The sequence below is a fragment of the Streptomyces sp. NPDC051822 genome, from assembly GCF_044452745.1.
Lineage (GTDB): Bacteria > Actinomycetota > Actinomycetes > Streptomycetales > Streptomycetaceae > Streptomyces.
Map to the genome: position 1 here is coordinate 1 of NZ_JBITBZ010000002.1, position 453,592 is coordinate 453,592.

The 453,592-nt window shown below is 72.0% G+C and carries 418 protein-coding genes, 1 tRNA gene, 4 pseudogenes and 1 riboswitch (1 of these 424 cut by a window edge); of the genes and pseudogenes, 245 read left to right on the forward strand and 178 right to left on the reverse strand.

All coding sequences use genetic code 11. The annotated features are described in order from the left end of the window. Positions 1–156 precede the first annotated feature (156 nt). From map to truA, 8 genes are all read left to right on the forward strand, one after another. The gene (gene map / locus ACIA8N_RS05785) at positions 157–1,008 is read left to right on the forward strand and encodes a type I methionyl aminopeptidase (RefSeq protein WP_365783229.1); all 852 of its coding nucleotides are present in this window, start codon (positions 157–159) and stop codon (positions 1,006–1,008) included. Between the two features lie 170 nt (positions 1,009–1,178). Continuing rightward, positions 1,179–1,400 carry a translation initiation factor IF-1 gene (gene infA, locus ACIA8N_RS05790; protein ID WP_003956442.1) on the forward strand — a complete coding sequence of 74 codons (222 nt, stop codon included), beginning with the start codon at positions 1,179–1,181 and terminating at the stop codon, positions 1,398–1,400. A gap of 62 nt (positions 1,401–1,462) precedes the next feature. After that, positions 1,463–1,576: a 50S ribosomal protein L36 gene (rpmJ, locus tag ACIA8N_RS05795; RefSeq protein ID WP_003956441.1), complete on the forward strand. Its 114-nt coding sequence runs from the start codon at positions 1,463–1,465 to the stop codon at positions 1,574–1,576. Positions 1,577–1,780: 204 nt separating this feature from the next. Next, positions 1,781–2,161 carry a 30S ribosomal protein S13 gene (gene rpsM / locus ACIA8N_RS05800; protein ID WP_030214048.1) on the forward strand — a complete coding sequence of 127 codons (381 nt, stop codon included), beginning with the start codon at positions 1,781–1,783 and terminating at the stop codon, positions 2,159–2,161. Between the two features lie 66 nt (positions 2,162–2,227). Beyond that, on the forward strand, positions 2,228–2,632 hold the full coding sequence (gene rpsK, locus ACIA8N_RS05805; protein WP_003956432.1) for a 30S ribosomal protein S11: 405 nt from the start codon (positions 2,228–2,230) through the stop codon (positions 2,630–2,632). A 133-nt stretch (positions 2,633–2,765) separates the two neighbouring features. Continuing rightward, positions 2,766–3,788: a DNA-directed RNA polymerase subunit alpha gene (locus ACIA8N_RS05810; protein WP_024755423.1), complete on the forward strand. Its 1,023-nt coding sequence runs from the start codon at positions 2,766–2,768 to the stop codon at positions 3,786–3,788. A gap of 142 nt (positions 3,789–3,930) precedes the next feature. Beyond that, the gene (gene rplQ, locus ACIA8N_RS05815) at positions 3,931–4,395 is read left to right on the forward strand and encodes a 50S ribosomal protein L17 (RefSeq protein ID WP_017239591.1); all 465 of its coding nucleotides are present in this window, start codon (positions 3,931–3,933) and stop codon (positions 4,393–4,395) included. Between the two features lie 82 nt (positions 4,396–4,477). After that, on the forward strand, positions 4,478–5,335 hold the full coding sequence (truA, locus tag ACIA8N_RS05820) for a tRNA pseudouridine(38-40) synthase TruA (RefSeq protein WP_365783232.1): 858 nt from the start codon (positions 4,478–4,480) through the stop codon (positions 5,333–5,335). Here truA and ACIA8N_RS05825 read toward each other — a convergent pair. After that, positions 5,306–6,295: a hypothetical protein gene (locus ACIA8N_RS05825; protein WP_365783234.1), complete on the reverse strand. Its 990-nt coding sequence runs from the start codon at positions 6,293–6,295 to the stop codon at positions 5,306–5,308. The genes truA and ACIA8N_RS05825 overlap by 30 nt on opposite strands. 56 nt (positions 6,296–6,351) lie before the next feature. Here ACIA8N_RS05825 and ACIA8N_RS05830 point away from each other — a divergent pair, with 56 nt between their 5' ends. From ACIA8N_RS05830 to glmM, 4 genes are all read left to right on the forward strand, one after another. Then, positions 6,352–7,974 (forward strand): ATP-binding cassette domain-containing protein, encoded by a 1,623-nt coding sequence (locus tag ACIA8N_RS05830; RefSeq protein WP_365783236.1) that lies wholly within the window; start codon positions 6,352–6,354, stop codon positions 7,972–7,974. A 390-nt stretch (positions 7,975–8,364) separates the two neighbouring features. Then, complete coding sequence (rplM, locus tag ACIA8N_RS05835) at positions 8,365–8,808, forward strand: 50S ribosomal protein L13 (RefSeq protein ID WP_053646145.1); 444 nt, start codon at positions 8,365–8,367, stop codon at positions 8,806–8,808. A gap of 44 nt (positions 8,809–8,852) precedes the next feature. After that, entirely contained in the window at positions 8,853–9,365 is a 513-nt protein-coding gene (rpsI, locus tag ACIA8N_RS05840) for a 30S ribosomal protein S9 (RefSeq protein ID WP_015035601.1), read from the forward strand. 161 nt (positions 9,366–9,526) lie between these two features. After that, on the forward strand, positions 9,527–10,885 hold the full coding sequence (glmM, locus tag ACIA8N_RS05845) for a phosphoglucosamine mutase (RefSeq protein WP_365783238.1): 1,359 nt from the start codon (positions 9,527–9,529) through the stop codon (positions 10,883–10,885). 76 nt (positions 10,886–10,961) lie between these two features. On the opposite strand, the gene ACIA8N_RS05850 is transcribed toward glmM, so the two are convergent. Both ACIA8N_RS05850 and coaA read right to left on the reverse strand, forming a co-directional pair. After that, a complete protein-coding gene (locus ACIA8N_RS05850; protein ID WP_365783240.1) occupies positions 10,962–11,909 on the reverse strand; it encodes a DUF389 domain-containing protein in 948 nt (315 codons plus the stop codon). A gap of 38 nt (positions 11,910–11,947) precedes the next feature. Then, complete coding sequence (gene coaA / locus ACIA8N_RS05855; RefSeq protein WP_030549242.1) at positions 11,948–12,976, reverse strand: type I pantothenate kinase; 1,029 nt, start codon at positions 12,974–12,976, stop codon at positions 11,948–11,950. Between the two features lie 194 nt (positions 12,977–13,170). On the opposite strand from coaA, the gene ACIA8N_RS05860 reads away from it, so the two are divergent. The 4 genes from ACIA8N_RS05860 to ACIA8N_RS05875 all read left to right on the forward strand — a co-directional run bounded on the left by ACIA8N_RS05860 (position 13,171) and on the right by ACIA8N_RS05875 (position 17,061). Next, positions 13,171–13,926, forward strand: coding sequence for a hypothetical protein (locus tag ACIA8N_RS05860; RefSeq protein ID WP_365783243.1), 756 nt, complete (start codon positions 13,171–13,173; stop codon positions 13,924–13,926). A gap of 143 nt (positions 13,927–14,069) precedes the next feature. Continuing rightward, positions 14,070–14,798 carry a hypothetical protein gene (locus ACIA8N_RS05865; protein WP_365783245.1) on the forward strand — a complete coding sequence of 243 codons (729 nt, stop codon included), beginning with the start codon at positions 14,070–14,072 and terminating at the stop codon, positions 14,796–14,798. A 39-nt stretch (positions 14,799–14,837) separates the two neighbouring features. Further along, complete coding sequence (gene glmS / locus ACIA8N_RS05870) at positions 14,838–16,685, forward strand: glutamine--fructose-6-phosphate transaminase (isomerizing) (protein WP_365783247.1); 1,848 nt, start codon at positions 14,838–14,840, stop codon at positions 16,683–16,685. A 7-nt stretch (positions 16,686–16,692) separates the two neighbouring features. Then, positions 16,693–17,061, forward strand: coding sequence for a holo-ACP synthase (locus tag ACIA8N_RS05875; protein WP_030214077.1), 369 nt, complete (start codon positions 16,693–16,695; stop codon positions 17,059–17,061). A 239-nt stretch (positions 17,062–17,300) separates the two neighbouring features. Here the strand turns inward: ACIA8N_RS05875 and ACIA8N_RS05880 are convergent, their stop codons facing one another. Beyond that, positions 17,301–17,597 (reverse strand): hypothetical protein, encoded by a 297-nt coding sequence (locus ACIA8N_RS05880; protein WP_365783249.1) that lies wholly within the window; start codon positions 17,595–17,597, stop codon positions 17,301–17,303. Between the two features lie 121 nt (positions 17,598–17,718). Here ACIA8N_RS05880 and ACIA8N_RS05885 point away from each other — a divergent pair, with 121 nt between their 5' ends. From ACIA8N_RS05885 to ACIA8N_RS05910, 6 genes are all read left to right on the forward strand, one after another. Further along, positions 17,719–19,158, forward strand: a complete 1,440-nt coding sequence (locus ACIA8N_RS05885; RefSeq protein WP_365783251.1) for an NAD(P)H-hydrate dehydratase — start codon at positions 17,719–17,721, stop codon at positions 19,156–19,158. Positions 19,159–19,876: 718 nt separating this feature from the next. Beyond that, complete coding sequence (locus tag ACIA8N_RS05890) at positions 19,877–20,743, forward strand: L,D-transpeptidase family protein (RefSeq protein WP_365783253.1); 867 nt, start codon at positions 19,877–19,879, stop codon at positions 20,741–20,743. Between the two features lie 20 nt (positions 20,744–20,763). Then, on the forward strand, positions 20,764–21,912 hold the full coding sequence (gene alr / locus ACIA8N_RS05895; protein ID WP_365783255.1) for an alanine racemase: 1,149 nt from the start codon (positions 20,764–20,766) through the stop codon (positions 21,910–21,912). Between the two features lie 12 nt (positions 21,913–21,924). Further along, entirely contained in the window at positions 21,925–23,109 is a 1,185-nt protein-coding gene (locus tag ACIA8N_RS05900) for an alpha/beta hydrolase (RefSeq protein WP_365783257.1), read from the forward strand. A 10-nt stretch (positions 23,110–23,119) separates the two neighbouring features. Continuing rightward, positions 23,120–23,620, forward strand: coding sequence for a tRNA (adenosine(37)-N6)-threonylcarbamoyltransferase complex ATPase subunit type 1 TsaE (gene tsaE, locus ACIA8N_RS05905; RefSeq protein WP_030211478.1), 501 nt, complete (start codon positions 23,120–23,122; stop codon positions 23,618–23,620). A gap of 124 nt (positions 23,621–23,744) precedes the next feature. Continuing rightward, the gene (locus ACIA8N_RS05910; protein ID WP_365783259.1) at positions 23,745–23,939 is read left to right on the forward strand and encodes a hypothetical protein; all 195 of its coding nucleotides are present in this window, start codon (positions 23,745–23,747) and stop codon (positions 23,937–23,939) included. A 27-nt stretch (positions 23,940–23,966) separates the two neighbouring features. Here ACIA8N_RS05910 and ACIA8N_RS05915 read toward each other — a convergent pair whose 3' ends face one another. Continuing rightward, a complete protein-coding gene (locus ACIA8N_RS05915) occupies positions 23,967–24,509 on the reverse strand; it encodes a hypothetical protein (protein WP_365783366.1) in 543 nt (180 codons plus the stop codon). A gap of 120 nt (positions 24,510–24,629) precedes the next feature. Between ACIA8N_RS05915 and tsaB the strand changes: the two genes are divergently transcribed. From tsaB to ACIA8N_RS05955, 8 genes are all read left to right on the forward strand, one after another. Continuing rightward, a complete protein-coding gene (gene tsaB, locus ACIA8N_RS05920; protein ID WP_365783261.1) occupies positions 24,630–25,286 on the forward strand; it encodes a tRNA (adenosine(37)-N6)-threonylcarbamoyltransferase complex dimerization subunit type 1 TsaB in 657 nt (218 codons plus the stop codon). A 23-nt stretch (positions 25,287–25,309) separates the two neighbouring features. Next, the gene (gene rimI / locus ACIA8N_RS05925; RefSeq protein ID WP_030549220.1) at positions 25,310–25,771 is read left to right on the forward strand and encodes a ribosomal protein S18-alanine N-acetyltransferase; all 462 of its coding nucleotides are present in this window, start codon (positions 25,310–25,312) and stop codon (positions 25,769–25,771) included. Positions 25,772–25,802: 31 nt separating this feature from the next. Beyond that, on the forward strand, positions 25,803–26,903 hold the full coding sequence (tsaD, locus tag ACIA8N_RS05930; protein ID WP_365783263.1) for a tRNA (adenosine(37)-N6)-threonylcarbamoyltransferase complex transferase subunit TsaD: 1,101 nt from the start codon (positions 25,803–25,805) through the stop codon (positions 26,901–26,903). Positions 26,904–26,914: 11 nt separating this feature from the next. After that, positions 26,915–27,154, forward strand: coding sequence for a hypothetical protein (locus ACIA8N_RS05935; RefSeq protein WP_365783368.1), 240 nt, complete (start codon positions 26,915–26,917; stop codon positions 27,152–27,154). Between the two features lie 46 nt (positions 27,155–27,200). Then, a complete protein-coding gene (locus ACIA8N_RS05940; RefSeq protein ID WP_365783265.1) occupies positions 27,201–28,073 on the forward strand; it encodes a polysaccharide deacetylase family protein in 873 nt (290 codons plus the stop codon). 99 nt (positions 28,074–28,172) lie between these two features. After that, a complete protein-coding gene (locus ACIA8N_RS05945; RefSeq protein WP_030211465.1) occupies positions 28,173–28,538 on the forward strand; it encodes a YciI family protein in 366 nt (121 codons plus the stop codon). Between the two features lie 76 nt (positions 28,539–28,614). After that, entirely contained in the window at positions 28,615–29,820 is a 1,206-nt protein-coding gene (locus ACIA8N_RS05950; protein ID WP_399416073.1) for an RNA polymerase sigma factor, read from the forward strand. Positions 29,821–29,896: 76 nt separating this feature from the next. Continuing rightward, complete coding sequence (locus ACIA8N_RS05955) at positions 29,897–30,520, forward strand: hypothetical protein (RefSeq protein ID WP_365783269.1); 624 nt, start codon at positions 29,897–29,899, stop codon at positions 30,518–30,520. Positions 30,521–30,605: 85 nt separating this feature from the next. On the opposite strand, the gene ACIA8N_RS05960 is transcribed toward ACIA8N_RS05955, so the two are convergent. Then, the gene (locus ACIA8N_RS05960; RefSeq protein WP_365783271.1) at positions 30,606–31,808 is read right to left on the reverse strand and encodes a methyltransferase domain-containing protein; all 1,203 of its coding nucleotides are present in this window, start codon (positions 31,806–31,808) and stop codon (positions 30,606–30,608) included. A 129-nt stretch (positions 31,809–31,937) separates the two neighbouring features. On the opposite strand from ACIA8N_RS05960, the gene ACIA8N_RS05965 reads away from it, so the two are divergent. From ACIA8N_RS05965 to groL, 4 genes are all read left to right on the forward strand, one after another. Continuing rightward, positions 31,938–32,858 carry a polysaccharide deacetylase family protein gene (locus tag ACIA8N_RS05965; RefSeq protein WP_365783273.1) on the forward strand — a complete coding sequence of 307 codons (921 nt, stop codon included), beginning with the start codon at positions 31,938–31,940 and terminating at the stop codon, positions 32,856–32,858. After that, on the forward strand, positions 32,855–33,136 hold the full coding sequence (locus tag ACIA8N_RS05970) for a hypothetical protein (RefSeq protein ID WP_365783275.1): 282 nt from the start codon (positions 32,855–32,857) through the stop codon (positions 33,134–33,136). The genes ACIA8N_RS05965 and ACIA8N_RS05970 overlap by 4 nt, the downstream gene beginning before the upstream one ends. A gap of 144 nt (positions 33,137–33,280) precedes the next feature. Further along, on the forward strand, positions 33,281–33,589 hold the full coding sequence (gene groES / locus ACIA8N_RS05975; RefSeq protein ID WP_015035628.1) for a co-chaperone GroES: 309 nt from the start codon (positions 33,281–33,283) through the stop codon (positions 33,587–33,589). A 131-nt stretch (positions 33,590–33,720) separates the two neighbouring features. Further along, complete coding sequence (gene groL / locus ACIA8N_RS05980) at positions 33,721–35,346, forward strand: chaperonin GroEL (protein ID WP_030549194.1); 1,626 nt, start codon at positions 33,721–33,723, stop codon at positions 35,344–35,346. A 116-nt stretch (positions 35,347–35,462) separates the two neighbouring features. On the opposite strand, the gene ACIA8N_RS05985 is transcribed toward groL, so the two are convergent. Continuing rightward, positions 35,463–36,161: an ester cyclase gene (locus ACIA8N_RS05985; protein WP_365783278.1), complete on the reverse strand. Its 699-nt coding sequence runs from the start codon at positions 36,159–36,161 to the stop codon at positions 35,463–35,465. Positions 36,162–36,207: 46 nt separating this feature from the next. On the opposite strand from ACIA8N_RS05985, the gene ACIA8N_RS05990 reads away from it, so the two are divergent. After that, positions 36,208–39,660, forward strand: coding sequence for a hypothetical protein (locus ACIA8N_RS05990; RefSeq protein ID WP_365783280.1), 3,453 nt, complete (start codon positions 36,208–36,210; stop codon positions 39,658–39,660). Here ACIA8N_RS05990 and ACIA8N_RS05995 read toward each other — a convergent pair. The 5 genes from ACIA8N_RS05995 to ACIA8N_RS06015 form a co-directional block, all read right to left on the reverse strand. Then, positions 39,637–40,659: a hydroxyacid dehydrogenase gene (locus ACIA8N_RS05995; protein ID WP_365783282.1), complete on the reverse strand. Its 1,023-nt coding sequence runs from the start codon at positions 40,657–40,659 to the stop codon at positions 39,637–39,639. The two genes, ACIA8N_RS05990 and ACIA8N_RS05995, sit on opposite strands and share 24 nt — an antisense overlap. Before the next feature lie 17 nt (positions 40,660–40,676). Then, complete coding sequence (locus ACIA8N_RS06000) at positions 40,677–41,531, reverse strand: carbohydrate ABC transporter permease (RefSeq protein ID WP_365783284.1); 855 nt, start codon at positions 41,529–41,531, stop codon at positions 40,677–40,679. Continuing rightward, positions 41,528–42,445: a sugar ABC transporter permease gene (locus tag ACIA8N_RS06005; RefSeq protein WP_365783286.1), complete on the reverse strand. Its 918-nt coding sequence runs from the start codon at positions 42,443–42,445 to the stop codon at positions 41,528–41,530. The genes ACIA8N_RS06000 and ACIA8N_RS06005 overlap by 4 nt, the downstream gene beginning before the upstream one ends. Positions 42,446–42,449: 4 nt before the next feature. After that, positions 42,450–43,778 (reverse strand): sugar ABC transporter substrate-binding protein, encoded by a 1,329-nt coding sequence (locus ACIA8N_RS06010; RefSeq protein WP_365783370.1) that lies wholly within the window; start codon positions 43,776–43,778, stop codon positions 42,450–42,452. A 101-nt stretch (positions 43,779–43,879) separates the two neighbouring features. After that, complete coding sequence (locus ACIA8N_RS06015; protein WP_365783288.1) at positions 43,880–44,986, reverse strand: LacI family DNA-binding transcriptional regulator; 1,107 nt, start codon at positions 44,984–44,986, stop codon at positions 43,880–43,882. Positions 44,987–45,149: 163 nt separating this feature from the next. On the opposite strand from ACIA8N_RS06015, the gene ACIA8N_RS06020 reads away from it, so the two are divergent. Then, the gene (locus ACIA8N_RS06020) at positions 45,150–46,964 is read left to right on the forward strand and encodes a DUF2264 domain-containing protein (RefSeq protein WP_365783290.1); all 1,815 of its coding nucleotides are present in this window, start codon (positions 45,150–45,152) and stop codon (positions 46,962–46,964) included. Between the two features lie 49 nt (positions 46,965–47,013). On the opposite strand, the gene ACIA8N_RS06025 is transcribed toward ACIA8N_RS06020, so the two are convergent. Together ACIA8N_RS06025 and ACIA8N_RS06030 are read right to left on the reverse strand one after the other, a co-directional pair. Continuing rightward, a complete protein-coding gene (locus ACIA8N_RS06025) occupies positions 47,014–47,787 on the reverse strand; it encodes an SDR family NAD(P)-dependent oxidoreductase (protein ID WP_365783292.1) in 774 nt (257 codons plus the stop codon). Beyond that, entirely contained in the window at positions 47,784–48,491 is a 708-nt protein-coding gene (locus tag ACIA8N_RS06030) for an MOSC domain-containing protein (protein ID WP_365783294.1), read from the reverse strand. Before ACIA8N_RS06030 ends, ACIA8N_RS06025 begins: the two co-directional genes overlap by 4 nt. A gap of 81 nt (positions 48,492–48,572) precedes the next feature. Here ACIA8N_RS06030 and ACIA8N_RS06035 point away from each other — a divergent pair, with 81 nt between their 5' ends. After that, positions 48,573–49,466 carry a LysR family transcriptional regulator gene (locus tag ACIA8N_RS06035; RefSeq protein ID WP_030211436.1) on the forward strand — a complete coding sequence of 298 codons (894 nt, stop codon included), beginning with the start codon at positions 48,573–48,575 and terminating at the stop codon, positions 49,464–49,466. 225 nt (positions 49,467–49,691) lie between these two features. On the opposite strand, the pseudogene ACIA8N_RS06040 reads toward ACIA8N_RS06035, so the two are convergent. Then, a pseudogene (locus tag ACIA8N_RS06040) lies at positions 49,692–50,015 on the reverse strand (WhiB family transcriptional regulator); the annotation flags it as partial. 433 nt (positions 50,016–50,448) lie between these two features. Here ACIA8N_RS06040 and ACIA8N_RS06045 point away from each other — a divergent pair. The 4 genes from ACIA8N_RS06045 (at position 50,449) to ACIA8N_RS06060 (ending at position 54,780) form a co-directional block, all read left to right on the forward strand. After that, the gene (locus tag ACIA8N_RS06045; protein ID WP_003948568.1) at positions 50,449–51,060 is read left to right on the forward strand and encodes a response regulator transcription factor; all 612 of its coding nucleotides are present in this window, start codon (positions 50,449–50,451) and stop codon (positions 51,058–51,060) included. 243 nt (positions 51,061–51,303) lie between these two features. Then, positions 51,304–51,906: a sigma-70 family RNA polymerase sigma factor gene (locus tag ACIA8N_RS06050; RefSeq protein WP_030211429.1), complete on the forward strand. Its 603-nt coding sequence runs from the start codon at positions 51,304–51,306 to the stop codon at positions 51,904–51,906. 140 nt (positions 51,907–52,046) lie between these two features. Beyond that, positions 52,047–53,549, forward strand: a complete 1,503-nt coding sequence (guaB, locus tag ACIA8N_RS06055) for an IMP dehydrogenase (RefSeq protein WP_030211427.1) — start codon at positions 52,047–52,049, stop codon at positions 53,547–53,549. Positions 53,550–53,655: 106 nt separating this feature from the next. Continuing rightward, complete coding sequence (locus ACIA8N_RS06060; RefSeq protein ID WP_030549176.1) at positions 53,656–54,780, forward strand: GuaB3 family IMP dehydrogenase-related protein; 1,125 nt, start codon at positions 53,656–53,658, stop codon at positions 54,778–54,780. A 153-nt stretch (positions 54,781–54,933) separates the two neighbouring features. Here the strand turns inward: ACIA8N_RS06060 and ACIA8N_RS06065 are convergent, their stop codons facing one another. Then, complete coding sequence (locus tag ACIA8N_RS06065; protein ID WP_365783298.1) at positions 54,934–56,175, reverse strand: nucleotide sugar dehydrogenase; 1,242 nt, start codon at positions 56,173–56,175, stop codon at positions 54,934–54,936. A gap of 367 nt (positions 56,176–56,542) precedes the next feature. Between ACIA8N_RS06065 and ACIA8N_RS06070 the strand changes: the two genes are divergently transcribed. The 6 genes from ACIA8N_RS06070 to ACIA8N_RS06095 all read left to right on the forward strand — a co-directional run bounded on the left by ACIA8N_RS06070 (position 56,543) and on the right by ACIA8N_RS06095 (position 69,616). Further along, entirely contained in the window at positions 56,543–58,249 is a 1,707-nt protein-coding gene (locus ACIA8N_RS06070) for a glycerol-3-phosphate dehydrogenase/oxidase (RefSeq protein ID WP_365783300.1), read from the forward strand. Between the two features lie 191 nt (positions 58,250–58,440). Further along, positions 58,441–60,855 carry a protein kinase gene (locus ACIA8N_RS06075; protein WP_365783302.1) on the forward strand — a complete coding sequence of 805 codons (2,415 nt, stop codon included), beginning with the start codon at positions 58,441–58,443 and terminating at the stop codon, positions 60,853–60,855. A gap of 158 nt (positions 60,856–61,013) precedes the next feature. Next, on the forward strand, positions 61,014–63,962 hold the full coding sequence (locus ACIA8N_RS06080) for a protein kinase (RefSeq protein WP_365783304.1): 2,949 nt from the start codon (positions 61,014–61,016) through the stop codon (positions 63,960–63,962). 190 nt (positions 63,963–64,152) lie between these two features. Beyond that, a complete protein-coding gene (locus ACIA8N_RS06085) occupies positions 64,153–65,805 on the forward strand; it encodes a serine/threonine-protein kinase (protein ID WP_365783306.1) in 1,653 nt (550 codons plus the stop codon). Between the two features lie 287 nt (positions 65,806–66,092). Beyond that, positions 66,093–67,757, forward strand: coding sequence for a succinic semialdehyde dehydrogenase (locus ACIA8N_RS06090; protein WP_365783308.1), 1,665 nt, complete (start codon positions 66,093–66,095; stop codon positions 67,755–67,757). Between the two features lie 38 nt (positions 67,758–67,795). Further along, complete coding sequence (locus ACIA8N_RS06095; protein ID WP_365783310.1) at positions 67,796–69,616, forward strand: GMC family oxidoreductase; 1,821 nt, start codon at positions 67,796–67,798, stop codon at positions 69,614–69,616. A 743-nt stretch (positions 69,617–70,359) separates the two neighbouring features. On the opposite strand, the gene ACIA8N_RS06100 is transcribed toward ACIA8N_RS06095, so the two are convergent. Then, the gene (locus ACIA8N_RS06100; RefSeq protein WP_030549151.1) at positions 70,360–70,650 is read right to left on the reverse strand and encodes a chorismate mutase; all 291 of its coding nucleotides are present in this window, start codon (positions 70,648–70,650) and stop codon (positions 70,360–70,362) included. Positions 70,651–70,971: 321 nt separating this feature from the next. Between ACIA8N_RS06100 and guaA the strand changes: the two genes are divergently transcribed. The 4 genes from guaA to ACIA8N_RS06120 all read left to right on the forward strand — a co-directional run bounded on the left by guaA (position 70,972) and on the right by ACIA8N_RS06120 (position 75,601). Continuing rightward, positions 70,972–72,573 (forward strand): glutamine-hydrolyzing GMP synthase, encoded by a 1,602-nt coding sequence (gene guaA, locus ACIA8N_RS06105; RefSeq protein ID WP_365783312.1) that lies wholly within the window; start codon positions 70,972–70,974, stop codon positions 72,571–72,573. Between the two features lie 105 nt (positions 72,574–72,678). Beyond that, a complete protein-coding gene (locus ACIA8N_RS06110; RefSeq protein ID WP_365783314.1) occupies positions 72,679–73,467 on the forward strand; it encodes a class II aldolase/adducin family protein in 789 nt (262 codons plus the stop codon). A gap of 175 nt (positions 73,468–73,642) precedes the next feature. After that, positions 73,643–74,875, forward strand: a complete 1,233-nt coding sequence (locus ACIA8N_RS06115) for a hypothetical protein (RefSeq protein WP_365783316.1) — start codon at positions 73,643–73,645, stop codon at positions 74,873–74,875. Positions 74,876–74,965: 90 nt separating this feature from the next. Further along, complete coding sequence (locus tag ACIA8N_RS06120; protein WP_365783318.1) at positions 74,966–75,601, forward strand: DoxX family protein; 636 nt, start codon at positions 74,966–74,968, stop codon at positions 75,599–75,601. 156 nt (positions 75,602–75,757) lie between these two features. Here the strand turns inward: ACIA8N_RS06120 and ACIA8N_RS06125 are convergent, their stop codons facing one another. Further along, complete coding sequence (locus ACIA8N_RS06125; RefSeq protein ID WP_365783320.1) at positions 75,758–77,104, reverse strand: PspC domain-containing protein; 1,347 nt, start codon at positions 77,102–77,104, stop codon at positions 75,758–75,760. 156 nt (positions 77,105–77,260) lie between these two features. Here ACIA8N_RS06125 and ACIA8N_RS06130 point away from each other — a divergent pair, with 156 nt between their 5' ends. Both ACIA8N_RS06130 and ACIA8N_RS06135 read left to right on the forward strand, forming a co-directional pair. Continuing rightward, complete coding sequence (locus tag ACIA8N_RS06130) at positions 77,261–78,523, forward strand: PspC domain-containing protein (RefSeq protein WP_365783322.1); 1,263 nt, start codon at positions 77,261–77,263, stop codon at positions 78,521–78,523. Then, the gene (locus tag ACIA8N_RS06135) at positions 78,520–79,242 is read left to right on the forward strand and encodes a response regulator transcription factor (protein WP_365783324.1); all 723 of its coding nucleotides are present in this window, start codon (positions 78,520–78,522) and stop codon (positions 79,240–79,242) included. Before ACIA8N_RS06130 ends, ACIA8N_RS06135 begins: the two co-directional genes overlap by 4 nt. 34 nt (positions 79,243–79,276) lie before the next feature. Here the strand turns inward: ACIA8N_RS06135 and ACIA8N_RS06140 are convergent, their stop codons facing one another. After that, on the reverse strand, positions 79,277–80,386 hold the full coding sequence (locus ACIA8N_RS06140; protein WP_365783326.1) for an NlpC/P60 family protein: 1,110 nt from the start codon (positions 80,384–80,386) through the stop codon (positions 79,277–79,279). A 344-nt stretch (positions 80,387–80,730) separates the two neighbouring features. Here ACIA8N_RS06140 and ACIA8N_RS06145 point away from each other — a divergent pair, with 344 nt between their 5' ends. Both ACIA8N_RS06145 and pcrA read left to right on the forward strand, forming a co-directional pair. Further along, a complete protein-coding gene (locus ACIA8N_RS06145; protein ID WP_365783328.1) occupies positions 80,731–81,084 on the forward strand; it encodes a hypothetical protein in 354 nt (117 codons plus the stop codon). A 68-nt stretch (positions 81,085–81,152) separates the two neighbouring features. Beyond that, positions 81,153–83,606 carry a DNA helicase PcrA gene (gene pcrA / locus ACIA8N_RS06150; RefSeq protein ID WP_365783330.1) on the forward strand — a complete coding sequence of 818 codons (2,454 nt, stop codon included), beginning with the start codon at positions 81,153–81,155 and terminating at the stop codon, positions 83,604–83,606. 69 nt (positions 83,607–83,675) lie between these two features. On the opposite strand, the gene ACIA8N_RS06155 is transcribed toward pcrA, so the two are convergent. Beyond that, a complete protein-coding gene (locus ACIA8N_RS06155; RefSeq protein ID WP_365783332.1) occupies positions 83,676–85,289 on the reverse strand; it encodes a M23 family metallopeptidase in 1,614 nt (537 codons plus the stop codon). A 222-nt stretch (positions 85,290–85,511) separates the two neighbouring features. After that, on the reverse strand, positions 85,512–86,303 hold the full coding sequence (locus ACIA8N_RS06160) for an alpha/beta fold hydrolase (protein ID WP_365783334.1): 792 nt from the start codon (positions 86,301–86,303) through the stop codon (positions 85,512–85,514). Between the two features lie 305 nt (positions 86,304–86,608). Here ACIA8N_RS06160 and ACIA8N_RS06165 point away from each other — a divergent pair, with 305 nt between their 5' ends. Next, entirely contained in the window at positions 86,609–87,016 is a 408-nt protein-coding gene (locus ACIA8N_RS06165) for a cobalamin B12-binding domain-containing protein (protein ID WP_030549125.1), read from the forward strand. 135 nt (positions 87,017–87,151) lie between these two features. Here ACIA8N_RS06165 and ACIA8N_RS06170 read toward each other — a convergent pair whose 3' ends face one another. Together ACIA8N_RS06170 and ACIA8N_RS06175 are read right to left on the reverse strand one after the other, a co-directional pair. After that, the gene (locus tag ACIA8N_RS06170; RefSeq protein ID WP_365783336.1) at positions 87,152–88,939 is read right to left on the reverse strand and encodes a DUF5691 domain-containing protein; all 1,788 of its coding nucleotides are present in this window, start codon (positions 88,937–88,939) and stop codon (positions 87,152–87,154) included. A gap of 38 nt (positions 88,940–88,977) precedes the next feature. Continuing rightward, positions 88,978–90,327, reverse strand: coding sequence for an SWIM zinc finger family protein (locus ACIA8N_RS06175; RefSeq protein ID WP_365783338.1), 1,350 nt, complete (start codon positions 90,325–90,327; stop codon positions 88,978–88,980). Between the two features lie 158 nt (positions 90,328–90,485). Between ACIA8N_RS06175 and ACIA8N_RS06180 the strand changes: the two genes are divergently transcribed. The 6 genes from ACIA8N_RS06180 to sucD all read left to right on the forward strand — a co-directional run bounded on the left by ACIA8N_RS06180 (position 90,486) and on the right by sucD (position 98,442). Then, complete coding sequence (locus ACIA8N_RS06180) at positions 90,486–90,908, forward strand: hypothetical protein (protein WP_365783340.1); 423 nt, start codon at positions 90,486–90,488, stop codon at positions 90,906–90,908. A 160-nt stretch (positions 90,909–91,068) separates the two neighbouring features. Next, complete coding sequence (locus ACIA8N_RS06185; RefSeq protein ID WP_365783342.1) at positions 91,069–92,235, forward strand: AAA family ATPase; 1,167 nt, start codon at positions 91,069–91,071, stop codon at positions 92,233–92,235. Between the two features lie 145 nt (positions 92,236–92,380). Beyond that, positions 92,381–94,684, forward strand: coding sequence for a DUF5682 family protein (locus ACIA8N_RS06190; RefSeq protein WP_365783344.1), 2,304 nt, complete (start codon positions 92,381–92,383; stop codon positions 94,682–94,684). Positions 94,685–94,698: 14 nt separating this feature from the next. Then, positions 94,699–95,907: a VWA domain-containing protein gene (locus ACIA8N_RS06195; RefSeq protein WP_399416075.1), complete on the forward strand. Its 1,209-nt coding sequence runs from the start codon at positions 94,699–94,701 to the stop codon at positions 95,905–95,907. A gap of 450 nt (positions 95,908–96,357) precedes the next feature. After that, entirely contained in the window at positions 96,358–97,536 is a 1,179-nt protein-coding gene (gene sucC / locus ACIA8N_RS06200) for an ADP-forming succinate--CoA ligase subunit beta (protein ID WP_365783350.1), read from the forward strand. Positions 97,537–97,557: 21 nt separating this feature from the next. After that, positions 97,558–98,442, forward strand: a complete 885-nt coding sequence (gene sucD / locus ACIA8N_RS06205; RefSeq protein ID WP_030549112.1) for a succinate--CoA ligase subunit alpha — start codon at positions 97,558–97,560, stop codon at positions 98,440–98,442. Between the two features lie 91 nt (positions 98,443–98,533). Here the strand turns inward: sucD and ACIA8N_RS06210 are convergent, their stop codons facing one another. Beyond that, positions 98,534–100,006 carry a sigma factor-like helix-turn-helix DNA-binding protein gene (locus ACIA8N_RS06210; protein ID WP_365783351.1) on the reverse strand — a complete coding sequence of 491 codons (1,473 nt, stop codon included), beginning with the start codon at positions 100,004–100,006 and terminating at the stop codon, positions 98,534–98,536. Positions 100,007–100,125: 119 nt separating this feature from the next. Between ACIA8N_RS06210 and ACIA8N_RS06215 the strand changes: the two genes are divergently transcribed. Then, positions 100,126–101,673, forward strand: a complete 1,548-nt coding sequence (locus ACIA8N_RS06215; RefSeq protein WP_365783353.1) for a DUF6350 family protein — start codon at positions 100,126–100,128, stop codon at positions 101,671–101,673. Between the two features lie 7 nt (positions 101,674–101,680). Here the strand turns inward: ACIA8N_RS06215 and ACIA8N_RS06220 are convergent, their stop codons facing one another. After that, positions 101,681–102,418 carry a hypothetical protein gene (locus ACIA8N_RS06220; protein WP_365783355.1) on the reverse strand — a complete coding sequence of 246 codons (738 nt, stop codon included), beginning with the start codon at positions 102,416–102,418 and terminating at the stop codon, positions 101,681–101,683. 359 nt (positions 102,419–102,777) lie between these two features. On the opposite strand from ACIA8N_RS06220, the gene purN reads away from it, so the two are divergent. The 3 genes from purN to ACIA8N_RS06235 all read left to right on the forward strand — a co-directional run bounded on the left by purN (position 102,778) and on the right by ACIA8N_RS06235 (position 106,576). Beyond that, positions 102,778–103,407 (forward strand): phosphoribosylglycinamide formyltransferase, encoded by a 630-nt coding sequence (gene purN, locus ACIA8N_RS06225; RefSeq protein WP_030211340.1) that lies wholly within the window; start codon positions 102,778–102,780, stop codon positions 103,405–103,407. Beyond that, complete coding sequence (gene purH / locus ACIA8N_RS06230) at positions 103,382–104,947, forward strand: bifunctional phosphoribosylaminoimidazolecarboxamide formyltransferase/IMP cyclohydrolase (protein ID WP_365783357.1); 1,566 nt, start codon at positions 103,382–103,384, stop codon at positions 104,945–104,947. The genes purN and purH overlap by 26 nt, the downstream gene beginning before the upstream one ends. A gap of 177 nt (positions 104,948–105,124) precedes the next feature. Beyond that, on the forward strand, positions 105,125–106,576 hold the full coding sequence (locus ACIA8N_RS06235) for a DUF2079 domain-containing protein (RefSeq protein WP_365783372.1): 1,452 nt from the start codon (positions 105,125–105,127) through the stop codon (positions 106,574–106,576). Between the two features lie 90 nt (positions 106,577–106,666). Here the strand turns inward: ACIA8N_RS06235 and ACIA8N_RS06240 are convergent, their stop codons facing one another. Continuing rightward, complete coding sequence (locus tag ACIA8N_RS06240; protein WP_365783359.1) at positions 106,667–107,392, reverse strand: RDD family protein; 726 nt, start codon at positions 107,390–107,392, stop codon at positions 106,667–106,669. A 249-nt stretch (positions 107,393–107,641) separates the two neighbouring features. On the opposite strand from ACIA8N_RS06240, the gene ACIA8N_RS06245 reads away from it, so the two are divergent. The 7 genes from ACIA8N_RS06245 (at position 107,642) to ACIA8N_RS06275 (ending at position 115,006) form a co-directional block, all read left to right on the forward strand. Further along, on the forward strand, positions 107,642–108,502 hold the full coding sequence (locus ACIA8N_RS06245; RefSeq protein WP_030211332.1) for a bifunctional methylenetetrahydrofolate dehydrogenase/methenyltetrahydrofolate cyclohydrolase: 861 nt from the start codon (positions 107,642–107,644) through the stop codon (positions 108,500–108,502). Between the two features lies 1 nt (position 108,503). Then, positions 108,504–109,085, forward strand: coding sequence for a DUF3017 domain-containing protein (locus tag ACIA8N_RS06250; RefSeq protein WP_365783361.1), 582 nt, complete (start codon positions 108,504–108,506; stop codon positions 109,083–109,085). 231 nt (positions 109,086–109,316) lie between these two features. Continuing rightward, entirely contained in the window at positions 109,317–110,417 is a 1,101-nt protein-coding gene (locus ACIA8N_RS06255; protein ID WP_399415805.1) for a DUF2690 domain-containing protein, read from the forward strand. A 225-nt stretch (positions 110,418–110,642) separates the two neighbouring features. Further along, positions 110,643–111,632, forward strand: coding sequence for a malate dehydrogenase (locus ACIA8N_RS06260; RefSeq protein ID WP_365784826.1), 990 nt, complete (start codon positions 110,643–110,645; stop codon positions 111,630–111,632). A gap of 219 nt (positions 111,633–111,851) precedes the next feature. Next, positions 111,852–113,597, forward strand: a complete 1,746-nt coding sequence (locus tag ACIA8N_RS06265; RefSeq protein WP_365784824.1) for a hypothetical protein — start codon at positions 111,852–111,854, stop codon at positions 113,595–113,597. Further along, on the forward strand, positions 113,590–113,982 hold the full coding sequence (locus ACIA8N_RS06270) for a hypothetical protein (protein ID WP_365784822.1): 393 nt from the start codon (positions 113,590–113,592) through the stop codon (positions 113,980–113,982). The genes ACIA8N_RS06265 and ACIA8N_RS06270 overlap by 8 nt, the downstream gene beginning before the upstream one ends. A 1-nt stretch (position 113,983) precedes the next feature. Beyond that, a complete protein-coding gene (locus ACIA8N_RS06275) occupies positions 113,984–115,006 on the forward strand; it encodes a hypothetical protein (RefSeq protein ID WP_365784820.1) in 1,023 nt (340 codons plus the stop codon). Positions 115,007–115,099: 93 nt separating this feature from the next. On the opposite strand, the gene ACIA8N_RS06280 is transcribed toward ACIA8N_RS06275, so the two are convergent. Together ACIA8N_RS06280 and ACIA8N_RS06285 are read right to left on the reverse strand one after the other, a co-directional pair. Beyond that, positions 115,100–115,855 (reverse strand): isocitrate lyase/phosphoenolpyruvate mutase family protein, encoded by a 756-nt coding sequence (locus ACIA8N_RS06280; RefSeq protein ID WP_365784818.1) that lies wholly within the window; start codon positions 115,853–115,855, stop codon positions 115,100–115,102. Next, on the reverse strand, positions 115,852–116,367 hold the full coding sequence (locus ACIA8N_RS06285; RefSeq protein WP_365784816.1) for a carboxymuconolactone decarboxylase family protein: 516 nt from the start codon (positions 116,365–116,367) through the stop codon (positions 115,852–115,854). Before ACIA8N_RS06285 ends, ACIA8N_RS06280 begins: the two co-directional genes overlap by 4 nt. Before the next feature lie 47 nt (positions 116,368–116,414). Here ACIA8N_RS06285 and ACIA8N_RS06290 point away from each other — a divergent pair, with 47 nt between their 5' ends. Beyond that, a complete protein-coding gene (locus tag ACIA8N_RS06290) occupies positions 116,415–117,893 on the forward strand; it encodes a PLP-dependent aminotransferase family protein (RefSeq protein ID WP_365784814.1) in 1,479 nt (492 codons plus the stop codon). Between the two features lie 42 nt (positions 117,894–117,935). On the opposite strand, the gene ACIA8N_RS06295 is transcribed toward ACIA8N_RS06290, so the two are convergent. Next, on the reverse strand, positions 117,936–118,853 hold the full coding sequence (locus tag ACIA8N_RS06295) for a TIGR03620 family F420-dependent LLM class oxidoreductase (protein ID WP_365784812.1): 918 nt from the start codon (positions 118,851–118,853) through the stop codon (positions 117,936–117,938). A gap of 122 nt (positions 118,854–118,975) precedes the next feature. Between ACIA8N_RS06295 and ACIA8N_RS06300 the strand changes: the two genes are divergently transcribed. Further along, complete coding sequence (locus ACIA8N_RS06300) at positions 118,976–119,569, forward strand: helix-turn-helix domain-containing protein (protein ID WP_365784810.1); 594 nt, start codon at positions 118,976–118,978, stop codon at positions 119,567–119,569. A gap of 21 nt (positions 119,570–119,590) precedes the next feature. On the opposite strand, the gene ACIA8N_RS06305 is transcribed toward ACIA8N_RS06300, so the two are convergent. Beyond that, a complete protein-coding gene (locus ACIA8N_RS06305) occupies positions 119,591–120,454 on the reverse strand; it encodes a hypothetical protein (RefSeq protein WP_365784836.1) in 864 nt (287 codons plus the stop codon). Between the two features lie 129 nt (positions 120,455–120,583). On the opposite strand from ACIA8N_RS06305, the gene ACIA8N_RS06310 reads away from it, so the two are divergent. Together ACIA8N_RS06310 and ACIA8N_RS06315 are read left to right on the forward strand one after the other, a co-directional pair. Next, positions 120,584–120,886 carry a hypothetical protein gene (locus tag ACIA8N_RS06310; protein ID WP_365784808.1) on the forward strand — a complete coding sequence of 101 codons (303 nt, stop codon included), beginning with the start codon at positions 120,584–120,586 and terminating at the stop codon, positions 120,884–120,886. A 13-nt stretch (positions 120,887–120,899) separates the two neighbouring features. Further along, positions 120,900–122,084 (forward strand): glutathionylspermidine synthase family protein, encoded by a 1,185-nt coding sequence (locus ACIA8N_RS06315; RefSeq protein ID WP_365784806.1) that lies wholly within the window; start codon positions 120,900–120,902, stop codon positions 122,082–122,084. Here ACIA8N_RS06315 and ACIA8N_RS06320 read toward each other — a convergent pair. Together ACIA8N_RS06320 and rocD are read right to left on the reverse strand one after the other, a co-directional pair. Next, on the reverse strand, positions 122,081–122,224 hold the full coding sequence (locus tag ACIA8N_RS06320) for a hypothetical protein (RefSeq protein WP_365784804.1): 144 nt from the start codon (positions 122,222–122,224) through the stop codon (positions 122,081–122,083). The two genes, ACIA8N_RS06315 and ACIA8N_RS06320, sit on opposite strands and share 4 nt — an antisense overlap. A 213-nt stretch (positions 122,225–122,437) precedes the next feature. After that, a complete protein-coding gene (gene rocD / locus ACIA8N_RS06325; RefSeq protein WP_030211290.1) occupies positions 122,438–123,643 on the reverse strand; it encodes an ornithine--oxo-acid transaminase in 1,206 nt (401 codons plus the stop codon). A gap of 122 nt (positions 123,644–123,765) precedes the next feature. Further along, positions 123,766–123,856, forward strand: a riboswitch (ZMP/ZTP riboswitch). Between the two features lie 72 nt (positions 123,857–123,928). Between rocD and glyA the strand changes: the two genes are divergently transcribed. Next, positions 123,929–125,206, forward strand: a complete 1,278-nt coding sequence (glyA, locus tag ACIA8N_RS06330) for a serine hydroxymethyltransferase (RefSeq protein ID WP_365784802.1) — start codon at positions 123,929–123,931, stop codon at positions 125,204–125,206. Between the two features lie 91 nt (positions 125,207–125,297). Here the strand turns inward: glyA and ACIA8N_RS06335 are convergent, their stop codons facing one another. Together ACIA8N_RS06335 and ACIA8N_RS06340 are read right to left on the reverse strand one after the other, a co-directional pair. After that, positions 125,298–126,125, reverse strand: a complete 828-nt coding sequence (locus tag ACIA8N_RS06335) for a hypothetical protein (RefSeq protein WP_365784800.1) — start codon at positions 126,123–126,125, stop codon at positions 125,298–125,300. Beyond that, a complete protein-coding gene (locus ACIA8N_RS06340) occupies positions 126,118–126,723 on the reverse strand; it encodes an RNA polymerase sigma factor (RefSeq protein ID WP_365784798.1) in 606 nt (201 codons plus the stop codon). Before ACIA8N_RS06340 ends, ACIA8N_RS06335 begins: the two co-directional genes overlap by 8 nt. Before the next feature lie 56 nt (positions 126,724–126,779). On the opposite strand from ACIA8N_RS06340, the gene trpS reads away from it, so the two are divergent. Further along, positions 126,780–127,793: a tryptophan--tRNA ligase gene (gene trpS, locus ACIA8N_RS06345; protein WP_365784796.1), complete on the forward strand. Its 1,014-nt coding sequence runs from the start codon at positions 126,780–126,782 to the stop codon at positions 127,791–127,793. A 156-nt stretch (positions 127,794–127,949) separates the two neighbouring features. Beyond that, positions 127,950–128,546: a 2'-5' RNA ligase family protein gene (locus ACIA8N_RS06350; protein WP_365784794.1), complete on the forward strand. Its 597-nt coding sequence runs from the start codon at positions 127,950–127,952 to the stop codon at positions 128,544–128,546. Positions 128,547–128,603: 57 nt separating this feature from the next. On the opposite strand, the gene ACIA8N_RS06355 is transcribed toward ACIA8N_RS06350, so the two are convergent. After that, positions 128,604–129,359, reverse strand: a complete 756-nt coding sequence (locus tag ACIA8N_RS06355; protein ID WP_365784792.1) for a decaprenylphospho-beta-D-erythro-pentofuranosid-2-ulose 2-reductase — start codon at positions 129,357–129,359, stop codon at positions 128,604–128,606. Between the two features lie 8 nt (positions 129,360–129,367). Continuing rightward, positions 129,368–130,759 (reverse strand): FAD-binding oxidoreductase, encoded by a 1,392-nt coding sequence (locus ACIA8N_RS06360; RefSeq protein ID WP_365784790.1) that lies wholly within the window; start codon positions 130,757–130,759, stop codon positions 129,368–129,370. Positions 130,760–130,908: 149 nt separating this feature from the next. Here ACIA8N_RS06360 and ACIA8N_RS06365 point away from each other — a divergent pair, with 149 nt between their 5' ends. Next, positions 130,909–131,820 (forward strand): YihY/virulence factor BrkB family protein, encoded by a 912-nt coding sequence (locus ACIA8N_RS06365; protein WP_365784788.1) that lies wholly within the window; start codon positions 130,909–130,911, stop codon positions 131,818–131,820. Here the strand turns inward: ACIA8N_RS06365 and ACIA8N_RS06370 are convergent. Next, on the reverse strand, positions 131,744–133,015 hold the full coding sequence (locus tag ACIA8N_RS06370) for a D-alanyl-D-alanine carboxypeptidase (RefSeq protein WP_365784786.1): 1,272 nt from the start codon (positions 133,013–133,015) through the stop codon (positions 131,744–131,746). The two genes, ACIA8N_RS06365 and ACIA8N_RS06370, sit on opposite strands and share 77 nt — an antisense overlap. 109 nt (positions 133,016–133,124) lie before the next feature. Between ACIA8N_RS06370 and ACIA8N_RS06375 the strand changes: the two genes are divergently transcribed. The 3 genes from ACIA8N_RS06375 (at position 133,125) to ACIA8N_RS06385 (ending at position 136,472) form a co-directional block, all read left to right on the forward strand. Next, positions 133,125–133,370, forward strand: coding sequence for an SCO4848 family membrane protein (locus ACIA8N_RS06375; protein WP_359211148.1), 246 nt, complete (start codon positions 133,125–133,127; stop codon positions 133,368–133,370). Positions 133,371–133,392: 22 nt separating this feature from the next. After that, a complete protein-coding gene (locus tag ACIA8N_RS06380) occupies positions 133,393–134,730 on the forward strand; it encodes a metallophosphoesterase (protein WP_365784784.1) in 1,338 nt (445 codons plus the stop codon). Between the two features lie 191 nt (positions 134,731–134,921). Continuing rightward, entirely contained in the window at positions 134,922–136,472 is a 1,551-nt protein-coding gene (locus ACIA8N_RS06385; protein ID WP_365784782.1) for an ABC transporter substrate-binding protein, read from the forward strand. 28 nt (positions 136,473–136,500) lie between these two features. Here the strand turns inward: ACIA8N_RS06385 and ACIA8N_RS06390 are convergent, their stop codons facing one another. Genes ACIA8N_RS06390 through ACIA8N_RS06400 form a run of 3 tightly spaced genes read right to left on the reverse strand, consistent with a single transcriptional unit; the run spans position 136,501 to position 138,160 of the window. Next, positions 136,501–137,286, reverse strand: coding sequence for a TetR family transcriptional regulator (locus ACIA8N_RS06390; RefSeq protein ID WP_365784780.1), 786 nt, complete (start codon positions 137,284–137,286; stop codon positions 136,501–136,503). Between the two features lie 10 nt (positions 137,287–137,296). Further along, on the reverse strand, positions 137,297–137,689 hold the full coding sequence (locus ACIA8N_RS06395) for a DCC1-like thiol-disulfide oxidoreductase family protein (RefSeq protein WP_365784778.1): 393 nt from the start codon (positions 137,687–137,689) through the stop codon (positions 137,297–137,299). Between the two features lie 36 nt (positions 137,690–137,725). Then, on the reverse strand, positions 137,726–138,160 hold the full coding sequence (locus tag ACIA8N_RS06400) for a hypothetical protein (protein ID WP_365784776.1): 435 nt from the start codon (positions 138,158–138,160) through the stop codon (positions 137,726–137,728). A gap of 137 nt (positions 138,161–138,297) precedes the next feature. Here ACIA8N_RS06400 and ACIA8N_RS06405 point away from each other — a divergent pair, with 137 nt between their 5' ends. Beyond that, a complete protein-coding gene (locus ACIA8N_RS06405) occupies positions 138,298–139,083 on the forward strand; it encodes an alpha/beta hydrolase (RefSeq protein ID WP_365784774.1) in 786 nt (261 codons plus the stop codon). Between the two features lie 113 nt (positions 139,084–139,196). Here ACIA8N_RS06405 and ACIA8N_RS06410 read toward each other — a convergent pair whose 3' ends face one another. Together ACIA8N_RS06410 and ACIA8N_RS06415 are read right to left on the reverse strand one after the other, a co-directional pair. Continuing rightward, positions 139,197–140,303 (reverse strand): hypothetical protein, encoded by a 1,107-nt coding sequence (locus tag ACIA8N_RS06410; RefSeq protein ID WP_365784772.1) that lies wholly within the window; start codon positions 140,301–140,303, stop codon positions 139,197–139,199. A 33-nt stretch (positions 140,304–140,336) separates the two neighbouring features. Beyond that, complete coding sequence (locus ACIA8N_RS06415; protein ID WP_365784770.1) at positions 140,337–141,560, reverse strand: MFS transporter; 1,224 nt, start codon at positions 141,558–141,560, stop codon at positions 140,337–140,339. A gap of 120 nt (positions 141,561–141,680) precedes the next feature. Here ACIA8N_RS06415 and ACIA8N_RS06420 point away from each other — a divergent pair, with 120 nt between their 5' ends. Beyond that, complete coding sequence (locus tag ACIA8N_RS06420; RefSeq protein WP_365784768.1) at positions 141,681–142,229, forward strand: MarR family transcriptional regulator; 549 nt, start codon at positions 141,681–141,683, stop codon at positions 142,227–142,229. A gap of 73 nt (positions 142,230–142,302) precedes the next feature. Here ACIA8N_RS06420 and ACIA8N_RS06425 read toward each other — a convergent pair whose 3' ends face one another. The 5 genes from ACIA8N_RS06425 to ACIA8N_RS06445 form a co-directional block, all read right to left on the reverse strand. After that, entirely contained in the window at positions 142,303–143,061 is a 759-nt protein-coding gene (locus tag ACIA8N_RS06425; protein WP_015035718.1) for a succinate dehydrogenase iron-sulfur subunit, read from the reverse strand. After that, the gene (gene sdhA, locus ACIA8N_RS06430) at positions 143,061–144,815 is read right to left on the reverse strand and encodes a succinate dehydrogenase flavoprotein subunit (protein ID WP_030220565.1); all 1,755 of its coding nucleotides are present in this window, start codon (positions 144,813–144,815) and stop codon (positions 143,061–143,063) included. Before sdhA ends, ACIA8N_RS06425 begins: the two co-directional genes overlap by 1 nt. Positions 144,816–144,840: 25 nt before the next feature. Further along, on the reverse strand, positions 144,841–145,320 hold the full coding sequence (locus tag ACIA8N_RS06435) for a succinate dehydrogenase hydrophobic membrane anchor subunit (protein WP_030220568.1): 480 nt from the start codon (positions 145,318–145,320) through the stop codon (positions 144,841–144,843). Positions 145,321–145,328: 8 nt separating this feature from the next. Then, the gene (gene sdhC / locus ACIA8N_RS06440; RefSeq protein WP_073809812.1) at positions 145,329–145,709 is read right to left on the reverse strand and encodes a succinate dehydrogenase, cytochrome b556 subunit; all 381 of its coding nucleotides are present in this window, start codon (positions 145,707–145,709) and stop codon (positions 145,329–145,331) included. Between the two features lie 192 nt (positions 145,710–145,901). Further along, entirely contained in the window at positions 145,902–146,537 is a 636-nt protein-coding gene (locus ACIA8N_RS06445; protein ID WP_399415819.1) for a 2-oxo-4-hydroxy-4-carboxy-5-ureidoimidazoline decarboxylase, read from the reverse strand. A 248-nt stretch (positions 146,538–146,785) separates the two neighbouring features. Between ACIA8N_RS06445 and ACIA8N_RS06450 the strand changes: the two genes are divergently transcribed. The 3 genes from ACIA8N_RS06450 to ACIA8N_RS06460 all read left to right on the forward strand — a co-directional run bounded on the left by ACIA8N_RS06450 (position 146,786) and on the right by ACIA8N_RS06460 (position 149,777). After that, the gene (locus ACIA8N_RS06450) at positions 146,786–148,420 is read left to right on the forward strand and encodes a glycoside hydrolase family 20 protein (RefSeq protein WP_365784765.1); all 1,635 of its coding nucleotides are present in this window, start codon (positions 146,786–146,788) and stop codon (positions 148,418–148,420) included. 88 nt (positions 148,421–148,508) lie between these two features. Further along, positions 148,509–149,150: a DUF4328 domain-containing protein gene (locus tag ACIA8N_RS06455; RefSeq protein WP_365784763.1), complete on the forward strand. Its 642-nt coding sequence runs from the start codon at positions 148,509–148,511 to the stop codon at positions 149,148–149,150. Positions 149,151–149,216: 66 nt separating this feature from the next. Beyond that, positions 149,217–149,777 (forward strand): hypothetical protein, encoded by a 561-nt coding sequence (locus tag ACIA8N_RS06460; protein ID WP_365784761.1) that lies wholly within the window; start codon positions 149,217–149,219, stop codon positions 149,775–149,777. Positions 149,778–149,792: 15 nt separating this feature from the next. Here ACIA8N_RS06460 and ACIA8N_RS06465 read toward each other — a convergent pair whose 3' ends face one another. Next, entirely contained in the window at positions 149,793–150,539 is a 747-nt protein-coding gene (locus ACIA8N_RS06465; RefSeq protein WP_365784759.1) for a Clp protease N-terminal domain-containing protein, read from the reverse strand. A 444-nt stretch (positions 150,540–150,983) separates the two neighbouring features. Here ACIA8N_RS06465 and ACIA8N_RS06470 point away from each other — a divergent pair, with 444 nt between their 5' ends. Together ACIA8N_RS06470 and ACIA8N_RS06475 are read left to right on the forward strand one after the other, a co-directional pair. Continuing rightward, the gene (locus ACIA8N_RS06470; protein ID WP_365784757.1) at positions 150,984–151,673 is read left to right on the forward strand and encodes an RNA polymerase sigma factor; all 690 of its coding nucleotides are present in this window, start codon (positions 150,984–150,986) and stop codon (positions 151,671–151,673) included. After that, positions 151,673–152,866 carry a hypothetical protein gene (locus tag ACIA8N_RS06475; protein WP_365784755.1) on the forward strand — a complete coding sequence of 398 codons (1,194 nt, stop codon included), beginning with the start codon at positions 151,673–151,675 and terminating at the stop codon, positions 152,864–152,866. Before ACIA8N_RS06470 ends, ACIA8N_RS06475 begins: the two co-directional genes overlap by 1 nt. A gap of 156 nt (positions 152,867–153,022) precedes the next feature. On the opposite strand, the gene ACIA8N_RS06480 is transcribed toward ACIA8N_RS06475, so the two are convergent. Continuing rightward, positions 153,023–153,913 carry a L,D-transpeptidase family protein gene (locus ACIA8N_RS06480; RefSeq protein WP_365784753.1) on the reverse strand — a complete coding sequence of 297 codons (891 nt, stop codon included), beginning with the start codon at positions 153,911–153,913 and terminating at the stop codon, positions 153,023–153,025. A gap of 118 nt (positions 153,914–154,031) precedes the next feature. Between ACIA8N_RS06480 and ACIA8N_RS06485 the strand changes: the two genes are divergently transcribed. The 3 genes from ACIA8N_RS06485 to ACIA8N_RS06495 are packed head-to-tail and all read left to right on the forward strand — an operon-like array spanning position 154,032 to position 157,187. Next, a complete protein-coding gene (locus ACIA8N_RS06485; protein WP_365784751.1) occupies positions 154,032–155,612 on the forward strand; it encodes a methylmalonyl-CoA mutase family protein in 1,581 nt (526 codons plus the stop codon). Positions 155,613–155,671: 59 nt separating this feature from the next. Next, a complete protein-coding gene (gene leuE, locus ACIA8N_RS06490) occupies positions 155,672–156,328 on the forward strand; it encodes a leucine efflux protein LeuE (protein ID WP_365784749.1) in 657 nt (218 codons plus the stop codon). Between the two features lie 37 nt (positions 156,329–156,365). Then, positions 156,366–157,187 carry a MerR family transcriptional regulator gene (locus ACIA8N_RS06495; RefSeq protein WP_365784747.1) on the forward strand — a complete coding sequence of 274 codons (822 nt, stop codon included), beginning with the start codon at positions 156,366–156,368 and terminating at the stop codon, positions 157,185–157,187. Between the two features lie 61 nt (positions 157,188–157,248). On the opposite strand, the gene ACIA8N_RS06500 is transcribed toward ACIA8N_RS06495, so the two are convergent. Further along, complete coding sequence (locus ACIA8N_RS06500; RefSeq protein ID WP_365784745.1) at positions 157,249–158,562, reverse strand: polysialyltransferase family glycosyltransferase; 1,314 nt, start codon at positions 158,560–158,562, stop codon at positions 157,249–157,251. Continuing rightward, positions 158,559–159,587, reverse strand: coding sequence for a glycosyltransferase family 2 protein (locus ACIA8N_RS06505; protein WP_365784743.1), 1,029 nt, complete (start codon positions 159,585–159,587; stop codon positions 158,559–158,561). The genes ACIA8N_RS06500 and ACIA8N_RS06505 overlap by 4 nt, the downstream gene beginning before the upstream one ends. A 219-nt stretch (positions 159,588–159,806) precedes the next feature. Here ACIA8N_RS06505 and ACIA8N_RS06510 point away from each other — a divergent pair, with 219 nt between their 5' ends. From ACIA8N_RS06510 to ACIA8N_RS06565, 12 genes are all read left to right on the forward strand, one after another. Then, positions 159,807–161,096: a DUF6716 putative glycosyltransferase gene (locus ACIA8N_RS06510; protein ID WP_365784741.1), complete on the forward strand. Its 1,290-nt coding sequence runs from the start codon at positions 159,807–159,809 to the stop codon at positions 161,094–161,096. Then, complete coding sequence (locus ACIA8N_RS06515; protein WP_365784739.1) at positions 161,096–162,295, forward strand: acylneuraminate cytidylyltransferase; 1,200 nt, start codon at positions 161,096–161,098, stop codon at positions 162,293–162,295. The genes ACIA8N_RS06510 and ACIA8N_RS06515 overlap by 1 nt, the downstream gene beginning before the upstream one ends. 11 nt (positions 162,296–162,306) lie before the next feature. Then, complete coding sequence (locus ACIA8N_RS06520) at positions 162,307–163,200, forward strand: N-acetylneuraminate synthase family protein (RefSeq protein ID WP_030220623.1); 894 nt, start codon at positions 162,307–162,309, stop codon at positions 163,198–163,200. Then, entirely contained in the window at positions 163,197–164,369 is a 1,173-nt protein-coding gene (locus ACIA8N_RS06525) for a hypothetical protein (RefSeq protein WP_365784736.1), read from the forward strand. The genes ACIA8N_RS06520 and ACIA8N_RS06525 overlap by 4 nt, the downstream gene beginning before the upstream one ends. A 116-nt stretch (positions 164,370–164,485) precedes the next feature. Continuing rightward, positions 164,486–165,706, forward strand: coding sequence for an amidohydrolase (locus ACIA8N_RS06530; RefSeq protein WP_365784734.1), 1,221 nt, complete (start codon positions 164,486–164,488; stop codon positions 165,704–165,706). A 358-nt stretch (positions 165,707–166,064) separates the two neighbouring features. Next, positions 166,065–167,117: a BMP family ABC transporter substrate-binding protein gene (locus ACIA8N_RS06535; RefSeq protein WP_365784732.1), complete on the forward strand. Its 1,053-nt coding sequence runs from the start codon at positions 166,065–166,067 to the stop codon at positions 167,115–167,117. Positions 167,118–167,223: 106 nt separating this feature from the next. Next, positions 167,224–168,936: an ABC transporter ATP-binding protein gene (locus tag ACIA8N_RS06540; RefSeq protein ID WP_365784730.1), complete on the forward strand. Its 1,713-nt coding sequence runs from the start codon at positions 167,224–167,226 to the stop codon at positions 168,934–168,936. Then, a complete protein-coding gene (locus ACIA8N_RS06545) occupies positions 168,933–170,051 on the forward strand; it encodes an ABC transporter permease (RefSeq protein WP_365784728.1) in 1,119 nt (372 codons plus the stop codon). The genes ACIA8N_RS06540 and ACIA8N_RS06545 overlap by 4 nt, the downstream gene beginning before the upstream one ends. Continuing rightward, a complete protein-coding gene (locus ACIA8N_RS06550) occupies positions 170,048–171,310 on the forward strand; it encodes an ABC transporter permease (RefSeq protein ID WP_365784726.1) in 1,263 nt (420 codons plus the stop codon). The genes ACIA8N_RS06545 and ACIA8N_RS06550 overlap by 4 nt, the downstream gene beginning before the upstream one ends. Continuing rightward, a complete protein-coding gene (locus tag ACIA8N_RS06555) occupies positions 171,307–171,711 on the forward strand; it encodes a cytidine deaminase (protein ID WP_030548981.1) in 405 nt (134 codons plus the stop codon). Before ACIA8N_RS06550 ends, ACIA8N_RS06555 begins: the two co-directional genes overlap by 4 nt. Positions 171,712–171,790: 79 nt before the next feature. Next, positions 171,791–173,068 (forward strand): thymidine phosphorylase, encoded by a 1,278-nt coding sequence (locus ACIA8N_RS06560; RefSeq protein WP_365784724.1) that lies wholly within the window; start codon positions 171,791–171,793, stop codon positions 173,066–173,068. A gap of 100 nt (positions 173,069–173,168) precedes the next feature. Continuing rightward, positions 173,169–173,759, forward strand: coding sequence for a Uma2 family endonuclease (locus ACIA8N_RS06565; protein WP_365784722.1), 591 nt, complete (start codon positions 173,169–173,171; stop codon positions 173,757–173,759). On the opposite strand, the gene ACIA8N_RS06570 is transcribed toward ACIA8N_RS06565, so the two are convergent. Both ACIA8N_RS06570 and ACIA8N_RS06575 read right to left on the reverse strand, forming a co-directional pair. Further along, positions 173,752–174,402 (reverse strand): HAD family hydrolase, encoded by a 651-nt coding sequence (locus tag ACIA8N_RS06570; protein WP_365784720.1) that lies wholly within the window; start codon positions 174,400–174,402, stop codon positions 173,752–173,754. The genes ACIA8N_RS06565 and ACIA8N_RS06570 overlap by 8 nt on opposite strands. Positions 174,403–174,431: 29 nt before the next feature. Next, complete coding sequence (locus ACIA8N_RS06575) at positions 174,432–176,225, reverse strand: transposase (RefSeq protein ID WP_365784832.1); 1,794 nt, start codon at positions 176,223–176,225, stop codon at positions 174,432–174,434. Between the two features lie 603 nt (positions 176,226–176,828). On the opposite strand from ACIA8N_RS06575, the gene ACIA8N_RS06580 reads away from it, so the two are divergent. Continuing rightward, entirely contained in the window at positions 176,829–177,080 is a 252-nt protein-coding gene (locus ACIA8N_RS06580; protein WP_365784718.1) for an STAS domain-containing protein, read from the forward strand. Here the strand turns inward: ACIA8N_RS06580 and ACIA8N_RS06585 are convergent. The 3 genes from ACIA8N_RS06585 to ACIA8N_RS06595 form a co-directional block, all read right to left on the reverse strand. Next, positions 177,069–178,040, reverse strand: coding sequence for a sigma-70 family RNA polymerase sigma factor (locus tag ACIA8N_RS06585; RefSeq protein WP_365784716.1), 972 nt, complete (start codon positions 178,038–178,040; stop codon positions 177,069–177,071). The two genes, ACIA8N_RS06580 and ACIA8N_RS06585, sit on opposite strands and share 12 nt — an antisense overlap. A gap of 83 nt (positions 178,041–178,123) precedes the next feature. After that, entirely contained in the window at positions 178,124–178,831 is a 708-nt protein-coding gene (locus ACIA8N_RS06590) for a L,D-transpeptidase family protein (protein ID WP_365784830.1), read from the reverse strand. 78 nt (positions 178,832–178,909) lie between these two features. Then, positions 178,910–180,172 (reverse strand): MFS transporter, encoded by a 1,263-nt coding sequence (locus ACIA8N_RS06595; RefSeq protein ID WP_365784714.1) that lies wholly within the window; start codon positions 180,170–180,172, stop codon positions 178,910–178,912. 62 nt (positions 180,173–180,234) lie between these two features. Between ACIA8N_RS06595 and ACIA8N_RS06600 the strand changes: the two genes are divergently transcribed. After that, on the forward strand, positions 180,235–181,185 hold the full coding sequence (locus ACIA8N_RS06600; RefSeq protein WP_365784712.1) for a LysR family transcriptional regulator: 951 nt from the start codon (positions 180,235–180,237) through the stop codon (positions 181,183–181,185). Positions 181,186–181,203: 18 nt separating this feature from the next. Here ACIA8N_RS06600 and ACIA8N_RS06605 read toward each other — a convergent pair whose 3' ends face one another. Then, complete coding sequence (locus tag ACIA8N_RS06605; protein ID WP_365784710.1) at positions 181,204–181,983, reverse strand: alpha/beta hydrolase; 780 nt, start codon at positions 181,981–181,983, stop codon at positions 181,204–181,206. A gap of 413 nt (positions 181,984–182,396) precedes the next feature. Here ACIA8N_RS06605 and ACIA8N_RS06610 point away from each other — a divergent pair, with 413 nt between their 5' ends. Both ACIA8N_RS06610 and ACIA8N_RS06615 read left to right on the forward strand, forming a co-directional pair. Continuing rightward, positions 182,397–183,551 (forward strand): adenosine deaminase, encoded by a 1,155-nt coding sequence (locus tag ACIA8N_RS06610; protein WP_365784708.1) that lies wholly within the window; start codon positions 182,397–182,399, stop codon positions 183,549–183,551. Positions 183,552–183,722: 171 nt separating this feature from the next. Continuing rightward, a complete protein-coding gene (locus tag ACIA8N_RS06615) occupies positions 183,723–184,088 on the forward strand; it encodes a hypothetical protein (RefSeq protein WP_030223888.1) in 366 nt (121 codons plus the stop codon). An 80-nt stretch (positions 184,089–184,168) separates the two neighbouring features. Here the strand turns inward: ACIA8N_RS06615 and ACIA8N_RS06620 are convergent, their stop codons facing one another. From ACIA8N_RS06620 to afsQ1, 5 genes are all read right to left on the reverse strand, one after another. Next, complete coding sequence (locus tag ACIA8N_RS06620) at positions 184,169–184,369, reverse strand: PspC domain-containing protein (protein WP_030548960.1); 201 nt, start codon at positions 184,367–184,369, stop codon at positions 184,169–184,171. 90 nt (positions 184,370–184,459) lie between these two features. Next, complete coding sequence (locus ACIA8N_RS06625) at positions 184,460–185,041, reverse strand: VanZ family protein (protein ID WP_365784705.1); 582 nt, start codon at positions 185,039–185,041, stop codon at positions 184,460–184,462. Between the two features lie 66 nt (positions 185,042–185,107). Next, entirely contained in the window at positions 185,108–185,788 is a 681-nt protein-coding gene (locus tag ACIA8N_RS06630) for a hypothetical protein (RefSeq protein WP_365784703.1), read from the reverse strand. Then, the gene (locus ACIA8N_RS06635; protein ID WP_365784701.1) at positions 185,785–187,314 is read right to left on the reverse strand and encodes a HAMP domain-containing sensor histidine kinase; all 1,530 of its coding nucleotides are present in this window, start codon (positions 187,312–187,314) and stop codon (positions 185,785–185,787) included. The genes ACIA8N_RS06630 and ACIA8N_RS06635 overlap by 4 nt, the downstream gene beginning before the upstream one ends. Beyond that, the gene (gene afsQ1 / locus ACIA8N_RS06640; RefSeq protein WP_017239746.1) at positions 187,311–187,988 is read right to left on the reverse strand and encodes a two-component system response regulator AfsQ1; all 678 of its coding nucleotides are present in this window, start codon (positions 187,986–187,988) and stop codon (positions 187,311–187,313) included. Before afsQ1 ends, ACIA8N_RS06635 begins: the two co-directional genes overlap by 4 nt. A 171-nt stretch (positions 187,989–188,159) precedes the next feature. Between afsQ1 and ACIA8N_RS06645 the strand changes: the two genes are divergently transcribed. Continuing rightward, a complete protein-coding gene (locus tag ACIA8N_RS06645; protein ID WP_359211264.1) occupies positions 188,160–188,879 on the forward strand; it encodes a SigE family RNA polymerase sigma factor in 720 nt (239 codons plus the stop codon). Positions 188,880–189,043: 164 nt separating this feature from the next. Here the strand turns inward: ACIA8N_RS06645 and ACIA8N_RS06650 are convergent, their stop codons facing one another. Further along, positions 189,044–189,739, reverse strand: a complete 696-nt coding sequence (locus ACIA8N_RS06650; protein ID WP_365784698.1) for an ATP-binding protein — start codon at positions 189,737–189,739, stop codon at positions 189,044–189,046. Between the two features lie 51 nt (positions 189,740–189,790). Between ACIA8N_RS06650 and ACIA8N_RS06655 the strand changes: the two genes are divergently transcribed. After that, complete coding sequence (locus ACIA8N_RS06655) at positions 189,791–190,189, forward strand: hypothetical protein (RefSeq protein ID WP_030223903.1); 399 nt, start codon at positions 189,791–189,793, stop codon at positions 190,187–190,189. A 16-nt stretch (positions 190,190–190,205) separates the two neighbouring features. Here the strand turns inward: ACIA8N_RS06655 and ACIA8N_RS06660 are convergent, their stop codons facing one another. The 4 genes from ACIA8N_RS06660 to deoC all read right to left on the reverse strand — a co-directional run bounded on the left by ACIA8N_RS06660 (position 190,206) and on the right by deoC (position 195,005). Continuing rightward, positions 190,206–191,627: a TerD family protein gene (locus tag ACIA8N_RS06660; RefSeq protein WP_365784696.1), complete on the reverse strand. Its 1,422-nt coding sequence runs from the start codon at positions 191,625–191,627 to the stop codon at positions 190,206–190,208. Positions 191,628–191,711: 84 nt separating this feature from the next. Further along, positions 191,712–192,611 carry an aldehyde dehydrogenase family protein gene (locus ACIA8N_RS06665; protein WP_365784694.1) on the reverse strand — a complete coding sequence of 300 codons (900 nt, stop codon included), beginning with the start codon at positions 192,609–192,611 and terminating at the stop codon, positions 191,712–191,714. Then, positions 192,604–194,040 (reverse strand): aldehyde dehydrogenase family protein, encoded by a 1,437-nt coding sequence (locus ACIA8N_RS06670; RefSeq protein ID WP_365784692.1) that lies wholly within the window; start codon positions 194,038–194,040, stop codon positions 192,604–192,606. The genes ACIA8N_RS06665 and ACIA8N_RS06670 overlap by 8 nt, the downstream gene beginning before the upstream one ends. Positions 194,041–194,045: 5 nt before the next feature. Next, positions 194,046–195,005 (reverse strand): deoxyribose-phosphate aldolase, encoded by a 960-nt coding sequence (deoC, locus tag ACIA8N_RS06675; RefSeq protein ID WP_365784690.1) that lies wholly within the window; start codon positions 195,003–195,005, stop codon positions 194,046–194,048. Positions 195,006–195,299: 294 nt separating this feature from the next. Here deoC and ACIA8N_RS06680 point away from each other — a divergent pair, with 294 nt between their 5' ends. The 3 genes from ACIA8N_RS06680 to ACIA8N_RS06690 all read left to right on the forward strand — a co-directional run bounded on the left by ACIA8N_RS06680 (position 195,300) and on the right by ACIA8N_RS06690 (position 198,232). Next, positions 195,300–196,535, forward strand: coding sequence for a hypothetical protein (locus ACIA8N_RS06680; protein ID WP_365784688.1), 1,236 nt, complete (start codon positions 195,300–195,302; stop codon positions 196,533–196,535). 286 nt (positions 196,536–196,821) lie between these two features. Next, positions 196,822–197,481, forward strand: coding sequence for a class F sortase (locus ACIA8N_RS06685; protein WP_365784686.1), 660 nt, complete (start codon positions 196,822–196,824; stop codon positions 197,479–197,481). Between the two features lie 34 nt (positions 197,482–197,515). Further along, positions 197,516–198,232, forward strand: a complete 717-nt coding sequence (locus tag ACIA8N_RS06690) for a PH domain-containing protein (RefSeq protein ID WP_365784684.1) — start codon at positions 197,516–197,518, stop codon at positions 198,230–198,232. 82 nt (positions 198,233–198,314) lie between these two features. On the opposite strand, the gene ACIA8N_RS06695 is transcribed toward ACIA8N_RS06690, so the two are convergent. The 3 genes from ACIA8N_RS06695 to ACIA8N_RS06705 all read right to left on the reverse strand — a co-directional run bounded on the left by ACIA8N_RS06695 (position 198,315) and on the right by ACIA8N_RS06705 (position 201,665). Next, positions 198,315–199,967, reverse strand: coding sequence for a phospho-sugar mutase (locus ACIA8N_RS06695; RefSeq protein ID WP_365784682.1), 1,653 nt, complete (start codon positions 199,965–199,967; stop codon positions 198,315–198,317). 266 nt (positions 199,968–200,233) lie between these two features. After that, the gene (locus ACIA8N_RS06700) at positions 200,234–201,037 is read right to left on the reverse strand and encodes a purine-nucleoside phosphorylase (protein WP_030223766.1); all 804 of its coding nucleotides are present in this window, start codon (positions 201,035–201,037) and stop codon (positions 200,234–200,236) included. 190 nt (positions 201,038–201,227) lie between these two features. After that, the gene (locus tag ACIA8N_RS06705; RefSeq protein ID WP_030223764.1) at positions 201,228–201,665 is read right to left on the reverse strand and encodes a gamma-glutamylcyclotransferase; all 438 of its coding nucleotides are present in this window, start codon (positions 201,663–201,665) and stop codon (positions 201,228–201,230) included. Between the two features lie 217 nt (positions 201,666–201,882). On the opposite strand from ACIA8N_RS06705, the gene ACIA8N_RS06710 reads away from it, so the two are divergent. Next, positions 201,883–203,322: an NAD(P)H-quinone dehydrogenase gene (locus tag ACIA8N_RS06710; RefSeq protein ID WP_359215839.1), complete on the forward strand. Its 1,440-nt coding sequence runs from the start codon at positions 201,883–201,885 to the stop codon at positions 203,320–203,322. A gap of 236 nt (positions 203,323–203,558) precedes the next feature. After that, entirely contained in the window at positions 203,559–204,485 is a 927-nt protein-coding gene (locus tag ACIA8N_RS06715; protein WP_030223760.1) for a DeoR/GlpR family DNA-binding transcription regulator, read from the forward strand. 120 nt (positions 204,486–204,605) lie between these two features. On the opposite strand, the gene ACIA8N_RS06720 is transcribed toward ACIA8N_RS06715, so the two are convergent. Together ACIA8N_RS06720 and ACIA8N_RS06725 are read right to left on the reverse strand one after the other, a co-directional pair. Then, positions 204,606–205,151 carry a TetR family transcriptional regulator gene (locus ACIA8N_RS06720; RefSeq protein WP_365787625.1) on the reverse strand — a complete coding sequence of 182 codons (546 nt, stop codon included), beginning with the start codon at positions 205,149–205,151 and terminating at the stop codon, positions 204,606–204,608. Positions 205,152–205,232: 81 nt separating this feature from the next. Continuing rightward, positions 205,233–206,987: a biotin carboxylase N-terminal domain-containing protein gene (locus ACIA8N_RS06725; RefSeq protein WP_365787623.1), complete on the reverse strand. Its 1,755-nt coding sequence runs from the start codon at positions 206,985–206,987 to the stop codon at positions 205,233–205,235. Positions 206,988–207,360: 373 nt separating this feature from the next. Here ACIA8N_RS06725 and ACIA8N_RS06730 point away from each other — a divergent pair, with 373 nt between their 5' ends. After that, on the forward strand, positions 207,361–207,816 hold the full coding sequence (locus ACIA8N_RS06730) for a hypothetical protein (protein WP_365787621.1): 456 nt from the start codon (positions 207,361–207,363) through the stop codon (positions 207,814–207,816). 12 nt (positions 207,817–207,828) lie between these two features. On the opposite strand, the gene ACIA8N_RS06735 is transcribed toward ACIA8N_RS06730, so the two are convergent. The 3 genes from ACIA8N_RS06735 to ACIA8N_RS06745 all read right to left on the reverse strand — a co-directional run bounded on the left by ACIA8N_RS06735 (position 207,829) and on the right by ACIA8N_RS06745 (position 209,372). After that, a complete protein-coding gene (locus ACIA8N_RS06735; RefSeq protein ID WP_030548923.1) occupies positions 207,829–208,434 on the reverse strand; it encodes a nucleoside triphosphate pyrophosphatase in 606 nt (201 codons plus the stop codon). Between the two features lie 84 nt (positions 208,435–208,518). Then, positions 208,519–208,647: a morphogenic membrane protein MmpB gene (gene mmpB / locus ACIA8N_RS06740; RefSeq protein WP_281181607.1), complete on the reverse strand. Its 129-nt coding sequence runs from the start codon at positions 208,645–208,647 to the stop codon at positions 208,519–208,521. Between the two features lie 71 nt (positions 208,648–208,718). Then, the gene (locus tag ACIA8N_RS06745; RefSeq protein ID WP_365787618.1) at positions 208,719–209,372 is read right to left on the reverse strand and encodes a TetR/AcrR family transcriptional regulator; all 654 of its coding nucleotides are present in this window, start codon (positions 209,370–209,372) and stop codon (positions 208,719–208,721) included. A gap of 71 nt (positions 209,373–209,443) precedes the next feature. Between ACIA8N_RS06745 and ACIA8N_RS06750 the strand changes: the two genes are divergently transcribed. Further along, entirely contained in the window at positions 209,444–210,826 is a 1,383-nt protein-coding gene (locus ACIA8N_RS06750) for an MFS transporter (RefSeq protein WP_399415838.1), read from the forward strand. 67 nt (positions 210,827–210,893) lie between these two features. Here ACIA8N_RS06750 and ACIA8N_RS06755 read toward each other — a convergent pair whose 3' ends face one another. After that, positions 210,894–211,106 (reverse strand): acyl-CoA carboxylase subunit epsilon, encoded by a 213-nt coding sequence (locus ACIA8N_RS06755; RefSeq protein WP_365787616.1) that lies wholly within the window; start codon positions 211,104–211,106, stop codon positions 210,894–210,896. A gap of 30 nt (positions 211,107–211,136) precedes the next feature. Then, on the reverse strand, positions 211,137–212,729 hold the full coding sequence (locus ACIA8N_RS06760; protein WP_365787614.1) for an acyl-CoA carboxylase subunit beta: 1,593 nt from the start codon (positions 212,727–212,729) through the stop codon (positions 211,137–211,139). A 134-nt stretch (positions 212,730–212,863) separates the two neighbouring features. Between ACIA8N_RS06760 and ACIA8N_RS06765 the strand changes: the two genes are divergently transcribed. The 4 genes from ACIA8N_RS06765 (at position 212,864) to ACIA8N_RS06780 (ending at position 217,205) form a co-directional block, all read left to right on the forward strand. Beyond that, positions 212,864–213,709, forward strand: coding sequence for a biotin--[acetyl-CoA-carboxylase] ligase (locus ACIA8N_RS06765; RefSeq protein ID WP_365787612.1), 846 nt, complete (start codon positions 212,864–212,866; stop codon positions 213,707–213,709). A gap of 255 nt (positions 213,710–213,964) precedes the next feature. Continuing rightward, positions 213,965–215,107 (forward strand): adenylate/guanylate cyclase domain-containing protein, encoded by a 1,143-nt coding sequence (locus ACIA8N_RS06770; protein WP_365787610.1) that lies wholly within the window; start codon positions 213,965–213,967, stop codon positions 215,105–215,107. 65 nt (positions 215,108–215,172) lie between these two features. Then, positions 215,173–215,979, forward strand: a complete 807-nt coding sequence (locus ACIA8N_RS06775; RefSeq protein ID WP_365787608.1) for an enoyl-CoA hydratase-related protein — start codon at positions 215,173–215,175, stop codon at positions 215,977–215,979. 92 nt (positions 215,980–216,071) lie between these two features. Next, a complete protein-coding gene (locus ACIA8N_RS06780; protein WP_365787606.1) occupies positions 216,072–217,205 on the forward strand; it encodes a GGDEF domain-containing protein in 1,134 nt (377 codons plus the stop codon). A 68-nt stretch (positions 217,206–217,273) separates the two neighbouring features. On the opposite strand, the gene ACIA8N_RS06785 is transcribed toward ACIA8N_RS06780, so the two are convergent. Both ACIA8N_RS06785 and ACIA8N_RS06790 read right to left on the reverse strand, forming a co-directional pair. Next, positions 217,274–220,015, reverse strand: coding sequence for a S8 family serine peptidase (locus ACIA8N_RS06785; RefSeq protein WP_365787629.1), 2,742 nt, complete (start codon positions 220,013–220,015; stop codon positions 217,274–217,276). 289 nt (positions 220,016–220,304) lie between these two features. Continuing rightward, positions 220,305–221,957 (reverse strand): phospholipase A2, encoded by a 1,653-nt coding sequence (locus ACIA8N_RS06790; RefSeq protein WP_365787604.1) that lies wholly within the window; start codon positions 221,955–221,957, stop codon positions 220,305–220,307. A gap of 361 nt (positions 221,958–222,318) precedes the next feature. Here ACIA8N_RS06790 and ACIA8N_RS06795 point away from each other — a divergent pair, with 361 nt between their 5' ends. Beyond that, positions 222,319–222,873, forward strand: coding sequence for a hypothetical protein (locus tag ACIA8N_RS06795; protein WP_365787602.1), 555 nt, complete (start codon positions 222,319–222,321; stop codon positions 222,871–222,873). Here the strand turns inward: ACIA8N_RS06795 and ACIA8N_RS06800 are convergent. After that, positions 222,870–223,793 (reverse strand): hypothetical protein, encoded by a 924-nt coding sequence (locus ACIA8N_RS06800; protein ID WP_365787600.1) that lies wholly within the window; start codon positions 223,791–223,793, stop codon positions 222,870–222,872. The two genes, ACIA8N_RS06795 and ACIA8N_RS06800, sit on opposite strands and share 4 nt — an antisense overlap. Before the next feature lie 274 nt (positions 223,794–224,067). Between ACIA8N_RS06800 and ACIA8N_RS06805 the strand changes: the two genes are divergently transcribed. Together ACIA8N_RS06805 and hutH are read left to right on the forward strand one after the other, a co-directional pair. Continuing rightward, positions 224,068–224,712 carry a PASTA domain-containing protein gene (locus tag ACIA8N_RS06805; RefSeq protein ID WP_365787598.1) on the forward strand — a complete coding sequence of 215 codons (645 nt, stop codon included), beginning with the start codon at positions 224,068–224,070 and terminating at the stop codon, positions 224,710–224,712. A gap of 1,207 nt (positions 224,713–225,919) precedes the next feature. Next, on the forward strand, positions 225,920–227,461 hold the full coding sequence (hutH, locus tag ACIA8N_RS06810) for a histidine ammonia-lyase (protein WP_365781720.1): 1,542 nt from the start codon (positions 225,920–225,922) through the stop codon (positions 227,459–227,461). 75 nt (positions 227,462–227,536) lie between these two features. Here hutH and ACIA8N_RS06815 read toward each other — a convergent pair whose 3' ends face one another. Next, positions 227,537–227,809 (reverse strand): hypothetical protein, encoded by a 273-nt coding sequence (locus tag ACIA8N_RS06815; protein WP_365781439.1) that lies wholly within the window; start codon positions 227,807–227,809, stop codon positions 227,537–227,539. A gap of 111 nt (positions 227,810–227,920) precedes the next feature. On the opposite strand from ACIA8N_RS06815, the gene ACIA8N_RS06820 reads away from it, so the two are divergent. Together ACIA8N_RS06820 and ACIA8N_RS06825 are read left to right on the forward strand one after the other, a co-directional pair. After that, complete coding sequence (locus tag ACIA8N_RS06820; protein ID WP_365781441.1) at positions 227,921–228,298, forward strand: hypothetical protein; 378 nt, start codon at positions 227,921–227,923, stop codon at positions 228,296–228,298. Positions 228,299–228,502: 204 nt separating this feature from the next. Further along, positions 228,503–229,771, forward strand: coding sequence for an Ig-like domain-containing protein (locus ACIA8N_RS06825; RefSeq protein ID WP_365781443.1), 1,269 nt, complete (start codon positions 228,503–228,505; stop codon positions 229,769–229,771). Between the two features lie 103 nt (positions 229,772–229,874). Here the strand turns inward: ACIA8N_RS06825 and ACIA8N_RS06830 are convergent, their stop codons facing one another. After that, a complete protein-coding gene (locus ACIA8N_RS06830) occupies positions 229,875–230,744 on the reverse strand; it encodes a helix-turn-helix transcriptional regulator (protein ID WP_365781445.1) in 870 nt (289 codons plus the stop codon). A 128-nt stretch (positions 230,745–230,872) separates the two neighbouring features. Between ACIA8N_RS06830 and ACIA8N_RS06835 the strand changes: the two genes are divergently transcribed. Both ACIA8N_RS06835 and ACIA8N_RS06840 read left to right on the forward strand, forming a co-directional pair. After that, positions 230,873–231,925: an NAD(P)-dependent alcohol dehydrogenase gene (locus ACIA8N_RS06835; protein ID WP_365781447.1), complete on the forward strand. Its 1,053-nt coding sequence runs from the start codon at positions 230,873–230,875 to the stop codon at positions 231,923–231,925. Positions 231,926–232,006: 81 nt separating this feature from the next. Then, positions 232,007–232,363 (forward strand): DUF1330 domain-containing protein, encoded by a 357-nt coding sequence (locus tag ACIA8N_RS06840; RefSeq protein WP_365781449.1) that lies wholly within the window; start codon positions 232,007–232,009, stop codon positions 232,361–232,363. Here ACIA8N_RS06840 and abc-f read toward each other — a convergent pair. The 4 genes from abc-f to ACIA8N_RS06860 all read right to left on the reverse strand — a co-directional run bounded on the left by abc-f (position 232,346) and on the right by ACIA8N_RS06860 (position 236,705). Beyond that, complete coding sequence (abc-f, locus tag ACIA8N_RS06845; RefSeq protein WP_365781451.1) at positions 232,346–233,980, reverse strand: ribosomal protection-like ABC-F family protein; 1,635 nt, start codon at positions 233,978–233,980, stop codon at positions 232,346–232,348. The genes ACIA8N_RS06840 and abc-f overlap by 18 nt on opposite strands. Positions 233,981–234,137: 157 nt before the next feature. Next, positions 234,138–234,815: a hypothetical protein gene (locus tag ACIA8N_RS06850; protein WP_365781453.1), complete on the reverse strand. Its 678-nt coding sequence runs from the start codon at positions 234,813–234,815 to the stop codon at positions 234,138–234,140. 38 nt (positions 234,816–234,853) lie between these two features. Continuing rightward, positions 234,854–235,516 (reverse strand): peptide-methionine (S)-S-oxide reductase MsrA, encoded by a 663-nt coding sequence (msrA, locus tag ACIA8N_RS06855; RefSeq protein WP_365781455.1) that lies wholly within the window; start codon positions 235,514–235,516, stop codon positions 234,854–234,856. A gap of 82 nt (positions 235,517–235,598) precedes the next feature. Further along, positions 235,599–236,705 (reverse strand): hypothetical protein, encoded by a 1,107-nt coding sequence (locus ACIA8N_RS06860; protein ID WP_365781457.1) that lies wholly within the window; start codon positions 236,703–236,705, stop codon positions 235,599–235,601. A gap of 72 nt (positions 236,706–236,777) precedes the next feature. On the opposite strand from ACIA8N_RS06860, the gene ACIA8N_RS06865 reads away from it, so the two are divergent. Further along, the gene (locus ACIA8N_RS06865; RefSeq protein WP_030548885.1) at positions 236,778–237,932 is read left to right on the forward strand and encodes a cystathionine gamma-synthase; all 1,155 of its coding nucleotides are present in this window, start codon (positions 236,778–236,780) and stop codon (positions 237,930–237,932) included. 147 nt (positions 237,933–238,079) lie between these two features. Here ACIA8N_RS06865 and ACIA8N_RS06870 read toward each other — a convergent pair whose 3' ends face one another. The 4 genes and pseudogenes from ACIA8N_RS06870 to ACIA8N_RS06885 form a co-directional block, all read right to left on the reverse strand. Continuing rightward, positions 238,080–238,271, reverse strand: coding sequence for a DUF1059 domain-containing protein (locus tag ACIA8N_RS06870; RefSeq protein WP_365781459.1), 192 nt, complete (start codon positions 238,269–238,271; stop codon positions 238,080–238,082). A gap of 43 nt (positions 238,272–238,314) precedes the next feature. Beyond that, the gene (locus ACIA8N_RS06875) at positions 238,315–238,566 is read right to left on the reverse strand and encodes a hypothetical protein (protein WP_365781461.1); all 252 of its coding nucleotides are present in this window, start codon (positions 238,564–238,566) and stop codon (positions 238,315–238,317) included. Further along, positions 238,563–239,033 carry a sigma factor-like helix-turn-helix DNA-binding protein gene (locus tag ACIA8N_RS06880; protein WP_365781463.1) on the reverse strand — a complete coding sequence of 157 codons (471 nt, stop codon included), beginning with the start codon at positions 239,031–239,033 and terminating at the stop codon, positions 238,563–238,565. The genes ACIA8N_RS06875 and ACIA8N_RS06880 overlap by 4 nt, the downstream gene beginning before the upstream one ends. A 157-nt stretch (positions 239,034–239,190) precedes the next feature. Beyond that, a pseudogene (locus tag ACIA8N_RS06885) lies at positions 239,191–239,688 on the reverse strand (MarR family winged helix-turn-helix transcriptional regulator); the annotation flags it as partial. A gap of 148 nt (positions 239,689–239,836) precedes the next feature. Between ACIA8N_RS06885 and ilvA the strand changes: the two are divergent. From ilvA to ACIA8N_RS06900, 3 genes are all read left to right on the forward strand, one after another. Further along, positions 239,837–241,066: a threonine ammonia-lyase gene (gene ilvA / locus ACIA8N_RS06890; RefSeq protein WP_365781465.1), complete on the forward strand. Its 1,230-nt coding sequence runs from the start codon at positions 239,837–239,839 to the stop codon at positions 241,064–241,066. Between the two features lie 111 nt (positions 241,067–241,177). Beyond that, positions 241,178–242,167 (forward strand): ATP-binding cassette domain-containing protein, encoded by a 990-nt coding sequence (locus tag ACIA8N_RS06895; protein ID WP_365781467.1) that lies wholly within the window; start codon positions 241,178–241,180, stop codon positions 242,165–242,167. After that, positions 242,164–243,015, forward strand: a complete 852-nt coding sequence (locus ACIA8N_RS06900; RefSeq protein WP_365781469.1) for an ABC transporter permease — start codon at positions 242,164–242,166, stop codon at positions 243,013–243,015. Before ACIA8N_RS06895 ends, ACIA8N_RS06900 begins: the two co-directional genes overlap by 4 nt. Positions 243,016–243,037: 22 nt before the next feature. Here the strand turns inward: ACIA8N_RS06900 and ACIA8N_RS06905 are convergent, their stop codons facing one another. The 4 genes from ACIA8N_RS06905 to ACIA8N_RS06920 all read right to left on the reverse strand — a co-directional run bounded on the left by ACIA8N_RS06905 (position 243,038) and on the right by ACIA8N_RS06920 (position 249,064). Continuing rightward, positions 243,038–245,356, reverse strand: coding sequence for a protein kinase (locus tag ACIA8N_RS06905; RefSeq protein WP_365781471.1), 2,319 nt, complete (start codon positions 245,354–245,356; stop codon positions 243,038–243,040). Between the two features lie 4 nt (positions 245,357–245,360). Continuing rightward, positions 245,361–247,856, reverse strand: a complete 2,496-nt coding sequence (locus ACIA8N_RS06910; RefSeq protein WP_365781473.1) for a serine/threonine-protein kinase — start codon at positions 247,854–247,856, stop codon at positions 245,361–245,363. Between the two features lie 119 nt (positions 247,857–247,975). Then, positions 247,976–248,473 carry a transcription elongation factor GreA gene (gene greA, locus ACIA8N_RS06915; RefSeq protein ID WP_365781475.1) on the reverse strand — a complete coding sequence of 166 codons (498 nt, stop codon included), beginning with the start codon at positions 248,471–248,473 and terminating at the stop codon, positions 247,976–247,978. Between the two features lie 189 nt (positions 248,474–248,662). After that, a complete protein-coding gene (locus ACIA8N_RS06920) occupies positions 248,663–249,064 on the reverse strand; it encodes a DUF4307 domain-containing protein (protein WP_365781477.1) in 402 nt (133 codons plus the stop codon). 98 nt (positions 249,065–249,162) lie between these two features. On the opposite strand from ACIA8N_RS06920, the gene mca reads away from it, so the two are divergent. From mca to ACIA8N_RS06935, 3 genes are all read left to right on the forward strand, one after another. Further along, entirely contained in the window at positions 249,163–250,044 is an 882-nt protein-coding gene (mca, locus tag ACIA8N_RS06925) for a mycothiol conjugate amidase Mca (RefSeq protein ID WP_030217887.1), read from the forward strand. Continuing rightward, positions 250,037–250,273 carry a hypothetical protein gene (locus ACIA8N_RS06930; RefSeq protein WP_030217888.1) on the forward strand — a complete coding sequence of 79 codons (237 nt, stop codon included), beginning with the start codon at positions 250,037–250,039 and terminating at the stop codon, positions 250,271–250,273. Before mca ends, ACIA8N_RS06930 begins: the two co-directional genes overlap by 8 nt. A gap of 126 nt (positions 250,274–250,399) precedes the next feature. Continuing rightward, positions 250,400–252,421: a thioredoxin domain-containing protein gene (locus ACIA8N_RS06935; RefSeq protein WP_365781480.1), complete on the forward strand. Its 2,022-nt coding sequence runs from the start codon at positions 250,400–250,402 to the stop codon at positions 252,419–252,421. A gap of 80 nt (positions 252,422–252,501) precedes the next feature. On the opposite strand, the gene ACIA8N_RS06940 is transcribed toward ACIA8N_RS06935, so the two are convergent. Both ACIA8N_RS06940 and ACIA8N_RS06945 read right to left on the reverse strand, forming a co-directional pair. Further along, entirely contained in the window at positions 252,502–252,909 is a 408-nt protein-coding gene (locus tag ACIA8N_RS06940) for a rodlin (protein ID WP_030217894.1), read from the reverse strand. A 94-nt stretch (positions 252,910–253,003) separates the two neighbouring features. Beyond that, the gene (locus tag ACIA8N_RS06945; RefSeq protein WP_365781482.1) at positions 253,004–254,047 is read right to left on the reverse strand and encodes an LCP family protein; all 1,044 of its coding nucleotides are present in this window, start codon (positions 254,045–254,047) and stop codon (positions 253,004–253,006) included. A gap of 175 nt (positions 254,048–254,222) precedes the next feature. On the opposite strand from ACIA8N_RS06945, the gene ACIA8N_RS06950 reads away from it, so the two are divergent. Next, positions 254,223–254,372 carry a hypothetical protein gene (locus tag ACIA8N_RS06950; RefSeq protein WP_365781484.1) on the forward strand — a complete coding sequence of 50 codons (150 nt, stop codon included), beginning with the start codon at positions 254,223–254,225 and terminating at the stop codon, positions 254,370–254,372. 78 nt (positions 254,373–254,450) lie between these two features. On the opposite strand, the gene ACIA8N_RS06955 is transcribed toward ACIA8N_RS06950, so the two are convergent. After that, complete coding sequence (locus tag ACIA8N_RS06955; RefSeq protein ID WP_365781486.1) at positions 254,451–254,861, reverse strand: rodlin; 411 nt, start codon at positions 254,859–254,861, stop codon at positions 254,451–254,453. Between the two features lie 220 nt (positions 254,862–255,081). On the opposite strand from ACIA8N_RS06955, the gene ACIA8N_RS06960 reads away from it, so the two are divergent. Both ACIA8N_RS06960 and ACIA8N_RS06965 read left to right on the forward strand, forming a co-directional pair. Further along, positions 255,082–255,495 (forward strand): rodlin, encoded by a 414-nt coding sequence (locus ACIA8N_RS06960; RefSeq protein ID WP_365781488.1) that lies wholly within the window; start codon positions 255,082–255,084, stop codon positions 255,493–255,495. A gap of 211 nt (positions 255,496–255,706) precedes the next feature. Further along, positions 255,707–255,940, forward strand: coding sequence for a chaplin (locus ACIA8N_RS06965; RefSeq protein WP_030548852.1), 234 nt, complete (start codon positions 255,707–255,709; stop codon positions 255,938–255,940). Positions 255,941–256,007: 67 nt separating this feature from the next. Here the strand turns inward: ACIA8N_RS06965 and ACIA8N_RS06970 are convergent, their stop codons facing one another. Both ACIA8N_RS06970 and ACIA8N_RS06975 read right to left on the reverse strand, forming a co-directional pair. Continuing rightward, positions 256,008–257,276 (reverse strand): FAD-dependent oxidoreductase, encoded by a 1,269-nt coding sequence (locus ACIA8N_RS06970; RefSeq protein ID WP_365781490.1) that lies wholly within the window; start codon positions 257,274–257,276, stop codon positions 256,008–256,010. Positions 257,277–257,289: 13 nt separating this feature from the next. Beyond that, entirely contained in the window at positions 257,290–258,603 is a 1,314-nt protein-coding gene (locus ACIA8N_RS06975; RefSeq protein ID WP_365781492.1) for an ATP-grasp domain-containing protein, read from the reverse strand. Between the two features lie 160 nt (positions 258,604–258,763). Here ACIA8N_RS06975 and ACIA8N_RS06980 point away from each other — a divergent pair, with 160 nt between their 5' ends. Continuing rightward, positions 258,764–260,401, forward strand: coding sequence for a glycoside hydrolase family 26 protein (locus tag ACIA8N_RS06980; protein WP_399415853.1), 1,638 nt, complete (start codon positions 258,764–258,766; stop codon positions 260,399–260,401). A 38-nt stretch (positions 260,402–260,439) separates the two neighbouring features. Here ACIA8N_RS06980 and ACIA8N_RS06985 read toward each other — a convergent pair whose 3' ends face one another. The 9 genes from ACIA8N_RS06985 to ACIA8N_RS07025 all read right to left on the reverse strand — a co-directional run bounded on the left by ACIA8N_RS06985 (position 260,440) and on the right by ACIA8N_RS07025 (position 271,029). Then, entirely contained in the window at positions 260,440–261,600 is a 1,161-nt protein-coding gene (locus ACIA8N_RS06985; protein WP_365781494.1) for a GNAT family N-acetyltransferase, read from the reverse strand. Further along, positions 261,597–262,283, reverse strand: a complete 687-nt coding sequence (locus ACIA8N_RS06990; RefSeq protein WP_365781496.1) for a lipopolysaccharide biosynthesis protein — start codon at positions 262,281–262,283, stop codon at positions 261,597–261,599. The genes ACIA8N_RS06985 and ACIA8N_RS06990 overlap by 4 nt, the downstream gene beginning before the upstream one ends. A 13-nt stretch (positions 262,284–262,296) precedes the next feature. Next, the gene (locus tag ACIA8N_RS06995; protein WP_365781498.1) at positions 262,297–263,430 is read right to left on the reverse strand and encodes a glycosyltransferase; all 1,134 of its coding nucleotides are present in this window, start codon (positions 263,428–263,430) and stop codon (positions 262,297–262,299) included. Beyond that, positions 263,427–264,230: a polysaccharide deacetylase family protein gene (locus ACIA8N_RS07000; RefSeq protein ID WP_365781500.1), complete on the reverse strand. Its 804-nt coding sequence runs from the start codon at positions 264,228–264,230 to the stop codon at positions 263,427–263,429. The genes ACIA8N_RS06995 and ACIA8N_RS07000 overlap by 4 nt, the downstream gene beginning before the upstream one ends. Continuing rightward, a complete protein-coding gene (gene murJ / locus ACIA8N_RS07005) occupies positions 264,127–265,917 on the reverse strand; it encodes a lipid II flippase MurJ (RefSeq protein ID WP_365781722.1) in 1,791 nt (596 codons plus the stop codon). The genes ACIA8N_RS07000 and murJ overlap by 104 nt, the downstream gene beginning before the upstream one ends. Before the next feature lie 178 nt (positions 265,918–266,095). Beyond that, the gene (locus ACIA8N_RS07010) at positions 266,096–267,406 is read right to left on the reverse strand and encodes an O-antigen ligase family protein (RefSeq protein ID WP_365781502.1); all 1,311 of its coding nucleotides are present in this window, start codon (positions 267,404–267,406) and stop codon (positions 266,096–266,098) included. Positions 267,407–267,408: 2 nt separating this feature from the next. Further along, the gene (locus ACIA8N_RS07015; RefSeq protein ID WP_365781504.1) at positions 267,409–268,860 is read right to left on the reverse strand and encodes a sugar transferase; all 1,452 of its coding nucleotides are present in this window, start codon (positions 268,858–268,860) and stop codon (positions 267,409–267,411) included. Further along, entirely contained in the window at positions 268,857–269,990 is a 1,134-nt protein-coding gene (locus tag ACIA8N_RS07020) for a glycosyltransferase (protein ID WP_365781724.1), read from the reverse strand. The genes ACIA8N_RS07015 and ACIA8N_RS07020 overlap by 4 nt, the downstream gene beginning before the upstream one ends. Before the next feature lie 4 nt (positions 269,991–269,994). Next, complete coding sequence (locus ACIA8N_RS07025; RefSeq protein ID WP_399415857.1) at positions 269,995–271,029, reverse strand: DUF3344 domain-containing protein; 1,035 nt, start codon at positions 271,027–271,029, stop codon at positions 269,995–269,997. 403 nt (positions 271,030–271,432) lie between these two features. Between ACIA8N_RS07025 and ACIA8N_RS07030 the strand changes: the two genes are divergently transcribed. From ACIA8N_RS07030 to ACIA8N_RS07055, 6 genes are all read left to right on the forward strand, one after another. Beyond that, the gene (locus ACIA8N_RS07030; protein ID WP_365781508.1) at positions 271,433–271,672 is read left to right on the forward strand and encodes a chaplin; all 240 of its coding nucleotides are present in this window, start codon (positions 271,433–271,435) and stop codon (positions 271,670–271,672) included. Between the two features lie 278 nt (positions 271,673–271,950). Continuing rightward, positions 271,951–272,778 carry a hypothetical protein gene (locus ACIA8N_RS07035; RefSeq protein WP_365781510.1) on the forward strand — a complete coding sequence of 276 codons (828 nt, stop codon included), beginning with the start codon at positions 271,951–271,953 and terminating at the stop codon, positions 272,776–272,778. Positions 272,779–273,013: 235 nt separating this feature from the next. Continuing rightward, complete coding sequence (locus ACIA8N_RS07040) at positions 273,014–273,295, forward strand: hypothetical protein (protein WP_030548823.1); 282 nt, start codon at positions 273,014–273,016, stop codon at positions 273,293–273,295. 233 nt (positions 273,296–273,528) lie between these two features. Then, a complete protein-coding gene (locus tag ACIA8N_RS07045) occupies positions 273,529–274,578 on the forward strand; it encodes a hypothetical protein (RefSeq protein ID WP_365781512.1) in 1,050 nt (349 codons plus the stop codon). Between the two features lie 129 nt (positions 274,579–274,707). Continuing rightward, on the forward strand, positions 274,708–275,220 hold the full coding sequence (locus ACIA8N_RS07050) for a hypothetical protein (protein ID WP_399415860.1): 513 nt from the start codon (positions 274,708–274,710) through the stop codon (positions 275,218–275,220). A gap of 278 nt (positions 275,221–275,498) precedes the next feature. Beyond that, entirely contained in the window at positions 275,499–275,774 is a 276-nt protein-coding gene (locus ACIA8N_RS07055; RefSeq protein WP_365781516.1) for a chaplin, read from the forward strand. 62 nt (positions 275,775–275,836) lie between these two features. Here the strand turns inward: ACIA8N_RS07055 and ACIA8N_RS07060 are convergent, their stop codons facing one another. Together ACIA8N_RS07060 and ACIA8N_RS07065 are read right to left on the reverse strand one after the other, a co-directional pair. After that, a complete protein-coding gene (locus tag ACIA8N_RS07060; protein WP_365781517.1) occupies positions 275,837–276,703 on the reverse strand; it encodes a tyrosinase family protein in 867 nt (288 codons plus the stop codon). Continuing rightward, the gene (locus ACIA8N_RS07065) at positions 276,687–277,100 is read right to left on the reverse strand and encodes a tyrosinase family oxidase copper chaperone (protein WP_365781519.1); all 414 of its coding nucleotides are present in this window, start codon (positions 277,098–277,100) and stop codon (positions 276,687–276,689) included. The genes ACIA8N_RS07060 and ACIA8N_RS07065 overlap by 17 nt, the downstream gene beginning before the upstream one ends. A gap of 176 nt (positions 277,101–277,276) precedes the next feature. Here ACIA8N_RS07065 and ACIA8N_RS07070 point away from each other — a divergent pair, with 176 nt between their 5' ends. The 3 genes from ACIA8N_RS07070 to ACIA8N_RS07080 are packed head-to-tail and all read left to right on the forward strand — an operon-like array spanning position 277,277 to position 279,473. After that, complete coding sequence (locus ACIA8N_RS07070; protein WP_365781521.1) at positions 277,277–277,780, forward strand: DUF5949 family protein; 504 nt, start codon at positions 277,277–277,279, stop codon at positions 277,778–277,780. 18 nt (positions 277,781–277,798) lie between these two features. Further along, complete coding sequence (locus ACIA8N_RS07075; RefSeq protein WP_365781523.1) at positions 277,799–278,449, forward strand: vitamin K epoxide reductase family protein; 651 nt, start codon at positions 277,799–277,801, stop codon at positions 278,447–278,449. Between the two features lies 1 nt (position 278,450). Continuing rightward, positions 278,451–279,473 carry a glycosyl hydrolase gene (locus ACIA8N_RS07080; protein ID WP_365781525.1) on the forward strand — a complete coding sequence of 341 codons (1,023 nt, stop codon included), beginning with the start codon at positions 278,451–278,453 and terminating at the stop codon, positions 279,471–279,473. A 20-nt stretch (positions 279,474–279,493) separates the two neighbouring features. Here ACIA8N_RS07080 and ACIA8N_RS07085 read toward each other — a convergent pair whose 3' ends face one another. Further along, positions 279,494–280,168: a hemolysin III family protein gene (locus tag ACIA8N_RS07085; protein ID WP_365781527.1), complete on the reverse strand. Its 675-nt coding sequence runs from the start codon at positions 280,166–280,168 to the stop codon at positions 279,494–279,496. Between the two features lie 196 nt (positions 280,169–280,364). Here ACIA8N_RS07085 and ACIA8N_RS07090 point away from each other — a divergent pair, with 196 nt between their 5' ends. Then, positions 280,365–282,188, forward strand: a complete 1,824-nt coding sequence (locus tag ACIA8N_RS07090) for a phosphoenolpyruvate carboxykinase (GTP) (RefSeq protein WP_365781529.1) — start codon at positions 280,365–280,367, stop codon at positions 282,186–282,188. A gap of 133 nt (positions 282,189–282,321) precedes the next feature. Here ACIA8N_RS07090 and ACIA8N_RS07095 read toward each other — a convergent pair whose 3' ends face one another. The 7 genes from ACIA8N_RS07095 to ACIA8N_RS07125 form a co-directional block, all read right to left on the reverse strand. Further along, the gene (locus tag ACIA8N_RS07095; protein WP_365781532.1) at positions 282,322–283,242 is read right to left on the reverse strand and encodes a poly-gamma-glutamate hydrolase family protein; all 921 of its coding nucleotides are present in this window, start codon (positions 283,240–283,242) and stop codon (positions 282,322–282,324) included. Between the two features lie 17 nt (positions 283,243–283,259). Then, complete coding sequence (locus ACIA8N_RS07100) at positions 283,260–283,850, reverse strand: hypothetical protein (protein WP_365781534.1); 591 nt, start codon at positions 283,848–283,850, stop codon at positions 283,260–283,262. Continuing rightward, the gene (locus ACIA8N_RS07105; RefSeq protein ID WP_365781536.1) at positions 283,837–285,447 is read right to left on the reverse strand and encodes a VWA domain-containing protein; all 1,611 of its coding nucleotides are present in this window, start codon (positions 285,445–285,447) and stop codon (positions 283,837–283,839) included. Before ACIA8N_RS07105 ends, ACIA8N_RS07100 begins: the two co-directional genes overlap by 14 nt. Continuing rightward, complete coding sequence (locus ACIA8N_RS07110) at positions 285,444–286,691, reverse strand: toxic anion resistance protein (RefSeq protein WP_365781538.1); 1,248 nt, start codon at positions 286,689–286,691, stop codon at positions 285,444–285,446. The genes ACIA8N_RS07105 and ACIA8N_RS07110 overlap by 4 nt, the downstream gene beginning before the upstream one ends. After that, a complete protein-coding gene (locus tag ACIA8N_RS07115; protein WP_365781540.1) occupies positions 286,688–287,824 on the reverse strand; it encodes a hypothetical protein in 1,137 nt (378 codons plus the stop codon). The genes ACIA8N_RS07110 and ACIA8N_RS07115 overlap by 4 nt, the downstream gene beginning before the upstream one ends. A gap of 142 nt (positions 287,825–287,966) precedes the next feature. Continuing rightward, positions 287,967–288,368 carry a hypothetical protein gene (locus tag ACIA8N_RS07120; protein WP_365781542.1) on the reverse strand — a complete coding sequence of 134 codons (402 nt, stop codon included), beginning with the start codon at positions 288,366–288,368 and terminating at the stop codon, positions 287,967–287,969. 104 nt (positions 288,369–288,472) lie between these two features. After that, positions 288,473–289,684 (reverse strand): pyridoxal phosphate-dependent aminotransferase, encoded by a 1,212-nt coding sequence (locus ACIA8N_RS07125; RefSeq protein WP_030548793.1) that lies wholly within the window; start codon positions 289,682–289,684, stop codon positions 288,473–288,475. Positions 289,685–289,973: 289 nt separating this feature from the next. On the opposite strand from ACIA8N_RS07125, the gene ACIA8N_RS07130 reads away from it, so the two are divergent. From ACIA8N_RS07130 to ACIA8N_RS07140, 3 genes are all read left to right on the forward strand, one after another. Beyond that, entirely contained in the window at positions 289,974–290,450 is a 477-nt protein-coding gene (locus tag ACIA8N_RS07130; RefSeq protein ID WP_365781544.1) for a hypothetical protein, read from the forward strand. Between the two features lie 116 nt (positions 290,451–290,566). Continuing rightward, a complete protein-coding gene (gene mptB / locus ACIA8N_RS07135) occupies positions 290,567–292,003 on the forward strand; it encodes a polyprenol phosphomannose-dependent alpha 1,6 mannosyltransferase MptB (protein ID WP_365781546.1) in 1,437 nt (478 codons plus the stop codon). Positions 292,004–292,023: 20 nt separating this feature from the next. Next, positions 292,024–292,455, forward strand: a complete 432-nt coding sequence (locus tag ACIA8N_RS07140; RefSeq protein ID WP_365781548.1) for a glutaredoxin domain-containing protein — start codon at positions 292,024–292,026, stop codon at positions 292,453–292,455. A gap of 35 nt (positions 292,456–292,490) precedes the next feature. Here ACIA8N_RS07140 and ACIA8N_RS07145 read toward each other — a convergent pair whose 3' ends face one another. Next, positions 292,491–293,291, reverse strand: a complete 801-nt coding sequence (locus tag ACIA8N_RS07145) for a HEAT repeat domain-containing protein (protein ID WP_365781550.1) — start codon at positions 293,289–293,291, stop codon at positions 292,491–292,493. Positions 293,292–293,383: 92 nt separating this feature from the next. On the opposite strand from ACIA8N_RS07145, the gene ACIA8N_RS07150 reads away from it, so the two are divergent. After that, the gene (locus ACIA8N_RS07150) at positions 293,384–295,300 is read left to right on the forward strand and encodes an SMI1/KNR4 family protein (protein ID WP_365781552.1); all 1,917 of its coding nucleotides are present in this window, start codon (positions 293,384–293,386) and stop codon (positions 295,298–295,300) included. Here ACIA8N_RS07150 and ACIA8N_RS07155 read toward each other — a convergent pair. Further along, positions 295,297–296,898: a D-aminoacylase gene (locus ACIA8N_RS07155; RefSeq protein WP_365781554.1), complete on the reverse strand. Its 1,602-nt coding sequence runs from the start codon at positions 296,896–296,898 to the stop codon at positions 295,297–295,299. The genes ACIA8N_RS07150 and ACIA8N_RS07155 overlap by 4 nt on opposite strands. A gap of 27 nt (positions 296,899–296,925) precedes the next feature. Then, on the reverse strand, positions 296,926–298,254 hold the full coding sequence (locus tag ACIA8N_RS07160) for an amino acid deaminase (RefSeq protein ID WP_365781556.1): 1,329 nt from the start codon (positions 298,252–298,254) through the stop codon (positions 296,926–296,928). Between the two features lie 144 nt (positions 298,255–298,398). Here ACIA8N_RS07160 and ACIA8N_RS07165 point away from each other — a divergent pair, with 144 nt between their 5' ends. The 3 genes from ACIA8N_RS07165 to ACIA8N_RS07175 are packed head-to-tail and all read left to right on the forward strand — an operon-like array spanning position 298,399 to position 300,700. Next, on the forward strand, positions 298,399–299,529 hold the full coding sequence (locus ACIA8N_RS07165; protein ID WP_365781558.1) for a sugar kinase: 1,131 nt from the start codon (positions 298,399–298,401) through the stop codon (positions 299,527–299,529). Beyond that, positions 299,526–300,290 carry an IclR family transcriptional regulator gene (locus tag ACIA8N_RS07170; RefSeq protein ID WP_365781560.1) on the forward strand — a complete coding sequence of 255 codons (765 nt, stop codon included), beginning with the start codon at positions 299,526–299,528 and terminating at the stop codon, positions 300,288–300,290. Before ACIA8N_RS07165 ends, ACIA8N_RS07170 begins: the two co-directional genes overlap by 4 nt. Then, complete coding sequence (locus tag ACIA8N_RS07175; protein WP_365781562.1) at positions 300,287–300,700, forward strand: RidA family protein; 414 nt, start codon at positions 300,287–300,289, stop codon at positions 300,698–300,700. The genes ACIA8N_RS07170 and ACIA8N_RS07175 overlap by 4 nt, the downstream gene beginning before the upstream one ends. A gap of 59 nt (positions 300,701–300,759) precedes the next feature. On the opposite strand, the gene ACIA8N_RS07180 is transcribed toward ACIA8N_RS07175, so the two are convergent. Then, the gene (locus ACIA8N_RS07180; RefSeq protein ID WP_365781564.1) at positions 300,760–302,124 is read right to left on the reverse strand and encodes a M14 family metallopeptidase; all 1,365 of its coding nucleotides are present in this window, start codon (positions 302,122–302,124) and stop codon (positions 300,760–300,762) included. Positions 302,125–302,294: 170 nt separating this feature from the next. Between ACIA8N_RS07180 and ACIA8N_RS07185 the strand changes: the two are divergent. After that, a pseudogene (locus ACIA8N_RS07185) lies at positions 302,295–303,122 on the forward strand (serine/threonine-protein kinase); the annotation flags it as partial. Between the two features lie 62 nt (positions 303,123–303,184). On the opposite strand, the gene ACIA8N_RS07190 reads toward ACIA8N_RS07185, so the two are convergent. Continuing rightward, positions 303,185–304,912 (reverse strand): glycosyl hydrolase family 18 protein, encoded by a 1,728-nt coding sequence (locus ACIA8N_RS07190; protein WP_365781566.1) that lies wholly within the window; start codon positions 304,910–304,912, stop codon positions 303,185–303,187. A 370-nt stretch (positions 304,913–305,282) separates the two neighbouring features. Between ACIA8N_RS07190 and ACIA8N_RS07195 the strand changes: the two genes are divergently transcribed. The 12 genes from ACIA8N_RS07195 to ACIA8N_RS07250 all read left to right on the forward strand — a co-directional run bounded on the left by ACIA8N_RS07195 (position 305,283) and on the right by ACIA8N_RS07250 (position 314,711). Beyond that, positions 305,283–306,389 (forward strand): hypothetical protein, encoded by a 1,107-nt coding sequence (locus ACIA8N_RS07195; RefSeq protein ID WP_399415870.1) that lies wholly within the window; start codon positions 305,283–305,285, stop codon positions 306,387–306,389. Positions 306,390–306,465: 76 nt separating this feature from the next. Further along, positions 306,466–307,173, forward strand: a complete 708-nt coding sequence (gene cpaB / locus ACIA8N_RS07200; RefSeq protein ID WP_365781568.1) for a Flp pilus assembly protein CpaB — start codon at positions 306,466–306,468, stop codon at positions 307,171–307,173. 7 nt (positions 307,174–307,180) lie between these two features. Continuing rightward, positions 307,181–308,434 (forward strand): AAA family ATPase, encoded by a 1,254-nt coding sequence (locus ACIA8N_RS07205; RefSeq protein ID WP_365781570.1) that lies wholly within the window; start codon positions 307,181–307,183, stop codon positions 308,432–308,434. 3 nt (positions 308,435–308,437) lie between these two features. Next, positions 308,438–308,818, forward strand: coding sequence for a TadE/TadG family type IV pilus assembly protein (locus ACIA8N_RS07210; RefSeq protein ID WP_365781572.1), 381 nt, complete (start codon positions 308,438–308,440; stop codon positions 308,816–308,818). After that, complete coding sequence (locus ACIA8N_RS07215; RefSeq protein ID WP_365781574.1) at positions 308,815–309,210, forward strand: TadE/TadG family type IV pilus assembly protein; 396 nt, start codon at positions 308,815–308,817, stop codon at positions 309,208–309,210. Before ACIA8N_RS07210 ends, ACIA8N_RS07215 begins: the two co-directional genes overlap by 4 nt. Continuing rightward, the gene (locus ACIA8N_RS07220) at positions 309,207–310,553 is read left to right on the forward strand and encodes a CpaF family protein (protein WP_365781577.1); all 1,347 of its coding nucleotides are present in this window, start codon (positions 309,207–309,209) and stop codon (positions 310,551–310,553) included. Before ACIA8N_RS07215 ends, ACIA8N_RS07220 begins: the two co-directional genes overlap by 4 nt. Positions 310,554–310,601: 48 nt before the next feature. After that, a complete protein-coding gene (locus ACIA8N_RS07225) occupies positions 310,602–311,543 on the forward strand; it encodes a type II secretion system F family protein (protein WP_365781579.1) in 942 nt (313 codons plus the stop codon). A 13-nt stretch (positions 311,544–311,556) separates the two neighbouring features. After that, complete coding sequence (locus tag ACIA8N_RS07230) at positions 311,557–312,447, forward strand: DUF5936 domain-containing protein (protein WP_030548753.1); 891 nt, start codon at positions 311,557–311,559, stop codon at positions 312,445–312,447. Between the two features lie 188 nt (positions 312,448–312,635). Beyond that, positions 312,636–312,845 (forward strand): Flp family type IVb pilin, encoded by a 210-nt coding sequence (locus ACIA8N_RS07235; protein ID WP_399416080.1) that lies wholly within the window; start codon positions 312,636–312,638, stop codon positions 312,843–312,845. A 56-nt stretch (positions 312,846–312,901) separates the two neighbouring features. Continuing rightward, the gene (locus ACIA8N_RS07240) at positions 312,902–313,474 is read left to right on the forward strand and encodes a pilus assembly protein TadG-related protein (protein WP_399415875.1); all 573 of its coding nucleotides are present in this window, start codon (positions 312,902–312,904) and stop codon (positions 313,472–313,474) included. 28 nt (positions 313,475–313,502) lie between these two features. Further along, positions 313,503–314,087, forward strand: a complete 585-nt coding sequence (locus tag ACIA8N_RS07245; protein ID WP_365781581.1) for a hypothetical protein — start codon at positions 313,503–313,505, stop codon at positions 314,085–314,087. A gap of 9 nt (positions 314,088–314,096) precedes the next feature. Then, positions 314,097–314,711, forward strand: coding sequence for an OmpA family protein (locus ACIA8N_RS07250; RefSeq protein WP_365781583.1), 615 nt, complete (start codon positions 314,097–314,099; stop codon positions 314,709–314,711). Here ACIA8N_RS07250 and ACIA8N_RS07255 read toward each other — a convergent pair. Continuing rightward, on the reverse strand, positions 314,704–315,639 hold the full coding sequence (locus tag ACIA8N_RS07255; RefSeq protein WP_365781585.1) for a hypothetical protein: 936 nt from the start codon (positions 315,637–315,639) through the stop codon (positions 314,704–314,706). The genes ACIA8N_RS07250 and ACIA8N_RS07255 overlap by 8 nt on opposite strands. A 121-nt stretch (positions 315,640–315,760) precedes the next feature. On the opposite strand from ACIA8N_RS07255, the gene ACIA8N_RS07260 reads away from it, so the two are divergent. After that, a complete protein-coding gene (locus ACIA8N_RS07260; RefSeq protein ID WP_365781587.1) occupies positions 315,761–316,216 on the forward strand; it encodes a hypothetical protein in 456 nt (151 codons plus the stop codon). Between the two features lie 31 nt (positions 316,217–316,247). Then, positions 316,248–317,348 carry a glycosyltransferase family 39 protein gene (locus ACIA8N_RS07265; RefSeq protein ID WP_365781589.1) on the forward strand — a complete coding sequence of 367 codons (1,101 nt, stop codon included), beginning with the start codon at positions 316,248–316,250 and terminating at the stop codon, positions 317,346–317,348. Here ACIA8N_RS07265 and ACIA8N_RS07270 read toward each other — a convergent pair. Beyond that, positions 317,320–317,709 carry a DUF192 domain-containing protein gene (locus tag ACIA8N_RS07270; RefSeq protein ID WP_365781591.1) on the reverse strand — a complete coding sequence of 130 codons (390 nt, stop codon included), beginning with the start codon at positions 317,707–317,709 and terminating at the stop codon, positions 317,320–317,322. The two genes, ACIA8N_RS07265 and ACIA8N_RS07270, sit on opposite strands and share 29 nt — an antisense overlap. A gap of 203 nt (positions 317,710–317,912) precedes the next feature. Here ACIA8N_RS07270 and ACIA8N_RS07275 point away from each other — a divergent pair, with 203 nt between their 5' ends. Further along, on the forward strand, positions 317,913–318,650 hold the full coding sequence (locus tag ACIA8N_RS07275) for an A24 family peptidase (protein ID WP_365781593.1): 738 nt from the start codon (positions 317,913–317,915) through the stop codon (positions 318,648–318,650). A gap of 283 nt (positions 318,651–318,933) precedes the next feature. On the opposite strand, the gene mgrA is transcribed toward ACIA8N_RS07275, so the two are convergent. Then, on the reverse strand, positions 318,934–319,971 hold the full coding sequence (mgrA, locus tag ACIA8N_RS07280) for an L-glyceraldehyde 3-phosphate reductase (protein WP_365781595.1): 1,038 nt from the start codon (positions 319,969–319,971) through the stop codon (positions 318,934–318,936). Between the two features lie 126 nt (positions 319,972–320,097). Between mgrA and ACIA8N_RS07285 the strand changes: the two genes are divergently transcribed. From ACIA8N_RS07285 to ACIA8N_RS07305, 5 genes are all read left to right on the forward strand, one after another. Next, positions 320,098–320,859 (forward strand): isoprenyl transferase, encoded by a 762-nt coding sequence (locus ACIA8N_RS07285; RefSeq protein WP_365781597.1) that lies wholly within the window; start codon positions 320,098–320,100, stop codon positions 320,857–320,859. A gap of 307 nt (positions 320,860–321,166) precedes the next feature. Beyond that, on the forward strand, positions 321,167–322,492 hold the full coding sequence (locus ACIA8N_RS07290) for a PhoH family protein (RefSeq protein WP_365781599.1): 1,326 nt from the start codon (positions 321,167–321,169) through the stop codon (positions 322,490–322,492). A 378-nt stretch (positions 322,493–322,870) separates the two neighbouring features. Further along, complete coding sequence (locus ACIA8N_RS07295) at positions 322,871–323,590, forward strand: transglycosylase SLT domain-containing protein (RefSeq protein ID WP_365781601.1); 720 nt, start codon at positions 322,871–322,873, stop codon at positions 323,588–323,590. 128 nt (positions 323,591–323,718) lie between these two features. Then, positions 323,719–325,191: an AI-2E family transporter gene (locus ACIA8N_RS07300; protein WP_365781603.1), complete on the forward strand. Its 1,473-nt coding sequence runs from the start codon at positions 323,719–323,721 to the stop codon at positions 325,189–325,191. Further along, positions 325,188–325,871 carry a hypothetical protein gene (locus tag ACIA8N_RS07305; protein WP_365781605.1) on the forward strand — a complete coding sequence of 228 codons (684 nt, stop codon included), beginning with the start codon at positions 325,188–325,190 and terminating at the stop codon, positions 325,869–325,871. Before ACIA8N_RS07300 ends, ACIA8N_RS07305 begins: the two co-directional genes overlap by 4 nt. A gap of 73 nt (positions 325,872–325,944) precedes the next feature. Here the strand turns inward: ACIA8N_RS07305 and ACIA8N_RS07310 are convergent, their stop codons facing one another. Then, positions 325,945–326,478 (reverse strand): alkyl hydroperoxide reductase, encoded by a 534-nt coding sequence (locus ACIA8N_RS07310; RefSeq protein WP_365781607.1) that lies wholly within the window; start codon positions 326,476–326,478, stop codon positions 325,945–325,947. A gap of 12 nt (positions 326,479–326,490) precedes the next feature. Further along, positions 326,491–327,045 carry a peroxiredoxin gene (locus ACIA8N_RS07315; RefSeq protein WP_030222463.1) on the reverse strand — a complete coding sequence of 185 codons (555 nt, stop codon included), beginning with the start codon at positions 327,043–327,045 and terminating at the stop codon, positions 326,491–326,493. Positions 327,046–327,178: 133 nt separating this feature from the next. Here ACIA8N_RS07315 and ACIA8N_RS07320 point away from each other — a divergent pair, with 133 nt between their 5' ends. After that, positions 327,179–328,177 carry a hydrogen peroxide-inducible genes activator gene (locus ACIA8N_RS07320; protein WP_399415880.1) on the forward strand — a complete coding sequence of 333 codons (999 nt, stop codon included), beginning with the start codon at positions 327,179–327,181 and terminating at the stop codon, positions 328,175–328,177. A 98-nt stretch (positions 328,178–328,275) separates the two neighbouring features. Here the strand turns inward: ACIA8N_RS07320 and ACIA8N_RS07325 are convergent, their stop codons facing one another. Genes ACIA8N_RS07325 through ACIA8N_RS07335 form a run of 3 tightly spaced genes read right to left on the reverse strand, consistent with a single transcriptional unit; the run spans position 328,276 to position 331,849 of the window. After that, positions 328,276–330,648 (reverse strand): FtsX-like permease family protein, encoded by a 2,373-nt coding sequence (locus ACIA8N_RS07325; RefSeq protein WP_365781609.1) that lies wholly within the window; start codon positions 330,646–330,648, stop codon positions 328,276–328,278. Further along, complete coding sequence (locus tag ACIA8N_RS07330) at positions 330,645–331,328, reverse strand: ABC transporter ATP-binding protein (protein ID WP_365781611.1); 684 nt, start codon at positions 331,326–331,328, stop codon at positions 330,645–330,647. Before ACIA8N_RS07330 ends, ACIA8N_RS07325 begins: the two co-directional genes overlap by 4 nt. Further along, entirely contained in the window at positions 331,325–331,849 is a 525-nt protein-coding gene (locus tag ACIA8N_RS07335) for a PadR family transcriptional regulator (RefSeq protein WP_030222452.1), read from the reverse strand. The genes ACIA8N_RS07330 and ACIA8N_RS07335 overlap by 4 nt, the downstream gene beginning before the upstream one ends. Positions 331,850–332,119: 270 nt before the next feature. Between ACIA8N_RS07335 and ACIA8N_RS07340 the strand changes: the two genes are divergently transcribed. Beyond that, positions 332,120–334,336: a transglycosylase domain-containing protein gene (locus ACIA8N_RS07340; RefSeq protein ID WP_365781614.1), complete on the forward strand. Its 2,217-nt coding sequence runs from the start codon at positions 332,120–332,122 to the stop codon at positions 334,334–334,336. A gap of 59 nt (positions 334,337–334,395) precedes the next feature. On the opposite strand, the gene ACIA8N_RS07345 is transcribed toward ACIA8N_RS07340, so the two are convergent. The 3 genes from ACIA8N_RS07345 to ACIA8N_RS07355 form a co-directional block, all read right to left on the reverse strand. Continuing rightward, positions 334,396–336,342 (reverse strand): ATP-binding SpoIIE family protein phosphatase, encoded by a 1,947-nt coding sequence (locus tag ACIA8N_RS07345; protein ID WP_365781616.1) that lies wholly within the window; start codon positions 336,340–336,342, stop codon positions 334,396–334,398. A 332-nt stretch (positions 336,343–336,674) separates the two neighbouring features. Continuing rightward, entirely contained in the window at positions 336,675–337,340 is a 666-nt protein-coding gene (locus tag ACIA8N_RS07350; protein WP_365781618.1) for a DUF402 domain-containing protein, read from the reverse strand. 137 nt (positions 337,341–337,477) lie between these two features. After that, positions 337,478–338,878 (reverse strand): class II fumarate hydratase, encoded by a 1,401-nt coding sequence (locus tag ACIA8N_RS07355; RefSeq protein WP_365781620.1) that lies wholly within the window; start codon positions 338,876–338,878, stop codon positions 337,478–337,480. Positions 338,879–339,028: 150 nt separating this feature from the next. Between ACIA8N_RS07355 and ACIA8N_RS07360 the strand changes: the two genes are divergently transcribed. Continuing rightward, positions 339,029–340,558 carry a ricin-type beta-trefoil lectin domain protein gene (locus ACIA8N_RS07360; RefSeq protein WP_365781622.1) on the forward strand — a complete coding sequence of 510 codons (1,530 nt, stop codon included), beginning with the start codon at positions 339,029–339,031 and terminating at the stop codon, positions 340,556–340,558. A gap of 87 nt (positions 340,559–340,645) precedes the next feature. Here the strand turns inward: ACIA8N_RS07360 and ACIA8N_RS07365 are convergent, their stop codons facing one another. Beyond that, entirely contained in the window at positions 340,646–341,296 is a 651-nt protein-coding gene (locus ACIA8N_RS07365; protein WP_365781624.1) for a lipoprotein, read from the reverse strand. A gap of 142 nt (positions 341,297–341,438) precedes the next feature. On the opposite strand from ACIA8N_RS07365, the gene ACIA8N_RS07370 reads away from it, so the two are divergent. Next, positions 341,439–341,963 (forward strand): hypothetical protein, encoded by a 525-nt coding sequence (locus ACIA8N_RS07370; RefSeq protein WP_365781626.1) that lies wholly within the window; start codon positions 341,439–341,441, stop codon positions 341,961–341,963. Between the two features lie 28 nt (positions 341,964–341,991). On the opposite strand, the gene ACIA8N_RS07375 is transcribed toward ACIA8N_RS07370, so the two are convergent. Both ACIA8N_RS07375 and ACIA8N_RS07380 read right to left on the reverse strand, forming a co-directional pair. Next, entirely contained in the window at positions 341,992–342,624 is a 633-nt protein-coding gene (locus ACIA8N_RS07375; protein WP_365781628.1) for an HAD family acid phosphatase, read from the reverse strand. Between the two features lie 172 nt (positions 342,625–342,796). Next, positions 342,797–344,467, reverse strand: coding sequence for a fumarate hydratase (locus ACIA8N_RS07380; RefSeq protein ID WP_365781630.1), 1,671 nt, complete (start codon positions 344,465–344,467; stop codon positions 342,797–342,799). A 221-nt stretch (positions 344,468–344,688) separates the two neighbouring features. Between ACIA8N_RS07380 and ACIA8N_RS07385 the strand changes: the two genes are divergently transcribed. Together ACIA8N_RS07385 and ACIA8N_RS07390 are read left to right on the forward strand one after the other, a co-directional pair. Continuing rightward, entirely contained in the window at positions 344,689–345,411 is a 723-nt protein-coding gene (locus tag ACIA8N_RS07385) for a DUF1707 domain-containing protein (protein WP_365781632.1), read from the forward strand. 235 nt (positions 345,412–345,646) lie between these two features. After that, positions 345,647–346,018, forward strand: a complete 372-nt coding sequence (locus tag ACIA8N_RS07390; protein WP_030548696.1) for a WhiB family transcriptional regulator — start codon at positions 345,647–345,649, stop codon at positions 346,016–346,018. 112 nt (positions 346,019–346,130) lie between these two features. Here ACIA8N_RS07390 and glpX read toward each other — a convergent pair whose 3' ends face one another. Beyond that, the gene (glpX, locus tag ACIA8N_RS07395; protein WP_030223818.1) at positions 346,131–347,165 is read right to left on the reverse strand and encodes a class II fructose-bisphosphatase; all 1,035 of its coding nucleotides are present in this window, start codon (positions 347,163–347,165) and stop codon (positions 346,131–346,133) included. Between the two features lie 133 nt (positions 347,166–347,298). Between glpX and ACIA8N_RS07400 the strand changes: the two genes are divergently transcribed. After that, a complete protein-coding gene (locus tag ACIA8N_RS07400) occupies positions 347,299–347,814 on the forward strand; it encodes a DUF4245 domain-containing protein (RefSeq protein WP_211270403.1) in 516 nt (171 codons plus the stop codon). 97 nt (positions 347,815–347,911) lie between these two features. On the opposite strand, the gene ACIA8N_RS07405 is transcribed toward ACIA8N_RS07400, so the two are convergent. From ACIA8N_RS07405 to ACIA8N_RS07420, 4 genes are all read right to left on the reverse strand, one after another. Continuing rightward, positions 347,912–348,502 (reverse strand): malonic semialdehyde reductase, encoded by a 591-nt coding sequence (locus ACIA8N_RS07405; RefSeq protein WP_030223821.1) that lies wholly within the window; start codon positions 348,500–348,502, stop codon positions 347,912–347,914. A 139-nt stretch (positions 348,503–348,641) separates the two neighbouring features. Beyond that, positions 348,642–348,905 carry an exodeoxyribonuclease VII small subunit gene (locus ACIA8N_RS07410; RefSeq protein ID WP_365781635.1) on the reverse strand — a complete coding sequence of 88 codons (264 nt, stop codon included), beginning with the start codon at positions 348,903–348,905 and terminating at the stop codon, positions 348,642–348,644. 95 nt (positions 348,906–349,000) lie between these two features. Then, a complete protein-coding gene (xseA, locus tag ACIA8N_RS07415) occupies positions 349,001–350,218 on the reverse strand; it encodes an exodeoxyribonuclease VII large subunit (protein WP_365781638.1) in 1,218 nt (405 codons plus the stop codon). Between the two features lie 118 nt (positions 350,219–350,336). Further along, on the reverse strand, positions 350,337–351,698 hold the full coding sequence (locus ACIA8N_RS07420) for an APC family permease (protein ID WP_365781640.1): 1,362 nt from the start codon (positions 351,696–351,698) through the stop codon (positions 350,337–350,339). A 54-nt stretch (positions 351,699–351,752) separates the two neighbouring features. Between ACIA8N_RS07420 and ACIA8N_RS07425 the strand changes: the two genes are divergently transcribed. Next, the gene (locus tag ACIA8N_RS07425; RefSeq protein ID WP_399415888.1) at positions 351,753–352,796 is read left to right on the forward strand and encodes a 4-hydroxy-3-methylbut-2-enyl diphosphate reductase; all 1,044 of its coding nucleotides are present in this window, start codon (positions 351,753–351,755) and stop codon (positions 352,794–352,796) included. Between the two features lie 29 nt (positions 352,797–352,825). Next, positions 352,826–353,578: a polyphosphate--glucose phosphotransferase gene (gene ppgK, locus ACIA8N_RS07430; protein ID WP_365781644.1), complete on the forward strand. Its 753-nt coding sequence runs from the start codon at positions 352,826–352,828 to the stop codon at positions 353,576–353,578. Between the two features lie 6 nt (positions 353,579–353,584). Here the strand turns inward: ppgK and ACIA8N_RS07435 are convergent, their stop codons facing one another. Next, on the reverse strand, positions 353,585–354,166 hold the full coding sequence (locus tag ACIA8N_RS07435; RefSeq protein WP_365781731.1) for a DUF6542 domain-containing protein: 582 nt from the start codon (positions 354,164–354,166) through the stop codon (positions 353,585–353,587). A 338-nt stretch (positions 354,167–354,504) separates the two neighbouring features. Here ACIA8N_RS07435 and ychF point away from each other — a divergent pair, with 338 nt between their 5' ends. Continuing rightward, positions 354,505–355,593 carry a redox-regulated ATPase YchF gene (gene ychF / locus ACIA8N_RS07440; protein WP_024760863.1) on the forward strand — a complete coding sequence of 363 codons (1,089 nt, stop codon included), beginning with the start codon at positions 354,505–354,507 and terminating at the stop codon, positions 355,591–355,593. A gap of 127 nt (positions 355,594–355,720) precedes the next feature. On the opposite strand, the gene ACIA8N_RS07445 is transcribed toward ychF, so the two are convergent. Both ACIA8N_RS07445 and ACIA8N_RS07450 read right to left on the reverse strand, forming a co-directional pair. Next, a complete protein-coding gene (locus ACIA8N_RS07445; protein WP_142266002.1) occupies positions 355,721–356,113 on the reverse strand; it encodes a type II toxin-antitoxin system VapC family toxin in 393 nt (130 codons plus the stop codon). Further along, on the reverse strand, positions 356,113–356,364 hold the full coding sequence (locus ACIA8N_RS07450; protein WP_018845686.1) for a hypothetical protein: 252 nt from the start codon (positions 356,362–356,364) through the stop codon (positions 356,113–356,115). The genes ACIA8N_RS07445 and ACIA8N_RS07450 overlap by 1 nt, the downstream gene beginning before the upstream one ends. Before the next feature lie 145 nt (positions 356,365–356,509). On the opposite strand from ACIA8N_RS07450, the pseudogene ACIA8N_RS07455 reads away from it, so the two are divergent. The 6 genes and pseudogenes from ACIA8N_RS07455 to ACIA8N_RS07480 all read left to right on the forward strand — a co-directional run. Next, positions 356,510–357,928 (forward strand): annotated as a pseudogene (locus ACIA8N_RS07455) (SNF2-related protein); the annotation flags it as partial. 235 nt (positions 357,929–358,163) lie between these two features. Further along, positions 358,164–358,634 (forward strand): DIP1984 family protein, encoded by a 471-nt coding sequence (locus tag ACIA8N_RS07460; protein ID WP_365781647.1) that lies wholly within the window; start codon positions 358,164–358,166, stop codon positions 358,632–358,634. Between the two features lie 292 nt (positions 358,635–358,926). Further along, positions 358,927–361,575, forward strand: coding sequence for a BTAD domain-containing putative transcriptional regulator (locus tag ACIA8N_RS07465; protein ID WP_365781649.1), 2,649 nt, complete (start codon positions 358,927–358,929; stop codon positions 361,573–361,575). 112 nt (positions 361,576–361,687) lie between these two features. Continuing rightward, entirely contained in the window at positions 361,688–362,479 is a 792-nt protein-coding gene (locus tag ACIA8N_RS07470; RefSeq protein WP_365781652.1) for a DUF4232 domain-containing protein, read from the forward strand. Positions 362,480–363,137: 658 nt separating this feature from the next. Further along, on the forward strand, positions 363,138–364,715 hold the full coding sequence (locus ACIA8N_RS07475) for a S8 family serine peptidase (RefSeq protein WP_365781655.1): 1,578 nt from the start codon (positions 363,138–363,140) through the stop codon (positions 364,713–364,715). Positions 364,716–364,918: 203 nt separating this feature from the next. Continuing rightward, positions 364,919–366,097 (forward strand): DUF4190 domain-containing protein, encoded by a 1,179-nt coding sequence (locus tag ACIA8N_RS07480; protein ID WP_365781657.1) that lies wholly within the window; start codon positions 364,919–364,921, stop codon positions 366,095–366,097. 182 nt (positions 366,098–366,279) lie between these two features. On the opposite strand, the gene ACIA8N_RS07485 is transcribed toward ACIA8N_RS07480, so the two are convergent. Further along, positions 366,280–367,611: a glycoside hydrolase family 18 protein gene (locus ACIA8N_RS07485; RefSeq protein WP_365781659.1), complete on the reverse strand. Its 1,332-nt coding sequence runs from the start codon at positions 367,609–367,611 to the stop codon at positions 366,280–366,282. A 273-nt stretch (positions 367,612–367,884) separates the two neighbouring features. Between ACIA8N_RS07485 and ACIA8N_RS07490 the strand changes: the two genes are divergently transcribed. From ACIA8N_RS07490 to ACIA8N_RS07500, 3 genes are all read left to right on the forward strand, one after another. Beyond that, positions 367,885–368,637, forward strand: a complete 753-nt coding sequence (locus ACIA8N_RS07490) for a GntR family transcriptional regulator (protein ID WP_030548654.1) — start codon at positions 367,885–367,887, stop codon at positions 368,635–368,637. 181 nt (positions 368,638–368,818) lie between these two features. Then, on the forward strand, positions 368,819–370,579 hold the full coding sequence (locus ACIA8N_RS07495; protein WP_365781661.1) for a hypothetical protein: 1,761 nt from the start codon (positions 368,819–368,821) through the stop codon (positions 370,577–370,579). A 155-nt stretch (positions 370,580–370,734) separates the two neighbouring features. Next, positions 370,735–370,914: an SPOR domain-containing protein gene (locus tag ACIA8N_RS07500; protein WP_030207732.1), complete on the forward strand. Its 180-nt coding sequence runs from the start codon at positions 370,735–370,737 to the stop codon at positions 370,912–370,914. On the opposite strand, the gene ACIA8N_RS07505 is transcribed toward ACIA8N_RS07500, so the two are convergent. Beyond that, positions 370,878–372,293 (reverse strand): MATE family efflux transporter, encoded by a 1,416-nt coding sequence (locus ACIA8N_RS07505; RefSeq protein ID WP_365781733.1) that lies wholly within the window; start codon positions 372,291–372,293, stop codon positions 370,878–370,880. The genes ACIA8N_RS07500 and ACIA8N_RS07505 overlap by 37 nt on opposite strands. 126 nt (positions 372,294–372,419) lie before the next feature. Here ACIA8N_RS07505 and ACIA8N_RS07510 point away from each other — a divergent pair, with 126 nt between their 5' ends. From ACIA8N_RS07510 to ACIA8N_RS07525, 4 genes are all read left to right on the forward strand, one after another. After that, complete coding sequence (locus tag ACIA8N_RS07510; protein ID WP_365781663.1) at positions 372,420–372,944, forward strand: PadR family transcriptional regulator; 525 nt, start codon at positions 372,420–372,422, stop codon at positions 372,942–372,944. A gap of 58 nt (positions 372,945–373,002) precedes the next feature. Then, complete coding sequence (locus tag ACIA8N_RS07515; protein WP_365781665.1) at positions 373,003–373,404, forward strand: NUDIX domain-containing protein; 402 nt, start codon at positions 373,003–373,005, stop codon at positions 373,402–373,404. 196 nt (positions 373,405–373,600) lie between these two features. Next, entirely contained in the window at positions 373,601–374,023 is a 423-nt protein-coding gene (locus ACIA8N_RS07520) for an ATP-binding protein (RefSeq protein ID WP_365781667.1), read from the forward strand. Between the two features lie 180 nt (positions 374,024–374,203). Then, positions 374,204–376,738, forward strand: coding sequence for a SpoIIE family protein phosphatase (locus ACIA8N_RS07525; RefSeq protein WP_365781735.1), 2,535 nt, complete (start codon positions 374,204–374,206; stop codon positions 376,736–376,738). Positions 376,739–376,782: 44 nt separating this feature from the next. On the opposite strand, the gene ACIA8N_RS07530 is transcribed toward ACIA8N_RS07525, so the two are convergent. Continuing rightward, on the reverse strand, positions 376,783–377,490 hold the full coding sequence (locus ACIA8N_RS07530) for a PspA/IM30 family protein (RefSeq protein ID WP_365781668.1): 708 nt from the start codon (positions 377,488–377,490) through the stop codon (positions 376,783–376,785). Between the two features lie 62 nt (positions 377,491–377,552). Further along, positions 377,553–379,661: a TPM domain-containing protein gene (locus ACIA8N_RS07535; RefSeq protein ID WP_365781669.1), complete on the reverse strand. Its 2,109-nt coding sequence runs from the start codon at positions 379,659–379,661 to the stop codon at positions 377,553–377,555. Between the two features lie 162 nt (positions 379,662–379,823). Here ACIA8N_RS07535 and ACIA8N_RS07540 point away from each other — a divergent pair, with 162 nt between their 5' ends. After that, positions 379,824–380,843: a hypothetical protein gene (locus tag ACIA8N_RS07540; RefSeq protein ID WP_399415896.1), complete on the forward strand. Its 1,020-nt coding sequence runs from the start codon at positions 379,824–379,826 to the stop codon at positions 380,841–380,843. Between the two features lie 31 nt (positions 380,844–380,874). Beyond that, positions 380,875–381,621 carry a transglutaminase domain-containing protein gene (locus ACIA8N_RS07545; protein ID WP_365781673.1) on the forward strand — a complete coding sequence of 249 codons (747 nt, stop codon included), beginning with the start codon at positions 380,875–380,877 and terminating at the stop codon, positions 381,619–381,621. On the opposite strand, the gene ACIA8N_RS07550 is transcribed toward ACIA8N_RS07545, so the two are convergent. The 4 genes from ACIA8N_RS07550 to ACIA8N_RS07565 form a co-directional block, all read right to left on the reverse strand. Continuing rightward, a complete protein-coding gene (locus tag ACIA8N_RS07550; RefSeq protein WP_365781675.1) occupies positions 381,602–382,372 on the reverse strand; it encodes a succinate dehydrogenase/fumarate reductase iron-sulfur subunit in 771 nt (256 codons plus the stop codon). The genes ACIA8N_RS07545 and ACIA8N_RS07550 overlap by 20 nt on opposite strands. Continuing rightward, positions 382,369–384,318 (reverse strand): fumarate reductase/succinate dehydrogenase flavoprotein subunit, encoded by a 1,950-nt coding sequence (locus ACIA8N_RS07555; RefSeq protein WP_365781677.1) that lies wholly within the window; start codon positions 384,316–384,318, stop codon positions 382,369–382,371. Before ACIA8N_RS07555 ends, ACIA8N_RS07550 begins: the two co-directional genes overlap by 4 nt. 1 nt (position 384,319) lies before the next feature. Further along, on the reverse strand, positions 384,320–385,141 hold the full coding sequence (locus ACIA8N_RS07560) for a hypothetical protein (protein WP_365781679.1): 822 nt from the start codon (positions 385,139–385,141) through the stop codon (positions 384,320–384,322). A 111-nt stretch (positions 385,142–385,252) separates the two neighbouring features. Then, a complete protein-coding gene (locus tag ACIA8N_RS07565; RefSeq protein ID WP_365781681.1) occupies positions 385,253–385,486 on the reverse strand; it encodes a hypothetical protein in 234 nt (77 codons plus the stop codon). Positions 385,487–385,736: 250 nt separating this feature from the next. On the opposite strand from ACIA8N_RS07565, the gene ACIA8N_RS07570 reads away from it, so the two are divergent. Together ACIA8N_RS07570 and typA are read left to right on the forward strand one after the other, a co-directional pair. Further along, positions 385,737–388,136 (forward strand): ABC transporter family substrate-binding protein, encoded by a 2,400-nt coding sequence (locus ACIA8N_RS07570; protein ID WP_365781683.1) that lies wholly within the window; start codon positions 385,737–385,739, stop codon positions 388,134–388,136. A gap of 262 nt (positions 388,137–388,398) precedes the next feature. Further along, positions 388,399–390,300: a translational GTPase TypA gene (typA, locus tag ACIA8N_RS07575; RefSeq protein ID WP_365781685.1), complete on the forward strand. Its 1,902-nt coding sequence runs from the start codon at positions 388,399–388,401 to the stop codon at positions 390,298–390,300. A gap of 228 nt (positions 390,301–390,528) precedes the next feature. On the opposite strand, the gene ACIA8N_RS07580 is transcribed toward typA, so the two are convergent. Beyond that, entirely contained in the window at positions 390,529–391,113 is a 585-nt protein-coding gene (locus tag ACIA8N_RS07580) for a hypothetical protein (RefSeq protein ID WP_365781687.1), read from the reverse strand. Positions 391,114–391,646: 533 nt separating this feature from the next. Here ACIA8N_RS07580 and ACIA8N_RS07585 point away from each other — a divergent pair. From ACIA8N_RS07585 to ACIA8N_RS07635, 11 genes are all read left to right on the forward strand, one after another. Then, entirely contained in the window at positions 391,647–393,290 is a 1,644-nt protein-coding gene (locus ACIA8N_RS07585) for an ABC transporter substrate-binding protein (protein ID WP_365781689.1), read from the forward strand. A gap of 91 nt (positions 393,291–393,381) precedes the next feature. Beyond that, on the forward strand, positions 393,382–394,308 hold the full coding sequence (locus ACIA8N_RS07590; protein ID WP_365781691.1) for an ABC transporter permease: 927 nt from the start codon (positions 393,382–393,384) through the stop codon (positions 394,306–394,308). Further along, positions 394,301–395,251 carry an ABC transporter permease gene (locus ACIA8N_RS07595; RefSeq protein WP_365781693.1) on the forward strand — a complete coding sequence of 317 codons (951 nt, stop codon included), beginning with the start codon at positions 394,301–394,303 and terminating at the stop codon, positions 395,249–395,251. The genes ACIA8N_RS07590 and ACIA8N_RS07595 overlap by 8 nt, the downstream gene beginning before the upstream one ends. Positions 395,252–395,268: 17 nt before the next feature. Then, on the forward strand, positions 395,269–396,327 hold the full coding sequence (locus ACIA8N_RS07600) for an ABC transporter ATP-binding protein (protein ID WP_365781695.1): 1,059 nt from the start codon (positions 395,269–395,271) through the stop codon (positions 396,325–396,327). Then, entirely contained in the window at positions 396,320–397,429 is a 1,110-nt protein-coding gene (locus tag ACIA8N_RS07605) for a dipeptide ABC transporter ATP-binding protein (RefSeq protein ID WP_365781697.1), read from the forward strand. The genes ACIA8N_RS07600 and ACIA8N_RS07605 overlap by 8 nt, the downstream gene beginning before the upstream one ends. A gap of 213 nt (positions 397,430–397,642) precedes the next feature. Then, a complete protein-coding gene (locus tag ACIA8N_RS07610) occupies positions 397,643–399,271 on the forward strand; it encodes an ABC transporter substrate-binding protein (protein ID WP_365781699.1) in 1,629 nt (542 codons plus the stop codon). Positions 399,272–399,374: 103 nt separating this feature from the next. After that, positions 399,375–400,298 (forward strand): ABC transporter permease, encoded by a 924-nt coding sequence (locus ACIA8N_RS07615; protein ID WP_365781701.1) that lies wholly within the window; start codon positions 399,375–399,377, stop codon positions 400,296–400,298. Beyond that, complete coding sequence (locus ACIA8N_RS07620; protein ID WP_030207680.1) at positions 400,291–401,277, forward strand: ABC transporter permease; 987 nt, start codon at positions 400,291–400,293, stop codon at positions 401,275–401,277. The genes ACIA8N_RS07615 and ACIA8N_RS07620 overlap by 8 nt, the downstream gene beginning before the upstream one ends. A 6-nt stretch (positions 401,278–401,283) precedes the next feature. Further along, on the forward strand, positions 401,284–402,267 hold the full coding sequence (locus ACIA8N_RS07625) for an ABC transporter ATP-binding protein (RefSeq protein ID WP_365781703.1): 984 nt from the start codon (positions 401,284–401,286) through the stop codon (positions 402,265–402,267). After that, positions 402,260–403,351, forward strand: coding sequence for a dipeptide ABC transporter ATP-binding protein (locus tag ACIA8N_RS07630; protein ID WP_365781705.1), 1,092 nt, complete (start codon positions 402,260–402,262; stop codon positions 403,349–403,351). Before ACIA8N_RS07625 ends, ACIA8N_RS07630 begins: the two co-directional genes overlap by 8 nt. Positions 403,352–403,554: 203 nt before the next feature. Further along, entirely contained in the window at positions 403,555–404,493 is a 939-nt protein-coding gene (locus tag ACIA8N_RS07635) for a hypothetical protein (RefSeq protein ID WP_365781707.1), read from the forward strand. 1 nt (position 404,494) lies between these two features. Here ACIA8N_RS07635 and ACIA8N_RS07640 read toward each other — a convergent pair whose 3' ends face one another. Then, a complete protein-coding gene (locus tag ACIA8N_RS07640; protein WP_365781709.1) occupies positions 404,495–406,663 on the reverse strand; it encodes a prolyl oligopeptidase family serine peptidase in 2,169 nt (722 codons plus the stop codon). A gap of 180 nt (positions 406,664–406,843) precedes the next feature. Between ACIA8N_RS07640 and ACIA8N_RS07645 the strand changes: the two genes are divergently transcribed. From ACIA8N_RS07645 to ACIA8N_RS07660, 4 genes are all read left to right on the forward strand, one after another. Further along, the gene (locus ACIA8N_RS07645) at positions 406,844–407,038 is read left to right on the forward strand and encodes a hypothetical protein (protein ID WP_030207665.1); all 195 of its coding nucleotides are present in this window, start codon (positions 406,844–406,846) and stop codon (positions 407,036–407,038) included. An 81-nt stretch (positions 407,039–407,119) separates the two neighbouring features. Further along, positions 407,120–408,010 carry an N-acetyl-1-D-myo-inositol-2-amino-2-deoxy-alpha-D-glucopyranoside deacetylase gene (gene mshB / locus ACIA8N_RS07650; RefSeq protein ID WP_365781712.1) on the forward strand — a complete coding sequence of 297 codons (891 nt, stop codon included), beginning with the start codon at positions 407,120–407,122 and terminating at the stop codon, positions 408,008–408,010. Continuing rightward, on the forward strand, positions 408,007–408,390 hold the full coding sequence (locus ACIA8N_RS07655) for a DUF6113 family protein (protein WP_365781714.1): 384 nt from the start codon (positions 408,007–408,009) through the stop codon (positions 408,388–408,390). Before mshB ends, ACIA8N_RS07655 begins: the two co-directional genes overlap by 4 nt. Before the next feature lie 844 nt (positions 408,391–409,234). Beyond that, positions 409,235–410,782 carry a hypothetical protein gene (locus ACIA8N_RS07660; protein WP_365781737.1) on the forward strand — a complete coding sequence of 516 codons (1,548 nt, stop codon included), beginning with the start codon at positions 409,235–409,237 and terminating at the stop codon, positions 410,780–410,782. 111 nt (positions 410,783–410,893) lie between these two features. On the opposite strand, the gene ACIA8N_RS07665 is transcribed toward ACIA8N_RS07660, so the two are convergent. After that, complete coding sequence (locus ACIA8N_RS07665; RefSeq protein WP_365781716.1) at positions 410,894–411,118, reverse strand: hypothetical protein; 225 nt, start codon at positions 411,116–411,118, stop codon at positions 410,894–410,896. An 88-nt stretch (positions 411,119–411,206) separates the two neighbouring features. Continuing rightward, on the reverse strand, positions 411,207–411,572 hold the full coding sequence (locus ACIA8N_RS07670; protein ID WP_365781718.1) for a DUF1304 domain-containing protein: 366 nt from the start codon (positions 411,570–411,572) through the stop codon (positions 411,207–411,209). A 1,103-nt stretch (positions 411,573–412,675) separates the two neighbouring features. Here ACIA8N_RS07670 and ACIA8N_RS07675 point away from each other — a divergent pair. Beyond that, a complete protein-coding gene (locus ACIA8N_RS07675; RefSeq protein WP_365785332.1) occupies positions 412,676–413,536 on the forward strand; it encodes a hypothetical protein in 861 nt (286 codons plus the stop codon). Between the two features lie 29 nt (positions 413,537–413,565). Continuing rightward, positions 413,566–413,640: transfer RNA gene (locus ACIA8N_RS07680), tRNA-Ala, on the forward strand. Positions 413,641–413,672: 32 nt separating this feature from the next. Here the strand turns inward: ACIA8N_RS07680 and ACIA8N_RS07685 are convergent. Next, positions 413,673–414,566: a tetratricopeptide repeat protein gene (locus tag ACIA8N_RS07685; RefSeq protein ID WP_399415906.1), complete on the reverse strand. Its 894-nt coding sequence runs from the start codon at positions 414,564–414,566 to the stop codon at positions 413,673–413,675. Beyond that, on the reverse strand, positions 414,551–415,549 hold the full coding sequence (locus ACIA8N_RS07690; RefSeq protein WP_365785328.1) for a GNAT family N-acetyltransferase: 999 nt from the start codon (positions 415,547–415,549) through the stop codon (positions 414,551–414,553). Before ACIA8N_RS07690 ends, ACIA8N_RS07685 begins: the two co-directional genes overlap by 16 nt. Before the next feature lie 112 nt (positions 415,550–415,661). Here ACIA8N_RS07690 and fdxA point away from each other — a divergent pair, with 112 nt between their 5' ends. Both fdxA and ACIA8N_RS07700 read left to right on the forward strand, forming a co-directional pair. Beyond that, positions 415,662–415,982: a ferredoxin gene (gene fdxA, locus ACIA8N_RS07695; RefSeq protein ID WP_030207635.1), complete on the forward strand. Its 321-nt coding sequence runs from the start codon at positions 415,662–415,664 to the stop codon at positions 415,980–415,982. Between the two features lie 89 nt (positions 415,983–416,071). After that, positions 416,072–417,166, forward strand: a complete 1,095-nt coding sequence (locus tag ACIA8N_RS07700) for a bifunctional succinyldiaminopimelate transaminase/glutamate-prephenate aminotransferase (protein ID WP_365785326.1) — start codon at positions 416,072–416,074, stop codon at positions 417,164–417,166. A 73-nt stretch (positions 417,167–417,239) separates the two neighbouring features. On the opposite strand, the gene ACIA8N_RS07705 is transcribed toward ACIA8N_RS07700, so the two are convergent. After that, entirely contained in the window at positions 417,240–417,701 is a 462-nt protein-coding gene (locus ACIA8N_RS07705) for an ATP-binding protein (RefSeq protein WP_365785324.1), read from the reverse strand. A 450-nt stretch (positions 417,702–418,151) separates the two neighbouring features. Further along, positions 418,152–419,093, reverse strand: coding sequence for a hypothetical protein (locus tag ACIA8N_RS07710; RefSeq protein WP_365785322.1), 942 nt, complete (start codon positions 419,091–419,093; stop codon positions 418,152–418,154). Positions 419,094–419,122: 29 nt separating this feature from the next. Between ACIA8N_RS07710 and dapE the strand changes: the two genes are divergently transcribed. Both dapE and ACIA8N_RS07720 read left to right on the forward strand, forming a co-directional pair. After that, positions 419,123–420,217, forward strand: coding sequence for a succinyl-diaminopimelate desuccinylase (dapE, locus tag ACIA8N_RS07715; protein WP_365785320.1), 1,095 nt, complete (start codon positions 419,123–419,125; stop codon positions 420,215–420,217). Between the two features lie 105 nt (positions 420,218–420,322). Beyond that, positions 420,323–421,072: a TIGR00730 family Rossman fold protein gene (locus tag ACIA8N_RS07720; RefSeq protein WP_030548573.1), complete on the forward strand. Its 750-nt coding sequence runs from the start codon at positions 420,323–420,325 to the stop codon at positions 421,070–421,072. 118 nt (positions 421,073–421,190) lie between these two features. On the opposite strand, the gene folP is transcribed toward ACIA8N_RS07720, so the two are convergent. Beyond that, positions 421,191–422,051, reverse strand: coding sequence for a dihydropteroate synthase (folP, locus tag ACIA8N_RS07725; RefSeq protein ID WP_030548570.1), 861 nt, complete (start codon positions 422,049–422,051; stop codon positions 421,191–421,193). A 103-nt stretch (positions 422,052–422,154) separates the two neighbouring features. On the opposite strand from folP, the gene ACIA8N_RS07730 reads away from it, so the two are divergent. Further along, a complete protein-coding gene (locus ACIA8N_RS07730) occupies positions 422,155–422,478 on the forward strand; it encodes a hypothetical protein (RefSeq protein ID WP_365785317.1) in 324 nt (107 codons plus the stop codon). Then, complete coding sequence (locus ACIA8N_RS07735; protein ID WP_365785315.1) at positions 422,475–423,062, forward strand: DNA-3-methyladenine glycosylase I; 588 nt, start codon at positions 422,475–422,477, stop codon at positions 423,060–423,062. The genes ACIA8N_RS07730 and ACIA8N_RS07735 overlap by 4 nt, the downstream gene beginning before the upstream one ends. Before the next feature lie 22 nt (positions 423,063–423,084). Here ACIA8N_RS07735 and ACIA8N_RS07740 read toward each other — a convergent pair whose 3' ends face one another. From ACIA8N_RS07740 to ACIA8N_RS07750, 3 genes are all read right to left on the reverse strand, one after another. Beyond that, positions 423,085–424,311 carry an FG-GAP-like repeat-containing protein gene (locus ACIA8N_RS07740; protein ID WP_365785313.1) on the reverse strand — a complete coding sequence of 409 codons (1,227 nt, stop codon included), beginning with the start codon at positions 424,309–424,311 and terminating at the stop codon, positions 423,085–423,087. Between the two features lie 26 nt (positions 424,312–424,337). Further along, entirely contained in the window at positions 424,338–425,579 is a 1,242-nt protein-coding gene (locus ACIA8N_RS07745; RefSeq protein WP_365785311.1) for an FG-GAP-like repeat-containing protein, read from the reverse strand. A gap of 104 nt (positions 425,580–425,683) precedes the next feature. Continuing rightward, a complete protein-coding gene (locus tag ACIA8N_RS07750) occupies positions 425,684–426,487 on the reverse strand; it encodes an enoyl-CoA hydratase-related protein (RefSeq protein ID WP_365785309.1) in 804 nt (267 codons plus the stop codon). A 312-nt stretch (positions 426,488–426,799) separates the two neighbouring features. Between ACIA8N_RS07750 and ACIA8N_RS07755 the strand changes: the two genes are divergently transcribed. Continuing rightward, a complete protein-coding gene (locus ACIA8N_RS07755) occupies positions 426,800–426,967 on the forward strand; it encodes a DUF3117 domain-containing protein (RefSeq protein WP_078945926.1) in 168 nt (55 codons plus the stop codon). A gap of 137 nt (positions 426,968–427,104) precedes the next feature. Here ACIA8N_RS07755 and ACIA8N_RS07760 read toward each other — a convergent pair whose 3' ends face one another. Continuing rightward, on the reverse strand, positions 427,105–427,770 hold the full coding sequence (locus ACIA8N_RS07760) for an O-methyltransferase (RefSeq protein WP_078623435.1): 666 nt from the start codon (positions 427,768–427,770) through the stop codon (positions 427,105–427,107). A gap of 142 nt (positions 427,771–427,912) precedes the next feature. Here ACIA8N_RS07760 and sigE point away from each other — a divergent pair, with 142 nt between their 5' ends. The 5 genes from sigE (at position 427,913) to ACIA8N_RS07785 (ending at position 432,738) form a co-directional block, all read left to right on the forward strand. Further along, on the forward strand, positions 427,913–428,671 hold the full coding sequence (gene sigE, locus ACIA8N_RS07765; RefSeq protein ID WP_078623434.1) for an RNA polymerase sigma factor SigE: 759 nt from the start codon (positions 427,913–427,915) through the stop codon (positions 428,669–428,671). Then, the gene (locus ACIA8N_RS07770) at positions 428,668–429,558 is read left to right on the forward strand and encodes an anti-sigma factor (protein ID WP_365785306.1); all 891 of its coding nucleotides are present in this window, start codon (positions 428,668–428,670) and stop codon (positions 429,556–429,558) included. The genes sigE and ACIA8N_RS07770 overlap by 4 nt, the downstream gene beginning before the upstream one ends. A 77-nt stretch (positions 429,559–429,635) precedes the next feature. Further along, positions 429,636–431,447 carry a trypsin-like peptidase domain-containing protein gene (locus ACIA8N_RS07775; RefSeq protein ID WP_365785304.1) on the forward strand — a complete coding sequence of 604 codons (1,812 nt, stop codon included), beginning with the start codon at positions 429,636–429,638 and terminating at the stop codon, positions 431,445–431,447. A gap of 91 nt (positions 431,448–431,538) precedes the next feature. After that, a complete protein-coding gene (locus tag ACIA8N_RS07780; RefSeq protein ID WP_365785302.1) occupies positions 431,539–432,036 on the forward strand; it encodes a sec-independent translocase in 498 nt (165 codons plus the stop codon). Between the two features lie 75 nt (positions 432,037–432,111). After that, complete coding sequence (locus tag ACIA8N_RS07785; protein WP_365785300.1) at positions 432,112–432,738, forward strand: hypothetical protein; 627 nt, start codon at positions 432,112–432,114, stop codon at positions 432,736–432,738. 74 nt (positions 432,739–432,812) lie between these two features. On the opposite strand, the gene ACIA8N_RS07790 is transcribed toward ACIA8N_RS07785, so the two are convergent. From ACIA8N_RS07790 to ACIA8N_RS07800, 3 genes are read right to left on the reverse strand one after another with little or no spacing between them, the layout of a single operon-like run. Beyond that, the gene (locus ACIA8N_RS07790) at positions 432,813–433,946 is read right to left on the reverse strand and encodes an Mrp/NBP35 family ATP-binding protein (protein WP_365785298.1); all 1,134 of its coding nucleotides are present in this window, start codon (positions 433,944–433,946) and stop codon (positions 432,813–432,815) included. Between the two features lie 44 nt (positions 433,947–433,990). After that, positions 433,991–434,560, reverse strand: coding sequence for a DUF1003 domain-containing protein (locus ACIA8N_RS07795; RefSeq protein WP_365785296.1), 570 nt, complete (start codon positions 434,558–434,560; stop codon positions 433,991–433,993). Next, positions 434,550–435,833 carry a magnesium transporter MgtE N-terminal domain-containing protein gene (locus ACIA8N_RS07800; RefSeq protein WP_359209025.1) on the reverse strand — a complete coding sequence of 428 codons (1,284 nt, stop codon included), beginning with the start codon at positions 435,831–435,833 and terminating at the stop codon, positions 434,550–434,552. Before ACIA8N_RS07800 ends, ACIA8N_RS07795 begins: the two co-directional genes overlap by 11 nt. Before the next feature lie 357 nt (positions 435,834–436,190). On the opposite strand from ACIA8N_RS07800, the gene ACIA8N_RS07805 reads away from it, so the two are divergent. Continuing rightward, the gene (locus tag ACIA8N_RS07805; protein ID WP_365785294.1) at positions 436,191–436,949 is read left to right on the forward strand and encodes a hypothetical protein; all 759 of its coding nucleotides are present in this window, start codon (positions 436,191–436,193) and stop codon (positions 436,947–436,949) included. Between the two features lie 33 nt (positions 436,950–436,982). Here the strand turns inward: ACIA8N_RS07805 and ACIA8N_RS07810 are convergent, their stop codons facing one another. Further along, positions 436,983–437,480 carry a hypothetical protein gene (locus tag ACIA8N_RS07810; protein ID WP_365785292.1) on the reverse strand — a complete coding sequence of 166 codons (498 nt, stop codon included), beginning with the start codon at positions 437,478–437,480 and terminating at the stop codon, positions 436,983–436,985. A gap of 23 nt (positions 437,481–437,503) precedes the next feature. After that, positions 437,504–438,631, reverse strand: coding sequence for a magnesium and cobalt transport protein CorA (locus ACIA8N_RS07815; protein ID WP_365785290.1), 1,128 nt, complete (start codon positions 438,629–438,631; stop codon positions 437,504–437,506). A 426-nt stretch (positions 438,632–439,057) separates the two neighbouring features. On the opposite strand from ACIA8N_RS07815, the gene ACIA8N_RS07820 reads away from it, so the two are divergent. From ACIA8N_RS07820 to ACIA8N_RS07835, 4 genes are all read left to right on the forward strand, one after another. Continuing rightward, complete coding sequence (locus ACIA8N_RS07820) at positions 439,058–439,642, forward strand: suppressor of fused domain protein (RefSeq protein ID WP_365785288.1); 585 nt, start codon at positions 439,058–439,060, stop codon at positions 439,640–439,642. Between the two features lie 143 nt (positions 439,643–439,785). Then, a complete protein-coding gene (locus ACIA8N_RS07825) occupies positions 439,786–440,424 on the forward strand; it encodes a DUF6758 family protein (RefSeq protein WP_365785287.1) in 639 nt (212 codons plus the stop codon). 336 nt (positions 440,425–440,760) lie between these two features. Further along, positions 440,761–441,624 (forward strand): PHP domain-containing protein, encoded by an 864-nt coding sequence (locus tag ACIA8N_RS07830; protein WP_365785285.1) that lies wholly within the window; start codon positions 440,761–440,763, stop codon positions 441,622–441,624. A 363-nt stretch (positions 441,625–441,987) separates the two neighbouring features. Continuing rightward, a complete protein-coding gene (locus tag ACIA8N_RS07835) occupies positions 441,988–442,593 on the forward strand; it encodes a MarC family protein (RefSeq protein WP_030207557.1) in 606 nt (201 codons plus the stop codon). A gap of 101 nt (positions 442,594–442,694) precedes the next feature. On the opposite strand, the gene ACIA8N_RS07840 is transcribed toward ACIA8N_RS07835, so the two are convergent. Further along, a complete protein-coding gene (locus ACIA8N_RS07840; protein WP_086024648.1) occupies positions 442,695–442,847 on the reverse strand; it encodes a hypothetical protein in 153 nt (50 codons plus the stop codon). A 175-nt stretch (positions 442,848–443,022) separates the two neighbouring features. Here ACIA8N_RS07840 and ACIA8N_RS07845 point away from each other — a divergent pair, with 175 nt between their 5' ends. Continuing rightward, positions 443,023–443,952 (forward strand): NYN domain-containing protein, encoded by a 930-nt coding sequence (locus ACIA8N_RS07845; protein ID WP_365785282.1) that lies wholly within the window; start codon positions 443,023–443,025, stop codon positions 443,950–443,952. On the opposite strand, the gene ACIA8N_RS07850 is transcribed toward ACIA8N_RS07845, so the two are convergent. Together ACIA8N_RS07850 and ACIA8N_RS07855 are read right to left on the reverse strand one after the other, a co-directional pair. Further along, positions 443,936–444,835 (reverse strand): alpha/beta hydrolase, encoded by a 900-nt coding sequence (locus ACIA8N_RS07850; protein ID WP_365785280.1) that lies wholly within the window; start codon positions 444,833–444,835, stop codon positions 443,936–443,938. The genes ACIA8N_RS07845 and ACIA8N_RS07850 overlap by 17 nt on opposite strands. A 103-nt stretch (positions 444,836–444,938) precedes the next feature. After that, positions 444,939–447,641 carry a DEAD/DEAH box helicase gene (locus ACIA8N_RS07855; protein ID WP_365785278.1) on the reverse strand — a complete coding sequence of 901 codons (2,703 nt, stop codon included), beginning with the start codon at positions 447,639–447,641 and terminating at the stop codon, positions 444,939–444,941. A gap of 486 nt (positions 447,642–448,127) precedes the next feature. On the opposite strand from ACIA8N_RS07855, the gene ACIA8N_RS07860 reads away from it, so the two are divergent. Then, the gene (locus tag ACIA8N_RS07860) at positions 448,128–448,850 is read left to right on the forward strand and encodes a ferritin-like fold-containing protein (protein WP_030548523.1); all 723 of its coding nucleotides are present in this window, start codon (positions 448,128–448,130) and stop codon (positions 448,848–448,850) included. Positions 448,851–448,886: 36 nt separating this feature from the next. On the opposite strand, the gene ACIA8N_RS07865 is transcribed toward ACIA8N_RS07860, so the two are convergent. From ACIA8N_RS07865 to ACIA8N_RS07880, 4 genes are all read right to left on the reverse strand, one after another. Next, positions 448,887–449,156, reverse strand: a complete 270-nt coding sequence (locus ACIA8N_RS07865; protein WP_365785275.1) for a hypothetical protein — start codon at positions 449,154–449,156, stop codon at positions 448,887–448,889. Positions 449,157–449,356: 200 nt separating this feature from the next. Further along, complete coding sequence (locus ACIA8N_RS07870) at positions 449,357–449,584, reverse strand: DUF3107 domain-containing protein (RefSeq protein WP_030207540.1); 228 nt, start codon at positions 449,582–449,584, stop codon at positions 449,357–449,359. Positions 449,585–449,711: 127 nt separating this feature from the next. After that, a complete protein-coding gene (locus ACIA8N_RS07875; RefSeq protein ID WP_030548521.1) occupies positions 449,712–450,371 on the reverse strand; it encodes a TetR/AcrR family transcriptional regulator in 660 nt (219 codons plus the stop codon). 175 nt (positions 450,372–450,546) lie between these two features. Further along, the gene (locus ACIA8N_RS07880; protein ID WP_365785273.1) at positions 450,547–450,765 is read right to left on the reverse strand and encodes a hypothetical protein; all 219 of its coding nucleotides are present in this window, start codon (positions 450,763–450,765) and stop codon (positions 450,547–450,549) included. Between the two features lie 126 nt (positions 450,766–450,891). Between ACIA8N_RS07880 and ACIA8N_RS07885 the strand changes: the two genes are divergently transcribed. The 3 genes from ACIA8N_RS07885 to ACIA8N_RS07895 all read left to right on the forward strand — a co-directional run. After that, the gene (locus ACIA8N_RS07885; RefSeq protein ID WP_365785271.1) at positions 450,892–451,860 is read left to right on the forward strand and encodes an alpha/beta hydrolase; all 969 of its coding nucleotides are present in this window, start codon (positions 450,892–450,894) and stop codon (positions 451,858–451,860) included. An 8-nt stretch (positions 451,861–451,868) separates the two neighbouring features. After that, positions 451,869–453,302 (forward strand): DUF3152 domain-containing protein, encoded by a 1,434-nt coding sequence (locus ACIA8N_RS07890; protein WP_365785269.1) that lies wholly within the window; start codon positions 451,869–451,871, stop codon positions 453,300–453,302. Between the two features lie 227 nt (positions 453,303–453,529). After that, a protein-coding gene (locus ACIA8N_RS07895; protein ID WP_365785267.1) for a glycosyltransferase crosses the window boundary here: on the forward strand, positions 453,530–453,592 show its beginning. It continues 1,632 nt past the right edge of the window; only the first 63 of its 1,695 coding nucleotides appear in the window; the start codon lies at positions 453,530–453,532; the stop codon falls past the right edge of the window.

Below are 453,592 nucleotides of genomic sequence, written 5' to 3' on the forward strand. Positions count from 1 at the left end.
GGGGGTGTTGCTCTGTTGGTGTCTGTATCCGCTCTGTAGCTCCTCCCCAATATATTGCCCCGCGGGGTGTCCCCGCGCCGCGGGCGCCCCCCCCCCGCCCCCCGCGGCCGTATCGTTGTTGTGTCCCCCATAACCGATGGAAAGGCCGCGGCCACGATGGTGCAGATCAAGACCCCCGAGCAGATCGCGAAGATGCGTGAGGCGGGCCTTGTCGTCGCCGCCATTCACGCGGCGACCCGCGAGGCGGCCGTGCCGGGCGCCACGACCCGTGACCTCGACGAGGTCGCGCGGAAGGTCATCGCCGACCACGGGGCGAAGTCGAACTTCCTGGGGTACGGCGGTTTCCCCGCGACGATCTGCACCTCGGTCAACGAGGTCGTCGTCCACGGCATCCCGGACGACAAGACCGTCCTCAAGGACGGCGACATCATCTCGATCGACTGCGGCGCGATCGTGGACGGCTGGCACGGTGACGCGGCCTACACGGCCTTCGTGGGCACCGGGCACGCGCCGGAGCTCGTCGAGCTCTCCCGGGTGACGGAGGAGTCGATGTGGGCCGGTATCGCGGCCATGAAGGCGGGCAACCGTCTGGTGGACGTGTCCAGGGCGATCGAGACGTACATCAAGCGGCAGCCGCGGCCGGCGGTCGGCGACCACAGCCTCGGCCGCTACGGGATCATCGAGGACTACGGCGGCCACGGCATCGGCACCGAGATGCACATGGACCCGCACCTGCTGAACTACGTCTCCCGCAAGCGCGGCAAGGGCCCGAAGCTGGTCCCCGGCTTCTGTCTGGCGATCGAGCCGATGGTCTCGCTCGGCACGCCGCACACGGAGGTCCTGAAGGACGACTGGACCGTCATCACGACCGACGGCACCTGGTCCTCCCACTGGGAGCACTCGGTGGCCCTCACGGAGGAGGGCCCCCTGGTCCTGACCGCCGTCGACGGTGGCAAGGCGAAGCTGGCCGAGCTGGGCGTGGTGGCGGCACCGGACCCGCTGGCGTAGTCCCATTTCTGCGTCGTCGTGCCTTGCGTAAGGATCAGTTCGGGTGGGCAGACTTCCCGATTCGTCTTTTCCTGGGGCCTGGCGTAGACTGATGCGTCGGCTCTCGTGTACCCGTGTGTCCGCATACGGCGGCGAGAGTCGATCAAGGTAGCCGATTCGAAAGGCGAAGCGTGGCCAAGAAGCAAGGTGCCATCGAAATCGAGGGCACCGTGATCGAGTCCCTCCCGAACGCCATGTTCAAGGTGGAGCTCCAGAACGGTCACAAGGTCCTCGCGCACATCTCCGGCAAGATGCGGATGCACTACATCCGTATCCTCCCGGACGACCGGGTCGTCGTGGAGCTCTCTCCGTACGACCTGACGCGTGGCCGGATCGTCTACCGCTACAAGTAGATCTTGCCCGCACCCCGCGTTCTCGCGCGGGTGATGGCACTGACCCGGAGAACCTCACACCCATGAAGGTCAAGCCGAGCGTCAAGAAGATCTGCGACAAGTGCAAGGTGATCCGCCGTCACGGCCGGGTCATGGTCATCTGCGACAACCTGCGCCACAAGCAGCGCCAGGGCTGACGCACGCCGACCGACCTGCAACTTCGCAGTTCTTCGCGCGACGCAAGCAACGTACATACGCAGAGCCCGTCGGGCCGTTCCACAACGGTTGACGGCACCTCCGGCGGGGGCCGGGGACCCGGACGTACCACTCTTCGAAGCATCGAAGGGTCGGCGGTCGGGAGCGGTTCTGCAGCAGACCCCCGAGAACACAGGAGCCATTGAATGGCACGCGTTTCCGGTGTTGACATCCCGCGCGAAAAGCGTGTGGTGGTCGCACTCACCTACGTCTTCGGTATCGGGCGCACCCGGTCCGAGGAGATTCTCGCCGCGACCGGCGTGAACCCGTCCACCCGTGTCCGCGAGCTTGCCGAGGAAGACCTCGTCAAGATCCGCGAGTACGTGGACGCCAACCTCCAGACCGAGGGTGACCTCCGTCGCGAGATCGCCGCCGACATCCGCCGCAAGGTCGAGATCGGCTGCTACCAGGGCCTCCGCCACCGTCGTGGCCTGCCCGTCCGCGGCCAGCGCACCAGCACGAACGCTCGTACCCGCAAGGGCCCGCGTCGCGCCATCGCCGGCAAGAAGAAGCCGGGCAAGAAGTAGTCCTCAGCGGACGCTTGACCAAGCGGTCTTCGCTGTAGGACCGACCACCTCCCGTAGGAGATATAGATGCCCCCCAAGGGTCGTCAGGGCGCTGCCAAGAAGGTGCGCCGCAAGGAAAAGAAGAACGTCGCTCACGGGCACGCCCACATCAAGAGCACGTTCAACAACACGATCGTCTCGATCACGGACCCCTCGGGCAACGTGATCTCCTGGGCCTCCGCCGGCCACGTCGGCTTCAAGGGCTCGCGCAAGTCCACCCCGTTCGCCGCGCAGATGGCCGCTGAGTCGGCCGCTCGCCGCGCGCAGGAGCACGGCATGCGCAAGGTCGACGTCTTCGTGAAGGGTCCGGGCTCCGGCCGCGAGACCGCGATCCGCTCCCTCCAGGCCACGGGCCTCGAGGTCGGTTCGATCCAGGACGTCACCCCCACGCCGCACAACGGCTGCCGTCCCCCCAAGCGCCGCCGCGTCTGACGCACGGCTGCTTGATCAGGACTTCGGGCGGTACGGCTCTTCGGACCGTGCCGCCCGTACCCTTGCAGTACGTAGTTCGCAGCACTCCGTCGGGCGTCAAATAGTGGGCGTCCACGACTGAAGGAAAAAAGACATGCTGATCGCTCAGCGTCCTTCGCTGACCGAAGAGGTCGTCGACGAGTTCCGCTCGCGGTTCGTCATCGAGCCCCTCGAGCCGGGCTTCGGTTACACCCTCGGCAACTCCCTCCGCCGTACCCTCCTCTCCTCGATCCCGGGTGCCGCTGTCACCAGCATCCGCATCGACGGTGTCCTGCACGAGTTCACCACCGTGCCGGGCGTCAAGGAGGACGTCACCGACCTCATCCTCAACATCAAGCAGCTGGTCGTCTCCTCGGAGCACGACGAGCCGGTCGTGATGTACCTGCGCAAGCAGGGCCCGGGTCTGGTCACCGCCGCCGACATCGCGCCCCCGGCCGGTGTCGAGGTGCACAACCCCGACCTCGTCCTCGCCACGCTCAACGGCAAGGGCAAGCTGGAGATGGAGCTGACCGTCGAGCGCGGTCGCGGCTACGTCTCCGCCGTGCAGAACAAGCAGGCGGGCCAGGAGATCGGCCGTATCCCGGTCGACTCCATCTACTCGCCGGTGCTCAAGGTCACGTACAAGGTCGAGGCGACCCGTGTCGAGCAGCGCACCGACTTCGACAAGCTGATCGTCGACGTCGAGACCAAGCAGGCCATGCGCCCGCGTGACGCCATGGCGTCCGCCGGCAAGACCCTGGTCGAGCTGTTCGGTCTGGCGCGCGAGCTCAACATCGACGCCGAGGGCATCGACATGGGCCCGTCCCCCACGGACGCCGCCCTTGCCGCCGATCTCGCGCTGCCGATCGAGGAGCTCGAGCTCACCGTTCGTTCGTACAACTGCCTCAAGCGCGAGGGCATCCACTCCGTGGGTGAGCTCGTGGCGCGTTCCGAGGCGGACCTGCTCGACATCCGCAACTTCGGTGCGAAGTCGATCGACGAGGTCAAGGCGAAGCTGGCCGGTATGGGCCTCGCGCTGAAGGACTCGCCGCCCGGATTCGACCCGACCGCCGCGGCCGACGCCTTCGGCGCGGACGACGACGCGGATGCCGGTTTCGTCGAGACCGAGCAGTACTAGTAGATCGTCTGCGGGCCGGTTTCGGCTGGTCGCGCAGTTCCCCGCGCCCCTATGGGGCGCGGGGTCTCCGACGGGTGACCGCCCGCTCGGACACTGACATCGGTACCTCATACGGCCGGTGCAGATCACAAGGAGAAACACCATGCCGCGTCCCGCGAAGGGTGCCCGCCTCGGCGGTTCCGCCGCGCACGAGAAGCTGCTCCTCGCCAACCTGGCGAAGTCGCTCTTCGAGCACGGCCGCATCACCACGACCGAGGCCAAGGCCCGTCGCCTGCGTCCGGTCGCCGAGCGCCTGATCACCAAGGCGAAGAAGGGCGACATCCACAACCGTCGCCTCGTGCTGCAGTCGATCACCGACAAGGGCATCGTCCACACGCTCTTCACCGAGATCGCGCCGCGCTACTCCGAGCGCCCGGGTGGCTACACCCGTATCACCAAGATCGGCAACCGTCGTGGCGACAACGCCCCGATGGCCGTGATCGAGCTGGTCGAGGGCGAGATCGCCAAGAAGGCGACCGTCGCCGAGGCCGAGGCCGCCACCGTGCGCGCCGTCAAGGAGGCCGACGCGGCCGCCGAGGCTCCGGCCGAGGAGTCGAAGGACGCGTAAGCGTTCTCGCCGACTTTCCGTGTGCGGGCCCGTACCCCCTGGGGTGCGGGCCCGTTCCCGTGTGTTTGAGAGGATTCACCACGTGAGCGATGACGTGCAGGACGGGTTCGTACGCGTACGCCTCGACCTTTCGTACGACGGCAGGGACTTCTCCGGCTGGGCCAAGCAGAAGCAGGGGCAGCGGACCGTTCAGGGGGACATCGAGGCCGCCCTGCGGACCGTGACCCGGTCCCAGGAGACGTACGAGCTGACCGTGGCCGGCCGGACCGACTCAGGGGTCCACGCGCGCGGCCAGGTCGCCCATGTCGACCTGCCCGTCGAGCTGTGGGCCGAGCACCGCGACAAGCTGCTCCGGCGGCTCGCCGGGCGCCTCTCGCACGACGTGAGGGTGTGGCGGGTGGAGGAGGCCCCCGCGGGCTTCAACGCGCGCTTCTCGGCGATCTGGCGCCGCTACGCCTATCGGGTCACCGACCACCCCGGCGGCGTCGACCCGCTGCTGCGCGGGCACGTCCTGTGGCACGACTGGGCCCTCGACATGGACGCCATGAACGAGGCCGCCGCCGCGCTCGTCGGCGAGCACGACTTCGCCGCCTACTGCAAGCGGCGGGAGGGTGCCACGACCATCCGTACGCTCCAGGAGCTGCGCTGGGAGCGGCGCCCGGACGGTGTGATGGAAGCCACCGTCAAGGCCGACGCCTTCTGCCACAACATGGTCCGCTCACTGGTCGGCGCCCTGCTCTTCGTCGGCGACGGGCACCGGCCGGTCGACTGGCCCGGCAAGGTGCTCGCGGCCGGCGTCCGGGACTCGGCCGTCCACGTCGTACGGCCGCACGGCCTCACCCTCGAAGAGGTCGGCTACCCGGCCGACGAGCTCCTGGCCGCCCGCAATCTGGAGGCCAGGAACAGGCGGTCACTCCCCGGGAGCGTTGGCTGCTGCTGAGGCCTGGGCCTTGCCGCGGGCGTAGATCTGGTTGAACGTGAAGGTGCCGAGGTCGTCGCTGGCCAGGAACACGGCCTTGTCGGCCTTGGTGACCTTCTTGCCGCTGGTGAAGCCGGCCTGGGTGAAGTACGCGTACCGGCCGACCGCGTTCGAGCGGCGCAGGCAGACCGTGGCGCGGCAGAACTCCTTCACGCCCGCGCCGGCCAGCGGGGCGATGCCGCCGGTGGCCTGGTTCTTCGCCTTGAGGGCCGCCGCCTCCGAGGGAAAGACGGCGACGCCGACGGTGATCGCCACGCCGTCCTTCACATAGGTGGCGCGGATCACCCGCTGGCAGCCGTTCTTCTTCAGGACGGTGCCGAGGCCGCCCTGGGTCACGGACGCGCAGTTCGTGGTCGACGAGGTCGCGCCCTTCACGTACGGGCGCTTGTACATCGTGAGCTTCTTGCCCGGGTACAGGCCCTCGGCGGTGAGCGGAGCCTTGTCCTTCTTCGGGTCCGAGATGTAGTCCTTCGGGTTCGGCGGGGGCGGCGGCGCCACCGAGGAGAAGGTCGGCTCGGGCGTGGGGGACAAGGTGGGGGAGACCGCGCCGGTGGGGACGCCGCCGTTCTTGGCCTCGTCGTTCTTCTTGCCGGTGGCCACCACGGCGGTCGCCACGACCGCGCCCACGGCCAGGGCGGCCACGACCCCGCCGCCGATCATCAGCCAGCGCTTGCGCCGGCTGCGGGAGGCCGAGGCGTCGGCCAGCGCGCCCCAGTCAGGGGTCGGCCCGCCGCCCTGGGCGCCCGGGAAGGGGTCGGGCTGCTGCGGCCCGCCGTACCCGGACTGTCCCCCGCCGTAACCGGGCTGCCCGCCGTAGCCCTGCTGCTGCCCGTATCCCGGCTGCCCCTGGGGCTGCTGTCCGTACCCCTGCTGCCCCTGCTGCTGCGGCTCTTGCGGCCACTGCGGTCCCCCAAAGCTCATGCCGCGCATCCTAAACCGGTTGGGCGGAGCCGACGCGGGCGGTGACAATGCACCTCATGGGACATGTCGAGGCCGCGCATCTTGAGTACTACCTTCCCGACGGGAGGGTCCTGCTCGGGGACGCCTCCTTCCGGGTGGGAGAGGGCGCCGTCGTCGCCCTCGTCGGGGCCAACGGCGCCGGGAAGACCACACTGCTCCGGCTGATCTCCGGAGAGCTCCAGCCGCACGGCGGCAGCGTCACCGTCAGCGGCGGACTCGGTGTGATGCCGCAGTTCGTCGGCTCCGTACGGGACGAGTCCACCGTCCGCGACCTGCTGGTCTCGGTGGCCCAGCCGCGCATCCGGGACGCCGCGAAGGCCGTCGACGAGGCCGAGCACCTGATCATGACCGTCGATGACGAGGCCGCGCAGATGAAGTACGCGCAGGCCCTCAGCGACTGGGCCGAGGTGCAGGGGTACGAGGCGGAGACCGTCTGGGACCTCTGCACCATGGCCGCGCTCGGCATGCCGTACGAGAAGGCGCAGTTCCGGCAGGTCAGGACGCTGTCCGGCGGTGAGCAGAAGCGGCTCGTCCTGGAGTCGCTGCTGCGCGGCTCCGACGAGGTGCTGCTCCTCGACGAGCCCGACAACTACCTCGACGTGCCCGGCAAGCGGTGGCTGGAGGAGCGGCTGCGGGAGACCCGCAAGACCGTGTTGTTCATCTCTCACGACCGGGAGCTGCTGTCCCGGGGCGCGCAGAAGATCATCGCGGTGGAGCCCGGCCCGGCCGGTTCGGACGTGTGGGTCCACGGCGGCGGCTTCGACACCTTCCACGAGGCGCGGCGGGACCGGTTCGCCCGCTTCGAGGAGCTGAAGCGGCGCTGGGAGGAGAAGCACGCCCAGCTGAAGAAGCTCGTCGTCAACCTGCGGCAGGCGGCGTCGGTCAGCCACGCCATGGCCTCGCGGTACGCGGCGGCGCAGACCCGGCTGCGGAAGTTCGAGGAGGCGGGGCCGCCGCCGGAGCCGCCGCGCGAGCAGGACATCCGGATGCGGCTGCGGGGCGGCCGGACCGGCGTACGTGCCGTGACCTGCGAGAACCTTGAGCTGACCGGGCTGATGAAGCCGTTCTCCCTGGAGATCTTCTACGGGGAGCGGGTCGCCGTCCTCGGCTCGAACGGGTCGGGCAAGTCGCACTTCCTGCGGCTCCTCGCCGGTGACCCGTCGGTCGCCCACACCGGTGTCTGGAAGCTCGGCGCGCGTGTGGTGCCCGGGCACTTCGCGCAGACCCACGCGCATCCGGAGCTGGCCGGTCGGCCGCTCGTCGACATCCTGTGGTCGGAGCACGCCAAGGACCGGGGCGCGGCGATGTCGATGCTGCGCCGGTACGAGCTGGAGCGGCAGGGCGACCAGTCCTTCGACAAGCTCTCGGGCGGGCAGCAGGCCCGCTTCCAGATCCTGCTCCTGGAGCTGGCCGGCACGACGGCGCTGCTGCTCGACGAGCCGACGGACAACCTGGACCTGGAGTCCGCGGAGGCCCTCCAGGACGGCCTTGAGACGTATGACGGGACCGTCATGGCGGTGACCCACGACCGCTGGTTCGCGAAGAGCTTCGACCGGTACCTGGTCTTCGGTTCGGACGGGGTCGTACGGGAGACGACCGAGCCGGTGTGGGACGAGCGGCGGGTCGAGCGGGCGCGGTGACCTTGGGCGGTCGGCGGGACTCCGCCTCGGCCACGGTCGGCGGACGGAGTCCGGCGCAGCCGGGCGAAGCCGGGGAGGCCCTCAGGGGCCGAGTCGTGCGAGCGCGGCGTCAGGGACAGGTCGAGGGGCGGGTCGAGCGGGCTTGGTGACCTCGGGCGGTCGGCGTGGGGCGTCCGGCGCGTTTTGACCCGTCCGGGGTGGCGCGGGTACTGTTGCGGTTTGTTATGCGTATGGGCTACGTCGTGCTGACACGAAAAGCCTTTACGCAGGTTCCCTGGAGCAGTTACCAGTGGCTCGCATACGGGCGTCGTCCCGGCAGTGCAGGCCCCAGCTGCATGATCGCTTCAGGTGTGTCTGGACTCCATCCACTGAAGAAGCGAAGGCTACGAAGTGCGTACGTACAGCCCCAAGCCCGGCGATGTCACTCGCCAGTGGCACATCATCGACGCGCAGGACATCGTCCTGGGCCGTCTGGCGACCACGGCTGCGAACCTCCTCCGAGGCAAGCACAAGCCGGTCTACGCCCCGCACATGGACATGGGCGACTTCGTCATCATCATCAACGCTGACAAGGTCCACCTGTCCGGCAACAAGAAGACCCAGAAGCTGGCTTACCGCCACTCCGGCTTCCCGGGTGGTCTGCGCTCCGTCCGTTACGACGAGCTGCTTTCCAAGAACCCCGAGAAGGCCGTCGAGAAGGCCATCAAGGGCATGATCCCCAAGAACACCCTGGGCCGTCAGATGCTCTCGAAGCTGAAGGTCTACGCGGGCGAGAACCACCCGCACGCTGCTCAGCAGCCGGTCCCGTTCGAGATCACCCAGGTCGCGCAGTAGTTCCGGCCACACCCCCTAAGAACGAAAGAAATCTGAGGAGCATCGTGGCCGAGACCACCCCCGAGACCCCCGTCGACGAGTTCGAGGGCGTTGAGGAATACACCACCGAGACCGAGCTCGTCGAGGGTGAGTACACCTCCGAGTCGCTCGCGTCCCGCTTCGGCGACCCGCAGCCGGCCGCCGGCCTGGGCCGTCGCAAGAACGCCATCGCCCGCGTCCGGATCGTTCCGGGCACCGGCAAGTGGAAGATCAACGGTCGCACCCTTGAGGACTACTTCCCCAACAAGGTGCACCAGCAGGAAGTCAACGAGCCCTTCAAGGTGCTCGAGCTCGACAACCGCTACGACGTCATCGCCCGCATCGCGGGTGGCGGTGTCTCCGGTCAGGCCGGCGCCCTGCGCCTCGGCGTGGCCCGTGCGCTGAACGAGGCCGACGTCGAGAACAACCGCCCGGCGCTGAAGAAGGCCGGCTTCCTCTCCCGTGACGACCGTGCGGTCGAGCGGAAGAAGGCCGGTCTCAAGAAGGCCCGTAAGGCTCCGCAGTACAGCAAGCGTTAATCACGCCTGCTCGGTCTGCTTTCGTACGCCCCGGCGGCACTGCCCGTGCCGTCGGGGCGTACGTTTTTTCATAACCTTTTCGACCTGACACTTCTCACCTTTGATCTTTGATCTTTGATCAGTTCTTTCATCGGCTTGGGCACGTATTTCGGAGGACAGCTGTGGGACGACTCTTCGGCACGGATGGCGTACGCGGTGTGGCCAACGCGGACCTGACGGCTGAGCTGGCACTCGGCCTTTCGGTCGCGGCGGCGCACGTGCTCGCCGAGGCGGGCACCTTCGAGGGCCATCGGCCGGTCGCCGTGGTCGGACGCGACCCCCGCGCCTCCGGAGAGTTCCTCGAAGCCGCCGTCGTGGCCGGGCTCGCCAGCGCCGGCGTCGACGTCCTGCGCGTCGGTGTCCTGCCCACCCCCGCCGTGGCCCACCTCACCGGCGTCCTCGGCGCCGACCTCGGCGTGATGCTCTCCGCCAGCCACAACGCCATGCCCGACAACGGCATCAAGTTCTTCGCGCGCGGCGGCCACAAGCTCGCCGACGACCTGGAGGACCGGATCGAGGCCGTGTACGAGGAGCACCGCACGGGCGCCCCCTGGGAGCGTCCGACCGGTTCCGGCGTCGGCCGGGTCCGTGACTACAACGAGGGCTTCGACACGTACGTCGCCCACCTCATCGCCGTCCTCCCCAACCGCCTCGACGGTCTGAAGGTCGTCCTCGACGAGGCCCACGGCGCCGCCGCCCGCGTCTCGCCCGAGGCCTTCGCGCGCGCCGGAGCCGAGGTCGTCACCATCGGTGCCGAGCCCGACGGCCTCAACATCAACGACGGCTGCGGCTCCACCCACCTCGGGCTGCTCAGGGCCGCCGTCGTCGAGCACGGCGCCGACCTGGGCATCGCGCACGACGGCGACGCCGACCGCTGCCTCGCCGTGGACGCCGCGGGCAACGAGGTCGACGGCGACCAGATCCTCGCCGTGCTCGCCCTCGCCATGCGCGAGGCCGGCACGCTGCGCGGGAACACCGTCGTCGCGACCGTCATGTCGAACCTGGGCTTCAAGCTCGCCATGGAGCGCGAGGGCCTGAACCTCGTCCAGACGGGGGTCGGCGACCGCTACGTCCTGGAGTCCATGAAGGAGCACGGCTACGCCCTCGGTGGCGAGCAGTCCGGGCACGTCATCGTCCTCGACCACGCCACCACCGGCGACGGCACCCTGACCGGCCTCATGCTGGCCGCCCGGCTCGCCGCCACCGGCAAGTCGCTCGCGGACCTGGCCGGTGTGATGGAGCGGCTGCCGCAGATCCTCATCAACGTCCCGGACGTCGACAAGTCCCGGGTGAAGACCTCCGGCGACCTCGCCGCCGCCGTCACCGCCGCCGAGCAGGAGCTCGGCTCCACCGGCCGTGTCCTGCTGCGCCCCTCCGGCACCGAGCCGCTGGTCCGCGTCATGGTCGAGGCCGCGGACATCGAGCAGGCGCGCGCGGTCGCGGAGCGGCTCGCGGACGTCGTGAAGTCCGCTCTGGGCTAGCATTTCTGAGGCATCGTCATGCGGCGAGGGCCTCGCCGTACCCCTAGCGGGTGCGGCGGGGCCCTCGTTTTCGTTCTCAGACCTTCGGCGTGCGGCGGAAGCGGCCGCGCTTGGTGTGCCAGAACAGTTTCTGGCCGTACAGGGTCAGTATTCCGGCCAGCATGATGCCGAGGAGGTTCAGAAGCAGCTGTTCGACCGAGCCCCACATCTGGCCCAGTTCGCCGTAGCTGAGCGCCACCGCCGCGTTCGCGGCCGCCGGGACCGTCGTCACCGAGATCGCCACGCCCACCAGGGCGCCCGACTTGGAGGACGTCAGCGAGAGCATGCCGGCCGCGCCGGCGAGCAGTGCCACGACGAAGGAGAACGGGTCCGGCTGCCAGATGAAGCTGGTGTTGGGGCGGTCGGCGTCGAGCCGCTCCATGCTGAACAGGTCCAGCCCGTCCATCCCCACGCTGAAGACCGTCGTGGCCGCGATCGCCGCCGCGAAGCCGACGAGCAGTGCTGTCAGCGAGCGCGCAGCCAGCCTGGGCGCGCGCTGCACCACCGCCGTACAGACTCCGGCGAGCGGGCCGAACTCCGGGCCGACCGCCATCGCGCCCACGATCAGGATCGCGTTGTCGAGGACGACACCGCAGGCCGCGATCATCGTCGCCAGGATCATGAACGCGCCGTACGTGACCGAGAGCGTCGACTCCTCGTGCGTCTCGCCCGTCAGCTGCTCCCAGAGCACCGCGTCGGCGGACTCGCCCGGGGCCTCCTCCTCGGCCACGTCGGCGCGCTCGGAGAGGGAGATCTCGATGTTCTCGACGGCGATCGAGCCGTCCTGGTCGATCCTCAGCCCGCGCAGCTCGCTGAGCAGTTCGTCGCCCGCCTCGCGGGCCACGTCGCACATGACCACGTCACCGGCAGGGTCGCGGGCAGCGCCGGGCAGCACCACCACGTGGGTGGTGCCGACCGTCGACTCGATGAGCTTGACCGTGTCCGGGGTGCGGTCCGGCGGAACGATCATTCGGAGATGGAGCATGCGGAGAGCTTACGGAGGGCGGTGAGTGCTCGGGGAGGTCAGAGCTTGCGGAGGCTCAGGCGCTGCACCTTGTGGTCGGGGCCCTTGCGGACGACGAGGGTCGCCCGGCCGCGGGTGGGGGCCACGTTCTCCAGGAGGTTCACCTTGTTGATCGTCCGCCACATCGTGCGGGCGTAGTCGAGGGCCTCCTCCTCGGAGACCTGGGTGTAGCGCTGGAAGTACGAGGACGGGTTCTGGAACGCGGTGTCGCGCAGCTTGCGGAAGCGGTTGAGGTACCAGCGTTCGATGTCCTCGGGCCTGGCGTCCACGTACACCGAGAAGTCGAAGTAGTCGGCGAGGCCGACGCGGGTCCTGCCGTCCTTTCCCGGCAGGGCCGGCTGGAGGACGTTGAGCCCCTCCACGATGAGGATGTCCGGGCGGCGGACCACCAGCCGCTCGTCGGGGACGCGGTCGTAGATGAGGTGCGAGTAGACGGGCGCGGTCACCTCCTCCTTGCCGGCCTTGATGTCGGCGACGAAGCGGGTGAGCGCCCGGCGGTCGTACGACTCGGGGAAGCCCTTGCGGGACATGAGCCCGCGGGCCTTCAGCTCCTCCATCGGGTAGAGGAAGGCGTCCGTGGTCACCAGCTCCACGCGGGGGTGCTCCGGCCAGCGGGCGAGCAGCGCCTGCAGGAGCCGGGAGACCGTCGACTTGCCGACGGCGACGGAACCGGCGACCCCTATGACGAAGGGGGTGCCGCGCTGTTCGGCGTTCTCGCCGAGGAAGGTGTTCAGGGCGCCGCGGAGGCCGCTGGTGGCCTGCACGTACAGGTTGAGCAGCCGGGAGAGGGGCAGGTAGATGTCCCGTACCTCGTCGAGGTCGATGACGTCCCCGAGCCCGCGGAGCCGTTCGACCTCGTCGGCGGTGAGCGGCAGCGGGGTCTTGTCCCGCAGGTCGCTCCACTCGGCCCGGGTGAGGTCGACGTAGGGGGTCGCCTCGGAGGGGCGGCGAGGCCCAGAGCCGTTGCGGGGGCCGCCTCCGGGGGTGGGGCCGGTCCCGTCGGGGCTTCGTGGCGGCGAAGTGATCACCCCGCCATTGTCGGGGGTCGGCGGCCTTCGTGGGCCGTGGGGTGGGTCACGTGACAAAAGCCGTTGTCGTACCCGGCCACTAGGGTGATCATTCTCAAGCCGCGTGCGCTCTGTACTTCACGCGGGGGGAGCCGCCGTTCGGGCGGCACGAGAACCACGAAGAGAACAGAGAGCCACCTCAGATGCGTACGTCCATGAGAAGCGCCGCCGTCGCCGCCACCGCCGTCTCCTTCGCCCTGCTCGTCACCGCCTGTGGCGGGGAGAAGAAGGACGACAAGGGTGCGGGCAAGGACGGCGCGTCGGCATCCGCGTCGGCGACCGCGGCCGAGCCCGCGGCGAAGGCGCTGTCCGCCGCGGAGCTGGACAAGCTGATCGTCGAGACGGCCGACGTCAAGGGCCACAAGGTGGAGAAGGCCAAGGCCGGGGACGTCGTGTCGGCGGACAAGGTCACCACCGACAAGGCCGCCTGCGCGCCGATCGCCCACGCGATGTCCTTCATCGCGCCCGGCTCGCCCGCCGCGTCGGCGCAGCGCCGGGTGATCGCGGAGCCGAAGAAGAGCGCGACGGCCGCGCCGGAGGACGCGCTGCTCGCGGGGCTCGGCGTCCAGATGACGGCGCTGTCGCTCGGGTCGTACGACGGTCAGGGCGCCCAGGAGGCCTTCGCCTCGGTGAAGACGGCTGGTACCGAGTGCGCCGGCGGCTTCTCGGTGGACCAGGCCGCGGAGAAGACGAAGGTCACCAAGGTCGCCCCGGAGAGCGTCACGGCAGGTGACGAGGCGGTCGCGTTCTCCATCACCGTGGACATGGAGGGCCAGCCGCTCACCACCAAGCTCGTCGTCTTCCGCAAGGGCAACGCGCTGGCGTCGTTCTCGACGATCAGCTTCTCGCCCGAGGGCGTCAAGGGGCTGCCGACGGTCGTCATCGGCGCGCAGGAGAAGAAGCTCGCCTGATCGGTCGTGGCGGGGCCGGGGTGGTGGTGGCGGCAGTGTTGCGTCCGGTACCGGTCGGGGGCGAAGTGATCATGCGGGCGTGGCGGATGTCTAACGTGCGGATGGAAACGTCTGTTCGATTGTGATGAGAGAGTCCCGCGCCCATGAGACCCGTACGCCTCCGCCACCCCGCCCTCGCCGTCACCACCGCGTGCCTCGCCCTGCTCGTCACGGCGTGCGGCGGTGAGCAGAAGGGGACGGAGCCGGGCGGGGCGGCTGGGCCCGCGAAGGCCTCCGCGACGGCGACCGCCTCCGCCGCTCCGACGGCGGCCGCGACGATGCGCACGGACGAGCACTTCGCGTCGCTCGTCACGCAGGACGATCTCCCGCGCTACCGGGGGTTCGGGAACCTGGACGTCGACATGCTTCCGGCCACCGCCCTTGCCGTCGACAAGCCCGCCTGCAAGCCGATCGCCGATGCCCTGTTCGCGGTCCCGACCGACGCGCGGGGATCCTTGCGGCAGGTGCTGAGGCCCGAGCCCGGTACCGCCACGACGGAGGTCGCGGTCGGGACGTACGAGGGAACGAAGGCCCAGGAGTGGCTCACCGCCCTGAAGGCGGCCGTCGCCCCCTGCGCGAACGGGTTCACGGCGACCCAGGCGACGGACCTGATCAAGTACACACAGGTGAAGCCGGAGCCGCTGTCCGCGGGGGACGAGGCGCTCGCGTGGAGCGTCACCGTCGAGAAGAGGGGCGTGCCGATGCCGGTCCGGCTCGCCGTGGTCCGGAAGCGGAACAACGTGGCCGTCTTCTCCACGTACGACGCCAAGGGCGGCACGGTCGACCGGCAGCCGAAGGACCTCATCGACGCGCAGACCGCCAAGCTCCCCTAAGTCCGCGATCGCGGACCGCTTCCGTCCTACGCTTCCGTCATGTGTGGAATCGTGGGATACGTCGGCGGGCAGTCGGCGCTTGATGTGGTGGTCGCGGGTCTCAAGAGGCTCGAATACCGGGGCTACGACTCGGCCGGTGTCGCGGTGCTCTCCGACGGAGGCCTCGCCGCGGCGAAGAAGGCGGGCAAGCTCCTCAATCTGGAGAAGGAGCTCGTGGAACGGCCGCTGGCCGGCGGTTCCGTGGGCGTCGGGCACACCCGCTGGGCCACCCACGGGGGCCCGACCGACGTCAACGCGCACCCGCATCTCGACAACGCCGGGCGCGTCGCCGTCGTCCACAACGGCATCATCGAGAACTTCGCCGCCCTGCGCGAGGAACTGGCCGAGCGCGGCCACGCCCTGGGCTCCGAGACCGACACCGAGGTCGTCGCCCACCTCCTGGCCGAGGAGTTCTCCTCCGTCGGGGACCTCGCGGAGGCCATGCGCCTCGTGTGCCGGCGGCTCGACGGGGCGTTCACCCTCGTCGCCGTGCACGCCGACCAGCCGGACGTCGTCGTCGGCGCCCGCCGGAACTCGCCGCTCGTCGTCGGCGTCGGCGAGGGCGAGAACTTCCTCGCCTCCGACGTGTCCGCCTTCATCGCCCACACCCGTTCGGCGATCGAACTCGGCCAGGACCAGGTCGTCGAGCTGACCAGGGACGGCGTCACCGTCACCGACTTCGAGGGGGCGCCCGCCGACGTACGGGCCTACCACGTCGACTGGGACGCCTCGGCCGCCGAGAAGGGCGGCTACGACCACTTCATGCTCAAGGAGATCGCCGAGCAGCCCAGGGCCGTCGCCGACACCCTCCTCGGCCGCATCGACGGCGCCGGACGGCTCACCCTCGACGAGGTGCGCATCCCGGGCAGCGTGCTCCGCGAGGCCGACAAGGTCGTCATCATCGCCTGCGGCACCGCCTTCCACGCCGGGCTCATCGCCAAGTACGCCATCGAGCACTGGACCCGCATCCCCTGCGAGGTCGAGCTCGCCAGCGAGTTCCGCTACCGGGACCCGATCCTCGACCGGCGCACCCTGGTCATCGCGATCTCGCAGTCCGGCGAGACCATGGACACGCTGATGGCGCTCCGGCACGCCCGCGAGCAGGGCGCCAACGTCCTCGCCGTGTGCAACACGAACGGTTCGACGATCCCCAGGGAGTCGGACGCCGTGCTCTACACGCACGCCGGGCCCGAGGTCGCCGTCGCCTCCACCAAGGCCTTCCTCACCCAGCTCGTCGCCTGCTATCTGCTCGCGCTCTACCTCGGGCAGGTGCGCGGCACCAAGTGGGGCGACGAGATCCACGCCGTGGTGCGTGAGCTCGCGCGGATCGGCGACGAGGTCGAGCGGGTCCTGGAGACCATGGAGCCCGTCCGCGCCCTCGCCCGTTCCCTCGCCCACAAGGACACCGTGCTCTTCCTCGGGCGGCACGTCGGTTACCCGGTGGCTCTGGAGGGCGCGCTGAAGCTCAAGGAGCTCGCGTACATGCACGCCGAGGGCTTCGCCGCCGGCGAGCTCAAGCACGGGCCGATCGCGCTGGTCGAGGAGGACCTGCCGGTCGTCGTGGTCGTACCCTCGCCGAAGGGCCGCTCCGTCCTCCACGACAAGATCGTCTCCAATATCCAGGAGATCCGGGCGCGTGGTGCGCGGACCATCGTGATCGCCGAGGAGGGCGACGAGGCCGTCGTCCCGTACGCCGACCACCTCATCCGCATCCCGGCCACGCCTACGCTGCTCCAGCCGCTGGTCTCCACGGTGCCGCTCCAGGTCTTCGCCTGCGAGCTCGCCACCGCGCGGGGCAACGAGGTGGACCAGCCGCGCAACCTGGCCAAATCCGTGACCGTGGAGTGAGTGGGAAATGATCATTGGGGTGGGGATCGACGTGGCGGAGATCGACCGCTTCGCCGCGTCGATCGAACGGACACCGGGACTGCTCCAGCGCCTCTTCGTCGAGCGGGAGCTGCTGCTGCCGAGCGGCGAGCGGCGCGGCGTGGCCTCGCTCGCCGTGCGGTTCGCCGCCAAGGAGGCGCTCGCCAAGGCGCTCGGCGCGCCGGGCGGGCTGCACTGGACCGACGCCGAGGTGTACGTCGAGGGCACCGGGCAGCCCCGGCTGCGGGTGCGCGGGACGGTGGCGGCGCGGGCGGCGGAGTTGAACGTGAAGCACTGGCACGTGTCGCTGAGCCATGACGCGGGGGTGGCCTCGGCGGTGGTGATCGCCGAAGGGTGACCGCTCTTCGCCGCCGTACGGACCAGGGGCCAGGCCGTCGTGACACGGTCGGGCCCCTGGTCGCGTGGCGCGCGGCTGCCAGGGCCGGCGGCGGGTTGTGTGCGCCGCGCGCGTTCTGGGCCCCCTAGGGGGTGTCCCCGTCGTCGTCCCGCGCCGCTCGTCGTCGCCGGCGGGTCGCGATCAGGGCCGCGCCGCCCAGGGCGGCCAGGCTCGCCGCCGTGAGGGCGATGGGGAGGGTGCTACTTCCCGTGGCGGCGAGGCCGCCGGTGGTGGCCAGGCCGGTGGTGGGCGACTGGGCGGCTGTGCGGGCGTCGGCGGGGGTGCCGGCCTGCGTGGCGTCGGGCGTGGCCTCCGGTGTGGCCGACGGCGTGGTGTCCGGCGGGTTTCCCGTTTCGCCGGCCGGGGCCCCGGTCGTGGGTGCCGTCGGTGACGGTGCGGTTCGTGGTGGCGGCGGAGGCGGTGGAGGCGAGGCCGAGGGTGAGGGCGGCGGCGGAGGCCAGGGTGAGGGCGGAACGGGTGAGGGTGCGGGTGCGCATGACGGAGTGGCCCTCCCAAGGGATGGCTACTTAGGTAAGGCAAGCCTAAGTTGATCTGTGGGGGGGGGTGTCAACCCACGCCTCCGGGCGGGCCCTTGGGGGCTGCGGCAGACTGCTGACCATGCGTACCGCTCACCGCGAACAGACTGTCCGGGCCGCAGAGGCCGCCCTCATGGCCCGGCTTCCCCAAGGCGCCCTCATGTTCCGCGCCGCCGCCGGACTCGCCGCCGCCTGCTGCTCGCTCCTCGGCAAGGGACGGGTGTACGGGGCGAGGGTCGTCCTCCTCGTCGGCAGCGGCGACAACGGCGGCGACGCCCTGTACGCCGGCGCCCGGCTCGCCCGGCGCGGCGCCGGCGTCACCGCCGTCCTGCTCGGCGACCGCGCCCACGAAGGCGGGCTCGCGGCGCTCCGGGCGGCGGGAGGCAGGATCGCCGACGACCCGTTCGCACCCCTCGCCTCCGCCGACCTCGTCCTCGACGGCATCACCGGCATCGGCGGGCGGGGCGGGCTCAGGCCCGACGCCGTGCCCGTCGCGCGGGCCGCGCGCGGCTCCGACGCCGTCGTCGTCGCCGTCGACCTGCCCAGCGGCGTCGACGCGGACACCGGCGAGGTCGCGGGCGAGGCGCTGCGGGCGGACGTGACGGTGACCTTCGGGACCTACAAGCCCGGGCTGCTCGTCGACCCCGCACGGGAGTACGCGGGCGCGCTGCGGCTCGTCGACATCGGACTGGGCGCCGAACTGCCCGGCGTGCCCGACCTGGAGGCGCTCCAGCACGAGGACGTCGCCAGGCTGCTGCCCGTACCCGGCGCCGAGAGCGACAAGTACCGGCGCGGAGTCCTCGGCGTCGTCGCCGGATCCGCCCGCTACCCCGGCGCGGCCGTCCTCACCGTCACGGGCGCGCTGCGGGGCGGGGCGGGCGCCGTGCGGTACGTCGGGCCCGCCGCCGACGCGGTCATCGCCCGGCACCCCGAGACCCTCGTCCATCCGGGGCCGCCCTCCGCGGCCGGGCGGGTCCAGGCCTGGGTCGTCGGACCCGGGCTCGGCGACGAACCGGGTGTCGAGGAGGTCCTCGCCTCGGAGGTTCCCGTCCTCGTGGACGCGGACGGTCTCCGGGGCCTGGACCCGGCTCTCGTACGGGCCCGCCCGGCCCCGACCCTCCTCACCCCGCACGCCGGGGAGGCGGCGGCGCTGCTCGGCGTCACCCGCGAGGAGGTGGAGTCGGGGCGGCTCGCGGCGGTACGGGAACTGGTGGGGCGGTTCGGGGCGACGGTGCTGCTCAAGGGCTCGACGACGCTGGTGTACGGGCCCGGTGGCGGTCCCGTACGGGTGAACCCCACCGGGACCGGCTGGCTGGCCACGGCCGGCAGCGGCGACGTCCTCTCCGGCCTCGCCGGCTCCCTCCTCGCGGCGGGCCTCCCGGCGGTCGACGCGGCGTCGTGCGCGGCGTACCTGCACGGGCTGGCGGGGCGGCGGGGGTCTGGGACGGCGGGGCCGGTGACGGCGGGGGAGGTGGCGGAGGGGTTGGGGGAGGCGTGGCGGGACGTGTGCGGAGGGTCGTAGCCACGGCGGTTGAGCCCCCCACCCCACCCCTTCCCGAAACCCTGCCGGGGGCTGGTGGGGGTGGGGGGTGGATGTCACGGGGGCTGCGCCCCCGGGCCCCAGGGCGCCCGCTTCGCGGCGCCACGGGTGGACGTGTTGTTTGCGGGGCGGCCCCGGGGGCTGCGCCGCCGTGCCCCCTCCGGGGCTGTGCCCCCGTGCCCGCTCCGGGGCTGTGCCCCCGTGCCCCCTCCGGGGGCTGTGCCCCCGTGCCCCCTCCGGGGGCTGCGCCCCCCGTGCCCGCTCCGGGGCTGTGCCCCCGTGCCCGCTCCGGGGCTGTGCCCCCGTGCCCCCTCCGGGGGCTGCGCCCCCCGTGCCCCCTCCGGGGGCTGCGCCCCCCGTGCCCCCTCCGGGGGCTGCGCCCCCCGTGCCCCCTCCGGGGGCTGCGCCCCCCGTGCCCGCTCCGGGGCTGCGGCCCCGTGCCCGCTCCGGGGCTGTGCCCCCCCGTGCCCCTTCCGGGGGCTGCGCCCCCCATACCCCCTCCGGGGCTGTGCCCCATGCCCCCCCCCAAGGCGCTCGCTTCGCCGCGCTGGGGTCGGTGGTTCCGCCGCCGTGCGGGCGGTGGCGGGGGAGCCTCCACTTGGGCGAAACCGTTGCCCCAGCCGCGTCTCTCGGTGTGCCGGGTGGCGGGGGTGGGGTTTGGGTGGGTGGGGTGATCAGTTCGAGAAGTCGTGTCGCTTCGTTGTCGTTCGTTCTTGCCGCCGCGCTCGCCGTCGGGCCCGTCGCCGTCGCCGCCGCCGATGAGCCGGGTGGTGGGGGCGCGCCCGTGCCGCCCGGCGAGTCCGCCGAGTCCGCCGAGGCGCTCGTGCCCGGGGTGATCGGGGGTGGGCGGGCCGAGTATCCGATGGATACGCCCGACCAGGTGTTGCCGCCCCTGCGCTCGGAGGGGGGTGTGCCCGTGCCCGAGCCGGAGCAGGAGGTCGACGAGTCCGTCGAGTACATGCCCCGCAGTGCCGTCGGAGCGGCCTGTACCGCCTCCACCGGGACCCACCAGCGGCAGGTCGAGCGGCTGCTGAAGCTGCGGGTCGACGGGAAGCAGTCCGCCGCCGACTGCCGGGCCATCAAGGCCTTCCAGGTCAAGGAGAAGATCAAGCCCGCCAACGGGTACGCGGGACCCGTCACCTGGTCCAGGGCCGAGCTGCTCGCCGCCCGGAAGAACCTCGACCCCGGACGGCGCTGCCCCGTCAAGAAGTACGCCGTCGCCTGTGTCGATCTCGACCGGCAGTTGATGTGGGTGCGGAAGGACAAGAAGGTCACCTTCGCCGTCGTCAACATCCGCAGCGGGCGGCCCGGGTACGCCACCCGTACCGGCTGGCACTCCGTCTACTGGCGCAACAAGGACCACTGGTCGTCCATCTACGACACCCCCATGCCCTTCTCCCAGTTCTTCGACGGCGGCCAGGCCTTCCACGCCGTCTACGGGCAGCTCGCCACACCCACAGGCAGCCGGGGCTGCGTCAATCTGAGTTACCGCCACGCCGAGAAACTCTGGGACGTGCTGCGCAAGGGTGACCGGGTCTACATCTGGGGAAAGCGGCCCGGCAGCTGACACCTGAGAGACTGGGCGCGATGACTGAGACACCGCCGCCCCGCAGAGCCCGCGCCGAGATCGACCTCGGCGCGCTGCGTGCGAACGTCCGCACGCTGCGCGCCCGCGTCGCCCCCCACGTCCGCGTCATGGCCGTGGTCAAGGCCGACGCGTACGGACACGGCGCCGTCCGCTGTGCCCGCGCCGCCCTGGAGGCGGGCGCCGACTGGCTGGGGACGGCCACCCCGCACGAGGCGCTCGCGCTGCGGGCCGCCGGGATCACCGACGTGCCGGTCATGTGCTGGCTCTGGACGCCCGGGGACCCGTGGGACCAGGGCATCGAAGCCGGTCTCGACATGTCCGTGAGCGGGATGTGGGCCCTGGAGGAGGTCGTCGAGGCGGCCGGCAGGACCGGACGGACGGCTCGTATCCAGCTCAAGGCCGACACCGGACTCGGGCGCAACGGCTGCCAGCCCGCCGACTGGCCCCGGCTCGTCGGCGAGGCCCTCACGGCGGAGAAGAACGGCCTCGTCAAGGTCACCGGGCTCTGGTCGCACTTCGCCTGCGCCGACGAGCCCCGCCACCCCTCCATCGCCGCCCAGCTCGACGTCTTCCGCTCGATGCTCGACCACGCAGAGAAGGCCGGTGTCGAGCCCGAGGTCCGGCACATCGCCAACTCGCCCGCCACCCTCACCCTTCCCGAGGCCCACTTCGACATGGTCAGGCCCGGCATCGCGATGTACGGCGTCTCGCCGAGCCCCGAGCTCGGCACCTCCGCCGAGCTGGGCCTCAGGCCGGTCATGTCGCTGAAGGGCAGCATCGCGCTGGTCAAGCAGGTGCCGGAGGGCCACGGGGTCAGTTACGGCCACCACTACGTCACCGAGGGGGAGACCACCCTCGGGCTCGTGCCGCTGGGGTACGCCGACGGCGTCCCCCGGCACGCCTCCGGCCGCGGGCCCGTCCTCGTCGACGGCAAGGTCCGCACGGTCGCCGGGCGGGTCGCCATGGACCAGTTCGTGGTCGACCTCGGCGGAGACACGCCCGAGCCCGGCACCGAGGCGGTGCTCTTCGGCTCGGGGGAGCGGGGCGAGCCGACCGCCGAGGACTGGGCGGTGGCCGCCGACACCATCGCGTACGAGATCGTCACCCGGATCGGCGCGCGCGTCCCGCGCGTGTACCTGGGCGAGTAGGGGGGCCACGGCGTGGGCGAGGCAGGCGGCACCGGTACCACCAGCTGGCGGCGCGCCGGGTTCGCCGGCGCCGCGATAGGCGTCCTCGCCGCGGGCGCCGCGGTCGGGGTCGCCGCCGAGCGGCTGACCGTCGGCCGTTCCGTACGGCAGAAGGCGCGGCTCGCGCTCGACGCCACCGGCCCGTACGGCGGGCTGCGCGGGACGTCCGGCCGGGCCCTCGCCGACGACTCGACCGTCCTCTACTACGAGGTGGACGAGGTCGAGGAGGAAGCTCCGCCCGCCCGCAGGCGGCGCCTCTTCGGGCGCAAGGAGCCCGCCCCCGTCACCGTCGTCTTCAGCCACGGCTACTGCCTCAACCAGGACTCCTGGCACTTCCAGCGGGCGGCGCTGCGCGGTCTCGTCAGGACCGTCTACTGGGATCAGCGCAGTCACGGCCGTTCGGGCGCCGGTGTCTCGCAGGCCGGTCCCGACGGTGTGCCCGTCACCATCGACCAGCTCGGCCGCGACCTCAAGGCCGTCCTCGACGTCGCCGCGCCCGAGGGCCCGCTCGTCCTCGTCGGGCACTCGATGGGCGGCATGACGATCATGGCGCTCGCCGAGCGGTACCCGGAGTTCGTCCGGGACCGGGTCGTCGGCGTCGCCTTCGTCGGCACCTCGGCCGGAAAGCTCGCGGAGGTCTCGTACGGGCTGCCCATCGCCGGCGTCAACGCCGTCCGCCGGGTCCTGCCGGGGGTGCTGCGGGCGCTCGGCTCCCAGGCGGAGCTGGTCGAGCGGGGCCGCAGGGCGACCGCGGACCTGTTCGCCGGGCTGATCAAGAAGTACTCGTTCGCGTCGAGGGACGTCGACCCGGCGGTCGCCCGCTTCGCGGAGCGGATGATCGAGTCGACACCGATCGACGTGGTCGCCGCCTTCTACCCGGCCTTCGCCGAGCACGACAAGGCCGCCGCCCTGCCCGTCCTCGCCGATCTTCCGGTGCTCGCGCTCGCCGGGGACCACGACCTGGTGACCCCCAGTTCCCACACCGAGGCCATCGCCGATCTCCTCCCGGACGCGGAGCTGGTCATCGTCCCGGACGGCGGCCATCTGGTGATGCTGGAGCACCCGGAGGCGGTCACCGACCGCCTCGCCGACCTGCTCGTACGGGCGGGGGCGGTGCCGGCGCCGGTCGCGGCCGATCCGGACCCCCGCAACGGATAAATTGGCGGGCATGGAAGCAGCGCACCCGCCCCTCTCCGGCGCCACCCTCTCCGTCGACTCCCCCCAGCGGATGCAGGAACTCGGCCGCCGCCTCGCGAAGATCCTCCGCCCCGGCGACCTCGTCATGCTCACCGGCGAACTCGGCGCCGGGAAGACCACCCTGACCCGGGGCCTCGGCGAGGGCCTCGGGGTGCGCGGGGCCGTCACCTCCCCGACCTTCGTCATCGCCCGCGTCCACCCGTCCCTGGTCGGCGGCCCGGCCCTGGTGCACGTGGACGCGTACCGCCTCGGCGGCGGTCTCGACGAGATGGAGGACCTCGACCTGGACGTCTCGCTGCCCGAGTCGGTCGTCGTCGTCGAGTGGGGTGACGGCAAGGTCGAGGAGCTGACCGACGACCGGCTGCACCTCCTGATCCACCGCGTGACCGGCGACACCGACGACGACCGGCGGACGGTCGTGCTGCGCGGGATCGGCCGGCGCTGGGCCGGCGAGGACCTGGAAGTGCTCTGAGCGGCCGTGCGGGCGGGCAGGTAGATTCCGACAACGTGTCGGGAAGGTGTTGCGTCGTTCGTACGTGGCGTGGTGACATGGATGCACGAGCTGGTTAGGTGTACCTAACCTACGGGAGGCATGCATGGCGACGCAGGAGCGTGCGGGACACGGCCGGGACCACGTCCCGATGAGTGAGCTGCTGGCGTCCTGCGTGGCCGCCCGCACCCTTTCGACCCCACCCTCGCTCCACTCCGAGCGCGCGGAACGGGCCGAGCGGGCCGAGCGGGCGGAACGTGACGAGATCCTGCACGTGCCCGTGCGGGACGAGGCGGCGTAGCGCCACCGCACCTCGGGCAGTCGCTTCTCAGGCGACGACGACGACCTTCGCGCCGATCACCGCGAACATCCACAGCGCGTCCCCGTCGGCACGCTTCATGCGGATCCCGCCCGTCTTCCGCGACGGGTCCGGGCTCGGCGTCGAGCCGTCGACCGCCGCGCTGAAACCGATCGACACGTCCTCGGCCGTCGCGAACCGCACCACGTGCTCGATCTGCACGCCGTCCGAACCGCGGACCGACCCCGAGCGCGAGGTCACGCTGTACGACCCGGGCGCCGGGTTCACCGTGCTCGGCATCACCGTGAACGTACGGGTGGTCTTGCCCTTCTCGTCGACCAGCCACACCCGGCGGTCGGCGAGCGCGTAAACGACCCGCTCACCGGTGCCCGAGTTCGCCGGGACGGCGAGGGGGTTCCTGGGAGGCTGCGTCGGGCCGCCGCTCGGCGAGATCGACGGGGCGGCGGTGCTCGTCGCCCGCGGCTTCTCCGCCAGGTTCGCCGGCACGTTCGCGGAGGCCTGGTAGGCGAGGAAGCCGACCGCCGCGACGGCCGCCGCCGTGAGCCCGGCCACGAATCCCGAGCTGCTCCGTGCCACCGTGCCCACCTCTCGTACGAACGTATCGAAGGGTGACGGTAGCAGCAGGGGGAGCGAGGGGCGGGGCACCGTGCCCGGGAGCCGTAGGCTGTTCGCGTGCTGTTGCTCGCCATGGATACCGCCACCCCCGCCGTCACCGTCGCCCTGCACGACGGCGAGGCCGTCGTCGCCTCGTCGAGCCAGGTCGACGCCCGCCGTCACGGGGAGCTGCTGCTGCCCGCCGTCGACCGGGTCCTCAAGGAGGCCGGGCTGAAGCTCGACGCGGTCACCGGCGTCGTCGTCGGTGTCGGCCCCGGCCCCTACACGGGCCTGCGCGTCGGCCTCGTCACGGCCGCCGCCTTCTCCTCCGCCCTCGGGGTCCCGGTCCACGGACTCTGCACCCTCGACGGCCTCGCGTACGCCTCCGGGATCGACGAGCCCTTCGCCGTCGCCACGGACGCGCGCCGCAAGGAGGTCTACTGGGCGCGGTACGACGACTCCCGCACGCGCGCGGGCGACGCGGCCGTCGACCGGCCCGCCGACATCGCCGAGCGGCTCGCCGGTCTCCCGGTCGTCGGCGCGGGCGCCCGCCTCTACCCGGAGGCCTTCCCCGACGCCCGCGACCCCGAGCACCAGTCGGCCGCGGCGCTCGCCGCGCTCGCCGCGGAGAAGCTGGCGGCCGGCGGGGACGGGTTCCTCGACCCGCTGCCGATGTACCTGCGCCGCCCCGACGCGCAGGTGCCGAAGAACTACAAGGTGGTCACTCCCAAGTGACCGGCCCCGTGGAGCTGCGCGAGATGCGCTGGTGGGACATCACCCCGGTGCTGGCCCTCGAGGACGAGCTCTTCCCCGAGGACGCCTGGTCGGCGGGGATGTTCTGGTCGGAGCTCGCGCACGCGCGGGGCCCCGGGGCCACGCGCCACTACATCGTCGCCGAGGACGGCGCGGGGCGGATCGTCGGATACGCCGGGCTCGCCGCCGCCGGCGGACTCGGCGACGTGCAGACGATCGCCGTCGCCCGCGACCAGTGGGGCACCGGCCTCGGCGCCCGGCTCCTCACCGACCTCCTGAAGGAAGCCACCGCCTTCGAGTGCGACGAGGTCCTCCTCGAAGTGCGCGTGGACAACACCCGGGCCCAGAAGCTCTACGAGCGCTTCGGCTTCGAGCCCATCGGCTTCCGGCGCGGCTACTACCAGCCCGGAAACGTGGACGCGCTCGTGATGCGACTGACCGTCCAAGGAACTGAGACCGAGATCTGATGTCCGTACCGACCCATGGCTGGAATGACTGATGGCTGCTGACGAACCCCTCGTACTCGGCATCGAGACCTCCTGCGACGAGACCGGCGTCGGCATCGTCCACGGCACCACGCTCCTCGCCGACGCCGTCGCGTCCAGCGTCGACACCCACGCCCGCTTCGGCGGCGTCGTGCCCGAGATCGCCTCCCGCGCCCACCTGGAGGCGATGGTCCCGACGATCGAACGCGCCCTCAAGACGGCCGGCGTCTCCCCGAAGGACCTCGACGGCATCGCCGTCACCGCGGGGCCCGGCCTCGCGGGCGCGCTGCTCGTCGGCGTATCGGCCGCCAAGGCGTACGCGTACGCACTCGGCAAGCCGCTCTACGGCGTGAACCACCTCGCCTCGCACATCTGCGTCGACCAGCTGGAGCACGGCAAGCTGCCCGAGCCGACGATGGCCCTGCTCGTCTCCGGCGGCCACTCCTCGCTGCTGCTCTCCGCCGACATCACCTCCGACGTGCGGCCCCTCGGCGCCACCATCGACGACGCGGCCGGCGAGGCCTTCGACAAGATCGCCCGCGTCCTCGACCTCGGCTTCCCCGGCGGACCGGTCATCGACCGGCTCGCCAGGGAGGGCGACCCGGCCGCCATCGCGTTCCCGCGCGGCCTGAGCGGCTCCAGGGACCCCGCGTACGACTTCTCCTTCTCCGGCCTCAAGACGGCCGTGGCCCGCTGGATCGAGGCCAAGCGCGCGGCCGGCGAGGACGTGCCGGTGCGGGACGTGGCCGCGTCCTTCCAGGAGGCGGTCGTCGACGTGCTCACCCGCAAGGCCGTCCGGGCCTGCAAGGACGAGGGCGTCGACCACCTGATGATCGGCGGCGGCGTCGCCGCCAACTCGCGCCTCCGGGCCCTCGCGGAGGAGCGCTGCGAGCGGGCCGGCATCCGGCTGCGGGTGCCGCGCCCCGGCCTGTGCACCGACAACGGCGCGATGGTCGCGGCCCTCGGCTCCGAGATGGTCGCCCGCAACCGGCCGGCCTCCGACCTGGAGCTGTCGGCGGACTCGTCGCTTCCGGTGACGGACCCGCACGTGCCCGGCCGTGCCCACGACCACGATCACGTGCACGAGGTCAGCAAGGAGAACCTGTACTCGTGAGGCTCACCCTCATGTGGGAGGCGCGGGCCGCCCAGGGCCGGGGCGCCGAGCTCCTGGAGTGGGCACGTGCCCAGGTCCTGGGCCGTGAGCCGGTCCGGCGGGAGATCCTCCGCGCCCCCCAGGACCGCGTCCTCGTCCTCACCTGGTGGGAGGCGGAGTCCTTCGACGCCGAGCTGCCCGAGCTGCCCGAGCCGGACGCGGACCTGATCACCCGTCCGGTCCACCGCTGGCGCTTCGAATCGGTGGAATAAGCGAGGGTCGGGCAACCTTTCGGTTCGGACGGGCATCCCACAACGCGTGAAGAAGACGATCGCGCTGTGGGCGGCCCTCACCGCCGTCGCCCTGCTCGTGACCGGCTGCGCGTCGGAGGACCCCGCCGCCGCCCCGGCCCCGAGGCGGCCGGCCGAGAGCGGGGCGACGCCTCCGGCGGGGGACAGGGCAGGGGGCTCGGTGCCGGACGAGGCGCCGGCGGGCCCCGGGGCCGCCGCAGCCGCCGCGTACCGCAAGTGGGGGCTCAAGCCCTTCGCGCAGCCGCCGGCCCCGCCCGCGACCAAGCCGGTCGTCCGGCGGCCCGGCGGACCCGTCCCCGTCATCAGCGACGTCCCCACCACCGAGAAGATCGTCTTCATCACGATCGACGACGGTGCGGAGAAGGACCCCGAGTTCGTCACGATGATGAAGGACCTCAAGGTCCCCGTCACGATGTTCCTCACCGACGCGGCCATCCGCGGCGACTACGCGTACTTCGCCCCGCTCGTCGCCCAGGGCCACGGGCTCGCCAACCACACCCTCACCCACCCCAACCTGCGCACCCTCTCGCGCGAGGCCCAGCGCCGCGAGATCTGCGGCCAGCAGACGAAGCTGACGCAGCGGTACGGCACGGCCCCGCGGCTCTTCCGCCCGCCCTACGGCAACTGGAACGAGGACACCCGCGCGGCGGCGGGCACGTGCGGCGTCGACGCGATCGTGCTGTGGCGCGAGTCCATGCAGATCAAGAACATGCAGTACCAGCGCGGCGACCGGAAGCTGCGCCCCGGCGACATCATCCTGGCCCACTTCCGCGGCCCCTCCGAGCTCAAGGGCCGGACGATGACCGAGATGACGGCCACGATGCTGCGCCGCATCCAGGAGCAGGGCTTCACCGTGGCCCGCCTGGAGGACTACGTCTGAGGAATTCTCCGGGCGTGGTGTCGATGCGGGTCCGGCCCGTTCGACGTATGTGTGGAAGGCGGGGAACGGCCCCGCCACCCGCACCACCGAGGAGTCGTCATGCCCCGCTTCCTGTCCCTCGTCCGCATCGAGGAGAACACCATCGACATGGAGAGCGCCGACCCCGGCTTCGAGGAGCGGATGGGCGCGCTCTTCGAGGAGATCAACAAGGCCGGCGCCATGGTCGACACGGCCGGGCTCAGGCCCACCGCCGAGGCCACCCGGATCACCTGGTCGGACGGGAAGCTGTCGTACACCGACGGCCCGTTCACCGAGACCAAGGAGGTCGTCGGCGGCTACGCCATGCTCCAGTGCAAGGACATGGCCGAGGCCGTCGAGTGGGGGAAGCGCTTCCTGGCCGTCCACCCGCCGCAGTGGAAGGTCGGCCTGGAGGTCCGCGAGGTCGAGGAGATGCCGGAGGGCTGATCCGGCCGCCTTGTCGGTCCCGTGTGCTGTCATGTGAACCGTGACGGTGGAGAGCACGCTGGAGACGGTCTTCCGGATGGAGTCGGCGCGGATCGTCGCCACCGCGGCGCGGATCGTCCGGGACGTCGGCATCGCCGAGGAGATCGCCCAGGACGCGCTCCTCGCCGCCCTTGAGCAGTGGCCGCGGTCAGGGGTCCCGGAGCGGCCGGGAGCCTGGCTGACGGCCACCGCCAAGCACCGCGCCGTCGACCTGGTGCGGCGGCGCGAGACGTACGCGCGGAAGCTCGCCGAGGTGGGCAGGACGCTCACGGAGGAGTCGTACGACCCCGAGCCGGCGGGCCCCGGCGACATCGACGACGACGTGCTGCGGCTGATCTTCACCGCCTGTCACCCGGTGCTCTCCGCCGAGGCGAGGGCAGCCCTGACCCTGCGGCTCGTCGGCGGGCTCCGCACGGACGAGATCGCCCGCGCCTTTCTCGTGCCGGAGGCGACCGTCGCGGCCCGGATCACCCGCGCCAAGCGGACGCTCGCGAAGGCGGGCGTCGACTTCGAGGTGCCGTACGGGGAGGAGCGGGCGGCCCGGCTGGGCTCCGTCCTCGAGGTCGTCTACCTGATCTTCAACGAGGGGTACGCGGCCACCGCGGGCGACGACCTGCTGCGGCCCGGCCTGTGCGAGGACGCGCTGCGGCTCGCCCGGGTCCTCGCCGCCCTCGTACCGGAGGAGGGCGAGGCGCAGGGCCTGGCCGCCCTCCTGGAACTGCAGGCCTCCCGGGCGGCGGCGCGGACCGGGCCCGACGGGCGGCCGGTGCTGCTCGCCGCGCAGGACCGGCGGCGCTGGAACCGGCTGATGGTCCGGCGCGGGTTCGCCGCCCTGGAGCGGGCCGGGGACGGGCGCTCGTACGGGCCGTACGCCCTCCAGGCCGCCATCGCCGCCTGCCACGCGCGGGCCGCCTCGTACGAGGAGACCGACTGGACGACCATCGCCGCGCTGTACCGGCAGTTGGGGACGCTCGCCCCCTCCCCGGTGGTCGAACTGAACCGCGCGGTCGCCGTGTCGATGGCCGAGGGCCCGGCGGCGGCCCTCCCGATCGTCGACGCCCTCGCCGCCGAAGCCGCCCTGACCCGCTATCACCTGCTGCCGAGCGTGCGGGGCGACCTGCTGGCCCGGCTCGGGCGGGCGGCGGAGGCCCGTGCGGAGTTCGAGCGGGCCGCCGGGCTGACCCGTAACGAGAGCGAGCGGGCGCTGTTGCGGGAGAAGGCGCGGGAGCTGGGCGGAGGGTGACGGGGGCGGTCGGCGGGCGGCCGTCCGTGGGGGGTGTCCAACGGGGCCTGTTCGGCGCCCCCTTAGGGTGCTCGCCATGTCCCCGCGTACCCTGCTGCCGCCGCCGCCCCCGCCCGCCGAACTCCAGAGCTGGCCCGACCGGGACGCGCGGATCGCCGACCGGGCGCTGGCCCTCGACGAGCTCGGGAGGCGGCTGCTCGGCGGCGTGCGGCTCGTGATGTTCCTGCTCGGGTTCCTCCTGCTCCAGCTTGGCTGGGGGCTGATGAGCGTCCTTCTGATCTCGCTCGGCGGCCCGGAACCCGACCCGGTCATGATGCTGACCGGCCTCTTCACGGCGCTCCCGGGTGTTGGCGTGCTCGGCACGGCGGTGTGGCTGACGGTCCGCGGCATGCGGCGCGACCGGGTCGTGCGCGAACGCCTGGTCCTCTGGGCGGCCCTGGACCGGCACGGCCCGACGGACGCCCGACTGCGCGCCCCCGTCCTCAGCGTCTGCTGGCTGCTGCTGTCCGCCGCGATGTGCGGGTTCGGGCTGTGGATGGGCTTCGCGGTCCCGATGGGCGTCAGCCGGAACGACGGCTACGGCCTGGTCGCGTACGGCATGGGCATCGCCCTGATCCTCTGGGTCACGGGCCTCACGGGCCTGGTGAAGGCCGTCGGCCACTACCGCCTCGCGCTCCGCCTGACACGCGGGGGCCATTGAGAGGCTCTAGGGGGTGTCTTGCCCGGCGGATCATGGCCGGGTCCGCGGCGCTGTCCGACCCTGATCCGCCGGACAGGGCCTGGACTCAGCGGCCGCCGTCGCCGTCGGGGCGCGCCGGCCCGCCGATCAGCATCGTCGGGGCCCCCGCCACGCGCGTGAGCAGGACCGTCGCGGCGTTCGGGCCCTTCGGCTTCACCCTGCGGCGGATCTCCTCCGGCTCCACGGCCGAGCCGCGCTTCTTCACCGTCAGGGTGCCGACCTCGCGTTCCCGCAGCAGGGCCTTCAGCTTCTTCAGGTTGAAGGGGAGTTCGTCGGTGATCTCGTAGGCGGCGGCGTACGGGGTGGCGACGAGCGCGTCCGCTGTGACGTAGGCGATCGTCTCGTCGATCAGGCCGCCGTCCAGGTCCTCCGCGACCTCGGCGACGAGGTGCGCGCGGATGACCGCGCCGTCCGGCTCGTAGAGATAGCGGCCGACCGGGCGGACCGCCGGGTCGGGCAGGCCGCGGCCGGTGAGCCCCGCGCCCGAGGGCAGCAGGGTGGCCCGGCGGGCGCCCGGTTCCGTACCGAACCAGAGGACGGCCTCCTTGACGTCGCCGCCGTCCGAGATCCACTCGGCCTCGGCCTCGGCGGGCACCGCCTCGTGCGGGATGCCGGGGGCCACCTTCAGGGCCGCGTGCGGGGCCTTGCGGGCCGCCTCGACCGCCCAGGAGAGCGGCGGGGAGTACGCCTCCGGGTCGAAGATCCGGCCCCGGCCGCCGCGCCGCGCCGGGTCGACGAACACCGCGTCGTAGGGGGCGGTGTCGATGTCGGTGACGTCCGCGCACCGCACCTCGATCAGCTCGGAGAGGCCGAGCGCCTCGGCGTTGGCGCGGGCCACCTCCGCGGTCAGCGGGTCGCGGTCGACGGCGAGGACGGAGATCCCGGCGCGGGCGAGGGCGATCGCGTCGCCGCCGATCCCGGAGCAGAGGTCCGCGACACCGCGGACGCCGAGCGCCTTCAGGCGGGTGGCCCGGTAGGTGCCGACCGAGGCGCGGGTCGACTGCTCGACGCCGTTCGGGGTGAAGTACATCCGGTACGCGTCCTCGGCGCCGAACTTCGCCACCGCCCGCTGCCGCAGCCGTGCCTGCCCGACGGCCGCCGTGACCAGCTCGGCGGGGTGGTCGCGGCGGAGCCGGGAGACGACCGCGAGCTCCTGGGCGGGGTCGTGGTCGCGCAGGGCGGCGAGGAGGGTCTGTCCCTCGGGGCCGAGCAGGGAGGCGAAGGAGGCGAGGTCGGTCACCCGTCCCATTGTGGGCCCTGTGATGCTGTGGGCCGGCCGGGGGACGTGCGCGCGGTACGGCGGTGTCGCGCCCCGGGAGGCGGACGGGCGCTGACAGGATGCGGCGCCATACGACTCGTACGACAAAAGGAACAAATGATGGCAAATGGTGCCCATCGTTCGTCTCGTGCGCTCGGGGCGGCGCTCGTCGTCGCCGCCCTCGCCTCCGCCGCCGCGGGCTGCTCCGGCGGCGCCGAGCCGGACGCCGGCGCGCCCGCCCCCGCCGCCGGGCAGCAGCCCCCGGCGCAGGCCGCGTCGGGCGCGCTCAACGCGTACGTCGAGAAGATCCGCGCGCAGCGTGCCGCCCGCGTGCTCGCCGCGAAGAAGTGGGGCCTCGCCCGGCCCCCGCTCGACGCGCCCGCCCCGCCCGCCGTGAAGCCGAAGATCACCACCCGCAAGGGCTTCGAGACCGACGGCGAAGGGCTGCCGCCCGTCTTCACCACCGTGCCGACCAAGCAGAAGGTCGTCTTCCTGACGATCGACGACGGCGCCGAGAAGGACCCCGCGCTGCTGCGGATGATGACGGACCTGAAGATCCCGTACAGCGCCTTCCTCAGCGACTACGTCGTCAAGGACGACTACGGCTACTTCGCCCGGATGCAGAAGTCGCAGGAGGGCGGGGTCTCCCTGCACAACCACACCCTCAACCACCGCTACCTGCCCGGGCTCTCGTACCGGCAGCAGAAGCGCGAGATCTGCGGCATGCAGGACGTCATCGAGAAGCGGTACGGCAAGCGGCCGCCGCTCTTCCGCCCCCCGTACGGCAACTACAACGAGGACACCCTGCGCGCCGCCAAGAGCTGCGGGGTGAAGGCGGTTCCGCTGTGGGCCTCCGAGGCCTTCCCCGACCGCATGGAGTGGCGCGAGTGGGACCGGGACCTGCACCCCGGCGACATCGTGCTGACCCACTTCCGGGGCAAGGGCGACTGGAAGGGGTCCATGCCCGACATGATCCGCCGGGTGATGAACGTGATCACGGCCAAGGGGTACGCGGTCGCGAAGCTCGAGGACTACGTGTGAGGACACTCCCCGTACGCCGGGGGCGCTGGGCCGCGGTCCTCGCCGTGACCGGCGCGCTGCTCGCCCTCCCGGCCTGCGCCTCCTCGGTCGACCCGATCGAACGGCTCGGCCGGAAGGCGGCGGAGCGGGTGAACCCCCGTCCCACGCCGGCGAAGGACGCGAAGGACGCGGTGGGTGCGGTGGACGCGGTGGACGCGAAGGGGTGCAAGGGGCCGGGAAAGGGTCGCCCGGTCACGCCACGGAGCGATGAATTGGCACTCCGCTTGACCGAGTGCTAATCGCGGTCATAGTCTCGGCTCTGGCACTCCCCACCGGAGAGTGCCAACACAGCGACAGGCAGGTCCGGCACCCGCGACGACGGATCCACCTGGTCGCCACCTCAGACAGTTAACCCCGTAATCTCCGAAGGGGGAGGTCGGATCGTGACGACCACCAGCTCCAAGGTTGCCATCAAGCCGCTCGAGGACCGCATTGTGGTCCAGCCGCTCGACGCCGAGCAGACCACCGCCTCTGGCCTGGTCATCCCGGACACCGCCAAGGAGAAGCCCCAGGAGGGCGTCGTCCTGGCCGTCGGCCCGGGTCGCTTCGAGAACGGCGAGCGTCTGCCGCTCGACGTCAAGACCGGCGATGTCGTGCTGTACAGCAAGTACGGCGGCACCGAGGTGAAGTACAACGGCGAGGAGTACCTCGTCCTCTCGGCTCGCGACGTGCTCGCGATCGTCGAGAAGTAGTTCACCGAAGTACCGAAGTACCGAAGTACCGAGCACTGAAGCAGATGCTCAGAGCTGCGCCCCGAGGCCCCTTCCAGGCGCCCCGGGGCGCGGTTCGTTCCACCCTATTCCGAGAGGGCTGAACCGCTCCCATGGCGAAGATCCTGAAGTTCGACGAAGACGCCCGTCGCGCCCTTGAGCGCGGCGTCAACAAGCTTGCCGACACGGTGAAGGTGACGATCGGCCCCAAGGGCCGCAACGTCGTCATCGACAAGAAGTTCGGCGCCCCCACCATCACCAACGACGGTGTCACCATCGCCCGCGAGGTCGAGCTCGAGGACCCGTACGAGAACCTCGGCGCCCAGCTGGTGAAGGAGGTGGCGACCAAGACCAACGACATCGCGGGTGACGGCACCACCACCGCCACCGTGCTCGCCCAGGCCCTGGTCCGCGAGGGTCTGCGCAACGTCGCCGCCGGTGCCTCCCCGGCCGCCCTGAAGAAGGGCATCGACGCCGCCGTCAAGGCCGTCTCCGAGGAGCTCCTCGCCACCGCGCGTCCGATCGAGGACAAGTCCGACATCGCCGCCGTCGCCGCGCTCTCCGCGCAGGACCAGCAGGTCGGCGAGCTCATCGCCGAGGCGATGGACAAGGTCGGCAAGGACGGTGTCATCACCGTCGAGGAGTCCAACACCTTCGGCCTGGAGCTCGACTTCACCGAGGGCATGGCCTTCGACAAGGGCTACCTGTCCCCGTACATGGTGACCGACCAGGAGCGTATGGAGGCCGTCCTCGACGACCCGTACATCCTGATCAACCAGGGCAAGATCTCCTCCATCCAGGACCTGCTGCCCATCCTGGAGAAGGTCATCCAGGCCGGCGCCAGCAAGCCGCTCCTGATCATCGCCGAGGACGTCGAGGGCGAAGCCCTGTCGACCCTGGTCGTGAACAAGATCCGTGGCACGTTCAACGCCGTGGCCGTCAAGGCCCCCGGCTTCGGCGACCGCCGCAAGGCGATGCTCGGCGACATGGCCACCCTCACCGGTGCCACCGTCATCGCCGAGGAGGTCGGCCTCAAGCTCGACCAGGCCGGCCTGGACGTGCTCGGCACCGCCCGCCGCGTGACCATCGCCAAGGACGCCACCACCATCGTCGACGGTGGCGGCAACGCCGAGGACATCGCCGGCCGCGTCAACCAGATCAAGGCCGAGATCGAGTCCACGGACTCCGACTGGGACCGCGAGAAGCTCCAGGAGCGCCTCGCGAAGCTGGCCGGCGGCGTGTGCGTGATCAAGGTCGGCGCCGCCACCGAGGTGGAGCTGAAGGAGAAGAAGCACCGTCTGGAGGACGCCATCTCCGCGACCCGCGCCGCGGTCGAGGAGGGCATCGTCTCCGGTGGTGGCTCCGCTCTGGTCCACGCCGTCAAGGTCCTCGAGGGCAACCTCGACAAGACCGGCGACGAGGCCACGGGTGTCGCGGTCGTCCGCCGCGCCGCCGTCGAGCCGCTGCGCTGGATCGCCGAGAACGCCGGCCTCGAGGGCTACGTCATCACCTCGAAGGTCGCCGAGCTCGACAAGGGCCAGGGCTTCAACGCCGCCACCGGCGAGTACGGCGACCTGGTCAAGGCCGGCGTCATCGACCCGGTGAAGGTGACGCGCTCCGCCCTGGAGAACGCCGCCTCGATCGCCTCCCTCCTCCTCACCACCGAGACCCTCGTGGTGGAGAAGAAGGAAGAGGAGCCGGCGGACCACGGCCACGGCGGCCACGGCCACTCCCACTGACGCCAGTCGTCACCGATCGCCGAGGCCTGGTGCCCCGCTGATCACCGAGGCCCGGTGCCCCCGTCGCGGGGGCACCGGGCCTCGCGTCTTTCCCGCTCCTCCTACGCCGCCACGGCCTACGCCTCCACGGCGCCGAGCTGCGCCATCAGCCCGAGCAGGTCGTACTGCCACCACCCCTCCACGATCTTCCCGTCGTCCCGGAAGCGGTGGATCACCGTCCCCGTCATGGTCACCTCCATGCCGGTGGGCTGGAGCCCCATGAAGTCGCCCACGTGGGATCCCTTGAACATCCAGCGGGTGCAGACCCGGTCGCCCTCGGCGATCTGGTCCTCGACGGTGAAGCCGAAGTCGAAGCCGCCCCGCCACATCCGGACCTCGCGGCGGACCGCGTCCATGCCGATGACGTCCTGCTCGTTGGTCGGATCGTGGTCGTGGTAGCCCTCGGCCAGCACCTCGTCGAGCAGCGCGAGCTCCGGCTCGCCGACGAACATCTCCAGGAGCCGCCGGGCGTTGCCCTTGTACAGCGCCTCGTCCCGCACCACGTCCAGGTCGGTGAAGGTCGGCATCTCGTCACAGAGCGCGACCATCTCCCGGAAGATCCGGTCCGTCTCGGGGAGCTGAGAGTTCCGCATCGCCACGTCGTACGAGGGGAACTCGACGATCTCCACGACGTGGGAGGCGTCCGAGCGGTCCTTGCCGACGATGCTGTGGGTCGCTGTCCGCTTGCCCTTGGTCTGCTCGACCCACTGATCCATGAGGCGGTTCAGGTCGTCGACCCGACTGGTCTTGCAGTCGATGATTTGTACAAAGCTCATGGTGCCTCCCGACCCAGGTAGGACCCTTCCAGTCTAGGTTGGGCGGATGGAGTGGGCAGGGGGAGAGCGGTCGGTCACGGTCGCGGACACGGCGGGCAACGTCGTGATCGGCCACAACAACCGGATCGGCGTACCGGAACCGCCGGAGATCCGCTCCGGATACCGCGAGCAGGTCCGCCGGATCGCCCCCGAGGAACTCGTGGGCCGCGAAGAGGAGTTGGCGGAGCTCGCGGCCTTCTGTCGCGCCGACTCCGGCCCCGCGTACATCTGGTGGCGGGCGGACGCCTGGGCGGGGAAGACGGCCCTGCTGTCCTGGTTCGCCCGCAACCCACCGCCGGGGGTGCGGATCGTCCCCTTCTTCATCACGGCCCGGCTCGGCGCCCACAACGACGTCGCTGCGTACGTGGACGTCGTCCTGGAACAGCTCGCGGAACTGGCCGGGCAGGGCCTCCCCGCCCTCCTCACCGCCGCGACCCGCGAGGCCCACCTGCTGCGCCTGTACGGCTCCGCCGCCGAGGCCTGCGCGGCGCGCGGCGAGCGCCTTGTCCTCCTCGTCGACGGTCTCGACGAGGACCGGGGCGTGACGACGGGCCCGGACGCCCACTCGATCGCGTCACTCCTTCCGTACGACCTGCCTGTCATCGTCTCCGGCCGCCTCAACCCGCCCCTTCCGTTCGACGTGCCGGAGGACCACCCGCTCCGGGACCCGGAGGTCGTACGGATCCTGTTCCCTTCTCCGAGGGCCTGTGTGATCCGGGCGGAGGCGGAACGCGAGCTGAAGCGGCTCCTGGAGGCGGGCGGTCTGCCGTACGAACTCCTGGCACTGCTCACGGCGGCGGGCGGCGGCCTCACGGCGGACGACCTCGCGGAGCTGACCGGCGAAGTGCCCTACCGGGTCAGGGACGTGCTGCGTACGGGCCCGGGGCGGACGTTCGCGGTACGGGGTGAGGCGTATCTGCTCGCGCACGAGGAACTGGCTGCCGGCGCGCGGGAGATGCTGGGCGCGCGGGAGCTGACCCGGTGCCGGGAGGTGCTGCACGCCTGGGCCGGGACCTGGCGGGACCGGGGCTGGCCGGACGGCACCCCGGCGTACCTCCTGCACGGCTACGTCCCGATGGTGCGGGCCGCCGGTGACCTGGACCAGATGCTCGCCTGCGCTCTCGACGGGGCGCGGCACGACCGGCTCCAGGAGGAGACCGGGGGTGTGGGCCAGGCAATGGCGGAGGTCCGGGCGACGGGCGAGGCGGTCCTCGAACGCGGCAACAAGGCGGACCTCGTGGCGACGATGCTGCGGCTCGCGTTCCGGCGCGACGAGCTGATGCGGCGCGCCGGTGGCGTACCGGTCGAACTGGCGGCGGTGTGGGCGGCGGCGGGGCGGATCGACCGGGCGACGGCCCTCGTCCGGAGCGAGGGCCGTCTGGAGACGGTGCACGGGCTGTGTGCGGTCGCGCTCAGGCTCCTGGAGGCGGGGGACCGGCCGGCCGCCGACGAACTGGTGACGGAGGCCGAGGGGATCGTCCTGGCCGAGGGGAACCGCTCCGATCGGGAGCTGCTCACGGGGTACCTGGTGACGGCCCTCCTCGCGACCGGCGAGCTGGACCGTGCAGAGCGGCGCGTGCTCACGGTCGAGTACGGCGTGGAACGGCGGCGTCTGCTGCTGTCCCTCCTCGACGCGCTCTGCGCGGCCGGACAGTACGAGCGTGCCGCCGCGCTCACCCAGGACCAGAACTTCCTGCTTCGGCTCGTGGCCGTGGCACGGGTGGCCGGGGCGCTGGCAGCCGCGGGCCGCGCGGGGGAGGCAGAGCGGCTCGTGCGCGAGGCGGTCGCCCGCGACCCGCATGTCGGGGTCGCGCTGCTCCTCGACGGTTCGCGGGCCCTGCGGGCGGCCGGTCACGAGGAGCGGGCGGACGCGCTCCGCTCCGAGGCGCTGCGGAGTCTCGACGCGGCGCCGAGGGCCCACTGGCTGTTCGAGACGGCGCGGGCGCTCGCTGCCGCGGGCGAGTTCGAGCACCTCGACCGCTGGACCCGGGAGCAGTTCCCGGGGCCGCAGCCAGGCCGGTGGGGGCGGGAGTTCGCCGAAGCCGGTGCCTGGGACCGGGCCCGGAAGGCCGCCGCCGAGATACCCGGAGGGACCGGCGAGCCGATCCTCCAGCTCGTCGTCGACGGGCTCGTCGAGGAAGGGCGTCTTGACGAGGCGGAGGCGATGATGGAGGAGTCGAAGTCCCTGGCCACGGTGCAGCTGCGGCTCAAGCTCGGCAAGGCCCTGCTGCGCGCGGGCGACCTCGACGGGGCGGGTGCGGTCGTCGACCGCCTCGGCGGGGAGTGGCACGCGGATCTGCTGGCCGCGTACGCGCGGGCGCTCTGCCGCGCGGGCCGCCGGGAGCGGGCGCAGGCCCTGCTGGACGGTGGCCGGAAGGGGGCCGTGGCGCAGGTGGGGATCGCGGACGCGCTTCTCGACGCGGGCGACCCGGAGGCGGCGATGGAGCTGCTCGTCGAGGCGGAACGGACGCTGCGGGCCCCCGAGCCCGAGGCGGCCGCCGAGGTGCTCCTGGGCGTGGCGCGGGCGCTGGCGGGTGTGGGCAGGGCGGAGGAGGCGCGGTCCCTGCTCGCCGTGGCCGAACACAGCGGGGCGGACGACGGTCTCGGGTTCGTGTCCGCGCTGGTGGCGGTGGGCGCGGTGGACCGTGCGGAGGAGCTGGCCACGGGCGGGGTTCTCTGGACGGAGACGGTGATCGGGGCCCGCCTCGCGGAGGGCGACTTCGACGCGGTGGTCCGCCTGGCCCGCAACGGCGGGCTGCCCTCCGGGCGGACCCTGGCGGTGGCCGTTCGCGGCCTGGTGGAGGCGAGGGCCTGGGACCGGGCGGCGCTTCTGGAGCGGGAGGGCAGCTCGTTCGACCAGGACCGGATGTCCTTGATCATGGTGGCGGGGATGGCGCGGGACGGACGGGCGCACGAGGCGGCCCGCCGGCTCGCAGAGGTGGGGACGGCCCGGACCGGGGGACTCGGCGTCGAGTTCCTGCCGGACCGTGTGCGCGCGCTGCTCGCCCTGGGGAGGCGCGGGGCGGCGGAACGCCTGGTGGGGCTGGCGCGGGCGGCCGTCGAGCCGCTGAATCCGACGACCCAGGCGCGGAACGTCGCCGAGGCCCTCGTCGCCCTCGGCGCCCACGAGGAGGCGTGCCGCCATGCCCGGGAGGCGGATCCCCGGAACGCCGAACAGCTGCTGCTGCTCGTTGCCGGGAACCTCGTCCGGGAATGCGCGTACGAGGAGGCGGCCCGGCTCCTCGCCGGGCTGCACGCGCTCGGTCACCGGTGCGCCGCCGTCTACGCCGACCTGGCCCGGGTCCACCCCGACCCCGTCCGGGCCCGGGAGTGCACCGCCCTCGGCCTGCACCTCGGCTCCTGGTCCGACGTCCTGCCCGCCGTCCTCCACAGTGCCCCCGAGACCTTCCCCCTGGTGGTGGCGGAGGCCGACCGCCTACGCCGAACGCTGGAGGTCTGACGCCCTGACCTCCTCCGCGAAGGGCTCCCCGCGCGCGTACCGCGCGATCTCCTCGAGCGCCTGGTCCGCCATCCGGTGCAGTTCGTTGCCCAGGGAGCCGGCCACGTGCGGGGTGAGCAGGACGTTCGGGAGGGTGTAGAGCGGGGAGTCGGGGGGCGGGAGGTCCGGGTCCGTGACGTCCAGGGTGGCGTGGAGGCGGCCGGTGAGGAGGTGCGGGAGGAGGGCCTTCTCGTCGATCAGGGAGCCTCGGGCGGTGTTGATCAGGGTTGCCCCGTCCGGCATCGCGGCGAGCTGGGCCGCGCCGATCATGCGGTACGTGGACGGGAGTTGTGGCGCGTGGACCGAGACGACCGTGCTGCGGGCGCACAGTTCGCCGAGGTCGGTCACCAGTTCCACGCCGGGCGGCGGGACGTCGACGTACGGGTCGTACAGGAGGATGTCGAGGTCGAAGGGGCGCAGGAGGTCGATGACCCGGCGCCCGATGCGGGAGGCGCCGACGATGCCGACGGTGCGGCGGTAGTTGCCCCAGGTCGTGGACTCGGTGAGCCAGGCGTGGCCGGTGCGGAGTTCGGCGTAGCGCTGGGCGGAGCCGAGGACCCGCTTCCCTGCGAAGAGGATCGCGGCGAGCGTGTACTCGGCGACGGGCAGCGCGTTGGCGGCGGCGGCCGAGGTGACGCGGAGGCCGCGTTCCCAGCAGGCTTCGGTGATGTGGTGCTTGACGGAGCCGGCGGCGTGGACGACGGCCCGCAGGCGCGGCGCGCGGTCGAGGACGTCGGGAGTGAGGGGGGTCGCTCCCCAGCAGGTGAGGAGGACCTCGGCCTCGGCGAGGGCCGCGGCGACGCGCGCGTCGGGGGCGGTCAGGTCGTGCGCCACCAGGTGCGGGTCGGTGTGCGCGAGCCGGGTGAGGCGGGTGCGGTGGGTGTCGGTGAGGAGGCGTTCGGGGACGCCCCTGCCCATCGCGAGGAGGAGGGAAGGGCGGTTGTCAGTGGTCGGGTGCATCGTTGTACCTGAGCTCCTCACTTGACGCTGCCGGCCGTCAGACCGGCCTTCCAGTGGCGCTGGAGGGAGACGAAGGCGACGACGAGGGGGACGACGGCGAGCAGGGATCCGGTGACGACGAGTGGGTAGTAGTCGGGTTCGGCGTGGGCGTTGCTGTTCCACGCGTACAGACCGAGGCTCAGCGGGTACAGCTTCTGGTCCGACAGCATCACCAGGGGGAGGAAGAAGTTGTTCCAGACGGCGGTGAACTGGAAGAGGAAGACGGTCACGAAGCCGGGCATGACCATGCGCAGACCGATGGACCAGAAGACGCGCAGTTCGCCCGCTCCGTCGATACGGGCTGCCTCCAGGGCCTCGTCGGGGATGTAGCCGGCGCAGAAGACCCGGGACAGGTAGACGCCGAAGGGGTTGACGAGGACGGGGATGAGGACGGCCCAGTAGGTGTTGACGACGCCGACCTCGCTGGCCAGGAGGTACATCGGCAGGGCGAGCGCGGTGGTGGGGACGAGCACGCCGAGCAGGACGAGGCCGAAGAGCTTCTCCTTGCCCCTGAAGTCGTAGACGTGGAAGGCGTATCCGGCGGCGACGCTGACGAACGAGCAGGCCAGGGCGCCGACTCCGGCGTAGAGGAGGCTGTTCAGGTACCAGTGGAAGTAGATGCCGTCGTTGTACTCGGCGAGCCGGGTGAGGTTGCCGCCCAGGTCGAAGCCCTCGAAGGAGAAGGCGTTTCCGGCGAGGAGGCCGCCGGCGTCCTTGGTGGCGGCGGTGAGCAGCCACACGAGCGGGAAGAGCATGTAGACGACGGCGAGGAGGAGGGAGCCGTTGACGGCCGTCTTGGAGAGCCATCGGTTCGGGGTGCGGGGGCCGCTCATGCCGTGCGCTCCCTTCGGGCCGTGCCCGCCGTGCCCGCCTTGCGGCGGCCGGTCAGCCTGGTGACGGCGAAGGAGAGCAGTGCCGCCGTCAGGGCGAGGAGTACGGAGGCGGCGGCGGCGAGTCCGTAGTCGTTGCGGTCGAATGCCGCGGTGTAGGCGTACATGTTCGGCGTCCAGGTGGAGGTGACGGCGGATCCGGTGCCCTTGTTGAGGATCAGTGGCTCGGTGAAGAGCTGGAGTGAGCCGATGACCGTGAAGAGGCCGACCATCGCGAGTGAGGCCTTGACGAGCGGGATCTTGACGGAGAAGGCGATGCGCCAGGCGCCGGCCCCGTCGACGGTGGCCGCTTCGAGGACGGAGCGGTCGATGGCCTGGAGGGCCGCGTAGAAGATGACCATGTTGTAGCCGAGCCATTCCCACAGGGCGATGTTGACGATGGAGGGCAGGGCGCCTTCGGGGGAGAAGAAGTCGAAGCCGATGCCTCCGGCCTCCATGGCCTGGACGACCGGGCTGAGTTGGGGGGTGTAGAGGTAGACCCAGATCAGGGCGGCGATGATGCCGGGGACGGCGTGCGGCAGGAAGAGCGCGAGCTGGAAGAAGCGGCGGGCGCGGGCGAGTGCCGAGTCGAGTAGGAGGGCGAGGCCGAGGGCTCCGGCGAGCAGCAGCGGGATGTAGAACAGGCAGTATCCGAGCAGGACGCCGAAGCCCTCGCGGAAGGCCCGGTCACCCAGCGCCGCGGTGTAGTTGTCGAGGCCGGTGAAGACGGTCTCGGTGCCGCCGAAGCCCAGTCCGGACTGCTTCTCGGTGAAGAGGCTGAGCCAGACCGCGTATCCGATCGGCACCACCATCACCGCGGTGAAGAGCAGGAAGAAGGGGGTCAGCAGGATCGTGGCGGCGCGGGTGCGGGCCTTCATGTGGTCAGCCCTCGACCTTCAGGCCGCGCTTGGTGAGTTCGGCGACGGTGGCGTCGTGACCGGCCTTGACGGCGTCGGCGATGCCGGGGCCGCCCTGGGTGATCTTGCCGAAGTGGTCCTTGATGGTGGTGTTGGTGGTGCCGGTGGTGGGTCCCCAGGCCCAGTTGGGGCTGATGGAGGCGCCGGAGGCCTCGAAGAGTGCGTAGATGTCCTGGCCGCCGTAGTAGCTCGCGTCGAAGGCCTTCTTGGCGACGGGCCGGAGGGCGGCGGCCGCCGGGAAGGCGGAGGAGGTGCCGGAGGCGATCCGGGCCTTGACGCCGTCCTCGGTGGTCGACATCCACTCGGCGAAGGTGACGGCGGCTGCCTTCCGCTTGCTGTCCTTGGTCACGGCGAAGGAGGTGCCGCCGAGCATGCCGCTGGCGGGCTTGCCGTCCCAGCTGGGCATGGGGGCGACGGCCCACTTGCCGTTCTGCTCGGGCAGGGTGCCCTTGAGGACGCCCGCGCCCCACGAGGCGCCGAGGTAGCCGATGGTGGTGCCGTTCTTGAGGGAGCCGGTCCACTCGGGGCTGAAGGAGGCGTTCTTGTGGACGAGTCCGGCGTCGAGGAGGCCCTGCCAGTAGGCGGTGACCTTGGTGGTGGCCGCGTCGGTGGTGTCGATCTTCCAGGTGTCGTTCTCGGCCTTGAACCACTGGGCGCCGGCCTGCCAGGCCATGGCCTCGAAGGTGGTCGGGTCGTCCGGGAAGAAGGTGGCGATACGGGCCTTGGCGTCGGCCTTCTTGACCTGCTCGGCGGCCTTCTTGAACGCGTCCCAGGTGGTGGGGACCTCGACCTTGTACTTCGCGAAGAGGTCCTTGCGGTAGAAGAAGGCCTGGGGGGCCGCGTCGAAGGGGACGGCCCAGGTCCTGCCGCCGAGGGTGGTGAGTTCGACGGTCTGCGGCAGCAGCTTGGCGCGGTCGGCCTCGGTGAACTCGCCGCCGATGTCCTGGAGGGCGCCCGAGCTGACGAACTCGGGGAGCGAGGAGTACTCGATGGAGACGAGGTCGGGGGCGTTGCCGGCCTTCACGGCGTTGGAGATCTTGGCGTAGCCGCCGGCGGTGCCGGAGGGGATTTCCTCGAACTTCACCTGGATGTCGGTGTGGGAGGCGTTGAAGGCGTCGACGACGTCCTTGGAGCCCTTGGCCCAGCCCCAGAAGGTGATGGTCACGGGCTCGTTCGGCTTGTTCGCGGTGTCTTTCGCGGTGTCGTCACCGCCGCCGCCGCAGGCCGTGAGTACGGCGAGGGCGGTGGCGGTGCCGGCTATGACGCGGGACGTTCTGCTCCAACTACGGGTCACGGCACGGCTCCTGGGGACGGGCGGCTGGGAGGTTGTGGCCGTGATCCTGTGACCGTTCATGACCGAAGTCAAGAGCGAAAGATTGATTGATCGAAAAGTGATCAGATTGAAGAGGTGGAGCGTGCCCCGCACGAGTCCCGCACCCGGAGCCTCGGCAGCAGCCCCAGATGCCGCCGCGCCGCGTCCTCCTCCGCGCTCTCGGCCTTTTCGGTGAGCCGCTCCACCAGCAGCTCGGTGGCGTGCCGCCCCACCTGCCGCTTCGGTGGGGCGACCGCCGTCAGCGGGGTGTCGGCGAGGGCCGCGACCTCGTCGTCGTACGCGATCAGGGCCAGGTCCTGCGGCACCCGCACGCCGAGCACGGCCAGGCGCTGCACGATCTCGATCGCGTCCACGTCGTTGTGGACCAGCGCCGCGCTCGCGAGCCCCGAGCCGACCGCCTCGTGCAGCGCTCGCACCGCCCGCTCGAAGCCCTCCGGGTCCGCCTCCGCCGGTACGGAGTCGATGACGGGCCGCGGCTCCGTGAGGCCGAGCGTCCCGAGCGCCTCGGCGTAGCCGGCGCGCACCGCGAGCGCCGTCGGGGAGTCCCGGCGCGCCACGAGCAGCGGCGTCGAGTGCCCGAGGCCGAGCAGGTGGCGCAGGGCGAGCAGGACGCCGTACCCGTGGTCGGAGGCGACCCGGTCCAGGCCGTCCAGCGGGCTGCCGGGCTCGGCCCTGCGCTCCAGGAGCACCGCCGGTACGGGGAGTTCGGCAAGCCAGTCCCCGTACGCGAGCCGGTCCTCCGGGCCCCGCCAGCCGGGCGCGACGAGGACGCCCTCGGCGCCCGCCGCGAGCAGTCCCTCGGTGCGGGCCCTGTCCTCCTCCGGCCGGTAGTCGGAGACGCGGAGCACCAGCCGGGCGCCCGCGCGGGCGGCGGCCTCGTGCGCCCCCCGGATGACCTCGGCGAAGTAGTAGGTGGCGGAGGGCGCGAGCAGGCCGATGACCAGGCCCTCGCCGGATCGCCCGGCGCCCGGTGCGCCCTGCCGGCGCGGCCAGGAGACCTGGCCGTGCACCCGGTCGATCAGGCCCCGGCCGGACAGCACCTCGACGTCACGGCGGGCGGTGACGGGGGAGACCCCGAGCCGTTCGGCCAGCTCGGCGACGCGGGCGGTGCCGCGCTCGCGGACCAGGGCCAGCAGTCGGTCGTGTCGTTCGGCGGCACTCTCGCGCACGGTGCGGTTCCCCCTCGCGTGGTGGTGGTCTGTCGACCCTAGCCCAGGAATGATCGAACGACACTTGTTTCGATCATTCGCTCTGAATCTCTTGACGTCCGATCGAAGCCTGTTCAGGATTCCGGGCGACGCAGACGTCACCAGGCAGCCCTCAGGGAGCATCATGCCCACGCCGCCCGAGAATCGTGAGCTCAGCCCGTACACCGGCTGGACCCGTGCCCACTGGGAGGCCACGGCGGACCGACTCCTCCTGGCCGTACGCCCCTTCGCCTCGCCGGAACGTGCGCTGATCGGCCTTCCAGGGCCCCGCCCCAGCTGGTCCGGAACCCGCTCGGACGGCCTGGAGGGCTGGGCCCGCACCTTCCTCCTCGCCGCGCTCAGGGTCACGGGCGCCGGGGGAGCGGACCCCCACGGGCACCTGGACCGGTACGCCCAGGGGCTCGCGGCCGGCACCCGCGAGCCGGGCGCCGAAGGCTCCGACAGCTGGCCCCTCACCACCGGCACCCGCCAGGCGATCGTCGAAGCCGCCTCCATCGCCCTCGGCCTCCGCCTCACCCGCCCCTGGCTCTGGGACCGGCTCGACGACCGCACCCGCGAACAGGTCGCCGACTGGCTCCGCCCCGCCCTCGGACCGTCCCCCGTCGACAACAACTGGTGGCTCTTCGGCCTCACCGTCGCCGGCTTCCTCCAGGACGCGGGCATCGACACCGACCGCGCCGCCGCCACGATCGACCGCTCCCTCGCCCGCGTCGAGGACTGGTACCTCGGCGACGGCTGGTACAGCGACGGCGACAACCGCGCCTTCGACCACTACAACGCCTGGGCCCTGCACTTCTACCCCGTGCTCCACGCCCACCTCGCCGGCGACCGGGCGCTCCTCGACCGGTACGGGCCCCGCCTGCGCGCCCATCTCGACGACTACGTCCACCTCTTCGACGCGGACGGCGCCCCCCTCCCGTACGGGCGATCCCTGATCTACCGCTTCGCCGCGGCCGCCGCGCCCTGGCTCGGCGCCCTCACCGGACACACCCCACTCACACCCGGCGCCACCCGCCGCCTCGCCTCCGGCACCCTGCGGTACTTCCTCGACCGCGGCGCCACCGACACGAACGGGCTCCTCACCCTCGGCTGGCACGGCCCCTATCCGCCGCTGGTCCAGGAGTACTCGGGCCCCGGCTCCCCCTACTGGGCGTCCAAGGGCTTCCTGGGGCTCCTCCTGCCCGCGGGCCACCCCGCCTGGACCGACCCCGAGGAACCCCTGCCCGCCGAACACGCCGACACCGTGCGCCCCTTCGCCCCGGCCGGGCTGCTCGTCCAGACCACCGCCGCCGACGGGCTCGTACGCCTCCACAACCACGGCAGCAACCATGTGCACAGCGCCGAGCCGGGCGGCGAGGACGACCCCGGATACGCCCGCCACGCCTACTCGACCCGTACGGGACCCAGTACGGGAACCGCACCCGCCGACAACCACTTCGCCCTGCTGCCGGACGGCGGCCCCGCCACCGCCCGCGGTCCCGCCACCCCGCTCGGCACCGGCCCCGACCGGGCCGCCTCCGTCCACCGTCCGCTGCCCGGCGTCCGGGTGGTCTCCGCGACGCTCGCCCACGGCCGCGCCGAGGTCCGCGCCCACCTCGTGCTCGGCGCCCCGGAAGGGACCTCCGTACGGCAGACCGGGTGGGCCACCACCCCCGACGGGCCGCACGCCCAGCTCCATCCGGTCCACGGTTACGGCCCCGGGGCGGCCGAACTCCCCACCGGGGAAACCCTTCAGGGGCCCGGCAGCCGGACCCTCGCCCTCCACGGCACCACGACGGGCCCGGCGCCCCTCTTCGTGGCCCTCGCCTCACTCACCGCCGAAGCCGGCCCCGCCCCGGTGGCCGACCTCGCGGACGTCCAGGTCGCCGGCCACCTGCTGAGCGTGACCTGGCAGAACGGAACCACCGCCCGACTGGATCTCGGCGCCCTCGGGAACTGATCCGGACCGGGTCACTTCCCGGCGCCCTCGGGAACCGATCCGGACCGGGTCACTTCGGCCCGTACTTGCGCCCCGCCTTCGAGGAGACCCCGCCGAGCAGGCCGCGCGGCGCCAGCTTCACCACACCCATCAGGGCCTTGTACCGGGGGTCGGGGATCGACAGCGTCTTCCCCCGCTCCAGGTCCGACAGCGCCGCCGTCACCAGCTTGTCCGCGTCGAGCCACATCCAGCCGGGGATGTTCTCCGTCCCCATCCCGGCCCGCTCGTGGAACTCGGTCCGTACGAAACCGGGGCAGAGCGCCATCAGCCGTACCCCGCTGCCCGCCAGGTCACGGGCGGCGCCCTGGGTGAACTGCACGACCCAGGCCTTCGACGCCCCGTACGTCCCGCGGGGCACGAAGGCCGCCACGGAGGCGACGTTCACCACGGCGCCCCTGCGGCGCTCCTTCATCGAGGCGGCGGCGGCCGAGGTCAGCCGCAGCACCGCCTCGCAGTGCACCGTGAGCATCTTCAGCTCGTCGGCCATGGACACCTCGAGGAAGCGGCCCTTGTTGCCGAAGCCCGCGTTGTTCACGAGCAGGTCCACCGGCTGCTTCGGGTCCGAGAGCCGCGCCTCGACGGCGGCGATGCCCTTCTCCTCGGAGAGGTCCGCCGCGAGCACCCCGGCCTCGACGCCGTGCCGGTCGTGCAGCTCGGTCGCCTGCTCCCGGAGCCGCTTCATGTCCCGGGCCACGAGCACGACGTCGTGGCCGTCGGCCGCGAGCCTCCGTGCGAAAGCGGCCCCGATGCCCGCGGTGGCGCCCGTAATCAGTGCAGTCGTCATACGGGCACGGTAGTGCCCTGCTCGTCGGCCCTGCCCGCCGCGTACTTGTCCGCGTACTGACGTGCGAGGGCGAGGAGTCCCGACTCCATCCACTCGGCGGCGGCCAACGTGCCGGGCAGCAGCGTGCGTTCGGCGGTCGCGGCACGGTGGAGCAGGGCGACGGTGACGTCGTGAGCGGGCCGGTGGACGACCGCGATCGGGTCACCGGCGCGGATCTCGCCCGGCACGATCACGCGCAGCAGCGCGCCGGGACCGGCCTGGGACCGCGTGAACCGCCGGACCCAGCCCTTCTCCTCGACGAAGCCCGCGAACGTACGGCAGGGGATACGGCCTCCGGTGACCTCAAGGACCACGTCCTCGCCGATCCGCCACCGCTCGCCGATCAGCGCCCCGTTCACGTCGACGCCCCGGGTGGTGAGGTTCTCGCCGAAGGAGCCGTTGGCCAGCTCGCGGCCGAGCTCTCCCTCCCACAGATCCAGGTCCTCGCGGGCGAAGGCGTACGCGGCCCGGTCGTTGCCGCCGTGGAACCGCAGGTCGCAGACCGTGTCCCCGGCGAGCCCGCTCCTCCCGACACCGGGCACCCCCGGGGCCTCGATCCGCACCGGCCCCTCGACGGGACGCTTGTCGATGGCGGTGAGGCCGGAAGCGGCGTCGGTGTAGTCGACGGCTCTGGCACGGCCCACGTTCACACTCAGCAAGGTCATGCGGGCACCCTACGGGCAGCCGTCTCAAAGCTTCCAGTGAAAATGTGCCGCTCGGTCCAAGACTCGCTTATGCTGGAGCGCATGATCGAGGCACGCCATCTCCGCGTCCTGCGCGCCGTCTCCGCCACCGGCTCCTTCTCGGCCGCCGCGCGCGAACTCGGCTGCACCCAGCCCGCCGTCAGCCAGCAGATGAAGGCCCTCGAAGCCTCCGCCGGCACGCCGCTGCTGATCCGCACCGGACGCGAGATGCGCCTCACCCAGGCGGGCGAGGTCCTCGTCCGCCACGCCTCCGGCATCCTCGCCGGGCTGACCGCCGCGGAGGAGGAGGTCGCCGCCATCGCCGGGCTCCGGGCGGGCCGGGTCCGCCTGGTCTCCTTCCCCAGCGGCAGCTCCACCCTCGTCCCCACCGCGCTCGCCGCCCTGCGGGCGGCGCACCCCGGCACCCGCGTCTCGCTCGTCGAGGCCGAACCGCCGCGCTCGATCGAGATGCTCCGCGACGGCGACTGCGACGTGGCCCTCGCCTTCCGGTACGGGGCAGGGCAGGCCGAGTGGGACGACCTGGTCGTCCGCCCGCTCCTCGCCGACCGGCTGGTGGGCCTCGTCCCCGAGGGGCACCGGCTCGCCGGGGCCGCGTCGGTGGGCATCGCCGAACTCGCGGACGAGTCCTGGATCGCGGGCTGTCCGCGCTGCCGCCGCCAGCTCGTGGACGTCTGCGAGGAGGCTGGCTTCACCCCGCGCATCGACTTCGCGACCGACGACTACCCGGCCGTGGTGGGCCTGGTCGGCGCCGGCCTGGGCGTGGCCGTCCTGCCGGAGCTGGCCATCGAGTCCGTACGGCCCAAGGGCGCGCGGACCGTGACCGTGGAGCCCGCGGTGGAGCGGGAGATCGTGGCCCTCACGCTGCCCGACCTCGCCCAGGTCCCGGCCGTCGCGGCCACCCTGGACGAACTGACCCGCGCCGCCACGCGCGCGTAGGCGCGTAGATCGCGTAGACACGGCTCCGCGCCGCCACGCGCGCGCAGAGAGTCGCGCGACGCGCGCGTGGGCACGGTTCCGTCGTTACGCGTTTCTGCCCTTACGCGGTTCTGCCCTTTAGTGAACTGGAGAAACGTTCCTTCACATGCGCTCCACAGATGGCCGGCCCGCTGCCGACGCCGATGTCGTCATGGATGTCACGGAGGTCATGGACGCGACCGACGGCGCGGACGACGGCGACGATGCCGTCGGGGCCGTGGTGATCAGGCGATTGCGCGCGCGTCCCATGAGCTCTTCGCGTTCGTCCTCGGTGAGGCCGCCCCATACGCCGTAGGGCTCCCGCACGGCGAGTGCGTGAGCCGCGCACTCGGCGCGTACCGGGCACCGCATGCAGACCTCTTTCGCCGAGTTCTCACGCGCACTCCGTGCCGCGCCGCGCTCTCCCTCCGGGTGGAAGAACAAGGAGCTGTCGACTCCGCGGCAGGCCGCGAGCAGTTGCCAGTCCCACAGATCGGCGTTGGGTCCGGGAAGGCGGGAGAAATCTGCCATTGCGCTAGTCCCCTTGAAACCGTGTCGAACGGATAGGTGGGCGGATGGATGGCTGATGGCCGGGGTTCCTCGGGTCCCGACAGGTCCGGTCGGTACACCTACTGTCGAAGTAGATGTAAATATGACTCATTGCGAATCTAGCCACAGACACTGCGAAAAGGGAAGAAAACCCGCTAAATGGGGCAGTACCTTTCGATGCTGGACAGAAGGCTCGCGTCGCTCTCCTCCGCACACGGACCCTCACGTAGAGTGCCGAACGCTGCCGTCCGACCCGTAACTCTTTCGAGTGACCGTCGTTGAGTCTGCGGAGGCGGTTGAAGGAACAAGCGATCGGGCAGGTGTCCGAGAGCGTCAATCGCACAGGTGACGATTACGTACAGCCCTGGAGGCTCAAGGTGACGCGCAACAGCTGCGAGAGCCGCGGAGGTCACGCATGACATCCGTCCTCGTCTGCGACGACTCCCCGCTTGCCCGAGAGGCGCTTCGCCGCGCGGTCGCGACCGTGCCCGGCGTCGAGCGCGTGACCACCGCGGCCAACGGCGAGGAAGTCCTCCGCCGCTGGGGCGCGGACCGCTCGGACCTGATTCTGATGGACGTACGCATGCCCGGTCTGGGCGGCGTGGAGACCGTCCGCCGGCTGCTCTCCGCGGACCCCGGCGCCCGCATCATCATGCTCACGGTCGCCGAGGACCTCGACGGCGTCGCCCTCGCGGTCGCCGCAGGTGCCCGCGGCTACCTGCACAAGGACGCCTCGCGCGCCGAACTGCGGGCCACCGTCACCCAGGCGCTGGCCGACCCGACCTGGCGGCTCGCCCCGCGACGGCTCCGTTCGGCCGAGATGGGCGCCGCGCCCACCCTCACCGCGCGTGAGATCCAGGTCCTCGAAGGCATGAGCCACGGCAGGTCCAACGCGGAGATCGGACGGGAGCTGTTCCTGTCCGAGGACACCGTCAAGACCCACGCCCGGCGCCTCTTCAAGAAGCTGGGCGCCTCCGACCGGGCGCACGCGGTGGCCCTCGGATTCCGCTGGGGCCTGGTCCGCTGAATCGCAGGTCACCTGCCACATCCCCGTCCTCGTCCGCGTCCGTCGTGGGGTGGACGGGGTGGGCTTGTGTCACTTCCCCGCGCTATGCCGCATCCTTGAGGTGTGGAGTTCCTCGGGGACGAGTCGATCGAGCGGGAGGGGAGGGCGCGGGATATGAGCTCCGGCGCACCTGCTCATAACGCTTCGGTGCACAACTACGGACGCGGTGCCGCGAACGCAGAGGCGTCGGGGCACCATGGAGCGATGCGCGACGACGAGACCGTGGGTTCCCCCATGCCTGCCGGGCAAGGGGAGATCGGCGCGCTCGTCCATCGCGCGGTCGACGGTGACGCGCAGGCCACGCACGACCTGCTCGCCCGCGTGCATCCGCTCGCCCTGCGGTACTGCCGCACCCGCCTCAACCGGCTGCCCGGTGACGCCCGGCACTTCGTCGAGGACCTGGCCCAGGAGGTCTGCGTCGCCGTCCTGATGGCGCTGCCGCGCTACAAGGACACGGGCAGGCCCTTCGAGGCCTTCGTCTTCGCCATCGCCGGTCACAAGGTCGCCGACCTCCAGCGCGCCGCCATGCGGCACCCCGGATCCACGGCCGTGCCCTCCGACGAGATGCCCGAGCGCCCGGACGACTCCCTCGGTCCCGAGGAGCGCGCGCTCCTCAGCGACGACGCCGAGTGGGCCAAGAAGCTGCTCGCCAACCTCCCGGAGAACCAGCGCGAACTGCTCGTGCTCCGCGTCGCGGTCGGACTGACCGCCGAGGAGACCGGCCAGATGCTCGGCATGTCCCCCGGCGCGGTCCGGGTCGCCCAGCACCGGGCGCTCAGCCGGCTCAGGGCGCTGGCCGAGCAGTAAGACTCACTGGGGCTTGTCGTCCCTTTCGTACACGTGCGAACGTCCAAAGGTTTCCGCTGATCTTGATCGTGGAATGAGACACCGCTTCAGCCCGTTAGCATGGACATCCCGCACCGATCAAGGCCATTTGGGAAGGTGTCATGACTGCCAACGTCGACGGAGTGCCCGAGAAATTCGCGACACTCGGGCTGACCTACGACGACGTCCTGCTTCTGCCGGGCGCGTCCGAGGTCCTCCCGAACGCGGTCGACACCTCGTCCCGCATCTCCCGCAACGTCCGCGTGAACATCCCGCTGCTCTCGGCGGCGATGGACAAGGTCACCGAGTCCCGCATGGCCATCGCCATGGCGCGACAGGGTGGCGTGGGCGTGCTGCACCGCAACCTCTCGATCGAGGACCAGGTCAACCAGGTCGACCTCGTGAAGCGCTCCGAGTCCGGCATGGTGACCGACCCGATCACCGTGCACCCGGACGCGACCCTGGCCGAGGCCGACGCGCTCTGCGCCAAGTTCCGCATCAGCGGCGTCCCGGTCACCGACCAGGCCGGCAAGCTCCTCGGCATCGTCACCAACCGCGACATGGCCTTCGAGTCGGACCGCAGCCGCCAGGTGCGCGAGGTCATGACCCCGATGCCGCTGGTCACCGGCAAGGTCGGCATCTCCGGCGTGGACGCGATGGAGCTGCTCCGCCGCCACAAGATCGAGAAGCTGCCGCTGGTCGACGACTCCGGCATCCTCAAGGGCCTCATCACGGTCAAGGACTTCGTCAAGGCCGAGAAGTACCCGCACGCCGCCAAGGACGCCGAGGGCCGACTGCTCGTCGGCGCGGCCGTCGGCGCCAGCCCCGAGGCGCTGGAGCGCGCCCAGGGCCTGGCCGCGGCGGGCGTCGACTTCCTGATCGTCGACACGTCCCACGGTCACAACAGCAACGCCCTGAACTGGATGGCGAAGATCAAGTCCAGCGTCGGCGTCGACGTCATCGGCGGCAACGTCGCGACGCGTGACGGCGCGCAGGCCCTGATCGACGCCGGTGTCGACGGCGTCAAGGTCGGCGTCGGCCCGGGCTCCATCTGCACCACCCGTGTGGTCGCCGGCATCGGCGTCCCGCAGGTCACCGCCATCTACGAGGCGGCGCTCGCCGCCCGCGCGGCCGGCGTCCCGGTCATCGGCGACGGCGGCCTGCAGTACTCCGGAGACATCGGCAAGGCGCTCGCCGCCGGCGCCGACACGGTGATGCTGGGCAGCCTCCTCGCCGGCTGCGAGGAGTCCCCGGGCGAGCTGCAGTTCATCAACGGCAAGCAGTTCAAGTCGTACCGCGGCATGGGCTCGCTCGGCGCGATGCAGTCCCGCGGCCAGGGCCGGTCCTACTCCAAGGACCGCTACTTCCAGGCCGAGGTCGCCTCGGACGACAAGCTCGTCCCCGAGGGCATCGAGGGCCAGGTGCCCTACCGCGGCCCGCTGGCCAACGTCCTGCACCAGCTCGTCGGCGGCCTGCGCCAGACCATGGGCTACGTGGGCGCGGCGACCATCGAGGAGATGGAGTCCAAGGGCCGCTTCGTCCGGATCACGTCCGCGGGCCTCAAGGAGAGCCACCCGCACGACATCCAGATGACGGTCGAGGCACCGAACTACAGCAGGAAGTAACACAGCGCGACGCGTGGGGGCGGTTCCGGCATGTGGCCGGAGCCGCCCCTCACGCTTGTGTCGGGGATACTGGTAGGCGCAGACGTAGAGGGAAAGGCCACACATCGTGACTGAGATCGAGATCGGGCGCGGCAAGCGCGGCCGCAGGGCGTACGCGTTCGACGACATCGCCGTCGTCCCGAGCCGGCGCACCCGGGACCCGAAGGAGGTCTCGATCGCCTGGCAGATCGACGCCTACCGGTTCGAGCTGCCGTTCCTGGCCGCTCCCATGGACTCGGTCGTGTCGCCGCAGACCGCCATCCGGATCGGCGAGCTGGGCGGCCTCGGCGTCCTGAACCTGGAGGGTCTCTGGACCCGGTACGAGGACCCGCAGCCGCTGCTCGACGAGATCGCCGAGATGGACGAGGCGACCGCGACCCGCCGTCTGCAGGAGATCTACGCCGCCCCGATCAAGGAAGAGCTGATCGGGCAGCGCATCAAGGAGGTGCGCGACTCCGGTGTCGTCACCGCCGCCGCGCTCTCCCCGCAGCGCACCGCGCAGTTCTCCAAGGCCGTCGTCGACGCCGGCGTGGACATCTTCGTCATCCGCGGCACGACGGTCTCCGCCGAGCACGTCTCCGGCGCCGCGGAGCCGCTGAACCTGAAGCAGTTCATCTACGAACTGGACGTCCCGGTCATCGTCGGCGGCTGCGCCACGTACACCGCGGCCCTGCACCTGATGCGCACCGGCGCGGCGGGTGTCCTCGTCGGCTTCGGCGGCGGCGCCGCGCACACCACCCGTAACGTGCTCGGCATCCAGGTCCCGATGGCGACCGCGGTCGCCGACGTGGCCGCGGCCCGCCGCGACTACATGGACGAGTCCGGCGGCCGGTACGTGCACGTCATCGCCGACGGCGGTGTCGGCTGGTCCGGCGACCTGCCGAAGGCCATCGCCTGCGGCGCGGACTCGGTCATGATCGGCTCCCCGCTGGCCCGCGCCACGGACGCGCCCGGCAAGGGCCACCACTGGGGCATGGAGGCCGTCCACGAGGACGTGCCGCGCGGCAAGCTGGTCGACCTGGGCATCGTCGGCACCACCGAGGAGATCCTCGCGGGCCCGTCGCACATCCCGGACGGCTCGATGAACTTCTTCGGCGCCCTGCGCCGCGCGATGGCCACGACCGGCTACAGCGAGCTCAAGGAGTTCCAGCGCGTCGAGGTCACGGTCGCGGACGCGCAGCACAAGCGCTGACGCCGTCCCGTACGCGCGCGAGGGGCCCCGCACCGGGTGGTGCGGGGCCCCTCGCGTGTTCCGGGGACGGCCGCCGACCTTGCCTGCGGCGAGAACGACGAGGAAGCCGACACCGAGGGCGGCCCAGCCGATCTCCCGCTTGCGGGCCGCGCCTCAGAGCCGGTGGGCGGCGCCGCCGGGGGTGGCGCCCCGGGTGTCGAGGAGGAGTTGTGCCTTCACGGAGAGGCCCTGGAGGTCGTACGTGCGGTGGTGCTGGAGAAGGACCGTCAGGTCGGCGTGGGCGGCGGCCTCGTAGAGGGAGTCCGCGCGCGGGACGGGCAGTTCGCGGACGCGCCAGTCCGGGACGTACGGGTCGTGGTAGCTGACGGCCGCGCCCAGGTCCATCAGGCGGCGGGCGATCTCGTCGGCGGGGGAGCCCTGACGGTCGGGGAGGTCCGGCTTGTACGTGATCCCCAGGAGGAGGATCCGGGCGCCGCGGGCCGACTTGCCGTGTTCGTTCAGGAGGGTGGCGGCGCGCTGGACCACGTACCGCGGCATGCGTTCGTTGACCTGGCCCGCGAGCTCGACGAGGCGGAGCGGCCGGTGGGCGCCGACGGTGTCGACGGGGGCGCCGTGGCCGCCCACCCCCGGTCCCGGACGGAAGGCCTGGAAGCCGAAGGGCTTGGTCTCGGCGCAGCGGATGACGTCCCACAGGTCGACGCCGAGTTCGTGGCAGAGGACCGCCATCTCGTTGACCAGGGCGATGTTGACGTGCCGGAAGTTGGTCTCCAGGAGCTTGACCGTCTCCGCCTCGCGGGGGCCACGCGCGCGTACCACCTTGTCGGTGAGCCGGCCGTAGAAGGCGGCCGCCGCCTCGGTGCAGGCCGGGGTGAGGCCGCCGATGACCTTGGGGGTGCCGGCGAAGCCGTGCGTACGGCTGCCGGGGTCGAGGCGGCCGGGGGAGTACGCGAGGTGGAAGTCGCGTCCGGCGCGGAGGCCGGAGCCCGTTTCGAGGAGGTCGCGGAGCAGGCCCTCGGTGGTGCCCGGGGGGACCGGGGACTCCAGGAGGACGGTGGTGTGGGGGCGCAGCCGGGCGGCGAGCGCGCGGGCCGCGTCGGTGACGGCGGTGAGGTCCAGGGCGCGGTCGGGTCCGAGGGGGGTCGGTGCGCAGAGGACGGCGGTGCGGACCCGGCCGAGTTCGGCGGGGTCGGCGGTCGGCCGGAAGCCGCCGGCGAGCATCCGGCGGATCTCGGGCACGGTCAGCGGGCCGTCGACCGGGGACCGGCCCGCGGCGAGTTCGGCGACGGGGCGGGGATCGGTGTCGTAGCCGATGGTGTCGACGCCTGCGGCGGTGGCGGCCTGGGCGAGGGGGAGTCCGTGGTGGCCGAGGCCGATGACGGCGAGATCAGCGGGCATGGGGTGGGCCGTCCTTCCCAGTAGCCGGAGGGGACGCGACGCGCAAGCCCGGGTGGACAGAACGGGTCGAGCGCAATGTCAGACTAGGCGTAAATATGACCGATATGCGGCATTGTGGCGCCGAAGGTCGCCGAGTGTTATCCACAGGTCGGTGGCGAGGCGGTGGCTGAAGTCGCGGGGGCGGGCCAGAATCAAGCTGTGAGCCGGACCATACGGACGGGCCCGGTTCGCGGCACGTGTGCGCGGGGTTCGTGTGCGTACGACGGTTCGTGCGGGCGGCTCGTGCTCGTGCGGCGCGCGCGTGCGTGCGGCGCGTGCGTTCGTGCGGTTCGTGCGGGACAGACGGGGGACGACGGGAGGCGGCAGCGTGAGGACAGCGACACTGGGACCCACCGAGCGCGTGGAGGCGCTCGCGGCCATGGCGGAGCGCGAACTGGACGTGCTGGTCGTCGGCGCGGGAGTCGTCGGCGCCGGAACGGCGCTCGACGCCGCCACGAGAGGGCTCTCCACCGGCATCGTCGAGGCCCGCGACTGGGCCTCCGGCACATCGAGCCGGTCCAGCAAGCTCATCCACGGCGGCCTGCGCTACCTGGAGATGCTGGACTTCGCCCTGGTCAGAGAGGCCCTCAAGGAGCGCGGACTGCTCCTCGAACGGCTCGCGCCCCACCTGGTGAAGCCGGTGCCCTTCCTCTATCCGCTCCAGCACAAGGGCTGGGAGCGGTTCTACGCCGGCTCCGGAGTCGCGCTGTACGACGCGATGTCACTCTCCTCGGGCCACGGCCGCGGCCTCCCCGTCCACCGGCACCTCTCCCGGCGCCACGCCCTGCGCGTCGCCCCCTGCCTCAAGAAGGACGCCCTGGTCGGCGCCCTCCAGTACTACGACGCCCAGATGGACGACGCCCGCTTCGTCACCACCCTCGTGCGCACCGCCGCCTCGTACGGCGCCAAAGCCGCCAGCAGGGCCCGCGTCATCGGCTTCCTGCGAGAGGGCGAGCGGGTCGTCGGCGCCCGCGTCCAGGACGTCGAGGCCGGCGTCGCGTACGAGATCAGGGCGAAGCAGATCGTCAACGCCACCGGGGTGTGGACCGACGACACCCAGGCCCTCATCGCGGAGCGCGGCCAGTTCCACGTCCGCGCCTCCAAGGGCATCCACCTCGTCGTCCCCAAGGACCGCATCCACTCCACCACCGGGCTGATCCTGCGCACCGAGAAGTCCGTGCTCTTCGTGATCCCCTGGGGACGCCACTGGATCGTCGGAACCACCGACACCGAATGGGACCTCGACAAGGCCCACCCGGCCGCGTCCAGCGCCGACATCGACTACCTCCTGGAGCACGTGAACACGGTGCTCGCCACCCCGCTCACCCGCGACGACGTCCAGGGCGTCTACGCGGGCCTGCGGCCCCTGCTCGCCGGCGAGTCGGACGCCACGAGCAAGCTCTCGCGCGAACACACCGTCGCCCACCCGGTCCCCGGCCTCGTCGTGGTGGCCGGTGGCAAGTACACGACGTACCGCGTCATGGCGAAGGACGCCGTCGACGAGGCGGTGCACGGCCTCGACCAGCGTGTCGCGCCCTGCGTCACCGAGGACACCCCGCTGCTCGGCGCCGAGGGCTACCGGGCCCTGTGGAACGCGCGGGCCAGGATCGCCGCGCGCACCGGCCTCCATGTCGTCCGGGTCGAGCATCTCCTCAACCGGTACGGCTCCCTGACGGAGGAGATCCTCGACCTCGTCCGTGCCGACCCCACACTCGGCGAACCGCTCGCGGGGGCCGACGACTACCTGCGCGCCGAGATCGTCTACGCCGCCTCGCACGAGGGGGCCCGCCACCTCGACGACGTGCTCACCCGGCGGACCAGGATCTCCATCGAGACCTTCGACCGGGGCACGCTCAGCGCCCGGGAGTGCGCCGAACTCATGGCGCCGGTCCTCGGCTGGGACGACCGTCAGATCGCCAAGGAGGTCGAGCACTACGAGAAGCGCGTCGAGGCGGAACGCGAGTCGCAGCGGCAGCCCGACGACCTGACCGCGGACGCCGCGCGGCTCGGCGCGCCGGACATCGTGCCGATCTGACAGGACGTCCGGGTCTCCCGCGTCCGGTGGGGAACCTGGGGGGCGTGTGGGGGCGTCGTCATCCCGGAGTACGGACCCGGGGGCGCCGCCCGTCCTGAGGTGAGGGACAATGGCCTCTCTTCCAGGGCGGGTTACCGCATCGCGCGGGAAGCGGCAGACGCGGCGAAGATCAGGGATCGCAGAGGGGACGCATGTCGGAGGCGGAGCAGTCGCGGGACACGGCGAAGGACCCTAGGCAGGACGCCGCCCCGGGGGCCGCGATCGACGGCGACCGAGGAGTGGTCCCCGCCGCGCGTGAGTCGGAGTCGGGCGTGAAGGACGCGCAGGTCAGGCAGGGTGCGGGGGCCGTCGGGGCCACGGGCGGCGCCGACGACGCGCGGGACGCGCGCGGCCCGGCGGACGCCGGTGACACGGCTGCCCCCCGGGACTCGGACCCCAGGGATCCGGCCCCCCGGGACCCGGGATCTCAGGGCCCGGGCGTGCCGGGCTCCGGCGTACGGGGTTCGGACGTACCGGACGTGAGGGACGTTCAGGACGCCGCCGCCGCGGCCGGTCGGCTGCGCGGGACCGAGCCCTCGACCGGACGGGCCGGTTTCGGCGCGGGCGACGGCGACGGCGAGAGCGGCCGCCGCACGTCGGCCGGTGCCGCGCGCGGCACCGGCGGCGACCGGATGCGCAAGGCCCCGGCCGGCGAGGGGCGTCTGCTCGCGGGCCGCTACCGGCTCGGCGCGGTCCTGGGCCGCGGCGGCATGGGCACCGTGTGGCGCGCGGTCGACGAGACCCTCGGCCGCACCGTGGCCGTCAAGGAACTCCGCTTCCCCACCAGCATCGACGAGGACGAGAAGCGACGCCTCATCACCCGGACCCTGCGCGAGGCGAAGGCCATCGCCAGGATCCGCAACAACGGCGCCGTGACCGTGTACGACGTCGTCGACGAGGACGACCGCCCCTGGATCGTCATGGAGCTCATCGAGGGCAAGTCCCTCGCGGACGCCGTGCGCGAGGACGGCACGCTCACGCCCCGGCGGGCCGCCGAGGTCGGCCTCGCCATCCTCGACGTGCTGCGTTCGGCGCACCGCGAGGGCATTCTGCACCGCGACGTGAAGCCGTCCAACGTGCTGATCGCCGAGGACGGGCGGGTCGTCCTCACCGACTTCGGCATCGCCCAGGTGGAGGGCGACCCCTCGATCACCTCCACCGGCATGCTCGTCGGCGCCCCTTCCTACATCTCCCCGGAGCGGGCCCGCGGCCACAAGCCCGGTCCCGCCGCCGACATGTGGTCGCTCGGCGGCCTCATCTACGCGGCGGTCGAGGGCAGCCCGCCGTACGACAAGGGCTCCGCCATCGCCACCCTCACCGCGGTGATGACCGAGCCGGTCGACCCGCCGAAGAACGCCGGACCCGAGCTCGAGCAGGTCATCTACGGCCTCCTCGCCAAGGACCCGGCCCAGCGGCTCGACGACGCCCGCGCCCGGGTCCTGCTGCGGGCCGTGCTCGACGCGCCGGAGACGGCGCCGGAGGCCTCGCCCGAGGTCACCAGGGTCGTACCGCTGCCGCCGCGCCCCGAACAGGCCGCGCCGGTGGTGCCGCCGCCCGTCCGGGACAAGGGGCCCGACGCGTCCGCCGACCGGGTGCGGGGCGCCCTGAAGTCCGTACGCAACGCGGCGGCCTCCGTGAAGGCCGAGCCGCGGACGAGTCCGAGGACGACTCCGAGGTCCGGCACAGGTGCCGCCGGCGTCGGTGCGCGGACGAGTGCCGGCTCCGCGCCGAAGCGTGCGCCGCTGACCGATGTCGTACCGCGCCGCACGATGGTGATCATCGCCGCCGTCGCCGTGCTCGCCCTGCTCGGGACGATCTTCGCGGTCTCCCTCAGCGGTGGCGGCGACGAGGGCAACCAGGGCAAGGAGACCGGCGGCACCACGGCCTCGGCCGGCGCCTCCGCGGGCGGCGACGGTTCCGCGGGCTCCGAGGGTTCCGGCGGCGACAAGGGGCAGACGGGCGGCCCCGGCCAGCAGGGCGGCGCGCAGCCCGGTGACACCGGCTCCACCGGGTCGACGGGCGCCAACGGCACGACGGGCTCCACCGGAGGGTCGAACGGCACCGGCGTCACGCCGTCCGGCAAGCCGAGCGGTGGCACGGGGACGCAACTGCCCGCGGGCTACACCCTCGTCACCAACGAGCGCTTCCACTTCTCCATGGCGATGCCCTCGACGTTCCGGGTGCGCTCGATACCGGGATACAGCGGCGGCGGGATATTCAGCGAGAGCGGCGGCTTCCCGCGCGTCCAGGTCGACTTCAACGCCAGCCCGAAGGACGACGCGGCGGCTGCCTGGGAGCTGGGCAAGATCGGCGTGGCCGCCACCAGCAAGGACTACCGGCACTTCGGCATCAGGACGGTCTCGTACAAGGGCTATCCGACCGTCGCGGACTGGGAGTTCGAGCGGATCCAGCAGGGCATGCGCGTCCACGTCCTCAACCGCGGCTTCAAGGTGGACGCCAAGCACGGCTACTCCATCATGATCAGCTGCAAGGCGGAGGAGTGGAACGGCGCGGAGTGCCGGACGCTGCGGCAGACGGCGTTCGCCACGTTCAGCCCCAAGGACTGACCCGTGCCACGTATCGTGAGAGTTCGAGGACCGTACGAGGCCGAACAGAGCCGTTGACTGCACGGTGCCGGACCGGAATTGACGGACTCGCGTGATCCCGCCCCGTTTCAGGGGATCCGCGGGTCCACGGGGACAGCGTGCGCGCGTGGGGAGGCGTCGTGGACGACTACGCGGGAAGGGTGCTCGCGGACCGCTACCGCCTGCCGCTGCCGCCGGCTGACGCGGACGTGCACGGGGACGCGCACGACCCGGCCGGGACGCGCGCCTTCGACACGTACAGCGGTCAGGAGGTCCTGGTCCGCCAGGTGCCGCTGCCGGAGTTCGTCGACGCCGAGGTGCTCGACGACGAGGCCGGCGATGCCGGCCCCTACGGAGGCGCGGGGCGGGCCACCCGCCGGCCGGCCGAGCCCGTCGTCCGCCGGGCGATCGAGGCGGCCCAGGCCGCCGCGCAGATCCCCGACCATCCCCTCCTCGACCAGGTCTTCGACGTCTTCGCGGAGGCCGGTTCGCTCTGGATAGTGAGCGAACGCGTGGCGGCCAGGCCGCTGGCCGCGTTCCTCGCCGAGCGCCCGCTCAACCCGTACCGGGCGGCCGAGATCGGCGCCGACGTCCTCACCGCCCTGCGTGCGCTCCACGCCCACGGGTGGGTGCACCGGAACATCACCTCCAGGACCGTGCTCGTCTGCGACGACGGCCGGGTGGTCCTTTCGGGTCTCGCGGTGGGCGCCGCGGAGGAGGCCCTCTGCGGGTACGCACCGGTACCGGATCAGGAGCAGGACGGGCCCGACGCCGCGCCCGTGCCCGTGTGGCCCACGCCGGAGGGGTACGGCTCCGAGGAGTACGGCAGCGAGGAGTACGGCAGCGAGGAGTACGGCAGCGAGGAGTACGGCTCCGATCTGTACGAGGCGGAGGTCTACGAGGAGGCGGACGGGCAGTTCGCGGGCCCGGGCGAGTACCTGGCCGAGGAGACGGACCACGGCCAGTACGCCGAGCCGTACGACTCCGGCAACTCCGACGACTCCGGCGACCCCGACAACTCCGACGACTCCGACGACCCCGACGACACCGACGACTCCGGCGACTCCGGCCCGGACGACACGCACTCTCCCTACGGGGCCTCGTCCGGCCCGTACGGTGCCGACCCCTACGGTCGTACGGCGGCCCCGCCCGCCGCCGGGACGGCGCACCCCGCCGTGCCGCCCGCCGCCGATGTCCGGGCCGCGCGGGCCGGGGCCATCGCCGCCTACCGGGCCGGTGCGCGCGCCGCCGCCCGGCTCGGTGAGACGGGGGCGCTCCCCGTCCAGCGCCCCGCGCCGGTGGACCCGCCCGAGCCGCCCCCGGTGCCGACCGGGCAGGCGGCCGGCGCCCCCGAGCCGCAGTGGTGGGCGCGGGTGGCGGACGACGAAGAGGACGACGAGGACGACGGCGACGAGCCCTACGGTGAAGGACCGCAGAGCGGCCCGCCGCCGCGCGTGATGCTGGCCGGCAGCTGGAGCGACGGCCCGCACGCCTCGCGGGACGCGTCCGGCCCGATCCCGGCCGGTGGAGGTTCGGGCCCCGGCCGTGGTCCCGTGCTGCCCGGTTCTGGCCGTCCGGCCCTGCCCGCCGGGTACACGGCGGCGACCCCGCCCCCCGCGCACCTCCCGGCCCCCGCCGGTGCCCGGGAGGAGGGACGGGTCGCCATCCCCGCCCAGGCGGACCGGGGCCCGACCACGCGTCTCGCCGCCGAGCGGGCCCGGCAGACCCGGATCGCCGTCGTGGGCGCTGTCACCGAGCGCTGGGCACCCGAACAGGCAGGCCCCGTCCACGAGAACTGGCGCCTTGCCCCGCCCATCGGCCCCGCCACCGACCTGTGGGCGCTCGGCGCGCTCCTCTACCGGGCCGTTCAGGGGCACGCCCCCTACCCGGAGGACAGCGCCGCCGAGCTGGTCCAGCTGGTGTGCGCCGAGCCGCCCGCCTTCGCCGAGGAGTGCGGGCCCCTCCGGCCCGTCGTGGAGTCCCTGCTGCGCCAGGACCCCACCGAGCGCCCCGACTTCGAGGAGCTGCGCGGCTGGCTGCGTTCCCTCGTGCGCTCCGCTCCGGAACCGGAGGCCGGTGCCGGGGCCGTACCGCCTCCGTCGTTCGACGAGACGCGGCTGCCGATCGTGCGCCGAAGAGGCGAGCTGGTACGCCGCCGGCGCGGGGGAGCGGGCGCCGGGCGCCACCGCCACAAGCGCGGCAAGGACCCGCGCTCCTCGGCCCGCCGCCAGGACGTCCGTCCGGACGAGCGGGCGCCCGAGCCCGTACGGGCCGACGAGCGGCACGAGTTCGAGCAGTTCCACGAGGAGATCCCGCAGCGCGCGAGCAGATCCCCCCGCGCCCCTCGTCCCTCGTCCTCGCGGGCTCCCGGGTCCCCGCGCGCCCTCGGCCGTACGCTCCTGGTCCTCGTCTTCCTCCTGCTCGGCGGGGCCGTCGCGTACGCCGTCCTCTTCATGCCCGGCGGGGAGGAGACGCCCGGCGCGTCCCCCTCGCGGACAGGCACCCCCACCGCCGGTCAGGCTCCGCGTACCACCGCACCCCCGTCCGCGCCCACGAGCCGTCCGTCCGCGACGACGGCGCCGCCCGCCACGCCGCGCACCACCCCGCCCGCCGCGGATCCGTCGGCGCCCGCGCTCGCCGCCGGGTACGCGCTGCGCCAGGACCCGGAAGGGTTCCGGATCGGCGTGCCGGACGGATGGCGGCGCAGCCCCATCAACGACGCCGGGCAAGTGCGCTACACGGCCGGCGACTTCACGATGATCGTCGTACCCGGTCGTGACAGCGTCCGGGACCACGGCTCCGACCCGCTGGAGTACCAGAACGCCAAGGAGCGCGAGCTGGAGCCCTGGCGGTCGTCGAGCTGGGCGGACGTGGACGAGGTGCGCCGGGTCGACATCGGCAGGACGGCGACGGCCACGGGCAGTTACTGGTGGCTGGACAGCACGGGGCGCCAGGTGTTCGTCCGCAATCTCGCCCTGATCGACAGCGGGCGCTACCACGTCGTCCAGGTCATCGGCCCGAACGGCGAGCGGGACAAGATCCGCGAGATCTTCGACGAGGCGACGAAGGGCTTCCGCCCGGGGCGCTGACCACGGTGGAACGAGGGCCGGGCCGCGACGCGACGAGGGCCGGGCGGCGACGGAACCGGAGCTGGGCCGCGGCGGAGGGCGGGAAACGCCATCGGCCCCCGGTCACAGTGCTGTTCCTATGACCGACCCGAGGTTCCGCCGCCCCCGCACCCCTCCGTAATCTGGCATCCGAAGGAACAGGCGGGGGCACGTGGAACATTCTCAGGGCACAGGAGCGGGGCTGTTGCTCGCCGGTCGGTACCGGCTGGGCGAGTCCATCGGACGCGGCGGCATGGGCAAGGTCTGGCGCGCGCACGACGAGGTGTTGCACCGCGTGGTGGCGGTCAAGGAGTTGACGGCGGGCCGGTTCGTGGCCGAGGCCGACCGGCTGGTGCTGCACGCCCGTACGCAGAAGGAGGCGCGGGCCGCCGCCCGGATCACCCACCCGGGGGTCGTGACGGTCCACGACGTCCTCGAGCACGACGACCGGCCGTGGATCGTGATGCAGTACGTCGACGGGCCCTCGCTCGCCGACGCCGCCAAGGAGGCGGGCACGATCGAGCCCCGCGAGGCCGCCAGGATCGGGCTGCACGTCCTCGGCGCGCTGCGCGCCGCGCACGCGGCCGGAGTGCTGCACCGGGACGTCAAGCCGGGCAACGTCCTTCTCGCGCGCGACGGGCGCGTCCTCATCACCGACTTCGGGATCGCGGCGATCGAGGGGGACTCGACGATCACCCGGACCGGTGAACTCGTCGGCTCCATCGACTATCTCGCGCCCGAGCGGGTGCAGGGCGGCGACCCGGGTCCCGCCTCCGACCTCTGGTCCCTCGGCGCCACCCTGTACACGGCGGTGGAGGGCACCTCGCCGTTCCGCCGCACCTCCCCGATCAGCACCATGCAGGCCGTGGTGACGGAGGAGCCGCCGCACCCGCGGAAGGCGGGGGCGCTGGCCCCCGTCATCGTGGCCCTGCTGCGCAAGGACCCGGAGCACCGTCCGCGCGCCGAGGAGGCCGAGCGGATGCTGCTCGACGCGATGGAGGGGCGTACGCCGGACGCGGCGCAGGCGTACGTGCCGACGCAGCGGGTGGTCAGGGAGGAACTGGACCCGGCGGGGGACGGACCGGTCTCCCCCTTCGGTCCCGCCCTGGCCGACCCGGGCTCCGAGGCCGGTTCCACCCGCCCGCAGCCGCCCGTCGCTCCCGCCCCCTCTCCGCCCACCCTGGCGCCGTCCTCCCCGGCGCCCGGCCGGGGCCGTTGGCGTACGGTCGTCCTCGCGGCCCTGCTCGCAGGACTCGTCGCGGGCGGCGCCGTCTTCACCGCCATGCACTACGCGGGCGGTGACCGGAAGGGCGGGGGCGGACCGACCACCGTCGCCAGTCCCGTTCCTTCCGCCAAGGCCACCGCGAACGACGTGCCCGCCGGCTGGCACCGCGTCGAGGACCCGGCGGGCTTCAGCCTCGTCGTGCCGGACGGCTGGAAGCGGCAGACGGAGGGGGACCAGATCGACTACACCCCGGACAACGGCCGCCACCGCATCCGGATCAGCATCGACGACAGCCCCGACTTCGAGAACCCGTACGCGCACGCCCTCGACCTGGAGCGCACGCTCGCGAAGCGGATGGACTACGTCCGGGTCAAGCTCGGCCAGGTCACCTACCGCGACCAGGTCCGCTCCTGCCAGTGGGAGTTCACCTGGACCGAGAAGAAGGACTTCCCCGGGCCCCGGCACGCGATCGACCTCATGTACTACGAGGACGACGGCACCGAGTACGCCATCTACATGTCCGCGCCCGAGTCGAGCTGGGCGACCACCCGCGAACAGTTCGACGTCGTCCTCCGGCACTGGCGGGCGCCGGGCGAGTGAAACCGGGGAGGTCGGCTGAAGACCGCGAGAAGGGCCGGAGTCCACGAGGGCGAGTGAAACCCGCGAGGGCGACCGGAGTCCGCGAGGGCGAGTGGAACCCGCGAGGGCGACCGGAGTCCGCGAGGGCGACCGGGCACCCGCGAAAATCTCCGACGAGGGACTCCCGTCGGCCGTAAGCCCCTGATCAGGGCTTATGTGCCAGTGATCGCTGGCGCGATGTGCGCACCCGGTGAAAACGCGTTACCGACGGGTACCCAAAGGGCGGAACGCCGCCTACGCTCGCCCTCATGACGGACTCGCAGGCCCCCGCCGCCCCCTCGGTTCCCGACGCCCCCGCCGCGAAGGCAGGAGCCGCCGCCCCCGCCGCGGCCACGAACCCGGTCGCGCCCGTGCCCGCCGGCGTGCGCACCGCCGCCGACGTCGTGACGCCCGAGGTGGTCGCCCGGCTCGTCAGGGGCGTCGTCGGTTCCGGCCGGACCGCCAACCACACCCCCTTCACCGGGGACAAGCTGGCGGACCTGCCCGAGTCCACGCCCGAGGACGTCGCCGAGGCCTTCACGCGCGCGCGAGCCGCCCAGGCCCTCTGGGCCGCCACCCCGGTCAAGACCCGCGCCGCCGTCCTCCTCCGCTTCCACGACCTCGTCCTCCAGCGCCAGTCCGAGGTCCTCGACCTCATCCAGCTGGAGACCGGCAAGGCGCGCCTGCACGCCCACGAGGAGGTGCAGGCGGTGGCCGTCGCCGCCCGCCACTACGGCCGCAAGGCCGGCTCCTACCTGCGCCCCCGCCACCACACCGGCGTCGTGCCGACCCTCACCAAGGTCACCGAGCTGCGCCAGCCCCGCGGGGTCGTCGGCCAGATCGCCCCCTGGAACTACCCGCTCGAACTCTCCGTCGGCGACGCGCTCCCCGCCTTCGTCTCGGGCAACGCCGTCGTCATGAAGCCCGACACGGAGACCGCCCTCACCGCGCTGTGGGCCCGTGACCTGCTCATCGAGGCCGGTCTCCCCGCCGAGGTCTTCCAGGTCGTCCTCGGCGAGGGCCCGGTCGTCGGCCCCGAGGTCGTCAAGCACGCCGACTACGTCTCCTTCACCGGCTCCACCCGCACGGGCCGCGAGGTCGCCCAGGGCGCCGCCGCCCGGCTCGTCGGCGTCTCCCTCGAACTCGGCGGCAAGAACGCGATGCTCGTCCTCAAGGACGCCGACATCGAGAAGGCCGCCGCCGGAGCCGTCCGCGCCTGCTTCTCCTCCGCCGGACAGCTCTGCATCTCCATCGAGCGCCTGTACGTGCACGAGTCGGTCGCCGACGACTTCGTCGCCCGCTTCGCCGCCCGCACGAAGGCGATGCGGCTCGGCAGCTCCCTCGCGTACGGCGCGGACATGGGCTCCCTCGTCGGCGAGCGGCAGCTGGAGACCGTCACGAAGCACGTCGAGGAGGCCGTCGCCAAGGGCGCCACGCTCGTCGCGGGCGGCGTCGCGCGCCCCGACATCGGCCCCCTCTTCTACGAGCCGACCATCCTCGACGGCGTCGAGGCCCCGATGGCGGTCTGCTCGGAGGAGACCTTCGGCCCGGTCGTCTCGATCTACCGCTTCACCGACGAGGACGAGGTCGTCGCCCTCGCCAACGCCACCCCGTACGGACTGAACTCGTCCGTCTGGACGAAGGACTCGCGCCGCGGCCACGCCGTCGCCGCCCGCCTGCGCACCGGCACCGTCAACATCAACGAGGGGTACGCCCCCGCCTACGGCAGCGTGCAGTCCCCGATGGGCGGCATGAAGGACTCCGGGCTCGGCCGCCGCCACGGCTCGGAGGGCATCCTCAAGTACACCGAGGCCCAGACCGTCGCCCAGCAGCGGCTGATGCCCCTCGCGCCCTCCTTCGGGATGGACGACGAGAGGTACGCCGCGTTCATGAGCGTGTCCCTGAAGGCGATGAAGGCCCTCCGCCTGCGCTGACGCCCTTCCTTTTCACCCCTTTTCGTACGAGGAGAGCCATGACCGTGGTACCCCCTGCCCAGAATCAGGACGAGGACAGTGCGTACGACTACGACGTCCTCGTCGTCGGCTCCGGCTTCGGCGGTTCGGTCACCGCCCTCCGTCTCACCGAGAAGGGCTACCGGGTCGGCGTCCTGGAGGCTGGGCGCCGCTTCACCCGCGCGAGCCTGCCGAAGAACTCCTGGGACGTGAAGAACTTCCTGTGGGCCCCGGCGCTCGGTCTCTACGGCATCCAGCGCATCCACCTGCTCGGCAACGTCATGGTGCTCGCGGGCGCCGGCGTCGGCGGCGGCTCCCTCAACTACGCCAACACCCTCTACGTACCGCCCAAGCCGTTCTTCGACGACCCGCAGTGGAAGGACATCACGGACTGGCAGGACGAGCTGCGGCCGTACTACGACCAGGCGCAGCGGATGCTCGGCGTCCGGCTCAACCCGACGACGACCCCCTCCGACGTGCACCTCAAGGCGGCCGCCCAGGCGATGGGCATCGGTGACACCTTCCACATGGCGCCGGTCGGCGTCTTCTTCGGTGACGGCCGCGACGCCGTCGGCGGGGACGGTACCGGTACGGCGAAGGCCAAGCCCGGCGCCGAGGTCGCCGACCCCTACTTCGGCGGCGCGGGCCCGGCCCGGCGCGCCTGCACCGAGTGCGGCGAGTGCATGACCGGCTGCCGTCACGGCGCCAAGAACACCCTCAACGAGAACTACCTCCACCTCGCCGAGAAGGCGGGCGCCACCGTCCATCCCATGACCACGGTCGTCACCGTCACCGAGGACTCGCGGGGCGGCTTCGCGGTGAAGACCCTGCCCACCGACCGGCGGAGGAAGGGGAACGGGCGGACGTTCACGGCCCGCCGTGTGGTGATCGCGGCCGGCACGTACGGCACCCAGACCCTGCTGCACCGGATGAAGGACACCGGACTGCTGCCCCGGATCTCGCGACGGCTCGGCGAACTCACCCGCACCAACTCCGAGGGCCTCGTCGGCGCGCAGACCACCGACCGCCGCTACCGCAGGAAGCACGGCAAGGAGAAGGCCGACTTCACCAAGGGCGTCGCCATCACCTCCTCCGTCCACCCCGACGCCAACACCCACATCGAGCCGGTGCGGTACGGCAGGGGCTCCAACTCCATGGGCAGCCTGACCGTCCTCCAGGTCCCCTACGGGGCCCACCGGGTACGCAACTGGTTCCTCAACCTGCTCAGGCACCCCGCGCTCGCCGCGCGCTCGCTCTCCAACTGGCACTGGTCGGAGCGGACCATCATCGGCTTGGTCATGCAGTCCCTCGACAACTCCCTCACGACCTACCGCAAGCCCGGCGGCCTCGGAAAGGGCCTGCTCACGGCCCGGCAGGGGCACGGGGCGCCGAACCCGGTCCAGATCCCCGAGGCCACCCGGGCCGCCACCCTCCTCGCCGAGGAGATCAACGGCTTCGCCGGCTCCAACATCGGCGAACTGATGGGCACCCCGCTCACCGCCCACTTCCTGGGCGGCTGCCCGATCGGCGCCGACGCCGAGTCCGGCGTCATCGACCCGTACCACCGGCTCTACGGGCACCCTGGGATCTCCGTCGTCGACGGGGCGGCCGTCTCCGCAAACCTCGGCGTCAACCCGTCCCTGACGATCACCGCGCAGGCCGAGCGGGCCATGTCCTTCTGGCCGAACAAGGGCGAGGAGGACACGCGACCGGGGCAGGGCGAGGCGTACGTACGGCTCGCCGCGGTTGAACCCAAGTCACCCGCGGTCCCGGCCGAGGCCTTCGGAGCCCTGCGGCTGCCGTTCCTGGGGATGCCGGCGGTCCCGCCGAAGAAGGCGTGACGCGGCGCGGGTGATCCCACGGCCGGAAGACGGCGGAAGGCCGAGGAAGCGGGAAGACGGCGGAAGGCCGGGGAAACGGAAAGGGCGCTGCACCCCCCTCCGAGTGCAGCGCCCTCACCAGCTTTGGTGATGCTGCATAGATGACCCGCGACCGGCCGGGATGGTTGTAGCGGTTGCACAGGATCTTTGTGTGACGCGCGTCACGTCCGTGGCGGGTGGGGACGGGCAAGGGCCCCGTGCCCGCGATTCCGGTCGCGGCGGCACGGGGCCCTTGGGGGTCGGCACCGGTGTCAGGGCAGCGGCGGTGCCGAGCGGGGCGGCGCCGGGGGATCGCGCCGCGTGGGGGAGGAGGGAACGGGGGACGGCGGGGGAATCGGGAGGGATCGGGAGAGATCGGCCGGTTGCGGCCGGCCCCGGGCGTCCCCGGGACCGACCGCCCTTTCTGCGTGACCGGACTGCTGTCCCCTGCTGTCCGGTCACAAAGCGCTGGTGCGAGGTCCCACGACGTACCTGAGGTACGCCACACGCCCCAGCGAAGCCACGCGTGGTTTCTTACGGGCCCGCCCCTGGCTGGCACGGACACCCGGACCAACGAAGCCGGGCCGGAGCCGGTCACGCGCCGTACGGGTGAGAGCGGGCCCGAACTCAGATGCGGTCACCCACTCACATGCGGGGCGCCCGGCAGGACGCGGGGAGCGCACGCGCGGGAGCCCGGGAGCGCTCCCCGCGTCCGGCCCGGGCACTCAGATGCGCCCGCGGCACAGCTCCAGCATCGTCATGGCCAGGGCCGTGCCCGGCTTGCCCAGCGCGTCCCGGAAGTGGCCGAGGACCTCCATCTCGCGCGCCAGGTTCACCCGGCGGCCGCCGGAGGAGATCCGGGCCTCCTGGATGACGGCCGAGACGGCCATCCGTTCCTGGATGAGACCGATGATCCGGTCGTCGAGCGCGTCGATGCGCTCCCGGGCGTCACCGATCAGCGTCGCCGCCTCGTCGGTGCGGGCGCCGGTCTTCTCGGTCTGGGTCAGGGCGGTCATGGCTGGGCTCCTCGTGGTGTCGGATGCCCCGGAGCGACCCGGCCCGGAAAACGCAGAACGCCCCGGGCCTGTCGGCCCGGGGCGCCTGGGAAGTCGCTTGTCAGTTGCTCAAGCAGCACGACCATGGCAGCCGGTGGGCCGGTTGCCATAGGTAAAGACGAAGGTCGTGTACTCGCGCATGCCGACAGTATGGACCCCGCGGACGAGCGCGGGCCAAACCGGGTTCGGATGGTGAGACGAAGAGCGTCGGCGGCGCGCCGGTAGAATCGACAAATAACCCCCCTCTCGGGGGACGCTCCCTACCGCCGGAAGGCCGCCGTAGTGTCATCAGCGACTCCCGCTGCCGCGCCCGACGTCTCCAACCCGGACGTAGTCCTCGTTGTCGACTTCGGGGCCCAGTACGCCCAGCTCATCGCCCGCCGCGTCCGTGAGGCCCGGGTCTACAGCGAGATCGTCCCGTCCACCATGCCGGTGGCCGAGATGCTGGCCAAGAACCCGAAGGCGATCATCCTCTCCGGCGGCCCGTCCTCCGTCTACGCGGAGAACGCCCCCCGTCTCGACCGCGCCCTCTTCGAGGCGGGCATCCCCGTCTTCGGTATGTGCTACGGCTTCCAGCTGATGGCGACGACCCTCGGCGGCACCGTCGACAACACCGGCGCCCGCGAGTACGGCCGGACCCCGCTGCACGTCTCCAAGGCCGGCTCCACCCTCTTCGAGGGCACGCCGGTCGAGCAGTCCGTGTGGATGTCGCACGGCGACGCCTGCTCCGCCGCCCCCGAGGGCTTCTCCGTCACCGCGTCCACGGACGTCGTGCCGGTCGCCGCCTTCGAGAACGACGAGAAGAAGCTGTACGGCGTCCAGTACCACCCCGAGGTGCTGCACTCCACGCACGGCCAGCAGATCCTGGAGCACTTCCTGTACCGCGGCGCCGGCATCGAGCCGAGCTGGACCACGGGCAACGTGATCGAGGAGCAGGTCGCGGCCATCCGCGCCCAGGTCGGTGACAAGCGCGCCATCTGCGGTCTCTCCGGCGGCGTCGACTCCGCCGTGGCCGCCGCGCTCGTGCAGAAGGCCATCGGCTCGCAGCTCACCTGCGTCTACGTCGACCACGGCCTCATGCGCAAGAACGAGACCGAGCAGGTCGAGAAGGACTTCGTGGCCGCCACCGGCGTCCAGCTGAAGGTCGTCGACGCGCAGGAGCGCTTCCTCGACGCCCTCGCCGGCGTCTCCGACCCGGAGACCAAGCGGAAGATCATCGGCCGCGAGTTCATCCGGGTCTTCGAGCAGGCGCAGGCCGAGATCGTCGCCGAGTCGGCGGGCACCGGCGAGGACGTCGCCTTCCTCGTCCAGGGCACGCTCTACCCGGACATCGTCGAGTCCGGCGGCGGTACCGGCACCGCCAACATCAAGTCCCACCACAACGTGGGCGGCCTCCCCGAGGACCTGGAGTTCGAGCTCGTCGAGCCGCTGCGCCAGCTCTTCAAGGACGAGGTCCGCATGGTCGGCCAGGAGCTCGGCCTGCCCGAGGAGATCGTCCAGCGCCAGCCGTTCCCCGGCCCCGGCCTCGGCATCCGCATCGTCGGTGAGGTCACCAAGGAGCGCCTGGACCTGCTGCGCGAGGCCGACGCCATCGCCCGCGAGGAGCTCACCGCGGCCGGCCTCGACCGCGAGATCTGGCAGTGCCCGGTCGTCCTGCTCGCCGACGTCCGCTCCGTGGGCGTCCAGGGCGACGGCCGCACCTACGGCCACCCCATCGTGCTGCGTCCCGTCTCCTCCGAGGACGCCATGACGGCCGACTGGTCGCGTCTGCCGTACGACGTGCTGGCCAGGATCTCCACCCGCATCACCAACGAGGTCGCCGACGTCAACCGCGTCGTCCTCGACGTCACCAGCAAGCCGCCGGGCACCATCGAGTGGGAGTAGTCGCTCCCGCAGGCGCGTGAGGCCGCCGTCCCGGGCAACCGGGGCGGCGGCTTCGTCGTGTCCGGGCTCTGGTGACTTCCCCGGCCGGGCGTTACCTTCCGGCGCATGAGCGTGATACCCGACCCCGTCCCCCTCGACCGGCTCCACTTCGCCATGCCGCCCGTCCACGCGACGGCGGAGGAGGAACGCGTCCACCGCAAACAGCGGCTCGCGGGCGCGCTCAGGCTCTTCGGACGGTTCGGCTACGAGGAGGGCGTCTCGGGCCACATCACCGCCCGCGACCCCGAGTACGCCGACTGCTTCTGGGTGAACCCCTTCGGCGCCCCGTTCGAGGAGGTGGCCGCGGGCGACCTCATCCTGGTCAACGGCGAAGGACAGGTCCTCCGGGGCGGCCGGCACGTCAACCAGGCCGCCTTCACCGTGCACGCCGCGGTCCACCGGGCAAGGCCCGACGCCATCGCCGTCGCCCACACCCACTCCCTCCACGGACGGGCCCTGGCCGCACTCGGCGAACTCCTCGACCCGATCACCCAGGAAGCCTGCGCCTTCTACCAGGACCACGCCCTCTACGACGCCTACACCGGAGTCACCGTCGACACCGAGGAGGCCCGCCGGATCGCCGTCGCCCTGGGCACGTTCAAAGCGATCGTGCTCCGCAACCACGGACTCCTCACCGTCGGCACCTCCGTCGACGCGGCGGCCTGGTGGTTCATCGCCCTGGAACGCTGCGCCCAGGTACAGCTGACCGCGCGGGCGGCGGGTAAACCGGTCCTGATCGACCACCGCGAGGCCGTCGCCACCCGCGAGCAGCTCGGCAGCGACCTCGTCGCCTGGATCAACTACCAGCCACTCTGGCGCAGGATCAGCCGAGCGGAGCCCGAACTCCTGTCGTAACACCATCGCTTCACCCTTCTGTACGTCAATGAGATGGCGCGGCAATCACTCCCCGGCGGGGCGCACGCGGCACGCGCGGGAGCCGCCAGTACGACACAATTCCGTGGAATCAACGGCCGGTTGACCCCAGGGCCGCACCGGTACGTGTCGTGTATGAGCTCGGGAAGAGAGCACCGTGGCGGTTCAAGAGGCGAGACAGTACGGCGAGCACGCGACGGCCTGCGCCGGCTGCGCCCACTGCGGACAGGCCGGCCACCGTCGCGCTGTCGCCGCCTTCCTCGCCCGGCGCGACGAACTCGCCGCGGGCCACGGCGTCCCCGCGGCCGTCGCCCACTCGCCGGTCGCCGCCCGCCAATGGGTCTCCGACGAGCTCGCCCAGTCCGCCCGCGCGGTCTCCGCCCACGGCCGGGAGGCCGGGGTGGCCTGGCTCGACCGGGTGCGGCGCGGCAGCCTCGGCGCCGTCTGGGGCACCGTCCCCGCCCTCCTCCTCGGCCAGGCCCTCACCGCCGTCGCGAGCGGCTGGACCGGTGCCCGCACGGCCGGACTCTGCACCGCTCTGGTCCTCGCCGTCCTCCTCAGCGTCGCCGCCCACGCCCACCGGTCCCGCGGCGGTCTCCTCGCCCCTCTGATCGGCGAGGACAACCGGCTCTCCACCACCCGCGCCGTCGTCGCCGCCTGGCTCCTGCTCCTCGGATACACCCTCCTCTTCCTGGCCTTCCTCGCACCGGGCGCGACCGCCTTCGGTCTGGCCCGCGGTGCCGGTCTGCTGACCGTCCTCGCCCTGGTGTCGGCCGTCACCGTGACCGCCCGTCTCGTCGTCACGGCGGGGATCGCGTCCCGCCGCCTCCAGAAGGTGCGCGCCGACCGTCCGCGTGCCGCCGATCTGCTCTGCGACGACAGCGGCCGGGCCTGCCTCGCCGACGTCCAGTACCTCCTCGTCTCCGGCTCCGTCCTTGCCCTGACCGCAGTCGGGCTCGCCCGCCACCCCGACGGGCTCCCCCAGGTGCCCTGGTCCCTCGTGCTCCTCCTCGGCGTCTCCGCGGCCTGGCATCTGGCGGCGAAGTTCACCGAGGGCGTCCGCCCCACGATCCACTCCGTGGTCCGGTCCCGTGAGGCGGGTGACCTCGACGCCCCGATCCGGACGGGCGACGACATCGAGATCCGAGGCTGCGGTTTCGTCCCGCCCGGCGCCGGCGCCCCCGACCCGCTGACCCGGCTGGTCGTCCGCATCGGCCCGGTCCACGCCCACGTGCCGCTGGTCCCGGTCCCGGGCGGTTTCGCCAATCCCACCGACGCGGCCCTGACCGTCCCCCTCCCGGCGGACGTGGAGCCGGGCCGGGTGGAGGTCTCGGTCGTGACGGCGGCCGGCGTCGAGACCAACCGGGTCACGATCGACGTCGTCGACTGAGCGTCAGGCCCCTTCGCGTGTCCCCGGAGCGGGGATGCGGGGAGAATCGTTCCGCGAACACTCGTGCGGGGCGTGGAGAGGTGACCGGCGATGACGGGACAGGCGGATCGGGCGGACGACACGGGCGACACGGGCGACGGCAGGAACGGCAGGACCGGCCACGGCACCGCAGGCAACGGCACCGGCAGCCACGGCACCGCGGGCAACGGCACGGTCGGTGACGGTGACCCCGGACGCCGTGCTGGGTGGAAGGCCTCCGCCGACCGGTGGAAGGCCGTCGCCTCCCGCTACGCGCTCCTTCCGTTGCGGCTCTTCCTCGGCGTCACCTTCGTCTACGCCGCGCTCGACAAGCTCACCGACTCCGCCTTCCTCGCGGACACCGGCAGCGGCTCCATCGGCGAGACCATGCGAGGCGTCCGGGACTCCTCGGCCATTCCCGCCCTGGTCGACCTCGCCCTCGAGAACCCCGCAGGCTTCGGATACGCCATCGCCTTCGGGGAGCTCGCCGTCGGGATCGGAACCCTCCTCGGGCTCTTCGCACGCCTGGCGGCGCTCGGGGGCGCACTGATCTCGCTGAGCCTCTGGCTGACCGTGAGCTGGCAGGTGAACCCGTACTACCTCGGCAACGACCTCGCCTATCTGATGGCCTGGCTCCCGCTGCTGCTGGCCGGGGCGTCCGTGCTGTCGCTGGACCGGCTCCTCGCCGAGCGGCGCCGTATTCGATAGGCGACCCAGGTCGCGAGCCCGGCCGCGGCCAGACCGCCGCAGAGCAGCGGGATCACCGCGTACCACGGAGTCGTCCACGAGCCGGTGGCGTCGCCGGCGTAGACGGCGGCCAGGGTCAGGGCGGTGAGGCCGACGAGAAGCCGGCCGGGGCGGAACTCATGAAGCAGCACGGGTGACCTCCACCTGTCCGATGCCGACCTCGAGCGAGAGGTCCAGGGTGCCCGCCGGGGTGGTCCCGGCCGGCGGGGCGAGCGTGTGGGTCTCGTCGCGGTCCGGCGCGATGTCGATGTCGTTGGGAGGCCGGCCCGGTAGCTGCACGTCGCCGAGGGCCACCTCTGCACGCAGCTTCACCACCGCGCTCTTCGGGACGATCACCTTGAGCTTCCCGGCGCCCACCCCGGCCGTCGTCGACACCGTCGTGCCCGCCGGGACGGGCAGCCCTGACAGATCGAGGGTGCCGACCCCGGTGCCCACCTCGTAGTGGGGCTGCACGGCCGTGACGGACGTCGGTGCCCAGGTCTCCCGGATCCACTCCGTGGTGATCCGGTCGGGCAGCGCCGTGGCCAGCGCCAGCAGCGCCGCCGTCATCACGGTCTGGAAGATCGTGCCGAACCCGGTTCTGCCGAGGAAGCTGCTGACGACCAGGCCGAGACCGAACACCGCGAGGGCGGCGACCAGACCGGTCTGCAGGCTCGTCCCGAGCGGCTCGGTCTCCCAGGTCAGCGCGGTGCCGAGGACGGCCGCGACCATGGCGAGCAGCTGGACGAGGCCACCGATGGAGACCGGGCTCCGCCTGATCGAGGGCTCGGGCCGCCCGGGTGTCGCCGGATCGGGCCCCCACTGGCTGCCGGGCTTCGGCACCTCGCCGTCCACCCTGCCGTCCTCGTCCAGGACGCCGTGCGGTCCCCACAGGTAGCCGACGGCCACCTTGCCCGTCGAGCCGTCCTTGACTATCGGGTCCTTCCACCAGGAGGGGAACTCGACCAGCGGCGGGGCCTTCGTCTCCGGCGGCGCCTCCGAGACCGCGAGAGCGGCGGCGGCGGATTCCACCCGGCCCTCCGGCTCCACCGCGCCCGCCTGCCGGCGCCGTGACCAGACCGCCGCCGCGCACACCACGAACGCCACGAGGAGGGCGGAGCCCACCATCGACCCGCTGTTCAGCATCGACAGGAAGATCCCGCAGCCCACCAGGGCCATCAGCAGGGCGGCGAGCGAGGCACCGGAGACCCGGCCGGTCAGCAGCCTGCGCCCCTCGTTCTCCTCCTCGCCCGCGAGCGGGAGCAGTAGCCAGGCGAAGCCGTAGAAGATGAGCCCGAGGCCGCCCGGCACCGCCAGCACGCCGACCGCGACGCGGAAGATCACCGGGTCCAGGTCGAAGTACCGGCCGAGGCCGCCGCAGACACCGCCCACGACCTTGCTGCCGCGCGAGCGCCGCAGGGGCGGGGCGGAGACGGACTCCGCCGGCGGCGGGGCCTCGTGCTGCGAAGGCATCGAACTCGTCATGCCTCCATGGTGACGGCCCGTGACGCCGAGCGGCACCGGGGCCGACCCTGGCCCGACCCTGATATTCGGCGCCCTCTCTTCCCCGAGGCGGTACCAGGGGCGATCTCAGGGCAGACCCTGATGTCCCGGGCGGGCCGCCCGTGTGACGATCAATGCATGTCCGCAGCCGCTCGTGTCACCGAGACCGACGAACCGCCCGTGCGCAGGCTCTACAGGAGCGCCGACGGGCGGTGGCTCGGCGGTGTCGCCCGCGGCCTCGCCGGCCACCTCGGCCTGCCGGTCGTCTGGGTGCGGGTGCTCTTCATCGTCCTCTCCTTCATGGACGGCCTGGGGGTTCTGATCTACGCGGCGTTCTGGATCGTCGTCCCGCTCGGCGTCGGCGGCCGGACCGCCCCGCGCCCCGTGTTCGAGACCACCCCGGACGGGCGGCGCAGACTGCGCAAGCCCGACCGGGGACAGATCTTCGCCCTGATAGCCCTGGCCATCGGCGGCGCGGTCCTCGTCGGGAACGTCAACGTCGACAGCGACAGCGGGCGGTACGTCTGGCCCACGATCCTGATCTGCGTGGGCGTCGTCCTGGTCTGGAGACAGGCGGACAACGCCCGTCGGGCCAGCTGGACCGACGTCGGGCGTCGCCGGCGCGCCTTCCACCTCGCCCGCGGTCTCGTCGGCGTCGCCCTGGTGGGCACGGGTCTCGCGGTCTTCGTCGTGGTCCGCGGCTCCGTCGCCCAGCTCGGCACGGCCCTCACCGCCGCCGTCGCGGTCCTCACCGGGATAGCGCTGCTCGCGGGACCCTGGCTCGTCCGGATGTCGCAGGACCTCACGGAGGAGCGGACCATGCGCATCCGCGCCCAGGAGCGCGCCGAGGTGGCGGCCCACGTCCATGACTCCGTGCTGCACACCCTCACCCTGATCCAGCGCAGCGCCGACGAGGCAGGGGAGGTGCGCCGCCTCGCCCGCGCGCAGGAGAGGGAGCTGCGGAACTGGCTCTACAAGCCCGAGGGCACCGGCAGGGACGAGGAGCCCGACACCCTCGCGGAGGCGGTGAAGAAGGCCGCGGCGGAGGTCGAGGACAAGCACGGCGTCCCCCTGGAGGTCGTCGTCGTCGGTGACTGTCCGCTCGACGACGGACTGGTCGCGCAGATCCAGGCCGCGCGCGAGGCGATGGTCAACGCCGCCAAGTACGGTGGCGAGGGCGGGGCCGTACAGGTGTACGCGGAGGTGGAGGGCCGCACGGTCTTCGTGTCGGTGCGGGATCGGGGGCCGGGCTTCGACCTGGACGCGGTGCCCGAGGACAGGATGGGCGTACGAGAATCGATCATCGGCCGGATGCAGCGCCACGGCGGTACGGCCCGGCTGCGGTCCGCGCAGGGCGGGGGCACCGAAGTGGAGCTTGAGATGGAGAGGGCGGACGGATGAGCGACGAGACCGGGACAGCGACCGGCACCGGGACCGATGCGGGGGCTGCGGGCACGGGACACAGAGTGCGGGTGGTGCTCGTCGACGACCACCGCATGTTCCGCACAGGGGTGCAGGCCGAGATCGGCCGGACCGAGGTCACCGGCGTCGAGGTGGTCGGCGAGGCGGCCGACGTCGACCAGGCCGTCACCGTCATCACGGCGACCCGGCCCGAGGTCGTCCTCCTCGACGTACATCTTCCTGGTGGCGGCGGGGTGGAGGTGCTGCGGCGCTGCGCGAACCTGATGGGGGCGCCGGAGGACCCGGTCCGCTTCCTGGCCCTGTCGGTCTCCGACGCGGCCGAGGACGTGATCGGGGTGATCCGGGGCGGCGCCCGTGGCTACGTCACCAAGACGATCACCGGGACCGACCTGGTCGACTCGATCTTCCGGGTCCAGGAGGGCGACGCCGTGTTCTCCCCGCGGCTCGCCGGATTCGTCCTGGACGCCTTCGCGTCGACGGACGCCCCGCCCGTGGACGAGGACCTGGACCGGCTGACCCAGCGGGAGCGGGAGGTGCTGCGGCTGATCGCCCGGGGGTACGCGTACAAGGAGATCGCCAAGCAGCTCTACATCTCGGTGAAGACGGTCGAGTCCCACGTCTCGGCGGTGCTCCGCAAGCTCCAGCTCTCCAACCGCCACGAGCTGACCCGCTGGGCGACCGCACGCCGCCTGGTCTGAGCCGCCGGCGGGTCCGCGTCGGCCTTCCGGTTCGTCAGCCCACTCGGGTCGCTCCGGCGAAGGGCATCTCGTCGATCGGGGCGACCCGGATCGGGGCGCCCGGTCGGGGAGCGTGGATCATCTGGCCGCCGCCGATGTAGAGCCCGACATGGCTGATGCCGGAGTAGAAGAAGACCAGGTCACCGGGGGCGAGCTGGGTGCGGGAGACGCGCTGGCCGGCATTGATCTGGGTGTACGTGGTCCGGGGCAGGGAGATGCCCGCGGCGCGCCAGGCGGCCTGGGTGAGGCCCGAGCAGTCGTACCCGGAGGGGCCCGTCGCGCCCCACACGTACGGCTTGCCGAGCTGGGCGCGGGCGAAGGAGATGGCCTCGGCGGCCCGTGCGTTAGGGGCGGTCACCGAGGCGCGCTCGCCTCCCGAGGAGCGGTCGGCGCGGACCGTCGCGGAGCCGCCGGAGGCGGTCGTACCGTCCGGTCCGCCTGACGAGCCGCCGGTGCCGTCCCGGCCCGCCGTGGCCGCCTCGTACCGGGCCCGTTCCTCTGCGGTCAGCCGGGCGAGCAGGGTCCGTGCCGCCTGGAGCCTGTCGAGTACGGCCGCCTTCTGGCGCCGCAGCTCCGTCTCGTGCTCTCGCAGCGAGGTCAGGCGCCCCTCCGACTCGGCGCGCAGCTGCCGGATCGCGCCCAGTTCCCGCCGTACGGCACTGACGGCGGCGGCCTGCCGGTCCCCGGCCTTCTCGGCGAGGGCGGCCCGCTCCAGGTACTGGACGGGGTCGGAGGTGAGGGCGAGCCGCACGGCGGGGTCGAGGCCGCCGGACCGGTACTGTGCGGCGGCCATGGCCCCGAGCCGGTCCCGGGCGGTGTTGAGCCGCTGGGTTCTGCGGGCGGCCTCGTCGCGCAGCCGGTCGAACGAGGCGCGTGCCTCGTCGGCCTTCTCCTTCGCCCCGTTGTACCGCTCGGTGGCGACCTCGGCCTCCTCGTAGAGCCGGTCGACCTTCGCCTTGACCTGGGCGGTGGTGGGCCGGGGCTCGGCCTGCGCGGACCCCTCGAAGAGGGTCGTGGTCGCGGCGGAGGCGAGGGCGAGGGTGGCGGCGGTGCGGACCGCCTGCCCACCGAGGGGCGACTGCTTGGGTTTTCGGTGTGCTGCCACGAGGGCGGGTCACATCCTCTGCCTGAGGGGAACGGGCCCGCCGGGGGCCGACGGCGGGCCGCACAGGGGAGACGGACCGCCGCCGGGTTTCTCGGCGGGGGCGGCCGACAACCGCCGGATCGCCGGCGGTGGTGGGGAGCCGGCCACCTGGTGCAGGACGCTAAACCTGGGGTCACGGCCGCACGGTGAGTTGACCGCTATTGGCGACAGTTGACGGTCGAGGAGCGTTCTCTTTCGCCCGGAGCGCCGGACCGGGGAACATTGCGGCGGTCGGCCGACCGAAGCGACGGAGCGGGTGGACCCGGCCCGAGGGCGGTGGTAGGGGCCCGGTTAGGCTCCGCCCCATGGACGTACTCATCAATGTCTTCGTCGCCCTGCACATCATCGGTATCGCCTCCCTGCTGGGCGGATTCCTCACCCAGATGAAGGCGATGGGAGCCGGTACGGCCCGCTTCAGCCCCGCGATGCTGCACGGCGCGCTGACCATGCTGGTCACCGGCGTCGCGCTCGTCGGCCTGAACCAGGCGGACGACCAGACCGTGAACAACGTCAAGATCGGCATCAAGCTGGCCGTCCTCGTGGTGGTCCTCGGCCTGGTCTACGTGAAGCGCGACGAGGAGAAGGTCGACAAGGGCCTTTTCGCCGCCGTCGGCGGCCTGACCACGGCGAACATCTTCATCGCGACCCTCTGGGTGTGAGCGCTTCCACAGAGACCGTCCCGAAGGCGGGCCCGGATGTCGGTGGGGCGTCCTAGACTCGTGAGGCGATGAGCAGCCTCTTTGACGACAGCTTCCTGGCCGGCCTCCAGAACCACTCCTCGGAGGAGCCCCCGCCCCACCCCGAGGACCACGAGCACGGCTCCCCGGCCGTGGAGGAGGTCCCGCACGACCTCTTCGGGGAGCACTTCGACGTGCCTCCGCCCGCCCGGGACTCCCACTACCGGGACGGCGCCCCCCGCCCCGTCGTGGACCCCGCCGCGCTCCTGGACGGGCTGAACGAGCAGCAGCGCGCCGCCGTCGTCCACACCGACACCCCGCTGCTCATCGTCGCCGGCGCCGGCTCCGGCAAGACCCGGGTGCTCACCCACCGCATCGCCCACCTCCTGGGCACGCGGCACGTGCACCCCGGCCAGATACTGGCGATCACCTTCACGAACAAGGCCGCGGGCGAGATGAAGGAGCGCGTCGAGCACCTCGTCGGCCCGCGCGCCAACGCCATGTGGGTCATGACGTTCCACAGCGCCTGTGTCCGCATCCTGCGCCGCGAGTCGAAGAAGCTGGGCTTCACCTCTTCCTTCTCGATCTACGACGCCGCCGACTCCAAGCGGCTGATGTCCCTGGTCTGCCGGGACCTGGACCTCGACCCGAAGAAGTTCCCGCCGAAGTCGTTCAGCGCCAAGATCTCGAACCTCAAGAACGAGCTGATCGACGAGGAGACCTTCGCGGACCAGGCCGTCGACGGCTTCGAGAAGACGCTCGCCGAGGCGTACCGGATGTACCAGGCGCGGCTGCGCGAGGCCAACGCCCTGGACTTCGACGACATCATCATGACGACGGTGCACCTGCTCCAGGCGTTCCCCGACGTCGCCGAGCACTACCGCCGCCGGTTCCGGCACGTCCTCGTCGACGAGTACCAGGACACCAACCACGCCCAGTACACGCTGGTGCGGGAGCTCGTCGGCACGGGATACGAGGACCTCGGCCCGGCGGAGCTGTGCGTCGTCGGTGACGCCGACCAGTCGATCTACGCCTTCCGCGGCGCGACGATCCGCAACATCCTCCAGTTCGAGGAGGACTACCCGGACGCCACCACGATCCTCCTGGAGCAGAACTACCGCTCCACGCAGACGATCCTCTCCGCGGCCAACGCCGTCATCGAGCGCAACGAGTCGCGCCGCCCCAAGAACCTGTGGACGAACGCGGGCGCGGGCGCGCAGATCACCGGATACGTCGCGGACACCGAGCACGACGAGGCCCAGTTCGTCGCCGACGAGATCGACCGGCTCACGGACACGGGCGAGGCCAAGGCCGGGGACGTCGCCGTCTTCTACCGGACGAACGCCCAGTCGCGTGTCTTCGAAGAGATCTTCATCCGCGTCGGACTGCCCTACAAGGTCGTCGGCGGCGTGCGCTTCTACGAGCGCAAGGAGGTCAGGGACGTCCTCGCCTACCTGCGCGTCCTCGCCAACCCCGAGGACAACGTCCCTCTGCGCCGCATCCTCAACGTCCCCAAGCGGGGCATCGGTGAGCGTGCCGAGGCGATGATCGACGCCCTCTCGCTCCGCGAGAAGATCACCTTCCCGCAGGCCCTGAAGCGGGTCGACGAGGCGTACGGCATGGCCGCCCGCTCGGCGAACGCCGTCAAGCGCTTCAACGTGCTCATGGACGAGCTGCGCACGGTCGTCGAGTCCGGCGCGGGACCCGCCGTCGTCCTGGAGGCCGTCCTGGAGCGCACGGGCTATCTGGCCGAGCTCCAGGCCTCGACCGACCCGCAGGACGAGACCCGCATCGAGAACCTGCAGGAACTCGCGGCCGTGGCGCTCGAGTTCGAGCAGGAGCGCGGCGAGGAGCCCGCGACGCTCGCCGAGTTCCTGGAGAAGGTCGCTCTCGTCGCCGACTCGGACCAGATCCCGGACGAGGACGAGGAGGGCCGGGGCGTCATCACCCTGATGACGCTGCACACCGCGAAGGGCCTCGAGTTCCCGGTGGTGTTCCTCACCGGCATGGAGGACGGCGTCTTCCCGCACATGCGCGCCCTCGGCCAGGCGAAGGAACTGGAGGAGGAGCGGCGCCTCGCGTACGTCGGCATCACGCGGGCACGTGAGCGGCTCTACCTCACGCGGTCGTCGATGCGCAGCGCCTGGGGCCAGCCCTCGTACAACCCGGCCTCGCGTTTCCTGGAGGAGATCCCGACCACGTACCTGGAGTGGAAGCGGACCGGTCCGATGGCGAAGCCCGCCGGGCCTACCTCGGGGATCACCTCCTCGCTCTCCTCGTCCCGTGCGCGCTCCGGCCCCTCGGGCTTCGCCACCCGGCGCGCCGGCGGGGACAAGCCGGTGATCTCGCTCCAGGTCGGCGACCGGGTCACGCACGACCAGTTCGGGCTCGGCACGGTCATGGCGATGAAGGGCATGGGCGCCGACGCCGAGGCGACGATCGACTTCGGTGACGAGAAGCCGAAGCGGTTGCTGCTGCGGTACGCGCCGGTCGAGAAGCTGTAGTCGCAGCGGTACGACAGAGGGCCCCGGCTTCGGCCGGGGCCCTCTGTCGTGCGTACGGGTAGGCGGGTCTCAGGCGGTCGGGTCGAGACCGTGGCTGCGGAGCCAGGCCAGCGGGTCGATCGCGGAGCCGCCGCCGGGCCGGACCTCGAAGTGGAGGTGGGGGCCGGTGGAGTTGCCGGAGTTGCCGGAGTACGCGATGACGTCGCCGGCCTTGACGTAACCCGAGCGGATCTTGGTGCTGCTCAGATGGCAGTACCAGGTCTCGGTGCCGTCGGGGGCGGTCACGATCGCCATGTTGCCGTAGGCGCCGTTCCACTGCGTGCGGACGGTGCCGTCGGTGGCGGCCATCACGGGGGTTCCGTACTGCACGGGGAAGTCGATGCCGGTGTGTACGGACATCCAGTTGACGCCGGACTGGCCGTAGCGGGCGCTGAGCTGGTGGAGCTTGACCGGCAGCAGGAACTTCGGACGCATCGCCTCCTTGCGGGCGGCCTCCTCCTCGCGCTTCTTCTTCTCGGCCGCCTGGCGGACCTTGAGGTCGATGCGTTCCTGGGTGCGGCTGGCGCGGTCGCCGAAGTCGCGGGCGTCGGCGCTGAGCGCGGCGAGCTGGGTGTCGAGCGCGTTGTTGGCGGCGACCTGCTTGACCGAGCCGGGGTCGGCGGCGGCGAGGGAGGTCGTGTCGTCCTTCTTCTGCCCGCCGTCGGTACCGGTTCCGGTGAGTCCGCCGACGGAGGCGGCGGCGATGCCGGCGACCCCCATGACGCATGCGGAGGGGACGGCGACGGTCAGCAGCGCGGACCGCTTGGCGGGGGTGCGGCGCCGGCCGCGGCCGCCGCCGGAGGAGCGGCGCACGGGGCGGCCGGCGACGGGGGAGTCGGTGCGGAGTTCGATGGCGGGCTCGTCGTCGCGGTCATCGGCGTCGGCGTCGCCGTGGTCCTGGTGGTCGTCGGAGAGGTCGTACGCGGCCTCGGTGCCGTCGTATTCCGTCTCCGCGAGGTCCTCGGCGCCGTGGGCGTCCTCGTACGGCGCGAACTCCGCGGTGTGCTCGGCCTGCGGGGTGTACTGGTGGGGGACGACCGGCTCGGCTTCCGGGGCGGCGTGGTTCCACGCGGTGGCGTCGTAGGCGCCGGTGTCGGTCGCGAAAGCGGGGGCGGCCCACTGGCCGGTGGTGTCGTAGGCCTCGTGGCCGTACGTGCCCTGGGCGGCGTAGGCGCCGGAGTGGGCGGTCTCGTACTGGCCGGTGTGCTGGGTGTCGGTCCAGGCGGAGGCGTCCCACTGGCCGGTGGTGTCGTACGAGCCGGTGGCGTCGTAGGAGGGGGCGGCGTCGTACGTGGTGGCGGCGTCGTACTGCTGCGGGGCTGCGTCGTACTGACCCGTCGCCGTCCCGTACGCGCTCGTGGCGGCGTAGGCGCCGGTGGTGTCCCACTGTCCGGTGGTGTCCCACTGGCCGGTCGTGTCGTACTGACCGGGGACGCCGTACTGCCCCGTCGTGTCGTACTGCGTGGTGTCGAACTGCCCCGTCGTTCCGTACGCGCCGGTGGTGTCGTACCCGCTGAGGTCCCACTGGCCGCTCTGGTCGGACCGGCCGTCGGCGTAGGCGCCGAAGAGGGGGTCGGTGTCGAAGCTGCCGGTGGGGTGGGCGCCGTCTCCGACGTACCCGGCGTGGGGGTGCTGGTCGTTCACCAACGTCTCTCTCGCCTCGGCAGCAGGACCAGTCCGGGGCGGCCCGACGAGGGGTGTCCCGGGGGTAAGCAGTGGCGCGACTGTACCCGGCGGTATGCGCGGCCGACAATCTTCGGAGGGGTCGGGAGCCGCAGGAAAAGGGCAATCGGCAGTGTTTCGCCAGCTCATGGGAAGAGCTTTGGCCTTGTGTTCGAGAAACGTTCGAAGAACAGTCCCGGAGTGTCAGGCGACGGAGCTGGCTCCGGGCTCCTCCTCCCAGGCCCGCCGGGCCTCGGATCCGCCCGCGTCGAGGGCCTCCAGGACCCCGGCGGCCACCGTCGGGTGCACGGGCAGCGCGAGATGGCCGATCCCGCTGACCCGTACGTTGTGCGCGAGCAGGTCGGGGTGGTCGAGGCGGGCCGTCTCCACCGGCACCATCACCTGGTCGAGATCGCTCCAGAAACTCACGAACCGGGTCCGGCAGCCCGGCGAGGGCTCGGCGAGCTCCGTCAGCACCGCCGATCCGGGGCGCATCTGCCGTACCAGCGGATGCGCGTCGGCGAGCGGCGCCACGGTGGTGCCGGAGTGCGGGGTGCCGAGCATGACCAGGGTCCGTACCCGGCCGTCACCGCCGAGACGCTGTACGTAATAGCGGGCGACGAGCCCGCCCAGGCTGTGACCAACGATGTCGACCTCGGCGTGTCCCGTCCGCGCACGGATCTCCTCCACGCGGCGCCCGAGCAGCTCGGCGGCGGTCCGCAGGTCACAGGTGAGCGGTGAGTAGTTGATCGACTCGACGCAGTCACGGCCGCTCCGGGCGAGGGAGCGGCGCAGCAGGACGAAGACCGAGCGGTTGTCCCCGAAGCCGTGCAGGAGGACGACCGGGCGCCGGCCAGGGGTGATCGTGGCCGCGGGAGCGGCCGGCGAGAGGCGCTCGGCGACGATCCCGGACGGGTACAGAACGAGGTGTCCGGTGAGGATCGCCAGCTCCAGCGCGGTGGCCTTCATCAGACCGGTGACCTTGCTGAGCTCCATGGCCGGCCTCCCGAAGCGGCACGCGGGGCCGGACGGCACGCCGGTGCGCCGCGCCTCCGCGCCGCACGGACGGCGGCACGGAGGCGCAGCGGACCTCGTCGCGGCTCCCTTCGCGACCGGGCCCCGCTTGCGGCTGGTGGGCCCAGGAGGAGGGCCCGTAAGCGGGGAACGGCGCGGAGCGAACATGTCCCACGTGTGATTTCCCCCTCGCTCGCCTCCGCGAAACGGCCCGGTGCGGGATGCTGGAGATAACGTTCGTTCACCTCCCCGGCAATCAGGCGCGGGGGTCGCATGTGGAGGCAGTGATGGGTGTGAGCGGTCCGATCCGCGTGGTCGTCGCCAAGCCGGGTCTCGACGGCCACGATCGCGGAGCCAAGGTGATCGCGCGGGCACTCCGCGACGCCGGCATGGAGGTCATCTACACCGGGCTCCACCAGACGCCCGAGCAGATCGTCGACACCGCGATCCAGGAGGACGCCGACGCGATCGGCCTCTCGATCCTCTCCGGGGCGCACAACACGCTGTTCGTGAAGGTCCTGGAACTTCTCAAGGACCGGGACGCGGAGGACATCAAGGTCTTCGGCGGCGGCATCATCCCGGACGCGGACATCGCGCCGCTGAAGGAGAAGGGCGTCGCGGAGATCTTCACGCCGGGTGCCACGACGACGTCCATCGTGGACTGGGTGAACGCGAACGTCCGCGTGGCCGCGTAACCCGATCCGGTCGGCCGCGTAATTCCGTCCGGATCGGCCGCGTCCCAGCGGCCGCGCCGTCATGCCTCCCGGCGCTCGCGCGCCTCCCGGCCCTCAGGGCCCTCCCGAAGCGTTCACGGGAGGGCCTTCGTCGTGTCAGGGGCCCGGCGGCGCGGGAAGCTGCCCGCCGGGGGAGTCCGGTGACGATTCGAGGTCCAGGAGCTCGGCCCTCATCGCCGCGCGCAGGCGGAGCGTGGAGACCAGGCGCTGAAAGGCCTCGGACCAGTAGCCGCCCGCGCCGGGGGAGGTGTCCTCCGCCTCGTCAGGTCTGGCCGTCAGCGATTCCAGCTGCCGCGCCGCCTCCGGGGCGAGGCAGCGCTCCGCGAGGCCCATCACCCCGCTGAAGCTCCAGGGATAGCTGCCCGCCTCGCGTGCGATGTCGAGGGCGTCGATCACCGCCCCGCCCAGCGGCTCCGCCCAGGGCACCTCGCAGACGCCGAGCAGCTGGAACGCCTCCGACAGGCCGTGCGCCGCGATGAACGAGGCGACCCAGCGCGCCCGTTCCCCCGGAGGGAGCGTCGACAGGAGCTGGGCCCGCTCGGCCAGCGACGCGGTGCCGGGACCCGTCGCGGGCGGGATGGCGGGGGACCCGAGCAGCGCGCGCGACCAGGCCGCGTCCCGCTGCCGTACCGCCGCCCGGCACCAGGCCGCGTGCAGTTCGTCCCGCCAGTCGTCGGCGACCGGAAGCGCCACGATCTCCTCCGGGCCGCGCCCCCTGAACCGGAGCGGCCAGCACGACAGCGGAGCGGCCTCGACGAGCTGGCCCAGCCACCAGGACCGCTCGCCTCGCCCGGCCGGAGGCGACGCCACGAGGCCGTCCCGCTGCATGGCCGTGTCGCACTCGTGCGGGGCCTCCACGGTGATCGTCGGCGACTCCGCCGTCCGGTCGAGTCCGACGCAGGTGATCGCGCGGGCCGCCATCCGGCCCGCGAGCGCCGAGGCCGGCAGGGCGGACAGCAGTTCGGCGGCGGTCGCGCGGACGTTACGGCTGCGGTCGCCGAGGGCCGCCTCCAGGAACTCCTCGTCCGCCGCCGAGAGTCCCGACCGCAGGGAGTCGACGAACATCAGCCGGTCCTCGGCCCGCTCGGCTGACCAGGTGGACGCGAGGAGGGCGAGACCTGCCGCCGGGTCCTCCGCCCGTACGGCCGCGAGCAGGGCCACCCGCTCGGCGAACAGGCCCTCGTCCCACAGGGCGCGCACCGCCTCCCGGTCGCCCGGAGCCGGGAGGGAGCCGCCCGCGCCCGTGCCGCGGAGGGCGAACCTCCACTCGGGGTTGAGCCGGGCCAGCCACAGGCCGCGCGGTCCGGCGAGCCGGAGCGCCTGGGGCCGCAGATCGGTACGGGCCCGCGCCGCGTCGAGGAGTGCGGGCAGGCCGGCGGCCGGGGCCTTGTATCCGCGCTCGTTGGCGAGAGCGAGCCACTGCGGCAGCAGTTCGGCGAGATCGGGGGCGGCCCCGCGCCGTCCGGCGGGCGAGGGTGCGGCGCGCCCGGCGAGCAACTGGTCGAGCCGCCGCCGGGCCGCCGGGGGCAGCGGTCTGCGCGGGTCCTCGGGCGCGGGGTCCGGAGGCGTCGCGGCGGGCCCGGGGCGCAGCCCGGCCCTCCGCCGTACGGTGTGCAGCGCGGCGGCGTCGAGGAGTGCGCCGGGCAGGTCCCCGGCCGCTGTCCCGGCGAGTCCGGCGGGCGGGCGCCGGTCCGTACCGAGCAGCGCCGAGGTGACGAGCTCCTCCCAGAGGCCCTTGTCAGCACCGTCGGCGGTAGGAACGCCACCGGCGGGAACGGCTGCGGTGGGGACTTCGGCGGTGGCGACGGTGGTGGTCGGAGCGGCGCCGGCGGGAGCGGTCGTCGTGAGAACCACGGTGGTGGGCGGCGTCGTGCTCTTCTCCATCGGGGTCCTCGGGGCGGGCCGGGTGCGGTGGGCGGATGTCATATCAGCGGGACCGTCTCTCCGGGAGCCTCCGGGGACCAGGCGGCGAGGGGGGTGAACCCGCGGTGCCCGCACTCCCCGAAGACCGTGACCGGGGCACCGCCCGACAGGGCGACGAGGCGCCAGAGCCCGGGCCTCGACTGGGCGGTGGGCGTCAGTGGCAGGGCCTCGCGGCCGTCCGCGTCGGCGAGTTGCCAGCCGTACTCCGCGCGCGCGGGAACGACCTCGCTCAGCGTCACGGGCCAGGAGTCCAGCCACGGGTCCTCGCGCAGCGCCCGGCCGTACGCGTCGAGGGCCTCGCCCACCGGGCCGCCCGGCGGCGGTACCGCGGGGGCGGCGACCGGGACGAACGGCTCGCCCGGCTCCGCGCGCAGCCGGCCGGAGCCCGCGTGCGGCGTGACCTCGCCGTCGAGCACCGAGCCCACGGGCAGGGCCAGTCGGGGTGCCCTGCCCGCCGCGCCGAAGGACAGGAGCAGAGCCGTGCGCCCGCTCGTCGTGCCGTGCAGCCAGACGCGCCGGGTGGTCAGCCGGGCGTCGGCCGCGTCGTACTGCGCGAGGACGAGCCAGTGGTCCCGCACCGGGGCGCCGTCGGCCGGGGCGGTGAGGCCGACCCGGGTCCGTACGGTCGTCGCGAACGGGGCGGGCAGCCGGTCGACGGTGAGCCAGGCCCGGTCGAGCAGATGGGTCAGCGCGCACTCCTCCAGGAGCCGCACGGGCCAGCCGGGACCCGAGCCCGGTATCGAGGCCAACTCCCGGACACGCCCAGCGAGTCCCGGGGCCTGGGCGTCGACCATGCGGGCCGCCGTCTCCTCCCACACTCCGTACCCGGACTGCTCGGCTGTCGCCAGGCCGCCGCGCAGCAGGTCGGAGAGCCGCTGCTCGAGTTCCTGCGCGCCCGAGGTGATCCGGGCGGCCCGCCGCTCGGCCCTGCGGCGAGCGGCCTCGGGATCCGCCGGGCCTTCGGGCGCGGCGCCCGCCCGGGTCTCCCGGGACGTGCTCTCCGCGCGCCCGTTCCGTGTGGCGAGCCAGGGCGCGGCCCACTCGGGCACGGCGGCGACCTCGACGGCCGTGCCGTCCGAGGCCTGGAGGAGCAGCAGCCCGAGCGCGTGCTTGCAGGGGGATCTGCGGCTGGGGCAGTCGCACAGGTACGCGGGCCCCGTGATGTCGACGGCCGTCCGGTACGGCGCGCTGCCGCTGCCCTGGCACAGACCCCACACCGCGCCCTCGCCGCAGCCCGTGCCGGACCACGGCCCGGCCGTGCCGAGCTTGCTTCCCGCGCTGCGCGAGGTCTCGTCAGGAGCCAGGGCAAGGACCTGATCCACCGTCATGCGCACCCCCATGGCATTCATGTCCCCGACGGTAGAGGCCACCACTGACAAGCGGCTGTGGCCTGCGTGTTCGAAGGGTGTGGGGAGGCGGTGAAGGGATTTGACTTTACCCTTCCTTTACGATTCTCTGCGCGAGACCGACTGATCCACGATCGAACCGCCGCCCAGGGGACCCCGTAATGAAGCGCACCACCCGCACCACCCGTACCGCCGTCTCGGTGCTCGCCGCCGCCGGCCTGGCCCTGGGCCTCGGCGCCTGCTCCGAGGTCGCCGAGAAGGCCGTCGACCAGGTCGACAAGGGCGTGACCGAGTCCTACGAGGTCACCTACGAGGTCACGGGCAAGGGCGTCGAGTCCATCGACTACCACGCCGGCCAGGGCTCCGCGATGGAGCCGAAGCTCGAGTCGGAGAAGAAGCCGGCCACGCCGTGGAAGAAGACGGTGAAGCTGACGGGCATCATGCCGCCGGCCGTCATGCCGGTCGCGCTCGACCCGCGCGACCTCACCTGCAAGGTCATCTACCAGGGCAAGGTCATCAAGGAGGCCAAGGCCGAGCAGGCGATGGCGGGCGGCTGCGTCGCCGTCTCCCCGGTCGTGGGCTGACCATCGTCCGACTCCGGGCGCGCGGACCCTCCCTCGCGCCACGCGTGAGCTGACCCTCCCTCACGTGCCGAACTCCCCCTGACCAGCGGTGACATCCGATTGTCAGTGGCATGGTGCACCTTGGAAGGCACAGCAGGTCGAACGATCTGGAGGGGGATCCATGCCCGTGCCCGAAACCATCGCGCAGCCCGGTTCCGGTGTCGAGACGGACACCGGACCGGGGCGGCCGCAGCCCGTGACCGAGGTCCTGCGGCCGCACGCGGAGCACGCCTTCGCCGACGAACTCGCCGCCCTCGCCGCAGCCGACGACCGCCCCAGGCCCGCTCGCTGGCGGCTCTCGCCGTGGGCCGTCGCCACCTATCTCCTCGGCGGCACCCTCCCCGACGGGACGGTCGTCACACCGAAGTACGTCGGACCGCGCCGCATCGTGGAAGTCGCCGTCACCACCCTCGCCACCGACCGCGCCCTGCTGCTGCTCGGCGTGCCAGGCACCGCCAAGACCTGGGTCTCCGAGCACCTCGCCGCCGCCGTCAGCGGCGACTCCACCCTCCTCGTGCAGGGCACCGCCGGCACCCCCGAGGAGGCCGTCAGGTACGGCTGGAACTACGCCCGGCTCCTCGCCGAAGGCCCAAGCCGGGACGCCCTCGTACCGAGCCCCGTGATGCGGGCGATGGCGCAGGGCATGACGGCCCGGGTGGAAGAGCTCACCCGCATCCCCGCCGACGTGCAGGACACGCTCATCACGATCCTGTCCGAGAAGACCCTCCCCGTTCCCGAACTGGGCCAGGAGGTGCAGGCCGTCCCCGGCTTCAACCTGATCGCCACGGCCAACGACCGTGACCGGGGCGTCAACGAACTCTCCAGCGCGCTGCGCCGCCGTTTCAACACCGTGGTCCTGCCGCTGCCCGCCACGGCGGAGGCGGAGGTCGACATCGTCGCCCGCCGCGTCGAGCAGCTCGGGCGCTCCCTGGAACTTCCGGCCCTGCCGGAAGGCGTCGACGAGATCCGCCGGGTCGTCACCGTCTTCCGCGAACTGCGCGACGGGGTCACGACCGACGGGCGGACGAAGGTCAAGTCCCCCTCGGGGACGCTCTCCACGGCCGAGGCGATCTCCGTCGTCACCGGCGGCCTCGCCCTCGCCGCGCACTTCGGCGACGGCGTCCTGCGGCCCGCGGACGTCGCCGCGGGGATCCTCGGCGCCGTCGTCCGCGACCCGGCGGCCGACCGGCTCGTCTGGCAGGAGTATCTGGAGACGGTGGTCAGAGAAAGAGACGGCTGGAAGGACTTCTACCGCGCCTGCCGCGAGGTGAGCCATGACGGGAGGTGAGCGCGTGGCGTCCGGTGAGGGGATGGTGTCGGCTGCGCGTGCGGCGTCGGCTGCGCGTACGGCCTCGGGTGAAGGCCCGGCTTCGGGTGAGGGTCTGGCCTTCGGTGAGGGTCTGGCGTCCGGTGGGCGCCTGACGTCCCCCGGCATGGTCCGGCGCGGAGGCGGGCCGTTGCTGCTCGGCGTGCGGCACCACGGGCCCGGATCGGCGCGTGCCGTGCGGGCCGCCCTGGAGGCGGAGCAGCCGGCCGCGGTGCTCGTCGAGGGTCCGGCCGAGGCGGACGCACTCGTCGCGCTCGCCGGGGACCCCGGCATGCGGCCCCCGGTCGCGCTGCTCGCCCACGCCGTGGACGACCCGGGGCGGGCCGCGTTCTGGCCCATGGCCTCGTTCTCGCCCGAGTGGGTCGCGATCCGCTGGGCCCTCGACCATGGCGCCGCCGTCCGGTTCATCGACCTGCCCGCCACCCACACCCTCGCCGCCTCCGACCCCACCTGGAGCGACGGCGACGACGGTGAGGAGGGCTTCTCCGGGGGCGGCAGGCGGATCGACCCGATCGCGGAACTCGCCGGGGCGGCCGGGGCCACGGGGGCCGCCGGGGACGGGGCCGCCGAGCGCTGGTGGGAGGACGTCGTCGAACTGTGCTCCGCCGGCGACGCCGTCGGCCCCACCGCCCCGTTCGAGGCCCTCGCCGAGGCCATGGGCGCACTCCGCGAGGCGTACGGGCACGGGGGTCACCCCCGCGACCTCGTCCGCGAGGCGTACATGCGGATCCAGCTCCGCGCCGCCCGCAAGGAGTTCGGCGACTCCGTCGCCGTCGTCTGCGGCGCCTGGCACGTCCCCGCCCTCACCCGGAAGACCACCGTCGCCGCCGACCGCGCCCTGCTCAAGGGCCTGCCCAAGGTGAAGGCCGAGCTGACCTGGGTCCCCTGGACCCACCGCAGGCTCGCCCGCCGCTCGGGGTACGGCGCGGGGATCGACGCGCCCGGCTGGTACGAGCACCTCTTCTCCGCACCCGACCGGCCCGTCGAGCGCTGGATGACCAAGGTCGCCGGGCTCCTCAGGGCCGAGGACCACCCCGTCTCCCCCGCCCATGTCATCGAGGCCGTCCGGCTCGCCCGGAACCTGGCCGCCCTGCGCGGGCGGCCGGCCCCCGGCCTCGACGAGACGACCGACGCCGTCCGCGCCGTACTGTGCGAGGGCTCCGACGTGCCCCTCGACCTCGTCCGGGACCGCCTGGTCGTCGGCGACGTCCTCGGCGAGGTCCCGGCCGGCGCCCCCGCCGTGCCCCTCCAGCACGACCTGGCCCGCCGCCGGCGGAGCCTGCGCCTCAAGCCCGAGGCCACCGAGCGCACGCTCGAACTGGACCTCCGCAAGGACATGGACGGCGAGCGCAGCCGGCTCCTTCACCGGCTGCGGCTCCTCGGCGTCGGCTGGGGCGAGCCGGCCGCCGGCCGGGCCGGCACCGGAACCTTCCGGGAGACCTGGCGGCTGCGCTGGGAGCCCGAGCAGCACGTCCAGGTCGCCGAGGCGGGCGTCTGGGGCACCACCGTCGAGGCCGCCGCCACCGCCAGGGCCCGCTCCCGGGCCGAGGCGGCGACCGCGCTCGCCGACATCACCGCCCTCGCCGAGCAGTGCCTCCTCGCCGGGCTGAGCGGCGCGCTCCCCGTCGTGATGCGGTCACTCGCCGACCGGGCCGCCCTCGACACCGACGTCTCCCACCTCGCGGAGGCCCTCCCGGCGCTGGCCCGCTCGCTGCGCTACGGCGATGTCCGCGGCACCGACACGGAGGCCCTCGCCGAGGTCGCGGCCGGTCTCGCCGAGCGGATCTGCGTCGGCCTGCCGCCCGCCTGCGCCGGGCTCGACACCGACGCGGCCACCGCCATGCGCGAGCGGATCGACGAGGTGCACCAGGCCATCGGCCTGCTGCCGGACGCCGCCGGGCCGGCCGACCGCTGGGCCGGCGTCCTGCGCCGGCTCGCCGACCGTGACCGGGTGCCGGGCGTCCTCAGGGGCCGGGCCGCCCGGATCCTCCTGGACGAGGGCCGGATCGCCGACCGCGAGGCCGCCCTGCTGATGAGCCGGGCCCTCTCGCCCGGCACCCCGCCGGCCGACGCCGCCGCGTGGATCGACGGCTTCGCCGGCGGGGCCTCCGGCGGCGGGCTGCTCCTCGTCCACGACGAGCGGCTCCTCGGCCTGGTCGACGACTGGCTCACCGGCGTTCCTGCCGGGGCCTTCACCGATGTCCTGCCGCTGCTGCGCCGCACCTTCTCCACGTACGAGCCGGCAGCGCGCCGCACCCTCGGTGAACTGGTCGCCCGCGGTCCGGGAGCCGGCGGCCCCGGGCACTCCGCGCCGGGCGTCCCCGGCTTCGCCGCCACGCTCGACCGGGAGCGGGCGGACGCCGTGCTGCCCCTCCTCCACCTCGTCCTCGGTACGGAGGTCATGGCATGAGCAGCAGCACAGGCATGAGCAGCAGCACTGGGACGAGCAGCCCAGGGACGACCAGCGCCGGGACGGGCACGCGAACGGCGGACGACGAGCGGCTGCGCCGCTGGCGGCTCGTCCTGGGCGGCGGGGAGGCCGACGGCACAGGCCGCCCGCTCACCGGCACCGACGCCGCCGTGGACGGAGCCCTCACCGCCCTGTACGGGCGCGCGGACCGGGGCGGCGACCGCACAGGACGGGACCGCTCGGCAGGGCTCGGCGCCTCGGCGCCCTCCGTCGCCCGCTGGCTCGGCGACATCCGCACGTACTTCCCCAGCTCCGTCGTCCAGGTCATGCAGCGCGACGCGATCGACCGCCTCGGCCTCGCCACCCTCCTCCTGGAACCGGAGATGCTGGAGGCCGTCGAGGCGGACGTGCACCTCGTCGGCACCCTGCTCTCCCTCCACAAGGCCATGCCGGACACCACCAGGCGGACCGCGCGGGCCGTCGTGCGCAAGGTCGTCGACGACCTGGAGAAGCGTCTGGCCACCCGCACCAGGGCGACGCTCACCGGGGCCCTCGACCGTTCCGCCCGGATCAGCAGGCCCCGGCAGCGGGACATCGACTGGGACCGCACGATCCGCGCCAACCTCAAGAACTACCTGCCCGAGCACCGCACGGTCGTCCCCGAGCGGCTCGTCGGCCACGGCCGGGCCTCCCAGGGGGTGAAGAAGGAGGTGGTGCTCTGCGTCGACCAGTCGGGCTCCATGGCGGCCTCCGTCGTCCACGCCTCCGTCTTCGGAGCGGTGCTCGCCTCCATGCGGTCGATCGCCACCCGGCTCGTCGTCTTCGACACGGCCGTCGTGGACCTGACCGACCGGCTCGACGACCCCGTCGACGTCCTGTTCGGCACCCAGCTCGGCGGCGGCACCGACATCAACCGTGCCCTCGCCCACTGCCAGACGAAGATCACCCGCCCGGCCGACGCCGTCGTCGTCCTCATCAGCGACCTGTACGAGGGGGGCATCCGCGACGAGATGCTGAAGCGGGTCGCGGCGATGAAGGCCGCCGGGGTCCAGTTCGTCGCGCTGCTCGCCCTCTCCGACGAGGGCGCCCCGGCCTACGACCGTGATCACGCGGCGGCGCTCGCCGCGCTCGGGGTCCCGGCCTTCGCCTGCACCCCCGACCTGTTCCCCGAGATCATGGCGGCCGCCCTGGAGAAGCGCCCCCTGCCGATACCCGCCGACTGACGGGCAGCGGTCCGCCGACCAGCGCGGCCCGCGGTCCGTGCGCGAGGTGACCGTCCGTGGTGCGGAATTCGTCGTCGGGACCACCCGCACGGGTGTCGGGAACCTCCACTGAGGCTCATATCACACAGGCGCCGGAATGCCCCTCACTCGTTTCACCGGCGCGTCGTGAGGGGCCGGAAGGCCAAGCGCCGCCTGCGGCGAACGCCGCACGTCCCCACCCCGCGCCCCCTACGTACGGCCCTCCGGCCCCTACGGTCTGTGACCCGTATCACCGCTCTGGTGTGATCTGCGATTTAGGGACCCAGGTCCCTCGGCGATAACCTGCGAGACGGACATGCCGCGTCCACGGTCACCGTGTACGCCCTCCTTGTGACAGAGCAGTCACGTTGCCCTTCGCGGCACGCCCACGCAGACAACGAACCGCGATCATCAGAAAAGGGACGGACGCGCGTGGACCTGTTCGAGTACCAGGCGAGGGACCTCTTCGCCAAGCACGGTGTACCGGTGCTGGCCGGTGAAGTCATCGACACGCCTGAGGCGGCGCGCGAGGCCACCGAGCGTCTTGGCGGCAAGTCGGTCGTCAAGGCGCAGGTGAAGGTCGGTGGCCGCGGCAAGGCCGGCGGCGTGAAGCTGGCCGCCACCCCGGAAGAGGCCGTCGCCCGCGCGACGGACATCCTCGGGATGGACATCAAGGGCCACACGGTCCACAAGGTGATGATCGCGGAGACCGCTCCGGAAATCCTCGAGGAGTACTACGTCTCGTACCTCCTCGACCGCACCAACCGCACCTTCCTCGCCATGGCGTCCGTCGCCGGTGGCATGGACATCGAGGAGGTCGCCGCGACGACCCCCGAGAAGCTGGCGAAGGTGCCGGTCGACTCCAACAAGGGCGTCGACATCGTCAAGGCCCGCGAGATCGTGGCCCTGGCGCAGTTCCCGGCCGAGGTGGCCGAGAAGGTCGCCGAGGTCCTCGTGACCCTGTGGGACACCTTCGTCGCCGAGGACGCGCTCCTCGTCGAGGTCAACCCGCTGGCCAAGGTCGCCTCCGGCGACATCCTGGCCCTGGACGGCAAGGTGTCTCTCGACGAGAACGCCGACTTCCGTCAGCCCGAGCACGAGGCGCTCGAGGACAAGGCCGCAGCCAACCCGCTCGAGGCTGCCGCCAAGGCCAAGGGCCTCAACTACGTCAAGCTCGAGGGCGAGGTCGGCATCATCGGTAACGGTGCCGGTCTGGTCATGTCGACCCTGGACGTCGTCGCGTACGCCGGTGAGAACCACGGCGGCGTGAAGCCGGCCAACTTCCTCGACATCGGCGGCGGCGCTTCGGCCGAGGTCATGGCGAACGGCCTGGAGATCATCCTCGGCGACCCGGACGTCAAGTCCGTGTTCGTCAACGTCTTCGGTGGCATCACCGCCTGTGACGAGGTCGCCAACGGCATCGTCCAGGCCCTGGAGCTCCTGAAGTCGAAGGGCGAAGAGGTCACCAAGCCGCTGGTCGTGCGCCTCGACGGCAACAACGCCGAGCTGGGTCGCAAGATCCTGTCGGACGCCAACCACCCGCTGGTGCAGCGCGTGGACACCATGGACGGAGCGGCCGACAAGGCCGCCGAGCTCGCGGCTGCGAAGTAAGGGACGAGGGACACCAGAGCCATGGCTATCTTCCTCAACAAGGACAGCAAGGTCATCGTCCAGGGCATGACCGGTGCCACGGGCATGAAGCACACCAAGCTCATGCTGGGTGACGGCACCAACATCGTCGGTGGCGTGAACCCCCGCAAGGCGGGCACGACCGTCGACTTCGACGGCACCGAGATCCCGGTCTTCGGCACCGTCGCCGAGGCGATGAAGGAGACCGGCGCCAACGTCTCGGTCCTCTTCGTGCCGCCGGCCTTCGCGAAGGCCGCCGTCGTCGAGGCGATCGACGCCGAGATCCCCCTCGCCGTCGTCATCACCGAGGGCATCGCCGTCCACGACTCGGCCGCGTTCTACGCGTACGCCGTGGACAAGGGCAACAAGACCCGCCTCATCGGCCCGAACTGCCCCGGTCTCATCACCCCGGGCCAGTCCAACGCCGGCATCATCCCGGGCGACATCACGAAGCCGGGCCGCATCGGCCTGGTCTCGAAGTCCGGCACGTTGACGTACCAGATGATGTACGAGCTCCGTGACCTCGGCTTCTCGTCCGCCGTCGGCATCGGTGGCGACCCGGTCATCGGCACCACGCACATCGACGCCCTCGCGGCGTTCGAGGCGGACCCCGACACCGACCTGATCGTCATGATCGGCGAGATCGGCGGCGACGCCGAGGAGCGTGCGGCCGACTTCATCAAGGCCAACGTCACCAAGCCGGTCGTCGGCTACGTCGCGGGCTTCACCGCGCCCGAGGGCAAGACCATGGGCCACGCCGGCGCCATCGTCTCCGGCTCCTCCGGCACGGCGCAGGCGAAGAAGGAGGCCCTTGAGGCCGCGGGCGTCAAGGTCGGCAAGACGCCGACCGAGACGGCCAAGCTGGCGCGCGCCATCCTCGCGGGCTGAACGCACAGCAGCCTGACAGGCAGTACGTGAGAGGGCCCCGCCCCTCCCGGGAGACCGGGTGGGGGCGGGGCCCTCTCACGTGCCGCGGCACCTACTCGGCCGTCGGGACCAGCCGCTCGGGGCCCGGGTTCGGCTCGGAGCGCAGCTTGTCGCGGAGCTCCAGGTCCTCAGGGCGGAGCTTCTGCGGCCCGCCCCGCACCGGTACGCCGTTGACGGTCTCGCCGGGGGCGTTCACCGGGATGTACCGGGTCGGCGCCGTCACCGCCGTGAGTCCCGTGACCCCGATGAGGACCGCCGTCACGCCGAGCACCGCGCGGGTCCACGTGCGGGTCCGCCGTTCGCTGCCGGTCCGGACCGCACGGGCCGCCGGGAGGGTCGCCGTCGGCGCCTCCGCGACCAGCGCGCCGAGCCGCCGGTGCAGGGCCTCGGGCTCGGCGAGCTCGGGGATCCGCTGTCCGAGGACGGTACGGGCGTGCAGCAGCCGGTTGGCGGCGGCGGGAGTGCTCGCCTCGGTCTCGGCCGCCGTCTCGGGCAGGTCGAGGCCGAGCCCGTCGTACAGCAGGACGGTACGGCGGTACGGCGGCGGGAGTTCCAGGAGCGCGGCCAGCAGCGCCCTGCGGTTCGCCTCGGTCGGCGGGGCGTCGGGGTGCTTGTGGGCGCGGCGAAACCGGTGCCAGGGGGAGAGGGCGTACTCGTACGCGGTCGCCCGCACCCAGCCCACCGGGTCCGGGTCGACGGCGACCTCGGGCCAGTGCTCCCAGGCGTGGTGGAAGGCGTACTCGACGGACTCGCGGGAGAGCCGTCGGCGGCCGGTCAGCAGGTACGTCTGGTGGACGAGACCGGGCGCGGCGTGCGCGTACAGCGCGTCGAAGGCCTCCTCGGGGGTGAGGCCCGGTACGGCGGGAGCCTCCGCCACCGGGTCCGCGGGGGCCGGAGCGGCTGGAGCCGCCGGGGCCTCAGGGGTCTCGGAGGTCGCAGGGGTACTCGGAGCCTCAGGAGTCGCCTGCGCCGCCCTCGCCGCCGGTTTCAGCCGCTCCTGCGGCTTTGCGGGGCCCTTGCGCGCGGGGCCGGAGGCGATGGCCGGGAAGGGGGAAGGGGCCCGCGGAGGCTTGGCGGCCCGCTTGGCGGCGGCCTTGGGCCGCACGTTGCCGGAGCCGGACCCGGAGCCGGACCCGGAGCCAGCGCTGGAGCCGGACTGAGCCGGTCCCGATGCCGCGCCCGGTCCCGATGCCTGCGCCTGTGTCTCTGCCCGCGCCTGCGTCTCTGCCTGTGGCTCTCGCTTCGGCTGGGGCTGTGGCTTCTGTGGCGTGGACCCGGACGGCCGTTCGGGTGACGGCGCGGCGCCGCCCGGCTCGTACGTGCCGAGGAGTTTCGCGTACGCCTCACGCTTGCGGCCGCGGGGCGTCGAACGCCCCGTCTCCCACGCCCTGACCGTGGCCTTCGTGACGCCCATGGCCTCGGCGACCTGCTCCTCGCTCAGGGCGAGGGCCTCACGCAACCTGCGCCGCTCCTTCGGGGTCGGCAGGGTGGCGGAGGGGGCGGAATCCGCGGTGCTCCGGCTCATCGGTGTCGACCTCCCGCAGAGCTGCTCTGGGCGGAAAAGTACATAAACGTATCTTGAGCGACACAACGGAGGTTTGCCTGTTACGCGGCAAAAGCGCGTGTCGTTGGCAGCATGAGCCCGTGACCCACGTGACCGAGCACCCCCTGGTCCAGGGCGGCCGTTCCACCGCGCTCGCCACCGCCTGTGTCCGCGGCGGACTCGCCGCAGGACTCGGCCTCGGCGGCCTCGCGGTCCTGGTGGTCGCGGCCTGGATCAGCTCCCCGTACCCCGACAGCGGCCCCGGCGGCGCCCTGCACCTGGCCGCCGGACTCTGGCTGCTCGCCCACGGCGTGGACCTCGTCCGTACGGACACCCTGTCCGGCCTGCCCGCTCCGCTCGGCGTCGTCCCGCTGCTCCTCGCCGCCCTGCCCGTCTGGCTCGTCCACCGGGCCGCCCGGGACACCCTCGACGCGGGCGACGACGGCGACCGGCCGACCCCCTCCGCGAGCGGCGCCGTCGCCGCCGTGGCCGGGGGGTATCTGCTGGTGGCCGCCGCGGTCGTGCTCTACAGCGCGAGCGGTCCGCTCCCCGCCGATCTGGTCACCGCCGGTCTCTGGATGCCGGCCGTCGTCGGGGGCGCGGCGTACGCGGGGGTCTGGACGGCGCTCGGACGGCCGCTGCCGCGGCAGCGCGAGGCCGCCGTCGCCCTGCGCGGGGCGGGCCTCGGGCTCGTGACGCTGCTCGGCGGCGGCGCGGTCGCCGCGGCGGTGTCGCTGGCCTGGCACGCGCGCGAGGCGCAGACCGCGTACGCGGGTCTCGCGGGGGAGTGGTCGGGGCGGGTGGCGGTCCTGCTGCTCGTCCTGGCGCTGCTGCCGAACATGGCCGTCTGGGGGGCCGCGTACGGGCTCGGATCCGGCTTCGCCCTCGGTACGGGTGCGCTCGCCACGCCCTTGGGCCTCGCGGGTGATCCGGCCGTGCCGCCCTTCCCGCTCCTGGCCGCCCTGCCCGACCAGGGGCCCGGCGGCTGGCTCCACTGGTCCGCCGTGGCCGCCCCGCTGGCCGCCACCGTGCTCCAGGGATGGCGCGTGGGCCGCGCGGCGCGGACCTGGGCGGCCCGGGACACGGCGCTCACGGCACTGGGCGCGGCCTGGGGCTGTGGAGTGGTCGTCGCCGTCCTCGCCGGGGCCGCGGGCGGCCCGCTCGGTGCCGGCCGGCTGTCCGCGTTCGGCCCGGTGTGGTGGCAGGCGGGCGCGGCGACGGTCCTGTGGGGGGTCTGCGCGGGTGTCCCGACGGCTCTGGGAGTACGGGCATGGGGCCGCCGCGGCCTGCGCCCGAAGCCCTTGCCGGCGGCTCGGCCGGCGGCGGTGCCGGTGCCGGCGGTGGCGCCGGTGTCGGCGTCCGTGACCGCCACCGCAACCGCACCCACGTCCACGGCCGGCCCGGCAGCGGGAGCCGCGACCCCGGGGGCGGCGGCCCCCGTGCCCTGGGCGGCCTCCGCCTCCGGGGCCGGGCCCGCACCCGGCTCCGTCCCCCCGTCCGCCCCCGAGGGGCCCGCGTCCGGCGAGGCCCGGTCGGCCTCGGACCTCGGCATCGACGACGACCCGTACGGCGATTCCGCCTTCGAGCCGTACGACTACCTCCCGGCGGCCTGGGAACCCTCCCCGCCGCCGCCTCCGGCCGCCGGTTAGGCCGCTGCTACTCCCGGACCCCGAAGCCCGCGCGGAGCGGCTTCGGCAGCAGGTCGTTGCAGGCCAGCCGGCCCGCGTGGGTGAGGGCGTCGTCACGGCACTCGTAGAAGTCGCTGTAGACGAGCTGCATGGTGAAGCCCACCGCGACGATCATCAGGGCGACGCTCGCCGCGACGATGCCGCTGATCGCGGCCGTGCGCATCGAGCGGAGCGGGGTCGCCGTGGCGCCCTGGCCCGACGGGCGTCCCGAGGGCTGAGACGGTGACGGGTCGGCCTGCTGTGATGTCGGCGACACCTCGGCGGGCGCCTTCGGCTTGGCGCGGAGCGAGCTGATGCCCCAGTAGAGGCCCAGGGCGCCGAGGAGCAGCGCCAGTTCCGGCAGCTCGAAGAGGGCGAAGAAGAAGGCCCACATGCCGGCGAGGATCGCGTACCGCGCACGGCGCTGCGCCGGGTCCGTCGGGTCCCAGCGGAGCCCCTGGCGCCCGGGCCCGCCCTGACCGGAACCGCCCTGACCGGGGCCGCCCTCCGGCCCGCCCTGGCGCTCGGGCCCACGGCCGAAGCCGTCGTTCGAGGGGCCCGGCTGGCGCGGGCTCCAGCGGCCGTCCGACGGCCCCGACGAGTCCGGCGTCCCGGACGACTCGTCGTCCGAGCCCTCCGGTCGCCGTGGCTGCCACGGCTGATCCGGCCGGCCCTCGGGCGGCGGCGCGAACGGGTTGTTGTCGTCCGTGGACTGGCGTTCCGGCATCTGCTGAACGTCTTCCCTCTGTCGTCACGACCACGGCCGCACCCGTGGTCTCCGCTGCTGTCTCGTCTGCGTGCTGTACGCGCGTGGTGCGTGTCGTGCTCTGCCCGTACTGCGTGCTGCTCGTCCGTTACGCCGTCCGGGCGTACGTCCGGGCGTACGTCCGGGGTCCGGCCGGTGCCGGCCGGGGTGTGCTTCGGGCGTCGGCCCCTGACGCTACCGCCCTGCTCCGCCCCCGTCCCGTGGGGGCCGTCCCGTGTGCCGGTATCGTTGCTGACGGTCGAGCCATTCGTAGGGTTCCCCGTATCGAGCGGCACGATTCGTTCGTACGACCGCACAAACACCACGGAAAGAGTGACCCAGTGGCTGCCGCCCGCCTCGTCGTCCTGGTCTCCGGTTCCGGTACCAATCTGCAGGCGCTCCTCGACGCCATCGCCGCGGACCCCGAGGGGTACGGGGCCGAGGTCGTCGCCGTGGGCGCGGACCGTGACGGCATCGTCGGTCTGGAGCGCGCCGAACGCGCCGGGCTGCCCACCTACGTCTGCCGCGTCAAGGACCACGCCACCCGCGACGAGTGGGACCGCGCGCTGACCGAGGCGACCGCCGCCCACGAGCCGGACCTCGTCGTCTCGGCCGGGTTCATGAAGATCGTCGGCAAGGAGTTCCTCGCCCGCTTCGGCGGCCGGGTCGTCAACACCCACCCGGCCCTTCTCCCCAGTTTTCCCGGTGCCCATGGGGTGCGTGACGCCCTCGCCTACGGCGCGAAGGTCACCGGGTGCACCGTCCACTTCGTCGACGACGGTGTCGACACCGGCCCGATCATCGCCCAGGGCGTGGTCGAGGTGCGGGACGAGGACGATGAAGCCGCTCTGCACGAGCGCATCAAGGAAGTCGAGCGCTCGCTGCTCGTCGACGTCGTGGGGCGCCTCGCCCGGCACGGCTATCGCATTGAGGGACGAAAGGTTCATGTCGGTGAACACGGACACCGTTAAGCCCATCCGCCGCGCGCTGGTCAGCGTCTACGACAAGACGGGGCTGGAAGAGCTGGCCCGCGGTCTGCACGAGGCCGGTGTCGAGCTCGTCTCCACCGGCTCCACGGCCGGGAAGATCGCCGCCGCCGGTGTGCCGGTCACCAAGGTCGAGGAGCTGACCGGCTTCCCCGAGTGCCTGGACGGCCGCGTCAAGACGCTGCACCCGCGCGTGCACGCCGGCATCCTCGCCGACCTGCGCCTCGAGGACCACCGCAACCAGCTCGCCGAGCTGGGCGTGGAGCCCTTCGACCTGGTGGTCGTGAACCTGTACCCGTTCCGCGAGACCGTCGCCTCCGGCGCCACCGCGGACGAGTGCGTCGAGCAGATCGACATCGGCGGCCCGTCGATGGTCCGCGCCGCCGCCAAGAACCACCCGTCGGTGCTGGTCGTCACGGACCCGGGCGCGTACGCCGCGGTCATCCAGGCGGTCAAGGAGGGCGGGACCAACCTGGGCCTGCGCAAGCTGTTCGCCGCCAGGGCCTTCCAGCACACCGCCGCGTACGACGTGGCCGTCGCCTCCTGGTTCGCCGCCGACTACGCCGCCTCCGACGACTCGGGCTTCCCGGACTTCCTCGGCCACACGTACGAGCGCTCCGACGTCCTGCGCTACGGCGAGAACCCGCACCAGGGCGCCGCGCTCTACGTCGACGGCACGGGCGGCCTCGCCGAGGCCGAGCAGCTGCACGGCAAGGAGATGTCGTACAACAACTACACGGACACCGACGCCGCGCGCCGGGCCGCGTACGACCACACCGAGCCGTGCGTCGCGATCATCAAGCACGCCAACCCGTGCGGCATCGCGATCGGCGCCGACGTCGCCGAGGCCCACCGCAAGGCGCACGCCTGCGACCCGCTGTCCGCGTTCGGCGGCGTCATCGCCGTCAACCGCCCGGTCTCCGTCGCCATGGCCGAGCAGGTCGCCGAGATCTTCACCGAGGTCATCGTCGCCCCGGCGTACGAGGACGGCGCGGTCGAGGTCCTGGCCAAGAAGAAGAACATCCGCGTGCTCCGCGCCGACGGCGCCCCGGCCAACCCGGTCGAGGTCAAGCCGATCGACGGCGGCGCGCTGCTCCAGGTCACCGACCGCCTCCAGGCCGCGGGCGACGACCCGGCGAACTGGACCCTGGCGACCGGCGAGGCCCTGTCCGCCGAGGAGCTCGCCGAGCTCGCCTTCGCCTGGAAGGCCTGCCGCGCGGTCAAGTCCAACGCGATCCTGCTCTCCAAGGACGGCGCCTCCGTCGGCGTCGGCATGGGCCAGGTCAACCGCGTCGACTCCGCGAAGCTCGCGGTCGAGCGAGCGGGCGAGGAGCGGGCGCGCGGTGCCTACGCCGCCTCCGACGCCTTCTTCCCCTTCCCCGACGGCCTGGAGATCCTCACCGCGGCCGGCGTGAAGGCGGTCGTGCAGCCGGGCGGCTCGATGCGGGACGAGCTGGTCGTCGAGGCCGCGAAGAAGGCCGGCGTGACGATGTACTTCACGGGGACGCGCCACTTCTTCCACTGATCCAGGAGTACGAGGGGGGCCCGCCGGTACGCACGCGCGTACCGGCGGGCCCTCTCTCGTCGGGCTCGGCTCGTGAATCGGTCGGCCGCGAAGAGCCCGGCGGCGACAGGTCCGCCGATCGGGTGGACTCTGGTCTAATGGGTTGCTCTTTTGTCGACCACTGGTAGTGGGGGCGTGGTGTTGGACGTACAGAACAGGTCCGCCGAGGAGGACGCCACCGGCAATCCCGGCGCCGCGCGCGCCGAGGAGCCCGGCCTCGCACCGGCCCCGCTCCGCCCGTACCTGATCCTCGCGGGCATCCTCTGCGGCCTGTACTTCCTCTACTCCTGGGTGCAGTACGCGCACTTCCGCACCCCGTCGTGGGACCTCGGGATCTTCGGGCAGTCCGTCCGGGCGTACGCCGAGCTGCGCGCACCCGTCGCCGACATCAAGGGCCCCGGCTTCCACATACTCGGCGACCACTTCAGCCCGGTCACCGCGCTCCTCGCGCCGCTCTACTGGATCTGGCCCTCGCCGGTCGCGCTGCTCTTCGGGCAGGCCGCGCTGTTCGCCTCCGGCGCCGTCGTCGTCGGCCGCACCGCCCAGCAGATCCTCGGCAGCCGGGCCGCCGGCATCGGCCTCGCCGTCGCGTACGGGCTCTCCTGGGGGCTCCAGGAAGCGGTCAAGTCCGACTTCCACGAGATCGCCTTCGCCGTCCCGATGCTCGCCCTGACCTGCCGGGCCCTGCTCCTCGGACGGTGGACCGCGGCCGTCGCCTGGTCCGCGCCGCTCGTCCTCGTCAAGGAGGACATGGGCCTCACCGTGTCCATGGTCGGCGTGGTCCTCTTCCTGAAGGGGCAGAAGCGGCTGGGCGCGGCCCTGGCGGGCTTCGGCGCGGCGGCCTTCGCGCTGACCGTACTCGTCCTGATCCCGGCGGCGAGCCGGGTCGGCGAGTACGACTACTGGTCCAAGATCGAGAAGACGGGGGAGGGCACCGAGACCTCGTTCACGCAGGTCATCGGCGACGCCCTCACCTCCGGTGAGCGCTGGGAGATGGTGATCTTCCTGCTCGCGATCACCGGCTTCCTCGCCCTGCGCTCCCCGCTGATGCTGATCGTCCTGCCCACGCTCGGCTGGCGTTTCCTCTCCCAGGACCCCAACCACTGGGGCATGCACTGGCACTACAGCGCGATCCTGATGCCGGTGGTCTTCCTGGCCCTCGTGGACGGCGTCCGCTCGGTGCGGACCTCACCGCGCGCGTGGCTCGCCTCGTACGGGAAGGTCGTCGTCCCGGTCGCGACGGCCGTCGCGCTCGTCCTCGCCGTGAACCTGCCGCTGCGGGAGCTCCTGAAGCCGGAGACGTACCGGACGGACACCCGGACCGAGCAGGCGCGGGCGGCGGTGGACGCGGTACCGGAGGGCGTGAGCGTGGAGGCGGACGTCTCGCTCCTCGCGCACCTCACGGCGGACCACCGGGTCTACTGGGTGGGCACGTCGAAGGGCGCCACCCCCGACTACCTCGCCTACGACCTGCGCGGCTGGTCGCAGCAGGTCTCGGACCCGGCGCAGCTGGCCACGCAACTGCACCCGGAGGCGCGGTACGAGATCGTCCACCGCTCCGAGGGCTTCGCGGTCCTCAAGCGGATGTGACCTCGCGGAGCCTTCCGCGGGAAACGGCCGAGGGCCGCCCGGCGTTGTGCCGGACGGCCCTCGGAGCGGCGGGGAACCCCGCCGGAAACGCTACTTCTTGATGACGAGCGTGCCGGCGGCACGGTCGTGCCAACCCTGCGTCTTGCCCGTGTTGTCGAAGAACGGCGACAGGTAGACCAGGAGCTGGCCGATGCCGCAGACGATCGCGCCGACCATCGGGATGATCCAGCGGATGAAGCCGCCGCCGAGGCCCGGCTTGCCGCCCGTGGTCTCCTTCACGACGCGCAGGCCCACGGCCATCTTGCCGAGGGTGGCGCCGACGAAGGAGATCATCAGCCACTCGTAGAGCATGGTGGCGATGAACATCAGGAACAGGAAGCCGAAGAAGGCGGCGAAGATGCCACCCGCCGCGGCGGCCTGGTCGTTGACGCAGGTCTGGTAGGCCGGCGTCATCGGGTCGATGCCGGTGCAGTCCTCGAGGGACTCGGCCGCGCCGACGACGCCCGCGAGGCCGACGAGCGACAGCAGCCAGACGATGGCGCCGATGGCCACGCCGTCGATCAGGCGCGCGGCGAACCGCAGACCCATCGAACCGACCTGGACGGTGCCGAGACCGTGCACGCTGATGTAGCCGTTGTTGGCCTGAAGCGTGCCCGGCGCCTGCGGGTACGCGCCCGGCTGCTGCTGGGGATAGCCGTAGCCCTGCTGCGGCGGGACGCCCTGCGGGGCCTGCTGCGGGTATCCGTAACCGGGCTGCTGGCCCTGGTTCGGGTCCTGGGGCTGGCCGTAGGGGTTGTTCGGGTCGCCGAAGCTCATCGGGCGATTCCTCCGTGGCTGATCTGTGCGGGGACGACGCGGCCCGCGCGGAGGACTGTCACGGCATTTGAGCGGATTTCCCCCCGGCACTTTCCGCGGTACTTCGCCGGTCATCGTGGTCCCACCGCCGACTCCTTGTCCAGTCGGTATGCCAGGGAGTTGTGCAAGTGCAACCTGGCGTCACGTCGGGCCGGCCCCTCGGAACGACCGAATTGGAACAAGGCGGGGGTCATCCGGGAGGATGTCTGCATGAGCGCCCAGATTCTCGATGGCAAGGCCACCGCAGCCGCGATCAAGTCCGATCTGACCGTCCGTGTGGCGGCCCTCAAGGAGAAGGGCGTCACACCCGGACTCGGCACCGTCCTGGTCGGCGACGACCCGGCCAGTCAGAAGTACGTGGCCGGAAAGCACCGGGACTGCGCCCAGGTCGGCCTCGCGTCGATCCAGCGCACGCTGCCCGCCACCGCCACCCAGGAGGAGATCGAGGCGGTCGTCCGCGAACTCAACGAGGACCCGGCCTGCACGGGCTACATCGTCCAGCTCCCGCTGCCCAAGGGCATCGACGAGAACCGCATCCTGGAGCTGATGGACCCGGCCAAGGACGCCGACGGACTCCACCCGACCAACCTCGGCCGGCTCGTCCTCAACGAGCCCGCCCCGCTGCCCTGCACGCCGAACGGCGTCATCACGCTGCTCCGCGCGCACGGCGTGGAGATCAACGGCGCCGAGGTCGTGGTCGTCGGACGCGGTGTCACCATCGGGCGCCCGATGCCGCTCATCCTCACCCGCCGCTCCGAGAACGCGACCGTGACCCAGTGCCACACCGGCACCCGGGACCTCTCCGCGCACCTGCGCAACGCCGACATCATCGTCGCGGCGGCCGGTGTGCCCCACCTCATCAAGCCCGAGGACGTGAAGCCGGGCGCGGCCGTCCTCGACGTCGGCGTCTCGCGCAACGCCGAGGGCAAGATCCTCGGTGACGTCCACCCTGACGTCGCCGAGGTGGCCGGCTGGATCTCCCCGAACCCCGGCGGTGTCGGCCCGATGACCCGTGCCCAGCTCCTCGTCAACGTCGTCGAGGCCGCGGAGCGCGCGGCCGCGGCGCTCTGAGGTGACCACCTCCGGGACCCCGGGAACCCCGGGGACTCCGCGGACCCCTGGGACCCCTGGGACGCCTGGGGCCCCGGACGCCACGGGGGCCGGAGCCGAGGTCGAGGGTGACGCCGAGGGCGCGGTCGAGGCGGCGGCCCCGGCCGGTACCGCGGCCGGCGCTTCCGGCTCCGCCGCCCCCGGCGGGCCGCGGAGGCGGCCTCCCACCGTCACGACCGACACCGCACGGCCCGAGGGCGGCGGTCGGGCGGCCCCCGGCGACGCCCCGGCGCCCGCGCGCCAGTGGCCGCTGATCACCGTGCTCGGTCTCGCCGGACTCGGGCTGCTCGTGGTGGGCACGGACCCGTTCCCCGAGGCCTTCCGGATCGGCGCGATCCTCGTCGGGGCCGCGCTCCTGGTCGGGGCCGCGATGCGCCGGGTGCTGCCCTCGGTGGGCATGCTGGCCGTACGGTCCCGCTTCACGGACATGATCACGTACGGAGTGATGGGTGGCCTGATCGTGCTGCTCGCGCTCATGGTGCAGCCGGAGCCCTGGCTGAAGATCCCGTTCCTGGAGGACGTCCTCCACCTGACGGTGACCTGAGGCCTGTCGGCCCCCGGAACTCGAGAACGACGCCCGCCCTCTCCCCCGTGGGAGGGCGGGCGCCGCTGTGATCAAGGGTCATGTACGTGCCAAGGCGCTACAAGGCCCGTCGGCGCGCTGTGGCACGGAAGTGACCATTCCGCTACCTCGGCTCCGCATCCGGGGGACGCATCGCCCCGGGACCTGCCATCCTTCGGGAGTCGAGGGACCACGGGACTAGGGGGACCGCACATGCCTGGCTGGAAGGCGCTGCCGGACGAACTCGACCCGAACGTCGCCGCGTTCACCGAGCGGCTCCGCCGGCTGATCGACCGCAGCGGGCTCGCCGTCACCGCCGTCGCCGAACGCACCGGACACGAACGGCCGTCCTGGGACGCGTATCTGAACGGGCGTCTGCCCGTCCCCCGAAGCGCCGTCGTCGCACTCGCGGAGGTGACCGGAAGCGACGCGGCGGCCCTCGCGACGGACTGGGAGCTCGCGGAGCGCGCCTGGAGCCGCGGACGGGTCGGTGACGCGGAGCGCGAGGGGGCGCGCGACCTCGCCCGCGACGGGGGGCGTGACGCGGAGCCCGGCAGGGTGCGTGACGCGGAGCCTGGCAGGAGGCCTGACGAGGAGTCCGGCAGGAGGCGTGACGCAGAGCCCGACGCCGGTGATCGCACCATGCAGATCCGGCGCCTCGACCGGCCCGAACCGGCGGTGACTTCCCCGGGGGCGTCGCCCGCGCCCCGGCCCCGCACCGCCGATTCGCACCCCCCGGCTCCCACCCCCACCCCCACCCCCACCCCCGCCTCCGACCCCGGCGCCCGGCGGCGGTCCGTTCTGCTCTCCGTCGCCGGGGTCCTCGGCGCCCTGCTCGTCATCACCGCCGCCCTGCTCCTCGTCGACCTGGGCGGCTCCGACGGCGGAGGCGGCGACGACGGCCGGGCGGCCGCGCCGCCCACGACGAGCGCCCCGCCCGCCACGCCGCGCGCCGACCTCCCCGCGGGAGTGATGTGCGCGGGAGCCGACTGCGCCGGCCGGGACCCCGAGGAGATGGGGTGCGGCGGCCCCCTCGCCACCACCGTCGCCCGTACGCGTGTCGGCGCCGCGCAGGTCGAGGTCCGCTACAGCGACACCTGCGCGGCGGCCTGGGCCCGGATCACCGGGGCCGCCCCCGGCGACGCCGTGACCGTCGAGGCCGCGGGCGCCGTGCGGCGCGCCGCCGTCACCCCGGGCACCGGTGCGCAGCCGGACACCGACGCGTACACGCCGATGGTCGCCGTCGGCTCCGGCGCCGACGCGCGGGCCTGCGCGACGCTCGCCGACGGGGGCCAGGGCTGTACCACCGACTGATGCCACCGACTGACGGACCGCCACCCGTCGGACGGGTGGCAGTGAGCCGGACCACAAGAAGGTGGGGGTTCGGGAGGCCCCGGGTCGGATAGCCTGACCGCTGGAAATCTCTTCACGTCGAGACACCGATCGATCACAGCGATCGATCGTCGATCGTCGATCACGAAGGGACGTCCGGAACCCGGGGCAGGGACCCCCACCGCCAGCTGTCTTACGGAGATCGCCATGACCCGCACTCCCGTGAATGTCACCGTCACCGGCGCGGCCGGCCAGATCGGCTACGCGCTGCTCTTCCGCATCGCCTCCGGCCACCTGCTCGGCGCGGACGTGCCGGTCAAGCTGCGCCTCCTCGAGATCCCGCAGGGCGTCAAGGCCGCCGAGGGCACCGCCATGGAGCTCGACGACTGCGCGTTCCCGCTGCTCAAGGGCATCGACATCTTCGACGACCCGAGCCAGGGCTTCGAGGGTGCCAACGTCGCGCTGCTCGTCGGCGCCCGCCCGCGTACCAAGGGCATGGAGCGCGGCGACCTGCTCGCCGCCAACGGCGGCATCTTCAAGCCGCAGGGCAAGGCCATCAACGACCACGCCGCGGACGACATCAAGGTCCTCGTCGTCGGCAACCCGGCCAACACCAACGCCCTGATCGCCCAGGCCGCCGCCCCGGACGTGCCGGCCGAGCGCTTCACCGCGATGACCCGCCTGGACCACAACCGCGCCCTGTCGCAGCTCGCGGCCAGGACCGGCGCCTCGGTCGAGGACATCAAGCGCCTCACCATCTGGGGCAACCACTCGGCGACCCAGTACCCGGACATCTTCCACGCGGAGATCGCCGGCAAGAACGCCGCCGAGGTCGTCAACGACGAGGCGTGGCTGGCCGACACCTTCATCCCGACCGTCGCCAAGCGCGGCGCCGCGATCATCGAGGCCCGTGGCGCGTCCTCCGCCGCCTCCGCCGCGAACGCCGCCATCGACCACGTCCACACCTGGGTCAACGGCACCGCCGCGGGCGACTGGACCTCCATGGGCATCCCGTCGGACGGCTCCTACGGCGTCCCGGAGGGTCTCATCTCCTCCTTCCCCGTCACCTGCACCGACGGCACGTACGAGATCGTCCAGGGCCTGGAGATCAACGACTTCTCGCGCGGCCGTATCGACGCCTCCGTGGCGGAGCTGGCCGAGGAGCGCGACGCGGTCCGCGAGCTCGGCCTCATCTGAGACACGGCTGACGCGAGTCCGGCTCTCCTCGGCAGAGGCTGACGCGAGCCCGGCTCCACACTCTCGGCGCCCCCGGGACGTACGACCGACCGTACGTCCCGGGGGCGCCGTTCCACGTGCCGACAGGGAACACCCCGGCCCCGACCTCCCCTATGCTGGCCCACCGGTTCGCGGCGACTGAGCCCCGGACCGGCTCGGTTACTCACCATCGGGGGAGCCTTGACACAGTCGTCCGTACCGCAACAACCCGGCCGGCCGCCCCACGCGCCGCCGGCCGTCGACCCGCGCCGGTTACCCGCCTCCAGCGAGGCGACCCGGCTGCTCTGCGCCGGCACGTACCTCGACGACGGCTTCCGTGACGCTGTCATCGACCAGCTGTACGTCCACGAGGAGCGTTTCGCCGCCCCCTCGCTCGGCTTCGACGCGAGCCGCGTCCTCGCCCACGCGCTGCGCGCCCGCCGCGTCGAACTCGGCTGGGCCCTCGGGATCCTGGCCCTCTGGATCGTCGCGATCCCGCTCACCAAGGGCATGATCGCCCTCCTGATCGCACCGTTCCTGGTGCTGGCCCTGGCCCGCTGGATCCGCGGCCGGTCCGCCGCCGCCCCCGTCTACCGCCGCGTCCCCGCCTTCATCCTGCGCTGGTACGGCCGGATCATGCTCCTCCAGGCCGTCCTGCTCCTCTTCTTCCTCGCCGTCGGCGACGACGACTCCGCCGGAGGGCTCCTCGGCGACCTCTTCGAGGCGAGCGAGTTCCTCGGCTTCGCGGTCGGCCTCGCCTCCCAGGGGATGTGGGGCATCGGCCCGCTGGAGGTGTGGATCACCATCGCCGTGCCGCTGCTCGTGGCCTGGGCGGTGGCCACCCAGCAGGGCCAGTTCGCCCGCGCGCTCACGCAGGAGCTGTCCCGGGAGCGCTTCCCCGACCAGCAGTCCGACCCGGCCGAGCAGGCCCAGGGCGTCCGCTCCCGCCGGCTGCGCGACCGGATCCGGGTCGAACAGCACGCCCGGCTCATCATGTACGGGGCCGACGACCCGTTCCGCGGTGCCGGCGAGCCGTACGAGCCCTGGTCGCTCTCCGTCGAACTGCGGCCCCGCAAGAACCTGGACGGCAAGGCGCCCGAACCGCTCGACAACAGCGCCATCATGCGGCACGTCGTCCCGCTCGTGGAGGCACTGCGCGTGCCCTCGCCGCACGGCTCCCCGCAGGCCCAGGCCGCCGTACGGGACCGGCTGCGCGAGCTGGAGATCGACGAGGTCGTCTTCCTGCCGGTCGACGGACTCCCGGCCCGCGAGGCCGCCCCGTACAGCCCCGAGGGCTTCGAGGCGCACCGCTCCGGCTCCATCGAGGAGGGCGGCGAGACCCGCCGGCACTTCCTGCGGATCCGGGTCGGCGGCTGGGGCGAGGAGATCGTCACCACCGTCTTCGTCCGCGTCCACACGCAGGGCGGGATGCTGATGCTGGAGGTGGCGCCGCACGTGCTCCGGCCGGTGAAGCCGCTCTACCGGTACGCCGACCGGTACGCCCACCGCTACCGGCACAACCACCACTTCGGCAAGGCCGTCTGGGCGCTGGGCCAGACCCCGCGCTCCGCGGGCCAGGCCCTGGTCACGCTCGGCCGCTCGATCGGCCACGGCTGGCGGCTGCTCACCGGGGGCCACACCAACGCGCTGCCCGAAGGACCCGCCGTCTCCGTCCGCGAGCTCGGCTCCGACGACGAGGCCTCGCTCTTCCAGGAGATGGACGCCAGCCGCTACCTCAAGAGCGTGCAGGACCGGGTCGCCAACGGCGTGACGGTCGCGCTCCGCGAAGCCGGTTACGAGACCGCCGAGTTCGAGCAGAGGATCGTGCACGTCGCCGAGGGCGCCACGTTCATCGAGAACACCAAGGGCAACGTGACCATCGGCAACCACAACACCGTCACCAGCAAGACCTTCACCACCGACACGACCGGAGGAATCCGTGGCTGAGACCGGGAACCGCACCCCTGACGACCGCGCTCCTGGCGGCATCCACGTCACCAACACCGGGGGCAGCGTCACCATCGGCGACCACAACACCGTCACCCACACGGTGAACGGCACGCAGCCGGCCCGCGACCCGCGCCAGGAGGAACTGCTCCAGGCCATCCGCCGGCTCCGCGCCGACCTCGGCGGTGTCGTCCCCTCCGAGCAGACGACCGCCCTGGACGCCGAACTCTCCGACGCCGAGGACGAGATCGAAGGCACCGGACGGGCCGACGGGACGCGGCTGACCCGGCTGCGCACGGCCCTCACCGACGCGGGCGCGGTGACCGGGATCCTCGCCTCCGGGGTGGCCGTCGGGCAGGCCGTCGGCAGCCTGCTCGGAGGGTGAGATGAGCGGATACGGGGGCGGCGGCGGGGCCCGCTGGAACGACGAGACGCAGAGCTGGGAGAGCGGCGGCACGGCACCCGGCCCCGTAGGGGGAGCCGGGGGCGGGCCGCCTGTCGTGCCCCCGGCTCCGCCCCCACCGGAGTACGCGCCGGATCGCGGGCCGGATCACGCGCCGGTCGGGGCGATACCGGAGTACGTCTCCACGGACGCCCCCGCACATCCGCCCGCACATCCGCCCGCACACCCGCCCGCGCACGTGCCCGTGTACGTGCCCGAGGAGGGCGGCTGGCGGACTCCCGTACCCGGAGCGGTCGCTCCGGCGGCCCGGACGCGGTCGCGGACCGTCGTCGCGGCGGGGGTCGCCGCGGCCGTCCTCGTGGCGGGCTCCGCCGGCGGCTGGCTGCTCTGGGGCCGGGACGGCGACGGGAAGCCCCCGACGGCCGGCGGCCCGTCGGCCTCCGTACCGGCCCCGCCGGAGAGCACCGACCCCACCGGGACGGAGCCCACCTCCGACTCGCCGTCGCCGTCGTTGTCGCCGTCCGACGGCACCACCCCTCCCACGGACGACCTACCGCCGCCCGGTTACCGCGCCGTCGAGGACCTCAAGGGCTTCACGGTCGCCGTCCCCGAGGGCTGGGACCGCACCGAGTCCGGCCAGAGCGTCTTCTACAACGCGCCGGACGGCCGGAGCCTGCTCCAGGTCTTCGTGGTCACCGAGGCCGGTCTGACGCCGTACGACGCCCTGCGCGGGGCCTCGGAGGACGGCCGGGACAGCAAGCCCGGGTACCGGGAGATCAGCCTCGAACGGGTCACCGGCGAAGCCGGAGCCCCGGCCGACTCCGCCGAACTGGTCTACGCGTACGACCGGCCCGACGGCAGCCGCCGCCAGGTCGTCGACCGGGCCTTCACGGCCGCGGACGGCACCCACTACGCGATCCTGGCCGCGGGCCCGGAGAGCGCCTGGCCGAAGCAGCGCGAAGTCCTCAGCGTGGCCCTGGACTTCTTCAGCCCTGGCGCGCACTGAAGCTCTGGCGCGCACCGAAGCGCTGGCGGGCACGGAGGCTTTGGCGGGCGCTCAGGCCGTGGCGGGCACTGACGCGGGGCGGGCGCGCCGTGTTCAGAGCGTTCCCGCCTCCCGCAGCTTCGTCGCCAGCGCCGACAGGTCGTCCTGCGCGCGCAGGAGCAGTCCCTCGCCGAAGGTGATCCGGGTCGCGCCCAGCCGGCCGAGCTCCGCGAAGGGCGGGCCGCCCGGACCGGCGAGGGCGTTGAGGGGGAGGTCGCCGAGGGCGGCCCGCAGGGCCGGGAGGTCGGCGGGCGGGGCGGCGATCGGGTAGACGCAGTCCGCGCCCGCCTCCGCGTAGAGCCGGGCGCGGGTGATCGCCGCCCCCACCGGGTCGGGCACGCGGCGGATGTACACGTCCACGCGCGCGTTGACGAAGAGTTCGGGCCCGGCGGCGGCCCGGACCTCCGCCAGCCACTCGGCGTGCGCCCGCGCGTCCCTCAGCTCGCGGTCCTCGCCGGTGTCCTCCAGGTTGACCCCGACGGCGCCGGACTCCCGTACCCGTTCCACCAGTTCCGCGGCGGGCAGGCCGTAGCCGCCCTCCAGGTCCGCCGTGACGGGTACGGAGACCGCGCGCACGATCCGGGCCACGGCACCGAACATCTCCGCGGTGGGCGTCGCCCCGTCCTCGTACCCGAGCGCGGCGGCCACCCCGGCACTCGGCGTGGCGAGCGCCGGGAAGCCGGCCGCCTCGAAGGCGCGGGCGCTCACCGCGTCCCACGGGCCGGGCAGGACCAGCGGATCGCCGGCGGGCCGGTCCCGGTGCAGGGCGCGCAGCGCCTCGGCCTTCGCGGCCCCGCTGCCCCCGCTCACGCGGAGCGGGGGGTGTAGTGGCCGGGCGCCATCCGGGTGGTGACGGCGATCCGGTTCCAGGAGTTGATGACGACGATCGCGCCGATGACCCGGGCGAGTTCGGTCTCGTCGAAGTGCGCGGCGGCCTGGGCGTACACCTCGTCGGGGACGGAGCCGTCGGTGAGGAGGGTGACGGACTCGGTCAGCGCGAGGGCCGCGAGCTCCCGCTCGGTGTAGAAGTGCCGGGACTCCCGCCAGGCGGAGAGCTGCACGATGCGCTCGACGGTCTCGCCCTCGGCGAGGGCGTCCTTGGTGTGCATGTCGAGGCAGAACGCGCAGTGGTTGACCTGCGAGGCCCGGATCTTGATCAGATGGTAGAGGGTCGGGTCGACGTCCTTCGCCGCCGCCCGCTCCAACTGGAGCATGGCCCGGTAGAACTCGGGGACGCGCTCGGCGAGGGGGAGTCGGGGGGCGTGCTCGTGGGCGTACTCGGTCGGGGCGGGGGCCGTGGGCTTCACGGTGTCGGTCGTCATGCCTCTCACCGTATGAGCCGGGTGGCGCAGGAGTATGGTCCATTTCCATGGTGAACGAGTGGGCCACCTTCGGCAGCGACCTCCATCTGGAACTCCGTGGTCCGCGCCTGCGGGCCGGCCTCATGGACGCCCTGCGGGAGGCGGTACGCAGCGGGCGCCTGGAGGCGGGCACCCGGCTGCCGTCCTCCCGGGCGCTCGCCGCCGACCTCGGCATGGCCCGTAACACCGTCGCCGACGCCTACGCCGAACTCGTCGCCGAGGGCTGGCTGACGGCCCGGCAGGGCTCCGGCACCCGGGTCGCCCGCCGAGCGGAGCCCCGCCGCGCCGAGCCCGGCCGCGCCGACCCGCGCCTGGCGGGGGCGCGGCCGTCGCGCACCTCCGCCTCCGCCCCTGTGCTCGCCCTGCCCCGGCCCGCCGCGCCCGCGCACAACCTGAAGCCCGGCACCCCCGACCTCGCCTCCTTCCCGCGCGCCGAGTGGCTCAAGGCGTACCGGCGGGCGCTCACCGCGGCCCCGAACGAGGCCTTCGGATACGGCGATCCGCGCGGCCGGATCGAACTGCGCACCGTCCTCGCCGAGTACCTCGCCCGCGCGCGGGGCGTGCACGTCCGGCCCGAGCGGATCGTCGTCTGCGCCGGTTTCGTGCACGGACTGATGCTGATCGGCCAGGTGCTGCTGAACCGGGGGGTACGCGACGTGGCGGTCGAGTCGTACGGGCTCGGCCTCCACGCCGGTCTCCTGACCGGGGCGGGGCTCGGAACCCCGGTCCTGCCCTTCGACGAACGCGGCACCCGTGTCGAGGAGCTGGGGGGTCCGGGTCTTGCGGGAGCCGACCCGGGGGCCGGCCCGGGAGCCGTCCTCATGACGGCCGCCCACCAGTTCCCGCTGGGCGGCGCCCTGCCGCCGGACCGGCGGGCGGCGGTCGTCGACTGGGCACGGGCCTCGGGCGGCTTCGTCCTGGAGGACGACTACGACGGCGAGTTCCGCTACGACCGCCAGCCGGTGGGCGCGCTTCAGGGCCTCGACCCCGAGCGGGTCGTCTACCTCGGCACGGCGAGCAAGTCCCTCGCCCCGGGGCTGCGGCTCGCGTGGATGGTGCTGCCGGAGAGCCTGGTCGGCGAGGTCGCGGCGGCGAAGGGGGCGGTGGACTGGACGTCGAGCGCGCCGGACCAGCTGGCGTTCGCGGAGTTCCTCGCCTCGGGGGCGTACGACCGGCACGTACGGGCGATGCGGCTGCGCTACCGGCGCCGCCGCGACCAGCTGGTGGCGGCGGTGGCCGCGCACTCGCCCGGGACCCGGGTCAGCGGGATCGCGGCCGGCCTCCACGCGGTCCTGGCCCTGCCGCCCGGCACGGAGCAGGACGTACTGCGGTCCGCCGCCTGGCACGGCCTCGCCGTCCAGGGCGTCAACCAGTTCCGCCGCCCCGCGGTCCCAGCGACCCTGGACGGCCTCGTCGTCGGCTACGCCACACCTCCGGACAGCGCCTGGCAGGGCGCCCTCCGGACCCTCTGCCAGGTGCTGCCCTAGGGGCACCCCCCGGGGGGCGCCGCCCTAGGGGTGCCGATCGGTTCAGGTCGGCAGCAGCGCGGAGGCGAGTTCGCGCCATGCGCGGGCCGGCAGCGCCGCCGGATCGGCCGTCAGCACCTGGAGGCAGACGTGGTCGGCTCCCGCGTCGAGGTGCTCCTGGACGCGGCGGCGGATCGCCTCCGTGTCCCCGTACGCCACGATCGCGTCCACGAGGCGGCGGCTCGGGCCGCCGACGATGTCCTCGTCGCCGAAGCCGAGCCGCCGTACGTTCGCCTGCTGGTGCGGTGCCATGGCGACGTATCCGGCGACATGTGCCGTGGCCAGCTCCCGGGCCCGGGCGAGGTCGGTGTCGAGGACGACCGCCTGCTCGACCCCGAGAAAGGCGTCGGGGCCCATGATCTCGCGGGCCTGCGCGGTGTGTTCGACGGGGACGAAGTAGGGGTGCGCGCCCCAGGTGCGTTCGGCGGCAAGGCGCAGCATCTTCGGGCCCAGGGCGGCGAGCACGCGGCGCGGAGCCGGGTCCGGGGCCGGCCCGTGGGAGGGCGCGGCGTCCATGGAGGAGAGATAGGCCCGCATGGTGTGCAGCGCCCGGCCGCGGGCCGGCACGGGATAGCCGTCCACCTCGTGAACGGTGTCGTCGACCCGGTGTCCGCCCAGGCCGAGCACGTACCGTCCGGGAAACGCCTCGCCGAGCGTGCGGGTCGCGGTGGCGGTGGCGATCGGATCCCGGAAGGCGATGTTGGCGATGCCGGAGGCGACGGTGATCCGGCGCGTCGCCGAGAGCAGTAACCACGCCTGGCCCACGGTGTCGCGGCCGAAGGCCTCGCCGTACCAGATCGCCCCGTAACCCAACTCCTCCAGTTCGGCAGCCGATTCCCGTACGCGTCCGGCGGGGTGGCCGTCGTACGCGAAGGTCCATATCCCGATCCGGCCGAGTGCGGTGCGCGTGCCGTCCGTCATCCGTGCTCCCCAATTTCTCATTCCCGAACGAGAACCGGAGAGGTTCTCCGGTTCTGCTGCCCGGTACGATACGGAGAACCTCTCCGGTTGGCCATACCTGGAGGCGACCGAAGGACGGGACGATGACGAACACGCCGGGCCGTACCCCCGCCCAGCCCCCGCGGCGCACCGACGCCCGCCTCAACCGCGAACGCCTGACGGCGGTGGCGCGGGAGGTGTTCGCCGAAGCGGGCCCCGGAGCCTCGCTCAACGAGATCGCCCGCCGGGCCGGAGTGGGCCCCGGGACCCTGTACCGGCACTTCCCGAACCGTCAGGCCCTGCTGACCGCCGTCCTCAAGGATCGGATCGAGACGCTGTGCGGGCAGGCGGAGGCACTGGCCGCCTCGCACTCGGCCGACGACGCCCTGGCGGGGTGGCTGCGCGCCTTCCTGGTCCACGCCCGGCTGAACCACGGCATGGGCAGCGCCCTGATGGTCGAGGAGCCCGACGCGCCCGGCCTCGACTGTCACCGGCTGATCCTGGACGCGGCGACCGGCCTCCTCGACCGGGCCCAGCGGCACGGAACGGCGCGCCCCGACCTGACCGCCGACGACCTGCTCCAACTCGTCGTCGGCGTCGCCCTCTCCACCAGCCACGACGAGGACACCGCACGCCCCGACCGGCTCCTGGCCCTGATCCTCGACGCCGCACACGCGACACCACGACGCCGGCCCTAGGGGGTGTCCGGACTATCCGGACTAGGGGCCCTTCTTCGCCTCCGTGACCGCCGCGTCCCCCAGGTCCCCCTCGGGGTCCACCACCGGCGCCTCGCCGAAGCGGGCCAGGGCCAGGGAGCCCGCCACCGCCACCGCGAAGCCCACGAACGCGAGCCAGCCGAGGCCTTCCCGCGTGGTGTCGCCCAGCCAGACCACCCCGACCACCGCCGGCCCGATCGTCTCGCCGAGCACCGTGCCCGCCGTCGCCGTGGTCACCGAGCCGCGCTGGAGCGCCGAGGTCAGCAGCAGGAACGCGGCCCCGCCGCCGATCAGGAGCGCGTACCAGACCGGATCGGTGAAATCGACGCCGTCGAACAGCCGGACCGCCACCTCCACCACCCCGAACCCGAAGCCCGCCCCCAGGCCCAGGACCAGCGCACGGGGCCGGTCCGCCAGCCGGCCGCCGATCACGCCGAGCAGCAGCACCCCGAAGGAGGCCGCGAGCAGTGCCCAGCGCAGTGCCTCCGACCCGTCGCGGTGGCCCTCCTTCCCCGAGGTGAGGGCGAGCAGCGCGAGCCCGACGCAGACCACGGCCACCGCCGTCCACTCCGTCCGGCTCAGCCGCACCCGCAGCAGCCGGGAGGCGATGACCGCCGTGACCGCCAGGCTCCCGGCGGTCGCCGCGCCCACCACGTAGATGGGCAGCGTCCGCAGGGCCACGATCTGCAGGACGAAGCCCAGGCCGTCCAGGCCGAGACCGGCGGCGTACCGCCACTGCCGTACCGCCCGCAACAACAGCGCGACGTCGACACCACCGCCGGTCCCCGGTGTCACGGCACGGGCCGCCATCGCCTCGAGAACCGAGGCCGCGCCGAAGCAGACGGACGAGACGAGCGCACAAATCATCCCCAGTAGCACGAAATGACTCTAGGTGCTGCGGCCGGAAATCACCGGCCTACACTGTGCGGTCGCGACAGACGTGAACGCGACAAGCGTGCCCGAGGGCGTCGCGACCGTGAAGGGGAGGCGACGGACATGCGGAGGCTGAGGTCGAGCACGGTGGTGCTCGGCGGGATGGGTGTGCTCGCGGCGACGATCACCGCGTGCGGCTCCGAGCCGGACAGGCGGTGCGTGGACCCGCTGACCCGGGAGGAGCTGCCCAGCTACCGGTGCGAGAGCGGCGGCGGTGACGATGACGACGACGGCGGCACCACCCAGCGGGGCGCGTACTACTACGGCGGATCCGTCCGCGACAACAACCGGGTGAGCGGCGGCAGCTTCGACAAGACCGCCGTCGACACCGGCGGCTTCGGCTGCTCCGGTTCCGGCGGCGGCTGAGAGGGCCCGGCACATGGAACGGCACACCATCGAGCCCCGGCCCGGCTGGCAGGAGACGGTGGAGGAGCAGGGGGTCGTCTACCCCCTGACCCGCTACCCGGACGGTTCGCTGCGCCCCTACTGGGACGAGAGCGCGTACTACTCCTTCACCCTCCCCGAGGTCGAGGCCCTGGAGGAGGTCGTCGAGGAGCTGCACGCGATGTGCCTGGCCGCCGCCGCGCACATCGTCGAGCGGGACCGGTTCGCCGAGCTCGGCATCACCGACCCGAAGCTCGCCGCCCGGGTCGCCGAGTCCTGGCGCCGCCGCGCCGAACTCCCGTCCCTGTACGGGCGTTTCGACCTGCACTACGACGGTTCGGGCCCGGCGAAGATGCTGGAGTACAACGCCGACACCCCCACGTCGCTCGTGGAGGCGGCGAGCCCGCAGTGGTTCTGGATGGAGGAGCGGTTCCCCGGCGCCGACCAGTGGAACTCCCTCCACGAACGGCTCGTCGACGCCTGGCGCAAGCAGGCCCACCTGCTGCCGCCGGGACCCGTCCACTTCGTCCACTCCGACGGCGACGAACTCGGCGAGGACCTGATGACGGTCGCGTACCTGCGCGAGACCGCCCAGCAGGCCGGTCTGGAGACCGAGGCCCTCTCCGTCGAACGGATCGGCTGGGACCGGCTCTCCCGCCGCTTCGTGGACGACCGGCTCCGCTTCATCCGCAGCTGCTTCAAGCTCTACCCGTGGGAGTGGCTGACCACCGACCGCTTCGGCCGGCACGTCCTCGACACCCTCGACAACGGCGGCGGCACGGGCACCACCTGCTGGATCGAGCCCGCCTGGAAGATGCTGCTCTCCAACAAGGCGCTCCTGGCGATCCTGTGGGAGCTGTACCCCGGCCACCCGAACCTGCTCCCCGCCTACCTCGACGGGCCGCGCGAACTGGCCGCGACCACCGGCTGGGTGGCCAAGCCGCTGCTGGGCCGCGAGGGCGCGGGCGTCACCCTGCACGAGGCGGGCACGGAGCCGTTCGTACGGGACGGGGACCCCTGCTGCTACCAGGAGCTGGCCCCGCTGCCCGACTTCGACGGCAACCGGGTGGTGCTCGGCGCGTGGGTCGTCGAGGACGAGGCGGCGGGACTCGGGATCCGGGAGTCGGCGGGCCTCGTCACCGACGAGTACGCCCGCTTCCTCCCGCACGTGATCCTTTAGCCGTCACCGGCCCGACGCCAGACCTGGACGGTGACCGGACCCGGATTGGGGCGCGCGATCGCCGCCAGGACCGCGCCGATCGCGTACGTGTGCCCGTGGCGGCCGTGCTCTCGCAGGAGCACGGCGGCCTCGTCGCTCACGGGCCGGGTGACGTCGTGCGTCGCCGCCGTCAGGCGGCATCCTCCCGGGCGTCGTCCGCGCCTGACGCGTGACGGCGCAGCTCGTCGCGGGCGGCCCTGAGCTCCTCGTCGGTCAGCGGGTCGTTGTCGCTATCGAGCATCTGATCCTCTGTCGACGCCCTCCTCGCGGGCGGTTCTCGCCCGCACCGCCAGGGGAGTCCAGGTCTCTCGCCCTCAGGCCGACAGCACCCCTCGCAACTGCTCCAGACCCCAGTCCAGGTCCTCCTTCGAGATCACCAGCGGCGGCGCGATCCGGATCGTCGAACCGTGGGTGTCCTTCACCAGGACGCCCCGCTCCATCAGCCTCTCCGAGATCTCCCGGCCCGTGCCCCGGGACGGCGTGATGTCGACCCCGGCCCACAGTCCGCGCCCGCGCACCGCCTCCACCGCACCGCCGCCCACGAGCAGACCCAGCTCCGCGTGGAGGTGCTCGCCCAGCTCCGTCGCCCGCTCCTGGAACTCGCCCGTCCGCAGCATCGCGATCACCTCGAGGGCCACCGCGCAGGCCAGCGGGTTCCCGCCGAACGTCGAACCGTGCTCACCCGGCCGGAACACCCCGAGCACGTCACGGTCGGCGACCACCGCCGACACCGGCACCACCCCGCCGCCCAGCGCCTTCCCCAGGATGTACACGTCCGGCACCACGCCCTCGTGCTCGCACGCGAACGTCCGCCCCGTCCGGCCCAGGCCCGACTGGATCTCGTCCGCCACGAACAGCACGTTCCGCCGGCGCGTCAGCTCCCTCACCCCCGCCAGATAGCCGGCCGGCGGGACGAGGACCCCGGCCTCGCCCTGGATCGGCTCGATCAGCACGGCCACCGTGTTCTCGGTGACCGCCGCCTCCATCGCCGTCAGATCCCCGTACGGCACGATCTCGAACCCCGGCGTGTACGGGCCGAAGTGGTCCCGCGCCTCGTGGTCCGTGGAGAAGCTGACGATCGTCGTCGTCCGGCCGTGGAAGTTGTTCGCCGCGACCACGATCTTCGCGTGCCCGTCCGGCACGCCCTTCACCTCGTACCCCCACTTCCGGGCGGTCTTCACGGCCGTCTCGACCGCCTCCGCGCCCGTGTTCATCGGCAGCACCGCTTCCTTGCCGCACAGCTCCGCGAGCTGCGTGCAGAACTCGGCGAACCGGTCGTGGTGGAAGGCGCGCGAGGTCAGCGTCACCCGCTCCAGCTGGGCCTTCGCCGCGTCGATCAGACGCCGGTTGCCGTGCCCGAAGTTGAGCGCCGAGTACCCGGCGAGCATGTCGAGATAGCGGCGCCCCTCGACATCGGTCATCCAGGCGCCGTCCGCCGAAGCGACGACGACCGGCAGGGGGTGGTAGTTGTGTGCGCTGTGCGCCTCCGCCGAAGCGATCGCGTCTTGTGTGCTCGACACGGGATCTCCGTTCGTCCTGCGGCTCGCGGGCTGGACCCGCCGAAGGGGTGTGGCCCCTGTTTCTATCGTCGCTCGGATGCCGGACCGGGAAACCTCCCGCGCGGCGCGCCCGCTACTCTGAAAACACGCACGGCGACTGGCGTACGGGGAAGCGACCCCGGGGGAGCCGTGCGCGGCAGACCACACGAGACGCCGCCCGCCTGGGCGTCACGGGACCGAAGTCCCGCGTGGCGCCGCGCCTCCCACGCAGTGCCCCGGGACCCACCGACGCCCGGAGGACCCGCCATGAGCGCCCCGCAGCACGCCCCCCAGCACCCCGCACTCGCCACCGCCGACCCCGAACTCGCCGCCCTCGTCGGCGCCGAGGAACGCCTCCAGGCCGAGACCCTGCGCCTGATCCCCAGCGAGAACTACGTCTCCGCCGCCGTCCTCGAAGCCTCCGGCACCGTCCTCCAGAACAAGTACAGCGAGGGCTACCCCGGCCGCCGCTACTACGAGGGCCAGCAGAACATCGACCAGGTCGAGACCCTCGCCGTCGAGCGCGCCAAGGCACTCTTCGGCGTCGACCACGCCAACGTCCAGCCCTACTCGGGCTCCCCGGCCAACCTCGCCGTCTACCTCGCCTTCGCCGAGCCCGGCGACACCGTCATGGGCATGGCCCTGCCCATGGGCGGCCACCTCACCCACGGCTGGGGCGTCTCCGCCACCGGCAAGTGGTTCCGCGGCGTCCAGTACGGCGTACGCCAGGACACGGGGCTCATCGACTTCGACCAGGTCCGCGAGCTGGCCCTCAAGGAACGCCCGAAGGTCATCTTCTGCGGCGGCACCGCGCTGCCCCGCACGATCGACTTCGCCGCCTTCGGCGAGATCGCCCGTGAGGCCGGCGCCGTGCTCGTCGCCGACGTCGCCCACATCGCCGGCCTCATCGCCGGTGGCGCCCACCCGTCCCCGGTCCCGCACGTGGACGTGATCTCCACGACCACCCACAAGACCCTGCGCGGCCCGCGCGGCGCCATGCTCATGTCCCGCGAGGAGCACGCCAAGGCCCTCGACAAGGCCGTCTTCCCCGGCCTCCAGGGCGGCCCGCACAACCAGACCACCGCCGCCATCGCCGTCGCCCTCCGCGAGGCCTCCCAGCCCTCCTTCCGTGACTACGCCCACGCCGTCGTCGCCAACGCCAAGGCCCTCGCCGAGGCGCTTCTCGCCCGCGGCTTCGACCTCGTCTCCGGCGGCACCGACAACCACCTGATCCTCATGGACCTGACCCCCAAGCAGGTCCCCGGCAAGATCGCCGCGAAGGCCCTCGACCGGGCGGGCATCGTCGTCAACTACAACACCGTCCCCTACGACTCCCGGAAGCCCTTCGACCCGTCCGGCATCCGCATCGGCACCCCCTCCCTCACCTCCCGCGGTCTCACCCCGGACCACATGGTCCAGGTCGCCGAGTGGATCGACCGCGGTGTCGCGGCGGCCGGCACGGGCGACGAGGACGCCCTCGGCACCGTCCGCGCCGAGGTCGCCGCCCTGATGGCCGCGTACCCGGCCCCGGGCCTCCCGATCTGACCGACCACACCCGGCCGACCGCGCCCGGCCGACCGCACCCGGCCGACCGCACCCTGCCGACGCGCGGTCGGCCCGGCCTTCCCGCCGGCGCCTACCCGCCCGTCGACTCCGCCGTCCGGCGGGCCTCCTCGCGGTCCGGTATGCCTTCCAGGCGGAAGGTGCGCGTGCCCCCGTTCCTCGTCCAGAGGAGCGTGGGGCCCGCCGTGCGAACCTCATGGGTCCACACCGAGCCCGTCCCGTCCGTCATCGGGAACGTCAGCAGATGCGGGGCCGCGAACCAGTAGCCCTGCGCGCCGTCCGGCAGGTCGACCCACTCCGGCTGCGTCCTGACCTGCTTGGCGAAGCCGATGTCCAGGCGGGCCGGGAACTCGTCGAGCCGGACCGTCCGCTCCCCGTCGCGCCAGCACAGGCTGATCACCGCCCGGCCCCGCTCGGCGGATCCCGTCACCGAGACCGCGCCCGGCGCGCCGAGCGCCTCCGGTATCAGCGGCTCGAACCCGGCTCTGCGCCCGGCCTCCGCCAACGGCACCGGCCGCGGGCACCCCGGCACCCCCGCGCCGGGCGGCGCGGGGCGGCCGCCCGGGTCGTACTCCACGGCGACACCGCCGAAGCCGAACCAGTCCGCCACCGCCGCCCGCACCGGCGGGGTGAGTACCAGGACGATCAGCACCCCGCTCAGACCCGCGACCAGCGCCCGCCACCGCGCGCGCACCCACGCCGAAGCCGACGCCCACCGACCGGCCCGCACCGGCTCCTGCTCCCACTCCGGCTCCCGCTCGGGCACCGGGACCGGGACCGGCACCCGCTCGGCGAGGAGCTGGGCGAGCACCCGCTCGGCCATCGTCTCGCCGTCCACGTCCGGCACCCGAAGCCGCCGGCCCAGCTGCCTCAGCTCCTCCGGCAGACCCTCGTCAGCCACGCTCCCCACCTCCTCCCCGCTCCTCCGGGCCTTCCTTCAACACGAGTCCCAGCTTCTTCAGCGCCCGGCTCAGCCGGGACTTCACCGTCCCTCTCGGCCAGCCGAGCGCCTGGGCCGTCTCCGTCTCGTCCAGCTCCAGGAGGTAGCGGTGGATCACCACCTGCCGGTGGTCCTCGGCGAGTCCGTCCAGGGCGTCGAGCAGCCGCCGGCTCCGCTCCCGCTCCTCGGCCGCGACCGCCGGGTCCGCCGACTCCGGTATCCGCGGCTCGCCCCCGAGCAGGTCCGCCTCCCGGCCGGCGACGGCACGCTGCCGACCCGCCGAGCGCACTGTGTTCCTGGTCTCATTGACGACGATCCGCAGCAGCCACGGCCGGAACGCCGAGCCCTCCTTGAACCGGCCGAGGGAGCGGTACGCCTTGAAGAAGGCCTGCTGCACCACGTCTTCGGCCTCCGCGCCCGCACCGCACGCCACCGCCGCCCTCAGAGCGACCGCCGTGTGCGCGCGGACCAGTGCCGCGTACGCCTCCGGCTCCCCGGCGCGTACCCGTTCGATCACCGCGGCCTCGTCGTCGACCAGGCCCCCCTCCCGCGTCCTCACACTCTTGATACACCGGCAGTCGGGGATCGGTTCCCACACCTGAGAGAATGATGTGCATGGCCTCTGACCGACCTCGCGCGCTCTCCGGAATCCAGCCCACGGCGGGCTCGTTCCACCTCGGCAACTACCTCGGTGCGATCCGCCAGTACGTCGCACTGCAGGAGACCCACGACGCCTTCTACATGGTCGTCGACCTGCACGCCATCACGGTTCCGCAGGACCCCGCCGAGCTCCGGGCGAACACCCGGCTCGCCGCCGCCCAGCTGCTGGCTGCCGGCCTGGACCCGGACCGCTGCACCCTCTTCATCCAGAGCCACGTCCCCGAGCACGCGCAGCTCGGCTGGGTCATGAACTGCCTCACCGGCTTCGGCGAGGCCTCCCGCATGACCCAGTTCAAGGACAAGTCCGCGAAGCAGGGCGCCGACCGCGCCACCGTGGGCCTCTTCACGTACCCGATCCTCCAGGTCGCGGACATCCTGCTCTACCAGGCCAACGAGGTCCCGGTCGGCGAGGACCAGCGCCAGCACATCGAGCTGACCCGCGACCTCGCGGAGCGCTTCAACGGCCGGTTCGGCGACACCTTCACCGTCCCCAGGCCGCACATCGTCAAGGAGACCGGGAAGATCTACGACCTCCAGGACCCGACGATCAAGATGAGCAAGTCGGCGTCCACGCCGAAGGGCCTCATCAACCTCCTGGACGACCCGAAGGTCACCGCGAAGAAGGTCAAGAGCGCGGTCACCGACACCGACACGGTGATCCGTTTCGACCCGGAGAACAAGGCGGGCGTCTCCAACCTGCTGACGATCATGTCCACGCTCACCTCCACCTCCGTCGCGGACCTGGAGAAGAGCTACGAGGGCAAGATGTACGGCGCCCTCAAGACGGATCTCGCCGAGGTCATGGTGGACTTCGTCACGCCGTTCCGGGCCCGCACCCAGGAATACCTGGACGACCCCGAGACGCTGGACTCAGTCCTGGCCAAGGGAGCCGAGAAGGCCCGCGCGGTGGCCGCGGAGACGCTGGCGCAGACGTACGACCGGATGGGCTTCCTGCCCGCCAAGCACTGACGTCCCGCCCGCCGGGCACGGAGGCGGACGACCCTGGCCATAAGGGTGGTGCAGGCCGCACACTGGCGGCTGCACCACCACGAGCCACCACCGCACACGACCACCGCACACGAGCCACCACCGCACACACGCAGACGCACGACGGAGGAGAACGACGTGGGGACCGTAACGCTCGGCGTTTCGATCGCGGTCCCGGAGCCCTACGGCAGCCTGCTCCAGGAGCGGCGCGCCGGCTTCGGGGACCCGGCCGCCTACGGCATCCCCACGCACGTCACGCTGGTTCCGCCGACCGAGGTCACGGAGGACCGGCTGCCGGAGATCGAGGCGCACCTCGCCGGTGTCGCCGCCGACCACCAGCCCTTCCCGGTACGCCTGAAGGGCACCGGGACCTTCCGTCCGCTCTCCCCCGTCGTCTACGTGAAGGTGGCGGAGGGCGACTCGCCCTGCCGCCGCCTCCAGCACCTGATCCGGGACGAGACGGGGCCGCTGGTGCGCGAGCTCCAGTTCCCGTACCACCCGCACGTCACCGTGGCGCACGGCATCTCCGAGGAGGGGATGGACCGGGCGTTCGAGGAGCTCGCCGGCTACGAGGCGGCCTGGACCTGCCGCTCCTTCGCGCTGTACGAGCAGGGCCCGGACGGCGTGTGGCGGAAGCTGTACGACTACATGTTCGGCAGCGGCCGTCCGGTGCCGGCCCTCCCGTCGCAGGGCGTCAGCCCGGTCGACACGCCGACCGCAACCACCACGGGCTGACGCCTCCGCCCCGCCCCCGGCGCCTCACACCGGCAGCCCCCGGCAGCCCCCGGCGCCTCACACCGGCAGCCGCCGGAACAGCGGCCTCGGCGCGTGCCGTACCGCCGCCATCACCACCCGCAGGGCTCCCGGCACCCACACCGTCTCCGAGCGGCGCCGCAGCCCCAGCTCGATCGCGCTCGCGACCGCCTCCGGGGTGGTCGGGAGCGGCCCCTCCGCGAGCCCGGCCGTCCTCCGCGAGCGCACGAATCCGGGCCGTACGACCATGACGTGCACGCCCGTACCGTGCAGGGCGTCCCCGAGGCCCTGGGCGAAGGCGTCGAGCCCCGCTTTCGAGGAGCCGTAGATGAAGTCGGCGCGGCGGGCCCGCTCGCCCGCCACCGAGGAGAGCACCACCAGCGAGCCGTGCCCCTGCGCCTGGAGCGCGCCCGCGCACACCAGGCCCGCGGAGACGGCGCCGGTGTAGTTGGTCTGGGCGACGCGGACGGCGGCGACGGGGTCGGACTCGTCGCGCGCCTGGTCGCCGGGGACCCCGAAGGCGAGCAGCACCATGTCGACGTCACCCTCCGTGAAGATCTTGCCGAGCCGCTCCTCGTGCGAGTCGGTGTCGAGCGCGTCGAAGGGGACCGTGTGCACGTCGGCGCCGAGCGCGCGCAGCGAGTCGGCCGCGGCGGTCAGCGCGGGGGAGGGGCGCCCCGCCAGCCAGACGGTACGGGTCCGCCGTGCGATCAGCCGCCGGGCGGTGGCGAGCCCGATCTCGGAGGTGCCCCCGAGGACGAGCAGGGACTGCGGTGCGCCGAAGGCGTCCTTCATGGGGGCTCCTAGAGGGCGAGGCGGCGGGAGAGGTCCGAGGTGAAGGTGGAGCGGGGGTCGAGCTCGGCGCGCAGGGCGCGGAACTCGTCGAGCCCGGGGTACATCGCGGCAAGCGCCTCCGGCCGTACCCGCGAGTCCTGGGCGAGGCAGACCCGGCCGCCCGCGCCCCCGACCTCCTCGTCGAGCGCGTCGAGGAAGGCGCCGAGCCCGGGGAGCCCGGCGGGCAGGTCGAGGGCGAGCGCCCAGCCGGGGCGGGGGAAGGAGAGCAGGCCGGACCCCTCCGCGCCGAAGCGCCTGAGGGTGGCGGGGGAGGAGGGGCAGCCGCGCGCGGCGATCCGAAGGACCACCCTCCGCAGGGCCTCCTCCTGTCCGTACGGGACGACGAAGCGGTACGGGACGACGCCCTCACGCCCGTAGATCCTGTTCCGCCGCGGGATGCCGTCGAGGGGGTGGAAGAAGGCGGTGAGCGGCTGGAGACGGCCGGTGCTCGCTCGGGGGGCCCGGCGGTACCGGAGCTCGTTGAAGAGTCCGACGGTGGTCCGGTTCAGCAGCCCGCCGGGGAGGTACGGGGGCGGGGCGGGCAGCCGTCCGGGGCGAAGGGCGAGGGGGTCGCGGCGGGCCCGGTGGCCGCGGGGCAGCGCGTCGTACGGGGCGTGGTCGGCGCGGGTGAGGACGGCGCGGCCGGTGGCGGCGCCCCGGGAGAGCAGGTCGATCCAGGCGACGGAGTGGCTCCGGCGGTGGCCGGTGGAGCCGAACCGGTCCATCAGGTCGTCGAGGTCGTGGGCGCGTTCGGTGTCCACGCTCATCAGCGAGGTCTCGACGGGCAGCATCCGCAGGGTGACGGAGAGGATCACGCCGGTCAGGCCCATGCCGCCGGTGGTGGCGTCGAAGAGCGGGGTGCCGGGTGTCACGGTCCGGACGCCGCCGTCGGCGGTGAGGAGTTCGAGGGCGGTGACGTGCCGGGCGAAGGAGCCCGCGACCCGGTGGTTCGTACCGTGGACGTCGGACGCGACGGCGCCGCCGACGGTGACGTACCGGGTGGCGGGGGTGACGGGGGCGAACCAGCCGAGCGGCAGCAGCGCCGCCATCAGCCGGTGCAGGCTGACCCCGGCCTCGCAGACGACGAGTCCGCTGGTGGCGTCGAGGGCCAGGATCCGGTCGAGGCCGGTCATGTCGAGGACGGTGCCTCCGGCGTTCTGGGCGGCGTCCCCGTACGCGCGGCCGAGGCCGCGGGCGATCGTGCCGCGGGTGATCGTGCCGCGCGCCCCGTGGGCGCGGACGGCCTCGGCCGCCTCGGCGGGACCACGGGGGCGGTACACGCGCGCGAGGGTCGGGGCGGTGCGCCCCCAGCCGCTGAGTGCGACGCAGTCGTCGTCAAGGACGTGGGTCTCGACAGCCATGAGGGTGACCGTATAGGCGTCTCTGTCGCTTATGCCGGTATTGAAGGACGGCATGGCGATTCGGCGAAATGGGTGATTAAAGGAGTGTCACGAAAACACCCCGGAGCAGCGCACGGGTCGAGGGTGGAGGTGCGGGTAGAGGTACGCACATGGACTGGCTGACCAAGCTCCCCGTCATCGGCCCCTGGGTCGCCCGCCTCATGCGTACCCACGCCTGGCGTGCGTACGAGACCCTCGACGAGGTCCACTGGAGCCGGCTCGCCGCCGCGATCACCTTCCTCTCCTTCCTGGCCCTCTTCCCGCTGATCACCCTGGCCGCCGCGATCGGCGCCGCGCTCCTCTCCGAAGAGCAGCTCGGCCGGATCGAGGACAAGATCGCCGACCAGGTCCCGGGGATCTCCGAGCAGCTCGACATCGACGGCCTGGTCGCCAACGCCGGGACCGTCGGACTCGTCGCCGGCGTCCTCCTCCTCGTCACCGGCATCGGCTGGGTCGGCTCCATGCGGGACTGCCTGCGCGCTGTGTGGAAGCTCGACGACGTGGACGAGGGCAACCCGGTCGTGCTCAAGGGCAAGGACGCGCTCATCCTCGTCGGCTTCGGCGGCGTCGCCGTCGGCTCGCTCGCCGCGTCCTGGCTCGGCTCCACCGCCGTCGGCTGGAGCGCGGACCAGGTCGGCGTCTCCGGCGAAGGGGCGGGCGGAGTCCTCCTCCAGGCCGCCGCCGTACTCGTCGCCGTCGTCGCCGACTTCCTGATCCTGCTGTACGTCCTGACGCTGCTGCCCGGCGTGCACCCGCCCCGCCGCGCGCTCGTGATCGCGGCGCTCATGGGGGCGGTCGGCTTCGAACTGCTCAAGCTGCTGCTCGGCGGCTACATGAGGGACGTCGCGGGGAAGTCGATGTACGGGGCGTTCGGTGTCCCGATCGCCCTGATGCTCTGGATCAACTTCACCGCGAAGCTCCTGCTGTTCTGTGCCGCCTGGACGGCTACGGATTCACGTCGGGATCCGGCTGGGACGGGCGACGGCGCCCCGCGGACGCCGACAGCGGCCAGCGCCGGTTGACCAGGAACACGGCGCCGGCGAGGAGCACGAGCACCCCGCCGGCCACGGCGAGCGCGATCCCCACGCCACCTGACCTCTCGTCGGCGGCGGAGGCCCGCACGGTGTCCCCGGTGGCATTCTTGCCGGGTGCGGGAGCCGAACCGTCGACCGGCACGGCCGTCCCCGTACGCGCGGACAGCGGCGGCACCAGCTCGCCGACCGGAGTCACCTTGCCCGCCGCGGCGAAGCCCCAGTCGAGCAGCCGGGCGGTCTCGCGGTAGACCGCGTGCTGCTCCTTCGACGACGGGTTCATCACGGTGACGAGGAGGACCTTGCCGTTGCGCTCCGCGACGCCCGTGAAGGTGGCACCCGCGTGCGTGGTGTTGCCGTTCTTGACCCCGGCGATGCCCTGGTAGGGCGCGACGCCGAAGTCGCCCGTGAGGAGCCGGTTGGTGTTCTGGATCTCGAACGTCTCGCGCTTCTTGCCGCCCGGCTTCAGCTCGCCGGGGAAGACGGCCCTGGGCGTGGCGGCGTACGCGCGGAAGTCGGGGTTCTGCATGCCGCTGCGGGCGATGAGTGTCAGGTCGTACGCGGAGGAGACCTGGCCCGGGGCGTCGTAACCGTCCGGGGAGACCACCTGGGTGTCGAGCGCCTGGAGCTCGCGCGCGCGGGCGTTCATGTCCTTCACGGTCTGCCGGAGGCCGTTGTTCATGTTGGTCAGGACGTGCACGGCGTCGTTGCCCGAGCGGAGGAAGACGCCGAGCCACAGGTCGTGGACGCTGTAGGTCTGCTTCTCCTTGATGCCGACCAGGCTGGATCCCGCTCCTATCCCCGCCAGGTCGGCGTTGGTGACCAGGTGGTTCTGCGTCTTGGGGAACTTCGGCAGCAGTGTGTCCGCGAAGAGCATCTTGAGGGTGGAGGCCGGGGCGAGCGGCCAGTGCGCGTTGTGCGCGGCGAGGACCTGGCCGCTCTCCGCGTCGGCGACGATCCACGCGCGGCCCGACAGGTCCTTCGGCAGCACCGGGGCGCCGGGGCCCAGCTTCACCTGGGTGCCGGGGCTGCCGAGCAGGGGCCCGCCGACCGCGGACATCGTCTCGGGCGGCTTGGGCTGTTTGTCCTTCTCGTCCTTCGTGTCCGCGTGGGCGGGCACGGCGACGGCAAGCGGCAGCAACACAGCAGCGGCGACCGCCCAAGCGGCCTTCTTCGAAGCAGACACGGTCGTGAACGTACAGGTACGGAACAGGGATCCGAACCCCGGCTGGCGCTTCGGCCCGGCTCGTCCACCCGGACGCGGGGGCCGGGAGGCGCACGGTGATACTGGGGTCATGAAGCTCAGCCGCCGCGTCTCCTGGTTCCTGCTCGCGTTCGGGGTGTGGAGCTGGTTCATCTGGGTCACCTTCGTCAAGAACCTGTGGCAGGACGGGAGCGGCCTCGCGTTCGACGACGCCGGCGACCCGACGGCCTACTTCTGGGTTCACCTGCTGCTCGCCGTCACGTCCTTTGTCCTGGGGACGGTGATCGGGGTGCTCGGGTTGCGTGGGGTGCGCGCCGCGCGCCGATCGAACGACTGACTGAGAAGAGGGGTTTCGGGGCGTGGTCGTGTTCCTGCTGGTCCTGATCGTGGTTCTCGCGCTGCTCGGCGCGGTCCACTGGTACGTGTGGCGGCGCCTCGTGCGTGACGTCACGACGCGCGGGAGCCTTCCCCGGCGCCTGGGGACGGCCGCCGTCGTGGTGCTGCCCCTGCTGTCGTTCGCGGCCCTGGGCTCCTCCCGGGCCGGAGCCCCCTTCGTGCTCCAGCAGGCGGTCGCCTGGCCGGGCTTCCTCTGGCTCGCCCTGCTCCTCTACGTGACCCTCGCCCTGGCCGTCGGCGAGGCCGTCCGGCCTGCCCTGCGCGCCTGGCTCGCCCGCCGGGACGCGAGCGCGGGGATGCCGGTGACGGTCGCCCAGTCGCCCGCCCCCGCCTCCGCGCCCCCCGTACCGGTGCTGGTGCCCGAGGCCGCAGCGGCCGCGGAGACGCCCGCCGAGCCTGCTGCCGGGATGCCCGCCGAGCCTGTGGCCGAGACGCCCGCCGAGGCGGCCGTGTCCGCCCCCGCCCCCGCCGAGGTCTCCCGGCGGCTCTTCGTCTCCCGGGTCGTCGGCGGCACCGCCGCCGCCGTCGCCGCGGGGACCGTGGGATACGGCGCGTACGGCGTGCTGCGCGGCCCCCGGATCAAGCGGGTCACCGTCCCGCTCGCCAAGGTCCCGCGCGCCGCGCACGGCTACCGGATCGCCGTCGTGTCCGACATCCACATCGGCCCGATCCTGGGCCGCGCCCACACCCAGCGCATCGTGGACGCGATCAACTCCGCCCAGCCCGACCTGATCGCGGTCGTCGGCGACCTCGTCGACGGCACCGTGGAGAACCTCGGCTCCGCCGCCGAACCCCTCGCGCGGCTCCGCGCCCGCCACGGCTCCTTCTTCGTGACCGGCAACCACGAGTACTTCTCGGGTGCCGACGCCTGGGTCGACCACGTCCGCGAACTCGGCCTGCGCCCGCTGCGCAACGAGCGACTGGAGATCCCGGCCGGCTTCGACCTCGCGGGCGTCGACGACATCGCGGGGGAGAGCGAGGGCCAGGGCCCCGACTTCGCACGGGCCCTCGGCGACCGCGACCGGGCCCGCGCCGCGGTCCTCCTCGCGCACCAGCCGATCGTCGTCCACGACGCCGTACGCCACGGCGTGGACCTCCAGCTCTCCGGCCACACCCACGGCGGCCAGCTCTGGCCCGGCAACTACCTGGCCGAACTGGCCAACCCGACCGTCGCGGGGCTCGAACGCTACGGCGACACCCAGCTGTACGTCTCGCGGGGCGCGGGCGCCTGGGGACCTCCCGTACGGGTCGGGGCGCCCTCGGACATCACCCTGGTCGAACTCGCCTCGAAACAGGCCTAACCGGGGCCGGTCACTCCCCGCGCAGAGGTCGATACGAGCTGCTCATCGACTTAAATTCGCATTTCCCGGACATATGACCTGTCGTGTAAAAGTTTCCTCTTCCCCTTGTGAAAACCGTGTGATGGGATGACGGCATCGCGACGTTCCGGGGGCCGTCGCAGCTGGGGTGGACGAAAAAAGGAAGCACGGCAATGCGGTCGACGGTCCGTCTGCGGATCCTCATCATTTGTGGAGTACTGGTGGCCGCCGGAGTGGGGGGCTGGCAACTCCTGCCCTCCGACGACGGCCGGACCGATCCGATCAGTGTCGGCACAACCGACGAGATCACTTCACTGGACCCGGCCGGCGCGTACGACGCCGGTTCCTGGGCCATGTACAGCAACGTTTTCCAGTCGCTGCTGACGTTCAAGGAGGGGTCCACGACCCCCGTTCCGGACGCGGCGGAGAGCTGCAAGTTCACGGGCGCCAAGCTGTCGACGTACGCGTGCAAGCTCCGCGACGACCTCGCCTTCTCCAACGGGCGCAAGGTGACCGCCGAGGACGTCAAGTACTCCTTCGAGCGGATGCTGCGCATCAAGACGGACGTCGGCCCCAAGGCCCTCTTCCCGACGCTGAAGAGCGTCACGGCCTCGGGCCGCACCGTCACCTTCCACCTGAGCGGCAGGGACGCCACGTTCCCGCTGAAGGTGGCCACGGGCGCCGGTTCGATCGTCGACCGTGACCAGTACCCGGCCGACAAGCTGCGTACGGGCTCGGCGGTGGACGGCTCGGGTCCGTACGTCCTCAAGGAGTACAAGGAGGGCGAGTCCGCGCTCCTGGAGCCCAACACGAAGTACCGGGGCGCCGTCACCAAGGCGGGCCGCCCGGTCCTCGTGAAGTACTTCGGCCAGTCCGCGGACCTCGCGAACGCCTGGAAGACCGGGGACGTCCAGGTGACGCACCGGCAGCTCCCGCCGGAGTTCGTCTCGACCCTGAACACCGACGGTATCCGGGTCACCGAGGCGGAGAGCGCCGAGATCCGCAACCTCAACCTCAACGTCCGGCCCGGCTCGCCCATGGCCGACAAGGCCGTACGGCAGGCCGTCGCCGCCGTCCTCGACCGCCCGGCGATCACCACCGGCCCCTTCAAGGGCACGGTCGAGCCGCTGTACTCCCTCATCCCGCAGGGCTTCATCGGGCACAGCACCGCGTTCTACGACGTCAACCCGGAGCCGAGCGCCAAGAAGGCGAAGCAGCTCCTGGAGGCGGCCGACATCAAGACCCCGGTGAAGTTCACCTTCGGCTACCGCAAGGACGCCACCTACGCCGCCGAGACCGCCGAGATCAAGCGGCAGCTGGAGGCGTCCGGCCTCTTCGAGGTCGAGACCGTCGAAGCCGAGTGGCAGGCCTTCCAGAAGGCGTACGCGAGCGGCGCCTACGACGCGTACACCGTCGGCTGGCTCCCCGACTTCCCCGACTCCGACAGCTTCACCGCACCGCTCGTCGGCACCGGGAACACCCTGCACAACGGGTTCTCCAGCAAGAAGATCGACGCCCTGATCGCCTCGACGCAGCAGTTCAGCGACCGGTCCCGGGCGACGTCCGACTTCAAGGACATCCAGAGCGAGGTCGCGGCCGAGGTCCCGCTCGTCCCGCTGTGGCAGAAGAAGGACTACGTCCTGTCCACGGAGGCCGTCGCCGGCTCCCAGTACCTGACGGACGGCACGGGCATCTGGCGCCTGTGGGAACTGAGCTGGATCTAGCTCACGAATCCTCGGACGGCTACGGCGGCTAAGGCGACTTCGACGTCTTCGACGGCTTCGGCGGCTTCGGGTCGGCCCGCTTCTTGGGTTTGCCCGAGGCCGCCATTCCCGCTGCCGTCGGCATGAAGTCCGAGAGCAGCTCGTGGGTCTCCTTCACGAGCGGGCGCAGGACCCGGAAGCGGGAGAGCGAGATCGCGCGGGCGGTGACCGGCGCGAGCCGCTCCACCAGGCGGCGGCTGTTGACCGCGCCCTCCGAGCGGTCGTACACCCAGAACAGCACCAGGCCCATCTGCTGGAGCCACAGCAACCGCGGCAGCGCCTCGGCCAGTTCCGGGTCGACCTTCACCGAGGCGCCGGAGATGACCCGCCGGTGGACCTCGATCGCCGCCTCGCGCGGGCCCTCCGACTCGGGCGAGAAGGGGCTGAGCGGACTGTCCGGGTCGGCGGCGTTCTTGAAGAACTGGGCCGCGAACTCGTGGTACGGCTCCGCGATGTCCAGCCAGCCGAGGTAGACCCCGCGGATCCGCGCCGTGAGGTCCTTGTCGGCGCCGGTCAGGATGGGCTCGACTGCCGCCTGGTGCTCCTCGGCGATCCGGTCGTAGAAGCCCTGGACGAGGTGCTCCTTGGAGGAGAAGTAGTAGTACGCGTTGCCGACGGAGACCCCGGCCTCCTGGGCGATGGCCCGCATCGTCGTCTTGTCGTAACCGCGCTCCTTGAACAGCCGGAGCGCGGTCTCGAGGATGAGCGTGCGGGTCTGCTCGCTCTTGGGGGCCTTCTTCTCGTCGGCCTGCTTCTCTTCCTTCACGTCCTTCACAAGGCCGAGCCTAGCCGGGCGGACCGGGCACCTCGCAGTGCCCGTCCTCGCAGCCCGGACCCTTGAGGGCCGCGCGCCACTTGGCCGCCGCGAGCACGGTCATCCGGGCGAAGGGCTGCCCGGCGGGGGTGGCGAGCCAGTGGGCCCTGGGCCGGTGCTCGGCGAGCGCCCAGAGGCAGACGATCCAGGCGGCGGTCTCCCGGTAGACCTGGCCCCGGTCCCCGACCACGGTGATCTCCCGCAGCGTGGCGGTGTGGTCGAGGTCCGGGAAGCGGCGCCTGGCCTCCTGCGACCCGGCCGGTACGAGGTCGAGCGGGACGAGCTGTCGCTGCCGCAGCAGCCAGTGCCTGAGGTGCACGCAGAGCGGGCAGTCGGCGTCGTACAGCACGGTCAGACGTCCCACGGGGATCGTCGGCGCGGTCGGGGCCTGCACGGCGGGTCAGCCCTGGGGTGCGGGCGGGGTCCAGGGACCCGCCTTGGGCGTGGTGGTCCAGCCCTGCGGGCGGACGGGCGGCACCTGCTCGCGCTCCATGACGCCGCGGCGGCGGATCTTGTTGAGGACGTACACGTTCCCGAGGTGCATCACGCCGAGGACGAGCAGGACGACCCCGAGCTTGACGGAGAGCGCCTCGAAGAGGGCACGGGCGTCGAGGACGGCCTCGTCCTGGCTCAGGTAGAGGGCGACGAAGCCGAAGTTGACGAGGTAGAAGCCGACCACCAGGAGGTGGTTGACCGCTTCGGCGAGCTTCTCGTTCCCGTGCAGGACGTCCGCGAGGAAGATCCTTCCGTTGCGGCTGAGTGTGCGGGCGACCCAGATGGTCAGGGCCACGCTGATCAGCAGGTAGACGATGTACGCGATGACAGTGAGGTCCATGCCCCACCCTCCCTTGAACGCGTTCAAAAGCTGGCGGTCATGACTGTAGACCTCTCTTTGAACGTGTTCAAGTCGCGGTCGCGTGACGCTCGGAAAGGCGATGGCCAAAACCCCTCCCGCCGCCTAGGGTCAGTCGAATGACGCTCTCTCATGACACGGCCGGCACCGGCACCTCGAACGTTCTCCTGCTGCACTCCGGGGTCTGTGACCGCCGCATGTGGGACGCGCAGTTCCACGCACTCGCGGAGGTGGGGCACCGGGTCGTCCGCTGTGACCTCCGCGGCTTCGGCGAGAGCCCCATGGACGCCGCGCACACCCACGCCGACGACGTCCGGGACCTCCTCGACCACCTCGGCATCGAGCGGGCCGTCGTCGTCGGTTCCTCCTTCGGCGGCCGGGTCGCCCTGGAACTCGCCGCCCGCCACCCCGGCCACGTCTCCGCCCTCGCCCTGCTCGCCTCCGGCACCCCCGTGATGCAGCCGAGCGACGAACTGCGGGCCTGGGGCGCCCGCGAGGACGCGATGATCGAGGCGGGCGACCTCGACGGCGCCGTCGAGCTCAACGTCGACACCTGGCTCGGCCCCGAGGCCGGGGAGGACGCCCGCGCCCTCGTACGGGAGATGCAGCGGCACGCCTTCGAGGTGCAGCTCGCCGCCCCCGAGGAGTGCCACCCCGTCAACCCCGGGGTCACGACGGAGGAGCTCGCCGGCATCGAGGTCCCCGCCCTGGTGGTGTCCGGCGCCCATGACGTGCCCGACTTCCAGGCGGTCGCCGACGACCTCGGCCGCCTCCTGCCCGCCGCCCGCCGCGTCGACCTCGACTGGGCCGGCCACCTCCCCGCCCTTGAGCGCCCGGAGGACACCACCCGCCTGCTCGCGGACTTCCTCGCCGAGGTCGACGCGCTCAGCGCGTCCGCGCGGTGACGCCCGCCGCCCGCTAAGGCCGTGTCCGGAAAGTCCCACCTGAGCCGCGACGCCTGGCACGCGCGCCGCGGCTCCTGCCCTTCGGGTAGACGGCGCTACTTTCCGGACACGACCTAAGGCCTCACCGGCGTCTTCGGCGCAGACCCGGATCGGACTCGGACGGCGACGGCCTCCAGCGCCCTGGCGATCCCCTTCGCCACCGTCCGGTTCCACACCTCCCCCTCCAGCCGCCCGAGCCACCGCACGGCCTCCGGGCCCCGGACGCCCCCGCACGCGCCGAGCACCGCGACGGCGGTCGTGGCCAGGGGCTGACTGCGGCAGACGCCGCCGGAGCTTTTTGCGCCCGTGCCCGCGTGGAGCGCCACGGCCCCGACGGTCGGCACCACCCAGTCGGCGTCCACGTCGAGCGCCGCCCACAAAAGGCCCCGGACGAGCGAGGTGTTGGCCGCGTAGGCCAGGGTCGGCGTCCCGGGTCCGTACGGATCCGGATCGTTCACCCGGTGCGCGGGCTGTACGGCGATCCCCTCCAACAGCCGCCGCACCACCTCCGCCCCGGCCGCGGCCTCCGCGAGCCGCGCGGCCGACTCCTTCCGCCACCGCCCGGTGGCGGAAGGCCGGTCAAGCAGGGCGCAGTGCGCCAGGAACGCCGCCACTCCGCCGCCGGCGAGGAGATCCCCGTGCGCGGCCCGCATCGCCGGGCCGTAGTCGTCATGCCCGTCGAGGAGATGACGGGGCAGCAGGCCGGTGCCGACAGGGGACTCCCGGTCCAGCAGGACGTCCATCCGGTCCCGGAGCGGGCCCGACAGGTCCGCCGGAGGCACCCGCGGCGATGCGGCCATCGCGCGCAGGACCCGGATGCCGGGCCGGTCGAAGTCCCCGGCCTGGTCCGCCGCCGACACGGCGATCGGCACCAGGGCGAGGAACGACTCCTCCAGTTCGTGCGGCGCGACCTCCGCGTCCCTCCCCAGGAGCCGGGCGAGCAGCAGATCGGACTCGGCGACCGACCAGCCCAGCTCCTGCCGGGCCAGGGCGGCCAGCGCGGGTCTCGCCAGTTCCTCGTCCGACCGTCGGCAGACGCGCCGGTGGAGCGCGAGCGCGGCTTCCCGCCGCCCCGCCGTGTCCAGGGAGTCGAGGAACTCCCGCAGCGCGCCCGCCGCCCCGGCCCGCTCCCGCTCGACCGCCTCGTCGAGGCCGCTGCCCGGGCCCGTGATCCCCACCATGCGTACGACGGTAGGGGCCCGCACTGACAGGCTCTACGTGAACCGCCGCACCCCCGGCACCAGGGCGGTGCCGAGGCAGCAGCCGCCCACCAGCACCGCCGCCGCGAACAGCGGCACCTCGGGCCCCCAGGCGGAGGCGGCGAGCGGGGCCAGGGCGTACCCCAGGGGCATGGCGGCCAGGGAGAGCAGCCAGTCGTACGAGGTGACCCGGGCGAGCGCGTGGTCGGGCACGGCCCGCTGGACGGCGGTCTCCCACACGGGGGAGAGGAATCCGAGCCCTGCCTGCGCGAGGCCGTAGGCGGCGATCGTCAGGGGCGCGGGTGCGGCGACCGCGAGCAGCACCAGCGGCAGGGCGTACGTGGCGAGTCCGAGGTTGGCCGTCAGGACGGGGCGCCGGGGCCGGGCCCGGTGGGCGAGCAGCGCGCCGCCGAGGAAGCCGAAGGCGCCGACCTGGAGCAGGACGACCCAGGTCCCGCCGCCGCCGAGCCGCTGCACGGCGACGGCGGGCCCGAGGGTCATCAGGACGGCGGCGGCGCCGTTCCACGCGCTGTGTCCGATCAGGCTGGTCCAGTACCAGTCACGGGAGCGGACCTCCTGCCAGCCCTCCTTGAGGTCGGCGCGGAGCGAGCGGCGGGGGATCGGCACCCGGTTCACCCGTACGGCGGTGAGGAGGAGGGCGCTGAGCGCGAAGGTGGCCGCGTCGAGGACGAACGCCCAGCCCGGGCCCACGGTCAGGACCAGGGTGCCCGCGAGCGCCGGCCCGCCGAGCCGGGTGGCGCTCCGGGCGATCCCCATGGCGGCGTTGGCCCGGTGCAGGGCCTCGGGTGCCACGGTGCCCTTGACCAGCGGTGACCCGGTCGGCATGGCGAAGGCTCCGGCCGCGCCGCCGAGGGCTTCCGCGACCGCGAGGACGGCCAGGCTCGGGGAGCCGCCGAGCAGTTGGACGCCGACGAGGAGCTGGGTGGCGCAGCGTACGAGATCGGTGGTGAGCGCGACCGTGCGGGCGTCGAAGCGGTCGCCGACGACTCCGCCGAGCGGCAGCAGGAGCAGCCTGGGGATCATGGCGCAGCCGAGGACGAGGGCGAGGGCGGAGGTGGAGCCGGTGGCGTCGAGGACGGCGAGGGCGAGGGCGGCGGGGATGGCGGCGTCGCCGAGCAGGGAGAGGGTGCGGCCGGTGAAGAGCAGCCGGAAGGAGCGGGTGCGCAGGGGGTGGGGGGCGACGGGGGGAGCGGGTGTGCGAACGGGTGGCACAGGCATGACACGAGACTATTTCGGCAACGAATAATTCGTCAACGAAATACTTCTCTCGCCTCCCCGGGAGCCCGCGCCCCCTGCGACGTCATCTCGTGGCGACGCCCGCCGACGTACGATCAGCTCATGGCGACGCCCCCCGAGGAACCGCGTACCCCACGCGAACCGCGCGACTGGACCGACGACCACGTCGCCCGCTGGCAGCCCGTGCTGCCCGGCCTCGACCCCGTCGTCGAAGGCGCCGTCACCCGGATGAAGAAGCTCTCCGTCCACCTCCGCCGGGTCAGGGAGCAGTCCCTCGTCGACTTCGACCTGGAGCGCCACGAGTTCGACACGCTCCACAAGATCGCCGGCCGGGGCGGCAGCGCCGCGCCCTCCGAACTCGCCCAGGACCTCGACCTGGCCCCCGCCTCCGTCTCCGGCCGCCTCGACGCCCTGGAGAAGCGCGGCTTCGTCCGCCGCACCCAGTCGACGACCGACCGGCGCCGGGTCGTCGTCGAACTCACCGCCGCGGGCCGCGAGACCTGGCTCGGCGCGATGGACGTCCTCGGCCACGAGGAGGAGCGCCTCCTCGGCGTCCTCGCCCCCGAGGAGCGAATCCTCCTCAACGACCTGCTGCGCCGGGTCATGGCCGAGGCGGAGAGCGGCGAGAACGTCCGCCACTGGGGCGGCTGACCGGGGCCGGCCGGAAACGGCGAAGGGCCCCGCCTCCCGTGAGGGAAGCGGGGCCCAGCCACCTGCCGGAAGGTCAGAAACGACGCGTGATCAGCGCGCGCTTCACTTCCTGGATGGCCTTCGTGACCTCGATGCCACGCGGGCACGCGTCGGTGCAGTTGAACGTCGTGCGGCAGCGCCACACACCGTCCTTGTCGTTCAGGATCTCCAGGCGCTGCTCGCCCGCCTCGTCACGCGAGTCGAAGATGAAGCGGTGCGCGTTGACGATCGCGGCCGGACCGAAGTACTGGCCGTCGTTCCAGAAGACCGGGCAGGACGACGTGCACGCGGCGCACAGGATGCACTTGGTGGTGTCGTCGAAGCGCTCGCGGTCCTCGGCGGACTGCAGACGCTCGCGCGTCGGCTCGTTGCCCTTGGTGACCAGGAACGGCATGACGTCCCGGTACGCCTGGAAGAACGGCTCCATGTCCACGACGAGGTCCTTGAGGACCGTCAGGCCCTTGATGGCCTCGACCGTGATCGGCTTCTCGGGGTTGATGTCCTTGATCAGCGTCTTGCAGGCGAGCCTGTTCTTGCCGTTGATCCGCATCGCGTCCGAGCCGCAGATGCCGTGCGCGCACGAGCGGCGGAAGGTCAGCGTGCCGTCGACGTCCCACTTGATCTTGTGGAGGGCGTCGAGCACACGCTCCTTCGGGTCGATCTCGATCTGGAAGTCCTCCCAGACCGACGCGTCCGACACCTCGGGGTTGAAGCGGCGGATCCGCATCGTGACCGTGATGTACGGGGAGGCCGCGGAGTCCTTCTCCACCTTGTCCAGTACGGGGGTAGCCATCAGTACTTACGCTCCATCGGCTGGTAGCGGGTCTGGACGACCGGCTTGTAGTCGAGACGGACGGTCTCGGAGCCGTCCTCGCCGACCTCGCGGTACGCCATGGTGTGGCGCATGAAGTTGACGTCGTCGCGGTTGGGGTAGTCCTCGCGGTAGTGACCGCCGCGGGACTCCTTGCGCGCCAGGGCCGAGACGGCCATGACCTCGGCCAGTTCGAGCAGGTTGCCCAGCTCGATGGCCTCAAGGAGGTCCGTGTTGAAGCGCTTGCCCTTGTCCTGGATGGACACGTTCTCGTAGCGCTCGCGCAGCTCGGCGATCTTCTCGACGGCCGTCTTGATGGTCTGCTCCGTACGGAACACCATCACGTTGGCGTCCATCGTCTCCTGGAGCTCACGGCGCAGGTCGGCGACCCGCTCGTTGCCCGTGGAGTTGCGCAGCTTCTCGATCTGCGCGACGACGAGGGACTCCGGGTTCTCCGGCAGCTCGACGTAGTCGTGCTTGGCGGAGTACTCGGCGGCGGCGATGCCGGAGCGCTTGCCGAAGACGTTGATGTCGAGCAGCGAGTTGGTGCCGAGGCGGTTGGCGCCGTGCACCGACACGCAGGCGACCTCGCCGGCCGCGTACAGGCCCGGGACGACCGTGGTGTTGTCCGAGAGGACCTCACCCTGGACGTTCGTCGGGATGCCGCCCATGGCGTAGTGCGCGGTGGGCTGGATCGGGATCGGGTCCGTGTACGGCTCGATGCCGAGGTACGTACGGGCGAACTCGGTGATGTCCGGGAGCTTGGCGTCGAGCTGCTCCGGCGGAAGGTGCGTCAGGTCCAGGAAGACGTGGTCGCCCTCGGGACCGCAGCCGCGGCCCTCGCGGATCTCCGTGTAGATGGAGCGGGAGACGACGTCACGGGACGCGAGGTCCTTCATGACCGGCGCGTACTTCTCCATGAAGCGCTCGCCGTCCTTGTTGCGGAGGATGCCGCCCTCACCGCGGGCGCCCTCCGTGAGAAGGATGCCCATGCGCCAGATGCCCGTCGGGTGGAACTGGAAGAACTCCATGTCCTCCAGGGGCAGACCGCGGCGGTAGCAGGCGGCCTGGCCGTCACCGGTCAGGGTGTGCGCGTTGGAGGTCACCTTGAAGAACTTGCCGGTGCCGCCGGACGCGTAGATCACGGCCTTGGCCTGGAAGATGTGGATCTCGCCGGTGGCCAGCTCGTACGCGACGACGCCCGCGGAGTGCTTCACACCGTCGATCTCGGTGATCAGCTGGTCCAGGACGTAGAACTCGTTGAAGAACTCCACGCCCTCCTTGACGCAGTTCTGGTACAGCGTCTGGAGGATCATGTGGCCGGTGCGGTCCGCGGCGTAGCAGGACCGGCGGACCGGGGCCTCGCCGTGGTTGCGGGAGTGACCGCCGAAGCGGCGCTGGTCGATGGTGCCGTTCGGGGTGCGGTTGAACGGCAGGCCCATCTTCTCCAGGTCGAGGACGGCGTCGATGGCCTCCTTCGCCAGGATCTCGGCGGCGTCCTGGTCGACCAGGTAGTCACCGCCCTTGACCGTGTCGAAGGTGTGCCACTCCCAGTTGTCCTCCTCCACGTTGGCGAGCGCGGCGGCCATGCCGCCCTGCGCGGCGCCCGTGTGGGAGCGGGTGGGGTAGAGCTTCGTCAGCACGGCGGTGCGGCTGCGCTTCGTCGACTCGATGGCGGCGCGCATGCCGGCGCCACCGGCGCCGACGATGACGGTGTCGTACTTGTGGATCTTCATGACGTGGATTACCTCAGCCCCGTGCCTAGCGGATGTTCGGGTCGAAGGTGAAGATCACCAGCGTGCCCAGGAGGATGGTGAACACCGTGGCGGTGTACAGCAGGCCCTTGAGCCACAGGCGCGTGTTGGCCCGCTCCGCGTAGTCGTTGATGACGGTACGGAGGCCGTTGGCGCCGTGCAGCATGGCGAGCCAGAGCATCAGCAGGTCCCAGACCTGCCAGAACGGGGACGCCCAGCGGCCGGCCACGAAGGCGAAGCCGATCTTGGAGACGCCGCCGTCCAGGAAGAGCTGGATCAGCAGGTGGCCGAGGACCAGGACGACCAGGACGATGCCCGAGAGGCGCATGAAGAGCCACGCGGCCATCTCGAAGTTGCCGCGGGTCGCCTTGGGCGTCTTGCCGGTGCGCTTGCGGGGGGCCTCGATGTACGGCGCGGGGTTGTCCACGTCGTAGACGGCGCCGCCCTCGACGGGGCCGATCGTGGAGGAGGTGGTGTCAGCAGACATATCTGGCGTCAGCTCCCGAACAGTTCACGTGCGGCGTGGCCGAGGATCGGGTACAGCGAGCCCGCCATCAGCACGACCCAGATGCCCACGACGGTCCAGAGCATCTGCTTCTGGTAGCGCGGGCCCTTGGACCAGAAGTCCACGGCGATGACCCGGAGGCCGTTCAGCGCGTGGAAGAGGATGGCAGCGACGAGGCCGTACTCGAGGAGAGCGACGATCGGCGTCTTGTAGGTCGCGACGACCTCGTCGTACGCCTCGGGGGAGACGCGGACGAGAGCGGTGTCCAGCACGTGTACGAACAGGAAGAAGAAGATGAGGACGCCGGTGACTCGATGAGCCACCCAGCTCCACATTCCTTCCCGGCCGCGGTACAGCGTTCCAGCCGGCACGGAAAAACCCTCCGGGAGCGGGGATCAGGGTCGGCCGGCTTCAGTGTCGGTCTGACCCGGCCGGGTACGGTCCACCGGCCCCGGTCATCGTAGCGACGACTTGTCGGTTCGCTCGCGCGGGGTCCATCGGTGTGATCAAACAGGCACGGACGGGCTATCGCGGAGACCGGAATCGCCGCATTCCGGACGGAATCACGGTCCGGAGTGTCGCGGCGTGAGCCTCTCGGCGAGCCGGAAGGCCAGCCGGGCGCGGGCGAGCCGCCTCAGTTCGTCGGCGGCGATCACCCGTTCCTCCTCGGCTTCGTTGCCGAGACGTGACCGGATGCCTGCCAAAACCTGGTCGAGCCGCTCCCCGGGACGCACTCCGTCGAGGCTGATCACGAACGCGTGTCCGAAGCTGCTCTCGTACGCGGCGTGGGCGGCCCGCAGCGCCGTCCGGGCGGCCGGCGGGGCGTCCGGGTGCGGCAGCGCGGAGGACTCGGCGGCCAGGGCCTCGTCGAGATCGGCGCGGGACAGGTCGTACCCGGCCTCGTCGGCGGCGGCGAGCAGGGCGTCCAGGGTGGGGTACGGGCGATGCGCCGCCACCCGTTCGGCCCAACGGAGGCTGTGGCAGCAGGAGAGGAGCAGCGCCTCGGCCTCGACCGGCGTGGCGGCGTTGAAGCCGGTGAGCCCGCGCAGGGGTCCGTGGGGGGCCGGGCCCTTGTTCTGAGCGGGTATGACCGCGGTGGCGGACGTGTCCGTGGAGCCCGGCTTCCGGCGGGGGACGTGGGTGTCGCTGGTCAGCGTGGGCTCCGGTACTCCGGGACGGGTGGGGTGGACGTGACTCAACGTTATCGACGGGATGAGGGAAGTGTCCGACGGATGCGCGAATTTCACCCGGAAGGGAGAGTTTCGGAACAAGTGACGGAAGATCCGGTTCCGTCACGAGTCACGAGTCATGAGTCATGAGTCATGAGTCATGAGAGACGAGTGACGCATGGTGAGTGACCGATGGACGGGGACGGACTGTATGAGTGACGGATGAGCGGGTCCGTTCCCCCGATTGGCCGGACCGTCCGCCGTACGGGAGGATTCCGATGATGCGGTACTCCATACGGGCGCCCCACAAGGGCCCCGCACTCCTGGCGACCGCGGTGGCACTGGCCACCGTGGCGGCCTGCTCCGGCGGATCGCCGAGTGGAGCCCCCAGTCCCGCCTCGCCCGGGACATCGTCCGGCGGTACGTCGACGAGCGCCGTGCCCACCAGCGCGCCGCCGAGCCCGACGCCCACGCCCACCCGTACCTACCCCCTCTCCACCGCGCCCCGCACCGTCCCCGCCGTCCGCGACCACGAGGCCGCGCGCGGGCCCGGCTGGAAGCCCGCGCCGACCGCCGGGGTCGTCGTCGCCGCGAACAGCGCGGCCCTCGCCGACGAGGGCAGACTGCTCGCCGGGGAGCTGGGCATCCCCTACCGCGGCGCCGTGGCCGCGGGCCCCGGGGATGTCGAGCTGGCCCTCGGGGCGAAGGGCGGCGCCCCCGAGTCGTACACCCTCACCGTCCGCGACAACCGGGTCCGGATCAGCGGCCCCGACGAGGCCGGCGTCTTCTACGGCACCCGCACCCTCAAGCAGTCGGTGAAGGGCTCGGGCGCGATGCCCGAGGGAACCGTCACCGACGCCCCCGCGAAGCCGCAGCGCGGACTGAACCTCGACATCGCCCGCAAGTTCTTCACCGCCGAGTGGATCGAGGCGCGGCTCCGGGAGATGGCCGACCTCAAGCTCAACCAGTTCGGTCTGCACTTCTCCGACGACCAGGGCTTCCGGATCGCCTCGGACACCCATCCCGAGATCGTCTCGGCCCAGCACCTCACCAAGGCCGAGATCCGCCGGATCCTCGCCCTCGCGCGGAGCCTGCACATCACCGTCGTGCCCGAGATCGACTCGCCGGGACACCTCGGCGCCGTCCTGCGCGCGTACCCGGACCTCCAGCTGCGCAACGTCCAGGGGGTCCCGCGCCAGGGCGCGATCGACATCTCCAAGCCGGCGTCCGCGCGGCTCGTCGACGAGCTGCTGCGCGAGTACGCGGCGCTCTTCCCCGGCGGCTGGTTCCACGTCGGCGCCGACGAGTACCAGGCGCTGACCGTCCGCTCGCCCGAGGCCTCCTATCCGCAGCTCGCCACGGCGGCCCGCCAGAAGTACGGCGCCCAGGCGCGCGTCCAGGACCTGGCGGAGGGCTGGCTGAACGACCGCGCGGCGGTGGTGCGCGGCACCGGCAAGACGGCGAAGGCCTGGAACGACGGCTTCTTCCGCGGCGGCGTCGTCCACGCCGACAAAGGCATCGAGGTCGAGTACTGGACCGGCAAGGAGATCGGGGCCAGGCCGCCGGCCGAGTACCTGGCCGAGGGCCGCAAGGTCGTGAACCTCAACGACGAGTACCTCTACTACGTCCTCGGTGAGCCGAACCAGTTCACGTACCCCACGGGCCGCCGCATCTACGAACAGTGGACGCCGCTCGTCCTGCGCGGCACGGCCCCGGTCCCCGCGCGGTACGACTCCCAGATCCTGGGCGCCCGCTTCGCGGTCTGGTGCGACCTGTCCCGCGCGCAGACCCAGGCGCAGGTGGCGGAGGGCATCCGGCTCCCCTTGACGGCACTGGCCCAGAAGGTCTGGAACCCGACGAAACCCACGCTGACCTGGGACGAGTTCAGGGCCTTGGCGGCGAAGGTGCGCTGAGCTCCGTCATGGACGCGAGCGCTCCGGATCGCGTACGTTCCCCCGGCGGCGGCCGCCTGGCCGCCGCACGTTCCTTGGGGGGAACCACGTGCTCGTACTCCGAAACCCGAACGGCCTCTCGTACGCCGTCATCGCCCTGCTCGCGGGCAACATCGTCTTCGACGTCCTGCTCGGGCTCGTCGACGTCCGTGACCTGACGGCGCAGGACCCTCTCTCCACCGGTCCCGCCGGGGTCGGGGCGCTCAACCTCGGCGTGGCGTACAGCATGGCGTTCACCGTGTACGTGGCCACCGCGGTCGTCTTCATCGTCTGGTTCTACCGACTGCGGAAGAACGCCGAGGTCTGGGCCGGTGACCTGCAGACCCGGAAGCCCGGCTATGCGATCGGCGGCTGGTTCATCCCGATCGGCAACTTTTGGATCCCGCGGGCCGTCGCCGTCGAGATCTGGCGGGCCAGCCGCTGGGAGCCGTACGCCGCCGACGGCAAGCGCGAGCTGACGCTGCTCAACAGCTGGTGGACGTGTCTGCTCGCCGCCAACATCACGAACTGGATCTCCGGCAAGCTGTTCCAGTCGGCGCAGACCGTGGCCGAGTACGACACCGCGTCCACCTGGTCCCTCGCGGGCTACGCCCTCGACATCGTCGCCGCCGTCCTCGCCATCCTCTTTGTCCGACGTCTGACCTCTATGCAGCATGCCAAGGCCACTGGGATGATTCCGGCCGCGCAGTGACGAAAAAGCGCCCCCGGGCGCAGTAGTGGAAGTACTGCGTCCGCATCGGGTGGCGAGGAGGCGTCCATGACGTCGGGGAACGGCCGGAGCCTGCTGGAACTGATCGACGGGGCCGACGAGCGGGGGCTGGCCGCGGCCGGCCTCGCCTGCCTCGACCGCTGTCTCCCGCTGCTCGCCGCCGACCGCGGCGACGTCCTGCGGCCCGTGTGGGCGGCCGTCGCGCGCGGCGACGGACAGGCCTGGGGCGAGGCCGTCGCCAAGGCCCGCGCCGAACTCGGCGCCGACGGCACGGAGGACGCCGGGGCCGTGCACGGGATGCTGGCCGCCGCTCCCGAGGCCTGGACCGCGGACGCCCTCCGCGCCTGGGCCGGCGAGTGCTCCGTCACCGCTCTCGTCCTGCACGGCCGGTACGACGCCGCCGAGGTGTCCGACGGCCTCGTCGAGCGCTGCCGTGCGGGGAGTGCCGAGGGCGCGGGCCCGCTGCTCGCCGGGGAGCTCCGCCGCCAGCAGGCCGTCCTCGAATCGGCCGCCCACGGCCCGACCGGCCTGCGCCGGGCCCGTGAACTCTCCGTCGAGGGCGGCCGGGTGCTGCGCGCGGTCGTCTCGCGCCGGGCCCGCACCGCCTGATTCCTCCGGGCCGGCTCAGGCCTGGGGGGACTCCGGGGCCTGGATCGCGACCGAGGCGATCGTCTCGGAGATCTCCCGCTCCGCCGTGGCCTTGTCCAGGCCGAGCCCGCTCAGGACGCCCTGCCCGTCCTCGTGCTCCAGGAGGGCGAGCAGGATGTGCTCGGTTCCGACGTAGTTGTGCCCGAGGCGCAGGGCCTCGCGGAACGTCAGCTCCAGGACCTTCTTCGCCGCCGCGTCGTACGGGACGAGCGTGGGCGGCTCCTCGACGGCCGGCGGCAGCGTCGCCGAGGCGGCCTCGCGGACCTGGTCCAGGGTCACGCCCTGGGACATGATCCAGAACGCCGCGAGCCCCTGGGGCTCCGCGAGCAGGCCGAGTGCCAGGTGGCCGGTGGTGATCTCGGCGTTGCCGACGGCCGTGGCCTCGTTCTGGGAGGCCATGACCACGTTCCTGGCCCGGGTGGTGAAGCGGTTGAACCCCGCGTTCGCGTCCATCTTCTCCGCGTCCGGCTCCTTGGGGACGAAACGCTTCTGGGCCGCCTGGCGGGTGACGCCCATGCTGCGGCCGATGTCGGTCCAGGAGGCGCCGGAGCGCCGGGCCTGGTCCACGAAGTGGCCGATGAGGTGGTCGGCGACGTCGCCGAGGTGGTCCGCCGCGATGACGGCGCCGGAGAGCTGCTCCAGGGCGTCGGGGTGGACCTTCTTGATCGCGTCGATGAGTTCGTCGAGGCGGACGGGAACGGTCGGAACGACTGGATTCGTCATGAGTGCAACCCTAGGTTGACACCCATCCACTGTCAACCAGTCGTTGACAGTGGGGGGTCGGGCTGCGCCCAGGGCAGGCGAGAGCCCAGGCCGGGAGAGAAGGAGAAAAGCGCGAGAGGCGCGGGAAAAGGAGGGGGAAATGGGAGACGACCGGGGCCGCCACCCCCCACAGGAGAGGCCCCGGTCGTCGTCCACGGAGCCGCAGCACGGCTCCGTACTCCATTCAGCGCCGAGCCTGCGTTTTCTGTCACACCGCGACCGCACCCCGCGTCCGGCACCCGAGCGGCACGTCATCACCCGGAGGTTGCAAGTTGCACAAAGACCCCGGATCGCGTGGACGCGGCGCCGGAACACGACGTAGCGTGCACATGCGCGAGGCGGCGTGGGCGGTGGTGACCAGCCGCGATGAAGCGACCGACGCGACCGACGAACAGGGTTTGGGGAGTGCTGGGGGACGACGCGGAGCTGACGGCCGCGGTGCTCGCTGCGCAGGACGGGGACGAGAACGCCTTCCGTACTGTGTATCGCGCCGTGCATCCACGGTTGCTCGGCTACATACGGACACTGGTCGGCGACACCGACGCCGAGGACGTCGCCTCCGAGTCCTGGCTGCAGATAGCCCGCGACCTCGACCGCTTCGACGGCGACGCGGACCGCTTCAGGGGCTGGGCCGCCCGGATCGCCCGCAACCGCGCCCTCGACCACATACGGATGCGCGGGCGGCGGCCTGCCGTCGGCGCCGACGAGACCGAACTGACCGACAAGCCCGCCGCGTCCGACACCGTGGACGAGGCCCTGGAGGCCCTGGCCACCGGGGACACCATGCGGCTGATCGCCCAGCTCCCGCAGGACCAGGCCGAGGCCGTCGTCCTGCGCGTCGTCGTCGGCCTGGACGCCAAGACCGCCGCCGACACCCTGGGCAAACGCCCCGGTGCCGTGCGCACCGCCGCCCACCGGGGCCTCAAGAAGCTCGCCGAACTCCTCGGTGCCGGCGCGGGGACGGACGGACCGGACGGCACCGGTGAGCCCGTCGTCTCACTGGACGGTGTGCCTCCGCAACGCGGCCGTGCGCCGGGGGCCGTGACCCCCCGCGGTGTGACGCAATCACGTCCGCGTACGCAGAAGGACATGTGATGGCCGACGAGCGGTACCAGTGGCTCGATCAGGAGGCCGCGGAGCGGCTGCTCCGCGGTGAGCCGGTCGAGGCCGTCGGCGACCATGCCCGCACGCAGGCCGAACGCCTCGCCGGAGCCCTCGACGCGGCCCGCGCCCAGGCCGTCGTGGCGGCCGGGCGCACCGAACTGCCCGGCGAGGCCGCCGCGCTCGCCGCCTTCCGGAAGGCCGCCGCCGAGCGCGCCGGCGCCGGCGCGGTGACCGGTGCCGCGACCGCCGCGACCGCCGCCACCGTCCGCACCGAGCACGCCGATCTGGGCCGGGTCCGGCTCGCGCCCGTCGTCGCGCCGGCCCGTCGCTGGGGACGCTCCCTGCGGTACGGAATCGCCGCCGCGGTGGCCGCCGTCACCGTGGGAGGGGTCGCCGTCGCCGCTGGAACAGGTGTGCTGCCCCTGGTCGGTCCGGCGCCCGCCAGCTCCGTCACGGCGGGGGAGACACCCGACCCGCTCGTCTCGAAGGACCCCGGCATACGCACGGACCGCGAGGCACCCCCGACGGCCCCGGGCGGCAGCGGCGAACCCGCCCCCGGAGTCTCCCCGTCCGCCGGCACCGGCACCGGCACGGCGCCCACCCCGGGCCCCGACGGGCAGGGCACCGGCACCCCGGACCAGGGCACCCCGAAGCCGGGCAGGAGCACGGCGGGCCCGTCCACGGACCCGGGCGGCGACGCCTCCGGCCCCGGAGGTACGGGCGTGAGCCCGGGCGGTACGACCTCCCTGGAGCGGGCCGTGCAGGCCTGCCGGGAGTACCGGGCGGGCAGGCTGGACGCCACCGGCCGGAAGCAGCTCACGAACAACCTGCGCGGCGGCGAGACCCTCCGCCGCTACTGCGACCGGATCCTCGGCGGCGGTGGCGGTACGGGCGCGCCCGACGACGGCGGCAAGAGCGGGGACGGCGCGACGGACGGCGCCAAGGGCGACTCCGACCCCGAACCCGACGACGACAAAGACCAGGACCGCCCCGGCGGCCACAAGGGCGGCGGCCGGGACGACGAGCGCGGCGGCGGCAGCGGCCGGGCCGCGAAAACCGTCCCGGACACCCGCGCCACCGTCCACTCGACGGCACCGGAAACGGCAGCGGAAACCACGGCCGGAACCACGGCCGGAACGACGGCGGAAACGACGACCCCCGCACGCGTTCCGCTGCCGGTGTAACACTTCTCGGCGCGACGGCGCAGTATGGAGTGAGCCGACTGGTCATCGGCCGCGCGGTGAGCCGGGGTTCCCCCCGTACCTACGGCTCCGCGCACCCGGCGCGGGTGGGACACGTTCCCCCGGTCCCACCCGCGCCCTCTCCTCTTCCCTCCCGGATCACCAGTGGACGACGACCTTGTCGCCGACCTTCACCTGGTCGAAGAGGGCCGCGAGCTTGGCCCGGTCCCGGACGTTGACGCAGCCGTGCGAGGCCCCGTTGTAGCCGCGGGCCGCGAAGTCCGACGAGTAGTGCACCGCCTGGCCGCCGCTGAAGAACATCGCGTACGGCATGGGCGTGTGGTAGATCGTCGACGTCCACTCGCGGGCCTTCCAGCCCACGCTGAACGTCCCCTCCCTGGTCGGGGTGTTCTCCGAGCCGAAGCGGACGTCCATGGCCGACACGACCTTGCCGTCGATCATCCAGGCGAGGGTCCGGCTCTCCTTGCTGATGCACAGCACCCGGCCGGTCATGCACCGGGCGTCGGGGGTGTCCAGCTGGTTGGTGGTCGACGGCTTCAGCTCGTCGGCGGTCGGCTTCCGGCTCGCCCCGAGCAGCTTCCGCCAGGTCGCCGCGTCGACCCAGCCCCGCTCCGGCAGCCCCTGCTTCTTCTGGAAGGCCTTGACCGAACGGGCCGTCATCGTCCCGAAGAAACCGGTGGGCGCCCGGTCGAAGTCGCCGAGCTGGCGCAGCCGCGCCTGGAGCTCACGGACCTGCTCGCTCTCGTCCCCGTCACGCATCATGACCTCGGGGCTCGGCGCCTCGGTGGTCGGTGCCCCCGTGGTCGACGCCTCGCTGCTCGGTGTGGTGGACGCGGAGGGGGCCTTGCCGTCGTCGGACGGCGTGGCGGTCGGCGCGGGGGCCGTGGTCGCGGGCGTCTTCGTCGGGCTCGCGGAGCCGCCGCCACCGCCACCGGCCGCCTGGGCCGTACAGGCGGTCGCGAGGGCGACCGAGGCCGCGGCCAGTACTGCTCTGCGTATGCCGCGTATGACGGAAGAAGACCGCTTCATCGTTGCCCCCCGGGACGTGTCGTGTACACCTAGGGATGCTTCCCGGGCGCGTGTGGTTGCGCGCGCCGACCAGGAACCGAGCATCCTGTGAGGGCACAGGTCTAGAGGGAGGCAGCACATGGCGCGCGAGTCGGAGTCGGGACTCCCCATCGAGCCGGTCTACGGCCCCGAGGCCCTGGACGGCTGGGAGCCCGCGGAGAAGCTGGGCGCGCCGGGCGCGTACCCCTTCACGCGTGGCGTGTACCCGTCGATGTACACGGGCCGGCCGTGGACGATGCGGCAGTACGCGGGCTTCGGCACCGCCGCCGAGTCCAACGCCCGCTACAAGCAGCTGATCGCGAACGGCACCATGGGCCTGTCCGTCGCCTTCGACCTGCCGACGCAGATGGGCCACGACTCCGACGCGCCGATCGCCTCCGGCGAGGTCGGCAAGGTCGGCGTCGCGATCGACTCGATCGAGGACATGCGCGTCCTGTTCGACGGGATCCCGCTCGACAAGGTCTCCACGTCGATGACGATCAACGCCCCCGGCGCCCTGCTCCTCCTGCTCTACCAGCTCGTCGGCGAGGAGCAGGGCGTCCCGGCGGACAAGCTGACCGGCACGATCCAGAACGACGTGCTCAAGGAGTACATCGCCCGCGGCACGTACATCTTCCCGCCGAAGCCCTCGCTGCGGCTGATCGCGGACATCTTCAAGTACTGCCGGACCGGGATCCCGAAGTGGAACACCATCTCGATCTCCGGCTACCACATGGCCGAGGCGGGAGCCTCGCCCGCGCAGGAGATCGCGTTCACCCTCGCCGACGGCATCGAGTACGTCCGCACCGCCGTCGCCGCCGGCATGGACGTCGACGACTTCGCCCCCCGGCTCTCCTTCTTCTTCGTGGCCCGCACCACGATCCTGGAGGAGGTCGCCAAGTTCCGGGCCGCCCGACGGATCTGGGCGCGGGTCATGAAGGAGGAGTTCGGCGCGGAGGACCCCAAGTCGCTGATGCTCCGCTTCCACACCCAGACCGCGGGCGTCCAGCTCACGGCCCAGCAGCCCGAGGTCAACCTCGTGCGCGTCGCCGTGCAGGGCCTCGCGGCCGTCCTCGGCGGCACGCAGTCGCTGCACACCAACTCCTTCGACGAGGCCATCGCCCTGCCGACGGACAAGTCCGCCCGCCTCGCCCTGCGCACCCAGCAGGTCCTCGCCCACGAGACGGACGTCACCGCCACCGTCGACCCCTTCGCCGGCAGCTACGTCGTCGAGAAGATGACCGACGACGTCGAAGCCGCCGCGCTGGACCTGATGGGCCGGATCGAGGAGATGGGCGGCGCGGTCGGCGCGATCGAGCGCGGCTTCCAGAAGGGCGAGATCGAACGCTCCGCCTACCGCATCGCCCAGGAGACCGACAGCGGCGAACGGGTCGTCGTCGGCGTCAACCGCTACACGATGGACGTCGAGGAGCCCTACGAACCCCTCCGCGTCGACCCCGCCATCGAGGACCAGCAGGCCGCCCGGCTCGCGAGACTGCGGGCCGAACGCGACCAGGCGGCCGTCGACACGGCACTGGCCGCGCTGAAGAAGGCCGCCCAGGGCACGGACAACGTCCTGTATCCCATGAAGGACGCCCTCAGGGCCCGCGCCACCGTCGGCGAGGTCTGCGACGCGCTGCGCGAGGTCTGGGGCACGTACGTCCCCACCGACGCCTTCTGATCTTCCGGTATGCGGAACCCTGAGGCGGATTGTCGTACCCGTGTGCGAGGATCCGCCTCATGCTGGGTGTCACCGATCTTCCGACCTACCTCGTGGGCCTCGTCCTCATCATCCTTCTGCCGGGGCCGAACTCGCTGTACGTGCTGTCCGTCGCCGCCCGCAAGGGCACGCGCACGGGATACAAGGCCGCCGCCGGCGTCTTCACCGGCGACGCCGTCCTGATGACCCTGGCCGCGCTCGGCGCCGCCTCACTGCTCCAGACCACCCCCCTGCTCTTCATGATCGTGAAGTACGCGGGCGCGGGCTACCTGGCCTGGATGGCGTACGGGATGCTGCGGGCGGCCTGGTCGATGTGGCGCGAGCGGAACGACACCCAGGCGGAGGAGACGGCGCAGGCTCCGACGGCCGCGGGGGAGAACCCGTACCGCCGCGCCCTGATCATCAGCCTCTTCAACCCCAAGGCGATCCTCTTCCTCATCTCCTTCTTCGTGCAGTTCGTGGACCCTGGCTACGCCTACCCGGCGCTGTCCTTCCTCGTCCTCGGCACGCTCCTGGAGATCGGCAGCTTCCTCTACCTCACGATGCTGATATTCGGCGGAACCCGGCTCGCCGCCACCTTCCGCCGCCGCAGGCGCCTCTCGGCCGGCGCGACCTCCGCCGCGGGCGCCCTCTTCCTCGGCTTCGCCGCGAAGCTCTCCCTCAGCAGCGCCGCTTGACCCTCACACCGTGTGAGGCCGTTCCGTAGGGGTCGTCATGTTCACCATCGGAGACTTCGCCCGGCACGGGCGGGTGTCGGTCCGGATGCTGCGCCATTACGACGCCATCGGACTGCTGCGCCCGGCCCGGGTCGACCCGCACACGGGCTACCGCTTCTACACGGCGGACCAGCTCGCCCGGCTCAACCGCGTCATCGCGCTCAAGGACCTCGGCTTCACCCTCGAACAGGTGGGGGCGATCCTCGGCGAGCGGATCGACGCGGACGAGCTGCGGGGAATGCTGCGCATGCGCCAGGCCGAGCTGGAAGCGGCCATGGCGGAGGCGCGGGCCCGGCTCGCCCAGGTCGGCGCGCGGCTCCGAGCCATCGAGAGCGAGGGACGCATGTCCACCCAGGACGTCGTCGTCAAGAAGATCCCCGCCGTGCGCGTCGCCGAGCTGAGCGCGGTCGCCGCGAGCTTCGGTCCGCAGGACATCACCCCGGTCATCGGACCGCTGTACGAGGAGCTGTGCGGACGGCTCGAAGAGGCCGGGATCACCGGGTTCGGCCCGGGGATCGCGTACTACGAGGACGCGGGCAAGGGCGACGGTTCGGTCGTCGTGCACGCCGCCATGACCGTCCCCGAGGGCACGGCCGTGGAGGGCGTCGAGGTGCGGGTCCTGCCCGCCGTCGAGGAGGCGGCGACCGTCGTCCACCGGGGCTCGATGGACACCGTCCTGCCGACCGCCCAGACCCTCGCCCGCTGGATCGAGGCCAACGGCTACCGCTCGCAGCGCCATGCCCGCGAGCTGTACCTGGAGTGCCCGGAGGACCGTTCGCAGTGGGTGACGGAGATCCAGGAGGCGATCGTCCGCGCCTGACCGCGCACGCGCCTGCGGGCCCGGGGCCCCCGCACGGGTCCCGGGCCCGCCGTCGTACCCGCTACCTCTTCAGCGCCCTGCGCAGCCGCAGCGCGCGCCGGGCGAGGCGGCGGACCTTGGGGTGGCGGGGGAGCGGGATGCCGCCGGGCAGGTTGAGGACGGTGAGGCGGCGGCGGGTGAAGTGGTGCCGGGTGCGCTCGGCGAGCGGGCCCGACAGGTGCCGTACCGCCGGCTCCCGCAGCTCGGGCCGTATCCTCGGCTGCATCGCGAAGCCGACCGCCGCGACCAGGTCGTTCAGCTGGTCCGTACCGATCTCGGGGACAGCGGCCGCGCCCTCCTCCAGGGGCGGCACGACGGCGTCCACGACGGTGAGCGGGATGCGGTTGCTGTTCTGGAACGGGGTGAGCCGTTCGAGGAGGGTGCCGGTGCCGACCCGGGCGACCGGCAGCCCGTAGAAGGTCCGCGCGGTCATCAGCGCCGTGGAGAAGCAGCCGACGACGAGCGCGGGCCGCAGCTCGCCGTAGAGGACCTCGGCGAGCACCGGCCGGTCCTCGACCGTCAGCTCGGCGCCGAGGTCCGCCGCCTCGCGCACCAGCGTCCGCGACCAGGCGTCGGGGGCCGTCGGGTGCGGTTTGAAGACGAGCCGCCGGTGGCCCAGGGCGATGGCGCCCCTGACCATCCGCAGGTGCAGTTCCTCCTCCTCGGCGGCGGTCAGCAGGTTGAGCGCCGCCAGGTACTGGCCGAGGAGCAGGGCGGGTCCGTCCCCCGCTGCCGCGGGGCCCGTCAGCTCCTCGACGACCTTGGTGAACGCCTCCGTGGGTACGGTCTCCGCCACCGCCCCGAACTCGGCGAGCAGCAGCGGTGCGAGTCCGGGGACGAGGTCCAGGTGGAGGAGCCGGCCGACGCGTCCGCCGATCAGCGGGTCGATCTTGTTGCGGGTCGGTCCGTAGCTCATCAGGCCGTCCGCGTAGACGGTGACGGGCGCGTCGGGCAGCAGCTGGGCGATGGCGAGCGCGGGTGTCACCTGCGGGGATTCCAGGGCGAGTTCGACGCGGTCGTCGCCGAGGTTCCAGAGCTTGCGCAGATGACGCTGGAGGAGCGGCAGGTCGCTGGGGCGCGGGGTCCAGCCGCCCGGGTGGAGCGGGGAGATCGTCTCGTTCCACGACAGGACGGAGTCGAAGCGGCCACGCAGCCGGTCGAAGCCCTCGGCCTCGTCGAGCGGCGGGGTCGTCTCCGGTACGGCGGCGTTGTTGGTGACGAGGAGGATCCGGCGGCCGGCGGTGGCGAAGCAGCCGCTGTCGAGGGCGGCGGCGATCGTCACCGCTCCGTAGAGGGTGGAGGCGCAGAAGATCTGGGTGGTCCGGCGGGTGCTCACGCGGCGGCCTCCGACGTCGAGGCGGAGCGGTCGCCGGCGCCCTGGTCCGGGGCGGAGGGCGGCGGGGCCGGGCGGCGGCGGCGCAGTCTGCGCAGCATCGTCGCGCGGTCCCCGCCCATCGCCGAGAGCGCCTCGTCGAGAACCCCCTGCGGCATCCTGCGCAGGGCTCCCGCGCTCATCGCCTTCAGCTGGCGTGCCACGTCCGGCTCGAACCGTTCGATGGATCCGATGTGATGGGAGATCACCGCGCAATAGGTGCGGACGGCCTTCGGGAGAAGCAGGTCCGCGTCCGCGTCCCTCGCCGTTTCCTCGATCACCTGGTCGAATGCGCGGATGAAATCCAATTGCCGTACATCGCCGATCTGGGTGAGCGAGGTCGCCACTCCGCGCCGGTAGAAGACGCCGAGTTCGCCGATCGCCGCGAAGGATTCCGCCTCGCGGTGCAGTTTCCAGATCCACGGCCGGTCCTCGGCCGTCCGCAGCCCGTGCGGGAAATGCAGCAGGCCGCGGTCGAGGAGCCGGCGGTGGTAGATCCCCGCCCAGGCGTACGGGTAGTCGACCGACGTCGTCCGGTGCGCCGGCAGGATCGCGTCCCGAGGGTTCAGCACCTCGCCGCGGCGGGGGACCGGCGCGCGGCGGATCCCGCGGTTCCTGCCGGTGACGGAGACGTGGTCGGTGCGCAGGAAGTCGCAGCCGAGTTCCTCGGCGGCGGCGACCAGGCGGGCGTAGTAGCCGGGGGCGAGCCAGTCGTCCCCGTCGAGGAAGGTGAGGTATTCGCCGCGGGCGGCGTCGAGGCCGGTGTTGCGGGCCGTGGCGAGGCCCTCGTTGTGCGCGTGCCTGATCAGGACGGCACCCGGGATCTCGCGCGCGGCCCGTTCGAGGAGCTCCGGAGTCCCGTCCGACGAGCAGTCGTCGACAAGAAGGAACTCGAAGTCCTCGCGGGCGTTGGCCCGCAGGCTGGTGAGGGTGTCGGGGGCGTATGTCTGCACGTTGAAGAACGGCACGACGACGGAGAGCTTGACCACCCGGCCGACGCTAGGCGCCGCCCCGGCATTCCCACCGACCGGCGGGCAGCCGTTCGGTGAACACCAAGCGGCGGGACGATTAACCGCCTTTACCCGCAAGGGAAATCGGCCGCGGAAAGTCCGGAACGCGGGCCACTTCAACCGGCGGAGAGGCTCTGTTCACCGTTTGTTGTGGTCCAGTTGGGCCGGAAAGCGGAATGCCCTTCTAGCGTCCTCGACGTGCAAGGAAGTAACAGAGAAGCGGTACGGGTCGCCGTACTCGCCGACTCCGACACCCGGTGGAAATGGGGCGCCCTCACGGCGCGCCGCATCACCACGGCGACCGCCGAACCCACCGGATTCGTCCTCCGCGGACGGGCGACGCCCACCGCGCGCCAGCTCGCCGAGACAGGGGTGTCCACGACCACCCCGCGCGAGGTGACGGGCGCGGACTTCCTGCGTGCGGTACGGGACGCGGAGGCGCGCGGCGAGGGGTACGACGTCGTCGTGCTCGCCCTCGTCGGCGGCACCGTCCGGGCCGTCCTCCAGGGCCTGGCCGATCTGGGCCTCGACCGGCGTCCGGTGATCGTCACCGGCTACGTCGGCGTCGTCTACGAGAAGCTCACCGACGGCCTGCTGCTCCGCCACGGCGCCGATGTGGTGCTTGCCAACTCCCTTCACGACGCGGAGCGTTTCCGCGCGGTGTACGAGGGGGTGGGCGCCGGAGCCGACTCGGTCGTCGAGGCCGCCCTGCCGTTCCTCGGCGGCACCCCGCACACCCCCGAGGCCGGCCGCGACACCCTGGTCTTCGCCGCCCAGCCGTCCGTGCCCGCCACCCGCACCGAGCGCGCCTACGTGCTGCGGCGGCTGATCGAGCACGCCCGGCTCCACCCGCAGCGCGAGGTGCTCCTCAAGCTCCGCTCCAAGCCGGGCGAACACACCACGCACCTAGAGGAGTTCCCCTTCCAGAAGCTGGTCCGAGAGCTCGAACCGCCCGCGAACTTCCGCCTGGTGTACGGGCACATGGGCGAGGTCCTCGACCGCACCGACCTGCTTGTCACCGTCTCCTCCACGGCCGCCCTCGAAGCCCTCCACCGTCGGATCCCCACCGCGATCCTCACCGACCTCGGGGTCCGCGAGGCACTCGGCAACCACCACTTCGTCGGCTCCGGCCTCCTCGCCTCCTTCGACCGGCTCGACAAGGGGCTCGCCCCGACGCCCGACGAGACCTGGCTCGCCCGGCAGGGCGTCGCCTCCGACGGCTCGTACGAGGCGGCCTTCGACGCGGCCCGCGACCGGGTCACCGCACTCCTGGCGCTTCCCGTGCTGCCCCCGATCGCCCCCTACTACACCGCGGAGACCGCCCCCGGCTACCTGCCGGGGATCCTCGCCCGCCACCGCCTGGACGTCACCGCGCAGGAGCCCCGCGAGAGCGGCCTCCGCCGGATCGTCCGGGACGCGGCGCGGGGCGCGTACCGCCACGGCGTGCAACGCGTCGCGCCCGTCATCCGCCGCCTGGGAGAACTGTGATGCCGACGACGAACCCGAGCACCCCGACCGTGCTCGCCGTGATCCCCGCGCGGGGCGGCTCCAAGGGCGTCCCCGCCAAGAACCTCGCGCCGGTGGCCGGTGTCCCCCTGGTGTCCCGCGCCGTCCACGCCTGCCTCGGCGCCCGCCCCGTCACCCACGTCGTGGTCTCCACCGACGACGCCGCCATCGCGGCGGCCGCCCGCACCGCGGGAGCGGAGGCCGTGCAGCGCCCCGCCGAGATCGCGGGCGACACCGCCACCAGCGAGGCCGCGGTCCTGCACGCCATGGACGCCTTCGAGGCCACCCACGGCCGCCCGGCCGACGTGGTCCTCCTCGTCCAGTGCACGAGCCCGTTCCTCAGCTCCGCCGAGGTCGCCGAGACCGCCGAGCGCATCACCTCGGGCGCCGCCGACACGGCCTTCACTGCCGCCCCGTCGCACGGCTTCCTCTGGCGCGACACCCTCCAGGGCGCCGAGGGCGTCAACCACGACAAGGCCCACCGCCCCCGTCGGCAGGACCGGGAGCCCGAGTACCTGGAGACCGGCGCCGTCTACGCCATGGACGCGCCCGGCTTCCGCACCCACCGGCACCGCTTCTTCGGCCGCACCGCGCTCGTCGTCACCGACCCCGCCCGGGTCCTGGAGATCGACGACCCGCACGACCTGGCCCGCGCCCGCGTCCTCGCGCCGCTGCTGGACACCCCCGCCACCCCCGGCTTCGCCGACATCGACGCGGTGGTCCTCGACTTCGACGGCACCCAGACCGACGACCGGGTCCATCTCGACTCCGAGGGACGCGAGTTCGTCTCCGCGCACCGCGGCGACGGCCTCGGCATCGCCGCCCTGCGCCGCGCCGGACTCCCCGTGCTCATCCTCTCCACCGAGCAGAACGCCGTCGTCGCGGCCCGCGCCCGCAAGCTCAAGATCCCCGTTCTGCACGGCATCGACCGCAAGGACCGGGCGCTCAAGGAGTGGTGCGACGCCGAGGGCATCGACCCGCAGCGCGTGCTCTACGCCGGAAACGACGTCAACGACCTGCCCTGCTTCCACCTCGTCGGCTGGCCCGTCGCGGTGAGCAGCGCCCACGACTCCGTACGGGCCGCGGCCCGCGCGGTCACCGTCACCCCGGGTGGCTCCGGCGCGATCCGCGAGATCGCCGCCTGGCTCCTCGGACCCGAGCTCAACACCCCCAACTCCTAAGGATCGGCACCATGAACACCCGACTTCGCACCCTCGGCGACAAGACCGCGGGCCCGGGCCACTCCGTCTACATCACGGGCGAGATCGGCATCAACCACAACGGTGACCTCGACAACGCCTTCGCCCTCATCGACGTCGCCGCCGAGGCCGGCTGTGACGCCGTGAAGTTCCAGAAGCGCACCCCGGAGATCTGCACCCCGCGCGACCAGTGGGACATCGAGCGCGACACCCCCTGGGGCCGGATGACGTACATCGACTACCGTCACCGCGTCGAGTTCGACGAGACCCAGTACCGCGCCATCGACGAGCACTGCAAGAAGCGCGGCATCGACTGGTTCGCCTCCCCGTGGGACACCGAGGCCGTCGCCTTCCTGGAGAAGTTCGACGTCCCGGCCCACAAGGTCGCCTCGGCCTCCCTCACCGACGACGAGCTGCTCCGCTCGCTGCGCGGCACCGGCCGTACGGTCATCCTCTCCACCGGCATGTCCACCCCGGCGCAGATCCGCCACGCCGTCGAGGTCCTCGGCAGCGCGAACATCCTGCTCTGCCACGCCACCTCGACCTACCCGGCCAAGGCCGAGGAGCTCAACCTGCGCGTCATCCAGACGCTCCAGGAGGAGTACCCGAACGTGCCGATCGGCTACTCCGGCCACGAGACCGGCCTGCAGACCACCCTCGCGGCCGTCGCCCTCGGCGCCACCTTCGTCGAGCGCCACATCACCCTCGACCGCGCCATGTGGGGCTCCGACCAGGCCGCCTCCGTCGAGCCGCAGGGCCTGCAGCGCCTGGTCCGCGACATCCGCACCATCGAGGCCGCCCTCGGCGACGGCGTCAAGAAGGTCTACGAGTCGGAGCTCGGCCCGATGAAGAAGCTCCGCCGGGTCCAGGGGCTCGTCGCCGCATGACCGGGCAGCTGGCGTTCGTCGAGAGCCCGGTCCAGCTCCTCAACGTCCTGGAATGGGCGCACACCCAGGCACCCGCCGGGGAAGCGCCCGCCGCCGCACCCACGGGTGCGCCCGGCTCGACGGACGCCGGTGCGTCCGTGCGGGCGGTTCACGCGACGGACGCCACCCCCGGTGCGGCAGCGGCCGCACGGCCCCTCACGATCGTCGTCCTCTCGCCGACCGATCCCATGTCGCGTGGCCAGCTGCGCCGGATGGCCCAGCTGGCCCGCGACGAGGGCTTCACCGTCCACTGGCAGGAGGCCCGCGGCGGCCGGGGCTCGCTCGCCCGCACCCTGCGCGAGCTCGCCCGGCCGCTGCGCTCGGCGGAGCGGGTGATCATCGGGGACCCGTTCTCCCGGTACGTCCAGCTCCTCCTGACCCTCTTCGGCCCCCGGCACCTGACGGTCGTCGACGACGGCACCGCCACGATGGAGTTCGCCGCCCAGCTCGGCCGCGGCGAGCGCCTGGTGCGCTGGCACCGCAAGGGCAGCCTCGGCCCGCGCGAGCTGGTCCTCGCCCCGGTGACCTCGCTGGCCAAGCGGCGCCTCGCCCCGGCCCGCGGCCGTACGGTCGAGATCTTCACCTCGCTGCCCGTCGAGGCGCCCGAGGGCGTCACGGTCACCGAGAACTCCTACGCCTGGACCAGGACCCGCTTCGGGCCGCCGCTGCTCACGGGCGGCGCGGACCTGGTGGGCACCTCGCTGGTCGAGACGGGGGTGGTCGACGCCGGCCACTACGACCGGGTGGTGGCGGAGCTGGCCCGCGCCCACGGAGCCACCCGCTACTTCGCGCACCGCAGGGAGAGCGCGGAGAAGCTGCACCGGATCGCGGTCGAGACGGGCCTGCAGGTGGTCCGGCCGGAGCTGCCCCTTGAGCTGATCGCCCGGCGCGGCCCCGTCGGCCGTACGATCGTCAGCTTCCCTTCCACGGTCGTGCACACCCTGCCGCTCGCCCTCGCCGGCACCGGGGTGAAGGTCGCGGTCTGCGAGATCGCGCCCGAGTGGCTGCGGGAGAGCGCCTCACCCCGTGCCCAGGGCTTCCTGTCCGGGGTGGCGGGCACGGCGGCCCACGAGGTCGACCGGCTCACCGCGCGGGTGGCGACCCCCACCGACCGGCTCGAATTCGGCTGAGCGTACCCATACGGAAGGCCCTTCATGCCTGACAAACCGAGATTCTTTCCCCTAACGGGCTGAAGTTTTCGTGATCAACGGGCAGTTGACCTGTCTGAAGGCCTACCCTTCAAAAGGTGAACCAGTTGAAGTCCCGTGAGCCAGGCTCCGTCACCCTGCCCGGAACGCTGTCCGAACCCCTGCGCGCCGAACTGAGTGCCTTCCGCAGGGACTTGCACATGCATCCCGAGCTGGGCAACCAGGAGTTCCGTACGACCGCCGTGCTCAAGGCCCGCCTGGAGGCGGCCGGCCTGGTGCCGAAGGTCCTGCCGGGCGGCACCGGACTCATCTGTGACGTCGGCACCCCGGACGTCCGCCGGCCCATGCTGGCGATCCGCGCCGATCTCGACGCGCTGCCCATTCCCGACGTCAAGACCGTCGCCTACCGCTCCACGGTGGCCAACCGCGCGCACGCCTGCGGACACGACGTCCACACCACCACCGTCCTCGGTGCCGGGCTCGTCCTCGCCGATCTGCACCGGCAGGGTCTGCTGCCCCACGCCGTGCGGCTGCTCTTCCAGCCCGCCGAGGAGGTCCTCCCCGGCGGCGCCGCCGACGCCGTCGCCGCGGGAGTCCTGGACGGAGTCGGCCGCATCATCGCCCTCCACTGCGACCCCAGGGTGGACGCCGGCAAGATCGGGCTCCGCGCCGGCCCCATCACCTCCGCCTGCGACCGTCTCGAAGTCACCCTCGACGGGCCCGGCGGCCACACCGCCCGCCCGCACCTCACCACCGACCTCGTCACCGCCGCCGCCCGGGTCGCCACCGACGTCCCCGCCGTCCTGGCCCGCCGGGTCGACGCCCGCTCCGGCCTCTCGGTCACCTGGGGCCGTATCGAGTCCGGCCACGCGCCCAACGTCATCCCCCAGCACGCGGAGCTCTCCGGCACCGTCCGCTGCCTCGACCTGCCGACCTGGCGCGAGGCCCCGGACCTGGTGCACGCGGCGATCGACGAGATCGCGACCCTGCACCGGGCCAAGTCGACCGTGAACTACGTCCGGGGCGTCCCCCCGGTCGTCAACGACCCGGCCGTGACCGAACTACTCCACGACGCGATGGCCGCGCGCCGCGGAACGTATGCGATCGAGGACACCGAGCAGAGCCTCGGCGGCGAGGACTTCTCCTGGTACCTGGAGCACGTGCCCGGCGCCATGGCCCGCCTCGGCGTCCGCACCCCTGGCGACACCCGCGTCCGCGATCTGCACGCCGGCGACTTCGACGTGGACGAGCGGTGCATCGAGACCGCGGTGGAACTCTTCACGGCCGCGGTCCTGACCGACGCCGCCACACGCCCCTGACCACGGGCGCCCCTGACCACGGGCGCCCCTGACGAGGGCCCCTTCACCCGGGCTTCCGACCACGCTCACCCGACCGCGCAGCCCCCGGACGGAGCTCCTCATCCGTCCGGCCGACCGCCGTCCCCCCTTCGGCCCACCGCCCGGCGTGGCGCCTCCGGGCCCCTGTCCCGCCCCCCCTGGGTGGCGGTATAACCGGCCGTACCGGGCCGAACGCCCCCGGTCGCCTCGGCTGGCCGGTTCGCGACGATCCGATAACGACTCATGAACGGGTCTTTAACTGACATCTACGCGCGTTACGATCGCCGCGAAACCAGCGCCCGAAGAGGCGCTTTCGGTCAGTCTTGAAGGGACCCTCCTCTTGCGCCGGATCACCAGGATCACGACCGTGGGCATCGCCTCCGCGGCGCTCGCTCTCTCCGCCACCGCGTGTGGCAAGTCTTCGAACGACTCCGGCTCCGGGACGGACTCGAAGGCCGCGAAGGCCGCCATCGCGTACGACATCGGCGGCCGTGGCGACCAGTCCTTCAACGACGCCGCCTACGCGGGCCTCAAGAGGGCCGAGGACGAGCTCGACGTCAAGGGCTCCGAGGCCGAGCCCTCCGAGGGTGAGGGCGACGCCGACAAGGTGCAGCGCCTCACCGCGCTCGCCCGCGCCGGCAACAACCCGGTCATCGGCGTCGGCTTCGCCTACGCGCCGGCGATCGAGAAGGTCGCCAAGTCGTACCCCAACACCACGTTCGGCCTCATCGACGACACGTCGAAGACCGGCAAGAACATCGCCAACCTCGTCTTCAACGAGGAGCAGGGCTCCTACCTGGCCGGCGTCGCCGCCGCCAAGGCGTCCAAGACCGGCACGGTCGGCTTCATCGGTGGTGTCGAGGTCCCGCTGATCAAGAAGTTCGAGGCGGGCTTCGCGCAGGGTGTCAAGGACACCAACCCCAAGGCGAAGGTGCTCGTCCAGTACCTGACCCAGCCGCCGAACTTCGACGGCTTCGCCAAGCCCGACCTCGGCAAGGCCGCCGCGCAGGGCCAGCTCGACAAGGGCGCCGACGTGATCTACGCCGCCGCCGGTCTGGCCGGTTCCGGCTCGATCGAGGCCGCCGCGACCGCCGGCAAGTGGGCCATCGGTGTGGACTCCGACCAGTACAACCAGGCGGGTCTGGCCTCGTACAAGGCCAAGATCCTGACCTCGGTCACCAAGGACGTCTCGGACTCCGTCTACAACCTGATCAAGTCGGTCAAGGACGGCAAGCCGCAGACCGGTGAGATCCGCTACGGTCTCGCCACGGACGGTGTCGGCCTTGCCGACTCCAACCCGGAGTACAAGAAGATGACGGACCTCATCGCCGCGGTGGACAAGGCGAAGAAGGACATCATCGACGGCAAGATCACGGTCAAGACCGCTCCGTAAGGAACGCAGGTCACCGACCTCAGGGCCCGGCAACGGTGGGACCCCCACCGTCGCCGGGCCCCATTCCCGTACAGGTTTTCACTTTCCGGCAGCGCTACGCGTGTAGATGTCTCCCTGGCACGATAACTTCGCCCCGCCCTGCCCTCCCGCTCCCACTCCTTCCGGCCAAGGAGAGTGCGTCATCAACGCGTCCAGCCCCCCTGCCGTAGAACTGCACGGCATCACCAAGCGATTCCCCGGCGTCGTCGCCAACAAGGACATCGCCATCACGGTCCGCAAGGGCACCGTGCACGCCCTCATCGGCGAGAACGGTGCCGGCAAGTCGACCCTCATGAAGATCCTCTACGGCATGCAGAAGCCGGACGAGGGCACCATCGCCGTCGACGGCCAGCAGGTCACCTTCTCCAGCCCCGGTGACGCCATCGCGCGCGGCATCGGCATGGTGCACCAGCACTTCATGCTCGCCGACAACCTCACCGTCCTGGAGAACGTCGTCCTCGGCGGCGAGAAGCTCTACGGCATCGGTGCCAAGGCGCGGCGGAAGATCCAGGAGATCTCCGACGCGTACGGCCTCGGGGTCCGCCCCGACGCCCTCGTCGAGGACCTCGGGGTCGCCGACCGCCAGCGCGTGGAGATCCTCAAGGTCCTCTACCGCGGCGCCAAGATCCTCATCCTCGACGAGCCGACCGCCGTGCTCGTCCCGCAGGAGGTCGACGCGCTCTTCGACAACCTGCGCGAGCTCAAGTCCGAGGGCCTGACGGTCATCTTCATCTCGCACAAGCTGGGCGAGGTCCTGAAGGTCGCCGACGACATCACGGTCATCCGCCGGGGCACCACCGTCGGCACCGCCGACCCGAGGACCGCCACCACCAAGCAGCTCGCCGAGCTGATGGTCGGCAGCGAGCTGCCCTCGCCGGAGACCCGCGAGTCGACGGTCACCACCGTCCCCATGCTCAAGGTCGAGAACCTGACGCTGGTCGAGAGCGGAGTCGCGGCCGCCCCGCTGACGACCGCCGCCCCGCCGGACCCGTCGAAGAGCGCCACCGTCCACGAGGAGATCGTGGGCGGCCGCAAGCTCCTCGACGACATCTCCCTCACGATCCACAAGGGCGAGATCCTCGGCATCGCGGGTGTCGAGGGCAACGGACAGACCGAGCTCATCGAGACGCTCATGGGCATGTCCACCCCCGACGCGGGCGTCATCAGCCTCGACGGCCAGGACATCTCCAAGGTGTCGGTGCGCAAGCGCCGCGAGGGCGGCATCGGGTACATCCCCGAGGACCGCCACCGTCACGGCCTGCTCCTGGAAGCCCCGCTCTGGGAGAACCGCATCCTCGGTCACGTCACCGAGGCGCCCAACTCCAAGCGCGGCATCCTCGACCCCAAGGCCGCCCGCAAGGACACCGAGCGGATCGTGCGCGAGTACGACGTGCGCACCCCCGGCATCGACGTGACCGCGGCCTCGCTCTCCGGCGGCAACCAGCAGAAGCTGATCGTCGGCCGCGAGATGAGCCACGGCCCGAAGTTCCTGATCGCCGCTCACCCCACCCGGGGTGTGGACGTCGGCGCGCAGGCGCAGATCTGGGACGCGATCCGTGACGCGCGCCGCGAGGGCCTCGCGGTGCTGCTGATCTCCGCCGACCTCGACGAGCTGATCGGCCTCTCCGACACCCTCCGGGTCATGTACCGCGGCAAGCTCGTCGCCGACGCCGACCCCGCCACCATCACGCCCGAGGAGCTGGGCTCCGCCATGACCGGCGCGGCCAGCGGTCACCTCGAAGGCAACGAAGAGCAGCCCGAAGACGGTGACGCCCGATGATGAAATTCGACAAGGACAAGCTGATCCTGGGCGCCGCGGGACCGGTGCTCGCGCTGGTCTCCTCGTTCGTGCTCACCGTCCTGGTGCTGCTCGCGACGGGTCTCGACCCGATCGAGCCGATCACGCTGATGATCGACAACGCGGCGTACTCGGACATCCAGGTCCTGATCGTCAACCAGACCGGGATCTACTACCTGGCAGCCCTGGCCGTCGCCATCGGCTTCCGGATGAACCTGTTCAACATCGGTGTCGACGGTCAGTACCGGCTCGCCGCGATGGTGTCGGCCCTGGTCGGCGCCTCGGTCGAGCTGCCCGGCCCGCTGCACATCCTGCTGATCGTGGTCGTCGCGATGCTGACCGGCGCCTTCTGGGCCGGTATCGCGGGCATCCTGAAGACCACCCGCGGGGTCTCCGAGGTCGTCTCGACGATCATGCTGAACGCCATCGCGACCTCGCTGGTGGCGTGGCTGATCCTGCCGAAGAACTTCGGCTTCCAGCCGGAGGGCTCGAACAACCTCACCACCGGTGAGATCTCCGAGTCCGGCTGGTTCCCGGGCATCGACATGGGCGAGGGCAACGGAGTCATCTACGGCTTCACCTTCGTCGCGCTCGCCCTGGGCGTCGTCTACTGGTTCGCCCTCAACCGCACCCGGTTCGGCTTCGACCTGCGCGCCACCGGCGCCAGCGAGACCGCCGCCCAGGCCAGCGGCGTCGACGCCAAGAAGATGGTCCTCACCTCGATGCTCATCTCGGGCGCGCTCGCCGGCCTCGCCGGCATGCCGACCCTCCTCGGCGAGTCCCACACGTACAGCCTGGACTTCCCCGTCGGTGTCGGCTTCACCGCCATCACCATCGCCCTGCTCGGCCGTAACCACCCGGTCGGCATCTTCTTCGCCGCGCTGCTCTTCGCGTTCCTCGACAAGGCCTCCTCGTCGCTGGACACCGAGGGCTACCCGAAGGAGATCACCAAGATCATGCAGGGCATCATCGTGATCGCGGTCGTCGTCTCCTACGAGCTCGTCCGCCGTTACGGCCTCCGCCGCCAGCAGCAGAAGGTCGGCGAGGAACTCGCCGCCGGCGGCGCCATCAAGACCGACAAGGAGGTCTCGGCATGAGCACCGGCACTGTCACCAAGCCGAGCGCCGCGCCCAAGGGCGGCGGACGCCGCAAGCTCACCCTGCCGTGGATCATGCTGATCGTCGCGGCCGGTCTCCTGCTCTTCTCCCTCGTCCGGGTCGTCTCCGGCGCCGACGACCTCACCTCCGTGGGCCAGGTCTCCGGCGCGCTCCAGCTCGCCGTCCCGATCGGCCTCGCCGGTCTCGGCGGTCTGTGGGCCGAGCGCGCGGGCGTCGTCAACATCGGCCTCGAAGGCATGATGGTGCTCGGCACCTGGTTCGGCGCCTGGGCCGGCTACCAGTGGGGCCCCTGGGCGGGTGTCCTTCTCGGCCTCCTCGGCGGCGCGCTCGGCGGTCTGCTCCACGCGATCATCACCGTCACGTTCAACGTCAACCACATCGTCTCCGGTGTGGCGATCAACATCCTCGCGGTCGGCTTCACCCAGTACCTGTCGAACTTCACGTTCGCCGAGGCCGAGGGCGGCTCCTCCAAGCAGTCCCCGCGCATCGATCAGATCACCAAAATCACGATCCCAGGGTTGTCCGACTGGCTGCAGGACCTCCAGCAGAAGCACTGGTTCCTGATCTCCGACCTGGCCGGCATCCTCGGCGGCCTCGTCACCAACCTGTCGCTGCTCACGATCGTCGCCCTGCTGCTGATCCCGGCCACCTGGTGGCTGCTGTGGCGTACGGCCTTCGGCCTGCGGCTGCGTTCCTGCGGTGAGAACCCGGTCGCGGCCGAGTCCCTCGGCGTGAACGTCTACAAGTACAAGTACATCGCCGTCACCGTCTCCGGCGCCCTCGCCGGCCTCGGCGGCGCGTTCCTCGCGATCGTCGCCACCGGCATCTACCAGGAGGGCCAGACCGGCGGCCGCGGCTACATCGGTCTCGCCGCGATGATCTTCGGCAACTGGATGCCCGGCGGCATGGCGCTCGGCGCGGGCCTCTTCGGCTTCACCGACAGCCTCAAGCTCCGCGGCGGCGCCGAGAACGTCCACGCGCTGCTGCTGCTCGTCGCCCTGCTCCTGGTGATCGCCGCGCTCTGGCAGCTGTACAAGAAGAAGTACGTGGCCGCCGTGGTCGCCGCGGCCTTCTCCGCGGGCTTCTTCCTCTGGTACGGGCTGACCGACGAGGTCCCGAGCCAGTTCGTCGACGCGGCCCCGTACATCACCACCCTGCTCGTGCTCGCCCTGTCGGCGCAGCGCCTCAGGATGCCCAAGGCGGACGGACTGCCGTACCAGAAGGGCCAGGGCAAGTGACGTCCTCGCTCTCCGACGCCGACTGGGAGTCCCTGCGGGTCACGGCCCGGGACGCCATGTCCCGGGCGTACGCCCCGTACTCGGGCTACCCGGTCGGCGCGGCGGCCCGCGTCGACGACGGCCGGGTGGTCTCCGGCTGCAACGTGGAGAACGCCTCCTTCGGCCTGGGTCTGTGCGCCGAGTGCGGGCTCGTCTCGGCGCTGCAGGCGACCGGCGGCGGCCGGCTGACCCACTTCGTCTGCGTGGACGGCCGGGGCGAGTCCCTGGTCCCGTGCGGCCGGTGCCGGCAGCTGCTCTACGAGTTCGGGGGCCCCGAACTCGTCCTGGAGACGCCCGCCGGGTTCCTGACGCTGGCCGAGATGCTGCCGCAGGCATTCGGGCCGGACCACCTGTCGAAGTAATCCTCGGAGCGACCCTTCCGGCACGATGGGAGGGTCGCTCCCCCTTTCCCTCTCTATGCGCGTAGAAAGAGGCACCATCATGGACGTCATCTCCGTCATCCGCACCAAGCGGGACAAGGGCGAGCTGAGCCCGGAGCAGATCGACTGGGTCATCGACGCCTACACCCGCGGCGCGGTCGCCGACGAGCAGATGTCCGCCCTGGCCATGGCCATCCTCCTGAACGGCATGAACCGCGCGGAGATCGCCCGCTGGACCGCGGCCATGATCGCCAGCGGCGAGCGCATGAACTTCGACTCGCTCTCCCGCCCGACCGCGGACAAGCACTCCACCGGCGGCGTCGGCGACAAGATCACCCTCCCGCTCGCCCCGCTCGTCGCCGCCTGCGGCGCGGCCGTCCCCCAGCTCTCCGGCCGGGGTCTCGGCCACACCGGCGGCACCCTCGACAAGCTGGAGTCCATCCCCGGCTGGCGCGCCCTGCTCTCCAACGAGGAGATGCTGCACGTCCTCGACACCACCGGCGCGGTCATCTGCGCGGCGGGCGACGGCCTGGCCCCCGCCGACAAGAAGCTGTACGCGCTCCGCGACGTGACCGGCACGGTCGAGGCGATCCCCCTGATCGCCAGCTCGATCATGTCCAAGAAGATCGCCGAGGGCACCGGCTCCCTGGTCCTCGACGTCAAGGTCGGCACCGGCGCCTTCATGAAGAACATCGAGGACGCCCGTGAGCTCGCCTCCACGATGGTGGGCCTCGGCACCGACAGCGGCGTGAAGACGGTGGCCCTGCTCACCGACATGTCCACCCCGCTCGGCCTCACCGCCGGCAACGCCCTCGAGGTCCGCGAGTCGGTCGAGGTCCTCGCGGGCGGCGGCCCGGCGGACGTCGTCGAGCTGACGATCGCGCTGGCCCGCGAGATGCTCGCCGCGGCCGGCATCAAGGACGCGGACCCGGCGAAGGCGCTGGCCGACGGTTCGGCGATGGACCACTGGCGCCGGATGATCGCGGCCCAGGGCGGCGACCCGGACGCGACCCTCCCGGTCGCCCGCGAGCAGCACGTCGTCATGGCCCCCTCCAGCGGCGTCCTGACGCGCCTGGACGCGTACGACATCGGCATCGCCGCCTGGCGCCTGGGCGCGGGCCGCGCCCGCAAGGAGGACCCGGTGCAGGCGGGCGCGGGCGTCGAGCTGCACGCGAAGCCGGGCGACACGGTGACGGCGGGCCAGCCGCTGCTGACGCTCCACACGGACACCCCGGAGAAGTTCGACTACGCCCTGAAGTCCCTGGACGCGGCGTGGGACATCGCGCCGGAGGGCACGAAGTTCACGGCGAACCCGATCGTCCTGGACCGCATCGCCTGAGGCATATGCATCTGACACCTTCGGGTGAACGGGACCGGTGGACCACCGCCGGTCCCGTTCGGCATGCTGGGATCGGTGACGACCGAATGAGGAGCACACCATGAGCGCACTCGCTGCCGAGCCCCAGCCCGAGCAGGGCAACGGCTGGGAGGACCTGGTCCGTCGCTGGGAATCGATGGACTGGCCCGAGGGCTGCAAGGTGGAGATCATCGAGGGGATCATCACCGTGGCACCGTCGCCCACTTTCCGGCACAACCTCACGGCGTCCAGGGTGCACCGGCGCCTGTACACCGTGATTCCGGAGGAATGGGAGGTCATGCAGACCCAATCCATTGTCGTTCCCTCGCGTTCGGGAATGCTGATTCCGGACCTTCTGGTCGTTCCCGCCGACGTGCTGTCCGGCCCAGGGTCCTACATTCCGGCCGAGTCCGCGCTGCTGGTCGGAGAGGTCACGTCACCGTCGAACGCGAATCACGACCGCATCAAGAAGGCGGCCGCTTATGCCCAGGCGGCGATTCCGCTGTACCTGCTGATCGACGCGTACGCCCCTGGCGGCCCCACCGTCACTCTCTTTGGCGAGCCGAAGGGCGACGTCTATCGCACGCTCCATGCGGTGAAGTTCGGCGAGAAGATCCACCTCCCCGCCCCCTTCGACCTCACCCTCGACACCGCCGAGTTCCCCGTCACCTGATGAGCAGCCCCACCAGCTCCCGCATGTCGTCGAAGACCACCGTGTGCGGGCCCATCAGCCGGTCCGCCCGCGTCAGCCCGCCGCAGTAGCCGAAGGCGCGCATCCCGGCCGCGCGGGCCGCCTGGACGCCGTACGGGCTGTCCTCCACCACCGCGCAGCGCTCCGGCGGGACGCCCATGGTCGCCGCCGCGTGCAGGAAGAGGTCCGGGGCGGGCTTGCCCCGGGCGACGTCGCGGGCGCTGAACATGCGGCCCTCGAAGCGGTCGAGGAGACCGGTCCGGCCCAGGTTCTTGCGGATGGAGGCGTGGCTGCCGTTGGAGGCGAGGCAGTACGGGACGTGGAGCGCGTCCAGGACGTCGGTGACGCCCTCGACCGCCGTCAGCTCCGCGTCCAGCGCGTCCTCGTACCGCTGCTTGAAGGGAGCCTGCCAGTCGGGCCCGAGCGGCCGGCCCCGGCGTTCCTCCACGATCGTGGTGAGCATGGCGTGCGAGGAGCCGACGAAGTACTCGACGACCTCCTCCTCGGTGAACTCCGCCCCGAGGGACGCGAACACCTCACGGTCCACGCGGCAGTAGATCCGCTCGCTGTCCACCAGCACGCCATCGCAGTCGAAGATCACCAGTTCGACAGGCATATGAGTCATGATCGGCAGCCTAAGACTTGGTCCGCAATTCACCAGAGGGTGAGCCGTGGGTTGCAGCCGGGGCGGTGTCCGGGCTTTTCGGCGTGGTCACGCACGGGGCGTGTCTCATCCGGGGTTGCTCGGGACCGTCGTCTGGCGGTTCGGGGAGCAGAGGTCTCACGTCGCCGTGGGACTGCCGCATGTCCAGCACCGCGAACGGTGGTCTGGCTCGGTGCGGTTGACTCCCGCAGGGCTTCTTCCAGCCCTTGCGCGAAAACGATCTGTGCGTGCCGGGACGCGGTGGTGTCCAGGTACGCGGTCTTGGGGTCGTCCACGTCGGCGAAGCGGACGAAGGAGGCCAGGGCGGCGGACACGAGGTCGCGTTTCCCGGCGAGGCCGCACGCGATGCACTTGTGCTCACGCTCGCCGAGCGTCTTCTTCACGCGCTCGCCGCACAGGCAGTGCTGAGACAGGGCGGTAGGCCAGGTGGAAGCCCTTACGAGACGGCCGCCCGCAGCCTGACACTCCAGCTCAAGTGCGGCGATCAGCAGACCGGGCGTTGTCCGGGAGAGGCGCTTGCCCCACAGCCGGTACCAGGTGCGGATGTCGCAGTCCTCGACCACCAGCGTGGGGCCGTGTGCCGCGATGATCTGCCGGGCGAGGAGGCGGGCGCGGTGGCGGCGGTGCTCGGCGGCCGATGCGGCTGTTTGGGCCTGGCGGGCGCGCAGCTCCTGGTAGCCGTACGAGATCCGGTCACTCCTGAACGCCTGCTTAGGCACCCCGGCGACGCGGGCAGCGCGGGCACCACCCGGAACGCTGACGGCCTTGGGCTCCAGGCCCTTCGCCGCCCGCTGCTCCGCCCTGCGGATCTGCCTTTTCGACAGCTCGTACTGCGCAGTGTTCGTCGCCCGGCGGGAACGCTCCAGCGCCCGCGCACGACCACGCCGCTTCCTTGCCTCGCGCTCCAACAGAGCCTGTTCCTCGGGGCTGAGCGTGATCTCGGTGGAGGCCGGGGCGCCGTCGGCAGGGTCCAGGGTGGCGGGGAGTGAGACGATCGAGATGTTGGAGACATTGCCGTCCACCCCGCCGAGATCGACCTTGTGCCACCGGCCGGGATTCGACAGGAAGTGTTCGGCCCGTGCCCACTGGCCCGGCTGCTGCGGGATACGCACCGGGAGTACGAGGTCGCCCCGGCCGGAGTCGGGGCCGCCCGCGAACACCACGGCGAGCGGACCGGTGTGGTCCCACCAGCTCGCCTTACGTGTCCCCGGCTTCCCCGACGTGGTGGTCTTCCCGGTGGGCACGGTGCCGGACGGCGCTGCCGGTACGGGCATTCGGCGCGGCTGCTGGACGGTGTGCCGGCCGTCGTCGGTGTAGGCCATGGTGCGGCCGTGGAGTGTGCCGACGAGGCGGAAGGTCTCCCACTTGCGTTCGGTGGTGTGGGAGCGGGCGCGGCCGGGGATGCGGGTGAAGTCGTGCCACCGTCCGGTCTTCGGCTTCCCGGAGCGGTGGCCGGTGGCATCGGGGAACAGGTGCCGCTGGATGCCGTTCCACACCTCGTCGGCCATGTGCATGGCCAGGGCCTTCGAGGCGTGGTGCTTGAGGTGCCCGGAGGCTTCGAGGTGCTTGTAGGCACACCGCTCCAGGGCCTCGCGGGACAGCCCGAGACGCTGTCGTACGGCCTTCGCCCCGTGCTGCTCGCGCTCGTGGAACGCGGTCCAATAGGCATCGACCCTGGCGCGGGCGTCGCGCTGGACGGCCCGCTTGATCGAGCCCATCGCCCGGAACAGCTTCTCGACGCGGGCCAGGTCAGCGGGGTCCGTGACGGTCAGCGGCAGAACCATCACAGCCACCTGTCCATCGTCGGGCTTCTTCCACTTCGGGGCCTTGTTCCTGCCCCGGAACCTCCGCTGCGTCTGGGCAGCCCGCATGACCGTCACCCTCTCGGCGCACCCCTGCGTCACAATCCAACCTAGAGACCATCCCCGCACGCTCAGGCGAATCACGCGCACGGTCACCAGTACCCGCGATCCCTCGCACGTCTGTACGCACAGTGGCCGCAGCTCAACTGGAGGGCACCGTCCAGCACGTACAACTCAACAGCAGTCGACGCCGGCTTACGTCGGCCGCACCCCGCTGTGGCCCGTGGACAGGCTCGACGCCGTCGGCGACACCTGGACCGGCAACCGCAGCGACATCGGCATACCGAAGCGCCCCCGAGGCCGTCACCAGCAAGAGGAAGAGCACGCCGTTCGCCAAGCGGCGAGCGTGGGCCGAACACGGCGTCGCCCGACTCAAGGACCGCGTCCTGTGCCAGCACCGCAGGCGCGGCGACACGATCAACTTCCCCCCCCGCACGGTCGCCGTCCTCCGAAACCTCGCGATCGAGATGAGTTCTCGTCCTCCGCCCGGTCTCAACGGACGTGGACACCAGTCAACCGCTTGTCGTGACCCTGCCCGCCCGCCCCACCCGGGACGAGGTGGCCCGGCTCTGTGCCGAGCTGGCCGCCGCCCCGCCCGGTGACGTGCTCTGCGAGGTCGGCGCCCTCGCGCCCGCCGACCTCGCCGCCGTGGACGCGCTCGCCCGGCTGAAACTCGCCGCCGGGCGCCGCGGCCACCGGATCCGCTTCCACGGAGCGGGGCCCGACCTGCGGGCCCTGCTCCTCCTGACGGGAATCGACGGAACCCTAGGCCTCTAGCCGGGCCGGCAGGTCGAAGAGCGGGAACCAGCGCTCGGTGTCCAGGAAGAAGTCCATCCCCGCGACCTTCCCGTCCCGCAGCTCCAGGACGATCAGCGCCCACGGGCTGAAGCCGCCCGCCGGGTCCGGGTGGTACTGGGCGAACGCCGGGGAGCCGTTGGCCACCGTCGGCACCAGCTTCGAGCCGGAGCAGACCTCGCCGACGCCCAGCATCCAGCCCACGATGTCGTCGTGACCCTGGAGCCAGAGGTCGTACGGCGGCATGGACATGGTCGCGTCCTCGTGGAGGAGCGCGGTCAGCGCCTTCATGTCGTAGCCCTCGAAGGCCGCCACGTACCGCTCCAGGAGCGCCTTCTGCTCCTCGTCGAGCGGGTTCGCCGGGTCGGAGGTGGCCGGGGCCTGCTCGGCCAGGGTCGCGCGGGCCCGCTGCAGCGCGCTGTTGACCGAGGCGACGCTGGTGTCGAGGAGCTCCGCGACCTCGCTCGCCTTCCAGGCGAGCACCTCGCGCAGGATGAGCACCGCCCGCTGCTTGGGCGGCAGGTGCTGGAGCGCGGCCACGAACGCGAGCCGAACGGTCTCCCGGGAGACGGCCGTCTCCGCCGGGTCGGCGACCGAGGGCAGGACCCGCCCGTCGGGGATCGGCTCCAGCCAGGTGATCTCCGGCTGCTTGACGAGCTGCGCCTGCGCGACCGGCGTCGGCGAGGTGAGGTCCATCGGCCGTGCTCTCTTGTTGCCGGCGTTCAGCGCGTCCAGGCAGACGTTGGTGGCGATCCGGTACAGCCAGGACCGCAGCGAGGAGCGGCCCTCGAAGGTGCCGATGGCCTTCCAGGCCCGCACCATCGTGTCCTGCACCGCGTCCTCCGCCTCGAAGGAGGATCCGAGCATCCGGTAGCAGTAACCGGTCAGCTCCCTGCGGTACTTGTCGAGTTCGTCGGTCGTCGCGGTCGCGGCGTCACTCATCGGGTCCACACCCCACTCACCCCTCACCGGAACCCGTTCGGCGCCGGTGAGGGGAAAGTACCGCAGCGGACTGACAGTCGTGGTCAGGTTCCCGGCTTGCGTCCGTAGACGAAGACGTCGTCGCCGTTCCTGAGCAGGTTCCAGTACGCCTTCGCGTCGGCCGGGCGCATGTTGACGCAGCCGCCGGAACCGGGCGGGTTCCACATGGACTTGGTGGTCGAGTGGAAGGCCTGGCCGCCGTCGAAGAACTGCGAGTACGGCATGGAGACGTTGTAGAGCGTCGACCAGTGGTTGATGTTCCGCCAGTAGACCTTCTTCGAGCCGGTACGGGTCTCGGTGCCGTCCTTGCCCGTACGCACCGGCACGGGACCGTACTTGAGGCGGGAGCCGTCCTGGATCCAGCTCAGCTGGCGGGTCAGGTCGACGCAGGCGATCCGGCCCCGGTTGGTCGGGCAGGTGCCCGCCCGGTTGGGGGTGGTGCCGGCGGCCTTCTGCTGGATCATCGTGTTCATCGTGCGCCAGGTGAGCGGCCCGGCGTACCCCATGGTCGGGGTGATGCCGTGCTTGCGCTGGAAGGCCTGGATGGCCTGACAGTCGCCGAGCGACTGGCGCCCGTCGACGGTCCGCCCGAGGAACTTCTCCACCTGCTTCTGGTACGGCCCCGTCGTCACGTTGCAGGACGCCGCCTGCGCCGGAGCCGCACCGAGCCCGATCGTCATCGGCACCACCAGCGCGGTGAGGCCGGCCGCGATTCCGGCTCTTCTGCCTATGCGACCCGCGATTCTCTTCATGATCATCAACTCCCCCTTGAGTCCTATGACTTGTGACGTCCGGGGGAGCTACTCGGTTGCAGTGGAATTCGGGTGGAATCAGCAGGACGCGGCGAGCTGGGTCCGCCGCGCCTCGGCGCGTGCGCTGTGTGTCCCGTACAGGGTCACGGACACGACGCCGAGGACCGCGACGAGACCGATCACGACCGTGCCGGACCAGCCGCCCGCGTGGTAGGCGACCGCGCCGAGCGTGCCGCCCGCGCTGCTGCCGAGGTAGTACGCGGACTGGTAGAGCGCCGAGGCCTGCGCGCGGCCCGTCTTCGCCGTACGGCTCACCGAGGAGGAGGCGACCGCGTGGCCCGCGAAGAACCCGGCCGTGATCAGGACGAGGCCCGCGAGGACCGCCGGGAGCGTGTCGGCGAGCGAGAGCAGCAGTCCCGCGGTGGTGGTGGAGACCGCCAGGTAGAGCGCCCCGCGCCGGCCGAGCCGGGCGACGAGCTTGCCCGCGGCGGCCGAGGAGACCGTACCGACCAGGTAGACCAGGAAGATCGAGCCGATCACGCCCTGCGGAAGCGAGAACGGGGCCTCCACCAGGCGGTAGCCGATCACGGTGTACACCGCGCCGAAGACCGTCATGAACAGCGCGCCGATCACGTACAGCCGCATGAGCAGCGGGTCCGCGAGATGCGTCCGTACGGTCCGGGCGAGCGCCTTCGGGTTCAGCGTGCCCGGGGTGAAGTGCCGTGCCTTCGGCAGCAGCGCCCGGAAGGCGAGCGCGCACAGCAGCGAGGTCAGGCCGACGGCGGCCAGACCCGCGCGCCAGCCCCACATTTGGGCGATCCAGCCGGTGACGATCCGGCCGCTCATGCCGCCGATCGAGTTGCCCGCCACGAACAGGCCGATCGCCGCGATCAGCGCCTTGGGGCGTACCTCCTCCGCGAGGTACGCCATCGCGGAGGCGGGGAGCCCGGCGAGCGCCGCGCCCTGGATCGCGCGGAGGGCGATCAGGGACTCCAGGTTCGGGGCGAACGGCACGACGAGCGCGACGGCGACCGCGACAGTGAGGGAGGCGGTCATCATCGCGCGCCGCCCGAAGCGCTCCGAGAGGGCGCTGAGCGGCAGGACACACAGGGCGAGGGCGCCGGTCGAGGCCGAGACCGTCCAGGAGGCGGCGGAGGCGGTGGCGCCGAACTCGGCCGAGATGGCCGGGAGGAGGGCCTGCGTGGAGTAGAGGAGGGCGAAGGCGGCCAGCCCGGCGGCGAAGAGCGCGAGGCTCGTCCGGCGGTAGCCGGGGGCTCCGGGGGAGAGGCGGGTGTCGGCGGACGCGTGGATGGCGGCCGCCTTGGTACTGGCAGGAGGCATGTCACGAACGTAGGACGGTCCGTTTCATGCGTCCAATGCACGGAACTGCTGTAATCGTTCCCATGGTGCATGAGTACAGGTCACAGCATCGCCTGTCACCGAACAGTAACGAAGAAGACATGGGACTACTGCTCGCGCCGCGGCTCGCGTACTTCGCCGCGGTCGCCCGGCGCGAGCACGTGACCCGCGCCGCGGCCGAGATGGGCGTCCCGCAGTCCACGCTCTCGCGGGCCATGGTGCGGCTCGAACAGGACCTCGGCGTCTCGCTCTTCGCCCGGCGCGGCCGCACGGTCTCCCTCACCCCGGCCGGACGCCGCTTCCTGACGGCCGCCGAGCGGGCCCTCGCCGAGGTGGAACGGGCCGCCGACACCGTACGGGCAGACGCCGACCCCACCGCGGGCCGGATCGCGTTCGGCTTCCTGCACACCATGGGCTCCGAGACCGTCCCCGGTCTCATCCGCGCCTTCCGCGTCGACCATCCGCGGATCCGCTTCACCCTCGTCCAGAACTACGGCGAGGCCATGATCGAACGGCTCAGGGCCGGCGACCTCGACCTCTGCCTGACGTCCCCCGTTCCGGACGCACCCGACCTGGTCGCCCGCCGCCTCGACGAACAGCGGCTCCGGCTCGTCGTCCCCGACGACCACCGCCTCGCGGGCCGCAAACGCGTCCGCCTCGCCGAGGCCGCGGACGAGACCTTCGTGACCCTGGAACCGGGGTACGGGCTCCGCCGCATCACCGACGACCTGTGCGCGGAGGCCGGCTTCAAGCCCCGGATCGCCTTCGAGGGCGAGGAGGCCGAGACCCTGCGCGGCCTGGTCGCGGCGGGCCTCGGCGTCGCCCTGCTGCCTCCGCCGGCCGTTCCGCGCCCCGGCGTCGTCGAACTCACCGTGACCGCCCCGCGAGCGGTCCGCGAGATCGGCGTCGCCTGGCTCGACGGCCACCCGGACACGGCCCCGGTGGCCGCCTTCAAGAAGTTCCTCCTGAGCAGGCGCGGCCACCTGCTGCCCTAGAGCGGTCCACCTGCTGCCCTAGAACCGCCGGGCGGTGCCCCCGAAGCCCGCCGCCAGCGGCATCCGCAGGCCCAGCGGCGGGGGAGCGGCCATCGCGTCGGTCACCGGGCGGGCGACCGGGCGGGCGAAGAGGGCGCCGAGGACGAAGTCGACGGCCAGGGCCTGCACCTCGTCCGCGTACTGGCGGAGCGCGTGACCGTCCGAGTGCACCTCGAAACGGCAGGTGTCCCGGTTGGCCTTCTTCGCCCGCTCGGCGAACCGGAACGACAGCTCCGGGTCCGTACGGGCGTCGTTCGTGCCGTGGACGAGCAGCACCCGGCGCCCCACCAGCTGGCGTACCGCCTCCGGCTCCGCCGCCACGTCGTCCTCCGGCAGCCACGGGGCGAGCCCGAGGACCGCGTCGACCGCGCCGTGCCCGGCCGCCCGCAGTGCCGCCCGGGCGCCGAGACCGTGCCCGACGAGACAGAGCGGGACGTCGCCGTACCGCCGTACCGCCTCCGCGACGGCCCAGGAGGCGTCCGCCGCGAGGTTCGCGTCGGCCCCGTTCCAGCCGCGCCCCCGGTAGCGGACCACATGGGCGACGAGCCCCTCGGACCGGCCCGCCCGGACGAGACCCCGCCCGAGCGGCAGCATGGCGGCATGGGCCCGTGTGGAGGCGCGCCGTCCCGACACCGGCTCGCCGTCCGGAAGCAGCAGCACCACGCCGCCCACCGCCGCCGACGTCCGGGAACCTCCAACAGGCCGTCCGAGCCGGGGTCTCCGGGCGTCGGGCGGCCCCACGAGTGCGAAGTGCGCCATAGCAGAACAGTCTCAGAAGCGGAGGTGTACGCCAGCCGTACGCGCGGTCACCGTTACATATCGCCGCTCGGGCGAACGACCGTGACCCCTATGTCCGTTCGGAGGTCACCCGGTCGGCGCGAAGGGCCGCGCGTCCCGCGACGGCAGGGGGCGGAGCCGTGCGGTGAGGCGTCCGCAGCGGGCTCCGAGTGCGAGCAGGAGGCCACGGTCGGAGCACCGCCGCCGAGGGCCTGCGAAGCACTGACCATGCCGGTCGTCAGCGCACCTGCCGAGACTGCGACGAGCAGTGCACGGATGTATCGCATGCCACGTCCTTCCTTAGAGGCTGTTGACGCGGTGATCGCACGAGAAAACGCCGAAGCGATACGGCGTCACGAGGCGCGCTCTACGCGCGTAGGGGCTAAAGTGCGGCAATGACGAGCCAGACCCCCAGCGTTCCCAGCGCGGTCCAGATCCGGCGCGCCCCGAAGGTGCTGCTCCACGACCACCTCGACGGCGGACTGCGCCCCGGCACGATCATCGAACTCGCCCGGAAGCAGGGCTACGGGCAGCTCCCCGAGACGGAGCCCGACAAGCTCGGCATCTGGTTCCGCGAAGCCGCCGACTCCGGTTCCCTGGAGCGGTATCTGGAGACCTTCGCGCACACCTGTGCCGTCATGCAGACCCGTGAGGCCCTCTTCCGCGTCGCCGCCGAGTGCGCCGTCGACCTCGCCGAGGACGGCGTCGTGTACGCGGAGGTGCGCTACGCCCCCGAGCAGCACCTGGAGGGCGGCCTCACCCTGGAGGAGGTCGTGGAGGCCGTCAACGAGGGCTTCCGGGAGGGCGAGCGGCAGGCCAGGGCGAACGGGCACCGCATCAGGGTCGGCGCCCTGCTCACCGCGATGCGGCACGCCGCCCGCGCCCTGGAGATCGCCGAACTCGCCAACCGTTACCGCGACACGGGCGTCGTCGGCTTCGACATCGCGGGCGCCGAGGCGGGTTACCCGCCCACCCGCCACCTCGACGCCTTCGAGTACCTCAAGCGGGAGAACAACCACTTCACGATCCACGCGGGCGAGGCCTTCGGGCTGCCCTCGATCTGGCAGGCCCTCCAGTGGTGCGGCGCCGACCGGCTCGGTCACGGCGTCCGGATCATCGACGACATCGAGGTCGCCGACGACGGCTCCGTGACCCTCGGCCGGCTGGCCTCCTATGTCCGCGACAAGCGCATCCCGCTGGAGATGTGCCCCTCCTCGAACCTCCAGACGGGTGCCGCCGCCTCCATCGCCGAGCACCCCATCGGTCTGCTCCGCAGGCTGCATTTCCGGGCCACGGTCAACACCGACAACCGGCTCATGAGCGGGACGACCATGAGCCGGGAATTCGAGCTGCTGATCGATGCATTCGATTACACGCTCGACGACATGCAGTGGTTCACTGTCAATGCGATGAAATCAGCGTTCATTCCTTTCGATGAACGCCTGGCCATGATCAACGATGTCATCAAGCCCGGATATGCCGAGCTGAAGTCCGAATGGCTGTTCCAGCAGACCGCCACGACCAGCGAGTCTTCCCGTGTGACGGGCTGAGAACCAGCCCGTCACACGGGCGGAGGCGGCCGGGAGAGCACGACACCGGCCGCTTTCCGGTGTTTGCGGAGGGGTCGTTCCCTGGTTAGGTTGCAGAGCCGCTCTGCATTCCCAGGATTTCCCCGCCCGGCTTTCCCGGAAGCCCCCGGATTCCACAAGGAAGATTTTCAGATGAAGCAGTCTGCCGCCAAGAAGCTCGGTGTCGCCGCTCTCGGTGCCGCTTTCGCCGCCGCCGCCGCCGGCACGGCCTCCGCCGCGCCGTCCCTGCCCGTCGGCGCCGACGCGCTGGGCACGGTGACCCAGGCCGTCCCGCTGGGTGACGGCCTCACCGAGCTCCCCGACGGCGCCGCCGAGTCCCTCGGTGCCGGTCAGGGCGCCCTCGGCCAGGGCCTCGACCAGGGTGTGAAGACCCTCCCGGCCGCCGCCGGCCAGGCCACCCAGAACCTCCCGCTCGACGCCGCCGCCGGCGGCCTCGGCGCCACCCCGCTCGGCGGTCTCCTCGGCGGCCTGCCGCTGGGCGGTCTGCCGATCGGCTGACGATCCCCGTACACGCCGAAGGGGCGCGCACCCGGTCTCCCGGGTACGCGCCCCTTCGGCGTACGTGGACGGTGCGGCGGCTACCAGGCCGCGCTCGCGCTCTTCTCCGCCGGCAGGAACACCCACAGCGCCAGGTAGATCAGGAACTGCGGTCCGGGCAGCAGGCACGAGGCCACGAAGATCACGCGCATCGTCGTCGCGGAGATGCCGAAGCGCCGGGCCAGCGCCGCGCACACTCCGCCGATCACGCGTCCGTCACGGGGGCGGGTCAGTGCGGCCATGGTGGGCTCCTTCGGATTCGGTCCGGGAGCCGCTCCGTCGGGCTCCCGATGACTCCATACTGCCGCCGCACCGGGCTCGCGGGCGTCGGCCTACCGGGCGATCGGGACCCTGGTAATCGTCGGGGTCGCACCCTGAGGTCCCTCGTTCCGCAGCAGGGCGGAACCCTCACCCCGGCTGGTCCCCGAGGGGGAGTCCGACCGGCCCGCGTCCGACCTGCGGCGCAGCCAGGCCCGCCCCGCGGGGACGAACAGAAGGTGCGCGAGGGCCACCCCCGCGGTGTTCAGGAGGATCGAGTCCACGTCCACCACCTGACCCGGTACGGCCGTCTGCAGCAGTTCCACGGCGAGGGACACCAGGGCTCCGGCGGCCGTCGTACGGGCGAGCGAGGCCCAGGGGGAGACGCGCAGCCGGCCTTCGGCCATCGGCAGCAGCACCCCGAGCGGGGCCAGCAGCAGCAGGCCCTCGCCGATCAGCCGGGCCGCCTCCGCGGTGCCGAGCGCGAGATCGGCCCGGAGGCCGTTCAGCGGGACGGTGTTCGGCGCGGTCACCCAGGCCACGTCCCGTGGTCGCAGGCTGACCCAGGCGACGAGCAGCAGATACGCGAGGACGAGGACGAACCCCGCCACGCGGACGACCACGGCGGCACTGCCGCCCGAACCTTGACGCTGCACGCCCCCCAAGACGCCCGCGGTAGCGGAATCGGTTCCGCCGACCGCCGCACAGATCGCCGGGACCGGTCAGCCCGTCGCGGCAGGCGGTCCTGGCGTCCCCGATGCCGATGCCGATGCCGGTGCCGGTGCCGGTGCCGTGGGCGGCGCCGACTCCGGGCGCTCGCGCAGCTCCGTCGTGCACCGGTAGCGCTTCGGCGGATACGAGCCGGGGCCGCCGAGCAGGACCGTGTGGCCGCCGGCGCTCGCGGAGCTCTCCGCGAACGTGCAGATCAGCTGTGACAGGGCCGTCGGCGCCAGGTCCTCCGGCTGGCGGCTCAGCCGCAGCGTGCCCGCCGGGTCGTCCCCGCGGCCGCCGCTCACCGCGAGCGGTCCGCGTACCGCCGTCGTGAAGCCGGCCTGCCGCTCGCTCTCCGAGGGCTCGGCGAGCAGCTGCGCGAGCAGCCCCGTGGCCGTCCGCACCGGATCGCCGCCCGCCTTCTCCGGCAGCGGCGACCGCCGGTCCACCGCCTCAAGCTGCGAGCCGCAGACCAGGAACACCCGGACCGGCACGCCCTGCACCGCCGCGCCCGTGGCGCCGTCCTCCGTCAGGCTGCACGGCACCCGGGAGGGGGCCGCGCCCGCGTCCACCGGGACGGACGTGGTGCGGATCCCGCACCCGGAGACAAGGAGGGCGAGCGCGGTCGCCGCCAGAGCTCCCGCCCCGGCCGACCGCCAAGTGGCCGTACGCCCCAAGACGCTGCGCCTCACGCTTCCTCCACCTCGCCCTGGCTGCTGCGGGTCTGCACCTCGCGCGTGATCCCGGAGGCGTCGAGGGGCAGGCGCAGGACGAACACCGCGCCGTCCACCGCCCCGTCCTCGCCGACCGAGTTCGACGCGGTGATCGAACCGCCGTGGATCAGCGCGTTCTCCATGGCGATCGACAGGCCGAGACCACTGCCCTCGGACCGGGGCCGGGACGCGCTCGCCTTGTAGAAGCGGTCGAAGACGTGCGGCAGCACCTCCTCGGGGATGCCGGGTCCGTGGTCCCGTACCGCGATGACCAGCTCGTCGTCCTCCGTGCGCACCGAGACCCGGACCGGCGAACCGCCGTGCTTCAGCGCGTTGCCGATCAGGTTCGCCAGGATCACGTCGAGCCTGCGCGGGTCGAGCGGTGCCACGATCCCGCGCTCGGCGTCCAGGTCGACGGCGTCGAGCCAGGCCCGCGCGTCGATGCACGCGGTGATCTGGTCGGCGATGTCGACCTCGTCGAGGACGAGCCGGGCGGTGCCCGCGTCGAAGCGGGTCACCTCCATCAGGTTCTCCACCAGGTCGTTGAGGCGCCGGGTCTCGCTGACGACGAGCGCCACCGCCGGGGCGATCATGGGGTCGAGGGAGTCCTGCTCGTCCTCCAGGACCTCCGTGACGGCCGTGAGCGCGGTCAGCGGCGTCCGCAGCTCGTGCGACATGTCGGCCACGAACCGCCGGGAGGACTCCTCCCGGGCGCTCATGTCCGCGACCTTCTTCTGCAGGGACTCGGCCGCGCTGTTGAACGTACGGGAGAGGTCGGCGAGTTCGTCGGCGCCGGTGACCCGCAGCCGGGTGTCGAGCTTGCCCTCGCCGAGCTGCCTGGCCGCCTCGCCGAGCCGGTGCACCGGGCGCAGCACGGTCGTCGCCGCGACCTGCGCGAGCAGCACCGAGCCGACCACCGCGAGCGCGGTGGCGATCCCGAGGGACCAGGCGAGCGAGTTCAGGTCGGCCTTCTCCGCGGCCAGCGACTTGTAGATGTAGCCGACCGGACCGCCGCCGTCGATCCGGGTGCCGCCGACCAGGTACGGCGTCCCGTTCCGCTCCGTACGCTGCCAGAACAGGTGGTACGGGTACGGGTCGGCCTCCGTCACCTGCCGCTCGGTGTTCACGGCGTCGCGCAGCGGCAGCGGCACGTCGGCCAGGGTGAAGTCGTCGGGGTCGGAGGCGCCGACGATCGGCTTGCCCGCGTCCCGCTCGCCGATCAGCAGCACCTCGTAGTCGCGGCTGCCGGACGCCATCTGTTCGGCGGTCCGCCGCAGATCGTCCTGGGTGGGCCGCAGCGGCAGCGTCGCCGCCCGGTTCTGCATCTCCTGGCGGAAGTCGTTGAGCGCCCCGTCCTGGGTGCGCGTCAGCACCGCCTCGCGGTTCAGCCAGTACGCGATGCCGGACGCGGCGACGGCCGCGGTGAGCGCGACCAGGGCGAAGACGACGACGAGCCGAAGTCGCAGGCTGGACAGGCGCAGCCGGGTGAGGATCCCCTTGCTCACGCAGGAACGTCCAGCCGGTAGCCGACCCCGCGCACGGTACGGATGAGCGTCGGTGAGGACGGCACGTCCTCCACCTTGGCGCGCAGCCGCTGCACACAGGCGTCGACGAGCCGAGAGTCGCCCAGGTAGTCGTGCTCCCACACGAGCCGCAGCAACTGCTGCCGGGAGAGCGCCTGGCCGGGCCGGCGGCTCAGCTCCAGGAGCAGCCGCAGCTCGGTCGGGGTGAGCTGGAGGTCCTCGCCGTTCTTGGTGACCGTCATCGCGGACCGGTCGATGACGAGGGACCCGTAGGTCGCGGAATCCGTCGACTCCCGCTCGCCGCGCCGCAGCACGGCCCGGATGCGGGCGTCCAGGACCCGGCCCTGCACCGGCTTGACGACATAGTCGTCGGCCCCGGACTCCAGGCCCACCACCACGTCGATGTCATCGCTGCGCGCGGTCAGCAGGATGATCGGCAGCTGGTCGGTGCGGCGGATGCGCCGGCACACCTCGAAGCCGTCGATCCCGGGCAGCATGACGTCGAGCACGACCAGGTCCGGCCGCTGCTCGCGCAGCAGCTGGAGGCCGTCCTCACCGGTCGCGGCAGTGGCCACCCGGTGGCCCTGTCGGGACAGGGAGAGCTCGAGGGCCGTGCGGATGGCGTCGTCGTCCTCGATCAGCAGCAGAAAAGGCACGGGCAGCATTCTGTCGCATTCGGCCGTCCGAGTTCGACCGCTGGGAGGCTCGCTTCTGTCCGGGGGCCCTGTGACACGCCTGTGACAGTCGGCGGACAACGCCATGAAGTCCGGTGGGCAAGCTTCTTGGCACACGGACCGAAACTCACTCCGACCGACGGGGGGCGCGAGATGAACGCACTGCACAGCACCACCTCAAGCGCAGTTGTCACGCGTCTCCACGACGTCGTACGGAGCACGGAGAAGTCCGGCGGTGTGAACGGGCGGGGGTGCGTTCGCAGCGTCGGGCGTCAGCGCAAGGCGCCTTACATGGTGGCCGTTGCTGACGGGGGAGCGGCGTACGGGGAGGTCACGGGGGAGCGCAACTGTTCGGAAGCCGAGTTCACGGCTTACGTCCAGGAGCGTCGTGCCTCCCTGTACGCCACCGCCTACCACCTCACCGGTGACCGTTTCGAGGCCGAGGACCTGCTGCAGAGCGCGCTGTTCTCCACGTACCGCGCCTGGGAGCGGATCAGCGACAAGGCCGCGGTCGGCGGATACCTCCGCCGCACCATGACCAACCTGCACATCAGCGCGTGGCGCCGGCGCAAGCTCAACGAGTACCCGACCGAGGAGCTGCCGGAGACGGTCGGCGAGACGGACGCGATGCGCGGCACGGAGCTGCGCGCGGTGCTGTGGCAGGCCCTGGCCCGGCTGCCCGAGCTCCAGCGGACCATGCTGGTGCTGCGCTACTACGAGGGCCGTACCGATCCGGAGATCGCGGAGATCCTGGACATCAGTGTCGGCACGGTGAAGTCGAGCATCTGGCGCTCGCTGCGACGCATGCGCGAGGACGAGGTGCTGAGCTTCGGCCGTGACGAGGAGGAGTCCTTCGGCGAGCTGGTGGCCTGAGGCCGGGGGGAGAACCTGCGGGCCCACGGGGGAAACGGGGCCGGTGGGGGACCGTACGGGGGTACGGGGGAAATGAGGCGGGTCGTAGGAGCCGGGGGGCTCGTACGACCCGCTTCGCGTTTCCGCCGCTTCGCGTTTCCGCCGGTCCGGCAGCCGTCGGTCCGTCAGTTCGTGGCCGGCGTGCGGTGGCGGCCCGCCGCCGCGGCGGCCAGCCGGCCCAGGGCCTCGGCCTTCGCGCAGGGGTGGGCGCCCAGTTCGGCCTGGCGGGCCACGATCGCCCGCTCGGCGCGCATCAGGCGCCAGCCGCGGCGCAGCAGGAACGGCACCGACTTGCGGCCCTCGCGGAGGTCGCGCGCGAGCCGGCGGCGGAACGTCGTCGAGGGCCGGCCCCGCAGACAGAGCGCGTCGGCGAGGACGTCGAGGTCACGGCAGCGCGAGACGATCTCCGCCGCGAAGATGCCCTCCGCGACGAAGAGCGGCGTCCGCTCGATGTCGAGCCGTTCCCGGTCCACCCGGGAGCTGGTGGAGATGTCGTACACGGGGACGTCGGTCCGACCCGTACGGCACAGCTCGACGATCGCGGCGACGGCGGCGTCCGCGTCCCAGGACCGTGGCGAGTCCCAGTCGATGTCCGTGCTGCCGTCGACGAGTGGGAGCGACGGATCGTCGTGCTCCTTGTAGAAGTCGTCGAGGCGCAGGACCGGAAGGCCGGTGACGGCGGCGAGGGACGACTTGCCGGAGCCGGAGGGGCCCGCGAGCAGGACGACACGGGTCGGTATCGGTAGGGAACTCACGGGACACCAGTGTGAACCATTCCCCCGTGCGGTGGACCCCCGAGGAAGGCCGTTGGTATCGAGCATCACACCTCAACTACTGTCGGTGTCCGCTCGATCACCCTCGGAAGGATCCTCATGGCGCGTCACGCAGATACCCGGACCCCCCGCCGCAGCGCCCTGCTCAAGGCAGGCCTCACCGTCACGGCGGCGGGCGCGGCGGTGCTCGGCGCAGGGGCCGGTGCGCAGGCGGCCGCGCCCGTGCCGCTGCCCGTCGACTCGCTGACCCGGACGGACGCCGCCGCGGCCGGCGCGGGCGCGCTGAGCGGCGTCACCCACGGCCTCGGCCCGCTGACCCGCCTTCAGCTGGACCCGCTGGCCAAGACCGGCGTCGACCCGCTCGACAACGGTCTCGGCACCCAGGTCGCCGACTTCAAGCCCGTCGGCACCAACCTGGTGACCGACCACCTCACGCAGGGCGGCGCGGTCGCGGACCTGCCGGTGGCGGGTCCGCTGACGCAGGGGCTGCTGCCGTAACGCGCGGCGGCGGGGCTCAGCCGCGGGCGCGGCGCAGCCAGCCCAGTGCCCTGCGGGGCTCGGGCAGCTTCGCCGGGACGTCGGGGTTCTCGCCGCCGCTGTGCGGCTGTACGTCCTTCAGACGCGCGCTCCAGGGGCCCTCGCCCATGGACACGTGGACAAGGAGCGGGCCCTCGGGCAGCGGCACGGTGTCCCGGCGTGGGCCGGCCTCGTTGATGGCGGAGCCTCCGGAGTTCGGAAGCGTGGTGGGGTCCGTGTGGCCCGCCAGCCTGTAGAGGTGGACGATGAAATTGCTGTCGCCGCGGTAGTGGAAGGCGGCGTCGGCCGTCCCTCCGGTGTGGAGCAGGATGTCCGGGCCCCAGCACTCCAGGCGGTCCTTCGTCAGACGCCGGGCCTCCGCCAGCGGCAGAATCCGCATCTCCCAGGAGCCGCTCGCCTGCAGCTTCAGGCGCAGACGCCCGTGTGCGGGGACGGAGGCGAGCACCCGGCCCCGGAACCCCTTCTCCCCGGTGTTGACGAGGGAGATCCCCGCGGTGTTGGAGTCGTCGAGGGGCCACAGGGCCTGGTGTCCTTCGCCCTTCAGCGTCAGTTCCACCATGACGGGGCCGGGCGGCAGATCCTTCTCGGTGATCACGTCGCTGTCCCGGCCGGTGACGGTGCGCGGCCTGAAGACGGGCCCGCACGCCCAGACCGACGGGTCGGGCCGCTGCCCGGGCGGGGGAGGCGTCGTCGGGGACGCCGGGGCGTGGGGGGTCTCCGGGGCCGACGCCCGGGCCTGCGCCCGCTCCGCGGCCAGGGCCCGGATCTGGTCCGGGGTCATGTCGAGGATCTGGTCCCGGGTCAGGCGCGTGGCCCGCGCGGGTGCCTGAGGCGGTGCCGGTGTCCGGGTTCGGGCCGGCGCCTCGGGGGCGGGCGGGCCCGGGACGGGGATCTCCTGCGGTTCCTCGCTCACGTCCACCCCGTGGTCCGCCGCCAGGCCGGTCAGCCCGTCGACGTACCCCTGGCCCACCGCGCGGAACTTCCAGCCGCCCGAGCGGCGGTACAGCTCCGCGAGGACCATCGCCGTCTCGTCGCCCGCGTCGGTCACCTCGTACGACACGACGGCCGTCCCGTCGGACCCCGACACCTCCACTGAGAGCCCGCGCGCGTCCCGCAGCGCGCCTTCCTCCGTCGACACGACGAGGAGGACACGGGTCACGGCCTCCTCGACGCCCGTGAGGTCGGCCTCCAGCCATACGGTGCCGTCCTCGCCCGGGGCGAGCCGTACCGCGCCCGACGCGTGGACGGGCGCACCGGGGAACACGATGTCGGCGTCCCCCCGGACCCTGCCCGTCTCCGTCACGAGCAGTGCCGCTACGTCCACCCCGCTTCGGACGGCGACGCGCAGCGCGGCCGTCGGGACGAAGGCGTTGTCTCCCTTGATCAATCCCCTCAGCATGACTGGATCATGCGTTCGGCCGCGGGCATGCGCAAGGCCCCCGGGTGCGGACACCCGGGGGCCTCGGCCGGTGGAGCCGGGCCGCTAGTACGCGGAGCCGCTCGCGCCCAGCGAACCCGTCGGGTGCCAGACCGTCTTCGTCTCCAGGAAGGCGGTCATGCGGTCCGTGCCCGGGGACTCGGTGAAGTCCTCGGTACGGGGGCGCAGGACGCGCTTCAGGTTGTCCGCCGCCGCGATCTCCAGGTCGCGCGCGAGGTCGCCCTCGGTCGCGCCCGTCAGGTCGATCGCGTTGACGTCCTGGTGGGCCGCCAGGTGCGGGGCCATCTCGGCGGCCTTGCCCGAGAGGATGTTCACCACGCCGCCCGGCAGGTCGGAGGTGGCCAGCACCTCGCCCAGGGAGAGAGCGGGGAGCGGGGACTTCTCGGAGGCGATGACGACGGCCGTGTTGCCCGTCGCGATCACCGGGGCGATCACCGAGATCAGGCCGAGGAAGGACGAGTCCTGCGGGGCCACGACCGTCACGACGCCCGTGGGCTCCGGCGTCGACAGGTTGAAGTACGGGCCCGCCACGGGGTTCGCGCCGCCCACGACCTGGGCGATCTTGTCCGTCCAGCCCGCGTACCAGACCCAGCGGTCGATGGCCGCCTCGACGACCTCGGCCGCCTTGTTCTTGGACAGGCCCTCCGCGTGCGCCACCTCGTGCACGAACTGGCCCTTGCGGCCCTCCAGCATCTCGGCGACGCGGTAGAGGATCTGGCCGCGGTTGTACGCGGTCGCGCCCGCCCAGCCGCCGAAGGCCTTGCGCGCGGCGACGACCGCGTCACGGGCGTCCTTGCGGGAGGAGAGGGGCGCGTTGGCCAGCCACTTGCCCTTGGAGTCCGTCACCTCGTACACCCGGCCGCTCTCGGAGCGGGGGAACTTGCCCCCGACGTACAGCTTGTAGGTCTTGAAGACGCTCAGACGCTGCTCGGACTTCTCAGACATCGAGGTAGGCCTCCAGACCGTGGCGACCGCCCTCGCGGCCGAAGCCCGACTCCTTGTAGCCGCCGAAGGGCGAGGTCGGGTCGAACTTGTTGAACGTGTTGGCCCAGACGACACCCGCGCGGAGCTTGCCGGCGACCGCGAGGATGCGGGAGCCCTTCTCCGTCCAGATGCCGGCGGACAGGCCGTACTGACTGTTGTTGGCCTTGGCGACGGCCTCGTCGGGCGTACGGAAGGTCAGCACCGACAGGACGGGGCCGAAGATCTCGTCGCGGGCCACCGTGTGCGCCTGCGTGACGTTCGTGAAGAGCGTCGGGGCGAACCAGTAACCGGCGGACGGGATCTCGCAGGCCGCGGTCCAGCGCTCGGCGCCCTCCGCCTCGCCCTGCTCGACCAGCGTGGTGATGCGGGCCAGCTGCTCGGAGGAGTTGATGGCGCCGATGTCGGTGTTCTTGTCCAGCGGGTCGCCCAGCCGGAGGGTGTTCAGACGGCGCTTGAGCGAGTCGAGCAGCTCGTCCTGGACCGACTCCTGGACGAGGAGGCGCGAGCCCGCGCAGCAGACCTGGCCCTGGTTGAAGAAGATGCCGTTGACGATTCCCTCGACGGCCTGGTCGATGGGGGCGTCGTCGAAGACGATGTTGGCGCCCTTGCCGCCCAGCTCCAGGGTGACCTTCTTGTCGGTGCCGGCGACGGAGCGCGCGATGGCCTTGCCGACGGCGGTCGAACCGGTGAAGGCGACCTTGTTCACGTCCGGGTGCTCGACGAGGGCGGCGCCGGTGTCCCCGTAGCCGGGAAGGATGTTGACGACGCCCTTCGGCAGCCCGGCCTGGCGGCAGATGTCCGCGAAGAACAGGGCGGAGAGCGGGGTCGTCTCGGCCGGCTTCAGGACGACCGTGTTGCCGGTCGCGAGGGCCGGGGCGATCTTCCACGCGAGCATGAGCAGCGGGAAGTTCCACGGGATGACCTGGCCGGCCACGCCGAGCGGGCGCGGGTTCGCGCCGTAGCCCGCGTGGTCGAGCTTGTCGGCCCAGCCCGCGTAGTAGAAGAAGTGCGCGGCGACCAGCGGGAGGTCCGCGTCGCGGGTCTCCTTGATCGGCTTGCCGTTGTCCAGGGTCTCCAGGACGGCCAGCTCGCGGCTGCGCTCCTGGATGATCCGGGCGATGCGGAAGAGGTACTTGGCGCGCTCGGAGCCGGGCAGCGCCGACCACTTCTCGAACGCCCTGCGGGCCGCCTTCACCGCGCGGTCCACGTCCTCGGCGCCCGCCTGGGCGATCTCGGACAGGACCTCCTCCGTGGAGGGGGAGACGGTCTTGAAGACCTTGCCGTCGGCCGCCTCGACGAACTCGCCGTCGATGAACAGGCCGTAGGAGGGGGCGATGTCGACGACGGACCGGGACTCGGGGGCCGGTGCGTACTCGAATGCAGATGCCATGTTGATCAGTCCACCGTCACGTAATCGGGGCCGGAGTAACGGCCGGTAGCCAGCTTCTGGCGCTGCATCAGCAGGTCGTTGAGCAGGCTGGAGGCGCCGAAGCGGAACCAGTGGTTGTCCAGCCAGTCCTCGCCCACGGTCTCGTTCACGAGGACCAGGAACTTGATCGCTTCCTTGGTGTTGCGGATGCCGCCGGCCGGCTTCACGCCGATCTGCACGCCGGTCTGGGCGCGGAAGTCGCGCACGGCCTCCAGCATGAGGAGCGTGTTCGCCGGGGTGGCGTTGACCGCGACCTTGCCGGTCGAGGTCTTGATGAAGTCCGCGCCGGCCATCATGCCGAGCCACGAGGCGCGACGGATGTTGTCGTACGTGGACAGCTCGCCGGTCTCGAAGATCACCTTGAGGCGCGCGCGGTCGCCGCACTCCGCCTTGATCGCGGTGATCTGTTCGAAGACCTCCAGGTAGCGGCCGGAGAGGAAGGCGCCACGGTCGATGACCATGTCGATCTCGTCGGCACCTGCGGCGATGGCGTCCGCGGTGTCGGCGAGCTTCACGGGGAGCGCGGCGCGGCCGGCCGGGAAGGCGGTGGCGACCGAGGCGACCTTGACGCCGGAGCCCGCGAGGGTGGCCTTGGCGGTGGCGACCATGTCGGGATAGACGCAGACGGCGGCGGTCGTCGGTGTCGTGCGGTCGGTCGGATCGGGTCGGACGGCCTTGGCGGCGAGCGCCCGGACCTTGCCCGGGGTGTCCGCGCCTTCGAGCGTCGTCAGGTCGATCATGGAGATGGCCAGGTCGATGGCGTACGCCTTGGACGTGGTCTTGATCGAGCGGGTGCCGAGGGACGCGGCGCGCGCCTCCAGGCCGACGGCGTCGACGCCGGGCAGCCCGTGGAGGAAACGGCGCAGCGCACTGTCGGACGCGGTCACGTCGGCGAATGCGAGAGCTGCGGGTGCAGTGGTGGGCATGGTCACCAGTCGAGCATATCTACGCGCGTAGCGACCTGTACAGGGGAGCGGGTCGCACGAGCCCGACGTCACAGGCGCCCGAGCCCGAGGCCACAGGCCGGCGAGCCCGAGGCCACAGGCCCCCGAGCGGCCGGTGACCCTGTCACGCGGCCGTGACATGGAGCGGACAAGTCCCGAATGGACGGTCAATAGATTTCTTCTTGCAGCCAGCCAGACCTCACCGGAACCAAGTCGGACCGAGAAAAAGCGGCATGCGACTCACATCGACCATCGACCTGAATCACAGGAGTCGTTATGCGCACCGCCCTTCGCACCGCCATCGCCACCGCCCTCGTCGCGGGTGTCGCGATCACCACCCCGGCCTTCGCCGCCGGAGCCGCCTTCGCGGCCGACGGCCCGGTGGCCGTCGCCACGACCGAGGCGAAGCCGGCCGACGCCGAGCCCGCGGACGCGAAGGGCGGAAACAGCGAGTCCACCGACGCGAAGGGCGAGCAGGACGGCACCTTCGTCAGGAACCAGATCCTGCCGAACGGCGCCATCGCCAAGATCATCCGGCTCGGCGACAGCCACCACCGCGCCGAGATCACCAAGCAGGGCCAGCGCGTCGGCACCCTGGAGGCCGACGGCCACCCGGTCGCCGGCAACGACGACGGCACCTTCCTCGTCCTCTTCGAGACCGGCCTCACCTCCACCTGGCAGGGCAACTACCTCCCGGGCGCCCGCCCCGGTGTGTACGAGCTCGCGAACGGCACCCGCGTGGAGCTCGTGGTGAAGCTCGGCCGCTGGACCCTCCAGACCGCCGAGAGCGGCGCCGAGCCGCGCGTCCTCACCACCCTGAACGGCACCCGCAAGGTCGTGCAGTACGGCAAGGCCGTCCTCGTCGTCGAGCCCGACGGCGGACTCGCCGCCTACATCAACGGCAGCATGCGGCAGGCAGCCCCGCGGCTCGTCCCGGCCGAGACCCCCGCGCCCGTCCCCGCGCCGACCACCGGCCCCGTCGTCACCATCGGCGAGTGCACCGTCCGGCAGGACATCCCCTCCGTCTTCGGGCTGCTCACCGTGACGCTCACCAACGACCTGGAGAAGGGCCCGAAGGCCGTCCTCAAGGACGAGAAGGGCAAGGCCATCGTCACGGTCGACCGCGCGAACCCGCGCGACAGGGGCATGGGCCTCACGATCAAGGACGCGGGCACCACCACGCCGCAGCTCGGGCAGCGCACGCAGGGCGGCGACACGCCGTACCGCTGGACCGCCTTCCCGAAGCTCCCCAAGGGTTGCGAGAAGACCCCCGGGGCGACCACCCCGGAGCCGTCGGCCACCACCCCGGCCCCCGCGGGCAACACCGGCACCAGCCCGAACAACGCCGGGCAGACCTCCGTCGTCCCGAAGGGCGGGGTCGCGGCCGGCGCCGAGACCGGCGCCGGGGGCGACAGCACCGCGCTGATCGCGGCCGGTGCCGGTGCCGCCTCGCTCGCCGCCGCGGGCCTCGGCTTCGTCGTCCTGCGCCGCCGGGCCGCGGGCCGCGTCTGACCCGGCCGACGGGCGGAAACGCCGGTCAACAGAAGCGCCGGTCGCCTGACGGTGCTCGCCGGTCGCCGGTCGCCGGTCGCCGGTCGCCTGACGGCGGTCGCCGGGCGCCCCACGCCGGTTCGCCCGTCGCTCTTCCCCCGTCGTCGACACCTTCCGGCCCGGCTCCCGAGGCCGGGCCCGACTCCCCGCCCCTTGACCCGAGCGGGAGTGCACCTCACCCCACCCCAGGCCGGTCGCCGCGTCCCGCGCGGTGGCCGGCCACACCCCGTCCGTCCGGAGCCCCGCCGTGAACCGCCGCCGTACCCGAGCCCGTACCGTCCCCGCCCTCTCCCTGGCCGCCCTGGTCGCCCTCGCCGCGCTCTCCGGCTGCTCGGCCGGCGCCGAGCCCGCGCCCGTCACCCCGCCCGCGCGGATCTCCGAGGCCACCGCCGCGCCCACCCCGGCCGCGAGCGCCGCGCCCGTCCGGCCGCTGGCACGGTCGCTGCCCGTCCGGGTGCGGCTGCCCGCCGCCGGGGTCGACACCGGGGCCGCCGGGCCCGTCCTTCGGCTGGGGCTCGCCGCCGACGGCACCGTCGAGGTGCCCTCCGTCGCCGACGCCGAACGGATCGGCTGGTACGACAAGGGCGTCACGCCCGGCGAGACAGGACCCGCCGTCCTCATCGGACACTTCGACACCGAGCGCGGCCCCGCCGTCCTGAAGAACGTCTCCCGCGTCCGGACCGGCGACGAGATCACCGTGACCCGCGCCGACGGCACCCTCGCCGTCTTCCGCGTCCGGGAGCTGGAGCAGGTCGACAAGGACACCTTCCCGACGGCCAAGGTGTACGGCGACACCGAGCGCCCGGAACTGCGCGTCATCACCTGCGGCGGCGAGCTGGTCGACGGCCACCGCCCCGACAACATCATCCTGTACGCGGATCTCGTGGCCACGCGGGCGGCCGCCTGAGCCCCCGTCGGCCCGCTGAGGCACAATCGGCGGCATGACGACCCCCGAGCCGACCCCCGAGCCCAGCCACGAGCCGAGCCGCGAGTCGACCCCCGAGCAGCCGTCCACGGGCCCCGCGAAGCCGTCCGCCGACGGAGGGCCGGCACAGCCCTTCGCCGACCGTGCCTACCGGTCGCCGCTCGGGATCGCCGGCGGAGTGTTCCTGCTGGTCCTCGCGCTCCTGTTCGCCGGTGACGTGCTGGTGCGCGGCGAGGGCCGGTCGCCGTGGCTCGCGCTCGCGGGTCTCGTCCTCGCCGTCCCGCTGATCGTCGCCTTCACCATCCGGCCCGTCGTGTACGCCAACGACGACCGGCTCCGGGTCCGCAACCCGTTCCGGTCGATCACGCTGCCCTGGTCGAAGGTCGCCGACGTCCGCGCCGGCTACTCCAGCGAGGTGATCACCCAGGACGGCACCAAGTACCAGCTGTGGGCCGTCCCCGTCTCGCTGCGCCAGCGCAAGAAGGCGGCCCGCGTCGCCGCCCGCGCCTCCCAGGACGGTCCGCGCGGCCGTACCCCGGTGGCGGGCGGGCACGGCGGCGGCTCGCGGGCGGCGTCGGGCGACCAGACCGTCGCCGAACTGCGCGAACTCGCCGAGCGCCGCGCCGGGACGCCTGGCGCGGCGGGCGAGGTGCGGGTGCGCTGGGCGTACGAGATCGTCGGCCCCGCGCTGGCCGGACTGCTGCTCCTGGTGGTCCTCATGGCGACGGGCTGATCCCGACGACCCCGCGGGGGAGAACGCCGGAGGGCCGGTACGGGGACGAATCCCGTACCGGCCCTCCGAGGCGGTCCCGCCGTCACAGGCCGGCGGCCGCCGAGAGGTCACGCTTGATCGCGACGAGCAGTTCCGAGGCCTTCGCGCGGGCCGGGGCGAGGTCGACCGCCGCGGCGACCGGGACCACGACCTCCAGGTAGCACTTCAGCTTCGGCTCGGTGCCGCTCGGGCGGACGATCACCCGGGCCTTGTACGCGCCCTCCAGGTGGTAGCGCAGTCCGTCCGTGGGGGGCAGCGACTCCGTCCCCTTCGTCAGGTCCTCCGCGGAGACGACCGTCAGACCGGCCAGCGACACCGGCGGGCGCTCGCGCAGCGCGGCCATCGCGTTCGCGATGACGCTCAGGTCCTCGACGCGCACCGACAGCTGGTCGGTGGCGTGCAGCCCGTGCTCCACCGCCAGGTCGTCGAGCAGGTCGGTCAGCGTCCGGCCCTGCTCCTTGAGCACCGAGGCCAGCTCGGTGACGAGCAGTGCCGCCGTGATGCCGTCCTTGTCGCGGACGCCCTCCGGGTCGACGCAGTAGCCGAGCGCCTCCTCGTAGCCGTAGCGCAGGCCCTCGACGCGGGCGATCCACTTGAAGCCCGTCAGGGTCTCCTCGTAGCCGAGGCCCGCGGCGTCGGCGATCCGGCCGAGCAGCGAGGACGACACGATCGACTCGGCGAAGACGCCGGTGGCGCCCTTGTACACCAGGTGCGCGGCGAGCAGCGCGCCCACCTCGTCGCCGCGGAGCATCCGCCAGCCGCCCGTGACCGCCGGGTCCGGCACGGCCACCGCGCAGCGGTCGGCGTCCGGGTCGTTGGCGATGACCAGGTCGGGGTCCACGGCGCGGGCAGCCTCGAAGGCGAGGTCCATGGCCCCCGGCTCCTCCGGGTTGGGGAAGGCGACCGTGGGGAAGGCCGGGTCCGGCTCGGCCTGGGCGGCGACGAGCGCGGGCGGCGGGAAACCGGCCCGGCCGAACGCGGCCGTCAGGACGTCCTTGCCGACGCCGTGCATGGCCGTGTAGACGGTCCTGGCGGTGCGGGGGGACCCGGGGGTCAGGACGGCGTCCGTACGCTCCAGATAGGCGTCCAGGACCTCGTCGCCGAGGGTCCGCCAGCCGTCCTCGGGACGCGGGACGTCGTCGAGTGAGCGGATGGCGTCGATCTCGGCGGCGATCTCCGCGTCGGCGGGCGGCACGATCTGCGAGCCGTCGCCCAGGTAGACCTTGTAGCCGTTGTCGCGCGGCGGGTTGTGACTCGCGGTCACCTCGACGCCCGCGACGGCTCCCAGATGCCTTATGGCGTACGCCAGGACGGGCGTCGGCAGCGGGCGGGGGAGCAGCGCGGCGCGCAGCCCCGCGCCGGTCATCACGGCGGCGGTGTCACGGGCGAAGTCGGCGGACTTGTAGCGGGCGTCGTAGCCGATGACGACGAGGCCGCCCTCCTCGCCCTTCGCCCTGAGGTACGCGGCGAGGCCGGCGGCGGCCCGGATGACGACCGAACGGTTCATCCGCATCGGCCCGGCGCCCAGCTCGCCGCGGAGCCCGGCGGTGCCGAACTGGAGGGTGCCGGCGAAACGGTCGGCGAGCGCGTCGGTGTCACCGGCCTTGATCAGCTCGGCGAGCTCCTCGCGGGTCTCGCTGTCGGGGTCCTCGGCGAGCCAGGCCTTGGCCCGGGTGAGGAGGTCGTCCTGGGTCACGGTGTGCCTTTCGGGGTGCGGGAGGGTGGGGTGCGGGGCGGTTGGCCGCTGCGCGGAGCCTTTCCCCACCCCGCCCCTTCCCGAACCGGGGGCTCCGCCCCCGGACCCCCGCGCCTCAAACGCCGGCGGGGCTGGAATTCGGCGGCAGCCTCAGCCCGCCGGCGTGTGAGGGCACGGCCGCAGGCCGTACGGAGTCTGGGGGCTTGCCCCCAAGTTTCGGGAAGGGGCGGGGTGGGGGAGCGGCCCCGCGCAGCGGCCGACCGTCGTCAGATCCGGTCGAGGACGCGGGTCAGCAGCTCGCCCATCCGCGCCGCCGAGTCGCGCCCCGCCTGCAGGACCTCCTCGTGGTTCAGCGGCTCGCCCGAGAGCCCCGCCGCCAGGTTCGTCACCAGGGAGATGCCGAGGACCTCCGCGCCGGCCTCACGTGCGGCGATGGCCTCCAGGACGGTGGACATGCCGACGAGGTCGCCGCCGAGCACGCGGACCATGTTGATCTCGGCCGGGGTCTCGTAGTGCGGGCCGGGGAACTGCACGTAGACGCCCTCTTCGAGGGTCTCGTCGACCTCCTTGCACAGCGCGCGCAGCCGCGGCGAGTACAGGTCGGTGAGGTCCACGAAGTTCGCGCCGACGATCGGCGAGGCGGCCGTCAGGTTGAGGTGGTCGCTGATGAGGACCGGCTGGCCGGGGCGCATGCCCTCGCGCAGGCCGCCGCAGCCGTTGGTGAGGATGACCGTCTCGCAGCCGGCGGCGACCGCGGTGCGGACGCCGTGGGCGACGGACGCGACGCCGCGGCCCTCGTAGAAGTGGGTGCGGCCGAGGAAGACGAGCGCGCGCTTCTCGCCGATCTTGTACGAGCGGATCTTGCCGCCGTGGCCCTCGACGGCGGGCGGCGGGAAGCCGGGCAGGTCGGTGACGGGGAACTCGGCCTCGGGCGCGCCGAGCGCGTCGACGGCGGGCGCCCAGCCCGAGCCCATGACCAGGACGACGTCGTGCTTCTCGACTCCGGTCAGCTCGCGAAGACGGGCGGCAGCGGCCTCGGCGGCCTCGTACGGGGTGGCAGTTGCGTTCACTGACTCTCTCGCCTCGGGGAGGGTGGGTCCGAGGTGGGCCCCGGACGGATTTGGTACGCGCAGCAGCGTAGCCGGAGATTGCCTACGCGCGTAGATGACGATGCCGACGGACATGCGATCGTTGTCTTGTCGTTTCCGACAAAAGGCGCACAGGTGCCCCCGTCCCCGCCCCTGGGGTGTTCGTACACCCTCAGCAGGGGCGCTTGCGCAACTCCATCACGTAGTCGTGCGGCGCGCCCGCCGACTCGGCCGCGTCGGCGACCTCGCCGAGGTACCGCGCCGACGGGAGTCCGCCCTCGTACCCGTTGAGCACGTACACCCAGGCGGCCTCCTCGCCGTCCAGGGTGTGCACCCGCACCCGCATCCGGCGGTAGATGTCGAGGCCGACGCCCTCCCAGCGGTCCATCGAGTCCTCGTCCATCGGAGCGATGTCGTACAGCGCCACGAAGACCTGTGAGCGGGGGGCCTCCACGATGGTGGCCAGCGCCCCCTCCCAGCCCATCTGCTCGCCGCCGAAGGTCAGCCGCCAGCCGTTCAGCCAGCCGGTGCCGCGCAGCGGGGAGTGCGGTGCGCGGCGGCTCATCAGCCGCGCGTCGAGGTTGCCGGCGAAAGCGGCGTAGAGCGACATGGGACCGAGGGTACGGGAGGGGGCGGGGTGTCCGCCGAACTCCGAGGTGGGGAGCATGGGGTACCCGGACCGCCGGGGGTACGGCCCCCGGCGTGAGACCACGCCGGGCGTGCGGGAGAATGGGGTACGCACTTTGAAGCGTGCGGGACAATGGCGTACGCACTGCACCCCAGCGGGGGGACCCCCCGGCAGAACGAGACGCGAGGCGTAGATCCCAGTGACCCGGATCGTGATCATCGGCGGCGGACCCGGCGGATACGAGGCGGCCCTGGTGGGCGCCCAACTCGGCGCGGAGGTGACCGTCGTCGACTGCGACGGCCTCGGCGGCGCGTCCGTCCTGACCGACTGCGTGCCCTCCAAGACCCTGATCGCCACCGCCGAGGTGATGACCACCTTCGACTCCTCCTACGAGGAGCTCGGCATCATCGTCGCGGACGACACCCCGCACGTGGAGCAGGCCGCCCGCGTCGTCGGCGTCGACCTCGGCAAGGTCAACCGACGGGTGAAGCGCCTCGCGCTCGCCCAGTCGCACGACATCACCGCCTCCGTCACCCGGGCGGGCGCCCGCGTCCTCCGCGGTCGCGGCCGGCTCTCCGGCCGGCAGGCGATGGACGGGTCCCGCCAGGTGGTCGTCACCGCCGCCGACGGCACCGAGGAGACGCTGACCGCCGACGCCGTGCTGATCGCGACCGGCGCCCACCCGCGCGAGGTGCCCGACGCCAAGCCGGACGGCGAGCGCATCCTGAACTGGACCCAGGTCTACGACCTCAAGGAGCTCCCCGAGGAGCTCATCGTGGTCGGTTCCGGCGTCACCGGCGCCGAGTTCGCCGGCGCCTACCAGGCGCTCGGCTCCCGGGTCACCCTGGTGTCCAGCCGCGACCGGGTGCTCCCCGGCGAGGACCCGGACGCCGCCGCCGTCCTCGAGGACGTCTTCCGCCGCCGCGGCATGAACGTCATGGCCCGCTCCCGTGCCGAGTCCGCCAAGCGGGTCGGCGACCGGGTCGAGGTCACCCTCGCCGACGGCCGGGTCATCTCCGGCACGCACTGCCTGATGGCGGTCGGCGCGATCCCGAACTCGGCCGGAATGGGCCTGGAGGAGGCGGGGATCAAGCTGAAGGACTCCGGTCACATCTGGACCGACCGGGTCTCCCGCACCAGCGCCCCCGGCGTGTACGCGGCCGGTGACGTCACCGGTGTCTTCGCGCTCGCCTCGGTGGCCGCCATGCAGGGCCGTATCGCGATGTACCACTTCCTCGGCGACGCGGTGGCCCCGCTCAACCTGAAGACGGTCTCCTCGAACGTCTTCACCGACCCCGAGATCGCCACCGTCGGCTACACCCAGGCCGACGTGGACGCCGGCAAGATCGACGCCAAGGTCGTCAAGCTGCCGCTGCTGCGCAACCCGCGCGCGAAGATGCAGGGCATCCGGGACGGCTTCGTCAAGATCTTCTGCCGCCCCGGCACCGGCATCGTGGTCGGCGGCTGTGTCGTCGCCCCGAAGGCGAGCGAACTGATTCACCCGATCTCGATCGCGGTCGACAACAATCTGACGGTCGAACAGATCGCAAATGCTTTCACCGTGTACCCCTCCCTGTCGGGTTCGATCGCGGAAGTGGCACGGCAGTTGCACACCCGGAAGTCGGCGGGCGAGGTCTAGCCGGACGCCCGGCACCCGTCCCCGCCTGCGGGAACGGTTCGCCGACTCGGACAACCCCCGGCAAGCCCGGGCATAGCCCAGGCGCCGGACGATCAACGGCGGGGTCCTCCATACCACTTGGAGACCCCGCCCATGCGCATATTCAGCAATTCGGCGCATAGTGCTGAAAACTATCGGCCAGTCACGTTACTGTCAGTTTCGTGTTCGCTGCAGAACGTCGCCAGTTGATCCTCGAAATGGTGCGAGCCAATGGGGCCGTGTCGCTCCGCGAGCTCGCCCGCGTCGTCCAGACCTCGGAAGTGACCGTACGGAGAGACGTACGGGCACTGGAGGCAGAAGGACTCCTCGACCGCCGCCACGGCGGTGCGGTGTTGCCGGGCGGATTCACGCGAGAATCCGGCTTCCCGCAGAAATCCCATCTCGCGACCGCGGAGAAGACGGCCATCGCCGACGTCGCCGCGAGCCTCGTCGAAGAAGGCGAGGCCATCGTCGTCGGCGCCGGGACGACCACGCAGGAGCTGGCCCGCCGGCTCGCCCGCGTGCCCGGTCTGACCGTGGTCACCAACTCCCTGCTCGTCGCCCAGGCCCTCGCCCACGCCAACAGGGTCGAGGTCGTCATGACCGGCGGCACCCTGCGCGGCTCCAACTACGCCCTGGTGGGCAGCGGGGCGGAGCAGTCGCTCCAGGGCCTCCGGGTCTCCCGCGCCTTCCTCTCCGGGAGCGGACTGACCGCCGAGCGCGGCCTGTCCACGTCCAACATGCTCTCCGCGAGCGTGGACCGGGCGCTCGTCCAGGCGGCGGCGGAGGTCGTGGTCCTCGCCGACCACACCAAGCTCGGCGCCGACACCATGTTCCAGACGGTGCCCACGGACGTCATCACCCGCCTGGTCACCGACGAGCCGCCCGCCCATGACGACCGGGCCGCCACCGAGCTCCAGGCCCTCGCAGACCAGGGTGTACAGATCGCCGTGGCGGGCACGGGCGCGGGGCCCGGCGCGGCCGGCGGTGAGCAGCACCCCCCGGGCGTCCGGCCCCGCCGTGACATGCCGCTCCCCGTCCAGCGCGGGCGGATGGCGGCGGGTCAGTTCCGGGGGCCGGGCGGGGGGATGGCCGCGGAGACGCTGGAGCGCACGGCACGCGTCGCGGACATGCGCCGCCGCTGAGGGGTGCGAGGGACCTTCCCCCAAAGGTCCCGGGCCGCCGGCCTGTACGCCAGGGACGACATCAGCCCCTGATTCCCCGGCCCTTGATCCCTGGCCGTTGAGTCCTCGGCTCCTGACTCCTCAGTGCTTGATTCCACGGAGCGTCAGCGCCAGCAGGCGGTCCGCCAACTCCGGATCGTCCGGACGCTGTTCCGCCGCCAGCGCGATCGCGTTGGTCAGCTGCATCAGGTCGCCGATCGACACGTCGGCGCGCACCTGGCCCGCCTCACGGGCGCGCCCGAGCAGCCGCTCACCGGCCGCCCGCAGCGGCTCGCTGCATCCGGCGAGCGCCGAACTCCGGTCGTACGAGGCCGACATCAGCGCGTGCGCGAGCCCCCGGTACTCGCCCGCGTGGGCGATCAGGGCCCGCAGCCACTCCACGAGAGCCCGGCACGGCTCCTCGGCCCCGGCCAGCTCCGCCGAGCGGCGAAGGAGCGCCGTCAGGGCCTCCTGGAAGACGGCGTTGAGCAGCTCGGCCCGGGTGGGGAAGTGGCGGTAGAGGGTGCCGATCCCGACGCCCGCGCGGCGCGCGATCTCCTCCAGGGAGGCGTCGGCGCCCTGTTCGGCAAAGGTGGCGCGGGCTTCGATGAGCAGTCGCTCGTGGTTGCGGCGTGCGTCGGCTCGCATGGCGTGGGAAACACCCTCCCCTCGGCGAAGGGCCCGCAGGCGGCTGCCTGCGGGCCCTTCGTACCGTACTCGGTGCGGCGGTCAGTCCTTGATGTCGCAGATGACGGCGCCGGAGGTGACGGACGCGCCGACCTCGGCGGTCAGGCCCTTGACGGTGCCGGAGCGGTGCGCGTTGAGCGGCTGCTCCATCTTCATGGCCTCCAGGACGACGATGAGGTCGCCCTCCTTGACCTCCTGGCCCTCCTCGACCGCGATCTTCACGATCGTGCCCTGCATCGGGGAGGCGAGGGCGTCGCCGGAGGCGGCAGGACCGGACTTCTTCGCGGCGCGGCGCTTCGGCTTGGCGCCGGCGGCGAGACCGGTGCGGGCCAGGGTCATGCCGAGGGAGGACGGCAGGGAGACCTCGAGGCGCTTGCCGCCGACCTCGACGACGATCGTCTCGCGGCCCGACTCGTCCTCGTCCGTGTCCGCGCCGGCCGGGGCGAAGGGCTTGATCTCGTTGACGAACTCGGTCTCGATCCACCGGGTGTGGACCCGGAAGGGGTCCGCGGTGAACGCCGGGTCGACGACGACGGCCTGGTGGAACGGGATGGCGGTGGCCATGCCGTCCACCTTGAACTCCGCGAGGGCGCGGGCGGCGCGCTGGAGGGCCTGTTCGCGGGTGGCGCCGGTGACGATCAGCTTGGCGAGGAGCGAGTCCCACGCCGGGCCGATGACGCTGCCGGACTCGACGCCCGCGTCCAGGCGGACGCCGGGGCCGGTCGGCGGCTGGAAGAGGGTGACGGTGCCGGGGGCCGGGAGGAAGCCGCGGCCCGGGTCCTCGCCGTTGATACGGAACTCGAAGGAGTGACCGCGCACGGCGGGGTCGCCGTAACCCAGTTCCTCGCCGTCGGCGATGCGGAACATCTCGCGGACCAGGTCGATGCCGGTGACCTCTTCGGTGACCGGGTGCTCGACCTGGAGGCGGGTGTTGACCTCCAGGAAGGAGATCGTGCCGTCGGTGCCGACGAGGAACTCGACCGTGCCGGCGCCGACGTAGCCGGCCTCCTTCAGGATCGCCTTCGACGCGGCGTACAGCTCGGCGTTCTGCTCGGGGGTGAGGAACGGCGCCGGGGCCTCCTCGACCAGCTTCTGGTGGCGGCGCTGGAGCGAGCAGTCACGGGTCGAGACGACGACGACGTTGCCGTGGGTGTCGGCCAGGCACTGGGTCTCGACGTGGCGGGGCTTGTCGAGGTAGCGCTCGACGAAGCACTCGCCCCGGCCGAAGGCCGCGACGGCCTCGCGGACGGCGGAGTCGTACAGCTCCGGGACCTCTTCGAGGGTGCGGGCGACCTTGAGGCCGCGTCCGCCGCCACCGAAGGCGGCCTTGATCGCGATCGGCAGCCCGTGCTCCTGCGCGAAGGCGACGACCTCGTCGGCGCCCGAGACCGGGTCGGGGGTGCCCGCGACGAGCGGGGCGCCGGCGCGCTGGGCGATGTGACGGGCCGCGACCTTGTCGCCCAGGTCGCGGATCGCCTGCGGCGGCGGGCCGATCCACGTCAGACCGGCGTCGAGCACGGCCTGCGCGAACTCCGCGTTCTCCGACAGGAAGCCGTAACCGGGGTGGATCGCGTCGGCCCCGGAGTCCTTGGCCGCCTGCAGCACCTTCGCCATGTCCAGATAACTGGTCGCCGGAGTGTCACCGCCCAGAGCGAACGCCTCGTCGGCGGCCCGGACATGCAGAGCGTCCCGGTCCGGCTCGGCGTACACGGCCACGCTGCCGATACCCGCGTCCCGGCACGCCCGGGCCACACGGACAGCGATTTCGCCACGGTTGGCGATGAGCACCTTGCGCACGATGGCTCCCTCCTTGAAACAAGCTGAGTTTAGGGACTGCCGACACGGCCTTTCGACCCGTCCCCAGTGGTGAGCTTGCCCACACGGAGCGTGACCCCGGGCCCGCTCGGGTCGTGAATTCCCTTGTCGCACCACGGTACGCAGGGTTCCTTTACGGCACAGTAGCTCCGAGGTGTGGCGCAGGTCTCTGTTCGCACGGCCAGTGGCCATTCGGGTTTCTTTGTCGAGTCCCTACGAATGGGCCAATGATTCTTTGCCGCGCTGTGCGCCTCCGCCGGTCGTGCTCGCACTCTTGTCCAGGGGTTTACCGGCCAGTAGCCTTCGCGCTGTCGATCGTACTGTCGGTAACAGTCCAATCCAGGGGGTGGCCGAGGTGGCCCGCAGACCGATAGCCCTCGTGACGGCGGCGGTGCTGTTCCTCGAAGCGCCCGGCATCGTCGCGATCAACGCCGTGATGGCCCGGTTCGTGAAGGTCCAGACGATGTCCCTGGACGGCATGGACCCCGACGCGATGTACACCGGCACCTGGGCGCTCGGCATCGGCTCCGGGATCGCCCTCGCCCTCTGCGGCCTGGTCGCCCTCCTGGCGGGTATCCGCGACCGCCGCCCCGGCCGGGCCGCCCGGGGCCTGCTCGTCGGCTGTGCCGTCGTGCACGGGATCCTCGCCGCGGTGGCGGTGGGCCTGCTCGGCTGGCCCGCGTTCACCTTCCTGGTGGTCGTCCTCGGCCTGGTCGTGCTCACCCTCGTGGCGTACGGCAAGGAAGCCCCCGGCACGGACGCGGCAGCCGGGGCCCCCACGGCAGGCGAAGAGGCCCCGGCGGCCGCGTGACCCGCGAGGGTCTCAGACCCAGAGGTCCGTGATCCGTACGTCCAGCTTCGCGAGGAGCCTGCGCAGCAGCGGCAGCGACAGGCCGATCACGTTGCCCGGGTCGCCGTCGATGCCGTCGATGAACGGCGCCGAGCGCCCGTCGAGCGTGAACGCGCCCGCCACGTGCAGCGGTTCGCCGCTCGCCACGTACGCCGCGATCTCCTCGTCCGTCGGCTCGCCGAAGCGGACCACGGTGGAGGCCGTCGCCGACTCGAAGCGCTTGGCGGCCGTGTCGTACACGCAGTGACCGGTCTGGAGGATGCCGACCCGGCCGCGCATCGCCTTCCAGCGGGCGGTGGCCTCCTCGGCGTCGGCCGGCTTGCCGAGGGCCTGCTTGTCGAGTTCGAGCACCGAGTCGCAGCCGATGACCAGGGCCCCGAACACCTCCGGCCGGGCGGCCACATGGGCGGCCTTCGCCTCGGCGAGGGCGAGCGCGAGCTCGGCCGGGGTCGGGGCGTGGACCTTGTCCTCGTCGACCCCGCTCACGATCACCTCGGGGGCGAGACCGGCCTGCCGGAGCAGACCCAGCCGGGCGGGGGAGGCGGAGGCGAGCACGACACGGCGCGGATCAGCAGTCATGGGGGCAGCGTAGCCAGTACGGACACCTGACGGCGCCTCAGGGACTCCCGTTCGGATCATGCCGGCCGATCCGAACGACGGTTCCTAGCGCGCGCCGACCACGACCATCGCCACGACCATCGCGAGCGCCAGCAGCACGCCGGTGCGGCGGAGCATCGCCTGCATGTCGCGCAGGAACTTCGGCGGCTGGTTCTTCGGGTCGGACCACAGCATGCCTCCGATCCTGCGGCCGGGACGGGCGGGGCGCCTGAGTACGGATACTCAGGCGCCCCGGTGCCGAAGGACTATTCGCGGAGGAACGCCCCGTCCCGTGCCGCCGCGAGCGCCGCCGTGACCGCCCGTTCCGTGACGGCCCCGGTGAGCTCCTCGTGGGTGATCGTGAAGCGGTAGTAGAGCGGTGCGGAGACGGCCCGGAGCAGTTCGACCGGGTCGGTCCCCGCGGGGACCTCGCCGCGCGCCGCCGCCCTGGTGACGACGGGGGCCCATTCGGCGAGCCGGGTCCGGTAGAAGGCGGCGAGCGCGCGGGCGCACTCCTCGTCGCAGGCCGCCGCGGCGATGACCGCGCGGAAGACGGCGCCCATCCGGGGGTCGGTGAGGGTGTCCCGTACGAGTTCGGCGTTGGCCCGCAGGTCGCCCGGCAGGCCGCCGGTGTCGGCGGCGGGCAGGGACTGCTCGGCCATGTCGTGCAGGAGGTCGGTGACCAGGCCGACGGGGGAGCCCCAGCGGCGGTACACGGTGGTCTTGCCGACGCCGGCGCTCGCGGCGATCCGGTCCATGTTCAGGGCGTGGAAGCCGGTGTCGGCGAGGGCGTCCTGCGTGGCGTCGAGGACCGCTCGGCGGACCTTCGCGGTGCGGCCGCCGGGACGGAGGGTGCCGGGAATGGCCGCGCTGTCGTGCGGGACCGGCTGGCTCTCGGTCAAACGGGTCTCCTGTTCCATTAAGTCCATCGACTCTGCTACCGTACGGGACATCTTAACGGAACCAGTCTCCCATTAAGGGGTCGAACGCCATGGTTGCCCTGGATCTCCCCAAGCCCGTGGAACACGTGGAACCCGTGGGCCGGGCCCACGACCGCATGACCGGCCGGATGCGCCTCGTCCTCGTCGTCCTCCTCGTCGCCCAGTTCATGCTCGCCGTTGACTTCTCGATCCTGAACGTCGCCCTCCCCGTCATCGGCCAGGGCCTCGGCTTCTCCCTCGGCGGCCTCCAGTGGATCGCCACCGCCTTCGCCCTCGCCGCCGCCGGCTTCACCCTCCTCTTCGGGCGCGTCGCCGACCTCGTCGGACGCCGCCGCCTCTTCCTCGGCGGCATGGCCCTCCTCGGCGTCTCCTCCCTCGTCGGCGGCCTCGCCACCGGCCCCGAGACGCTGATGGCCGCCCGCGTCGCCCAGGGCCTCGCCACCGCCGCCGTCACCCCCGCCGGGCTCTCCCTGCTCACGTCCTCCTTCCCCGAGGGCCCGCTGCGCGCCCGCGCGCTCGGCCTCAACGGCGCCCTGATGTCCGCCGGCTTCACCACCGGCGCGATCCTCGGCGGCGTCCTCACCGACCTGCTCTCCTGGCGCTGGGCCTTCCTCGTCAACGTGCCGGTGGTCCTCGCCGTCCTCCTCGTCGCCCCCGTCGTCCTGAAGGAGAGCCGCCCCGCCGTCCGGCCCCGCCTCGACGTCCCCGGCGCGATCACCGTCACCGCGGGACTCCTCGCCCTCGTCTACGGACTGACCACCGAGCCCCTCGCCCTGGTCGTCGGCGTCGCCCTGCTCGTCGCCTTCTGGTTCGTCGAGCGGAGTTCCACCTCGCCCCTCGTGCCCGTACGGATCCTCGGGCGCCGCACCGTCGTCTGGGGCAACCTCGCCGGACTCGTCGCCTTCGCGACCGAGACCTCGCTCGTGTTCCTGATGACGCTCTACCTCCAGGACGTCCTGGGCTTCTCCCCGCTCGCCGCCGGGCTGTCCTTCGGTGTCCTCGGCGCCGGCACGGTCATCGGCGGAGTGTTCGCCTCCCGCTTCATCGGCCGGTTCGGCGCCCGTACCGCGCTCGTCGCCGGCGGACTCCTCCAGGCCGTCGCGACCCTCGCCCTCTACGGACTCGGCGACGACCGGGGCGGCCTCGCGCTCCTGCTCGCCGCGACCTTCGCGGGCGGCGTCGGCAACATGCTCGCGATCGTCGGCTTCATGGTCACCGCCACCTCCGGCATCCCCGACCACGAGCAGGGCACGGCGACCGGACTCGCGACCATGACCCAGCAGATCGGCATCACCATGGGCACCCCGGTCATGAGCGCCGTCGTCGTCACCTCGCCCGTGCTCCTCGACGGCATCGGCCTCGCGGTCCTCGTCAACGCGGCGGTCGTCGCCGCCGGAGCCGTCCTGGCCGGCGTCTTCCTGCGCCGTACGTGACCGGGACGCGCGAAAGGCCGGACCCTCCCGACGGGTCCGGCCTCTCACCGTGCGCCGACTGCGACGACTACACGGGCCAGTACGACCTGGCCCAGGCCCGGGGGCCCGGACGGGGCCGTACCGACCGCGCGATACGCGAGGGATCCGACCAGCCCTCCGGTACCGCCGGGCCGCCGCTCCCGGCGGACGCCGCCGCCGTGGCCGCGGCCCGCGCCTGAACCACCGCCACTGCGGCGGCCAACTCCTCCGGGGTCGGGTTTCCTCGTACGACCTTGATCACAGCGACTCCTTCGAGGTCCTGGAGGTGGATTTAGAGCGGGATGTTGCCGTGCTTCTTCGGAGGCAGGGATTCCCGCTTCGTGCGCAGCTGACGCAGCCCCTTCACGATCTGGGGGCGGGTGTCCGACGGAAGGATCACGCCGTCGATGTAGCCGCGCTCAGCCGCCGTGTACGGGTTGAGCAGGGTGTCCTCGTACTCCTGGATCAGCCGCGCCCGCTCGGCGTCCTGGTCCTCCGCGGCGGCGATCGTCCGCCGGTGCAGGATGTTGACCGCGCCCTGCGCGCCCATGACGGCGATCTGCGCGGTCGGCCAGGCCAGGTTCAGGTCGGCGCCCAGGTGCTTGGAGCCCATGACGTCGTACGCGCCGCCGAACGCCTTGCGGGTGATGACCGTGATCAGCGGGACGGTGGCCTCGGCGTAGGCGTAGATCAGCTTCGCGCCGCGCCGGATGATGCCGCCGTACTCCTGGTCCACGCCCGGCAGGAAGCCCGGCACGTCCACGAAGGTGAGGACCGGGATGTTGAACGCGTCGCAGGTCCGCACGAACCGCGCGGCCTTCTCGGACGCGTCGATGTCCAGGCAGCCGGCGAACTGCATCGGCTGGTTGGCGACCACGCCGACGGGGAAGCCCTCGACGCGGCCGAAGCCGGTGAGGATGTTCGGCGCGAACAGCGCCTGCGTCTCCAGGAACTCGCCGTCGTCCAGGACGTGCTCGATGACCTTGTGCATGTCGTACGGCTGGTTCGCCGAGTCCGGGATCAGCGTGTCCAGCTCCAGGTCCTCGTCCGACACCTCGGTCTCGGCGACCTCGGGGAAGGTCGGCGGCTCGGAGAGGTTGTTCGACGGGAGGTAGGACAGCAGGGACTTCACGTACTCGATGGCGTCCTTCTCGTCACCCGCCATGTGGTGCGCCACGCCCGAGGTCGAGTTGTGCGTCCGGGCGCCGCCCAGCTCCTCGAAGCCCACGTCCTCGCCGGTCACCGTCTTGATGACGTCGGGACCGGTGATGAACATGTGCGAGGTCTGGTCCACCATCACCGTGAAGTCGGTGATCGCGGGCGAGTACACCGCGCCGCCCGCGCACGGGCCGACGACCAGGGAGATCTGCGGGATCACCCCGGAGGCGTGGACGTTGCGGCGGAAGATCTCGCCGTACATGCCGAGCGCGCTCACGCCCTCCTGGATGCGGGCGCCACCGGAGTCGTTGATGCCGACGACCGGGCAGCCCGTCTTCAGGGCGAAGTCCATCACCTTGATGATCTTCTGACCGTACGTCTCGCCGAGCGCGCCGCCGAAGACCGTGAAGTCCTGCGAGAAGACGGCGACCGGGCGTCCGTCGACCGTGCCGTAGCCGGTGACGACACCGTCTCCGTAGGGGCGGTTCTTCTCCAGGCCGAAGTTGGTCGACCGGTGCCGGGCCAGCTCGTCGAGCTCGACGAAGGAGCCCTCGTCCAGGAGCAGGGCGATCCGCTCGCGCGCGGTCAGCTTGCCCTTCGCGTGCTGCTTCTCCACCGCACGCTCCGAGCCGGCGTGGGTGGCCTCGTCGATACGGCGCCTGAGGTCCGCGATCTTGCCTGCGGTCGTGTGAATGTCGATCTCGTACTGCTCTGCCGGCTCGGACATCGGGATGCGGCTCCCTGCCTGGTCACGGGGGGTTCGTTGACTACGAATGGGCTACTACTGAGCTACTGAGCCGTAGCGTATCCACGCCGATACGGTTCGGCACTGCGGTCTTTGCCACACCTACTCTGGCTTGCATGACGTCCTCCCAAGGCTCCGGCGGACCCTGGTCCGACCTCGACCGGCCCCCGCTGAACGCCACCGCCCTGCGCCGCGCCCTCGTCCTCCCGGACGGCCTGTGGACCTCGCTCGACGTGGTCGACACCACCGGATCCACCAACAGCGACCTCACCGCCCGTGCCCACGAGCTGCCCGAGGGAGCCGTGCTCGTCGCCGAGGAGCAGACCTCGGGCCGTGGCCGCCTCGACCGCAGCTGGACGGCCCCGGCACGCTCCGGGCTCTTCCTCTCCGTCCTTCTCAAGCCGGACGTGCCCGTCCACCGCTGGGGCTGGCTCCCGCTGCTCACCGGAGTGGCCGCCGCGACCGGCCTCGCGAAGGCCGCCGGCGTCGACATGTCCCTCAAATGGCCGAACGACCTCCTTGTTTCCGTCGCGGGCGAGGAACGCAAGACCGGCGGCATCCTCGCCGAGCGGGCCGGCGAGGACGCCATCGTCGTCGGACTCGGCATCAACGTCACCCTCCGTGAGGACGAGCTGCCCGTCCCCGCCGCCGGCTCCCTCCTCCTCGCCGACGCCATCTCCACCGACCGGGACACCCTCCTGCGGGCCGTCCTGCGCTCCCTCGCCCAGTGGTACGGCGACTGGGTACGCGCCGACGGCGACCCCGAGGCCTCCGGCCTGCAGGCGGCGTACGCGGCCGGCTGCGCGACCCTCGGCCGCCGCGTCAGGGCCGACCTGCCCGGCGAGCGCATGGTGGAAGGCGAGGCGGTCGCCCTCGACGGCGACGGCCGCCTGGTGATCGCCACGGAAGGCGGCGGCACGGAAGCGGTAGGAGCAGGCGACATCGTCCACCTGCGGACCTAGCCCCTCCCCGGTGCGGGCATGCGTTCTGCTGTGGGCCCCGCCCCGTCCCCCCGGTGTGGGCACACCCCCACAGCGCGCTGCGCCCTCCAGGCCGTTCACCCGATGGGCCCCTGCCTGGCGGGCCCCGCACCCAGGTCCACGACCAAGCCGGCAGCCGTTCGCGCGTGAGCCAGCGCACACCTGCCGTATCGTGGAGCGCGATCCAGGCGACAGATCGGCAGGGCAAGTGGGCAGGGAACGGGCAGGAGGCGGCCGGTGACCGTCGACGACGAGAACACGGGCGGCGCGCCCGGCCCTCCCACGTACCCCACCCCGCACCACGAGGTCGACCACACGGCCGAGCCGACCGACGATCCCCTCGCCATCCGGCTCGAACAGCTCATCCTCGGCGCCGACCGCCGCTACACCCCGTTCCAGGCCGCCCGCACCGCCGGGGTCTCCATGGAACTCGCCTCCCGCTTCTGGCGTGCCATGGGCTTCGCCGACATCGGCCAGGCCAAGGCGCTCACCGAGGCCGACGTCCTCGCCCTGCGCCGGCTCGCCGGTCTCGTCGAGGCGGGGCTGCTCAGCGAGCCGATGGCCGTCCAGGTCGCCCGCTCCACCGGGCAGACCACCGCCCGGCTGGCCGAGTGGCAGATCGACTCCTTCCTGGAGGGCCTCACCGAGCCGCCCGAGCCCGGCATGACCCGTACGGAGGTCACGTACCCCCTGGTCGAGCTGCTCCTGCCCGAGCTGGAGGAGTTCCTCATCTACGTCTGGCGGCGGCAGCTCGCCGCCGCCACCGGGCGGGTGCTCGTACAGGCCGCCGACGACGAGGAGATGGTCGACCGGCGGCTCGCGGTCGGCTTCGCGGACCTCGTCGGCTTCACCCGCCTCACCCGCCGTCTCGAGGAGGAGGAGCTCGGCGAGCTGGTCGAGGCCTTCGAGACGACCTGCGCCGACCTGGTCGCCGCGCACGGCGGGCGGCTCATCAAGACCCTCGGCGACGAGGTGCTGTACGCCGCCGACGACGCCGGCACGGCCGCCGAGATCGCGCTGCGCCTGATCGAGACCCTCAGCCACGACGAGACGATGCCCGCGCTGCGCGTCGGCATCGCCTTCGGCACCGTGACGACCCGGATGGGCGACGTCTTCGGCACCACCGTGAACCTGGCCAGCCGCCTCACCTCGATAGCGCCGAAGGACGCCGTCCTCGTCGACGGCGCCCTCGCGGAGGAGCTGTCCAGGACGGGCGAGGCGCCCGTCTCGGAGACGGAGGCGGCCGAGCAGGCGGCCCGCGCGGAGAAGGAGGGCCGCCAGGCCGCCACGTACCGCTTCGCGCTCCAGCCGATGTGGCAGCGCCCGGTCCGCGGCCTCGGCGTCGTCGAACCCTGGCTCCTGACCCGCCGTCCCACTTAGGATCTCCGACGAGCACCTGTTAACAGCCGTTAACAGGTGGGTCTTGGTCGGGAGGGTGTGCGGTCATGTCCGAGCAGCGCTTCGGTGAGTTCGTGGTGGTCCGAAAGGGCGGAGCCGGCGGGGATGAGGGCCACGTCGCCGAACTGGTCCTCGACCGCCCCAAGGCGATGAACGCGGTCTCCTCCGAGATGGCCCGCTCCCTCGGCGCGGCCTGTGCCTCCCTCGCCGCCGACCCGGCCGTCCGCGTCACCGTCCTCACCTCCTCGAACGACCGGGCCTTCTGCGTCGGTGCCGACCTCAAGGAGCGCAACTCCTTCACCGACGCCGAGCTGGTCCGCCAGCGTCCGACCGCCCGCGCCGCCTACACCGGCGTCCTGGAGCTGCCGATGCCGACCGTCGCCGCCGTGCACGGCTTCGCCCTCGGCGGGGGCTTCGAGCTGGCGCTCGCCTGCGACGTGATCGTGGCCGACGCGACCGCCGTGGTCGGCCTCCCCGAGGTGTCCGTGGGCGTCATCCCCGGCGGCGGCGGTACGCAGCTGCTCCCGCGCAGGGTGGGCGCGGCGCGCGCCGCCGAGCTGGTCTTCACGGCCCGCCGGGTGGAGGCGGCGGAGGCCCGTGACCTCGGCCTCGTCGACCTCCTCGCGGACGACGCCCGGACCGCCGCCCTGGAGCTCGCGGGGCGGATCGCGGCCAACTCGCCGGTCGGGCTGCGCGCGGCGAAGAAGGCCATGCGGCTCGGCCAGGGCCTCGACCTGCGGGCGGGACTGGAGGTCGAGGACGCGGCCTGGCGTTCGGTGGCCTTCTCGGGGGACCGGGCGGAGGGCGTCGCGGCCTTCAACGAGAAGCGGAAGCCGAACTGGCCGGGCGAGTGATCCAGCGAATCAGTTTTCCCATTTTGCACTAAATGTCACTTACGGTGACGTCTCGAAAGGGAAAACGGGTCAAACCTCCCTAAGCTGGAGGAATGGGTGAGGACGGGCGGCTGCGGGCCGTAGTGGCGCTGGCGCAGGGGATGGCGGCGGCGCACACTCCACGCGAGTTCTGGCGGGCGGCGGCGCTCGGGTCCTGCGACGGGCTCGACGGAAGCTTCGCCGCCCTGTCGGTCTGGCAGCGGGACCACGGCCGCCTCAAGGTCCTGGTGAACGCCGGGGAGCGGGCCCCGGGCGAGGAGGAGTTCCCGGACTCGGAGACGTATCCCGTGCACCAGTTCCCCGAGATCACCGAGTTCCTGCACGAGCAGTGGGCGGGCGGCGGCGAGCCGGACGCCTGGGTGGAGACCGCGGGCGACCCGGTGTCGACGGGCCGGGTGACCGGCCTGCGACGGCGCGGGCGCGGCTGCTGCGTGGTGGCGCCGATCGTGCTGCACGGACGGGCGTGGGGCGAGCTGTACGTGGCGAGACCGCCCCAGACGAAACCTTTCACCCGCGCGGACGCCGACTTCGCGACCGTGCTCGCGGCGGTCGTCGCGGCGGGCATCGCCCAGGCCGAACGCCTGGAGGAGGTCCGCAAACTAGCCTTCACCGACCCGCTGACCGGACTCGCCAACCGCCGGGCCGTCGACACCCGCCTCGACGAGGCCATCGAGCGCTACCGCGCGGACGGCTCCGTCGTCAGCCTGCTGGTCTGCGACCTCAACGGCCTCAAGCGAGTCAACGACACCCACGGCCACGCCGTCGGCGACCGGCTCCTCGAACGCTTCGGCTCCGTCCTCTCCCGGTGCGGCGCCAGGCTCCCCGGCGCGCTCGCCGCCCGCCTCGGCGGTGACGAGTTCTGCCTCCTGACGGTCGGCCCGACGGCCGACGAGGTGGTCGCGGTCGCCGAGGAGCTCTGCGTACGGGCCGCGGAACTGGAACTCGGCGAGGGCGTCGCCTGCGGAGTGGCGTCCACCGGCGACCCCATCGGCCCCCTGAAGTCGGCGCGCCGCCTCTTCCGGCTCGCCGACGCGGCCCAGTACCAGGCCAAGGCGGCCCGCTCGGCGAAGCCGGTGGTGGCGGGCCGCGACGGCACGGTCGTCCGCCTCGCCGACGCACCTCCCGGCGCCCGGGACCGCCGCCGCTTCAGGGACGCGCCGCCGGTGGATCCGCCCGACCATCCCTGATGAGAGAGCCCCTCGAAGGCCGGGTGGGGCCTTCGAGGGGCTCTCTCATCAGGAGCGCGGGGTTCTTGCTACCGCGACGCGTACCCGAAGCGGACGCCGCCCGAGGGCACGCCGCCCGTCCCCGGCTTGTACGCGGTCACCGGTGCGACCGCCCCGCCGACGGTCACGTTGGACATCGGCAGGGCGTACAGGGCCCCGCCGGCGTTCGGCCCGTACGCCATGCCGACGTACAGGCGCGTAGCGGTGAACGACAGGCTCTTGCCCAGGTACTGCTTCGTGCCCGGGGTGCCGGGAATGCCGTCGCCGTCGCCCGCCTCGATCCAGCGGTCGTTGGTCCCGGCCGAACCGGCGAGCGAGAAGGTGTGGACCGCGCCCGCCTGGGTGACCGTACCGAGGGCCTCGCCGGGCGTGCCGACGGCGAGCCGCATGGACGCGGAGGTGCTCACGGCGTCCGGGGCGGTGTTGACGGCGGCCAGGGTCTCGCCCATGCGGTCACCGGTCTCGGAGGTGCCGGAGACCGTGTCGTCCGCGGTGCCCTGCTTGAGCTCGCGCAGGTAGCTCCACGTGCCGTCGGGCTTGATCCGGATCTGCACGACCCGGCCGGCGTTGAGGCGGTTCTCGCCGTCCACGACCACGCCCTCACCGGGCGAACCGATCGCGAGGATCGACTCGGACGCGGTGGCGGCGGTCGACGCGCGGAACGGGGCCATGGCCACCGCGAAGCCGAACTCGTCACCGGGCTCGGCGCCGCCGGAGATCGCCGGGTTGTCCTGGTCGAGGCCCGCGAGCGGGGTCGGCTTGCCCTCGGCGTCGAGCTTGGCGGGGTTGAAGAGCGCCACGCCGCCGGACTTCGCGTCGGTGCCGATGGCCTCACCGGGAGAGCCGATGGCGAGGAAGTTGGAGTCGCCGGTCACGCTGAAGCCGAACTTGTCGTCCTTCTCCACGCTGCCCGGGACGCCCGCGCTGTCCTGGTGAATGGTGACGCTGGTGCTGCCGTGCACGTAGAAGGCGCTGCCCGCACCGGTGTGGGTGCCCAGGGCTTCACCGGGGTTGCCGATCAGCAGGTACGGGACACCCGCCCTGGTGGTGCCGGCCGCGATCGCGTGGCCCATGCGGTCGCCCGCCTCGGCGGCCGAACCGGCGATCGCGCCGGTGCCCTGGCCCTGTTCGAGGTGGGTGTTCTTCTTGGTGCCGGTGCCCAGACCGCCGGCGGCGCCGTACAGGATGTCGACGAAGCCCGCGTCGACGGCGGAGCCCACGTCCTCCGAGGGAGTTCCGACGACCAGGTCGGTGTAGCCGTCCTTGTCGTAGTCGACGGTGGCGAGTTCCTCGCCGAACCAGTCGCTCTGCTCGGCGCCGCCCGGCACCCAGTCGAGGTTCTGGTTGATCCCGGCGGTGCCCTTGCCTCCGCCGTACGTGACCCAGACCGTACCGGCGGTCGTGACCCCGCCGACGGTGGCCGCCGGGTCGGCGATCGCGATGTCCTCGACGCCGTCACCGTTGAAGTCGACGATGCCGGTCTTCTTCGGGGTGAGCGCCTGGCCGAGGTCGATGCGCGGGGTGGTGGCTCCGGTGTAGCCGATGGTCCTGCCGCTGGACTTCAGGAGCGCCTGGAGTTCCGTGACGGTCTTGGTGGGGAACGCCTGCCGCAGCACCGCGAAGGCGCCGGCCACGTGCGGTGCGGCCATGGAGGTGCCGTTCTTGGGGGCGTACCCGCCGCCGGTGACGGAGGAGACGATGCCGGTGCCGGGCGCGAACAGGTCGAGCAGCGGACCCCGGTTGGTGAACGCCGACAGCTCGTCGTCCGGCGTGGTGGAGCCGACGGTAACGGCGGAGGAGACACAGCCGGGGGCGCTTACCGCGTCGGTGTACCCGTTGTTACCGGCCGCGACCACGGTGGCTACACCGGCGCCGAGCAGATTGTCGATGGCCAGCTTGCGGGGGTCGGCGGTGCAGTCACCGGTGTAACGGCCGCCGCCCAGGCTGAGGTTCGCCGCGATGACGGGCGTTCCGGCCTGACGCAGCTGCAGCACCTTCTCCAGGCCGGCGAGTTGGGCGCTGGTGAAGCTCAGGACGCAGGGGGCGGTGCCGCCGCAGTAGTCGTCGGAGTCGAACCTGCTGAAGACCTGGATGGCGATGAGGTCGGCGCCGGGGGCCACGCCCCGGGCCGGGGCTCCGGTGAGACCGGCGCCGTTGCCCGCGGCGATACCGGCCACGTGGGTGCCGTGGTCGCAACCGGAGGCGGTCGCGCACGCCCCGGCCCCGGAGTCGGCGGTTCCGATGCCTTCCTGCCGGTCGGTCCCGTCGGGGCACAGGCTGGAGGCGCCGAGGTCCGGGTCGCTCGGGGAGAAGCAAGCCTCGGCCTTGATACGGCCCTTCAGGAACGGGTGCTGGGTGGCGACGCCGGTGTCCAGGATGGCTATCGCGCTGCCCGCGCCGGTCTTGCCCGCAGCGAAGGCCTTGTCACCCCCGATCAGGGGGATGCTCCCGTCCAGGGACGGCGGCACCGGCGTGTCCTCGGTGACGCTGACCACGCCCGGCTTGGCGGCCAGGGCGTCGAGGCCGGCCCGGTCGACCTTGAGGGTGACCACCGGCAGGGTCGAGAAGGACTGCTTCGTCTCACCCGCGGTCGCCGCGTCGGGGATGTCCGTGCGGTTCTCGGTGACGACGTTGACGCGGACCGTGCCGCCGGCGGCGGTGGCGTCGTACAGGGGCGGGTCGACGATCCCGTCGGCCGCGTCGGCCGTCGTGGAGGTACTCAGCGGCGCGGCGGCCTGGGCCGGTATCGCGCCGAGCGACACGGTCGTCATCGCGGTGATGACCGTGGCCCATATCTTCTTCTTCACAGTTGCCTCGGAGAGAAAGAGGACATCGCCCAGCCCGTGGGAACGAGGGCATGGCTCAGCCCGTGGAGACGGTGGCAGCGCACAGGCGCGAAAAGGGGAGGACGGAGAGCCGGCCGCGGCGCGCGGAGTGAGAGGTGCGAGGTGCGGCGGGTGGGGTGCGGCGCGCGCGGAGGGGAGAGGGCCGGGCGGCGATGGGTTCACCCCCCGGCCCTTGACGCCCCGGGGCATGCTCCGTCAGCGGTCGAGCCGTCGGTCAGGTGCGGTTGGCACCGTTCTTCGGGTTGCCCGCGCGGACGCCCTGGCGGTAGGTCCACGCGGTGGCGCGGCAGGCCCTCTTCCAGAAGTAGCCCGAGCACACCTTGTCGCGCAGCGTCGTGTAGAAGACGTCGTCCACGGCGACCTTCTTGTGCCGGTCGAGGTAGTACGCGTAACCCTTGTAGGTGTTGCCGATCAGGCCGTAGCCGTAGTCGTGCATGTCGCACGCGGGACGGAAGTTCCAGCCGCCCGGCTTGCTGACGTTCGGGCCGGGGGTGCTGCAGCCGTCGTAGTTGATGCCCACGACGCGGTAGCCGGTCTTGGTGTACTTGAAGTACGGCTTGTGCCAGCCGTAGTGCGCGGCCCAGGCGGCGCAGCCGGTCTTCCAGTAGTAGAGCCAGTGACGGGCCCAGCTGCACTTGCGCGGGTAGGCCTCCGGGTCGGAGATCTCACCCGGGCCGATGTCCGTGGCCGGCGGAGCGACGGCGTTCGGGTCGGTGATGCCGGTCGCACCCTCGATCGGCGCGTCCGCGGCCGGGCGGGCGGGCCCGGTCGGCAGGACGTCCGGCGAGGCCGACGCCGCCGGGTAGGTCAGGTCCCAGTCGCCGTGGTCCGGCGAGACGATGTCGGAGACGCGGCCGGTGGAGTCGTACACGTAGGACGCCACCGCGAGGCTGCTCTGGACCGGGTTGGTCACCGAGCGCAGCAGGCCCGAGGTGTCGTACGTGTAGCGGGCGACGGTCTGCGTCGTGGCACCGGTGGTGACCTTGACCTCCTTGGCACGGCCCGCGTAGTCGCCGAGAGCCGTCCCCGAGGCCGTGGTGGTGCTCGCGTAGCTGATCGCCACGGTCTCCTTCAGGGCCTCCCCGACGGCAGGCTCCGTGATGGTGGAGACCCGGCCCTTCGAGTCGTAGGAGACGGTGGAGACGCCGTAGGCCGCGTTGCCCGCACTGGTGACCCGCCAGGCGTTGACGCCGGGAGCGGCCTGCTTCCAGGTACGGGTGGGCAGCAGGCTCGCGGCGGCCACGGGCTCGTCGCCGACCCCGGTGCCGCCGTCGGGCTGGCCCTCGTCCGCCACGGAGAGGTTCACGTTGAGGGTCTCGACCATGGTGGAGACGAGGGTTCCGGTGGCGGCGTCCCACCGGGTGGTGTCGGTGATCTTGTCGCCCTCGGCGGTCTCGTACTTCTTCACCCCGCCGCCGTCGGGGAAGTCGAGGCTGCTCTTGAGCAGGTAGCGCACGGACTCGCCGACGTTGAGGTCGGTGACGACGATGGCGTCGCCCTGCTGCTCCAGCTTCTGGTTGAGCTCGCCGCCGAGGAACTCCGCCTCCCAGCCGGGACCGAAGACGCCCATGTCCGGGCGGCTCGCGGGGGCCGACTGGGGTCTGGCGACGCCGTCCGCCTGCGCGGTGACGCTGTGTCTGCGGCCGATGGCGCCGACGCCGGCGTCGTTCTCGGCTATCTCGAAGGTCTTGCTGTCGGTCGAGTACACACCCGGGCCGACTTCCTGGAAGTCGCCGGTGGCCGCCGGCGGGTCGACGATCTCCGCTCCGGCGGCCTGCGGTGCGGCGGGCGTGATGCCGGTGGCGTTCTGCGGGAGCAGCAGCGCCATGGACAGCGCGGCGATGACGGGTAGAGCGGTTCTGCGCACGAATTCCCCCTCATGCATCGAGTTGATCGTTTGCCGATCGCTGCGGACCTTAGGGCGCCGAAGGATGCGTTCACAAGAGCCTGAGAGGAGCTGAATACAATTCGCTTAATTAGCGAAAGTGATTTACATTCAATTCCGGCCAGTGGCTGAAATGGTAATGAGTAGGGGTACTCATGCGGTGTGAGCTATCGGGGCCGAGACTGAGCGGATGACGCGCCCCCAGGCCTCGAACGCCCCGTCCGTACGACCTGCCGGACGACCCGCCGTACGACCGTCCGTGAGCACGCCGGGCCGCCCGCGACTCGCCCTCGCGGCGGCGACCCTCGCCGCCCTGACGCTCACGGCCTGCGGCGGTGGATCGATGACCGAGGCGGCCGGTGCGCGCGCCTCGGGTGACGCGGCTGGTGGCGCGAGCGTCGCGGCCGACAGCGCACAGGACACGGCGTTCGCCGCGATGCTGGACGAGGTCGCCGGACCGTGCCCTTCCGGTCACGCGCCCGCCAACCGGCCGAGCCGGCAACGGAGTAGCGCGCACGAGCCGCCGATCGCGCCGGGGGAGACGCCGCCGACCGACCCGATCGAGCCGGCCGAGCCGACGGCCGGGCCGGAGGCGGAACTGAGCCCGCGCGACCTCTGCGCGAGCGGCCTGCACGAGGAGCGCCTCACCCAGGCACTGCTCAAGCTGAAGGACTCCGCTCCCGGCCAGGTCAGGAAGGTTCTGAACGGTCTCGGCTACAGCGACGAGCGCATCCACGACCTCGGGCCGAAGGGCGCGACCACCGGTTTCTTCATCGATCTGAGGGAGAAGGGAGGGCGGCTCTGTGTCAGGGGCTCGGCGGCCGGCGAAAAGACGGTCGTGGATACGTGCGTGGCGCCTGCAACCGGCAAGTTCTCGCCCGCAAATGTCGGAATTTAGTCATTGAGTCGATATGGCGGCCCTGCCGCTGTTCCGGCGGATTCCGTTTGTGGAATTGGCTCACTGATCCATCCGGAGGAATTCCCGGCGCATTCGGGGCACAGGATCTCGTCACCGAGCGGCCGGAAGAGCATGGGCTGGGTGTGGTGGCCGGCGCATTCGCGGGTGCCTTGGAGGCGGCTGGAGAGCTGGGGCGCGGGACGGGGTGGTAGGGCGAGGGGCGGTACGTCGCGCAGGAGGTACCGGACGAGGCCGCCGGGCCGGTGGACGGGCGTCCCGGTGCCGGGAAGGCCGCGCAGGATGTGCTCGTGGACGTCGGTGGAGGTGTGTCCGGCGTCGAGCCATCGGGCGGCGAGGCGGGCGAGTTCGTCGCGCATGCCGGGCGGGATGCGGCGAAGGGCGGGGGAGAGCAGGGGGAGTGCGCCGATGAGGGCGAGGGCGTCTTCCGAGGGCGGAAGGTCGGAGGTGTCTTCCTCAGGCTGTTTGTCTGGATGACGGTCGGTGGGCGGGGTGGTCGGCTGACCGACGGCCGGTGTGGGGGCACTCGGTGCGACCTGCGGGGTTACGGGGTCGGTGCAGGTGGGGGCGGGCGTCCGGCAGAGCAGCTTGACGGCCTGATCGGCGGTCAGCGGGGTGTTGGACACGAGCTGTTGGGTGACCCAGCGCCCACCGGCGACCTGGACGCGCCGCTCGTGCACGAACCCCTCTTCCTTGAGCTGCCGCTTGGCGCGGGTGAAGGCGTGTCCCCCGATCCGGGCACGTTGGGCGGAGACGGAGAGGGACTCGCGGGCGCTCTGGGGGAGGGAGAGCTGCCAGGTGAGGAGCCGGACGGCGTCGGAACTGAGCCGAGGATGCCGGATGAGCTCGTGCGAGAACTGGGTGAAGGCACGCGAAGGCGCGTTAAAGTGCCGGTAGATCACAGGTGGCTGCTTCCACTGGTGGTTCAGGCCCCCGCTGACGGCTGCGAACCGTCGACGGGGGCCGTTTTGCGCGAACGTACAGCACGCGAAGTGTCCGGGTAGGCACGTTGAGTGAAGAAGCCCCGTGTGAGTGAAGCCCGGCCCAAGGGTGCGGGTGGGTGTCTGACCTCGGGCGCGGCCGGGGGCGTGGCCACGCGGGGACCCGGGGCAGCCTCACCATCACGAGACGATCAAGTTCCGCTACAGCCTGTACGCGATCCGTCAGGCTGTCCGGATGCGCACGAACTTCACCACCAGCCTCATCGCTGCCGCCGCCCTCACGCTCACGCTCGCCGCGTGCGAGGGCGACAACAAGGCCGGCGGCGACAAGCCCCAGGCCGCTCAGACCACGAAGGCCCCCGCCGCCCCCGCCACGACCAAGGCCCCCGACGCCGACGCGGAGTCGGGCTCCCTCGCGGACATGACGGGCAAGGGGCTCCAGTCCGCGCAGGACCAGGCGCAGGCCGCCGGCTTCTACAACCTCCACTCCCACGACGCCCTGGGCCGTGGCCGCGCGCAGGCCCTCGACCGGAACTGGAAGGTCTGCGGCCAGACCCCGGCCGCCGGCGGGCATCCGACCGACGTCAAGATCGACTTCGCCACGGTCAAGCTCGAAGAGACCTGTCCGGCTGCCGACCAGGGCGTCGATGAGCCACAAGCCGGCAGCACCATGCCCGACTTCACCGGGAAGTCCGTCAAGGTCGCCCGCCAGTCCCTCGACACCTCGACCAGCCTCACGGTCACCGACGCCTCCCGCGAGGGCCGCATGGTTCTCATGGAGTCCAACTGGCAGGTGTGCGCCCAGGAGCCCGCCGCCGGCACGAAGCTCGACGGACAGCCCGTCACCCTCACTGCCGTGAAGTTCGAGGAAAGCTGCTGAGCGGAAGAGAGACTCGGGACCCTGCTCTCAACGGGGACTGGCGCCGGGGTGCGGTGGGTGAGCGTGTCTGGTGAGCTTCTGGTGCGGCCGCCCTCTTTCCGAGTGTGGCGTCCTCCGCCGCCGCGTCAAGGGCGCTCCCTGCGGTCGCGTCGCTGCGCGATGGGCTGCGCCCACCCTTGACCCGGCGGCGGAGGCCGCCTTTTCACACTCGGAGGGCGGCCGGGGGGCGTGGCCACGCGGGGGTCCGGGCATCGGCGGGGGTTTGGCGTGCGTCTGCCAGGCCGGTGGGTGGGGGCTTGGCTAGTGGTGACGGGTGGGTGGGGCGGTTCCCGGCCGGTTCGGGGTGCGCGGTTGTTGAATGGGGCGGCCCGGCAGGGCTTAGCGACCCGGGGTGGTGGAGTGGTTGGGCTTCAGGCCCCGCTGGTCATTGTGGGTGGGTGGTTGGGGTGGTTGCCGGTAGATAACTCTCCTCTCGGTGGTCCGGTATGGGCGACTTGTCCCCTTTGGGTGGGATTCCTGGGGCTGTTACCGCTGGTAGGGCGGAGTTATCTACCTCTCCCACCCGCCAAGAGTCACCAGCGGGGCCTGAAGCCCCGCCACTTCACCTCCCCGACCCGCTAAGCCGAAGCCCGGCCGCCCCATTCAACTTCCGCGCACCCCGAACCGACCGCGACGGACCCGCCCGCCCGTCACCACTAGCCAAGCCCCCACCCGCTAACCGTCAGGCGCACGTCAAACCCTGGCCGCTGCCCGGGGCTTCGCGGGACCCCGGCCCCCGGACCGCCCTCCGAGAGGTCTTTCGCTCCTGGAGGTGGTGGGTCAAGGGTGGAGCGAAGCGGAATCGGCGAAGCCGACGCGACGCAGGAGCGCCCTTGACGCACCGCCGGAAGGAGCGACTCTCGGAAAGAGGGCGGTCCCACCCGAGGCCCATCAGACACGACCACACCAAGGACCCCTTGCCAGCTGGATCCGGGCACAGGGGTGATCGACGCGGGCGTGCGGGGCACGTCTTCAGGGACACCTCTTGAGAGGCCCGGCGGCGGGCGGCCCGACTGCGATACCCGCCTGAGTCCCCGGCCCCGCTGAGCGGCGGAGTGGTCGCCCATCGGCGACCATCGGAACGGTAAGGGTCCGTCGGCCGTCCGGCCGGTGACAAAGTCACCTAGTGACAGGTCGGTCTTCAGTCCGTAGGCTGCTGAATATGGATATGCAGACAGTCGTCCTCGGCACGTCCGGCACGACCCCGCAGGACGTCATCGACGTCGCCCGCCACGGTGCCCGCGTCGAGCTGTCGAACGAGGCCGTCCAGGCGCTCGCCGCCGCCCGGAACGTCATCGACGCGCTCGCCGCCAAGCCCGAGCCCGTCTACGGGGTCTCCACCGGCTTCGGCGCGCTCGCCACCCGGCACATCAGCCACGAACTCCGCGCCGCGCTCCAGCGCAACATCGTGCGCTCGCACGCCGCCGGTATGGGCCCGCGCGTCGAGCGCGAGGTCGTGCGCGCCCTGATGTTCCTGCGGCTCAAGACCGTCGCCTCCGGCCACACCGGTGTCCGCCCCGAGGTCGCGCAGACCATGGCCGACGTCCTCAACGCCGGCATCACCCCGGTCGTCCACGAGTACGGCTCCCTCGGCTGCTCCGGCGACCTCGCCCCCCTCTCCCACTGCGCGCTCGCCCTCATGGGCGAGGGCGACGCCGAGGGCCCCGACGGCGTCCTGAAGCCCGCAGGCGAACTACTCGCCGCCCACGGCATCGCGCCCGTCGAGCTCAAGGAGAAGGAGGGCCTCGCCCTCCTCAACGGCACCGACGGCATGCTCGGCATGCTGATCATGGCCCTCGCCGACCTCGACACCCTCTACAAGTCGGCCGACATCACCGCCGCGCTCTCCCTCGAAGCCCTCCTCGGCACCGAGAAGGTCCTCGAACCCGAGCTGCACGCCATCCGCCCGCACCCCGGGCAGGCCGCCTCCGCCGCCAACATGCTGGCCGTGCTCAAGGGCTCCGGTCTCACCGGCCACGCCCAGGCCGGCGAGGCACCCCGCGTCCAGGACGCCTACTCGGTGCGCTGCGCCCCGCAGGTCGCCGGCGCCGGCCGCGACACCATGGCGCACGCCCGACTCGTCGCCGAGCGCGAGCTCGCCGCCGCCGTCGACAACCCCGTCGTCCTCGCCGACGGCCAGGTCCGCTCCAACGGCAACTTCCACGGCGCCCCCGTCGCGTACGTCCTCGACTTCCTCGCCATCGCCGCCGCCGACCTCGGCTCCATCGCCGAGCGCCGCACCGACCGGCTCCTCGACAAGAACCGCTCGCACGGCCTGCCGCCCTTCCTCGCCGAGGACGCCGGCGTCGACTCGGGCCTCATGATCGCCCAGTACACGCAGGCCGCCCTGGTCAGCGAGATGAAGCGGCTCGCCGTCCCGGCCTCCGCCGACTCCATCCCGTCCTCCGCGATGCAGGAGGACCACGTCTCCATGGGCTGGTCCGCAGCCCGCAAGCTGCGCACCGCGATCGGCAACCTCAACCGGATCATCGCGGTCGAGCTGTACGCCGCCACGCGCGGTGTCGAACTCCGCGAGGGCCTCACCCCGGCCCCCGCCTCGCAGGCCGCCATCGACGCGCTGCGTGCCGCCGGCGTCCAGGGCCCCGGTCCCGACCGGTTCCTCGCCCCCGACCTGGCCGCCGCCGACACCTTCGTACGGGAAGGGAAGCTGGTCGCCGCCGTGGAGCCGGTCACCGGCCCGCTCGCCTGACGGTCCGCCGACACGAGGGCCCGCCCGGCACCCGGGCGGGCCCTTCCGTCATCAGTGGCCGCCGTGTGCGGGCGCTCAGGCCGCCCGGCCCCGGCGCTGCAGCGCGAGCGCCACGAACCCCGCGCCGACCCCGAGGAACCCGGTCCCGCCCAGCAGATACGGCGTGGTGCCCAGGTTTCCGGTCTCCGTCAGGCGCCCGTCGTCCGAGGCGGCGGGATCGTCCTGGGTCAGCCCCAGCCGGGCCCCGCCCCCCTCGTCGGTGGCGTTCGCGGACGGGACGAACCACAGGGCGCACAGCAGCGTGCCCGCGGCGATGGTGGTCAGCAGTGGGCGTCGGGCGGCGGACACGGAAATTTCGATCCCCCTTGCGGAAACCGCGAATTGGTCGGTGCGCCGATGCTAATGAACACAGCGGGTCGCGGGAAAGCCGAGGCCCCCCGGCCCCTTACGCTCCGACCCATGAGCACTTCTGAGACAGCACGCTATGTACGCCTTCGCGTCGATGTGGTTCTGGAGGTCGACGGACCGGCCGAACTCGCGGAGGCCGCCGAGGCCCGGATCGGCGCCGACGAGTTCATGCCCGAGGAGGAGCGCGTGCCCGCCCGCGCCGCCGTACGCGAGGACAGCGCCGAGGCCCTCGCCTACCTCATCGAACCCTTCGACCTCATCCGAGACGTCCCCGGCATCGACATGGTCCAGGCCTCCTGGAGCAGTGAGGAGGTCGAGTACGACCCCGATGCGCTGGAGTGGGACCTCGACGAGGAAGATGGGGACGCGGAGGACGCGCGGTACGCGGATTCCGCGGAGGAGACGGATGACGACGACGCCCGGTCGTAGGGGCGGGCGCCACCGGCCGTGAGGCCGGCGGGTGCCCTGCCCGGAGGCCTCGGGACACCGTCCCGGGGCCTTTTGCCTGGCGCGGGGAACCGGACGCACCGCCCGTGCGTGTCGATCAGTGGCGTTGCCCACAATCCGTCCGGTTCCGGAACCGGACCGGGTCTCGTGGGTATTTAGGTAAGCGTTGGGCAGGAATCGGCGACGATGGAGATGCGTGTGATGACGGACGGCAAGCGCCGCAGGAGCCTGGCGGTCGCGGCCGCGGTGCTCGGCGGCGTAATGGTGCTCTCGGCGTGCAACGGCGACGACGGCGGCAGCGCTTCCGGATCCGCGACCCCACCGTCACAGGCGCAGGTCGACGAGGCGGCCGAGGCGGCCAAGACCTCCAAGGCGCAGATCACGATCTCGCCCAAGACCGGCACGCAGAACGCGTCCATCAACAAGGACGCCAAGGTCACCGTCGCCGACGGCAAGCTCACCGAGGTCACCATGACCTCCGCCGAAGGCACCGTGGTCAAGGGCGAGATAGCGGCCGACGGCCTCAGTTGGAAGCCGTCCGAGCAGCTGGAACGGGCCACGGTCTACAAGATCGCCGCCACCGCCACCGACGCGGCCGGCCTGGAGGCCCACGAGAACTCCTCGTTCACCACCGTCTCCAAGGCCAACAGCTTCATCGGCAACTTCACGCCCGAAGACGGCTCGACCGTCGGCGTCGGCATGCCGGTCTCGATCAACTTCAACAAGGCGATCACCGACAAGAAGGCCGTCCAGAGCGGCATCACCGTCTCGTCCAGCAGCGGCCAGGAGGTCGTCGGGCACTGGTTCAACTCCCAGCGCCTCGACTTCCGCCCCGACGACTACTGGACCGAGGGCTCGACCGTCACCCTCAAGCTGGAGCTCGACGGGGTCGAGGGCGCCGACGGCGTCTTCGGCGTCCAGCAGAAGACCGTCACCTTCAAGATCGGCCGTAACCAGGTCTCCACCGTCGACGTCGCCACCAAGACCATGACGGTCACCCAGGACGGCAAGACGATCAAGACCATCCCGATCTCCGCCGGCTCCCCGGAGAACCCGACCTACAACGGCAAGATGGTGATCTCCGAGAAGTTCAAGGAGACCCGGATGAACGGCGCCACCGTCGGCTTCACCGACTCCGACGGCAAGGGCGAGTACGACATCAAGGACGTGCCGCACGCCATGCGCCTGTCCACGTCGGGCACCTTCATCCACGGCAACTACTGGGGCCCGGACTCGATCTTCGGCTCCTCGAACACCAGCCACGGCTGCGTGGGCCTCAACGACGTCAAGGGCGCCGGCGACCCCAACCAGACGGCGGCCTGGCTCTACGACCACTCGATCGTCGGTGACGTCGTGATCGTCAAGAACTCCAAGGACAAGACGATCGCCCCCGACAACGGCCTCAACGGCTGGAACATGAACTGGGCGGACTGGAAGGCCGGATCAGCGGTCTGACAGCACGCGCGAAGGCCCCCTCCCGCTCCCGGGAGGGGGCCTTCCGTCACGCCGGGACTACTTCCGGGATCCCGGGACTGCTTCCCGGGACTGCTTCCGGGGACTACTTCCCTACGTCCACCGGCTCGTCGACACCCCACTGCGCGAGCAGCCGCAACGCGTCCGCCGAGGGCGACCCCGGCTCCGCCTGGTACGTCACGAGCACCAGGTCCGGGTCCCCGCCCGCCACCTTCAGGCTCTCGTAGCCCAGCGTCATCTCGCCCACCAGCGGATGACGCAGCCGCTTCGTCCCGTGCCCCTTGTCCGCGACCGTGTGCGCCGCCCACAGCGAGCGGAACTCCTCGCTCTTCACCGACAGCTCGCCGACCAGCGCCAGCAGGGCGGGATCGTCCGGATAGCAGCCCGCGTACAGCCTCAGCACGCTCACGACCTCGGTCGCCTTGCTCTCCCAGTCCAGATAGAGAGCGCGCGCGTTGTCCCCGAGGAAGACGAGACGGGCCATGTTGCGCTCGTCCGGCTCCATCGTGTCGAAGTCGCCGAGCAGCGCCCGCGCCATCCGGTTCCAGGCGAGGAGGTCGAGCCGCCGGCCGATGAGGAGGGCGGGGACGCCGTCCATCGAGTCGAGCAGGTGCTGCAGACCGGGCCGCACGTGCTGCGGCCGGGCGATCGCCGCCCGCAGCTGCCTCTTCTTCGCCGTCGGCTTGGCCAGATGCGTCAGATGCGCCCGCTCGGAGTCGCTCAGCCGCAGGGCCCGCGCGATCGCGTCCAGGACCTCCATGGACACGTTGCGCCCGTTGCCCTGTTCGAGCCGGGTGTAGTACGCCACGGACACCCCGGCCAGCTGCGCGAGCTCCTCCCGGCGCAGCCCCGGTACGCGGCGATGCCGCCCGAACTCCGGCAGGCCCACGTCCTCCGGCTTCAGCCGGGCCCGGCGCGAGCGCAGGAATTCGCTGAGTTCGGCACTGAGATCCATGCGTCCCGATTATCCCAGGTCGTACGACCGGACGGACGTCTGTTCCTGTCCCTGCCAGTGGTAGGCACGCTGGACGTAGGCAGAACAGGTGGCTGGGTGATGTCCGCGTCCTCCGGCAGCCTGGGTGCATGACCACGAACGTGACCACCGTCCCCGCCTACGCCGCCCCCGCCGCCAACGCGCCCCTGGAGCGCACCACCGTGCCGCGCCGCCCCGTCGGCGAGCACGACGTCCTCATCGACATCAAGTTCTCCGGCATCTGCCACTCCGACATCCACCAGGCCAGGGACGGCTGGGGCGAGGGCATCTTCCCGATGGTCCCCGGTCACGAGATCGCCGGAATCGTCGCCGAGGTCGGCCCGGGCGTGACGAAGTTCCAGGTCGGCGACCGGGTCGGCGTCGGCTGCTTCGTCGACTCCTGCCGCGAGTGCGAGTACTGCGAGCAGGGCCTGGAGCAGTTCTGCACGCAGGGCATGACCGGCACGTACAACGCCCTCGACAAGAACGGCGAGCCCACCTACGGCGGCTACGCCCGCCACATCGTCGTCGACGAGAACTACACCCTGCGCATCCCCGAGGGCATCTCCCTCGACGAGGCCGCCCCGCTGCTCTGCGCCGGCATCACCCTCTACTCGCCGCTCGCCCACTGGCAGGCCGGCCCCGGCAAGAAGGTCGCGATCGTCGGCCTCGGCGGCCTCGGCCACATGGGCGTCAAGATCGCCCGCGCGCTCGGCGCGGAGGTCACCGTTCTCAGCCAGTCGCTGAAGAAGCAGGAGGACGGCCTCAAGCTGGGCGCCGACCACTTCTACGCGACGAGCGACCCGGCGACCTTCACCGAACTCGCCGGCACCTTCGACCTGGTCATCTCCACGGTCTCGGCCCCGCTGGACTTCGGCGCCTACCTGAGCCTGGTCAAGACGGACGGCGCCCTGGTCAACGTGGGCGCCCCCGAGGAGCCCGTCGCGCTCAACCTCTTCTCCCTCATCGGCGGCCGCAAGACCCTCGCGGGCTCGATGATCGGCGGCATCGCCGAGACGCAGGAGATGCTCGACTTCTGCGCGGCCCACGGCCTCGGCGCCGAGATCGAGGTGATCGACGCCGACCGGATCAACGAGGCGTACGAACGGGTCCTCGCGAGCGACGTCCGCTACCGCTTCGTGATCGACACGTCGACGATCTGAGCAACCCGTACACGACAGGCGTGCCGGGGCATGACGTCCGGGGTAATCGACCCGTACGGCATGCCCCGGCACGCTGTCCCCATGACCGCATACGCGATAGCCAGCCTGCACCCGACGGCCGTCCTCCACGAGGAGGTCCTCCAGTACATGGAGCGCGTCCAGGCCACCCTCGACCCCTTCGACGGCCACTTCCTCATCCACGGAGCGCCCGAGCGGGACGTCAAGGAGGGCGAGTGGCCCGCCTCCATCGTCCTCGTCGGCTTCCCCTCGATGGACCACGCCCGCCGCTGGTACGACTCCGCCGCCTACCAGGAGCTGATCCCGCTGCGCGCCCGCCACATGTCGGGCGACCTCCAGCTGATCGACGGCGTCGCCCCCGGCTACGACCCGGCGACGACCGCCGCGGCCCTGCGCGCCGCGTCACACGGGACGGCCTGAGCGGAGTTCGAGCCGGGTGCCGCCGAAGCCCGCGCGGAAACGGCGGTCGTGGGACACCGCGACCACGGCGCCCCCGAAGGCGGCGAGGGCCGCCTCCAGGTCCTCGACCAGGGAGAGCGCGACGTGGTTGGTCGGCTCGTCCAGGACGAGCAGGCCGACCGGCCGGGTCACCAGACGGGCCAGCTCCAGCCGGCGCCGCTGGCCCACCGAGAGCCGGGCCACCGGCACGGTCAGGTCCTCCTCCCGGAAGAGCCCGAGGGCGAGCAGCTCCTCCGCGTGCTCCTCCGGAAGGCCGGGGCGGCCCGCCGCGTAGGCCGTGAGCAGCGGCTTCGGGGACGGTACGGCGGGCAGCTCCTGCCGCAGGTAGCCGACCCGCGCCGACGACCTCAGGACGGTGCCGCCGTCGGGCCGCAGATCACCGGCGAGCACCCGAAGCAGGGTCGTCTTCCCGGCACCGTTGGGCCCGGAGACGAGCACGCGGTCACCGGCGGAGACCCGGAGCGCGTCGATCCGCAGCCGGTCACCGACCACGACGTCGGCGAGCTCGGCGACGACGGACGGACGGCCGACGTCGGCCCCGCCGCCCGTCGGGATCCGGGCCGTGAACCGCAACGGCTCCGGAGGGGCCGGCACCGGTGCCCTCGACAACTGGTCGAGCCGTACACGAGCCGCCCTGACCTGCCCGGACAGCTTGTTCTCCGAGGAGCGCCGGTGCTTGCCGAAACCCTGCCCGGGATCCTTGCCGGAACCCGCGAGCCGCTGCCCCGCCGCGGCCACCAGCTCCTCCGTACGGACCAGCTCCTCCCGCCACTCCTCGTGCTCCCGCACCCGGCGGCGGCGTTCCGCGGCCTTCGCCGCCCGGTAGCCGGACCAGCCGTCGCCGTACCGGGTCACCGAACGGGTGTCCCGGTCGACCTCCAGGATCGCCGTCGCCATCCCCTCCAGGAACGCCCGGTCGTGGGTGACGGCCACCACCGTCCCCCGGTGCGCCCGAAGCCGGTCCTCCAGCCACTCCGTGGCGGCCCGGTCCAGATGGTTCGTGGGCTCGTCGAGGAGCAACAGCTCTGCACCCGACGCCAGGGCACAGGCGAGGGCGAGCCGCGACTGCTCGCCGCCGGAGAGCGTGCCGACCCGGCGCTCGTACGGGACGTGCCCGAGACCGAGCCCGTGGAGCGCGGCGTCGATCCGGGCGTCCGCCTGATAGCCGCCGCGCTCCGCGAACAGGGCGGCCAGCTCGCCGTACGCGAGGAGTTCGCCCGGCGTCGCGGAGCCGAGCGTCCGCTCGGCCTCCCGCAACCGCCGTTCCAGGGCCCGGAGGTCGGCGAGTGCGGCGTCGACGGTGTCCCGCACGGTGTGCCCGGGCCCGACGCCGAAGGTCTCGGCGAGCGTCTGCGCGAGGTGCGCGACGCCGCCGGGGAAGCGCACGGTCACCTCACCGCCGTCGGGCACCCCGGCCCCGGCGAGCAGCCGCAGCAGTGTGGACTTGCCGGAGCCGTTCTCGCCGACGACGGCGGCCTTCTCGCCGGGGCGGACGGTGAGCGTGATCTGTTCGAGGACGGAGCGGTCCCCGTAGGAGACGGAGACGTCTTTCAAGGTCAACTGGGCGCGGTCGCGCATGGGTTCTTTCCCTGAGGAGAGGGGTCGTTCGGGCCGGAAGGAAGGGACACCGAGACCACCGCCGCCGCGCCCGAGGGGCGCCGGATCAGCGGGTCAGGCCGTGTCCACGGCCGGAATCAGAGAAAGAAATAGAACGAACCCATGCGGTCGAGTGTAGTCAGTGGGTGCGGGAGACCGCCGTGGCATAAGCGAGGAGTTCCGCGAAGCCCAGCCACTGCAGGAGCGGCCCGTTGAGCGGCGCGTACCCCGGAGTGACGTGGCGGCGGATGCCCGCGACCGTGTCGGCCAGTTCGACGGCCGACACGTCCCGCGTCGGGTCGTCCGGCCGTCCGAGGGCGGTGAGATAGGCCGCCCCGCAGGCGTCGAGGCGCTCGTGCAGGTCCGCGAGTCCCCGCGCCCGGTCGTCGGGGAGCAGCGAGGAGTCGGGGTGCGGGATCCGGAGGAACGCCGCCCGGCGGTCCGCCACGGCGGCGACCAGCCCCAGGCGCGAGGGCGCCGTCGTGGAAGGCCAGTGGGGCCGCCACGGTACGAAGACAGGGGTGCCCCCGGGAACGCGGAGACCGGCCGCCTTCTCCGCGCGGCGGCGGGCCGCGTGGGCCGCCACTTCCCGCAGCCTGGCCGCGCGGCTCGCCTCCAGCGTGTCGAGCGCGCGCAATAGCGCCGCCGGGTCCCGCCGGAGATCCGGCGAGGGGGATGCCGTCGCTACGAGGTAGGCCCAGGTCGCGTGGAAGCCGAGTGGGCAGTACTGACCGACGGCACACCTGAGCGCGGTGTGCCGTCGGGCGGGCGGCAACTGCTCGTCACGCACCCTGCGGGCGTAGGTCCCAAAGCTCATCCGGCGATTCCCGGCCCGTCAGTCGTCAGTCGTCGGGCTCAGCCGTCGGCCCTCGCCACACCGATCGGGCACGAGACGCCCGTCCCGCCGATGCCGCAGTAACCCGCCGGGTTACGGTCCAAATACTGCTGGTGGTACTCCTCGGCCGGGTAGAAGGTGCGGCCCTCGGCCGGGAGGAGCTCGGTGCTGATCGTGCCGTAGCCCGAGCCCGTCAGGACCTTCTGGTAGGCCTCGCGGGAGGCCTCGGCGGCTGCCGCCTGGGCGGGGGAGTGGGTGTAGATCGCCGAGCGGTACTGGGTGCCCACGTCGTTGCCCTGGCGGAAGCCCTGGGTGGGGTCGTGCGACTCCCAGAACAGCTTCAGGAGGCTCTCGTACGAGACCTTCGACGGGTCGAAGACGACCCGGACGGCCTCGGTGTGGCCGGTCAGGCCCGAGCAGACCTCCTCGTACGCCGGGTTCTGCGTGTAACCGCCCTGGTAGCCGACGAGGGTCGTCCAGACGCCCTCGGTCTGCCAGAACTTGCGCTCGGCGCCCCAGAAACAGCCGAGGGCGAAGTCGGCGACCTCCAGGCCCTCCGGGTACGGGCCGAGGAGCGGGTTGCCGAGGACGGTGTGGCGCTCGGGCACGGAGAACTCGGGCTCGGGCCGGCCGCGCAGGGCCTGCTCGGGGGTGGGGAGGACGGGGGTGCGGGACAGGAACATGCTGCATCTCTCCTCGACGGTCGGCAGTGGGCACAACAAGGAGGCGGGGGGAAACCTTCCCCCGCCTCGCCGTCGCACGCGCTCAGCGCGGCAGCGTCGCCGGGCTTCCGCCGTTCGCCTCGTACCCGGCCACCGCCAGGTTCCGGAAGATCGTGAACTGCGCCGCCGGGTCCCCGCTCAGCGTCCACGGCACCGAGCCCACGTGCCCGTCGACCTTCACCAGCTGGTGCATGGCCTCCGCCCAGCGCTCCGAGCGGACCAGGAAGTAGACGAGCAGATGGCGGACGTGCGCAAGCATCGGGTCGTCGGGCCGGGCCGAGTGGACGGCGTACAGCGCGCCGTCCATGGCCTTCGACACCACCGCCGTACGGAAGAAGTCCTGCACGAGCACCACGTCCGGCACGTGCTCGTGCACCGCGAAGAGCGGCAGCGCGGCGAGCAGCGAGCCGCGCGGCGCACGCGCCGCGGCCGTCGTCGCGAAGTGGTCGGCCTCCTCGCGCGAGCCGTGCCACTTCTCGCACCAGTAGTGCAAGGCCGCCAGATGGGCCCCCATGTGCTGCGGCGCCCGGTCGATGACCTGCGCCCACACCTGGTCGAACTGCTCGTGGCCGTAGCCGAGACCGCGGGCCACGGCCAGCTGCGTGATGTACGGGACCGGGTCGCCCGGGGCGAGCAGCGCCGCCTCCTCGGTGACCTTCCGCGCCTCCTCCAGGATGATCCGGAAGTCGTCGGTGCCGGCCATCGACGAGCGCCAGGCCTGCTGGACGAGGAACTCCGCGTGGACGGCCGCGCCGCCCGCGTCCTTGGGGGCCTCCGCCCGCCAGGCCCGCAGCCACGCGCCGCCCACGCCCGGCCGCTCCTGGAGTTCGAGGGACGCGGCGCCCGCGAAGGCCTGCACGCGCTGCCAGCGCACCTCGCCGTCCTTGTCGGTGGCGTCGAGCAGCCGGGACGCGGCCCGCCAGTCCTGGGTGGCCTGGACGACGTCGAGGACGTGCAGCAGCTCGTCGTCGGCGCCGGGGAGCCGTACGTCCTGGTCCTCCTGCCGTACGAATCCGTACGCCTCCGGATCCGCCGCGTCCGGCGAGCCCGGCGCGGCCAACCGGATCCCGCCACCCCGGCGGCGCAGCAGGTAGGGGCCGAGGACGCCGAACAGCAGCCCCAGCGCGATCAGGAACCAGAGAATCTCCATGCGTCCCATTGTCCAGGACGCCGCGTGAGACGATCCAGGCGCCGGGGGGTGCACGGGACTACGCTCCTGACCATGAGCGACCAGCACTCTCACCAGAGCTTCGAGACCCGCGCGATCCACGCGGGCAACACCGCCGACCCGCTGACCGGCGCGGTCGTCCCGCCCATCTACCAGGTGTCCACCTACAAGCAGGACGGCGTGGGCGGGCTGCGCGGCGGTTACGAGTACAGCCGCAGCGCCAACCCGACCCGTACGGCCCTTGAGGAGAACCTGGCGGCCCTGGAGGGCGGCCGGCGCGGTCTCGCCTTCGCCTCGGGGCTGGCGGCCGAGGACTGCCTGCTGCGCGCGCTGCTCGCGCCCGGCGACCACGTGGTCATCCCGAACGACGCGTACGGCGGCACGTTCCGGCTGTTCGCCAAGGTCGTGGAGCGCTGGGGCGTGGACTTCTCGGTGGCGAACACCTCCGACATCGACGCCGTGCGGGACGCCGTCAACGACCGTACGAAGCTGATCTGGGTCGAGACCCCGTCGAACCCGCTCCTCGGCATCACCGACATCGAGGCCGTCGCGGGCGTCGCCCGGCAGGCCGGCGTGAAGCTGGTCGTCGACAACACCTTCGCCTCGCCGTACCTGCAGCAGCCGCTCGCGCTCGGCGCGGACGTCGTCGTGCACTCGCTCACCAAGTACATGGGCGGGCACTCGGACGTCGTCGGCGGCGCCCTGGTGACGGCCGACGCGGCGCTCGGCGAGGAGCTGGCGTACCACCAGAACGCGATGGGCGCGGTGGCCGGTCCCTTCGACTCGTGGATCGTGCTGCGGGGCATCAAGACGCTCGCCGTGCGCATGGACCGCCACAGCGAGAACGCGGCGAAGGTCGTCGAGATGCTGACCCAGCACCCGAAGGTCACCCAGGTCCTCTACCCGGGCCTTCCGGAGCACCCGGGGCACGAGATCGCGGCCAAGCAGATGCGTTCCTTCGGCGGCATGATCTCGTTCCGCGTGCAGGGCGGGGAGGAGGCGGCGGTCGAGGTCTGCAACCGCGCTCAGCTCTTCACCCTGGGCGAGTCGCTGGGCGGCGTCGAGTCGCTGATCGAGCACCCGGGCCGGATGACCCACGCGTCCGTCGCGGGCTCCGCCCTCGAGGTCCCCGCGGACCTCGTCCGCCTCTCGGTGGGCATCGAGAACGCCGACGACCTGCTCGCCGACCTGCGCCAGGCCCTGGGTTAAGCCGGTACGGAGGGGCCCGGGCCGACCGCCGTACGGAGGGGCCCGGGCCGACCGCCGTACGGAGGGGCCCGGGCCGACCGCCGTACGGAAGGCCCGGGCACCCGGAGCGAAGGCCCGGACGCCCCCTGGCGCCCGGGCCCGCGTCGTTCAGGTGCCGGGCAGCGGGTCCTTCATCGAGGCCCGGACCTCCTCGCGGAGCTCGGGAGTGTCCGTGTGCTCGTGCACGGAGACCGCGTGCGCGACGGCCGCCTTCAGAAGCTCGTCCTCCTCGCCGGACATGTAGAGCGAACAGCCGGAGACGCTCGGGGCGTCGCGGCAGTCGGTTGCTTTCCTGGTCATGACGACCTCCAGACGGGGCCCCTTCTCCAGGCTAGGCCCGTCTTCACCAGCCTTCGAGCGGTGGCGTCGTCTCGGCCGGCGGGACCTCCCAGGGCCGGGCCGCCGACGCCCACACGGCGAACGCGACCGCCGCCACGACGAACAGGCCCCACAGCAGCCGGCGGGACACCCGCTCCAGTCGGGCGCGACGGGCCCCGGTCGCCGCCGCCCGTACGGCGAGGTCCGCGGGGACCGGCGGATGCGGGGTGTCGAGCATCCGCCGGACCGCCGCCTCCTTGTCCTCCTGCCGGGTCACGCGGCGGTTCCCGCGTCGTGGTCGGAGGCCGCCCTGAGCGCCGCGACCGAGCGGGCGCAGACGGCGCGGACGCGTGCCTCGGGCAGTCCGAGCAGCGCCCCGACCTGCTCCTCGGCGACGCCCTCGTACAACCGGAGGACGACGACGAGCCGTTCCTGCGGGTGGAGGGCGGAGAGCACCCCGCCCCGGCCCGCGCGGTACCGCCGGGCGGTGCGCGCGAAGCGGGCGGCGAGGTCGCGCCGGGTGAGGTCGTAGGGGTCCTCGTCGCGCAGCCGGCCCCACACCGCGTACGTGTGGGCGAGGGCGGCGGTCAGCAGCGTCCGGGCGTGCGGGTTGCGGGTGCGGGTCTCGGCGGTGAGGAGGGTCGCGGCGTGCAGCAGCCGGCCCGCGGCCCCGGCCACGAACGCCTCGAACTCGCGGGCGCGGTAGGCGTGTTCGGCGCCGTTGCCGCTTCGATGCTCTCGCACGTCCTCATCTGAGGACAGCGCGGGGGCGGGGTCAAGAGGTCGGCGTGGACTCGCTCGTCCCCTCGGTTGAGGAAGGCGCCTCGGACGGGGCCTCGGACCGGCCCGAGGAGGGCGCTGCGGACTCGGCCGCGGACTCGGCGGCGTGTTCGGCGGCGTGTTCGGCGACCGGATGGCCCAGGTGCGCCGACTGCCGTGCGGACAGCGCGGTGTTGAAGCGCGTGAGCAGGGTGCAGAACGACTCGCGCTCGGCCGGCGTCCAGCCCTCGGTGACCTCCACCATCAGCTGGCGGCGCGAGGAGCGGACCTCCTCCAGGCGGGTCAGGCCGCGCTGCGAGAGCTGGAGGACGACGGCCCGCCCGTCCTCCGGGTGCGACGTGCGCTTCACCAGGCCGGTGTCGACGAGCGGCGCGACCTGCCGGGTGACCGTCGACGAGTCGATGCCCATGCCGGCGGCGAGCGCCTTGACGCCCATCGGGCCTTCCTGGTCAAGGCGGTTGAGCAGGAGGTAGGCCGCGCGGTCCATGGAGTTCCGCAGCTGGCCGGTGCCGCCGAGGCGGGTCTGCTCGGCCCGGCGGGCGAAGACGGCCACCTGGTGCTGGAGGGCGTCGAGGAGACCGGGGTCGAGCTCAGTCGTCATGTCCTGAGATGTGGGCATGGCTGTGGGTCTCTCTCGTGCGGGGGTGGTCGGTCGGTGGGGGACAGAGTACGCGGCCCCGGGGAGGTCCGTACCGGGGCTGCGCAAACCGGTTGGGCCGCTGTCCGCCGGGCGGCCATCAGTACCGTGAGCTGCGAGACTTGGTGTCATGAGCTTCCGTACGCGAGACCCCTTGCATCACCTCATGCTGGACGACGTGCGGGGGGCTCAGAAGATGCTGGCCGGGGTGGCCAGGGTGACGGCGATGGAGGGCAGCCGCCATCTGTCGTCGCTGGTGGGAGCGCCGGTCCAGCTCAAGTGCGAGAACCTCCAGCGGACGGGTTCCTTCAAGCTGCGCGGGGCGTACGTGCGGATCGCCGGGCTGCGGCCCGAGGAGCGGGCCGCCGGGGTCGTCGCGGCCTCGGCCGGGAACCACGCGCAGGGCGTCGCGCTCGCCTCGAAGCTCCTCGGGGTGCGCGCCACCGTGTTCATGCCGGTCGGCGCCCCGCTGCCGAAGGTCGCGGCGACCCGCGAGTACGGCGCCGAGGTGCGGCTGCACGGCCATGTCGTTGACGAGACGCTCGCGGCGGCGGAGCAGTACGCGCGGGAGACGGGGGCGGTCTTCATCCACCCCTTCGACCACCCCGACATCATCGTGGGGCAGGGCACGGTGGGCCTGGAGATCCTGGAGCAGTGCCCGGAGGTCCGGACGATCCTCGTGGGCGTCGGCGGCGGCGGTCTCGCGGCCGGCATCGGGCTCGCGGTGAAGTCGCTGCGCCCGGACGTGAAGGTGATCGGCGTGCAGGCGGAGGGTGCGGCCGCGTACCCGCCCTCGCTGGCCGCCGGGCACCCGGTGGTGGTCGAGTCGCCGGTGACGATGGCGGACGGGATCAAGGTGGGGCGGCCGGGGGACGTGCCGTTCTCGCTGGTCCAGGAGTACGTCGACGAGGTCGTCACGGTTTCCGAGGACGCGCTGTCGTCGGCGCTGCTGCTCTGCCTGGAGCGGGCGAAGCTGGTCGTCGAACCGGCGGGCGCCAGCCCGGTGGCGGCCCTGCTCAGTGACCCGAAGGCCTTCCGGGGGCCGGTCGTGGCCGTGCTCTCCGGCGGGAACGTCGACCCGCTGCTGCTCCAGCGCATCCTGCGGCACGGCATGGCCGCCGGCGGCCGCTACCTGAGCCTGCGGCTGCGGGTCACGGACCGGCCGGGGGCCCTGGCGACCCTGCTCGCGGTGCTCACGGTGGCCGACGCGAACGTCCTGGACGTCAGTCACGTGCGGACCGACCCGCGGCTCGGTCTGACGGAGGCGGAGGTCGAACTGCACCTGGAGACGAAGGGCCCGGAGCACTGCCGTGAGGTGGAGGACGCGCTGCGGGATGCCGGGTACACGGTCCTGGGCTGACCTGCGCCCCACCATGATCGTGTGGCGCGCGTCACAAATTCACTGGGCGGGGCGGGGCCGCCGCTCCTAGGATCGGTGGGGAAAACGCCTCCTCTCCCCAGGAGAATCCACATGCCAGGCGCGATCCATGCCGAGGGTCTGGTGAAGACCTTCGGCGACGTACGAGCTCTGGACGGCGTGGACCTGGACGTGCCGGAGGGCACCGTCCTTGGTCTGCTCGGCCCGAACGGCGCGGGGAAGACGACCACCGTCCGCGTGCTGACCACCCTCCTCCGGCCGGACAGCGGGAAGGCCGTCGTCGCCGGCGTCGACGTCCTGAAGCACCCCAACGAGGTGCGCCGCTCGATCGGTCTCTCCGGCCAGTTCGCCGCCGTCGACGAGTACCTCACGGGCCGCGAGAACCTGCAGATGGTCGGGCAGCTCTACCAGATGAGGGCGAAGGCCGCGAAGGCCAGGGCCGGCGAACTCCTGGAGCGGTTCGGCCTCGCCGACGCCGCCGACCGTACGGCCAAGACGTACTCCGGCGGCATGCGCCGCCGCCTCGACCTCGCGGCGGCCCTGGTCGTCGCCCCGCCGGTGATGTTCATGGACGAGCCGACCACCGGCCTCGACCCGCGTAACCGGCAGGCGCTGTGGGAGGTCATCAGGGAACTCGTCGCGGGCGGTACGACCCTGCTCCTCACCACCCAGTACCTGGAGGAGGCCGACCGCCTCGCCGACGACATCGCCGTCGTCGACCGGGGCAAGGTCATCGCGCGCGGCACCTCCGACCAGCTGAAGGCGCAGACGGGCGGCGAGCGCGTCGAGGTCGTCGTCCACGAACCGGAGATGATCACCGGCGCCCGGGACGTCCTCGCCCGCTACGGCGTCGCCGGCGACGGCCGCGGCGAGGTGTCCGTCGAGCACCACACCCGCAGGCTCGTCGTGCCCGTCACCGGCGGCGCCAAGCTCCTCGCCGAGGTGATCCGCGACCTGGACGCCATCGGCGTGGAGATCGACGACATCGGACTGCGCCGCCCCACCCTCGACGACGTCTTCATCTCCCTCACCGGCCACGCGGCCGAGCGGGACGAGGGGGACGAGAAGGAGGCCGTCACGTGACCACCACCCTTGAGGGCACGGGCCGCCTGGCCCCGCGCCCGCGCGGCGGAGTCGTCCAGTCCATCGGCGACTCGCTGGTCATCGCCCGCCGCAACCTGATCAGGATGTCCCGGATCCCCGAGATGATCATCTTCGGGCTGATCCAGCCGATCATGTTCGTGGTGCTGTTCAGCTACGTCTTCGGCGGCTCCATGCAGATCGGCGGAACGACCTCCCCGGCCGTCTACCGCGAGTTCCTGATGGCCGGCATCTTCGCCCAGACCGTCACGTTCGCCACGGCGGGCGCGGGCGCGGGCATCGCCGACGACATGCACAAGGGCCTCATCGACCGCTTCCGCGCCCTGCCGATGGCCCGCGGCGCGGTCCTCACCGGCCGTACCCTCGCCGACCTGGTGCAGACGACGCTCACCCTGTTCGTGCTCGCGATCGTCGCCCTGCTGGTGGGCTGGCGCATCCACGAGGGCGTCCCGAAGGCGCTCGGCGCGTTCGCCCTCCTGCTCCTCCTCGGCTACGCCTTCTCCTGGATCGGCGCCCTGATCGGCCTCTCGGTCCGCACCCCCGAGGCCGCGACCTCGGGCGGACTGATCTGGCTCTTCCCGGTCACGTTCATCTCGAACGCGTTCGTGGACTCCAGCAAGCTGCCGCCCTGGCTGCAGACCATCGCCGAGTGGAACCCGTTCAGCGCGACGGTCCAGGCCTGCCGCGTGCTGTTCGGCAACCCGGGTGTCTCGACGTCCGACGCCTGGCCGATGCAGCACCCGGTGTGGGCGTCGCTCCTCTGGTCGGTACTGATCATCGTGGTGTTCAGGACGCTGTCGGTACGGAAGTACCGCTCGGCGACGGCGTGAGACCTGCCCGAGCCGGTACGGGTCAGGGCAGGTAGCCGGTGACGACGAGGCCGTCGGGGAGGGCGAGGAAGAGCGCCCCTCCGGCGGCAAGGAGCTCTCCCGGGGCCTCCGCCTTGAAGCCGTCGGGAAGGTTGGGATCGAACGAGTCGATCTCGCGGTCGGAGCCCGGCCCCGTCGCGGGATACGAGACGACGTACTCGCTCGACGCTGTCAGGACACGGTCACCCGCGAACACGACCTGCCCCACCTCCGACTGGGCGACGGGCGGTTCGGCGCTCCACCGCTGCTTTCCGCTCGTCAGCTCGTACGCGGTCACCCGGCGTCCGCTGACCGTGGCGACGAGGCCGGCCGCGTTCACGGCGGGCCGGACGGTCACCGCCTGCCCGAAGGCACGCCGACGCTTCAGGGTCCCGCCGTCGAGGACGACCACCGCCTCCGCCTCCTGGTCACGGCAGACCACGCTGCCGGTCCGCTCGTGCACGCTCATGTCCAGGCAGGGCTGCGCCGCGCGCCCGGCCTCCTTCCCGTCCCGCGCGTCCAGAGCCACCAGCGTGCCCAGGGCGGACAGGTACACCCGACCGTTCGCCACCACGATCTCCTCAGGCGTGACGTCGACCGGGCTCCGCCACAGTTCGCGGCCCGCACCCCCGCCGCCGTCGAGCCGCACCGCGGTCACGAGCCCTTCATTCGTCCCGCTCTCGACCTGATCCAGCCGGAAGTAGGTCGTGTAGAGGACGCCGTCCGCAAAGTCGGTCCTCTTCGGGGCCCAGTCGGGTCCCGGGCCGGTCGGCGGCCCCTTCCGGACGCCGTCCCGGAGCCCGTACGCGGTCACGCCCGCCGCTCCCGTCACGTGGACGTGGTCGCCGACCACCGCCGGGTACTGGGCGTTGGCCATGATCCCGAACTCGTCGGGCCGGCCAGGCACGGACCACAGCTCGCGGCCGTCGGCCGCGTCGAGCCCCACCAGCGCCCCACCGGTGCCCGCGCAGACCAGCACCTCCGGGGAGAGCGCGCACGAGCCGTTCGCCGCCTCGGTGCGCGCCAGCCACGGCGACCAGCCCGCCGGACGGTACGCGCGGTCCGTACCGGCTCCGCCGAAGTCGTTGTCGCGGCCCTTGCCGCCGTACGGCAGGACGACCTGGCTCAGGGTCGCGGGGGCCGTGGTGCCGGAGGACGCCGACGGCCCCGACGGCCCCCCGGCCCCGCCCGTGGCGGCCCCGGCCTGTCCGTCCGTGCGGTTCAGGAGCACCACGCCCGCCGTCGCGAGCACCGCCACCGCCACCACGCCCGCCACGACCGCGCCCCACGGACGGCGCCGCCGCTCGACGGGGGCGGCCGGGAGCGCCGGCCGGTCGCTCATGGCCGTGGGGGAGTACGGCACCACAGGACCGAGCGTCGGCAGATCGGCCACGCCCGCGCCGGAGGCGGCCGCCTCCCCGGCCCGCACGGCCGCCTCCGCGGACTCGGCGAGCAGCGACAGCACCCCGCCGGGCCAGGGGAAGACCTCGGGTGGCTCTCCGCCGCCGAGCAGCTCGGCCAGCTCGGCCGCCGTAGGCCGCTCCGCCGGGTCGAGCCGCAGACAGCGCGCGAGAACGGGCCGCAACTCCTCCGGAACCGGGTCCAGGTCGGCTTCCGCCCGGCTGATCCGGAAGATCACGGCAGCCATCTCGTCGTCGTGGAACGGCCCCCGCCCGCTCGCCGCGAACGCGAGCACCGCGCCGAGACAGAACACGTCCGACCCGGGCACCACCGCCCGGCTCCCCGCCAGGTGCTCCGGCGACATGAAGCCGGGCGAGCCGACGACAAGGCCGGTCGAGGTCAGCGCCGTCGCCTCGAAGGCCTGGGCGATGCCGAAGTCGATCAGCTTGGGCCCGGCCGCGCCGAGCAGCACGTTCGCCGGCTTCAGGTCCCGGTGCAGTACCTGCACCCGGTGCACGGCGTCCAGGGCGCGGGCGAGCTGGGCGCCCAGGGCCCGTACGGCCTCGACGGGCAGCGCCCCCGCCCGTACGACCGCCTCCGCGAGCGAGGGTCCCGGCACGTACTCGGTCGCCAGCCACGGCGAGGAGGCGTCGGCGTCCGCGTCGAGAAGCCGCGCCACCCCGGGCCCGTCCACCGTCCGGGCCGCCGCGATCTCGCGCCGGAACCGGGTCCTGAAGTCCCCGTCGACCTCCAGGTCCTCCCGTACGGTCTTCACCGCGACCATCTGGTGCGGATCGGCCGTCGGCTCGTCTGCCCGGCACGCGAGATGCACCTCGCCCATGCCGCCCGCGCCGAGGCGGGCGAGCAGCCGGTAGGGGCCGACGAGCCGCGGGGGCCGTCCCGGGGGCAGGGCTTCCAGCAACGGACTACTCCTTCTCGCCGGGGAGTGCGACGGAGGCGACGGCGCCCTTGTCGTAGACGACGTACGCGATCCCGCCGACCGGAAGTACCTCCGGCTGCCGGAACTGCTTGCTGATCGTGTGGCCGTGGTCGATGTCGAAGTCCTCCTCCGTGACCCGCGGGCCGGGAGCACCCGGAACCCGGGTGACCGTGAGCCCGCCCGGCTTGCCGTCGGCGCCGAGCCGCACGGTGTAGAGCGAGGAGTGGTCGGCGTACACGACCCGGTCGCCGGCGAGCAGGGGCGATGACCAGCTCTGGCCGAGCCCGGCGGGCGTGGCCGTGGCCGGGTGGGCGGCGAGCGCCTTCCCGTCGCGCGGGTCGAGGATCCGCAGTCCCTTGTCGAAGGTCAGGACGGCGTGCGGACCGATCGCCGTGGGGGCCGCCGCCCCGAGCGCGCCGGGGAGTGTCGCCCTGGGGCTGAGGGTGCGGGCGTCGAGCAGATGAAGCGAGGTGTCGGTGTCTCTGCCGGACCCGGCGCCGACGCAGTACGCCGACGTGCCGAGCACCTTGATCTCGCGGCACGTGTCGGCGTCCGGTTCGGCCTGTCCGAGGAGGGTTCCCTTCTTGCCGTCGTACGCCACGAGCCCGCCCTGGCTGAGGGCGTAGACGACCCCGTCGGCGTAGGCCACCGGCTCGTAGGCCCTGCGTTCCGCGCTGGAGATGTCCCCGTTGGTGAGGCCGTGCGACCAGAGCTTCCGCCCGTCGGCCAGGGAGAACGCCGTGAGGGCGACCAGGTCCCCGTCGCCGTCCTCGGCGAGTTCCGTCGCCGCGAAGACGATCCCGTCGGCGACGACGGGCCGGGTGTCCCAGAAGTTCTGCGGTCCCAGGGCCGGCTTCTCCCAGCGCACCACTCCCGTCCGCGCGTCGCGGACCTGGAGCCTGTACCCGGCGACGAGAACCACGGCGGCGTCGTGGACCGTGGGACGGGTGGCGGCCCCGCTCACGAACGGGTAGCCGGTGGGGCTGATGTAGGTCTCACCGGGCGTGTCCGCGGCCCGGGGAACGTCCCACAGCACCCTCCCGCTCGCCGGGTCCAGCGCCTCGTACCGCCCGTCCGTCGTCCGGCACACGAGCACCTTCTCGCCTGCCGAGCAGCCGAACGCGGGCGCGGTCAGCTTCGTCTGCCACGGCTTCCAGCCGGCCGGCCGCTGCGCGGCGTTCTGCGGGACGACGCCCGAGGCGTCGGCGAGGCCCCGGTCGTCGACGCCGGGGACACGGGGCCCGGCGGCGGGGGCGGCCTTCGCGGGGGCCCGGGGCGCCTTCTCGTCCTCCGGCCACAGCAGGTACGCGCCGAGGCCACCGGCCGCGACCGCGAGGGCCAGCGCGGCGGCGAGGGCACGGCGCCGCCGCGGGCGCCGGGGCGCGGCGGGCGGTGCGACGGGTCCCAGCGTCGGGACGGAGTGCGGGCCGGGGACGGCCGGGGTGACGACCGGACCGACCGCCGGCGACGCGACCTCCAGGAGCGGCCCGCCCGAGGCGACGAGCTGGGCGAGCTCCGTCCCGTACTCGCCGATGTGGTCCCGTACGCCCGCCGGCCACGGGAAGACCTTCGGAGCCCTCGCCCCGCCCCCGAGCAGCTCCGCGAGCGCCTCGGGGGTGGGCCGGGCCGCCGGATCCAGGGCCAGGCAGGCGGCGACGGTCCCGCGCAGCTCGTCCGGCACCCGGCTCAGGTCGGCCTCGGCCTGGCTGACGCGGTAGAGGACGGCGGCGAGCGGCCCGTCGCCGAAGGGGTCCTCGCCGGTCGCCGCGTGACAGAGCAGCGAGCCGAGGCAGAACACGTCGGAGGCGGCGGTCACCCGGCGGGCGCCCGCCACGTGCTCGGGCGACATGAAGGACGGGGTGCCGACCATCAGGCCGGTGGCGGTCATGGTGGTCGCGGTGTCGCTGCGGGCGATGCCGAAGTCGATGAGCCTGGGCCCGTCGACGGAGAGCATCACGTTGCCGGGCTTGAGGTCCCGGTGCAGGACCCCGGCCCGGTGCAGGTCGGCGAGGGCGCGTGCGACGTCGGCGCCGAGCGCGCGGACGGTGGCGACGGGGAGTGCGCCGCCGCGCCGTACGGCCTGCGAGAGGCTGGGCCCGGGGACGTACGCGGTGGCCAGCCAGGGCACCTCGGCGTCGGCGTCGCCGCCGAGCGGGGCGGCGGCGTAGGGGCTGTCGACGAGCGCGGCGACCCGGATCTCCCGGCGGAAGCGGTCGCGGAAGGCGGGGGAGCCCGCGACGTCCCGCCGGACGGTCTTCACGGCGACGAAGGCCCCGGCGACGGGCCCGGTCATCGGCCCGGCCCCGGCCTCCTGCGCAGCCCCGGCCACGGGCCCGGCCCCGGAGGCGGTGCCGTCCGCGGGACTGTCCACGGCACCGTCCCGCCCGAGGAACACCTCCCCCATGCCGCCCGCGCCGAGCCGCGCGAGCACCTCGTACGGTCCGATCCGGCGTGGCGTGCCCTCGCGCAGCGGTCCCAGCACTTCGCACCCTCCCCCTGGTGACGCGATGTCAGCTCCGCATCATGGCATGTCCGCCGCAACGCGAAGGGCCGGACCCCCGAGGGGTCCGGCCCAGCGCGTGGAACAGTGGATCAGGGGCCTCAGCCGGTGTAGGGCTTCGCGCTGAGGATCTTCACCGCGGCCTTCTTGCCGTTCGGCAGCTCGTACTGGGCGTCGTCGCCGGCCTTCTTGCCGTTGACGCCGACGCCGAGCGGCGACTGCGGCGAGTACGTCTCGATGTCACCGCTCGCGTACTCGCGGGAGGCGAGCAGGAAGGTCATCGTGTCGTTCTCGTCGCCGTCGAAGGCGATCGTCACGACCATGCCCGGCGCGACGATGCCCTCGTCGGCCGGCGCCTCGCCGACCTTGGCGTGCTCCAGGAGCTGGGTGAGCTGGCGGACCCGGAGCTCCTGCTTGCCCTGCTCCTCCTTGGCCGCGTGGTACCCGCCGTTCTCGCGCAGGTCGCCCTCTTCGCGCGCCGCGGCGATCTTGGCGGCGATCTCGGTACGCGCGGGACCAGACAGGTACTCAAGCTCGTCCTTGAGCTTGTTGTACGCCTCCTGGGTGAGCCAGGTGACGTTGTCGCTGGTCTGGGTCACAGGTGCTCCTCGTAGGTACTGGGAATACAAAGCATCGCCCTACACGGGAAAGCTGTGTGTCCCGGGTGGGCGAAACCACGAGCCTAACAATGAGTGGCGAAAAGCGGGAGGACATAACCATCAGGAATGGCGTCACCCCAGGTCACCGCGGTGACTCGCCGGGACTCGACACCCGCTCCCTACCCACCGCTACCGGGCCGTACACCCCACGAGCTCGGCACTCGTCGCGTGGGCGGTGGTGCGGAGCGAGAAGACGCGGTCGACCCGGCCGGCGGGGTCGTCGATCCGCACGTCCTTGCGGGCCACCTCGGCGCCGTCCTCGGAGCGCGAGCGCAGGGTGCAGACGCCCTTGACGCCCTCGTCCTTGCGGACCTCCAGGTGCACCTGCACCTCGGTGGCGCTGACCACGTCGAACTTGATCATCTCTGCGCTGATCTTGCTGTCGACGACGTAGTGCCAGCCGAACCAGCCCATCAGGCCGAGGAAGAGGATCCCGAGCACCGTGCCCGTGATCTTGAGCTTGCGGTCCGCCGCCTCGTCCGCGGAGCGCCCGTAGCGCCCCTCGGGCAGCTGCTCTCGCACCGCGCTCATGATCGATCCTCTCGAAGCCGGGGGTGGCGGAATTTTCACTCCCCCGATTCCGTCACTATAGAGACCACCCTCCGCGTCGAATCACTGAGGATCGAGTCTTGACTGAGCAGCTTCGACTGATGGCCGTGCACGCCCACCCCGACGACGAGTCGAGCAAGGGTGCGGCCACGATGGCCAAGTACGTGTCCGAGGGGGTGGACGTCATGGTGGTGACGTGCACGGGCGGCGAGCGTGGCTCGGTCCTCAACCCGCAGCTTCAGGGCGACCCCTACATCGAGGCGAACATCCACGAGGTGCGCCGCAAGGAGATGGACGAGGCCCGCGAGATCCTCGGCGTCTCCCAGGAATGGCTGGGCTTCGTCGACTCGGGCCTGCCCGAGGGCGACCCGCTGCCGCCGCTCCCCGAGGGCTGCTTCGCCCTGGAGGACGTCGACACCGCCGCCGGTGCGCTGGTCCGCAAGATCCGCGCGTTCCGCCCGCAGGTCGTCACGACCTACGACGAGAACGGCGGGTACCCGCACCCCGACCACATCATGACCCACAAGATCACGATGGTGGCCTTCGACGGCGCGACCGACACCGAGAAGTACCCGGAGGCCGAGTTCGGCCCGGCGTGGGAGCCCCTGAAGCTCTACTACAACCAGGGCTTCAACCGTCCCCGCACCACCGCCCTGCACGAGGCGCTGCTGGCCCGCGGCCTGGAGTCCCCGTACGGCGAGTGGCTGGAGCGCTGGAGCGAGTTCGAGCGCAAGGAGCGGACGCTCACCACCTTCGTGCCCTGCGCCGACTTCTTCGAGATCCGCGACAAGGCCCTGATCGCCCACCGCACCCAGATCGACCCCGACGGTGGCTGGTTCCGGGTGCCGATGGAGATCCAGAAGGAGGTCTGGCCGACGGAGGAGTACGAGCTCAGCAAGTCGCTGGTCCCGACCTCCCTCCCCGAGGAAGATCTCTTCGCGGGCATCCGCGACAATGCCTGACATGAGCGCACACCTGGCACTGACCCAGCTTGTCCCCTTCGCCGCCGAAGAGCTGGACAAGAACAAGGTGACCCCCGGCGTCCTCGGCTTCGTCGTCTTCGCGGTCCTGGCCCTCGCGGTCTGGCAGCTGATGAAGTCGATGAACCGGCACATGGGCAAGGTCTCCTTCGAGGAGGCCCCGGACCCGGCGGCCGGGCAGGACACCCCGGCCGGCACCCCCGGCAAGTAGCGGAGGCGCCCCCCGTCCCGTACCTCTCCGACAGGTACGGGACGGAGGGCTTTTCCGTACCCCCGGCACGAGCGCGCCGCGCGGGACACCGGGCACGGCGGGAGACCACTGCGGCAGGATGGGTCCATGCCGAACCGACTGGCCCATGAGACCTCCCCGTACCTCCTTCAGCACGCCGACAACCCGGTCGACTGGTGGCCGTGGTCGGCCGAGGCCTTCGAGGAGGCCCGGCGCCGCGACGTCCCCGTGCTGCTCAGCGTCGGGTACAGCTCCTGCCACTGGTGCCACGTCATGGCGCACGAGTCCTTCGAGGACGACGCCACCGCGGCCCTGGTCAACGAGCACTTCGTCGCCGTCAAGGTCGACCGCGAGGAGCGCCCCGACGTCGACGCCGTCTACATGGAGGCCGTCCAGGCCGCCACCGGCCAGGGCGGCTGGCCGATGACCGTCTTCCTCACCCCGGACGCCGCCCCCTTCTACTTCGGTACGTACTTCCCGCCCGAGCCCCGCCACGGCATGCCGTCCTTCCCCGAGGTCCTCGAGGGCGTCAGGGGCGCCTGGGCCGACCGGCGGGACGAGGTCGGCGAGGTCGCCGAGCGCATCGTCAAGGACCTCTCGGGCCGCTCCCTCGCCTACGGCGGCGAAGGCGTCCCCGGCGAGGAGGACCTCGCGCAGGCCCTCCTCGGCCTCACCCGCGAGTACGACGCGACCCGCGGCGGCTTCGGCGGCGCCCCCAAGTTCCCGCCGTCGATGGCCCTGGAGTTCCTGCTCCGCCACCACGCCCGTACGGGCTCCGAGGGCGCCCTCCAGATGGCCGCCGACACCGGCGAGGCCATGGCCCGCGGCGGCATCTACGACCAGCTCGGCGGCGGCTTCGCCCGCTACGCCGTCGACCGCGCCTGGGTCGTGCCCCACTTCGAGAAGATGCTGTACGACAACGCCCTGCTGTGCCGGGTGTACGCCCACCTGTGGAAGGCCACGGGCAGCGACCTGGCCCGCCGGGTCGCCCTGGAGACCGCCGACTTCCTGGTCCGCGAGCTCCGCACCCCCGAGGGCGGCTTCGCCTCCGCGCTCGACGCCGACTCCGACGACGGCACCGGCAAGCACGTCGAGGGCGCCTTCTACGTCTGGACCCCCGAACAGCTCGCCGCCGTCCTGGGCGAGCAGGACGCCGCCCTCGCCGCCGCCCACTACGGCGTCACCGAGGACGGCACCTTCGAGCACGGCAGCTCCGTCCTCCAGCTCCCCCCGGAGGCGGGCCCGGCCGACGCCGACCGGATCGCCTCGATCCGCGCCCGGCTCCTCGCCGCCCGCGAGGAGCGCGAGCGCCCGGGGCGCGACGACAAGGTCGTCGCCGCCTGGAACGGCCTCGCCATCGCCGCCCTCGCCGAGACCGGAGCCCTCTTCGACCGCCCCGACCTCGTCGACCGCGCGACCGAGGCGGCCGACCTGCTCGTACGGGTCCACATGGACGAGTCCGCCCGGCTCACCCGCACCTCGAAGGACGGCCGGGCCGGCACCAACGCGGGAGTCCTGGAGGACTACGCCGACGTCGCCGAGGGCTTCCTCGCCCTCGCCGCCGTCACCGGCGAGGGCGCCTGGCTGGAGTTCGCCGGCTTCCTCCTGGACATCGTCCTCGACCGCTTCACCGCCGAGGGCGGGGCCCTGTACGACACGGCCCACGACGCCGAGACGCTGATCCGCCGCCCGCAGGACCCCACGGACAACGCCACCCCGTCCGGCTGGACCGCCGCCGCGGGCGCGCTGCTCTCGTACGCCGCCCACACCGGCTCCGAGGCCCACCGGACCGCCGCCGAAGGGGCCCTCGGCGTCGTCAAGGCCCTCGGCCCGCGCGCCCCCCGCTTCATCGGCTGGGGCCTCGCCGTCGCCGAGGCCCTCCTCGACGGGCCCCGGGAGATCGCCGTCGTGGGCGCCCCCGACGACGAGGCCTTCCAGGCGCTGCGGCGCACCGCGCTCCGGGCCACCGCCCCCGGTGCGGTCGTCGCCGCCGGAGCCCCCGGCGGCGAGGAGTTCCCGCTCCTGGAGGACCGGCCCCTCGTGGGCGGGTCACCGGCCGCGTACGTGTGCCGTCACTTCACCTGTGACGCGCCGGTCACCGACCCGGAAGAGCTGCGCCGGAAGCTCTGAGGTCCCGGCCGGAACGGGGACGGCCCCGCGACCCCTCCGAGGAGGGGCGGCGGGGCCGCACCGTGGCCGAGCGTCGTCGCTCAGCTGTTGCCGGCGCCGTTGCCGGACAGCACGGGGATGTCGCTGAGAATGTGCGACAGCGGCTCGTCACCCTTGGCCTGGGTGGAGTTCTCCGTGCACTGCTGGTTCTGCGGGGAGGACAGGACGTTGATGTCCTGGACGGCGATCGGGACCAGGCCGACGATCGAACCGGCGTTGACCTTGGCCGGCAGACCGATGCACGGCTTGTTCAGGGAGCCCTGGACGAGCGCGAACTGCGGGCTCATGTCGCCGTGCGTGGAGGAGTTGCCGAACTCCTGGTGCGCACCGTTGCCGGACAGCGAGGTGGTGCCACCGTCGTCGGCGATGGCGAGCGCCTGACCGGCACCCGCCGCCGTCGCGCCGAGGACCGACGCGGCCACAGCAGCCGTAGCCAACAGCTTCTTCATTGTTCAGGCCTTTCGGATACTGGCTCGCTGAGTGCCGAGCCGTACTGATCAACTGGTCGGAGGCGCGGAGGTTCCGCGATGTCCACCGGACGGACTACGGGCAGATGAGCGAACCGCCCGGGTCGGGCCGGTAGGCGGCCACGGAGACCTCGCTGGGCGCCACCTCGTCGGCCGCGGGCAGCGGGCGGTCCTCGCGCAGCCGCCCGAAGACCTTCGCCGCACCAGCCTCGTCCCAGCCGACGGTGGAGCCGACCCCCGCGATGTTCGGGTTGAAGCCGCGCACGGGCACGGTGGCGAACGTCGTCCGCTCCGGGGGCAGGTTCCGGAGCCGCGCGGCGAGCGTGAGGAGTTCCGTCGCCGAGATGCCCCGCTCGGCCGCGGCCGTCCCGCGCAGGGTCGCCGCGAGGGCTCCGAGCCGGGCGGGATCGTCGAGCATGCCGTCGCGGAGCCGTTCCAGGGTGTTCACCACGAACTTCTGCTGCTTCCGCATCCGCCCGAAGTCCATCTGCCCGTCGGCCCGACGGGACCGCACGTACTGCAGCGCCTCGCCGCCGCCGACCTGCTTGGTCCCCGGCGCCAGGTCGAGCCCGGTGACCGAGTCCTTGAGGGGCGCCTCCGTGCAGATCGGGACCCCTCCTTCGACGTGGTCCACGGTGTCCATGAAGCGCCGGAAGTCGATCTCCAGGTAGCGGTGGACGGGCAGTCCGGTGATCGATTCGACGACCTCGACCGTGAAGGAGGAACCGCCCTCCGCCCAGGCCCCGTTGATCTTCGCCTGGTGGGCGGCGTGCAGCTTCCCGGTCCGCTGGTCGCGGTGCTGTCCCGGGAAGGTGGTGAGCGAGTCACGGGGCAGACTCACGACGTCGACGCGGTCGTTGTCGGCCGAGACGTGCACGAGCATCATCACGTCGGTGCAGTCGCACTCCTTCCCGCCGAGCCGGTAGCGCTCCTTCTCGTCCTCGGTGACGCCCTTGCGGCTGTCGATGCCGACCACGAGGAGGTTCAGCCCCTGGTCCGGGGCGGGGAGTTCGGTGGGCGCGGCGGTGGCGAGCGCGCCGGGGGCGAGGGCGGCGAGGGCGGTGATCGCCGCCGCGACGAGCAGTGGTCGTCGGGGCCGCAGGGGACGCGGGAATTTCATCCCCGCACGGTAATTCGAGCGTTCTCGCACACAGGTACGCGACGCGACATGAACAGGGCGAATCACTCTCCTGCGGCGCCTGTGGAATGATGCGGGAATCGCAGCGGAAGGAGCGAAGATGGCGCCGGATCCCGGGAAATGGGAACGGATGGCCTTCATTCCGAAGAGCCGATATGTGAGCGACCCGTCCCCCGTGGAACGGACGCCTTTCCCCCTGTATTCCGCCCTGGTGGACCAGTGGGTGCAGGCGGGCCGGGCGGTGCCGGGGGTGCCGGACCGGGAGTGGGAACGCCTGATGGCGGCCCCGGTCTGGCCGACGTGGTGAAGAGGGAGCGCACGGCAGCGAAAGGGGCCGCCCCGGAGGGCGGCCCCTGACGTGTGAACGTCGCGCGAAGGCGGAACGTCAGTTGTTGCCGACGCCGTTGCCCGAGAGGACCGGGATGTCGTCCAGGATGTGCGAGAGCGCCTCGTCACCCTTGGCCTGGGTGGAGTTCTCGGTGCACTGCTGGTTCTGCGGGGAGGACAGCACGTTGATGTCCTGGACCGAGATCGGGACCAGGCCGACGATCGAACCGGCGTTGAGCTTGGCCGGCAGGCCGACGCACGGCTTGTTCAGGGAGCCCTGGACCAGCGCGAACTGGGGGCTCATGTTGCCGTAGGTGGCGGAGTTTCCGTACTCCTGGTGAGCGTGGTTGCCGCTCAGGGAGGTGGTGCCGCCGTCGTTGGAGATGGCGAGTGCCGGGGAGGCCACGGCGGCGGAGGCGCCGACGATGGAGACGGCCGCGGCCGCGGTGGCCATAACCTTCTTGATCACGGGAGTTCCCTTCTAGAACCGGCTCCGTGCAGGGAGCGACCTGATCAACCGGCATTCGGACCCTGGGGTTCCGCTGTGTCACCCCCTTGGCGGAGCGCACTCGGCAGCGCGAAACGCGGTCCCAGTCGAACGGGTGAAGTGCCGGAACCCCGGGGGGACGACCGCAGTTGAGCCCGTCGCATCAATCAGGTCGATTGGTGGGAACAAGAACGGAATCACCGTGATCAAGAAGATTATGGCGGCTGCGGCTGTTACGGCCTCTGTTGTCGGCGCTTCTGCTGCGGCGGCCTCCCCGGCGCTCGCCATCGCCGACGACGGCGGTACGACCTCGCTCAGCGGCAACGGCGCGCACCAGTCGTTCGGCAACTCGAAGACCAAGGGCGACATGAGCCCGCAGTTCTCGGCCGTCCAGGGCTCGCTGAACAAGCTCTGCCTCGGCGCCCCGGTCAAGGGCAACGTCGGCTCGGTCGTCGGCGTCCTCGTCCCGGTCGCGGTCCAGGACGTCAACGTCCTGTCCTCCCCGCAGAACCAGCAGTGCGCGGAGAACTCCACCCAGGCCAAGGGCGACGAGCCGCTGTCGCACGTCCTGGAGGACATCCCGGTCCTCTCCGGGAACGGCGCCTACAACGGCTGATCCGTATCGCGCACGACAGGGCCGGCGGGAACGTTCATGTTCCCGCCGGCCCCGTTCTGTGCGGTCCGTGCTTCGTGCGGTCCGGGCTCTGCGCAGTCCGTGCGCGCAACGGAGTGAAAAAGCGAATGTCGTGTCAGTTGCGGTTTCCTTCGTGCGGCACGTTCGTTGTCTTTTGTGCAATGTCTTCCGTCCCGGAAAGGATCCAGACGAAATGAACTGTAAGAAGGCCGCGGCCGTCGTCGCCGGAATCATCATGGCCATGGGTGCGGCGTCGCCCGCCTTCGCGGACGCGGACGCCCACGGTGCGGCGATCGGCTCGCCGGGCGTCCTCTCGGGCAACGTGGTCCAGGTCCCGATCCACGTGCCGATCAACGCCTGTGGCAACAGCGTGAACGTGATCGCCCTGCTGAACCCGGCGTTCGGCAACACCTGCGTCAACGCCTGACCCACGGCTCCACGCGGACACAGGGGCCGGCCCCGGAGAGCATCCGCTCCCCGGGGCCGGCCCTGCGTCATGCCGCGACCGGCGCCTTCCCGCCGGTACGCGGCCGGCCCACCGAGCCGCCCCGGGCGTCCGACCGCAGCCGCCGCCGCACCCCTCGCACCAGACGCGGCGCCGTGTACCCGGCGCCGAACACGAACCGCATCGAGGGACCGTACGAAGGGGCGGTGAGCAGTCCGGCCAGGAAGAGGCCCGGCCAGGAGGACTCGAAGAGGCCGCCGACCTCGGGGGCGCCGCCCGCGCCGACCGTGCGGAGCGCGCCGCGCAGCGCGGGCGAGAGCACCCCGGCCCGGTCCAGGCTCGGGTTGAAGCCGGTGGCCGCCACGACGTGGTCGGTCTCCAGGACCGCCGTCCCGTCAGGACCGGCCACGTCGAGCCGGAGCCGCTCGTCCCCCGTCACCGTCGCCGAGATGATCCGCCGCCCCAGGCGTACGTCCCCGACCCGCGCGAACCGCTCCCGGAGCCACCAGGCGCCGGCGGGGCCGAGGGCCGAGTCGAAGATCCGCCGGCGGGTGCCGGCCGGCAGGCGCCGGAAGACGCCCGGGGTGTCGGCGTACAGCTTGTTCTTCCAGCCGCAGCCCAGTCCCGTGTGCGGGGCGCGCAGCGCGGGCCACAGGCCGCGGTCGAGGGCCGGGGGCAGGGTGTTCCAGTTCAGCCGGTCCGTGCGGGCGATGATCCGGACGGCGGCGGCGCCCCCCTCGGCGAGGAGCGCGGCCGTCTCCAGGGCGGCCTGGCCGGCCCCGACGACGGTGACGTCCCGGCCGGCGAAGCGGTCGAGTGCGCCGTGGTGGCTGGAGTGGGTGACGTACCGACGGGGCAGCTCCCGCAGCGGCCCGGGGACCTCCATGAAGGGCAGCACGCCGACCGCGAGCGCCACCGTCCGGGCGCGGAGCGGTTCGCCGTCCTCGGTGAGCAGCTCGAAGCCGTCGCCGGCGGGCGCGACCGAGGCGATGAGGCGCTCGTCGAGGGCGGGGACGGCCTGCCGGGCGAACCAGTCGCCGTACGCGGCGAAGCAGTCGACCGGGAGCGGCACCCCGTGGGCGGCGCGTACGCCCCGCGCGGCGGCGTAGGCGTCGAGACCGTACGCCCCCTCCGGGTCGGCGAGGTGCGAGGCCCAGGGCTCCGACTTCAGGAACATGCCCGGGGGCATGGCGTGCCAGGACTCCATCGAGCGGCCGAAGGCCCGCAGGCGGAGCCCGTGGGCGGCAGCGTGCGCGGCCACGGACAGGCCGTAGGGTCCGGCCCCGACGACCACCAGGTCGTACGTCGACTTCGACATCGTGCTTCCGCCTTCATCGAGGGGTGAGGTGAGGGGAGGAGCTGCGGGCGCGCGGCGGTGCCGCCGGGGGCACCGGAGGGCGCCTCCGGCCGGATCCGAACCGCCCGCGGAGTGCGGTCAGGGCCTTGCGCAGCAGATGACCCAGCCAGGCGCGGCCCATCGCGAGCGCCGGCGCCGGGTCGTCCGGCGCCCACCACGCGTACTCGGTACGCCGGTCCGCGGCCCCGGGCTCGGCCGTCGACCGGCGGCGCGGTGAGGTGAGCAGCGAGAGCGCCGCGTAGTTCTCGACCACGAACCGGCGGCCGTACGCGGGGGAGTGCGGCGGTACGGAACGGCCGGTGAGGTCCAGGTGGAGCGCCCGGACCACGTCCAGGCCCGCCCGGTCGGCGAAGAGCCGGAACTGCGCGCCGGGCCGGGGGTTGAAGTCGAGCAGGTGGTACGCGCCGGTCGACCGGTCCAGCCGGAAGTCCAGGTCGCACACGCCCCGGTACCCGAGCGCGTCGAGCAGCTCGCGGGCCGTGCGGTCCACGGCCGGGTTCGGCGCCCAGCGGCCGGTGGCGGTGAGCCCGGCCCCGTCCGGCCAGGACCGCTCCTTGCGTCCGGTCGCCCCGGTCGCGCAGCGGCCCCCGGTGTCCACGTACCCGTGGAAGAACCAGTCCAGGTCCCGGCCCGCCGGAAGCAGTTCCTGGAGCAGCAGGCGGCTGCCGGCCTCCGGGGTGCGGGCGTACAGCTCCCGTACTTCGGCGAGCGACCGCAGCACCGAGGTGCTGCGCAGCCCGGCGCCGGCCGGGAGCAGCCAGGGCCTGCTCCACTTGGCGACCACCGGCAGGCCGAGCGACCAGGCCATGGCGGCGGCCTCGTCGGTGCCGGTGGGGATCTCCGTACGGGGGTGGGGCAGGCCCAGGGCCGCGCAGGTTCCCGCCAGTGCGGCCTTGTCGGCGACCCGCAGCAGCTGCTCCTCGGTCTGCTCGGGCAGCAGGAGGCGCGGGGAGAGTGCGGCGCGCCGGCGGGCCAGGGCGAGGGCGCTCACGTCGTCGAGCGGGATCGCCAGAACGGGACGTGACGGGTCGTCGGTGATGTCGTCCGCGATCCGGGTCAGCAGGGCGGCGAGTTCGGCGGAGGAATCCGTGCCGGGCCGGACGCGGGCCGAACGGAGATATCGGGAGCGGGCGACCGGGCTCGTCGGTGATTCGACGACGGCGTGCACCTGGATTCCCGCTCGCCCAAGAGAGCGGGCGGCGCCGAGAGTGCCGTGATGGAAGGGGTTCCGGTCGAGTCGTACGAGGACGGTGGGTACGCGGGTGTCGAAACTCTGACGGCACGGCACGGCATGCCCTTCATCTCGGGTGGGTGCCCCAACTGGGCGATGAAATTCTCTAATGGACTACTGATCAGAGCGAGCCACCGTCCACGGTCGGCTCATTAGGAATACTTTCGGAGAATCGGATTGACGGATCATCAAAAGGCGTACGAGTGAAGGAGTGGCCATGGCAGCTGCACACCGGAGAACATCGAGAATGTGGCTGGGGGTGTTCACCGCCGGTCTCCTCGCCTCAGGCTCAGTCGTGCTCTCGTCCCCCGCGCACGCCACCGAATCCGTGACGGCCGGAGACCCCGGACCGACCCTCTCCACTGCCATGGGAGCCTTCCTCGACTCGGGCGCACTCGGGGTCGCCCGCATCGAGCACCTGCAGAGCTGGCTCGGCGGACGCGAACTCCGCGTCGGCCACACCTACCTGCCCGGCGACCTCTGGAAGAACATCGAGGGCCCGCCCGGCTTCCTCGACGCCTGGGCGGACTGGCGCAACGAGAAGGCCGACCGGCTCTTCGTCCTGAACGTGCCCATGCTGGAGCGCAACGAGGCCGGGGTCTCCGACGCGGAGGTCCGCCGCCAGCTCCAGCTCGGCGCGGCCGGTTACTACGACCACCACTTCCGCACCCTTGCCGAGCGTCTCGTCGGGCTCCAGGCCAAGGACACCGTCATCGTCCTCGGCTGGGAGATGAACGGCACCACCTACACCCACCGCTGCGCGCCCGACCCCACGGCGTGGAAGAAGTACTGGAACCGGATCGTCGGCGCGATGCGCTCCGTACCCGGCCAGGAATTCCGCTTCGACTTCAACCCGAGCCGCGGCCGCGACGCCGTCCCGTGGACCGAGTGCTACCCGGGTGACGACGTCGTCGACATCATCGGCATGGATTCCTATGACCAGCCGCCGGGCTCCGACTTCGACCAGCACGTCAGCGAACCGTACGGGCTCCAGAAGCAGGTCGACTTCGCCGCCGAGCACGGAAAGCAGATCTCCTATCCGGAATGGGGTCTCTTCCGGAACGGCGACAACCCCGAGTACATGCGGCGCATGCTGGAATGGTTGCGGCAGCACAAGCCGCTGTACCACACGATCACCGATTACTGCCCGCACGGCGTCTGGCAGTGCGACGACAATCCGCGCTCGTCGCAGATGTTCCGGCAGATGATGTACGGCATGGAGCCGGAACTGCCGACGGAACCGGAGATCCCGACGGAGCCGGAGCTTCCCACGGAGCCGGAGTTGCCGACTGAGCCGGAGCTTCCGACGGACCCGACGGTTCCTGTGCCGAAGCCGGAACCGAAGCCTGTGCCGAAGCCTGAGCCGAAGCCTGAGCCCAAGCCGGAACCGAAGCCCGAGCCGAAGCCAGAACCGAAGCCTGAGCCGAAGCCGGAACCGAAGCCTGAGCCCAAGCCGGAACCGAAGCCGGAACCGAAGCCTGAGCCCAAGCCTGTGCCGAAGCCCGAGCCGAAGCCTGTGCCGAAGCCTGAGCCGAAGCCTGAGCCGAAGCCTGAGCCGAAGCCTGAGCCGAAGCCTGAGCCCAAGCCTGAGCCCAAGCCTGTGCCGAAGCCTGAGCCGAAGCCCGAGCCCAAGCCGGAACCCAAGCCTGAGCCGAAGCCTGAGCCGAAGCCCGAGCCCAAGCCGGAACCCAAGCCCGAGCCGAAGCCCGAGCCCAAGCCCACCTGTTGGACCGTGAACCTCGGTTCATGGGTCGAGAGTTGGATCGGTGGGCCCGTCTGTGTCCCGAAGGACAACTGGAAGGACGAGGTCGACCTCGACTGGAAGGACGCCCTGACCGGCGTCTGGCCCTTCTGAGACCGGCCCGAGCCGGACACTCACGGCGGCGGCGGAGCTCATCCGCCGCCGCTGTGCGGTGCGCGGCCCGGGAGGCGGCCGAGCGCCCTGCCCACCCAGGCGCGTTCACGCGCCTGTCGGGCCACCCAGCGGCGCGCGTCGGCGGCGCCCGCGCGGAGCCAGAGCAGCGGGGCCGTGCCCCGCCCGGTGAGCATGAGCCGCTGGTTGCCGACGGTCTCGGGCCGCCAGTGGTGCTTGTACGCCTCCGTGCCCCGCAGCATGCTCAGGGTGGCGCGCCCGCCGGCGCTGGTCTCCCCGGCGCCGTGCCGGAGCAGCATCGTCGCGACGTCGACCTTGCGGGCCCGCAGGGCCGGATCGGCGCCGTACAGATAGCCGCCGGCCAGTCGCGGGGACATCAGGGTGAGGTCGGCGGCGACGACGTCTCCGGCGAGCCGGAACTCGGTGACCATGGCGTCCCCGCGCTCCACCATCGGCCGCACGGCCCGGGTGAGGTGCTGGGCGAACCGGTCGCTGGTGTGCTCGGCGGTCACCCCGCGGCCCTGCCACTGGAGCTGATGCAGCTTCAGGAGCCGGTCGAGCGCCGCCGGCACCTCGTCGCCGCTGACGACCCGCGCGTCGATGCCGAGGGCGTCCAGCTTGCGCAGCTTGGCACGGACCCGCTGGGCCTTCCCCGAGGGGATCCGTTCGAGGAGCCCTTCCATGGGTACGGCCGGCAGTTCCAGGCACAGGGAGTCGGGGAGCCTGCGTCGCGGGCCGCGCCATCGGGCGAACACCTGCTCGCTGGCCGCCCCGGGCCGTACCTCGCGCAGGTCGATCACCGCGCCCCTCGCGGCCCTGGCGATCCCGCGGGCCAGGGCGGGCGCGGCCTCCGGGCAGCCGTCGTCGAGGAGGACGTCGGTGAAGTCGGTGATCGTGCCGCCGAGCTGGGTGAGGGCGGGCAGCGGCCCCCGGGCCCGCATCAGGGGCGCGGCGGCGACGAGTCCGCCGTCCTCACGCCGTACGAGCACCACCCGCAGCGCACCGGGGCGGCCGTACGAGAGCCACCAGGAGTGCAGCCAGGCGTGGGACTGGAAGGGGGTGGCGGAGGAACAGCGCCCGTACAGCGCCGTCCACTCGGCCGTGAGGCGCCCGAAGGTCTCCTCGTCACGGCAGATCTCCGTCCGCAGGGCTCTCGCGGCTTCCGTGGCTCTCGGGGTCACACCGACTCCGCCTGGTGTGCGGCGACCGCGGGGGCGGGCACGGCGGCGGACGAGGCCGCGGCGGACGAGGCGGACGCCGGCTGCCGGGAGTGCCGGGCCTCGCGCGCGGCGGCCCGCTTCGGGCGGACCAGGAGGGCCAGGCCGCCGAGGAGTCCGCCGGCGCAGCCGCCGACGAGCGCGGAGAGCGGCGCGGACGGGGAGACCGGGGCGACCGGCTTGGTGGCGCGGGAGAACTGGACGACCTTCACGCCCGTGCTGCCCGCCACGTGCGTGCTGTTGAGGACGAGCGCGCGGGCCACCCCGTCGGCCATCGACACGGCCTTCGCGGGCTTCTCCGCCCGCGCCGTGATCGAGATCATCGGCGCGTCAGGAGAGGTCGCGGCCTGCACGCTCCTACGGAGGGTGTCGGCGCTGACCCCCGCCCACACCTGGGCGTCGCCGGTGACCGCGATGTCGGTGGCGACCCGCCCGTACGCCTGGGCGAAGCCGAGCGCCGCCGCCGGGTCCGACTTCTCGGCCGGTACGACGATGACGTAGCTGACCGCCGCGTACTCCGGGGACTTGAGGGCCCCGTAACCGCCGCCGATCACGGCTCCGGCGAGGACGGCGGCGGGGAGCACCGCCCAGCGGCCCGGCGCGCGCAGGCGGGCGGGGAGGAAGGCACGGGGTGGGGTGGTCTTCATGGGTCGGGCTCTCTCACTTCACGGGGGAGGGGGTGCCGTGGACGGCCTGGTCGTAGAGGGACATCAGCTGACCCGCGCTGTGCGCGATGTCGTAGCGGCGGGCCGCCGCCGGCAGCGGAAGCCGGGCGAGCCGGGCGTCCCGGATGCCGCGCAGCGCGGAGACCAGCTCCGGTACGGGCTCGCCGATCCGGCGCGCCCCCGGTGCCGCCTCCGGGGCCAGGTCGTCGATCGCGGGACACGCCACGTAGAGCACGGGCAGGCCGGCGGCGAGGGCTTCGACGACGGCGAGGCCGAAGGTCTCGTCGGGGGAGGTGGACACGAAGACGTCCATGGCGGACAGCAGTTCGGGCAGCGACGGTCCGACCGAGGTGACGGTCGGCGGGTCCTCGCAGGCCCCGGCGAGGAGCACCCGGCCGGCGGCGCCGCACTCGCGGGCCACCCGCAGCAGCTCCTCCCGCTGGTCGCCGTCGCCGACGAGGAGCAGCCGGGCCTCCGGGACCGAGGCGACCGCCCGGACGAGCCGGTCGAACCGCTTCCCGGGTGTGAGCCGTCCGACCCCGCCGACGACGTACGCGTCCTCGGGGATGCCGAGGACGCCCCGGGTGAGGCGGCGGGCCCGCGCGTCGAAGGCGAAGCGGTCCGTCTCGATGCCGTTGGGGACGACCCGGATGCGGTCGGGGGGCACCCCCCAGTCGGCGAGCCGGCGGGCCACGCTCGGCGACACGGCGACCGTGGAGGTGCCGAGCCGCTCGGATGCGAGATAGAGCGCGCGGGTGCCGGCCGAGAGCGGCCTGCCCTCGATCTGCGTCTCGCCGAGGGAGTGCTCGGTGGCGATGACGTTCCGTACGCCGGCCAGCCGGGCCGCCGTCCTGCCGTACACGCAGGCCCGGTACAGATGCGTGTGGACGAGGTCGTACCGGCCCTGCCGGACGATCCGGGCGAGGCGGGGCAGCGCGCCGAGGTCGCGGTTGCCCGCCATGCCCAGATGGGTGACGGGGGTGCCGTCCGCCTCGATCCCCGCGGCGACGGCTCCCGGGTTGGTGAGGGTCACCACGCCGCTCTGCACCGGCAGATGGCGAAGGAGCAGCCGCAGCTGCTGCTCGGCTCCGCCGATGCCGAGCCCGGTGATGACGTGCAGGACCTTCACGGCGCACCGACCGCGGCGGGGGCGTACGGGGCGGGGAACAGGTCGGCCGGGTGGCGGCGGCGGAACGGGTGCAGGACGCGCTTGGCGGTGAGCCGCCAGGAGGTGTCGCCCTCCCCGATGTGGACGCGGGGCAGCGCGTACGCGCCGGTGTGCGGGCCCGGGTCGATCGCGCAGGCGTAGCGGTAGCCGGCCTTGCGCACGGCGTGGATGGCGCGCGGGTCGACCTTCCCGTACGGGTAGCAGAAGCCGTCCACGGGACCGCCGGTCATCTCCTCGAGGAGGACGCGGCTCTCGCGGGTCTCGGCGGCGAGCATCGCGTCGTCGACCTCGGGGAGCGCCACGTGCGTGAGTCCGTGCGAGCCGATCTCCATGCCGGCCTCGGCGATCCGCACGATCTGGTCCTCGGACAGGAGCGACTTGCGCGGTCCCGCGGTGTCCCAGGCGTTCTCGCCGCCGAGCCGGCCCGGCAGGACGTACACGGTGGCGGTGAAGCCGTGCCGGCGCAGCAGGGGCAGCGCCGAGTCGAGGAAGTCCGCGTAGCCGTCGTCGAATGTCAGGCCGACGAGCCCCTTGGCACGCCCCTCGGCGGTGGCGGCGAGAAGCTCCCGCACCGAGACCCCGCGCAGTCCCCGGTCGCCGAGCCAGTGCAGTTGCCGGGCGAAGCGCACGGGGGAGACGGTCACCCGGTACGGGTCGTCAGCGGTGTCCGTGATCGAGTGGTACATCGCCACCCACAGGGGCGGTTTCACCCACAGAGGCGGCTTCGGCAGCAGACGGCGCAGCGCGGTGGCGGCGGGCATGGAGGGTCCTCCGGAAGGCGGAGCGGGGCAGGGGCGGAATCTCGGGCGCCTTGGCGGCGCAGGCGATGAAGAGCAGGAAGACGCCGACGACGGCCAGGCCCGCGACGGTGACGGCGAGGGCGGCGGGACCGATCGCGATCGAGGACAGCCAGCCGACGCCGGTGGCCCAGGCGGACGCGGTGGCGAGCCGCAGCAGCCCTTCGCCGAGCCGGTCGACGCGGACCGGGACCGCCTGCCGGTGCGCGCCTCGCAGCAGCAGCACGGCGGTCAGCGTGATGCCGAGGGCGTTGGCGGCGGCGATGCCGACGGCGCCCCAGTGGTGGGCGCCGGGGACGCCGGCGGCGGCGGTCGTGACGAGCCCGGCGGCCATGGCGGCGGCCGGGTACCAGAGCGGGCGGGCGGCGGAGAAGTAGCAGCGGACCAGGGCGCCGACCATCGTCTGGCCGAGCAGGCCGAGGGCGTACACCCGCATGACGGCGGCCGTGGCGGTGGTGTCGGCGGCAGTGAACTCCCCTCTTTCGAAGAGGAGTTCGATGATCCGGGGGGCGGCGGCGATCACCGTCGACGCGCCGACGAGGACGACGACCGCGGCGAGCAGCAGATCCCGTTCGACGCGGCGGCGGGCTGCCTCCGTGTCACCCGCCGCGAGGGCGCGGGCGACCACGGGGAAGCTGACCGTGCACAGCATCAGCGACAGGATCATCGGGATCTGCGCGACCTTCTGCGCGTAGTTCAGATGCGAGATCGCGCCGGCCGGCAGCGGTGAGGCGAGGAAGCGTTCGATCAGGGTCTGGGACTGGCGGGACAGCGAGAACGCGACGACGGGCGCGATCAGACCGAGGACCAGGATCCGGCCCTCGCTCGTCCCGGAGGGGACGAGCGACTCGGGCTCCCGCATCGGTACGGGCCGGGTCCGCAGCTCACGGATGAGCGAGGGCGCCTGGACCAGGACCATCAGGACGCCGCCGACGGCGACCCCGACGGCGGCCGACCGCACCCCCCACGGCTCGCGCAGCACCACGATGGTGCCGATGATGCCGACGTTGTACGCGACGTAGATCGAGGCCGGTGGCAGGAAGGAGCCGTGCGCGCGCAGCGCGGCCGAGCAGTAGCCGACCAGGGCGAAGGACAGCACGCAGGTCCCGGTCAGCCGCGTGCAGTCGACGGCGAGCGACGGGTCGGGCAGCCCCGGCGCGAGCGCCGACACAAGGAGCGGCGCGGCGATCACGAGGAGGGCGGCGGCGATGCCGAGGGCGAGGACGATCCGGGGGAGCGTGCCCCGTACGAGGGCGCGCACCGGATCGCCCGACAGGACGCCGGTACGGCGGGCCAGGGCCCGGGAGAAGGCGGGTACGAGGATCAGCGCCATCGCGTCCTCGATGAGGAGCGTCGACGCGAACTCGGGCACCGTCCACGCCACCAGGAACGCGTCGGTCTCCGCCCCGGCCCCGAAGTACCCGGCCAGGATCTGGTCCCGTACGAGCCCGAGCACCGCCCCGGCGGCGGTGAGCCCCGCGGTGACGGCGGCGGCCTTCGCGAGGAAGCCCTTGCCCTGGGGGGCACCGGTCCGGGGTGCCCGCCCCCGGGCGTGCGCCCGGCGCCCGGGCGGACGGGGGGCGGGGGGAGGAGGCGGGGAAGGGGCGGCGGAGGGAAGGCCCCGTACCGTCACGTGCCGGGCGCCGGCCATCGCGGCGGGACGGATCCCCGGCAGCACGACGGCCTCCGGGGCCCACGGGGAGTCCGTGGGGCCCGGAGGCACGGTCGCCCAGGGGTCGGTCGGCGGGGTGCCGTGGGCAGGGGCGCCCGAGGGGCGCGGTTCGCCGGCCCGCGGGGTGTCCGTGGGCTCCGGTTCCCCGGCCCACGGGTCACGCACGCCGGACCTCCGCGAGCGCCCACCAGGCCGCGAGGCCGAGCACGACCGACATGAGGACCGTCGAGGGGCCGCCGATGTCCGCGTAGAAGAAGTCGATGAGCTGCCAGGAGAGCAGGCCCGTCGCGACGAGCGCGCAGTCCGCGCCGAGACGCCGCCGCCGCAGCGCCCCGACGAGCAGCGCCACCCAGCTACCCGCGAGGGCGACCAGTCCGAACAGGCCCTGCTCGCTCAGGACCAGGAGGTACATGTTGTGCGGGGAGAGCAGCGGCTGCCGCTGGAAGGCGGCGCCCGCGCCCGCCGTGTCGCTCCCCGAGGACAGGGCGAGCGAGGCGTGGGAGTCGCGGTAGGCGGGGAAGCCCTTGAGGCCGACCCCCGTGACCGGCTCCGCGCGCCACATCCGCCCGGCCGCCGCCCACATCGTGTACCGGTCCGTCACCGACTGGTCCGGCGCCCCGGCCACCTGGGTGATGCTGGTGACCCGCTCCTTCACCATCGCCGAACCGATGCCCAGGCCGCCGACGAGGACCACGCCGAGCGCACCCGCCACGAGCGCCACCCGCGCCGCCCGCCGGGGCCCGGCGAGAAGCAGCTGGATCGCGCAGGCGAGCACGGTCGCGATCCACGCGCCCCGGCTGAAGGACAGCACGAGCGGCAGGAACAGCAGTCCTGTGCAGATCAGGGCCGCCGTACGCGTCCGGCCTGGACCGCTGCCCAGCGCGATGCCGGTGACGATGACGAGCCCGTACGACACGACGGTCGCCATGCCCATCACGTCGGTGGGCCCGAAGGTGCCGACGGCCCGGATGTCCTCGCCCTGGTACGAGGCGCCCGTGCCGGTCAGGTACTGGGCGACGCCCACCGCGCCCTGGAGCAGCGCGAGGCCGACCAGGCCCCAGGCGACCACGGCGAAGTCCCGCCGGTCGCGGATCATCAGGAGCACGGCCGCCGGGACGAGGACGAAGACCTGTACGTAACGGGCGACGCCCGGCAGGCTCGCGGCCGGGTCGTTCGAGGTGATCGCGGCCAGGCAGATCCCCAGGACCGGCAGGCCGAGGACGACGGCCGCCGCCCGGGTCAGCGGCCGGGCGCCGCCGCGCAGCACCCGGACGAGGCAGATGAGGACGAGGAGTCCGGAGGCCGCGTCGGCGACCGTCCCCGTACCGCCGGTGCCGCCCTGCGCTCCGCCGCCGCCGGGGACGAGGAGGAGCGCGATCACGGCGAGGACCGGGGAGAGCGCCCCCGCCCTGCGGGCCCAGTCCTTCACGTCCGGGGCAACCGCCGGCACGGTCACGGCCGTGGCCATCGTCAGCTCCCTGTGGGTCGCACGAGCCCGGCCGCCGTGCGCAGCAGGATGCAGACGTCCTGCCAGAGCGACCAGTGTTCGATGTAGTGGTTGTCGAAGCGGCAGCGGTCCTCGATCGAGGTGTCGCCGCGGAGCCCGTGCACCTGCGCCAGGCCGGTCAGGCCCACCGGCATCCGGTGGCGGGCCGCGTAACCGGTGTGGATCTTGCTGAACTGGGCGACGAAGTAAGGACGTTCAGGCCGCGGCCCGACCAGGCTCATGTCGCCGCGCAGTACGTTCCACAGCTGCGGCAGCTCGTCGAGCGAGCTCTTCCGCAGGAAGCTGCCCGCCGCGCTCATCCGCCGGTCGCCCGCCACGTTCCAGCGGGTCGCAGACTCCGTGTCGTCGGAGGGGCGGAGCGTACGGAACTTGAGCAGCGTGAAGTGGCGCCCGTGCTGCCCGACCCGCTCCTGCCGGAACAGGACCCCGGGGCCGTCGGACAGCCGTACGGCGAGCGCGCAGAGCAGCAGCACCGGCAGCGCGAGCGCCAGGGCCGGCGCGGCGAGCGCGATGTCGAGGACCCGCTTGGCGGTCAGCCCGCGCCGCTCGGCGAGCGGGACGATCCGATGCCAGGCGTACCCCCACAGGTGCTCGCCCATCGGCCCGTCCTGGTGCCGGCCGCCGACCCGCCACGTGGTGCAGCCGTAGTGCTGGAAGAGCGTCACCAGGGCCGGGTCGTCGTCGAGGAACACCGCGTCGCGCACGGTGTTCTGGATGACGGCCCGGTGGATCTCCTCGGTCGTGGTGAGCACCGGAAGCCCGGTCCCCCCGGCCGCCCTGGACGCGCCGCCCTGCTCGGGCACGCCGACGATGCCGACCGGCCGCATCCCGTACTCGGGGTGCTGGGCCGCCGCGGCGGCGAACCGGCGCGCGGCCCCCGCTCCGCCGACGACGAGCGCCGACCGCGGCTGGGCGCGCGCGATCCGGCGCCGCCGGGCGAGCAGCAGCGCCCTGACCAGGCTGACGACGCCCACGTGGGTCAGATAGGCGGCGCAGAGCCGCAGCGGACCGATCGCCAGGGCGGGCGAGTACGCGGCGATCCCGGCCGCGGCCAGGCACCAGGCGAACCCGGCGCGGGAGGCCAGCGCGGGCAGTTCGTCGAGGGCCCGGGTGTGGGCGGCCGGCCGGTAGAGCCCGGCGTGCCCGTCGAGGACCAGGACGACCGCCAGGACCGGCAGCAGGAGCCGCGCGTCGTGGTGCGCCGCGCTGAGCAGCGCGGCGGCGGCGACGACGGCGAGGCAGTCGACCGTCACGAGCGGCGCCACGCCGGACCGCACCCGGACCCGGCGGTGCCGTGGCAGCGCGAGCCGGTCGGTCGTGCCGGGGCGCGGCGCGAGGGAGGCGAGGCCGAAGGCCTGGCCCGCGGTGGGCCAGGGGCCCGGTGAGGAGGGGACGCTGGTGCTTTCCGTGGTCACTGCGCAATCGGCTCTCTGTGCTCGGTGCCTCGCGCTCCGGCCAGGTCGCGGTAGACGTCCGCGACGGCCGCGCCGGTGCGCCGGACATCGAATCTGCTGAGTACGTGCTCGTGGGCCTCGCGGCCCAGGCGGTGCCGCAGCTCCTGCCTGCCGAGGAGGCGGCCGAGAGCGGTGGCGAGCGCGGCCGGGTCCTCGGGCGGGACCAGGCACAGGGGTTCATGGGCGGGCGGCAGGCTCTCGCGGGCCCCGTCGACATCACTGACGACGACCGGCCGGCCGCTCGCCATGGCCTCCAGGGGCGCGAGCGCCATGCCCTCCCAGCGGGACGGCAGGACGACCACGTCGGCGGCCCGGTACCAGGGGGCGGTGTCGTCGACGGCTCCGGTGAACCGCACCGAGGGGCCCGCCGCCGCGCGCAGCCGTTCGCCGTCGGGTCCTTCGCCGACCAGGACGAGACGGGCCGTGGGCACCTCCGCGAGGACGGCGGGCCAGGCGGCGAGCAGGACGTCCTGCCCCTTCTGGCGGCAGAGCCGGCCCACGCAGACGACGGTCGGCACGGGGTTGCCGGGCGGGCCTCCGGTCGCGAACCGGGCCACGTCCACACCGTTGTGGACGACGGACCAGTCCGCCGTGACGCCGGCGGCCTCGCCGGTACGCCGCTCGGCCTCGCTCACGCAGACGATCCGGTGCGTCCAGCGGGCGCCGAAGCGCTCCCAGCGCCGGGCGAGCGAGGCGGTCCTTCCCTCGACCGCCTCGAAGGACCAGGCGTGCGGCTGATACACCGTCGGAATCCTTCCCCGCAGGGCGAGTCGGGCGCAGAGTCCGGCCTTGGCGCTGTGCGCGTGCACGAGTCCGGGCCGGACGGTACGGATCACCCGGGCCAGCTCCCTCGTCTCGCGGACCAGTCGGGGACCGGGTTCCCGGCCGGCGCGCCAGTCGTGGGTGTCGGCGCCCTCGGCGCGGACGGCCGCGGAGAGGGACGTGCCGGGCGGGCAGGCGACCGCGACCCGAAGGCCGGCGGCGAGCTGCGCGCGGACCAGGTCGATGACGACGCGGGCGACCCCGCCGTCACCGGGCTGGACCGCGTGCAGGACGGTGAGGGACGCGGGGTCCGCGTCGGATGAGGACAGCACGTCAGCGCCGGACGTCGGCCTGGAGGAAGAGCGCACCGAGCCAGACGGTGTCCTTCCGGCCGCCGAGCCGGACGTGGACACGGTCGGCCCCGTCGCGCAGCGCCCCGCGCAGGTCGAAGACGTCGGAGTCGTACCCCATGGTGTTCGTACCATCGGGAAAGCGGACCGTCCTGCCGGTGCCGAATTCTGTGATGCTGGAGTTCATCACGTCGTCCACGGAATTGGCGGAATCGGAGAGCCGGGTGCTCTTCCGGCGGCTCGTTTCCACCGCCAGGTAATCCCCTGGAGTTCCCCGGTCGCCGTCATAGGCGATCACGCCCAGCCGGCCGTCCGACGCCTTGTCATAACCGTTTCCGTCGAGCGGTACCCGCAGCTCGCCGGTGCGCGGCCCGACCGTTTCGAAACCGTCCCAGACGGCGATCCTGCGCAGCGGCTCCGACTCCTTCTCGTACGCGGCGACGAGCGTCCAGCCGCCCCAGCCGCCGACCGCGGAGCGACCCATGGCGACGTTGACCTGGGCGACGGTCCACTGGCCCGAGCGGGACGAGCGGGCCAGCTCGGTGACGTCGGCGGAGGCCTGGAAGGCGTCGGCGCCGTCGGCCGTGCGGTGGCCGATCAGGGTGTCCGCGAGCAGTGCCTTGTACTGGCCGCCGGGCTCGGCGATCAGCACGCGCCCGTTGTCCTCCGGCGGCTTCTGCTCGCCCACCCGAAGGTTGCCGCCCCAGTAGAGACGGGCCCAGGCGACCCGGGCGCCGTCGGGGACGGCGAGCTCGGCGCGGCTGGAGTTGTACGTGTTCGGATCGCTGTCCACGTCGACGTACGCGATCGTGGCGCCGCCGTTGGCCGACTCTGTGCCCTTCACTCCCTTCGCCGAGGAGTTGGCGGCGCGCACGATCCCACCGTGCTGCACGGCCTGGTAGCGCGCGGCGAAGGGCACCCGGCTCGCCTCCCCTGGCTGGGGTGCGGCGGCGGAGGCGACCGGCAGCGCGGCGGACAGGGCCGCACACGACAGCGCGCACAACACGCTGCGTCGCACAGCAAGAACCGCTGAATTCCGCATACAGGTTCTCCGCTTTGATGAGAGAAGGAAGGGAAGACCCGTGAAGGCCGGGAGAGGGGAAGGTGTCGTCCGCACGAAATGGGTGAACGCGCGGCGGGCCCGGAAGCAACGTTCGGGAACGTTATAACCCCGACGCGGGGCGATAGTACGCATTAGATGCCCGGAAACGCTAACTCCCGTATCCGGAGGGCAGGTTCCTCGTTGAGCGTGTTGCGCCATTCCACGCCCACTCCCTCTAATGGCCCCCCTATGGCCCAAAGATCGGTTGAACGTCACCCGTTCGGGAGAGCAACCGATGAAAAACCGGGGCGTTGTTGAGAGAGCCGGGCCGAACAGTCCGCGCAGTCCGCGTTGAATTTCGATCGAGGAGCACCTCCCCATGTCCCGTATCGCCAAGGCCGTTGTCCTCACCGTGGGTGCCGCCGCCGCCGTCGCCGGTGCCGCCGGTGCCGCTGTCGCCGACGCCGGCGCCGAGGCCGCGGCCGTGAAGTCCCCCGGTGTCGGCTCCGGCAACGTCGTCCAGGTCCCGGTGCACATCCCGGTCAACCTCTGCGGCAACACGGTCAGCGTCATCGGCGCGCTGAACCCGGCCTTCGGCAACACCTGCGTCAACGCCTGATCCGGCACGCCTGATCGGTCCTTCCGAAGCCGGTGCGCCCATCCCTTCCGGGGTGGGCGCACCGGCTTCTCCGCTGTCGGCACTTGGTCCGCTCCTCGTTCGGCCGCACCGTCGTGCGCCGTTGGATGCAACGGCGTACGCCCCTCGGAGGGGCAGGTCCGCAGGATGGATTCACCCGAACGGAGGTGTGGCGCTCCGTAGTTCTGCGGTTGCGGAGCGCTATACACGCAGGCACGGTGAGAGGGAAATTGTCCGACGCATAAGGAAAAGGAACGTACATGCGTCCCCTGGCTGCACGCCGCCTCACCGCCCTGGCGATATCCGCCGTCATCACCCTCGGCGCGGCGGGACCCGCCTTCGCCGGCGAAGACCATCCGTCCCCCGTGGCCGACCGGGCCGCCCGCGCACCCGGTGCCGACGCCCTGTTGAGCCAGACCAAGGCGCTCGGTGACCTCGGCTCGGTGCTCGACCCGGTGACCGAACTCGTCACGGCGGCGCTCAAGGCCGATGGGGGCCAGCTCCCCGCCGCCGACGCCGAGGACCTCAAGGACGCCGTCGCGGAAGCCATCGAGAAGGTCAAGGCCGCGGCCCCCGCTCCGCTCCCGGAGACGCCCGTCACGCCACCCGCGGCGGACGCCCCCGTCACCCCGCCGGCCGTCGAGACGCCGGTCGACCTTCCGGCGAAGCCGCCCGTGGAAGCCCCCGCCCTGCCCGTGAAGCCACCGGTCGGTCTGCCCGTCGCCGGCGACGCGAAGGCCGCGTGGGCAGGCAAGGCCGCCGCCCCCGCGGACGTCGTCGACGACGCCCTCGCCACCGTCGAGAAGGCGGTCGCCGCTCTCCTCGCCGCCGTCACCTCCGGCAACGCCGGCGGGGTCGTACCGCAGGTCACGGCGACCCTGACCTCGCTGGTCAACATGGTCGTCGCCACGGTCCTCGGCAGTGGCCTGCCCGCTCCCGACCTGGCCGGCCTGCCGTCGCTGCCGTCGCTCCCGGTCGGCGTGCCCGAGCTCCCGGTGGACCCGCCGGAGCTGCCCGTCGACCCGCCGGTGAAGCCCCCGGTCGACGCGCCCGAACTGCCGGTCAAGCCGCCGCTGCCGGTCCGTTAACCGACCGGTCGTCATCCGCACGCCCGAACCTGCCCGGCATCCGCCGGGCCGGTTCGGGCGTCTGCGGTCTTCCCATCACACCGGTCCGCATCGATCGGGTGCAGTGTCGAGAAATCCTTCCTCTCGGAGTTTCCGGGGAGCGCGCCTCTCGTTACAGAAGCAGTACAAAGCGCAGGTTTCGGTCAAGAGGCTTGTGCTGTACGTGACTTGAAAGCACAGAGGAAGGATTCACCCCATGAAGCCCACCAAGGTCGCCGCGGTCGTCGCCGGATCGCTGATGGCGCTCGGTGCCGCCGCGCCCGCCATGGCCACGGAGGCGATGACCCCCACCAGCCTGAACGGTGGCCTCGAAGCGATCGCCGCCAATGGGCTGAAGTCGGACGTGCTGAGCAGCACCACGGAAGGCTCCCCGGTCAAGACCGTCACGGACACCGCCACCCAGCTGAACGACGCCACCAAGGGTGCCCCGCTGCTCGGCGGCCTCCCGGTTCCCGGCGGCCTGCCGCTGGGTGGCTGACGTCCTCTCAGCAGCACTGAACCAGCAGGGCACTTGCGGCGCGAGCGCGTAGCCGTACTCCACGGTCGGCTGATCGAATGATTTTCTGATCAGCTGCCGTGTGGCCCCCGCGGTGCGGGGGTCGCCGACCCATACCTTCTGGCCAGTCCCACGCGAACGTCTGCGTGGATCAGGCCGGTCGGAGCGAGGGGGGATCCTCGCCGGTCTCTCCCCTTCTCCAGAGGAAGAGCGGTATGCGGTCCATCATCAGCAGGAAAGTTCTCACCGCGGCGGCAGTAACCGGCATCCTGTCGCTGAGCGGCGGATTCGCCCTGGCCGCGAACTCGCACCCCGCCACGGGCGACGGGCCGGGCACCGGCACCCCGGGCCACGTGGTCCCTCTGCCGGCGGACGTCTGCGGCAAGCTGGACCTCGGTGGTTTCGTCGCCGCGGCCGTCGGCGACCTCTGCGCCCAGGCGGAGGGGCCCGGCGGCTACGGCGACGAACCGGGGGAGCCCACGCACCCCGGCGAGCCGACCCATCCGGGGGAGCCCACGCATCCGGGGGAGCCGACCCATCCGGGGGAGCCCACGCATCCGGGGGAGCCGACCCATCCGGGGGAGCCCACGCATCCGGGGGAGCCGACCCATCCGGGCGAGCCCACGACGCCCCCCACGTATCCGCCCACGCATCCCCCCACCCATCCGCCCACGTACCCGCCGACCACTCCTCCGACGACCCCGGAGGAGCCGGGTGAGTGTGAGGAGCCCGAGCCCGGTGAGGAGCCGGAGCCCGGCTGCGAGGAGCCGACGACTCCGCCGACGCCGACCACTCCTCCGACGCACCCGGAGGAGCCGGGTGAGTGTGAGGAGCCCGAGCCCGGTGAGGAGCCGGAGCCCGGCTGCGAGGAGCCGACCACCCCGCCGACGCCCACCACCCCGCCGACGCCGACCACTCCTCCGACGACTCCGGAGGAGCCGGGTGAGTGCGAGGAGGGTGAGCCGGAGTGCGAGGAGCCCACGACCCCGCCGACCACTCCGCCGACGCCGACCACTCCGCCCACCACGACCGTTCCTCCGACGCACCGGGAGGAGCCCGGTGAGTGCGAGGAGCCCGAGCCCGGTGAGGAGCCGGAGCCCGGCTGCGAGGAGCCGACCGCCCCGCCGACCACGCCCGGTCAGCCCGAACTCCCCGACACCGGCAGCGACCCCGCCCTCATGGGCGCGGCCGCGATCAGCGCCGCACTGATCATCGGCGGCGGCGTCTTCTACCTCCGCGGCGGGCGGGTCGCCAGGCGTCACTGATCCCACCGCCCATCGCCCGACGCCCGACGCGTCAACGCCGGGCCCCCGCCTTCACCGGTGGGGGCCCGTTGCGTTGCTGCACACGGGTTAGTTCCGCCACGTTTCGGCCAAGGGGCTCGTTCACCGCACATGACTCTGCGTTCTCACGCGGGCATGGGGCTCCTCATGACCGCATTCGCCTCCGCCGCCCTGGCCTCCCCCGCCGCCGCCGTCGAGGCCCCGGTGATCGTCCCCCTCCAGGGCCTCGAGCCGGTCCTTCCGATGGACGCGCCGACCGTGGCCACCGGCGTTCCCGTCCCCATGCCCGGCGCGCCCACCGGCTTCCAGAAGGGCCTCGGCGCGCTGCCGGACCTCACGCTGCCCAGCGTGCCGCTCACCAGCACCCTGCCGGAGACCGTTGTCGACGCGCCGCTGCCCGAGCTCCTCAAGGGCAGCGAGCCCGGCCGCGCCCTGCTCAGCAGCCCGCACTCGGAGATGAAGGCGGCCACCCCCGGCGCCGTCGTCGGCAACCCCGTGGAGGCCCCGCGCGACAACGGGCTCCGCGGCCTTCCGGACCTCGCGAAGCCTCAGGTCGGCGTCCTCACCCCGGTGCTCAGCGGCGCCCTCGACCCCCAGCTGGGTCTCGCACCGGCCGCGAACTGACGCCGCCTCTGCCCCCGGGCGGGTGAAGACACGATTCTTCCCCGCCACCCCAAGGCGATTCGTTCGTTGGAACAAGAGGCTTGTCGCATGGCCGCAGCCCGCGGACCGAGGTCGTCCCGTCGTATCCGACGGCGGACGCATCTCGGTCCGCGGGCCACTTTTTCGATTTTCCTTCTTCCCTTTCGGCTCAACGGCCGTGACCCGCCCCCTCGGCCGGCGTTGAAGGGGAACGACGGCCGTGATTCCTGCGGTCGCTTTCCACGTCCAAGGAGTTCTTGATGTCTCGCATCGCGAAGGCTGCCGCTGTTCTCGCCGGCACGGGTGCCGTTGCCCTCAGCGGAGCCGGCCTGGCCGTCGCCGACTCGGGCGCCGAGGCTGTCGCCGCCCACTCGCCCGGTGTCGCCTCCGGCAACGTCGTCCAGGTCCCGGTCCACGTCCCGGTCAACCTCTGCGGCAACACCGTCAGCGTCATCGGCCTGCTGAACCCGGCGTTCGGCAACACCTGCGTCAACGCCGACGGCCACGAGGACCGTGACGGCGGCTACGGCGGCTGATCCCCCGTTCCGACCGTGTCCCCCCGACCCGTGAGGGCGGGGGGACACGTGTGTGCGGGGCCTCAGACGTACCGGTAGATCCGGCTGTGGTCGAACATCGACGCCGGGGCCACTCCCCAGGGCGCCATCGGCTCGTGCCGGGCGACGACCTTGCGGTACTGCGCGTCCCCGAGCGGCGGCGGCTCCGCCGGCAGATAGGCGGCGCCGGGGTTGCGCTGCTGCCACCGTGACCAGACCAGGTCGACGAAGGAGTGGTGCAGCCAGAACACCGGGTCGTTCACGGAACCGCCGCCGAGCATCAGACCGCCGACCCACCGGTGCACCCGGTTGTGGATGCGGAACCGTTCGTTGCCGCGGCCCGGGGCCCAGCCCTCCAGACGGTTCCGGAAGCCGGAGGCGCTCGTCGAGTTCCAGGGCGACACGTCGTACACCCGCTCCCGCATCACCTCGTCCAGCTGCGCCTGCGTCGGAAGGGCGATCGGGTCGCGCGGGCGGCCGAAGTCCCTGGTCAGGAAGCGGCCTTCGGTCATCGACTGGGTGATCGTCCAGCGCCCGCCGGAGTGCGCGAAGGGGCCGGTCATCACCTGGAGGTCGGCGCGGCGCCCGTTGCCGCCCATGAAGTCCTCGCCCCAGATCGAGGACGCCGGAGAGTTGTCGCGGGTCCAGTCCCAGTACGGGACGGAGACCGTCGGGTCGATCCGGCGCAGGGCCGTCTCGAACTCCAGCAGGAACTTGCGGTGCCAGGGCAGGAAGCTCGGCGTCATGTGGGCGACCCGGAGACGGCCCTCCCCGTCGGCCGTGTAGTGGTCGATATGGGTGCGTACGAAGCGGTCGTACGTCCCCGTGCGCTTGAGTTCGAGGACGGCGGCGACGAACTTCCGGCGCTCGGCTACGGTCAGATCGCGCTGGTTCTTACGCGTGTACACCACGCTGGCTCCCTCCCGGTGGGTCGGTGTGGACGCCATGGGCGGCGGCGAGCGGGGAGAGCGGGGCCGCGCCCAGCTCGTCCACGGCCGCGCGGACGGCCGCCCGCGGCGTCGGGCAGGACTCGTAGTGGTCGATCGGGGTGACGTAGCCGCCGTCGGCGCAGCGCATCAGATGCAGCGGCCGGCCGTCGACGAGGGCCACCGGCTCGCCCCCTGGCCCGGAGAATCCCAGGATGCGACGGCCCCCGTACATCTCGTCGAACGCGTGCGGATCGCGCGGCCCCGCCGGGCGCTCCCCGGACGGCGGGCGGCTCGCGATGCGGCCGAGCGCGCCCCCGGTGAAAGCGGTGACGGCCAGGGCGAAGAGGGACCGCAGGGCGACGCGGCGCGGGACGATCATGAGTGATCTCCTCGGGGTCGGCTGGGGGTCCCCTCGCAGCCGGCAGGGGGAGCCCTCAGGGGCACAACGAGGAAAACCCCCGTTCGTTGCGGCGGAAATGCCGGCGACGTGAATGTCGGCCGTTCGGGTGAAAGCGGCACAGGGAAAGGACGGTTGGAGCATTAGCATCCGGATTCATGACCACTTCCAACGTCGTTTCCTCGGCGCGCAGCGCCTCTCCGCTGGGAACTCTCACGGTGATTCCGTGGTCCAGCGAGCCCTCCGCCGAGTCGGCCGGGACGCCGTTCCTCATGGCGTACTCGCTCGGCGACGGCCGGGACGGACCGGAGGCCGGTCAGCAGGCCATGCGGACGGCCCTGGAGACCATGGGCCTCTCCGTCGGCGACCGGCTCTTCGATCTGGACAAGGACGCCGGGATCAACGCCTCGCTGCTCGTCGAGGGCGGCTCCGCCGTGCTCAACCTGCCCTTCCTGAAGGTGCAGTGCCCCGTGCCCGAGGAATGGCAGGCCGCCGCCCGCGAGAGCGGCAAGGTCTACCTGATCTGCTCGGTGCGGCCCTGGCCCGAGGGCGTTCCCGGACAGCCCGTGGACGAGGCGCGGCTGCGCGCCTTCGTCTCCGACGAGGAGATGCTCGCGGACAGCGCCCACGTCCAGATGCCGGTCCGGCGCCTCCAGGGCTGAGCGGGAAAGGGCCGCGTCATGGCGACGGTGAACGTACGGAACGGCGTGCCGGTCCGGGGGCAGGAGGAGGAGTCCGCGCGGGAGGCCGTGGGGACGATCGGCGCGGGCCGCGCCTTCGCCTGGATGCTGATGATCACCGGGGCGGCCGGCGTGCTCGCCGGCTGGGTGATCACGATCGACAAGTTCAAGCTCCTGGAGGACCCCGGCTTCCAGCCAGGGTGCAGCCTGAACCCGGTCGTCTCCTGCGGCAACATCATGAAGAGCGAGCAGGCGGCGGTCTTCGGCTTCCCCAACCCGATGCTCGGGCTCGTCACGTACGCCGTCGTCGTCGCCCTCGGTGCCGGGCTCCTCGCCGGGGCCCGCTACCGGGGTTGGCTCTGGCTCGGTCTCAACGCCGGGATGCTCTTCGGCGTCGGCTTCTGCACCTGGCTGATGTACCAGTCGCTGTACGAGATCAACGCGCTCTGCCTGTGGTGCTGCCTGGCCTGGGTCGCCACCATCGTCATGTTCTGGTACGTCACCGCGCACAACGTCCGGCACGGGACGATCCCCGCCCCGGCCGGACTGCGGACCTTCTTCGGCGAGTTCGCGTTCGCCCTGCCCGTCCTGCACATCGGGATCATCGGGATGCTGATCCTGACCCGATGGTGGGAATTCTGGACGAGCTGACGTGAGCCGTCCCCCTCTCAGGCCGTGGGCCGCACTCGCCGTGCTGCTCGCGGCCGTTCTCGTGCTCCTGGCCGTGCCCGAACGGATCGCGCCCGGCGAGCGGCACACCGGTACCCCAGCCGCGCCCGAACCGGAGCGGCGGCCGCTGCCCGGGGTGCCCTCGGGGTTCTTCACCGGCTCCGACGAGGCGGGCGTGCGCCGGATCGCGCAGGCGCAGGCCTGGCTCGGGGGCGAGGCCCTGACCGTCGGGCACACCTATCTGCCGGGCGACCGCTGGTCCAACATCGAGGGCCATCCCGCTCTGTTCGGGCCCTGGGCGCGCTGGAAGGCGGCCAGGGCCGGACGTCTCTTCGTGCTCAACGTCCCGTTGCTCGACCGCAGCGAGGCGGGGCTGCCGGACGCGGAGGTGCGGGCGGGGCTGCGCGACGGTGCCGCGGGTTCGTTCGACCGGCACTTCCGGGTGCTGGGGGAGCGGTTGGTGGAGCACGGCCTCGGGGACGCGGTCCTGGTGCTGGGCTGGGAGATGAACGGCACCACGTACAGCCATCGCTGCGGGCCGGACCCGGCGGCCTGGAAGGCGTACTGGCGCCGGGTGGTCGGGGTGTTGCGGGCGGTGCCGGGGGAGCGGTTCCGCTTCGACTTCACGCCGAGCCGGGGGCGGGACGCCGTGGAGTGGCCGCGCTGCTACCCGGGGGACGACGTCGTCGACATCATCGGGCTGGACGCGTACGACCAGCCCGCAGGGCTCTCCTTCGAGGACCAGGTGGCGGAGGAGTACGGCCTCGAACACCACGTCCGGTTCGCGGCGGCGCACGGCAAGCCGGTCTCGTACCCGGAGTGGGGGCTCTTCCGGAACGGGGACAACCCGGCGTACGTACGGGGGATGCTCGACTGGTTCGCGGCGCACCGGCCGGTCTACCAGACGGTCACCGACTACTGCCCGCACGGCGTGTGGGGGTGCGCGGACAATCCGGAGTCGGCGCGGGTGGTCAGGGACGCGCTGGGGGCGCCGGCCCGTAGGTGAGGCCGGGCCCGCGGGGTGCGTCAGGCGTGCTGGTAGGCCACAAGGGAGATGCCCACGTAGTGGGCGATGAAGGCGGCCAGGGTCAGCGAGTGGAAGACCTCGTGGAAGCCGAAGTAGCGAGGGGACGGGTTCGGGCGCTTGATGCCGTAGATGACCCCGCCCGCGCTGTAGAGCAGTCCGCCGACGATCACCAGGACGAGGACGGCGATGCCGCCCGTACGCATGAAGTCGGGCAGGAAGAAGACGGCGGCCCAGCCCATCGCGATGTAGCAGGGCGTGTACAGCCAGCGCGGGGCGCCGACCCAGAAGACCCGGAAGGCGATCCCGGCGAGGGCCGCGGTCCAGATCGCCCACATGAGCGGCTTGGCCGTGGAGTCGGGGAGCAGCAGCAGGGTGAGCGGGGTGTAGGTGCCCGCGATGATCAGGAAGATGTTCGCGTGGTCGAGGCGCCGCAGGATCGCCTCGCCGCGCGGGCCCCAGGTGCCCCGGTGGTACAGCGCGCTGGTGCCGAAGAGCAGGCAGGCGGTGAGAGCGAAGATCCCGCAGGCGACGCGGGCCCGGGGAGAGCCGGAGAAGGCGACCAGGACGAGGCCGGCGACGATCACGGCGGGGAACATGCCCGCGTGCAGCCATCCTCTGAGCCTGGGCTTGACGGGGAGCTCGATCGGGGTGGCTTCCGGCGTGGCAGCAGTCATGACAACGAATCGTACCTACGCCCCCGTAGGTCCCGGATATGAGTGGCGATGCTCACGTGGGCGGCCCTCTGGACATATGGGCGGATCCGTCGGATGATCAAATGAGTGCGGTCGGCACCGGATGAGCAGCTACGAAGCATCCGGGTCGCGGCCCCCACGGGGCACACACCAAAAAACCCCTCTACAAGGAGCAATCGTGGCGCGCGAGAACGCGGCTCCCCAGACCCTTCCGACCCAGCACCAGGAGCTCGTCTCCTGGGTGAGCGAGATCGCCGAGATCACCCAGCCGGACGACATCGTCTGGTGCGACGGCTCCGAGGCCGAGTACGAGCGCCTCTGCGAGGAGCTCGTCGCCAGGGGTACCTTCACGAAGCTCGACCCGGCGCTGCGTCCGAACTCGTACTACGCCGCCTCCGACCCGACCGACGTCGCGCGCGTCGAGGACCGGACCTTCATCTGCTCCGAGAAGGAGGAGGACGCGGGCCCGACCAACCACTGGAAGGCCCCGGCCGAGATGAAGGAGCTCTTCGCGGGCTCCGACGGCATCTTCCGCGGCTCGATGCGTGGCCGCACCATGTACGTCGTGCCCTTCTGCATGGGCCCCGTCGGCTCCCCGCTCTCCGCCATCGGCGTCGAGATCACCGACTCCGCCTACGTCGCCGTCTCCATGCGCACCATGACCCGCATGGGACAGGCCGTCCTCGACGAGCTCGGCACCGACGGCTTCTTCGTCAAGGCCGTCCACACCCTCGGCGCCCCCCTGGAGGAGGGCCAGGAGGACGTGCCGTGGCCCTGCAACTCCACCAAGTACATCTCGCACTTCCCCGAGAGCCGCGAGATCTGGTCGTACGGCTCGGGCTACGGCGGCAACGCCCTGCTCGGCAAGAAGTGCTACGCGCTCCGCATCGCCTCCGTCATGGCCCGTGACGAGGGCTGGCTCGCCGAGCACATGCTCATCCTCAAGCTGACCCCGCCGGACGGCGACTCGAAGTACGTCGCCGCCGCGTTCCCGTCGGCCTGCGGCAAGACCAACCTGGCCATGCTGGAGCCCACGATCTCCGGCTGGACCGTCGAGACCATCGGCGACGACATCGCCTGGATGCGCTTCGGCGAGGACGGGCGTCTGTACGCGATCAACCCCGAGGCCGGCTTCTTCGGCGTCGCGCCCGGCACCGGCGAGCACACCAACGCCAACGCCATGAAGACCATGTGGGGCAACTCCGTCTTCACCAACGTCGCCCTCACCGACGACGGCGACGTGTGGTGGGAGGGGATGACCGAGACGGCCCCCGCGCACCTCACGGACTGGAAGGGCAACGACTGGACGCCCGCGTCCGAGACGCCCGCCGCCCACCCGAACGCCCGCTTCACCGTGCCGGCCGGGCAGTGCCCGATCATCGCGCCGGAGTGGGAGGACCCGAAGGGCGTGCCGATCTCGGCGATCCTCTTCGGCGGCCGCCGCGCCTCCGCCGTCCCGCTGGTCACCGAGTCCTTCGACTGGAACCACGGCGTCTTCCTCGGCGCGAACGTCGCCTCCGAGAAGACCGCCGCCGCCGAGGGCAAGGTCGGCGAGCTGCGCCGCGACCCCTTCGCCATGCTGCCGTTCTGCGGCTACAACATGGGCGACTACATGGCCCACTGGGTCAAGGTGGGCGCGACCGCCGACGCGGCCAAGCTGCCGAAGATCTACTACGTGAACTGGTTCCGCAAGAACGAGGCCGGCAAGTTCGTCTGGCCCGGCTTCGGCGAGAACAGCCGCGTCCTGAAGTGGATCGTCGAGCGCCTGGAGGGCAAGGCCGAGGGCGTCGAGACCCCGATCGGCATCCTGCCGACCCCGGAGTCCCTCGACACCGACGGCCTCGACCTGCCGGCCGAGGACCTGGAGTTCCTCCTCAAGGTCGACCGTGACGTGTGGCGCGAAGAGGCCGCCCTCGTCCCCGACCACCTCAACACCTTCGGCGACCACACGCCGAAGGAGCTGTGGGACGAGTACCGCGCGCTCGTGGAGCGCCTCGGCTAGTCCCCCCGAAGACTCGTGGTGGGTTGCCCCGAAACACCGCCCTGACCAGTGGGGTCACGACGGCCCACCACGACGCAACCGGCCCCCGGCGCTCCCTCAGGCTCCGGGGGCCGGCGCATGTCCGCGTCCGGGGTCAGAGGATGACCTGACCGGCCTCGACGGTGGCTATGGCGCGGCGGCAGGCGTCCGTGAAGCCGCGGAAGCGCGCGTTGTCCCAGGTCTCGAGCCGGCCGCTCTTCCAGTCGAAGTCCGTCACCTGGGGGCCGAAGAGGGACCTGCGCATGTCCTCGGTGATCTCCAGCTGGGCGCCGGTTCCGGTCGCCGTCCGGTTGCAGATGTTGGTGGTGATGCCTCCGGCGTAGTTCCTGAGGTTCTCCGCGTACTCGGGGGCGAAAGCGTCGACCGCCGGGAAGCCGGCCTGGTTCAGCTCCGTCACGAGGGCCGCGCGGAAGACAGTGTTCAGACCGCCGACGACGACGAGCTTGGGGTCGGCGACCGAGGGCCAGACCAACTTCTCCGGCATGGCCAACTGGCTGTACTGGCAGCCGTGCAGACTCAGCACGTTGAGGTGGCTCGCGGCGATGCCCCGGGCCACGTGGTCGTCGCAGTTCACCGAACTGACGTGCAGCTCCCTGTTGTCGGCCGAGCGCATGCCCTCGAACATCCAGTAGTCGTGCAGGCCTTGGGTGACGAGCGGCGTCAGAACGTCCGCCGGGTCGTAGCCCGCGATCGCCAGGCACAGTTCGGAGGTGCCCCGCTCGATCTGGCCGCCGTGGATGGCCATGACCGCCGTCTTCGGCGGCGCGGACGGCTTGCTCAGGTATCTGTCGAGCTGCTCGTGGCGCTTGTACCGGCGACCGTAGTCCGTGCCCTCGGTGACCGGGTGCTCCGTGCTGGTGTAGAGCTCGGTGTTGCTGTCGTAGAGGTCGTTCTCGGTGCCGGCGTAGGCCGGTGCCGAGGCCGCGAGTTGGCCGAGGAACGGGGCGGCGACGGTGGCGGCGGCCAGGCCGGTCAGGACGGTGCGGCGGGATGTGCGGCGATCGGAGAATGTCATGTACGGAACGTAGTCGATCAGTCGCCGCGGCCTTCCACGTATTCCGTGTGGATGTGCTGACGGATCGCCTCCGCCTCCCGGAGGGCGGCGGCGATCGACGTCGCCTCCTCGTGGAGCGCGGCCAGCTGCCGTTCGAGGTGGCTCTCCGGCGCCTCGGCGCCCCCGGTGAACCGCGACCACCACCGCGTCCGTACGAACGTGTCGACGGCCTCCGGGATGTCCAGACGGACCGCGCGGGCCAGGACGTGGAGGTGCTCCGGGTCGCTCACCCAGCCCGGTTCGAGGAGGGCCTCCACCAGGGTGCCGAGTGCGGTGAGGCGCTCGCGCGGGGCGGAAGGCAGCTCCACCTCGGCCAGGTACGCGCGCAGCTTGGTGAAGTCGGCCCGCAGGGCGCCCAGTTGCTCGTCGGCGCTCGGGAAGTGCGGGCTGTCCGGGCGCTCCGGCGGGGCGAGCAGCGCGCCCGCCCCGTACAGGCCCGCGACCACCAGGGGCCACAGGGCGCCCGCCGCGCCGGTGAGGGCGATGCCCACACCGGCCAGACCGCAGGCGCTCCCGACGAGGTTCTTGCGGGACTCGGCGTACCGCAGCAGCGGGTTACTGGTAGCCACGGATCTCCTCGAAGGCGCCGTCGAGCGACCCCTTGGTGGCGTCGAAGAGCTGCCCGCCGGTCAGGCTCGCGATGTGGTCGAGCTCGCCCCGGTCGGAGTCCCCGAAGAGGATCGGGAAGACCGGGGTGCGCTTCTGCTCGGCGGGCAGCGAGCGGTAGAAGGCGTCGAAGGCGGTGGCCGGGTCGCCGTCGGTGTTCTCCCCGTCCGTCATGAGGACGATCGAGGTGAACGTGTCGCCTGGCGCCCTGCCGAGGAAGCGGTACGCCTCCTGGACGCTGGAGTAGATCGCGGTGCCGCCCGATGCCGAGAGCTTCTGCGCGTCGGACCTGATCGCGTCGAGCGTCTTCTGCGGTGCGGCCGGGTCGACCGTGTGGGTACGGACCTCGCTCTCCTTCACCGCCGAGCCGAAGGGCATCAGGGTGACCTCCTCCCGGTCCCGGAAGTCACCGGTCAGCTCGGCGAGGGCGGCCTTGAGCCGTTCGAGCCGCTCGCCGTTCATGGAACCCGAGGTGTCGAGCACGTAGACCGTGCGGGAGGGCCTGCGCAGGGTGTTGTCGTACGCGTCGAGCAGCCCGTCCGCCACGGCCCGGCTGCCCGGGAACGGCAGCTCGCGCCGCAGGTCGCGGGCGAGCGCGGACGCCGGGCGGACACCCGGGACCACCGGGCGGCGGAGCGTCGCCCCGGTGATCCGCTCCTGGACCTCGGGGGAGCGGAGGTACTCGGTGAGCCGGCGCGCCGCGTCCTTCGCCTCGGGGCGGGCGGAGGTGAGCACGCTGAGCGGGTAGTCGGCGGTGACCACCCCGTCGGTCGGCCGGATCACGGTCAGTTCGCCGGACTGGAACGAGGACAGCAGCACCGACTCGTAGTTGACGAGCGCGTCGACGTCGTCGCGACGGCCGTACGCGGCGGCCAGCCAGCCGGAGGAGCCCGACGTCAGCTTCTGGCCGGTGAAGAACTCCTTGAGCTTCGGAGTGGCCCGGCGGACGTCCGCCCCGGTCAGCGCGGACTGCGCGCCGGAGAGCCCAGAGGCCACCGAGACGAGGGCGGAGAAGCCCGAGTTGGAGCGCTTCGGGTCCGTCATGCCGTAGCTGAGCTCGCCGTCGGCGACGGCCCGGTGCAGCTGCGACCAGGTGACCTTCGCCGGGTCCCAGCCGAGCCTGGCGACGGTGGCGGGCCGTACCCCGAGCGCGACCGGCGAGGTCATGATCGGCGTCTCGGCGGTGATCCGGCGTGCGGTGTCCGGGTCGAGCCGGAGGTAGTCGTTGGAGGAGAGCCAGACCGCGTCGTACTCCTTGTCGGCCCTGCCCGAGGCGATCTGCTCGACGGCGTCGAGGGTGCCGACGTAGGTGGGGCGGACCTGGATGCCGGTCGTCCGCGTGGCCGTGTCGAGGACGGGCTCCATGTCGGTGAGTTCGGAGGAGGCGAGGACGCGGAGGACACCGGGGACGATCTTCACGCCGTCGCCGTTGCCGTCGGGGCCGGTGCGGTCGGTGTCGCAGGAGCTTCCGGTGGCCGTCACGAGCAGGGCGAGGGCGAGCGCGGTGAACGTCCGCCTCGGGAAGCGGGTGCGGGGCCTGAGGTGGGGGGAGGTCGTCATGCGGGAGTGCCACCCTCCAGGGCGCTCGTGCGGCGGCTGCGGTCCAAGTGGGCGCTCGCCTGCTGCAGTTCGGCCGTCAGGGACTCGACGGTCGCCGCCATCGACTCCGTGGCCCGCGCCTTGTACGTGTCGATGGCGTCGAGCGTTCGGTAGATCTGCTGGAACGCGGTGCGGAGCGTCTCGGCGCCCACGGCCGGGTCCGCCGCGATCCGCTGGATCTCGCCGGCCTGGGTGGACAGCATCTCGGCGTTGCCGCGGATCAGGTCCTCGGTCGTCGAGCGCAGCACGTTCACCTGCTCGGTGACCTTCCGCTGGTTCTCGAGCGCGGAGGCGAGCATCACCGCGATCCGCAGCGCCGACAGGGTCGTCGTCGCCGCCCGGTCCACTCCCTTGATCAGCTCGTCGTTGTTCCGCCGGACCACGTCCATCGCCAGGTAGCCCTGGGCGCAGACGGCGAGCTGGGTCAGCAGGTCCTGGTGCTTCTGCCGGACGGGAAAGAGGAGGTCGGCGCGGAGCGCGTCCGCCTGGACCGGGTCGGACGCGAGGGCGACGCGCTCCTCCACGGCCGCGTCGAGGGCGTCGGTGAGCACCGCGTACTCCTGGAGCTTGCCCATGGTCTCCCACAGCCGGGCCCGCTCCGTCAGCAGCGCGGCGTTGTCGCGCCGCAGTTCGTCCTGGCCGCTGCGGAGCGAGCCGACGATCCGGTTCAGGGTGGCCTGCGAGGAGGCGTACTTGGCGACGTGGTCGCGCAGCCTGTTGCCGCCGGGGAGTTTCGAGAGCAGTCCCTTGAGGCCCTTGGCGGGGGCGTCGCGGGGGTCCAGGTCCTCGACGGTGCGCCGGAGTTCGACGAGGGAGGAACCGACGCGGGACTGGGCGTCGCCGCCGGAGGCACCGGAGCCGCCGGAGCCTCCCGGGCCTCCTGAGCCGAGCGAGCGGATCGTGCGGTCGAGCATGCGGTTCGACTGCTGGGCGGCGGCGCGCATCTCGCCCGCGCCGAGCGCCGCGATCTCGCCGACGCGGGCCGCGAACTCGGGGGAGCGCGGGTCGAGTCCGGAGAGCGAGCCCACGTACTCGACGGCCCGGCGGGACATCTCCGTACAGGTGGCCTCGTCCATCGGCACCAGACCTGCGGCCTGTTCGGCGCGGACCGCGGGAACGGGCTCGGGCGGGGTGAGGACGAGCGGGGTGTCGTGCTCCGGCGGTGTCAGGGCCATCGTCCTTCTCGGGTCCTGGGGCGTGGTCATGCGGTGTCCCCCTGGTCGCGGGCCCGCGAGGCCATCTCGCGCAGCACCTTGCCGGTGGGCACGGGTGCCTGGCGGACTCCGCTCAGCGTCTGGTTGAGGTAGGCGGCGTGCTGGTCGGTCGCGGTGGTGAACTCGTTCGCCGCGCCCTGCGGGCGGAAGCCGTGGCGGACCACGAGCCTGCGCAACTCCGGGTCCGTGGAGAGGAGTTCGCCGAGTGCCCGGCCGTTCGCGGTGATCGGTACGAGGGTGTGGTCGCTGTTGACCGTGGTGTCCGGGTAGAGGACGACGAGGTCCCCCATCGGGCGGCCGGCCAGAAGCTGTGCGGCGACCTGCGACTCGTACACCAGGACGAGCGGATTGCCGACGCCGCTGACGAAGTCCCGGAAGGGGGCGTCCGAGCCGGACTGCTGGGCGCCCTGCACCTGGATGAGCTTGCGCAGGAGCGGGGCCGTGCGGGTGACGGCTGCCTTGTCGTTCGCGACGCGTCCGCCGTCGGCGACGTAGCTCGCGGCGGCGAGGTAGAGGGCGCCGGAGTTGGAGGCGAGCGGGTCGGTGGAGGTGATGAAGAGGGTGCCGCTCAGCTCGGCGTGCCCGGCGGAGCCCTTGAGCTGCTGCCAGGTCCGGTCGGCGCGGGCCGCCGCGAGGTAGGCGTCCATCTTCAGGGTGCCGCTCGTGCCGCGCGGGCCGAGGGTCGCCAGGCCGTTCCCGGCGAGGACCCGGGCGGCGGCGCTGTGGGCGACGACGACGAGCGGCGAGTAGAAGGGCCGCAGGGGGGCGGTCGTCGCCGTGTCCGCGCCCTGCTTCTGGCCCTTCGCGCGGAGCTGGTCGGCCGGCCCTTTGGAGGATGGGAAGGCGAAGTCGTAGCCTTCGAGGGGCAGTTCCTCCATGTCCCAGGACCCGGAGGTCTCGGTGCCCACGGTGAAGCCCTTCGCGGCCAGGGCCTTCACCACCTGCGGGTCGGCGAAGAACTCCGCCTTCTCCGACCCGATGACTCCTCGCACGGTCTTCGTTGCCGTGCCCGTGTCCTTGTCGCCGCCCGTCACGAGGACGGCGGCCACGCCGCCGAGGAGAAGGACGGCCAGGACGATTCCCAGGATGCGTCTCACGCGGGCAGCGTGCTCGCGGAAACCCACATTCCAGGGGGAGTTGGGTGTACGGGGTGTGAAGGAGCGATCCCGGTACCGAACCGGAGGAGGACGTACCGTGAAGCCCCGCGGACTCGCAGGGGTGGGTGGCGCCCGGTCCGCGCGGTTCGTGGCGCGCGGACCGGGGCCGTCAGGGGGTGCCGGCCGCGGCCAGGGTGGCTTCGCCGGCCAGTGCCGCGGTGTGCGCGTCCATGCGCCCGGCGGCGAGGATCGCGGCGGCCGTGTCGGGCCGGGAGGCGGCGACGAGCAGGGCGCGGCCCGCGAGGGCGTGCGCCTTGTGGTGCAGGTCCCGCGAGGGCGAGCCGCTCAGGCCCGCGTGGCGCGCGGGCGGCGTGCCGCGCAGCCGCGCCACCTGGCGGGCGATCTGCTCGCCGGCCTCCGTGTCGCCGAGTTCGTCGGTGACGGCGAGGAGGGCGGACAGGTGTCCGGCGAGCTGGATGTCCAGCTCCTCCTCGCGGGAGCGGTGCGGGTACGCGTCGTGGGCGTCGTCGGTCATCCGGTGGACCGACTTGGGGCGGATCGGTTCGTACATGGGATGGCCTCCTCAGCGTTCTGGAGCCATCCTAGCTTAGATTCCGTCTAAAGTTGAGTGAAGTCCGGGTGGGGTGGGACGGGCGCGTGGGCCGGGCGCGCGCCTCAGGGCTGGCTGTAGCCGTCCAGGAAGCGCCCGATCCGGGTCACCGCGTCCGCCAGGTCCGCCGCCGCCGGCAGCGTGACGATCCGGAAGTGGTCCGGCTCGCGCCAGTTGAAGCCCGTCCCGTGCACCACCATGATCTTCTCGGCCCGCAGCAGGTCCAGGACCATCTGCCGGTCGTCCTTGATCTTGTAGACGTTCGGGTCGAGACGCGGGAAGAGGTACAGCGCGCCCTTCGGCTTCACGCACGTCACGCCCGGGATCTGGGTCAGCAGCTCGTATGCCGTGTCCCGCTGCTCCAGGAGCCGCCCGCCCGGCAGCACCAGGTCCTCGATCGACTGCCGGCCCTGCAGCGCGGCGGCCACCGCGTGCTGCGCCGGCATGTTCGCGCAGAGGCGCATGTTGGCGAGGATCGTCAGGCCCTCGATGTACGAGGACGCGTGGTGCTTCGGGCCGCAGACCGCGAGCCAGCCCGAGCGGAACCCGGCCACCCGGTAGTTCTTGCTCATCCCGTTGAAGGTGAGGCAGAGGAGGTCGGGGGCGACGGCGGCGGTCGGGGTGTGCGTGGCGCCGTCGTAGAGGATCTTGTCGTAGATCTCGTCCGAGCAGACCACGAGGTTGTGCCGCCGGGCGATCTCCGTCAGGGAGCGGAGCATCTCGTCGTCGTAGACCGCGCCGGTCGGGTTGTTCGGGTTGATGATCACGATCGCCTTGGTGCGGTCGGTGATCTTCCGCTCGATGTCGGCGAGGTCCGGCATCCAGTCGGCCTGCTCGTCGCAGCGGTAGTGCACGGCCGTACCGCCCGCGAGCGAGACCGACGCGGTCCACAGCGGGTAGTCCGGGGCCGGGACGAGGACCTCGTCGCCGTCGTCGAGCAGCGCCTGCATCGACATCTGGATCAGCTCCGAGACGCCGTTGCCGAGGTAGATGTCCTCGACGGAGAGCGGGATGCCCTTGGTCTCGTAGTGGCTCATCACCGCGCGGCGGGCCGAGAGCAGCCCCTTCGCGTCGCCGTAGCCGTGCGCCTCGGAGAGGTTCCGCAGCACGTCCTCGAGGATGGCGGGCGGGCACTCGAAGCCGAAGGCGGCCGGGTTTCCGGTGTTGAGCTTGAGGATGCGATGACCCGCGGCCTCAAGCCGCATCGCCTCTTCGAGCACCGGACCCCGGATTTCGTAACAGACGTTGGCGAGCTTCGTGGACTGGATCACCTGCATGACGAGAGCTTACGGCGGGGTGGGCCGGGACGCCTCGTGTTTTGGGACACGTCGGACACGGAGGACGGTCGCGGCGCAGGTCGGGGGTGGGGGAGGCGCTCGAATCGCGGAGCGGCCGGGCGGGGCCGGACGGGGTCTACGGGCGGGCCGGGCGGGGGCCGGGCAGGCCGGCAGGCAGGAGCGGGCGGGGGCCGGGCAGGCCGGCAGGCAGGAGCGGGCGGGCCGTCGGGCGGGACCCGGTGTGACCCGTGTCGCACCAGGTGTGTCGTGATCCCTACAATCCGGGCTCATGAGCCACCACGTCTCCGGAGCCGCCGCACCCCCGCCCGGCCGCCGCCGTCACGCCCCCGCACGCCGCGGCCGGGCGGGCGTCTGGCTGCTCGCCGCGGGCGGCGTCGCGGTCCTCGGCATCGGCGCCGCGCTGCTCGCCGGAGGCGGCGACGGCGGCGGGGCGGGCTCGCCCGACGGCGGCGCGAACGACGGGCCGCCCGCACTGATCCAGGCGGACCCGACCGGCGGCCCCGGCGCCTCCGGCTCCCCGGAGCCCACCGGGGCCGACGGGCGGGAGACCGGCGGGGACGGGGCCGGCGGTACGGACCCCTCCGCCTCGCCGACGGCGTCGGAGCCGGGCGCGTCGACCGAGCCGTCCGGGGCCGGAGACGGTACGACCGACCCCGCGGCCGTACCGACGGGAGAGGCCTCCGCCGACGGCGACCAGGAGGACAAGCCGGGGCGGGGCCGGGGACAGACCAAGCGGCCGAGGTAGGAGGACGTAGCTGGGCCCCGAGTCGCACCGGGAGCCCGAGGCCGGTCCGGGACCTCAGGCGCCGGGGCGGCCGGCGGAATAGGGGTCCCCGGCCCGCCGGGATAGGTTGGCCCGTCATGTGGGTTCTGAGTGCTTCCGGATGCCGGTGGCTGGGTGCGGCCGGTGCTCTCGGCGTCGCCGTGGGCGGCTGGGCCGCCGGGACGCTGCCGGTACGCGGCGGCTGGGGGCTGTGGGAGCCGCGCGGCTCCGCGCTCACCCTGGCCGGCGCCGTCCTCGCGTACCTCGGCCTGACCCTGCTCGTCGCCGCCTGGTGGCGCTACGGCGTCCTCCTCGCCCGGGGCGCGCGGGACGGCGTGCTCGCCACCCTCGCCTGCTGGACCGCGCCGCTGCTCCTCGCCCCGCCCCTGTACAGCGCGGACGTCTACAGCTACATCGCGCAGGGCGCCATGGTCCTCGAAGGGCACGACGTGTACGGCGGCGGGCCCTCGCTCCTCGGCCCCGACCAGCTCGGGGCGGACGCGGCGGCGAGCGTCGGCGGCAACTGGACCGACACCCCCGCGCCGTACGGACCCGTCTTCCTGCTCCTCGCCGCCGCGGTGGTCGAGGTGACCGGCGGGGCCGTCGTGCCCGCCGTCCTCGGGATGCGGCTGATCGCCCTGGCCGCGCTCGCCCTCGTCGTCTGGGCCGTACGCGGACTCGGCGGCGGTCCCGGCGGCCGTGCGGGCGCGGTCTGGCTGGCCGCCCTCAATCCGCTCCTCCTGATCCACGTCGTCGGGGGCATGCACAACGACGGCCTGATGATCGGCCTCGTGCTCGGCGGCGTGCTCCTCGCCACGCGCGGGCGGTGGGTGCTCGGCTGTGTCCTCGTCGGCTTCGCGATGATGATCAAGTCGCCGGCGGCGGTCGCGCTGCTCTTCATCGGCGTGATGATCGCGCGCGGGGACGGCGGCGTACGGGGCCTGGCCAAGGGCCTCGTGCTTCCGGGGGCCGTCGCGGGCGCGGTGGCGGCGGCGGCGACGGTGCTGGCCGGGACCGGGTTCGGGTGGCTGCGTACCCAGAGCGTCGCCGGTTCGATCCACACCGCGCTGTCGGTGACCAGCGATCTCGGCCTCGGACTCGGGCTGCTCGTCGGGGACGACCCCGACCCCGTGAAGGGCCTCGTGCAGAAGCTCGGCCTGCTCGTCGCCCTCGCCCTCATCGCGTGGCTCGCGTGGCGGTCGTGGAAGGGAGCCCTCGACCCGGTCCTCGGACTCGGCCTCTCGCTGGTGGCGCTCGTCGCCCTGTCGCCGATGGTGCAGCCCTGGTACCTGCTGTGGGGGACGGCCGTCGTCGCGGCGGTCGCCTGGCGGGGGCGGGCCGGACAGGTCCTCGCCGTGCTCTCGGCGGCCCTCGTCTACGAGACGGCACCCTCGGGGCACACCCCCTGGTACGGCTTCGTCCTCGCGGGCGTCGTCCTGGCCCTCGGTCTCGTATGGCTCCGGCGGGACCCGTGGCCCGCCGCCGTGCCGGCCACCGAGCGCCTGTCGCCGGACGGCACCGCACGGGTCTCCTGAGAGCCGATAGCCTCCGGCGCATGACGCGTGCCTGGATCCTGCCCGTTCTGTTGCTGCTCTGCGGTGCGCTCGTCGCGGCCGGCCGGGCCGCCGGAGGGAGCCCCGGCACGGCCCTGGGCCTCCTGCTGCTGTTCGTGCTGCTCGCCGCCGCCACCTCGCCCCTGGTCTTCCCGAGGTCGACCGGGGCGGCGGAGGCCCGCCGTCGCGCGGAGGCCGACGGCCGTCCGATCGTCTACTGGCGGCCGGGCTGCGTGTTCTGCCTCCGCCTCCGCCTGCGTCTCGGCGTCCGCGCACGCCGGGCGCACTGGGTCGACATCTGGCGCGACCCGGAGGCGGCGGCGGTGGTACGCGCGGCCACCGGCGGCGACGAGACCGTGCCCACCGTCGTCGTGTCCGGCCGCGCCCACGTCAACCCGGACCCGGCCTGGGTGCGCGAGCAGCTCGCCCGCTAGCCGATCCGTCCCGGTCCATCCCGAGGGGGCGGTGGTCACTGCGGTTCGCGGGCTGCTTCCACTGCCTCCCGGACGTCCGGGTCCGGGTCGTCGGCGAGGCCGTCAAGGAGTTCGGTGACCCCTGGCGTGGACCAACGGGCGACCGCCCACACCAGGTCCTCCCGCACGCCGGGGTCGGGGTGGGCGGCGAGGCGGCCCAACCGGGCGAGCGGGCCGCGCCGACGCATCCCGAACCAGTGCAGTGCCTCCCGCAGCGCGGCGGGGTCCTCGGGGTCACCGGCTTCGACCCGGGCGAGCAGCACCTTCGCGGGTGGCGGCGGACCGTCCAGCGGATGCGGCAACCGCTCGCGCAGGCGACGCGCCCCGTACCCGCCGCGCACGCGGCACCCGAAACAGGTGCAGGGGCGCACACCGTGCGCGTCCGGCAGGTACCGCCAGCCCGTCACCTGCGGCGCGGTGCGGACCCGGTGCACCTCGCGCGGCCGGATCGCCCGGGGGACGAACACCTCCCACCCGCGCGGGTCCTCCAGGGCCGCGATCCGCCGCACCGCCTCTGCCGCGGAGACGGCGGCCTGCGCATCCCGCGCCCGGTCGGTATAGCGTCCGACCAGCACGTCCTGGGCGTCGTCGAGCCGCACGTGGACCGCCACGAGCCCGCCCCGGCTGCCGAAACGGGCCAGCTCGCGCAGCCATTGGTGGGTGAGGGTGTACGACGGCAGGACCGGGAAGCAGTAGACCCCCCGCGCGCCGCCCTGTCCGCGGCCGGCCGCCCGGATCCCAGACCGCCGGATGCGCGGCGCGTTCGCCGCCGAGGTCAAGTGCACGAACATCGCCATGACATGGGATGTTAGGTGGCCCGTTCCACGGCATCGCCCGGGCGTATGGCAAGGGCACGTCGGATGTCAGTACCGGATGGCACCGTTCGGGCATGAGCAGCGCATCTTTCGACTGGTACGAGTTCCTGGGACGGTGGCAGGACGAGTGGGTTCCGCGCGCGGACGCGGACGAGGACCCGGAGGAGGACCCGGACGCGGGGATCCCCGCCGGTCCCGGCAGGCCGGGGGCCGACGAGGCGGCCATCGCCGCGGCCGAGGAGCGGCTCGGGCGGCGGCTTCCGCCCTCGTACCGGGAGTTCCTGGCCGCGAGCGATGGGTGGCACGTCGACCAGACGGCCGCGATCCACCGGCTCGGGGGCGCCGCGGACATCGACTGGTTCCGGGATCCGTTCGACATGACCTCGCTGTACGAGCAGGGTCTGGGCGACGACCCCCGCGAGGAGGACGTCCTGTTGGCCGGCATGTGGCGGCGGGCACTGCGGCTTGAGACCGACTCCGACATGTCGCACGCCCTGCTCGACCCGGGCGACAGCGACGAGGACGGCGAGTGGGCGCTCTACGTGTACAAGGGCTGGAGCGGTGAAATGCCCGACCGCTACGCCTCGTTCCGCGCGTACATGGAGGCCATGTACCGCCGCTTCCACGCCGACCGGGCGGCGCAGACCGACTTCGTGAACGCGACCACGCTCGCCCAGGACGCCCACGTGGACGAGGCGCGCCTCCTTGCCCTGCGCGGACGGTACGAGGAGGCCTTGCCGCTCCTTGAGGAGGCGTTCTCCTTCGGGAGGCCGCGCAGCGCCGTCCTGCTGAGCCAGCTCAGGCAGCTGCTCGCTCCGGGCGGCTCCCAGGGCTACGGCCACCTGGTGGCGGACCCGCTGTACCAGCCGGAGATCCTGCCCCTGGAGGCCGTGGCGCAGGCGAACGGCCGGGGGTGGTCGGGCGGGGACGAGCAGTGGCTGCGGATGATGGTCGCCCGGGGGGTCGCCCCGGAGACCGCCGGGGCCGTGCTGGGCGGCATGCGGGACGGCACCCACCGGTACGCGCCCGCCGGTCCGTGGGGCCGGGCCGTCGCCGAGGCCCGGGAGGCGGCCCGCTGGGGCGCGACCGATGCCGCGTGGCACGTGCTGCGGGACGCGCTGCCGCTGTGGGAGGCGCCCGGACCCCTGATGGTCGTCCCGCTCGGTCTGCTCGCCGACCCCGTCCTGGGGCCGCTGATCACTCCGGAGCGCGGGCGGGAGATCCTCGCGACACCGCGGGCCGGGGAGACGGGACCCGCTCCCGAGCCGGTTCCCGATCTGGATCCGCCGGGCCTCGCCTGGCTGGCGGGGCCGTTCAGGTACGGGCAGCCGCTCGACGGCTACCGCTGCGTCTGGGTCGAGGGGGCCGACCCCGCCGGCCTGCCCGCCCTGATCGGCGAGGAGGGCGCCGAACTGAGCGCGCCCGTCGATCTGTCGAGGTCTTTCCGGCGGGCGCCCCAGCCGCACGAGCGGGAGGGCGTGGAACTCTGGGAGGACCGGGCCGTCGTCGCCGTCGGCCGTACGGCTGAAGGGTGGGCCTTCGCCTTCGACGGGCCCTCCCACCGCCACCTGCACGGCCTGTTCCTGTCCCCGGCCGCGGCCGCCTCCACGTCCGGCCGCGCGGTGGTGGTGTGGTGCGACCCGAGGCGCCCGTCCCCGGACGATCCGACGGCCTTCCACGTGTCGGTGGCCGAACACGGCCAGGAGCTCTACGCCTTCACCGTGCGGGGTACGGAGATCCAGCGCTCCGGCGCGATACCCGAGGCCCTGGATCCCGCACGGCTGTTCCGCCCGCAGGACACCGGTCCCGACAACGAACGGCGGGCACTGGAGGCCCTGCACACCGAACTCGGTCTCTCGCTGCCCCGCTTCGCGCTGACCCGGGGCAGGCTCCGTACCCTCACCACACGGTCCTGGGCCCGGGCACCCCGCACGGGCGAGAGCTTCGCCTACGCCAGATTCGTGCTGCACCGCCCTGGGGGAAAGCTTTAGCGCCCGACCGGTGTGCGGCGGATCGTGCGGCCCGCGAGGGTGTCCGTCCGCCGGCCGTCCTCGATCACGAACCTGCCGTCGACCAGGACGTGCGGGATGCCCACCGGCAAGGCGCGCGGTGCGGTGTACGTCGCGCCCGACGCCACCGTCTCCGGGTCGAAGAGGACCAGGTCCGCCACGAAGCCCTCGCGGATCCGGCCCCGGTCCGGGAGGCGGAGGCGGGCCGCCGGGCGGGAGGTGAGGTGGGCGACGCACTCCTCCAGGGAGAGGACGCCGAGCTCGCGCACGTACCGCCCGAGGTACTCGGGAAACGTGCCGTACGCGCGCGGGTGCGGCTTCAGGCCCCGCAGGATGCCGTCCGAGCCGCCCGTGTGCACCCTGTGCCGCATGATCGCCCGGACGTTCTCCTCGTGGCCCACGTGCTGCAGGATCGTCGTCCCGAGGCGGTCGTCGAGCAGGAGCCGGCGGGCCGTCGCCCAGCCGTCCAGGCGGCGGCCCGTGAAGCCGGCGAGGCCGGGGCCCGTCACGCCCGCGATCTCGATCGTGTTCCAGTCCACCGGCACGCCGTGGCAGCCGTCGGAGCCGGTGACTTCGAGGTGGTGGCGGATCCGCTCGGCCGTCTCCTCGTCCCGCAGCCGCGCGAGCACCGCCTCCGGGCCGCCCTCGCTCGCCCAGCCGGGAAGCAGGGCCACCAGGGTCGTACAGCCGGGGGTGTACGGGTACGTGTCCAGGCTGATGTCCGCACCCGCGTCGAGGGCCCCGTCCAGGAGGGCGAGGAGCTCGGAGGCCCTGCCCTCGTTCACGCCGAAGTTCATCGTGGCGTGGGTGAGGTGGAGCGCGCAGCCCGCGTCGCGGGTGAGCCGCACCATCGCCTCGTACGCCTCAAGGGCTCCCGCCCCGTACGAGCGGTGGTGCGGGCAGTAGTAGCCGCCGTACTCGGCCACCACCCGGCACAGTTCGGTGAGTTCGGCATCGGGCGCGTACATCCCCGGCGTGTACGTCAGGCCGGACGACATGCCGACCGCCCCCTGCTCAAGGCCCTCGGCGACGAGCCGCCGCATCCGGTCGAGCTCCGCCCCGGTGGCGGCGCGGTCCTCCCAGCCGACGGCCAGCATCCGCACCGTGCCCTGGGGGACCAGGTACGCGGCGTTCACGGCGATGCCCCGGCCGCCGTGCGCGCGGTCCAGACGGTCCAGGTACTCGCCGACCGACCGCCAGTCGAAGTCGACGTCCTCGCCGTACCCGTTCCAGCCGGTGATCGCCGTGCGCACCTGCGAGAGCGTGCGGTCGTCGACCGGCGCGTACGACAGGCCGTCCTGGCCCAGGACCTCCAGGGTCACGCCCTGCGCGGCCTTCGCGCTGTGGTCCGGGTCGCGGAGCAGCGCGAGGTCGCTGTGGGCGTGCATGTCGATGAAACCGGGGGAGAGCACGAGGCCCTCCGCGTCCAGGACACGGCGGCCCGTCGGGCGCTGGCAGCCGGCCGCCGCGCCCTCCTGCACGATCGCGGCGATCCGGCCGCCGGCGACCGCCACGTCGGCCCGGTAGGACGGGCCGCCGGTGCCGTCGACGACCTCGGCGTCGCGGATGACCAGATCCATGGCTGCCTCCCCGGCTTCCGTGAGATGTCAGAAGAACGTGCGGATGTGGTCGACCACCGTGCCGTCGGCCTCGACGAGCGGGATCAGCTGCCACTTGTCGAAGGACGTGCAGGGGTGCGAGAGCCCCATGCCGACCCAGTCGCCGACCTCCAGGTCCGCCCCCGGCGCGGTGGCGAGCCAGGCGTGCTGGTCGGAGAGGCCCGAGACGGTGACGCCCTCCGCCGCGCGGATCTCGCCCGTACGGGCGTCGCGGACCACCTGCGCCTCCGGGAGGTGCAGGTCGTGAGCGGCGTCGCGCTTGCCCGCGTTGGTGAAGGCCTGCTCGGCGGACGGCCGGGAGACGACCTGCGACCACAGCCGGAACGCGGGTTGCAACGCGCCCTCCTCGGGGATCCGGTTGAAGGGGGTCCTCTCGCGGTACTGGCCGTCGTCGTGCGAGACGTACGCGCCGGAGCGCAGCAACTTCAGGACGGGCAGCGACAGTCCGGGGATCTCCTCGAAGACCTCGGCGACCGCGTCGAACCACTCGCTGCCGCCCGCGCTCACCACGATCTCGCCGACCGAGGGGTCGAAGCGGCCGGCCTTGTCGAAGTCCGCCGCGAGCCCCACGAGCCGGTGCAGCCACTCCCGTACGCGCTCGGCGTCGGCACCCGGCATCGTGCCCTCGTACCCCGCCACGCCGACGAGCCGCAGCGTGGCGACGCCCCCGACCGCGTCGGCGACGGCCGCGCACTCCGCCTCGGTCCGTGCGCCCGTGCGCCCGTTCGCGCCGGCGGCCAGCTCCACGACGACGTCCACGGGGCGGGCCGCGCCCGCCGCGCGCAGGGCCTCGTCCATCAGCTCGACGCCGCGCACGGAGTCGACGTAACAGAGGAAGCGGAAGTCCGGGTCGGCGTCGAGTTCGGCGGCGAGCCAGCGCAGGGCGGCGGCGTCGACGAGCTCGTTGGCGAGGAAGATCCGCGCGATGCCGTGGGCCCGGTAGACGCGCGCCTGATGGGGCACGGCGGCGGTGATGCCCCACGCGCCGTGCTCCAGCTGCCGGTCGAAGAGCTGGGGGGCCATCGAGGTCTTGCCGTGCGGGGCGAACGCGAGCCCGTGCCGTTCGGCGTAGGTCTCCAGGAGACGCAGATTGTGCTCGACGGACTCGGCGGAGAGGGCGAGGACGGGGGTGGTGTAGCCGCCGGTGAAGAGGTTGCGCCGCTGGGCCGAGAGCTCGCCGACGGTCAGGCCCTCGGCGTCCGGGGGCAGTCCCTTGAAGCGGTGGTCGACGCGCTCGTCGGCCAGGTCAGGCGTCTCGTCCGCCGGATCGGGCGTCGCGTCGGCCGGGTCGGGCGTCTCGTTCGCCGGGTCGGGCATGAGGCCTCCTCGTCGTGGGCGCTGCAGGCGTTGCGGAATATGCAACGGTCATTGCGCATATTGCTCAGTGCTGTCTAACATCCGGGCCGAGGGCCGGTCAATGGACCCGTCCCGCAGCCCCGCAGCAGCCACAGGGAGCCGAGAGTGAGCGGACACGCGCCCCCGGACGTGGTGTGCGTCGGCGAGTCCATGGTCACCTTCCTTCCCGTCCGGCCGGGCCGCCTCGCCGACGTCCCCGCCTTCACCCGCGCGATCGGCGGCGCCGAGTCCAACGTCGCCTGCGCGCTCGCCGCCGCGGGACACCGCGTGAAGTGGGTCGGTCGCGTCGGCCGGGACGGGTTCGGCGACCACCTGGTGGAGACGATCGGCGCGTACGGCGTCGACGTCCGGGCCGTGGACCGCGACCCGGACCGGCCGACCGGGGTCTACTTCCGTACGGCCGACGACAGGGCCACCGGCGCCCACGAGGTCGCCTACTACCGGACGGGGTCGGCCGCCTCTGCCATGTCGCCCGCCACCGTCCCCTACGACTCCGTCGCCGACGCGCGGATCCTGCACCTCACCGGGATCACGGCCGCCCTGTCGGCGGACTGTCTCGCGGTGCTCCGGGACCTCACCGCGCCGCGGCCCGGCCGCCCGCTCGTCTCGTTCGACGTCAACCACCGGCCCGGGCTGTGGCGGGACGGAGCCGGGGCGGCCGCTGACGTGCTGCTCGAACTGGCGCGGCGGGCGGATCTCGTCTTCGTCGGCGCGGACGAGGCGGAGACGCTGTGGGGAGTGGGTGAGCCGGGGGCGATCCGGGCGGTGCTGCGGGAGCCCGCGGTGCTCGTGGTGAAGCGGGGTGGCGAGGGGGCGGTCGTGTTCGAGCGCTGCGCGGCCTCCTTCCCCACCCCGCCCCTTCCCGAACCGGGGGCTCTGCCCCCGGACCCCCGCGCCTCGAACTCCCCCCACGCCCTTGCGGACGCGGGGGGACCCCCGGGCGGGGCTGAGTTCTCCGTCCCCGCCCCCCGCGTCGACGTCGTCGCCCCCGTCGGCGCGGGCGACGCCTTCGCCGCCGGGTTCCTCTCCGCCACCCTCCGCGGACTCGACACGCGGACCCGGCTCCGCCACGGCCACCTCATGGCCGCCGCCGCCCTCACCGTCCCCGCCGACCTGGCCACGCCTCCCCGCCGCGCCCACGCCGACCGGCTGGCCGCGCTCGACGAGGCCGCCTGGGGCACACTTCACCTCGGCCCCGGCTGGACCGGGGACGACCAGGAGGTACGTACGCCATGAGCCAGACCGTCGACCGGGCGCTCAGCATCCTGCCGCTGCTCGCCCAGGGCCCCGCCGACCTCGGCCAGGTCGCCGAGCGGCTCGGTGTCCACAAGTCCACGGCCCTGCGCCTGCTGCGCACCCTCCACGAGCACGGGCTCGTCCACCGGCAGCAGGACCAGCGCTACCGCCTCGGCGCCCGGCTCTTCGCCCTCGCGCAGGAGGCCGTCGAGAACCTCGACATCCGCGAGATCGCCCATCCCTACCTCACGGCCCTCAACGAGCGCATCGGGCACACCGTCCACCTCGCCGTGTACGAGGAGGGCGAGGTCGTCTACATCGACAAGGTCGAGAGCCGCTACCCGGTCCGCATGTACTCCCGCATCGGCAAGCCCGTCGCGATCACCGTCGCCGCCGTCGCCAAGCTGCTCCTCGCCGACCTGCCGGAGCCGGAGCGCCGAGCCGTCGCCGTGAAGCTCGACTACCCCCCGTACACGTCCCGTTCGACCCCGAACGCCGCCGCCTTCCTCAAGGAGCTGGCGACCGTACGCGAACAGGGCTGGGCCACCGACCTGGGCGGCCACGAGGAGTCCATCAACTGCGTCGGCGCCCCCATCCGCGGCGCCGACGGGCGCGTCGTCGCCGCCATGTCGGTCTCGGCGCCCAACGTGGTCGTCACCGCCGAGGAACTCCTCTCCCTCCTCCCGCAGGTGCGCGGCACCGCGGACGCCATCAGCCGCGAGTACTCCGGCGAAGCCCCGACGAAGGAAGCCAGCGCATGACCCTCGAGAAGATCGCCCTCACCCCTCCCACGCACACCACCCCGCCCGCGAAGTTCTCGCACGGTGTGAGGAAGGGCAACATCCTCCAGGTCGCCGGCCAGGTCGGCTTCCTGCCGGCCGTCGAAGGACAGCCCCCGACGGTCGCGGGCCCGAGCCTGCGCGAACAGACCCTCCAGACCTTCGCCAACGTCAAGGCGATCCTGGAGGAGGGCGGCGCGAGCTGGGACGACGTCATGATGACGCGCGTCTACCTCACCGACGTGGACCACTTCGCCGAGATGAACGAGATCTACAACCAGTACTTCGAGGAGCAGGGCCTCAAGGCCCCGGCCTCCGCCCGTACGACCGTGTACGTCGGCCTGCCGGCCGGCCTCCTCATCGAGATCGACGCGCTCGCGGTCCTCGGCTGAGACCCGTGGCAGGGCGCCCCGGCGGTGGACCGCCGGGGCGCCCTGTCACGTACGTGCCGTCAGGCCGTGCAGTACTGGGCCTGCTTGCCGATCGAGCGGTACATGCAATCCGCGTTCTCCAGGAGCTGGAGGACCGCGTCGCGGTTGCGGCTCGTCTCGCGCTCGATGACCTCGTCGGGCGGGTAGAAGCCGCCGCCCGAGGACGACGCCGGGTACATCTCGAACGTGTAGCCGAAGATCCGGTGCACGCCCCAGAGGTAGTCGTCGATCGAGCCGTCCGTGATGTACAGGTCGCTGGACTGCTCGGGCGTGTAGCCGTTGCTCGCGGCCATCTTCCCGCCGACGGTCGCGAAGGCGTCCCGGTCGTCCTGCGTCATGCCCGGCGCGGTGTTCGCCGTGGTGTAGCCGAAGGGCCAGAGCACCAGCTCGCTGTACGTGTGGAAGTCGATGGCCGCGGTGATCTGCTGCTTCCCGCCGACCACCCGGCCGCGCACGAAGTCGGAGACGACCTTCACCTCGGGGGCCGACTCGGGGGCCGTGCCCCGGTAGGTCTCCGAGCTCTTGGAGCCGGAGGAGCCGCCGCAGCAGCCCCACTTGTAGTTCCAGTTCCGGTTCATGTCGGTGCCGATGTACGAGGAACCGGAGTTGGGCTGCCGGTTCTTGCGCCAGCTGCGGTACGAGCCGGAGGCGATGTCGTACTCGCCGCCGTCCGGGTTGAGGTCCGGGATGATCCAGATCTCGCGGCCGTTCACGGCGTTGGTGACCCTGGAGTCCGTGCCGTAGCCCGCGCCGAGTTCGCGCAGGAGGTAGAGCGCCATCTCGACGGTGAGGTGCTCGCGGGCGTGCTGGTGGTGGGTGAAGAGGACCTCGGGCTCGCTCTCGTCGGTGGCGACGTTGTCGCTGATCTTGATGGCGACGATGTCCCGGCCCTGGTACGACTTCCCGATCACCTGCTTGCGCATGATGGACGGGTAGGCGGCGAGGCGCTGGTCGATCTCCGTGTTCATCTCCGCGTAGTTGTGGTACCTCGCGTCGGCGGAGGGGAAGTCGAGCGCACCGAGGCCGTGGTCGTGGGCGTCGCCCTCGGCCGTGCGGTTCGGCGGGCCGGGCAGGGCGACCGGCTTGTAGCCGAGCGCCTTGAGGTTCTTCAGCTGCTCGGTGTTGGCGCTGACGACGACCGAGCGTGCGTCGACCTCGTCGATCGAGACGCCGGTGGCCGTGAGCGCGCTGCGGGCGGCCGGGGTGGAAGGTCCGGCGACCTCGTACTGCCGGATCACCTCCTCGGCGCCGGCGGCGATGCGGGCGGCGGTCGTCGCCGGGTCGGCCCCGGCGGGTGTGGTGAGGGCGGAGAGGGGCGCCGCGAGGGCGAGCGCCACGAGGGCCGCGAGGGTGGCGGACCTTCTGGCGCGGGTGGGACGTCGCATGTCGTCTCCTGGGTGGGGAGTGTGGGGGTGTGCGACAAACTCGTGCGGGTGTCCGCGGCACATGGTGGGGCCATGTCATGGACCGGTCAAGATGACAGTTCGGCCATGCTGTCCCCGTGGGGACCCTCATCGGCAGATACGTCATCGAACACAAGTTAGGCGGAGGCGGTATGGGCACCGTCTATCTGTCGCGATCGCGTGGCGGGCGTGCCGTCGCCGTCAAAGTGGCGCGGCCGGAACTCGCCGCCGACCCCTCCTTCCGCGCCCGCTTCCGCGCCGAGGTCGCCGCCGCCCGGCAGGTCGGCGGCTTCCACACCGCGCAGGTCGTCGACGCCGACCCCGACGCCGAGGCGCCCTGGCCCGCCACCGCCTGCATCCCCGGCCCCACCCTCTCGGCGCTCGTCACCGCCCAGGGCCCGATGGGCGAGGAGCGGCTCCGCTCGCTCGCGGCCGCGCTCGCCGAAGCCCTGGAAGCCATCCACGCCTGCGGGCTGGTCCACCGCGACCTCAAGCCCGGCAACATCGTCATGGCCCCGGACGGGCCGCGCGTCCTCGACTTCGGCATCGCCCGCGCGGTCGAGTCGACCCGGCTCACCGCCACCGGCACGGCCTTCGGCACCCCCGGCCACCTCGCCCCCGAACAGGCCCTCGGCGAGGAGGTCACGGGCGCCGCCGACGCCTTCGCCCTGGGCGCCGTACTCGTCGCCGCGGCGGGCGGGCGCCCCTTCGGCGACGGTACGCCGAGGGGTGTGCCGTCGCCCGTACAGGATGCGGCTCCGGCGCCCGTACCGGATCTGGCACCGGCGCCCGTACGAGATGTGCCACCGCTGCCCGCTCTGCCCACCGTGCCGGCGGAGCCGCCCCCGCCCGCACCCGTGCTCGTCGCCGCCGACGGGGCCCGCGGAGTGATCGCCGATGCCGATGAGTCGTCACGCTGTACGACGGCTCGGCCTACGACTGAGAGGTCAACGGCCGCTCCGCCCTCGGTGGCGCCGCCGGGAGGAAGAGAGGCCGGCGGCGCCACCGTTTCGTGCTGACGTGCTGACGTGCTGACGTGCGGTTACGGCAGGTTGTGGACGTGCGGGCCCACCGCGTTCGACCAGGCGTTGCCGGCCGTCGCGTCCCAGTTGGTCGACCAGGTCATCGCGCCGCGCAGCGACGGCCAGGTCTGGGCCGGCTTGAAGGTGCCGCAGCCGGTGCCCCTGGTGAGGCAGTCGAGCGCGTTCTTCACGATCTGCGGGTCGACGTAGCCGCTGCCCGCGCCACGGGTGGAGGCGGGCACGCCCAGGCCGACCTGGGACGGGGCGAGGCCGCCCTGAAGCTGGATGCAGGCGAGCGCGGTGAGGAAGTCCACCGAGCCCTGGCTGTACACCTTGCCGTCGCAGCCCAGCATCGAACCGCTGTTGTAGTACTGCATGTTGACCACCGTGAGGATGTCCTTCACGGCGAGCGCGGTCTTGAAGTACTCCGTGCCGGTGTTCTGCATGTCGATGGTCTGCGGGGCCATCGTCAGGACCATGGTGGAGCCCGCCTTGGCGGAGAGCTGGCGGAGCGCCTTGGTCAGGTAGGTGGAGTTGATGCCGTGCTCGAGGTCGATGTCGACGCCGTTGAAGCCGTACTCCTGCATGAGGGCGTACGCGCTGTTCGCGAAGGCGGTCGCCGAGGCGTCACTGTTGATCGTGACGTTCCCCTTCTCGCCGCCGACCGAGATGATGACCGACTTGCCCGCGGCCTTCTTCGCGGCGATGTCGGCCTTGAAGTCGGCGACCGAGGCGTAGCCCACGGCCGGGTCGAGGTTGAAGACGATCTGGCCGGGCGTGGCCGTCGAGTCGGCGAAGGACACGGCGATGATGTCGTACTGCGACTGCACGTCCCGCAGCTTCTGGACCGTCGCGCCGTTGTCGAAGTTCTGCCAGTAGCCGGTGAGGGCGTGCTTGGGCACGGCAGGGCCGGGGCCCGGGTCGGTGACCTTGGCGGTCCGCGCCGTCACGGCGGTGGACTTCGCGGACTCGCCCGCGGAGTTCGTCGCGGCGACCTGGAACTGGTACGCGGTGTCGGCGGTGAGCCCGGTGACGGTCGTCGACGTGCCGCTCACGGTCTGCGGGTTTGCGCCGTCCCGGTACACCTTGTAGCCGGTGGCGCCGGAGACCGCGCCCCAGCTCAGGGCGACCGAGGACGAGGTGACCGTGCCGGCGGCCAGGCCGGCCGGGGTGGCGGGGACGACCGGATCGGGGTCCTGGCCGCCGCCGCCGTCGGGCCCGAAGACGCTGACGTCGTCGACGGAGTAGGGGGAGGTGCCGTACCAGCCGTGGGTGTAGATCTGGACGGAGGTCGTGCTCGCCCCGGTGGTGAAGGTCGTCGTGAGCTGCTTCCACGCGGCGCTGTCGGGCGTCCAGGTGGAGACGTCGGTGGTGCCGGTGCCGGTCGCGCCGAGGTAGGCGTACCCGCCCTGGACCCAGGCGCTCAGCGAGTACGTCGAGTTGGGCTTTACGGCCACGGTCTGTACGCACTTGGCGTTGTCGAGTCCTGCAGGGGTGGCCCTGAGGGCGCCGGCCCCGGTGCGGACGGGGGAGGAGACGGCGGCGCCGCTCCCGGCGGAACAGGACCAGTTGGCGAGGCCGCTCTCGAAGCCGGCGTTCTTGGCGACGTTGACGTCGGCCGCCTGCGCGGTGCCGGCTCCGCCGACGAGGACGAGCCCGGAGCCGACGGCGAGCGCGAGGGCTCCGCCGAGCCAGCGGCGTCCGGGCGCGGCGGCCTCACGGCGGGTGGTGGTGCGGTCCACGTGCATCCTCCGGTGGGGGAGTTGGGGATGTGGAGGTGCCGTACGTCGTCTTCGTCGTACGGAGGGGGCGTTACGGGGGTGCGGGGGGTGCGGGGAGTGCGGACGGTGGCCACCGTTGTCGCACAAGCTGGTCCAGACCAATCGCGTTGTCAAGACCTCTGGCGGGAAGGGCTGTTCGGACGGGGTGCGGCGGTCCGGGCGGGCCGGGCCCCGGGTCCCAAGAAAAACGCGACAGCTTGGCGGATTGTGTGTTCACCACCCCGGGGGACGTGGATAGGCTGCAGAGACGGCAGCACCCTGCGGTGATGCCGTGAACGCGGTCAGTGATCCGCGGCCTCCCGGGAGCGGGGAGGCCGGAGGGGACGGGGGGTCCGACGTGCCGACAGCGATCGCGGTCACCAGCGCCGACCTGGTGCTGCCGCCGACCGATCCCGGAACCCCGCACGCCGCCGTACTCCCGGCCCCCGGAACGCAGTCGCTCGACGCCTCCGTCGCCGACATGCAGCAGCTCCTCGCGCGGTACGGACACGTGGTCGTCGTCTGCCCCACCTCCGCCCCGCCCGCCGTCGAGAACCGGCTGCGCGCCGTCCGCGCCCTGCTCGAAAGCGACCGGATCGCCCTGGTCCGCACCGACCTGCCACCCCTCGGCGCGGCCGTACTCGTCCGCCAGATGAGGCAGTTGGCCGGCTACGACTTCAGCCCCGGCGTCCTCGCCTCCGCCGCCCGGCTCCTCGCCCACTACATCTACGCGGGCGCCGTCCTCGGCTCCGTCTCCAAGCTCGACCGCGTCCCCGTCAGCCTCGGCTCGCACCTCAAGGGCTGGCTGCCCGGCGCCCACTTCGCCGTACTCGCAGGACCGACGCCGCAGATCACCCGCGTCGGCGGCGCCGGAGAAACGCCCCTCGCGGGGCCGGAATTCACCACCGAACTCCTCCTCGCGCGCGGCCAGCTCCAGACCGACTGGCCCACCGCCACCCTCGTACCCCGCTGGCGGATCCAGGGTGCCGTCCAGGAGACCCCGCTGCCCGAGACCTCGCCAGGCTGGTGGGGCACCGGCAAACTCGTCGAGTTCGCCGCGTACCTCCCCGACCTGCCCGTCCTCTACCAGCTCGTCTCCTCCGTACGGCGCGAGACCTGCCACTGGTGCGCCATGGACCTCATCGGCGACCGCTGCGGCTTCTGCGGGGCGCCGCTGGACGCGACGGCGGGCGCACCACCGGACCGGACCACCCGCACGGCCTCGGGCGCGACCGGCCGCCCCCGAGGCCGGGCCGCCCAGCTCACGGGCCCGTCCGCCCACGCCGACGGCCCGGCCGCCCATCCCGCCGGTGTGCCCGCGCAGCTCGTCGGCCAGGACCCCCGTGAACTGGCCCCGGGCGGGCAACCCGACCCGCACGCCCTCGGAAGCGGCGCACCCGCCGGCCCCCGGGCCCTCGGATCCGGCGGGCACCCCGGCGCCCATGCCGCCCACGACCGGCCGTGAGCCCCATGCGCCCGCTTTCGTTCCCCGCGTCCCTCCCGTCCGCACAGACCACGTCTCCGATCGAGGTAGTCCGGCCATGAACTCCCGCCAGCGCCGCGGCGTCATCCTGCTGCTGCTGTCCGTCCTGTGCGCGCTCGGGGCCTTCGCCGGCGTGCTCACCGTCATCAGCGACGTGAACTCCAAGGTCGGCCCGGAGACCACCGCGTACCGGGTCAAGGACAAGGTGGCCCCCTACACAGCCCTGAAACCGGGCGACTTCGAGAAGATCTCGATGCCCGAGCGCTGGCTCTCGAAGACCGCCGTCACGGACCTCCGCCAGATCGAGGGCAAGATCGCCGTCACCGAACTCCGTCCCGGCTCCCTCCTCCAGACCGACATGATCGTCGAGCGTCCCGAGCTCCAGCCCGGCCAGCAGGAGATCGCGATCATGATCGACGCGGCCACCGGAGTCGCCGGAAAGATCACCGCCGGCGCCACGGTCAACATCTACGCCACCTTCGAGGGCGAGAAGAAGGACGATCCCTCCCAGTCGCGGATGATCGTGGCCGGCGCCCGCGTCCTCTCCGTCGGCAAGCTCACCCCGATCAGCGACAGCAACGACCGCTCGGGCCGCGCCGCCAACGCCGTCCCGATCAGCTTCGCGCTCTCCACCCTCGACACCCAGCGCGTCGCGTACGCCGAGTCCTTCGCCGAGCACGTACGCCTCGCCCTCGTCGCCCCCACCACCGGCGGCGCCCCGGCCGACCAGCGCGACCGCACCTACACGCTCGACAAGGACAAGTGAGGCCGGCATGACCACCAGGATCCTGCCGGCCGTCGGCGACCCCGACGCGGCCCGGGCCGTCACCACCCTCATCGGCCAGCTCCCCGACGCCGAACCCGCCCCGCCGGTCACCGACTCCACCCAGCTCGTCGACACCCTCGCCCGGCTCGCCGCCGCCTCCCTCGACGAACTCCCCGAGGTCGTCCTCGTGCACGAGCGGATCGGGCCCGTCCCCGCGCTCGAACTCGTCCGCGAGGTCGCCCTCCGCTTCCCCGCCGTCGGCGTCGTCCTCATCACCGCCGACGCCAGCCCCGTCCTCTTCTCCGCCGCCATGGACTCCGGCGCCCGCGGACTCGTCACCCTCCCCCTCGGCTACGAGGAACTCGCCAGCCGCGTCCAGGCCGCCGCCCAGTGGTCCGTCGGCGTCCGCCGCCACCTCGGCGGGGGCGCCGAGCAGGTCACGGGGCCCGGCGGCACCGTCGTCACCGTCAGCGGAGCCAAGGGCGGCGTCGGCACCACCGTCACCGCCGTCCACCTCGCCCTCGCGGCCCGCGCCTCCGGACGGACCGTCGCCCTCGTCGACATGGACCTCCAGAGCGGCGACATCGCCTCCTACCTCGACGTCCAGTTCCGGCGCTCCGTCGCCGACCTCGCCTCCATCGCCGACATCTCGCCCCGCGTCCTCCAGGACGCCGTGTACGTCCACGAGACCGGCCTCTCTCTCCTCCTCGCCCCGGCGGAGGGCGAGCGCGGCGAAGAGGTCACCGACCGGGCCGCCCGCCAGATCGTCAGCGCCCTGCGCGGCCGGCACGAGGTCGTCGTCGTCGACTGCGGCTCCCAGCTCAACAGCGCCAACGCCGCCGCCATCGAGATGGCCGACACGGCCCTGCTCGTCGTCACCCCCGACGTCGTCGCCGTCCGGGCCGCCAAACGGACCGTACGGATGTGGGAACGGCTCCAGGTCCGCAAGGCCGAGGAGACGGTCACCGTCGTCAACCGCCACCACCGCTCCACCGAGATCCAGCCACCCCTCGTCCAGAAGATCACCGCCACCCGGATCGCGGGCACCGCCGTCCCCGCCCACTTCAAGGAACTCCAGGCCGTCGTCGACGCGGGCCGGCTGCACGAACTCGACGCCAAGTCGACCGTCAAGCAGGCCCTGTGGGCCCTCGCGGGCGAACTGGGCCTGGTCGGCACGCCGGCGACCGAACCGGGCAAACAGCTCGCCCGGGTCGGCGACCGGGGCTCGCTCGGGCTGCGGCGCCGTACCGGAGGACGCTGAGGCATGCGTACCCACCGGGACGACGACAGGGGACGGGGTGACGGAGGACAGGTGGCGATCGAGTTCCTCGGCATGGTGCCGGTCATCCTGCTCACCCTCGTCCTGCTCTGGCAGGTCGTCCTGGTGGGGTACACGTACACGCTGGCGGGGAACGCGGCGGACGAGGCGGTACGCGCGTGCGCGGTCGGCGAGGACTACGACGAGGCCGGGAGACGTCACCTCGACGGCGCCTGGGCGGACGGGGCCCTGGTGACCTGTCCCCCTGGTGACCCCATGGTGACGGCGGTCGTGACCATCCGGGTCCCCGTCCTGGTGCCGGGCGTGGGCGGGCTTTTCGACGTGGAGGGCAAGGCGGGCGCGATATCGGAGGTCCCCACCCCATGAGCGAAGAACCGCGCGCCCTCAAGGCCCGTGACCGGGGCCAGGCCGCCATCGAGTACCTCGGATTCCTGCCGATCCTGCTGCTTGTCGGCCTCGCGGGGTTCCAGCTCGGCGTCGCCGCGTACGCCGCGCAGCAGGCGGGCACGGCGGCCCGCGCGGCGGCGAGGGCCGCGAGCATGGACGAGGACGAGGGCGCCCCCAGCGCAGAGGCCGCCGCCGAGGCCGCGGTGAGCGGCTGGATCAACCCCTCTGTCACGTCGTACGAGGAAGGCGACGCGGCCGTCGTCACCGTCAGGGTCGAGATCCCCTCAGTCGTCCCCTTCTGGAGCGGCTTCGGAACAGTCGAGGAAACCGCCACCATGCCGATGTCACCGGACCAGGAGGAGGGGCCATGAGCCTGCGTGCCCGGATCAACTCTCCCGAAGAGCACGGCGGCAACGCGGCCGGCCGGGAGGACGGCCACCTCGTCGCCGCCTTCCGCGCCAAGCTCCTGGAGGAGATCGACCTCACCGAGATGTCCGCCCTGGCGGCCGCCGAGCGGCGCGCCCGCCTGGAGCGCGTCCTCGGCCACATCATCAGCCGTGAGGGGCCGGTCCTCTCCACCGCCGAGCGCGCCCAGCTGATCCGCCGTGTCGTCGACGAGGCCCTCGGACTCGGCGTACTCGAACCGCTCCTCGAAGACGCCTCCATCACCGAGATCATGGTCAACGGCCCGGACCAGATCTTCATCGAGCGCAACGGCCGCGTCGAACTCCTCCCGCTCCGCTTCGCCTCGCACGACCAGCTGATGCAGACCATCGAGCGGATCGTCTCCACCGTCAACCGGCGCGTCGACGAGTCGAACCCGATGGTCGACGCCCGGCTCCCCTCCGGCGAACGCGTCAACGTCATCATCCCGCCGCTGTCCCTCACCGGTGCGACCCTCACCATCCGCCGCTTCCCCCGGGCGTACACGCTCCACGAGATGATCGGCTTCGGCTCCCTCGACGAGCAGATGCTGCTCCTGCTCTCCGGGCTCGTGCAGGCCAAGTTCAACCTGATCGTCTCCGGCGCCACCGGCACCGGGAAGACCACCCTGCTCAACGCCCTCTCCGGTCTCGTCCCCGACGGCGAGCGGATCATCACCATCGAGGACTCGGCGGAACTCCAGCTCCAGCAGTCCCACGTGATCCGCCTGGAGGCCCGCCCGCCCAACATCGAGGGCCGCGGAGCCATCTCCATCCGCGACCTCGTGCGCAACTCGCTCCGCATGCGCCCCGACCGGATCATCGTCGGAGAGGTCCGCGGCGGCGAGACCCTCGACATGCTCCAGGCCATGTCGACCGGTCACGACGGCTCCCTCGCCACCGTTCACGCCAACTCCGCCGAGGACGCCCTCATGCGGCTCCAGACCCTCGCCTCCATGTCGGAGGTGAAGGTGCCGTTCGAGGCGCTCCGCGACCAGATCAACAGCGCGGTCGACGTGCTCGTCCAGCTCACCCGGCACCCCGACGGCACCCGCCGCATCACCGAGATCTCCGTCCTCGCCTCCCACGGGCGGGAGCGGTTCCTGCTCGCGACGGTCTGCCGCTTCCAGGCGCAGCCGCTCGCCGCAGACGGACGGGTGTACGGGCAGTTCACGTACCACCCGCTGCCCCGACGGGTCGCCGAACGCCTCTACCTGGCCGGCCAGCCCATCCCGCAGGCCTTCGGCGTGGCCGCCACCGACGCCCACCTGACCACCCGCGAAGCCGACTAACCGACCCGCCGACCAGCCGACCCGCCGACTACCAGGAGCAAAGGCGCAATGACCGATCCCGTGTGGCTGACGCTCGGCGTGGCCGTGCTCTGCTGCGTCCTGGGCATCGCCGGAGTCCAGCTGTACGCGAGCGGGGCCCGCCGGCACGCGGCACTCGTCGCCCGGCTCGACGAGTCGGGCGAGCCCGAGACCGGGGGCCGCCGCAGGCGCCGCTTCCGGGGCGTCGACCGGCGCGTCCGCAGGACCGCCCTCGGTCGGAGACTGGAGCTCCGGATCGCGGCCACCGGCCTCGACGTGACCCCGGGCGAGTTCACGGTCGGCCTCGCGCTGACCGTGGCCGCCCTGTGGATCGTCGGTCAGGCGGCCCTGTCCCCGTTCTTCGGCCCGATCTGCGGACTGCTCGGCGTGTGGGTGGCGATGGGCTTCCTCAGCTGGCAGCGCCAGAAGCGCATCGAGAAGTTCATCAACCAGCTCCCCGAGCTGTCCCGCATCCTGGCCAACGCCACGCAGGCCGGACTCGCCCTGCGGATGGCCCTCAGCCTGGCCGCCGACGAGCTGGAGGCTCCGGCCGGGGACGAACTGGAGAAGGTGGCGCAGCAGTTGTCCGTCGGTACGTCGCTCGACGACGCCCTCGGCGAACTCGCCGAACGCCTGCCCTCCCGCGAACTCGTCGTCCTCGTCACCACCCTCGTCCTCGCCAACCGGGCCGGCGGCACCGTCGTCTCCTCCTTGCGTAACCTCACCGAGACCCTGGAGGAACGCAAGGAGACCCGGCGCGAGGTCCGCACCCAGCTCTCCCAGGTGAGCATGACCGCGTACTCCGTGCCGGTCATCGGCGTCGGCTCGCTCCTGCTCATCGACAACATGCAGCCCGGCGCCCTCGACCGGATGACCGGTTCCGCCATCGGGCAGTTCGCCGTCGTCGCCGCGTTCGCCCTGTACGTGGTCGGCTTCGTCGCCATCCGCCGCTTCTCGAAGATCGACGTATAGGGACGGGCGCGCCATGGACCTCCTCCTCGCCCTCCTGGCCGGCCTCGCCGTCGCCGGCATCGCCTACGGCCTGCGGCTCTACCGCGCCGACGCCCGGCTCCCCGACGACCTCAAGCTCGCCCTGGAGGTCGGCGCGACGCGTACGGGAGCCGTCGACTCGGCGGTCGACCGCCTGGGCATGCGCTGGTCGCCGGCGGTGCTCCGTCTGATGGGCCCCAAACGCGTCAACGCCGTCCGCCGGCGCATCGACCTCGCCGGGAACCCCGGCGGCCTCACCATCGACCGTTACGGGGCGAGGCGGGCGGTCTACGGCTTCCTGGGCGTCCTGGGCGGCCTGCTGATGCTGTCGCGAGGGTCGTTCCTGGTGGCGCTGTTGCTGTTCGCGTTCGGCGCGTTCTGGACGGAGGTCGGCATCTGGTCGGCGGTCCGCATCCGCAAGGACCAGATCGAACGCACGCTGCCGGACTTCCTGGACGTGCTGGCCGTCGTCGTCTCGGCGGGCCTCGGCTTCCGTCAGGCGCTCGAACGCGTGGCGGAGAAGTACGAGGGCCCGTGGTCGGACGAACTCCGCATCACGCTGCGCCAGATGGACATGGGCGTCAGCCGCCGCCAGGCCTTCGACGAACTGCGCCGACGCAACGACTCCGAGCAGGTGGCCCAGTTCGTGACGGCCCTCCAGCAGGGCGAGGAACTCGGCGCGCCGATCGTCGACACGCTCATCCAGATCGCCAACGACATGCGGCGCACGGACGCGCAGAACGCTCGGCGCAAGGCCGCGAAGGCGGTTCCGAAGGCGACCATGGTGATCACGACGCTGATGGTCCCGGCGACGATGATCCTGCTGGGCGCGGGCCTGTTCCTGGGTACGGGCACCGACTTCGGCTCGGTGACGGGCGACCGGTGACATATTCACGGGAAAGCCCTTCGCGCGCGCAACAGGATGTGCCAGAGTGCGGACTGAGTGTGAGGGAGGTGGAGTCGTGGACCCGACGTCGAACCACCACCCCCGCCTCCTGGCCGGGCACCAGGCCGACCCGATGAGCCGGGCGCACGGTGTCCGAGCGCAAGCGTCTGAACGCGGAGGGGACCACGATGAACGACGCGATGCTGAAGGCCTTGACCAAGGCCAGGCTCGAACTGACCACATGGACCCGGTCGAGGGACCGCGGCCAGACGGCGGTGGAGTACCTGGGGATCATTGTGGTGGTGGTGGCGATCGTGGTGGCGATCACCGGAACGGACATCGGGAATTCGATCAAGAACGCGATTACCCAGAAGATTGCCGATCTGACGGGGAAGTAGGGTCGCGGAACTGGGGCGACGAAAGCGGGCAGGCCTTCCCTGTCTATATCGCGGTCGTGGCAGGGCTGTTGTTTCTGGCCTTCGCCTACTTCATGGTGGGACAGGCAGCTGTCACTCGGAACGGTGCTCAGACCGCTGCAGATGCGGCGGCCCTCGCGGCGGCGCAGGATGCCCGTGAGCAGTTGCGGGAGGGCTGGCTCAAAGTGATCCTCGATCCGAAACAATGGGACGGGTTCCTTGCGGGCGAGGCGTATATCCACGCCGCTGCCTGTGGCAGCGCGGCTGACTTCGCTTCCCGCAACGGGGCTGTGGTGGTCAGTCCTGGTTGCCAGCCGCTGTCCTCTGAGGGCAGCGGCTTCAGAGTTACCGTGCTCACGACGGGTGGAGAGCCGAATGCCGCCGAGGCGTCCGCCGAGGCGGTGATCGAGCCGCGTTGCACGTATGACGAGCCTGATCAGCCGCCCACTTCCGAGCCGCCGCCTTCTCCTCCTCCGTCGGATGAGCCTGAAGAGGAGGAGCCCGGTCCGATCCTCGGGCTCGAGTGCAAGGGTGAGGAGTGGGAGATCGACCCGGAGGATCCCAGGCTTCCCAGCGTCACCGACCTGTTCACTGTCCGACTGTCCGAATGACCCGCGACGAGCAAAGGAAGAGCGGTACATGAGCGTGCGGTACGCATGGAATCGCCGGGGGGCGGTGGCCGTCGTCGCCGTTGCGTCGGTGGCACTCTTCGTGGCCGGCTGTGGCGCCGAGGAGAAGCCCGCGTCAGATAAGCCCGCCCCGACAACGACTGCTCCTCCTAAGAGCCAGGCGTCCACGGAGGGCGCGCAGACGGCTGATGAACCCGTCGAGACGTTGGCTCTTCTCAAGGGGAAGGACGGGGTTGAGCTCGTGATCACCGCAGCAGACAGGGACGCGGGCGGATTCCTGACCATCAAGGGTGCCTTGAAGAACACTTCCTCGCGATCCCTTGCACTTCCCGGCCAAATTAGGGGCGATGAAACAGAGGTCATGGAGCACGGAAACTCATTGGGAGGGGCCACGCTCATCGACTCAGTGGGTAAGAAGCGCTACTACGTGCTGCGTGATACAGACGGGCGCCCACTGACCACTACCGGGATCGACATCCTCCCCGCAGGGGGGACCGCCGCCGTGTTCATGCAATTCCCCGCACCCCCCGCCTCCACCACCGAGGTCTCCTTCCAGCTCCCCACCTTCGAACCCGCCACCCTCAAGCTCTCCTGAGGCGACGCCATGACGACGACATACCGCCGGCTCGCCGCCCTCGCCATCGCCTCCGTCGCGCTGGGGCCGCTCACCGTGCCCTCCGCGCACGCCGACGATCCGCCCGGCTCCGCCGGCATCGCGGCCCCCGCACCCGCCATCGACGCGAACGCGCCCGGGCTCATGCTTCCCGACGGTGCCACCCTCGCGCCCGCCAAGGTTCTCGACATCAAGCAGATCGTCGAGGAGGAGGGCGGGCAGCAGCGCCGGCAGGACACCAACGTGGACGTGACCTTCGCGCTCCAGGCCGAGGTGCTCTTCCCGAAGAACAGTGCCAAGCTCGGGCCCGCCGCCAACGCCCGTCTCACCGCCGTCGCCGCCGAGATCAACAAGCTGGGGTCCGGTCGTGTCCGGGTCTTCGGGTTCACCGACAACCTCGGGACGTACGAGCACGGGCTCAAGCTGTCGAAGGAGCGCGCCGTCGCCGTGCAGCAGGTGCTCGCGCGGAGCCTCAACCCGTCGACGACGTTCGACATCCGCGGGTACAGCGAGGACTACCCGATCGCCGACAACGGCACCGAGGAAGGCCGGAAGAAGAACCGCCGCGTCGAGATCTCCTTCCCCCGTACCTCTCCCGTCACCTAGACAGCGACGTCAGCGCCGCCTGGATCGTGGCCGTCATGCGGTCCGGGCGGTGGAAGACCTCGTCCGCCGTGAACCGCAGCACCCGCCGCACCTCCGGGCAGGACTGAAGCGCGTTGAAACGGGCGACGTCCCGTTCGTGGGCGTCACGGGTGCCGTGGAAGGCGTAGCCCTCGACCTCCACCGCCAGGCCCTCCGCGCGGAAGAGGAAGTCGGGGCGGAGGAGCAGTCGCCCGTCCGAGGTCCGTAGCGTCGGCTGGGACTCCGGGAGCAGCCAGGCGTCCCGTATCCGCAGCCGTGCGACCGTCTCCGCCGGGGAGCCCGACGCCGGCTCGGCCAGCGGCAGCCAGGTCCGGGCGCGGGCCGCTCCCCGCCGTTCGGCGGCGAGTTCGGCGGTGAGTTCCTCGTATCGGACGAGCGGTTCGCGCCGTACTCCTGCGACGGCCCGCCGTGCGAGCGCCGAGTCCGCGACCACGACGGCCTCCTCGCGGCTCCCGGCGTCCCGTATGAGGTCGCCGACCGTGCGCACCGGGGTCGTCGTCCGCAGTCCCCGGCGGATCGTGCGGTCATGGTCCGTCAGATACCTCGTCACTCGCACCCGTATCCGGTCTCCTCGTGACGAGCCTGTCGGTGGGAGCGCGGTGAATTCCAGGATGCCGGCCGCCCGATCGTCCGCTCCGAGTCGTTCGATGCGGTGCAGTTCCGCCGCCGTCCCGTGGCTGCACACCAGTTCCGGACGGAGCCACTGGAGCGCCGTCGCCCTCACCCGCCAGTCCACTTCTTTCCCCGGGGCCGCCCACGCGCCCCGGCAGATCCACTGCCAGCCGTCCCGGCGCAGGCGCGCCGCAAGCCGGCCCGGCGGGCAGCCCGCCGCGACCGCCCAGACCGTCAGGAGGACCCCGCCCCCGGCGAGGATCGCCAACTCGTACATACGCCCAACGATCCACGGAAGAGGGACACTTCGCACCCCCTGTGGAAAACCTGCCGAAAGCTGTCGTCAGGAATGCGCAAAGGGAGGGACAGGTCGGCCGGGGTGGGAGCATTCTGGACAGATGACGACGACGACAACGTCGAGCGAGATGCCGAGCGAGATGCCGGGCGGGACGCCGGGTGAGACGCCGGGCGGGATTCCGAGCGAGACGCCGGGTGAGACGCCGAGTGTGCGGTTGGTCAGTGATCTCGTCGCCCGCATCCCCGAGTTCCGGGACGTGTACGAGGACCATGTCTTCCGCCAGGGCGTCGTGCTGCCGCACGTGTTCTTCTGGGACGTCGTCCAGGACACCGTCCGCTCCTTCCTCGGCGAGGCCCCGGCCACCGCCGCCGACTGGCGCCGCACCCTCGCGTTCCTGGAGGAGCAGAGCTGTCGCGGGGTCCTCGGCATCGACGAGGTCATCGTCACCTCCTTCCTCGGCGACCTGCCCTCCCCCCACGAGCCCGGGCACGCCATCGTCCAGCAGCTCGGCCCCGTCATGGCCGCGAAGTTCGTCCGTATAAGGCCCCTCGGCTGACCGTCCGGACCGCCCCGGGATAATCGGGCGCATGTCCCTGACCAGGCCCGACCGCACCACCCTCCTCGCCCTCGGCGGGTACGCCGTGACCCGCCTCGTCGGCCTCGCGGTCCTCGCGATCGCCGCCGCCGTGACCGGCGAGGACGGGCTCCACCGGCTCAAGGGACGCTGGGACTCCGTCTGGTACGTGCGGATCGCCGAGCACGGTTACGGGTACGAGGTCACGCTGCCGAACGGCGACGTCCACTCCGACCTGGCCTTCTTCCCGCTCTTCCCGGCCCTTGAGCGCGGTCTCTCCGCCGTCCTGCCCGTCGACGCGGCCACCGCCGGACTGCTCGTCTCCTGGACCGCCGGGCTCGTCGCCGCCTGGGGCATCCACCGGTGCGGCGCGCAGGCGTTCGGGCCCCGGGCCGGTGTCGTGCTCGCCGTTCTCTGGGGCGTCTACCCGACCGCGTTCGTGCAGTCGATGGCGTACACGGAGACGCTGTTCACCGCCCTCGCCGCCTGGTCGCTGTACGCCGTCCTGCGCGGGCGCTGGATCCTGGCCGGTGTCCTGTGCGCCGCCGCCGGGCTCACCCGGCCGACGGCCGCCGCGCTGATCGCGGCCCTCGGGATCACGGCCCTCGTCACGCTCGTCCGGGACCGGCGGCTGCCCCTGGCGACGGTGGCCGGGGTCCTGATCGCCCCGCTCGGCTGGCTCGGCCACGTCGTGTACGTCGGCGTACGCGAGGGCGCTCCCACCGCCTACTTCGACGTCCAGGCGGCCTGGGGCAACTCCATCGACGGCGGTGTCGCCCTCGGCAGGTTCATCCTGGGCCTGCCGTGGCCCGCCGCCCTCGGGCTGTGCGCGGCGCTCGCGCTGCTCGGCTGGCTGCTCGCGCTGTGCGTACGGCAGCGGCAGCCGCTGCCGGTGCTCGTCTACACGATCGGTGTCGTCCTCGTCTCGCTCGTCGGCGCCGCCTACTTCGGGTCCCGGCCGCGCCTGATGATGCCGGCGTTCGGGCTGCTGCTCCCGCCCGCCGTGGCCCTCGCGCGGCTGCGGAACCGTGCCCTGGCGCCGGTCCTCGCGGGACTCGCCCTGGCCTCCGCCGCCTACGGGGCCTTCACTCTGCTCGGGTCGGGCCCGCCGTGACGTCCGTGGCGTCCGCGACATCCACGCGCACGCGTACTCCCGGCCGCAGCCCCCAGCCGGCCATCGCCCCCGCCTCGGCCTCGAGGACGTGCCGGCCGCGCGGCCTGACCATGCCGAGGCGTCCCGGCCGCATCGTCACCACGGACAGGACCCTGAGCCCGCGGTCCAGATACGCCACGTCGATCGCGAACCGCATGCCGAAGGTGTGCACGCTGTTCGTCCGGACGATCAGCAACGCCCCCGTCACCCCGTCCCGGCCGAGCAGCCCCCGCCGCCGCGCCCGGTACGAGGCCGCCACTTCCAGCGGAACCTCCCGTGCGGCCAGCCCCAGCGTTCCCGTCCCGTCCGCCCATTTCCCCATGCGGCAGACCGTAGCGGGCACCCGCCTCTAGGGGGTGTCTTGCCGATCATGCCGGGCTCGCGGCGTCTGGCACCGCGCCTCGCCGCGTTGTCGTCGGTTGCCATGGCTCCGCCATGGCGCCCTCCTCCGCCTTGCGATCCACGGCACCAGACGCCGCTCCCTGATCCGGCCTGATCGGCAAGACACCCCCTAGGGTCTCATCCGTGTACGTCACGATGATCGCCCTCGCCACCCTCTGGGGAGCCGCCGTCGGGCTGCTCGTGCCGCGTGCCGCGTACCGGCTCTCCGTGGCGTCCGAGGAGCGGTGGCGCGACCGCTGTCCCGCCGGGCACCTGCTCGTCGGGCCCGCGCGCGGCTGGCTCGGCGGTCCCGGCCGGCGGGACTGCGCGACGACCTCCGCCCCGCTCACCGCGCCGCTGCTCACCGCCCTCGTGTGTGCCGCGCTCGCCGCCGCCACCGGCGGACCCCGGCCGGAACTGGCGGTCTGGCTGCTCTGCGCGCCCTTCGCCGTGCTCCTCGCCGGTGTCGACGCGCGCGTGCACCGGCTTCCGGACGGTCTCACCCTGCCGCTCGCCGCCGCCGTCCCGCTGCTCCTGGGGGGCGCCGAGCTCCTCCCGTACGACGCGGGCTCCTGGCTCCACGCGCTGCTCGGCGCGCTCGTCCTGGGCGGCGCCTATCTGGGGCTCTTCCTGATCAACCCGGGCGGTCTGGGCTTCGGCGACGTGAAGCTGGCGGTGCCGCTCGGCGCGGCCCTCGGCTGGTACGGCTGGGGCGTCCTGTTCACCGGGGCCTTCGCTGGATTCCTGCTCGGCGCGGTGTACGGGTTCGGTCTCGTCCTGCTGCGGCGGGCCGGCCGGTCCTCGGCGATCCCCTTCGGGCCGTTCATGCTCGCGGGCGGTCTGATCGGACTTCTCCTCGGCGCGTTCACGGCGCTTCCCTGAGGCGTCCCGGGGGCCCGCGCGTCAACGTCGGGCCCTGCCCGGCCGGTCCCTCTTGGGAGGGACGGAACTCCGCCGCCACGCCGGGGCGCAAACCCGCCACACGGCCCCGCATCCCTTGTCCCGACTGGGCTCCGGCGAATTCGCCATGCTTCGTACGGCGTACGTGGCGCGCAACACGAGTATCGAAGGGTTATGGTGGAAACCCCCCCTCGGGCCGGTCCGTATCCCCCCCACGGACCGGCCCGTTTTTTCTTTCCGGGGCCCCGGCGGGGCCCTCAGGGGTTCAGCCCCGGCCGGCCCAGATGTTCGTGCCCTGGGTGTCCACGGCGAACGAGTCGATCTCCACCAGCTCCTCCGCGGTCAGCGGCGCACCCGCCAGCGCGCCCACGTTCTCCTCCAGCTGGGCGACGCTGGACGCGCCGATCAGCGCCGAGGTCATCCGCTCGTCCCGCAGGACCCACGACAGCGCCAGCTGCGCCAGGGTCTGCCCGCGCCGCGCCGCGATGTCCGCGAGACCACGCAGCCGCCGCAGCACCTCGTCGGAGAGCAGGTTCGGGTCGAGGGACTTGCCCTGGGTGGCCCGCGAGCCCTCAGGGATGCCCTTCAGGTACTTGCCGGTGAGCAGCCCCTGCGCCAGCGGCACGAAGGAGATGCAGCCCATCCCGGCGTCCTCGAGGGTGTCGAGGAGGCCGTCGTCCTCGGTCCAGCGGTTGATCATCGAGTACGAGGGCTGGTGGATGAGCGCCGGGACGCCCATGTCCTTCAGGATCCGCGCGGCCTCGGCGGTCTGCTCGCTGTTGTACGAGGAGACGCCGACGTACAGCGCCTTGCCCTGCTGGACCGCGGAGGCCAGGGCCCCCATGGTCTCCTCGAGAGGGGTGTGCGGGTCGAAGCGGTGCGAGTAGAAGATGTCGACGTAGTCGAGGCCCATCCGCTTCAGGGAGGCGTCGAGCGAGGACATCAGGTACTTGCGGGAGCCCCACTCGCCGTACGGCCCGGGGTGCATCTCGTAGCCGGCCTTCGTGGAGACGATCAGCTCGTCCCGGTAGGACGCGAAGTCCTGGGCGAAGAGCTTGCCGAAGTTCAGCTCGGCGGAGCCGGGGGGCGGCCCGTAGTTGTTGGCCAGGTCGAAGTGGGTCACACCGAGGTCGAAGGCACGGCGCAGGATCGCGCGCTGGTTGTCGAGCGCCCGGTCGTCGCCGAAGTTGTGCCAGAGGCCGAGCGAGATCGCCGGGAGCCTGAGGCCGCTGCGGCCCGACCGGCGGTATTCCATGGCGTCGTAGCGGTCCGCGGAGGCGCGGTACACGGGGGAATCAGTCACGTATCTCTGCTTATCACGTACTTGTGACAGTCCCGGGCTGGGAGCCCGTCGCCCGTGCGCAGTAGTGTGGCGGCTTGCGGACCGCCGCTGCATGGCGGACCGCCGGTGCATGGAGGGGTAAGAACTGTGAACCTGCGCGACCTGGTGTACGGGCTCTACGCACGCCGGGTGGAAGGCCGCCTCGACCACGCCCAGGTGCCCAAGCACATCGGGGTCATCCTCGACGGCAACCGCCGTTGGGCCAAGGCGTCCGGGGGGACCCCCGAGCAGGGCCACAAGGCCGGTGCGGACAAGATCCAGGAGCTGCTCGGCTGGTGTGCCGAGACGGACGTCGAGGTCGTCACGCTCTGGATGCTGTCCACGGACAACCTGAACCGGCCCGAGGAGCAGCTCGTGCCGCTGCTCGGCATCATCGAGAACGCGGTGCGCTCGCTCGCCGCCGACGGCCGCTGGCGGGTGAACCACGTCGGCACGATGGACCTGCTGCCGTCCCGGACCCAGTCGGTGCTCAAGGAGGCCGAGCAGGCCACCCGCGCCAACACGGGGATACTCGTGAACGTGGCGGTGGGGTACGGCGGGCGGCAGGAGATCGCGGACGCGGTGCGTTCGCTGCTGCTGGAGCACGCGGAGCGGGGGACGAGCTTCGAGGAGCTCGCCGAGATCGTGGACGTCGAGCACATCTCGGAGCACCTGTACACGCGCGGGCAGCCCGACCCCGACCTGGTGATCCGTACCAGCGGCGAGCAGCGCCTGTCCGGTTTCATGCTGTGGCAGAGCGCCCACTCCGAGTACTACTTCTGCGAGGTCCACTGGCCGGCCTTCCGCAAGGTCGACTTCCTGCGGGCACTGCGCGACTACGCCGCCCGGCACCGGCGTTACGGCACCTGAGGCCGGGCGCCTCACGGGCGCCACGGACCCGGTCGGAACCGATCACCTCGTGTTCATGAACACGTCGTCATATGCCGTGGCATGACAGCCCCTGTTCAGGGGCATACCCCTGGTGAAGTGAGCGGCACGGAGACCGCCACCCGGGAGGCCCCTTGCACCAGGACGACCGTGCGGGACACGTACGGGAGAAGCGGAGGGCCGTGGTTCGGCCCGTGCAGCGCGGCCTGAGCCCGGTCCCATTCCGCCGCGACACCGGTTCCGTCGCACCCCGACCTCACAGGGGTCTTCCGAGGGGGTCTGTCCTTCCGTGGTGACCAGCACGAAGCGCCGCATTTCAGACCGGCGCACCTATGTTCTCGACACCAGCGTCCTGCTGGCCGACCCCAACGCCTTCTCCCGGTTCGAGGAGCACGAGGTAGTGCTCCCGATCGTCGTGGTGACGGAGCTGGAGGCCAAGCGGCACCACCCCGAACTCGGCTACTTCGCCCGGCAGGCCCTGCGCCTCCTGGACGACTTCCGGGTCCGGTACGGGCGTCTGGACGCCCCGCTCCCCATCGGGGACCTGGGCGGCAGCCTGCGTGTCGAACTCAACCATTCCGACCCCGGCGTACTGCCCGCCGGCTACAGGTTGGGGGACAACGACTCACGGATCCTCGCGGTCGCGCGGAACCTCCAGGCGGAGGGGTACGACGTCACGGTCGTCTCCAAGGACCTGCCGCTGCGCATCAAGGCCTCCTCGGTCGGGCTCCTCGCCGAGGAGTACCGCGCCGAGCTGGCCATCACGGACGCCAACGGCTGGACCGGGATGTCCGAGCTCGCCCTCTCCGGCGAGCAGGTGGACCTGCTCTACGACCAGGAGTCGCTGTACGTGCCGGAGGCCGCCGAGCTTCCGGTCCACACGGGCCTGGTGCTCCAGTCCGAGCGGGGCAAGGCGCTCGGCAGGATCACCGCCGAGGGCAACGTACGGCTCGTCCGCGGCGACCGGGAGGCCTTCGGGCTCCGCGGCCGCAGCGCCGAGCAGCGGATCGCGCTGGACCTGCTCCTCGACCCGGACGTCGGCATCATCTCCATGGGCGGCCGGGCCGGCACGGGCAAGTCCGCGCTCGCGCTCTGCGCGGGCCTGGAGGCGGTCCTGGAGCGCCGTCAGCACCAGAAGGTGATGGTCTTCCGTCCGCTGTACGCGGTCGGCGGCCAGGAGCTCGGGTACCTGCCGGGCAGCGAGTCCGAGAAGATGAGCCCGTGGGCCCAGGCGGTCTTCGACACGCTGTCCTCGGTCGCGAGCCGTGAGGTCATCGAGGAGGTGCTCGGCCGCGGGATGCTGGAGGTCCTGCCGCTCACGCACATCCGCGGGCGTTCGCTGCACGACGCGTTCGTCATCGTGGACGAGGCCCAGTCCCTGGAGCGGAACGTCCTGTTGACCGTTCTGTCCCGTATCGGGGCGAATTCGCGGGTCGTGCTGACCCATGACGTCGCCCAGCGGGACAACCTCCGGGTCGGCCGGTACGACGGAGTCGTCGCCGTGGTCGAGAAACTGAAGGGGCATCCGCTCTTCGCGCACGTGACCCTCACCCGCTCGGAGCGCTCCCCGATCGCCGCGCTGGTGACGGAGATGCTGGAGGACGTTCAGATCTGACCCGATTCGTACCCTTCCGTCCCCGTACGGAAGTTGGCGCCGCCCGGCAAAGCCCAGGAGCTTAGCCGGGCGGCGCTCTGCTGTCCGCAGGATCGGCCAAAACACGTGCCCTCACCGAGGTGTGAGCTTTCACACGCAACAGAGAATTGCCTTGCGGTGCGGCCGTCCGGCAGAGTCTTGCTTCCGTCAGGCCCCGCATACGGCACCCGTGCACCCTCAGGGCGCACAACCCCCGCACAACTCAACAGCCGTCCGTCGTATGCCGCCCACAGCACCACGGGCCCGTGTCTCCAGTGACCCTGTATGTCGGAGACCAGCGCCAGGGGCACGATTTCGCCCGCGTGGTCACCTGTGCGAGCGATGCTGGAAGGAAACCGTGTGAGCCGGATCTCGGTCCGGGGATTCGCGGTGGCTTCGGCCACTGCGGTCACCACCGTCGGCGCCGTCGTGGGCGTTGCGTCGGGTAACGCCGTTCAGTCCTCGGACGACAACTTCGAGGCCACCGCGGCCGACACCACGCTGCTCGCGGACATTCCCGCGGGCGAACAGGCCCAGGTACAGGTCTCGTCCCTCTCGGAGCAGGCCGACGTCCAGGCCGCTGCCGCCGACTCGGTCGCGCGGAAGGCCGCCGAGGAATCGGCCCGCCTCCGCGCCGCCAAGGACGCTGAGGCGAAGAAGGAGGCGGCCGACAAGGCCGAGGCCGAGGCGAAGGCCAAGGCCGAGGAGGAGCGCAAGGCGGCGGAGGAAGAGCGCGCCAGCCGTTCCGCGGTCCGCGACGCCTCGTCCTTCTCCACGCAGGGCTCGTACTCCATCGCCGAGGTCAAGGCGATGGCCCGCCAGATGATCCCGGCCTCGCAGTTCCAGTGCTTCAGCACCATCGTGGACCACGAGTCCAGCTGGAACTACCGCGCGGTCAACCCGTCTTCGGGCGCCTACGGTCTCATGCAGGCCCTGCCGGGCTACAAGATGAGCTCGGCCGGCGCGGACTGGCAGACCAACCCCGCGACGCAGATCAAGTGGGGCCTCAGCTACATGAACGAGCGCTACGGCAGCCCGTGCGAGGCGTGGACGTTCTGGCAGGCCAACCGCTGGTACTAGTCCGGCGTGCTCAACCTTCGGGAGCCCCTCACCGTCCTACGGTGAGGGGCTTCTTGCGTGTAGGTTCGAAGGCCCATGGGCTCGCGGGGGAGCGAGCGGGGACGTGTCAGCGGGGGATGAGGGAAGAGATGGCGAGAGTGCCAGGGTGGCTGGGCCGGCTGGGCGAGAGCCTCAGCCGCGTGGGTGAACGCCTCGACGCGCGCAGGGCCGAGGCGGAGCGCGAGGATCCGCTCGACCCGCCGCACGACGACCCGGCGGAACGACCGGGCGACAACCGGGCGGAACGTCCGGGCGAACGCCCGCAGGAGAGCCCGGAGCGCGGAGCCGTCGGGGACGCGTCCGCGCGCCCCGGCGTCGCGCCGGAGACGGCGCCTCCGCTCCCGGAGGCCGCCGAGCCGGGCCGTTCCGTCCCCGCGCCCCCCTCGTACGCGCCGGCCGTCGCCGCCCGGCCCGACCCGGTCGCCGCCATCCCGTGGGGCATGCGGGTCGCGGCGGAGGCCAGTTGGCGGCTGCTCGTCTTCGCCGGCACGCTCTGGGTGCTGATGAAGGTGATCAGCTCCGTCCAGCTGGTCGTCCTCGCGTTCGTCGCCGCGCTGCTCGTCACCGCACTGCTCCAGCCCACCGTGGCCATGCTGCGCAGGAAGGGCCTGCCCCGGGGGCTCGCCACCGCCGTCACGGCCATCTCCGGCTTCGTCGTGATGGGGCTGGTCGGCTGGTTCGTGGTCTGGCAGGTCATGGACAACGTCGACAACCTGTCCGACCAGGTCAGGGATGGCATCGAGGAGCTCAAGCGCGCGCTGCTGAACAGCCCCTTCCATGTGACCGAGCAGCAGATCAACGGCATCGCGAAGAACCTCAGCGACTCCATCGGCGCCAACGCCGAACAGATCACCCAGGTGGGGCTCCAGGGCGTCACCGTCGTGGTCGAGGCCCTGACCGGCATCCTGCTCGCCATGTTCTCGACGCTCTTCCTGCTCCACGACGGGAAGAAGGTGTGGGAGTGGACGCTCAAGCTGGTCCCCGCCCAGGCCCGGCCGGGTGTCGCCGGCGCCGGCCCGCGCGCCTGGCGCACCCTCACCGCCTATGTGCGGGGCACGGTGCTGGTCGCCCTCATCGACGCCGTCTTCATCGGCCTCGGCCTCTACTTCCTCGACGTGCCGATGGCCGTGCCGCTCGCCGTCTTCATCTTCCTGTTCGCCTTCATCCCGCTGGTCGGCGCGGTGATCTCGGGCGCCCTCGCGGTCGTCGTCGCCCTCGTCACCAACGGCCTCTTCACCGCCCTCATGGTGCTCGTCGTCGTCCTCGCCGTGCAGCAGATCGAGGGCCATGTGCTCCAGCCCTTCATCCTCGGACGCGCGGTACGGGTCCACCCGCTCGCTGTCGTCCTCGCGGTCGCGGCCGGCGGTCTGACCGCCGGCATCGGCGGCGCCGTCGTCGCGGTCCCGCTGGTCGCCGTCTCCAACACGGTGGTCGGTTACCTGCGCGCGTACAGCACGGAACAGGCGCTCCGCAGCACGCCGGAGCCGCGCGGGGCGACCGCCTTCGAAGTGGCCCCGACCCCGGCACCCGGCTCGTCCTCCCCCAAGGGGGACGGCAGGTGATCTCGGAACCCGAGCTGGTGGGCGGCGTCGAGTTCGACGCGCCCGAGGTGGTGACGGAGGAGAAGGCACCCCGTCCGCCCCGTCCGCCCGGGGCCCGGCGCCCCTGGCTGTGGGGGCTGGGCGGCGCGGTGCTGGCGTCGGCGGTGTGGGGCGGCGGGCTCTACGCGTACGAGCGGGGCGAGGAAGCCGGCCCTGACCTCGGTGGGTACAAGAGCGTGAGCGGCCTCTGCCAGGTGGCGGAGCTGCCGGCGCTCAGCGCGGTCCTGGGGGAGCGGAGCGCGGACGGCGAAGGGCCCCTGACGGACGACCCGGCGGTGCTGCGGGTGGCCTGCCCGATACGGTTCGGTCCGCCCGAATCGGGCTACAGCGGCTGGCTCTCGTACACCCTGCACAAGGTGACGGATCCGGGGCCCGAGTTCGACGCACAGGCGAAGTCCGCCGACCTCCTCACGCCGATCGACGGTCTCGGCGAGAAGGCCTTCTTCAGCGACCGCGAGGGCGAGGCCGGAGAGCTCATGGTTCTCGACGGCCAGGCCGAGATCACGCTGGCGGTCTCCCGGGACTACAGCGTCGACGCGGACGGCGACGAGACCGGGAACACCGAGCCGCTCGACCTCTCCGGCATCGAGGTCCCCATGACCCAGGACATGCTGGCCCTCATGGCGGCGCTCAAGAAGTGACCCGCCGGGGAACGGCGGAAGGGCCCCGGGGCGCGCTGCCCCGGGGCCCTTCTCGTACGACTGCGGTCACGCCCTACTCGGCGAGGACCGCTTCCGCGTCGAGGGTGACGCCGACCGCCTGGATCACCGCGGCGATCTTCACGGCCTCCTGGATCGTGGCGCGGTCGACACCGGCCTGGCGCAGGACCTGCTCGTGCGAGTCCAGGCACTGGCCGCAGCCGTTGATCGCGGAGACGGCCAGCGACCACAGCTCGAAGTCGACCTTCTCGACGCCCGGGTTGCCGATGACGTTCATCCGCAGACCGGCGCGCATCGTCCCGTACTCGGGGTCCGACAGCAGGTGCCGGGTCCGGTAGAAGACGTTGTTCATCGCCATGATCGCGGCGGCGGACTTGGCCGCCTGGTACGCCTCGGGCTTCAGGTTGGCCTGGGCCTCGGGCTCCAGCTCCTTGAGGACCCTGGGCGAGCGCGAGGCGATCGCGCAGGCGAGGACCGTGCCCCACAGCTGCTGCTGCGGAAGGTCGCTGTTGCCGATGACCGAACCGAGGTTCAGCTTCAGGTCCTTGGCGAAGTCCGGTATGGCGGACTTCAGTTCGTCGAGAGCCATCTCAGATACCTCTTACTCGCCCGAGAGGAGGGCGGCGGCGTCGAGGGTGCCCTCGCCCTTGTTCCAGTTGCACGGGCACAGCTCGTCGGTCTGCAGGGCGTCGAGCACCCGCAGGACCTCCTTGGGGTTACGGCCGACGGAGCCGGCGGTCACCATGGTGAACTGGATCTCGTTGTTCGGGTCCACGATGAAGACGGCGCGCTGGGCGAAGCCGTCCTCGCCGCGGACGCCGCAGTCGCTCATGAGCTCGTGCTTCGAGTCGGCGAGCATCGGGAAGGGCAGGTCACGCAGGTCGGCGTGGTCCTTGCGCCAGGCGTGGTGCACGAACTCGGAGTCGCCGGAGACGCCGAGGATCTGGGCGTCGCGGTCGGCGAACTCGTCGTTCAGCTTGCCGAACGCGGCGATCTCGGTGGGGCAGACGAAGGTGAAGTCCTTCGGCCAGAAGAACACCACACGCCACTTGCCCTCGTAGGACTTGTGATCGATCTGCTCGAACTCCTTGCCGCTCTCCAGCGACACGCAGGCGGTCAGGTCGTAGGTGGGGAACTTGTCACCGACAGTGAGCACGCGCTCTCCTTGCAGGCAGGAAGGGTCCCTTTTGGGGTCTTCCGTGGGGGTTGGACGAGATCACAGCATGGCACGGAGTGCATTGATCAGTGAAATAGCTAGAGTGGTTCGTGTTGATCGAAGGTGGTTATCAGTGGCATCCCCGTACAGCGCTCCGTACAGCTCCCCGTACGCCTCCCCGCCCGGCCCGCTGCGGGGCAAACAGCCGAGCCTCTCGCAGCTCAGGGCCTTCGCGGCGGTCGCCGAGCATCTGCACTTCCGCGACGCGGCGGCGGCCATCGGCATGAGCCAGCCCGCGCTCTCGGGCGCGGTTTCGGCACTCGAAGAGGCACTCGGTGTCCAGCTCCTCGAGCGTACGACGCGGAAGGTGCTGCTCTCGCCCGCCGGGGAGCGGCTCGCGGTGCGCACCCGCGCGGTCCTCGACGCGGTCTCGGAGCTGATGGAGGAGGCGGCGGCGGCCCAGGCGCCCTTCACCGGGGTCCTGCGGCTCGGCGTGATCCCGACCGTCGCGCCCTATCTGCTGCCGACGGTCCTGCGTCTGGTCCACCGTCGTTACCCGGACCTCGACCTACAGGTCCACGAGGAGCAGACCTCCTCGCTCCTGGAGGGCCTCGCGGCCGGGCGGCTCGACCTGCTGCTGCTCGCCGTGCCGCTCGGCGTGCCCGGCGTCACCGAACTCCCGCTCTTCGACGAGGACTTCGTCCTGGTCACCCCGGAGGGCCATCCGCTGGCCGGGCGGGACGACATCCCTCGCGAGGCCCTCAAGGAGCTGCGGCTGCTGCTGCTCGACGAGGGGCACTGCCTGCGCGACCAGGCCCTCGACATCTGCCGGGAGGCCGGGCGTACGGGCGGTGCGGAGGTCACCACCACGGCCGCCGGGCTCGCCACCCTGGTCCAGCTGGTGGCCGGCGGTCTCGGGGTGACGCTGCTGCCGCGGACCGCCGTCACGGTCGAGACCGCCCGCAACACCGCCCTGTGGACCGGGCTCTTCGCCGAACCGGCGCCCTCCCGGCGGATCGCCCTCGCGATGCGGACGGGCGCGGCCCGGCACGCCGAGTTCGAGGAGCTGGCCGAGGAGCTGAGGGGCGCGATGCGGGGTCTTCCGGTACGGGTGCTCGGCGCCGTCTCCTGAGACCCGGCCCGGCAGCGCGTACGCCGCCGGGCGCCGGTTCCCGAGACCCCTCGGCATCGGGAACCGGCACCCACTCCCTCGTACCTCAGTCCGAGGGGTTATTCCGTGCGCAGCCCGTCCGCCCGCATCAGCCGCCACAGGGCGGGCATGCTCAGCAGGGTCACCGCCGCGATCAGCGCGAGGCCGATCCCGACGACGGGCAGGAACGTCCACCAGTCCGCGACCGGCTGCCCTCCCAGGTTCAGCAGAACCACGCCGAGGCCGAGTCCGCCCGCCACGGCGAGGGCGAGGCCGAGGACGATCGGCACCGCCGTCTGCCAGAGCACCGACCAGCTCAGCGTGGAGCGCCGGGTGCCGAGCGCGACGAGCGAGGACAGCAGTCGCTTGCGCTCCCTGAGCTGCTCCAGGGTCGTCACCAGGAGCGAGGCGGCCACCAGGAGCATCGTCAGGGTGGAGCCGACGAGGATGCCGGTGCGGACGCTGGAGAACGCCGCGTCCCGTTCGGTCTCCTTCAGGGTGCGCACCCAGGACGTCGGGTCGATGGCCTCCGCCGTGTTGCGTACGTGGTCGGCGGCGTCGGGCACGGACGGGTCGAGCCGGACCATTGCCTGCGCGTCGGGCTCGTCGAGCCGGGCCGCGTCGATCGCCGAGGGGGTGGCGAGGACGCCGTACTGGTACATGCCCGTCGGGTCGGGGCGGGAGTCCACGACCCGGGCGGTGGCGGGGATGCGCCACTGCGGCAGCGGGCCGCCCTCGGGGCGGCGCGGCTCGTCCGGGTGCGGATACGGGTCGCGCAGGGCGACCGTCGCGCCGGGCCGCGCGGTCCTGGTGACCCAGCCGTCGTCCGGATTGCCCTGCGCGCCGTGCGCCAGGAAGACGAAGACGTCGCCGTCCACGCAGGAGGGCAGCGTGGCGAACTCCCGGAGGGAGGCGCAGTCGCCGACCCTGATCGAGGCCATCGGGGCGAACTCCTCGCCCTCCTTGAGGGGGCCTGGCCGCCACACGTGCGACTCGACGGTGCCGATCACCGCGCTGACCCCCTCGGTCCGCGCGAGGCGGTCGATCATCGAGCGGGCCTCGGCGGCGGTCCCGGCGTCGGCGCCGATCGCGATCTGGGCCCGGGACACGTCCTGGCCGGTGGCCTGCGTGAAGCCGTTCTCCATGGCCTGGAAGAGCATCTGCAGGGCGATGGCCCCGGTCGCCGCGACGACGATGCCGCTGACCGCGCGGGCCGCGGTGCCGCTGCTCAGCTGGAGCCTGCGGACGGCCAGCTGCCAGGCCACGGGGCCCCTGTTCAGTCGCTTCACACAGGCTTCGACGACCCACGGCAGGAGGGTGGTGAGGCCGATCAGGACGAGCGTGGTGCCGGCCGCGACGCCCACGGTGTCGATGCTCGTCCCGGTCGCCTGGACTTCGCCCATCTGCGGGACGAGTAGGGCCACGCCGGCCGCGAGGAGCAGCAGGCGCCACCACAGCCGGCGGCGGCGCGGCGTCGACGTCCGGACGACGCCGAGCGGTTCGATGGCGACCCCGCGCAGCGCGACGAGGGTGACGACGACCGAGGCGACCGGCACGGCGACGAGGGCGAGCGCGGCGAGCACGGGCATCGGCACGACGTCGGAGGGGTAGGCGTTGACGTCCCAGATGGTGAACGCCCCCGCGAACTGCCGGGCGACCGCGAAGAGTCCGAGACCCGTCAGGAGGCCGAGCAGCGCGCCCGCGAGCGACTCGCCGGCCGCGACCCGCCGGGTCATGGCGATGTCGGCGCCGACGAGGCGGAGCGCCGCGAGCCGCCGGTCGCGCTGTTCGCCGCCGAAGCGGACGGCGGTCGCGACGAAGACGAGCACGGGCAGGAGCAGGACGACGCAGGCGACGACGACGAGGAGGATCAGGAACGCGTTCAGCGGTTCCTCGGGGACGGACCAGCCGTACCGCGTGCCGCGCCCGTCGAGGTTCCCGGTGTCGAGGAAGTCGACGTGGGCGACGTAGCGCAGCTCGGCCGGGCCGATGAGTCCGGCCGGCCCGATCGTCCCGGCCACCTGGTAGGGGAGCCGTTCCCTGAGCAGGGCGCCCTCGGGGGAGGCGAGCAGTTCGCGGAGCGCGGGGGAGACCAGCATCTCGCCGACGGCGGGGAAGGAGGCCGCGCCGGGCGGGACCGGGGGCGCATCGCCCTCGGGGCGCAGCAGCAGTCCGCTGATGACGTCGTCGCGGTAGACGGTGGTCCGGCCGAGGTGGAGGAAGGAGTCGGGCCGTGGGGAGGTGACCTGCTCGCTGCCGTCGACGGCGCGGACCGACTCACGTACCTCCCGCTGGAAGAGCATGTTCGGCAGGGAGGAGGCGACCAGGAGCAGGGCCACGCCGAAGCCGACGCCGGTCGTGGTCAGCAGGGTGCGGAGCAGGCCGGACCGGCCGCCGGTGACCGCGAAGCGGGCGCCGAGCGCCAGGTCGCGGGCCCAGGTGCGGAGGGTCATGCCGCCCACTCCGTGTCCCGTACGGCTCCGTCGCGTACGACGATCTCGCGGTCGGAGTAGGCGGCGACCCGGGCCTCGTGGGTGACGAGGACGACGGCGGCGCCGGTGTCCCGGGAGGCGTCGGTGAGCAGCCGCATGACCCGCTCGCCGTTGAGGGAGTCGAGGGCGCCGGTCGGCTCGTCGGCGAAGATCACCCGGGGGGCGGTGACGAGCGCGCGGGCGACGGCGACGCGCTGCCCCTGGCCGCCGGATATCTCGCCGGGGCGCTTGGCCGCGATGTCCTCGACCTCCAGGCGGGCCATCCACTCGACGGCCCTGGCCTCGGCGGCCTTCCGCTTCTCGCCGTTGAGGCGGAGCGGCAGGGCGACGTTCTCCACGCAGGTCAGCTCGGGGACGAGCTGGCCGAACTGGAACACGAAGCCGAAGTCGGTACGGCGCAGGGCGCTGCGCGCGGAGTCGGAGAGCGCGGTGAGTTCGCGCCCGTCGTAGGTGATGGTTCCGGCGTCAGGGCGCACGATTCCGGCCAGGCAGTGCAGCAGGGTCGACTTGCCGGAGCCGGAGGGGCCCATGACGGCGACGACCTCGCCCGCCCGGAGCGAGAAGGAGGCGCCGGCGAGGGCCGGGGTCGGGCCGTAGGCCTTGTCGAGGCCGGTGGCGCCGAGGAGCGGGGCGGAGGTCATCGGCGGATCTCCTCGGCGAGCCGGTCGAGCCGGGCGGCGGTCAGTTCCAGCCAGCGCAGGTCCGCCTCCAGATGGAAGAGTGCGTGGTCGCAGATCAGCTGGTCGGCGAGGTCGCCGTCCTTCTTGCGGCGGGTGAGCTCGCGCATCAGGCGCAGGTGTTCGGCGCGCTGGGTGTCGACGAGCTCCGCGGCGCCGCGCCCGGTCAGGAGGGCCAGGACGACCTTGGTGTAGAGCGTGGACTGGAGGTACGGCTCGGGCTTCTCGGGGGTGGCGAGCCACTGGGCGACATCGGTGATGCCCGCCTCGGTGATGGCGTACCGCTTCCGCTCGGGGCCGCCGCCCGCCTCGATCCCGTCGACGACGACGAGGCCGTTCTTCAGGAGCCGGGACATGGTCGAGTAGACCTGGCCGTAGTGCAGCGGCCGGTCGTGGCCGAACTTCTCGTCGAAGGCGCGCTTGAGGTCGTAGCCGTGGCGCGGGCCGGACTCCAGGAGTCCCAGAAGGGTGTGACCGATGGACATGCGCGTCACTGTACATGGTGTGTATACGCGCGGTGTATAGCCGATGCCGTGTCGCCCCGCGAGAAGTGGAACGACTCCTTCACGCAACCATCCGGTCCGCTGAGACGTCGGTTCCTCTGGACATGGGTGCTGATTCTCACGTCCGGAAAAGGCGTGATCGGTTGTCCTATGTCCACATCGGCGGTGTTAGCTGGCTAGCTGAGCCGACCCGCGCGGGACGGGAGAAGGACCGACGCGCCGGGACACACGACGAGCGGAGCGACACGACTCATGGGCCGACCGGACAAGAGCAAGGCGAAGAAACGCGGCCTGCGCCGCTTCTTCTCCTGGAAGAAGCTCCTGGGCACGTTCTTCGTGGTCTGCCTGCTCGCCATGGGCGCCCTGTACGTCGTCTACCTCATGGTCCCGGTGCCGACGGCCAACGCCGAGGCGACCATGCAGAGCAACATCTACAAGTACGCCGACGGGAAGGTCCTCGCCAGGACCGGCAAGATAAACCGCGAGATCGTCGGCCTGGAGAAGATCCCCGCGGAGGTCCAGAAGGCCTTCGTCGCCGCCGAGAACAAGAGCTTCTACAAGGACAACGGCGTCGACATCAAGGGCACCACCCGCGCCGTCTGGTCCACCGTCACCGGCAAGGGCAAGCAGGGTGGTTCGACCATCACCCAGCAGTACGTCAAGAACTTCTACCTGAGCCAGGACCAGACGGCGACACGCAAGCTCAAGGAAATGGTCATCGCCATCAAGGTCGATGAGCAGATGAACAAGAGCGACATCCTCGCCGGCTACATGAACACCAGCTACTACGGGCGCAGCGCCTACGGCATCCAGGCCGCCGCCCGCGCGTACTACGGAGTCGACGCCACCAAGCTCACCACCGCCCAGGGCGCCTACCTCGCCTCGCTGCTCCAGGCGCCCAACCAGTACGACTGGACCTCCGCGAGCCCCACCGGCCGCAAGCTCGTCGAGGAGCGCTGGAACTACGTCCTCGACAACATGGTCGAGGAGGGCTGGCTCCCCGCGGCCGACCGGACGGCCATGAAGTTCCCCGTCCCGCAGAAGCCCAAGCCCGCCCCCGGCATGGAGGGCCAGACCGGCTACATCGTCGAGGCCGCCAACCAGGAGCTGATGCGCCAGGGCGTCAGCGAGGAGGACATCAAGGCCGGCGGCTGGACGATCACCCTCAACATCGACGAGAAGAAGCAGAAGGACCTCGTCAAGGCCGTCGACCGGCAACTGGAGGCCAAGCTCGACCGCAAGGGCGACAAGAAGGACGCCACCGTCCAGGCCGGCGCCACCTCCGTCGACCCGAAGACCGGCGCGGTCGTCGCGATGTACGGCGGCATCGGCGCCACCGAGCACTGGACGTCGAACGCGACCCGCCGCGACTACCAGCCCGCCTCCACCTTCAAGCCGCTCGTCCTCGCCGCCGCGATCGAGAACGGCTCCGTCACCCAGGACGGGCGCAAGATAGGGCTCGGCACCATCTACGACGGCACCAGCCAGCGCAAGGTCGTGGGCAGCGACATCCCCTTCGCGCCCGAGAACGAGGACGACGACAGCTACGGTCCCGTCACCGTCCAGAGGGCCACCAACAGCTCCATCAACTCCGTCTACGCCCAGATGATCGTGGACGTCGGTGAGGCCGAGACCAAGAAGACCGCCCTCGCCCTCGGCATGAAGGACGGACCGGACTTCGGCGAGAGCCCCGCCATGTCCCTCGGCACCATGGGCGCCTCCACCATGGACATGGCCGGCGTGTACGCCACGCTCGACAACCACGGCAAGAAGGTCACCCCGACCCTCGTGAAGGCCGCCGAGCACAGGGACCGCGTCGTCACCCCCGCCAAGGGGATCGGCGAGCAGGTCATCGGCCGCGAGGCCGCCGACACCGTCACCAAGGCCATGATGGGCGTCGTGCAGAGCGGTTCCGGCTTCCGTGCCGCCGGTGACTACGAGGCCGCGGGCAAGACCGGCACCTCCGAGAACAACCGCTCCGCCTGGTTCGTCGGCTACACCCCCGAACTCGTCACCGCCGTCGCCCTCTTCGGCGAGGACGCCAAGGGCAACCAGGTCACCCTGACCGACACCATCGAGGAGGGCCGCGCCAACGGCGGCCGCAGGCCGGCCCAGATCTGGGGCGACTACACGACCAGCGCCCTCGGCGGTGGCTCCGACGCCTCCTTCGACCTGGAGACGGACAGCTCGACCCCGGTCGAGCCGGACCCCGATCCGACCCGGACGACCGAGGCGCCCGAGGAGCCGACCGAGGCGCCGACGACGACGGCCCCGGCCACGACGCCTCCGCCGACCACCACGACCACGACGCCGCCGGAGCCGACGGAGGACCCGGCCACCACGCCGCCGGAGCCCACGGACGAGCCGACGACCGAGGAGCCGTCTCCGCCGCCGTCGATCGAGCCCCCGGACATCGGCGACCCCGACCCGGAGGCCGGCGGCGACGCCGGCACACGGCCGTCGCGCTAGCGACATGACGGAAGGCCGGACCCCGCAAGGGTCCGGCCTTCCGCGTCGTCAGTCCCGGATCAGGGTGTGGCCAGCTCGAACCAGACCACCTTGCCGCCCGAGAGCCGGGTCGCCCCCCACCGCCTCGCAAGCCGGTTCACCAGGAAGAGACCGCGCCCGCCCTCGTCGGTGTCACGCGCCCGCCGCTGCCGCGGCAGCTGCGGGGAGTCGTCGCCGACCTCGCAGCGCAGCACGTCCGTCCGCAGGAGCCGCAGCGTCACGGGCCGCTCCGCGTACCGCACGGCGTTCGTCACGACCTCGCTGATCAGCAGCTCCACCGAGTCCGTCAGCTCCTCCAGGTCCCAGCGGGCGAGCGCCCGCCGGGCGAGCCGACGGGCCCGGCCGGGGGCCGCGTCCTCCGGTTCCAGGAACCAGTACGCCACGTCGCTCGGCGCGATCCCGTCGAAACGGGCCGCGAGCAGCGCGATGTCGTCGTCCCGGTCCCCGGGACCCAGCATGTCGAGGACGTCGTCGCAGAGCGCCTCAAGGGGCGGCGAGTGGTCAGGGCCCGTCAGCTGCGCGGTCGCCGCGAGGCGCTCCCGCAGCTGCTCGATGCCGGTCCACACGTCCCGCAGCCGGGACTCCACCAGACCGTCCGTGTAGAGCAGCAGCGTGGCACCCGCGGGCGCGTCCAGCTCGACCGCCTCGAAGTCCACCCCGCCCACGCCGATCGGGGCGCCCGGCGGCACCCGCAGCACCTCGGCCCGGCCGCCCAGGTGGAGCAGTATCGGCGGCGGATGGCCCGCGTTGGCGATGGTGATCCGGTGCGAGACCGGGTCGTACACCGCGTACATGCAGGTCGCCATGCGGTTCTCGCCGAGCCGCTGCGCCTGCTCGTCGAGGTGGTGCAGGACCTCCTGCGGAGGCAGGTCGAGCCCGGCCAGGGTCTGCGCGGTGGTGCGCAGCTGACCCATGATCGCCGCCGAGGTCATCGAGTGGCCCATGACGTCGCCGACGACCAGCGCGACCCGGCTGCCGGGCAGCGGGATCGCGTCGTACCAGTCCCCGCCCACCCGGGCCGTCTCGGCGGCCGGCAGATAGCGCGAGGCGAGCTTGACGCCGGTCGGCTGCGGCAGCGAGTCCGGCAGCATCGTCCGCTGGAGCTCGTCCGCGATGTACGCCTCGCGCCCGTACAGGACGGCCTTGTCGATCCCGAGCGCCGTGTGCGTGGCCAGCTGGGCCGCGACCAGCAGGTCGTTCGGCTCGAAGGCGGCCCGCTCGGGGCGGCGCAGGAACACGGCGGCGCCGATCACCCGGCGCCGGCCGCGCAGCGGGGCGAGGACCGCCCGAAGCCCGCCGGGCAGCGGATGCCCGGGGCCGAGCAGCTCCGACAGCGCGGTCTTGGCGGCGGCGGAGTCGCCGAACACCGGCCGCACCCCGCGCAGCACCTCGGCGAGCGCACCCCCGGACCGCACCTCGCAGAGTTCGGCTGCGGGGGTCGGACTCGGATCGGGTACGAGGACGAGCTCCTCGCCCTCCAGTTCGCTTAACCGGAGCCGGTCGGTACGGCGCAGGCGCAGCATGAACGGCGCCACCGGACGCTCGTCGCCCACCGGCAGCGGGTCGCGGAGGTAGACCAGGATCTCGTCGGAGAACGTCGGCACGGTGGCCCGGCACAGGCCGAGCACGATCTCGTCGAGGTCGATGCCGCGCGCGATGCGCCGGGTCGCGGCGCCGACGAACCGCAGCCGCTCGCCCTCGCGCCGCGTGGCGGTGTCCCCGCCCCGGCCGCCGCCAGGGTGCTGGGCGGCCACGGCGACGGCGACGCCGGGGGTGCCGGGGGCGGGGGGCGTCGCGGGCCCGACGCCCGTCGGGGGCGCGTCCGTCGCGGGGCCCGCCGGGCCGCCCGGCTGGGCCGGCACCTCGGCGGGCAGGCCGGTCGCCGCCTCCTGGCGAGGGCGCGCGCGTTCCTGCGACCGGGCAGCCAGGGGCTGCCGGCCTTCGTGGGAGGTGGGATGCTCCGTCACGCGTGGGATTCCGTCCGTCCGGGCCGGTGGTGCGATGCACTCGCTCTTCTCGCCGATGCCGCGCCTTCGGCAGGGATAAACCCCTCCTGTGCGGCGGATGTGGAAGCTCCGCGAGTCACGGCGGCGGCGGGGGTCGGAACACCCGGGCAGACGTCCGGCACTGCTCTCCCCCTCGTCGATGACTTCTGGTCAGGTCCTGTGCTGTGTCCGGTCCTTGACGGGCCGTCCGGTGGGTCTGGCAGGTCGCTCGGTCGGCCTGACGTGCTGTTCGGTCCGCCTCCACCGTGCGGAGGACGATCCTACGTTTGAACCCCGGGGGCGCATCAAGGGTCTCACGGTGCCGTGTGCGCCGGAGTGCGGTCCCAGTCCGCCGGAAGTTCCGGAACCCGCCATGCCGGATCGGGCCGCCAGTCCTCCCAGCCGTCCGCGAACGGCGCCCCCCACGCCTTGATCCGGTCCACCGCCCTGCGCCCCGCGTCGCGCACGCGCTCGGCCTGCTCGGGGCCCATCAGGCCGCACCGCTGCGCCTGCGAGAACTCGTCCTCGTCCCGCCACAGCCAACTGCGGTCCGGGTACACGGAGATGTCGAGGAAATGGTCCTCGGAGTCGAAGCCGCCGGACCACCGGACCCGCGGCTCCTCCAGGTTCACGTACCAGCTGCGGAAACGCCAGCCACGCTCCCAGAACAGCCACACCGACCAGGGGTCGCCCGGCCGTGCCAGCTTCAGCACGCCGCTGCCGGCCCACCGCGCGCGCTCCGTCGTGCGCGGGGCGGTGTAGCGGGTGGCGAGCGGCTCCTCGTGCACGGGCGTGCCGTCGGCGAGGACGGGGCGTACGCACTCCGTACCGGGGGCCATCCACACCGCGAGCAGCTCGGGGGTGTCCTGCACGACCGTCACCGGCCTGCAGATGTGCACCGCCCCGGTGCCGTTGCCGCGGTAGCGCCAGAGGATGTGCTCCCCCGGCGCCCAGTGTCGAGAGCCGTCCGATCCTGTCATGCGCAGATCTTAGGGGCGCGCTCCCACGTGCGCTGCGGTACGGGTCACCTACCGGCCGGTCACGCCTAGGGCCTCTCGTTCGGATCACGCCGGGCTCGCGGGGTCTCCCTGATCCGGCCTGATCCAAACGAAAGACCCTAAGGGCGTGTCATCCGCAGGACGTCCAGTGCCTCGTCCAGCTGCTCGACCGTGAGGTCGCCGCGCTCGACGTACCCCGAGGCGAGGACCACCTCGCGGATCGTCTTCCGCTCGGCGAGGGACTTCTTGGCGACCTTGGCGGCCTCCTCGTAGCCGATGTACTTGTTCAGCGGGGTGACCACGGACGGCGAGGACTCGGCGTACTCGCGCGCCCGCTCGACGTTGGCGGTGATCCCGTCCACCGTGCGGTCGGCGAGCAGCCGGGACGCGTTGGCGAGGAGCCGTACCGACTCCAGGAGGTTCTTGGCCATCACCGGCAGCATGACGTTGAGCTCGAAGTTCCCGGCCGCGCCCGCCACCGCCACTGTGGTGTCGTTTCCGGTCACCTGCGCGGCGACCATGAGAACCGCCTCGGGGATGACCGGGTTGACCTTGCCCGGCATGATCGACGAGCCGGGCTGGAGGTCGGGGAGGTTGATCTCGGCGAGGCCCGTACGGGGTCCGCTGGACATCCAGCGCAGATCGTTGGCGATCTTGGTGAGGGAGACGGCGACCGTACGGAGCTGCCCGGACGTCTCCACCAGGGCGTCGCGGGCGCCCTGCGCCTCGAAGTGGTCGCGGGCCTCGGTCAGCGGCAGCCCGGTCGCGCGGGCGACCTCCGCGATGACGGCCGCGGAGAAGCCGGCCGGGGTGTTGATGCCGGTGCCCACCGCCGTACCGCCGAGGGGGAGTTCGGCGAGCCGGGGGAGCACGGCGCGCAGGCGCTCGACGCCGTACCTGACCTGGGCCGCGTAGCCGCCGAACTCCTGGCCGAGGGTGACCGGCGTGGCGTCCATCAGATGTGTACGGCCGGACTTCACGACCGTCGCGAATTCGGCCGATTTTCGCTCCAGGGCGGCGGCCAGATGGTCGAGGGCGGGGATCAGGTCGCGGGTGACGGCGCCGGTGGCCGCGATGTGGATGGAGGAGGGGAAGACGTCGTTGGAGGACTGCGAGGCGTTCACGTGGTCGTTGGGGTGGACCTCGCGGCCCTCGGGGAGCCGTTCGGTGGCGAGGGTGGCGATCACCTCGTTGGTGTTCATGTTGGACGAGGTGCCTGAGCCGGTCTGGAAGACGTCCACCGGGAAGTGCTCGTCCCAGCGCCCTCCGGCGACCTCCTCCGCCGCCGACCCGATGGCCTCCGCGCGGTCCTTCTCGATCACCCCGAGTTCGGCGTTGACCTTGGCGGCGGCCGCCTTGATCCGGGCGAGGGCCTCGATGTGGGCCCGCTCCAGGCGCTGGCCGGAGACCGGGAAGTTCTCCACCGCCCGCTGGGTCTGGGCGCGCCACTTGGCGTGCGAGGGGACCCGTACCTCGCCCATGGAGTCGTGCTCGATCCGGTAGTCCTCGGCTTCGTTCATCTTCCCAACCTCTCGCAACCGCTCGCACCGATCCCGTCGGGGGAGTCCCCCAGCCCCCCGAAAAAGATGAGCACTTGTCTTGTTCGATGTATTCCCATCATGCGTACCGACCAGTAAAAACCGTGGGTAACCCCACTTCCAGGAGGCGCAATGACGCGCACCAGGTACAGACTCCGCTGGCCCATCGCCGCCGTCGCCGCGGCCGCCGCCGTACTCGGCACGATGACCGCCGCCGCACCCGCCGGAGCCGCCGGCACGGGCACGGGAGCGGTGACCGCTTCCGTACCCCTGCCGCCCGAGCTCGAGGCGATCCGGGCCGCCGAGGCCACCAGGATCTACGGCGACCCGGCCGAGCGCCCGCTCGCCGAGCGCAAGACCGGCCTGATCTCCCTCGGCGACAGCGAGATCTCCGGCGAGGGCGTCGGCACCTACGAGTCCCCCACCAACGGCCCCACCAACTGGTGCCACCGCTCGCCGGACGCCGCCATCCACCGCACCGGCATCGCCGCGGACCTCACCTTCAACGTCTCCTGTTCCGGCGCCTACAGCGGCAACATCCGGATCGGCGGCTCCAAGCAGTACGCCGACGAGCTCGTCCAGAGCGACAACCTCGCCGTCAAGGCCCGCAACACCCGCATCAAGATGGTCCTGCTCGTCTCCGGCGCCAACGACGACCTGCAGTTCGGCCCGGTCATGACCGACTGCGTCCAGCGCTACATCCTCAGCCAGGGCGTCTGCGAACCCAAGTACGCCCCCGGCTGGCAGGCCCGTGTCGACGCGCTCGTCCCCAAGACCGAACAGGTCGTGCGCGACCTGCGGACCGTCATGCGTGACGCCGGGTACGCCGACGGCGACTACAAGCTCGTCGTGATGGGCTACCCCAGCCCCATCGGCCCCGACTTCCGCGACAACCCGAACTTCTCCGGCAAGCTGGCCTGCGGCGGCATGGGCTACGACTCCGACACCGTCTGGGGCCGCAACAGCGCCGTCCCCGCCTTCGAACGCGGCATGCGCAAGGTCGCCGCCAACACCGGAGCCGTCTACCTCGACAACTCGCGGCTCTTCCACGGCCACGAGGTCTGCATGGAGGACACCTGGGCCCGGGGCCTCTACATCGACCTCTCCAAGCCCGGCGGCATCGACGAGAACTCCGTACGCCAGTCCTTCCACCCCAACAAGAGCGGGCACGCCGCCTTCGCGTCCTGCCTCACCCAGCTCTACGGCTCCGGCCTCCGCGAGGCGAGCTGCGCCGACGTCGACTCCTCGGGCTGGCCGACCCTCTTCCCGCTCGCCTGGGACGACGTCTACCGGCCGCTGAAGAACGGGGCGACCGCCAACTGCCTCGACGTGGACGGCGCCCAGAGCGCCAACGGCACCCGCGTGTTCGGCTGGGACTGCCACGGCGGCCGCAACCAGGGCTGGTGGTACGACTCCGCCCGCCGGACGGTGCACACCGAACTCACCCAGGACCGCTGCCTGGACGTGCCCAGCACCTCCTACCCGGCGGGCACGGCCCTCATCGTCTGGAACTGCCACGGCGGCGCCAACCAGAAGTTCGTCCGCGACGGCGCGACGATCAGGCCCGCCGCCGCGACCGGCCTCTGCCTCACCCAGAGCGCGGTGAGGCAGCAGATCCGGCTGCAGAACTGCGACGGCTCGGCGAGCCAGACGTTCGCGTAGCCGTCCCACCGGCAGGAAAGGCCGTGGCCCCCGTCCGAGCCGGACGGGGGCCACGGCCGCGAGCCCGGCCCGATCCGGGAGACAGGCCTAGAGCACCTTGAGCGTCGTACGGGCCAGCTCGTACGCCGGGAGCATCGCGCGGTGCTCGTCGGTGTCGAAACCGCCCAGGTGCACGATCACGGTCCCCTTGGGGGTCGCGACGGCGAAGGCCCGCTCCTCCTTCGACTCCTCCATCAGCTCGTTGTAGACGGTGTACGTCACCTCGGTGAGGGGCGACGCGCCGGCCCCGGTCTCCTTGTAGACGACCTTCGAGGTGTTCTCCTCGCCCTTCACGAAGCCTTCGAGGGCGGTCCTGGCGGGCCCCTTCCCGGCCGCCGTCCACACCCGCAGGAAACCGAGGTGCCCGGCGCCCTTGGCGTTCACCTCGCAGCGGATGACGGCCGGGCCCTGGCGGGTGAGCGCCGCGAACTCCGGATTCTCGGGGTCCTTGATCGCGTCCGGTTCCCACTGCTCCGCGAGCGCGAAGGAGACCGGCAGCGCGCACGCCGTCCCCGGCCCGCCGACCGTCTTTCCCGACGCCGCGGCGACGGCAGGGGCCTTCGTGGCCGCCGGATCCGCCGAAGGGCGGGGGCCGGGCCCGACCTCGGGCATCGGCTCGGGAGCGCCGCAGCCGGTCAGCAGCAGCCCCGCCGCCAGCGCGGCGGCGACCGGGGCCAGGGTGGGTATCGGGTGTCTCATGCGCGTCAGCGTAGCTCCGGGCCCGTCACGCACCGGACAGGCGGAGTCGGGGCGGGCGCCGGACAATGTGTAGCGGGCGTGCCCCCGGGGGCGGGAAGGGCGGGCAGCCCTGGGGGAGATCCCCGACCACAGGAGGCAGGACATGTTCCGCAGCTTCAGGAGGATCGGCGCCCTCGGCGCCTGCACGGTCGCGGCCGTCGCCTTCACCGCCGTCGCCCCGGTCTCCGCCGCCCCCGCCGCCCCGCCGCTCTCCGCCGCTTCCCAGGCCGAGGACCTGGAGTTCACCCTCTACTCCAAGGAGATCCCCGGCGGGCAGGACGACGAGACCGGCCGGGCGCCCGAAGTCGGGGACTCCTTCGCGTTCGCCGACGACCTGTACCGGAGCAAGGGCGGCGAGAAGGTCGGCCGGGACGGCGTGAGCTGCACCGTGGTGCGCACCGGGAGCCCGGGCGACCTGCAGTGCGTGGGCACGTTCGTGCTGACCGGCGGCCCCGGCGGGCAGATCGCCGGCCAGACGCTCCTCTCGGTCGATCCGGCGGACGAGGCGCCCGCCGCCTTCGACATCGCCGTCACCGGCGGGACAGGGGACTTCAAGGACGTGCGCGGCACCATCCGCTCGACCCCGGACGGCGACTACTCACGCCTCGAGTTCCGCCTCACCCGCTAGCGGGGCCGGGGCCGGGGTCCGGGGCGGTTCAGGACAGCTTGCCGCCGTAGTCCGGCAGCTTGAAGGTGCGCTCGGCGTGGCCGCCGACCAGGTCGGTGGTGTTGTTGCCGATGTTCGCGATGATCGTGTAGCCCTTCGCCTCGATCTCCGCGCGCTTCTCCGTCTTGTACGCGCTGACCTCGGCGAACAGGTCGGGCAGGGAGCGCACGTACAGACCGTCGACCGGGTATCCGGCCTGCTTCAGGTTCCAGTCCGTGAGGGAGTGCAGGATGCCCGGTCGCGCGGTGACGAAGAAGACGTCCACCCCGCGCGCGTGGGCGGCGGTGACGATCTCGCGCACGTCCGCGATGGCCGGCGTGGGCAGCTCCCAGAACGGGTGGAAGTCCGTCTCCAGGGAGCTGTTGTCGATGTCGAGGACGATCGCCTGCTTCTCGCGGCCCGCGTTCTCGGAGCGCCGCTCGATGTACGGGCGTGCCTCGGCGACCACGGCGGCCACGTCGCGGCGCCAGGTCGCGTAGTCGACGTCCGCGATGGCGGCGGTGGAGGTGAGGTGGGTGTCCGGGTCGGCGGCGGAGGCCGCGGGCGCGGGACCGACGACGAGGAACGCGCTCAGGGCGAGGACCGCGGTGGTGGTGGCGGTGGTGCTTCGGACGGAGGGCATGGGGGGCTCCCGAGTGGGTCGACCGGCTCAGTGGTTGACATGCTCGCGTCTCATACTGGCCAGTAGGCGACGGGAGGGCTACCGGCCGGTAGCGATTTTCTGAGCGGAGATCGACGAAGCCCCCGTTCCCAGGGGCCCAGGGGAACGGGGGCTTCGCGAGAGCGTCACATGCTCAGCCGAGGCCGGGACCCCGCACCGGGATGTGCGTGAACGTCGGCTCGGGAGCCGGGTTCTGGAAGAAGTCGTTGCCCTTGTCGTCCACGACGATGAACGCCGGGAAGTCCTCGACCTCGATCTTCCAGACCGCCTCCATGCCGAGCTCCTCGTACTCGACGACCTCGACCTTCTTGATGCAGTCCTGCGCGAGCCGCGCCGCGGGGCCGCCGATCGAGCCGAGGTAGAAGCCGCCGTGGCTGCCGCAGGCGTTCGTGACCTGCTGCGAGCGGTTGCCCTTGGCCAGCATGACCTTCGAGCCGCCCGCCGCCTGGAACTGCTCCACGTACGAGTCCATCCGGCCCGCCGTGGTCGGACCGAAGGAACCGGAGGCGTACCCCTCGGGAGTCTTCGCGGGGCCCGCGTAGTAGACCGGGTGGTCCTTCAGGTACTGCGGCATCTCCTCGCCCGCGTCCAGGCGCTCCTTGATCTTGGCGTGCGCGATGTCGCGTGCCACGACCAGCGGGCCGTTGAGGGAGAGGCGGGTCTTGACCGGGTACTTGGTCAGCTCGGCGAGGATGTCGTCCATCGGCTGGTTGAGGTCGATGGTGACGACGTCGCTCTCCTCGGAGAGGTGCGCGTCGGTCGTCTCCGGGAGGAAGCGCGCCGGGTCGGTCTCCAGCTGCTCCAGGAAGACGCCCTCGGCGGTGATCTTCGCGACGGCCTGCCGGTCGGCCGAGCAGGACACGGCGATCGCGACGGGCAGCGAGGCGCCGTGGCGCGGCAGGCGGACGACGCGGACGTCGTGGCAGAAGTACTTGCCGCCGAACTGCGCGCCGATGCCGATCTTCTGTGTCAGCTCGAAGACCTTCTCCTCCAGCTCCTTGTCGCGGAAGCCGTGGCCGGTCTCGGCCGAGCCCTCGGCGGGCAGCTCGTCCAGGTAGTGCGCGGAGGCGTACTTGGCGGTCTTGAGCGCGAACTCGGCGCTGGTGCCGCCGACGACGATCGCCAAGTGGTACGGCGGGCAGGCCGCCGTACCGAGGGAACGGATCTTCTCCTCCAGGAACTTCATCATGGAGGCCTCGTTCAGGACCGCCTTGGTCTCCTGGTAGAGGAAGGACTTGTTGGCCGAGCCGCCGCCCTTGGCCATGAAGAGGAACTTGTACGCGCCGCCGTCCGTCGCGTACAGCTCGATCTGCGCGGGCAGGTTCGAGCCGGTGTTCTTCTCCTCCCACATGGTGACCGGGGCCATCTGCGAGTACCGCAGGTTGAGCTTGGTGTACGCGTCGAAGACGCCCTTCGACAGGGCCTCCTCGTCACGGCCCCGCGTCAGCACGTTCTGGCCGCGCTTGCCCATGACGATCGCAGTGCCCGTGTCCTGGCACATCGGCAGGACGCCCGCGGCGGCGATGTTCGCGTTCTTCAGGAGGTCGAGCGCGACGAACTTGTCGTTGCCCGACGCCTCCGGGTCGTCGATGATCCGGCGCAGCTGGGCCAGGTGGGCCGGGCGCAGGAAGTGCTGGATGTCGTGGATCGCCTCGGCCGCAAGCCGGCGCAGCGCCTCCGGCTCGACCTTGAGGAACGTACGGCCGTCGGCCTCGAAGGTGGAGACACCTTCGGAGGTCACCAGGCGGTAGGGCGTGGTGTCCTCTCCCAGCGGGAGCAGATCGGAGTACGCAAACTCTGGCATGGGGGCCATTCCTCACTCGGCAAGACGGCGCACCGCCTCCATTGGCGGTGCGCCTTCCAGCGTAGAACGCGGCCCGTGCGCCGGTCCTGTGAGGTAAGGCTCACTTGGCGCCCCGACCGCGCCGGAGTGTCGTGTTCCGTTCGGGCGGCCCCCAGGACTCCGTCCACAGGCCCGGCCCCGCCCCCTGGTCGCGATCTATCGCGTTTCGCTAGGCTGGCTCCGTGGACCTCGAAAAGAAGCCCGACCCCGAAGAGCAGCCGCGCCCGCAGCGCTCGGCCCCGCCGGCCGAGACCGCCCCCGCCGCGCCCCTTCTCGCCGACCCGCAGGGCTCGTTGCGCGCATCCGACGCGGACCGGGACCGCATCGCGGACATCCTCAGGGACGCCCTGGCCGAGGGGCGGCTCGACCCCGAGGAGCACTCGGACCGGATCGACGCGGTGTACCGGGCGAAGACCGTCGGGGAGCTGGAGCCGATCGTCCGCGACCTGCCGGGCGCCAGGACGCAGCGCCAGGACCCCGAGCCGGCCTACGGCTACGGCCCGGACGGCGCCGACGGCCCCGCCGAGAACCTCGTCGCGATCTTCTCCAGCAACACCCGCAGGGGGCGCTGGCGGGTGAGCCGGCGGACGAACGCCTTCGCCCTCTTCGGGAACATCGAGATCGACCTGACCGAGGCGATCTTCGAGCAGCGCCTGACCACCATCAACGCCACGTCGATCTTCGGCAACGTGGAGGTGCGGGTCCCGGAGAACATCAGCCTGCGCGGCAGCGGCAGCGGGATCTTCGGCAACTTCGAGGTCGTGACCCTGGAGGGCGTGGACCCGCAGGCCCCCGTCGTCGTCATCAACGGCTACTCGGTCTTCGGCAACGTCGAGGCGAGGCCCAAGCGCGGCAAGTGGATCACCGACCTCCAGGACAAGCTGCGCAAGCACCTCGGCCACTGAGGCGGGGGCGCGGGGGCGACGATGGTCCGCGGCGGCGTCGGAGTGACCGGGGTGGAGTGACCGGGGTGGCGTCGGAGTGACCGGGGTGGAGTGACCGGGGTGGTCAGGATGACCGGAATTCGTCCTCGGGTATCCGCAGTGCGGAACCGGACGGCGCGCGGTGCATAGGCGCGCGCACAGCGGGTAGGGCTGGTGCATCGCCGCTCGCTCGCGAAGTCGTCGTCAGGAGTAGACCGTGCTGCAACTGCCGCATCAGCCCCTCCAGGTCGCCGCTGTCCCCCCTCAGCGTGCCCCTGCGCGGGAGGACGAGGCCGGGCCTTGGCACGCGGAGGCGGTGTGCCGCCGGGACGAGGCCGGGCTCTTCTTCGCCCCCTCCAAGGAGCCGACCGCCGCGCGGCTCGCGCGTGAGGCGGCGGCGAAGCGGGTCTGCGGGCGCTGTCCCGTGATGGTCGAGTGCCGGGAGCACGCGCTGCTCCAGCCCGAGCCGTACGGGGTGTGGGGCGGGCTCACCGCGGCGGAGCGCCGCGTCGCCCTGGCCCGGCGCCGGCGGCGCGAGGTGGAGCTGCGGAAGGCGGCCACGACCGAGCGGATCGCCCAGGCGGGCTGAGCCGTCGCTCCGTGGTCCCGTGGTCCCGTGGTCCAGTCCGTACGGGAAGGGGCGCCCCCACCGCACATGGGGGCGCCCCTCTTCGTACCGTCGCCGGACGTCCGGCCGGCGGTTACTTCGCGCGGTCGAAGTCGATCTTGCTGTACGCGCGCAGCTTCGAGAGGCGGTGCGTGGAGTCGATCTGGCGGATCGTGCCGGACTTCGAGCGCATGACGAGCGACTGGGTGGTCGCCGTCTCGGCGCGGTAGCGGACTCCGCGCAGCAGCTCGCCGTCGGTGATGCCGGTCGCGACGAAGAACACGTTGTCGCCGCCGACCAGGTCGTCGGTGGAGAGGACCCGGTCCAGGTCGTGGCCCGCGTCGAGGGCCTTCTGCCGCTCGGCGTCGTCCTTCGGCCACAGCTTGCCCTGGATCACGCCGCCGAGGCACTTGATGGCGCAGGCGGAGATGATGCCCTCGGGGGTGCCGCCGATGCCCATGAGCATGTCGACGCCGGTGCCCTCGCGGACGGCCATGATCGAGCCGGCGACGTCGCCGTCCGAGATGAACTTGATCCGGGCGCCGGTCTCGCGGATCTCCTTGACGATGCCCTCGTGACGGGGGCGGTCCAGGATGACGACCGTGATGTCCTCGGGCGAGGAGTTCTTCGCCTTGGCCACCCGGCGGATGTTCACCGAGACGGGGGCGTTGATGTCGACGAAATCGGCGGCCTCGGGGCCGGTGACCAGCTTGTCCATGTAGAAGACCGCGGACGGGTCGAACATGGAGCCGCGGTCGGCGGCGGCCAGGACGGCGATCGCGTTGGGCATGCCCTTGGCGTTGAGCGTGGTGCCGTCGATCGGGTCGACGGCGATGTCGACCTCGGCGCCGGTGCCGTCGCCGACCCGCTCGCCGTTGAAGAGCATGGGGGCTTCGTCCTTCTCGCCCTCGCCGATGACGACCACGCCGTTCATCGAGACGGTGGAGATCAGGGTGCGCATGGCGTTGACCGCCGCGCCGTCCGCGCCGATCTTGTCGCCGCGACCGACCCAGCGTCCGGCGGCCATGGCGGCGGCCTCGGTGACGCGGACCAGCTCCAGGGCGAGGTTGCGGTCGGGAGCCTCGGGAGAGACGACGAGCTCGGGCGGCAGATGGTGGTGCTCGGTCATCGGAACGCACCTTTCTGTACGGCGACGGCCGGGAAAAGAGGGTGCTGTGACTCTATCGGTACGTCGACAAAATGAGCAGAGGGGCCCACGTATGAGCACGGCACCATGATGCGACCATGGTGCCGTGGCAGGTATGCGAGGCAGGCAGACGGTACGCGGGATGTTCCAGTCCCTCGGGGTGATCTTGATCGCCGCGGGGGTCATGTATCTCTTCATCCCACACGACGAGAGCGCCGAACCGGTCAAGGCGAAGGACTACCGGGTCGAGCTCCTGACGGCTCAGCGGGCGGCGCCGTATCCGGTGCTGGCCCCCGAGGGCCTGGGTGAGGGGTGGAAGGCGACGGTCGTCTCGTACAAGCGTGACAGTGCGGACGCCTGGCAGCTCGGCTTCCTCTCCCCGGACACGCAGTACGTGGCGATCCACCAGTCGACGGCGGCGCCGGGCACCTACGTGCCGGACGTGACGCAGCGGGCGAAGAACACCGGGAAGACCCAGACGGTGGCCGGCCAGGTCTGGCAGCGCTGGGAGGGCCCGAAGTACGACGCGCTCGTCCGCGTGGACGGCAAGGCGACGACGGTGGTCACCGGCACGGCCTCCTTCGAGCGGCTGGCCGAGATGGCGGGCTCGCTGCGGTCGAAGAAGGTCTGAGCCGGGTAGCGCGGAACACGGACAAGGCCCCGCACTCATGGAGTGCGGGGCCTTGTCCGTGCCGTCGGGCGTCGCCCTCGGGGCGTCGTCGTCCGGATCAGACGGTGGTGACGACGTCCTCGTAGGCGAGGCGCGGGGAGCGCGGGAACCAGGCGTCCTCGCCCGGCTTGCCGATGTTGACGACCATCAGCGGGGTGTGGTCGTCGTCCAGGAACTCCTTCTGGACGCCGTCGAAGTCGAGGCCGGTCATCGGGCCCGCGGCCAGGCCGGCGGCGCGGACGCCCACGATGAAGTACGCGGCCTGGAGGGCGGCGTTCAGCAGCGCGGCGCTCTCGCGGACCGGGCGCTCGGCGAAGAACATGTCCTTGGCCTGCGGGAAGTGCGGCAGCAGGCTCGGGAGCTCCTCGTGGAACTCGTTGTCGGCGGAGAGGATCGCGACGAGCGGGGCCGAGGCGGTCTTGGGCTGGTTGCCCTCGGCCATGTGCTTGACCAGGCGCTCACGGGCCTCGGGGGAGCGGACCAGGGTGATGCGCAGCGGGGTCTGGTTGAAGGCGGTCGGGCCGTACTTCACCAGGTCGTAGATCGCCTGGACCTGCTCGTCGGTCACCGGCTCGTCGGTGAACGTGTTGGCGGTGCGGGCCTCACGGAAGAGGAGGTCCTGGGCGGCGGGGTCAAGGGCGAGAGACATGCTGCGTACCTTCCGGACTGCAAAGGGGAGTCGCTCGTACAACGTTCAAGCGATGTCTCGACAGTACGCCCCTGATTGATGAAACTTCAACTAATCCATCCGGATAGTGATCCGCTTCACTCGGAGTCTACGGCAGGGGCTACTCGTCCCCGCTGCCCGCCTCCGCGGCCTCGGCGGCACGCTCGGCCGCCAGCGAGGCGTCAAGCCGGGCCCGCGCACCCTCGAGCCGGCGTCGGCAGACCTTCGCCAGCTCCTCGCCACGCTCCCAGAGCGCGAGGGAGTCCTCCAGGGACGTGCCGCCCGCCTCAAGGCGCCGAACGACCTCGATCAGCTCGTCCCGCGCCTGCTCGTACCCGAGCGCAGCCTCGTCCGTGCCCGCTCCCGTACCCGTTCCCGCTGCCATGTCGCTCCATCCTCCGTGTCCGGTTCTCACTCGAGAACGTCCGGATCCAGATCACCTGCATCACCTAGATCATCATCTCTGTCCGCTGCCGGCTCTCAGACGGGATCGCCCACGCGCCGCACCGCGAACTCGCCCTCCGCGACCCGGGCCCTCAGCTCCTCGCCCTCCGCGACCTCCTCCGGGGAGCGGACCACCGCGCCGTCCGCCCGCTGGAGCACCGCGTACCCCCGCTCCAGCGTCGCCGCGGGCGAGAGCGCCCGGACCCGCGCCCGGGTGTGCGACAGCTCGGAGTCCGCCCGGTCCAGGAGGTGCCCGAGGACGCGCCGGCTCCGGGCGAGGAGCGCGGCCACCTCGTCCGCGCGGACCTCGACCATGCGCTGCGGATGCTCCATGACGGGCCGCGCGAGCGCCTGCGCCAGGCCGCGCTCCTCCCGGTCGAGCAGCCCTCGTACCGTCCGCAGGGCCCGGTCCCGCAGCCCGCGGACCCGCTCCAGCTCCTCGCCCACGTCGGGCACGACCTTCTTGGCCGCGTCCGTCGGCGTCGAGGCGCGCAGGTCGGCCACCAGGTCGAGGAGGGGCGAGTCCGGTTCGTGTCCGATCGCCGACACCACCGGCGTACGGCAGTCGGCGACGGCCCGGACGAGCTGCTCGTCCGAGAAGGGCAGCAGGTCCTCGACGCTGCCGCCGCCGCGGGCGACGATGATCACGTCCACGTCGTCGTGCGCGTCGAGCTCCTTGACCGCCTGGACGACCTGCGGAACCGCCTTCACGCCCTGCACCGCGACGTTCCGCACCTCGAAGGCGACGGCGGGCCAGCGGCGCCGCGCGTTCTCCAGGACGTCCCGCTCCGCCGCCGAGGCCCGGCCGCAGACGAGCCCGATCCGGTGCGGCAGGAACGGCAGAGGCTTCTTCCGGTCGAGCGCGAAGAGCCCTTCGGCCGCCAGGGACCGCTTCAGCTGCTCCAGGCGGGCCAGCAGCTCGCCGATCCCGACCGGCTTGATCTCCACCGCCCGCAGCGACAGCTGCCCGCGCGGCGCGTACCACTCGGGCTTCGCGTGCACGACGACCCGGGCGCCCTCCGACACGATGTCCGCGACGGCGTCGAAGACCTGGCGGTAGCAGGTGACGCCGATCGAGATGTCGTGCGAGGGGTCCCGCAGCGTCAGGAAGACGACCCCGGCGCCGGGGCGCCGGGACAGCTGCGTGATCTGCCCCTCGACCCAGATCGCCCCGAGCCGGTCGATCCACCCCCCGATCAGGCGGGAGACCTCACCGACGGGAAGCGGTGCTTCGGCGGACGTAGTCAGAGCCATGGACCGAGCGTAACCGGGCGGTACGACAACGTCAGGGGCGCGCGGAGGTAGCGCCGCGCGCCAGGCGGCCCGTCAGGCGGCACCGTGCCCCCGGACGGCGTCAGCACCCCGGACGGCGTCAGCGCCCCGCCGGCGTCCGCGTCGCTCCCTGGACGCCCAGGACGACCAGGCCCACGCCCAGCCACACCGCGCCCACCAGCTGAGCCTCGGGCGAGGCCTCGACGATGACCGCGATCAGGATCGCCGCCCCGACCACGGGAAGGACGACGTGCTTCAGCCAGTGCGGCTCGCCCTCCGCCCTCCGTACCGCGAACCAGCCCACCACGCTCGCGTGCAGCAGGACGAACGCCGTCAGCGCGCCGACGTCGACCACCGACACCAGGTGGTCCAGGCCGTCGTCCCGGCGGGCCGCCCACACCGCCGCGACCATCGTCACGGTCGCCGCCACCAGCAGTGCCACCCGCGGCACGCCCGCGTCCGTCCGGGCGAGCGCGTGCGGCAGGCGCCGGTCGCGGCCCATCGCGAACAGCAGCCGGCCGCCGGCCGCCTGCCCCGCGAGCGCCGCGAAGGCCGCGCCGATCGCCTTGGAGACGGCCACGAGGTCGTGCAGCCAGCCGCCGATCGAGACGTCCACGGCGTCGTAGAAGGCGGAGCCCTGCTTTCCGGGGTCAGCGGCGAGTTCCGCCGAGGAGACCGGTTCGAGGAGCGCGACCAGCCAGGACTGCGCCACGAAGAGGACGCCCGCGAGGGCCAGGCAGAACAGCACAGCCCGCGCCACCTTCGCCGAGCCGCCCGTGACCTCCTCGGCGAAGGAGGCGATGGCGTCGAAGCCCAGGTAGGAGAGGACGGCCACGGACACCGCGCCGAGCACCGCGGCCAGCGAGAACGAGACGTCGCCGGTGAGCGGCGACCACCAGTCGCGCCGTGCCCCGTCCCGTACGAGCACCACCACGGCGGAGACGACGAAGACCAGCAGGACGACGATCTCCATCGCGAGCACCGCGAAGCCGACCCGGGCCGCCGCGCGTACGCCCCAGAGGTTCAGCAGGGTGGTGACCACGACGGCGATCCCGGTCCACACCCACCGGTCCACCTCCGGGACCAGCGCCTCCATCGCGATGCCCGCGAAGAGGTAGGCGACGGCGGGGATCAGCAGGTAGTCGAGCATCGCCATCCAGCCCGCGATGAATCCCGGCCCTTCCCCGAGACCCTTGCGGGCGTACGTGAAGACGGAACCGGCCTGCGGAGCGACCCGCACCATCTGCGCGTAACTGAAGGCCGTGAACGCCATGGCGACGGTGGCCACGACGTACACGAGTGCGACCGCGCCGCCGGACTTGGCGTCCAGCGTCCCGAAGACGCCGACCGGCGCCATGGGTGCGATGAAGAGCAGCCCGTAGACGACCAGGTCCCGGAACCCGAGATTCCGTCGGAGTCCCGTGTGGTCCTCGCGCCCCGCCACCTGTGATTCCTCGGCCATGGCGACAGTTTCGGCCAAGGCACCGATCAAACCGCTCACCGACGCGGCCTTACGATGGGACCCATGACTGCGATGCCCGCGCCGACGCCCGAGTCCGCCCCCGCGACGAACCGTCCGAAGCGTGTCCTGCTCGCCGCCCCCCGCGGCTACTGCGCGGGCGTGGACCGTGCCGTGATCGCGGTGGAGAAGGCCCTGGAGCAGTACGGGGCGCCGATCTACGTCCGGCACGAGATCGTCCACAACAAGTACGTCGTCCAGACCCTGGAGCGGAAGGGCGCCATCTTCGTCGACCAGGCGACCGAGGTGCCGCCGGGCAACATCGTGATGTTCTCCGCCCACGGCGTCGCCCCGACCGTCCACGAGGAGGCCCGCCAGGGCCGCCTCAAGACCATCGACGCCACCTGCCCGCTCGTCACCAAGGTCCACAAGGAAGCCGTCCGCTTCGCCAACGAGGACTTCGACATCCTCCTCATCGGCCACGAGGGCCACGAGGAGGTCATCGGCACCTCCGGCGAGGCCCCCGACCACATCCAGCTCGTCGACGGCCCGGACGACGTCGCCAAGATCGAGGTCCGCGACCCGTCCAGGGTCGTCTGGCTCTCCCAGACCACGCTCTCGGTCGACGAGACGATGGAGACGGTCGACGCGCTGAAGGAGAAGTTCCCGCAGCTGATCTCCCCGCCGTCCGACGACATCTGCTACGCCACGCAGAACCGTCAGATCGCGATCAAGGAGCTCGCCGGTCAGGCCGAGCTGGTCATCGTCGTCGGCTCGAAGAACTCCTCGAACTCGATCCGCATGGTCGAGGTCGCCAAGCAGGCCGGCGTGCCCGCCGCGTACCTCGTCGACTTCGCGAGCGAGATCGACGAGGCCTGGCTTGAAGGCGTCACCAGCGTCGGCCTCTCCTCCGGCGCCTCCGTCCCGGACATCCTGGTACAGGAGGTCCTGGAGTGGCTGTCAGAGCGCGGTTACGCCGACGTGGAGATCGTCAAGACCGCCGACGAGTCGCTCACCTTCTCGCTGCCCAAGGAGCTCCGCAACAAGGACCTGCGGGCCGAGGCGGCGAAGCTCCTCGCGGCCGGGCCGGTCACGGACTAACACCGCGCCCCAGCCCTTACCGTGGGTCCATGAACGTCTTCGGAGTGGACATCGGCGGCTCGGGCATCAAGGGCGCCCCCGTGGACCTGGAGCGTGGCGCGCTCACCGAGGAGCGCCACAAGGTACTGACCCCGCAGCCCGCCACACCCGACGGTGTGGCGGGCTGTGTCGCGGAGGTGGTGGAGCACTTCGGCTGGACGGGCCCCGTGGGGGTGACCTTCCCCGGCGTGGTCACGGGCTCCACGATCCGTACGGCCGCGAACGTCGACAAATCATGGATCGACGTCGATGCCGGCACGCTCATCAGCACCCGCCTGGGCGGCCTCCCGGTGACCGTCCTCAACGACGCCGACGCGGCCGGGATCGCCGAGATGACCTTCGGAGCGGGCCGTGGACGCAAGGGCACCGTGATCATGCTGACCCTCGGCACGGGCATCGGTTCGGCCGTCTTCGTCGACGGCCGCCTCCTGCCCAACACGGAGCTGGGCCACCTGGAACTCAAGGGCCACGACGCGGAGACCAGGGCGTCGACCAAGGCCAAGGAGGACGAGGACCTCAGCTGGGAACACTGGGCGACGCGCCGCGTGCGGAAGTACCTCGCGCACGTCGAGATGCTGTTCTCGCCCGAGCTGTTCATCATCGGCGGCGGGGTGAGCCGCAAGGCCGACAGGTTCCTGCCGCTGATCGAGGGCATCCGGGCGGAGATCGTCCCGGCGGAACTGCAGAACAACGCGGGCATCGTGGGGGCGGGGATGGCGGCGGCGGGGAGGGCGGGGGCCTGATTCCGATCAGCCCACGGGACGACGGCGCGGGCCGCCACCCGCCTTGCCCGCTCCACCCGCTCCACCCGCTCCACTCCGCCCCCGGGGCCCCTCGCCGGCCGCGGAGGAAGGCGAGGCGGGGGCGAGGGCCGGAGCCGGGCCCGTGGCGGAGGCGGTCCGAACGGCCTGACGCCGCCCCATCTCCCGCACCTTCCGTACGCTCGCGATGAGCCCGGCGACGAGGGTGCCGCCGTACAGCCAGCCGGCGTGCACGGCGAGGGCGGTCACGATCGCCATGGCCTGGCCGCCGAGGCCGCCGGAGCCGCCCGCGATGGGCACGACGCCGACGGCGAAGGCGATGGGCACGCCGATCGGGGCGGTGACGAGGTCGGCGGTACGGACCCACAGCGCGGTCAGGGCGCTGACCGGCAGGAACAGCAGCCCGTACGCGACGGGGGAGCCGTCGAGAAGCAGCCGGTCGAGGAAACCGAGCGTCAGCATGACGGCGGCGGCGAAGAGCCCGGCGCCGAGCCCGGTGAGCCGGGGCGAGGGAAGCCGCCGCAGCGCGAGGACGACGGGGGGCACGGGCCGTCCGCCCGCCTTCCCCACGGGCCCCGCGGTCCCGGCCCGCTCGACGCGGGCACCGCCGGGGGCCCGCCGGGCCCTGCCGGTCACGCGGTACACGGCCGCGCCCTCGACGAGCGCGCCGGGCGGCGTCACGGGCGGCGCGACGGGGGTTTGCGGCCGTCGGCGGCCTTGCGGCTGACTTGTCCTGTGCTGCTCCACTCCACCAACGTAGGTCGGGAAGGGGCGGGAACCGGGTCCGGGACACGCCCTTTGGGTGACCTTGCCCCCGAGAACGACCGAAGGTCGGCGTCACTGGCCGGTTCGGGCCGCCCGTAAACTGGGGGATCGGCCCCCCATCCGCACTTCAGGAAGTCGCCACCGTGTCGCTCACGATCGGAATCGTCGGTCTGCCGAATGTCGGCAAGTCGACCCTGTTCAACGCCCTGACCAAGAACGACGTGCTGGCGGCCAACTACCCGTTCGCCACGATCGAGCCCAACGTCGGCGTCGTCGGTGTCCCCGACGCCCGCCTGGCCGTCCTCGCGGGCATCTTCGGCTCCCAGAAGATCCTTCCCGCGACCGTGGACTTCGTCGACATCGCCGGCATCGTTCGCGGCGCCTCGGAGGGCGAGGGCCTCGGCAACAAGTTCCTCGCGAACATCCGCGAGTCGGACGCGATCTGCCAGGTCATCCGCGCCTTCAAGGACGAGAACGTCGTCCACGTCGACGGCAAGGTCTCGCCGAAGGACGACATCGAGACGATCAACACCGAGCTGATCCTCGCCGACCTCCAGTCGATCGAGAAGGCGGAGCCGCGCCTGACGAAGGAGTCCCGCCTCCAGAAGGAGAAGGTCGCCGTCCTCGCGGCCGTCCTGGAGGCGAAGAAGATCCTCGAAGCGGGCGACACGCTCTTCTCGAAGGGCATCGCCAAGGGCACGGAGCAGGGCGACCTCCTCCACGAGCTGCACCTCCTCACCACGAAGCCCTTCCTCTACGTCTTCAACGTCGACGAGGACGAGCTGACGGACGAGGCCTTCAAGGAGGAGCAGCGCGCGCTGGTCGCCCCCGCCGAGGCCATCTTCCTGAACGCGAAGCTGGAGCAGGAGCTCATCGAGCTGGAGGACGACGAGGCCCTCGAGCTCCTCCAGTCCGTCGGCCAGGAGGAGCCGGGCATGGCCACCCTGGGCCGCGTCGGCTTCGCCACCCTGGGCCTCCAGACCTACCTGACGGCAGGCCCGAAGGAAACCCGCGCCTGGACGATCAAGAAGGGTGCCACCGCCCCCGAGGCGGCCGGCGTCATCCACACCGACTTCCAGCGCGGCTTCATCAAGGCGGAGATCATCTCCTTCGCCGACCTGGTCGAATGCGGCTCGGTGGCCGAGGCCCGCGCGAAGGGCAAGGCCCGCATGGAGGGCAAGGAGTACGTCATGCAGGACGGCGACGTGGTGGAGTTCCGCTTCAACGTCTGACGCTATGTCAATACCTGTGCCCGACCCGCCTGTTGCTGGGTCGGGCACAGCTGTGTGTCCGCAGTGAGTCCTCGATCCCGCGATGCGGTGACAGCGTTTGGCCGGGCGGCATGGCGGCGACGCGGTCTCAGACCTTGACGACCTCCACGGAAGGGCCGCACAGGAGTGTCAGATCCTCGGGGTCGGAGGTGAGGACGGTGACCGGTTGGGGCGCGTTGCGGGCGATGGCGGCGAGAACGGCATCGATGGCGTACTTGTGGCCGTGAAGGTGATGGGTGCGAAGGAGGACGGCGGCCCGGTCGGTGATCTCCTTGGTGACGTCGTGGACGTCGACGCGGGAGAGGACCCACTTGATGCGGGCCGGGTGAATGCGCTCGTAGTCGGCCTCAAGCGTGGTCATGGCGCTGGTGGCGACTCGGACGCCCTCCTCCGACGCCGCCTGGACCAGGGCCACGACGGTGCGGTCCTTGCGATAGAGCTTCGAGAGTCCTTCGCTGTCGAGCAGGAGGGTGCCGGGCATCAGGCGGCGGCCCCGCCGGCCTGCCGGTGGTCGTGGCGCAGCAGCGCCCGGGCGGCCTCGACCTCCTCGCGGGTGAGAGCCTCGTTGTCGGTCTCGAAGTCGGCGACGATCTCCCGCAGCTTGTCCATGGCGACCCTCTGTTCGAGAGCCTCGGCGACGTAGGCGGAGAAACCGCCGGGCCCGACATGGGCGCGTACGGCCTCGGCGAGATCCTCGGGCAGGCTGATCGAATACTTCCTACTACCGCTCATGGTGCTGATCCTACCGGTGGTCGTAAGTCTGGGGCGGGAATGACCGACCCGAGGTGCGGTAGGTCCGCAGGGAGCTGCGATCGCTCGTCGAGGCCGGGTGTGGGCGGTGGGACGATGCGAGGAGGGTCGGAGAGGGGCGGGAAGCGTGGGGCGTGGCGAGCGAGACACGGTCGCGAGGGGAGCGCGACTGTATGAGGCGGCGCAGGCAGTGGTCGGTGACCACGGAAGGGCAGTGGGGGCGGTAAGGGCGGCACTGAAGCCGATCCACGACGCGGCGGTGAAGCGGGAGCTCGACGCCATTCCGGTCGCGCGGCTGCAGGACGTCACCGAAGGGCGGCTGCGGCTGGGGAGCGTCGAGAAGAGCGGACTGCGCACCCTGGGCAGTGTTCTCGAAGCGGGCCCCTACCGGCTGCGGCAGATTCCCGGTGTCGGGCAGCGCACCGTCGACCAGATGCTCGCCGCCGCGCGCAGGCTCTCCGAGGCTGTGCACGAGACCGTGGCCGTCCACATCGACGTGGACCGGCCGGAACCGCGCACCACCGCGCTCGTCATGGCCCTGCACGTCCTGGTGGAGGCCGGCCCGGACGCCCGGCGTGCGGTCGACAGGGCCACCGCCCTGGCGGAAAGGCTCGGTCCGTTGCTGGTTGACGCGAGGCCCGCCGCCGGAAGGGTCCGGATGCTTCTGGCCGGCCGGGAGAAGAAGGCTCGCGCGTGGGCGGCGGTCGCAGAGACCCGGTCGCTGGTGGACGAGGCGGAGCAGGCCGGTCTGCCCGAGCTGCTCGCCCAGGCGTCGGTGGACCTGCTCCGGGGGCTCTCGTCCGACATCGCGGCCTGGGTGGACTTCGAACTCCGCTCCGCGGAGTACTACAGCCTGCTCGCCGAGATCTCCGGGCGGCTGCCGGACGCGGCAGCCGCAGAGGGCTTCCTGCCGGACGAGATTGCGGAGCGCGTACGGACCCAGCACCTCGACGACACACACCGGCGGGTCTCCCTGCGCGGATACCAGGCGTTCGGCGCACGGTTCGCGCTTGCGCAGCGCAAGGTGATACTCGGCGACGAGATGGGCCTCGGGAAGACCATCCAGGCGATCGCCGTCCTCGCCCACCTGGCAGCCGAGGGGCAGAGTCACTTCATGGTCGTCTGCCCGGCGAGCGTTCTCGTGAACTGGACTCGGGAGATCGAGGCCCGCAGCGCCCTTCGCGTCACGGTGCTCCACGGCCCCGACCGGCACTACGCGTTCGCCGACTGGAAGGGGCGGGGCGGGGTGGGGGTGACCACGTTCGACGCACTGCGCGGATTTCCGGCGCCGGGCGGCGGGGAGGTCGGACTCCTCGTCGTCGACGAAGCGCACTCCGTGAAGAACCCGAAGACCAAGCGGTCTCAGTCGGTCGCCCTGTGGACGGAGCGTTGTGAGCGCAGCCTCTTCATGACCGGGACCCCGATGGAGAACCGAGTCGTGGAGTTCCGCAACTTGGTCCAGATGCTCGACGGCGACGTCGCGGAGTCCCTCGGTGAACGGGACGCGTTGGCCGGCTCGGTCGCCTTCCGCAAGGCTGTGGCCCCTGCGCCCGGCACGTGGTGCCCGCAGCAGGCACAGGGGTACGAGTCGCTCACCCGTGCAGTCTCGCCGCAGGTCCCGCCGGTGTGCCACGGATTTCTCCGCCTCGGGATCCCCGACCGGTCCGCAGCCGCGACCCACGGAGTCCCATGGGCCCGCGTCCGTGGACACGGCGGTCACCGCGGGCCCCGGTCGGCAGGCATACTTTCAGCCGGAATCGTCGTGGTGGAGGTGCGGGGCCTTGAAGCTTGCCGAGGCGTTGGTGTTGCGGGCGGATGCCGCTCGGCGGGTGGAGCAGCTGCGGTCGCGGGTGGTCGGTAACGCCCGGTACCAGGAGGGGGAGGAGCCCGCCGAGGACGCGGGCGCCCTGCTGGCCGAGGCCGACGAGGTGCTGGGGGAGTTGGAAGGGCTGATCCGGCGGATCAACAGGACCAACGCCCGGGCCGTCGTCGAGGGCGGTGGCACGCTCACCGACGCGCTGGCCCGGCGGGACGTGCTGCGGCTGCGGCACTCCGTCGTCTCGTCGGCGGCCGACGCCGCCGCCGGGCGCGACCAGCACGGGATGGTGCGCCAGCTGCGGTCCGAGCTGAAGATGGTGTCGGCCCTGCCGGTGGCCCGGCTGCGGGCACAGGCCGATGTGCTGGCGCGGGAGCTCCGTGAGGTCGACGTGCTGATCCAGCGGTCGAACTGGGAGGTCGATCTGCTGGACTGAGCCGGTTGCCGGCGTGGAGCAGGTAGTCGTCGCGAAGGCGTGCACAAGCCGTGGACCGGCGGTCAATCCGGTCCTACCTGGTGCGTGGAGAGCAGCGCAGGGGTTCGATTCCCCTTTTACACAGCCGCTCAGCACAGCTCACAGGTGACGGTGCACAGCGCACAGTTCATCACCATGTGCAGATTCGGACGGCGAGGGCGGGATCGGGGATCTCCACGTCACAGGCGACCCCTCCACCCCACGTATCCTCGACTGTTGGTGAAACGGGGGCGAGGGATCCGGAGGTATACAGGTGGAGTTCCGGCTGCTCGGCTCCGTCGCGCTGGTGACGGAGGACGGGGACGTAGCCTTGGGGCCCGCCAAGCGGTCCAGCCTGCTCGTCATGCTTCTGTTGCGGCCCAACAGCGCCGTGAACGTCGGTCAGCTGATCGACGCGCTGTGGGAGGAGGAGCCGCCCACCCATGCCAAGACCGTGCTCCAGGGGCACGTCTCGCGACTGCGGGCGCTGCTCGCCGAGCACGGGGCGGAGGCGTACGGGGTCGAGCTGGCCACCCAGGGCTCGGCGTACGTGCTGCGGATGCCCGAGTCGCTGGTGGACGCGCACCGGTTCGAGGAGCTCGTGGGGCTCGCCCAGGTGCAGCGGCGGCCGGCCGACGCGGTCCGGATGCTGCGCGAGGCGCTGTCGTACTGGCAGGGGCCCGCGCTCACCGGGACCGTGCACAGCAGGCCGCTCGAGGCGGCGGCCGGCGGTCTGGAGGAGATGCGGCTCGGCTCGGTGGAGTTGCTGGCCGAGGCGTACGGGGAACTCGGCGAGCACGCCAGGGCCGCCGCCGTCCTCCGTACCGAGGCCGTCGCCCATCCGCTGCGGGAGTCCCTCGCCGCCGCGCTGATGCTGGCCCTCGGCCGTTCCGGACGCCAGTCGGACGCGATCGACTGGTACCACCGCACCCGGCGGCTGCTCGCCGAGGAGCTGGGCGTCGACCCCGGGGAGACGCTCAGCGAGGCGTACGCGACGCTGCTGCGCTCCGCGGGGCCCGTCCCCACGCCCCGCCCCGCCGTCCCGGCCGCCCAGGTCCCCGCGCCGGAGGGGCTGCCGCGGGCGCCGCGCGGGTTCACCGGGCGTGGCGCCGAACTCGCCGCGCTCGACCGGGCGGTCCTCGTCGGTGACGGTCCCGTCTGTCTGGTCACCGGGCCGGCCGGTGTCGGCAAGACGGCCTTCGCCGTGCACTGGGCGTACGAGCGGCGTGCCGACTACCCCGACGGGCGGCTTTTCGCCGATCTGCGCGGCTTCAGCGACACCGCCGCGCCCGAGACCGCCGCCGTCCTGCGGGAGTTCCTGCTCGCGCTCGGCGTCGTGCCGCAGCGGATCCCGGAGACCGTCGAGGCGCGCGGCGCGCTGTTCCGTTCGCTGACCTCCGGCCGCCGGCTGCTCGTCGTCCTCGACAACGCCCGCTCCTCCGAGCAGGTCAGACCGCTGCTGCCCGGCGGCGACCACTGCACCACGCTCGTCACCAGCCGCGACCGGCTCGGAGGCCTCATCGCCTCCGACGCGGCCCGGCCGGTACCGCTCGGGCACCTCCCGCCGGCCGATTCGGCGGCCCTGCTCACCACCGTCCTCGGCGAGACGCGGGTCGCCGCCGAACCGGCCGCCGCCGCCCGGCTCGCCGGACTCTGCGACGGCCTGCCGCTCGCGCTGCGCGTGACGGCGGCCCGCCTGGCCGAACGGCCGGGGTGGACGCTCGACGCGATGGTCGGCGAACTCGCCGACGAACAGAGCAGGCTGCTGCTGCTCGACGTCGAGGACCGGGGCGTCTCCGCGGCGCTCCGGCTCACCGTGCAGCAGCTGCCCGACTCCGCGGCCCGGCTGTTCCGCGCCATCGGCCTGCACACCGGCTCCGACCTGGACCGGTTCGCGGCGGGCGCGCTCGCCGGGACGTCTCCCACGCAGGCCTCCGTCGACCTGGACCGGCTCGCCGCCGCCCATCTGCTCACCGAGGCCGTCCCCGGCCGCTGGACGCCGCACGACCTGGTGCGCCTGTACGCCCGCCATCTCGCCCCGGACGCCGACCCCGAGGGCCTGCCCCGCCTCCTCGACCACTACCTCTACACCGGCCTCGCCGCCGACGCCGCCGCCGAGCCGGGCTCCCAGCCCTGCTACTCGCTGCCCGCCGACGCCCGGCGGCCCGCCGCCACGCGGGAGTTCGAGGACCGGACGGCGGCTCTCGACTGGTACGTGGCGGAGCGCCCCGCCCTGGAGGGCGCGGTCACCGCCGCGGCGGCCCTCGGCCTGCACGACCGGGCCTGGCGGCTCGCCCTGGTGCAGTGGCCGCTGATGCTCATGCGGATCGGGGACGGCTGGACGCCCCTCCTGGAGGCCGGGCTCGTCTCGGCCGAGGCCGTGGGCGACTTCGACGCCCAGTCGCGGGTGCGCGCGCTGCTCGGCTGGATCCTGCACGAGGAGGGCCGGGACGCCGAGGCGCTCGTCCATCTGGAGAAGGCACCCGGTCTGGCCGCCCGGGCCGGCGACATGGTCAGCGAGGCCATCGCCTACGTCAACTACGCGGCCGTCCTGGACTCCACCGGGGAGCACGAGCGCGCCGGGCTGCTCATGGTCCACGCGGTGGCGCTCGCCGACCGCACGAACCATCCCTCCACGCAGGCGCTCACCCTCCAGCACCTCGCGGGGCACTGCCTGAAGGCGGAGGACTACGAGGCCGCGCTCGCCCACACCCTTCGCGCGGGGGAACTCGTCGCACCGGACGCGGTCGTCGTCCAGGCGCAGCTGCAGATCGTCCGGGGCGAGGCGCTGGCGGGCACGGGCCGTCTTGACGAGGCCGCTGACCAGCTGGAACGCGCGATCGTGGCGGCCGACGCGGCCGGGTTCCCGGAGGGTTCGGCGCGGGCCGCGGCGCGTCTCTCGCGCCTGTCAGCGGAACGTTAGCGGTACGCAAGCGGGACGGCAGCGCGGAACGGGAAGCTGAACACAGCACCGAGTACGTGCATTGACCAACCGCGGTCACCGCGGATATCGCGCTTCACGGGGGAGAACCACCATGCGTACCCACAAGACCACCGTCCTGGCCGCCGCCGCCTTCGCTGCCCTCTCGCTGGGTCTGACCGCCTGCGGCGGCGGTGACGCCGGCGCCAAGGACGCGGGGAGCGCGAGCTCCTCGCAGTCGGCGGGCACGACCGGCGGTGGCGCGGCCGCCGCCGGCGAGGCGGACCAGACCGGCGCCAAGAGCGGCTCCGGCTCCACGGACGGCTCCGGCTCCACGGGCGGCTCCGGCTCCACGGGCGGCTCCACCGCCACCGGCGGCTCCACCGCCACCGGCGGCTCCACCTCCGGCGGCACCGGTACGACCGGTTCCACGGCCGGGACCGGCTCCACCACCGGCGGCGAGACCTCGGCCACGGCGCCCGCCTGTGCCTACGGCGACGTCAAGGTCACGGCGGCGAAGGCCGACGAGGTCCCGACCGAGCACATCGTCCTCACCGCCACCAACACCTCCAGCCGTTCCTGCACCCTTCTCCAGTACCCGCTGATCGCCTTCGGCCCGATCCAGACCGCCAAGGACGTCCCGGCCGTCGCGAAGAGCAAGCCGGCCGCCCCGGTCGTCCTGAAGCCCGGCGCGCCCGCGTACGCCAACGTGCGCATCGCGCTCGGCGGCGCCCACGAGGACAACAAGGTGGTGCGGGAGTTCAACGTGAACCTCTTCGCCGCCGGCGGTCCGGCCGAGGGCAGCATCGTCGTGAAGGCGCCCGCGGGCGGCCTCGCGGTCGACGAGGCCGTCGCGAAGACGGGCTACTGGACGTACGAGCTCCGCAACGGCGCCGACGACTTCTAGTCCGTCCGGCTGCCGTCGGCGTCCGGCCGCCCTTGGCGCCGGGCGCCCTCAGCCTCCCGCCTCTCGGCGTACGGCCCTCAGCCTCCCGCCTCTCGGCATCCCGGTCCCCGGTCCGGCGCCGGAGGCCGGGGGGCCGGGGGCTGCTTTCGTCGTGTGGCGCGCCCGAATCGCCTTCGTGCTCTGCCGCGTCGACATGGCCCCCCGAGGGCGGGCGGACCCGCCACGCACTTCCAACGGGCACGACACCTACTGGACGGACTGAGGGCTCCTTCAGGGACCGCAGTTCCTGAACTACGGGGTCGGCTCTGCGTAACGCCACAATGAATTCACGCGGGACGCAAGTGGCAGGAGGGGAACCGGCGCACTCGCGCATTCGGGGTCCCGCGGGCCGCCGCGGTGAGGACAACGCCAGGTGAGCGCGTCCGTGGGTGACTCGACCCGGCAGTGACGGCCCGCACAGGCGGCCAAGGCGATCATCATGTCAGCTGTGTGGCGCGGCTGTTGCGGGTGCGGCATGACTCTTGTGCGATTCCTATGGATCCGCCAATCTTTCGCTCGGCAGCCGGATGTTCGAGACGGTGCGGACACCTCGTGTCCTCTTGTCATGTCCCTGCCGTTCCCCCACAGCAGCGCACCACCAATGAGGAGGACCCCTCACATGTCAGTGATGCGTGACTCACGTCGCCGAGTCGCCACCGCAGCGGCCATAGCCGTCGCCGCCCTCGCCCTCGGCTCCGTCTCCACCCTCCCGGCCGTCGCCTCACCGGCCGCCGCGGAGGGTGTCATCGAGAACGCCGGAGCCGAAGGCACCATCGCGGGCAGCTACATCGTGACCCTCGACGAGTCGGCCCAGGCCGAGACCGCCGAGGGCCGCGCCGTGGCCTCCAAGTTCGGCGCGAAGATCAAGAGAACCTACACCTCGGCCATCAACGGCTACTCCGTCGAGCTCTCCGAGGCGCAGGCGCGGAAGCTGGCGGCCGACCCGGCCGTCAAGTCCGTCGTCCAGAACCGCGTCTTCACGATCGACGCCACGCAGCCCTCGCCGCCGTCCTGGGGCCTGGACCGGATCGACCAGCGGGCCCTTCCGCTGAACCAGAGCTACACCTACCCGGACACCGCCGGTTCGGGCGTCACGGCGTACATCATCGACACCGGTGTACGGATCTCCCACACCGACTTCGGCGGCCGGGCCTTCAACGGCTTCGACGCCGTCGACAACGACAACGTCGCGCAGGACGGCAACGGCCACGGCACCCACGTCGCCGGCACCGTCGCGGGCACGGCGTACGGCGTCGCCAAGAAGGCCAAGATCGTCGGCGTCCGCGTGCTCGACAACAACGGCTCCGGCACCACCGCAGGCGTCGTCGCGGGCATCGACTGGGTGACCCGGAACGCCGTCAAGCCGGCCGTCGCCAACATGAGCCTCGGCGGAGGCGTCGACTCCACCCTCGACGCGGCCGTCCGCAACTCCATCGCGTCCGGCGTCACGTACGCCGTCGCCGCCGGCAACAGCAACGCCAACGCGTCGAACTACTCCCCGGCCCGCGTGACCGAGGCGCTCACGGTCGGCTCCACGACCAGCTCCGACGCCCGCTCCAGCTTCTCGAACTACGGCACCGTCGTGGACATCTTCGCCCCGGGTTCGTCCATCACCTCGGCGTGGAACACCGGCGACACCGCCACCAACTCGATCTCCGGTACGTCGATGGCGTCCCCGCACGTCGCCGGCGCGGCGGCGCTGTACCTCGGGAACAACCCGACGTCCACCCCGGCCCAGGTGGGCACCGCACTGGTGAACGCCGCCACGCCCAACGTCGTGACCAGCCCGGGCACCGGCTCCCCGAACCGCCTGCTGTACGTCGGTGACGGCACCACCACCCCGCCGCCCACCGGCAAGAAGTTCGAGAACACCGCCGACTACGCCATCGCCGACAACGCGACCGTCGAGTCCCCGGTCACCGTCAGCGGCGTCACGGGCAACGCTCCCTCCACCCTCCAGGTGCCGGTGAACATCGTCCACACCTACATCGGCGACCTCCAGGTCCAGCTGATCGCCCCCGACGGTTCGGCGTACACGCTGAAGGCCTTCGGTACCGGCGGCAGTGCGGACAACATCAACACCACGTACTCGGTGAACGCCTCCTCGGAGGTCGCCAACGGCACGTGGAAGCTGCGGGTCACGGACAACGCGTCCATCGACACGGGCAAGATCGACTCCTGGGCCCTGCAGTTCTGAGGCCGCTGGTGAGTGACTGACGACTGAGTGACTGACTGACTGAGGGGCGGTCGCCTGCGGGCGGCCGCCCCTTCCGTCCGCCGCCACCGTGCCCTCCGGTTCCTTCCGTCAGCCCCGCCCGACCGGCCTGTCCGTCCCTCCACGTACGATGCGCGCTCGATCGTTTGTTCGCGCTGCCCGCCCCGAAACAGGAGCCCGTACCCGTGGAGCCGACCCAGCCGCCCCCGCCGCCGCCGTCACCTCAGGGAGGCCCGCAGCAGGGCGGATGGCCCGCCCCCGGCCCGTACACCTCCCCAGGGATGCCGTACGCGGCCGGCCCCTACGCCGGCGGCCCCGGCATGCCCGGCATCGGCCCCTACGGCATGCCGCGGCGCACCACCAACGGCCTCGCCATCGGCTCCCTCGTCGCCGGCGTCGTCTGCTGCCTGCCGCCCCTCGGCCTGGTCCTCGGGCTCGTGGCCCTCCCGCAGATCCGGAAGCGGGACCAGTCGGGCAAGGGACTGGCCATCGCGGGCATCGCCCTCTCCTCCGTCAGCTGTCTGCTGCTGATCGTCGGCCTCGTCACCGGAGGCTTCAGCTCCGTCTGGAGCGGCTTCAAGGAAGGCGTGGACGAGGCGTCCCGCTCGAAGTCGCCGCTCGCGCTGCGGACCGGCCAGTGCTTCAACGACGACGGCAAGTCGGAGGAGTACACGGAGGAGGTCGAGATCGTCGACTGCGACCGGCCGCACGACGGCGAGGTCACCGGCGGCTTCGAGGTCACCGGCTTCGACAGGTGGCCCGGCGAGGACGCGATCGACAAGATCGCGGTGGAGCGCTGCGAGCCCCTCAACGCCGCCTACGCCATGGACACCTGGGCCGTCCCCGAGCACGTCTGGCTCTACTACTACCTGCCGAGCAAGGAGAGCTGGCGCCTCGGCGACCGCTTGGTCACCTGCACCTTCGCCACCGAGGAGGAGCCCTTCAGCGGCTCGCTGCGCTCCGACGCCGACAGCCTGGACGGCGACCAGGAGCACTTCCTGAAGACCTTCAACCCGATCGAGACGGCCATGTACCGGGAGCCGGAGGAGGATCCGGACGAGGACTTCACCGGCAACAAGGAGTGGGCGGGGGAGATGCTCGCGGCGATCGACGCGGCCCGCGCGGGACTCGGACGGCACTCCTGGACCGGGGCCTCCACGGCTCCGATGGCGGAACTCCGCAAGGAACTCGACGCGGCCTCGAAGGCGTGGAGCAAGCTCGCCGAGGCGCCCGACGCGGACGCCTACTGGGAGGCGTACGACCCGGCCTGGGACGTCCTGCCCGACGGCGCGGACGCACGGGCCGCGCTCGGCCTGACGGACACCCCGCCGGAGGGCGGCGGCGGAGGCGGCACCACGGCCTGAGCCGAGCCGGGTACGCGCGCGTGCGGGTGGATACGTGAACGGGGCCGGGTCTCCCTCGGGAGGCCCGGCCCCGCCGCGTGCGGACCTGAGCGGTGGCCCGGGGAGCGGCGGCCCGTGACCGACCGCCGCTCCCGGCCCACCGCGGGCGGCGGGGCCGGTCCGCGGTTCGGGGGCGCCGGGTGTCAGCGCCGGGTGAGGCCCCGGTCGATGGCAGTGATCAGCTCACCGTCCGGGGTGTCCCCGTCGAGCGACCAGACCATCGCGCCGCCGAGCCCCTGCTGCCGGACGTAGGACGCCTTGGTGCGCAGCACGGCCGGGTCGTCGTACGTCCACAGGGTGGTGCCGTCGAAGAGCCAGGCGTGGCCGTTCCGATGGCCCCGGTGCAGCGTGTACGTCCCCGATTCGGCCAGCTTCTTCAGGAACTTGTAGTCCTCGGATCCGGCTGCCCAGGTCGCCGGGGCGGGGCCGGTCGCCGGCTGCCCGAGGCCGTCACCGCCGCCGGTCACGCCCGTCCAGCCCTGGCCGTAGAACGGCATGCCCACCACGAGCTTGTGGGCGGGGGCGCCGCGCCGGAGCCAGGCCTTGACGGTCTGGTCGACGCTGAAGTCGTTCTTGGCGAAGAGCGCGGACTGCTGGGCGGTCGTCTTCTCGCCGGAGACGTGAAAGTCGTACCCCTGGAGGTTCACGAAGTCGAAGTACCGCATGAGGGCGGGGACTTCGAAGCCGGCGTCTATCTTGGCGGGCGCGGTGGGTACGTACGCGCTGAGCTCGTAGTGCCTGCGCTGCGGCAGTGAGCGTCCGTAGGCGTCGAGCTGGGTGCGGAACTCCCGTACCAGCTTGGTGAAGTTGGGCTTGTCCTCGGGGCGGACGACGTTGCCGGGGGCGCCGTCCGAACCCGGCCACTCCCAGTCCAGGTCGACGCCGTCGAAGACTCCGGCGGCCGCTCCGGCGCCGCCGCGGGCGCCGTCGACGGGCAGGTCGCCCTTGATGTACGTGTCGATGCAGGAGGCGACGAGGGCCTTGCGGCCCGCGTCGGTGCGTACGGCGTCGGAGAAGTGGGCCGAGCCGCTCCAGCCGCCCAGCGAGATCATGACCTTGAGGCCGGGGTTCTTCGCCTTGAGCTCGCGCAGCTCGTTGAAGCTTCCGGCCAGCCGCTGGTCGGCGGTGTCGCCGACGCCGTCGACCGAGTGCGCGGCGTCGACGGGGCGCACGTAGTCGGCCCAGGGGTCGGAGCCGGGGGCGTTGCCCATGAGGCACTTGCCGTCCGGGCCGATCACGCCGAAGGCGTAGTTGATGTGGCTGAGTTTGGCGGCGGTGCCGCTCGTCTCCAGATCTTTTACCTGGAAGTCGCGTCCGTAGATGCCCCATTGGGTGAAGTAGCCGATGCGCTTCAGCTCGGGCCTGTGCCCGGGGGACTGGTGCGCTCCTGCTGTGGGGGTCACGGTGGCGAGGAGGCCGAGAGCGGCGGCGGTGGCCGCGGCGAAGGTCAGCTTGGTCATGGCTCTGGGACGCATGGGCTCGTTCCTGTGCGAGGCGGGATGGCGCGTGCGGTGGGAGCGTGCGGAGGTGTCGGAGCGGAGGAGTGCGTGCGGGGCGTTCAGGCAGGAACGTATTGGTCTGGACCAATGCGGGTCAAGGGGTTCGACGCCATCTACCGGGGGTGACCGTGGGTAGCAAGGTTTGCCGGTGAGGCGTCATCACATCGAGTGAAACTTTGGCCCATGCTTGCGGATCGCGACCGTCGGTTGTCAGTCTGTAGCTGTAAGTCAACCTGAGGGGAGTGTCCAGTGACGTTCGGTGAGCAGCCCGCCTATCTGCGCGTGGCGAGCGATCTGCGGGAGAAGATCGCCAACGGCTCGCTTCCGCCGCATACCCGCCTCCCCTCGCAGGCGCGCATCCGCGAGGAGTACGGGGTGTCGGACACCGTCGCGCTGGAGGCCCGCAAGGTACTCATGGCCGAGGGGCTCGTGGAGGGGCGCTCGGGTTCGGGCACCTACGTGCGGGAGCGCCCGGTGCCGCGCCGGATCGCCCGCTCCGGCTACCGCCCCGCGTCCGGCGCGAGCCCCTTCCGGCAGGAGCAGGCGGCCGACGGGGCCCGCGGCACCTGGGAGTCGGGCAGCGAGCAGGAGCCGGCGAGCGCCGAGGTGGCCGAGCGGCTCGGCATCGAGCCGGGGGAGCGGGTGATGCGCACGCGGTACGTCTACCGGGACGGGGGCGAGCCCATGATGGTCGCCACCTCCTGGGAGCCGCTCGCCGTCACCGGCCGGACGCCCGTGATGCTGCCCGAGGAGGGTCCGCTGGGCGGCTGCGGGGTCGTCGAGCGGATGGCGGCCATCGACGTGGTCGTGGACAACGTCGTGGAGGAGGTCGGGGCCCGGCCGGGCCTCGCCGAGGAACTCCTGGCGCTCGGGGGGGTTCCGGGGCACGTGGTGATGGTGGTGGAGCGGACGTACTACGCCTCGGGGCGGGCCGTCGAGACGGCGGACGTCGTCGTCCCCGCCGACCGCTACCGGCTCTCGTACCACCTGCCGGTGCGGTGAACCGCCGAGCACCACACCCCCGCCCGGTCAGCGAACGTCTCCGTCCGGGCGGTGTCATCGCCAGTTAACGGGGTGTCAACCGGCGTAACCGACCGGCAATCGCCCGTCGTCGGCGACCGTCACGACCGGCCCCTAATTTCCTCGTCCGTACCCGCGATCCGGTCGGACGACAGGAACCCTCATGACGGACACCGTCACCACCCCCACCTCGGAGCCCGGCGCGGTGGCGCCGCCTCCCGGTCCCCGCCGCAGCTACGCCAGACTGGCCGCCGACGAGAGCCGCGAGGACTACTCGCTGCGCTACGCCCCCCACTCCTTCCGGCGCTGGTCGCCCGCGACCGTGGCCGGGACCGCCCTCGGCGGCATCGCCTACCTCGCCGACTTCGCGATCGGCGCCTCGATCGTCTTCACGTACGGCTTCGGCAGCGGACTCGCCTCGATCCTCACGGCCGCCACGCTCATCTTCCTCACCGGGATACCCATCGCCCGGGCGTGCGCCAAGTACGGCCTGGACATGGACCTGATCACCCGCGGCGCCGGCTTCGGCTACTTCGGCTCGACCCTCACCTCCCTCATCTACGCCTCCTTCACCTTCATCTTCTTCGCGCTCGAAGGCTCGATCATGGCCCAGGCCATGCACCAGGCGGTCGGCCTGCCGGTCGAGATCGGCTATCTGATCACCACCCTGATCGTCATCCCGATCGTCTTCCGCGGCATGGGCGCCCTGGCCAAGGTCCAGGCCTGGACCCAGCCGATCTGGATCGTCGGCATGGTGCTGCCCTTCGTCGTCCTGGCCTTCGAGGCCCCCGACGCGTGGGGCGCCTTCGCCTCCTTCGGCGGTACGGAGGGGGCCGGGGCGGGCTTCTCGTGGATCGGGTTCGGCCTCGGCACGGGCGTCGCGCTCTCCCTGATCGCCCAGATCGGCGAGCAGGCCGACTACCTGCGCTTCATGCCCGCGAAGACGGAGGCGAACAAGCGCCGGTGGAACCTGGCCGTGCTCGCCGCCGGACCCGGATGGGTCGTGATCGGGGCCGCCAAGCAGCTCGGCGGCGCCTTCCTCGCCTTCGTCGCCCTGGAGGCCGTCGGCAAGACGCACGCCCTCGAACCGATCGCCCCTCAGATCGAGGCCCTCAAGCCCTGGCTCGGGACGTTCGCCCTGCCCGCCGCAGCGCTCTTCGTGATCGTCTCCCAGGTCAAGATCAACGTCACCAACGCCTACAGCGGCTCGCTGTCCTGGTCGAACTTCTTCTCCCGCGTCACCCACCGGCACCCCGGGCGCGTCTGGTACATCTTCCTCAACCTCGCCATCGCGCTGACGCTGATGGAGATGAACATGTTCGCGGCCCTGAACAAGCTGCTCGGCTTCTACTCCAACGTCGGCATCGCCTGGATCGCGGCGGTCGCCGCCGACCTGGTCATCAACAAGCGGGCCGGCTGGAGCCCCCCGTACATCGAGTTCAAGCGGGCCTACCTGTACGCCGTGAACCCGGCCGGCTTCGGCGCCATGGTCATCGCCTCGGTCGTCTCGATCCTCGCGTTCTTCGGTCTCTTCGGCACGTACGCCCAGGCCTTCTCCACCTTCATCGCCGCCGGTCTCGCCGTCGTCCTCTGCCCGCTGATCGCCTGGGCGACCAAGGGCCGCTACTACCTGGCCCGTCCCAACACGGTGAACGGCCCGGGAGCCACGGCCGTCGACGAGCGGTCGACGCATCTCTGCGCCGAGTGCGAGACGGCCTACGAGCTGCCCGACATCGCCGACTGCCCGGTGCGGTCCGGCCCCGTCTGCTCCCTCTGCTGCTCCCTCGACGCGACGTGCGGGGACGTCTGCCGCAAGGACCCCCGGGGCGCGGGCGCCCCCGTCCTCATGCCGGTGCCGACCGTGCCCGCGGCGGCTTCCGCGGCGGCCCCCGCAGGGGCTCCGGGGGCGACTCCCGGGGTGTGAGCTTCGGCCTCCCTCCGTCGGTTCCCGGCCGATCCGTCTCTCTTTGTGCAATTGCGTATCCGCTGTGTGAAGGTCAGGCGTAAGCTCGGGCATATGCGGATTGCGGTTTCCCGGAGATCCTTGACGGTGCCCGGACCGGTGGAGGGAGAAGCCTGATGGCCGACAGTGGTCCCGTCCTCGTCTGGGTCGTCATTCGGCAGGACGACAACGGCAACCGCTACCGGGTGGGCCGGTACGCGACGAAGGACGAAGCGCAGAAGATCGCGGACAGTCTCGACGACCGCGGCCACAAGCAGCTCTACTCGGTCGAGTACATCGGCAGCCCCGCGCTCTGAGCAGGCCGGCCCCCGGCGCCAGGAGCCGTCGGGGGTCTCGTGCGCCGGTACATCCTGGCGACGGCCGCGCACTGCAGCGCCATGGACGCCGCCATGGCCAGGCAGACGCCGGGCAGCCCCGAACCCGACAGGCCGTACGCGAGCGCCAGTTGAAGCCCCACCCCGCACGTGGTGATCCGCGCGAGGGAGGGACTGCCGCCGCTGCCCTCGAACACGCCGCCCAGCGCGATGAAGCAGGCGAGCATCACCAGGTACGGCCCCAGGCATCGCAGGTAGACCGTGCCCGCCCCGGCCACCGCGCCCTCGCCGCCGAACGCCCGCATGATCCACGGCCCGGCGGCGAGCAGCGTCAGCGCGGCCGTGAGCCCCAGTGCCCCGGCGAGGAGCAGCGCCTGCCGTCCGATCGCCCAGCGCTCGTCGCGTCCGGCGCCGAGCAGATGGGCGGTGCGGATGGATGCGGCCTGCCGCACCGAGTAGAAGCTCATGGTCGCGACGTACATCGCCTTGGTCGCGATCCCGTAGGCGGCGACTTCGGCGACGCCGATGCGGGCGACGACGGCCACGAGGGCGAGTGCGCCGGTCATCCGCACGACGAAATCGGCCGACATGGGCACACCCGTCGCCGCGACGCTGCGGGCGTCGGCACCCAGCGACCCGGCCCCGTTCAGGGGCGCCTCGGCCGCCTGTCGTAGGACGGCGTTGCGGCGCAGTGCGACGAGACCGCAGACGAGCGCGACCGTCCGCCCCAGCACCGTGGCGATCGCGGCCCCGTGGACCCCGAGGTCCAACCCGAGGATGAACAGGGGATCCAGCACGAGGATCAGCCCGTTGGCGAGCAGGGCGAGCCTCATCGGGGTACGGGTGTCGCCCGCGCCTTTGAGGATGCCGTCGATGACGTTGGTCGCGAAGAACACCGCGATTCCCGGCAGCGCGATCGAGAGGTAGCCGGTGGCCAGGAGCGCCGAGCCGCTTTCGCCGCCACCGAGCACGAGTCGGGCGAGCGGCTCGCGGCACAGGAACCCGCCCACGGCGACGACGGGCGTGACGATCGCCCACAGGGCCCAGCCGCCGCGCACGGCGGACCGCATCGCCGCCGGATCCTCCGCGCCCCTGGCCCGTGCGACCAGGACGGTCGTGCCGGAACCGGCGACGAGGATGACGCCGAGCAGCAGGTTCTCCAAGCTCGTGGCGGCGGCCACCGCGGCGACGGCCGCCCCGCCGAGCCTCGCCACCCAGACCATGTTGATGATCCCGGCCGTGACGCCCGCGAGCAGTTCGAAGTAGACCGGATACGCCAGCGACACCAGCTTGCGCCGGTGGTCCGTCGCCTCCGTGACCACGGACTTCGCGGCCCCGGACTTCGCGGCCCCGGACTTCATGAGCCCTGGCTTCATGACGCTCCCCCCTCTTTTCGCTGTACCTCGAATCGAGGTGCAGCGAAAAGAGATAGCATGGCCGCGCGGGGCCGGCAAACATCCGGACAGGTGCGGGAAGGCGGTCGGCGCGTGCTGGAGCTGTCGATTCTGGGTTTCCTCTACGAGGAGCCCTTGCACGGCTACGAGCTGAAGGCCCGCATCCAGGGCCTCAGCGGCCACATCCGCCCGGTCAGTGACGGCGCGCTCTACCCGGCCATCACCCGGCTGGTGAAGGCGGGCCTGATCGAGCAGCGCACCGAACCCGGCAGCGGTGCGGCACCCCGGCGGATCCTCTCCCTCACCGAGGCGGGCCGCGCCGACCTGTGGGCCCGGCTCCGGAACCCCAAGGACGTCGAAATCACCGACGGCCAGCGTTTCTTCACGGTGCTCTCGTTCCTGCGTCACCTCCCCGACCGGGCGGAACAGGCCGCCGTCCTCCGCCGCAGGCAGTCCTTCCTCGACACTCCGGCGAGCTTCTTCTACCGCGACGGCGAACCGGTGCGGGCCGAGCAGGCGCCGGATCTCTTCCGCCAGGGCATGCTGCGCATCGCCCGCGCCACCGGCACCGAGGAGAAGAAGTGGCTGGCCGAGGCGATCGGGAGCCTGGAAGGCTGACCAGGTCATCTCGCTAGGGTTTTGCCTGACGAGGGTTCCGGACGGCGAAGGTGGAGTGATGACGATTCTGATCGACACGGTGGCGTGGGTGCGGGTGGAGAACGGCAGGATCCTCTGCGCCAGACCCCGGGGAAAGGACGTCTTCTACATCCCCGGCGGCAAGCGCGAGGGTGCGGAGACCGACCTGGAGACCCTGCTCCGTGAGATCAAGGAGGAGCTGACCGTGCTCCTCGACCCGGACAGCGCGCTGCACGTGGGCACGTACGAGGCCGAGGTGCCCGATCTGCCGGGCGGCGCCGTGGTGCGCATGAGCTGCTACACCGCCGAATACCACGGGACGTTGGCCGTGAGCGCCGAGATCGAGGAGATGGCCTGGTTCTCGTACGCGGACCGACCCTCGGTTCCGCCGGTCGACCAGCTGCTCTTCGACGACCTCAAGGCCGCCGGTCAACTGACGTGAGCGGGCGCCGGGCCGGGGTCTCCTGTCGGCTCACCCGGAGCGCGCGGCCGGGTCTCTCTACGCCGTTCGTGCCACCGTGCGCCCGCTGCTGCGCCCAGCGCGATATCCCGCCCCATTTATCGGGTATGTCCTGATTGACTCGTTGAAAGAGGACGTGTGCCTTCCTGCTGACGTACGGCTGGGGAAGTGATCGGGTGTGATCGACACCGACGGCGACCGCGCCGAGTGGAACTTCCCGGCGGAGGCGAACGCCGTGCGCACGGCCCGCCATGCCGTGCGCGAGACCCTGCGGGCCTGGGAACTCGACGCGGCCCTCGGCGATGTGACCGTCTTGCTGGTCAGCGAGCTGGTGACCAACTCCCTGCGGTACGCCTCCGGCCCGATCGGCGTCCGGCTGGTCCGCCCGCACCTGGACGACGCCGACCCGGCCCACCCGCCCGCGCTGCTCGTGGAGGTTTCCGATCCGCTTCCGGATCCCCCGACCGCACGCGCCCCAGGGCCCGACGAGGAAGGCGGCCGTGGCCTCGGTCTCGTGGCCTGTTCCGCGCGACGCTGGGGGACCCGCAAGGGAAGGACCGGCAAAACCGTATGGTTCGAGCTGGCTCTGCCTGGTGAGTAAACAGGGAGGGACAACGATCACGGACACTCGGCGCGAGGCGAACGAGACCACCCTGTGATCGTGAACGTCGTGCCGTCGGGGCCCGCTGTATTGAATACTGCGGGCATGGCCGGTCCGGTGCGGTGAGCTGGAGGGGACGGTCGCGTGAGCGAGATACCTGAGACGGCGAGTGGCGGCGTCATGTGGCAGAGCAGCCCGCCCGGCTCGATCTATGACTACATCCGGGTGGCCTCCTTCTCGATCGGGCCCGACGGCCTCGTCGAGCAGTGGAGCCGACGAGCCGTGGACCTCTTCGGGGTCACCGCCGAGGAGGCCAGGGGCAAGGACCCCGTGGAGGCCTTCATGCCCGCCGACCTGCGCGAGCGCGGCCACCGCCGGGTCAGGGAGATCCTCGACGGCAAGGAGTGGACAGGCCTCGTCCCCTTCCGGATGCCCGGAGACGACCGCCCCCATGGCATCGCCGAGATGTACGTCATGCCGAGCGAGACCCAGTCCGGGGAACGGGCCGCGCTCTGCATAGTCGTCGACGTCCGCGCCCTCCGCCGCATCGAGACCGACCTCGCCGCCTCCCAGGCGATATTCGGCCAATCCCCCTTCGGCTTTCTCCTCTTCGGCACCGACCTCACCGTGAAGCGGGCCAACCGGCGCTTCGCCACCGTCTTCGGCGGCTCCGCCGACGACCATCGCGGCCGGACCGTCCACGACTACCTCAACCGGTCCGAGGCCGACCGGATGACCGCCGCCCTCCGCAGCGTCCTGGAGACCGGCGAGGCCGTCACCGACTTCGAGATCGTCGGCGCCGCCCCCGGGGCCAGGGACCGCCGCCACTGGTCCATCAACCTCTACCGGGTGCACAGCGGATCCGGCCGCCCCATCGGCGTCGCCGGCCTCGGCATCGACGTCACCCGCCGCCACAACGCGGCCAGGGAAGCGGCCAACGCCCGCCGCAACCTGGCGCTCCTCAACGAGGCCGGCGCCCGCATCGGCAACTCCCTCGACCTGGAGGCCACCGCCCGCGAACTGCTCGACGTCGCCGTCCCCGGCTTCTGTGACCTGGCCTCCGTCGACCTCTACCAGGGCCTGCTGACCGGCGACGAGGCACCGCCCGGCCGGTGGGGAAGCTCCCACGACGTCGGCTACGGGGCCGGCAGCGCCGAACTCCGCAGGGTCGCCGTCGCCAGCGCCGTCTCCGACACCCCCCTCAGAACCGACGGACGACACGACCAGGACCGCGGCTGTTGCGGACCCGAACCGATCGAGGTCGGCGCCGTCCACCGCTACCCCTTCAACTCTCCGTGCGCGGGCGCCCTGCGCACCAGCCGCCTCCGGACCGTGCCGGGCGCCGACGGCGATATCGTCCAGTCCACCCTCGTCGTCCCGATGGTCGCCCACGACATCGTCGTCGGCCTCGTCCAGTTCTCCCGCACCAAGGGCAGCGAACCCTTCGGGGAGCGCGACCGGGCCCTCGCCGTCGAACTCGCCGCCCGCGCCGCCGTCTGCATCGACAACGCGCGCCTCTACCGCCGCGAGCACGAACGGGCCCTGATCCTCCAGCGCAGCCTGCTCCCGCCCGGCGACCCCGAGGCGGCCGGGCTCGACATCGCCTGCCGCTACCTCCCCGGCACCACCGCCACCGAGGTCGGCGGGGACTGGTTCGACGTCATCGAACTCCCCGGCCACCGCACCGCCCTCGTCATCGGAGACGTCATGGGCCGGGGCCTGCGCGCCGCCGTCGCCATGGGCGAACTCCGCACCGCCGTCCGCACCCTCGCCCAGCTCGACCTGGAACCGGCCGAGGTCCTCTCCCACCTCGACGAGATCGCCCGCGGCCTCGGCGCGCCCATCGGCGCCCAGCAGTCCCGCACCCACAAGTCCCGCGGCCCCGAACTCTCCGAGGTCTACCTCGCCACCTGCGTCTACGCCGTCTACGACCCGGTCACCCGCCGCTGCACGTTCGCCAACGCCGGGCACCTCCCGCCGGTGCTCGTCGAACCCGGCGAGGAGGCCCGGCTGCTCGACGTACCCCCGGGGATGCCGCTCGGCGTCGGCGGCGAACCCTTCGAGGAGGTCGAGGTCGAACTGCCGGAAGGCGCCCTCCTCGCCCTCTACACCGACGGGCTCGTCGAATCCCGCGACCACCCCCTCGACGAGGGTCTGAGCGCCTTCCGGCGCGCCCTCACCGACCCGGCCCGCCCCCTGGAGGACGTCTGCGACCGGGTCCTCAACAGCCTGGAGACCGGACACGGCGAGGACGACATCGCCCTCCTCATGGCCAGGATCCAGGGACTGCCCACCGAGGCGGTCGGCGACTGGCAGCTCCCCAGGGAACCCCGGTCGGTCGGCAGGGCGCGGGAACTCGCCCGCACCCAGCTCAAGGCCTGGGAACTCGAACCGCTCGTCGACACCGTCGAACTCCTCGTCAGCGAACTCGTCACCAACGCGCTGCGCTACGGCGAGGGAGAGATCCGGCTGCGGCTGCTCCGCGACCGCACCCTCGTCTGCGAGGTCTGGGACGCCGGTCTGGTCCAGCCGCGGCGCCGCCGCGCCAAGGACACCGACGAGGGCGGCCGCGGCCTCCAGCTGGTGGGACTGCTCAGCTCCTCCTGGGGCTCGCGGCGCACCCCGCGCGGCAAGACCGTCTGGTTCGAACTGGCCCTGCCGGACGGCGAAGGGGCGGCGGAACCCACCGTGGAACAACTCCTCAGCATGTTCTGACCGGCGCCGCACCCAGCCGGCCCCACGGCGCAGCCACGTACCGATCAACCCTTGAGCGCGGCCAGCCGGGCCTCGATCTCGGCGCTGTCGCCCAGCGCGTCCAGCTGCTCGAACTGGGCGTCCAGCGACGAGGCGGCGAGCTCCTGCTTGCCCATCGCCCGCGCCTCCTCCCGCCGCACCTTGTCCTCGAAGCGGCTCAGCTCGCTGGTCGGGTCGAGGACGTCGATGCTCTTCACCGCGTCCATCATCGTGTTCTGCGCCTGGGCCGACCGGGCGCGCGCCACCAGCTCGTCGCGCTTCGCCTGCAACTCGCCGAGCTTGGCCTTCATCTGGTCCAGGCCCGTCCTGAGCTTCGACACCACCTCGGTCTGCGCGGCGATCGTCGGCTCCGCCGTCCTCGCCTCCTTCTCCGACTGGAGCTGGCGGCCCAGCGCCACCTTCGCCAGGTTGTCGAAGCGATCCGCCTCGGCCGTCTGCCCGCCGCCCCGCAGCTCGTCGGCCTTCCGGCTGGCGGCGAGCGCCTTGCCGCCCCACTCCTTCGCCGCCGTCACGTCCTCCTGATGGTCCTGCTCCATCAGCCGGAGATTGCCGATGGTCGAGGCCACCGCCTCCTCCGCCTCCGCGATGTTGTTCGAGTAGTCGCGGATCAGCTGGTCCAGCATCTTCTGCGGATCCTCCGCCTGGTCCAGCAGCGCGTTGATGTTGGCCTTGGCCAGCTGGGTCACCCGGCCGAGAATGGTCTGCTTGGTCATCGCTCTTCTCCTTGGGTTCCTCGAGAGGGAAAGACGAGGGCGGGACACGGCTCGCGCCGCCCTCAGAAACGGCCGCCGCCGCCCAGACGGCCGCGCGTGCCGCTGCCGCCGAAGCTGCCGGGCCCGCCGCCGAAACCTCCGCCCCCGAACCCCCCGCCCGAACCCCCACCGAAGCCCCCATGTCCGCCTCCCCTTCCCCCGCCGAACAGTCCGCCGAGGATGATGCCGCCGAGCACGGCCCCGCCGAGCCCGCCGCCACCGCTTCCTCCTACTCCTGATACACCGCCCAGGCCGTTCGGGTTCCCATAGGTCCGGACGTCCTGCTCGGCCAGGTCCTGGGCGCGCCGGGCGAGCACGTCCGCCTGCTGGGCCTCCGCGAGAGCGGTCTGCGGGTCGCCGGCGTCACCGAGCGCACGCGCCTTCTCCCAGCGGCGCTGCGCCTCGGCGAGGCGCGTACGGGCCTCGCTGCCCACCGCGCCCCGATGGGTGGTGATGTAGTCCGAGGCCGCCCCGATCGCCGAGCGGGCCGTCAGCATCACCTGATCGAGGAGCACCCGGGCGCGCCGGCTGCCCGATTCGCGCTCCCGCGCGCCCTCCAGAGCCTCGTCGAGCGCCGCGTCGGCCTCCTCGACCCGGCGCAGGGCGTCGAGCGGGTCGTACCGCCCGGTGTCCACGACACGCCGCACCTCCGCGACCACCGACTCGGCGCGGCCGATCCGGCCCTGGAGATCGGCCGTGGACACCCCCTCGGCCGTCCCCTTCAACAGGCCACGGGCGTCAGCGAGGTCCGCGTCCGTCTCCGCCAGCGCGCCCGGCAGCCTGCCCACCGCCTCGGCCAGCTCCTGCGCCCGCCGGTCCACGGCCTCGATCAGCCGGGCCGCCTGGTCCACGGCCCCCTCGGCCGCCCGGATGTGCACGGCGGCCCCGCCGTTGTCACCGGCGTCGATCTGCTGACGCGCCTGGTCGACATGGGTCGTGGCGAACACGATCCGGTCCTTGGCCTGTTCGACGTCGCTCGCGACGGGCGCGGCCGCCGTCTCCGCGTACCGCTCCCGCATCGCCGTGAGCGCCGCCTCGGCCGTGCCCATCCGCCCGGTCTGCTCCCGGAAGGCGGCCTCGACCGCGTCCAGCGCCTCGGGCGCGCTCCGCTCCAGGGCCCGGAGCCGGTCGAAGTCCTCGCTCTCCGCGTCGAGGCGGGCGTTCGCCTCCCCGCAGCGTCGCAGGATCTCCTCCAGCATGGACCGGCGGGTCGAGTCGTCCTCGGGAAAGGCGTCGTCGAGTTTCTGCCGCAGCCGGAACGAGGCCGTCAGCTGCTCCCCGGCGAAGGTGACCGCCTCGGTGAACGGGCGTACCGTCTCCTCGCCGAACTGGGCCGAGGCGAAACCCAGTTCCTCCTGGCTGGTGCGGACGGCGTCGTCGGTGGCGACCAGCGTCCTGCGGGCCTCGCCGTCGAGCTCGTCGAGGGACGGTGGCGCGGACTCCTTCGGGGGACCCCAGCCCTGACCGCCCTGTGGCGTGGTGCGGGTCTCGGTCCGCCGGCGTCGCTTGACGTACGCGTACGCCCCCACGGCCCCGGCGCCGCCGGCGAGGACCAGCGGCAGGAGCAGGTCGGCCCCCGAGGTCCCCTCGTCGGCCGCGCCGCCCGGGTCTGCGGGCCCCGGTGTGATGGCCGGGGCGGGCACGGGCTGTCCTGCGAGGACGGCCGCGTACCCGTCGGCGGCACCGATGGCGGCACCCGCCCAGTCGTTCTGCCGCAGCGCCGGTTCGATCGCGGTCCGTGACACCTCGTCGAGCTGTCCCTGCGTGAAGCGTGAGCCGGGGTCGGCGGAGTAGCCGTACCGGCGGTCGTGGGTGGCGACGGCGAGCAGGACGTCGTCCGTCCCGAGGCCGTTGCGTTCCGCCGTGGCGTCGGCCCAGGTCTGCCCCGACCGGCCGGAGAAGTCCCGTACGTAGACGACGAAGAGCTGGACGCGCCGGTCGTCGTAGAGCCGGTCGAGGGCCTGGACCACGGCGGCGCGCCGGTCGCCGAGGGCGCCCACGCGGTCGGTGACCTGGCCGTCCCGGGACAGGACGACGGGGTCGTCGGCGTGGGCACCGTGAACGGCGGGCACGAGGAGCCACCACGCCGCCACCAGTACCGCGAGAAGGGCTCGGGTGGCTGTTCGCGTCACAAAGGGGAGGGTATGTCCGGGTATGCCGCCCCGCGACCGGACGTCGAGCCGTCCGGCCGTCCGTACGGAAACCATTCTGCACAGCCGGGCGTCACTGTCAGTAGCCACCGCTACGGTGTGAGGCGGTGGTACCAGTGACACGACGGCTCTTGGGGGACTCGGGTGAGTGGACGGCTGAGGAGTATGTGGCGAAGGGGGCGCTGGTTCGTGCTCGGGCTCGTCCTCGTCCTCGTGGTGCCCCCGCTGTTCGGCGCACTCGCCCTGCGCGTCAGTTACACGGGCGACCTCAGGGAGGACGCGCGGACGCGGGGCAAGGACGCCATCTGGCTCGGACACGCGTGGGTCGACGGGCGGCGCAAGGATGCCGACCTCGCCGCGTTCGCCGAGCGGATCAAGGGCACGGGCATACGCGACCTGTACGTCCACGCCGGACCCCTGGAGCACGACGGCACCCTGCCCGCCGCCCGGTACCCCCGTGCGAAGTGGCTCATCGACGCGGTGCACCGCACGATGCCCGGGATACGCGTGCAGGCCTGGCTCGGCGACATCCTGGCCACCGAGGGCCCCGACGGACTGCACCTGGAGAAGGCCGGGTCCCGGGCCGCCGTGGTCACCTCGGCCCGGCAGATCCTCGACGCCGGCTTCGACGGGGTCCACTTCGACCTGGAGCCGCTGCTGTCCGACGACGCCCACTACCTCTCCCTCCTCGACGACCTCGGGAAGCTGACCCGGTCGCGGACGGCACTGCTCTCGGTCGCCGCCCACCAGATCGACCCGCTGCCCGGCCTCCACTCGGTGAACGGCGCGATCAGCGGCAGCGAGAAGTGGTGGTCGCAGGAGTTCTTCGGCCAGGTGGCCCGGCGCGTCGACCAGATCGCCGTCATGTCGTACGACACCTGGATGCCGCTGGAGAGCCTCTACGGCGGGTACGTCGCCCAGCAGACCAGCCTCGCCCTCGAAGTGACCCCCGAGTCGACCGACCTGCTGATGGGTCTCCCCTTCTTCCACGAGGACGACCTCGGTCACCACGACGACGCGGAGACCGTCGACGCGGCCGTCAGGGGCACCAGACTCGGCCTCGGGCGCACCGACCCCGGCCGTCAGCGCTTCGGCGTCGCGCTGTACGTCGACTTCGCCGCGAAGGAGGGCGACTGGGCGGCCTACCGCGCGGGCTGGCACTGATGCCGAGGTCGCCGGGTCCACCGGGCCCACCGTGATCCTGGACCTCGGTGACCCCCTGGTCCTCGCCCTCACGGCGCGGGTGCGGAGCGAGTCCGAGGCGCGGGGAGCGGTCACGGACCGCGCCCGGCTCCAGGCGGCCCACGGGATCATCGCCGCGACGGTACGGCCGGTGTACTCCGTGGAGGACCTGCGCCGGGTGTCGCGGACGCTGCGGCTCGGCCGGGGCTCCTGCAGTCAGCGGATGGCGGCCCTGGAGGCGGTCGCCCGGTCGCTCGGCGTGCCCACCCGGGTGCGGGGCCTGCTCGTCGACGGCCACTTCTGGTACCCGCGCTTCCCGAAGCTGCGCCGGTTCGTGCCCGAGGAAGTGGTGCTGGCCTGGCCCGAGTTCCGGCTCGACGGCACCTGGGTGCCCATCGCCGAGCTGTTCACCGACCAGGCCCCGCCCGAGCACGGCGGCGGCTCCGGAGGCGGCTCCCGCAGCGGTTCCGGCGGCGGCTTCACCAACTCGGGCCCCGAGACGCTCTTCGAGGCCGTCGCCCGGACCGGCGTCGACTGGGACGCCCCGGCCGCCTGCGCCGGCACCGCGCCCTGCGACCTGTCCGCCCACCTCCGGACGGACCTCGGCCGCTTCACCTCGCGCGACGAGCTGTTCGCCCGGCACGGCCAGACCCTGTGCCTCCCCGCCCGCACCCTGGCCGAACCGGTCCTCGGCCGATGGAGCGCGGGCGCGGGCACAGGCGCGGGCCCGCGGACGAGATCTAGGTCTTCCGCCGCCTGATGGTGTTGCCGAGCCACACGAGCGGGTCGTACTTCCGGTCCACGACCCGCTCCTTCATCGGGATCAGCGCGTTGTCGGTGATGCGGATGGACTCCGGGCACACCTCCGTACAGCACTTGGTGATGTTGCAGTAGCCGAGCCCGTGCTCCTCCTGCGCCGTCCGCCGCCGGTCTGTCCCGGCCTCCTCCGCCGCGTCCAGCGGATGCATGTCGAGCTCCGCGATCCGCATGAGGAAGCGGGGCCCCGCGAAGGCCTCCTTGTTCTCCTCGTGGTCGCGGACGACATGGCAGGTGTCCTGGCACAGGAAGCACTCGATGCACTTCCTGAACTCCTGCGAGCGCTCGACGTCCTCCTGCCGCATCCGGTACTCGCCTGGACCGAGTTCGGCCGGCGGTACGAAGGCCGGGATCTCCCGCGCCTTCGCGTAGTTGAAGGAGACGTCCGTGACCAGGTCCCGGACGACGGGGAAGGCGCGCATCGGCGTCACGGTGATCACCTCGTCCCGTGCGAACACCGACATCCTGGTCATGCAGAGCAGTCGCGGCCTGCCGTTGATCTCGGCCGAGCACGACCCGCACTTGCCCGCCTTGCAGTTCCAGCGCACCGCGAGATCCGGCGTCTGGGTGGCCTGCAGGCGGTGCACGACGTCGAGGACGACCTCCCCGTCGTGCACCTCCACCGTGTAGTCGGTCAGCTCGCCGCCGTCGGCGTCGCCCCGCCAGATCCGGAAGCTCGCGTCGTACGTGCTCATGAGCCGGGACCCCCTTCCAGTTCGCCCTCGGCGAGGTACTTGGCCAGCTCCTCCTGCTCGAAGAGCGCGAGGAGGTCGGACCGGATCGGCTCCGTGACGGTCCGTTCGAGCGCGATCCCGCCCCCGTCCGACGTCCGGCACAGCAGGTTCACCGGCCGCCAGGCGCGGTCCATCGCCGGGTAGTCCTCGCGGGTGTGCCCGCCCCGGGACTCGGTGCGTTCCAGGGCGGCGCGGGCCACGCACTCGCCGACGAGCAGCATGTTCCGCAGGTCCAGGGCCAGGTGCCAGCCGGGGTTGAACTGCCGGTGGCCCTCGACCGAGATCCGGCGGGCCCGCGCGCGCAGGGCGGCGATCCGTTCCAAAGCCTCGGCCATCTCGCCCTCCCGCCGGATGATCCCGACGAGGTCGTTCATCGTCTGCTGGAGCTCCTGATGGAGGGTGTACGGATTCTCGGGAACACCACCGCCCGCACCACCGCCCACACCTTCGTCGGACCCACCGTCGGACCCGGCGAAGGGAGCCAGCGCCTCCGCCGCCGCGGCCTCGACGTCCGCCGCCTCGACACGTGTGGCCACGGCGCCGCCTCCCGCCCCCGACAGCGCGTACCGCGCCGCGTGCAGACCGGCCCGCCGTCCGAAGACCAGCAGGTCGGAGAGGGAGTTCCCGCCGAGCCGGTTGGAGCCGTGCATGCCGCCGGCGACCTCGCCCGCGGCGAAGAGCCCCGGCACGCCGACCGTCGCCGCCGTCTCCGAGTCGACGGCGACCCCGCCCATCACGTAGTGGCAGGTCGGCCCGACCTCCATCGCCTCCGCCGTGATGTCGACGTCGGCCAGCTCCTTGAACTGGTGGTACATCGAGGGCAGCCGACGCCGGATCGCGTCGGCCGGCATCCGGGTCGACACGTCCAGGAACACCCCGCCGTGCGGGGAGCCGCGTCCCGCCTTCACCTCGGAGTTGATGGCCCGGGCCACCTCGTCGCGCGGCAGCAGCTCGGGCGGGCGCCGGTTGTGGTCGGGGTCCTCGTACCAGCGGTCGCCCTCCTCCTCCGTCTCCGCGTACTTCTCCTTGAAGACGTCGGGGACGTAGTCGAACATGAAGCGCCGGCCGTCGGAGTTCCGCAGCACCCCGCCGTCGCCGCGGACGGACTCGGTGACGAGGATGCCCTTCACCGACGGCGGCCAGACCATGCCGGTCGGGTGGAACTGCACGAACTCCATGTTGACCAGGGGCGCGCCGGCGAGCAGCGCCAGCGCGTGCCCGTCGCCCGTGTACTCCCACGAGTTGGACGTCACCTTGAAGGACTTGCCGATGCCGCCGGTCGCGAGGACGACGGAGGGCGCTTCCAGGACGAGGAAGCGGCCGGTCTCGCGTTCGTAGCAGAACACCCCGGCGACCTTCCCGTCGGCGTCCTTCAGGACGCGGGTGACGGTGAACTCCTGGAAGACCTTCAGGCGCGCCTCGTGGTCGCCGGTCTCGCGGTGATCCTCCTGCTGGAGTCCCACGGTCTTCTGCTGGAGGGTGCGGAGCAGTTCGAGGCCGGTCCGGTCGCCGACGTGGGCGAGCCTCGGGTACTCGTGGCCGCCGAAGTTGCGCTGGGAGATCCGGCCGTCCGGTGTGCGGTCGAAGAGCGCGCCCCAGGTCTCCAGCTCCCAGACCCGTTCGGGGGCCTCCTGGGCGTGCAGCTCGGCCATCCGCCACTGGTTGAGGAACTTGCCGCCGCGCATGGTGTCGCGGAAGTGGGTCTTCCAGTCGTCCTGCGGGTGGACGTTGGCCATGGAGGCGGCGATGCCGCCCTCGGCCATCACGGTGTGCGCCTTGCCGAAGAGGGACTTGCAGATGACGGCCGTACGGGCGCCCGCACGGCGTGCCTCGATCGCGGCGCGCAGTCCCGCGCCGCCCGCGCCGACCACGACCACGTCCCACTGCTCTCGCTCGACGTGCGTCATCTCAGAAGAACCTCGGGTCGTCGAAGGTGCCGGTGGCGAGCAGGTACACGTACAGGTCGCAGAGGGCGACGCTGATGAGGGAGGACCAGGCGAGCAGCATGTGGCGGGCGTTCAGGCGGCCCGTCCAGGTCCACAGCCGGTAGCGGACGGGATGCTTCGAGAAGTGCCGCAGACGGCCGCCGACGATGTGCCGGCAGGAGTGGCAGGAGAGCGTGTACGCCCAGATGAGAGCGATGTTGACGAGGAAGAGGAGCGTCCCGAGCCCGGCGTGGCCCCAGACGTAGTCGGCGTTCCGGAAGGTGAGCACGGTGTCGTACGTGAGGATTCCGGCCACCGGCAGGGCCGCGTAGAAGAAGTACCGGTGGAGGTTCTGCAGGACCAGCGGGAGGCGGGTCTCTCCGCTGTACGTCCGGTGGGGCTCGGCGACCGCGCAGGCCGGGGGAGACGCCCAGAAGCCCCGGTAGTACGCCTTCCGGTAGTAGTAGCAGGTCAGCCGGAAGCCCAGCGGGAAGACGAGGATCAGCAGGGCGGGGGAGAGCCCCCACCAGCTGCCGAAGACCTCCCAGTTCGGGCCGCCGCGCATGGGGACGCAGTTCTCCGCCAGACAGGGCGAGTAGAACGGCGAGACGTAGGGCGCGGCGTAGTAGTCGGCGTTGGCGAAGGCCCGCCAGGTCGAGTACGCGACGAAGGCGAGCAGTCCGGCCGCGGTGGCGGCGGGGGAGAGCCACCAGCGGTCGGTGCGCAGATGGCGGGCGGCGATGGAGGCGCGCCCCGCGGAGCGCACCCCCGTCGCGGCCCCGGGGGGTTCCGTACCTGTGGCCAACAGGGCCTCCTCGGCTCTACGGCTCTACGGCTCTACGGCTCTTCGGCTCTGGGCCACAAGCTCTCCGGGGCTGTGGGGCTCCGGGGCTTCGGGTCCCGGGCCTCCAGGTCCTTACGGCGCGTGGCGGTCGCGTGCTCCCAGCCCCTCGTCGTCGGTGTCCGTCCACAGTCCGGAGTCGTACGGGGTGTCGGTGATGGTCACCAGACCCTCGGGGCGGCCCCCGGGCGAGGACGGAGGCCGGGGCGCGCCCGGCTCGCCTCCGACGCGGCGTTCCAGTTCTTCGACCGTGTGTTCCAGGTCCTGCAGGCGGCGCCTGACGGCCGCCAGATCGTCCTGAACGGACATGGTTGCCCTCACTTCCACGAGCGCGGGTCACACGCGAGTGTCGCGCGTCACATCCCGCTTGTGAAGCCGTGCGTACGTGATTCCACCCGTCCGGAGCGCCCCGGTCCCCGGCTGTTTGGGCCGCACGGGTGGCGTTTTCCGGACGTGCCGCCGTGTCGTCGTGGCCGGATCCGCTTCGTCCTTTTCAGTGTATGAGCAATAGGTGTGATCATCTCCAAATGGAATGAATCTGGACGAAGGGGTACAAGTCATGTCCCAGATCGGCGCCCCTCGCGGGAGGACATGCTCCAGGAGCCCCCGCTCCCGCACGCTCCGCTCCGTCGCCACCCTCACCAGCGCCGTCCTCGCCGTCACCGTCCTCGCCGGATGCAGCTCGGGCGACGACGCCGGGGAGGCACCGGCCGCGGCCCAGGACAACGCGCCCACCGCGCGCGACCGGGTCGCCGACGGCGGCACCGTGCGCTGGGCCGTCGACGCGCTGCCCACCACCTTCAACACCTTCCAGGCCGACGCCGACGGCACCACCTCCCGCGTCGCCGGGGCCGTACTCCCCTCCCTCTACACGCTCGACGAGCGCGGCAGGCCCCGGCTGAACCCCGACTACCTGGAGTCCGCGCAGGTCGTCGAGACGGAGCCCAAGCAGGTCGTCCTCTACAAACTGCACCAGCAGGCGGTGTGGAGCGACGGACGCGAGATCGGGGCGCCCGACTTCGTGGCCCAGTGGCGGGCGCTGAGTGGCCGCGACACCGCGTACTGGACCGCCCGCAACGCCGGCTACGAGCGGATCGAGAAGATCGAGCGGGGGAAGAACGACCTGGAGGTACGGGTCACCTTCTCCAAGCCGTACGCCGACTGGCAGTCCCTCTTCACCCCGCTCTACCCCAAGCAGGTGATGGGCTCCCCGGGCTCCTTCAACGACGGGGCGCGCACCGCCCTCAAGGCCACTGCAGGACCGTTCCTGCTGAAGGGGGTCGACCGCAAGAACGCCAACGTGACCCTCACCCGCAACCCCCGCTGGTGGGGCGCGCCCGTCAAGCTCGACAGCCTCGTCCTCAAGGCCGTCCCCCGGGCCGACCGGGCGGACGCCCTCGCCGCGGGCACCCTCGACCTGGCCGAGATCGACCGGTCCACCGCCGAGCGGATCGCCCTCGCGCTCCGCGACGCCCGCGCCGGACGCAATGGTGCGCAGGCGGCCCTCGCCCACGGCCCGGGATCCGCGATCACCCCCTCCAAGGCCCTGCGGTCCTGGGCCCTCGCCCACGGCTCCGACGAGGAGAAGGCGGAGGAGGTCCAGGCCGCCCGCAAGGAGAACCAGCAGGCCATCGCCGCCTACGCGAGCGCGCAGGACAACCTGGCGACGTATGTGATCCGCAAGTCCCTGGAGCCCGCCTACACCCAGCTCTCGCTGAACGGCGAGTCCGGGCCGCTCGCCGACGAGCGGGTACGGCGTGCGGTGGCCCGTGCCATCAACCGCCAGGAACTGGCCGAATCCGTACTCAAGCCGCTCGGCCTCCCCGCGAGGCCTCCCGGCAGCCACCTGGCCCTCGCCGGCCAGGCGGCGTACGCGGACAGCAGTGACGCCCTCGGCGACCAGGACACCAAGGAGGCACGGGCGCTCCTCGCCGACGCCGGCTGGGTCCCGGGCGGGGCGGTACGGAAGCCCGCGGGCACCAAGGCGGGCAGCGAGGCCGAGAAGAAGGCGGGCGAGAAGACCGGCGAGAAGGCGGGCGAGAAGGAGGCCAAGGAGACCGCCGAGAAGAAGGACGCCGAGAAGAAGGACGCCGACGCCGCCTCCGACGAAGGCCTCTACATCGTCGGTGACGACAAGCCGGGCGAGCGCCGCGCCGCCCCCGCCCCCGTCATCGGCGCGAACGGCCCCGAAAGCGGCACCCACGTCCTCGCCCCGGCCCCCGCCGCCGCCCGCCAGAGCGCCGCCCTCCTGGCCCGCGCCGAGGCGCTCGACACCGGTACGGGCTCCGGCGCCCGCGCCGCCCACCCGGCCGCCAGGGCCGACAAGGGCGTCGCAGGGGCCTACGCCCCGCGCGGCACCGCCGCCCCCGCGACCGTGCCCGAGGCCGCCAAGGCCCTCGGCAAGGACGGCAAGCCGCTCAGCCTCCGCTTCGTCCTGCCGTCGGGACCCGGCTCCGAGTCGCTGCGGGCGGTCGGCGACCGGATCGTGCGGATGCTCGACGCGGTCGGCATCCGCACCGAGGTCACCAAGGTCTCCGACGACAGCTTCTTCAAGGACCACGTGGCCTCGGGCGACTACGACCTGGCCCTGTACTCCTGGCCCGCCTCCGCCTTCCCCGCGACGGACGCCCGGCCGATCTTCGCCAAGCCCGAGCCGGCGTCGGACGGCTCCCTGCTCGTCGAGCAGAACTACTCCCGGGTCGGCACCGACCGCATCGACCAGCTCTTCGACCAGGCGGCGGGCACGCTCGACGAGGAGGAGGCCCGCGAACTCGTGCGCCAGGCCGACGCACGGATCTGGGCCGCCGCCGGCTCCATCCCCCTCTACCAGCGGCCCCAGCTCGTCGCCGCGAAGGCCGATCTGGTGAACGCCGGTGCCTGGGGTCTCGCGGGGCCCCGTTACCAGGACATCGGTTTCAAGAAGACCGAAACGACCAAGGGTACCGAGCGAAACCGCTGAAACCACAGGTCACAAGCTCAGAAGCTGCTCAATTTCCTTGCCCGCCGGTGATCCCGGCGGGCAGGATCGCGTCGGCCCCTTGACCCGGCCGCACGACCTCCCCACACCCCCTGCGCATCCCGCCCGACCCTCTCGGATCTTGGCCGGGGAAGCCCCTTGCGCGGCAGCCCCGTACCATAGGACATAGCCGTGGCGCGTCCGCCCGGTGGGCGTACGAGGAACTGACGCCGCATCCCACGATCCGAGAGAAGCGCAAGCACCCATGCCCACGCGCCACGACATCCGTAACGTCGCCATCGTCGCCCACGTCGACCACGGCAAGACGACCATCGTCGACGCCATGCTCAAGCAGGCCGGTGCCTTCGCCGCCCACCAGCAGCTCGACGACCGCATGATGGACTCGAACGACCTGGAGCGTGAGAAGGGCATCACGATCCTCGCCAAGAACACGGCGGTGAAGTATCACCCCAAGGACGGCGGGGCCCCGATCACGATCAACATCATCGACACCCCCGGCCACGCCGACTTCGGCGGCGAGGTCGAGCGCGGTCTCTCGATGGTGGACGCGGTCGTCCTCCTCGTGGACGCCTCCGAGGGTCCGCTCCCGCAGACCCGCTTCGTGCTGCGCAAGGCCCTCCAGCAGCGCAAGCCCGTCATCCTCTGCATCAACAAGACGGACCGCCCGGACTCCCGGATCGACGAGGTCGTCAACGAGACCTACGACCTCTTCCTCGACCTGGACGCGGACGAGGACCAGATCGAGTTCCCGATCGTCTACGCCTGCGGCCGTGACGGCATCGCCTCGCTGACCAAGCCGGAGAACGGCACGGTCCCCGCGGACAGCGACAGCCTGGAGCCGTTCTTCGCCGCCATCCTGGAGCACGTCCCGGCCCCGGTGTACGACGAGGAGGCCCCCCTCCAGGCCCACGTCACCAACCTGGACGCCGACAACTTCCTCGGCCGCATCGCGCTGCTCCGCGTCGAGCAGGGCGAGCTGCGCAAGGGCCAGACGGTCGCGTGGATCAAGCGTGACGGCACGATCTCCAACGTCCGCATCACCGAGCTGATGATGACCGAGGCGCTCACCCGCAAGCCCGCCGAGGTCGCCGGCCCCGGTGACATCTGCGCCGTCGCCGGTATCCCCGACATCATGATCGGCGAGACCCTGGCCGACCCGGAGAACCCGATCGCGCTGCCGCTGATCACGGTCGACCAGCCGGCGATCTCCATGACCATCGGTACGAACACCTCGCCGCTCGTCGGCCGCGGTGGCACCGGCAAGGGCGCGGACGCCAAGTCCGCCGTCAAGCAGCGCAAGGTCACCGCCCGCCAGGTCAAGGACCGTCTGGACCGCGAGCTGATCGGTAACGTCTCGCTCCGCGTCCTCGACACCGAGCGTCCCGACGCCTGGGAGGTCCAGGGCCGTGGTGAGCTCGCGCTCGCCATCCTGGTCGAGCAGATGCGCCGCGAGGGCTTCGAGCTCACCATCGGCAAGCCGCAGGTGGTCACGAAGCTCGTCGACGGCAAGGTCCACGAGCCGGTCGAGCGTCTGACGGTCGACGTGCCCGAGGAGCACATGGGCGCGGTCACGCAGCTCATGGGCGTCCGCAAGGGCCGCATGGACAACATGTCGAACCACGGCTCCGGCTGGGTCCGCATGGAGTTCGTCGTTCCGTCCCGTGGCCTCATCGGCTTCCGTACGGAGTTCCTCACCAACACCCGCGGTACGGGTATCGCCCACTCGATCCACGAGGGCCACGAGCCGTGGTTTGGCACGCTGACGACCCGTAACAACGGTTCGCTGGTCGCCGACCGCGCCGGCGCCGTCACCGCCTTCGCGATGACGAACCTCCAGGAGCGCGGTGTCCTGTTCACCGACCCCGGCACCGAGGTGTACGAGGGCATGATCGTCGGCGAGAACTCGCGCTCCGACGACATGGACGTGAACATCACCAAGGAGAAGAAGCTCACCAACATGCGCTCCGCCTCCGCCGACTCCTTCGAGGCGATCGTCCCGCCGCGGAAGCTGTCCCTGGAGCAGTCCCTGGAGTTCTGCCGCGACGACGAGTGCGTCGAGGTCACCCCGGAGGCCGTGCGTATCCGCAAGGTCATCCTGGACCAGAACGCGCGTGGTCGCGCGTCTTCCCGCGCCAAGAACGGCTGACCCAGCCGATCGGCCGACGCCGAACGCCCGGCCGGAATCCTCCGGCCGGGCGTTCGGCGTTCTGTGTTCGGCGGGGCGTCCCCCGCCTTGTGGTGCTTCCCCCGTTACTCGGCTCCCCCTGTTACGCAGATCCCCCGTTACGCAGGTCCCGCCGTTACGCGAGTCCCGCTGTCACGTAGTCCCCGTGACGCCCGGGTGGTCAGCCCGGGCGTTCGGCACGGGTCAGGTTCAGCAGTAGCGCTTGGCGTACGCGGCGAGGCTGCCCGCCGGGACGCTGGTGCCGCACTTGAGGCCGCCCTCGGTGGCCACGGTGAAGCTGACGGCCTTGCCGTAGTTGCCGGTGTTCACCCAGCGGGTGCCGCGGTCGCAGCGGAACTGGGTGTAGTAGCCCTGGGTCTTGACGGTGCCCGCGTACAGGACGTACTTGCCGCGGGAGGACAGCCGGTGGGTGATGGACTCGGCCGTGGTCTTGGTCTTCGAGCCCTCGGCCTTCAGCTCCACGCCGACCTTCCCGCTGAGGCTGGCCAGCGCGACGCTGCCACTGACCTCGACGCCCGCGGTGGCGGTGACGGAGGCCGTGATGGTCGTGACGGACGAAGCGCTGACGGTCTTCGTCACGATGCCGCCGGTGTAGTGCTCGATCGCCTTGCGGTGGGTGACGACCGGAGCCTTGCTGACGGTGGACCAGGTGTACTTCAGCGTCCCCGGGCTGCACATCATCTCGGCCGCCTGGGCGTTGCCGGCCGGCAGCAGGGCCAGCGTGGCGGCGGACAGACAGGTGGTGACAAGGCCTGCCGTGAACTTGTTGCGCATGGTGTTCCCCTCGTTTGGTGCCGCTCGGTCGAAGCGGCGGTGTGACCCGTGGTCAGCGGGTCGGAGGGGAGTCTTGCGGCTCGCCGGAGACATAGGACACAGTTTTGAGCAACTTCTGAGGTTGACGGGCCGGTTGGGGCGGTCGGCGCGGCCCGCTGAGAGGCGCGAGATGCCGGGATCGGATGCCCGGCCGAGTCAAACCGATTTCCCGGCGAGGCGTCCGTATTCCGAACGTTGCTCTCCGGTACGTGTGTTAACAGTCCGTTTCGGGCGTGTCTGTCTGTGATTGGTTTGTCCGGATTTTGACCCCTAGCGCCTTGGTGATGTTGTCAAAACGAGACCGCTTAAGTGTGGTTTACAGCCCGGGCGTACTTAATAGTTGGCTCCATTGAGCTCGGGTCAATGGGTCACGCACTGTGGGGAGTGCCGACTCACGAGCACACTCGGGGCGCTGGAGTCCTGGGCCGTCAGGGGTGTCGGCCGTCTCCAGGAGCCCCTCTCGTAGTGACAAGTGGACTCATGAGGAGGAACCCATGCGCGGTGCCAAGAGCGCCAAGTGGGTATCGGGCGCGATCGTCGTCGCCCTGGCAGCAACCGCCTGTGGTGGCGGCACGGACAAGGAAGAGGGGGGCAAGGGTGCGGGTAAGGCCGGCGGCGAAGTAAGCGTCGGCATCTCCGAGCCGAAGCGCCTCGTTCCGCAGACGACGACCGAGTCCGAGGGCTCGCAGGTGCTGGACGCGCTGTTCCGTCCGCTCGTCAGCTACGACGCCAAGAACCAGCCGGTCGAGGACGCTGCCGAGTCGATCACGTCGACCGACAACACCCTCTGGACCGTCAAGATCAAGCCGGGCCAGAAGTTCCACGACGGCACCCCGGTGACCGCCAAGAGCTACGTCCAGGGCTGGAACTGGGGCGCCTACGGCCCGAACGCGGCCGACGGCAACTACTTCTTCGCCACCATCGAGGGCTACGACGCCCTCAACCCGGCGGACCCGGACGGCGAGGAGGGCCCGAAGAAGGCCCCCGAGCCCACCGCCAAGGAGATGTCGGGCCTCAAGGTCGTCGACGACACCACCTTCACGGTCAAGCTGGCGAAGCCCTTCGCCGACTACAAGACCGTCCTCGGCTACACGGTGTTCTACCCGCTGCCGGACGCTGCCATCGCCAACATCAAGGCGTACGAGCAGGCTCCGATCGGCCAGGGCGCCTTCAAGATCGAGGGCAAGTGGGACCACAACAAGTCGATCAAGGTCGTCAAGAACCCTGACTACACGGGCGACAAGAAGCCCCTCGTGGACTCGGTGACGTACAAGATCTACCAGAAGCAGGAGACGATGTATAAGGACGTCGTCGCCGGCGCCCTGGACGTCATCCCGCAGGTCCCGAGCTCCGAGCTCGCGAACGCCCCGAAGCAGTTCGGTGAGCGCTTCAAGTCCTCCCCGGCCTCGACCTTCCAGTTCGTGTCGTTCCCGACGTACGACAAGAAGTACTCGAAGCCCGAGGTCCGCAAGGCGATCTCGATGGCCATCGACCGCGAAGAGATCACCAAGGTGATCCTCAACGACTCGCAGTCCCCGGCCCGTTCGTTCGTCTCCCCGGTCGTCGGCGGCTACCGCGACAACACCTGCGGTGACTCCTGCAAGTTCGACCCGGCCGCTGCCAAGGCTCTCCTCGCGAAGGCCGGCGGCATCGAGGGCAACAAGATCAACATCGGCTACAACGGCGATGGCGGTCACAAGGAGTGGGTGGACGCCACCTGCAACCAGGTCAAGAAGAACCTCGGCGTCGACTGCGTCGGCCAGGCCGTCCCGCAGTTCGCCGAGCTGCTGACCCAGGTCGAGCAGAAGAAGTTCTCCGGCATGTTCCGCATGGGCTGGATCATGGACTACCCGTCCATGGAGAACTACCTGGGCCCGCTGTTCACCACCGGTGGTTCCTCGAACTACTACGGCTACAGCAACAAGAAGTTCGACAAGCTGGTCGAGGACGGCCGCGCGGCGAAGTCGTCCGAGGAAGCCATCAAGCTGTGGCAGCAGGCCGAGGACGTCCTCGTCCAGGACATGCCGGTGATCCCGCTCCGCTTCGGTAAGAACGTCTTCGCGCACAGCAAGAAGGTCGCGAACGTCGAGATGGACCTCTTCAACCGGGTCGACGTCACCAAGATCTCCAAGGCCTAACAGCCTCAGGCATCTGACCCACATTTAAGAGTCGAGAACGGCGGCGGGGGCCGGCAACACCAGCCCCCGCCGCTTCTCGCGAGGAGGATCCATGGGCCGGTTCGTCATCCGACGAATCCTTCAGATGGTGCCCGTCTTCATCGGCACCACGTTGATCGTCTATTTTCTCGTCACGCAGATGGGTGGCGACCCCATCCAGAACCTGTACGGCGAGAAGCCCGTACCTGACAACATCAGAGCGACGCTCACCGCTCAGTACCACCTCGACGACCCGTTCTTCGTGCGGTACTGGTACTACTTCAGTGGCCTGCTCCAGGGCGACTTCGGTGAGTCCATCGCCCAAGGCCGGCCCATCGTCGAGCTCCTTGCCGAGGCCTGGCCCGAGACGCTGAAGGTCGCCGGTGTGGCCTTCACCTTCGAGCTCGTCATCGGCGTCGTCGCCGGTGTGCTCGCCGGCATGCGCCGCGGCAGCTTCATCGACAACCTGGTGCTCGTCTCCACGCTGACCGTCATCGCCATCCCGATCTTCGTGCTCGGCAATGTCGGCCAGACCTTCCTGGGACAGGAATGGGGGCTGTTCCCCGTCGCCGGAACCGACGACGGATTCATCAGCTACCTGCTGCCGGGTATGGTGCTCGGTTCGGTCTCGCTCGCCTACATCGCACGCCTCGCGCGGGCGTCGGTCGCCGAGAACCTGCGCGCGGACTACATCCGCACCGCGAAGGCGAAGGGCCTGCCGAAGAGCCGGGTCATCGGCATCCACGTGCTGCGCAACTCGCTGATCCCGGTCGTCACCTACCTGGGCGCCGACCTCGGCTCCCTCATGGGCGGCGCCATCGTGACCGAGGGCATCTTCAACATCCCCGGCGTGGGCTTCCAGCTGTTCAGCTCCTTGAACGTGGAGGACGGTCCGGCGGTCGTCGGATTCGTCAGCCTGCTGGTGCTCGTCTACCTGATCTCCGCGCTCGTCGTGGACATGCTGTACGCCGTGCTTGACCCGAGGATTCGCTATGAGTGACACCACCCAGAAGACCGACACGGTCGTCGAGGACCTCACCGGGCCCACCGCGCCCGCCCCGGCCTCGAACAAGCAGGACAAGACGCGCAGCCTCGCGCAGGACGCCTTCCGCGACCTGGTCCGCCGGCCGCTGTTCCTCGTCTCGGCGGTCCTCATCTTCGCCATCGTGACGATCGCCGCCTTCCCGGGCCTCTTCACGAGTGTCGACCCGCTCGCGTGCGACCTGAAGCACTCGATGGAGGGCCCCAGCGGCAACGCCTGGTTCGGCTACAACTTCCAGGGCTGCGACGTCTATTCGCAGACCATCTACGGCACCCGCAACTCGGTGATCGTGGGTGTGCTGACGACTGCCTTCTCCCTGGTCATCGGTGGCCTCGTGGGTGTGCTCGGCGGCTTCTTCGGCAAGTGGACGGACGCCCTCCTCTCGTTCGTCACCAACGTCTTCTTCGGACTGCCGCTGCTGCTCGCCGCGATCGTCATCCTGAACAACTTCCGTGACGAGAAGGGCATGCGCAACGCCGGCGTGATGGCCGTGGTCCTCACGCTGACCGTGGTCGGCTGGATGTCCATGGCCCGCGTCATGCGCGGCGCCGTCATGCAGGTCAAGCAGGCCGACTACGTGGCCGCCGCCCGCTCGCTCGGTGCCTCCACCTCGCGGATGATGTTCCGTCACGTGCTGCCGAACTCCGTCACCCCGCTGATCGTGGTCGCCACGATCTCGCTCGGTGCGGTCATCGGTGCGGAAGCGACCCTGAGCTTCCTGGGTATCGGCATCAGGCCCCCGGCCATCTCCTGGGGCGTCATGATCTCCGAGGCGCAGGGGCGTATCTCGCAGGGACTGCACCCGCTGCTGTTCCCGTCCGGAATGCTCACTATCACGGTGCTCGCCTTCATCATGCTCGGCGATGCGGTCCGTGACGCCTTCGACCCGAAGCTGCGCTGAGAGTAAGGACGAACGCAGTGACCACCATCGACAAGACCGCGAGCGTTCCCGCGCCGCGCGACGGCGCGACCCACGACGGTCCGCTCCTCGACGTGCGCGACCTGCACGTGGAGTTCCGCACCCGTGAGGGCGTCGCGAAGGCCGTGAACGGTGTCTCGTACTCCGTGAACGCCGGCGAGACCCTCGCTGTCCTCGGCGAGTCCGGTTCCGGCAAGTCCGTGACCGCGCAGGCCATCATGGGCATCCTCGACACCCCGCCGGGGTTCGTGACCAAGGGAGAGATCCTCTTCCGCGGCCAGGACATGCTCAAGATGTCCGAGGACGAGCACCGGAAGGTCCGTGGCAGCAAGATCGCCATGATCTTCCAGGACGCGCTGTCCTCCCTCAACCCCGTGCTCAGCGTCGGCTACCAGCTCGGCGAGATGTTCCGGGTGCACCAGGGCCTCTCCAAGAAGGAGGCCAAGGTCAAGGCGATCGAGCTGATGGACCGGGTGAAGATCCCGGCCGCCGCGGCTCGCGTCAACGACTACCCGCACCAGTTCTCCGGCGGTATGCGCCAGCGCATCATGATCGCGATGGCGCTCGCCCTGGAGCCGGACCTGATCATCGCGGACGAGCCCACCACGGCGCTCGACGTGACGGTCCAGGCCCAGGTGATGGACCTCCTCGCGGAGCTCCAGCGCGAGTACAACATGGGTCTGATCCTGATCACCCACGACCTCGGCGTCGTCGCCGACGTCGCGGACAAGATCGCCGTGATGTACGCGGGACGGATCGTCGAGCAGGCGCCGGTGCACGAGCTGTACAAGCGCCCGGCCCACCCTTACACCAAGGGTCTCCTCGAGTCGATCCCGCGCCTGGACCAGAAGGGCCAGGAGCTGTACGCGATCAAGGGTCTGCCGCCCAACCTGCTCAACATCCCGTCCGGCTGCGCCTTCAACCCGCGCTGCCCGAAGGCGGACGACGTCTGCCGTACGGACGTGCCGGTGCTCGTGCCGGTGACCGAGCAGGACGGCACGGACCTTCCGGGCCGCGGCAGCGCCTGCCACTTCTGGAAGGAGACGATCCATGGCTGACCTCAGCAAGAACGACGAGGCCGTGGCCGCGTCCGAGGCGGAGGCCGTAGCCGCCATCGAGGCTCCGGCCGAGCGTGGCGAGCCGATCCTCCAGGTCCGCAACCTGAAGAAGCACTTCCCGCTGACGCAGGGCATCCTCTTCAAGCGCCAGGTCGGCGCGGTCAAGGCCGTGGACGGGGTCTCCTTCGACCTCCACCAGGGCGAGACCCTCGGCATCGTGGGCGAGTCCGGCTGTGGCAAGTCCACGGTCGCCAAGCTCCTGATGAACCTGGAGCGGGCCACCGCCGGCGAGGTCTTCTACAAGGGCCAGGACATCACCAAGCTGTCCGGTCGCGCGCTGAAGGCCGTCCGCCGCAACATCCAGATGGTGTTCCAGGACCCGTACACCTCGCTCAACCCGCGGATGACGGTCGGCGACATCATCGGTGAGCCCTTCGACATCCACCCCGAGGTGGCCCCGAAGGGCGACCGGCGCCGCAAGGTGCAGGAGCTGCTCGACGTCGTCGGTCTGAACCCCGAGTACATCAACCGCTACCCGCACCAGTTCTCCGGCGGTCAGCGCCAGCGCATCGGCATCGCCCGCGGCCTCGCGCTCAACCCGGAGATCATCATCTGCGACGAGCCGGTCTCGGCCCTGGACGTCTCCGTCCAGGCGCAGGTCATCAACCTGATGGAGAAGCTCCAGGACGAGTACAACCTGTCCTACCTCTTCATCGCGCACGACCTGTCGATCGTCCGGCACATCTCGGACCGGGTCGGCGTCATGTACCTCGGCAAGATGGCCGAGATCGGTACGGACGAGCAGATCTACGAGCACCCGACGCACCCCTACACGCAGGCGCTGCTCTCCGCGGTGCCGGTGCCGGACCCGGAGGCCCGCGCGCACCGCGAGCGGATCATCCTCACCGGTGACGTCCCCTCGCCGGCGAACCCGCCGTCGGGCTGCAGCTTCCGCACCCGGTGCTGGAAGGCGCAGGACAAGTGCGCCGAGGAGATCCCGCTCCTCGCGATCCCCGAGCCCTTCCAGGGCCAGGACACCCCGGCGGCACACTTCTCGGCGTGCCACTTCGCCGAGGAGAAGAACGTCGTGGCGGCGCACTGACGCGCCGGACATCTGACACACCGAAGGGCGCCCCGGTCCGTACTGGACCGGGGCGCCCTTCGGCATACGGAGCCCGGAGCCCGGAGCCGGGAACCCGAATCCCGCCGCCCGCCCCCGGGGCGTCCGTCATCCGGGTGCAGTAAAAGTGCAGCACCGTCAATATCAGGTGATATTGGGGCCTAAGTCACGCTTAGGACATTCGGGAGGCACTCCATGCGCGGAGCCACGCACGCCAAGTGGGCCGCACTGGCCACCGCAGTCGCCCTCGCGGCGACCGCCTGCGGTGGCGGCGACGACAGCGGCGGCGGCGGAGGTGCCGACGGCATCGTGAGTTCCTCGTGGGGCGACCCGCAGAACCCGCTGGAACCCGCCAACACCAACGAGGTCCAGGGCGGCAAGGTCCTCTCCATGATCTTCCGCGGGCTCAAGCAGTACGACCCGAAGACCGGCGAGGCCAAGGACATGCTCGCCGAGAAGATCGAGACCACCGACTCGACCAACTTCACCATCACGGTCAAGGACGGCTGGACCTTCTCCAACGGCGAGAAGGTCACCGCCCAGTCCTTCGTCGACGCCTGGAACTACGGCGCCCACCTGAAGAACAACCAGAAGAACGCCTACTTCTTCGGCCAGATCGAGGGCTACGACCAGGTCCACCCCGAGAAGGGCGAGCCCACCGCCGAGACGATGTCCGGCCTGAAGGTCACCGGCCCGCAGACCTTCACGGTGAAGCTGACGCAGAAGTTCTCCACCTGGCCCGTCACCCTGGGCTACGCGGCCTTCGCGCCCCTTCCCAAGGCCTTCTTCGACGACCACGCCGGCTGGCTCTCGAAGCCCGTCGGCAACGGCCCGTACACCGTCGACTCGTACTCCAAGGGCTCCCAGATGGCCCTCAAGCGCTGGGACGCCTACCCCGGCACCGACAAGGCGCAGAACGGCGGCGTGACCCTCAAGGTCTACACCGACAACAACACCGCCTACACCGACCTGACGGCCGGAAACCTCGACCTCGTCGACGACGTCCCCGCCTCCCAGCTCAAGAACGTCGAGGCCGACCTCGGCGACCGCTACATCAACGTCCCCGCCGGCATCATCCAGACCCTGTCCTTCCCCTTCTACGACCCGGCCTGGAACAAGCCCGGTCAGGAGAAGCTCCGCCAGGGCATCTCCCGGGCCATCGACCGCGCCCAGATCACCGAGACGATTTTCCAGAAGACCCGCACCCCCGCCGTCGACTGGACCTCCCCGGTCCTCGGCGAGGAGGGCGGCTACAAGGACATCTGCGGCGACCTGTGCAAGTACGACGCGGCCGAGGCGAAGAAGCTCGTCGCGGAGGGCGGCGGCATCCCCGGCGGCACCATGAAGATCTCGTACAACGCCGACACCGGCTCCCACAAGGAATGGGTCGACGCGGTCTGCAACTCCATCAACCGCGCCCTCGGCAACGACACGGCCTGCGTCGGCAACCCCATCGGCACCTTCGCCGACTACCGCAACCAGGTCACCACGCAGAAGCTGAAGGGCCCCTTCCGCGCCGGCTGGCAGATGGACTACCCGCTCATCCAGAACTTCCTGCAGCCGCTGTACTACACCAACGCCTCGTCCAACGACGGCAAGTACACCGACCCCGAGTTCGACAAGCTCGTCGACCAGGCCAACGCCGAGGCGGACACCGCGAAGGCCGTCGGACTCTTCCAGCAGGCCGAGGAAGTCCTCCGGGACGACATGGGCGCGGTCCCGCTCTGGTACCAGAACGGCAGCGCCGGCTACTCGGACCGGGTCACCAACGTCTCCCTGAACCCCTTCAGTGTCCCGGTCTACGACCAGATCAAGGTCAACTGACGCCGTAGCAGGTCGGAGGCGTACGGCCCGGCCCGCGGATCCCCGCGCCGGGCCGTACGCCTTCCCGGCACCCCCCACCCGGAGCCAACCCCCGGAGCCCCCCATGGGTCGTTATGTGATCCGGCGACTGCTGCAGATGATCCCGGTCTTCTTCGGCGCCACGCTGCTGATCTTCCTGATGGTGAACGTGATGGGCGATCCCATCGCCGGACTGTGCGGCGACCGCCAGTGCGACCCGGCGACGGCGGCCCAGCTCGAGAAGGAGTTCGGCCTCGACAAGCCCGTCTGGCAGCAATACCTGACCTATATGGGCAACGTCTTCACCGGCGACTTCGGCACGGCCTTCAACGGCCAGGAGGTCACCGAGCTGATGGCGAACGCCTTCCCGGTCACCATCCGCCTCACCATCGTCGCCATCTTCTTCGAGATCGTCATCGGCATCAGCCTCGGCGTCCTCACGGGCCTCAAGCGCGGGCGCCCCGTCGACACCACCGTGCTGCTGCTGACCCTGGTCGTCATCTCCGTGCCGACCTTCGTCACCGGTCTGCTGCTCCAGCTCCTCCTCGGCGTGAAGTGGGGCTGGATCAAACCGGCCGTCTCCAGCGAGGCCACCTTCGACGAACTGATCGTCCCCGGGCTCGTCCTCGCCTCGGTCTCCCTCGCGTACGTCACCCGGCTCACCCGGACCTCCATCGCCGAGAACAAGCGGGCCGACTACGTCCGCACCGCCGTCGCCAAGGGCCTGCCCCGTCGTCGCGTCATCACCCGCCACCTGCTGCGCAACAGCCTGATCCCCGTGGTGACCTTCATCGGCACCGACATCGGCGCACTCATGGGCGGAGCGATCGTCACCGAACGGATCTTCAACATCCACGGCGTCGGCTACCAGCTCTACCAGGGCATCCTGCGCCAGAACACCCAGACCGTGGTCGGCTTCGTGACCGTCCTCGTCCTGGTCTTCCTGGTGGCGAACCTGCTCGTCGACCTCCTGTACGCCGTCCTTGACCCGAGGATCCGCTATGCCTGAGCAGCCTCAGCCGTTCGACGACGGCCGCGCGATCAACCACACCGGCGCCGGGGGAGGGACCGACCTCGCGATGGACGAGGGCGAGAGCCTGGAGAAGACCCCCGGCGGCCCGGAAGGCACCGGCCCCGACAGGAAGCCCCGCTCCCTGTGGTCCGACGCCTGGCACGACCTGCGCCGGAACCCGATCTTCATCATCTCCGGGCTGATCATCGTCTTCCTGGTGATCATCTCCATCTGGCCCCAGCTCATCGCCAGTGGCAACCCGCTCGACTGCGACCTGTCCAAGGCCCAGGAGGGCTCCCAGCCGGGCCACCCCTTCGGCTTCAACGGCCAGGGCTGCGACGTCTACACCCGTACGGTCTACGGAGCCAGGGCCTCCGTCCAGGTCGGCCTCTTCGCCACCCTCGGCGTCACCCTTCTCGGCTCCGTCCTCGGCGGCCTCGCCGGCTTCTACGGCGGCGCCTGGGACGGCTTCCTCTCCCGCATCACCGACGTCTTCTTCGCCATCCCCGTCATCCTCGGCGGCCTCGTCCTGCTCTCCGTCGTCAGCAACAACAGCGTCTGGCCCGTCATCGGCTTCATGGTGCTCCTCGGCTGGCCGCAGCTCTCCCGCATCGCCCGCGGCTCCGTCATCACCGTCAAGCAGAACGACTACGTGCAGGCCGCCCGCGCGCTCGGCGCCTCCAACTCGCGCATGATGCTCCGGCACATCACGCCCAACGCGCTCGCGCCCGTCATCGTCGTCGCGACCATCGCCCTCGGTACGTACATCTCCCTCGAGGCCACGCTCTCCTTCCTCGGCGTCGGCCTCAAGCCCCCCACCGTCTCCTGGGGCATCGACATCTCCTCGGCCGCCGCCTACGTGCGCAACGCCCCGCACATGCTGCTCTGGCCCTCCGGCGCGCTCGCCATCACCGTGCTCGCCTTCATCATGCTCGGCGACGCCGTCCGCGACGCCCTCGACCCCAAGCTGAGGTAGGGACCCATGCTGCTCGAAGTGCGCGACCTGCACGTGGAGTTCCACACCCGCGAAGGCGTCGCCAAGGCGGTCAACGGCGTCGACTACTCCGTCGACGCGGGGGAGACCCTCGCCGTCCTCGGCGAGTCGGGCTCCGGCAAGTCCGTCACCGCCCAGGCCGTCATGGGCATCCTCGACGTCCCCCCGGGCAAGATCACCCAGGGCGAGATCCTCTTCCAGGGCCAGGACCTCCTGAAGCTCAAGGAGGAGGACCGGCGCAAGGTCCGCGGCGCCAAGATGGCGATGATCTTCCAGGACGCCCTGTCCTCCCTCAACCCCGTCCTCAGCGTCGGCGACCAGCTCGGCGAGATGTTCCAGGTCCACAAGGGAATGTCGCGCAAGGACTCCAAGGCCAAGGCCGTCGAGCTGATGGACCGGGTCCGCATCCCCGCCGCCAAGGAACGCGTCGGCCAGTACCCCCACCAGTTCTCCGGCGGCATGCGCCAGCGCATCATGATCGCGATGGCGCTCGCCCTCGAACCCGAGCTGATCATCGCCGACGAGCCCACCACCGCCCTCGACGTCACCGTCCAGGCCCAGGTCATGGACCTGCTCGCCGAGCTCCAGCGCGAACTCCACATGGGCCTCATCCTCATCACCCACGACCTCGGCGTCGTCGCCGACGTCGCCGACAAGATCGCCGTCATGTACGCGGGCCGGATCGTCGAACGCGCCCCCGTCCACGAGATCTACAAGGCCCCCGCCCACCCCTACACCAAGGGACTCCTCGAATCGATCCCGCGCCTGGACCAGAAGGGCCAGGAGCTGTACGCGATCAAGGGACTGCCGCCCAACCTGCTGAACATCCCGCCGGGCTGCGCCTTCAACCCCCGCTGCCCGCTGGCGCGGGACCGCTGCCGCACCGACGTACCCCCGCTGTACGAGGTGACCGAGTCCCCGGTACCGCGCACCAGCGCCTGCCACTTCTGGAAGGAGTGCCTCCATGGCTGAGGCCATCCTCGAAGTCCGGGACCTGCACAAGCACTACCCCCTCACCCAGGGCGTCATCTTCAAGAAGCAGGTCGGCGCCGTCAGGGCCGTCGACGGCGTCGACTTCGACCTCGCCGCCGGCGAGACCCTCGGCATCGTCGGCGAGTCCGGCTGCGGCAAGTCGACCGTGGCGAAGATGCTGGTCAACCTGGAACGGCCGACGTCCGGCTCGATCCGCTACAAGGGCGAGGACATCAGCAAGCTCTCCCCGCGCGCGCTCAAGGCCGTCCGCCGCAACATCCAGATGGTGTTCCAGGACCCGTACACCTCGCTCAACCCGCGCATGACGGTCGGCGACATCATCGGCGAGCCGTACGAGATCCACCCCGAGGTCGCGCCCAAGGGCTCCCGCCGGCAGAAGGTCCAGGACCTCCTGGACGTCGTCGGCCTCAACCCCGAGTACATCAACCGCTACCCGCACCAGTTCTCCGGCGGCCAGCGCCAGCGCATCGGCATCGCCCGCGGCCTGGCCCTCCAGCCCGAGATCATCGTCGCCGACGAGCCGGTGTCCGCGCTCGACGTCTCCGTCCAGGCCCAGGTCGTCAACCTCCTCGACAACCTCCAGACCGAGTTCTCCCTGTCGTACGTGTTCATCGCCCACGACCTGTCGATCGTGCGGCACATCTCCGACCGGGTCGGCGTCATGTACCTCGGCCGGATCGTCGAGATCGGCAGCGACGTCCAGATCTACGAACACCCCACCCACCCCTACACGCAGGCCCTGCTCTCCGCCGTCCCCGTCCCCGACCCCGAGGCGCGGGCCCACCGCGAACGCATCATCCTCACCGGCGACGTCCCCTCCCCGGCCAACATCCCCTCCGGCTGCCGCTTCCGCACCCGCTGCTGGAAGGCACAGGAACGCTGCACCCTGGAAGTCCCGCTCCTCGCGGTACCGGCGGTCTTCCGCCTCACGGACAGCCCGGCGAAGCACGACTCGGCCTGCCACTTCGCCGAGGAGAAGCAGGTGGTCCCGCCGGAGCCGGGCGCCGAAGGATCCAATGGCTCCGACGGCATCGACGGCTCCGGTGGATCCGAATTCCTTTAACCGACAGGCAACTCGGCGGAATCGGATCCGATATACGAACACCCCAGACTCGACAACGTACGGCCGTGCGGGTGCCGTAAGCCGGCCGGAGCGTCATGGCGCCCCGGCCGGCTGCTCCCGGTCACATCCGCGACAACACCCGACCCACCCGGGATCCGCGGAACCGCTTGTTTCGGTCGTCGGCGACCGTGAGTATCGGAACCGTGACTGTGACACGACCGGCACGTCTCACGGGCGCCGCGCTCTGCGCCGCGCTCGCCCTCATCGCCGCCGTGTGGATCCTCAAGGACCTCGCCGTGCTCGGTTCACCCGCCGACCTCGCGTGGTACTGGGCGGGGGACCACCACTTCCTCATCCGCGGGCGCTCCGCCACCTCCCTCGTCGACCCGGTGCTCCTCGCCGTCTCCGCGGCCGCCGCCGTCGCAGCCCTCCGCTCGCGCCACGCCGCCTCCGCGCTCGCCGCGACCGGCGCCGTCACCCTCGCCCTGCGGCTCCCCGGACTCTGGGCGCCCGGGACAGGCGCCCTCGTCACCGCGTTCCTCGCCCTCGCCCTCGCCGCGGGCCTGATCGTCACCGCCGCCGCCGGCCGGCGCCCCGTCACCGCCTCCTACGAACAGCCGGCCACCCGCCCCCGTACCGGCCCCGCCGTCGCCGCCGGAGCGCTCCTCGCCGTCTCCGCGCTCCTCGTGGTCCTGTGGGAGCTGTACTGGGCCACCGAACTGCCCCTGGAGATCACCGTCGACCGGTTCACCGGCGGCCGGTCCGTCATCAAGGCGGCCCTCGCGCCCCCGCCCGGCTGGCTCTCCCTCGTCCTCCTCGCCCTCTACGGCACGGCCGCCGTCGCCGCCTTCGCACGCGCCCGCCACAGCCGCGCCTTCGCGCTGCTCGCCGGGACGTTCCTCGCGGCCGGCGGCCTCGCCGAGGTCGCCAGGACCGCCAGATACGAACTCGTCGGCCGCCTCGGGGACCTCCCGACCGCCGACCTGCTCGCCGTCCTCAACGCGTACGCCGGACTGCTCGCCGGCCTCGCCGTACTCGCCCTCCTCGCCGGGCGCGGCGCCCCCGCCGCGGCGCCCGCCCCCTACCCGCCGGCCGGCATGCCGCCCCCGGCCCCGCCCTACCCGCCGCCGCCCGGCTGGTAGCTCAGCCCTCCTCGCGCAGCCCCAGGGACCGCCGCAGGAAGTCCACCTGCAGCAGGAGCAGGTTCTCCGCCACCTGCTCCTGCGGCGTCATGTGGGTGACCCCGGTCAGCGGCAGCACCTCGTGCGGCCGGCCCGCCGCGAGGAGCGCGGAGGAGAGCCGCAGCGCGTGCGCGACCACCACGTTGTCGTCCGCGAGACCGTGGACGATCATCATCGGACGCACCGGGACCTCCGGCCCGGACAGGCCGTCGTCGGTGAGCAGCGAGTGCGCCGCGTACACCTCCGGATCGTCCTGCGGAGTGCCGAGGTACCGCTCCGTGTAGTGGGTGTCGTACAGCCGCCAGTCCGTCACCGGCGCCCCGACGACGGCCGCGTGGAACACATCGGGCCGCTGGAGCACCGCCCGCGCCGCCAGGTACCCGCCGTACGACCAGCCGCGGATCGCCACCCGTTCCAGATCGAGCGGGAAGCGCCCGGCGAGGCCCTGCAGCGCCTCCACCTGGTCGTCCAGGGTCGGCGAGAAGTCCCGCGCGATCGCCTTCTCCCAGGCGGGGGAGCGGCCCGGGGTGCCCCGCCCGTCCGCGACGACCACCGCGAAGCCCTGGTCGGCGAACCACTGGGACGTCAGATGCGCGTTGTGGGCGGCGACCACCCGCGGCCCGTGCGGACCGCCGTACGGATCCATCAGGACCGGCAGCAGCCCGTCACCCTCCTCGTACCCGGAGGGCAGCAGCACCGCGCACGGGATCCGCCGCGCTCCCGACTCCGTGAGCCGCACCCGGGCACTGATCACCGGCTCCTTCGCGTACGAGCCCACCACCGCGACCTGTTTGCCGTCCCGCAGCACCCGCGCCACGCTCCCCGGCGCCTCCGGCCGCGCCGACACGAGCACGGTCACCGCCCCGGACCGCACCGCGCCGTGCACCCCGACGCCCTCCGAAAGGCGTTCCACGCCCTGGCCGGTCACCCGGTACACATGGATCTCGCCGATATCCATGGCAGCCGCGCCCTCACCCGCGGAGGCCGACACGAGGACGTCGTCGGACCCGATGTCGAGCACCGCCCGGACATGCAGGTCGGCACCGGTCAGGACCTCGTCCCCCACGGTCAGGGCGCGGGCCCCGGTCTCGTCGGAGACCCGCACGAGCCGCCCGTCCGGAGCCCACGCCGGCACCCCGGACAGCAGCTCCAGCCACACCGGATCGCTCTCCGCCCGTACGGTCGTCGTCTCCCCGCTCTCCGGGTCCACCGCCAGGTACACCTGCTCGCGCTGGTCGCGCGCCTGTACGAGGAGCAGCGGAGCCCCCGCCGCCGACCAGTGCACCCGCGCCAGGTACGGGTACCGCTCCCGGTCCCACCGCACCTCCGTACGGGACCCGTCGAGCCCCAGGACGAACAGCCCGACCTCCGCGTTGGCCGTACCGGCCGCCGGGTACGCCACCGGCTGCGGCTCCCGGTCCGGGTGCGCCGGGTCGGCGATCCACCAGCGCCCCACCGCCCGGTCGTCTGCCCGCGCGACGAGCAGCCGGTCGGAGTCGGGGGACCACCAGAAACCCCGGTCCCTGGACATCTCCTCCGAGGCGATGAATTCGGCCAATCCGTAGGTGACATGCCCGTCCTCCGGAACGGCCAGCTCCCGGTCGCCCGAACCGTCCGCCCCCACCACCCGCAGCGCCCCCTCCGCCACGTACGCCACCAGGCGACCGTCCGGCGAAGGCCGGGGGTCGATCACCGGGCCGGGCACCGGCAGCTCCCGCGCCGTCCCCGCCCGCAGCTCCGCCGCGAACAGCCGCCCCGACAGGGCGAAGGCCGCCAACTCCACGGCTCCGTCCACCGCGTACGCCACCACGCCGCCCGAGCCCTCCCGGCTCCGCTCGCGGCGGGCCCGCTCTTGGGGCGAGAGCTCCTCCTCCGCGCCCGCGAGCAGCACCTCGGGGTCGGCCGCCACCCGCTCCACGGGGGCGCCGCCGTCCCTGGGCAGGTCGAGGACCCAGAGCCGGTGCGAACGGTCCGTCCCCGAAGCGGACCTGACGAACACGACGCGTTCCCCGTCGGGGGAGATCGAGAAGGCACGCGGGACCCCCAGGGTGAACCGCTGGGTCCTGGCGTGCTGGCGGGGGAAGGAGAGCCCGGCCGAGGGTGTGGCCGGCTGCTGCGAAGGCAAGGTCATGCGGCTGAAACTAGCGCTGTGCGCCCCCCTCGTGCCTCCGTCCGCCGATCGATGTCGTCGCACGGATAGTTATGATCCGTAGCGCTAGGTGGGTATGCATCCGATCGGCATGCCCTCTGGCACATGCTGATCGACCGAACCGCTCGAATATCCGACCAAGAAGTATGGAGGTGAACCGCCGTGGCACTCTCGATCTCCGTGGTGGTGCTGCTGGCGATCGTCGTCTTCCTTCTGATCCGGAAATCCGGACTGAAGGCCGGACACGCGGCGGTCTGCGCCCTCCTGGGCTTCTATCTGGCGAGCTCGTCCATCGCCCCGTCCATCAGCACCCTCACCACGAACGTGGCGAACATGGTCGGCGGCCTCAAGTTCTGAGCCCGACCTTCTGAGGTGTCCCGCTCCCGCAGCAGGGCACGTACCGACCTGCGACCCGGTCCGACCTCGTAGGGTGGGGACATGTCCGATCTCCCCGCCCGCCGTCTGCTGCTCGTGCACGCGCACCCGGACGACGAGTCGATCAACAACGGCGCCACCATGGCCAGGTACGCGGCCGAAGGCGCCCTCGTCACCCTGGTCACCTGCACGCTCGGCGAGGAGGGCGAGGTCATCCCGCCCGCCCTCGCCCACCTGGCTCCCGACCGGGAGGACCGGCTCGGCCCGCATCGCGTCCGCGAACTCGCCGCCGCGATGATCGCGCTCGGCGTCACCGACCACCGCTTCCTCGGCGGCCCCGGGCGCTTCCGCGACTCCGGAATGATGGGCGCAGAACAGAACAAGCGCGACAACGCGTTCTGGAACACCGACGTCGACACCGCGGCCCCCCACCTCGTCGAGGTGATCAGGGAGACCCGCCCGCAGGTCCTCGTCACCTACGACCCCGACGGCGGCTACGGCCACCCCGACCACATCCAGGCCCACCGGGTCGCCATGCGCGCCGCCGAACTCGCCGCCGACCCGGCCTACCGCCCCGACCTCGGCCCGGCCCACCGCATCGCCAAGATCTACTGGAACCGCGTCCCGCGCCCCGTCGCCGAGGCCGCCTTCGCCCGGCTGCACGCCGAAGGGTCCGCCTTCCCCGCCGTCGCAGCGATCGACGACGTCCCCGGCGTCGTCGACGAGGACCGGATCACCGCCCAGATCGAGGCGAGCCCCGAGCAGGCCGCCCGCAAGAGCGCGGCGATGGCCGCACACGTCACCCAAGTCGCCGTCGTCGGCCCGTCCTTCGCGCTCTCCAACGACCTGGGCCAGCCGATCTTCACCACCGAGTACTACGAGTTGGTGCAGGGCGCCCCCGGCGCTCCCGCGGGCGAACGCGAGACCGACCTCTTCGCGGGGGTGACCGCGTGAACACCTCCGCCGCCCCCGGTACGTTCCCGATCTCACGCAACGCCCGGTACGCCTGGTACGCGGGTCTCGCCGTCCTCGGCGCGCTCGTCGGCACCGCGGGCGCCCTCGTCCAAGCCGCCTGGCTTCCCGGTGGCTTGATCCTGGCGCTGCTCGCGACCGGCGCCCTCTTCTACGGCGGACTGCGCGCGACCGGCACCCAGGTCGGCGTCGCCGCCGGCGGAGGCGGCTGGCTCCTCGCCGTCATCCTGCTCAGCCTCGGACGCCCCGAGGGCGACGGGGTGTTCGGCGGAGGCGTCGGCGAGCTGCTCTTCCTCTTCGGAGGCATGGCGCTCGCTGTGATGTGCACCACGCTGTCCCGGCTGCCGCGACCTGCCCCGTGAACAGGAGGACTTGAGTCCGGGGACGCCCTGACTTGGGCCGGAATGACCGTCGTCCTTCACCCGGGGGTCGGGTATATGACGGCGGCGGCCAGTATGGTGGTGCGCGCCGCCGAACCGCCCGGGTTACACGAGCATCAGCAAGAGCGGGCGGTGGAGCCAACCGGGAGATCCTGCTTTGAGTCGTGAAACTGGTCGAGAGACTGACAGTTCGTCCTCCGGCGCCCAGGGGCGCGGTGGAGCCGCGTACCCGTCGGGTACACCGCCGTACGGATCCCGCCAGTATCCGTCGCTCCACCCCTCGCAGGACGCGCCGGAGGAGACCGCCGCGCCCGCGCCGCCGGAGGAGCCCAAGACCGAGACGACCCTGACGACCCGGATCCGGATCAACATCCCGGGTTCGCGGCCGATTCCGCCGGTCGTCGTCCGCAAGACGGTCAACGAGACGTCCGCACCGGAACCGGCTGCCGCCGTGGAGCCCGAGCCGGAGCCCGAGCCGGTGGCGGCGGCCCCGGAGCCGCCGCAGGCCGAGCAGGCGGTGAAGGGGAAGGGGACCAGCGACTGGTTCGCCCCGCGCAAGGCGGGGTCCCAGGGCCCGGCCCCCGCGCCCGCGCTGCCGCCCGCACCCGCTCCGGCCCCGAAGCCCGCACCGGCCCTCGCGGGACCGGACGCCCAGGGCACCGGCTTCGCCGGCTCGGCGACCTCCGGCGTCCCGACGGTCGGCAACACCCCGTCGAGCCGCCCGGTCACGGCATCCCAGCCCACCCCCGGCAACCCGCTGTACGACAGCGGCACCCCGGCGGCGGGAACGCCGAGGTACGACGGCACGCCCGCGGGCGGAACGCCGATGTACGACGGGTCCCAGGGGTACGACGGCGCCCAGGGCGCCGGAGCCCCCCGCTACGACGGCACCCCCGCCGCCGGAACCCCCATGTACACGGGCACGCCGCCCACCGGCACGCCCGCGTACCGGGGCCCGGCTGCGCCGACCGGCCCCACCACGGGCCCGGTCACCGGCACCGCCAACCTGGCCGGCCCCGGACCCGGACCCGTAGCCGGCCCTGGCCCCGGCCCCGGCCTGGGCCAGGGCCAGCGGCCGGGCCAGGGCCAGGGCCAGCGGCCGGGCCAGGGTCAGAGGCCCGGGCAGGGCCAGGGCCAGGGTCAGGGCGCGGGCTCCCCGTTCCCCGGCGGCGCCCCCCGCATGTCCGACGACACCGCGATCCTCACCCCGCAGGCCCCGGCGCCGGCCTCCGGCCCCGGCGGGCCCGGAGCGCCCCACGGCAACGGCAACGGCCACGTCTCCGGTGACACCCTCACCAGCGGCATCCCCGTCGTCCCGCCTAAGGCGGCCCGCCCGAACCTCACCCCGCGCATCGAGGAACAGGCGACCCCGGCTCCCGCGCCCGCACCGCGCCCGGCACCGGCACCCAGCCGCGCCCCGGCGAAGAAGGGCCGCTCCAAACTGGTCCTCGCCGCCGCCGGAGTCTTCGGCCTCGCAGGCGTCGCCTACGGCGCCGGACTCCTCCTCAACCACTCCGACGTCCCCAAGGGCACCACGGTGCTCGGCGTGGACATCGGCGGCGGTACGAAGGAAGAGGCCGTCAACAAGCTGGAGCGCGCCCTGGGCAAGCGCGCCGACACCCCGCTCCAGCTCAGCCTGGGCGGCCAGAAGGTTCAGCTGCCCCCGGAGAAGGCGGGCCTGACGCTCGACAGCCAGGAGACCGTCCGCGCCGCCGCGGGCAGCGACTACAACCCCGTCTCGGTCATCGGCTCCCTCTTCGGCGGCGAGCGGGTCGCGAAGCCGGTCTTCCCGGTCGACGGGGAGAAGCTCGCCGTCGCCCTGCGCGACCTCGCGGCCAACTCCGCCTCGGCCACCGACGGCACCATCCTGTTCGCCCCGAACAAGGTGACCGCCGTCGAGGGCAAGCCCGGCAAGGGCCTCGACCTCCAGCGCTCGATGATCTCCGTGAAGGACGCCTTCCGCGCCCAGGTGGAGACCGGCCAGAACAAGCTGGTCGAACTGCCGGTCACCACCCGCCAGCCCAGCATCACCAAGGCCGAGCTGGACCGGGCGATGAAGGAGTTCGCCACCCCCGCGATGTCCGACCTGATCCGGATCTACGCGGGCGGCAAGTACATCGACTTCGGCCCGGCCCGGTCGCTGCCGCAGATCCTCTCCATGAAGGCCGTCGACGGCCGCCTGGTCGAGGTCTACGACAAGAAGGCGATCGACCGGCTCCTCGACGGCGCCTTCGACGGAATCATGATCACCAAGGGCGACGGCACCAAGCACGAGGTCTCCGCCGACGACGTGGCCTACGTGATGCGCGACGCGCTGCGCGGCAAGACCAAGGCGGAGCGCACGAAGACCATCGACCTCACCGGCGAGGGCTGACAGCCCCCGCCCCCGGCTCCGAGCCCCCGCCCCCTCCCGGGACGGGGGCTCGACCGCATCGCGGGCACGCACACGGCGGACACGCCACGGTGCCGCGACGCGGACGGTGGATCACCACGCGCCCCCGTACCGCTCCTTCTTCGCCCGCAGCCAGGCCTGCACTTCCCGGGTCTCGGAGGGCGAGGCGGCCCGGAGGTCGTCGGCCCGGATCGTGGCCACGAAGCGAGTGAACCGCACTCGCCGCTGCTCGCCGTCCACACCGATGACCTTGCCGGGCCCGTAGACGTCGGTCCCGGTATGGGCGACGAAACTGCCCGTGCCGTGAGGGACTCCCATGGCGCACCTTTCGCTCTGTGTCGTACCGCTCACACAGTGCCGTGCCTCTGCCCGCCCCGGAGGGGGAGACGCGCGCGATCGGCGGCCTTCAGTAGTGGGAGACGAGGACGGCAGAGAGGGCGAGTGCGCCGGGGAGGGCCTGGGCGAAGAGGATGCGGCGGTTGGCGGTGGCGGCCCCGTAGACGCCGGCGATGACGACGCAGGACAGGAAGAAGACGCGGACGCGGAAGCCGGTCGGGTCGTCGGCGATCAGACCCCAGACGAGCCCGGCGGCGAGGAAGCCGTTGTAGAGGCCCTGGTTGGCGGCCATGGAGGCGGTGTCGCGGGCCATCTTGGCGTCGAAGCCGGAGAAGCGACGACCGGTCGACTTCTGCCACAGGAACATCTCCATCACCATGATGTAGGCGTGGAGCAGGGCGACGAGGGCGACGAGGATGTCGGCGGTCAGCGGCATGGCCGCATTCTGCCGCCGGGCGGGCGGGGCCCGGCCCGCGACGCGTCCGTGCGGCGGACAACTCCGCCTTGGCGGCGGTAGGAGGCCCTCAGGAGAGGCGTTCCGATCGATGGCGGCGGCCACGGGTCGACGTGCCTGAGGTGTCGGGGGCGGAGGGTTCTTGAGGGCTTCTGGTGCGGCCGCCCTCTTTCCGAGAGTCGCACCTTCCGCCACCGCGTCAAGGGCGCCTTCGGCGTCGCTGCGCGATGGGCTGCGCCCACCCTTGACCCGGCGACGGAAGGTGCGCAACAACTCTCGGAGGGCGGCCCGGGGGGCGTGGCCACGCAGAGCCCCGGGCAGCGGCGGGGGTTTGACGTGCGCCTGACGGTTAGCGGGTGGGGGCTTGGCTAGTGGTGACGGGTGGGCGGGTCCGTCGCGGTCGGTTCGGGGTGCGCGGAAGTTGAATGGGGCGGTCGGGCTCCGGCTCAGCGGGTCGGGGAGGTGAAGTGGTTGGACTTCAGGCCCCGCTGGTGACTCTTGGTGGGTGGGAGAGGTAGATAACTCCGCCCTACCAGCGGTAACAAGCCCAGGAATCCCACCCAAAGGGGACAAGTCACCCATACCGGACCACCGAGAGGAGAGTTATCTACCGGCCACCACCCCAACCACCCACCCACAATGACCAGCGGGGCCTGAAGCCCAGCCACGCCGCCTCCGGGACTCGCTGAGCGCCGCCGGGCCACCCCATTCAACAACCGCGCACCCCCAACCGACGGAACTCCACCCACCGGCCCCCGCTACGAACCAAGCCCCCACCCACCAACCAATACAGCCGACACGCGCGCAACCGATGCCCGGCCTCGCCACCACCCACACGCCCAACACCCGCCCACGGCGGGACACACACCCCGGACCCCCGCGTGGCCACGCCCCCCGGCCGCCCTCCGAGTGTGAAAAGGCGGCCTCCGCCGCCGGGTCAAGGGTGGCCGAAGGCCATCGCGCAGCGACGCGACCGCAGGGAGCGCCCTTGACGCGGCGGCGGAGGCCGCCACACTCGGAAAGAGGGCGGCCGCACCCGACACCCACCCGAAACGACGCCCCCGAGGTCCGCTTCAATCGGGCCCATGACTCACTCACTCGGCTCCGTCTCCGCGCCCTCCGGCGTGCTGGTCCTCGCCATGGCCGGGGCCCTCGGCTGCTGGGCCGGCACCGAGCGCCCGCTGTCCGTCCGTGGCCTCGACGCCGCCGGCGCCGGCGGCGGCCACCTGCACCTGCCCGAGGACGGCGCCCCCGCCGACTGGTACTGCGAGGCGGTCGCCGTCCCCGCCGCCCCCGACCGGCTCCTTCCCGTACGCGCCGAGACGGCCCTCTCCCCGTTCGACGGCGGGCCGACCGTCTCCCTCCTCGAGGTCGACCTCGGGATCCCCTGGCCCGACGAGCGCGGACCCGGCCCCGTACACCTCGGTGAGCTGCCCGTGGACCGGTGCGGGATGCTCCTCGGTGACGCCCGCGCCCTGGACGGGTTCGTCGGTCTGGGGGGCGACTCCGTCGACGGGCTCGCGGACGTGACGTACTGGGGCCGGTACCAGGACGACGCCCACGCCGCGTTCGGCGGCGAGCCGACCCCCTTCGGGTCGTACGGGCATCTCGACCTCCCCCTCGCCGAGGCCGAGGCGCTCGCCGCCCGCCTCGCCGCCTGGGTCGAACAGGGCCCCGGCAAGGGCCTGGTGATGTCCCTGGACCCGCACAGCCACTACCACCTGCTCCACCGCGCCGGCTGGGACCGCCCCCTCCTCGACGCCGTCCTCGACATCGACGGCTGTCCCGTCCTCAGCCTCGACTGGGACCAGGGCGACCACTCCGTCCGCCACAACGGCGAGCGCGCCGCCGGTCAGGTCTACCCGGCCGCCCTCGCGGCCCGCGACGGCTCCACGATCCTCCGCTGGACGATCCCGCCCTACGACGAAAAGGAGTCGCAGCTCTGACCGGCCGTCCCCTAAGATCGTCCGCAAGGGCGGGGTCGTAGCACAGAGGTAATGCGCCGCGATGGCATCTCGGAGGACGCCGGTTCGAATCCGGTCGCCCCGCCCCCCTTCACGTGCAGGGCCGGTACGGGCGCCGTCAGTTCAGGCGCGCCCGGGCCGCCTGCGCCCTTCGCCGGATCGTCGTCGCCGATTCCGGGTCCACCGCGTCCATCACGCGCGCGTACGCCTCCATCTCCGCCGCCCCCTTCAGGAACTCCCCACGCTGTACGAGCAGCTCGGCGCGCTCGTAGCGGAGCCTGGCCGGGTGGGAGGGGAGCAGCAGCGAGAGTTCCACCGCCCACAGGGCCACGTCGGAGCGTTCCGGGCGGGGGGCGGCCCAGGCGCGGATGTTGTTGAGGACCCGCAGCACGATCGCGCCGGGCTCGGCGGGCCGGAGCATCGAGCGGTCGAGCGCCTCGCCCGTCGCGCTGGTCACCAGGAGCTCGGCGTCGGCGCCCGTCATCGCGCGTCCGCCGGCGAAGGGGTCGGCGAGGTTCAGGTCGGCCGGGTCGCCGAAGCCGACGACGAAGTGGCCGGGCAGCCCGAGCCCGTACACGGGGGCGCCGGCCCTGCGGGCGACCTCCATCCAGACGACGGACAGCAGGATGGGCAGCCCCCTGCGGCGCCGGAGCACCTCGTGCAGGAGGGAGGACTCCAGGCGCTGGTAGTCGGCGGGGACGCCCTCGAAGCCCTCGTGGCGGCCGAGGAGCGCGGCGAGCTCGCCGCTCCAGTCGCCGGTGAACCGGGTCGCGTACGGGAGGAGTCCTGCGAGGCGGTCGAGTTCGATCTCGGCCGCGTCGAGGTCGTGCCGGGTGACCGTGGGGTCGGCCACCGCCCCGATGAGGAGGCAGAGCCGTGCGAGGTCGGGCCGCTCGGACCGGGCCTCCTCCGCAAACTCCCGCCGCCAGTCGATCCGCTCCCGCTCCCCCTCCCCGGCGCCGCCTTCCGGTCCGTCCGGTGGTGGTACGTCCTCCGTCACGCCTCGACCCATCGGTAGTGGTGGTAGTGGTGGTGGGGCGCGAACCCCATGCCGTCGTACAACGTCCGGGCGCCGTCGTTGTCGGTCTCCACCTGGAGCCAGGCCGCCGACGCGCCCTCGTCGAGCGCCCGCCGGGCGAGCGCCGTCATGACGGACGTCGCCAGACCCCGGCGCCGCTGGTCGGGGGCGACCTCGACGGCCATGAAGCCCGCCCAGCGCCCGTCGACCACACAGCGTCCGATCGCCGCCGGTACCTCTCCCGTGCCCGCCACGGACGCGAACCACACACTCGGTCCCGAGGTGAGGACGGAGCGCACGGCCGGTCCCGGTTCCCCGAAGCGCTGGTAGCGGCGCAGCCACGCCTCGTCGACGCTGCGGGAGAGGCGTACGGCGGAGACGTCGGCGTCCAGGTCGGCGATCGGGGCGAGCGCCGCGATGCGGACCTCAGCGGAGACCTCGCGCCGCCAGCCGTGCCGGTCGAGTTCCGCGCACAGCAGTTCCTGGGTGCCCTCGGCGCCGGTGGCGGTCTGCACGTAGGCGGGGAGCTTCCGGGCCCCGTACCACGCGCGCGCGTGCGTCAGGGCGTCGGCGACCGGGAGGCCGGGATCGCCGAGCGGGAGCACGGAGTTGGCGCGGCGGGTGAATCCGTCGGCGGCCCGCAGGGTCCATGCGCCGAGGGCCTCGCTCTCCACGGGCTGCCACGCGCGCGCGGTGGCCCGCGCCAGCTCGGCGAACGTGGCCGACGGGCCGCGACGGCGGGCGGGCGCCGCCGGTACGACCTTCCCGGCGACGAGTGAGGATTCCGGGATGCGGACGCTCTCACCGCTCTTTCGTGTGATCAGCAGCACAGCGTCGTCCCATGATGTGAGAACTCCGACCGAGTCGGTGAACTTCTCTTTCGTCGCCGAGTCCGTCACGTACCGAACGGAGACACGTTTTCCCACGTCAGCGCCGGTGATTCGGACCTCAAGGCGCCCTCCGCCGGTGAATTCCACAGCTTCTCCGCCCCTCCTGTTCGGATCGCCCTCAAGAACGGAGATACTAGGTGCGGGCATCGACGACGCCGCGCTCCCGCGCAGACCAGCCCTATCGAGGAGGAACGACAGCGTGACCTACGTCATCGCGCAGCCTTGTGTCGACGTGAAGGACAAGGCGTGCATCGAGGAGTGCCCCGTCGACTGCATCTACGAGGGCAAGCGGTCCTTGTACATCCACCCGGACGAATGCGTCGACTGCGGGGCCTGTGAGCCGGTCTGCCCGGTGGAGGCGATCTTCTACGAGGACGACACCCCGGAGGAGTGGAAGGACTACTACAAGGCGAACGTCGAGTTCTTCGACGACCTCGGTTCGCCCGGTGGTGCCTCCAAGCTCGGCGAGATCGAGCGTGACCACCCCTTCATCGCCGCCCTGCCGCCGCAGAACGGCTGATTGAACGACCGCATCCGGTCCCGTACGGCCTCCGCCGCCGTACGGGACCGAGGCGTTTTCCCGTACGTACAGGAAGTGAGAGCCAACCCGTGAGCGCAGTCTCTTCGCGCCTGCCCGTCTTTCCCTGGGACAAGCTGGAGCCTTACAAGAAGACGGCACTGGCGCACCCCGACGGAATCGTGGACCTCTCGGTCGGCACGCCCGTCGACCCGGTTCCCGCGCTGATCCAGGAGGCCCTGGTCGCGGCGGCGGACTCGCCGGGCTATCCGACGGTGTGGGGCACGAAGGAGCTGCGGGACGCGCTCACCGGCTGGTGCGGGCGGCGTCTCGGCGCGGTGGACTTCGCGCACGAGAACGTGCTCCCCGTGGTCGGCTCGAAGGAGCTGGTGGCCTGGCTGCCGACGCAGCTGGGTCTCGGCTCGGGAGACGTGGTCGCCTACCCGCGGCTCGCCTACCCGACGTACGAGGTCGGCGCGCGGCTCTGCGGTGCGACCCCCGTCGTGTACGACGACCCGACGGAACTGGACCCGGCCGGGCTCAAGCTCCTCTGGCTGAACTCCCCGTCCAACCCGACCGGCAAGGTCCTCGCCAAGGACGAGCTGACCCGGATCGTGGCGTGGGCGCGCGAGCACGGCGTGCTCGTCTTCTCCGACGAGTGCTACCTGGAGCTGGGCTGGGAGGCCGACCCGGTGTCGGTCCTGCACCCGGACGTCTGCGGCGGCTCGTACGAGGGCATCGTCGCCGTCCACTCGCTGTCCAAGCGTTCCAACCTGGCCGGCTACCGGGCCGCCTTCATCGCGGGCGACGCGGCCGTGCTCGGCGAGCTGCTCCAGATCCGCAAGCACGGCGGCATGATGACCGCCGCGCCCGTCCAGGCGGCGACGGTGGCGGCGCTCGGCGACGACGCGCACGTGGCCGGGCAGCGCGAGCGGTACGCGGCTCGGCGCGCCGCCCTGCGGGCGGCCCTGGAGGCGCACGGCTTCCGTATCGAGCACAGCGAGGCGAGCCTGTACCTGTGGGCGACCCGCGACGAGCCGTGCTGGGAGACCGTGGCGTACCTGGCGGAGAAGGGCGTCCTGGTGGCGCCGGGCGACTTCTACGGCGAGGCGGGGGCCCGGTTCGTGCGGGTGGCGTTCACGGCGACGGACGAGCGGGTCGAGGCGGCGGTCAAGCGCCTCGGCTGATCGCGCGCGCACGGCATGGGCGAGGGCCCGGGGAGCAGGTGCTCCCCGGGCCCTCTGTCGTTCCTGTGCGGGGTCAGCCGCCGAGGGGCAGGCCGCCGAGCGTCTGGCCGGCGGGCAGGCTGCCGAGCCCGCCGCCCAGGGCGCCGCCGGTCGGGCCCTCGGCGCTCTCGGTCGCGGCGCCGGCGGTCTTGCCGACGACCTCGCCCGCGCTGCCGGCGGTCTCGCCGGCGACCTGCTGGGCGGCCGGGGTGGCGGTCTTGCCCGCCGCGCCGACGGTCTTGCCGGCGGCGGGGACGGCCGTGCCGACGGCCTGGCTGCCGGTGGCACCGACGACGCCGGTGGCGGTCTGCGAGGCGCTGTCGACGGCGGTGCCCGCATTGGCGGCGTCCAGGGCGGTGACGCCGCCGAGGGCGCCGGTCGGCGCGAGGTTGTGGTCCAGGGCGCTCGCGGAGCCGGCCGCACCGACCACGGGGGCTGCTCCGGCCGCGATGAGGAGGGCGGCGCGGGCGATCCGACGGGTCAGGGGGAGGGACATGGTGCTCCTTCGACGAGGTGCGAGGTGTTCGTTCGGACGCAGTGACAACCGGCCCCGGGGCGGGTGAGGTTGCGGAGGTCGAAGGTAAAGAATTGGTAATGCGTCGTATTGTCAGGTGGGGAGGAAAACGGACGAACGTGTCATTACGTGGAGGGTTGCCGAACCGTCACTTCCCTTGTCCCGCAAGGGGATGGGGCGGGTGGGGCGCGGGGGGTGAGAAGCGGCTCGGAGGGGTGGTGAATTCCCCGGACGAGAACCGGGGCCGTGCCACGACCGAGTGAACGACCGCACGTGTGCCCGCCCGCTGTCCGACCCGCCTCGGCCGCCGTGGGAGCCGCCGCGCCCGCCGTGGGACCCGCCGCGCCCGCCGTCCGACCCGCCGCGCTTGCCGTGGGAGCCGCTGTGCGCCCGCCGCCCCGCCTGCTGCCGCCGCCCCGCCTTTGGCCGTCGCTAGCGCGCGAGCCGTACGCGGACGGAGCCGCCGTCGCCGGTGAGCGCGCCCGAGGCCTTGGTCCAGCCGCCGGCGGCCTCGCCGGCACGCCACACCTTGCCCCCGTACGCGACCTCCGTGATGCGCAGCGCGTCCGCCCGCGCCACCGCCCACTGAGCGAGCTCCCAGCCGTGCCGCTCGTCCGCCCCGGCGCCACGCGCCGTCCCGGACCCCTTCCGCACCGGCACCGCGAGGACCGGCGGCTCCGTCGCCGACCGGCCCGCGTTCGGACCGCTCGTCACCGTCGTCGGCGCCGCCTTCTCGCCGAAGGCCCGTACCAGCTCGGCGCGCACCCGCGCGGGGTCGCCCGGCCGGCCCTCCACCTCGTTCGCCGTACAGGTCAGCGCCGCAGGGGACCGGCCCGTCAGCGCCGCCGACAGGAGCGTGGCGTCCGGCTCGTGCTTCGCGTACGCCTGCGGGAAACCGCTCTTCTGCACCTTCTGCGCGGCCACCGTCAGCGGCAGCCGCGAATAGCCCGGGACCTTCTCCAGGCCCGCGTAGAACTTCCCCGCCGAGTACACCGGGTCCATGATCTGCTCCGGCGTCCCCCAGCCCATCGACGGCCGCTGCTGGAACAGGCCGAGCGAGTCCCGGTCGCCGTGGTCGATGTTCCGCAGCGCCGACTCCTGGAGCGCCGTCGCGAGCGCGATCGTCACCGCGCGCTCCGGCAGGCCCCTGGTCGTCCCCACGGCGGAGATCGTCGCCGCGTTGGACGCCTGCTCCGGAGTGAACTCGTACCGGTTCTCGCCACTGCCCACACTGCACCGGGGAGTGCCCTTGCTCCCTGTCATCTGGTGGACGGCCACGTACGAGGCGAGGCCGAGGAGCACGGCGAAGGCGGCCGCGGAGCGGGCGAGGCGGCCGCGACGGGCGGGGCGGATGGGCTCGGACACGGGGCCCACCGTACTGGAGGCCGAGTTAGGGTCGGCATATGGCTGACATCACTCCGTTCGACGCGCCCCTCGACCTGTCCCAGGACGGGGCGGTGCTCACCGCCGCCCTCGTCGACTTCCCGTCCGTCAGCGGGACCGAGAAGCCGCTCGCGGACGCGATCGAGCAGGCGCTGCGCACGCTGCCGCACCTCACCGTCGACCGGTACGGCAACAACATCGTCGCCCGTACCCACCTCGGCCACGGCGAGCGTGTCGTCCTCGCCGGCCACATCGACACCGTGCCGATCGCCGACAACGTGCCCTCGCGGCTCGACGAGAACGGCATCCTGTGGGGCTGCGGCACCTCCGACATGAAGTCCGGGGTCGCCGTCCAGCTGCGCATCGCCGCCACGGTCCCCGAGCCCAACCGCGACCTCACCTTCGTCTTCTACGACAACGAGGAGGTCGCCGCCCACCTCAACGGCCTCGGGAAGATCGCCGCCGCGCACCCCGACTGGCTGGAAGGCGACTTCGCCGTCCTCCTCGAAGGATCCGACGCACAGGTCGAGGGCGGGTGCCAGGGCACCCTGCGCGTCATCCTGCACACGGCCGGTGAGCGGGCCCACTCCGCGCGCGCGTGGATGGGGTCCAACGCCATCCACGCCGCCGCCCCGATCCTCGCCCGCCTCGCCGCCTACGAGCCGCGCAAGCCGGTCATCGACGGCCTGGAGTACCACGAGGGCCTCAACGCCGTCGCGATCGAGGGCGGCGTCGCCACCAACGTCATCCCCGACGCCTGCACCGTCACCGTGAACTTCCGGTACGCCCCGGACCGCTCCCCGGCCGAGGCGCTGGCGTACGTCCGCGAGTTCTTCGACGGCTGCGACATCGCCGAGTTCGTCGTCGACGACGAGAGCCCCGGCGCCCTGCCCGGCCTCTCCCACCCGGCCGCCGAGGCGTTCATGAAGGCCGTCGGCGGCAGCGCGCTGCCCAAGTTCGGCTGGACCGACGTGGCCCGCTTCAGCGCCCTCGGCGTGCCCGCCGTGAACTACGGTCCCGGCGACCCCCTCTACGCGCACAAGCGGGACGAACACGTCACCGTCGACCGGATCCACCACTGCGAGGCACGACTCCGCGACTGGCTGACTGCCTGACTTCCGTAATTTCGCGTTTCGTCACCTCTGTCGTCCTAGGCTGACCGGACCAGAAGATCAGTTGGCGGCCGGCAACGGGCCGCCGATCGGCGGAGGGAGCAGGCCATGGGCATTCCGGAGGGAATGGCGAAGCCCGAGGAACAGCGACTCGGTCCGGTGCTCAGGCGGCGGGACCAGGTCCAGCCGGGCACGACGGACCAGCGGCTGCTCGACACCGAGGGCGACTCGGAGTGGGTGCACACCGACCCCTGGCGGGTCATGCGCATCCAGTCCGAGTTCGTCGAGGGCTTCGGGGCGCTCGCCGAACTGCCGAGCGCCATCAGTGTCTTCGGCTCGGCCCGCACGAAGCCGGACTCGCCCGAGTACGAGGCGGGCGTACGGATCGGCCGGGCGCTCGTCGAGGCCGGCTTCGCGGTCATCACCGGCGGCGGCCCCGGCGCCATGGAGGCGGCCAACAAGGGCGCCAGGGAGGCCAAGGGCATCTCGGTGGGCCTCGGCATCGAGCTCCCCTTCGAGCAGGGGCTCAACCCGCACGTCGACATCGGCGTGAACTTCCGCTACTTCTTCGTCCGCAAGACGATGTTCGTGAAGTACGCGCAGGGCTTCGTCGTCCTGCCCGGCGGCCTCGGCACCCTCGACGAGCTCTTCGAGGCGCTGACCCTGGTCCAGACGCGCAAGGTCACCCGCTTCCCGATCGTCCTCTTCGGTACGGAGTACTGGAAGGGCCTGGTCGACTGGCTCCGCGACTCCGTCGTCGCGGGCGGCAAGGCCTCCGAGCGGGACCTGCTCCTGTTCCACGTCACGGACGACGTGGAGGAGGCGGTGACGCTGGTGACGAAGGAGACCGGCAAGTAGTCCGGCCTCCGGGGGCGTCGGGTCCGGCGCCCCCGTCGGCCGTCCCGGGGCCTTAGGCCGTGTCCGGAAAGTCCCGCCTGAGCCGCCCGGGCAGACGGCGCTACGTTCCGGACACGACCTACGCCAGCCCGCGCCTGGCCACGGCCGGCGGTCGGTGCCCCGCGATCGACGCCACCATGTCGAGCACCTGCTTCGTCTCCGCGACCTCGTGCACGCGGTACACCTGCGCCCCCAGCCACGCCGACACCGCCGTGGTCGCGAGCGTCCCGAGCACCCGCTCCTTCACCGGCCGGTCGAGCGTCTCCCCGACGAAGTCCTTGTTCGACAGGGACACGAGCACCGGCCATCCCGTCTCCGCCATCTCCCCGAGCCGCCGCGTCGCCTCCAGGCTGTGCCGGGTGTTCTTCCCGAAGTCGTGCCCCGGGTCGATCATGATCCCGTCCCGCCGCACGCCGAGGGCGACCGCACGCTCCGCGAGCCCCACCGTGACCCGCAGGATGTCGGCCATCACGTCCTCGTACGCGACCCGGTGCGGCCGGGTCCGCGGCTCGGCGCCGCCCGCGTGCGTGCACACGAGCCCCGCGCCGTACTTCGCGGCGACCTCGGCGAGCGCGGGGTCGACCCCGCCCCACGCGTCGTTCAGGACGTCCGCCCCGGCCTCGCAGACCGCCGCGCCGACGTCCGCCCGCCAGGTGTCGACGCTGATCACCACGTCGGGGTGGCGCCTGCGCACCTCCGCCACGAAGCCGACCGTGCGCCGCGCCTCCTCCTCGGCCGTCACCTCCTCGCCGGGGCCCGCCTTCACCCCGCCGATGTCGATGATCGCCGCGCCCTCGGCCACCGCCTGCTCGACCCGGGCGAGCGCCGGCTCGTCCCGGAAGGTCGCGCCCTGGTCGTAGAAGGAGTCCGGGGTCCGGTTCACGATCGCCATGATCACCGGCTCGTGCGGCCCGAATTCACGCCGTCCCAAGCGCAGCATCCCTTTTGTCCTCCCTCGTGTCCGTTCGCCTGCGACCCTAGCTGTCGGTGGCACGTGGCACGATCGGCACGGGACGATTTCCACTCCGGGGAGAGGCGCGCAGGTGTTCTGGTTTCTGCTCATCACCATGGTCGTGGTCGTGGCCGCGGTCACCCTGGCCGTGGTCGGCGACGGCGACGGCGAGGTGCTGCCCGAGGTGGCGCCCGAGCAGCTCGTCGACCCCCTCCCGGCCGCCCGCCCGGTCGACCGCGCCGACGTCGAGGCCCTCCGCCTCCCCGTCGCGGTCCGCGGCTACCGGATGGCGGACGTCGACGACGTGCTGGTCCGGCTCGGTGCCGAACTCGCCGAGCGGGACGCGCGGATCGCCGAACTGGAGGACGCGCTCGCGGGGGCGTCCGCCGGCGACGGAGAGGACGACCGGGCATGACGGCCGGCGAGGCGGTTCCGGGTCCGGACGGGCGGCTGCGCTGCCCCTGGGGCCTCTCGGCCGAGGACTACGTGGCGTACCACGACGAGGAGTGGGGCCGTCCGGTCCACGGCGACGACGCGCTGTTCGAGCGGCTCTGCCTCGAAGCCTTCCAGTCGGGCCTCTCCTGGATCACGATCCTGCGCCGCCGCGAGGGCTTCCGGCGCGCCTTCGACGGCTTCGCGATCGCCTCCGTGGCGAAGTTCGGGGACGCGGACCGGGAGCGGCTCCTCGTCGACGAGGGCATCATCCGCAACCGCGCCAAGATCGACGCGACCCTCGCCAACGCGAAGCTGCTCGCGACCTGGTCCCCGGGCGAACTCGACTCGCTGATCTGGTCGTACGCCCCTGATCCCGCACGCCGCCCGGTCCCGCGTACGGTCGCGGAGGTCCCGGCGGTCACGGACGAGTCCACGGCCCTCTCGAAGGCCCTGAAGAAGCGCGGCCTGCGCTTCATCGGCCCCACCACGGCCTACGCGCTGATGCAGGCGTGCGGTCTTGTCGACGACCACGTGGCGGGGTGTGTGGCCCGGGGCGGCCAGTAGCCCCGGGCCGTGGTGGGCCGGCTCAGAAGAGGTGGACGTGGTCGGCGGTGTCGTACCCGGCCCGGAACTCCGGGGCCTTGAGCCCGCCCATGGTGTCGTTGGCGTAGACGTAGAGCGACGAGTACTCGATCGTCCGCATGACGTCGCCGAGGCCGTCGCCGGTCACGTCGCCCGTGGCGATGAGGGGCGTGTCCGACGGCCAGGCGTACGGGAGCCTGACGCGGGTGCCGAACCAGCCCCGGCCGTTGCCCGGGTAGAGCCACAGGGCGCGTGACCCGTCGCGGGCGATCAGGTCGGACCTGCCGTCCCGGTTCATGTCGCCGGGCGCGGCGAGGGCGTTCATGCCGTTCCAGCCGGCGCCGACCTTCGCGCGGGTGCCGAACCAGCCCCGGCCGTTGCCCGGGTACGTCCAGAGCACTCCGGCGCTGTCACGGGCGACCAGGTCGCGGCGGCCGTCGCCGGTCAGGTCACCGACCGCCTCGATCTCCCTCATGGTGTTCCAGCCGCCGCCGATCTTGAGGCGGGGCTTGAACCAGCCCAGGCCGTTGCCGGGGTAGAACCAGAGGACACCGGACGAGTCGCGGGCGAAGACGTCCTCGTTGTCGTCGCCGTTGTAGTCGCCGTGCCGAACGAGGGTGGTCATGGCGTTCCAGCCGCCGCCGACCAGGACGCCCTTGGTGCGCGCGGTCGCGTCACGTCTGCCGTCGAGGAACCAGAGCCGGCCGTCCGCGGCGCGTTCGAGCAGATCGGCGATGCCGTCCTTGTTCAGGTCGCCGAACCTGGACTGGGCCGGGAGGCCGGCCGGGCGAGTGGTGTCGGCGACCCAGTCGATCCACGCCTGGCCGGTCTCGACCTCCCACTGGGTGCCGCCGACCCGGATCGAACTGATCGAATTGTCGAGATCGGACCACGAGGCCCAGCTGAGGTCGGAGCCGGCGGGCTGGCGGGGGCCGATGGTCAGGCTGTCGCTGCCGGAGTAGCCGGCGTCCTGGTGCGCGGAGGCCCACTTGCCGCTGCGGTTGATGAAGGACGAGATCGTGTTGTTCCAGGTGCCCAGGGTGGGCTGGCTGGAGGAGATGATCTTCATCTCGCCGCCGTAGTTCGGGTACTGGAAGACGCAGAAGCTGCCGGAGGGGCAGCGGAACTCGTCGGCCGACGCGGTGGGCGCGGCGGTCAGCAGCGTGGCCAGGGAGGCCGCGGTCGTCACGGCGGCGGCGAGGGCGCGTCGGAATCCGGAGGAGCGCTTCATGGCGCGGGATCCGTTCTCGGTAGGGGTCAGAAGACGAAGGTGCTCGGGCGGAGCTGGGCGAGGTCCAGCGGGGCGCGGAGCCGTCCGTCGCCGGTGCCGGGGTAGACCTTCAGGTAGCTGTGGCCCTCCCAGGCGTACGTGCCCTGGGCGTGCGCGACCACGTCCGGGCGTCCGTCACCCGTGACGTCCCCGAGGCCCGCGAGCTCCCTGTGGCCGTTCCAGCCGCCGGTCCCGATGAGCGTGCGGGCGCTGAACCAGCCGCGGCCGTTGCCCGGGTAGAGCCAGAGCCTGCCCGCCGTGTCCCGGGCGACCAGGTCGGCCTTCCGGTCGGAGTTCAGGTCGCCGGCCCCGACGAGTTCGTTCACGACGTTCCAGCCGCCGCCGACCTTCTTGCGCGGGCTGAACCAGCCCTTGCCGTTGCCCGGATAAGTCCACAGGACTCCCGCGGTGTCGGCGGCGAGCAGGTCGCCCTTGCCGTCGCCGGTCAGGTCACCGACCGCCGCCAGGTCCCGCATCGTGTTCCAGCCGCCGCCGACCTTCAGGCGGGGCTTGAACGAGCCCTGGCCGTTGCCGGGATAGAACCAGAGCACGCCGGACGTGTCGCGGGCGTAGACGTCCTCGTTGCCGTCGCCGTCCTGGTCGCCGTGCCGGGTGAGCTTCGTCATGGCGTTCCAGCCGCCGCCCACGAGCACGTTGGCGCCGGGACTCTCGTGGTGGTGCGCGGACCACAGCTGGCCGAAGACGTTACGGCCGAGGACGTCGGCGTAACGGTCGCCGTCGACGTCGCCGAAGGTGTCTGCCGCGGGCGATGTCGCCGACCTGATACCCACGTTGTCGTAGACGGCCGGGTAGCGGCTTTCCCAGCCGCAGAACTCGTCCGCCTCGGGGCCGATGTCGAGGGAACTCGCCGCCCGGTCGAGGTCGGGGTACTGGCTCTCGTCGAACGACGTCGAGTTGTAGAGCCAGACGGAGCCCTCGGGATCGAGGCCCGGCTCCGGGTAGAAGCACACCGCGTCTACGCCGGACTGGTTGTTGACGAAGGACCGGATGCGGTTGTCCCAGGCCCCCAGCGACAGCATCGGCCTCTTGATGATCATCATGTCGCCCTGGTACAGCGGCTCGCTGAAGACGCAGACGGCGCCTTCGGGACAGCGCTCCGATCCGTCGGCCGCCGACACGGGCGAGGACAGGGCGGTGGCGGACAGGCCCAGGGCCACACCCGTCGTGAGCGCGCCGCGAAGAAGGCGCGCGGACGGTCTTGGACGCACGGAAGATCTTGGACGCACGGAACCCCCCAGGCGAATGTGCGTACGAATGGTGAGCGGATCCTATAGACACGCTCACCAGTCGTACGACCGGGTTCCGCCCCGGCTCAGCGGCCCAGGTACTGCGGCTTCTCCTTGGCGATGAAGGCGCGTACCGCGATCGTGTGGTCCTCCGACGAGCCCGCCAGGGCCTGGAGCTCCTCCTCCTTGTCCAGGGCCTCGGCGAGCGAGTGGTCGGCGCCGTAGGCGACGGACTCCTTCAGGGCCGCGTACGCCACCGTGGGGCCCTCGGCGAGGGTCCTGGCCACCTTCTCGGCCTCGGCGGCCAGATCGGCGGCCGGGACGAGACGGTTCACGATGCCGAGCTCGTACGCCTCCTGGGCGCTGACCGAGCGCGGGAAGAGCAGCAGATCGGACGCCCGACTGGCACCGATCAGTCGCGGCAGCGTCCAGGACACGCCCGAGTCGGCGGTCAGCGCGACGCCCGCGAAGGAGGTGTTGAACGAGGCCGTGTCGGCGACCACCCGGTAGTCCGCCGCGAGCGCGAAGCCGAAGCCGGCCCCCGCCGCGACGCCGTTCACGCCCGCCACCACCGGCTTCCGCATGCCCGCGAGCGCCTTGGTGATCGGGTTGTAGTGATCGCGGACCGTGTTCATGGTCACGCTCGTGCCGTTCTCCTGGTCCGCCATGAGCAGACCCACGTGCTCCTTCAGGTCCTGGCCGACACAGAACGCCCGCTCGCCCGCCGCGGTGAGCAGCACCGCCCGTACGGCGGGGTCGGCGGCGGCCGTCTCGACCGCGTCCCGGAGGGCGACCTTCGCGGCCACGTTCATGGCGTTCATGGCCTCGGGCCGGTTGAGCGTGATGGTGGCGAGTCCGTCGCTCACTTCGTACAGGACCGTGTCGGCCATCGGGTTCCCTTCGCCTCTTCGCGTGGTGGACAAGGTCAGCATGGCGGACATCACCCGCACCGCCCATGTGAGCTGCGTCAAAGATTCTGGGACCTTGGCCGGACGCCGAGCGGCGCAGTATCGCAGGCCGATCGCCGAAATGTGTGGTTTTGAGAGAGCGCGTTGCGCAAGCGATGCCATTCGATGTTGGTCATCGGGTCCTGCCATGCGGGATAATGACCTGGAAGCAATGTGTTCGAAGCCGGTGACGCGTGCTCCAGGTCATGGAGCTGCCCGGCCGACAAAGAGCTGGTTTCAGGAAGGGGAACAAGCATGGCGGCCATGAAGCCGCGGACGGGTGACGGCCCGCTCGAGGTGACCAAGGAGGGGCGGGGCATCGTCATGCGCGTTCCGCTCGAAGGCGGCGGTCGGCTTGTCGTCGAGCTGACCCCGGACGAGGCGGCGGCGCTGGGCGACGCCCTGAAGAAGGTCGTCGGCTGACCCGACTCTCCACGATTTCCCACCGCTGCCCCGGTACGGCCTGCCCGTACCGGGGCAGCGGTGCGTCCGGGGTGCGGGCCGGGCGCGTAGTCGGGGCCGTACGGGCCGGGGTGCCGGTCGTGGGTGCGTAAGGTGCGTCAGCCGCGGCGGACGGCGCAGAGCAGGCCGTCGCCCACGGGCAGCAGGGAGGGGACGAACTCCTGGCTCTCCCGCACCGCGCGCAGCAGTTCGCGGACCCGCTGGACCTCCGCGGGCTGGGCCCCCGAGTCGACCGTGCGGCCGTCCGCGAAGACGCCCTCGAAGCAGACGAGACCCCCGGGCCGCAGCAGGCGCAACGATTCAGCGAGGTAGTCCAGGTACTCCAGGCGGTCGCCGTCGCAGAAGACGAGGTCGTACCCGCCGTCCGCGAGACGCGGCAGGACGTCCAGGGCGCGGCCGGGGATGAACCTGGCCCGGTTGCCGGCGAAGCCCGCCGCCCGGAACGCCGTCTTGGCGAACTGCTGCCGCTCCGGCTGGAGGTCCACCGTCGTCAGGACGCCGTCCGGCCGCATCCCGAGCAGCAGGTAGATGCCCGACACGCCCGTGCCGGTTCCGATCTCGGCCACCGCCTTGGCGTCCGCCGTCGCGGCGAGCAGGCGCAGCGCCCCACCGGTGCCCGGAGACACCGAGGGCAGCCCTGCCTCCCTGGCCCGCTCCCGGGCCCAGCGCAGAGCATCGTCCTCGGCGACAAAGGCGTCGGCGAACGACCAGCTCGTCTGCCGGTTGGCGGTAATGGCCCTCTCCTGTCCCCGTAGTTGACGCAACGGTGACTGTATCCGCTGTCAGCGGGAACCCGCAGATGGGACCGGGCGTTCACCAGGGGTAGGGCGCGACAGGTGACAGCCGGGCGACCGGGTCCCAAATTCGCGTAAAGATTCTTATCCGGAGCTAACGGGCGAGGTGGCTATGGTAGGGGCTCCGCTGGACACCACCAGAGCCGACAGGGGAGGTGCGGCTGCGCCTGTGGATCGGGGAGGAGTGCTTCGGCGTCTTCTCAGGTCGGCGGGTGAGCCGAAATCCGTGACCGACACCGCTGACCGTTTCCGCACCACCGACTCCGCTCCCACCACCGCGACCTTCGCATCGGATGCGGAATCGCAGGCGTGGACTCCGCCCACATGGGAGGAGATCGTCAGCACGCACAGTGGCCGGGTCTACCGTCTCGCCTACCGCCTCACGGGCAATCAGCACGACGCCGAGGACCTCACCCAGGAGGTCTTCGTCCGCGTCTTCCGCTCGCTGTCGACGTACACGCCGGGCACCTTCGAGGGCTGGCTGCACCGCATCACCACCAACCTCTTCCTCGACATGGTCCGTCGCAAGCAGCGCATCCGCTTCGACGCGCTCGCCGACGACGCGGCCGAGCGGCTGCCCAGCCGCGAGCCCTCGCCGCAGCAGGTCTTCAACGACACGCACTTCGACGCCGACGTACAGCAGGCCCTCGACACCCTCGCGCCGGAGTTCCGCGCGGCCGTCGTCCTCTGCGACATCGAAGGACTGTCGTACGAGGAGATCGCCGCGACCCTCGGCGTGAAGCTCGGCACCGTCCGCAGCCGCATCCACCGCGGCCGCTCCCACCTGCGCAAGGCGCTCAAGCACCGCTCGCCCGAGGCACGGGCGGAGCGTGCCCTGGCCTCCGTCGGATGGGAGGCAGGGACAGCGTGAGCCTCACTCGCCCTTCGTCACCGACCCCCGCGGAGCAGCACCTCGGGGACCGGCTGGCCGCGCTCGTCGACGGCGAACTCGGCCACGACGCCCGTGAGCGGGTCCTCGCCCACCTCGCGACCTGCGCCCGCTGCAAGGCGGAGGCGGACGCGCAGCGCACCCTCAAGAGCGTCTTCGCCTCCGCGGCGCCCCCGCCGCCCTCCGAGGGCTTTCTCGCCCGCCTCCAGGGCCTCCCAGGGGGACCCGGCGAACCGGGAGCCCCCGGCGGGCCGCGCAGCCCCCTTGAGCAGTTGCTCGGCGCGGGCGGAGTGAAGTCCGACGGCTTCGCCACGGCCGCCGTCGTCACCCCGGAGCCCCCACGTACCGGCTTCCGCATCCACGAGGTCGGTGACCGCGCGTCGGGACCATCCGGGCGCGGGCGGCGCTTCGCCTTCGCGGCGGCCAGCGCGGTGTCGTTCGCGGCCATCGCCCTCGGCGGCACCCTGCCCCTTGAGGCCTCGGTGAACGCGAGCGGACGCGGCGGCCAGGGCGCGGGCACCGCGGTCACGCCGCTGCGTGCCACCGCGACAAGCCCCGGCGGCGGCGCACCCGTCACCAGGGGCGCACGGTCCGGCGACCGCTCGGGCGCCCAGTCCGTGGACACCGCACAGGTGAATCCGACCGCTCCGCTGTCTCCCGTCGCCCCGGCGGCGGCCGGGACTCCGGGCACCGCCCCCATGGGCGCGTTCCACCCGGACGTGGTGAGCCTCCACCGGCGCGCCCCGCAGCCGTTGACGGCCCTCTCGCCGTTCATACGACCGACGAGTCCGGTCCTTCAGCTCGCCCTCGCCCCGGGGCCCAGCCCGGCGCCGAGCCCCGCGGCGACGCCGCTCGGCTCCCCCCGCTGAGCCGCGACCTGGTTGAATCCAAGGACAGGGGCGCCCGACCCAGGGGCGCGGACGGGTCAGCGGGTTGCGGGGAGAGCATGAACAACGGGAAGCCGAACTGGTGGAGCCGGCCTTCGAGCGCACCGGAGGCCGCGCGGATACCCTCGCCGCCTCCGGCCGACGGAGACGGCGACTTTCCGCTGCCCGCGCCGCAGCCGCCGACCGAAAGCCCGGTGGGCGGCCCGTCGGACGCGTCGGACGCCTCGCCGGTGACGGACGTGACGGATGTGACGCACGCGGAGGGCGAGGCGGGCCCTTCGGCCACGCCCGCCGCCGAGGCCGTTGACACTCCGGGGCCCGCCCCCGCGCCCCCCGTGCAGCTCACCAAGTCCGAACCTCCCGCTCAGGCGCCCGAGGCCCCGACGACCGACGCCCCGGCACCTGAGGCCCCGGCCCCCCAGGCTCCGGCGCCCGAGGCCGCCCCGGCCGCGCAGCCCGCGCCCCAGCCCCTGCACGCCCCCGACGAGTACCGGACGCCGCCCTACGGGGAGCCGGGGCCCTGGGCGCCCGCCCCGCCCGTACAGCGCCCGCCGGCGCCCGTACCGCCACAGCAGGCCCACGTACCCCCCGTACCGCCGCAGCCCTACCCGCACCCCCAGCCTCACGCCCACTCGCAGCCCCAGCCCCACAGCGCCGGCATGCCGCCGCAGGCCGCCGGCGCGCCCTGGATGCAGTACGACCCCTGGGGTGCCGACGGCGCCGGGCTTCCGCCCGCGCCCGTGAAGAAGAAGAAGTCCCGCAAGGGGCTCGCCGTCGCGGGAGCGCTGGTGTTCGCGCTCGTCACCGGAGTCATCGGCGGCGGGGTCGGCGCGTACGTCGAGCGGAACGGCGGCATCAGCACCGTCGAACTGCCGCAGGCGGACGCCGGGGACACCGGCCGGGCGCCCGACAGCGTGGCCGGGATCGCGGCCAGCGCCCTGCCCGGCGTGGTCACCCTGCACGTCAAGGGCGGCGGATCGGCCGGCACCGGCACCGGCTTCGTGCTGGACACCAAGGGCCACATCCTCACCAACAACCACGTCGTCGACGCGGCCGAGTCCTCCGGGGACATCTCGGTGACCTTCTCCAGCGGCGAGACCGCCCGCGCCAAGCTCGTCGGCAAGGACAGCGGCTACGACCTCGCCGTCGTCCAGGTCACCGGAGTCTCCGGCCTCAAGCCGCTGCCGCTCGGCAACTCCGACAACGTCCGCGTCGGCGACCCCGTCGTCGCCATCGGCGCCCCCTTCGACCTCTCCAACACGGTCACCTCCGGCATCATCAGCGCCAAGGAGCGCCCGATCACCGCCGGCGGCGAGAAGGGCGACGGCAGTGACATCAGCTACGTCGACGCCCTGCAGACCGACGCGCCCATCAACCCCGGAAACTCCGGTGGCCCACTTCTCGACTCCAAGGCCCGGGTCGTCGGCATCAACAGCGCGATCCGCGCGGCCGGCGGCGGGTCCGGCGAGGGTGAAGGCGGCGGTGGACAGGCCGGTTCCATCGGCCTCGGTTTCGCCATACCGATCAACCAGGGCAAGCGCGTCGCCGAGGAGCTCATCAACACCGGCAAGGCCACCCACCCCGTCATCGGCGTGAGCCTCGACATGCAGTTCAACGGCGACGGTGCCCGCGTGGGAGAGAAGGGCAAGGACGGCTCCGCCGCCGTCACGCCCGGCGGCCCGGCGGCCAAGGCGGGCCTCCGGCCCGGCGACGTCATCACCAAGGTCGACGGCCAGCGGGTCCACAACGGCGAGGAACTGATCGTGAAGATCCGTGCCCACCGCCCCGGCGACCGGCTGGAACTCACCCTCACCCGCGACGGCAAAGAGCTGACAAAGACGCTGACGCTCGGTTCCTCGCAGGGCGCCTGAGTGCCATGCGGTGGACACCGGAAGGTACCCGTCCGGCGGTTTCGGCGGGTACCGTGGACCGGGCCCTTGACCGGCATGAAGGAGCTACTAGGTGTTCAGCGACATAGGCGCACTCGAGCTGGTGACGCTCGTGGTCCTCGCCGTGCTCGTCTTCGGGCCGGACAAGCTCCCGAAGGTCATCCAGGACGTCTCGCGCTTCATCCGGAAGGTCCGTGACTTCTCGGACAGCGCCAAGGCGGACATCCGCAGCGAGCTGGGTCCGGAGTTCAAGGACTTCGAGTTCGAGGACCTCAACCCCAAGACGTTCCTGCGCAAGCAGCTGGACCAGAACGAGGACCTCAAGGAGCTCAAGGAGCTGCGCGGCAGCTTCGACCTCAAGAAGGAGATGAACGACGTCGCCGACGCGGTGCACGGCCGCGAGCCGCAGCCCTCGGCCGTCAACGGCTCCGCGGTCAACGGCTCCCCGGCGAACGGCCTTCCGGCGAGCGGTGCCGCCGCCGGCGGCACCCCGGACCTGCTGAAGAAGCAGGATAAGCGAGACGATCAGGGCGCCGCGGAGCGTCCGCCGTACGACTCCGACGCGACCTGACGACGGGCTGTCACCGACCCGACGCGTCGCGGTGGCTATCCTCGCCTGTGTTGACGGAACGAGGAGGCGGCCTAGATGGAGACCACGAGTCGGGTGGAGGGCGTACCCACGGCCCGGCGGACCGCCGAGGGCTATCTGCGCGCGCCCTTCGCCTGGTACGGCCTCGACGAGGCGTTCACCGGGCCCCGCTGGCTGATGCAGGTCGGTACGGCGGCGGACGGCAGCGTGCAGCACGGGTCGACCGGGCACGGTGACGCGCCGTCCATAAAGTCGGACGCGAGCGCCGCGGAGAAGGAGCGGTTCGCGGTCGTGGTGACGGTGGCGGCGAGCCCGGTACGACGGACCGGCGACGGGACCGGCGTCCTCGACGCCACCACCGTCTCCTCCGCCGCCTGGCTGGCCGGCTCGGGGCTGCTCGTCCACACCTGGCCCGCGTCGCTCGACCACGCGACGCGCGACAACTGGCTGGACCAGCAGACCGAGACGGCCTTCGAACTGGCCGACGACCTCGACGGGCCCGAGTGGTCGACGCTGTCGCTGCCGGTGGACGGCGTGCCGATGCCGTTCCACTACCGGGAGTCCGAGTTCGGCTGGGTCCTCGCCGGATCCGCGACGGGCGTCCACCTGGGGGCGTACGGGCGGGGGATGAGCGCGTACGGGCTCGGGTTCTCGCAGATCAAGGATCTCGACGCGTACGCCTGACGGCATGAGAAGACGCGTACGCCTTACGGCATGAGAAAGGGCGCCCCCGGCAGGGGGCGCCCTTTCTCATCGCCTCAGAACTTGTTGCGCGGCGTGATGCCCAGGCTCATGCCCGAGAGGCCACGCGCCCGGCCGCCCAGCTTGCCGGCGATCGCGCGGAGGGCCGCGCCCGCCGGGGAGTCCGGGTCGGACAGGACGACCGGCTTGCCCTCGTCGCCGCCCTCACGGAGCCGTACGTCGATCGGGATCGAGCCCAGGACCGGGACCGTCGCGCCCGTGGTCCGGGTGAGGCCGTCCGCGACCCGCTGGCCGCCGCCCGTGCCGAACACGTCGACCATCTCGTCGCAGTGCGGACACGGCAGGCCCGCCATGTTCTCGACGACGCCGACGATCTTCTGGTGGGTCTGGACGGCGATCGAACCGGCCCGCTCGGCGACCTCGGCCGCCGCCTGCTGCGGGGTCGTGACGACCAGGATCTCCGCGTTGGGGACGAGCTGCGCGACCGAGATCGCGATGTCGCCCGTGCCCGGCGGCAGGTCGAGCAGGAGGACGTCCAGGTCGCCCCAGTACACGTCCGCGAGGAACTGCTGGAGCGCGCGGTGCAGCATCGGGCCGCGCCACACCACCGGGGCGTTGCCCGGAGTGAACATGCCGATGGAGATGACCTTCACGCCGTGCGCGGACGGCGGCATGATCATGTTCTCGACCTGGGTCGGACGCCCGTCCGCTCCCAGCATCCGAGGCACGCTGTGACCGTAGATGTCGGCGTCGACGACACCGACCTTCAGCCCGTCGGCGGCCATCGCCGCGGCCAGGTTCACGGTCACGGAGGACTTGCCGACACCGCCCTTGCCGGAGGCCACCGCGTACACCCGGGTCAGCGACCCGGGCTTCGCGAACGGCACCTCGCGCTCGGCGCTCGTGCCGCGCAGCGCCGCCGCCAGCTCCTTGCGCTGCTCGTCGCTCATCACGTCGAGCGTGACGTCGACGCCGGTGACGCCCTCGACCCCGGAGACGGCGTCGGTCACGCGCTGCGTGATGGTGTCCCGCATCGGGCACCCGGAGACGGTCAGGTAGACCGTGACGGCGACCCTGCCGTCCGGTTCGATCTCCACCGACTTGACCATGCCGAGCTCAGTGATCGGTTTGTTGATCTCGGGGTCGTTCACCGTCGCCAGTGCTTCGCGCACCGCGTCTTCCATAGCCATACCGACGATGGTACGGCGCCGACCACCGGCCCATGAAAGGCCTGTCAACGGTCGGGTACGTCACTTCCGTGGGTGTCGCCCGACGGGAATAGATCCCGGCGCTCCTCGAGCTCCCTGATGAGGTCCTGGAGCTCCGAGCGGATCCAGTCGCGCGTGGCGACCTCGCCGAGGCCCATCCGGAGCGCCGCGATCTCCCGCGTCAGGTACTCGGTGTCGGCGATCGACCGCTCGTTCTGCTTCCGGTCCTGTTCGAGATTGACCCGGTCCCGGTCGTCCTGCCGGTTCTGGGCGAGCAGGATCAGCGGCGCCGCGTACGAGGCCTGGAGGGACAGCGCGAGCGTCAGGAAGATGAACGGATACTCGTCGAACTTCAGCGGTCCCGGCGCGAAGATGTTCCAGAGGACCCAGACGATGATCGTCAGCGTCATCCAGACGAGGAACCGGCCCGTCCCCAGGAAGCGCGCGATCCGCTCCGACATGCGTCCGAACGCCTCGGGGTCGTACTCCGGGAGAAACCGGGCCCGCCGCTCGCGCGGCAGGTCGAGCCGGATGCGGGGAACCGTCCGCTCGCGCTCCCGTTCGCGCTCCCGGTCCTGCGTGCGCTCAGCCGCCATGCCCCGCCCCCTCCTCGTGGAACTCGGTCTCCCGCCAGTCCTCCGGCAGCAGATGGTCGAGCACGTCGTCGACGGTGACCGCGCCGAGCAGCGAACCGCTCTCGTCCACGACCGGCGCCGCGACCATGTTGTACGCGGCGAGATAGCTGGTGACGGCGGGCAGCGGGGTGTCCGGGCCGAGCGGCGGCAGATCGCTGTCCACGAGCGAGCTGACCAGCGTGAACGGCGGGTCGCGGAGCAGCCGCTGGAAGTGCACCATCCCCAGGTACTTGCCCGTCGGCGTCTCGTCCGGCGGGCGGCACACGTACACCTGCGCGGCGAGCGCCGGGGACAGGTCCTGCTGCCGCACCCGGGCGAGCGCGTCCGCGACGGTGGCGTCCGGCCGCAGCACGATCGGCTCGGTCGTCATCAGACCGCCCGCCGTGCGCTCCTCGTACGCCAGGAGCCGGCGCACGTCGGCGGCGTCGTCCGGCTGCATCAGGGTGAGGAGCCGCTCCTTGTCCTCCTCGGGCAGCTCGGACAGCAGGTCGGCCGCGTCGTCGGGGTCCATCGCCTCCAGGACGTCGGCCGCGCGCTCCTCCTTCAGCTTGCCGAGGATCTCGATCTGGTCGTCCTCCGGCAGCTCTTCGAGGACGTCGGCGAGCCGGTCGTCGTCGAGCGCGGCGGCCACCTCGGCGCGCCGCTTGGGGGAGAGGTGGTGCAGCGCGTTGGCGAGGTCGGCGGGGCGCAGCTTCTCGAAGGTGGCGAGGAGGCTCTCGGCGCCCTGCCCGTGCTCTTCGAGGGAGAAGCCGGTGACGGCGGACCACTCGACGGTCAGCGTCTCGCCCTTGCGGCTCAGGACCCCGCCCTTCCCCTTGCGGACGAAGACCTTGTCGATCTCCCAGTCGCGGCGGGCGGGCAGCTGCTGGATGGCGACGTCGAGGACGGTGACCTCCTCGCCCTCCTGGCCGCCGGGGCCCACGAGCCGGACCCGGCGGTCGAGGAGCTCGCCGAGGACGAGCCGCTCGGTGGGGCGCTGCTCGAAGCGGCGCATGTTGACGACGCCGGTGGTGATGACCTGTCCGGACTCGACGCCGGTGATCCGGGTCATCGGGACGAACACCCGGCGGCGGCTGAGGACCTCCACGACCATGCCGAGCAGCCGCGGCGGCCTGCGTCCGACGCGCAGCATCGCCACCAGGTCGCTGACGCGTCCGACCTGGTCGCCGACGGGGTCGAAGACGGGGACTCCCGCGAGGTGGGATACGAAGATCCGGGGGGCGCCTGCCGCCATGCCACGCGCCTCCTCGGTGCCGCACGATTCGAGCCGATGCGGATCGGCGCGGGTCCCCGCGGGGCGACGAGAGTCGACCCGGGCCCACGATGATCAGCAGGGCATTGCCTGGTTCAGGCTAGCTCGTGCCGTTCCGGCCCGCCCTGGCAGCACCTCCGTACGGCTGCCGCAGGATCGGTCTCCCGGCCCGGGTACGCTGCGGTCTGCCGTTCCCCCCAGCTGTTCCCCCCACCATCGGCTCCGGCACCGGACCCGGTCGTTCCGCCGGGCCGGGAGCGCGGTAGTCTCCCCGGCCCCGGCAGGTCCGTCCAAACCTGCGGCCCGTCGGCTCCCCCCACGACACGAGAGGCAGCGCAGATGACCGTTCGCACCCCGTCATCGCGTATCCGCAGGGCGGTCACGCCCCTGGCGCTCTGCGCCGGACTGGCGGTGGGACTGACGGCCTGCGCGGCCGATCCCGACGAGGGGACCAACGGGGTCGGGAGGCTCTCGGCGCCCGAGATCGAGGGCAAGGCGCGCTCCGCCGCGAACACGGCGAGGGCGGTACGGCTCGCCGGAACCCTGGTCAGCAAGGGCGACACGTTCAAGCTGAACATGCGCCTCAAGCAGGACGGCGCCACGGGCTCGGTGACGACGAAGAACAGCACCTTCGAGCTGCTGCGGGTCGGCGACGCGCTCTACCTGAAGGCCGACGCGGGCTTCTGGAGCCATGAGGCCCAGGACGACGGCACGCCGACGGACGCGGACACCGAGGCCGCCGACAAGCTCGACGACAAGTACGTGAAGGTGCCGCAGGGCGACCCCTCGTACAAGCAGCTCCGCGGCTTCACCGACATGGACCTGCTCCTCGACGGGCTGATCGGCCTGCACGGCGACAAGGTCAAGGGCGACCGGGACCAGATCGGCGGGATCCGTACGGTCAAGGTCAAGGGCGGCCAGGACGGCGACGGCGGCACCCTCGACGTGGCCCTCGACGGCACCCCGTACCCGCTGCAGTTCGCGCGGGGCGGGGGAGCGGGCATCGTGGTGCTCTCCGAGTGGAACAAGGACTTCCCGCTCGCCGCGCCGTCGAAGGAGGAGACCCTCGACTACGGCAAGCAGCTGCCCCGGACCTAGGGCCTGTCGTTTGGATCAGGCCCTAGGGGCCTGCTAACGCCTGCGGCGCCTGAGCAGCAGCTTCGGGAGCCCGGACGGCACCGGGTCGCGGGTCGTGGCCCCGGAGGGCAGCGGTACGGCGGCCAGGGAGCCGTCCGGCAGCTCCGTGGTCGCCTCGCGCGGGTCGAGCCGCAGGACGCGGCACTCGCGCGCCCAGCGGCCCGTCATGGCCTCGCCGTCGGGCGCGTTGAGCCGCTTGCCCTTCAGCTCGGCGACCGCCGCGTCCCACTCCTCGGTGCCGGGGGACAGTTCGCGTACGGCGGCCGTCCAGGCGACGAGCCGGCCGCCCTTGTCCTTGCTGCGGACCGTCACCTCGGCCGTACCGCCGTCCACCAGGCCCGGCAGCGGCTGCTCGCCGGGGCCGTCGCCGACGACGCACGCGGCGCCGTCGTGCCAGACGTGCCAGAGCGCGCGGGCGGGGCCGGTGCCGCGCACCCAGACGAGGCCGGACTTCTTGGTGGCCTCCTCGACGAGGAAGAGCTCTTCGGTCATGACCCGAAGCCTAACGGCAGGCCCTACAGCCAGCCGTTGCGCTTGAGGGTGCGGTGGATGGTGAAGCAGATGACCACGATGCCGGTCAGCACCATCGGGTAGCCGTACTTCCAGTGCAGTTCGGGCATGTGGTCGAAGTTCATGCCGTACACGCCGCAGACCGCCGTGGGGACGGCGACGATCGCCGCCCACGAGGTGATCTTGCGCATGTCCTCGTTCTGCGCGACGGTCGCCTGCGCCAGGTTGGCCTGGAGGATCGAGTTGAGGAGCTCGTCGAAGCCGACGACCTGTTCCTGGACGCGGGCGAGGTGGTCGGCGACGTCACGGAAGTACTTCTGGATGTCGGGGTCGACGAGCCGCATGGGCCGCTCGCTGAGCAGCTGCATCGGGCGGGCCAGCGGCGTGACGGCCCGCTTGAACTCCAGCACCTCGCGCTTGAGCTGGTAGATCCGTCCGGTGTCGGCGCCCCGGGTGGAGCCCTTCGCGGCCGGCGAGAAGACGTCGATCTCCAGCTGGTCGATGTCGAGTTCGACGGCGTCGGCGACCGCGATGTAGCCGTCGACCACGTGGTCGGCGATGGCGTGCAGCACGGCCGAGGGGCCGTGGGCGAGCAGTTCCGGCTCGCTCTGGAGGCGGTGCCTGAGGTTGCGCAGGGAGCCCTGGCCGCCGTGCCGGACGGTGATGACGAAGTCGGGGCCGGTGAAGCACATGACCTCGCCGGTCTCCACGACCTCGCTGGTCGCGGTGAGTTCGGCGTGCTCGACGTAGTGGATCGTCTTGAAGACGGTGAAGAGGGTGTCGTCGTAGCGCTCCAGCTTGGGCCGCTGGTGGGCGTGGACGGCGTCCTCGACGGCGAGCGGGTGCAGCCCGAACTCGGCCGCGATACCGGCGAATTCGGCTTCGGTGGGCTCGTGCAGGCCGATCCAGGCGAAGCCGCCGCTCTCGCGCACCTGGCGCATCGCGCCCCGGGGCGTGAGGCATTCGCTGTCGTCGACGCGGCGCCCGTCTCGGTAGACGGCGCAGTCGACCACGGCGCTGGAGGCCGAGTGGTCGCGGGTGGGGTCGTACGAGGTGTAGGTGGTGGGGGTCTTGCGCAGGGGGTGCCGCAGGCTCGGGCGGACGGCTGCGCGCAGGTCACGGATCATCGACATGGGCATGCTCCTTCACGGAGAGGCCGTCGGCGAGCGTGGCACAGCCCGGAATGGGGACGTGGAGCTACGTCGTCCACAAAGCGGGCGGCACCGAGGGATCGCGGTGACGGCGTTCGCTACAGACAGGCAAAGGCGAGATGCTCTTCCGTCGTGCGAGATGCCGGGGAGAGGGGTCCGTCCGGAGGAGGACCGGAATCACCGGAGAGTCGTACGCACCTGGCTGGGGTGCGGGGCGGAAGAGCGGCTGGTACTGCCCGACCGACTTCGGTCCATCGCAGCCCCACCTCCTCCGGCCGGTCCCTCGTGAGGGATGACGTGTGACGAGTAGTCAGGAGTTCGGGACTCCCGACCAGCGGCCAAGACTATCAGCCGACAGAGGGTCAATCCCTTCCTTTGCCCGTTCCATACGCGCTTTATGCTCAACTCATGGGACAAGTTCTTGCTCTGGTCGAGGCCCGGCTGCGTACGGCGCTCGGTGAACCGGACGCGCGGGCCGCGGTGACGTTTCTCGGCACGGACCGGATCGAGGTACTCCGGTTCATCGACGGAGACCTCGTGCGGTACGCGACGCTCGGGATGTCCGCCCAGCCGATGGCCGACCCGACCGCCGCGCTCGCCGACCCGGTGAAGGGCCCGCGCGCCGAGCTCGTCCTGACGGTACGGGCCGGACTCGCCGACACCGACAAGGTGCTGCGCCCGCTCGCCGTCCTCGCCTCCACCCCTCAGGTCGAGGGCGTCGTCGTCGCCCCCGGCGCCTCGCTCGACGTCGGCGAGCCGCTCTGGCCGGGCGCCGCCTTCAGCTCCGTCCTCGTCGCCGAGTCCGGCGGCCTGGTCGAGGACCTGGAACTCGACGAGCCCATGGACCCGGTGCGTTTCCTGCCGCTGTTCCCGATGACCTCGAACGAGGCCGCGTGGAAGCGGGTACACGGGGCCCAGGCCCTTGAGGAACGCTGGCTGGCGAAGGGCACCGACCTGCGCGATCCGCTGCGCCGGTCCGTGGACCTGGACTGAGCGCAGGGCCGCCGCGCGCCCGCGGACGTCCGGCGGCGGGCGGGGTTCCGCCCGGCGACCGAGGGTGAACGTCACGGGCCGGACGGGTGATCGTCGGTGATCGTCCTTGACGCCGGGCCCCGGTGGTAGGACCGTTGAGCCCTATGAGGGGCGAACCCAGTTGTCCGAAGTGTGGTGGCCGGGTCAGGGCGCCCGGGCTGTTCGCCGACTCCTGGCAGTGCGACGTGCACGGCGCGGTGCACCCGCTCCAGCCCGTGATCCCGCCCAGTGTCGAGGCTCTCGGTGTCGTCGTGCACCGGTCCCTGGTACCGGTGTGGATGCCGTGGCCCCTGCCCGTCGGCTGGCTCTTCACCGGAGTGGCGTACGCCGGTGACGACCGCAGCGGAGGCCGGGCGACCGCCGTGGCCTGCTCGGGACCGGGACCGCTCGGTGGGATCGGCGAGCTGCTGCTGATCGCGGAGGAGCTCGGAGTCGGCCTCGGGGCGCGGTACGCCGGCATCGACGGCCCCGACCCGGGTCCCGGTATGGCGATCGACAAACCCCCGCAGACGAAGGTGCTCGCCGCCGGGCGGCCCACCCCGCTCTGGCACGTCAACGGCACGCCCCACGACCGCGCGGTCTTCGCGGGGGAGGCGCGCGGCCTCTGGCTGTGGGCGATCGTCTGGCCCGAGCAGTCCGGCCTCCTGATGTACGACGAGCTCGTCCTGACGGACCTGCGGGACGCGGGCGCCGAGGTCGAACTGCTGCCGTGCGGGGCGCTGACACCGAGGCTGCTCGGTTAGGGGGTGTCTTGCCGATCAGGCCGGGCTCGCGGGGTCTGGCACCGCGCCTCGCCGCGTTGTCGTCACTCTCCCCCGAGCTCTCGGCTTCGCTCGAGCAGGGCGGTACCCCCACGGCTCCGCTGTGACTCCCTCCTCCGCCTTGCGATCCACGGCACCAGACCCCGCTCCCTGATCCGGCCTGATCGGCAAGACACCCCCTAGGGCCTGTCGTTCGGATCAGCCTGGATCGAGCCGGATCCGGGCGCATCGGGTCGTGACGTTCCGTACGGGCGTGTTCGATTCGCCCGTTATGCTGGAGCGTCCCCTCGTCCGTGCCGAGTTCCTGGAGTCCGCGTCGTGCGCATCGATCTGCACACCCACTCCACGGCATCCGACGGTACGGACTCCCCGGCCGAACTCGTACGGAACGCCGCGGCCGCGGGACTCGACGTCGTCGCCCTCACGGACCACGACACCACCCGCGGCCACGCCGAGGCGATCGAGGCGCTGCCCGAGGGGCTGACCCTCGTCACCGGCGCCGAGCTGTCCTGCCGGATCGACGGCATCGGCCTGCACATGCTCGCCTACCTCTTCGACCCCCTGGAGCCCGCGTTCCTCGCCGAGCGCGAGCTCGTCAGGGACGACCGGGTGCCGCGCGCGCGGACCATGGTCGGCAAGCTCCAGGAGCTCGGCGTCCCCGTCACTTGGGAGCAGGTCGCCCGGATCGCGGGCGACGGTTCCGTGGGCCGCCCGCACATCGCGGAGGCCCTCGTCGAGCTCGGCGTCGTACCCGACGTCTCGGGGGCGTTCACCCCCGAGTGGCTCGCCGACGGCGGCCGGGCGTACGCCGGGAAGCACGAGCTGGACCCGGTCGAGGCGATCCGCCTGGTCAAGGCGGCCGGCGGCGTCACCGTCTTCGCGCACCCGCTCGCCGTCAAGCGCGGCCAGGTACTGCCCGAGGCCTCGATAGCCCGGCTCGCCGAGGCCGGGCTCGACGGCATCGAGGTCGACCACATGGACCACGACGAGGCGACGCGCGCACGGCTGCGCGGGCTCGCGAAGGAGCTCGGTCTGCTGACCACGGGCTCCAGCGACTACCACGGCAGCCGCAAGACCTGCCGCCTCGGCGAGTACACGACCGACCCCGAGATCTACGGCGAGATCACCCGCCGCGCCGCCGGGGCCTTCCCCGTGCCCGGCGCGGGGGGAATCACCGTCTAGGGCCTGTCCGACCCTGATCCGCCGGACAGGCCCTAGGGCCCGGTCCGAAGGACGGGCCTGGTCGCGGGGGACCTCCGTACGGTCCCGGGTCGGGCTCCGTCCGGTCCGGGCCGGGCTCTCGTCGGTCCCGGGTCGGACTCTCTCCGTCCGTTCCCCGCCGTCCCACCGCTCCGGCGGCAGGCCTTCGTGCCCGCCGCCTCCCGCGTGACGTGCGCCCGCCCACCCGCGTACCCCTCGCGCCGCCCGCGTCCGGCTCCCTGCCGTACGGCGGCGGCGCTCACCCTGCCCTCCCGACGGAATCCCACATTCCGGCGGCACGGGCGACACCCCACCGTTCCACCTCTCCGGCAAGGCACCCCCACCGTGTTCGACGTCGCCGTCTTCGGCTCGCTCTTCCTGACCCTCTTCGTCATCATGGATCCCCCCGGGATCACCCCGATCTTCCTCGCCCTCACCTCCGGCCGCCCGGCCAAGGTGCAGCGGCGGATGGCCTGGCAGGCCGTCGCCGTGGCCTTCGGTGTCATCACCGTCTTCGGCATCCTCGGCCAGCAGATCCTCGACTACCTGCACGTCTCCGTCCCCGCGCTGATGATCGCGGGCGGTCTCCTGCTGCTGCTCATCGCGCTCGACCTGCTCACCGGCAAGACCGACGAACCGAAGCAGACCAAGGACGTGAACGTCGCCCTCGTACCGCTCGGCATGCCGCTGCTCGCCGGCCCCGGCGCGATCGTCTCGGTCATCCTCGCCGTGCAGAACGCCGACGGCGCCGCCGCGCAGGTCTCCGTCTGGGCCGCCATCGTCGCCATGCACGTCGTGCTCTGGCTGACCATGCGGTACTCGCTGGTGATCATCCGGGTCATCAAGGACGGCGGCGTGGTCCTCGTGACGCGGCTCGCCGGCATGATGCTCTCCGCCATCGCGGTGCAGCAGATCATCAACGGCGTCACCCAGGTGATCCAGAACGCCTGAGCGGCGCCCGCCGGACGCCCCGGACGCCACTGCGCCCCCGTACGGATTCCGCTGCTGCGGAGTCCGTACGGGGGCGCGGTGCGTGGTGTGGACCTGGCGCGTTACGAGGCCGAGGTCTCGGCGGGGCGGATCCAGATGCGCTGGCCGATCGATGCGGCCTGCTGCACGATCCGATTGACGGAGGCGGCGTCCACGACGGTCCGGTCGACGGGCGTGCCGTCGATGTCGTCGAGTCGCAGGATTTCGAAGCGCACGGGCTTCTCCCTTCGTCTGAGTTGATCCTCCTGATGGAGAACTGCGTTACGTAGGGGTACAACGAGGTGGCCCCTACAAACATTCCTTACGCTAAAGAAAATTTTTGGATTGCTAACTACTACCGGGTAGGAGGATGTGGCGGCGGGCCCCCGAGGAGCGGACAATGAGGCCCGTATGAACGACGCAGACACCGCCCAGGTGACCGAGACCGACGCCCGCCTTCGCGCCCTCGACGCGCGCGTGGAGCGCACCAATGAGCTCCTCCAGCGGATGCTGGCCGAGGTCGCCAAGACCCCTTCTACCCATGCCATCTTCGTCGACGCAGGTTACGTCCATGCTGCGGCCGGGTTGCTGGTGGTGGGAACCGAGGACCGGCGCTCCTTCGACCTCGACGCCGAGGGCCTCATCGAGGCCTTCATCGACAAGGCGCGCACGATCTTCGCCGACAGCAGGCTGCTCCGCGTCTACTGGTACGACGGCGCCAGGCGCCGTATCCACACCCCCGAGCAGCAGGCCATCGCCGAACTCCCCGACGTCAAGGTCCGCCTCGGCAACCTCAACGCCAACAACCAGCAGAAGGGCGTCGACTCCCTCATCCGCACGGACCTGGAGTCCCTCGCCCGCCACCGCGCCATCAGCGACGCCGCCCTCGTCGGCGGCGACGAGGACCTCGTCTCGGCCGTCGAGGCGGCCCAGGGCTACGGCGCCCGCGTCCATCTCTGGGGCATCGAGGCCGCCGAGGGACGCAACCAGGCCGAGGCGCTCCTCTGGGAGGTCGACAGCCAGCGCACCTTCGAACTGGAATTCTGCCGCCCTTACGTCACCCGCCGCCCCGTCACCACGTACGAGAACGAGGGCGAGCCGCCGCCCTCCCGCGAGGAGGTGCGTTTCGTGGGCGCCCAGATCGCGGCGACCTGGCTCGGTGAGCGCGGCCGGGACCGGCTCGCCGAACTCCTCCCGAGCGCGCCCTACCTTCCGGGACCGGTCGACCAGGACCTGCTCGTCGAGGCGGAACGCCTGCTCAGCCGCTCCCTGCGCGGCCACGCCTCACTCAGGCGCTCCCTGCGGGACGGCTTCTGGCAGCACCTCAAGGCGCAGTTCTGACACCGTGGCCCACGGCCCCGACGGCGGCCGCCCGTTCCCAGAACGCGGTGAGCCGGTCGGCCAGCTCCCGCGCGTGCGACACGTTGGGGGAGTGGCCGGCGCCCGCCACCACCGTGTGGTGCGCGCCGGTGCGGGCCGCCGCCGCGGCCAGATCCGCGACGGGCCAGACCATCTCGTCCGCCCCGTAGGCGATGTGCAGCGGTGTCCGCAGCGCGAGCAGTTCGTCCGTACCGTCCCGACGGTCGAGCAACAGCCTCCCCGCGCCCGACAGTTGAGCGATGCGGGTGCGCATCCAGCGCCGCTCGAGGAAGCCCGCGAGCTGCGGGGCGTCGTCCGTGTCCGGTTCCTCGCCCCGGCTGTCCAGCCAGCACATCGCCTGCCACACCCGTTCCTTCGGCAGCAGCGCGAGCGAGCCGCGCAGCACCCGCACCCGGATCCGCTGCGGCCTCGCCATCCGGCCGGGCCCCGAGGAGAGCAGGGTGAGGGAGAGGAAGGCGGCCGGGGCGACCGACGCCGCCTCGCGGGCCACCAGGCCCCCGAAGGAGTGGCCCAGCAGATGGACGGGGCCGTCGCCGAGCGCCGAGGCCTGTGCCACCGCGTCGAGCGCGAGCGCCCTGCGGCGGTACGCGGCCCGGCCCCGGCAGCCCCGGGACTCGTACTGGCCCCGCCCGTCGACGGCCACGGCCCGGTACCCGGCCTCGCTCAACGGACCGAGGAGCGCCAGGAAGTCCTCCTTGCTGCCGGTGTACCCCGGCAGCAGCAGCACCGTCCCGCGCCGCTCGCCCAGCGGCTCCGTGTCGAGCGCGGCGAAGTCGCCCCGCGCGGTCACCAGCGGGCGGGCGCGGGTGCGGGGCGGCAGGACGAGGGACCGGGGCTTGCTCATATCTGGACTGTAACCGGAGGCGGCCCCGCCGGGGCGGTCGGTGGACGCCACTGCGGCCCGGCCCCTGGTGAGGGGCCGGGCCGCAGCGGTGAGACGGACGGGATCAGCTCTCGGGCTGAGCCGCCGCCTTCTTCGTGGTGCGACGGCGCGGGGCCTTCGGGGCCTCGGCCGTGGCGGTCTCGCCGGTCTCGACAGCCGTGACGACCGGCTCGGCGGCCTTCTTCGTCGTACGGCGGCGCGTCGGCTTCTTCGGCGCGTCCGCCGCGTCCGGCGTCTTCGGCTCGGAGGCGTCGGGCGCCTCGGCGGCGACCGTCTTCCTGGCCGCCCGGCGACGGGGAGCCTTGGGGGCCTCCTCGACGACCGGGGCGGGCGCGGCGGCGGTCTCGGCGACCGGCTCCGCGACGGCCTTCTTGGCCGCCCGGCGACGGGGAGCCTTCTTGGGCTCCTCGACCGGAGCCTCGGCGGCGGGGGCCTCGACGACCGGTGCCTTGACGACCTCGGCGACCGGGGCCGGAGCGGCCTCGACCACCGGGGCGGACGGAGCCACCGCGAGGGGCTCCGCGACGATCACCATCTCGGCGGCCTGGGCGGAGCCGGCCGGCGAACCGGCGGCCTTGCGGACCACGCGGCGACGGGCGGGCTTCTTCGGCTCCTCCTCGACGACCGGCGCGGGCGCGGCCTCGACGACCAGCGTCCCGACGGCTTCGGTGGCGCCGGCCGGCGAACCGGCGGCCTTGCGCACCACACGACGGCGGCGCGGCGCGGGAACCTCGGCCGTGACCTCGGCGGCGGGCGCGACGACCTCCGCGGCGGGCGCGACGGTCTCGGTCACCACCGGAGCGGCGACAGCGGTCTCGGCGGGTGCCACGACCGGCTCGGAGACGGCCTTCCTGGCCGTACGGCGACGGGGAGCCCTCTTCGGCTCCTCGACCGGGGCCTCGGCGACCGGGGCCGGAGCGGCCTCGACCACCGGAGCGGCCGCGGCGGCGCGCAGGGCGGCGGCCGCGGTCTCGACCGTCTGGAACGAACCCGTGTCCTCGACCGGCCGGGCCACGCGGGGCCGGCGGCGGCGCGGGACCGGGGCCGACTCCTGGGCCACGGGGGCCGGGGCGGCCGGGGTGGCCCTCACGGCCTCCGGACGGGCGGCGATACGGCCACGACGGCGCGGCGCCTTCGGCTCGGCCGCCGGAGTCTCGGCGACGGGGGCCGGAGCGACGGGGGCCTGGGCGACGGGGGCCTGGGCGACGGGTGCCGGGGCGGCCTCCACGAACGAGGCGACCGTGACGGCGGGGGCCGCCTTGACCGCCTGGGCGACCGGAGCGGCCTGGGCGACCGGAGCCGCCTGGGCCGCCGGAGCCGCCTGGGCGACCGGGATGCCCGCAGGCGCGGAGCCGGGGGCACCGACGCGGGTGCGACGGCGACGGCGCGGGGTGCGCGGGCCGGACTCGGCCGGAGCCTCGTCCGTCACCGTCTCGACGGCGGGAGCGGCCGACACCGGGGCGTCGGACTCGCCGCCACGGGTGCGCCGGCGCTGACGCGGGGTCCGCGTCCGCTCCGGGCGCTCCTCGGTGCGCTCGGGCCTGTCGGACTTCGGGCCTCGCGCACGGCGTCCGCCGGGCTCGCCCAGGTCCTCGAGCTCCTCCGCGCCCAGGCCGGCGCGGGTGCGCTCGGCGCGGGGCAGGACGCCCTTGGTGCCCGCCGGGATGTCCAGCTCCTCGAACAGGTGCGGAGAGCTGGAGTACGTCTCGACCGGGTCGTGGAAGTCGAGGCCGAGCGCCTTGTTGATGAGCTGCCAGCGCGGGATGTCGTCCCAGTCGACCAGCGTGACGGCGGTGCCCTTGTTGCCCGCGCGGCCGGTGCGGCCCACGCGGTGGAGGAACGTCTTCTCGTCCTCGGGCGACTGGTAGTTGATGACGTGGGTGACGCCCTCGACGTCGATGCCGCGCGCGGCGACGTCGGTGCAGACGAGGACGTCGACCTTGCCGTTGCGGAAGGCGCGCAGCGCCTGCTCGCGGGCGCCCTGGCCGAGGTCGCCGTGGACCGCGCCGGAGGCGAAGCCGCGACGCTCCAGCTGCTCGGCGATGTCGGCCGCCGTGCGCTTGGTGCGGCAGAAGATCATCGCGAGCCCGCGGCCGTTGGCCTGCAGGATGCGGGAGACCATCTCCGGCTTGTCCATGTTGTGCGCGCGGAAGACGTGCTGCTTGATGTTCGCGACGGTCACGCCCTCGCCGTCGGGCGAGGTGGCGCGGATGTGCGTCGGCTGCGACATGTAACGGCGGGCCAGGCCGATGACCGCGCCCGGCATGGTGGCCGAGAACAGCATCGTCTGACGCTTCGGCGGAAGCATGTTCATGATCTTCTCGACGTCGGGCAGGAAGCCCAGGTCGAGCATCTCGTCGGCCTCGTCCAGGACGAGGACCTTGACGTGGGAGAGGTCGAGCTTGCGCTGGCCCGCCAGGTCGAGCAGGCGGCCGGGGGTGCCGACGACGACGTCGACGCCCTTCTTCAGCGCCTCGACCTGGGGCTCGTACGCCCGGCCGCCGTAGATGGCGAGCACGCGCACGTTCCGCACCTTGCCGGCGGTCAGGAGGTCGTTGGTGACCTGCTGGCACAGCTCGCGGGTGGGGACGACGACGAGCGCCTGCGGGGCGTCGGTCAGCTGCTCGGGCTTGGCCCGGCCGGCCTCGACGTCCATGGGGACGGTCACGCGCTCCAGGATCGGCAGACCGAAACCGAGGGTCTTGCCGGTGCCGGTCTTGGCCTGGCCGATGACGTCGGTGCCGGTGAGGGCGACCGGAAGGGTCATCTCCTGGATGGGGAAGGGGTTGACGATGCCGACGGCCTCAAGGGCCTCGGCCGTCTCGGGAAGGATTCCGAGGTCTCGGAAAGTCGTAGTCAGGGTGCTGCCTCTTCTGTGAGACGCGGTGCGAGGCGAACGAAGGGGGTCGTACCGTGCCGTGGACACTTCCGGTGGGATCGTGGAGATCACTGCCGGGTGGCACGGGACCACTGCCGTCGCTCGAGCGTCGTACCGCTGAGGGTGACCCTTCCGCGGGTCCGCCGGAAGGGCTGTCGGGCCGGAGCCGATCGGGCCACCGACCGGGCATCCTCATTCATGAGTCGGCCCGCTGAACACGTCCGAACGTGCGAAAGCATGTCCGCATACTCAGCAGGCGCTTTATCACTGTACCCCGGAATCGCGCATGTGTGTCGGGAGAAATGGCGATGAGGGCACGGTCACACTGGCTGACCAGCGCCTTCCGCGGAGGCCGAGCGGGCTATTGTGCGGTTCATGGAGACGCCTGACAACGCCACGCCCACCGGTATCGCCGCCAAGGACTGGGCGGCGGCATCCGCCGAGCCGCAGTACCGCGCCGCCGTGATCGACCTCCTCGGCGCCCTCGCCTACGGAGAGCTCGCGGCCTTCGAGCGGCTCGCCGAGGACGCCAAGCTGGCGCCGACCCTCGCGGACAAGGCGGAGCTGGCGAAGATGGCCTCGGCCGAGTTCCACCACTTCGAGCGGCTGCGGGACCGCCTCGCCGCCGTGGACGCCGAGCCGACCGCCGCCATGGAGCCGTTCGCCAAGGCGCTCGACGACTTCCACCGCCTGACCGCGCCCTCCGACTGGCTGGAGGGCCTGGTCAAGGCGTACGTCGGCGACTCGATCGCCAGCGACTTCTACCGTGAGGTGGCGGCCCGGCTCGACTCGGACACCCGCGGGCTCGTCGTCTCCGTGCTCGACGACACCGGCCACGGCAACTTCGCCGTGGAGAAGGTGCGCGCGGCGATCGACGCGGACCCGCGCGTCGGCGGACGGCTCGCGCTGTGGGCGCGCCGGCTGATGGGCGAGGCGCTCTCGCAGGCCCAGCGCGTGGTCGCCGAGCGCGACGCGCTCTCGACCATGCTGGTCGGCGGTGTGGCGGACGGCTTCGACCTCGCGGAGGTCGGCCGGATGTTCTCCCGGATCACCGAGGCGCACACCAAGCGGATGGCCGCGCTGGGCCTGGCCGCGTAACGACGCAGGAAGGTGCGGAGGGGCGGGCCGCGCCCCTCACGCCGCCGCTGATCGGCGCAGCCGGCGGGTCGCCGGGCGGATCAGCAGCGACAGCAGGACGGCCGCCACCGCCACCGCGCCGATCAGGGTGGCGAGGAAGTGGCCGGGCCCCAGTGCCCCGTGGGTGACGAGCGCGCCGAACACCCCGCCGAGCGTGCCGGTGGCGAGGACTCTGCCCCGGACGGGGAGGCGGTCGGCGAGCCGCTGCACGGCGACCCAGGCCAGGGCGAAACCGAGCAGGGCGGAACCGAGGGCTTCCAGCAACAAGGGATCACCTCGCGGGTGCTGCGGGGCGGGTGGTGCGGTCGGGAACCTCCTACCCCAGCGGGCCGGAACGCAATCCTCCTGTACGCCCTGACGTGGCCGAACGGGGCATCGCCGCCCATGGCGGACAAGAGCCGTGCCGGATACGCGAAAGGCCCGGTGGACCATGACGGTCCACCGGGCCTCTCCCGTAGATCCTGGGCTCAGAGCGCGCCGAAACCCACGCGGCGCACGGCGGGCTCGCCGAGCTCCACGTACGCGATCTTCTCGGCCGGAATGAGGATCTTGCGGCCCTTCTCGTCCGAAAGGCTGAGCAGCTGCGCCTTGCCGGCCAGTGCGTCGGCGACGGCGCGCTCCACCTCCTCGGCGGACTGCCCGCTCTCCAGAACGATCTCCCGGGGTGCGTGCTGCACGCCGATCTTGACCTCCACGGCTATGTCCCTCCGAACGGTCAGCGTTGCGCGATTCCCCGCGCCGTACGCTGCACACATTAGCCCGGTGAGGGGACGCGTACGGCTCAGTCGGCGCACGCCAGGAGCGAACACACCACGGGAATGTTCAGTGACCCTCGGCGCTCAGCTGGCCGTCCACCGGGTGCAGCGGGAAGCCCGCGATGCCGCGCCAGGCGAGCGAGGTGAGGAGGCCGACCGCCGTGTCGCGGGGGATCGCGGACTCGCTGGACAGCCAGTAGCGGGCGACGACCTGGGAGACGCCGCCGAGGCCCACGGCGAGCAGCATCGACTCGTCCTTGGACAGACCGGTGTCCTCGGCGATGACGTCCGAGATCGCCTCGGCGCACTGCAGGCTCACCCGGTCCACGCGCTCGCGTACGGCCGGTTCGTTCGTCAGATCGGACTCGAAGACCAGCCGGAAGGCGCCGCCCTCGTCCTCGACGTACGCGAAGTAGGCGTCCATCGTGGCCGCGACCCGCAGCTTGTTGTCGGTGGTGGAGGCCAAAGCCGTGCGGACGGCGAGAAGGAGGGACTCGCAGTGCTGGTCGAGCAGGGCCAGGTAGAGCTCCAGCTTCCCGGGGAAGTGCTGGTAGAGCACCGGCTTGCTGACGCCCGCCCGCTCGGCGATGTCGTCCATCGCGGCGGAGTGGTAACCCTGGGCGACGAAGACCTCCTGGGCCGCGCCGAGGAGCTGGTTCCGTCGGGCACGTCGCGGCAGGCGCGTGCCCCGAGGGCGTGCTGCCTCTGTCTGCTCGATGGCGCTCACGCGGCCTCCCAAAAATCGATCCATGCGCGCTGTCGCACGCGCCGCCATCGTACTTTTGGGTAACCCGGCTGTGCGCGGTGCGAACGCAGAATTTCACGGACCGGACGCCCGGGTCGACAGTCGATTCAATATTAAACCGAACAAACCGGCGAGAATATCGGCGAGAGCCGTCCGCTCAGCGGTAGTCGTCCTCGTCCAGGGTCACCACCCGCGCCTGTTCGGACGCGTCGGCCTCGTTCGCCGAGTCGCGCTCGACATGGGTGAGCGGCTCGTCCTCCCGTTGCTGCAGTTCGGTGTGCTGCTCGGCGGCGTCGGCCTCCGGGGTCTCCTCGTCCAGCACGACGTCCTCTTCTTCTTCGGTGAACGTGTCCGGCTCGGTCGGATCGACGGTCATGCGGTTCCTTCCGGCGGGTACGGATGGCCCTCCCTACGAGCCTAGGAGCACTCGCGCCCCGCCGCACACGCACCTGTGACCGCACCCACACGTCCGCGCGCGTGATCGTCTCGTAATATTGCGGCCATGTCGTCGACCGAGCTGCCGGAAACCCGGACCGCCGCCGCACCAGCCGCGCCGCGCACCACCCGCGCCGTACGTGTCGCCGACGGCGAGGAGCTCCGCTCCGTGTCGCTGCCCGGGCTGACCCTCACCGTGCGCGCCCGGCCGGGCACCAAGGCCGCTCTGCCGCCCGCGCTGTACGTCCACGGCCTCGGCGGCTCCTCCCAGAACTGGTCCTCCCTGATGCCGCTGCTCGCGGACGTCGTCGACGGCGAGGCGGTCGACCTGCCGGGCTTCGGCGACTCGCCGCCGCCCGACGACGGCAACTACTCGGTCACCGGGCACGCCCGCGCCGTCATCCGGCTCCTGGACTCCACGGGACGCGGCCCGGTCCACCTCTTCGGCAACTCGCTCGGCGGCGCCGTCGCCACCCGCGTCGCCGCGGTCCGGCCGGACCTGGTCCGCACCCTCACCCTCGTCTCGCCGGCCCTGCCCGACCTGCGCGCCCAGCGCACGGCATGGCCCACCGCGCTGCTCGCGGTGCCCGGCGTCGCCTCCTTCTTCGCGAAACTCACCAGGGACTGGTCGGCCGAGCAGCGGGTGCGCGGCGTTCTCTCGCTCTGTTACGGAGACCCCGGCCGGGTCACCGACGAGGGCTTCCGGCACGCCGTCGAGGAGATGGAGCGGCGCCTGGAGCTCCCGTACTTCTGGGACGCCATGGCCCGCTCCTCGCGCGGCATCGTCGACGCGTACACGCTCGGAGGCCAGCACGGGCTGTGGCGCCAGGCGGAACGGGTTCTCGCGCCGACGCTCCTCGTGTACGGCGGACGCGACCAGCTCGTCTCGTACCGGACGGCCCGCAAGGCGGCCGCGGCCTTCCGCGGCTCGCGCCTCCTCACCCTTCCCGAGGCGGGGCACGTGGCGATGATGGAGTACCCCGAGACGGTCGCCCAGGCCGCCCGGGACCTGATCGCCGATCACGGCGGGAGCTGATCCGGGCCGTGGGACGACATAGTCGCAAGGGCGCCGCGCCCTCGGTGTCCGACACCGGTCAACAGCAACAGCAACAGCAACAGCAGCGGCAACAGGCGCCGGCCGGACAGGCGCCGGCCGGACAGGCGCCGGTGGCGCCGGGGCCGCCTGCCGGGCGCGCGTCCGGGACGGGCCGCCGTCGCAGGACCGGGGACGGCGGGGGCCAGGACACGGCCGGAACCCCGGTGTACGGGACTCCGGCGCACGGCACTCCGGCGTACGGGGGACAGTCGTACGGGGCCCAGGCGTACGGGAGCCAGCCGTACGGGACACCCGCGCACGGCGTCCCCAGGTACGGCGCTCCGGCGCCGGGCGCCAGGCCACCGGGCGCCCCCGCGCCCTCGTACGGGGCCTTCGACACCCCGGCGCACGGCACCCCCGGCACCCCCGCCTACGGGACTCCCGTACGGGGCGGGCATCCGCAGCACGACGAGGAGGCCGCTCGCCGGCCCCGGCAGTACGCCCCACAGCACGGCGCCTCCCGTACCGGCGAACCCGAACAGGACGCTGCGCAGGCGCCTTTCATCCCAGGACCCCGCCGTGAGGACGTCGCCGAGGCCGAGGAGGAGGCCCCGGCGAGCCGTGGCGGCCTCGGCCGCACGCTCACCGGTGTCGCGGCGGCCGCCGTCGCCACCGTCCTCGCCGTCGTCGTCGCCGGACAGGTCACCGACCCGGAGAAGGCCCCGAGCGCCACCCGGGCCGCCGAACAGCCCGGCGGGCGGCCCGCGGAAGACACCTCCGCCTCCCGCTCCGACGAGCGGGTCACCCCGACGAGTCCGGCGCCCGTCGTCACCCCGGCGCCGACGTACGAGCAGCTGATCGCCCGCCAGTTCCCGATCGACCCGAAGCTGAAGGGTTCCGGCGACTTCGAGGCCGTGCCGGGCTTCCAGAAGGCGCCCGGCAAGGGGCGCGTCGTCCGCTATCGGATCGACGTCGAGAAGGGGCTCGGTCTCGACCAGGCGCTCTTCACCGAGACCGTGTTCAAGACCCTCAACGACCCGCGCAGCTGGGCCGGGCGAGGTGCGATGACCTTCGAGCGCATCTCCAGCGGCGAGCCCGAGTTCGTCCTGACGCTCGCCAGCCCCGGCACCACCGGCGTCTGGTGCAGGAAGTCCGGTCTCGACACCACGATCGACAACGTGTCCTGCGACTCGGCCTCCACGGACCGGGTGATGATCAACGCGTTCCGCTGGGCGCAGGGATCCGAGACCTTCGGCCCCAAGGCGATGCGCGCGTACCGGCAGATGCTCATCAACCACGAGGTCGGCCACCGGCTCGGCCACGGGCACGTGATCTGCGATACGCCCGGCGCGCTCGCCCCCGTGATGCAGCAGCAGACCAAGTCCCTGGACATCGACGGAATCAAGTGCCGCCCCAACCCCTGGGTGTACCCGGGCAGTTGAGGTCTCGTACGGGACCCGGGGGCAGGCCCTGGCCTGACCCTGCGTGACCGTTCTGGCGCGTAGCGCGACGGAACGCGACCGGGTCGGGAAAGTTACGAGCATTCACCCCTTCCAGTGGTGCGACGGACAACCGTCCGTCGCGCCACCGTCCTCTCCGCTTACGTTCGTCCCGCTGCGAGTCGCCGGACCAACGGTGGCCGCCGTCAAGGGAGATCGGGGGTGAACTCGTGCGGATCGGACTGCTCACGGAGGGTGGCTACCCGTACGCCGTCGGTGACTCCGGGATCTGG

Coding starts and splice junctions, on each gene's coding strand:
- ACIA8N_RS05950 (WP_399416073.1), top strand. CDS start 28,615: ATGGAGTCGGCGCGGATCGTCGCCACCGCGGCGCGGATCGTCCGGGAC.
- ACIA8N_RS06170 (WP_365783336.1), bottom strand. CDS start 88,939: ATGGAGAAGAGCACGACGCCGCCCACCACCGTGGTTCTCACGACGACC.
- ACIA8N_RS06035 (WP_030211436.1), top strand. CDS start 48,573: ATGATCGAGGCACGCCATCTCCGCGTCCTGCGCGCCGTCTCCGCCACC.
- ACIA8N_RS06435 (WP_030220568.1), bottom strand. CDS start 145,320: ATGTCTGCTGACACCACCTCCTCCACGATCGGCCCCGTCGAGGGCGGC.
- ACIA8N_RS06965 (WP_030548852.1), top strand. CDS start 255,707: ATGAACTGTAAGAAGGCCGCGGCCGTCGTCGCCGGAATCATCATGGCC.
- ACIA8N_RS07170 (WP_365781560.1), top strand. CDS start 299,526: ATGAGCCAGACCGTCGACCGGGCGCTCAGCATCCTGCCGCTGCTCGCC.
- ACIA8N_RS07495 (WP_365781661.1), top strand. CDS start 368,819: ATGACGGACACCGTCACCACCCCCACCTCGGAGCCCGGCGCGGTGGCG.
- ACIA8N_RS07805 (WP_365785294.1), top strand. CDS start 436,191: ATGACCGTTCGCACCCCGTCATCGCGTATCCGCAGGGCGGTCACGCCC.
- ACIA8N_RS07820 (WP_365785288.1), top strand. CDS start 439,058: ATGGGACAAGTTCTTGCTCTGGTCGAGGCCCGGCTGCGTACGGCGCTC.
- ACIA8N_RS05860 (WP_365783243.1), top strand. CDS start 13,171: ATGAGAAGCGCCGCCGTCGCCGCCACCGCCGTCTCCTTCGCCCTGCTC.
- ACIA8N_RS07475 (WP_365781655.1), top strand. CDS start 363,138: ATGTCAGTGATGCGTGACTCACGTCGCCGAGTCGCCACCGCAGCGGCC.
- ACIA8N_RS06190 (WP_365783344.1), top strand. CDS start 92,381: ATGGTCCGGCGCGGAGGCGGGCCGTTGCTGCTCGGCGTGCGGCACCAC.
- ACIA8N_RS06935 (WP_365781480.1), top strand. CDS start 250,400: ATGCCGAACCGACTGGCCCATGAGACCTCCCCGTACCTCCTTCAGCAC.
- ACIA8N_RS05850 (WP_365783240.1), bottom strand. CDS start 11,909: ATGCTCCATCTCCGAATGATCGTTCCGCCGGACCGCACCCCGGACACG.
- ACIA8N_RS07705 (WP_365785324.1), bottom strand. CDS start 417,701: ATGTCCCTCCCCCTGACCCGTCGGATCGCCCGCGCCGCCCTCCTCATC.
- ACIA8N_RS06460 (WP_365784761.1), top strand. CDS start 149,217: ATGACGTCGGGGAACGGCCGGAGCCTGCTGGAACTGATCGACGGGGCC.
- ACIA8N_RS06385 (WP_365784782.1), top strand. CDS start 134,922: ATGCGGTCGACGGTCCGTCTGCGGATCCTCATCATTTGTGGAGTACTG.
- ACIA8N_RS07665 (WP_365781716.1), bottom strand. CDS start 411,118: ATGGGAGTCCCTCACGGCACGGGCAGTTTCGTCGCCCATACCGGGACC.
- folP (WP_030548570.1), bottom strand. CDS start 422,051: ATGCTGCGCTTGGGACGGCGTGAATTCGGGCCGCACGAGCCGGTGATC.
- ACIA8N_RS07850 (WP_365785280.1), bottom strand. CDS start 444,835: ATGAGCAAGCCCCGGTCCCTCGTCCTGCCGCCCCGCACCCGCGCCCGC.
- ACIA8N_RS07755 (WP_078945926.1), top strand. CDS start 426,800: ATGGCGGCCATGAAGCCGCGGACGGGTGACGGCCCGCTCGAGGTGACC.
- ACIA8N_RS07250 (WP_365781583.1), top strand. CDS start 314,097: ATGACGACGACATACCGCCGGCTCGCCGCCCTCGCCATCGCCTCCGTC.
- tsaE (WP_030211478.1), top strand. CDS start 23,120: ATGGAAGCAGCGCACCCGCCCCTCTCCGGCGCCACCCTCTCCGTCGAC.
- ACIA8N_RS06315 (WP_365784806.1), top strand. CDS start 120,900: ATGGAACGGCACACCATCGAGCCCCGGCCCGGCTGGCAGGAGACGGTG.
- ACIA8N_RS07420 (WP_365781640.1), bottom strand. CDS start 351,698: ATGGCCGAGGAATCACAGGTGGCGGGGCGCGAGGACCACACGGGACTC.
- ACIA8N_RS06125 (WP_365783320.1), bottom strand. CDS start 77,104: ATGACGAGTTCGATGCCTTCGCAGCACGAGGCCCCGCCGCCGGCGGAG.
- ACIA8N_RS06525 (WP_365784736.1), top strand. CDS start 163,197: ATGACCGGGCAGCTGGCGTTCGTCGAGAGCCCGGTCCAGCTCCTCAAC.
- ACIA8N_RS06300 (WP_365784810.1), top strand. CDS start 118,976: ATGACGAACACGCCGGGCCGTACCCCCGCCCAGCCCCCGCGGCGCACC.
- ACIA8N_RS07155 (WP_365781554.1), bottom strand. CDS start 296,898: ATGGATCTGGTCATCCGCGACGCCGAGGTCGTCGACGGCACCGGCGGC.
- ACIA8N_RS06420 (WP_365784768.1), top strand. CDS start 141,681: ATGGCGACGCCCCCCGAGGAACCGCGTACCCCACGCGAACCGCGCGAC.
- ACIA8N_RS06655 (WP_030223903.1), top strand. CDS start 189,791: ATGGCGCGTCACGCAGATACCCGGACCCCCCGCCGCAGCGCCCTGCTC.
- cpaB (WP_365781568.1), top strand. CDS start 306,466: ATGAACTCCCGCCAGCGCCGCGGCGTCATCCTGCTGCTGCTGTCCGTC.
- ACIA8N_RS06295 (WP_365784812.1), bottom strand. CDS start 118,853: ATGACGGACGGCACGCGCACCGCACTCGGCCGGATCGGGATATGGACC.
- ACIA8N_RS06600 (WP_365784712.1), top strand. CDS start 180,235: ATGGTGCATGAGTACAGGTCACAGCATCGCCTGTCACCGAACAGTAAC.
- ACIA8N_RS07530 (WP_365781668.1), bottom strand. CDS start 377,490: ATGACCAAGCAGACCATTCTCGGCCGGGTGACCCAGCTGGCCAAGGCC.
- ACIA8N_RS07120 (WP_365781542.1), bottom strand. CDS start 288,368: ATGTACGAACCGATCCGCCCCAAGTCGGTCCACCGGATGACCGACGAC.
- rpsM (WP_030214048.1), top strand. CDS start 1,781: ATGGCACGCGTTTCCGGTGTTGACATCCCGCGCGAAAAGCGTGTGGTG.
- ACIA8N_RS07360 (WP_365781622.1), top strand. CDS start 339,029: ATGACGCGCACCAGGTACAGACTCCGCTGGCCCATCGCCGCCGTCGCC.
- ACIA8N_RS07110 (WP_365781538.1), bottom strand. CDS start 286,691: ATGACCACGCCCCAGGACCCGAGAAGGACGATGGCCCTGACACCGCCG.
- ACIA8N_RS07670 (WP_365781718.1), bottom strand. CDS start 411,572: ATGCCGCTGACCGCCGACATCCTCGTCGCCCTCGTCGCCCTGCTCCAC.
- ACIA8N_RS06415 (WP_365784770.1), bottom strand. CDS start 141,560: ATGCCTGTGCCACCCGTTCGCACACCCGCTCCCCCCGTCGCCCCCCAC.
- ACIA8N_RS07225 (WP_365781579.1), top strand. CDS start 310,602: ATGACCGATCCCGTGTGGCTGACGCTCGGCGTGGCCGTGCTCTGCTGC.
- ACIA8N_RS07885 (WP_365785271.1), top strand. CDS start 450,892: ATGTCGTCGACCGAGCTGCCGGAAACCCGGACCGCCGCCGCACCAGCC.
- ACIA8N_RS06780 (WP_365787606.1), top strand. CDS start 216,072: ATGGGTGAGGACGGGCGGCTGCGGGCCGTAGTGGCGCTGGCGCAGGGG.
- ACIA8N_RS07260 (WP_365781587.1), top strand. CDS start 315,761: ATGACGACGACGACAACGTCGAGCGAGATGCCGAGCGAGATGCCGGGC.
- ACIA8N_RS06785 (WP_365787629.1), bottom strand. CDS start 220,015: ATGACGACCGTGTCGCTCGGCGCGATACCGGCCCAGGCCGCCGCGCCG.
- ACIA8N_RS07330 (WP_365781611.1), bottom strand. CDS start 331,328: ATGACCTCCGCCCCGCTCCTCGGCGCCACCGGCCTCGACAAGGCCTAC.
- ACIA8N_RS07380 (WP_365781630.1), bottom strand. CDS start 344,467: ATGCCAGAGTTTGCGTACTCCGATCTGCTCCCGCTGGGAGAGGACACC.
- ACIA8N_RS07565 (WP_365781681.1), bottom strand. CDS start 385,486: ATGTCCGTTCAGGACGATCTGGCGGCCGTCAGGCGCCGCCTGCAGGAC.
- ACIA8N_RS06715 (WP_030223760.1), top strand. CDS start 203,559: ATGGTGCGAGCCAATGGGGCCGTGTCGCTCCGCGAGCTCGCCCGCGTC.
- ACIA8N_RS07580 (WP_365781687.1), bottom strand. CDS start 391,113: ATGCGCAACAAGTTCACGGCAGGCCTTGTCACCACCTGTCTGTCCGCC.
- ACIA8N_RS06160 (WP_365783334.1), bottom strand. CDS start 86,303: ATGGAGCTCAGCAAGGTCACCGGTCTGATGAAGGCCACCGCGCTGGAG.
- ACIA8N_RS06830 (WP_365781445.1), bottom strand. CDS start 230,744: ATGGATCTCAGTGCCGAACTCAGCGAATTCCTGCGCTCGCGCCGGGCC.
- ACIA8N_RS07045 (WP_365781512.1), top strand. CDS start 273,529: ATGCGGTCCATCATCAGCAGGAAAGTTCTCACCGCGGCGGCAGTAACC.
- ACIA8N_RS06895 (WP_365781467.1), top strand. CDS start 241,178: ATGCCAGGCGCGATCCATGCCGAGGGTCTGGTGAAGACCTTCGGCGAC.
- ACIA8N_RS06480 (WP_365784753.1), bottom strand. CDS start 153,913: ATGAAGCGGTCTTCTTCCGTCATACGCGGCATACGCAGAGCAGTACTG.
- ACIA8N_RS06000 (WP_365783284.1), bottom strand. CDS start 41,531: ATGAGCGGCCCCCGCACCCCGAACCGATGGCTCTCCAAGACGGCCGTC.
- ACIA8N_RS06425 (WP_015035718.1), bottom strand. CDS start 143,061: ATGGCTACCCCCGTACTGGACAAGGTGGAGAAGGACTCCGCGGCCTCC.
- dapE (WP_365785320.1), top strand. CDS start 419,123: ATGGCTGACATCACTCCGTTCGACGCGCCCCTCGACCTGTCCCAGGAC.
- ACIA8N_RS07855 (WP_365785278.1), bottom strand. CDS start 447,641: ATGACCCTTCCGGTCGCCCTCACCGGCACCGACGTCATCGGCCAGGCC.
- ACIA8N_RS07340 (WP_365781614.1), top strand. CDS start 332,120: ATGGGCCGACCGGACAAGAGCAAGGCGAAGAAACGCGGCCTGCGCCGC.
- rpsK (WP_003956432.1), top strand. CDS start 2,228: ATGCCCCCCAAGGGTCGTCAGGGCGCTGCCAAGAAGGTGCGCCGCAAG.
- ACIA8N_RS06650 (WP_365784698.1), bottom strand. CDS start 189,739: ATGCTCGATACCAACGGCCTTCCTCGGGGGTCCACCGCACGGGGGAAT.
- ACIA8N_RS06175 (WP_365783338.1), bottom strand. CDS start 90,327: ATGAATGCCATGGGGGTGCGCATGACGGTGGATCAGGTCCTTGCCCTG.
- rimI (WP_030549220.1), top strand. CDS start 25,310: ATGCGCTGGTGGGACATCACCCCGGTGCTGGCCCTCGAGGACGAGCTC.
- ACIA8N_RS07505 (WP_365781733.1), bottom strand. CDS start 372,293: ATGAAGTCCGGGGCCGCGAAGTCCGGGGCCGCGAAGTCCGTGGTCACG.
- ACIA8N_RS07205 (WP_365781570.1), top strand. CDS start 307,181: ATGACCACCAGGATCCTGCCGGCCGTCGGCGACCCCGACGCGGCCCGG.
- ACIA8N_RS06360 (WP_365784790.1), bottom strand. CDS start 130,759: ATGGCTGTCGAGACCCACGTCCTTGACGACGACTGCGTCGCACTCAGC.
- ACIA8N_RS06610 (WP_365784708.1), top strand. CDS start 182,397: ATGACGAGCCAGACCCCCAGCGTTCCCAGCGCGGTCCAGATCCGGCGC.
- ACIA8N_RS07140 (WP_365781548.1), top strand. CDS start 292,024: ATGACGCGTGCCTGGATCCTGCCCGTTCTGTTGCTGCTCTGCGGTGCG.
- ACIA8N_RS06475 (WP_365784755.1), top strand. CDS start 151,673: ATGGCCGACGAGCGGTACCAGTGGCTCGATCAGGAGGCCGCGGAGCGG.
- ACIA8N_RS06840 (WP_365781449.1), top strand. CDS start 232,007: ATGACCGCATACGCGATAGCCAGCCTGCACCCGACGGCCGTCCTCCAC.
- ACIA8N_RS06805 (WP_365787598.1), top strand. CDS start 224,068: ATGCGCACGAACTTCACCACCAGCCTCATCGCTGCCGCCGCCCTCACG.
- pcrA (WP_365783330.1), top strand. CDS start 81,153: ATGAGCAGCCTCTTTGACGACAGCTTCCTGGCCGGCCTCCAGAACCAC.
- ACIA8N_RS07630 (WP_365781705.1), top strand. CDS start 402,260: ATGGCTGAGGCCATCCTCGAAGTCCGGGACCTGCACAAGCACTACCCC.
- ACIA8N_RS06860 (WP_365781457.1), bottom strand. CDS start 236,705: ATGGAGATTCTCTGGTTCCTGATCGCGCTGGGGCTGCTGTTCGGCGTC.
- ACIA8N_RS07445 (WP_142266002.1), bottom strand. CDS start 356,113: ATGCCCGGCACCCTCCTGCTCGACAGCGAAGGACTCTCGAAGCTCTAT.
- ACIA8N_RS06485 (WP_365784751.1), top strand. CDS start 154,032: ATGGCGCGCGAGTCGGAGTCGGGACTCCCCATCGAGCCGGTCTACGGC.
- abc-f (WP_365781451.1), bottom strand. CDS start 233,980: ATGCGCGACCGCGCCCAGTTGACCTTGAAAGACGTCTCCGTCTCCTAC.
- ACIA8N_RS07720 (WP_030548573.1), top strand. CDS start 420,323: ATGGGCATTCCGGAGGGAATGGCGAAGCCCGAGGAACAGCGACTCGGT.
- ACIA8N_RS06260 (WP_365784826.1), top strand. CDS start 110,643: ATGACCCGCACTCCCGTGAATGTCACCGTCACCGGCGCGGCCGGCCAG.
- ACIA8N_RS07500 (WP_030207732.1), top strand. CDS start 370,735: ATGGCCGACAGTGGTCCCGTCCTCGTCTGGGTCGTCATTCGGCAGGAC.
- ACIA8N_RS07790 (WP_365785298.1), bottom strand. CDS start 433,946: ATGGCTATGGAAGACGCGGTGCGCGAAGCACTGGCGACGGTGAACGAC.
- ACIA8N_RS06585 (WP_365784716.1), bottom strand. CDS start 178,040: ATGAGTGACGCCGCGACCGCGACGACCGACGAACTCGACAAGTACCGC.
- ACIA8N_RS07335 (WP_030222452.1), bottom strand. CDS start 331,849: ATGTCCATCGGTCACACCCTTCTGGGACTCCTGGAGTCCGGCCCGCGC.
- ACIA8N_RS07515 (WP_365781665.1), top strand. CDS start 373,003: ATGACGATTCTGATCGACACGGTGGCGTGGGTGCGGGTGGAGAACGGC.
- ACIA8N_RS06645 (WP_359211264.1), top strand. CDS start 188,160: ATGAACGCACTGCACAGCACCACCTCAAGCGCAGTTGTCACGCGTCTC.
- ACIA8N_RS06400 (WP_365784776.1), bottom strand. CDS start 138,160: ATGGACCTCACTGTCATCGCGTACATCGTCTACCTGCTGATCAGCGTG.
- alr (WP_365783255.1), top strand. CDS start 20,764: ATGACTGAGACACCGCCGCCCCGCAGAGCCCGCGCCGAGATCGACCTC.
- ACIA8N_RS06120 (WP_365783318.1), top strand. CDS start 74,966: ATGACGGGACAGGCGGATCGGGCGGACGACACGGGCGACACGGGCGAC.
- ACIA8N_RS07740 (WP_365785313.1), bottom strand. CDS start 424,311: ATGAAGCGCTCCTCCGGATTCCGACGCGCCCTCGCCGCCGCCGTGACG.
- ACIA8N_RS06515 (WP_365784739.1), top strand. CDS start 161,096: ATGCCGACGACGAACCCGAGCACCCCGACCGTGCTCGCCGTGATCCCC.
- ACIA8N_RS06990 (WP_365781496.1), bottom strand. CDS start 262,283: ATGAAGACCACCCCACCCCGTGCCTTCCTCCCCGCCCGCCTGCGCGCG.
- ACIA8N_RS07095 (WP_365781532.1), bottom strand. CDS start 283,242: ATGACATTCTCCGATCGCCGCACATCCCGCCGCACCGTCCTGACCGGC.
- ACIA8N_RS05960 (WP_365783271.1), bottom strand. CDS start 31,808: ATGGGACGGGTGACCGACCTCGCCTCCTTCGCCTCCCTGCTCGGCCCC.
- ACIA8N_RS07055 (WP_365781516.1), top strand. CDS start 275,499: ATGTCTCGCATCGCGAAGGCTGCCGCTGTTCTCGCCGGCACGGGTGCC.
- ACIA8N_RS06980 (WP_399415853.1), top strand. CDS start 258,764: ATGGCAGCTGCACACCGGAGAACATCGAGAATGTGGCTGGGGGTGTTC.
- ACIA8N_RS05985 (WP_365783278.1), bottom strand. CDS start 36,161: ATGAGCTTTGTACAAATCATCGACTGCAAGACCAGTCGGGTCGACGAC.
- ACIA8N_RS06450 (WP_365784765.1), top strand. CDS start 146,786: ATGATGCGGTACTCCATACGGGCGCCCCACAAGGGCCCCGCACTCCTG.
- ACIA8N_RS06110 (WP_365783314.1), top strand. CDS start 72,679: ATGAGCGTGATACCCGACCCCGTCCCCCTCGACCGGCTCCACTTCGCC.
- ACIA8N_RS06075 (WP_365783302.1), top strand. CDS start 58,441: ATGTCGGAGGCGGAGCAGTCGCGGGACACGGCGAAGGACCCTAGGCAG.
- ACIA8N_RS07750 (WP_365785309.1), bottom strand. CDS start 426,487: ATGGCCGACACGGTCCTGTACGAAGTGAGCGACGGACTCGCCACCATC.
- ACIA8N_RS05990 (WP_365783280.1), top strand. CDS start 36,208: ATGGAGTGGGCAGGGGGAGAGCGGTCGGTCACGGTCGCGGACACGGCG.
- ACIA8N_RS06835 (WP_365781447.1), top strand. CDS start 230,873: ATGACCACGAACGTGACCACCGTCCCCGCCTACGCCGCCCCCGCCGCC.
- ACIA8N_RS07410 (WP_365781635.1), bottom strand. CDS start 348,905: ATGGCAGCGGGAACGGGTACGGGAGCGGGCACGGACGAGGCTGCGCTC.
- ACIA8N_RS06570 (WP_365784720.1), bottom strand. CDS start 174,402: ATGACTCATATGCCTGTCGAACTGGTGATCTTCGACTGCGATGGCGTG.
- ACIA8N_RS06210 (WP_365783351.1), bottom strand. CDS start 100,006: ATGAGCCGGAGCACCGCGGATTCCGCCCCCTCCGCCACCCTGCCGACC.
- ACIA8N_RS06605 (WP_365784710.1), bottom strand. CDS start 181,983: ATGGCGCACTTCGCACTCGTGGGGCCGCCCGACGCCCGGAGACCCCGG.
- ACIA8N_RS07470 (WP_365781652.1), top strand. CDS start 361,688: ATGCGTACCCACAAGACCACCGTCCTGGCCGCCGCCGCCTTCGCTGCC.
- ACIA8N_RS06045 (WP_003948568.1), top strand. CDS start 50,449: ATGACATCCGTCCTCGTCTGCGACGACTCCCCGCTTGCCCGAGAGGCG.
- ACIA8N_RS06765 (WP_365787612.1), top strand. CDS start 212,864: ATGACGTCCTCCCAAGGCTCCGGCGGACCCTGGTCCGACCTCGACCGG.
- ACIA8N_RS07615 (WP_365781701.1), top strand. CDS start 399,375: ATGGGTCGTTATGTGATCCGGCGACTGCTGCAGATGATCCCGGTCTTC.
- ACIA8N_RS05880 (WP_365783249.1), bottom strand. CDS start 17,597: ATGCGCACCCGCACCCTCACCCGTTCCGCCCTCACCCTGGCCTCCGCC.
- ACIA8N_RS06050 (WP_030211429.1), top strand. CDS start 51,304: ATGCGCGACGACGAGACCGTGGGTTCCCCCATGCCTGCCGGGCAAGGG.
- ACIA8N_RS05995 (WP_365783282.1), bottom strand. CDS start 40,659: ATGCACCCGACCACTGACAACCGCCCTTCCCTCCTCCTCGCGATGGGC.
- ACIA8N_RS05825 (WP_365783234.1), bottom strand. CDS start 6,295: ATGAGCTTTGGGGGACCGCAGTGGCCGCAAGAGCCGCAGCAGCAGGGG.
- ACIA8N_RS07220 (WP_365781577.1), top strand. CDS start 309,207: ATGAGCCTGCGTGCCCGGATCAACTCTCCCGAAGAGCACGGCGGCAAC.
- ACIA8N_RS06870 (WP_365781459.1), bottom strand. CDS start 238,271: ATGACCAGGAAAGCAACCGACTGCCGCGACGCCCCGAGCGTCTCCGGC.
- ACIA8N_RS07675 (WP_365785332.1), top strand. CDS start 412,676: ATGACTCACTCACTCGGCTCCGTCTCCGCGCCCTCCGGCGTGCTGGTC.
- ACIA8N_RS06615 (WP_030223888.1), top strand. CDS start 183,723: ATGAAGCAGTCTGCCGCCAAGAAGCTCGGTGTCGCCGCTCTCGGTGCC.
- ACIA8N_RS06245 (WP_030211332.1), top strand. CDS start 107,642: ATGAGCGCCCAGATTCTCGATGGCAAGGCCACCGCAGCCGCGATCAAG.
- ACIA8N_RS06095 (WP_365783310.1), top strand. CDS start 67,796: ATGACCGTGGTACCCCCTGCCCAGAATCAGGACGAGGACAGTGCGTAC.
- ACIA8N_RS07550 (WP_365781675.1), bottom strand. CDS start 382,372: ATGAGCACGTACGACGCGAGCTTCCGGATCTGGCGGGGCGACGCCGAC.
- ACIA8N_RS07485 (WP_365781659.1), bottom strand. CDS start 367,611: ATGCGTCCCAGAGCCATGACCAAGCTGACCTTCGCCGCGGCCACCGCC.
- groL (WP_030549194.1), top strand. CDS start 33,721: ATGGCGAAGATCCTGAAGTTCGACGAAGACGCCCGTCGCGCCCTTGAG.
- ACIA8N_RS06565 (WP_365784722.1), top strand. CDS start 173,169: ATGAGCGCACTCGCTGCCGAGCCCCAGCCCGAGCAGGGCAACGGCTGG.
- ACIA8N_RS07365 (WP_365781624.1), bottom strand. CDS start 341,296: ATGAGACACCCGATACCCACCCTGGCCCCGGTCGCCGCCGCGCTGGCG.
- ACIA8N_RS06940 (WP_030217894.1), bottom strand. CDS start 252,909: ATGAAGAAGCTGTTGGCTACGGCTGCTGTGGCCGCGTCGGTCCTCGGC.
- hutH (WP_365781720.1), top strand. CDS start 225,920: ATGCAGACAGTCGTCCTCGGCACGTCCGGCACGACCCCGCAGGACGTC.
- ACIA8N_RS06285 (WP_365784816.1), bottom strand. CDS start 116,367: ATGACGACCGACACCGTGAAGCCCACGGCCCCCGCCCCGACCGAGTAC.
- ACIA8N_RS07070 (WP_365781521.1), top strand. CDS start 277,277: ATGACCACTTCCAACGTCGTTTCCTCGGCGCGCAGCGCCTCTCCGCTG.
- ACIA8N_RS05875 (WP_030214077.1), top strand. CDS start 16,693: ATGATCATTGGGGTGGGGATCGACGTGGCGGAGATCGACCGCTTCGCC.
- ACIA8N_RS07000 (WP_365781500.1), bottom strand. CDS start 264,230: ATGCCCGCCGCCACCGCGCTGCGCCGTCTGCTGCCGAAGCCGCCTCTG.
- ACIA8N_RS06030 (WP_365783294.1), bottom strand. CDS start 48,491: ATGACCTTGCTGAGTGTGAACGTGGGCCGTGCCAGAGCCGTCGACTAC.
- ACIA8N_RS07450 (WP_018845686.1), bottom strand. CDS start 356,364: ATGAGCGGTAGTAGGAAGTATTCGATCAGCCTGCCCGAGGATCTCGCC.
- ACIA8N_RS07860 (WP_030548523.1), top strand. CDS start 448,128: ATGGAGACGCCTGACAACGCCACGCCCACCGGTATCGCCGCCAAGGAC.
- ACIA8N_RS07370 (WP_365781626.1), top strand. CDS start 341,439: ATGTTCCGCAGCTTCAGGAGGATCGGCGCCCTCGGCGCCTGCACGGTC.
- ACIA8N_RS06590 (WP_365784830.1), bottom strand. CDS start 178,831: ATGAAGAGAATCGCGGGTCGCATAGGCAGAAGAGCCGGAATCGCGGCC.
- sigE (WP_078623434.1), top strand. CDS start 427,913: ATGGTAGGGGCTCCGCTGGACACCACCAGAGCCGACAGGGGAGGTGCG.
- glpX (WP_030223818.1), bottom strand. CDS start 347,165: ATGACCGAGCACCACCATCTGCCGCCCGAGCTCGTCGTCTCTCCCGAG.
- mshB (WP_365781712.1), top strand. CDS start 407,120: ATGTCCGATCTCCCCGCCCGCCGTCTGCTGCTCGTGCACGCGCACCCG.
- ACIA8N_RS07130 (WP_365781544.1), top strand. CDS start 289,974: ATGAGCCACCACGTCTCCGGAGCCGCCGCACCCCCGCCCGGCCGCCGC.
- ACIA8N_RS06750 (WP_399415838.1), top strand. CDS start 209,444: ATGGTTGCCCTGGATCTCCCCAAGCCCGTGGAACACGTGGAACCCGTG.
- sdhA (WP_030220565.1), bottom strand. CDS start 144,815: ATGAAGATCCACAAGTACGACACCGTCATCGTCGGCGCCGGTGGCGCC.
- ACIA8N_RS07180 (WP_365781564.1), bottom strand. CDS start 302,124: ATGCGACGTCCCACCCGCGCCAGAAGGTCCGCCACCCTCGCGGCCCTC.
- ACIA8N_RS07350 (WP_365781618.1), bottom strand. CDS start 337,340: ATGACAGGATCGGACGGCTCTCGACACTGGGCGCCGGGGGAGCACATC.
- ACIA8N_RS07040 (WP_030548823.1), top strand. CDS start 273,014: ATGAAGCCCACCAAGGTCGCCGCGGTCGTCGCCGGATCGCTGATGGCG.
- ACIA8N_RS05885 (WP_365783251.1), top strand. CDS start 17,719: ATGCGTACCGCTCACCGCGAACAGACTGTCCGGGCCGCAGAGGCCGCC.
- ACIA8N_RS06165 (WP_030549125.1), top strand. CDS start 86,609: ATGGGTGTGAGCGGTCCGATCCGCGTGGTCGTCGCCAAGCCGGGTCTC.
- ACIA8N_RS06795 (WP_365787602.1), top strand. CDS start 222,319: ATGACCGAGGCGGCCGGTGCGCGCGCCTCGGGTGACGCGGCTGGTGGC.
- ACIA8N_RS07785 (WP_365785300.1), top strand. CDS start 432,112: ATGGAGACCACGAGTCGGGTGGAGGGCGTACCCACGGCCCGGCGGACC.
- ACIA8N_RS07880 (WP_365785273.1), bottom strand. CDS start 450,765: ATGACCGTCGATCCGACCGAGCCGGACACGTTCACCGAAGAAGAAGAG.
- ACIA8N_RS06355 (WP_365784792.1), bottom strand. CDS start 129,359: ATGAAGGACGCCTTCGGCGCACCGCAGTCCCTGCTCGTCCTCGGGGGC.
- xseA (WP_365781638.1), bottom strand. CDS start 350,218: ATGGCTCTGACTACGTCCGCCGAAGCACCGCTTCCCGTCGGTGAGGTC.
- rpmJ (WP_003956441.1), top strand. CDS start 1,463: ATGAAGGTCAAGCCGAGCGTCAAGAAGATCTGCGACAAGTGCAAGGTG.
- ACIA8N_RS06465 (WP_365784759.1), bottom strand. CDS start 150,539: ATGACGAATCCAGTCGTTCCGACCGTTCCCGTCCGCCTCGACGAACTC.
- ACIA8N_RS05935 (WP_365783368.1), top strand. CDS start 26,915: ATGTGGGAGGCGCGGGCCGCCCAGGGCCGGGGCGCCGAGCTCCTGGAG.
- ACIA8N_RS06130 (WP_365783322.1), top strand. CDS start 77,261: ATGTCCGCAGCCGCTCGTGTCACCGAGACCGACGAACCGCCCGTGCGC.
- ACIA8N_RS06025 (WP_365783292.1), bottom strand. CDS start 47,787: ATGACGACTGCACTGATTACGGGCGCCACCGCGGGCATCGGGGCCGCT.
- ACIA8N_RS07845 (WP_365785282.1), top strand. CDS start 443,023: ATGAACGACGCAGACACCGCCCAGGTGACCGAGACCGACGCCCGCCTT.
- ACIA8N_RS07585 (WP_365781689.1), top strand. CDS start 391,647: ATGCGCGGTGCCAAGAGCGCCAAGTGGGTATCGGGCGCGATCGTCGTC.
- ACIA8N_RS06065 (WP_365783298.1), bottom strand. CDS start 56,175: ATGCCCGCTGATCTCGCCGTCATCGGCCTCGGCCACCACGGACTCCCC.
- ACIA8N_RS06540 (WP_365784730.1), top strand. CDS start 167,224: ATGTCTCCCTGGCACGATAACTTCGCCCCGCCCTGCCCTCCCGCTCCC.
- ACIA8N_RS06410 (WP_365784772.1), bottom strand. CDS start 140,303: ATGGTGGGGATCACGGGCCCGGGCAGCGGCCTCGACGAGGCGGTCGAG.
- ACIA8N_RS05830 (WP_365783236.1), top strand. CDS start 6,352: ATGGGACATGTCGAGGCCGCGCATCTTGAGTACTACCTTCCCGACGGG.
- ACIA8N_RS07825 (WP_365785287.1), top strand. CDS start 439,786: ATGAGGGGCGAACCCAGTTGTCCGAAGTGTGGTGGCCGGGTCAGGGCG.
- ACIA8N_RS07325 (WP_365781609.1), bottom strand. CDS start 330,648: ATGACCCTCCGCACCTGGGCCCGCGACCTGGCGCTCGGCGCCCGCTTC.
- ACIA8N_RS07215 (WP_365781574.1), top strand. CDS start 308,815: ATGAGCGAAGAACCGCGCGCCCTCAAGGCCCGTGACCGGGGCCAGGCC.
- ACIA8N_RS07620 (WP_030207680.1), top strand. CDS start 400,291: ATGCCTGAGCAGCCTCAGCCGTTCGACGACGGCCGCGCGATCAACCAC.
- ACIA8N_RS07775 (WP_365785304.1), top strand. CDS start 429,636: ATGAACAACGGGAAGCCGAACTGGTGGAGCCGGCCTTCGAGCGCACCG.
- ACIA8N_RS07590 (WP_365781691.1), top strand. CDS start 393,382: ATGGGCCGGTTCGTCATCCGACGAATCCTTCAGATGGTGCCCGTCTTC.
- ACIA8N_RS07685 (WP_399415906.1), bottom strand. CDS start 414,566: ATGGGTCGAGGCGTGACGGAGGACGTACCACCACCGGACGGACCGGAA.
- ACIA8N_RS06920 (WP_365781477.1), bottom strand. CDS start 249,064: ATGAGCGCGGTGCGAGAGCAGCTGCCCGAGGGGCGCTACGGGCGCTCC.
- ACIA8N_RS06865 (WP_030548885.1), top strand. CDS start 236,778: ATGAGCGACCAGCACTCTCACCAGAGCTTCGAGACCCGCGCGATCCAC.
- ACIA8N_RS06850 (WP_365781453.1), bottom strand. CDS start 234,815: ATGAGCTTTGGGACCTACGCCCGCAGGGTGCGTGACGAGCAGTTGCCG.
- ACIA8N_RS07595 (WP_365781693.1), top strand. CDS start 394,301: ATGAGTGACACCACCCAGAAGACCGACACGGTCGTCGAGGACCTCACC.
- rplQ (WP_017239591.1), top strand. CDS start 3,931: ATGCCGCGTCCCGCGAAGGGTGCCCGCCTCGGCGGTTCCGCCGCGCAC.
- ACIA8N_RS07375 (WP_365781628.1), bottom strand. CDS start 342,624: ATGCCCTCCGTCCGAAGCACCACCGCCACCACCACCGCGGTCCTCGCC.
- ACIA8N_RS07425 (WP_399415888.1), top strand. CDS start 351,753: ATGGGACCCATGACTGCGATGCCCGCGCCGACGCCCGAGTCCGCCCCC.
- ACIA8N_RS06735 (WP_030548923.1), bottom strand. CDS start 208,434: ATGACTGCTGATCCGCGCCGTGTCGTGCTCGCCTCCGCCTCCCCCGCC.
- ACIA8N_RS06255 (WP_399415805.1), top strand. CDS start 109,317: ATGCCTGGCTGGAAGGCGCTGCCGGACGAACTCGACCCGAACGTCGCC.
- ACIA8N_RS07405 (WP_030223821.1), bottom strand. CDS start 348,502: ATGTCTCTCGCCCTTGACCCCGCCGCCCAGGACCTCCTCTTCCGTGAG.
- ACIA8N_RS06145 (WP_365783328.1), top strand. CDS start 80,731: ATGGACGTACTCATCAATGTCTTCGTCGCCCTGCACATCATCGGTATC.
- ACIA8N_RS05945 (WP_030211465.1), top strand. CDS start 28,173: ATGCCCCGCTTCCTGTCCCTCGTCCGCATCGAGGAGAACACCATCGAC.
- ACIA8N_RS06185 (WP_365783342.1), top strand. CDS start 91,069: ATGCCCGTGCCCGAAACCATCGCGCAGCCCGGTTCCGGTGTCGAGACG.
- ACIA8N_RS07150 (WP_365781552.1), top strand. CDS start 293,384: ATGAGCAGCGCATCTTTCGACTGGTACGAGTTCCTGGGACGGTGGCAG.
- ACIA8N_RS06135 (WP_365783324.1), top strand. CDS start 78,520: ATGAGCGACGAGACCGGGACAGCGACCGGCACCGGGACCGATGCGGGG.
- ACIA8N_RS07310 (WP_365781607.1), bottom strand. CDS start 326,478: ATGGCTCTCGACGAACTGAAGTCCGCCATACCGGACTTCGCCAAGGAC.
- mptB (WP_365781546.1), top strand. CDS start 290,567: ATGTGGGTTCTGAGTGCTTCCGGATGCCGGTGGCTGGGTGCGGCCGGT.
- ACIA8N_RS06945 (WP_365781482.1), bottom strand. CDS start 254,047: ATGAAATTCCCGCGTCCCCTGCGGCCCCGACGACCACTGCTCGTCGCG.
- ACIA8N_RS06560 (WP_365784724.1), top strand. CDS start 171,791: ATGGACGTCATCTCCGTCATCCGCACCAAGCGGGACAAGGGCGAGCTG.
- purH (WP_365783357.1), top strand. CDS start 103,382: ATGTCGGTGAACACGGACACCGTTAAGCCCATCCGCCGCGCGCTGGTC.
- ACIA8N_RS07010 (WP_365781502.1), bottom strand. CDS start 267,406: ATGGCCACGGCCGTGACCGTGCCGGCGGTTGCCCCGGACGTGAAGGAC.
- ACIA8N_RS07210 (WP_365781572.1), top strand. CDS start 308,438: ATGCGTACCCACCGGGACGACGACAGGGGACGGGGTGACGGAGGACAG.
- ACIA8N_RS07190 (WP_365781566.1), bottom strand. CDS start 304,912: ATGCACGTGGACCGCACCACCACCCGCCGTGAGGCCGCCGCGCCCGGA.
- ACIA8N_RS07075 (WP_365781523.1), top strand. CDS start 277,799: ATGGCGACGGTGAACGTACGGAACGGCGTGCCGGTCCGGGGGCAGGAG.
- ACIA8N_RS06970 (WP_365781490.1), bottom strand. CDS start 257,276: ATGTCGAAGTCGACGTACGACCTGGTGGTCGTCGGGGCCGGACCCTAC.
- ACIA8N_RS07270 (WP_365781591.1), bottom strand. CDS start 317,709: ATGGGGAAATGGGCGGACGGGACGGGAACGCTGGGGCTGGCCGCACGG.
- ACIA8N_RS07815 (WP_365785290.1), bottom strand. CDS start 438,631: ATGTCGATGATCCGTGACCTGCGCGCAGCCGTCCGCCCGAGCCTGCGG.
- ACIA8N_RS07555 (WP_365781677.1), bottom strand. CDS start 384,318: ATGACGCACGTCGAGCGAGAGCAGTGGGACGTGGTCGTGGTCGGCGCG.
- ACIA8N_RS06375 (WP_359211148.1), top strand. CDS start 133,125: ATGAAGCTCAGCCGCCGCGTCTCCTGGTTCCTGCTCGCGTTCGGGGTG.
- murJ (WP_365781722.1), bottom strand. CDS start 265,917: ATGGCCGGCGCCCGGCACGTGACGGTACGGGGCCTTCCCTCCGCCGCC.
- tsaD (WP_365783263.1), top strand. CDS start 25,803: ATGGCTGCTGACGAACCCCTCGTACTCGGCATCGAGACCTCCTGCGAC.
- ACIA8N_RS07355 (WP_365781620.1), bottom strand. CDS start 338,878: ATGAACGAAGCCGAGGACTACCGGATCGAGCACGACTCCATGGGCGAG.
- ACIA8N_RS06020 (WP_365783290.1), top strand. CDS start 45,150: ATGCCCACGCCGCCCGAGAATCGTGAGCTCAGCCCGTACACCGGCTGG.
- ACIA8N_RS06820 (WP_365781441.1), top strand. CDS start 227,921: ATGAGCACTTCTGAGACAGCACGCTATGTACGCCTTCGCGTCGATGTG.
- sucD (WP_030549112.1), top strand. CDS start 97,558: ATGGCTATCTTCCTCAACAAGGACAGCAAGGTCATCGTCCAGGGCATG.
- ACIA8N_RS06520 (WP_030220623.1), top strand. CDS start 162,307: ATGAACACCCGACTTCGCACCCTCGGCGACAAGACCGCGGGCCCGGGC.
- ACIA8N_RS06665 (WP_365784694.1), bottom strand. CDS start 192,611: ATGTCTGAGAAGTCCGAGCAGCGTCTGAGCGTCTTCAAGACCTACAAG.
- map (WP_365783229.1), top strand. CDS start 157: ATGGTGCAGATCAAGACCCCCGAGCAGATCGCGAAGATGCGTGAGGCG.
- ACIA8N_RS07800 (WP_359209025.1), bottom strand. CDS start 435,833: ATGGCGGCAGGCGCCCCCCGGATCTTCGTATCCCACCTCGCGGGAGTC.
- ACIA8N_RS07265 (WP_365781589.1), top strand. CDS start 316,248: ATGTCCCTGACCAGGCCCGACCGCACCACCCTCCTCGCCCTCGGCGGG.
- ACIA8N_RS06495 (WP_365784747.1), top strand. CDS start 156,366: ATGTTCACCATCGGAGACTTCGCCCGGCACGGGCGGGTGTCGGTCCGG.
- mmpB (WP_281181607.1), bottom strand. CDS start 208,647: ATGCTGTGGTCCGACCCGAAGAACCAGCCGCCGAAGTTCCTGCGCGAC.
- ACIA8N_RS07125 (WP_030548793.1), bottom strand. CDS start 289,684: ATGCAGGTGATCCAGTCCACGAAGCTCGCCAACGTCTGTTACGAAATC.
- ACIA8N_RS06305 (WP_365784836.1), bottom strand. CDS start 120,454: ATGATTTGTGCGCTCGTCTCGTCCGTCTGCTTCGGCGCGGCCTCGGTT.
- guaB (WP_030211427.1), top strand. CDS start 52,047: ATGACTGCCAACGTCGACGGAGTGCCCGAGAAATTCGCGACACTCGGG.
- ACIA8N_RS05955 (WP_365783269.1), top strand. CDS start 29,897: ATGTCCCCGCGTACCCTGCTGCCGCCGCCGCCCCCGCCCGCCGAACTC.
- ACIA8N_RS07035 (WP_365781510.1), top strand. CDS start 271,951: ATGCGTCCCCTGGCTGCACGCCGCCTCACCGCCCTGGCGATATCCGCC.
- ACIA8N_RS06275 (WP_365784820.1), top strand. CDS start 113,984: ATGAGCGGATACGGGGGCGGCGGCGGGGCCCGCTGGAACGACGAGACG.
- ACIA8N_RS06680 (WP_365784688.1), top strand. CDS start 195,300: ATGCGCACCGCCCTTCGCACCGCCATCGCCACCGCCCTCGTCGCGGGT.
- ACIA8N_RS07160 (WP_365781556.1), bottom strand. CDS start 298,254: ATGCCCGACCCGGCGAACGAGACGCCCGACCCGGCCGACGCGACGCCC.
- ACIA8N_RS06195 (WP_399416075.1), top strand. CDS start 94,699: ATGAGCAGCAGCACTGGGACGAGCAGCCCAGGGACGACCAGCGCCGGG.
- ACIA8N_RS07795 (WP_365785296.1), bottom strand. CDS start 434,560: ATGGCGGCTGAGCGCACGCAGGACCGGGAGCGCGAACGGGAGCGCGAG.
- ACIA8N_RS07235 (WP_399416080.1), top strand. CDS start 312,636: ATGAACGACGCGATGCTGAAGGCCTTGACCAAGGCCAGGCTCGAACTG.
- leuE (WP_365784749.1), top strand. CDS start 155,672: ATGCTGGGTGTCACCGATCTTCCGACCTACCTCGTGGGCCTCGTCCTC.
- ACIA8N_RS07065 (WP_365781519.1), bottom strand. CDS start 277,100: ATGATCGTCCCGCGCCGCGTCGCCCTGCGGTCCCTCTTCGCCCTGGCC.
- trpS (WP_365784796.1), top strand. CDS start 126,780: ATGGCCTCTGACCGACCTCGCGCGCTCTCCGGAATCCAGCCCACGGCG.
- ACIA8N_RS05865 (WP_365783245.1), top strand. CDS start 14,070: ATGAGACCCGTACGCCTCCGCCACCCCGCCCTCGCCGTCACCACCGCG.
- ACIA8N_RS06775 (WP_365787608.1), top strand. CDS start 215,173: ATGTCCGAGCAGCGCTTCGGTGAGTTCGTGGTGGTCCGAAAGGGCGGA.
- ACIA8N_RS05965 (WP_365783273.1), top strand. CDS start 31,938: ATGGCAAATGGTGCCCATCGTTCGTCTCGTGCGCTCGGGGCGGCGCTC.
- glyA (WP_365784802.1), top strand. CDS start 123,929: ATGAGCGCCCCGCAGCACGCCCCCCAGCACCCCGCACTCGCCACCGCC.
- ACIA8N_RS06575 (WP_365784832.1), bottom strand. CDS start 176,225: ATGGTTCTGCCGCTGACCGTCACGGACCCCGCTGACCTGGCCCGCGTC.
- ACIA8N_RS06690 (WP_365784684.1), top strand. CDS start 197,516: ATGACGACCCCCGAGCCGACCCCCGAGCCCAGCCACGAGCCGAGCCGC.
- ACIA8N_RS07810 (WP_365785292.1), bottom strand. CDS start 437,480: ATGACCGAAGAGCTCTTCCTCGTCGAGGAGGCCACCAAGAAGTCCGGC.
- ACIA8N_RS06550 (WP_365784726.1), top strand. CDS start 170,048: ATGAGCACCGGCACTGTCACCAAGCCGAGCGCCGCGCCCAAGGGCGGC.
- ACIA8N_RS07105 (WP_365781536.1), bottom strand. CDS start 285,447: ATGACGACCTCCCCCCACCTCAGGCCCCGCACCCGCTTCCCGAGGCGG.
- ACIA8N_RS06180 (WP_365783340.1), top strand. CDS start 90,486: ATGAAGCGCACCACCCGCACCACCCGTACCGCCGTCTCGGTGCTCGCC.
- ACIA8N_RS06090 (WP_365783308.1), top strand. CDS start 66,093: ATGACGGACTCGCAGGCCCCCGCCGCCCCCTCGGTTCCCGACGCCCCC.
- ACIA8N_RS07735 (WP_365785315.1), top strand. CDS start 422,475: ATGACGGCCGGCGAGGCGGTTCCGGGTCCGGACGGGCGGCTGCGCTGC.
- deoC (WP_365784690.1), bottom strand. CDS start 195,005: ATGCCCACCACTGCACCCGCAGCTCTCGCATTCGCCGACGTGACCGCG.
- ACIA8N_RS07625 (WP_365781703.1), top strand. CDS start 401,284: ATGCTGCTCGAAGTGCGCGACCTGCACGTGGAGTTCCACACCCGCGAA.
- ACIA8N_RS07230 (WP_030548753.1), top strand. CDS start 311,557: ATGGACCTCCTCCTCGCCCTCCTGGCCGGCCTCGCCGTCGCCGGCATC.
- ACIA8N_RS06760 (WP_365787614.1), bottom strand. CDS start 212,729: ATGTCCGAGCCGGCAGAGCAGTACGAGATCGACATTCACACGACCGCA.
- ACIA8N_RS07300 (WP_365781603.1), top strand. CDS start 323,719: ATGGCGAGAGTGCCAGGGTGGCTGGGCCGGCTGGGCGAGAGCCTCAGC.
- ACIA8N_RS06595 (WP_365784714.1), bottom strand. CDS start 180,172: ATGCCTCCTGCCAGTACCAAGGCGGCCGCCATCCACGCGTCCGCCGAC.
- msrA (WP_365781455.1), bottom strand. CDS start 235,516: ATGTTCCTGTCCCGCACCCCCGTCCTCCCCACCCCCGAGCAGGCCCTG.
- ACIA8N_RS06930 (WP_030217888.1), top strand. CDS start 250,037: ATGCCTGACATGAGCGCACACCTGGCACTGACCCAGCTTGTCCCCTTC.
- ACIA8N_RS06670 (WP_365784692.1), bottom strand. CDS start 194,040: ATGGCATCTGCATTCGAGTACGCACCGGCCCCCGAGTCCCGGTCCGTC.
- ACIA8N_RS07030 (WP_365781508.1), top strand. CDS start 271,433: ATGTCCCGTATCGCCAAGGCCGTTGTCCTCACCGTGGGTGCCGCCGCC.
- ACIA8N_RS07570 (WP_365781683.1), top strand. CDS start 385,737: ATGTCCCAGATCGGCGCCCCTCGCGGGAGGACATGCTCCAGGAGCCCC.
- ACIA8N_RS06545 (WP_365784728.1), top strand. CDS start 168,933: ATGATGAAATTCGACAAGGACAAGCTGATCCTGGGCGCCGCGGGACCG.
- ACIA8N_RS06405 (WP_365784774.1), top strand. CDS start 138,298: ATGACGCTCTCTCATGACACGGCCGGCACCGGCACCTCGAACGTTCTC.
- ACIA8N_RS07640 (WP_365781709.1), bottom strand. CDS start 406,663: ATGACCTTGCCTTCGCAGCAGCCGGCCACACCCTCGGCCGGGCTCTCC.
- ACIA8N_RS07085 (WP_365781527.1), bottom strand. CDS start 280,168: ATGACTGCTGCCACGCCGGAAGCCACCCCGATCGAGCTCCCCGTCAAG.
- ACIA8N_RS07050 (WP_399415860.1), top strand. CDS start 274,708: ATGACTCTGCGTTCTCACGCGGGCATGGGGCTCCTCATGACCGCATTC.
- ACIA8N_RS06240 (WP_365783359.1), bottom strand. CDS start 107,392: ATGAGCTTCGGCGACCCGAACAACCCCTACGGCCAGCCCCAGGACCCG.
- ACIA8N_RS07255 (WP_365781585.1), bottom strand. CDS start 315,639: ATGTACGAGTTGGCGATCCTCGCCGGGGGCGGGGTCCTCCTGACGGTC.
- ACIA8N_RS06720 (WP_365787625.1), bottom strand. CDS start 205,151: ATGCGAGCCGACGCACGCCGCAACCACGAGCGACTGCTCATCGAAGCC.
- ACIA8N_RS07400 (WP_211270403.1), top strand. CDS start 347,299: ATGCGAGGCAGGCAGACGGTACGCGGGATGTTCCAGTCCCTCGGGGTG.
- glmS (WP_365783247.1), top strand. CDS start 14,838: ATGTGTGGAATCGTGGGATACGTCGGCGGGCAGTCGGCGCTTGATGTG.
- ACIA8N_RS06100 (WP_030549151.1), bottom strand. CDS start 70,650: ATGACCGCCCTGACCCAGACCGAGAAGACCGGCGCCCGCACCGACGAG.
- ACIA8N_RS07660 (WP_365781737.1), top strand. CDS start 409,235: ATGTACGACGGGTCCCAGGGGTACGACGGCGCCCAGGGCGCCGGAGCC.
- ACIA8N_RS06705 (WP_030223764.1), bottom strand. CDS start 201,665: ATGTCGCTCTACGCCGCTTTCGCCGGCAACCTCGACGCGCGGCTGATG.
- ACIA8N_RS05910 (WP_365783259.1), top strand. CDS start 23,745: ATGGCGACGCAGGAGCGTGCGGGACACGGCCGGGACCACGTCCCGATG.
- ACIA8N_RS07145 (WP_365781550.1), bottom strand. CDS start 293,291: ATGGCGATGTTCGTGCACTTGACCTCGGCGGCGAACGCGCCGCGCATC.
- ACIA8N_RS06745 (WP_365787618.1), bottom strand. CDS start 209,372: ATGGAACAGGAGACCCGTTTGACCGAGAGCCAGCCGGTCCCGCACGAC.
- ACIA8N_RS07245 (WP_365781581.1), top strand. CDS start 313,503: ATGAGCGTGCGGTACGCATGGAATCGCCGGGGGGCGGTGGCCGTCGTC.
- ACIA8N_RS06620 (WP_030548960.1), bottom strand. CDS start 184,369: ATGGCCGCACTGACCCGCCCCCGTGACGGACGCGTGATCGGCGGAGTG.
- ilvA (WP_365781465.1), top strand. CDS start 239,837: ATGAGCTTCCGTACGCGAGACCCCTTGCATCACCTCATGCTGGACGAC.
- ACIA8N_RS06365 (WP_365784788.1), top strand. CDS start 130,909: ATGGACTGGCTGACCAAGCTCCCCGTCATCGGCCCCTGGGTCGCCCGC.
- ACIA8N_RS06310 (WP_365784808.1), top strand. CDS start 120,584: ATGCGGAGGCTGAGGTCGAGCACGGTGGTGCTCGGCGGGATGGGTGTG.
- ACIA8N_RS06825 (WP_365781443.1), top strand. CDS start 228,503: ATGGAGATGCGTGTGATGACGGACGGCAAGCGCCGCAGGAGCCTGGCG.
- ACIA8N_RS06005 (WP_365783286.1), bottom strand. CDS start 42,445: ATGAAGGCCCGCACCCGCGCCGCCACGATCCTGCTGACCCCCTTCTTC.
- typA (WP_365781685.1), top strand. CDS start 388,399: ATGCCCACGCGCCACGACATCCGTAACGTCGCCATCGTCGCCCACGTC.
- ACIA8N_RS06660 (WP_365784696.1), bottom strand. CDS start 191,627: ATGCTGAGGGGATTGATCAAGGGAGACAACGCCTTCGTCCCGACGGCC.
- ppgK (WP_365781644.1), top strand. CDS start 352,826: ATGAACGTCTTCGGAGTGGACATCGGCGGCTCGGGCATCAAGGGCGCC.
- ACIA8N_RS07175 (WP_365781562.1), top strand. CDS start 300,287: ATGACCCTCGAGAAGATCGCCCTCACCCCTCCCACGCACACCACCCCG.
- ACIA8N_RS07610 (WP_365781699.1), top strand. CDS start 397,643: ATGCGCGGAGCCACGCACGCCAAGTGGGCCGCACTGGCCACCGCAGTC.
- ACIA8N_RS07525 (WP_365781735.1), top strand. CDS start 374,204: ATGTGGCAGAGCAGCCCGCCCGGCTCGATCTATGACTACATCCGGGTG.
- ACIA8N_RS07605 (WP_365781697.1), top strand. CDS start 396,320: ATGGCTGACCTCAGCAAGAACGACGAGGCCGTGGCCGCGTCCGAGGCG.
- ACIA8N_RS06290 (WP_365784814.1), top strand. CDS start 116,415: ATGGTGAACGAGTGGGCCACCTTCGGCAGCGACCTCCATCTGGAACTC.
- ACIA8N_RS05810 (WP_024755423.1), top strand. CDS start 2,766: ATGCTGATCGCTCAGCGTCCTTCGCTGACCGAAGAGGTCGTCGACGAG.
- ACIA8N_RS06220 (WP_365783355.1), bottom strand. CDS start 102,418: ATGCCGGAACGCCAGTCCACGGACGACAACAACCCGTTCGCGCCGCCG.